Here is a 461,373-nt window from a genome sequence, read left to right on the forward strand (position 1 = left end):
CGTGGCCAGGAGCGCCGTCGCGCCACGGGGGGACACGCCGAGGGTGAGGGACGGCGATTCGCGGGTGGCACGGCAGATGTCCACCACGTAGCCGGTGATTTCGGGGGAGACCGCGGTCTTGGCGACGGCCGCGCGGGCCGCTTCGAGGTCGGCCGGGCCCGCTACGGGGCGTATGCCGGCGGCGCGCAGGTCACGGGGGTTGAAGCCCTCGGCGTGGCGGGTGAGGACGTTGATCTCGTCCTGGCGGGACGGGAGCGGGATCGTCAGCTTGAGGAGGAAACGGTCCAACTGTGCCTCCGGAAGGGGGTACGTGCCCTCGTACTCGACCGGGTTCTGGGTCGCGGCGACCAGGAACGGCTCGGGGAGCGGGCGCGGGGTGCCGTCGACCGTGACCTGGCGTTCCTCCATGGCCTCCAGGAGGGACGACTGGGTCTTCGGAGGGGTGCGGTTGATCTCATCCGCGAGGAGGAGATTCGTGAAGACCGGGCCGGGCTGGAAGGAGAACTCCGCGGTGCGGGCGTCGTAGACGAGGGAGCCCGTGATGTCGCTCGGCATCAGGTCCGGGGTGAACTGGACGCGCTTGGTGTCGAGTTCCAGCGCGGAGGCGAGAGCCCGGACGAGCAGGGTCTTGGCCACTCCGGGGACGCCCTCCAGCAGGACGTGTCCGCGGCACAGGAGGGCGACGACGAGGCCGGTCACTGCGGGGTCCTGGCCGACCACGGCTTTGGCGATCTCGGCGCGCAGGGTCTCCAGGGAGGCGCGGGCGGCGGCTGCGTCCCCGGTGGTCCCGGTGTTCCCGGCGTTGTCAGTGGTCGGGGCCATCATGGACGGCGTACCTCTCTTTCGAGGGCGTCGAGTTGGTCGGCGAGTGCGATGAGGGCCGCGTCGTCGCGGGGCGGCGGCCCGAAGAGCAGGGAGTGCAGGGCTTGTCCTTCCTGGCGGAGCCGGGCGGACAGGGCGGGGAGCAGGGCTTCGGGCGCGTGCGCCTGAGCGGGGGACACACCGACGAGGGGGGCGAGGCGGGTGCGGGTGGTGGAGCGCAGAGCTCCCGCGGCACGGTCGCGGGCGTTGGACTTGCGGTAGAGGCGGGCGCGGCCTTCGACGGTCTCGGAGGCGCGGATCGCGACGGGGAGCCGTTCGGGGACGAGCGGGCCGAGGCGGCGGGCGCGCCAGAGGGCGGCCAGCAGCGCGGCGATGAAGAGCTGCAGCGTGCCCCAGAGCCAGCCGGAGGGGACCAGGTCGAGGAAGCTGCTGTCGCCGGCGTCGGTGGCCGAGTCGTCGGAGAGCGAGGGGAGGTACCAGACCACGTGGGTGCGGGAACCGAGGAGTTGAAGGGCGAGGGAGGCGTTGCCCTGCTGGTCGAGGCGCTCGTTCTGCAGGATGTCGGGCGCGCCGAGGACGACGGTGTCGCCGTCCCCTTCGGAGGCGGGCAGGCGCAGCAGGGTGGGCAGGCCGTCGCTGGGGTAGCAGGTGTCGGCGCCGGGTGCGTCCGTCGCGTACCGGATGCCGCCCGTGTCGGCGGTGCCTGCTCGTCGGGCGGCGGGCAGGGCGCAGTGGGGCGAGAGCGTGGAGTCGTAGCTGGGTGTGAGGTCCGCGTCGACTCCGGGGGCGAGGGTGCCGACGGACGGGGCGCCGGGGGCGACGAGGACGGTGCGTCCGCCGGAGTTCCGGTACGTGGAGTGCAGGCGGTCCTGTTGACGGTCGGTCAGCAGGTCGGGGCGGGCGACCAGGAGTGTCGTGTCGGGGCCGGTCGCGGTGCTCGCCTCTTCCAGGGTGGTGACCACGCGCGTGGACACGCCCCGGTCGGCGAGGAGTTCGGCGACGGCTCGGCTGCCCTTGGGGTCGGCGGAGCGCGGGTCGAGGCTGCCGTGCTGGGCGCCGGAGCGTACGACGGCGATGGCGACGGCGGCCACCAGGAGGATCACGAACGCGAGGACGACACCGCGCGAGCGGGTCCACACCTGGCGGACGGTGGGCGAGGCCGAGGTGGCGGGCGGGGCGGTCGGAGTCGGGGTTGCCGTGGGGGCCTCGGGTGTCATGTGGCGGCCCCCCGGCCGGCGCTGGTGAGGACGGGTCTGGTGCGTTCCAGGTCCTGGTCGAGCTGTGCGAGGCGGTGGTACGTCTCCGGGACGGCGGTGCGTCCGCCGTACGTGACGTCGTCGAAGTCCCGTGCCGCGGCGCGCAGCCGGTCCGTGTGGGCGGGCAGGGTGCGGCCCGCTTCGGCGGCGGCCTCGTCGGCGGTGCGTCCGGGGCGGGGGTCGAGCAGGGCGCGTTCCTCCAGGGAGCGGACGACGGCGCGCATGCGTTCCTGGACGGCCTGGTTCCAGTGGCCCTGGGCCGCGTGCGCCTCGGCGGCGGCGCGGTGCTCGGCAGCGCTGCGGGGCCGGTCGTCGAAGAGCGGGGCGGTCGAGACGGGGCGCCGGCGGGGGGAGCCGAGGCGCCACCAGAGGGCACCGATGAGTGCCACGACGGCCAGGACGACGACCAGGAGGCCGAGTCCGCCTCCGGGGGTCGCCGAGGAGGCCGTGTCGAGCAGTTCGCCGACCCACTTCCAGAAGGCGTCCAGGGCCCGACGCAGGAGGCTGGGGTCGTTCTCGTGGTACATCCGCTTCGACAGTTCGCGCCGGGCGGCCTCCCGCGCGGGGTCGCGCGGGACGGTCACCGGTGGTTCGCCGTCGGCGCGTGGCAGCGCCAGTACCGCAGTGACCACTCCCCCCGCCAGGCTCACTCCGTCAGCTCCCCGGGGTCGTGCCGGGGGCGCCGGAGCCGTGGTCCTGGATGCCGGCCGCGCGGGCCAGGTCGAGGTCGAGGGCCTCGCGGCGGATGCGCTGGTCGATGTAGAGGAGCACGGTGACGCCTGCGGTGATCGGGAAGGTGAGCATGGAGCCGATCACCGAGCCGATGCCGCTCACGATGAGGAACGTCCAGCCGAGGTCGCCGGTGCCGCTGTCGAGCATGCTGCCGATGCCGTCTCCGCTGAGCGCGGAGGCGAGGAAGGCGAACGGGATCACGATGATCGACGCGACGATGTTCGCGATGATCGTGGCGAGGAGCTGGATGCCGAAGACCCGCCACCAGGAGCCGCGGACCAGCTTCGCGGACCGGCTCAGCGACTTCCAGACGCTCTGCTTCTCCAGCATCAGGGCCGGCGAGGCCAGGGAGAAGCGGATCATCATCCAGAGCGCGACGACGGCCGCGGCCAGGCCGCCGAGGAGGCCGAGTGCGACGGCACCGTCACCGCCGCCCGCGAGGCCGACGAGGACGCCGGGCAGGATGCCCACGGCGGCGATCGCGGCCGCGATGAGCGGCAGCAGGAAGGTCAGGCCGAAGAGCTTGAGCAGCTGGGGCCGGGCGTCGCGCCAGGCCTCGGCGGTGGTCACCGACTTGCCGAGGACCGCGCGGCTGGTCACGGTCGTGAGCAGGGCCGTCGCGACGATCGTGCCGAGCAGGGTGATCAGCAGGACGACGCCGGAGTTCAGCAGGGTGTCGCCCATGGCGCGGGACAGTTCGCCCGCGGTGGCGCTCGGGTCGTTGAGGACGTCCGTGCTGGCGCTGTCGTCCAGGACGAGGCCCTGGAGCAGGATCACGAGGATCTGCGTGAAGACCGCGACGGCGAGCGAGATGCCGAGGACCGTGCGCCAGTGCGTGCGCATGGTCGACACCGCGCCGTCGAGGATCTCACCGACGCCGAGCGGGCGCAGCGGGATCACGCCGGGCTTGGCCGCGGGCGGGGGGCCGCCCCAGCCGCCGCCCCAGCCGGGGTAGCCGCCAGGTCCCGGTCCGTAGCCGCCGGGGCCTCCGTAGCCCCCCGGGCCGCCGTATCCGCCGGGGCCCGCGGGAGGCTGGCCGCCCCAGCCGGGGCCGGGCGGTGGTGGCGGTGGAGTCTGGGGCGGGGCCCCCTGCGGGCCGCCGCCGGGCGAGGGCCACTGGGCGGGCGGGGGCTGCTCCTTGGACCACTTCGGGCCCGGGCCGGACGGGGCGGGGCCGGGCTGACCCGGTTCGCCCGCGGGCTCGGTGGACGCGGGCCGGTCGGTGGGCCGGGCAGGGCCGGAAGGCGTCGGCTCCTGTCCGTTCTGCCCGTCGGAGGGGGCAGATCCGGGCGATGCCCAGCCCGGAGTGTCGTTCATCGTCGCTCCTTCACGGTGCCCGCCCGCGGTCGCGGCGGCAGGTTGGCTGCCATCGTGCCACGGTGTGGCCGGGAAGTGACCGGCCGCCGTATGGGCTGCACACCTTCAATTGTCCGCCCTGTACGGGGCAGACTGAGCAGATGGCTGATCAGTACGCGCAAATCCGCGAGGACAACCGGCCCATCGAGATACCCGCGATCCGGTGGGACGAGCCGCCGGAGGGACCCGTGCTGGTCCTCCTCGACCAGACGAGGCTGCCCGCCGAAGAGGTCGAGCTGGTGTGCACGGACGCGTCCGCGCTGGTGGAGGCGATCCGCTCGCTCGCCGTGCGCGGGGCACCGCTCCTCGGCATCGCGGGGGCGTACGGAGTCGCGCTCGCCGCGGCCCGTGGATTCGACGTGGACGGGGCGGCCGCCTCGCTCGCGGGTGCGCGGCCCACCGCGGTGAATCTCTCGTACGGGGTCCGCCGGGCCCAGGAGGCCCATCTCGCGGTGCTGCGGGCCGGTGGTGACCAGGAGCAGGCCGCGGCGGCCGCGCTGGCTGCCGCGCGGGCGCTGCACAAGGAGGACGCCGAGGCCAGCGGGCGTATGGCCGTGCAGGGGCTGACGCTGCTCGACGAGCTGCTGCCCGGGGGCAGCCACCGGATTCTCACGCACTGCAACACCGGGGCGCTGGTCTCGGGCGGGGAGGGCACGGCGTTCGCCGTGGCGCTCGCTGCGCACCGGGTGGGGCGGCTGCGCAGACTCTGGGTGGACGAGACGCGTCCGTTGCTGCAGGGTGCTCGCCTGACCTCGTATGAGGCGGCGCGCGCCGGAATGGCGTACACCTTGCTCACGGACAACGCTGCCGGGTCATTGTTCTCGGCGGGAGAGGTGGATGCGGTGCTCATCGGAGCGGACCGGATCGCCGCCGACGGTTCGGTGGCGAACAAGGTGGGGAGCTATCCGCTCGCGGTGCTGGCCAGGTACCACCATGTGCCGTTCATCGTGGTGGCGCCGCTGACGACGGTGGACCCGGACACTCCGAACGGAGCATCGATCGAGGTCGAGCAGCGTGCCGGTCATGAAGTGACAGAGATCACAGCACCCTTGGTGCCCGTGGCGGGAGTCGAGGCGGGAGGCGGGATACCGGTGGCACCCCTGGGGACCCAGGCGTACAACCCGGCGTTCGACGTGACGCCGCCCGAGTTGGTGACGGCGATCGTCACCGAGGCGGGCGTCGTGTCGCCCGTGACGGCCGAGGCGCTCGCGGAGCTGTGTGACAGGTCACGCCAGGTAACGATTTAGTTAATGGGATGATGTCGTTTATGAAGGGACGAGTCCTTGTCGTCGATGACGACACCGCACTGGCCGAGATGCTCGGCATTGTGTTGCGTGGTGAAGGTTTTGAGCCGTCTTTCGTAGCCGACGGCGACAAGGCGCTGGCCGCTTTCCGTGAGAGCAAGCCCGACCTGGTGCTCCTGGACCTGATGCTTCCCGGTAGGGACGGCATCGAGGTGTGCCGCCTGATCAGGGCGGAGTCCGGGGTACCGATCGTGATGCTCACGGCGAAGAGCGACACCGTCGATGTCGTGGTCGGCCTTGAGTCGGGCGCGGATGACTACATCGTGAAGCCGTTCAAGCCAAAGGAGCTGGTGGCCCGGATCAGGGCCAGGCTGCGCAGGTCCGAGGAGCCGGCGCCCGAACAGCTCGCGATCGGCGATCTGGTCATCGACGTGGCCGGTCACTCTGTGAAGCGGGACGGCGCCTCGATCGCGCTCACCCCGCTGGAGTTCGACCTGCTGGTCGCGCTGGCCCGCAAGCCGTGGCAGGTGTTCACGCGTGAGGTGCTCCTGGAGCAGGTGTGGGGCTATCGCCACGCGGCGGACACCCGTCTGGTGAATGTCCATGTGCAGCGGCTGCGCTCCAAGGTCGAGAAGGACCCGGAGCGGCCGGAGATCGTGGTGACCGTCCGTGGCGTCGGTTACAAGGCCGGACCGAGCTGACGTGTCCCGGGACAGTGCCGCTTCGGCGCCCGGTGAGCCGGGGGTCCGCTCGGGGCGGCCTGTCGGCCGGAAGATGACGGGCTCCCGCTGGGGACGGTTCGTCGAGGGCGGGCTGCTCCAGGGCGGAGTCCAGGGCAGCCCGGTCCTTCGGCTGTTCATGCGGTGGGTGCGCCGTCCGCTGCTGCCGGTCATGCGGCTGTGGCGGCGCAACATCCAGCTCAAGGTCGTCGCCACCACCCTGCTGATGTCGCTGGGCGTCGTCCTGCTGCTGGGCTTCGTCGTGATCGGGCAGGTGCGCAACGGCCTGCTGGACGCCAAGGTGAAGGCCTCCCAGAGCCAGGCCACGGGCGGGTTCACGGTCGCCAAGCAGGAGGCCGACAGCGCGGCGGGCGCGGGCGGCGACGACCGCTCCGGCCCGAACGAGAACCCCGTCCAGAACGTCAGCGGATGGATGAGCTCCCTCGTGGAGTCCCTCTCCAGCGGCGGCCAGGGCGCGTTCAGCGTCGTCACGCTCAGCACCACCTCCGCGGACAGCAGCAGCCGGGGCCTCGGCCCGCGCGCGTCGGGCTTCGTGGACTGGAGCCTCAGCGTGCCCCAGGACCTGCGTGAGCGGGTGGACGGCGGCACGGGCACGGCCCAGAGCTATACGCGCATCTCCTACACCAACGGCCAGGCCTCCCAGCCCGCGCTGATCATCGGCACGCAGGTCAACGACCCCAAGGGCGACCCGTACCAGCTGTACTACCTCTTCCCGCTCACGCAGGAGGAGAAGTCGCTCAGCCTGGTCAAGGGGACCCTCGCCACGGCGGGGCTGTTCGTCGTGGTGCTGCTCGGGGCGATCGCCTGGCTCGTGGTGCGCCAGGTCGTCACGCCCGTACGGATGGCCGCCGGGATCGCCGAGAGGCTGTCCGCGGGGCGCCTCCAGGAACGTATGAAGGTCACCGGTGAGGACGACATCGCGCGCCTCGGTGAGGCCTTCAACAAGATGGCGCAGAACCTGCAGCTGAAGATCCAGCAGCTGGAGGACCTGTCGCGGATGCAGCGGCGGTTCGTGTCCGACGTGTCGCACGAGCTGCGTACGCCGCTGACGACCGTGCGGATGGCGGCCGACGTCATCCACGACGCGCGCGTGGACTTCGATCCGATGACCGCCAGGTCGGCCGAACTGCTCGCCGACCAGCTGGACCGTTTCGAGACGCTGCTGGCGGATCTCCTGGAGATCAGCCGCTTCGACGCGGGCGCGGCGGCCCTGGAGGCCGAGCCGATAGACCTGCGGGAGGTCGTCCGCAGGGTCATCAGCGGGGCCGAGCCGCTCGCCGAGCGCAAGGGCACGCGGATACGGGTCGTGGGCGACCAGCAGCCCGTGGTCGCCGAGGCGGACGCCCGGCGGGTGGAGCGGGTGCTGCGCAACCTCGTGGTCAACGCCGTGGAGCACGGCGAGGGCAAGGACGTCGTGGTCAAGCTCGCGTCCGCGGGCGGGGCCGTCGCGGTCGCGGTGCGCGACTACGGAGTGGGCCTCAAACCCGGTGAGGCGACCCGGGTGTTCAGCCGCTTCTGGCGGGCCGACCCGGCACGCGCGCGTACCACCGGCGGTACGGGCCTGGGCCTGTCCATCGCCCTGGAGGACGCGCGGCTGCACGGCGGCTGGCTGCAGGCGTGGGGGGAACCGGGCGGGGGCTCGCAGTTCCGGCTGACGGTGCCCCGGACGGCCGACGAGCCGCTGCGGGGCTCGCCGATACCGCTGGAGCCCAAGGACTCGCGGCGCAACCGCGGCCTCAACGACGCGGGGCTGCCCCTCGGCGGTACGCAGAAGCTGGCCACGGTGCCTGCGCAGCCCGCCGAGCGGGCCGTGCCGCCGATGCCGTCGCGCGACCCCAGGGTGGCGGGCGCGGTGGATCCGGCGGCGCTGCCCGGCAGCGGCGCGCGCGTGGTGCCGCGGCCCGCCGCGGAGACCAGGCCTCCGGTCGCGGCACCGGAGGAGACGCCGGAAGGGGAGCCGTCCGAGGACGGCCCGGAAACCGGCGGGCAGCCGGAACAGCTCAAGCATGGGGAGGGGTCTCGTGGGCGCTGACCGCGATCGGGGCGGCCGTCGGCGTCCGGCACGTGGGGTGGTGTACGCCGCCTGCGGGACCGTACTGCTGGCCGGGTGCGCGTCGATGCCGGACGAAGGGGACCTGCGTGATGTCGAGGCCTCCCAGCGGCCGGACGCGCAGGTCAGGGTCTTCGCCATGCCACCGCGGGAGAACGCGCAGCCCGAGGAGATCGTCCAGGGCTTCCTCGAAGCGCTGACCAGCGACGACCCGCAGTTCGAGACGGCCCGCAAGTACCTGACCGAGGGCGCGTCGAAGAAGTGGCGTCCGAACGCGTCGACGACGGTGCTCGCGGACGGCCCGAACACCGTGGCGGAGCACAGCGGCAGCAGGGAGGCGACCGGCGACTACGCGTACTCGCTGATCGGCACCAAGGTCGCCACCGTGGACTCGCAGTTCGCCTACAAGCCCGCCGAGGGGGCGTACAGCGAGATCGTGCACCTGTCGGAGCAGAAGACCACGGACGGTGCCAAGGAGTGGCGCATCGACGCCCTGCCGGCCGGCCTGGTGATGGGGATGTCCGACTTCCAGCGCAACTACGAGTCCGTCAACAAGTACTACTTCGCCTCGAACACGCAGGGCAGGACCGGCGTTCAGCTCGGCGCGGTCGCCGACCCCGTCTACGTACGGGAGCAGGTGGACCCGGTGACGCAGATGGTCCGCTCCGTCCTCAAGGGGCCCACGAGCTGGCTCAAGCCGGTGGTCAGGTCGAGCTTCCCCACCGGTACGGCGCTGAAGAAGGGCGTCAAGTCGCTGACGCCCGACGACAAGAACCGGCTGACGGTGCCGCTGAACGCCAAGGCCGACCGGGTCGGGCAGGCCAAGTGCACGGAGATGGCCGCCCAGATCCTGTTCACGCTCCAGGACCTGACGCCCACGGGCATCGACGAGGTGGAGCTGCAGCGTTCGGACGGCACGCAGTCGTGCGTGATCAACAACAACCAGGCGGAGGTCTCCGTCGTTCACGGCCCGGCCAAGCGGGCCGAGTACGAGTACTTCATCGACGGCGAGAAGCGGCTGGTCCGGATACCGGGGGCCGGCAGCGATCAGGAGCCCGAGCCGGTGCCCGGTGCGCTCGGCGACGGCGGCGACGGCGGCAAGGAACTGCGGGCGGCCGCCGTCTCGCGGGACGAGGACACCGCCGCCGGGGTGTCGCTCGACGGGCGCTCGATGTACGTCGCGTCGCTCGCCTCGGGGGGCTCGCTCGGGGAAGCCGTGCTGCGCAGCAAGGCCACGTCGCAGGACGACGGGCTGACGACGCCCAGTTGGGACGCGAGCGGTGACCTGTGGGTGGCCGACCGCGGGCCGAAGGACTCCCGGCTGCTCCTCCTGCCGAAGGGCGCGGGCGACCCCCTGGTGGTCTCGACACCCGGTCTGGAGGGGCGGATCGAGGCGGTGCGGGTGGCCGCTGACGGGGTACGGATCGCGCTCATGGTGAGCGACGGCAAGCGGACGACCCTGCTCATGGGGCGGATCGAACGGGGCGACTCCGAGGGCGCGGGCGGGGAGGACACCGTCGCGATCCACGAACTGCGCTCCGTGGCACCGCAGCTGGAGGAGGTCACGGCCATGTCCTGGGCCGGCGACAGCCGTCTGGTCGTGGTCGGGCGCGAGGCCCGCGGCGTGCAGCAGATCCAGTACGTCCAGGTCGACGGCTCCACGCCGGTCGGCCCCGCCCCCTCCGCGCTCACCGGGGTGAAGGAGATCGCCGCCTCCGAGGACGAACGGCTGCCGTTGGTCGCGCACTCGGAGGACGGGATCGTGCGGCTGTCGAGCGGTTCGCAGTGGCAGACGGTGGTCAAGACGGGGATGGCGCCGGTCTATCCGGGCTGAGTTCCGCGGGCCGCTCCGGTACGGCGCGGCCCGCCTTCCCTCGTGTGGGGGACAACGTGCCTACGTGTGCGAGGAGTTGTCCACAGGTAGTTGTCCACAGGGCTGGCCCGGGTGCTTCGGGATTTGGCAGAGTGGTGGGCATGCGGGGGTGGTGGCAGGACCTCACCGACCTGGTGCTTCCGGCCGAGTGCGGAGGCTGTGGACGGCCTCGCACGGTGCTCTGCCCGAAGTGCCGTGCCGCTCTGACGGGGGATGCGCCGAGCCGTGTACGACCGGACCCGGAGCCGCCGGGGCTGCCGGTGGTGCATGCCGCGGCGCCGTACGAGGACCGGGTGCGGGCGGCGCTCCTCGCCCACAAGGAACGGGGGGCGTTGATGCTCGCCGGGCCGCTGGGAGCGGCGCTGGCGGGGGCCGTACGGGCCGGACTCGGGCCCGGTGGACGGGATGGACAGGAGGCCGAAGCGGCGGGTTCCGGGGCGCCGGTGCTGCTCGTACCCGTGCCGTCGGCGCGGTGGGCGGTGCGGGCGCGCGGGCACGACCCGGCGCGGCGGATCGCGCTCGCCGCGGCGGCCGGACTGCGGCGGTCCGGGACGCCGGCGCGGGTCGCGGCGGTGCTGCGCCAGCGGCGTGCCGTGGCCGACCAGTCGGGGCTCAACTCACGGCAGCGGCTGGACAATCTCGCCGGTGCCCTGGAGGTGGCCCCGGGTGGCGCACGGCTGCTGGCCGGCGCCGGGCGGGTCGTTCTCGTCGACGACCTGATGACGACCGGCGCGTCCTTGGCCGAGGCGGCGCGGGCGCTGAGAGCCGTTCTTCCGGGAAAAGGCGGATTCTACGGACGGGTAACACCTGGAACGACGGGAGAAGGGGCGAGACGGGCCCAGATGGCAGGTGTAGGCCGCGCAGAAGCGGTCAGGGAAAAGAGAGGCGCGCACAGCGCGGATGACGGGGTTGGCGCGGCAGTGGTCGCGGCATCTCCAGCTTCTTTCGAAATAAACCGGAACTGACAGAGAAGTTGCGTCGTTGCAGGTAGTGAGAGGTTCCATTCACCTGAATGGAGGTACGCCGCAGTAGAGGGTGACGACATCCGTCCAGGCGAGATATGTTCGGTTGTGAGGGAATGGCGGACGCCGTCCCTTGCATATCGGAATGCCGCGCCGTGGGTTTTCCCCATTCACCCGGGACAGTGGGGTGGGGATCTTGCCCGCGGGGGAGGAGGAGGTGGACGTCACCAAGTCCGAGGCTCCGGGACGCGCTGGAGCCTGGTGCAAAAGGGAGATGCTCCGCCGTCGAAGCGGAGCGATCCGGGAACGGAGTTCTGCGTGGACATCGTCGTCAAGGGCCGCAAGACCGAGGTGCCCGAGCGGTTCCGCAAGCACGTGGCCGAGAAGCTGAAGCTGGAGAAGATCCAGAAGCTCGATGGCAAGGTGATCAGCCTAGACGTCGAGGTGTCCAAGGAGCCGAACCCCCGTCAGGCCGACCGCTCCGACCGAGTGGAGATCACGCTTCACTCCCGCGGTCCGGTGATCCGGGCGGAGGCGGCGGCGAGCGATCCGTACGCGGCGCTGGACCTGGCGGCGGACAAGCTGGAAGCACGGCTGCGCAAGCAGCACGACAAGCGGTACACACGCCGTGGCGCCCGCAGGATCTCGGCCTCCGAGGTCGCCGATCACGTCCCGGACGCGGCGACGCTCGACGGGAACGGCAGCGTCGTCCACGACGAAGAGCCCGACGCCGTGCCGACCAAGAAGATCGGCTCGCTTGAGGTGAAGGGTGACGGCCCCCTCGTCGTCCGCGAGAAGACCCACGTCGCATCCCCGATGACGCTCGACCAGGCGCTCTACGAGATGGAACTGGTCGGGCACGACTTCTACTTGTTCGTCGACTCCGAGACCAAGGAACCGAGTGTCGTCTACCGGCGGCACGCGTACGACTACGGCGTCATCCACCTCAACACCGACCCGATGGTCGCCGAGGCGCAGCAGGCCCCGCCCGGTGGGGCGCTGGGCGGCTGACCCCGACCGGTGAGCTCCCCCGGCCCTCGGCCGGGGGGACGGCTTCAGCCGGTGCCCCTGGAGTGCTTGTGCGCCCCCAGGGGCACCGGTGTGCGACCCCTCAGTGCCCCGCTCTGTCATCCCGTTGTCGTCCGGGCATGAAATCATGGCCGTACCGGCCTCAACCGGTGTGTCGTTGCGTGGGGTTGGTGATGGCACAGGAACACAGGCCACGGCCTTCAGGGGGAGGAACCATGGCGGACAGCTTCGGACCGATGCGTGACGAGGATGCCGACGACGGCGTCGTCGGCATGGGCCCGGACGGGGGCTCCCCGGGCAAGGAGCCCATCCGGGTGCTTGTCGTGGACGACCACGCCCTCTTCCGCCGCGGTCTGGAGATCGTGCTCGCCGCCGAGGAGGACATCCAGGTCGTCGGGGAGGCGGGGGACGGTGCGGAGGCGGTCGACAAGGCCGCCGATCTGCTGCCCGACATCGTGCTTATGGATGTACGGATGCCCAAGCGCGGTGGGATCGAGGCGTGCACCTCCATCAAGGAGGTCGCTCCCAGCGCGAAGATCATCATGCTGACGATCAGCGATGAGGAGGCCGACCTCTATGACGCGATCAAGGCGGGGGCCACGGGGTATCTCCTGAAGGAGATCTCCACGGACGAAGTGGCCACGGCGATTCGCGCGGTGGCCGACGGGCAGTCGCAGATCAGTCCTTCGATGGCGTCGAAGCTGCTGACCGAGTTCAAGTCGATGATCCAGCGCACGGATGAGCGGCGGCTTGTGCCGGCGCCTCGGCTCACCGATCGTGAGCTGGAGGTTTTGAAGCTGGTGGCTACCGGGATGAACAACCGGGATATCGCCAAGGAGTTGTTCATCTCCGAGAACACCGTGAAGAACCATGTGCGGAACATCTTGGAGAAGTTGCAGTTGCACTCGCGGATGGAAGCGGTTGTGTACGCGATGCGGGAGAAGATTCTGGAGATTCGTTAGCGCTGGTGGCTGGTGGCTGGCCGGCTCGGTCACGGTGCTGACGGCTCGTTGCGGGGTGCGGGTCCGGTGGGGGCTGGTCGCGCAGTTCCCCGCGCCCCTAAAAGCCCCCTGCGGGGCTGGTCGCGCCGTTCCGCGCGCCCCTCAAAGATTGCGCCGTTCCCCGCGTCCCTAGAGCGTTCGGGCCAGCTCTGTTGTCAGGGCTTCTCGGATTTCCGGGGTGTTCGCGCGTTCCACTCTTACGTTCGTGCAGTCCACCCAGGTGGCTGCTTCCAGGAGGGCCTGGGCCACTGACGGGATCGACTTGGGGCTGTCCAGGGTGACCTGTTTGGCGACCAGGGTGGCGCCCTCGCGGGCCGGGTCCACGCGACCCACCAGCCGGCCGCCGGCTAGTACCGGCATCGCGAAGTAGCCGTACACACGCTTGGGCTTGGGGACGTAGGCCTCCAGGCGGTGGGTGAAATCGAAGATCCGCTCCGTGCGCGCCCGGTCCCAGACCAGTGAGTCGAACGGCGACAGGAGCGTCGTGCGGTGGCGGCCGCGCGGGGTCGTCTCCAGGGCCGCGGGATCCGCCCAGGCCGCCTTCGACCAGCCCCACACCGTGACCGGGACCAGGCCCGACTCCGCGATCACCGCGTCGACCTGCTCGCGCTTGAGGCGGTGGTAGTCGGCGATGTCCGCGAGGGTGCCCACGCCCAGGGAGCGGCCCGCGAGCCGCACCAGACGGCGCAGGCACTCCGTGTCGTCCAGATCGTCGTGCAGCAGCGGCTCCGGGATGGCCCGCTCGGCGAGGTCGTACACCCGCTTCCAGCCGCGGCGCTCCGTGCACACCACCTCGCCGTACATCAGCGCGCGCTCGACGGCGACCTTGGTGCCCGACCAGTCCCACCACTCGCTGGTCCTCTTCGCGCCGCCCAAGTCGGTGGCCGTGAGCGGACCTTCGGCCCTCAGCTGCTTGATGACCTGCTCGTACGTGCCGTCCGGCAGCGCGTGGTTCCAGTGCGGGCGGGCGCGGTAGGCGCGGCGGCGGAAGGCGAAGTGCGGCCACTCCTCGACGGGTAGGACGCAGGCCGCGTGCGACCAATACTCGAACGCGTGGGGCCGGGGCGGGGCCGTGCCGACCGGTGCCGGGGTCCAGTACGCCTCGTCGACCGTCCTGCGGCCGACGGCGCCCAGGCGCGCGTACGGGATGAGTTCGTGGGAACGGGCCAGGACGGAGATGGTGTCGAGCTGGACCGCGCCCAGATGCCGCAGCACGCCCCGCACGCCGCCCCTGCGGTCGGGGGCTCCGAGGAACCCCTGCGCGCGCAGGGCGATCCGACGGGCCTCGTCGGCGGAGAGTTCGGCGGTCGGGCGCGGCAGACTCGTCATGGTCCGCACGATAGGCGGTGCCACTGACAATCGCTCCCGGCCCGGCCGATCACGTCAGGTCGGGCGGGGAGCCGACGACTGCCGGGAGGTGGGCAGGTACGGGGCCGTGGACGGCAGGCCGAGGTCCGAGGGGAGCAGGGAACCGACCCAGCAGTCGCGGCGTACGCCCTTGTTGTTGACGCCCGCGCGAAGGGTGCCCTCCAGGACGAAACCGGCCCGTTCGGCGACCGCCAGGGAGCCCGTGTTGCCCACTTCGGCCCGCCACTCGACGCGGTCCATGGCCCGCTGGGTGAAGGCCCAGCGGCAGGCGGTGAGCGCGGCCTCGGTGATGTAGCCGTTGCCCCGGTGCTGCTTCGTCGCCCAGAAACCGATCTCGCCGACGCCCAGGCCGCGCATCGTGACGGCGAGCATGCCGGCGAGTTCACCGCCGACCGGCAGGAAGACACCGAAGGTGAACATCGAGCAGTCCGCCCACCCGTCGGGCACCATCTGCTCGGTGAAGGCCGTGGCATGTTCGCGCAGATACGGCGACGGGATCGTGGTCCAGCGCTGGATGTCGGGATCCTGGACGGCGTCGAACACGGCGTCGGTGTCGTGTGCTCCCACCGTGCGCAGCAGGAGTCGTTCGGAAGTCAGGGTGACGGGGTCCATCGGCCGATTCTGCTCGGGCTTCGGTGAGGAAGCCATCACTTTCGCACTGTGTGAGGCCGCCGTTACGTTTCGTGGCGCCGACGCGGCACCTTCCGCATCCTCCGCCCGTTGTCTCTGTGGCTGTCACATGCAGACCTCCCGGCGCGGTGGGGTCCTCGCTTACGATGGCCGTTGCTCAAGCTGTGATTTGAATCTGCCATTGAAACCGACAGTCCCAGGCCCGACCGGCAAGGAGACAAACCCTCGTGTCCGTCCTCTCGAAGATCATGCGTGCAGGCGAAGGAAAGATCCTGCGCAAGCTGCACCGCATCGCGGACCAGGTCAAGTCCATCGAAGAGGACTTCGTCGACCTCTCCGACGCCGAGCTGCGCGCCCTGACCGATGAGTACAAGCAGCGGTACGCGGACGGCGAGAGCCTCGACGACCTGCTGCCGGAGGCGTTCGCGACCGTCCGCGAGGCCGCCAAGCGAGCCCTCGGTCAGCGGCACTACGACGTGCAGATCATGGGCGGCGCCGCGCTTCACCTCGGCTACGTCGCCGAGATGAAGACCGGTGAGGGCAAGACCCTGGTCGGCACGCTGCCCGCGTATCTGAACGCCCTCTCCGGAGAAGGCGTCCACCTCATCACGGTCAACGACTACCTGGCCGAGCGCGACTCCGAGATGATGGGCCGCGTCCACAAGTTCCTGGGTCTGACCGTCGGCTGCATCCTGGCCAACATGACGCCGGCCCAGCGCCGCGAGCAGTACGCCTGCGACATCACGTACGGCACGAACAACGAGTTCGGCTTCGACTACCTGCGCGACAACATGGCGTGGTCGCAGGACGAACTGGTTCAGCGCGGCCACAACTTCGCGATCGTCGACGAGGTCGACTCGATCCTGGTCGACGAGGCCCGTACGCCGCTGATCATCTCCGGCCCCGCCGACCAGGCCACCAAGTGGTACGGCGACTTCGCGAAGCTCGTCACGCGCCTGAAGAAGGGCGAGGCGGGCAACACCCTCAAGGGCATCGAGGAGACCGGCGACTACGAGGTCGACGAGAAGAAGCGCACCGTCGCCATCCACGAGTCCGGTGTCGCCAAGGTCGAGGACTGGCTGGGCATCGACAACCTCTACGAGTCGGTGAACACGCCGCTGGTGGGCTACCTGAACAACGCCATCAAGGCCAAGGAGCTCTTCAAGAAGGACAAGGACTACGTCGTCATCGACGGCGAAGTCATGATCGTCGACGAGCACACCGGCCGTATCCTCGCCGGCCGCCGCTACAACGAGGGCATGCACCAGGCGATCGAGGCGAAGGAAGGGGTGGACATCAAGGACGAGAACCAGACCCTCGCCACGATCACCCTGCAGAACTTCTTCCGTCTCTACAAGCGCCACGACCACGACGGCAAGGACGTTCCCGGCCTCTCCGGCATGACCGGTACGGCGATGACCGAGGCGGCCGAGTTCCACCAGATCTACAAGCTCGGCGTCGTCCCGATCCCGACCAACCGGCCCATGGTCCGCAAGGACCAGTCGGACCTGATCTACCGCACCGAGGTCGCGAAGTTCGACGCGGTGGTCGACGACATCGCCGAGAAGCACGAGAAGGGCCAGCCGATCCTCGTCGGCACCACCTCGGTCGAGAAGTCCGAGTACCTCTCGCAGCAGCTCAGCAAGCGCGGCATCCAGCACGAGGTGCTGAACGCGAAGCAGCACGACCGTGAGGCCCCGATCATCGCCCAGGCCGGCCGCAGGGGCGCCGTCACCGTCGCCACGAACATGGCCGGCCGCGGTACGGACATCAAGCTCGGCGGCAACCCCGACGACCTCGCCGAGGCCGAGCTGCGCCAGCGCGGCCTCGACCCCGAGGAGCACATCGAGGAGTGGGCCGCGGCGCTGCCGGCCGCCCTGGAGCGTGCCGAGAAGGCCGTCCAGACCGAGTTCGAAGAGGTCAAGGACCTCGGCGGGCTCTACGTGCTGGGCACCGAGCGGCACGAGTCGCGCCGTATCGACAACCAGCTGCGCGGTCGTTCCGGCCGTCAGGGCGACCCGGGCGAGTCCCGCTTCTACCTGTCCCTGGGCGACGACCTGATGCGGCTCTTCAAGGCGCAGATGGTCGAGCGCGTCATGTCGATGGCGAACGTGCCGGACGACGTGCCGATCGAGAACAAGATGGTCACCCGTGCCATCGCCTCCGCCCAGTCGCAGGTCGAGACGCAGAACTTCGAGACCCGTAAGAACGTCCTCAAGTACGACGAGGTCCTCAACCGGCAGCGCGAGGTCATCTACGGCGAGCGCCGCCGCGTCCTGGAGGGCGAGGACCTGCAGGAGCAGATCCAGCACTTCATGAACGACACGATCGACGCGTACATCGACGCGGAGACCGCGGAGGGCTTCGCCGAAGAGTGGGACGTCGACCGGCTGTGGGGCGCGTTCAAGCAGCTCTACCCGGTGAAGGTCACCGTCGAGGAGCTGGAGGAGGCGGCCGGCGACCGGGCCGGACTGACCGCCGAGTTCATCTCGGAGTCCATCAAGGACGACATCTACGAGCAGTACTCGGCGCGCGAGGAGCAGCTCGGCTCCGAGATCATGCGTGAGCTGGAGCGGCGGGTCGTGCTCTCGGTCCTGGACCGCAAGTGGCGTGAGCACCTCTACGAGATGGACTACCTCCAGGAGGGCATCGGCCTGCGCGCGATGGCCCAGAAGGACCCGCTGGTCGAGTACCAGCGCGAGGGCTTCGACATGTTCACCGCCATGATGGACGGCATCAAGGAGGAGTCCGTCGGCTACCTGTTCAACCTGGAGGTCCAGGTCGAGCAGCAGGTCGAGGAGGTTCCGGTCGAGGACGCGAAGCCGTCGCTGGACAAGAAGGACGCGGTTCCCGCCGGTGGGGGTGCGCGTCCGGAGATCCGGGCCAAGGGGCTCGACGCTCCGCAGCGGCCGGACCGGCTGCACTTCTCCGCGCCCACGGTCGACGGTGAGGGTGGTGTCGTCGAGGGCGACTTCGCCACGGACGACGAGCCGGTGCGGTCGGAGTCGGACGGGCTCACTCGGGCCGAGCGGCGCAAGCAGCAGAAGAGTGGGCGTCGGCGCAAGAAGTAGCGGGGTGCTCCGCGGGGTGCTCCGCGGGGGTTTGCGGGGCTTGTGCGGGGCGCGCTCTCTTTGAGCGGGTGGGTGAAGGGTCGGGTGCCGGTTTGGTGCCCGGCCCTTTGCGTTGGGTTGGGGCTCCGCCCCTCCCCGGTCCTGGCCTTCGGCCCTGGAATGGGGGGGGCGGGGCGGACGGGTGTTGGTGGGTGCGGGTCGGTGGGGGCTGGTCGCGCAGTTCCCCGCGCCCCTGGGGGGTGGGGGTGGGCGTGGTGTTTGGAGGGTGCGGTCGGTGGGGGTTGGGTGCGCAGTTCCCCGCGCCCCTGAAAGGGGCCTCTTGAGCCTCAGGCGTCCTGGGGTGGGGGCCTGCGGGTGCCGCCGAGTTCTACCGCTGTGCAGCGCCAGCGGAGGTCCGGGCCCTGTTCCAGGCGGAAGGCCATGGCGCGGAGCTGGTCGCCGGCGCCGATGCGGGCGAAGGCCTCGATCGCGCCCGGGCGGGCCACGTAATAGCCGATGTCCCGGACGAACGGGCGGGTGCCGCGGGTGCGGAGCGGGCTGTGTTCGGCGAGCCAGGCCAGTTCGTCGTAGGCGCGGCCCGCGGTGTGCCGGAGCATGGAGTGGACCGGGCGGTGTCCGCTGAGCACCTCGACGAGCCGGTCGGCGAAGACGTCGGTGGGGCGGGGCTGCGGGGGCGTGGAGAAGCCCGTCCTGGCCCGCGGGGCGCCCGGGGTGCCCCGCGGCGTCGTACGCGGCGTGGTGCCGCCCGGGCGGCGCGTGTCGTGGCGTACGGGGGGTCGGGTGCCCTGGGTGCGCCTCGTCCTGGTCATCACCTTGTTCACGGCGGAGCCCCATTCGGTCGGACCGGCTGATACCGGTCGGTAACTTTCCGTTGGGGATCTTGTACGGGGCCGGGGCGAGCGACCGCAAGCGGACCGGGCGGGCGCCGGGACCGGCGGAATGTTCACCTATCAGGGGGACGGGAGGGGGCGGCGGGCTTGGGAGGCCCGGGGCCCACCGGGTGACGGGCGGGACGGGGGTGGACGCCCGGGCGGGGGTGGGTACGGACTCGAAAGGGGACACCCGCACGTATCCTGAAGACCTTCCGGCAGGTGCGGGACCCGCCCACGGAACCACGTCTACGAAAGCGGTCAGCCATGCGTGTGTACGTCCCCCTGACCCTCTCCGGTCTCGCCGAGGCGTACAAGACGGGTGAGCTCGGCTCGGGCCCCTTCGTCGCGTACGCCGTCACGCCCGCGCTGCGTGAGTGGTACCTCTCCGACGACATCGAGGAACTGGAGTACGCGGCGCTGAACCGGGCCGCGCTCGCCTCCCTGCGGCTGGTCGCGCTCGACCCCGGTACCCCGCGCCGGCGGGTGGTCGTCGCCGTCGACGTACCGGACGGGGCCGCGGTCGCCGAGCCCGGTCTGGGCCCCGACCCCGCGTCCCTCGGCGAGCTGCGGGTCGGCGCGGCCGTGGCGCTGGCCGAAGCCGCGGCCGTGCACGTCGACTCGGACGAGGCGGAAGCCGAGGTGACGGCGGCCGCGGACGCGCTGGGCGCGGCGGACCGGGGCGACGACGACGCGCAGTTCGTCGTGGACGGGGCCGCGGACCACGAGCTGCTGTGGTTCGCCACGCAGGAGATCCCGAACCTGGTGGGGCTCGGCGACTGAGGCACTCCGGGGGCGTACGGCGTCCGGCAGGTGCTTCCGCGGGGCATTCGAAGCGCACATGGGGCTTTGTCGGTGGTGCCGGGTACTTTTTGGATATGGGGATGCGCGGAGCGACACATATCGTCTGGGACTGGAACGGGACGCTGTTCCACGACAACAAGGCAATCATCGGCGCGACGAACGCGGCGTTCGCGGAGCTGGGCATACCGTCGATCACGCTGGAGCGGTACCGGGAGCTGTACTGCGTACCCGTGCCGAAGTTCTACGAGCGGCTGATCGGGCGGTTGCCGACGGACGACGAGTGGGAGGTCATGGACGCGGTCTTCCACCGGTACTACGCGGAGCACCGGGTGGGGTGCGGGCTCACCGACGGGGTGCCCGGGCTGCTCGCGGAGTGGGTGTCGGGCGGGCGGAGCCAGTCGATCCTGAGCATGTACGGGCATGAGGAACTGGTGCCGTTGGTGCGGGGGTTCGGTATCGAGCCCCATTTTGTGCGGGTCGACGGGCGGACCGGGCCGTCGGGCGGCAGCAAGGCCGAGCACATGGTGCGGCATCTGAGAGCCCTGACGGGGGTGGAGCCCGCTCGTACGGTGGTGATCGGGGACGCGGCGGACGATGCGGTCGCTGCGCGGCATGTGGGGGCGAAGGCCGTGCTGTACACCGGGGGGTCGCACAGTCGGGCCAGTCTTGAGGGGGTGGGGGTGCCGGTGGTGGATTCGCTTGCGGAGGCGGTGACTCTGGCCGAGTGGTTGGCGGCGTGAGTTTCTGGGGCCTGCCCCTTGGAGCCGCTTGAGCCCTGCGGCTCGGGTCGTCGGCCTTCGGCCGGGGGTTGTGTGTCGGGTGCGGGTTCGTTGTGGCTGGTCGCGCAGTTCCCCGCGCCCCTAAAGGCGCAGTTCCCCGCGTCCCTGGAAGGCGCGGGTGCCTGTGCCCGTGGCGCTGGGGGTGTGGGCGTCGTGTGTCGGGTGCGGGTTCGCTGTGGCTGGTCGCGCAGTTCCCCGCGCCCCTAAAGGCGCAGTTCCCCGCGCCCCTTGAGGGGCGCGGTTGTCCGCGGTCCTGGCCGTGCACAGTCGTCGACGAAGCGAACTGTGCAAAGTGTCAAAAAGGTGATCCCTCTTTTGTACACATACGGCTCATGACGAGGCCCCCCGCAGGGGCGATAGCCTTGGGTCGTGATCAGCGCGATACGTCGCGGGGGCATCGTTGCCCCTGCCCTGCGCCCGGACCGCACGGACGACATCCGTGACCGGGCGGTCGCTGGTCCCCGCGAGCGGGCAGCCGCCGAACAGGCACCGAGATCAGGGTCACACCCTCCGGTGCCGCCAAATATGGCCGATAACGCCCCGCTCATCTCTCATCGCGGCATAGCGTCGGATCAGACCGGACACCCCGCGTCGCGGCGCTACGTCACTTCACGTTCTACGACGTCACGCAACGGCGCGCGACAGGAGCCAGAGGACAATGCAGACCAAGCTGGACGAAGCCAAGGCCGAGCTGCTCGAACGAGCCGCCCGGGTTGCTGAGAACAGCCCGGCCGGGGGGAATTCTCACCTGCCGACCGGGAAGACGGACGCGAGCGCTCCCGACCAGGACACATTGCTCGCGTTCCTCCAGCGCTACTACCTGCACACCGCCCCGGAGGACCTCGCCGACCGCGACCCGGTCGATGTCTTCGGAGCCGCCTTCTCGCACTACCGACTGGCCGAGAAGCGACCCCAGGGCACGGCGAACGTAAGAGTCGTCACCCCGACCGTCGAGGAGAACGGCTGGACCTGCAGCCACTCCGTCGTCGAGGTCGTCACCGACGACATGCCCTTCCTCGTCGACTCGGTGACCAACGAGCTGTCCCGGCAGGGCCGCGGGATCCATGTCGTGATCCACCCGCAGTTCTTCGTGCGGCGCGACCTCACCGGCAAGCTCATCGAGGTCCTCGGGACCCGCCCCGCCGGCGACCTCCCGCACGACGCCTCGATCGAGTCCTGGATCCACGTCGAGATCGACCGCGAGACCGACCGCGCCGATCTCAAGCAGATCACCGCCGATCTGCTGCGGGTCCTGTCCGACGCCCGTGAGGCCGTCGAGGACTGGGAGAAGATGCGCGACTCGGCGCTGCGGATCGCCGAGGAGCTGCCGAAGGAGCCCACCGCCGACGACCTGCGCGACCAGGAGGTGGAGGAGGCCCGCGAACTGCTGCGCTGGCTCGCGGACGACCACTTCACCTTCCTCGGGTACCGCGAGTACGAGCTGCACGACGACGACTCGCTGGCCGCCGTCCCCGGCACCGGGCTCGGCGTCCTGCGTTCCGACCCGCAGCACGGCGAGGACGAGAGCCACCCCGTCAGCCCGTCCTTCGAGCGGCTGCCCGCCGACGCCCGCGCGAAGGCCCGTGAGCACAAGCTCCTCGTCCTGACGAAGGCGAACAGCCGCGCCACCGTGCACCGGCCGTCCTACCTCGACTACGTCGGCGTGAAGAAGTTCGACGCCGACGGCAACGTCATCGGGGAGCGGCGCTTCCTGGGCCTGTTCTCCTCCGCCGCCTACACCGAGTCCGTGCGCCGGGTGCCCGTCATCCGCCGCAAGGTCGCCGAGGTCCTGCGCGGCGCCGGCTTCTCGCCCAACAGCCACGACGGCCGCGACCTCCTCCAGATCCTGGAGACGTACCCGCGCGACGAGCTCTTCCAGACCCCGCCCGACGAACTGCGGGCGATCGTCACGTCCGTGCTGTACCTCCAGGAGCGGCGCCGGCTGCGGCTCTACCTGCGCCAGGACGAGTACGGGCGCTACTACTCCGCGCTCGTCTACCTCCCGCGCGACCGCTACACCACCGGCGTGCGCCTGCGGATCATCGACATCCTCAAGGAGGAACTGGGCGGCACCAGCGTCGACTTCACCGCCTGGAACACCGAATCGATCCTCTCCCGGCTGCACTTCGTGGTCCGGGTCCCGCAGGGCACCGAACTGCCGCAGCTCAGCGACGCCGACAAGGACCGCATCGAGGCGCGGCTCGTCGAGGCCGCCCGCTCCTGGGCCGACGGTTTCGCCGAGGCGCTGAACGCCGAGTGCGGCGAGGAGCGCGCGGCCGAACTGCTGCGCCGGTACGGCAACATCATCCCCGAGGGCTACAAGGCCGACCACAACCCGCGCACCGCGGTCGCCGACCTGGTCCGCCTGGAGCAGCTCGGCGACGGCAAGGACTTCGACCTCAGCCTGTACGAGCCGGTCGGGGCCGCCCCCGGAGAGCGCCGCTTCAAGATCTACCGCATCGGCGAGTCGGTCTCCCTCTCCGCCGTCCTGCCGGTCCTCACCCGGCTCGGCGTCGAGGTCACCGACGAGCGGCCCTACGAGCTGCGCTGCCCGGACCGCGACTCCGCGTGGATCTACGACTTCGGTCTGCGGCTGCCCAAGTCGCCCGGCGGCAACGGCGACCACCTCGGCGACGACGGCCGCGAGCGGTTCCAGGAGGCCTTCGCGGCGACCTGGACCGGGCGCGCCGAGAACGACGGCTTCAACTCCCTCGTCCTGAGCGCCGGGCTGAACTGGCGGCAGGCGATGGTGCTGCGCGCGTACGCCAAGTACCTGCGCCAGGCCGGTTCGACGTTCAGCCAGGACTACATGGAGGACACCCTCCGCAGCAACGTCCACACCACCCGGCTGCTCGTCTCGCTCTTCGAGGCCCGGATGTCGCCGGACCGGCAGCGGGCGGGCACCGAGCTGACCGACGCCCTCCTGGAGGAGCTGGACGCCGCTCTCGACCAGGTGGCCAGCCTCGACGAGGACCGGATCCTGCGGTCCTTCCTCACCGTCATCAAGGCGACCCTGCGCACGAACTTCTTCCAGGAGGCGGGCGGCGGCGTACCGCACGACTACGTCTCCATGAAGTTCGACCCGCAGGCCATCCCGGACCTGCCCGCGCCGCGGCCGGCGTACGAGATCTGGGTGTACTCGCCGCGCGTCGAGGGCGTGCACCTGCGGTTCGGCAAGGTCGCGCGCGGCGGGCTGCGCTGGTCCGACCGGCGGGAGGACTTCCGCACCGAGATCCTCGGGCTCGTCAAGGCGCAGATGGTCAAGAACACCGTCATCGTGCCCGTCGGCGCCAAGGGCGGCTTCGTCGCCAAGCAGCTGCCCGACCCGGCGGTGGACCGCGACGCCTGGATGGCCGAGGGCGTCCGCAGCTACAAGACCTTCATCTCGGCGCTGCTCGACATCACCGACAACATGGTGGCCGGCGAGGTCGTACCGCCCTCCGACGTCGTACGGCACGACGGCGAGGACACCTACCTGGTGGTCGCCGCCGACAAGGGCACGGCGACGTTCTCCGACATCGCCAACGGTGTGGCCGAGTCGTACAACTTCTGGCTCGGGGACGCCTTCGCCTCCGGCGGCTCGGCGGGCTACGACCACAAGAAGATGGGCATCACCGCCCGCGGCGCCTGGGAGTCCGTGAAGCGGCACTTCCGCGAGCTGGGCGTCAACACCCAGACCGAGGACTTCACGGTCGTCGGCGTGGGCGACATGAGCGGTGACGTCTTCGGCAACGGCATGCTGCTCTCCGAGCACATCCGCCTGGTCGCCGCCTTCGACCACCGGCACATCGTCATCGACCCGCGCCCGGACGCCGCGACCTCGTACGCCGAGCGCCGCCGCCTCTTCGAGCTGCCGCGTTCGTCGTGGGCCGACTACGACAAGGAGCTGCTGTCGCAGGGCGGCGGCATCTTCCCCCGTACGGCCAAGGCGATCCAGCTCAACAGCCACATCCGGGAAGCGCTCGGCATCGAGGGCAACGTCGGCAAGATGACCCCCGCCGACCTGATGCGGGCCATCCTCGCGGCGCCGGTGGACCTGCTGTGGAACGGCGGCATCGGTACGTACGTGAAGGCGTCCACCGAGACGCACGCGGACGTCGGCGACAAGGCCAACGACGCCATCCGCGTGGACGGCGCCGACCTGCGGGTCAAGGTCGTCGGCGAGGGCGGCAACCTCGGCCTCACCCAGCTCGGGCGCATCGAGTTCGCGCAGGCCGGCGGCAAGGTCAACACCGACGCCATCGACAACAGCGCGGGCGTGGACACCTCCGACCACGAGGTGAACATCAAGATTCTGCTCAACGCGGTGGTCGCGGACGGCGACATGACCGTCAAGCAGCGCAACAAGCTGCTCGCCGAGATGACCGACGAGGTCGGCACGCTGGTCCTGCGCAACAACTACGCGCAGAACACGGCGCTCGCCAACGCGCTCGCCCAGTCGCCGAGCATGCTCCACGCCCAGCACCGCTACCTGCGGCACCTGGTGCGGGCCGGTCACCTCGACCGCGCGCTGGAGTTCATGCCCACCGAGCGGCAGATCAAGGAGCGGCTCAACGCCGGGCACGGGCTCACCCAGCCGGAGACGGCCGTCCTCCTCGCGTACACGAAGATCACGGTCTCCGACGAGCTGCTGCACACGTCGCTGCCCGACGACGACCACCTGCGGAGCCTGCTGCACGCGTACTTCCCGAGCGCGCTCGGGAAGCAGTTCGCCGAGCAGATCGACAGCCACCCGCTGCGGCGCGAGATCGTCACGACCGTGCTGGTCAACGACACGGTCAACACCGGTGGTACGAGCTTCCTGCACCGTCTGCGGGAGGAGACCGGGGCATCCCTGGAGGAGATCGTCAGGGCGCAGACCGCGGCCCGCGCGATCTTCAACTCCAGCTCCGTGTGGGACGGCGTCGAGGCGCTCGACAACAAGGTCGACGCGGGGGTCCAGACCCGGATCCGGCTGCACTCGCGCCGGCTCGTCGAGCGCGGTACGCGGTGGCTGCTCAACAACCGGCCGCAGCCGATCCAGCTTGCTGAAACGATCGGCTTCTTCCAGGAGCGGGTCACGCAGGTCTGGGGCGAGCTGCCCAACCTGCTGCGGGGCGCCGATCTGGAGTGGTACCAGCAGATCTACGACGAGCTGTCCGGGGCCGGGGTGCCGGACGAGTTGGCGCAGCGGGTGGCCGGGTTCTCGTCCGCCTTCCCGACGCTCGACATCGTCGCGGTCGGTGACCGTATGGGCAAGGATCCGATGGCCGTCGCGGAGGTCTACTACGACCTCGGTGACCGGCTGCGGATCACTCAGCTCATGGACCGGATCATCGAGCTGCCGCGGGCCGATCGGTGGCAGTCGATGGCGCGGGCGTCGATCCGGGAGGACCTGTACGCGGCGCACGCGGCGCTGACGGCGGATGTGCTGGCCGCGGGGAACGGGTCTGCCACGCCTGAACAGCGGTTCAAGGCGTGGGAGGAGCGGAACGCGGCGATTCTTGCTCGGGCGCGGACGACTCTGGAGGAGATTCAGGGATCCGAGGCGTTCGATCTTGCGAATCTGTCTGTGGCGATGAGGACGATGCGGACGATGTTGCGGACGCATTCGTAGCGGTTGCGTCCACGCCGGTTGAAGGGCACCCCTGTGGGTTGGGGGTGCCCTTTCTTTTCTCGCCCCCGCCGCCCCTACCCGTTCCCGTCCACGTATGGGGGCTGCGCCCCCTCGCCCCCCTGATCGCGCTGCGCGCTCGTCCTCAAGCGCCGGACGGGCTGGAGTGTCGCGGACCGTCCGCGAATCTCTCAGCCCGTCCGGCGCTTGAGGACCGGGGGTTCGGGGGCGGAGCCCCTGAGTCGTGGACGGGAACGGGTAGGGGCGGCGGGGGCGAGGGCATGTCCCTGTACGGGCTAGTTCCTGTGTGGGGATCCTCTGGGGGCGCTTAGGGTAAATAGGATGAATGAGGATCGTCCTGACATCTCTGTTGTCGTGATCGTCTACAACGACGAGGCCCGGCTGGACACAGCCGTCCGCTCCGTGCTGGAGCAGACGCTGCGCAACGTCGAGGTCGTGATCGTCGACGACCGGAGCACGGACCGTTCGTACGACGTCGCGCGAGGGCTGGCCGCGCGGCACCCCGGCCGCGTACGCGCCTTCCGGCTGGACGAGAACAGCGGAGGCTGCGGCGCGCCCCGCAACCGCGGGATCGCCGAGGCCCGCGGCACGTACGTCGTCTTCCTCGACAGCGACGACGTACTGGAACGCAACGCCTGCCGGAACATGCTGGAGGCGGCCGAGACGACCGGCGCCGATCTCGTCTCCGGCCTGTGCGTACGGGTCCACGTCGACTCGCGGGGCGGCAAGGAGGTCAAGTGGTACCCCTGGCTCTACACCCGCACCCGCACCCTGGAGTCGGTCTCCGAACTGCCCGACCTGCTGGTCTTCGACACCCTGTCCACCAACAAGTGCTATCGCCGGGAGTTCCTGGTCGGGGAGGGGCTTGAGTTCCCCGTCGGCATTCACTACGAGGACCTGCTCTTCTCCGCGCGGGCGTACGCGGCGGCCCGCAGGATCACCCTCATCCCGAACCGCGTCTACGACTGGCGGGTCGTCGACAAGGCCGCGGCCAAGTCCATCAGCAACCGCCGCGCCGAGATCGCCAACTTCGCGCACCGCATGGAGATCCACCGGCGGGTCGACCGGCTGCTGGCCGAGCGGGGGCTGGCGGAGCTCAAGTTCTTCAAGGACGTCAAGTTCCTCAAGCACGACCTGGTGCTGCATCTGCGCGATCTGCCGTTCCGGGACGCCTCCTACCGGGAGGAGTTCGCCGCCATCGCGCGCGGCTATCTGGACTCCATCGACCGGGCCGCCTTCGACGAGGTCGAGCCCATCCACGCCATCTGCGCCTATCTGCTGAGCAGGAGCGACTGGGACAACCTCCTGCCGGCCGTGGACACCCTCACCAACCGCGACAAGATCTCCTCACCGCTCGTCGAGCGCGACGGCCGCGTCTACTGGTGTGCCGAGCACATCGACGAAAGGGACGAAGAAGGAGTCTTCGCTCGGCATGTTCTCGATGTCACCGAACTCGGCTATCACGTCAAACCCGTCGAGAAGATGTTCCTGCGCAATGTCCTGACCGGGTACGAGGAGGGAGCGGGTACCGCAGGCACCCCCGGCACCCCCGGTACCGTCCGGCTGGCCGGGCGCATCACCAACCCCCTCGGTGTCGTCCCGCCCGGCGCGCGGCTCACCGGCGAGCTGGAGTTCGGCGCCCGCCGCAAGGGCGTGCGCTTCCAGACCTTCCGTTTCCCCGTCCGCACGCTGCGGCACGAGGGCGAGTCCATCGCCTGGGAGGCGTCGGTCGACCTCGCGCACGGGCTGCGGCCCCTCGGTGTCGTGGACGCCGTGTGGGACGTACGGCTGCGTCTGGACGTCGACGGGGTGCGCACCACCACCCGTCTCACCGCCTCCGAACCCGGTCTGGCCGTCGGCCGGTCGCCCGTCCGGCCGCGGCTCACCCGGCTGGTCGCCGACCATATCGAGCCCGAGGTCTCCGCGCGCGGCCATCTCTCCTTCCGGGTCGTCACCCGCGAGCGGGTCGAGGCGCTCGTCGGCAGGGGAGTGCGGGGGACGCCCGGCCGGCTCGCCAAGTCCGGGTACCGGAAGGCGAAAGGGGTGCGGCGCAGGCTCACCTCCGGGGCCACCAAGATCCGCGTCTACCACGAGGTGTTCAGCCGGCTGCCCGTGAAGAAGGGCCTGGTCGTCTTCGAGAGCCATCTGGGCCGGCAGTACAGCGACAGCCCCAAGGCGCTCTACGAGGAGATGCGGCGCCAGGATCTCGCCTTCGACGCCGTGTGGTCGTACGCAGGGCGCCCCGAGGGCTTCCCGCCCGACGCGACCCTCGTACGCCGCTGGTCGCTGCCCTATCTGAAGGCGCTGGCGCGGGCGGAGTTCTGGGTCGACAACCAGAGCTATCCGCTGAAGCTCACCAAGAGGCCGCAGACCACGTACATCCAGACCTGGCACGGGTCGGCGCTCAAGCGGATGGGTTTCGACGAGGCGGAGTGGAAGCTCAGGACCCGGGGCGCGCAGCAGGAGCAGCAGCGCGTCCTCGACCGCTTCGACCGGTTCCTGATCCGCTCCGAGCACGACGTACGCACCCTCGCCCGTGCGTTCCGGCTGAAGGAGCGCACGCTGCTGCGCGTGGGCTACCCCCGCAACGACGCGCTCGTGGCGGCCCGCGGGCGGGAGGAGGAGACCGGTGTGCGGGAGCGCGGGCCGCTCGCCGCCGAGCTGGGGATCCCGGACGACAAAGCCGTCCTGCTGTACGCGCCCACCTTCCGGCAGCACGGCGGCAGGCAGCGGCGGTTCGAGCTGCCCTTCGACGTGGAGCGGTTCGCCGACGAGTTCGGCGACCGGTACGTCCTGCTGGTGCGCTCGCACTACCTCAACCACGTCGTGCTCCCGCCGTCGGTGCGCGGGCGCGTCGTCGACGTGTCGGCCCACCACGACGTGACGCCGCTGCTCGCGCTCGCCGACGGTCTGATCACCGACTACTCGTCCGTGATGTTCGACTACGCGCTCCTCGGCCGGCCGCTGTTCTTCTTCGCCCACGACTACGAGGAGTACGTGCACGAGGGCCGCGGCACCTACTTCGACCTCCTCGAACGGGCCCCGGGCCCCGTCGTGCGCACCGAGGAGGAGCTGTACGTGGCCCTCGCCTCCCTCGACGAGCAGGTGGTCAAGTACCGGGAGGCACGGGAGGGCTTCGTCGCGGAGTTCGGCGAGTACGACACGGGTACCGCCGCGCGGAGCATCGTCGACCAGTTCTTCTCCCAGTGGAGGCGCGCATGACAGCCGAGGGCACCCCCACGACCGCGGATCCGCGCCGGGACCTCTTCTTCGTCTCCAACAGCGTCGACGAGCTGGGCGGGGTGACGAGCTGGTCGCACCAGATGGCCCGGCTGTTCACCGGACGCGGCCACCGCGTCCACGTCGTCGGCATCACACCGTCCGAGGTGCCCCAGGAACTCGGCGAGATCCCCTACCCGACGACGACCCTGTACGCCGGACAGCCGCCGCGGCCCGGCCGGGCGCGCGAGGCGAGCATGCGCGAGGAGGCCGCGAAGCTCACCGCCCTCTTCCGGGCGGCACGGCCCGGCGCGGTCGTGATCGTCACGCAGGTGTGGGCCATGGAGTGGGTCGCCCAGGCCGACACGCGCGGCCTGACCGTGATCGGGATGAGCCACGAGTCGTACGCGTACTCGAAGGCGTCCTCGCGCTTCAACCGGGTGCGCAGGCACTACCGGGACGTCGACCGCATGCTGGCGCTGACCCGCGAGGACGCCGACCTGTGGATCGGGCAGGGCATGAACAACGCCTCGTACATGCCGAATCCGCTGCCGTTCATGCCGGAGGTGCCGTCGGCGCGTACCGGGAACGTGGTCGTCAGCATCGGGCGGCTGCACGACCAGAAGGGCATCGACATGCTCCTCGACACCTGGGCGGAGGTCGCGCCGCGCCACCCCGACTGGCGGCTGCGGATCTACGGCTCGGGCGAGGACGAGGAGATCCTGAAGAAGCAGTGCACGGCCCTCGGGCTGGACGGCTGCGTGGACTGGATGGGGCGTACGAGCGATGTGCCGGAGGCGCTGCGGGGCGGTTCCGTCTTCGCCCTGTCCTCCCGGGGCGAGGGGTTTCCGCTCGCCTTGATGGAGGCCATGGCGATGGGGGTGCCGTGTGCGGCGTTCGACTGCGCGCCGGGTGTGCGGGAGATCGTCCACGACGGGGTGGACGGGCTCCTTGCGGGTCTCGGCAACACGGGGGAGCTGGCTCGGCGGCTGGATGTCCTGATGTCCGACAAGTCGCTGCGGGACGGGATGGGCGAGGCGGCCCGCGTCAATATCCAGCGTTATACGACGACCGAGATCGTGAGCAGGTGGGAGGGGTTGTTCGCGTTTCTTGAACGGTGAGGTCCCGGTTGTGCGTCGGGTGCGGGCCGGTGGGGGGCACCCGCGCAGTTCCCCGCGCCCCTGGGCAGTGGGGGCGCGGGGAACTGCGCGACCAGCCCCCACTCGCCCGCAGCCGAACTACCCCTTCCCCCCACCCCCCGTGAACTTCTCGTACTCCTTGAGGACTTCCTCCGTGGGGCCGTCCAAACGGAGTTCCCCCCGTTCGAGCCACAGCACCCGATCACACGTGTCCCGGATCGACTTGTTGTTGTGGCTCACCAGGAAGACCGTGCCCGCACTCTTCCGCAGCTCCCGGATCCGGGCCTCGGAGCGCTTCTGGAAGGAGCGGTCCCCCGTCGCGAGGGCCTCGTCGATCATCAGCACGTCGTGGTCCTTCGCGGCGGCGATGGAGAACCGCAGTCGCGCCGCCATCCCGGAGGAGTACGTGCGCATCGGCAGGGTGATGAAGTCGCCCTTCTCGTTGATCCCGGAGAAGTCGACGATCTCCTGGTAGCGCTCGCGCACCTGCTCGCGGGACATGCCCATCGCGAGCCCGCCCAGGTAGACGTTGCGTTCGCCGGTGAGGTCGTTCATCAGCGCGGCGTTGACGCCCAGCAGGGAGGGCTGGCCGTCCGTGTAGATACGGCCGTGTTCGACGGGCAGCAGGCCGGCGACGGCCTTGAGCAGGGTGGACTTGCCCGAACCGTTCGTGCCGATCAGGCCGATCGCCTCACCCCGGTACGCGGTGAAGGAGACGGACCTGACGGCGTGCACCTTGCGCACGCCCGACGCCTGCTCGGCCTTCTTCCCACGCAGGATGCGGTTGAGCGCGGCGGTGGCGCTGCCCCGCCCCACGCCCGTGCCGTTGACGCGGTAGACGATGTCGACGCGGTCGGCGACGACGGTGGGGATCCGACCGACCCGGTCGGTCACTGCGCTCTGTTCAGCCACGGCCGTAAGTCTCCTCAGCCTTCCAGAAGTAGATGAAGCCGCCGACGCCGGCGAGCAGGGCCCAGCCGACCGCGAGTGCCCACACGTGGTGGGGCAGCTGGCTCGCGTGGAACGAGTCGATCAGCGCGAACCGCATGAGGTCGATGTAGACGGCGGCCGGGTTGCACCGCAGGGCGAGCAGCACGATCCGCGGCAGGTCCGGGTGGCCGGCGAGCACCCGGTCGATGCTCCACATGACCCCGGAGACGTACATCCAGGTCCGCAGCAGGAACGGCATCAGCTGTGCGATGTCCGGTGTCCGGGCGCCCAGCCGGGCCACGATCATCGCCACGCCCGCGTTGAACACGAACTGAAGTGCCAGCGCGGGCACGGCCAGCAGCCAGGACACGCCGACGGGCACACCGAAGCAGAGCAGGATCACGAACAGCGCGGCCATCGAGAACAGCAGCTGCTGAAGCTGTTGCAGCGCGTACGACACCGGGAGCGCGGCCCGCGGGAAGTGCAGGGCGCGGACCAGGCCGAGGCTGCCGGAGATCGCCCGGGTGCCCGCCATGATCGAGCTCTGTGTGAACGTCCACACGAACACGCCCGTGACCAGGAACGGAACGTAGTCCGGCACGCCCCGGCTCGTGCCCATCAGGACGCCGAAGATGAAGTAGTAGACCGCCGCGTTCAGCAGGGGGGTGGCCACCTGCCAGACCTGGCCGAGCTTCGCCTGGCTGTACTGGGCGGTGAGCTTGGCCGTGGCGAACGCGGTGATGAAGTGCCGGCGCGCCCACAGCTGGCGGACGTACGCGGACAGGGTGGGCCGTGCGCCGCTGACGGTGAGGCCGTGGCGGGCGGCGAGTGCCGCGGGGTCGTCGTCGGGCAGGACCGGCGCCGGGGGCGGGGGCGCCGAGGACGGTGTGTCGAGGACCTGACTCACATCCGCTGCTTTCACTCGGGGGAGGGGCGGAGAGGGAGGAAGGGGCGAACTGGGGCCCTTCGAGGGCTCTTTGCCTGCGGTTGAGCTGCGATTGGGGACGGCTTTACGTCGGGACGGGACCGTATCGTCGTCACGTGAGCGTAGGCCGATCCGACGTCGGAACGCAACCGTTTCGTCGTCACGCCTCTATGCTGGTCCGCATGACGACGAACGCCGATGCCGACGGAGCACCCCAGAGCCCTCAGCAGCCGGAGTTGCCGCCGCAGTCGCGGCCGGAGCGGCCCGAGCGGCCGGAGCGGCCGGAGTCGGAGGCGAAGCCGCAGCCGCGCCGCCGGGCCCCCGCCGGGGCGGCCGTCCTCCGGGAGGACGTCACGGAGGCGATCAGGGCCGCCGTCTTCGGGGAACTCGCGGCCGTCGGATACGCGCGCATGTCCATCGAGGGGATCGCGCGCCGCGCGGGCGTCGGCAAGACCGCCGTCTACCGCCGGTGGCGCTCCAAGCTGCACCTGGTGCTCGACCTGGTCTCCGCGATCGCCGTACAGGGGCTGCCCGCACCCGACACGGGCACCCTGGAGGGCGATCTGCGCCTGCTGTACGAGGTCACCTCACGCGCCCTGCGTCACCCTGTCGCCTCGCAGGTCATCCCGGATCTTCAGGCCGAGGCGGCCCGCAACCCGGAGATCGCCGAGGCCCTGCAGAAAGCGCTGCGCGAGGGGCAGGCGGGCGTCGCCAACGGCATCGTCGAGGCGGCCCGGGCGCGCGGTGAGATCCGTGCGGACGTCGACGGCGAACTGGCTCTCGACCTGATGTCGGGACCGCTGTACTGGCGCGCGGTGGTGATCCGTGGCCCAAAGCCGCCGAAGGGATATCTGGAGAGCTTGACCCGGGCCACGGCGGCGGCTCTCAGGGCGCTGTAGAGGACCGGAGACGGCCGTTCCACCTGCGGTTCGGCGGCGCCTGCCGCCCTGCTCCGGGTACCTCCCGGGAGGCTCCGAGGCCCCGCAGCGACCGGATCGTTGTCATCCACGCCTCACTCTCGGGCCCTCCGGGGGCGCATACTGGAAACACGATGACGAAGCCATCCGCGCCCCGGCGCCACCTGTCCACCAGTCCCTTCAAAGCTCCGGTTGTCCCGGTCGCCAAGCACTTCGCCCTGGGTGACCGTGTGACGCACGACCAGTTCGGCCTGGGCAGGATTGTCGGCGTCGAGGAGGGCATCGCGATGCTCGTCGACTTCGGCTCCCGCCAGGCCCGTATCGTCAGCCCCTACACCCGTATGGACAAGCTCTGACGGATCGCGTCAGCACACCCTCGCCGCGGCCCAGGACCACCTCCGGCCCGCGGCGAGTGTGTTTCGGAGCCGCGAGCCGCGCAGCGGTGCGGCGGCTCCTAGCCGTGCCGTGCCTGCGGGTGGAGCCGTAGCCAGCCCTCCCAGGCCGACGTGATCATGTCGTCGAGGCCGTACTTGGCCTTCCAGGCGAGTTCCGCGGCGACGCGTTCGGCGGAGGCCACGACCCGCGCCGGGTCGCCGGGCCGGCGCGGGGTCACCGTGGGCGCGAGCGTGTGGCCGGTGAGCTCGTTGATGCGGTCGATCATGCGGCGGACCGAGACGCCCTCGCCGCGCCCGATGTCGAGGGTCAGCTCGGTGCCGGGGGCCGCGGCGAGCCGCCTGGCCGCCGCCACATGGGCCTCCGCCAGGTCGACGACGTGGATGTAGTCGCGCACGCAGGTGCCGTCCGGGGTCGCGTAGTCGTCGCCGAAGATCCGGGGCGGCTCGCCCCGCGTGAGCTTCTCGAAGACCATCGGCACGATGTTGAAGACGCCCACGTCGGCCAGTTCCGGCGCCGCCGCGCCCGCCACGTTGAAGTAGCGCAGACAGGCCGTCGACAGCCCGTGCGCGCGGCCCGTGGACCGCACCAGCCACTCCCCGGCGAGCTTGGTCTCCCCGTACGGGTTGATCGGCACGCAGGGCGTCTCCTCGGTCACGAGGTCGACGTCGGGCATGCCGTACACCGCGGCCGAGGACGAGAACACGAAGGACGGCACCGCGGCGGCCGTGACCGCCTGCAGCAGCACACGCAGCCCCTCGACGTTCTCGCGGTAGTAGTGCAGCGGCAGGTCCACCGACTCGCCGACCTGCTTCTTCGCCGCCAGGTGCACGACACCGGTGATCGCGTGGTCCCGCAGCGCCCGCGCGACCCGCTCCCCGTCCAGGGTCGAGCCGACGACGAGCGGCACCCCGTCCGGGACGCGTTCGGAGATCCCGGTGGACAGGTCGTCGTACACCACGGTCCGTTCGCCCGCCTCGGTCATCGCGCGGACGACGTGCGCCCCGATGTAGCCGGCGCCGCCGGTGATCAGCCAGGTCATCTACGGCCGTCCCCTCGTGTGTACTCGTGCGTACTCGTGTGTCCCTCATGGTGCGGATACGGATCAGTGAAGCAAACGCTTCAGTCTGCGGCCCAGCACGGCCGCCGTCCCCCGCAGCCCCGGCGCGATCCGCAGTGCGAGCGAGCCCGCGTGGGTCGCGTACGGCTGGACGAGCAGGACCCCGTGCCGGACGCTCGGCAGGATCGTCCGGCGCAGCAGGCCGGGGCCCGTGCTCGCGTGCGCGGTGGTCTCGCGGGTCGTGCCGTCGTGGAAGCGCAGGCACAGCCGCAGGTCCCAGGTGCCGGAGCCGAGCGCCGCGAGGTCGGCCGGCGCCTCGGCCGTCCAGGAGTCGACGCCGGAACCGATGGAGCCGGAGCCGATGGTGTCGGGGTCGATGTCGTCCGCGTGGAAGCGTGCGGTGAGCGTGAGGCCCGTCCGCCCGTCCCCCCGGTGCACGAACTCGGCGTCCACGGTCGCCGGTGCCGCGTCCGCCATCCGCCCGTACAGCTCGTGCAGGCGCAGCCGCAGCCGGGTGCCGCGCGCGCGGGGCCGCAGTTCCGCGTCGACGGCCATGGGCAGGACGCGTACGGGCCGGTGCAGGAGGTGTTCCAGGGTGACGTGGGGCAGGTCGGCCGACCAGATTGGCGTACCGTCCTTCGCCCGCGCGTACGGGGGCCGCAGCCGGGCCGGACGCGCCGCGACCTCCTTGATGCGGGTCAGGTCGCGCGGCTTCTCGGAGGCCAGCACCACCTGGGCGATCACCCTGCCGGGCGCCGGGGCCAGCGCGAAGTCGGCCGCGTCGAACGTCGCGAGGTAGGCGCGCGTGAGGGCCCACCACTCGCGCCGGTACACGGCCCCGCGCAGATCCAGCTCGCGCACGTACATCCGCAGGGCGTGGTCGAGGAACCGCGCCCGGGACGCGCGGGCCAGCCGCTTCTCACCGGCGGCGAGGAGGACGTCGTACGCCAGGGCGTGGGCGGTGATCCTGGCGCGCCAGTTGTCGACGCCCGACCTGTCCAGCGAGATCGACAGGCGTTCGGCGTCGCGGCGCACGTGCCAGACGTAGACCGTGTCCGGGATCAGCGCGATGCGCGGACGGGCGGCGAGCACGCGCGCGGTGAAGACGAAGTCCTCGTAGGGGAAGCGGCCTTCGGGGAAGCGGATGCCGTGCTCGCGCAGGAAGCCGGTGCGGTACAGCTTGTTGACGCACAGCGTGTCGTGGACCAGGCGGACGCGGCGCGAGGGGCGGGTCACCAGGGCGGCCCCCGCGTACAGCTCGGGCTGCCAGCGGACCTCGCGGCCGGAGGGCAGTTCGCGGCGCACGCACAGGCCCGCCGTGACCTCGGTGCCGCGTCCGGTGGCCGCCGTCAGCAGGGCGTCCACCGCGCCCGGCGGCAGTACGTCGTCGCTGTCGAGGAACATCACGTACGGGGCCGTGGCGGCGTCGATGCCGTCGTTGCGCGGGCTGCCGCAGCCGCCGCTGTTGACCTCGCGGCGGACGACCCTCAGGCGCGGCTCGTCCGACGCGAGGCGGTCCAGGAGGTGCGCGCTGCCGTCGGTCGAGCAGTCGTCCACGGCGATCACCTCACGGACCGCGGGCCCCTGCGCCAGGGCCGAGCGCACCGCGTCCCCCACATGGGCGGCGTCCTCGTACCCGATGACGACGACGCTCACCTGCGCCCGGTGCGGTCGGGGGGCGTGAGGCGTTCTGGCTTGCATGGCTCGTACGGCTTCCACGAGACGCAATAGTAGTTAATGCGGGCAAAATCCCCTTTAGGGGCACTCGCTCAAGGGGCGCCCACCGTCTCGTGGGGGCGGTGTCGATCGGGCGCGGGGCGCGTTTCCGCGGGCCGGGGTCCGGCGGGTCGGAGCCCGGCCGTCCACAAGCGGTGGAAGGAGAGCCCGGCGGCCGTCACCAGCAGGCCGTTGCGGACGAGCATCAGCAGGGTGCCCGTCCAGGTGCAGGCCACGACGTCGTCGTACAGGACGGGGTACGCGAGCGAGCTGACCGCCGCCGCCGCGGCGACCAGCGTCGCGACCGGGCGCTGCGTGGTGTGCCGCGAGGTCAGGCACACGGCGGCCAGCCCGATCAGCCACACCAGGTACTGGGGACTGATGACCCGGCTCGTCACCGTGAACAGGAGCACGGCGCTCAGCGCGGCGTCGTACGGGGTCGCCGGCGTCCAGTGCCGGGCGCGCAGCCGCCACAGCAGCAGCGCGCCGAAGGCCGCGACGGTGAGCGCGAGCGACACCGCGGCGATCGAGGTGACGTACGGGCCGGTGAACTCCATGGCGCCGTACCGGTAGCCCACCTGCCCCGGCCAGCCCGCGTGACGGGCGAGGGACAGGGCCGTGCCGCCGAGCGACTCGATCTGCACGCCCCGGCCGCTCTGCTGGTGCAGGAAGTCGAACGGGTCGCGGAAGAGCGCGCCGAGCGTCAGCAGCAGCGCGCCCGCGGTGACGGCCGCCGACGTCCACGCCTCCTTCGTCGTACGGCCCCGGGGCGTGCCGATCAGGGTCAGCGCGGGCCACACCTTCACCAGGGCGCCGAGCGCGGCGAACGCGCCGCACGCGCGCGTGGAGCGCGACAACGCCAGCAGGGAGACCACGGCGAAGGCGGTGACCTGCACGTCGTAGCGCGCGAGGGGGATGTGCAGGAGGAGGGGCAGGGCCGCCGTCCACAGCGCCGCGCCGCGCAGACTGCGGCCGGGGCGGGTGCCCGCGCGCGTGAGGACGACGGCGACCAGCAGGTCGGTGGCCAGGGTGAGGGTCACGAACGCCTGGAAGTACGTCAGCCCCGGCAGCAGTCCGGGGGAGAGCAGGACGGGGCCCGCGCCCGGCGGGTACTGCCACAGGCGGTCGCCGGAGGGGAACGTGCCGGTGGCGAGGACGCCGTACCAGCGGGCGTACAGCTCGTGCACCTCGCGTGCGACGCCGCCGACGCCGAGGGGGGTGCGGCCGTCCTGGGAGAGCAGCCAGAGCATCAGGGCGCGGGTGGCCGACCAGGTCGCGGCGAGGGTCGGGAGCTTCTTCCGGGGGATCATCCGGGGGATCGTAAGCCGCAAGGTGACTCATAACGGCTGATGACGAGTCGATCAGCGGCAAAGGTCAGCTATTAGCACAAGATCTGGCGCATGATCGTCAAGCGTTCGAGGGGTGCTGTCGGTTTCGGCTCCGGCTCCGGCTCCGGCTCCGGCTCCGGCCCCGGCTCCGGCCCCGGCCCCGGCTCCGGCTTCGGTGTCGTCGGGGCCGTGGTCGTGCCCGGGGTCGTCATGTTCGTGATCGGCCTGTGGGGGATCGACCGGGGCGGGATGTGGCGTGACGAGGCGGTCACCTTCCAGGTGGCGCGGCGGTCGCTGCCGCAGATCTGGCATCTGCTGCACTCCGTGGACGCGGTGCACGGGCTCTACTACCTCCTCATGCACCCCGTCCTCGCCGTCCGTCCCGGCGAGGTCGCGCTGCGCCTGCCCTCGCTCTGCGCGGCGGCGGTGACGGCGAGCCTCGTGGCGGCGCTGGGGGTGCGGCTTGCGCGTCCGCGGGTGGGGTTGTGGGCGGGGTTGTTGTACGCGGTGACGCCGGTGGTGGGGCACTTCGCGCAGGAGGGGCGGGCTTATGCGCTCGTCTCCGCGGGGGTGGCGGGGGCCACGTTTTTGCTTGTGCGGGCGGCGGGGTCGGGGGGTTGGCCCTCCGGGACGGGGGTGTGTGTCGGGTGCGGGGCGGTGGGGGCTTGTCGCGCAGTTCCCCGCGCCCCTATCGGGGTCCTGCGGTCGTGTGTTGGGTGCGGGCGGGTGGGGGCTTGTCGCGCCGTTTCCCGTGTCCCTGGGTGGGGGTGGGGTGTCTATGGGGGTGTTGTCGGGGTCACCGTGTTGCTGCATGAGTTCGCCGTGCTGGTTCTGCTCGCGCATGCGGGGACGTTGGTGCTTGCGCGGGTGTCGCGGGATGTGTGGTGGGGGTGGGGGCGGGCCGTCGCCGGTGTGGTTCTCGTGGTGGTTCCGCTGGCAGTGGTCTCCCATGGGCAGGCGGGGCAGGTGGCGTGGCTCAGGGCTCCCGATGGCGCCGCGGTCGAGGCGCTGCTGCGGTCGTTCGCGGGGCCGACCCCGCTGGTCCTCGGCCCGTATCTGCTGCTGATCGTCCTCGCCCTGCGCGGGCCGCTCGCCCGCCGCGGCGCGTTCTCCCTCCCCGCGGTCGCCCTCCCGCTGCTGCTCGTGCCGCCCGCGACCCTCCTCGCCGTCTCGCGCCACTGGCCGCTCTACGACGACCGCTATGTGCTGTACGCGCTCGCGGGCGCACCCCTGCTGGCGGCGGCGGGCGCGGAACGGCTGGCCGGGGCGGCGGCCCGGCTGTACGGCCGCCGGACGCCGCGACACGTCCACCCGTACGCCGTCACATGCCTCGGAGTGTGCGGCGTCGCCCTCGCCCTCGTCGCGCAGCTTCCCGTCCTGCGCGCGGACCGGGACCCCGCCCGGCGCCCCGACGACCTCGCCGCCGTCTCGGCCGCGGCGGCCCGGCGGATGAGCCACGGCGACCCCGTGCTCTTCCTCCCGGCGCTCGCCAGACGCGCGGCGGTGGCGTACCCGAAGGGCTTCCGCGGTACGGCGGACATCGCGCTGCGCGAGCCCGGGCCCGTCTCCGGAACCCTCTACGGACGCGAGACCTCTCCCGGCGAACTGCGCCGCCGGCTCGACGGGCTCGACCGCGTGTGGGTGGTCGCCGAGCCGTACGCGCTGCGGCCCGGCTGGTATCCGCCGGTCCCCGCCGAACAGGTCAAACTCGCCCTCCTGGAGGGGGAGTTCGTGCCGCGGGCCGAGTACGTGCGCAAGGCGTCGGTCATGCGGCTCTATGTGCGCAGGTCCGTGGCGGCGGGCCCGGCCGGGGTCACTCGCAGCCCGGGGTCTCCTCCAGCGCCGCCGCGTCCAGCGCGCCCGTGAGCCGGTCGAGCCGGGTCCGCAGGTCCTCGATCTCCGCCAGCTCGAAGCCCGTCGCGGCGGCGATCCGGCGCGGTACGCGCAGCGCCCGCTCGCGCAGGGCCGTGCCCTCGCCGGTGAGCCCGACCATCACGGACCGCTCGTCCAGGGCGCTGCGCTCACGGCGTACGAGACCGGCCGTCTCCAGTCGCTTCAGCAGCGGCGACAGCGTGCCGGAGTCGAGCCGCAGGTGCTCGCCGACCTTCTTCACGGGCAGGTCGCCGTGCTCCCACAGGACGAGCATGACCAGGTACTGGGGGTAGGTGAGGCCCAGATCCTTCAGGACGACGCGGTACAGACTCCCGAAGGCGCGCGAGGCGGCGTTCAGGGAGAAGCAGATCTGCTGGTCGAGGCGGAGGAAGTCGTCCTGGGGGTCCTCGGACACGGGCGTCGTGGTCATGGCTCCAGGGTACCTCGGCACGTCATTTAGTTGTGCACAATTTAATTGTGTGCTCTACTTGTGGTTGTCGGCGGCCGGGAACCACAGGCCGCGGGCCCGATGTGGACCTTGAATGACCTTTGAGAGGGATGGTTTCCATGGACGCGATCTACACCGCCGTAGCCACCGCCACCCACGGCCGTGACGGCCGCGCCTACAGCTCCGACGGGCAGCTCGACCTGCAGCTCGGCATTCCGACGGAGATGGGCGGCAACGGTCAGGGGACGAACCCCGAGCAGCTGTTCGCCGCCGGGTACTCGGCGTGTTTCGCCAGTGCGCTCGCGCTGGTGGGGCGTTCGGCGAAGGTCGATGTCAGTGACGCGGCGGTGACCGCGGAGGTCGGGATCGGCAAGGAGGGGGAAGGGTTCGCCCTCAAGGTCACGCTTCGGGTGGAGCTGCCGGAGTCTGTCGACGCGGAGACCGGGCGGAAGCTGGTCGAGCAGGCTCACCAGGTGTGCCCTTACTCGAACGCTACGCGGGGGAACGTGCCGGTCGAGCTGGTCGTCGAGTAGTTTTCCTCGCCCCGCCGCCCCTACCCGTTCCCGTCCACGCATGGGGGCTGCGCCCCCTCGCCCCCCTTTGCGCAGTTCCCCGCGCCCCGAGGCACCTAGGGGCGCGGGGAACTGCGCAATCTTTTGGGCCCGCCCCCACCGGCCGTCGGCCGACACAGGGCCTCGTCCTTCAGGGGCGCGGGGAACTGCGCAATCTTTTGGGCCCGCCCCCACCGGCCGTCGGCCGACACAGGGCCTCGTCCTTCAGGGGCGCGGGGAACTGCGCAATCCTTTGGGCGCGCCCCCGCCGGCCCGCAGGCTAAGTCCTCCAGTGGGGGTTCGGGGGCGGAGCCTCCGAGTCAGTGACGGGAACGGGTAGGGGCGGCCGGGGCGGAAATCATCCCCCGCCCACCACAGCGGTACCCCCACCACCGCAGCCAGCCACGCCATCACCATCAGGCGGTCGATGGCGATGTCGGGGTGTGCGGCCATGCTCAGCACCCCGGTCGACGCGGCGCCGACCAGCAGCACCCCGAACGCCGGCCGCGCCCGGAGCGCCGCCCAGACCCCCGCCCCGACCAGCACCAGGAACAGCGGCTCGGCCAGTTGGCGGCGCAGCCACTCGATCCAGAAGTTGACCTCCAGGTGGAGGAACTCCCGCCAGGGCCGCTCCCGGTCCGGCCGGAAGAAGTGGTCGGTGAGCAGGTCCTGGAGGCTGTCCGACTCCGAGGGGTAGTGCAGGAGCCGGGCGAGCAGGACCGTTCCCGCAGCCGCCCCCACCGTCACCTTCAGCAGCGTCTTCACGGCGTCCCCGACCGGCCGCCCCGACCTCCTGCGGTGGACGCCGATCACACAGCACGCCCCGGCCAGACACACCGCCAGGAACAGTGCCTGCGAGTGCTTCACGGTGAAGAGCAGCGCCAGGGAGAGGGCGACCACGGGGCCCGCCCGCCGCCCGCGCAGCACCAGCGCGCAGCCCCACAGCGCCGCGAGGGTGAGCGCCAGCATCGTGCCCTCGGTCATGGGCCGCATCGCGGTGACGCCCGTCGGCAGCACGTAGTACAGCGCCTGCCCGGCCAGCGCGGGTCCCACCGGCACGTCCAGCGTCCGCAGGACCAGGAACACCAGCACGCCGCCGGCCGCCGCGACGCACACCCCCGCCGCCCACAGCCCCCACGTCACGCCGAACACCGTCACGAACGGCAGGAGCAGCAGCGGATAGCCGGGCCGCACCTCGAAGATCCGCATGAACCGCTCGCTCATGAAGGGTGCCGTCCAGCCGGACGTCTGGCCCGCGTCGAGCCGCCGGCCGACGCTCCAGTGGTAGTAGCGGTCGCACTCCGCCCGGATGCCCGGCCCCGGATCGGGGGCACGGAAGCGCCGGACGTCCACGCTGTGGTTGCGGGAGGCCGTCTCGCCCCGGCTCGCGCACACGTACGCGATGCTGCGGTCCGCCGCCTGAGTCTTGTCGGCGCCGCCCAGACTCAGCGCGTACGACAGGTAGTTGCGGCTGTCGGGGGTGTCCCGGCCGGTGACGTTGGCGAGCTGAAGGCAGCCGAACAGGGCGGCGAGGAACAGCACCCACGCGGCGGGGCGGGCCTTCATGAGCGGGTCAGCGCGTCGCTCGGAGCACCGGCTGCGGGCGCGGGGACCATGGGTGCCGCCAGGTCCTCGCCGAGCATCAGCGTCCGTACGACCCTCTCCGCGGCCCGCCCGTCGTCGTAGCCGCCGAACCGTGACCGGAAGGCGGTCCGCAGCCGGGTCGACTCCTCGTCCCGCCACGCGCCCGACGCGAACAGCCGCGCCAGTTCGTCCTCGTCGCGGGTGACATGGCCCGGCGGATGCTCGGTGACGTCGAAGTACGTGCCCCGCGCGGCGAGATACGTGTCCAGGTCGTAGGCGTGCAGGACGATCGGCCGGTCGAGGTGCGCGTAGTCGAACATCAGGGCGGAGTAGTCGGTGATCAGCGCGTCGGAGGCGAGCAGCAGATCCTCGACGTGCGGTTCGTCGGTGACGTCCAGGAGGAGGCCGCGCGCGGCCAGGTCCCGCAGGCCGAGGCCGCGTTCGTGGTGCTGGGCGAGGGACGGGTGCAGGCGGACCGCCAGGACGTGGTCGCCCGGCAGCCCCGCGATCAGGCGTTCCAGGTCGCGGGCCGGTGCGTAACCGCCCTGCCGGTGGTCCCGTTTCGTCGGCGCGTACAGGAGCAGGGTGCTCCCGTCCGGGACGCCGAGGCGCTGCCGTACGGATGCGCGGCGGCCCTCCTCGGGGCGGACCAGGCAGTCGTTGCGCGGGCTGCCCGAGCGCAGGGACGTGTAGCCGCAGGGGTAGGCGCGGTCCCAGACCAGCTCGGAGTGCGGGTTCGCGACCAGGCTGTAGTCCCAGCGGTCGGCGCGCCGCAGCATCTTCGGGACGCTGAAGCCGCGCCGCGCGCCGGGGTACTTCAGCAGATCCGCGCCCATCGACTTCACCGGGGTGCCCTGGTGGGTGTGGATGTGGACGGAGCCCCTGCGTTTGACCAGATCGTTCGCCCAGTTGACGTTGTTGATCAGGTAGCCGGCGCGTGCCGTGACCCTGCGGTAGGCGCGGCTGCCCGGCAGGACGTGGTCGACGCCCGGCGGCAGCGCGGCCACATGGTCCTTGCCGACCACCCACACGGACCGGATGTGCGGGGCGAGCTCCTGCGCCTTGCGGTGGATCGCGGCCGGGTCGCCGAGGACGCCCCGGTGCGAGAAAGCCGAGTACACGGCGAGGTTGCGGTCGAGCGGGCGGCGCAGCACCAGCCGCCGGTGCAGCGCCAGCAGCACCCTGCGCAGCCGTCGCCGCCACGCGAGGCGGCGCCTGCGCAGCCCGGCACGCTTCACGGCGGCGACCCGGTGCAGCGCGTAGAGGGCGTACGGGGCGCGGGCGAGCAGCGTGAACGACGTCCGCGGGATCTGCGCGCCGGGCCGGTGCCCGTCCGGCCGGTACGCGCGCAGGTCCCGGGCCGCCCGCCGGTGGAACTCGGGACGCGACGACGGCGGTACGCGGTCCGCCTGGCGCAGGATGAAGAGGTAGTGGTCCGCCATGTGGTCGTAGAGGAAACCGCGCCACCGCTCCAGCTCCGGCCGCTCCCCGAGGAACCGGAACAGCCGCTCGTACTGCGCGAACACCTCGAAGTGCTCCCGGCTGGGCGTGCGCATCGCGTTGCCCTGGCGGCGCTGGCGGTAGTACACGCAGATCCGGTCGACGAGGGTGATCGTGCGGGCCGTCCACAGCGTCTGGTAGACGATCACCGCGTCCTCGTAGAAGCCGGTGGGGAAGGTGAAGCCGCCCTCGCGGAAGAAGTCGAGGCGGTACGCCTTGTTCCACACGACCGTGAACAGGTCGAGCAGTTCGGGGCGTTCGGCGACCGTGAACACCTCAGGGCCCGGCGCGGCGAACATCTCCGCGTCCCGGTTGCGCTTCACCGCGCCGTACCAGTGGGTGCGCGCGTAGTCGAACAGCACGATGTCCGGCCGGCCGGTGGCGTCGATGCGCTCGGCGATCGCCCGCAGGGTGCCCGGGGTGTAGCTGTCGTCGCTGTCCAGGAAGAGCAGGTACTCGCCGCGCGCCAGCTTCGCGCCGTGGTTGCGGGCCGGGCCGATACCGCCGTTGACGGGCAGGTGCACCGCCACGACCCGCTCGTCGCGGGCCGCGAACTCGTCGATGATCGCCGGGCTCCCGTCCGGGGAGCGGTCGTCGACGACGATCAGCTCGAAGTCGCCGTACGACTGGCCGAGGACCGACTCCAGACAGGTGCGCAGGTAGCCCTGCACGTTGTGGACGGGCACGACGATGCTGAAGCGGGGCATGGCACTTCCAGGTCCGGGAGCTTGCTGGGGCGCGGGAGCGGGTGAGGGCGTCGAGGCGCCCATCAGCGCGCCGGTGTGCGGGGGCGTGACACGGCGGCGGCCGGTGCGGGCAGGCGCTCGCGCAGGGGGATCGGCGCCGGCAGCTCCTCCTCGGGCTGCCCGAGCAGCACCCGCCGTACGACCCGTTCGGCGGCCTGTCCGTCGTCGAACTCGCAGAACCGCTCACGGAAGGCGGACCGCAGCGCGGCGGACCGCCCGTCCGCCCACCGGCCCGACGTGAGGACCTCGATCAACTCCCGCTGCGTACGGGCGACATGGCCCGGTGGCTCGGCGAGCAGGTCGAAGTAGACGCCCCGGGTGTCCCGGTAGACGTCCCAGTCGTCGGCGTACGTGACGATGGGGCGGTCGAGGTTGGCGTAGTCGAACATGATCGACGAGTAGTCCGTGATCAGCGCGTCCGAGGCCAGACAGACGTCCTCGGTGTCCCGCAGGGACGTCACGTCGATCAGCCGGCCGTCCGCCACGGCCTGCCGCAGACCGGCGTCGCCGTCGAGGAAGTAGTGCGCGCGCAGCAGCACCACGAACTCCTCGCCCAGCTCCGCGCAGAACCGCGCCAGGTCGAACTGCGCCGACACGTCCCGCGGATAGTCCCGGTAGGTCGGCGCGTACAGCAGCGCCACCCGGCCCTCGGGGACGCCGAGCCGTTCGCGGATCGCGGCGACCTCGCCGGGGGCCGCCGTGTAGAAGCGGTCGTTGCGCGGATAGCCGTACTCCAGGTGCTCGAAGGCGCTCGGGTAGGCGCCCGACCAGACCTCCGTGGAGTGGGCGTTGGAGGACAGGGAGCAGTCCCAGCGGTCCACGCGCCGCATCAGCTTGCCGAAGCTCCCGGTGGCCGCCGCGACGGCCCGGTACTCGATCTGGTCGACGCCCATCCGCTTCAGCGGGGTCCCGTGGTGGGTCTGGACGTGCACGGTGCCGGGGCGCTTGACCACGGCGTGCTCGAAGTTGACGTTGTTGAAGGTGTACTTCGCCCGCGCCATCACCTCCCAGTACCGTCTGCTCCCGATCACCACGCTCTCCACGTCGTCCGGCATGTGCGGCAGTTCCTTCTCCTTCACCAGGAACACCGACCGGATGTGCGGGGCGAGTTCGCGCGCCTTGCGGTGGATCGCCGCCGGGTTGCAGGCGTAGCCGCGTCCCCAGTAGGCGGCGAACACGGCGAGGTTCTCGTCCAGCGGCCTGCGGAGGTACCACGCGTACGTCAGGGCGCGGCGCCTGCGCAGCACCGAGCGGCCCGCGTACGCCCGCGCCCGCGCCGTCAGCCGGTTGAGGGCCGGGAGCGCCCGGAACGCCGTGTACGCGCCCCGCCGCAGCAGCCGGGCCCGCACCGTCCCGGCGCGGTGGCCCGCCGGGCGGTACCGCCGGTAGAGCCTGCCCGCGCGGCGGAAGAAGGCCCGGCCGCGGGGAGCGGTGGCCGCCGTGTCGAGGACCTCGGCGAAGAGCTGGTCGAAGAGCTGTGAGCGGAGGGCGCGCGCCCGGTCGTCGGCGTCGGCGTCGGCGTCGTCGGGGAGGCCCTGCGCGGCGGCCCGGTCCAGCACCAGCTCGACCTGGTCGAGGAGTCCGGCGGCGGTGGCTCCGGCTCGCGGGCCCGTCGTCGTGCCGCCCGCCTGCCTGCGTTCGGTGCGCCGTACGCACACCGTGCGCAGTACGGCGGTCCCGCCGGCCGCGAGCGCCACGAGACCGGAGCAGCCGAGGTCCGCGTACCGGCCCTCGGGGAAGGCGAGCCCGTGATCGCGGAGGAAGGCGCGGCGGTGGACGGTGGCCCAGACCGGCAGCCGTACGTCGGCGGGGTCCCCGTCCTCGAACAGCTCCGCGACCGGCTCGCCCTCCCACCACGGCACCCGCTCATGGCCCAGGCGCAGCACATCGATCTCGGCCCCGCTCCCGGCCCCCGCTTCGGACCCGGCGGCCCCGCCGCTCTCCCGCAGCCGTGCGTCGATCCCGGCCAGCGCCCCCGGTGTCAGCACGTCACCCGCGTCCAGGAACAGCACGTACGCCCCGTCGGCCGCCCGCAGTCCGGCCTCGCGGGTGCCGGTGACCCGGACGACCCTGGCGTCCCGCCCGGCGTACTCGGCGGCGAGCGCGCCCGCGGGCGAGTCCGGGTCCGCGCAGGCCGCGATCAGCTCGAAGTCGGTGAAGGACTGGGTGAGCACCGGGTCGAGGGTCGTGGGGAGCCGCCCCGCGACGTCGTGGACGGAGACGATGATGCTGAAGCGGGGCATGTGATGTGGTGCTCTTTCTGTCTGTGCTGTGTGGTGCCGCCGTCCCGGCGGGGTGACGGACCCGCCGGGACGGCAGCACGCGCGGCGGCCCGTGGTGAGGGCCCGGGAGGGCGCTCCCGCCGCCGGCGGTGTCAGCGCCCGCGGCGGCGCCTTGCCAGTGCCCTCGTGACGATCGGCGGGAGCAGGTCCTTGGCGAGTGCGCGGGCACGGCCGGGGCGGCGGGGCGGGGCGGTCGTGGCGGGCCGCGCGGGCGCCGGCCGGGACGACGCGGCGTGCTGGACCGGGACGTCCGGCGCTCCGGTGCCGTCTGCCGCGGCAGGTTCCTCCTCGGCCGAGTACCGGGAGACCGGGTGCTTCGGCTCGGTGGCCTTCCTGCCGTCTATGCGGATCATTCCGTGCCCCGCGACCTGCTGCACCTCGTGCCACATGTCGTCACGGGCCGCCAGCCACTCCAGCAGCGCGTCGCGCAGCGGCTCCGGATCGCCCCACGTGCCGTAGAACTTCGTGCCGGTCACGCATATGGGGTGCAGATCGAGCGCGGCGACCGCCCCCCAGGTGGCGGCGGCGACCCCCGGGCAGTGCTCCGCGCGGTAGTCGTCCAGGACGACCACGCCGTCGGGCAGGAGGATGTCCCGCACGGCCTCGATGTCCCCGTACACGTGCTCGTACAGGTGCGAGGCGTCTATGTGCGCGAAGCGGCAGCTGTCGTCCGCGACACGGTCGGCGACCACCGACGTCGGAGCCTGGACGACCTCCGGCAGCCTCTCGTGGAACGCGGAGAAGTTCGCCTCGAACGCCCGCCTGGTGAGCGTCGAGTACGACTTGTTCATCTCCTTGAGGTTGGCGGAGTCCGGCGCGACCGAGTCGAAGAGGTCGCACACCGTGAAGGCGTCCTCGGCACGTCGGTACGAGGCCATGAAGATCGCGCTCTTGCCCATGTACGCGCCCAGTTCGAGCAGGTCGCCCCGCTGCGCCCGGTCCATCTGCCCGGACAGGAACCAGTCGAACAGCTGCTGGTCGACGGCCCGGAACCAGCCCTTGACCTCCGACAGGGCCTTGGGCCGGGGCAGTTCGGTGGTGCTGGAAGTCATGAGTACTCCGTAAAACGGGGTCTGTGGAATTCCTGTGCCTGGGGATGGGACCGGAGTGCTTCAGGGTCTGTCAACGACGGGAACGGAAACTCCGGGTGTCGGGACGGAGGCGAGGGGCGAGGGGGTGTTCCCGGCGGCCGCGGACGGCACCGGACGGCGCTCTTCCGGCGGCACCACCGCGGGCAGCCCGGCCGTCTCGCCGAGCACGACCCGGCGCACGATCCGCTCGGCGGCCCGCCCGTCGTCGTACGGGCAGAACCGCTCACGGAAGGCGGACCTCAGCTGCGCGGAGCGCGAACCGCGCCAGTGGCCGGTCGCGAAGATGTCGATCAGCTCGTCCTCGTTGCGGGCGATCGCGCCGGGCGGGAAGGCCCGCAGGTCGAAATAGGTCCCGCGGGCGGCCTCGTACGCCTCGGGGTCGTCCGAGAGGAGCACGATCGGGCGGTCGAGGCCCGCGTAGTCGAACATCAGCGACGAGTAGTCCGTGACCAGCGCGTCCGAGGCGAGGCAGAGCGACTCGACACTCGGATGGTCGCTCACGTCGATCAGCCGGCCGCCACCACGGGCCAGCGGGGCCCCGTATGAGGGGTGGGCGCGGGTCAGCAGGACGAACCGCGGGCCGAGCCGGCGCAGCACCCGCTCCAGGTCGAGCGCGGTGCGCTGGGTGCGGCGGTAGTCGCGGTGCGTCGGCGCGTACAGGACCGCGACCGTGCCCTCCGGGATGCCGAGCGACTCGCGCAGCCGGGCCACCTCGGCCGCAGTGGCCCGCTGGAAGACGTCGTTACGGGGCTGGCCGTACTCCAGCATCGTGTACGCGGCCGGGAAGACGCGCTCCCAGACGAGGGTGGAGTGGCGGTTGCCGGACAGGCAGTAGTCCCACCGGTCGGCGTCGCGCAGCACCTCGGCGAAGTCCGTGTCCCGCGCCGCCGCCGGACGGTCCTGGAGGTCCAGGCCCATGTGCTTGAGCGGGGTGCCGGCCTGCGTCTGGACGAGGATCTGGCCGCGCCGCTTGACCAGCCGGCGGTCGAAACCGGCGTTGCCGACGACGTACTTGGACCGGGCCAGGGCCGTCCAGTAGGCGGCGGAACCCGGCGTCAGCCTGCGCGTGCCCGTCGGGACCGTGTGATGGAAGCCGGAGGCCGCGACCCACGCGGTGCGCATCCCCGGGGCGTGCGTACGGAACGCCGCCTCCAGCGCCCCCGGGTTGCAGCCGTGACCGCGCCCCGCACGGCCCGCGAAGACGGCGCGGTCGGCCCGCACGGGCAGCAGCCGCTGGACGCCGTAGTGCAGCCGCAGCGAGGCCGTCCGGACCCCGCGGGCCAGCGCCCCGGCGAGCCGCGCCGCCCGTCTCTTCAGCCGCGTCGCCGTCCACAGGGCGCGGTAGGTGCGATGGCTGCCGAACCGTACGAGGGCGTGCCGCAGCCGGTTGCGGGAGGGGACACCTGCGTCGCGTACGCGGTAGCGGGCGTAGTGGGCGCGGGCCTTGCGCAGGAACGCGGCGCGGGAGCCCCGCGGCAGCCGGTCGCGCTTGAGGAACACGGCCGACAGATGGTCGACCATCCGCTGGAACAGGATCGGCCGCCAGCGCGCCAGCTCGGGGTGCGCGTCGAGATGGGCGAAGACCCGGTCGTACTGGTCGAAGATGTCGAAGTGCCTGCCGCTGGTCGTGCCGAGGATGTTGCCCTGCCGCCGCTGCCGGTAGTGGACGCAGACCCGGTCGAGCGTCGCGATGGTCCTCGCCGCCATCAGGACCGGGTACGTCCAGGGCGTGTCCTCGTAGTAGCCGGGCGGGAACGCGAACCGCTCCCGCTCGACGAACTCCCTGCGGTACGCCTTGTTCCACACCACCATGAGGACGTCCAGCAGACCCGGCCGGTCGTCGAGGCTGAACGGCGCCGGACCCTCCTCGTGGAGCTGCCCCGCCCGGACGTTGCGGACCGTCTCGCCCGACCAGAAGGTGCGCGCGTAGTCGTAGACCAGGACGTCCGGGTCGCCGGTCTCCTTGACGCGGTCGGCGATGTCCCGCAGCGCGTGCGGGGTGAGGCTGTCGTCGCCGTCCAGGAAGATCAGGTAGTCGCCGGTCGCGGCCCGCATTCCCGCGTTGCGGGCCCGGCCGAGGCCCACGTTCTCCTTGAGGTGGACGGCCCTCACCCGCGAGTCACGGGCCGCGAACTCGTCGGCGATCGCACCGCAGGCGTCCGGCGAGCAGTCGTCGACGGCGATCAACTCCAGGTCGGTGAACGACTGTTCCAGAACCGATGCCATGCACTCGTGCAGATACGCCTGGACCTGGTACGCGGGGACAATGACACTGAACCGGGGCAAGGGACATCCATGGGATCGGCGCGGCCATATTGCCCGGCAACGGCCGAAGGGGTTACGGGGTTACGCCGAATGCGGCATGTGGGGGACCCCCGGGCGACGCGAAGGGGCGGACCGGCACCGGCCCGCCCCTCAACTCGCCTGCTGCGAAAGCTACTTCACCGCTCCCGCCATCACCCCGGACACGAACTGCCGCTGGAACGCGAAGAACACGGCCAGCGGGATCACCATCGAGATGAACGCGCCGGGCGCGAGCGTCTCGATGTTGCCGGAGAACTGCCGGGTCTGCTCGGTCAGCGCGACCGTCAGCGGCCGGGAGCCGGAGTCCGAGAAGATCAGCGCCACCAGCATGTCGTTCCACACCCACAGGAACTGGAAGATGCCCAGCGAGGCGATCGCGGGCGCCCCCAGCGGCAGGATCACCGTCGCGAACAGCCGGGTCTCGCCCGCCCCGTCGAGCCGCGCCGCCTCCAGGAGTTCCCGGGGGATCTCCGCGAAGAAGTTGCGCAGCAGGAAGATCGCGAACGGCAGGCCGAAGCCCACGTGGAAGAGGACCACGCCGATGACGCTGCCGAAGATCCCCAGGTCGCCGAAGAGGTCGGCCAGCGGGATCAGGGCGATCTGGATGGGCACCACCAGCAGTGCCACCACCGCCACGAACCACCAGTCGCGGCCCTTGAAGTCCATCCAGGCGAAGGCGTATCCGGCCATGGCGCCGATCACGACGACCAGGACGGTGGCCGGCACCGTGATGTACACCGTGTTCAGCAGGGAGTCGGTGATCTCCTCCTTGCCGAGCAGCGTCGAGTAGCTCTCGGTGGTGAGCTGCGACGGCTTGCTGAAGACCTCCCACCAGCCGGAGGCGGCGATGTCGGTCGGGTCGCGGAACGACGAGGCGAGCAGCCCCACCGTCGGCGTCACCCACAGCAGTGCGACCAGGATCAGGAAGACCCGCATCGCGCCGCCGCCCGCGGCGCTCGCGATCCGGGAGGCGAGCGAGCGCTCGGGGGGACCGGCGGCGTCCACGGCCGCGGACGTCTCCCCGGGACCCCCGGAGTCCCCGGGTCCCTTCAGAGGTACGGAGGGTGCGGTCACCGTCGGCGCTCCCTTCGCAGTCGGCGGATGTTGACGATCATCACCGGCATCACCAGGAGCAGCAGCACGATGCCGATCGCGCTGCCGAGCCCCTGGTTGTTGCCGCCGCCGAAGGACGCGTTGACCAGTTGCAGGGCCAGTACGTTCGCCTCGTCCTTGCTGGGCTGCGGGGCGATGATGAAGACCAGGTCGAAGATCTTCATCACGTTGATCATCAGGGTGATCAGGACGACCACGAGGACCGGTGCGAGCAGCGGGACCGTGACCCGGCGGAACACCTGCCACTCGTTGGCCCCGTCGACCCGGGCCGCCTCCAGCAGATTGCGGTCCACCCCCGCGAGACCGGCCGCGATGAGCACCATCGCGAAACCCGCCCACATCCAGGCGTACGAGCCGATGATGGCCGGGGTGACCAGGCTCGGGCCCAGCCAGTCGACGCCGTTGTAGGGCTCGGCGAAGTTCGAGGACGGCAGCCGCAGTTGCGCGCCCGCGGCGGACGCCGGCAGCGTGAACGTACCGTCGTCGCCCGCCTTCGCCGAGGCCACCACCTTTCCGTCCTTGACCGCCTCGACCTTCATGCCCGGCAGCGCCTTCTCGCCCGCGTCGATGGCGCCCTTCGTGCCGCCGCCGCCCAGCGTGAAGTCCAGCCAGACCGTGCCGGAGACGCCGTCGCCCGAGGTCTTCGCGGCCCTGGCCTCCCCGGGGTCGCCCGGCACCTTGTCCGGGGCGATCCCGACCAGCGGGATCAGGACCTGGGAGCCCGCGCCCACCGTGCCCGCCGAGGTGAACGCGCCCCCGCCGGACGCCTTGAGGTCGCTCTCGGTGGACGGCCGCGCCTTCGGATACACCGACGAGTCGGCGAACGTGTCGTGCACGCCCACCAGCACGGCGTTCGCCACACCCTGGTCCGGGTCCGCCTCGTACACGAGCCGGAAGATGATGCCCGCGGCGAGCATGGAGATCGCCATCGGCATGAAGATGATGAGCTTGAACGCCGTCGACCAGCGCACCCGTTCCGTCAGCACGGCGAAGATCAGACCCAGCCCGGTCACCAGCGCCGGGGCGACCGCGACCCAGATCGCCGTGTTCTTCACCGCGGTGAACGTGGCGTCGTCGCTGAACAGGTCCCCGTAGTTCCCGAGACCCACGAAGCCCGAACCGTCGGCGTCGTACAGACTGCGCCAGACCGAGTACCCGATGGGGTAGACCACGAGCGCGCCCAGCAGCACGATCGCCGGCAGCAGGAACAGCCCCGCCACCCACCACCGCGTACCGATCACACTCTTGCGTTTGCCGACGGGGGGCACCGGGTTCGCCGGGCCCCCCGCCGCCGCGACCTGCGACGACATCGGCGGCCGTCAGCCCTTGTACGCCTTGGCGGCGGCCGTCTCCAGCTGTTTCTGCGCGCCCGCGACGTCGGAGGGGGTCTTCAGGAAGTCCTGGAGCGCCTTCCACTCGCCCGTGCCCTCGGTACCGCCGAAGGCGGCCGGCGCCTGGTCGGACATGTCGAAGCGGAACGAGTCGCCCGCCTTCAGCAGGGCCTTGCCGATGTCCCGCGTCACGTCGTCCTTGTACTTGTCCGCGTTCATCTCCCTGTTGGGGGAGATGAAGCCGCCCTGCGCCGCCCAGATCTCGGCCGCGTCGGTGGAGGCCAGGAAGGTCAGCAGGGCCTGCGAGCCCTTGTCGTCCTTCAGCGCCACCGCCACGTCACCGCCGCTGACCACCGGCGACGCGTCGCCGACCGCCGGGAACGGGAACACCTTGGCGTCCGTGCCGATCTCGGCCTTCGTGTCGGCGTTGATGTTCGCCGCGACGAAGTCGCCCTCGAAGACCATCCCCGCGGGCGTGTCACCGGAGAAGGTGTTCGTCACCGACTTCGGGAACTCCGTGCGCAGCGCGCCGGTGTTGCCGCCCGCGATCAGGTCGTTCTTGCCCCACAGCTGGGCCAGCGTGGTCAGTGCCTCCTTCACGGACGGATCCGTCCACTTGATCTCGTGCTTGGCCAACTGGTCGTACTTCTCCGGGCCCGCCTGCGAGAGATAGACGTTCTCGAACCAGTCGGTGAGCGTCCAGCCGTCCTGCCCGCCGATGGACACCGCGGGCGAACCCGCGTCCGACAGGGTCTGCGCGGTCTGCACGAACTCGTCCCAGGTCTTGGGCTCCGCGGTGATGCCCGCCGCCTCGAACGCCGCCGTGTTGTACCAGACCAGCGACTTGTTGGCGGCCTTCGCGTAGACGCCGTACTGCTCGCCCTCGTACGCCCCCAGGTCCTGCCAGCCCTTGGAGAAGTTCTTGTCGAGCTGCGCCTTCGCCTCGGCGCCCATCGGCTTGACCCAGCCCTTCTCGGCGAACTGGTGGAGCACACCGACCTGCGGGAGGAACGCCACGTTCGGCGGTTTGCCGCCCTCGATCTTCGTGCCGAGGAACGTGGAGGTGTTGTTGCCGGTCGGTACGTAGGCGACCTCCGCGCCCGTCCGCTTCTCGAACTCGTCCAGGACCTTGGTGAAGTTGTCCTGCTCGGGGCCGGTCCACACGGCCGCGACCTCAAGCTTCTGCCCGTCGAGCTTGGGGAGTTGCACGCTGGAGGCGGCGCCGGTGCCGGTGTCGCCGCCGTCGTCCTTCTTGTCGTCGTCACCGCCGCATGCCGTGAGCGTGAGTGCCATCGCCCCCGCGACGACGGCGGCCGCGGCCTTCGCGGCGCCGCTCCTCCTGTGCGACCTGCTGATACGAAGAGTGCTGCTGCGCATGGTGTGCCCCGTTCTCCGTCGAACGTCCGAGGTCCTGCCCGTGCGCTCTTGGTCTACGCCCGTGCGCTCGGCGTCGGCAAGGGCGCCTGCGCTGTCAAGGCCGTGATCGTGACCGCGTCGTGACGTGGGCAGTTGGGCAGTTGGGCTTTGGGCGGCACCCACCACGGGGCTGAGCCCTGAGCGGCTCCCACCACGGGGCTGCGCCCCGGGACCCGGGGGTGTGTTGTCGGGTGCGGGCCGGTGGGGGCTGGTCGCGCAGTTCCCCGCGCCCCTGACGGGCGGGGCTGCGCCCCTTGCCGTTTTCAGCCTGTCCGGCGTTTGAGGACGAGCGTGTTCAGCGCGATGGGGGGTTTGGGGGCGCAGCCCCCAAGTGGGGTTACAGGAGGGAGGGGACCTCTGCCGCCGAGACCGAGCGGGAGGCTCGTTCCAGGGCGCTGGCCAGCAGGGCCAAGTCCGTCGGACCGTTGCCCAGTTCACGCACGGGCCGCCGCGCGGGCGGATCCCCCATCCGCGCCCACTCAAGCGGCACGACCGTGGGCCGCAGCGTCGCCGTACGGGGAATACGCCCCGTCACCCGCCCGCCCTGGAACGGCACGGACCGCCCACCCGGCCCAGCCGCCCCGAGCCTGCCCCGCCCGGGCGACGGCTCCTCCGCCCCCACCCCCGGCGCTTCGAGCACCACCCGCAGCCCGGCCCGCCGGGCCAGCTCCGTCTCGTCCGTGCGGGCCCCGCCCCCGGTGGCCGCCACCAGATGCACCCCGAGCCGCTCACCGTCCCGGGCGACCCCCTCCAGGGCCCGTACGACGGACCCGGCGGCCGGGCGCCCGGGGGACCCCAGCGCGGGGGACAGCAGCGCGTCCAGGTCGTCGACGACCACGACGAGCCGGGGCAGCGGCGGCCCCGCGTCCGGACGGGGCCGGGCCGCGGCGGGCCGCAGCCGCAGCGTCGAACTGGACATCGTCTCGATGTCCCCGGCACCGGCCGGAGCGGACGCCCCGGACGTGGAACCCCCCGACCGCTGCGCGACGACCCGGCGCGGCCCCTCCCGGCCGGCGTGCCACTCGGTGAAGTCGAGACGCCCGAGCAGCTCGGCCCGCCGCTTCAGCTCGGCGGACAGGGACTGCGCGAACTCCCGCATGCGTACGGGGTCGTGGGCGCCCAGATGCGTCGTGACGTGCGGCAGGTCCGTACAGACCTGAAGCCCGTCCCCGCGCGCCGCCGAACCACCGGAACCGGTGCCGTCCCGCCCGTCGACCAGCACGATCCCGAGCCGGTCGGGCCGCTCCGCGGCGGCGAGCGACGCGGCGACGGAACGCAACAGCTCCGTACGCCCGCTGCCCGGCGGGCCCTCGATCAGCAGATGCGGGCCCTCGCCCACGAGGTCGACCCCGACGGGACCGCGCGGCCCGGCGCCGAGCACGGCCGTGGCCCGGCCCCCGAACGCCTCCGGGTCGTCGGCCGCGTCCGCCCAACGCGCCATCAGGGACGCCGGGGTCGCCCGCGCCAGGCCCAACTCGTCCAGCAGCCGCGCGGTCTGCGGCAGGGGAGCGGACACGCGGGTGTGCCGCTCACCGGCCCCGCCCTCCGCGCGCAGCGGCGCCAGGGCCCGGGCGAAGCGCTCGGCCCACGCCATGGAGACCGCGTCCACCGCGGCGACCGTGCCATGGCCGACGGGCCCGCCCGAGGAACCCGGAGAAGCCGGAGAACCGGAAGAACCCGCGGAAGCAGCCGAGGTGCCCGACGGGCCGTGGGGCTGTGTCGCGGGCGCCACGCGCAGCAGCCGCAGGGCCGTCGCCACATCCCCGCTGAGCAGCGCGACCGCCCCGCACGCGCGGAACGCGGGCGCCACCGCACAGGCCGCCTCGTACGTGTCGATCACGGGCGAGGAGGGCGACGCGGCCGGTGTCTCGGCGAGACAGATGACATGGATGCCGACCTGGGGACCCTCGGCCGCGAGCCGCGACACGGCGTCCCGCACACCGGCCGACCCGGGGTCCCCGTCCACCACGACGACGGTGCGGGGACCGGACCATCCGCTCTCGGCCGGATGGTCGGACCGGGCCCAGGAAGGCCGTCCGGCCCTTTCCCGCGCCTCACCGGCCTGGCTGCCGCTGCGGGGGAGTCCCAGGTGGGTGACGTTCGGGTCGCGGACGAGCGGATGGCTCCCGGGGGCGGGCACACCGGAGGCGTCCCGGCCGGGTCCCGTCCCGGCGTCCGCCGGGTTCCTCGGGCGCGGCGCGAAGGCCCCGCTGTCGTCCGGCGAGCCCGTGCCGAGCCGGTGCCCGTGGCCCCGCTCGGCGGCCCGCCCCGTCTCCGTCAGGTGGTCCTCCAGACGCCGGACCAGCTCCTCCGTGCGCGCTGTCGCCTGTTCGCGGTCGTAGGCCAGCAGGAGGCGGCAGTCCTGGCCGTGGGTGGGGCGCAGGTGGGGCAGCCAGCCGAGCCACGACCACTCGGCGACGCGCTCCTCCAGGGAACGCGAGCGGTCCGTGCTGAGGAGGGTGATCTCCAGCGAGTCGGGGGAGTGCAGCGCGGCGAGCTGCGCCACCACCGCGCGCGCGAGTCCCGACAGACGCTCGCGCGGTCCGGCCAGGCCCAGCGCCCCGACCTCGCGCAGCCCGGCGGTCACCGGGACCGCGGACAGCAGTCCGGAGCCGTCGGGTGTGCTCCGGTCCGCCGTGCCCAGCCGGACCGTGAGGGTCTCCTGGTGTCCCGGTTCGCGCTCCCACAGCCGCGGTCCCGGGCCGAGCGCCGCCAGCAGCAGCGCGGCCGGATCGGGCCATCGCTCGGGCGCGGGCACACCCAGGGCGACGGGCTCGGCGAACGGTGCCTCGTACGAGTCGTACTCGGCCTCGTCGCCGTACTGGTCCTCGCTCCGGGACCCCGCCAGCCGGCGGGCCCACGCGGAGAGTCCGCGCTTGCGCGCGGTGCGCGGCACGGGTGTCCCCCGGAGGGGAGTGCCCTTCCGCTTGCCCTCGCCCGGTCCCTGGACGCCGGGTCCCGGGTCCTCCTCGTACGCCTCCCCGCGGTCCCCGTACTCGACCCGGTCCCCGTGGTCCCCGTGCTCGATCCGGGGCGCCCCGCCCTGGCCCGGCACCACGTGCGCTCCCGCAGGCAGGTGCTCCTGGGTGCCGGGGGCCCCGCTCCCGGCGGAGCCCCACCCGGCGGTGCCGTAACCGTGATGGGTCTCGGAGGTGGGCGGCGCGACACCGGAGCGGGAACCGCCGGTGCTCCGGGCATCCCCGGAGCCCGCGGCGCCCCTGGAGCCGAGCGCGGAGTCCTCGCCGCGCGCACGAGGCACCCTCGCGCCCCCGGCGCCCGCGTCGTCCGACCGGGACCCGGACCGGGCCCCGGAGCGGGAGGGAGCTCCGGATCCGGCCTCCGCCGCCCCACCGGAAACGGCCGGATCTCGCCCCTGATCCTGTCCCGCGCCCGGGCCCGTGCCCTCGCCCCGTGCCTGCCCCTGTGTCTGCCGCTGTCCGTGTCCCGCTCCGGAGCGTCCTGAAGCGGCCCCCGCCGGCACCACCCGTACATGCCCCTCGCCGTCCGGTGCGGTCTCCAGGATGTCGGCCGGTTCGCCCGCCGGGGCCAGCAGCAGGGCCGACTCGCCCACCCGCAGCAGCGCGCCCGGCGCGAAGCGCACCGGGCGCTCGCCCACGCGCCTGCCGTCCAGCACCGTGCCGTTCGTGGAGCCCAGGTCCGCCACCGAGACATGGCCGTCCGCCGCGACCGTCACGGCGCAGTGCAGCCGGGAGACGTCCGGGTCGTCCAGCGGTACGTCGGCGTCGGCGGAGCGGCCGATGTCGATCCGGCCGCCGTGCAGCAGATGGACGCCGCCGGCGTCGGGCCCGGCGACCACGCGCAGCTGGGCCGCCGCGGGGTCGACGTCGGGGCCGGGCTGCGCGGGGGACCCCAGGGACAGCACGGCGCCGTCCATCAGGGGAGGCTCACCCAGCGTGCAGCGCTGTGCGTCGAGCCGCTCCGCCTCCGCGTACAGCACCCCGGGGCCCTCGCCCCCGACCGCCGAGGCGAGGCCGGAGGCCACCGCCGCGAGCGCGGTCCCGGCGGGTGCCGTGACCAGCACGTCGCAGGACGCGGGGCGTCCGTCGGGGCGCGTCCCCAGCGGGTCTACGACGGTCAGCCGGATCTGCATCGCCGTCAGCGGTCCCTTCTGTCGCGGGCGCCCGCGACGGGGCTCACCCGCGGTCCCCACCGCGGATTCCCCCACCGCGCACGGGCACGTCGGCCAGTACGGAAAGCATCCTCGCACCTGATACTGACAACACGCCCGCACTCCGCAAGCAAGTGATCTTGATTGGTCGGCTCTGCCCGCAAAAGTGCCTGACCAATGCCCGGTTGAGATCGGTCACGTCAAGATCCGGCAACCAAAACACCCAAAGCGAGCGTCTTTTCATCGAACACATACGGGAAAGCCCCACGTAATGCATGGGTGGACGGGACTGAGAAAACCGCAGTGCGACGACAACCCGGAGCCGTGTTCGGCGGCATTACAGTGGGTCGGAACCACCCGTAGCACGGTGGACGGACCAGCCAAGCAAGCAGCAGGGAGCGCATGACGTGCGGCCGGTAGGCAGCAAGTACCTCCTGGAGGAGCCGCTCGGACGCGGCGCCACGGGCACCGTCTGGCGGGCCAGCCAGCGCGAGGCGGCGGGCGCCGAGGCGGCCGTGGCAGGTCAGCCCGGTGAGACCGTGGCGATCAAGGTCCTCAAGGAGGAGCTCGCCAGCGATCCCGACATCGTGATGCGGTTCCTGCGGGAGCGCTCCGTCCTGCTCCGGCTGACCCACCCGAACATCGTGCGCGTACGCGACCTGGTGGTCGAGGGCGATCTGCTGGCGCTGGTCATGGACCTGATCGACGGTCCCGACCTGCACCGCTATCTGCGCGAGAACGGCCCGTTCTCGCCGGTCGCCGCGGCCCTGCTCACCGCCCAGGTCGCCGACGCGCTCGCCGCCAGCCATGCCGACGGAGTCGTGCACCGCGACCTGAAACCGGCGAACGTCCTGCTCCAGCAGCTCAACGGCCAGATGCACCCGATGCTGACGGACTTCGGCATCGCCCGCCTCGCCGACTCCCCGGGCCTGACCCGCACCCACGAGTTCGTCGGCACGCCCGCGTACGTGGCGCCCGAGTCCGCCGAGGGCCGCCCGCAGACCTCCGCCGTCGACATCTACGGCGCCGGAATCATGCTGTACGAGCTGGTCACCGGCCGTCCGCCGTTCGGTGGCGGCTCCGCTCTCGAAGTCCTGCACCAGCACCTGAGCGCCGAGCCGCGCCGCCCCTCCACGGTCCCCGACCCGCTGTGGACCGTCATAGAGCGCTGCCTGCGCAAGAACCCCGACGAGCGGCCCAGCGCGGAGAACCTCGCCCGCGGTCTGCGTACGGTCGCCGAGGGCATCGGGGTGCACGCGAACTCCGCGCAGATCGCCGCCGCCGAGGCCGTGGGCGTACTCCTCGCCCCGGACCCCGCCCCCGCCGCCGTACCGGGCGAGTTCGGCGCCGCCGACCCCACCCAGGTGCTCCCGCAGGGCGCCGCCTCGTACGACCCGAACGGCGCGACCAGCGTCCTGCCGCACGCCGGCGCGGGCGCGGCCGACCCCACGGCCGTACTGCCCCACCGAGGCGCGGCCGACCCGACGGCCGTGATGCCGCCGGTGCCGCCGAACCAGCCCGGGGCGGGCCCCGAGGACCCGCACCCCTGGCAGAACCAGCTGCGCGCGGCCCGCGACCGCAACGAGGCGACGCAGGTGCAGTCGTACCTCGACCCGAACGAGGACCCGCTGCGCCGCCGCCCGCAGCGGCAGGTCTCCCGGCCGCCCCAGCAGCAGCCGCAGCAGCCGCCGCCCCAGCAGCCGCAGCAGCGCGGACAGCGCAGGCAGCGCAACCAGCAGCCGCAGAACCAGCAGGGGTACGGCTACCCCCAGCAGGGCGGGCAGCAGGGTTACGCCCCGCAGCAGCAGGCCCCCCAGCCCCAGCGGTACTCCGCGCCGCCGCAGCAGCCCCAGCAGCCCGCGCCGCGTCCGCAGCGCGAGCCCCGGCAGCGCAGCGCCAACCCGATGAAGATCCCCGGACTCGGCTGCCTCAAGGGCTGCCTGTTCACGATCGTCATCCTGTTCGCGGCCGGCTGGGCGATCTGGGAGTTCAGCCCCCTCCAGGACTGGATCGGCACGTCCAAGGGGTACTGGGAGCAGCTGTCGGACTGGTTCAGCACGGTCTCCGGATGGGTCGAGAAGATCGGCGGAGGGTCCGGCAACTAGGACCCCGCCCGCCCCTGGGCTTTCCACGAGGTCGCTCCCTCGGAATCCCCGGAATCGCGCTGCGGTTCTGGGGATTTGTCGACACCTGGGGGGTGATTTCCGTCCCGGAAGTGAAGGTTGGTGCTCCGGGCGCGTAGTTTTATCGCCAACACGCGCCCGTAGGAGCAGTCTTGGTACGGAAGATCGGCAGCCGGTACACCGCGCACCAGATCCTGGGACGGGGCAGCGCCGGCACGGTGTGGCTGGGTGAGGGACCCGAGGGGCCCGTCGCCATCAAGCTGCTGCGCGAGGACCTGGCGTCCGACCAGGAGCTGGTGGGACGGTTCGTGCAGGAGAGGACGGCCCTGCTGGGCCTGGACCATCCGCACGTCGTCTCCGTGCGGGACCTGGTCGTCGACGGCACCGACCTCGCCCTGGTCATGGACCTCGTCCGCGGCACGGACCTGCGGACCCGGCTCGACCGGGAGCGCCGCCTCGCCCCCGAGGCGGCCGTCGCGATCGTCGCCGACGTCGCCGACGGGCTCGCCGCCGCGCACGCGGCGGGAGTCGTGCACCGGGACGTCAAGCCCGAGAACGTGCTGCTCGACATGCAGGGGCCGCTCGGACCCGGCGGCTCGCACCCCGCGCTGCTCACGGACTTCGGCGTCGCCAAGCTCATCGACTCACCGCGGCGGACCCGCGCGACGAAGATCATCGGTACGCCGGACTACCTGGCGCCCGAGATCATCGAGGGGCTGCCCCCGCGGGCGGCCGTCGACATCTACGCGCTGGCGACCGTGCTGTACGAGCTGCTCGCCGGCTTCACCCCCTTCGGCGGCGGGCACCCGGGAGCCGTCCTGCGGCGGCACGTCACCGAGACCGTCGTCCCGCTGCCCGGCATCCCCGAGGAGCTGTGGCAGCTGCTCGTACAGTGCCTGGCGAAGGCGCCGGCGTCGCGGCTGCGGGCCTCCGAGCTGGGGGAGCGGCTGCGCGAGCAGCTGCCCCTGCTCGCCGGGATGCCGCCGCTGGACGTCGACGAGCCCGACGGGGAGGCCGAGGGGCCCTACGAGGACGCGGCGCCCGCCGAGCCGGAGGTTCCGCGGGAGCGGGTGCGGCGCGGGGCCGTGCCGCTGGTGCCCGGCGCCAAGCCGGACTCGAACCGGGACACGCACACGTCCATGCGGGTGCCGGGGCCCGACGAGCTGGCGGGGGGCGCGCTGGGTACCGCGCGGGCGCCTCGGGCGGCGGGGGCGCCGCGGCCGGGGTCCGCGCGGCATCGCGCTTCCGCGCGGCGGCGGCGGATCACGTTGGGGGTGGCGGGGGTGGCGCTCGTCGCGGCGATAGGGGGTGGCGCGTGGCTGGCCGTGTCGGGGGACGACGCGGAGCCTCCCCACGACACGGAGAGGTCGTCCCCGGCGGCGCCCTGACCGGACCCGGCTTTTCTCGCCCCCGCCGCCCCTACCCGTTCCCGTCCACGCATGGGGGCTGCGCCCCCTCGCCCCCCTGATCGCGCTACGCGCTCGTCCTCAAACGCCGGACGGGCTGAAGGAGGTCGGGGCGCAGCCCCCGCCCTCCTTCAGGGGCGCGGGGAACTGCGCGATCAGCCCCCACCGGCCCGCAGACGAAGTCCTCCGGCCGGAGCCAGGGCTGCCCGACTTGGCGGAGCCGTTACGCTGGGGGCGTGGCAGTCGTCGATGTTTCCGAAGAGCTCAAGTCCCTCTCCTCGACCATGGAGTCGATCGAGGCCGTCCTGGACCTCGACAAGCTGAGGGCGGACATCGCCGCGCTTGAGGAGCAGGCGGCGGCGCCGTCCCTGTGGGACGACCCCGATGAGGCACAGAAGATCACCAGCAAGCTGAGCCACCTCCAGTCGGAGGTGCGCAAGGCCGAGACCCTCCGCGGACGCATCGACGATCTCAGCGTGCTGTTCGAGATGGCCGAGGAGGAGGACGACCCGGACACCCGTGCCGAGGCCGAGACCGAGCTCACCGCCGTCAAGAAGGCGCTGGACGAGATGGAAGTCCGCACACTCCTGTCCGGGGAGTACGACGCCCGTGAGGCCGTCGTCACCATCCGTGCCGAGGCCGGCGGCGTCGACGCCTCCGACTTCGCCGAGAAGCTCCAGCGCATGTACCTGCGCTGGGCCGAGCGCCACGGCTACAAGACGGAGCTCTACGAGACCTCGTACGCGGAAGAGGCCGGCATCAAGTCGACCACCTTCGCCGTCCACGTCCCGTACGCGTACGGCACGCTCTCCGTCGAGCAGGGCACGCACCGGCTGGTGCGGATCTCGCCGTTCGACAACCAGGGCCGCCGCCAGACGTCGTTCGCCGGTGTCGAGATCCTGCCCGTGGTCGAGCAGACCGACCACATCGAGATCGACGAGTCCGAGCTGCGCGTGGACGTGTACCGGTCGTCCGGTCCGGGCGGCCAGGGCGTCAACACGACCGACTCCGCGGTCCGGCTGACCCACCTGCCCACCGGCATCGTCGTCTCCTGCCAGAACGAGCGCTCGCAGATCCAGAACAAGGCGTCCGCGATGAACGTCCTCCAGGCCAAGCTCCTTGAGCGCCGCCGCCAGGAGGAACAGGCCAAGATGAACGCGCTCAAGGGCGACGGCGGCAACTCCTGGGGCAACCAGATGCGTTCCTACGTCCTGCACCCGTACCAGATGGTCAAGGACCTGCGCACGGAATGCGAAGTCGGAAACCCCGAGGCCGTTTTCAACGGCGAGATCGACGGTTTCCTTGAGGCCGGAATTCGCTGGCGCAAGCAGCAGGAGAAGTAAGCGACTTTTCCGTACGTCGTTTTGTCGACAGGGCAACTGCCGTCCACCTGACGGCAGTTGCCCTTTCTGCTGCGCTCTGGTGACTGATGTGTGGGTTTTACATCACACTCACATGACGCTGTGCCGGTCAAAAGACCTTCATCTGGACATCGCGGTCGCAACGACCTTGACGATGTCTTGAAAGATGGGAAAGCTGACGCGTGGCATGCGTATTTCTGGGGCGCGTGTGAACCGGGGGCCCCACAGGGTCATCCCCGAGGTCGCGGCCCCGGGCGCTGCACCATCGACGATGAGCTACTGGGGGTAGCAACCAGATGACCAAGAAGACGCGGATCCGGATCGCGCGGATAGCCGCCGGTGCGGTGATCGCCGCCGGTGCCTCTCTGACCGCCGCCGGTGCCGCCTCGGCGCTCGACGTCGGTGTCGACGTGGCCGGGCTGAATGTCGGCGCGAGCGTCGACGAGAGCGGTGTCGCCGTCGGTATTTCTGCTGACGACGACGACCCGACCACCCCGCCTCCCACCACGGAGGAGCCGACGGAGATCCCGACGGAGCCCACCGAGGAGCCGACGGAGCCCACCGAGGAGCCCACCGAGCCCACCGAGGAGCCCACCGAGCCCACGGAGGAGCCCACCCAGGACCCCACCGATGACCCGACCACTCCCGGCAACGGGAACGGGAACGAGAACGGCACCGGCGGCGGCAACGGCGGCAGTGGCAACGACAACAGCGCCGACAGCGCCGACGGCAGCTCCAACGTCGTCGAGCAGGGTGCCGGCAAGGAGAGCCTGACCGACACCGGTTCGGACACCTCCGCCCAGGGCACCGGCGGCGAGCTGGCCGAGACCGGCGCCGCCGAGAACATCACGTACCTGCTGATCGGCGCCGCGACGATGATCGCCGGCGGCATCGGCTTCCGTATGCTGCCGCGTGTCATGAACGGCCGCGGCGCGGCTGCCTGACGTATGACGCACGACGTGTGAGTTGTGATGCGGGAAGGGCCCGGAGCCGATGGCTCCGGGCCCTTCCTTGTGACGTGTGTCTCCTACGCGGTCTGGTGCGCCAGCAGGGCCACCGCCGCGATCAGGACGGCGAGCAACGCGATCAAGGTCATGGGGGTGAGCCCGCCGCCCAGCGGGCCCTCGTTCTGAAGGCGTGCGCGGTTCGCCCGGCACACGGGGCAGCGGCCTTCGTTCACAGGCGCGGCGCAGTTCGCGCACACCAGCCGGTCGTACGTCATGCGCTCGCCCTCCTTGCACCGGTTCCACGGACACAACGCTCTCGGGGACGGATACGTTCCCACTCCACTGTGCCAGGTTCCTCCGGAAGGTGCGCGGGTTCCTGGGCAGGGGGCTCGGTGGGCGCCTCGGGAGGGGGCTGCGGGTCGTATCGCGGCTGCGGGGCGGTGGGGGCTCGTCGCGCAGTTCCCCGCGCCCCTGAGGGGCGGAGCCCTTCCCGAAGAAGCCTCTCCTTCTATGTGCCCGGTACAAATGCGCACAACCCTTGTTCAACCCGTCTCCGCGCCTGCGCGCGTGCACCCGCGTCGCGTAAGGTCACGCTCATCTAGCCCCCATACCCCCGACGGCCTGTGGTGCATCCGTGATCCGATTCGACAATGTCTCCAAGGTCTACGCCAAGCAGACCCACCCCGCTCTCCGGGATGTCTCCCTGGAGGTGGAGCGCGGTGAGTTCGTGTTCCTGGTGGGGTCATCCGGCTCCGGAAAGTCCACCTTCCTGCGGCTGATCCTGCGCGAAGAGCGGGCCAGCCACGGCCAGGTGCACGTGCTGGGCAAGGACCTCGCGCGCATCTCCAACTGGAAGGTGCCGCAGATGCGCCGCCAGCTGGGGACCGTGTTCCAGGACTTCCGCCTCCTGCCCAACAAGACGGTCGCCGAGAACGTCGCCTTCGCGCAGGAAGTGATCGGCAAGTCCAAGGGCGAGATCCGCAAGTCCGTGCCCCAGGTGCTCGACCTCGTCGGCCTCGGCGGCAAGGAGGACCGGATGCCCGGCGAGCTGTCCGGCGGTGAGCAGCAACGAGTGGCCATCGCGAGAGCGTTCGTGAACCGGCCCAAGCTGCTGATCGCGGACGAGCCCACCGGAAACCTGGACCCGCAGACCTCCGTCGGCATCATGAAGCTGCTGGACCGGATCAACCGGACCGGGACCACCGTCGTGATGGCGACGCACGACCAGAACATCGTGGACCAGATGCGCAAGCGCGTCATCGAGCTGGAGAAGGGCCGCCTCGTCCGCGACCAGGCGCGCGGCGTCTACGGCTATCAGCACTGACCGCGAGTCCCACGCGTCCGTCCACGGAAAGGCCTGAGAAGACGCCATGCGCGCCCAGTTCGTTCTGTCGGAGATCGGTGTCGGTCTCCGTCGCAATCTCACGATGACCTTCGCGGTCGTCGTCTCCGTCGCCCTGTCCCTCGCCCTGTTCGGCGGCTCGCTCCTGATGAGCGACCAGGTGAGCACGATGAAGGGGTACTGGTACGACAAGGTCAACGTCTCGATCTTCCTCTGCAACAAGTCCGACGCGGAGTCCGACCCCAACTGCGCCAAGGGAGCGGTCACCAGCGAGCAGAAGAAGCAGATCGAGACCGACCTCGGCAAGATGTCCGTCGTCGACAACGTCACGCACGAGTCGAGCGACGAGGCGTACAAGCACTACAAGGAGCAGTTCGGCGACTCCCCGCTGGCGGCCTCGCTGACCCCGGACCAGATGCAGGAGTCCTTCCGCGTCAAGCTGACGGACCCGGAGAAGTACCAGGTCATCGCGACCGCCTTCGACGGCCGTGACGGCGTGCAGTCCGTGCAGGATCAGAAGGGCATCCTCGACAACCTCTTCGGGCTGCTCAACGGCATGAACTGGGCGGCGCGGGCGGTGATGGCGATGATGCTCGTCGTCGCGCTGATGCTGATCGTCAACACCGTGCGCGTCTCCGCGTTCAGCCGTCGGCGTGAGACCGGGATCATGCGCCTGGTGGGCGCCTCCGGCTTCTACATCCAGGCGCCGTTCATCATGGAGGCCGCCGTCGCCGGACTGATCGGCGGTGGTGTCGCCTGCGCCTTCCTGGTGATCGCGCGGTACTTCATCATCGACCACGGTCTCGCCCTGTCCGAGAAGCTGAATCTGATCAACTTCATCGGCTGGGACGCCGTTCTCACGAAGCTGCCGCTGATCCTCGCCACGAGCCTGCTGATGCCCGCGCTGGCCGCGTTCTTCGCGTTGCGCAAGTACTTGAAGGTGTGACACATGCCAAGAGGGCCGTACCGGCAACCGCCGGTACGGCCCTTCTCGTTGTCCTAGACTCACCCGCATGTCAGGCCGTGACCTGTTCTGTCAGCCCCGCCGCATCCGCCGCGGGGCGGCCCTGACGTTGGTCTTCGCGAGCGTCCTCGCGGCGGGCGCCGCGACCGGCGCGTTCGACACCCCCGGCCGGAAATCCGTCTCCCCGGCGGCCCGTACCGCGCAGGCCGGCCACCAGGACGACGTCGCCGACGCCGCCGCCGAGGCGATGGCCGACGGCAAGTCGCCCGTGGAGGCCGCCGAGCGGGCCGTCAGCCGCAGCGGCGACCGCTGGGGCGCCGTCTACTCCCAGGGCGAGTACGAGGAGTTCGAGGAGGCCCTCGGCGGCCGGTACACCGGCGTCGGTCTCTGGGCCCGGCGCGAGCGCGGCGGACGCATCGAGGTGACCCGGGTCCAGTCGGGCTCGCCCGCCGCGACCGCGGGCATCCGCAAGGGCGACCGGCTGCGCAGCATCGACGGCCACCGCGTCGACGGCAGGCCCGTCACCGAGGTCGTCGCGTTACTGCGGGGCGATGCCACCGACGCCGACGCGGGCACCGCCGTCGACCTCGGGCTGGAGCGCGGCACGCGCGCGTGGAGCGAGACCCTGCACCGGGCGCGGCTGTCCACCGACTCCGTGAGCGTGCGCGAACTCCCCGGCGGCGTCACGGTGATCAAGGTCGCCGCCTTCACCAAGGGCTCCGGGGACCTCGTGCGGACCGCGGTGGCCGACGCGCCCGCGGACGAGGGGATCGTCCTCGATCTGCGGGGCAACTCCGGCGGCCTGGTCACCGAGGCCGTCACCGCCGCCTCCGCCTTCCTCGACGGCGGCCTGGTGGCCACGTACGACGTGAACGGCGACCAGAAGGCCCTGCACGCCGATCCCGGCGGCGACACCACCAGACCGCTGGTCGCGCTCGTCGACGGCGGCACGATGAGCGCGGCCGAGCTCCTCACCGGCGGGCTCCAGGACCGCGGTCGCGCGGTCGTCGTGGGCTCCAGGACCTTCGGCAAGGGCTCGGTCCAGATGCCGAGCCGGCTGCCGGACGGCTCGGTCGCCGAACTGACGGTCGGCCACTACCGCACCCCCTCCGGGCGCTCGGTGGACGCCCGCGGTATCACCCCCGACCTGGAGGCCGACGAGGGTGCGCTGGAGCGCGCCGAGACCGTCCTGAGCGGACTCGGGGACGCCGAGTGACCGGCCCCCGCACGGCCCTCGCGGCCACCGCCCCGCACTTCGCGTAATCGGCTTTCCCTCCGGCCCCCCTCTAGTGCGAAAATGGCCAGCACTATGAGCAAGGGCATGTACGTACCGAAGGAATCCCAGCCGAAGCAGGGAGGTGGCGCCAAGGCCAGCGCCAAGGACGGCAAGCGCAAGATCGTCGCGCAGAACAAGAAGGCCCGGCACGACTACGCGATCATCGATGTCTACGAGGCCGGACTCGTCCTCACCGGCACCGAGGTGAAGTCGCTGCGCCAGGGGCGTGCCTCGCTGGCCGACGGCTTCGTGCAGATCGACGGGAACGAGGCGTGGCTGCACAACGCCCACATCCCCGAGTACAGCCAGGGCAGCTGGACCAACCACTCCGCGCGCCGCAAGCGCAAGCTGCTCCTGCACCGCGAGGAGATCGACAAGCTGGCCTCGAAGTCCGACGAGACGGGTCACACCATCGTGCCCCTCGTCCTGTACTTCAAGGACGGCCGCGCGAAGGCCGAGATCGCGCTCGCCCGCGGCAAGAAGGAATACGACAAGCGCCAGACGCTGCGCGAGAAGCAGGACCGGCGCGAGTCGGACCGGGCGATCGCGGCGGTCAAGCGCAAGCAGCGCGGCGAGTAGCGAGCGGGCTGCCCGTGGGCGGCCGGCGGCCGGCCGCCGGGAATACAGTGGCATCGACGTGCGTTGGTCACGTACGATGGGAACGCACCTCACAGCGGGTGCACACTCCCTCTCCGGAGGGCCCTCTTCGGAGGGTTTTGAAAAAACAACATGGGGATGATCGGTTTCGACAGCGGCTGTCGAAGCAGGGGAAGCGAGCCGAGGAAGCGGCAATGATCTCGTTAACCATATGTCGCAACCAATAATCGCCAATTCCAAGAGCGATTCCCAGTCCTTCGCCCTCGCTGCTTAATAACCAGTGACTGAAGGACCCTAAATGGGTGTCAGCCCGGGGGTGTTCCCGACCCGGATCCTGGCATAATCAAGGGAACTAAACCGTCTGGCCCGGTCACGGGGTGAGACGGGAAATCAAACAGTGACTGAGCCCGTCGGAGACTTGTTCGCGTGATCTCCGGGGCTGAGAAAATCTAAGCGAACTGCGCTCGGAGAAGCCCTGATTCTGCACCGTTGGACGCGGGTTCGATTCCCGCCATCTCCACTTTCCCATGTTCAGATCCAGAAGCGAAGGCCCCGCTGCCATAGGCAGCGGGGCCTTCGTCATGGATGCTGCTGTGGCATGAGACGACTCGCGGAAGCCGGAGCAGGCAAGAGATCTCACCACCCGCGTGGCCGGGCGTGGGCCTGGGCCGCGGTGCTCGGCGTACTGGTGGCCGGGCTCGGCTGGAGCGCGCCCGCCGGAGCCGACCCGGGCACCAGCGGGCTGCCGGAGGCCATCGACACCATCCTCGGGGACAGCAGGATGGAGGGCGGGGCGGCGAGCGTCGTGGTCGCCGAGGCCGCGAGCGGCGACCTGCTGTACCAGCGGTCGCCCACCTCGCGCCTGATGCCCGCCTCCAACACCAAACTGCCCACCTCGGCGGCGGCGATGGAGATCCTCGGCCCCGACCACACGTTCACGACGGACGTCCTGACGACCGCGCGCCGGAACGGCTCCACCCTGACCGGCGACCTGTATCTGCGCGGCACCGGCGACCCGACCGCCCTGGCCGCCGACTACGACACCCTGGCCGCACAGGTCGCCGCGTCGGGCGTGACCCGCGTCGACGGGCGGCTCCTCGCCGACGACACCCGCTTCGACGGCAACCGCCTCGGCCGCGCCTGGGCCGCCGACGACGAGTCCTCGTACTACTCGGCGCAGATCAGCGCGCTGAGCGTCGCCCCGGACACCGACTACGACACCGGCTCGGTGATCGTGGAGGTCGCACCGGGCGCCGCCGCCGGGGACGAACCCAAGGTCACCGTCACCCCGAGGACGAAGTACGTGGACTTCGACGTCCGGGCCACGACCGTCGCCGCGGGCGGGGCGAACGACCTCACCGTGGAGCGCGAGCACGGCACCAACACGATCGTCGTGAGCGGGACGACCCCGGTCGGCGGCTCCGGCGCACAGGAGTGGGTGAGCGTGTGGGAGCCCACCGGGTACGCCGCCGCCGTGTTCCGGGACGCGCTCGCCGCGCACGGGGTGAAGGTGACCGGGGCGACCCGGCTCGGCCGTGCCACGCCCGCGACGGCACGGCGGCTCGCCTCGCACGCCTCCATGCCGCTGAAGGACCTGCTGATCCCGTTCATGAAGCTGTCGAACAACATGCACGCCGAGATCCTCACCAAGACCATGGGCCTGAAGGTCTCCGGCGAAGGCAGCTGGAGCGCCGGGCTCGCCGCCGTGAGCGGCTATCTCAAGGGCGTCGGCGTCGACACGGGCAAACTGCGGCAGGTCGACGGCTCCGGGCTCTCCCGGATGAACAACCTCACCGCCGGGCAGTTCGCGAAGCTGCTGCTCGCGGTACGGGCCGAGCCCTGGTACGCCGACTGGTACAAGTCCCTGCCGGTCGCCTGCGCCCCCGAACGTTTCGTGGGCGGCACCCTGCGCACCAGGATGTGCGGGACGCCCGCGGCCCTCAACGCGGTCGGCAAGACGGGCTCGCTGACCGGCGCGTCCGCGCTCTCCGGGTACGTGAAGGACGCGGACGGACGTGAACTCGTCTACAGCATCGTGCTCAACAACTACCTGGCCGCGTCCGTGAAGCCGCTGGAGGACGCGATCGTGGTGACGCTCGCCCGGTCCACGGCGGACGCGACCGTGACGGTGGAGCCGACGAACCCGAGCGCGCGGTCGGCCGAGCGGAACACGGACCTGGAGTGCTCGTGGCGCAAGCCGGTGAAGTGCTGAGCGGCTGAACCACGGTCCGGGACACCCGCGGGTGTCCCGGACCGTGCATGGCATCACCGCCGTTCAGCGGATCGTGAACGTCGACAGCCGCATGCCGTCCCCCAGCACCAGATAGACCTCCTGGCGGCCCTTCGCGGCGGCCGACAGCGAGGCGCCCACCTCGGCGTACGCGTACACGGATCCCGTGCCGGACACGGTCGCCGTACCGACGAGCGTCCCGGACGGCGAGCCGAGCCGCACCTCCACCTTTCCGGCCGCCCCGGCCACCCGCGCGGCGAACTTCGCGCCGCCGGTGCCCAGCCGGGAGTCGGCGAACTTCAGCCAGGCGCCGTCGCGCGAGGCCCCCACGGCGGTGCCGCGCGCCTTGGACTCGTCCACCAGCCGCACCCCCTCGTAGTCGTCGAAGTTCTCCGCCCGGGTGGTCCGCGAGAGGTCCCGGGCCGGAATCGTCTCGCCCGCCGCCTTCAGCGACGTACGGGAGCGGATGTCCTCGGAGGACGCGCCCACCAAGACGTCGTACGTGCCGCTCTCCACCACCCACTTCGAGCGGGTGACGTCCCAGTGCGCGAGGTCCTTCTCGCGCAGCGTCAGCCTCACCGTCCGCGTCTCGCCGGGCCTCAGCGAGACCCGTTCGAAGGCCTTCAGCTGCTTGAGGGGCTGTTTGTCGCGGGAGGCGCGCTGGTGGGTGTAGAGCTGCACGACCTCGTCGCCGGCGCGGCTGCCGGTGTTCGTCACCGCGACCTCGTAACCGCCGTCGACGCGCCTCAACTGCCCGTATTCGAAGGAGGAGTACGAGAGTCCGTGGCCGAACGCGTAGAGCGGGTCGCCCTTGAAGTACTGGTAGGTGCGGTCGTACTTGATGGTGTCGTACTCCAGGATGGACGGCAGGTCCGCCTCCGAGCGGTACCAGGTCTGGGTGAGCCGGCCGGCCGGGTTGACGTCGCCGAAGAGGACGTCGGCGAGGGCGTTGCCGGTCTCCTGGCCCGCGTGGGTGGTCCACAGGAGCGCCGGGACCTTCTCCTGGAGGGCGCCGAGGGTGGTCGGATAGCTGTTCTCGACGACCACGACGGTGTGCGGGTTCGCCTCGCGCACCGCCTCGACCAGGGCCTCCTGGGAGGGGGCCAGGCCCATGTCCTCGCGGTCGTCGTTCTCGCGCCCGTTGATCGCGGGCATGGACCCGACCACCACGACCGCCGCGTCCTTGCCCCGCACGGCCGCCACGGCCTCCTCGGTGCCGCTGCGGACGACGTCCTTGGCGTAGTGCGCGGCCTCGGACTTCGCGACCAGGCCGAGGGTGCCGTCGGGGCCCGCCGGACCGAGGTAGACCGGGTTCGACCACCAGGGCTCGCGGGTCTCGTAGCCCGCGTACCGCAGCAGACACGTACCGTCGGCCTGCTCCTCCAGTGCGAACTGCTGCTGGACGAACCAACCGTTCGGCTGCACCTGGTCGTTGACGAAGTTCGACCAGTTGTAGCCCACGTACTTGCCGTTCGCGGCCGAGCGCAGGGTCACGATCCCGGCGCCCCAGTCGAACACGTCGAACTGCGCGGCCGTCCCGCCGCCCGCGCTCTCCTTCAGCGCCTCGCCGTCGGCGTCCGTGCCCGCCGTGACGTACGCGCCGCTCGCCGTGTTCCGCAGCGCGATCCGGTCGACGCCCTCGCTGCCGGTCACGGGGACGCCGAGCCGCGCGGCGATGCCCGCCTTCGGGGTGACCGCGTACGGGAGGGTGCCCGAGTACCAGTCGGTGTAGAGCGTGTCGGCGAGGGGGCCGACGACGGCCACGTCCTTCGCGGAGGCCTTCAGCGGCAGGGCGCCGCCCGCGTTCTTCAGCAGGACCGCCGCGTCGGCCGCCGCCTTCCGCGCGAGCTTCTGGTGCGCCGGGCTGTTCACGACCGACTTGTCGATGGACCCGTACTTCCCGCCGCCCGGGTCGAACTCGCCGAGCCGCACCCGGATGTCGAGGATGTACCCGGCCGCCGTGTCGACGTCCGACTCCTTCAACAGCCCGTCCGCCAGCGCCGACTTGACCGCCGTGGTCGTCGGTACGGAGTTCGTGTCGTCGGTGGTGAAGCTGTCGATGCCCGCCTTCAGCGCCGCCGCGTTCCCCTCGGGCAGGGTGTCGTAGTACTTCTGACTGCCCGTGCCGATCAGGTTGTTGGGCGCGTAGGCGTCGGTCACGTTCAGCAGGTCCTGCGAGGTCCAGGTGCGCACGTCGTCGTCCAGCGCCGGATTCACCGTGGCGGGGCGGCCGTTGACGAGGTTGTACGAGGACATCACGCCCGTCGCCGCGTCCGCCTCGATCGCGGGCCTGAACGCCTGCTCCTCGTACTCCTTCAGCACCCGTGGGCGCAGGTCGGAGGAGGTGGTCGTGCGGTCGCCCTCGTTGTTGTTGCCGAGGAAGTGCTTGAGCGTGGGAGCCGTCTTCAGGTGCTCGGGATCACCGCCGGTCAGCCCGGTGCCGTACGCGGTCGCCATCGAACTCGTGAGGTACGGGTCCTCCGAGTAGCCCTCCTCGTTGCGGCCCCAGCGCGGGTCCCGCAGCGGGTTGACCACGGGCGCCCACAGGTTGAGGCCCCAGCCGGTCGGGCGTTCCTGCTGGAAGCCGCGGGTCTCGTCGCCGACCGCCGAGCCGACCCGGCGGATCAGCGCGGGGTCCCAGGTCGAGGCCAGTCCCACGGCCTGCGGGAAGACGGTGGCCTCGCCGAGCCAGGCGACCCCGTGCAGTGCCTCGGTACCGGTCTTGAACGCCTGGATGCCCAGACGGGGGATCGCGGGCTGCCACTGGTGGAGCAGGGAGACCTTCTCGTCGAGGGTGAGCCGGGAGAGAAGGTCGTCGACGCGGCGGTCGACGGGGAGGCGGGGGTCGCGGAAGGGGTGGGCGGGGGCATCGGCCGCCGCGGGGACGGTGGCGCCGAGGCCGCCGATCAGGGTGAGCGCCAGGACGAGCGCGGTTCTCGGTCTTCTCCTGCTTCTCTTGCCTTTCATGTCACGGCTCCTTCGACTAGGGCCTTGCACGAATACAGGTCAAGGGCGGGGCCGCGTGCTCGCCCGTACCGTCAGCCGGGGCGGCAGCAGCGTGGCCTGCGGTACCGGCGCACCGCCCAGCTTCTTCATCAGCAGCTCCACCGATCCGGCGCCCACCTCGGCGGCCGGTATGGCGATGGAGGTGACGGGCACACGCACGCGCCCGGCCAGCTCGTCCGGGCAGATCGCGGTGACCGACAGATCGCCCGGCACCCGTAATCCGAGTGCTTCGAACGCGTCGATCAGGGGTTCCAGGACCGGCTCGTTGTGGACGACGACACCCGTCAGCGCGGGCCGCTCCCGCAACAGCTGCTCGGCGACCTGCCGGGCCGCCGCGGGGTCCGCCTCGCACGGGTGGACCGAGGAGGACAGGCCGTTGCGGTCGGCCGCGGCGGTGAAACCCTGGACCACCCGCTGGGCGAACCCGGTCTCCCGCACGTACACCTCCGGCGGTGAGCCCACCAGGCCGATCACCCGGTGGCCGAGCCCCGCCAGATGCTCGACGCACAGCTCGCCCGCCGCCTTGAAGTCGAGGTCGATGCAGGTCAGCCCGGCGGGCTCGGCCGGGAAGCCGATGAGGACCGACGGCCGGTCCAGGGCGCGCAGCAACGGCAGCCGCCGGTCGTGGAGCTGGACGTCCATCACGATCAGCGCGTCCACGAGGGCGCTGTCCGCGACCCGCCGCAGCCCCTCCTCGCCCTCCTCCTGGGTGAGCAGCAGCACGTCGTGGTCGTGGCGGCGGGCGGCCGTCACCACGGACACCGCGAACTGCATGACGACCGGCACATGGATGCCGGCCCGCAGCGGGACCACGAGCGCCAGCACGTTCGACCGGCTGCTCGCGAGGGCGCGGGCGCCCGCGTGCGGCCGGTAGCCCAGCTCGCGGATGCTGTCCTCGACGCGCTGCCTGGTCTCCTCGGAGATCGGCCGCTTGCCGCTCAGCGCGTACGAGACGGTGCTGGGGGAGACCCCCGCGTGCCGGGCCACATCGGTGATCTTCACCATGCTCAGCCCCGCTCCTGGTCCGGGACGTTTTCTCGCCGCGGCTCCTGCTCCTGCTCCAGTTCCAGGGACAGGAACCCGGTCCCGGCCGCCGCCCGCGCGGTCCGGCCGCCCGCCGCCAGCGCCCAGGGCGCCCTCGGATCGCTCGACGAGGCCCGCAGGGTGTCGCCCTCCCGTACGACGGTGAAGGTCACCCCGTCCACGACCGTCGTGACCTGGGCGCCGCGCGCCAGGCCGTACGCGTGGAGGGTGACCCCGTCGGCGTACGGATAGTCGGGGCGGTCCTCGACGGAACCCACCGGGATCACCGCGCCCGGCCGGACGAGGAGCGGCACGCTGGCGAAGCCGTGGTTCTCGCGCACCCAGCGCGGTCCGGTCACCGTCCGCCCGGTCAGGAAGTGCGTCCAGGTGCCCTCGGGCACGTAGTACGACACGTCCCCGTCGTCGGAGAACACCGGCGCGACCAGCAGGTCGGAGCCGAGCATGTACTGCCGTTCCAGATGCGCGCACCCGGGATCGTCCGGGAACTCCAGGACCATCGCGCGCATCATCGGCACCCCTTGCGCGTGCGCGGTGCGGGCGGCCTCGTACAGGTACGGCATGAGGCGCAGCTTCAGGCGGGTGAACAGGCGCAGGACGTCCACGGACTCCTCGTCGAAGAGCCACGGCACGCGGTACGAGGAGCTGCCGTGCAGGCGGCTGTGCGAGGACAGGAGTCCGAAGGCGAGCCACCGTTTGAAGAGGGCGGGGGTCGGGGTGCCCTCGAAGCCGCCGATGTCATGGCTCCAGTAGCCGAACCCGGAGAGGCCCAGGGAGAGTCCGCCGCGCAGCGACTCGGCCATCGACGCGTACGTGGCCTCGCAGTCGCCGCCCCAGTGCACCGGGAACTTCTGGCTGCCCGCGGTCGCCGAGCGGGCGAAGACGACCGCCTCGCCCTCCCCGCGGTGCTTGCGCAGCACGTCGAAGACGGTCCGGTTGTAGAGGTACGTGTAGTAGTTGTGCATCCGCTCGGGGTCGCCGCCGTCCGCGTACGCCACGTCGAGCGGGACCCTTTCCCCGAAGTCGGTCTTGAAGCAGTCGACGCCCTGCGCGAGCAGCGCCTCCAGCTTCGCCGCGTACCACTCGCGGGCGGCCGGGCTGGTGAAGTCGACGAGCGCCATGCCCGGTTGCCACAGGTCCCACTGCCAGACACTGCCGTCGGGCCGCCGCAGCAGATGCCCGAGCGCCTTGCCCTCCGCGAAGAGCGGGGAGCGCTGCGCGATGTACGGGTTGATCCACACGCTGATGTGCAGCCCGCGCTCCTTGAGGCGGGCCAGCATCCCCTCCGGGTCGGGGAAGACCCGCGGATCCCACTCGAAGTCGCACCAGTTGAACTCGCGCATCCAGAAGCAGTCGAAGTGGAAGACGGAGAGCGGCAGTTCGCGTTCCTTCATGCCGTCGATGAAGGAGCTGACGGTCGCCTCGTCGTACGAGGTGGTGAAGGACGTCGACAGCCACAGCCCGAACGACCAGGCGGGCGGCAGCGCGGGACGGCCGGTGAGGGCCGTGTACTTGCGGATGATGTCCTTCGGGGTGGGCCCGTAGATCACGTAGTACGTCAGCTGCTGGGTCTCGGCGCTGAACTGGACCCGCGACACCGCCTCCGAGCCGACCTCGAACGACACCCGCCCCGGATGGTCGACGAAGACGCCGTACCCCGCGTCCGTCAGATAGAACGGCACGTTCTTGTACGCCTGTTCGGTGGCCGTGCCCCCGTCGGCGTTCCACATGTCGACGACCTGGCCGTTCTTCACCAGCGGCCCGAACCGCTCGCCCAGCCCGAAGACATGCGTGCCGACGCCAAGGTTCAGCTGCTCGCGCAGGTAGTGGCCGCCGCTGCCGGTGTCGCGCATGATGCCCATGCCCTTGGGGCCGCTGCTGGTGAGGGTGCGGCCGTCGGCGAGGAAGTCCACGTGCCAGGGGCCGGTGCGGCTCACGCGCACCGACAGGGCGCCGGCGGTGAGGGTGGCGGAGTCGTCGTCGTACTCGGCGTGCGCCTGGAACTCCTCCTTGCCGAGCCTGTTCAACTCGAACTGCGGTCCTCTGGGCTCCTCGCCCTCGAAGTGGGTGAACGTGACGCCGATGACGTCGGGCATCGGGGCGTGCGCGCCGATCGTCACGACCGGTCCCTTCAGCAGATCGCCGCGGTGGCGGATGGGCTGGGTCGGCGCGTGGATCTCCAGGGCCCCGGATCCGGCGCTCACGTCGAGGACCTCGACCGGATGGGCGGCCGTCACGCCCTCGCGCAGCAGCCAGTAGCCGTCGGTGAACTTCACGCGCACACCCCTTACTTGACGGCACCCACGGCGATGCCGCGGGTGAGCGTCCGCTGGAAGACGAGGAAGAAGACGATGGCGGGCAGGACGCCCAGGAGGGCGGCGGCGTTCGTCATCGTGGCGTCCATCAGGCGCTGGCCCTGGAGGACGCCGAGCGCCACCGACACGGTCTGGTTGTCGTTCGAGATGAGCATGACCAGGGGGAGCAGGAACTCGTTCCAGGTCCAGATGAAGAAGAAGACCAGGAGCACGCCGATGGTGGGCCGGCTGACGGGCACCACGATCCGCCAGAGCACCTGCCACTTGTTCGCGCCGTCGATCCGGGCGGCCTCGATGATCTCGCGCGGGAACTGACCCAGGACCGAGGCGAGCAGATACGTGCCGAACGCGGCCTGGATCACGGTGAAGACGATGATCACGCTCAGCCTGGTGTCGTACAGGCCGGCTTCCTTGCTCAGGTAGTAGACCGGGTAGACCAGCGCCTCCTGCGGCAGCATGTTCGCCAGCACGAAGAAGGCGAGGACCCAGGTGCGGCCCTTGATCCGCCCGATGCCGATCGCGTACGCGTTGAGGACGGAGAGGACGACGGCCCCGAGGGCGACGGACCCGCTGATGATCACCGAGTTGACGAGCTTCTGTCCGAAGTCGACGCGTTCCCAGAAGTCCTTGAGCCCGTCGAGGTAGACGCCCTCGGGCAGGCTCAGCGGGCCGTTCGCCGAGTACTCGGCGGGCGACTTCACCGCGTTGAGGGTGACGATCAGGAACGGCAGGACCATGAACAGGGCCCCGATGACCAGGGCGAGCAGCACGGGGTAGCGGCGGAGGGCGGTCATGAGGCAACTACTCCTCGCTCGGTGCTGCTCATCGCACGACTCCCTGTTCGGCGTCCTCGGCACGGGTCTGGAGCTTCAGGCCGACCACGGCGAGCAGCAGGACGATCACGGTGAGGACGGTGGAGATCGCGGCGCCGTACCCGACCTGCGTCTTCTCGAAGAACGTGGTGAACGAGAAGTACGAGGGCACGTCGGTGGCCCCGCCGGGGCCGCCCTTGGTGAGCACGTACACCGCGCCGAACACCTTGAGCGCGGCGATCGTGCACCAGAGCAGCACGACGTAGATCTCCGGCCTGATCTGCGGCAGCGTGACGTGCCAGAACCGGCGCCACCAGCCGGCGCCGTCCAGTTCGGCGGCCTCGTACAGCTGCGGGTCGACGCGCTGCAGGCCCGCCATGAAGATGACCAGCGGGAAGCCGAGCTGCACCCACACCATCACGCCCATGACGCTGTACAGCGCGAGGTCGGGGTCGCCGAGCCAGTCCTGCTGGAGGCTTCCCAGCCCGACCGCCTTCAGGAGTTCGTTCAGCGAGCCGTTCTCGGGCGCGAGGATCCAGCTCCACACGATGCCCGCGACCGCGATGGGCAGCACCTGCGGCAGATAGAAGCAGGCCCGCAGCACGGCGGCCGTCCTGCTGCCGAAGTGCTTGCCGACGAAGTCGAACAGGGCGGCGGCCAGGACGAGCCCGAGGACGGTCGGTACGACCGCCATCGCGACGACCATGAACAGGCTGTGCCGGAACGACGCCCAGAACTCGGCGTCGTCCATCAGCTCCCGGTAGTTGGCGAGCCCGGTCCACTTCGGGCTGCCGACGCCCTGCCACTCGGTGAAGCTCACGCCCGTGTTCATCAGGAAGGGCACGACGACGATCACGAGGAAGGCGAGGGCGCCGGGAAGCAGGAAGAGGGCGTAGGAGTCGCGGGGCGGTCGGTCGCCTCTGGCGTTCTTCGCGTGGTGACGCGCTTCGACGACCGCGCTCCTCCGCCCGCCCCGCTCGTCGACGGTGAACGTCATGGGGCCTGTACGCCCTTGTCGTACGCCGCCTTCACCGCGTCCAGGTAGGCATCCGGCTTCGCGCTCCCGGTGATCAGCTTCTGGGTCTCGGAGACGAGGACGTCGTAGAAGCCGGGCGCCGGCCAGTCCGGGTAGAACGCCAGGCCGTCACGCTCGGAGAGGGTGTTGAAGTTGGCGATGAGGCCCTTGGACCGCGGGTCCGTGATGGCGGCGGGGTCGGCGGCCACCGGGACGCCGCCCTTGTTGCCGAGCAGGTTCTGGATCTTCTTCGACATGGTGATGTCGATGAAGTCGTACGCCAGTTGCTTGTTCTCGGCGCCCTTGGGGACCACCCACAGGTTGCCGCCCGAGCCGAGGGTCAGATTCGAGTCCGGCCACAGGAACGTGCCCCAGTCGAACTTGTTCTCCGCGGCGAACCGGCCGAACCACCAGCTGCCGGAGAACAGGATCGGGCTCTTGCCCTGCATGAACGACAGCCCGGCGTCCTCCGCCTTCGCGCTGGTGGTCTTCTTGCTGATGTAGCCCTTCTTCACCCAGTCCGCGAAGGTCTCGGCGGCGTACGTCCAGGCGGCGTCGTGGAAGTCCGGCTTCCCCTTGTAGAGCTGGTACGAGTCCACCCAGGCGCGGTCCGCCTTCGACAGCGCGAGCTGGTAGAGGTACTGGTGGGCCACGTACTCGGCGCCCGCGTTGGCCAGCGGGGTGACGCCCTTGTCGACGAACGTGTCCATGGCCGCGGTCAGTTCGGTGAACGTCTTCGGCTCGGCGATGCCGTACTTCTTGAAGAGGTCCTTGTTGTAGAACACCATCGTGTACTCGGCGTAGTTGGGTATCCCGAACCACTTGCCGGAGCCCATCACGCCCTTGGCGTCGTACTGGCTGGTGGTGCGTACGCCCGCGCTCAGCTTCTTGTCCCAGCCGTGCTTCGTCACCTCCGCGGACAGGTCGGTGAGCAGGCCCTGCTGGGAGAGGTGGCCGGCCGTCGCGTTGCCCTTGTTGTACTCCATGAGGTCGGGGGCGTCATCGGAGTTGAGGACCATCGGGGCGGTCTTCTGGATCTGCTCGAAGCCCTTCTCCTCGAACTTCACCTTGACGCCGGGGTGGGTCTTCTCGAACTCCTTGATGGCCGCGTTCCAGGCGACCGCCATCGCGCTGTCGGGGCTTTCGTAGTGCCACAGCTTCAGGGTCTTCCCGTCGGAGGACCCGCTGTCCGAGTCACCGCAGGAGGCCAGCAGCAGGGTGGTGCTCACCACCGCGGCGGCCGCCGCCATCACACGCCTTCGTGCCGTCAACATCCTGTGCCTCCGGGGGAGTCGGACGGGTATCGGAGCATTGCGCTCCGCTTGCGCGGCGCGCATCGAATCGATTCGACGTCGGCCGTCGAAGCGCTTCGACGGGGAACGTATGTGGGGGCCCGGGGGGAGTCAATGGGGTGCGCGCGAATTGGGGCGGGCGTTCGGTGGGTCGACCGGGGTTTGTCGGGTGCGGGTCGGTGGGGGTTGGCCGCGCCGTTCCCCGCGCCCCTTGAAGCGGCTGCGCCGCAGGGGGTGATTCGTCGGGTGCGGGTCGGTGGGGGCTGGTCGCGCAGTTCCCCGCGCCCCTGAAAGCGGCTGCGCCGCTCCGGGGCCCCGTCAGGGGCGCGGGGAACGGCGCGAGCAACCGAAGCCGGACGGTCAGGTGGCGGACGGCCCGTTTTTTTGGGGGCGCGGGGAACTGCGCGACCAGCCCCCGCCGGGCGGTCAGGTGGCATGCGGCCTGTTTTTGGAGGGCGCTGGCGACCGCCAACGGCGGGCCGTCGCCAGCGCGATAAGCAGCGCCACCGCCGCCGCCCCGACCGGCACCGCGTAACCCGTCGCAGCCGACCCGCGCTCCACCACGACCCCACCCACCGCCGCCCCGCAAGCGATCCCGCCCAACAACCCCGTCACCGCCCACGTCATCCCCTCGTTCAGCCGCCCCTCCGGCGTCCGGTGCTGCAGCAGCGTCATCGCCGTGACCATCGTCGGCGCCGTCGCCATCCCCGCGATCAGCAGCGCGAGCCCCAGCGTCACCAGACCGCCCCCGCTCCCGAGCGTCGCCGCCAACAGCGGCAGGCACATCAGCGGAGCCATCGCGCCCACACTGAGCAGGAACCGCCGTTCCACCGCCCCGCCCGGCCGCAGCACCCCGTACAGCAGCCCCGCCGCACACGACCCGGCCGCCTGCAGGGCGAGTACCACCCCGGCCGCCGCCCGGTGCCCCTGTGCGTCCGCGAACGCGATCGTCACCACCTCCATCGACCCGAACACCGCGCCCGTGGCGAGGAATCCGATCAGCAGCGGCGGGATGCCCGGCGCTCGGAGCGGGGACGAGGAACCGGTGCCCGTACGGCCCCGCGCGGGCGGTTCCGTCGAGCGCTGGGCGCTGAACACCAGCACGCCGGTCAGCAGCAGGACGACCGCGACGAGCGTGCCCGCCTCCGGGAACAGCGCCCCGCACAGCAGCGCGGCCAGCACCGGCCCGAACATGAAGCACAACTCGTCCACGGCCTGCTCGAAGGAGTTCGCGGTGTGCAGCCGGACCGGGTCCCCTTCGAGGAGGTGAGCCCAGCGCGCCCGCGACATGCCTCCCGTGTTGGGCGTGGTCGCCGTGGCCGCGTACGCCGCGAACAGCGTCCAGTCGGGCGCCCCGAGGCGGACGCACAGCAGCAGCGCGAGCGAGCCGAGCGCGGCGACCGCGGTCGCGGGAACGGCGATCCGGGCCTGCCCGTGCCGGTCGACGAGCCGCGCCGTCCAGGGTCCGACGACCGCCGTCGCCGCCAGACCGGTCGCGGTGACGGCACCCGCGAGCGCGTACGAACCCCGCGTCCCCGCGATCATGATCACGGCACTCACGCTGAACATCCCCATGGGGAGCCGGGCGATCAGATTCCCGATCGTGAACGCCCGCGTACCAGGAATGGCGAAAAGTCGACGATAGGGATTCCGCGAGGGAGAGGGGGAGGGGGAGGGAGGAGGGGTGGGGGACGGAGAGCGCTGCGAGGGCGGGCTGGGCGGCATGGATCAACGTTCGCCCGCCCCTCCGCACGCGGTCCAACACCTCTTCCGTACCGATTCACGCACCCACGTTGTAAGTTCACCCGATGCCCGCCCATCCCTCCCACCTGGACCCCCGCCTGCTGCGCGCCTTCCTCGCTGTCGCCGAGGACCTGCACTTCACGCGCGCGGCCGCCCGCCTGTACGTCGCCCAGCAGGCCCTCAGCCGTGACATCCGGCGCCTGGAACGGGAGCTGGGCGCCGACCTCTTCGTACGCACCACCCGGCAGGTGACGCTCACCCCCGACGGCGAGCGGCTGCTGCCCCACGCGCGGCGGGCCCTGGAGGCGCAGGACGACCTGCTCGCGGCTTTCGGGCGGACGGGCCCGTACGGCGGGGCGGGTGCCGAGCGCCCCCTGCTCGTGGACGTGAACAGTCCGGGGCTCGTCTCCGGGCGGATCCTGGACCTCGCTCGCGAACTGGCCCCCGACTGCGAGCTCATGGCCCGCTTCGAGAGCGGCCTCACCGGCGCGGCGACCGAGCTGCTGGCCGGCCGGCTCGACGCGTCCTTCGGCCGTTTCGCGGGCCTCGATCCGGCCGTGCGCGCCCGCCTGGAGCAGCAGCCCGTGCGGTACGAGCGGATGGCCGTCGTCCTGCCCGAGGGTCATCGGCTGGCCGCGCTGGACGCCGTACCGCTCGACGCCCTGGCGGGGGAGCGGGTGTACGCGGGTGCCGGGAACCCCCGGACGCTTGAATGGACCGACCTGGCCCGTCAGCTTTTCGAGGGACGCGGGATCGAGGTGGCCCCGCCCGCGCCGCTCGCCGTCGGTACCGAGGAGTTCCGAAGGATCATGGCCAAGACGCGAACACCTGTTCTGGCGGTGGTGGACTTTCCGGCCATGCCCGGTTCAGCGCTTCGCCCCCTGATCGACCCTGTCCCGTTGTCGCCGGTGTCTTTGGTGTGGCGGAAGGGACTGGTGCATCGTGGAGTTGCGGCATTGAGGGCTGCGGCGGCACGGCTCGCCGCGGACGAGGCGTGGCTGGAGCGTCCTTCCGAGGGTTGGATTCCGGCCACAGATACACGCATCATGATGAGTCGGATCTGACACAGAACCCTCACTCATGGCTACGTGCGATACATTCGTGGCCCGGGTGCAGTGTGATAAAGGGGGCGCTGGGACCGGGTGGGGGTCCGGTTCCGGACGACGACGTGCGAGTATCCGGGTCGCACGCGCCACCCCAGAACGATTCCCGTGGGGGGATGTACGTGCGCGTGAAAAGTTGGCCAGAAGACGCTCAACCGGGTCGGAATGATTCCGATCAGCCTGGTACCGGCGGTGACAGCCGCTCGGCCGGGGACGAGGCCGACCGGGCGCTTCGAAATGGTCCTGATCAGCCCTTCCGTAACGGTTCCGGCCATGCCGGCGCCATGGACGCGACCGAGATAATGGGCGGGCCGGGGGTGTCCGGCGTGTCCGGTGCGTCCGGTGCGCCGGGCCCGTCCGACAGCTGGTTCCGTCGTGAGGCCGCCGCGGCGGTGCCGCGGCAGCGGGACGACGGCCAGGACGTCGACCGCTTCGCCAAGAACGCCAAGGGCGCCGACAGCGCCCAGAACCAGGACACCGTCCTGTTCCCCGGCACCCAGGACACCGCCCGCTTCCCCGGGAGCGGGCACACCGACCGCTTCCCCGGAAGCGCGGTGGCCGACCCGGCAGCCGCGCCCGCGGCCGACTCCGCAGCCGGTACCGCAGCCGGTACCGCAGCCGGTCCCGCCGTCGGCCACGACACCTGGCAGGAGTCCGAGCACCCCGAGCACACCCATGACCCGCACGAGGTCACGGTCCAGCTCGACGGTGTGGGACGGCAGCTGGAGGACTGGCTCGTCCAGCAGGCCAAGGGTGCCCCCAGCACCCAGGACGGCTCGGACGGTCCGGTCTTCGTCGACGAGACGGGCCGCCGCAGCCGCAGATACCGCCGGATAGGCATGGCGGTGGGCCTGGCCTGCGCGGTCTACGCGGTGGCCATCCTCATCACCCTCATATCCGGTAACTCGGACGCCCCCTGGCTGCCCATCAAGGAGCAGCAGGAGGACGCACCGGCCGGCCAGGTCGAGACCTCGCCGCAGCCCACCGACTCCGCCGGCCCGTCCGGCTCCGCGAGCGCCTCGCCCGAGGCGAGCGTCTCCGGCACCGAAGGCACGACGCCGTCACCCGGCGCCAGCCTCTCGGCCGATGCCTCGGCCAGCGCGAAGGCGCCCGACACCTCGGCCGACCCCAAGCCCTCCGCCAGCACCACCAAGCCGGGCACGGGCAGCAACAACTCCGCCGACCCCGGGGCGGACCCCACCGACGAAGTCCCCGCGTCACCGGACCCCGATCCGGAACCGACCGACACCGGCGTCACGGACGGCCCCACCACCGAGGCCCCCGCCGGAAGCGGCACCAACGACGTTGCCGACGCCCCGCTCACGGCGGTGCCGACTCCCATCGAGCCGAGCCCCCCGACCCCGTCCTCCCCGGAGAACATCCTCTGATGGCACGCCGCACCAGCAAGCGCGGCGCGGGCCGGGGCGCCGTCCGGCGCCGACGCCTGCCCATGCGCTACCTGTTGCCCTCGCTCATCCTCGTCGCCCTCATGGCGATGCTGATGCTGCGCGGGTACGTACACAGCGAGATACTCGCGGACCACCGCATCCAGCCCGAGGCCGCCACCGACCGCGTACCCGAGAAGATTCTCGACGGCGGTCCCGTCATCGACACCCGGGGCGGCCGCACCAGCAGCCTCAGCGTGCCGAAGCACCATCTCGTCCTCACCTTCGACGACGGCCCGGACCCCGAGTGGACCCCCAAGGTCCTCGACGTCCTCAAGAAGCACGACGCGCACGCGGTGTTCTTCGTCACCGGCACCATGGCCTCGCGCTACCCGGCGCTCGTCCAGCGCATGGTCGACGAGGGTCACGAGATCGGGCTGCACACCTTCAACCACCCCGACCTCTCCTACCAGTCGAAGAGCCGTATCGACTGGGAGCTGTCCCAGAACCAGCTGGCGCTCGCGGGCGCGGCCGGCATCCGTACGTCGCTGTTCCGGCCGCCGTACTCCTCGTTCGCCGACGCCATGGACGACAAGTCGTGGCCGGTGACCGAGTACATCGGCAGCCGCGGCTACCTCACCGTCGTCAACAACACCGACAGCGAGGACTGGAAGAAGCCCGGCGTCGAGACGATCATCCGCAACGCCACCCCCAAGGGCGGCAAGGGCGCCATCGTCCTCATGCACGACTCCGGCGGCGACCGCCACCAGACCGTCGAGGCCCTCGACCGCTTCCTGCCCGACCTGCAGAAGAAGGGGTACGAGTTCGACAACCTGACCGGAGCGCTCGGCGCGCCCAGCGCCCACACCCAGGTCACCGGACTCGACCTGTGGAAGGGCAAGGCCTGGACCTGGGCGGTGCAGTTCTCCGAGAAGAGCACCGACGTCCTCGTCGTCTGTCTCGCCGTCATCGGCACGCTGGTCATCACCCGCTTCGGCCTGATGCTCGTCCTGTCGATCGCCCACGCCCGCCGCGTACGCCGGAAGAACTTCCGCTGGGGACCGGCGGTCACCGAACCGGTCTCCGTGCTGGTGCCGGCGTACAACGAGGCCAAGTGCATCGAGGCCACCGTGCGTTCGCTGGTGGCGAGCGAACAGCCCATCGAGGTCGTCGTCATCGACGACGGTTCGAGCGACGGCACCGCCCGCATCGTGGAGAACCTGCGGCTGCCGGGCGTACGCGTCGTACGCCAGCTCAACGCGGGCAAACCCGCCGCCCTCAACCGGGGCATAGCCAACGCCAAGCACGACCTCATCGTGATGATGGACGGCGACACCGTCTTCGAGCCGGCCACCGTGCGCGAACTGGTGCAGCCCTTCGGCGACCCGAGCGTGGGCGCCGTCGCGGGCAACGCCAAGGTCGGCAACCGCGACACGCTGATCGGCGCCTGGCAGCACATCGAGTACGTGATGGGCTTCAACCTCGACCGCCGTATGTACGACATGCTGCGCTGCATGCCGACGATCCCCGGAGCCGTCGGCGCCTTCCGCCGCTCGGCCCTGGAACGCGTCGGCGGCATGAGCGAGGACACCCTCGCCGAGGACACCGACATCACGATGGCCATGCACCGCGACGGCTGGCGCGTCGTCTACGCGGAGAATGCCCGCGCGTGGACCGAGGCCCCCGAGTCCGTCCAGCAGCTGTGGTCCCAGCGCTACCGCTGGTCGTACGGCACCATGCAGGCGATCTGGAAGCACCGCAAGGCGCTCGTCGAACGGGGCCCCTCGGGCCGCTTCGGCCGCGTCGGCCTGCCCCTGATCTCCTTCTTCATGGTCCTGGCCCCGCTCCTGGCCCCCCTGATCGACGTGTTCCTGCTGTACGGGATCGTGTTCGGCCCCACCGAGAAGACGATCGGCGCCTGGCTGGGCGTCCTCGCCATCCAGGCGATCTGCGCCGCGTACGCCTTCCGGCTCGACAAGGAACGCATGACCCATCTGATCTCGCTGCCCCTGCAGCAGATCCTCTACCGCCAGCTCATGTACGTCGTCCTGCTCCAGTCCTGGATCACCGCCCTCACCGGCGGCCGCCTGCGCTGGCAGAAACTGCGCCGCACCGGCGTGGTCGGCTCGGCCCCCGGCACGGCGGGCACCCCGGCCCCCATGCCCCGCCAGCGCGCGGAGAGCGGCAGCGGGAACGATCGGAGGCCTGTCGGATGACACACGACCAGACCACGCCTCCGGGCGGCCACCCGGAGGAGCCGCGGTACGACGCGGGTTGGGTGATGTCCCCGTTCGACACGACGGACACATCCCCTGCGGCTGACGCATCCGACGGATCGGGCGGGTTCGGCACGCGGGTTCCGGCGGAGAATCCGGGGTCCCCGTTCGAGGTCCCCTCCGCGTCCGCCGCGTCCCGGACACCGTCCGTCCCCGCTCCCACCACTCCCGCCACTCCATCGGCTTCCTCGGCTTCTTCCGCGCCGAAGAAGGCGAGCGGCCGTGACCGCTACCTGGACCTGCTGCGCACACTGGCGCTTATCCGTGTGGTCATGTACCACCTGTTCGGCTGGGCCTGGCTGACGGTCCTCTTCCCGTCCATGGGCGTGATGTTCGCGCTCGCCGGTTCCCTGATGGCGCGCTCGCTGAAGCGCCCGGCCCTGGGCGTGATCCGCGGCCGTATCCGCAGGCTCCTGCCGCCGCTGTGGATCTTCAGCGCCGTCATGCTCGCCATGATGTTCGCCGCGGGCTGGAACATCTCCGAGGACCCCGACAACGGCGGCACCTGGGGGATGATCGAGCTCTTCAACTACATCGTCCCGATCGGCGCCCCGCCGTTCCCCTGGAGCATCGGCGACAAGTCGGGCCTCCTGGAGCAGACCTGGGCGGTCCAGTCGGCGGGCGTGCTCTGGTACCTGCGGGCGTACCTCTGGTTCGTCCTCGCGTCGCCGCTGCTCCTGTGGGCTTTCCGCAGGGCCCCGTGGCCCACGCTGCTGGCCCCGCTCGGGCTGACGGCCGTGGTCGGTACGGGCATCGTCAACATCCCCGGTGAAACGGGCAACGCCGTCTCGGACTTCGCGGTCTACGGCGGCTGCTGGGTCCTCGGGTTCGCGCACTACGAGGGCATGCTGCAGAAGATCCCGCGCTATGTGGCGGTGTCCTGCTCGACCCTGCTGATGGCCTTCGGCCTGTGGTGGGCGTCCGGCCATCTGGGCCCCGACGGCTGGGACCTGAACGACATCCCGCTCGCGCAGGCCACCTGGTCCTTCGGGTTCGTGGTCATCCTGCTCCAGTACTCCCCGTCCTGGCAGGAGCTCCCCGGCCGCCTCAAGCGCTGGGACAAGCTGGTCACGCTCTCCAACAGCCGTGCCATGACGATCTATCTGTGGCACAACCTCCTGATCATGGCGACGGTCCCGATCATCGACCAGCTCTACGACCTTCCCTTCATGAACGACGGGATGGTGAGCCTGCTGGACACCACGTACGCGCTGTGGATGTTCGTCCTGGTCTGGCCGCTTATAGGGCTCGCGATCGTGTGCGTCGGCTGGATCGAGGACCTGGCGGCGAAACGGAGTCCGCGGCTGTGGCCGACGGGCTCGAAGAAGCCGCCTTCGTCCGGCACACGCTCGGGCCCCGGCTCGGGCGCGCCGTCCCACTCCCACTCCCGGCCTCGCTCGCGGGCGCGGGCGCGCTAGGGCGGCGTACTGACGGCAGATGAGTGTTTGCGCGGGCCAAGCAGGGAGCTTGGCCCGCGCTCTGTGTCCGCTCTCTTGCTGTGCATGTGTACCGGTATGCGGGCTTGGACCCTCATTTCGTTACCAGCTCCGCATAATTCGCTCTGGTGTCGTGCCCTGCACCCTCGGTAGCGTGGCTGCGCTCATGACCCCCTCGCCCCACCGGGAGCCGTCCGTGAACCGCCGTCCCACTCTGCTCGCAGCGATCACGCTGACCGCCGCTGCGGCCTTGACGCTGTCCGCCTGCGGTGGCGACAGCGACTCCAAGGACAAGTCCAACGACAAGATCGCTGGCGCCGACACCGGCGACAAGAAGTCGGCCTCGCCGACCGCGTCCGCTTCGACTGCCGCGGACCGCCCGAAGATCGAGCTGCCGTCGGACGTCAAGCTCACCTTCACACCCGAACAGGCGAGTGATGACGTCAAGTCCGCGGTCCTGAAGGACAACGCGGAGTTCACTCGTGCGCTCAACGCCGCCATCGTCGCCCAGGACCCCCGGCTGCCCGCCCTTGAGTACTACACGGAGGGCGAAGGTGCGGCTGCGTCCGAGCAGTGGGTGAAGGCGTTCAAGGACGCGGGCTGGACGGTCACTGGAACCGTGCGCTTCTTCGACCGGCAGGTCACGGTCAACTCCAAGAACAGTGCCTCGATCAGCTACTGCGGTGACGAGAGCAAGGGCTTCAGCAAGGTGATCAAGACCAACGAGGTCAAGGGAAGCAAAGTAACCAAGGACAGCTACATCGCCTACGGGGCGCAGGTCCAGAAGAACAAGGAAGGGGTCTGGGAACTCGTGAAGATTTCGTCCACCCGTGGGGCCGACAGGTGCCAGCCGTGATCCGAACTCAGCGCCTCGTCGCAATCACGATTGTGGCCGGATCGGTGTTCTGGACCCTTTCTCCCTCCGCTGTTGCCACGCAGACTCCTCCTGGCCAAGGAGGAATCGGCAACGGCCCCGGCGAAGGCCCGTCCGGCGGCGTCGACGGCGACACCATCAACTCCTCCGTCGGCGCCATCGTCTACGACCGCTCCAAGAACGGCAGCGGCGGTTCCGTCGGGCCCGTGAGGTCCACGACCGCCTGGACCCCGCCCGCCTGCTGGTACGCCCCTAAGTACACCCCCGCGCAGCTCAAGGCATACATGGAGCCGATCTGGGAGGCGGGGTCGACGGGGGATCAGTGGGACGCCGAGCAGCGCGAGAAGTACGTCAACGGCGGTGAGTACAAGGACTTCAACAAGGAGAAGACCGGCAAGGGCTACTTCTGGGACTCGTACGTCAACGACAGCTATCCGCCGGGCTGGGACAAGTGCACGGAGGCCCCGTTCTGGGTGGACACGGGCGACGCGCCGCCGCCCGGGATCCAGAACGCCATCACCCCCGAGATGTTGGCCCAGCTCGCGTACGGCGAGATCAGGGTGCCCGGCACCGCGGTGAAGCTGGCTCCCGAGGGCACGACCAAGGTGAACCTGCCGACCTGGGCCTGGCTGGACGGCGCCGACTTCAAGCCGGTCTCGGTCACGGCGTCCATACCCGCGATCGGCCTCCAGGCGACCACCACCGCCGAACCGATCTCCCTCAAGATCGAGCCGGGCACCGGCGACGCCCAGACCTACCCGGCTTCCGGCGAGTGTGCGATCGGTAACGACGGCCGCATCGGAGAGCCCTATGCCAAGGGCAAGGCCGGCGAGACCCCGCCGTGCGGTGTGCGCTACCTGCGTTCGTCGGGCGACGGCTCGTACAAGCTCCAGGCGACGGTCACGTGGAAGATCTCGTGGACGGGCACGGGCGTCAACGACCCGCAGGACCTGCCTCAGGGCGAGTTCGGCGCGGACCAGGACGTGATCGTGCAGGAGATCCAGTCGATCAACCGTTGACCGGGACGCGGCGAGTATGCGTCATGCCGGGGCTCCACCTCACCACGTGAGGTGGAGCCCCGGCTGTCTGCACCGTGCGATAGCTTCGCTTGTGCGTACGGTTTCTGGTGGGCGGTCTGTGACGGGGGTTGCGGCGTGGCGGGGTATCGGCCGACGGACTGGCATGTGCTGGATCTGGAGAAGGATCCGACGCCGGGGGATCCGGTCCGGGTGAAGTCGTTGGCCAAGAGCCTGCATGACTTCGCGGATGACGTGCAGGATGCGTTGCGGCTGGTGAATGGGATGGCGGGCGAGGATGCCGTCCTGACGATGGTCGGGAAGACCGCGGAGGTGTTCCGGGACGAGTTTTCCGGGGTGCCGAAGAATCTCAAGAAGCTGAAGAAGTCGTACGACCTGGCGGGGGATGCGCTGGCGGCGTACTGGCCCGAGCTTGAGCGCGCCCAGACCCTCGCCGACAAAGCCCTCGCCAAGGGGCGGGAGGCGCAGGCGGATCTGTCGTCCGCCAAGTCCAAGCTGTCGTCGGCTGATTCGTGGGTGACGCGGGCGAACAAGGAAGCGGACAAGTACAAGGACGATCCCGGGTCGGCGGGCAAGGATGTCGAGAAGCCTGATGAGGCGAAGGTGCGGGCCGCGACTCGTGACGCCCAGAGTGCGAAGGACGCGCACACCGCTGCCCAATCCGACGTGACCTCCGCGCAGAGTGCGCTGGACGCGGCGAAGAAGATGGCCGCCGATGCGCGTCAGATGCGTGAGGACGCGGCGGGGGAGGCGAAGCGCAAGCTGGACGACGCTTCCGACGCCGGCATTCCGAACCGTAAGTGGTACGAGGAGGTCGGTGACTGGTTCGTCGACAACTGGGACACCATCGTCGCGGTCTGCAAGGTCGTCGTGGCTGTCCTCGGGATCATCGCCCTCATCATCGGGGGGCCGATCCTCGGTGCGATCGTGCTGATCGCCGCGCTCGTCGTTCTCGCGGACACCCTCAACAAATATATGAAGGGGCAGGCGTCTCTTTGGGATGTGGCGTTCGCCGCCCTTGACTGCATTCCGGGGATGAAGGGGCTGACCACCCTCGGCGGGCTTGCCAAGGGGCTCAAGGGGCTCCGGACCATGAACGGGCTCAAGGCCGGGTTGAAGGGCATGGCTGCCGGGGTCCGTGGTTTGGGCAAGTCGGCTCGGGGAGCCCTCGCGGACGGAGCCAAAGGCGCGTACAACCGTCTCAAGAGCAAGATCAAGGGCTGCGGCGACCCAGTTGACGCGGCCACGGGAGAGATGTTCCTGACGGACACGGACATCGTCCTGCCCGGTGTCCTCCCGAGCGCGTTCACCCGCCGCGTAGCCTCCGGCTACCGCACCGGCTGGTGGTTCGGCCCCACCTGGTCCTCGACCATCGATCAGCGGCTCGAAGTCGACGAGAACGGCATCGTCTTCGTCACAGAGGACGGAATGCTGCTGTCCTACCCGCACCCGGAGACGTCGCACGCCCCTGTGCTGCCCGAGGCAGGTCCCCGTTGGCCGCTGGTACGACTGGACGCCGGGGGCTACCGCATCGACGACCCGATCTCGGGGCGCACCCACCACTTCGCTGCGGTCCGGGAGCGGCTGTGCCTGCTGGAGCGGGTGTCCGACCGCAACGGCAACACGATCGAATTCGCCTACACCGCCGACGGCGCACCCAGCTCGATCCGGCATTCCGGCGGTTACCGCATCACCTTCACGGTGGAGGAGGGCCGAGTCACCGCCCTCGGTCTCGCCGGAGCGGCGGAGGACGGATCGGACCTCACGATCAAGCGGTACGGCTATACGGGCGGCGACCTCACCTCGGTCACCAACTCGTCCGGACTGCCGATGCGGTTCACGTACGACGAGCGTCTGCGCATCACGTCATGGACCGACACGAACGACAGCACCTATGAATACACGTACGACGACCGGGATCGCTGTGTGACGCAGGGGGGCGAGGCCGGACACGTCACCAACTCCTTCTCCTACGACGGTACGGACAGTGCATGGCCGGGATGCCGCATCACCACGGTCACCTCCCCGGAAGGGGCGGTGACCCGCTTCGTCGTCAACGACAACTGCCAGGTCGTCGCGGAGGTCAACCCGCTGGGCGGCACGACTCGTACCGGCTATGACGACCACCACCACCTCGTCTCCATGTCGGACGAGCTCGGCAGCACCACGCGTCTCGTGAACAACGCCCTCGGTCAGGCCACGGAGGTGATCTATCCCGATGGCGCTGTCATCCGCTACGGCTTCAACGATCTGAACCTGCCCGCGTACATGGCACTGCCCGACGGCACCGGGTGGACACAGAGCTACGACGAAGCCGGCAACTGCACCGCTGTCACCGATCCGGCCGGAGTCACCACCCGCTACGCGTACACGGGGCGAGGCCACCTCTCCGCGATCACCGACGCGCTCGGTCACTCCACGACCGTGCGATGCGATCCCGCAGGCCTGCCCCTGGAGAACATCAACCCCCTCGGCGCGGCCACCACGTGGGAACGTGATGCCTTCGGACGACCTGTCGCCCGTGTCGATCCTCTGGGCCGGGCCACTCTTTTCTCCTGGACCGTCGAGGGACTGCCCGCACGCCGTGCGGCGCCGGACGGAACAGTCGAGTCCTGGACCTACGACGGCGAAGGCAACTGCACGAGCCACACCGACCAGATGGGCAGGGTCTCCCGCTTCGAGTACACCCACTTCGACCTGCTGACGGCTCGCACCGACCCGGACGGCGCCCGTCACGAGTTCGGTTACGACTCTTCCCTGCGTCTCACGAGCGTCGTCAATCCCGCGGGGTTGAGCTGGGGTTACACGTACGACGCGGTCGGCAACCTCATCTCCGAAACCGACTTCGACGACCGCACGCTCGCCTACACGGTCGATGCGGCAGGGCGTTACACCGCCCGCACCAACGCACTCGGACAGACGGTGCGCTACGAGCGCGACGCACTGGGGCGAGTGGTGCGCAAGGACGTCGAGGGACGGATCACCACCTACGCCTACGGGGCGGCGGACCAGCTGTCGGAGGTAAACGGACCGGATGCCGCCCTCACCCGGCAGTACGACCGGGCGGGCCGCCTGATCGCCGAGACCGTCAACGGCCGGACCATGAGCCATGCCTACGACGAACTGGGCCGCCGTATCCGCCGTACGACCCCTTCGGGCGCGGTCAGCACGTGGGAGTTCGACGCGGCGGACAATCGGATACGACTGATCGCGTCCGGTCGGCCCATCGCCTTCACGCACGACGCGTCCGGACACGAACTCAGCCGCCAGGTGGGTGAGTCCGCCAGTATGTCCGCCACTTTCGACGAACTGGGCCGCATCACGACCCAGTCGATCTCGACGGCCGTCGCCCCGGAGATTCAGCACCGGGCCTACAGCTACCGTCCAGACGGCAATCTCGTGGGTCTCGACGACAAGCTGAACGGCAGGCGAAGCTACGAGCTGGACGCGGCTGGCCGTGTCACAGCCGTCCACGCCCGCGACTGGAGCGAGCGTTACGCCTACGACGAGGCCGGCAACCAGTCCGCCGCCGCATGGCCGGCCTCACACCCGGGCCAGGAGTCCGTCGGCCCCCGCCACTACAGCGGCACTCGTATCGAGCAGGCGGGCAGGACCAGGTATGAGCACGACGCACTCGGCCGCGTCACACTTCGGCAGAGGACCCGTCTGTCGCGCAAGCCGGACACCTGGCACTACGAGTGGGACGCGGAGGATCAGCTCGCCGCGGTGGTGACACCCGACGGCACCCGCTGGCGTTACCACTACGACCCTCTGGGGCGCCGCACGGACAAACAGCGTCTCGCGCCCGACGGTGAAACAGTCGTCGAGCGGATCGAATTCACTTGGGACGACAGCGCTCTCTGCGAGCAGACGACGGTGGCTCCGGATCTGCGCGATCCCGTGACCGTGACGTGGGACTACGACGGTCTGCACCCGATTTCCCAGACCGAGCGGATGATCGCCGCCGATGCTCCTCAGCGCGAGGTGGACTCGCGTTTCTTCGCCATCGTCACCGATCTCATCGGTACGCCCACCGAACTCATCGATGAGTCGGGCGCCATCGCCTGGCGCGCCCGAGCCACGCTCTGGGGCGCCACGGCCTGGGCATCCAGTAGCACGGCATACACCCCGCTGAGATTCCCGGGCCAGTACTACGACGCCGAAACCGGCCTGCACTACAACTACTTCCGGCATTACGACCCCGAGACCGCTCGGTATCTCAGCTCCGATCTGCTGGGTCTGACACCCGCGCCCAACCCCACCACCTACGTCCACAACCCGCTCACCTGGGCCGACCCTCTTGGACTCGCGCCCAAATGCCCCAAGGGGAAGGGCAAGGGGGAGGAAGGTGAGGGGCGGCAGCGGAAGACGTCACAGGAAGAGCATCACTATTTTGATTCTTTTTCCGAGGCGAGAGCCAATGCCAAGCAGCGCGCGCAGTTGGGTGATGATCAGATTCCCTTCGTGCAGGAACTCGGTCCGCACCGTGGACGGGTCACGGGGATGCAGAGTCCGGATGGCAGCCGAGGATGGCGGATCGATTTCGATCCCAAGGATCCCGAGAAGGGGTTCCACGTAAACTGGTGGAGCAGGGAAGGGCGCAAGCGGAGCGATGATTGGAAGCTCGGTGCCAATACGGTCAGGGGCGGCACCGAGGGAGACTATCTAGCAATTCTTGAACATTTTCCGCATACCTAGTCAGAGAGATTTGATATGCACGTCGAGCAGGAGCACATTCAATCGTGGCTGGCCGGGCGCGAGCACTGGACCCTCGGGAAGGAGGTGTCCGACGGATTCAATGATTTTCTGAGCAAGTTTCCTTGGGCCACGAGCCGCGTGCTGTGGAGCGAGGTGCCGCATGCCAGCCTGTACCTGCCCGACAATGATGAGTGGGAAGATTTTCTTCTCGAATTCTCCGACCTTCCGGCCGGGCGGCACGAGTTCGTCTTCGTCATGTACTCGTGGCGTGAGCCGGGACTCGTATGCCGGACCGTCGACGCCTTGAAGGATATTGACTACCTGTACTCCTCTGCTCCAGGGCCCAGGTATTTTTGCGGCGCCGATGTGGTGGATGGTGTTCCGCGTCCCGTGTACGGAGACTTCGCAGAATATGATGGCGCTGACGAGGTGATCGCACATACTCGCTGATCCGTCGGCCTGGACAGCTCTGTTGGAGAACCCTGACGGAATTAACTCCATCTATCAGGGATCACCTCCACGACTGGAGGGAGTGCACATTCATGAAGTCGGCCTGAGCAGGGAGGGTCCTTTGCTCCGAGTGCGGTTCGACCTGCCGGATTATCCGGCACACGCTCCACGCGCATGGCAACTGCAGGGATTCAATACGGTCCAGGTCGAGTTGGGATTCGGTGGTTTGCGCGGTGTGGAGATCAGTGGTTTCTCTACGCATGTGGTGGGTGACATCGCCCTGGTGAAAGACGAGACCGTTCAAGCTTCCATTTCTTCGAACGAGACCAGCGTTCGGGCCGTCGCGGACATCGTGTACGTCACAAAAATGACTGCCTATCTGAACGGCCGCTGATGATCGAGGTCAATCGGCCAGGTTGTAGGAACTAGCGTCGACGACTCCGCCGCGGCTCCCGGGGCCGACATCTGGTTCGCCGAACCGGCAGCCCTTACTCCGCTCCCGTCCCGCGAGAATCCGCTTGAGCCCGGGATTCAAACGTTTTCAGGCTGCGTATCAGTTCGCCCAGGCGGGCGCGGGTGGTTATGAGGGTGGTGTCGGGTGCGTCGCTTTCCCGGAGGGCGACGGTTCCGGCGGGGGTGGCGGCGACACAGACGCAGTTCGATCCGTCGCCGCTGTACGTCGACTTCTGCCAGTCGGTGGCATGCACAGTTGGTCCCTCTCACGTGTCCTGGATGAGGCGGTGGATGAAATCCCGCGACTTGGCGGGACTCAGTGCGCACGACTCCATCCGGTCCAGGACGGCACGGTATTTACTCAGTTGCGCCTCGCCGTCGAGGAATTCGCAGGCACCGTGGTGTGAGTCCAACTGGATGGTGTCGAGCTGCGGAACAGGGCCGTCGAGGTAGTCGAACGACTGCCCCGTGGTCGGGAAGCGGTCCGTGCCGAAGGGCACCACTCCGAGGGTGACATGGGCCAGCTCGCTCATCTCGATCAGATGCTTGAGCTGGGCGCGGGCCACTGCGGGACCGCCGAAGCCCATGCGGAGCGCCGACTCGTGAATGATCGCCGCGTACGGGGGCGGGTTCTCCCGGTGCAGGATGCCCTGCCGCTTGATGCGGAACGTGAGGCGGTGCTCGACCTCGTACTGCCGCATGGGCGGGGCCACTTGTTGGAAGAGCGATCGTGCGTGGTCCGTCGTCTGCAGCAGGGCCGGAATGTGGATGATCAGCGCCACGCGCAGGCCGGTCGCGTGGTGCTCAAGCTCTGCCAGGTCGATCAGCGCGGCGGTCAGGTGCTCGCGGTATTCCTCCCACCATCCGCGGGCGCGGCGCCCGGTCATCGCGGCCAGCGCGTCGACGAGCCGGTCGTCCGAGCAGGCGTACGCGCGGGCCATGGAGCGGACCTTGTCGGCGCTGACGGGCGTACGGCCGGTCTCGATCATGCTGACGCGTGCCTGGTTGACGCCGAGCAGTCCGGCGGCACCGGTGGCGGTCAATCCGGCCCGTTCGCGAAGTTTGCGCAGCTCGGCACCGAACCTTCGCTGTCTCAGCGTCGGATTACTGGTGGGCGGCAAAGCGCTTCCTTACCTGGCCGTGGCATGGGTCCCTCTCCCTCACACGAGTGAAGCATGGATGCTTCTGTATAGAAAGGTTAGATCCATCTAACCGCCTGCTCTACGGTTGTCCTGCATCGCCAGCGGAAGTGCACCCAACCCCTCTCTTTTCGGAGGCACCCATGGTCACCGTAGCCCCGCCCGACACCTGGACGTACGCCCTTCGGTTGCCCCATGACCCCCGTGCCGCCCGCGTCGCGCGCATGACCGTGCGGGCCGCCCTCCACGGGCACGGAATGGCCGAAACCCTCGATGTCGTCGAGCTGTTGACGTCCGAACTCGTCACCAATGCCTACCGGCACACCAGAGGGCCCGCCTCCCTGCGGCTGACCGCGCTGGGCGACGGGCGTCTGCGCGTGGGTGTGTGGGACAGCAGCCCCCACGTCCCGGCGCCCTTCGACGAGCCTCCCGGGGGCCGGGGCGCGAAGAGCGCCACGATCCGCCCGATCGCATCGACCCCCGTCGACTCCGAGAGCGGGCGCGGGCTCTTCCTCGTACAGCAGTGCGCGACCTCGTGGGGCGGCTGGTCCCTGGGGAGCGGCCTGCTCGGACGCGGCGCCGGGAAACTGCTGTGGTTCGAGGTCTGAGGGGACCCCCTGGCAGACCCCCTGAGCAGACCTCCTGAGTGGGCCTCCTGGGCAGACCTCCTGAGTGGATCTCCTGTGTCCCTCTGCGCACCCCAGGGACCCCCCTATGCGCACCCCTGTCCGGTAACCCCTGTCCGCCCCCTGTTCACACCCCCCGATCAAGCCCCCCGTGTCACCCTCGATGGCAAACCCTCACCACGCCCCCCGCCCGAGGGTGAGAGCAACGTTCCCCCGTGGTCACTCGCAGGTACAGAGCGGAAACGAGTCGTCCCTACCTTCGGAGATACCACCCGGAGAGATCGTGGAGGCGTGAGATGACAGCCCCGAGCAGCAGCATCACGACGCGCAAGGGGGGCCGCTGGATCGAGCAGTGGGACCCGGAGGACGAGACGTTCTGGAAGGAGACGGGGGAGAAGGTCGCCCACCGGAACCTCTTCTTCTCCGTACTCTCCGAGCACATCGGGTTCTCGATCTGGACCCTCTGGTCGGTCATGGTGCTCTTCATGGGGCCCGAGTACGGGCTGACCCCCGCCGACAAGTTCTTCATCATCTCGATGGCCACGCTGGTCGGCGCCATCGTCCGGGTGCCCTACACCTTCGCCGTCGCCCGCTTCGGTGGCCGGAACTGGACCATCATCGCGGCGAGCATGCTGCTCGTCCCGACGATCGCCGCCTTCGTGGTGATGGAGCCCGGGACGTCCTTCGGCACCTTCCTCGTGTGCGCCATGCTCGCCGGGGTCGGCGGAGGCAACTTCGCCTCCTCCATGACCAACATCAACTCCTTCTTCCCGCTGCGGAAGAAGGGCTGGGCGCTCGGGCTCAACGCCGGCGGCGGCAACATCGGCGTGCCCGTCGTGCAGCTCATCGGGCTCGCCGTCATCGGGGCCAACGGCGGACCGCGGCTGCTGCTCGGGATCTACATCCCGCTCATCGTCGTCGCGGCCGTGCTCGGCGCCCTCTACATGGACAACATCACGTCCGTGAAGAACGACACCGGCGCCGCCAAGGAGGCCGTGAAGGACCCGCACACCTGGATCATGTCCTTCCTCTACATCGGGACGTTCGGGTCGTTCATCGGCTACAGCTTCGCCTTCGGTCTGGTGCTCCAGACACAGTTCGGGCGTACGCCGCTGGAGTCGGCGTACGTCACCTTCATCGGACCGCTCCTCGGCTCGCTGATCCGGCCCGTGGGCGGCTGGCTCGCCGACAAGTACGGCGGCGCCCGCATCACCCTGTGGAACTTCGTCGGCATGGGCGCCGCGACCGCCGTCATCGTGGTCGCCTCCATGGAGGAGTCCCTCGCCCTGTTCACCACCGCGTTCATCGTGCTGTTCGTGCTGAGCGGGCTCGGCAACGGCTCCACGTACAAGATGATCCCCGGCATCTTCCAGGCCAAGGCCGCCGCCAAGGGGCTCACCGGCGAGGAGGCCGCGTCGTACGGGCGGCGGCTCTCCGGGGCCTCGATGGGGCTCATCGGGGCCGTGGGCGCGGTCGGCGGGCTCGGTATCAACCTCGCCTTCCGGCAGTCCTTCCTCAGCGTCGGGTCCGGCACTGGGGCCTTCGTCGCCTTCCTCGCCTTCTACGGCGCCTGCTTCGCGGTCACCTGGGCCGTATACCTTCGCCGCCCCGCCGCCTCCGGGTCGACCGTCACGACCGCGTCGGAGGCGAAGACGCAGCTCAGCTACGCCGAGGTGTAACCCGGCACACGGCCCGACACGTGACGTAACACGGGCGACATCAGGCGGAACCGAGCCTGTCACGCATGATTGACAGGCTCGGTCGTCCGTCGTGAGGCGGGTAGGCGGGGCGCCCCAACCCAGCGGGTGACGCGGACGAACACCACTCCAGCGGGACGAGAGCCATCCATGCCATCCATGTACGAGGAATCGCAGCAACCGGAACCGCAGCAGCCGGAATCGCAGCAACCGGACCGGACACAGCAGCCACCCGGCCGGCCCGACCAGCAGGACCACGGGCCGCTCGCGGGATTCACCGTCGGTGTCACCGCCGCCCGCCGCGCCGACGAACTCGGCGCCCTGCTCCAGCGGCGCGGAGCCGCCGTCCTGCACGCCCCCGCCCTGCGGATCGTGCCGCTCGCCGACGACAGCGAACTGCTGGCGGCGACCAAGCAGCTGCTCGACCAGGCGCCGGACATCGTCGTCGCCACCACCGCGATCGGGTTCCGCGGCTGGGTCGAGGCCGCCGACGGCTGGGGCCTCGGGGAGCAACTGCTCGACGTGCTCCGAAGCGTCGAGCTGCTCGCCCGCGGACCCAAGGTCAAAGGTGCGGTACGCGCCCAAGGGCTGACCGAGGAATGGTCCCCGTCCTCCGAATCCATGGCCGAAGTGCTCGACCGGCTCCTGGACGAAGGGGTCGACGGTCGTCGTATCGCGGTCCAGCTGCACGGCGAACCGCTGCCCGGTTTCGTCGAGTCGCTGCGGGCCGCGGGCGCCGAGGTCGTCGGCGTTCCCGTCTACCGGTGGATGGCCCCCGAGGACATCGGGCCCCTGGACCGGCTGCTCGACGCCACGGTCGGCCGCGGCCTGGACGCGCTGACCTTCACCAGCGCCCCGGCCGCCGCCTCCCTGCTGAACCGCGCCGACGACCGCGGGCTGCTGCCCGAACTGCTCGCCGCCCTCAACCACGACGTGCTGCCCGCCTGCGTCGGCCCGGTCACCGCGCTGCCGTTGCAGGCCAGGGGCGTCGACACGGTCCAGCCGGAACGCTTCCGGCTCGGCCCCCTCGTACAGGTGCTGTGCAAGGAACTGCCCTCCCGCGCGCGGACCCTGCCGATCGCCGGGCACCGGGTGGAGATCCGCGGGCACGCGGTGCTGGTGGACGACGCGCTGCGGCCCGTACCGCCCGCCGGGATGTCGCTGATGCGCGCCCTGTCCCGGCGGCCCGGCTGGGTGGTGGCCCGCGCCGAACTGCTGCGGGCGCTGCCCGGCGCCGGCAAGGACGAGCACGCCGTGGAGACCGCGATGGCCCGGCTGCGCACGGCACTGGGCACTCCCAAACTCATCCAGACCGTCGTCAAGCGCGGCTACCGGCTGGCGCTGGACCCGGCCGCCGACTCCAAATACGCCGACGTCTGACACGCACGCCCATCCCTGGCGAGTACGCCTGCGTCTGACACGTACCTCTACGTCTGACACGTACGCCTATCCCTGGTGCCCCGGTCGACCGTGGCGGCCGTACAGCGTAAGCGCCCGTGCCAGCAGGCCCAGCGCGAGCGTGCACAGCGCGGCCCGTACGACGTTCCAGGCCACCCACGGGTCCTCGAACTCCTCGCGCACGGACGCCGGGTCGGCCGTCGTCGCCGGATCCCCGGCGTCCATGAGGGCGTCGTTCAGCGGGATGTTCACGGCGACGGTGAACAGGAACGCCAGCCCGTACGCGACGAGCGCCCCGAAGACCCACCCGCGCACCCGCGGTGAGCCGCGCAACTGCCAGGCACAGACCGCCGTCAGCAGCAGCGCGCCGAGGAAGCTCAGGAAGAACACCGGGTTCTGGATGGCGTCGTTGATGTTCTGCATGACCTCGACGTACACCCGGTCGTCGCTGCGGGCCAGCGCCGGCATGATGCTGCACGCGAACGCGTAGAACAGCCCGGCGATCAGCCCCATGGCCACCGTGGCCGCGATCAGCACACCTCCGGCGGACCCGCCCCGTTTCCCGCCGCTCTCCACCGTCTTGTTCCCCGTGTCGGTCGTCATGCCGTCGAGTCAAGCGCCGGGCGGTACCCGGACGACATGGTTCGGACGCGCACCGGCATAAGCGGACGTCCAACGCCCGCCCGGTGCGGGGCCGGTGGCCGGGAGGCGCGGGCGGGTACGGAGCGGCGTGGGGCTTCACGCCGCGCGCGGGGGAAGGCACTGTAGGAGTACGAGCCCTGCGCGGCCCCCTCAAGGGCCCCGCGCGGCCCTCTCACGCACCCCCACCCCACGAACTCCCGCGAACTCCCACGACCTCCCGCGATCCCTCACCGGCCCCTCCTGGCGGCAACCCCAAGGCGGTGACAGGCACATGGCACTGGGCACGGCCACGGCCCCGTACGAGCTGCGGTTCGACTCCGGGCGGATCTGTCTCGATCTCCTGGCGACCACGCACCCCGAGGAACGGCTCGACTCGGCCGAGCCGCTACGGGCCTGGATCACCGGATCCGGACTCGTCCCGGCGGGCACGCCCCTCGCGTCGGCCGACTCCTCCTGGATCATGGACTTCCGTGAACTACGCGGCCATATAGGACAGTTGGTGCGCCAGGAGCCGTCCCGGGACGCGCGGCCCTTCGCCGTCGCGCTGGCCCGGGTCAACGAACTCGCCCGCGCCGCACCGCCCGTACCCTTGGCGGTGTGGGACGCGGGCGGCTCGCTCGTACGCGCCCTGTGCTCCCCGCCGACCTGCGCGGCGCTCCTCGCGGCGGTCGCCCGTGACACGGTGGAGCTCCTCACGGATCCGGCGGCCCGCGCGAGCATCCGGCAGTGTGAGGGAGACAACTGCCCCATCGTCTACCTGGATACGTCCAGAGGGCGTCGTCGCAGGTGGTGCTCCAGTGAGGTGTGCGGAAACCGTGAGCGGGTGGCCAGGCACCGGCGCAGAGCAGCCCTCGCACGGGCTTAGGATCTGCCGTGGATCCCTCGTGAAGCACTTGTGGAGCAGATGAGGAGGAGAAATCCTCACGGTCCCCACAAAGAATTCCATTCACTTTGAACAGCGCAACGCCCGCACCCGTATCCGGAGATGAGCGACCGACTGGGGGATCCCCCGGACACCGGAGGTAGGCGTGCGCAAGGATTCCGCCGTGGCCGATGAACGATCGCCGAGGGCCCGACATCGCATGTCCCAGCCCTCGGAACCCGACGAGGAGCTGATGCGTGCGCTGTACCGGGAACACGCGGGGCCCCTGCTCGCCTATGTGCTGCGGCTGGTCGCCGGGGACCGGCAGCGGGCGGAGGACGTCGTGCAGGAGACGCTCATCCGCGCGTGGAAGAACGCCGGTCAGCTCAACCGAGCGACTGGTTCGGTACGCCCCTGGCTGGTGACGGTCGCTCGGCGCATCGTCATCGACGGGCACCGCAGCCGGCAGGCCCGGCCGCAGGAGGTGGACCCGTCGCCGCTGGAGGTCATTCCCGCGGAGGACGAGATCGACAAGGCGTTGTGGCTGATGACACTCTCTGACGCGCTCGACGACCTGACCCCCGCCCACCGGGAGGTACTGGTCGAGACGTACTTCAAGGGGCGTACCGTAAACGAGGCCGCCGAAACCCTGGGGATACCCAGCGGCACGGTGCGCTCACGGGTGTTCTATGCCCTGCGTTCGATGAAGCTCGCACTGGAGGAGCGGGGGGTGACGGCATGAGCACATACGGGGGATACGGAACGGGTAGTCCTGGACCCATGCAAAGTTCGCAAGGGCAGGGCGATCTGCACGAGACGGTAGGGGCCTACGCGCTGGGCATCCTCGACGACGCCGAAGCCACCGAGTTCGAGGCGCATCTCGCCACCTGCGAGTGGTGCGGGCAGCAGCTCGACGAACTCGCGGGCATGGAGCCGATGCTCGCGGCCCTCGCGGATCTGCCGGGTACGCGGGGCACACCGGCCATCGGCGAGACACTGGCCGTCCGCCCGAGCCCACAGCTCTCCGACCGGCTGGTCGGCGAAGTGGTCGAGCGGCGCGTCAAGGCCAAGAAGAGCCGGCGCCTGTTCTTCGGGCTCGCCGCCTCGCTGATCATCGGCGGCCCGATCGCCGCGATCGCGGCCACCGGCGGCGGTGACACCGCGCAGGAGGCCAAGCCCCTGGCGTCGGTCAGCCCCGCCAAGCAGGTGTTCACCGACATGAAGGACAAGGTCCAGGCCACGGACGCGACCACTCAGGTCAACGCCGCGGTCGGCATGGAGAGCAAGCCGTACGGCACGGGTGTCGCCCTGCAGCTGAAGAACGTCAAGGGCCCGCAGAAGTGCTCCCTGGTCGCCGTCAGCAAGAGCGGCGAGCGGGAGACGGCGACCACCTGGACCGTCCCGAAGTGGGGCTACGGAATCAAGGGCGCCGCCACCGAGCTGGCGAGGAACCCGCTCTACCTCCAGGGCGCCGTGGCGATGAGCGACGCCGACATCGACCACTTCGAGGTCGTCACCTTCGACGGCGACAAACTGGTCGAGGTCGACGCGTGAGCCGGCCGGCGGAGTCGTCCGCGGGTCGGCGGGAAAGCCGGCGCGAAGCCGACCGGTAAGTGGATCAAGAGCGGAAACGTAGCCCGACGGGCTCCCCTTCGCGTACGGTTGACGGCTGCCATGCACGTCAGAAGGGGGCCCGGTGGCCGCTCAGGTTCAGCAGGAAATGGCGCTCGATCCGGTAGGCGACTCCGTACGCGACCGGGAGATCGGCGTCGAACAGGAACACCTCGACCGGGTGTACCAGCGTCTTGAGGAAAAGATCCACGAGGCGGAGTTCCTGATGAACGACGCCGCCCAGCGCGGCCAGGTCGGTACGCCCGGGGCACTCGCGGAGCGCGACGCGCAGGTGTTCCGGGCGGGGATCCATCTCAACCGCCTGAACAACGAGTTCGAGGACTTCCTCTTCGGAAGGATCGACCTCCTCCAGGGCAAGGACGGCAAGAAGGGCCCGGACGGCGCGTACACGGCGGTGGAACCCGCCGAGGGAGCCGTCCGCCCCGACAACACCGCCGACATCGCGGAGACCCTCCACATCGGCCGCATCGGCGTCCTGGACGCCGAGTACGCGCCGCTGGTCATCGACTGGCGGGCCCCCGCGGCGGCGCCCTTCTACCGCTCCACCCCGGTCGACCCCGGCCGGGTCGTACGCCGCCGGGTCATCCGCTCCAAGGGCCGCAAGGTCCTCGGGGTCGAGGACGACCTGATGCGCCCGGAGCTCAAGGCCACCCTCGCCGGGAACGAACTCCCGGTGATCGGCGACGGCGCCCTGATGGCCGCCCTGGGCCAGGCCCGCAGCCACACCATGCGCGACATCGTCGCCTCCATCCAGGCCGAGCAGGACCTGGTCATCCGGGCCCCCGCCGCGTCCGTCACGTACGTGGAGGGCGGCCCCGGCACCGGCAAGACCGCGGTGGCCCTGCACCGGGCCGCCTACCTGCTCTACCAGGACCGCAGACGGTACGCGGGCGGCATCCTGATCGTCTCGCCCACGCCCCTGCTGGTCGCGTACACCGAGGGCGTCCTGCCGTCCCTCGGCGAGGAGGGCCAGGTCGCCATCCGCGCGGTCGGCTCCCTGGTCGACGGCGCCGAGGCCACCCAGTACGACGCACCCGCCGTCGCCCGTGCCAAGGGCTCGTACCGGATGCTCAAGGTGCTGCGGCAGGCGGCGCGCGGGGCACTGGAGACGCCGGGCGCGCCCGGCGGGAACAGCGCCTCCGCCCCGGCCGGGCAGCACTCGTCCGGACAGCCTTCGTCCGGACAGGTCTCGTCCGGACAGCTCTCGTTCGGCGACGAGGGTGAGGACGGCGAGGAGGGCGACGGGACCGGTACGCGGGCCCCCGCCGTCACGCCCACCCGGCTCCGTGTCGTCGCCTTCGGGCGCCGGCTGGAACTGGAGGCGCCCGAGCTGGACCGCATCCGCAGCAACGCGCTCTCCGGGACCGCGCCCGTGAACCTGCTGCGCCCGCGCGCCCGCAAGCTGCTGCTCGACGCCCTCTGGTCGCGCTCCGGCGCCGGATCCCGGCACACCGACCCCGAGCTGGCCGCCGAACTGCGCTCGTCGTTCGACGAGGACGTCAGCTCCGAGGACGACTTCATCGCCTTCCTCGACGCCTGGTGGCCCGAGCTGACCCCGCGCGCCGTCCTGGCGGCGATGGCCGACGAGCGGCGCCTCGGGCGCTGGGCGCGGCGGATCCTCAACCCCGGCGAGGTGCGCCGGGTGGCCCGCTCCCTCAAGCGCGACGGGCTCTCCGTGCACGACGTGGCCATGCTCGACGAACTGGAGGCGATCGTCGGCACCCCGACCCGCCCCCGCAAGAAGCGCGACCTCGACCCCCTCGACCAGCTGACGGGCCTGGAGGAGCTCATGCCCCAGCGCGAGGAGACACAGCGCGAGCGGGCCGAACGGCTGGCCCAGGAGCGTACGGAGTACGCGCACGTCATCGTCGACGAGGCGCAGGACCTCACGCCCATGCAGTGGCGCATGATCGGCCGCCGCGGCCGGCACGCCACCTGGACGGTCGTCGGCGACCCCGCCCAGTCGTCCTGGTCGCACCCCGACGAGGCCGCCGAGGCCCGTGACGAGGCCCTCGGCAGCCGCCCGCGCCGCCGCTTCACGCTCACCGTGAACTACCGCAACCCGGCCGAGATCGCCTCGCTCGCCGCCAAGGTGCTGGCGCTCGCCATGCCCGGCTCCGAGTCGCCGCGCGCGGTCCGCTCGACGGGCGTGCAGCCCCGGTTCGTCACGGCGGTGCCTGCGGCGGGCTCGGCGGGCGGTGCGACGGGCGGCGCCGCGGGCGGTCAGGGCTCCGGAGGCGCGCGGGAGGCCCTGTCGAAGACCGTGCGGGAGGAGGCCGCCCGGCTGCTCGACCAGGTCGACGGCACGGTCGGCGTCGTCGTCGCCATGAACCGGCGCGGCGAGGCCGCACGCTGGCTCGCCGGGCTCGGCGACCGCGTGGTGGCCCTCGGCAGCCTGGAGGCCAAGGGCCTGGAGTACGACGCCACGGTGGTCGTCTCGCCCGCGGAGATCGCCGACGAGTCGCCGGCCGGGCTGCGGGTCCTGTACGTGGCCCTGACCCGGGCCACCCAGCAGCTCACCATCGTCTCGGCGGCCCGCGACGAGCCGGACGCGGACGGGGTACCGGATCTGCTGCGGGACTGAGCGGGGCTGCCGAGGGACTGAGCGGGGCTGAGAGGGACTGCCGAGGGGCTGGGCGGGCGTGAGCGGACCTGTTCCGGACCGGGGCCCGTGAATCGCGGGGCCCGTCCCGGTGAACCGCCGGGCCCGTCCGCGTAAAGCTTCCCTGTGAACCCACGGTGCGGGAATTGCCTTACGGGGATCGTTTGTTACCTTTGACGTGACACCGGCCCGATCCAAGCCCCCGGGCCCAACCTTCGTCGCTACGAGCGACCACTTGCCGCGAGGCGAGCATGGCGGGTCGGTGTCATTGAACGTCAGCGACTGCAGCAGTCGTACGGCAGAGGTCCACGTCACCCGGTGACGTGGACCTCTTTCGTGGTGAACAAAAGGTTCGCAATCCGGGGCGGCTACCACGTACTCCGCGGTAGGTGCGACGATCGGACGGCAAACCCGCGAACCAGCAGTACTAGTACTCGCAGCACTAGCAGTACTTCGGTGAAAGCAGAGGAAGTCGGCCATGGCAACGGCGCCCAGCGTCTCCTACTCGATCACGGTCCGGTTGGAGGTGCCCGCGAGCGGAACCGCGGTCTCCCAGATCACCACCGCCGTGGAGTCCAGCGGAGGCTCGGTGACCGGCCTCGACGTGACGGCCTCCGGCCACGAGAAGCTCCGTATCGACGTCACCATCGCGGCGTCCTCCACGAAGCACTCGGAAGAGATCGTCGAGCAGCTGCGCGGCATCGAGGACGTCACGCTCGGCAAGGTCTCCGACCGTACGTTCCTGATGCACCTCGGCGGCAAGATCGAGATGGCGTCCAAGCACCCCATCCGCAACCGTGACGACCTCTCGATGATCTACACGCCCGGTGTGGCCCGGGTCTGCATGGCGATCGCCGAGAACCCCGAGGACGCCCGCCGTCTGACCATCAAGCGCAACTCGGTGGCGGTCGTCACCGACGGCTCGGCGGTGCTGGGCCTCGGCAACATCGGCCCGAAGGCCGCCCTGCCGGTGATGGAGGGCAAGGCCGCGCTCTTCAAGCGGTTCGCCGGGATCGACGCCTGGCCGCTGTGCCTGGACACGCAGGACACCGACGCGATCGTGGAGATCGTCAAGGCGATCGCCCCCGGCTTCGCGGGCATCAACCTGGAGGACATCTCCGCCCCGCGCTGCTTCGAGATCGAGGCCCGTCTGCGCGAGGCCCTGGACATCCCCGTCTTCCACGACGACCAGCACGGCACGGCGATCGTCGTCCTCGCCTCGCTCACGAACGCGCTGCGCGTGACCGGCAAGTCCATCGGCGACATCCGCGTCGTCATGTCGGGCGCGGGCGCGGCCGGTACGGCCATCCTGAAACTGCTGCTCGCCGCGGGCGTCAAGCACGCCGTCGTGGCCGACATCCACGGTGTCGTGCACGCGGGCCGCGAGGACCTGGTGAAGGCCGCCGAGGACTCGCCGCTGCGGTGGATCGCCGACAACACCAACCCCGAGGGCGTCACGGGCACGCTCAAGCAGGCCGTGCGCGGCGCGGACGTCTTCATCGGCGTCTCCGCCCCGAACGTGCTGGACGGCGACGACGTGGCCGCCATGGCCGACGGCGCGATCGTCTTCGCGCTCGCGAACCCCGACCCCGAGGTCGACCCGGGTGTCGCCCGGCAGACCGCGGCGGTCGTGGCCACCGGTCGCTCGGACTTCCCGAACCAGATCAACAACGTGCTGGTCTTCCCGGGTGTCTTCCGCGGGCTCCTGGACGCGCAGTCCCGCACGGTCAACACCGAGATGATGCTTGCGGCCGCAACGGCGCTGGCGGAGGTCGTGACCGAGGACGAGCTCAACGCGAACTACATCATTCCCAGCGTCTTCAACGACAAGGTCGCGGGGGCGGTGGCGGGGGCGGTCCGCGACGCGGCGAAGGCGGCGGGCGTCACGGTCTGAGCCCCCGTCCCACCGTCCCGGGGGCTCCGCCCCCAGCCCCCTCGTAGTTCCGTCTGCGGGCCCGGTGGGGGCTGGTCGCGCAGTTCCCCGCGCCCCTGAAGGGCGGGGCTGCGCCCCGGGCCCTCGTATCGCGCTTGCGCGCACGGGCCGGGAGTTTCGTCTGCGGGCCCGGTGGGGGCTGGTCGCGCAGTTCCCCGCGCCCCTGAAGGGCGGGGCTGCGCCCCGGGCCCTGCATCGCGCTTGCGCGCGGGGGGTGGAAGCTTTGTCTGCGGGCTCGGTGGGGGCTGGTCGCGCAGTTCCTCGCGCCCCTGAAGGGCGGGCTGCGCCCTCGCCCTCAAACACCGGTCGGCCTGAAAGGCAGGGGCGCAGCCCCGCCTTCCAGGGGCGCGGGGAACTGCGCGGCCCGCCCCCACCGGGCCGCGGACGAAGGTCGGCGTCGTGGGGGTTCGGGGCGGAGCCCCGTAGAGGTGGCCGCTGTGACGGTCACCACCCCGCGCCCAAACCGGCGCGTCGCCGGACACAGGGCGCAAGCCCGCCTCTAGGGTGGCGGCCATGGCTCGGTCCCTGCGGGCCCACCAGGCCCTCACCGGCCCTGCGGTCCGCTGCCGGGAGCGGACGGAGCGTCACCATTTCGAGGCCGTGGCGCTTTTCGTGTGACTCTCAGGGGTGCCGGATTGGCTTTCCCGCCGCAGGTGGGGGCAGGATGCGTCTTCGGGCGCGAGGGTCCGGCCACGGACCCGGGTCCGGGGACCGCCGAGGACCCTGGCAGCATCGGCTTCGACGTGCCCGATATGCGGCTCCGCCGCGTGGCACGCCTCAACGGCAAGAAGAACACGGGAGTAACAACATGAACCGCAGTGAGCTGGTGGCCGCCCTGGCCGACCGTGCCGAGGTGACCCGCAAGGACGCAGACGCCGTTCTGGCCGCCTTCGCCGAGACCGTCGGTGAGATCGTCGCCAAGGGCGACGAGAAGGTCACCATCCCCGGTTTCCTGACCTTCGAGCGCACCCACCGTGCCGCTCGTACCGCTCGCAACCCGCAGACCGGTGACCCGATCCAGATCCCGGCCGGCTACAGCGTCAAGGTCTCCGCGGGCAGCAAGCTCAAGGAAGCCGCCAAGGGCAAGTAAGCGCTTAGCGCTTCGCTGAGAACGCTGATGGGGCGGCACCCGGACTCCGGGTGCCGCCCCATCGTGGTTCGCTGAAAGACGGCCTCGGACGCCGGCCGGGCCGATCGTCAGCCGAGCGCCTTGCCCGGCAGCTCCACCTTCGCGCCCAGCTCGATCAGCTTCTCCATGAAGTTCTCGTAGCCGCGGTTGATCAGGTCGATGCCGTGCACCCGGGACGTGCCCTGGGCCGCCAGCGCCGCGATGAGGTACGAGAAGCCGCCGCGCAGGTCGGGGATGACCAGATCGGCGCCCTGGAGCTTGGTGGGGCCCGACACGACCGCCGAGTGCAGGAAGTTGCGCTGGCCGAAACGGCAGCGCGAGCCGCCCAGGCACTCGCGGTAGAGCTGGATGTGCGCGCCCATCTGGTTCAGCGCCGAGGTGAAGCCGAGACGGGACTCGTACACCGTCTCGTGGACGATGGAGAGGCCGGTGGCCTGCGTGAGGGCGACCACGAGGGGCTGCTGCCAGTCGGTCTGGAAGCCCGGGTGGACGTCCGTCTCCAGCGCGATCGACTTGAGCTGGCCGCCGGGGTGCCAGAAGCGGATGCCCTCGTCGTCGATCTCGAAGGCGCCGCCGACCTTCCGGTAGGTGTTGAGGAACGTCATCATCGAGCGCTGCTGGGCGCCGCGGACGTAGATGTTGCCTTCGGTCGCCAGGGCCGCGGAAGCCCACGAGGCGGCCTCCAGGCGGTCCGGCAGGGCCGCGTGGGTGTAACCGCCGAGCTTGTCGACGCCCGTGACGCGGATGGTGCGGTCGGTGTCCATCGCGATGATCGCGCCCATTTTCTGCAGGACGCAGATCAGGTCCTCGATCTCCGGCTCGACCGCCGCGTTCGACAGCTCCGTGACGCCCTCCGCGAGGACGGCCGTCAGCAGCACCTGCTCGGTCGCGCCGACGGACGGGTACGGCAGCTCGATCTTCGTGCCGCGCAGCCGCTGCGGAGCCTCCAGGTACTGGCCGTCCGCGCGCTTCTCGATCGTCGCGCCGAACTGCCGCAGCACCTCGAAGTGGAAGTCGATCGGCCGGCCGCCGATGTCGCAGCCGCCGAGGCCCGGGATGAACGCGTGGCCGAGGCGGTGCAGCAGCGGGCCGCACAGCAGGATCGGGATGCGCGACGAACCCGCGTGGGCGTCGATGTCCGCGACGTTGGCGCTCTCCACGTGCGACGGGTCCATGATGAGCTCGCCCGGCTCCTCACCCGGACGGACCGTCACCCCGTGCAGCTGCAGCAGTCCGCGTACGACCCGCACGTCGCGGATGTCCGGGACGTTGCGCAGCCGGCTCGGAGCACTGCCGAGCAGTGCGGCAACCATGGCCTTCGGTACGAGGTTCTTCGCACCGCGGACACGGATCTCACCCTCCAGCGGGGTTCCGCCGTGGACAAGGAGTACGTCGTCTGAGCCGTTGACGGTCATGTATCTCGCGTTCCGATTGGTGGGACAGAGGCGAAGAAGCAAGGGTAATGGCCGCCCACCCCCCTTCTGTAAGCCCGAGGGGCTCTCAGGCACGTCATAGCTTTGCCACAACACGAACCGTGCCTAATCGGACACGTGGGGTCACCGGCCCCGTCGTGCGCTCCACCTGCACCCCTGCGCCCTGAGCTGCATTCACGTGGTTACGGGTATTGCCTCCCCGTGCGCGGGGAAGATGCGGGATCATGTCACGCATGACCGAGGTGTCCTCGCTCACAGGGCGGCTGCTCGTGGCCACACCCGCCCTGGCGGACCCCAACTTCGACCGCGCGGTGGTGCTGCTCCTCGACCACGACGAGGAGGGCTCGCTGGGCGTCGTCCTCAACCGCCCGACCCCCGTGGACGTGGGCGACATCCTCGCGGGCTGGGCGGAACTGGCGGGGGAGCCCGGGGTCGTCTTCCAGGGCGGCCCGGTCTCCCTGGACTCCGCGCTCGGCGTGGCGGTGATCCCGGGCGGCGCCTCCGGGGAGCGCGCGCCGCTCGGCTGGCGCCGGGTGCACGGCGCGATCGGGCTCGTGGACCTGGAGGCCCCGCCGGAGCTGCTCGCCTCGGCGCTCGGCTCCCTGCGGATCTTCGCGGGGTACGCGGGCTGGGGGCCGGGACAGCTGGAGGACGAACTGGGCGAGGGCGCCTGGTACGTCGTCGAGTCCGAGCCCGGCGACGTCTCCTCGCCCGCTCCGGAACGGCTGTGGCGCGAGGTGCTGCGCCGTCAGCGCAACGAACTGGCGATGGTGGCCACGTATCCGGACGACCCTTCGCTCAACTGATGTCCTCCGCCTTCAGTACTCTTGCGTTTATGAGCACTCTTGAGCCTGAGACCCAGCCCCAGCGAGGCACTGGGACGGGAACCCTCGTAGAGCCGACGCCGCAGACGTCGCACGGCGACGGGGACCACGAGCGCTTCGCCCACTACGTCCAGAAGGACAAGATCATGGCGAGCGCGCTCGACGGTACGCCCGTCGTCGCACTCTGCGGCAAGGTGTGGGTCCCGGGCCGGGACCCGAAGAAGTACCCCGTGTGCCCCATGTGCAAGGAGATCTACGAGTCCATGGGCGCCGGCGGCGACGACGGCAAGGGCGGCGGCAAGGGCAAGGACGGCGGCAAGTAGCGCCGTCATGGCCTTAGCGGTCTCCCGCACCCTCCGCGCCCCGCGACGCCGTGGGGCGCACTCCCGCGGCGCGCGGTGCGCCGCGCGGACCGCGTACGACGGAGTAAGGCCGCGGTGCCCCGGTGCGGGGCGCCGCGGCTCTGTCGTGTCCGGCTGACCGGCGGGGCTCCGGGCGCGGTCGGCGTATGCGGCGTATCCGGGGCCTTTGTCCAGGGCGCCCGTTGCACGGAGTGCTTCTGCCGGTCACAGAGTGGTTGAGACCTCTTGTGGGCATGTTCATGTACTCCATAGCCTCCCGGGTGTTGTGCAGCGCAAAACCACCATTGCAGATGCTGCAACGCGCCCCCGGAGGACGCCCCCATGAAGCTCGCACCCCTCTCCGCCCGTATGGCCGCCCCGATCGCCGCCCTCGTCGTCGCCGGGCTCACGGCGACCGCCTGCGCCCCTGAGTCGTCCGACAACTCCGGTGGCAAGGACGAGAAGAGCGGCACCCTGCGGGTGTGGCTCTTCCAGGAGGTCGCCAACGCGCCGAAGGAGAAGGTGGTCGACGGTGTCGTCACCGCCTTCGAGAAGGCCCACAAGGGCACGAAGGTCGACGTCCAGTACATCCCCGTCGAGACCCGCGCCGAGAAGATCAAGGCCGCCTTCAACGACCCCAAGAGCGCGCCCGACCTCATCGAGTACGGCAACACGGACACCGCCGGTTACGTCAAGGACGGCGGACTCGCGGACGTCAGCGAGGAGTTCACGGACTGGAGCGAGTCCAAGGACACCGACCCGACCGCCAAGCAGTCCGTCACGGTCGACGGCAAGATCTACGGAGCCCCGTACTTCGTCGGCGTCCGCGCCCTTTACTACCGCACCGACATCTTCGAGGACCTGGACCTCGAAGTGCCCAAGACGCAAGCCGAGCTGATCAGCACGGCCAAGAAGATCCGGCAGGCGAAGCCGGACCTGTACGGGCTCGCGGTCGGCGGCGCCTACACGTACGGCGCGATGCCGTTCATCTGGTCCAACGGCGGTGAACTCGCCGAGGGCAAGGGCGGCTCGTACGCCTCGACCATCGACAGCGCCGAGGCCCAGAAGGGCATCAAGGCCTACACCTCGCTCTTCGGCGACGACAACTGTCCGGCCGCCAAGTGCGCGGGCATGGGCGGCAACGACACCGTCACCGCGTTCGCCTCCGGCAAGGCCGGCATGGCCATCGGCGGCGACTTCAGCCACGCGGCGATCGAGGCGGGCAAGGTCAAGGGCAAGTACAAGGTCGTCCCGCTGCCCGGCGTGGAGTCCGGTGAGATCGCCCCCGCCTTCGCGGGCGGCAACAACCTCGGCGTGCTCAACAGCACCACCCACCGCACCCTCGCCGTCGACCTGATGGAACAGCTCGCGTCGAAGAAGACGCAGGGCGCGCTCTTCGACGCGATGGGCTTCCTGCCGACGTTCACGGACGTGCGCCAGGACGTCGCCAAGCGCGAACCGTTCGTCGAGCCCTTCGTGAAGACCCTCGGCTCCGGCGCCAAGTTCGTCCCCGCCTCACCCGCCTGGTCGCAGATCGACGCGTCCCTGGTCCTGCCGACGATGTTCCAGGAGGTCGTCAGCGGACGTAAGGTCGTGGAGGCCGCTTCCAAGGACGCGGCCAAGAAGATGAACGACGCGTTCAGCTCCGCCGGATGAGCCGGATGACCGACCGGCCGCTCGCGGTGTCCGCCCCGGGGGCCGCCCCGGGGGCCGCCCCCGGGCCGGCCCCGGCCGCCGGACCCGCCGTGCGGGAGTCGCCGGCCGGGAACGCCACGAAGGCGCCCCGGCCGGGCCGCCGCCCCGCGACGGGCCGCAGATCCCCGCTCGCCCGCGGCGGCTGGACGCCCTGGCTCTACCTCGCCCCCGCGCTCGTCGTCATCGGCGGCCTGCTCGTCTACCCCGTCTACCAGCTCGGCCTGATCTCGTTCCTGGAGTACACCCAGGCGCAGGTCAGCGGCGGCGAGCCGACGTCCTTCCAGGGCTTCGGGAACTACGCGACGCTCTTCCGCGACGAGCAGTTCTGGCAAGTGCTGCTCGCCACCGTGGTGTTCGCGTCGGCGTGCGTCGTGTCGACCCTCGCGGTCGGCTGCGCGCTCGCGGTCCTCCTGACACGTGTCCGTGCCGTCCCCCGGCTCGCCCTGATGCTGGCCGCGCTCGGCGCCTGGGCGACCCCCGCGGTCACCGGGTCCACGGTGTGGCTGCTCCTGTTCGACCCCGACTTCGGCCCCGTCAACCGGGCCCTGGGGCTCGGCGACCACTCCTGGACGTACGGCCGCTACAGCGCCTTCGCCCTCGTCCTGCTCGAAGTCGTCTGGTGCTCCTTCCCGTTCGTGATGGTCACCGTGTACGCCGGGATCCGCGCCGTGCCCTCAGAGGTCCTGGAGGCCGCCTCCCTGGACGGCGCCTCCCAGTGGCGGATCTGGCGCTCGGTGCTCGCGCCGATGCTCCGCCCGATCCTCGTGGTCGTCACCATCCAGTCGGTCATCTGGGACTTCAAGGTCTTCACCCAGATCTACGTCATGACGAACGGCGGCGGCATCGCGGGCCAGAACCTCGTCCTGAACGTGTACGCGTATCAAAAGGCCTTCGCGTCCTCCCAGTACGGCCTCGGGTCGGCGATCGGAGTGGTGATGCTGCTGATTCTGCTGGCGGTCACGCTCGTATATCTGAGGCTGCTGCGAAGGCAGGGGGAAGAGCTGTGAGTTCCGTGACGTCCGGGCATTCCGCGCGGACCGGATTCGTGCGAAATCTCGTACGCCGTTCCGTGCGACGGCCGTGGCGGCTGGCCGCCGAGGTCTCGGCGCTGCTGATCGCGGCGGTCGTCGCATTCCCCCTCTACTGGATGGTGCTCAGCGCCTTCAAACCGGCCGGGGAGATCGAGTCGAGCGAGCCGCGGCCCTGGACGCTCTCCCCGTCGCTGGATTCCTTCCGGCGCGTCTTCGGGCAGCAGGAATTCGGCCGTTACTTCCTCAACAGTCTTGTCGTCGCGGTCACCGTCGTCGCCGTCTCGGCGCTCATCGCGTTTCTCGCCGCGACCGCCGTGACACGATTCCGCTTCCGCTTCCGGACCACCCTGCTGATCATGTTCCTGGTCGCCCAGATGGTGCCCGTCGAGGCACTGACGATCCCCCTCTTCTTCCAGATGCGGGACTTCGGTCAGCTCAACACCCTGGGCGCGCTGATCCTGCCGCACATCGCCTTCTCACTGCCCTTCGCGATCTGGATGCTGCGGGGCTTCGTGAAGGCCGTCCCCGAGGCACTGGAGGAGGCCGCCCACATCGACGGGGCGAGCCGGACGCGGTTCCTGTGGCAGATCCTTTTCCCGCTGGTCTTTCCCGGGCTCGTCGCCACCAGCGTGTTCTCGTTCATCTCCGCCTGGAACGACTTCCTGTTCGCCAAATCGTTCATCATCAGCGACACCTCGCAGTCCACGCTGCCGATGGCCCTCCTCGTCTTCTACAAGCCCGACGACCCGGACTGGGGCGGCGTGATGGCCGGTTCCACCGTGATGACGATTCCCGTGCTGATCTTCTTCGTACTCGTACAGCGGCGCCTGGTCTCCGGACTCGGCGGCGCGGTGAAGGACTGACGTGAGCGACGCGACACCCGTAGCCCCGACCCCCGACGCCCCGGCCGGGGTGATCCCCGCGCCCCGCTCGGTACGGCGTTCCGCCGGCCCGGGTGTCCCGCTCGACGCGGCCACCACCCTGTCGGCCGGCCCCGGCACGGGCACCACCGAACGCTGGCTGCGCCTCACCCTCGGCGCCGCCCTGGGACTTTCGCTGCCGCCCGCTCCCGAAAGCGCCGGCGGCCCCGAAAACACGTCCGGCACCGAAAGCGCGACCGGTGCGGAAAACGCCCCGAACACCGTGCGGTTGCGTATCGACGAGTCCCTCCCGCCGGAGGCCTACGTACTCGACGCCGATTCCGGACGGGGCATCGAGATCCGCGGCGGGAGCGGCGCCGGAGTGTTCTGGGGAGCCCAGACACTGCGCCAGCTCATCGGCCCCGAAGCCTTCCGCCGCGCACCCGTCCGACCGGGCGTCACGTACACCGTCCCGAACCTGACCGTCGAGGACGCACCGCGATTCGGCTGGCGCGGTCTGATGCTCGACGTCTCGCGGCACTTCATGCCGAAGGACGGCGTCCTGCGCCAACTCGACCTGATGGCCGCGCACAAGCTCAACGTCTTCCACTTCCACCTCACCGACGACCAGGGCTGGCGTATCGAGATCAAGCGGTATCCGAAGCTCACGGAGACCGGATCATGGCGGGCACGCACCAAATTCGGTCATCGCGCCTCGCCCCACTGGGAGGAGAAGCCGCATGGGGGCTTCTACACCCAGGACGACATCCGCGAGATCGTCGCGTACGCCGCCGAACGGCATATCGCCGTCGTCCCCGAAATCGACATCCCGGGGCACTCGCAGGCCGCCATCGCCGCATATCCGGAACTCGGCAACACCGATGTCGTCGACACGCACTCCCTCTCCGTCTGGGACACCTGGGGCGTCTCCAAAAACGTACTCGCACCCACTGACAACGCCCTTCGCTTCTACGAGGGCGTCTTCGAGGAACTCCTCGACCTGTTCCCCTCGGAGTTCATCCACGTCGGCGGCGACGAGTGCGCCAAGGACCAGTGGAAGGCGTCCCCCGCCGCACAGGCACGGATCACCGAACTGGGCCTCGCGGACGAGGACGCGCTGCAGTCCTGGTTCATCCGCCACTTCGACGACTGGCTCACCGCACGCGGACGCCGGCTGATCGGCTGGGACGAGATCCTGGAGGGCGGGCTCGCCCCGGGCGCCACCGTCTCCTCGTGGCGCGGCTACCGGGGCGGCATCACGGCCGCCCGGGCCGGCCACGACGTCGTCATGTGCCCCGAGCAGCAGGTCTACCTGGACCACCGGCAGGCCGAAGGCCCCGACGAGCCGGTGCCCATCGGCTTCGTGCGCACCCTGGAGGACGTCTACCGCTTCGAACCCGTTCCACCGGAGCTGACCCCCGCTCAGGCGCGGCACGTACTGGGCACCCAGGCCAATCTGTGGACCGAGGTGATGGAGGACCGGGACCGCGTGGACTACCAGGCCTTCCCGCGGCTCGTGGCCTTCGCGGAGGTCGCCTGGAGCGCCCTGCCCCCGCCCGCGGAACGCGACTTCGCGGATTTCGAGGAGCGAATGACCGCGCACTACGCGCGACTTGACGCCCTGGGGGTCGCCTACCGGCCGCCCGCCGGGCCGTTGCCGTGGCAGCGGCGCCCCGGGGTGCTCGGACGCCCGATCGACGGGCCGCCCCCGAACGTGTGAGCCGCCTGTCGGGGGGTGTCGTCCGGCGCGGCACCCTGCGACGGTGGCCTCTGCGGAGAAAGACACCCAAGGGGCAACGAAAACCGCCAATTGGCTCTGACGGGCGATGTGGTGCGAAAACGGACCATCCGCTGGTGGCGGGTAGGAATGCCTCCTAGCGGACCCCCGCGTCGGGGAACCGGGAAGATGTGCCAGAGTTGCCACGTCCGCCCTGTCAGCACGTACCGTACGGCAACACAGGTGGGACCAGGTGGGGCAGCGGGAAGGGGCAGCCGGTTTGACCACGCACGCACCGCAGGCGGCGCACGCCGTGACGCTGCCCGCCTCACTGGACGAGGCCGTGGCGGCGCTCGCAGCCATGCCCGCCGCCGTTCCCGTGGCCGGCGGCACCGACCTCATGGCCGCCGTCAATTCAGGACAGCTCAGGCCCGCCGCGCTCGTCGGCCTCGGCCGCATCAGCGAGATCCGCGGCTGGCAGTACCAGGACGGCCACGCGCTCCTCGGCGCCGGCCTCACCCACGCCCGTATGGGGCGCCCCGACTTCGCCGCCCTCATCCCCGCCCTCGCGGCCGCCGCGCGGGCCGCAGGACCGCCGCAGATCCGCAACGCGGGCACCCTGGGCGGCAACATCGCCTCGGCGTCGCCCACCGGGGACGCCCTCCCGGTGCTGGCCGCGCTGGAAGCGACCCTCATCATCGCCTGCCCCGGCGGCGCCCGCCGCGAGATCCCCGTGTCGCACCTGCTCGCGGGCATGGAGATGCTCCGCGGCGGCGAACTCATCGGGTACGTGCGCGTGCCGCTGCTGCACGCGCCCCAGGTCTTCCTGAAGGCCACCGGACGGACCGGCCCCGGGCGCGCCATCGCCTCCGTGTCGCTCGTCCTCGACCCCGCCAGGCGCGGGGTGCGGTGCGCCGTCGGTGCCATAGCACCGATGCCGCTGCGCCCTCTGGACGCCGAGCAGTGGGTCGCCTCGCTGATCGACTGGGACAACAACCGCGCGATCGTGCCCGAGGCGCTGGCCGCCTTCGGCGAGTACGTCGCCGCGGCCTGCATCCCCGATCCGGCCCCCGAGGAGGACGGTTCCGTACAGCCGCTGCCACCCGCCGTACTGCACCTGCGGCGCACCGTCGCCGCGCTGGCCCGACGAGCACTGGGGAGGGCACTGTCGTGACCGACGACCAGCACGGAGATCAGCACGGTGAGGGCGCGCCCCGCGCGGGCAGCCGCTGGGACCCGCTGCCCCAGGGCGACTACGACGACGGCGCCACCGCCTTCGTCAAGCTCCCCGAAGGGGGCATCGACGCCCTCCTCGCGGACTCGCCGCTCGCCGCGCCCGGCCACGGCTACGTACCGCCGCCGATAACGGTCGCGCCCGGCACGGGTGCCGAGAACGACCCGGGGTCCACCGGCTCCTGGGGCGCACCGCCCGAGGCGGCCGGCCCCGGTCAGCGGCAGGACGTCCGGTGGCCCGACCCGAACGCCCTCCCCGAAGAGCACCGGCAGGCCCCCCAGGACCAGTTCTCGTACCACCCCGGGGCCACCGGCCAGTGGACCTTCGACCAGCCCGCACAGGGCGACCAGGGCCCGCACGGACACGACGGGACGGGGCACGACGGCTCGGGCCAGGACGTCGGCGGACAGTGGTCCATCCCGCTCGCCGACGGTGATCTGCCGGACGAGTCCGGCGAGTTCACCACGTCCTCGCTGGTCGAGCAGTGGGGTGGCAGTCCGCCCGCCACGCTGCCGGGCGGAGCGGCGGCGCCCTGGGCCAACGAGCCCTGGGCCCAGCAGCCCCCCGAGCAGCAGCAGCCCGCCGACGGGACCGGGCCCCACGCCCCCGCCGAGCACGGCGCCGCCGAGATCATCGACGTCTCCGGAGCGCACGCCGACGAGATCGCCGTCTCCGTGGAGCGCGACCCGGGCCACGACGACGGACGCGACGACGGACGTGATGACGGACGCGAGGAACCGTCCGGGGCCGCGTCCCGCCACGACCACCAGGAGTACGCGGACGACCCCGCGGGCGAGCCGGAGGCCGCCTCCACGGAGGAGCCCGGCGAAGAGGCTCCCGACGCCGCGACCGGCGCGTCCTACCCGGACCCGGACGGCGAGGCCGCCGAGGAGTCCGGGGCCGACGACCCCCAGGGCGTCGCCCCGCACAACGACCACCCCCTCGTCTCGTACGTCCTGCGGGTGAACGGCGTCGAACGGCCCGTGACGGACGCCTGGATCGGCGAATCGCTGCTGTACGTACTGCGCGAGCGCCTCGGCCTCGCGGGCGCCAAGGACGGCTGCTCGCAGGGCGAGTGCGGCGCCTGCAACGTCCAGGTGGACGGCCGGCTCGTCGCGTCCTGCCTGGTGCCCGCCGTGACCGCCGCCGGGAGCGAGGTGCGCACCGTCGAGGGACTCGCCGCCGACGGGCAGCCCTCGGACGTCCAGCGGGCCCTCGCCAAGTGCGGCGCCGTGCAGTGCGGCTTCTGCATCCCGGGCATGGCGATGACCGTGCACGACCTCCTTGAGGGCAACCCGGCGCCGACCGACCTGGAGACCCGCCAGGCCCTGTGCGGCAACCTGTGCCGCTGCTCCGGCTACCGGGGCGTCCTGGACGCCGTACGCGACGTCGTGGCCGAGCGCGAGGCCCACGCGGCCGCCGAGAGCTCCTCGGACGGCGACGAGGCCCGTATCCCGCACCAGGCGGGCCCCGGCGGCGGAGGCGTCAACCCGTCCGCGTTCGAGCCCCACCAGTCCAGCCAGCCCCACGAGCAGCCGTACGGCCAGGACGGAGGCCAGGCGTGAGCAACGACACCGCCACCGCGACCACCGCGCAGCCCGGCACCGCACCGGAACCGCCGCCGCACGGCCTCGGCGTGTCCCTGCCGTCCGCGGAGGCCCGCGCCAAGACGGAGGGCACCTTCCCGTACGCGGCGGACCTGTGGGCCGAGGGCCTCCTGTGGGCCGCCGTCCTGAGATCACCTCACCCGCACGCGCGCATCCTGTCCGTCGACACCACCCACGCGCGCGAGATGCCCGGCGTCCAGGCCGTCATCACCCACGAGGACGTGCCCGGCACCGCGCTGCTCGGCCGCGGCAGGGCCGACCGCCCCGTCTTCGCCTCCGACGTCGTGCGCCACCACGGAGAGGCCATCGCGGCCGTCGCCGCGGACCACCCCGACACCGCGCGCATGGCCGCCGCGGCCGTCATCGTCGAGTACGAGATCCTCGACCCGGTGACCGACCCGGAGCAGGCCTTCGAAGCGGAGCCCCTGCACCCCGACGGCAACCTCATCCGCCACATCCCGCTGCGCCACGGAGACCCGGACGCCGCCGGTGACATCGTCGTCGAGGGCCTCTACCGCATCGGCCGCCAGGACCCGGCCCCGATCGGCGCCGAGGCCGGCCTCGCCGTGCCCCGCCCCGACGGCGGGGTCGAGCTCTACGTGGCCTCCACCGACCCGCACACCGACCGCGACACGGCCGCCGCCTGCTACGGCCTGGAACCGGAACGCGTGAAGGTCGTCGTCACCGGCGTGCCCGGCGCCACCGCCGACCGCGAGGACCAGGGCTTCCAGCTCCCGCTCGGGCTGCTCGCCCTCAAGACCGGATGCCCGGTCAAACTGACCGCGACGCGCGAAGAATCCTTCCTCGGGCACGTCCACCGGCACCCCACGCTCCTGCGCTACCGCCACCACGCGGACGCCGAGGGCAGGCTGATCAAGGTCGAGGCGCAGATCCTCCTCGACGCGGGCGCGTACGCGGACACCTCCTCGGAGGCCCTCGCCGCCGCCGTCTCCTTCGCCTGCGGCCCCTACGTCGTCCCGAACGCCTTCATCGAGGGCTGGGCCGTACGCACCAACAACCCGCCCTCCGGACACGTACGCGGCGAGGGCGCCATGCAGGTCTGCGCCGCCTACGAGGCCCAGATGGACAAGCTGGCCAAGAAGCTCGGCGTCGACCCGGCCGACCTGCGCCTGCGCAACGTCCTGGCCACCGGGGACGTCCTGCCGACCGGCCAGACGGTCACCTGCCCGGCCCCCGTCGCCGAACTGCTCCAGGCCGTCCAGGAACACCCGCTGCCCGCCCTCCCCAAGGACACCCCCGAGGACGAGTGGCTGCTCCCCGGCGGCCCCGAGGGCGCCGGCGAACCCGGCGCCGTACGGCGGGGCGTCGGCTACGCCCTGGGCATGGTCCACATGCTCGGCGCCGAGGGCACCGACGAGGTCTCGACGGCCACCGTGAAGGTCCACGACGGCATCGCCACCGTGCTCTGCGCGGCCGTGGAGACCGGCCAGGGCTTCACCACGCTGGCCCGGCAGATCGTCCAGGAGACGCTCGGCATCGAAGAGGTCCATGTGGCCTCCGTGGACACCGACCAGCCCCCGGCGGGCCCCAGCGCCCGCGGCCGGCACACCTGGGTCTCCGGCGGCGCCGTCGAACGGGCCGCCAAGATGGTCCGCACGCAGCTGCTGCAGCCTCTGGCGCACAAGTTCGGCATGTCCACCGAGCTGCTCCAGATCACCGACGGCAAGATCACCTCGTACGACGGCGTGCTGTCGACGACCGTCAGCGAGGCGATGGACGGCAAGGAGCTGTGGGCGACCGCGCAGTGCCGTCCGCACCCCACCGAGCCGCTGGACGGCGCCGGCCAGGGCGACGCCTTCGTGGGCCTCGCCTTCTGCGCGATCCGCGCGGTGGTGGACGTGGACATCGAGCTGGGCTCGGTACGCGTGGTCGAACTGGCGCTCGCCCAGGACGTGGGCCGCATCCTGAACCCCGCGCAGCTCACCGCCCGGATCGAGGCCGGGGTCACCCAGGGCATCGGCGCCGCCCTCACGGAGAACCTGCGCACCGCGCGCGGGCTGGTGCGCCATCCCGACCTCACCGGGTACTCGCTGCCGACCGCCCTCGACGCCCCCGACATCCGCATCGTCAAGCTCGTCGAGGAGCGTGACGTGGTCGCGCCCTTCGGAGCGAAGGCCGTCAGCGCCGTACCGGTCGTCACGTCCCCCGCGGCGGTCGCGTCCGCCGTACGGGCGGCCACCGGACGCCCGGTGAACCGGCTGCCGATAAGGCCCCAGGCGGCCGTGGTGACGGCGACGCAGTGAGGCACGTGCGGAACGCGGGGTGAGTGGTGGACGGCGGTGTGGTCCTGATCACCGGCATCATGGCCGCCGGGAAGTCCACGGTCGCGCAGGCACTGGCCGAGAGACTGCCACGGGCCGCCCACGTACGGGGTGACGTGTTCCGGCGGATGCTCGTCACCGGCCGCGCGGAGTACGAGCCCGGAGCGGGCCCGCACAGCGAGGCGGAGGCCCAACTCCGGCTGCGTTACCGGCTGTCGGCGGCGACGGCGGACACGTACGCGCGGGCGGGCTTCACGGCGGTCGTCCAGGACGTGGTCCTGGGCGCGCACCTGACGGCCTACGTCGAACTCGTACGGACGAGCCCGCTGTACGTCGTCGTACTGGCCCCGGACGCCGCGGCCGTGGCGGAGCGGGAGGAGGGGCGGGCCAAGACGGGCTACGGCGCGTGGACCGTCGAGGACCTCGACCGCGGGCTGCGTACGGACACCCCGCGTGTCGGGCTGTGGCTGGACACCACCGAGCAGACCGCGGGGCAGACGGTGGACGCGATCCTGGCGGGCCGGGAACGGGCCCGCGTCCGCTGAGTCGGCCGGTGAGTCGGCCGGCGGGATCCGGCTGGACCCGGGCGGGACTGACGGGAAGTCAGCGAAGGCCGGTGTGAAGTCGCTGGTCAGCGCGATCCCGGGGCGTTGTCAGTGGTGCCGGGTAGTGTTCTGGTCAGTGGGGGAGGACCGCTGGGCGGCGGGCCGTTTCCGGGTGTTTCGAGGCGCATCCGGATGCCCTGGCATGCGTGGCGGCATGCCTGCGCGCATGACTGTGTGCCGCCCGGCCCGGTCCTGCCGGGGGACTGCGAACAACGATCCGCGGGGGAACGATGAGCACGACGGACACCGGCATCGGCACCAACAGCGGCACGGACAATGACACCGGTGTCAGCACCGGCATCGGCATCGGCATCGAGAGGATCACTCTGCACGAGGACGCGCTGGACCCGTACGTCACGCACCCGCCGACGCGCCGCTGGCTGACGGGGCCCGGACTGCCGGGCGACAGCGGCCTGTTGACCTTCGAGCCCCTGCGCGAGGACGGCCTGCGGACGGTGGGGGACTCGACGGGAGACCCGGCCGCCCTCCATCCCGAACTGCGCGACCAGTTGGTGATCGGCGCACTGCGGGACCCCGGCGGCATGGAGACGGAGTCGGTCCTGCTCGACGGGGCGACGGGCGAGGTGTCCACCACGTTCTTCCTCCACGACCGCCCCGACCTGATGGACCGTCTCCCGCTCGCGCCCTCGCTCCGGACGCTCACGGACTTCGTGACGGCGACGGACGAGATGTCCGCGAGGAGAGGCCAGTTCGCCTCCTACGAGGGCCGGTTCGGGCCGAAGGCCGTCACCGCGATGTCGCGGCAGCTGCTGGCGCTGTTCGAGGAGGGCGTCGACGGCGAGGTCCCGCCGTTCTGGAAGATGGCGGCGCTGATCCGCCCGATGGCCCTGGTCGCGGACGCGCCGGCCGACTCCGCGCTGACCCTCGACCTCCCCGCCCGCCTGCTGGACCAGGAGTTCGGGCACGGCCGGGTGGTGCGCTTCGAGGACGTCGACTTCCCCGCCGCCCTCGCCCACGAGCCGACGCGGCACTTCCTGCGCGAGACGGGCCTGCCCGAGGACGGCTTCCTGTTCCAGCTGGACACGGACGTACCGCTGCCGACGCTCGCCGAGTACTACGAGGACGAGCGCCCGGACGTGTTCACCCCCGACCAACTCCCGCGCGACGCCGACCACTTGATCCGCCTGGGCCACCTGATCGAGGACAACAGCCTGATCGTCGACGGCGAGACGGGCGCGATCCTCGACTGGAGCGAGCCCGACGCCACGCTGTACGCGCTGAACACGGACGTCTCGACCCTGGCCTTCACCCTGTGGCTGCTCCACCGCGAGCGGACGATCGACGAGTCCCTAGCCCACGAACTGACCGACGAGGCCTACGACCAGCTCGCCACGACGATGGCGCAGACCCTGTCGACGGTCGACCCCACGGGCACCGCCCCGGGCACCGAGTGGCACTACTGGACGGAGATGTTCCAGGACGAGGCGGGAGGCGTGCTCTGACCCACCCAGGGCCGCCCGGAACCGCCCGCACACGACGCGGGGCCGACCACCCGAAGGCAGCCGACCCCGACACCGGACCAGAGGCCGTGGCGGGAATTGAACCCACGTGCCTCGCTTTGCAGGCGAGTCCCTAAGCCACTCGGGCACACGGCCAAGCTTGAGTCCGTTGTTCCGGACTCGTTGTGTCGACCGTACGGGCCGGGGTGGAGGTGGCCAAGGGCTTCGTGGGGGCTGCAACGGGACTGCCATGCCGCGTTCACAAAGGGCGGGAAGGGCGGGTGCTGGAGGTCGTACGACCAAGGTCTCAGGGCGGGGCCGTCTTTCGACAGGGGTCAATGTCGGTCTTGCCCCTTACCCTGGCGAACATGACCTCCCTGGAACCGGGCGACACCGGCGTCGCCGCCACCCCGAGCGCACCGATCGAAGACGTCGCCCCGGACGGTGTGCTCAGCCGTCCGTACCGGGCGCTGAGCATCGGGATCGTGTCCGTCGTGCTGCTGATCGCCTTCGAGGCGACGGCCGTCGGGACGGCCATGCCGGTGGCGGCGCGGGAGCTGGACGGGATCTCGCTGTACGCGTTCGCGTTCTCCGGGTACTTCACGACGAGCCTGTTCGGCATGGTGCTCGCCGGGCAGTGGTCCGACCGGGCCGGCCCGCTGGGGTCCCTCACCGCGGGCATTGGGGCCTTCGCGGCGGGGCTGCTGCTGTCCGGGACGGCCGGGGCCATGTGGCTGTTCATCCTCGGCCGGGCCGTACAGGGCCTGGGCGGGGGGCTGGTGATCGTCGCGCTGTACGTGGTGGTGGGGCGGGCGTATCCGGCCCGGCTGCGCCCGTCGATCATGGCGGCGTTCGCGGCGAGCTGGGTGGTCCCGTCCATCGTCGGCCCCCTCGCCTCCGGCGCGGTCACCGAGCACCTCGGCTGGCGCTGGGTCTTCGTCGGCGTACCGGTGCTGGTCCTCCTGCCGCTGGCGCTCGCGCTGCCGCAGATACGCAGTCGGGCGTCCGGACCGGAGGAAGGGACCCTTCCGGCCCCCTTCGACCGGCGGCGCATCCGGCTGGCGCTGGGCATCTCCGCGGGCGCCGGACTCCTCCAGTACGCCGCCCAGGACCTGCGGTGGCTGTCCCTGGTCCCGGGGGTGGCCGGGGCCGCGCTGCTCGTCCCGGCGGTCCTCGGACTGCTGCCGCGGGGCACCTACCTGGCGGCGCGCGGACTGCCGTCCGTGGTGCTGCTGCGCGGCGTGGCCGCCGGGTCCTTCATCGCGGCGGAGTCCTTCGTACCGCTGATGCTGGTCACCGAGCGGGGCCTGTCGCCGACGCTCGCCGGGTTCTCCCTCGCGGCCGGCGGCGGCACCTGGGCGCTGGGTTCCTTCGTGCAGGCGAGGGCGCGCGTGGAGCCGTACCGGGAGCGGCTGATGATGCTGGGCATGGTGCTCACCGCGGCCGCCATCGCCGCCGCGCCGACCGTGCTGATCGACGGGGTGCCGGTGTGGACGGTGGCGGTGGCCTGGGCGTTCGGCTGCTTCGGCATGGGCCTGGTGATCTCCTCCACCAGTGTTCTGCTGCTCCATCTCTCCGCCCCCGGCCAGGCCGGCAACAACTCCGCCGCCCTCCAGATGTCCGACGGCCTCGCCAACGTCCTGCTCCTCGCCGCGGGCGGCGCGGCCTTCGCGGCCCTCGGCGGCGGCACGGTCACCCACGCGGCCACGCAGGCCTCCGGCGGCCACCCGGCCGCCTTCGTGGCGGTGTTCCTGCCGATGGCGGGGGTGGCGCTGGTGGGGGCATGGGTGACCACGCGGCTGCGGGTCCCTCCAGCGGGCTGAGACGAGCTGAAGTGAGCCGGGACGAGCCGATGTGAGCTGAGTCCCATCCCGCGGGGTCCCCGCGTCGTCCGCGCGTTGACGTTCGTGGGGCGCCGGTAGGGTGGCCCGGTTGTCATACGCAGCCGTCGTCATACGTAACCGAGCGGCCCGACCACCCCACGGAGACCGTGACTACCGCCCGCCCGTCGTCCCCCGACACCCTCACTGGAGGGCCCTTCGTGCCCGCCTCTTCCGTCGCCAGCGCCGCGTCCTCGCACCACCTGTCGCCCGCGTTCCCCGGGCGGGCCCCCTGGGGCACCGCCAACAAGCTGCGTGCCTGGCAGCAGGGGGCGATGGAGCGGTACCTCCAGGAGCAGCCGCGTGACTTTCTCGCCGTCGCCACGCCCGGCGCCGGCAAGACGACCTTCGCGCTGACCCTCGCGTCATGGCTGCTGCACCACCATGTCGTGCAGCAGGTGACCGTGGTCGCGCCGACCGAGCATCTGAAGAAGCAGTGGGCGGAAGCGGCCGCGCGCATAGGGATCAAGCTGGATCCCGAGTACAGCGCGGGCCCGCTCAGCAAGGAGTACCAGGGCGTCGCCGTGACCTACGCCGGAGTCGGCGTACGGCCCATGCTGCACCGCAACCGCTGCGAGCAGCGCAAGACCCTCGTCATCCTCGACGAGATCCACCACGCCGGTGACTCCAAGTCCTGGGGCGAGGCGTGCCTGGAGGCCTTCGAGCCCGCCACCCGCCGGCTCGCCCTCACCGGTACGCCGTTCCGCTCCGACACGAACCCCATTCCCTTCGTCGCGTACGAGGAGGGCAACGACGGGATCCGCCGCTCCTCCGCCGACTACACCTACGGCTACGGCTCCGCCCTCGGCGACGGCGTCGTGCGGCCCGTCATCTTCCTCTCCTACAGCGGCAACATGCGCTGGCGTACGAAGGCGGGGGACGAGATCGCCGCCCGGCTCGGCGAGCCGATGACCAAGGACGCCGTCAGCCAGGCCTGGCGCACCGCCCTCGACCCGCGCGGTGAGTGGATGCCCAGCGTGCTGCGCGCCGCCGACCAGCGGCTGACCGAGGTGCGCAAGGGCATCCCGGACGCCGGCGCCCTCGTCATCGCCTCCGACCAGGACTCCGCGCGCGCCTACGCCAAGCTCATCCGCGAGATCACCGGCACCAAGGCCACCGTCGTCCTGTCCGACGACACCGGCGCCTCCAACCGGATCGACGAGTTCAGCCAGAGCGACGACCGCTGGATGGTCGCCGTCCGGATGGTGTCCGAAGGCGTCGACGTACCGCGCCTCGCCGTGGGCGTGTACGCGACGACCATCTCCACCCCCCTCTTCTTCGCCCAGGCCGTCGGCCGCTTCGTACGGTCCCGGCGGCGCGGCGAGACCGCCTCCGTCTTCCTGCCGACCGTCCCCGACCTCCTCACCTTCGCCAACGAGATGGAGGTCGAGCGCGACCACGCCCTCGACAAGCCCAAGAAGGAGAGCGAGGAGGACCCGTACGCCGAGTCCGAGAAGGAGATGGAGGAGGCGAACAAGGAGCAGGACGAGGACACCGGCGAGCAGGAGCAGTTCTCCTTCGAGGCGCTGGAGTCCGAGGCCGTCTTCGACCGGGTCCTGTACGACGGCGCCGAGTTCGGTATGCAGGCCCACCCGGGAAGCGCCGAGGAGCAGGACTACCTCGGCATCCCCGGCCTCCTCGAACCCGACCAGGTCCAGCTCCTCCTCCAGAAGCGCCAGGCCCGGCAGATCGCGCACAGCCGCAAGAAGCCGGACGAGGAGGCCGACCTCCTCGAACTGCCCGCCGAGCGGCGCCCCGTGGTCTCCCACAAGGAGATGCTGGAGCTGCGCAAGAAGCTCAACACCATGGTCGGCGCGTACGTCCACCAGAGTGGCAAGCCCCACGGCGTGATCCACACCGAGCTGCGCCGCGTCTGCGGCGGCCCGCCGAGCGCGGAGGCGACCGCCGGGCAGCTGCGCCAGCGGATCGAGAAGGTGCAGGAATGGGCGACCCGGATGCGGTGACCGCACGCCCGAACACGCCTGTACGTCAACACGAGCGCCGGTGCCCTGATGGCACCGGCGCTCGCGTGCGTGCGCGCCCCCTCCGGCAGGCGTGCGCGCTCTGTGCAGAGGTGGTGTACGCCGAGTTGCCCGCGCCGCTCATATCCGGCCGGAACGGGAGCAAACCGTGGGTAACCAGTGGCGGTCCGTACCTGCGCATGACCGGATTCTGGACGGAGCCTTCCGCTGAGCGAACCAGCTCGCTACTGTCCCGCTACGCACACGCCCCGTGGCAGCGCCGCCGCGGAGCGCAGCCGGTGCCCGCCCGGAAGTACCCGGGACGCAGCCGACCGGCGGCCTCTGACGCGCGTCGCCGATGGGACCGGTGGCGCATCCGCCACGTAGGGGGTCGCCGACCCTCACCACTAAGGAGTGGGCGTCGTGACCGCGGAAACCTCCCAGACGCTCGACCGGGGACTGCGCGTCCTCAAGCTGCTCGCCGACACCGACCACGGTCTGACCGTCACCGAGCTGTCCAACAAACTCGGAGTCAACCGGACCGTTGTGTACCGGTTGCTCGCCACGCTGGAGCAGCACGCCCTCGTCCGCCGTGACCTGGGCGGCCGTGCCCGGGTCGGGCTCGGGGTGCTGCGGCTCGGCCGGCAGGTGCATCCGCTGGTGCGCGAGGCCGCGCTGCCCGCGCTGCGGTCGCTGGCCGAGGACATCGGGGCGACTGCCCATCTCACGCTGGTCGACGGTACGGAGGCGCTCGCCGTCGCCGTGGTCGAGCCGACGTGGACGGACTATCACGTGGCCTACCGTGCCGGGTTCCGCCATCCGCTGGAGCGGGGGGCCGCCGGGAAGGCGATCCTCGCGGCGCGGGCCGGGGGTGTGGACGGTGAGCTCGGCTACACCCTCACGCACGGCGAGCTGGAGGCCGGGGCGAGCGGGGCCGCGGCGGCGCTCGTCGGTGTGACGGGGGTGGAGGGGAGTGTGGGGGTGGTGATGTTGGCGGACGCGGTGCCTGAGCGGGTGGGGCCGCGGGTTGTCGATGCTGCGCGGGAAGTGGCTGACGCGCTTCGTTGAGCCGGGTCCCTGCCGGGGCCCTGCCGGGTCCTGCCGGGGTGGGGGGCGTGGGTTGTGGGTCGGCTCCGGGGCCGCTGTGGCTGGTCGCGCAGTTCCCCGCGCCCCTAAAAGCCAAAGATTGCGCCGTTCCCCGCGCCCCCAGGAGCGAAAGACTGCGCCGTTCCCCGCGCCCCTAAAAGCCAAAGATTGCGCCGTTCCCCGCGCCCCCGAGAACCACCGCGCCCCCGAGAAGCGCGCCCCCAGACAGTGGAAGATTGCTCTCCGTTAGATTGATGCCGTGGCTTCTCGTCTCTCTGGTTTCGTTCGTCTCTCCCGTCCCCGCTTCGTCGCGCTGTGTGCGCTGCCCGTCGTGGGGCTGTTCGCCGTGGCCGTGTTCGCGCCGTTGCCGTTCTCGTTGGCGCAGCCCGGGATGACGGCGGACGTGCTCGGTGAGAACAAGGGCGACCCGGTGATCACGATCTCCGGTGCGAAGGCCCGTGACACGAGCGGGCAGCTGCGGATGACGACCATCGAGGCGACGGGCCCGGACACGGACGTCAGCCTGGGTGACGTGCTCGACGGCTGGTTCCGTACGGACCGTGCGGTGATGCCGCGCGACTCGGTCTACCCGAGCGGCGACAGCGTCGAGGAGATCGAGGACTACAACGCCGAGGAGATGAAGAAGTCGCAGGACACCGCCACCGAGGCGGCTCTGAACCAGCTCGGCGAGCAGTCGGACGACATCGAGGTCACGCTGAAACTCGCCGACGTGGGCGGTCCGAGCGCCGGACTGCTCTTCTCCCTCGGCATCGTCGACAAGCTGGACGGCGACGGCAGCGGCGGCGACCTCACGGGCGGCCGGGTCATCGCGGGTACGGGAACGATCGACGCCGGCGGGAAGGTCGGCGCGGTCGGGGGAGTGGCCCTCAAGACGCAGGCCGCCCGCCGCGACGGCGCCACCGTCTTCCTGGTCCCGAAGGCGGAGTGCTCGGACGCGAAGTCGGAGCCCCCGAAGGGGCTGCGCCTCATCCCGGTGACGACCCTCAAGGGCGCCGTCGACTCCCTGGTCGCGCTGGAGAAGGGCAAGGGCTCCGTCCCCTCCTGCTGATCCCCCGCAGGTCGGGCACTCGGCCGCGCTCAGCCCTCCTTGACGAAGCCTTCCTTCTTCATCCAGTCCAGCGCCACCGCGTGCGGATCCTCGCCGTCGACGTCGACCTTCGCGTTCAGCTCCTGCGCCACGTCGTTGTCGAGCCGCTTCGTGATCGGGGCCAGGACCTCGGCGATCGCCGGGTACTTCTTCAGGGCCTTGGTGTTGATCTGCGGAGCCACGTTGTAGTTGGGGAAGAACTTCTTGTCGTCCGCCATCACGGCGAGGTTCATGGACTTGATGCGCCCGTCGGTGGTGAAGACCTCCCCGTAGGTGCAACTGCCCTTGCGCACCTGGGTGTAGATGATCCCGGTGTCCATCTGCGTGATGTTCCCGCTCGGCAGTTTCATGCCGTAGGCCTTCTCCATGCCCGGCAGCCCGTCCGCCCGGTTGGCGAACTCGCTCTCCACGCAGAGCGTGACGGCCTTGGGGTCCTTCTTGGCGAGGGCGGCCACCTCGGAGAGCGTCTTCGTGCCGTACTTCTTGTAGTTGGCCTGGTTCATGGCGAGCGCGTACGTATTGTTCAGCTTCGAGGGAGGCAGCCAGGTCAGCCCGTTCTTCGCGTCGGCCTCGCGCACGGCCTCCCACTGCTTCTGCGGATCCGCGATGGGGTCGCTGTTGCCCAGGTAGGTGATCCAGGCGGTGCCCGTGTACTCGTAACCGGCGTCCGCGTCCCCGTTCTTGACCGCCTCCCGGGAGCCGATCGACCCCTGGATGCCCGTGCGGTCGAGGACCTCGGCGCCGGCCGCCTGGAAGGCGATGCCCATGATCGCGCCGAGGACGAGCTGCTCGGTGAACTCCTTGGACGTCACGGTGAGATCGGCGCCCTTGAGCGGCTGCCCCTTCCCGACCGACCCCGGCTTCACGTCGTCGACCATGGGCGAACCGCTGGTCAGCCCGCACCCGGACACCGCCGCCAGCAGGGCGAGCGCCGCCACCGGACCCGTAACCGACGTGACCCGTCTCATGAGCCCGCCTCCAGACCGCGTGGACTGAGCAGGAGTTCGGCCAGTGACGCCAGCCAGTCGACCAGCAGGGCCAGGGCGACGGTCAGGATCGAGCCGAGGACCAGCACCGGCATCCGCTGATTGGTGATCCCGGTCGTGATCAGCACGCCCAGACCGCCGCCTCCGCCGAACGTGGCGAGCGTCGCCGTGCCCACGTTCAGGACGAGCGCGGTCCGCACGCCGGCGAGGATCAGCGGTACGGCCAGCGGGAGTTCGATCCGGCTCAGCACGCCCAGCGGGGACATGCCGATGCCCCGGGCGGCCTCCAGGAGCGTCGGGTCGTTCGCCTTCAGCCCGGCGATCGTGTTCGACAGGACCGGCAGGACGGCGTACGCGATGATGCCGATCAGTGCCGCCTTGCGGCCGATGCCCAGCCAGATCACCAGCAGGGCGAGCAGCCCGATCGCGGGCGTGGCCTGCCCCATGTTGGCGAAGGTCATGAACAGCGGGGTCGCCCTGCGGAAGACGCCGCGCGTCAGCAGGATGCCCAGCGGAATCGCGATGATCAGCACGAAGAAGGTGGAGATCACGGTCAGCTCGATGTGCTGGCGCAGGGCCTTCCACACCTGCCCGTTGCTGAGCGCGTTCTCGGAGAGCGGGTCGAGATCCGCCTGGCGGAACCAGAGCCAGGTGCAGAGCAGCCCCACGACGAGCACGGCCGGCAGGAGGGTCAGCTTCAGCCAACTGATCCTGGGCGCACGGGACTTGGCGGCCACCGCGGAGAGGTCCTCGTCGAAGGCGGCCTCCCGCCCGGCCTCAGGACCGGCGTCCCCGAAGCCGGTACGGTCGTTCCCGGGTCCCGTACGGTCGTTCCCGTGCCCCGTACGGACATCCTCGGGCCCCGTACGGGCGTCCCGGGGACCCGAACCGCCGTCGCGACCGCTCTCGGGGGTGCTCACGCCTGCCCCTCCCCGCCCCCGCCGCCGCCCACGCCCTCCTGCTCGTGACGGGTCTGCTCGGTGCGGGCCTCCTCCAGGTCGTGCTGGTGCTCCATCGCGTCGAGCCGGTCGGCCTCCAGCATCTCCTGCACGGAGTTCATCAGCGTCTCCATGTCCACCACGCCGGTGTACTCCCCGCGCCGCCCCGTCACCACGACCCGCCCCGCGTTGTCCGTGAGCACGGCCTCCAGCGCGTCCCGCAGCGTCGCGTCCCGGGTCACGGTGTCGTTCACCAGCGTGCCTGCCCTGGCCAGCGAGCCCCGGGCCCGCATGAGATCCCCGCGCCGCAGCCACTTGTAGGGCCGCCCCCGCCGGTCGAGCAGCAGGATCTCGTTCGTACCGCCCGCCCGGACCTTGTTGAAGATGTCCTGCAGCGGATCGTCGACGGTCACCGTCGGATAGTCGGTGATCTCCACATCCCGTACGCGCGTCAGGTTCAGCCGCTTCAGAGCGGCCCCCGCGCCCACGAACCCGGACACGAAGTCGTCGGCGGGGTTGGTGAGGATCGCCTCCGGGGTGTCGAACTGCGCGATGTGCGACTGCTCCCGCAGTACCGCGATCCGGTCGCCGAGCTTGATGGCCTCGTCGAAGTCGTGCGTGACGAAGACGATCGTCTTGTGCAGTTCGTGCTGCAGCCGGATCAGTTCGTCCTGCAGATGATCGCGGGTGATGGGGTCGACGGCACCGAACGGCTCGTCCATCAACAGAACGGGCGGATCGGCGGCCAGCGCCCGCGCCACACCCACCCGCTGCTGCTGCCCTCCGGACAGCTGCCGCGGATAGCGCCCGTGGAACTCACCGGGGTCGAGCCCCACCAGATCCAGCATCTCCTCGATCCGCTCGGTGACCCGCGCCTTCGACCAGCCGACCATCTTCGGTACGAGCCCGATGTTCTGGGCGACGGTCATGTGCGGGAAGAGTCCCGAGGACTGGATGGCGTACCCGATCTTCCGCCGCAGCTTCACGGGATCCATGTGGGTGACGTCCTCGCCACCGATACGGATGCGCCCGCCCGTGGGCTCGATCAGCCGGTTGATCATCTTCAGTGTGGTGGACTTGCCGCACCCGGAGGGCCCGACGAGCACGACCAGCTCACCGGCGTTGATCTCCATGTTGACGCTGTCCACGGCGGGATCGGAACTCCCCGGATACCGCTTGCTCAGACTCTCCAGCCGAATGGTGGCCCCGGTGGCCTCCCGCCCGCCCCCGCCTTCCCGGGCCCCCTCCACGGTCTCTGCTGCTGTCTCAGACACGGATCCCCCTAGGGATGGTCAGCCGCCCGATGAGGACGTACGCGGCATCGAACAGCAGCGCCAGGACGATGATCCCGAGCGTGCCCGCGAGGACTTGGTTGAGCGCGTTCTTGCTGCCCAGGGAGGCGATACCGCGGAAGATCTCGTTGCCGAGCCCGGGCCCGGAGGCGTACGCGGCGATGGCGGCGATGCCCATCAGCATCTGTGTGGAGACCCGGATCCCGGTCAGGATCGGCGGCCAGGCCAACGGCAGCTCGACGCGTACGAGCCGGGCGAGCCGCGACATCCCGATACCGGTCGCCGCGTCCACCAGCGACGGATCGACCCCGCGCAGCCCGACGATCGAGTTGCGCACGATGGGCAGCAGCCCGTACAGGGTCAGCGCGATCACGGTGGGCGGCACACCCAGCCCCACCACCGGGATCAGCAGACCGATCATGGCGAGCGAGGGGATGGTCAGCAGGGTCGCCGTGGTGATCGTGGCGAGGTTCCCGGCCCAGTCGCTGCGATAGGTGACGACCCCGATCACCACCCCCACGACGGTGGCGACGACCATGCACTGGAACACGGCGCTCGCATGCTGGAAGGCGTCGGCGAGGAGCTGCTGATGACGACTGCCCAGGTACTCCCAGAAGTTCACCGCTGTCACCTCACTCGGTAGCCCGGTCGTTCAGCCGTCGTCGTCCCTGGCCGCCTGCTCCACCAGCGGGATGATCCGCAGCGGAACGGGGTTCTCCATGACGATCGCCGTGGAGGCCCGGACAATGCCATCAAAACCGACAACCCGGTCGATCACCCGTTGAAGATCGGCGTTGGACCGGGCCACGAGCCGGCACAGCATGTCCCCGCCGCCCGTGGTCGTGTGCAGCTCCAGCACCTCGGGCACGGTCGCCAAGTGCGCCCGTACGTCGGCGCCTTGCCCCTGCCGGATCTGCAGGGTCGCGAACGCGGTGACGGGATATCCGAGGGCCGTGGGATCCACCTGCGGACCGAATCCCCGGATGACTCCATTCGACTGAAGCCGGTCCAGCCGCGCCTGCACGGTCCCGCGCGCGACCCCGAGCCGGCGGGACATCTCCAGCACCCCGATCCGGGGCTCCTCGGCGAGCAGCACGAGAAGCCGCCCATCCAAACGATCGATCCCCACAAACACCTCCGAGATGGTCACCCTGTACAAGAAGTAGAGGTAAGTCGGCCTCCTGCTGAACATATTGCCCAGCCAAATCACAAACGATTGCGCACCTTGCTAAAGGGCGAGAGTCTGCGCCCATGACGCAGACCACGCACCACACCCCTCATACCGCGCGGCAGGCAGACCCCTTCCCGGTGAAGGGAATGGACGCGGTCGTCTTCGCCGTGGGCAACGCCAAGCAGGCGGCGCACTACTACTCCACGGCCTTCGGCATGAAGCTGGTCGCGTACTCCGGACCGGAGAACGGCAGCCGGGAGACCGCGAGCTACGTCCTGGAGAACGGCTCCGCCCGTTTCGTGTTCACCTCGGTCATCAGGCCCGCCACCCCCTGGGGTACCTTCCTCGCCGAGCACGTGGCGGAGCACGGCGACGGAGTCGTCGACCTGGCCATCGAGGTCCCGGACGCACGCGCGGCCTTCGCGTACGCCGTGGAACACGGAGCGAAGCCCCTCACCGAGCCGCACGACGTGAAAGACGAACACGGCACGGTGGTCCTGGCCGCGATCGCCACGTACGGCAAGACCCGCCACACCCTGGTCGAGCGCACGGGTTACGAGGGCCCGTACCTCCCCGGCTACACAGCCGCCGCCCCGATCGTCGAACCCCCGGCCCAGCGCACCTTCCAGGCCATCGACCACTGCGTGGGCAACGTGGAACTCGGCCGGATGAACGAATGGGTCGGCTTCTACAACAAGGTCATGGGCTTCACGAACATGAAGGAGTTCGTGGGCGACGACATCGCGACCGAGTACAGCGCCCTGATGTCCAAGGTCGTGGCGGACGGCACGCTCAAGGTCAAGTTCCCGATCAACGAGCCGGCCATCGCCAAGAAGAAGTCCCAGATCGACGAGTACCTGGAGTTCTACGGCGGCGCCGGCGTCCAGCACATCGCCCTGAACACCAACGACATCGTCAACACGGTCCGCACGATGCGCGCGGCGGGCGTCCAGTTTCTCGACACCCCCGACTCCTACTACGACACCCTCGGCGAATGGGCGGGCGAGACGAGGGTCCCCGTGGAAACGCTCCGCGAACTGAAGATCCTCGTGGACCGGGACGAAGACGGCTACCTGCTCCAGATCTTCACGAAGCCGGTCCAGGACAGGCCGACGGTCTTCTTCGAGATGATCGAACGCCACGGTTCCATGGGCTTCGGCAAGGGCAACTTCAAGGCCCTCTTCGAGGCGATCGAACGAGAGCAGGAGCGCCGGGGCAACCTCTGATCAAGAGCCCTCCACCACGAACGGCCCGCACCCGGCACACCACGGGAGCGGGCCGTGCCGGTACGTCGAAGTCCGCCGCATAGAGCTCCTGCAAACGACGGCCACTTCCCCTTCTTGGGGCCGTACACCCGGGAGGCGGCGGACTCGACGTACCGGCACGGCCCCGACGCCACGGACCGCCACGCCGCACCGCCCACCACCACGCCTACCGCCGCGCCGCCTACCGCAACGCGCCCGCAGGCCGAGGCTCGGCCTCCCCCAACTCCTCCAACGCCCGCAGAGCCACAGGCACCAACAGCGGCGAGAACACCGGACTGATCCGCAACGCTTCCCCCAGATGCCGCCGAGCCCCCGAGTCGTCCCCCAGCCCCCGCGCGATCACCCCCCGGTGGAACGAGTACAGAGCGACCCGAGCCCCACCCCCACGCACCCGGTCCGTGGCCCGGGTGGCGAACCCGAGAGCCTCCTTGTCCTTCCCGTCCCGATGCAACGCCCACCCCAGCGCATCGGCCACAGCCGCCGAAGGATGCCGGGCCCACTCACCCCGCAACCGCCGCACCGCACCGCCCGCATCCCCGTGGTCGGCCTCGAAGAGCCCGAGCACCAGTTCCTCGTTCACCCCGGCCGCGTCCCCCTCCCGCACCCGCGCCCGCAACACGTCGTACTGAGCCCGCGCGGCCCCGCCCAGCCCCAGCGACTCGTACAACTCGCCCAACTCCAGCGCGTACCGCGGCAACGGCTGCTTCGCCAGCGCGGACTGGTACGCGAGCAGCGCCTCCGAGTCCCGCCCCAGCGCGGCCAGCGCCCGCCCCTGCCCGGCCCGCGCCGCATGCTCCCCGGGATCGGCCCGCAGCGCGGCCTCGAACGCGCGCAGCGACTCGGCGGCCTCCCCGCGCTCCCAGGCCGACTCCCCGACCCGTACAAGACAGTCGGCCCGCTCAGCAGGCGCAGCGGCAAGCGCCGCCGCATCGGACAGGGCGGCAGCGGAATCCTCCCGCCACCCCCGGTCCCGATAGACGAGCCCGGCCCGAACCGACACCTGCGCTCCCGGTCGACCCCCCGACGCCCCACTCCCACTCGCACCCCCACTCCCACTCCCCGAGGGAAGCTCGACAAGCTTCGCCAGCACCCGCCGAGCCCCCTTGTAGTCCCCGAGCCCCCGATACGCGTCGATCAGCGCCGCATAACCGCTCCACCGCTTCGGCGAGGCGGCGACCGCCGCCTCCCCCCACCCCCGAGCGGCCCGGAAGTCGTGCCGCGCGTCGGCGAGCGCGGCCATCCCGCGCAGCGCCTCGGTGTTCCCCTTCGGCCGCCCCTTCAGCGACGTACGCAACGCGGCGTCGGCCTTCGGATAGAACTTCGGCTCGGCGGTCCGCCGCCCCCGTTCCACATACGCGGTGCCCAGCTCGGCCCACGACCGCACATCACCCGGATGGGCCCGCAGATGCGCCTCGCGGTCGCTGATCAGCGCGACGAGATCGGGCAGCGAGGCGGGCGCCCCGGACCCGACCGCGGTCGCGGCCCGCGCCACGGGCCCGGGGGAGGGCGGCGGCGGGCGATCCCCGTCAGGCATGGCGACCAGCACACCCCCCAGTACGAAGCACCCCACGACGGCCCCGGCCAGCACCCGCCGTACCAGCACCTCACGTTTCACACCGCTGTCCATGCCGATCACTGTGCGTCAATACGAAGAGCACACCCGGCCACCACCCCGGCACGGAAAGCCTCGCGCGGGCGGGGTTCACACCGATGGCCCCGAGTGCGACGCTGTGATCATGAGCCGTATCGAAGCCCGACCCGATGAAGACACCGTGGCGGTGGGCAGCCCCCGCGATCGCCTCACCGAACGTCTCCTCACGGGCCTGCCGGCCGAGGCGGTCCTCACCGACCCCGACGTCACCGGCTCGTACGCCAACGACATGGCCAGCTTCTGCGAGGCGGGCACCCCTGCCGTCGTCGTGCTGCCGCGCACGGTCGAACAGGTCCAGCACGTCATGCGCACCGCGACAGCCCTCCGTGTCCCGGTGGTCCCGCAGGGCGCCCGCACGGGTCTCTCCGGAGCGGCCAACGCCTCAGAGGGCTGCATCGTGCTGTCCCTGACCAAGATGGACCGCATCCTGGAGATCAGCCCCGTGGACCGGATCGCGGTGGTCGAGCCGGGCGTCATCAACGCCACGCTCTCCCGCGCCGTCAACGAACACGGCCTCTACTACCCGCCGGACCCCTCCAGCTGGGAGATGTGCACCATCGGCGGCAACATCGGCACGGCCTCGGGCGGCCTGTGCTGTGTGAAGTACGGAGTGACGGCCGAGTACGTCCTCGGCCTGGACGTCGTCCTCGCGGACGGCCGCCTGATGTCGACCGGCCGCCGCACCGCGAAGGGCGTCGCGGGATACGACCTGACGCGCCTGTTCGTCGGCTCGGAGGGCTCACTCGGCATCGTCGTACGGGCCACGCTCGCCCTGAAACCCCAACCGCCCCAACAGCTCGTCCTGGCGGCGGAGTTCCCCTCCGGGGCGGCGGCCTGCGACGCGGTCTGCCGGATCATGGAGGGCGGACATGTGCCGTCCCTCCTCGAACTGATGGATCGCACCACGGTGAAGGCCGTCAACGACATGGCGCACATGGGCCTCCCGGAGAGCACCGAGGCCCTGCTCCTCGCCGCCTTCGACACCCACGACCCCGCCGCGGACCTCGCCGCGGTCGGCGCGCTGTGCGAGGCGGCGGGCGCCACCCAGGTCGTACCGGCGGAGGACGCGGCCGAGTCGGAACTGCTGCTCCAGGCCCGCCGGCTGTCCCTCACGGGCCTTGAGGCGGTCAAGGGCACGACGATGATCGACGACGTGTGCGTCCCGCGCTCCAGGCTCGCCGAGATGCTCGAAGGCGTCGACCGGATCGCCGAGAAGTACCGGCTGACCATCGGCGTCGTGGCCCACGCGGGCGACGGCAACACCCACCCGACCGTCTGCTTCGACGCGAGCGACCCCGACGAGTCCCGGCGCGCCCGCGAGTCCTTCGACGAGATCATGGCCCTCGGCCTGGAACTCGGCGGCACGATCACCGGCGAGCACGGCGTGGGCGTCCTCAAGAAGGAGTGGCTGGCCCGCGAGATCGGCCCGGTCGGCGTCGAGATGCAACGGGCGGTGAAAACAGCTTTCGACCCCCTGGGCATCCTGAACCCGGGAAAACTCTTCTGACGGAACTCTCCCCCTCCCGTCCCTCTCCCCTCTCCTCTCTCCCCTCTCTCACTCCCCGTCCTCGGACTCGTCGGAGGGCCACGGGTCGCTCAGCCACAGATCGTCGGCCGGGGCCGGCGCGAGCAGCTCGGCGAGGCCGTCGTCGAGACCGAGCCGAGCGGCCTCGGTGCCCGGCGGGACCGCCCGCAGCGTGCGCTCCAGCCACGCCGACACCTGCGCGGCGGGTGCTTCCAGCAGGGCGTCCCCGTCGGGCGAACTCAGCGCCATCAGGACGACGCCCCGCCCGCCGACCTTCGTCGGCCACGCCCGCACATCCCCGTGCCCGCACGGCCGGAACACCCCCTCGACGAGCAGTTCCCGCGCGAAGGTCCAGCTGACGGGGTGGTCGCTGCCGATGTGGAAGGTGACGTGGACGGCGTACGGATCGTCGCTGCGGTAACTCAGCCGAGCCGGCACGGGGATGCTGCGTTCGGGGGACAGCACCAGCTTGAGCTCCAGCTCCCGTTCCACCACGGTCGTGTCGCTGTCCCTGTCCCTGTCGCGGTCTCTGCCGCCGTTCCGGCCGTCGTTCAGATCGTTGTTCACGTCGTTGCTCATACGGTCCGCTTCCTCTCGCGTGCGGGACCCGAGGAGCGGGCCCGTACGAGTGGAGAGGCCGTGCGGGCCCCAGCATTACGCCGGTTCGGAGAACTTTTTTCGCGGGGTCCCCGGACCGTCACGCGTATACCGCGCGGAGGCCGGAAAAGGTGGGGGAACCGCGCTCGAAGGGGGTAGGTACACCAGGAGCGGCAGTGGCGGTTGCGCCCGTCTGATAAATGTGGACGCTCAACACGACCCCCGAGCAGATACGGGACGACGGACATGAGCGCCCCAACCCCGGCCCCCGGCGACGACAGGCCCCGCGAGGGGTACTACCCGGACCCGTCCATTCCTGGATATGTCCGGTACTGGAACGGCGCCGCATGGGTGCCGGGCACCAGCCGGCCGGCGCCCGGCGGCGACCCGGCAGCCTCGGCCGCCGCGCCCGCCCCGGCCGCGAACGCGCAGCCCGCACCCGTGTCCACGGAGGAGACGGGCCCGCACTTCTTCGACGAGGACCCGCCCGCCGCGGGCCCGTCGGCCGCCGCGGGCCCGTCGCCCGCCGAGGCCCAGCACGGCAGCCGCCCCGAACCGGCCACCGCGTGGGGCGCCGACCGCTCCCGGCAGACCGGCTTCGGCGGCGATCCGGACCGCCGGGTCCGCTGGGGTTCACCGGACCCGCGCGTACCGTCGGAGCCCGCACAGCCCGCACAGCCCGCGCAGTCCGCACAGCCGGCCCAGCCCACGCCGCAGGCACAGGCCGCGGCACCGCAGCCCCAGCCCGCACCCCCGGTCCAGCCCGCCGCGCAGCCCGACGGCAGGTCGGACCACACGGACGGCACGGCCACGTTCCACGGGGCCGACTCCGAGAGGGACCCCGGGGCGCCCACGCCTCCTCCCTCCGGCGGCACGGTGGTCTTCCGCAGGCCCACGGGTCCGGTACGCCCCACGGGTGCCGCCGGTGCGGCGGGCGCCGCGGGCACCGCGGGATCGGCCGGTGCCATGGGTGCCGGGCGCGCGCATGTCGCGGGCGCGGGGGCCGCCTCCTCCGGCGTCCCCGGCTCCCGCGAACCCCTCGCCGCCGAGGGCACGATGAGCTTCAGGCGGACGTCGCAGAAGGCAGGACAGCAGCGCGGTACGCAGTCGGCCGCGGCCCAACAGCCCCTGGCCGCGGCCCAGCCCGCGGCCCCGGCGCAGCCGTCCCCCGCCGCCCCGGCCCCGGCCCCGCAGCAGCAGTCCACCCCCACCGTCCCCCCGCAGGCCGTTTCCCCACAGCCGGCCACCCCGCAGGCGCAGGCGCCGATGAGCGCGGGTCCCGGCGGCGGACAGCCCTCCTGGGCCCAGCAGGTGCACCGGCTGGCCGGGCCGGACGAGGACCAGCCCGTCGTGCCGTGGAAGCCGGTGCGGGAGGACCCGTTCCAGTCGGTCGTCCGCTCCCAGGCCGAGGCGCGTCCGGCGGGGCTCGGGAAGCGGTTCGCCGCCCGGCTCCTGGACACGCTCGTGCTGGCCGCGGTCACCGGCGCGGCCGCGGTGCCGCTGGGCACCCGGGCGATGGACCACGTCAACGAGAAGATCGACGCGGCCAAGCTCTCCGGCGAGACGGTCACGGTGTGGCTGCTGGACGGCACGACCGCCCTCTACCTCGGCATCGTCCTCGCCGTCCTGATCGTCTTCGGCGTCCTCTACGAGGCGCTGCCCAACGCCAAGTGGGGCCGCACCCTCGGCAAGAAGCTGTTCGGCCTCCAGGTACGGGACATCGAGGGCGGCGACCCGCCGTCGTTCGGCCTGGCCCTGCGCCGCTGGCTCGTCTACAGCGTCCCGTGCCTTCTCGGCATCGGTGTCGTGGGTGTCGTGTGGGGTCTGTTCGACCGCCCGTGGCGTCAGTGCTGGCACGACAAGGCGGCCCATACGTTCGTCGCGGGCTGACGGCACCCGGCGGCCGTACCGGAGGACCGTTCCGGACGGCCGCTGCGGCGGATACCCCGGACGGCCGCCACCCGTTGCGAGGCCGTGGGGTTCGCGTTCCACTCTGGACATGACCACCGAGCCGCCGCCCCCTCCGGACGACGATCCGTTCAAGAAGCCGCCGGACGAGGACCCGTTCAAGAAGCAGCCGCCGCCTCAGCAGTCTCAGCCGCCGCAGCCGCCACCCGGTCAGAGCGGTGGCTCCCCGTACGGCGCCACCCCGCCCCCGCCACCGCCCCCGCCCTACGGTGGCGGTCAGCATCCCTACGGCGGTGGCCAGGACCCGTACGGCGGCGGCCCGTACACCAACGATCCGCTCGCCGGGATGCCGCCGCTCGCCGACAGCGGCAAGCGCGTCCTCGCGAGGATCATCGACATGATCCTCGTCATCATCGTGGTGTGGCTGCTGACCTGGGGCTTCGGTGTCAACGAGTACGACGTGGACACGGACAAGATCGAGTACGGCAAGTCCTTCGGGCAGTCGCTGATCGCCCTGCTGCTCTACGTCGGGTACGACACCTTCCTGACCACCAGGTCGGGGCAGACCCTCGGCAAGAAGTGGCTGCATCTGCGGGTGGCGAACCTCGACAACGGCTCCACGCCGTCCGTGCAGACCTCGCTGGTCCGCGCGCTGGTGCTGTGGGTGCCGTTCGCGTTCTGCTGCGCATGCGTCTGGACCGCCATCGCGGGCGGCTGGAGTTTCTTCGACAAGCCGTACAAGCAGGGGCTGCACGACAAGGCCGCCAAGACCGTGGTGGTCAGCACCGGCTGAACCGCCCGCCGGCGAACGGCGGGCGGCAGCGCGGAACAGCGAGGTCGGTCCGGGACGGGCCGCGCGGACCGGGTCCGTCCGGACGGAAGCGGACTCAGGCGCGTTCGCGTACCGGCTCGGACGCGCTCGCGGCGGCGACGGTCTCGCGCCGGGCCGAGAGCCGCGGTTCCGGAACGCGCCGGTCCGTCACGGCGGTGCGTGAGGGAGCGGCGGCCGCGGTCGCGGCGGGCTTCGGTGCGGGAACCGTCATGGCCACGAGGAGACCGAGCACGAGGGCGGAGAGCGCGATGATCACGACTCCCAGGCCCGAACTCGTCTGCGACAGCAGCAGCATGGCGAGCGTGGAGAAGAGCACGGTGCAGGAACCGTAGGCGAGCTGTGCGGCGGTCGGACGAGGCATGGCAGTTCCGTCCTCGGGGTGGGGGTCTCCCCCCGGTGCCTCTCGCATGGGGGAGGTGCGAATAAGAAGCAAGGCTGCGACAACGGTGTCGCTTGGCAAAACACCGGAAATCCGGCGCGCCGCCAACCGACTCTATTGGCCTGTCTGCCCGAGGGGAACGAGCAGTAAGCGTGACCTAACCCACGGTGCCGGTGCACAGGGGGCGCACGGAATCATGGCTTCTGCCAACCCCTCTTTCGAACGCGCCTGTTGAGCGGTACACGGATCTGAGTGAGCGGACCGGTAGCGGAACGCGACCCCGGGCCGGCGAACGCATAGCTCACTTGATCTGTCCAAGTCAAGGTCTGTCTTTTCTCCTTCAACTCCGATCGAATGTCGTCACTTGTGACGCGCATAGAGCGCGCGCGGACTCCATAACCTGGACACCCTCCTTCCGCGCGCCCGGGCGTGAGGGAGGACTGCATCAAGTGACCAGCAGACCATGGACGTTCAGAGCAGCCGCAGTGGGTGTCGCGCTCACCGCGGCAGCCGCCACGTTCTCGACCTTCGCGGTGGCGCAGGCCGCCGACGCCGGCGACCAGCCGGCCGCGGCCGCGAACCGGCAGGACCCGGCACGCGCCGGGGACGACGCCGAGCACGAGCACGACCTGAAGGGGCCCCTGACCGACCGTCAGGAAGCCCAGCGCGAGGAGGCCCTCAAGCGGGTCATCTCCGGTGACGCCAAGGCCGTCAAGCGCGGCGGTTCGCAGGTCGTGAAGCTCCAGAACGGCAAGTACGTGGAGCTCGGCCGGGAGAAGACCGACGAGATCTTCACGATCCTCGTCGAGTTCGGCGACAAGGTGGACAGCCGCTACGGCGGCACCCCCGGACCGCTGCACAACCAGATAGCCGAGCCGGACCGTGCCGAGGACAACAGCACGGACTGGAAGGCGGACTACAACACCAAGCACTACCAGGACCTCTACTTCGGCACCGGCAAGGGTGTCGAGTCGATGAAGAAGTACTACGAGAAGCAGTCCTCGGGCCGCTACTCCATCGACGGCACGGTCTCCGACTGGGTCAAGGTGCCCTACAACGAGGCCCGCTACGGCTCCAACAAGTGCGACCCCGACACCTGCGCGTGGAACGCCGTCGCCGACGGTGTCACCGCCTGGGTCGACGCCCAGAAGGCGGCCGGCAAGTCCGACGCCGACATCAAGTCCACGCTGTCCGCCTACGACAAGTGGGACCGCAACGACTTCGACGGCGACGGCGACTTCAACGAGCCCGACGGCTACATCGACCACTTCCAGATCGTGCACGCCGGTGAGGACGAGTCCGCGGGCGGCGGCGCCCAGGGCGAGGACGCCATCTGGGCCCACCGCTGGTACGCGTTCGGCACCGACGCCGGCGCCACCGGCCCCACGGGCAACAAGATGGGCGGCGCCCAGATCGGCGACTCCGGCATCTGGGTCGGCGACTACACGATCCAGCCGGAGAACGGCGGACTCGGCGTCTTCGCCCACGAGTACGGCCACGACCTCGGCCTGCCGGACCACTACGACACGACCAACACGGCGGAGAACTCCACCGCGTTCTGGACGCTGATGTCCTCCGGCTCGTGGCTCGGCACCGGCAAGAACGCCATCGGCGACCTGCCCGGCGACATGACCGCCTGGGACAAGCTCCAGCTCGGCTGGCTGAAGTACGACACGGCGAAGGCCGCGAAGCGCTCCACCCACACGCTGGGCGTGGCCGAGTACAACACCAAGAGGGCCCAGGCGCTGGTGGTCGAACTGCCGAAGAAGGCGGTCACCACCGAGGTCGTCCCCCCGGCGCAGGGCGCCACCCAGTGGTGGAGCGGCAGCGGGAACAACCTCAAGAACACGCTGACCCGTTCCGTGGACCTCACGGGCAAGTCGGCGGCGACGCTGACCCTCGACGGGTACTACGACATCGAGACGGACTTCGACTACCTCTACACCGAGGTCTCCACCGACGGCGGCGCCAAGTGGACCGCCATCGACGGAACGGTCGACGGCCAGGCGATCCCGCGTGACGCCAGCGGCAGCCCCGCGCTGACCGGCACGTCGGCCGCGTACACGAAGCTGTCGTACCCGCTCGACGCCTACGCGGGCCAGAAGTTCGACCTGCGCTTCCGCTACTCCACCGACGGCGGCGTGGCCCAGAAGGGCTTCGCGGCGGACCGCATCACCGTCACCGCCGACGGCTCCGCGGTCTTCTCGGACGACGCCGAGACCGCCGACGCGGCGTGGAAGGCCACCGGCTTCTCCCGTATCGGCGCGTCCTTCACCAACGACTACGCGCAGTACTACATCGCGGAGAACCGCCAGTACGTGTCGTACGACAAGACCCTCAAGGTCGGCCCGTACAACTTCGGCTTCGCGTCCACGCGTCCGTCCTGGGTGGAGCACTTCCCGTACCAGAACGGTCTGTTGATCTGGAAGTGGGACACCTCCCAGCGCGACAACAACGTCAGCCAGCACAAGGGCACCGGCCTGCTGCTGCCGGTGGACGCGCACCCGACGGCGCTGAAGTGGGCCGACGGCACGCTGATGCGCAACCGCATCCAGTCCTACGACTCGCCGTTCAGCTCGTACCGGACGGACGGTCTCACGCTGCACAAGGCGGACGTCGCGACGAAGATCAAGTCGCAGCCGGGCAACCGGGTCTTCAACGACCGCACGAACACGTACTACGACCCGGCCAACCCGACCGGGGGTGTCAAGATCACTGACACCAACACGAAGATCGCGATCGTCAAGGAGCCCCGCGATGGCTCGACGATCACCGTGAAGGTCTCCGCCGCGAAGTAATAAGAGACGTTTACGCAGGTCAAACCATGATCGGCCGCGACCCCCTGGCGGGTCGCGGCCGATCGTGTTTAGGTGCGTCCTGTGACTCTCTTATTGACACCGGATCTCGCGGGGGTATGACCGAATGGCCGCAGGAGGCTTCTGCAAGCTGCCGAACGGCACTGTCGTGGTGGCGTTGAACCTGCCCCGGCCGCTCGCCGCGGGCACCGGTTCGGTGCGGGTGCTGGTGCATGCGCACAACCGCGCCCGCGCGCTGACGCGGCTGCGCAACCTGGGGTTGCGGGCGGTGTATCTGCGCGGCAACGGGCAGCCTCCTACGCCGGACGAGGTCACGGCCGTCCTGCACCATCCCGACGGGCTCATATGGCGCACGGCGCCGGGGGTGGACGCGCTGGCGTCGGAGCTCTGGCATCCGATCCGCACGCTGATACGCCGCCCTGCGGCGCCGACGCCGTAGGCGCGCCCCGTCAGGGGCGCGGGGAACTGCGCGGCCGACCACGACGCGCCTGCGGCGGGCTGACGGCGTGCTGTTGCGGGTGTACGTATCGGCTGCGTCGGCCTGGGCCCCATAAGGGGCGCGGGGAACTGCGCGGCCGGCCACGACGTGCCTGCGGCGTGACGACGGCGTGCTGTTGCGGGTGTACGTGTCGGCTGCGTCGGCCTGGGCCCCGTAAGGGGCGCGGGGAACTGCGCGGCCGGCCACGACGCGCCTGCGGCGGGACGACGGCGTGCTGCGGGAGCGTATGTCGGCTGCGGGCCGGTGGGGGCTTGTCGCGCAGTTCCCCGCGCCCCTTACGGGGCCCGGGTCAGACCACCGGTTTGCCGGAGAGTTCTACGCCTGCCTCTCGGAGCGTGTCCAGGGCCTGGGTCGTGGTGTCGGGGGCCACCCCGGCCGTGAGGTCGAGCAGGACCTGCGTGCGGAAACCCTCCCGCGCCGCGTCCAGGGCCGTCGCCTTCACGCAGTGGTCCGTGGCGATGCCCACGACGTCGACCTCGGTGATCTCCCGCGTACGCAGCCAGTCGCCCAGCGAGACGCCGTTCTCGTCGGCGCCCTCGAAGCCGCTGTACGCCGCCGAGTACGCGCCCTTGTCGAACACGGCGTCGATCGCGCCGGAGGCGACCGCCGGAGCGAAGTTCGGGTGGAAGCCCACCCCCTCCGTGCCGGCCACGCAGTGCGCGGGCCAGGAGTGCACGTAGTCGGGGTTGTCCGCGAAGTGGCCCCCGGGAGCGATGTGGTGGTCGCGGGTCGCCACCACGTGGCGGTAGCCGGCCGGGGCCTGCCCGATCAGCTCCGTGATCGCGGCGGCCACGTCCGCCCCGCCGGACACCGCGAGACTGCCTCCCTCGCAGAAGTCGTTCTGGACGTCTACGACGATCAGGGCGCGGCGCATGGCGGTGTCCTTCGGCTCGGCACCGGCGCTCCGCGGGGGAGGCCGGTTGATGGTGTGCGGGTCGGTGGGGGCTTGTCGCGCAGTTCCCCGCGCCCCTTCAGGGCGCGTTGTCCGTGCGACCGAGCCTGACGCGGGCGTTGCCGTGCCCTTTCCCGGCTTGCCGCCCGTTCACTCCCGTACGGGCCCGGGCCGTGGGCCGGCCGGGCCCGTGGGTCTCACACGTACTCGGTCGGAATGACGGCTTCGCCCCGGGACAGCTGGGTCGCCGACAGGGGCAGGTTCGCGCGGGCCGCCGCGTGCCGGTCGCGTACGACGTCCAGCGGCTCGCGGGCGACGACCTCGCCGCCCTTGACCAGCTGCACCAGCAGCTGCCTGTCGGCGAGCTCGGCCGGGACCGCGCCCGTGCCGATCACCTCGGCCTCGGCGACCCCGTGCTCGTCGAGCCGCCGCGCGGCCCACTTGCGGCCGCCGATGGACGTCTTGCCGCCCGAGGACTTCTTGGCCACCGGCAGGAGCGGAGCCTTCGGGTCCGCGGACTCGGCACGCGCGACGATCTTGTAGACCATCGAACACGTCGGATGCCCGGAACCCGTCACCAGCTGCGTGCCCACCCCGTACGCGTCCACGGGCGCCGCGGCCAGCGAGGCGATCGCGTACTCGTCGAGGTCGGAGGTCACGGTGATCCGGGTCTTCACGGCGCCCAGCTCGTCCAGCTGCTGCCGTACCCGGTGCGCCACGAGCAGCAGGTCACCGGAGTCGATGCGGACGGCGCCCAGCTCGGGCCCGGCCACCTCGACGGCCAGCCGCACGGCCTCGGCGACGTCGTACGTGTCCACGAGCAGCGTGGTGCCCCGGCCCAGCGAGTCCACCTGGGCGCGGAAGGCGTCCCGCTCGGTGTCGTGCACGAGGGTGAAGGCGTGGGCGGACGTGCCGACCGTCGGGATGCCGTACCGGAAGCCCGCGGCCAGGTCGGAGGTGGTCGTGAAGCCGCCGACGTACGCCGCGCGGGACGCCGCCACCGCGGCCAGCTCGTGGGTGCGCCGGGCGCCCATCTCGATCAGCGGGCGCCCGCCGGCCGCCGAGGCCATCCGGGATGCGGCGGCCGCGATGGCCGAGTCGTGGTTGAGGATGGAGAGGATCACGGTCTCCAGGAGCACGCACTCCGCGAAGGAGCCCTCGACCCGCAGGACCGGCGACCCGGCGAAGTACACCTCGCCCTCCGGGTAGCCCCAGATGTCCCCGCCGAAGCGGTACGAGGCCAGCCACTCAAGGGTCGGCTCGTCCACGACGTTCCGCTCGCGCAGGAAGCCGATGACGTCCGGGTCGAATCGGAAGTTCTCCACCGCGTCCAGGACCCGTCCGGTGCCGGCGACGACACCGTAGCGGCGGCCCTCGGGCAGGCGGCGGGTGAAGACCTCGAAGACCGAACGCCGGTCGGCCGTGCCGCCCTTGAGCGCGGCCTGCAGCATGGTCAGCTCGTAGTGGTCCGTGAAGAGCGCTGTCGACGGCACATCCACCGGCAGCCCTAGGTCCGCAGTGTTCATGACCAGGATGCTACCCCTATCTCGTCACTCTGACGATTTCTAGGCCGTGTGATGTGCGGCTCGCCCGCGGTGCGCATGATTTGCGGGCCTCGTTTGGCCGGGCACCCGCCTGTGGTGGCAGCATGGGCCGTGTGACGGCTCCCGCACCCCTAGAGACCGAAAAGACCGAGTCGGCTGAGGAGGTCTTCGCCGTAACCGAGCCCGACGTCCCCTGGGTGACCATCGTCCACAACGATCCGGTCAACCTGATGAGCTACGTGACCTACGTCTTCCAGACGTACTTCGGGTACTCGAAGGACAAGGCCACCAAGCTGATGATGGACGTACACCACAAGGGCCGGGCCGTAGTCTCCAGCGGCACCCGTGAGGAGATGGAACGCGATGTGCAGGCCATGCACGGCTACGGTCTGTGGGCCACCCTCCAGCACGACCGGAAATGACCTGGCCGCAGACCGCGAGACCGGACATCGCAGCCCCACCGGACATCGCGGGACCGCAGAGCGCAGGACCTGTCACGGCAGGACCGGCCGCGGCAGGACCGGCACCCGCCCGACGCCGGCGCAGCACCCGACGCCCGCGCAGTACTGGAAGTAGCGACGCAACCTGATGCCAGGACACTTCGAACCGCTCCCCGGCGGCGGCGCGGCCGTCGCGCTCGACGAGGTCGAGATCTCCATCATCCGCTCCCTCGCCGTACAGCTCCTGGAGCTCATCGGACCGGGCCCCGGCGAGGACGTCTCCGACGATCCGCTCGCCGAACTGTTCGCGGAGGGGCCGAGCGAACCGCCCTCGGACCCCGTGCTGAAGCGCCTCTTCCCGGACGCGTACAGCGGGCCCGACGTCGAGGCCACCTCGCCCGAGCAGGCCGAGGAGCAGCGCGCGTACTCCTCGGAGTTCCGCCGCTTCACCGAGAACGACCTGCGCGCCGGCAAGCGGGACAACGCCCTCGTGGTGATCCGCTCCCTGGACGGCGTCGCGGCCGTGGGGGAGGGCGGAGCGGTCCTGAAGCTGACCTCCGAGGAGTCGAAGCAGTGGCTCAGCTGCCTCAACGACCTGCGCCTCGCGATCGGCTCCCGGCTGGACGTCGTCGACGAGGAGGACACGGACCTCCTCTACCGGCTCCCCGACGAGGACCCGCGCAAGCCGATGGTGATGGCGTACCTGTGGCTCGGCGGGCTCCAGGAGACCCTCGTCGAGACGCTGATGCCGTGACGCGCAGCCGTCGATGACACGGCATCGATTGTTCGCTCAGCGGACGCTCAAATCCGGATAACGATCACATCACCGCCCGGGCCTGCAATGTGGGCCCGGGTGTCGTATGTCCGCTTCTTCTTGTGGCATGCGCTACAAGCGGCACGAAGGGCGAATGTTGCCGCCGTGATAAATCTTCACGATCGCCCGACGGGACACCACCCACGTCCCGCCGGGTGCGCCACCGAGCCGGCGACCGCCGGCCAGGCACGAGCGGGCTCGGGGAGCCCGCGCGACTCCAGTGATCCGGGGGGATTCGGAGACCGGACCGAAGCCGACGAAGGCTCGGACCGGCATGGAGAAAGGCGCATCACACATGACCTCGGTGCAGGTCGGTAAGCACGACGACGAGCGGGGCGGCAACGGCGCCGCCGACGGCGACGCCCCCGAAGAGGGCTACGAACGCGGGCTCGGCAGCCGTCAGGTCCAGATGATCGCGATCGGCGGCGCCATCGGCGTCGGCCTCTTCCTGGGAGCCGGGGCGAACATCGCCAAGGCGGGCCCCAGCCTCATCCTCATGTACGCCCTCGCGGGCGTCATCATCTTCTTCATCATGCGGGCCCTCGGTGAGCTGCTGCTCTACCGCCCGGTCTCGGGCTCCTTCGCGGAGTACTCCCGTGAGTTCCTCGGCCCGTTCTTCGGCTACTTCACCGGCTGGACGTACTGGCTGATGTGGGTGGTCACCGGCATGGCGGAACTCACCGCCGCCGCGATCTACGTCAACTACTGGTTCCCGCAGATCCCGCAGTGGGTCACGGCCCTGGTCTTCCTGGTCGTGCTCTTCGTGGCGAACCTGATCTCCGTCAAGCTCTTCGGCGAGATCGAGTTCTGGTTCTCGATGGTCAAGGTCACCGCCCTCATCGGCATGATCGTGATCGGCCTCGGCGTGCTCACCTTCGGCTTCAGCTCCGCGGGCGACACCGCCGCCGTGTCCAACCTCTGGGCCTTCGACGGCTTCTTCCCCAAGGGCATCGGCTCGTCCCTGATGACCCTCCAGGGCGTGATGTTCGCCTACCTGGCCGTCGAACTCGTCGGCGTCACCGCGGGCGAGTCCGAGAACCCGGAGAAGACCCTCCCCAAGGCGATCAACACCCTGCCCTGGCGCATCGCCCTCTTCTACGTCGGCGCGCTCACGGTCATCCTCTGCGTCGTGAAGTGGACGGAGTTCGCGCCGGGCGTGAGCCCCTTCGTCGCGGCCTTCGCGAAGATCGGCATCCCGGCGGGCGCCGGCATCGTCAACTTCGTCGTGCTGACGGCGGCCCTGTCCTCCTGCAACTCCGGCATGTACTCCACGGGCCGCATGCTGCGCACCCTGGCGGACAACGGCGAGGCCCCGAGGATCTTCAACAGGCTGTCCACCACCAGGACGCCCGCGTTCGGCATCACCCTCTCCGTGCTCTTCATGGGCGTCGGAGTGATCCTGAACTACATCGTCCCGGAGAAGGCCTTCGGCTACGTCGTCTCGGTGGCCACCGCGGCCGGCATCTGGACCTGGCTCATGATCCTCATCAGCCACATCCTGTACCGCCGGGCCGTCGACGCGGGCCGTCTGCCCGCCTCGCCCTTCCCGGCCCCGGGCGGCTCGAAGTTCAGCTGGGTCGCGGTCGCGTTCCTGCTCTTCGTCACCGGCCTCATCGCGTACGACGCCGACTCCCGCGTCTGCCTGTACGTGATGGCCGGCTGGGCCGCCGCGCTCGGCATCGGCTGGGCCGTGCTGAAGTCCCGCAACCCGGAGGTCACCGAGCGCCGCGAGCCGGAGTTCGAGAAGGTCAACTGACGCGGACCCGCCGGTCCCGTCCCGGAGGGCGCGCCTCTCGCCGCCCCCGGATGCCCAGCATGTGGGCAGCCCCGTACCACTCTCCGGTACGGGGCTGCCGTCTGCCTATCCTGGCCCCATGCTGACCATCACCCAGGCCCTCGTCGACCAGATCGTCGCGCACGCGCGCCAGGACCATCCCGACGAGGCGTGCGGCGTGATCGCGGGCCCGGAGGGCACCGGCCGCCCCGAGCGCTTCATCCCCATGCTGAACGCGGCGATGTCACCCACGTTCTACGAGTTCGACTCCGGGGACCTGCTCAAGCTGTACCGCGAGATGGACGACCGCGACGAGGAACCGGTCGTCGTCTACCACTCGCACACCTCCACCGAGGCCCACCCCTCCCGCACGGACATCAACCTCGCGAGCGAGCCGAACGCCCATTACGTCCTCGTCTCGACCGCCGACACCGACGGGCTCGGAGACTTCCAGTTCCGCTCGTTCCGGATCGTGGACGGCGAGGTCACGGAGGAGGAGGTCACGGTGGTGGAGGCGTACTGAGCTTCCGTGGACGCCACCCGATCCCGTATGTCGGGCAGAATTCATCCACTATGCGAGATCACATTCCGGGACCCGGACCGGGAATCGATACGATGAGCCCATGGTTTCCCACGACGTGAGCGACAAGACGCCGGGCATGCTGCTCGTGGCGCGGCTGCACGTCGACCTGTGCAGGCTGCAGAGCGCCATCTGTACGCGCTGAACCCCGCCGCCGTACGGCAGTGAGAGCCTCGGCCCCGCACGGGCCGCGACCGGCGTCCCGCTGCCCCACCCGGCGCGGTTTCCGCACGCACCGCCTCGCGCAAGCCCACGCAACACCACCCAGACCCGACTCGCCTTCCGACTTCCGCTTTCCGACAGGAGCCCGCAACCATGGCCATCGAGGTCCGCATCCCCACCATCCTCCGCACCTACACCGACGGCCAGAAGGCCGTCGAGGGCGGCGGGGACACCCTTGCCGCGCTCTTCGCCGACCTCGAAAGCCGCCACACGGGCATCCAGGCCCGCATCGTGGACGGGGGCGAACTGCGCCGCTTCGTGAACGTGTACCTGAACGACGAGGACGTCCGCTTCCTCGACGGCATCAACACCAAGCTCACCGACGGCGACAGCGTCACCATCCTGCCGGCCGTCGCCGGCGGCATGGTCTGACCGGGCTGCCGGGCTCTGATCGCCGATGCGCTACGACTCCCCGCTGGCCGCGGTGGGCAACACCCCTCTGGTGCGCCTGCCGCGGCTCTCGCCGTCCGCCGACGTCCGTATCTGGGCGAAGCTTGAGGACCGCAACCCGACCGGCTCGGTCAAGGACCGCCCCGCGCTTCACATGGTCGAACAGGCCGAGAAGGACGGCCGGCTGACACCCGGCTGCACGATCCTCGAACCGACGTCCGGCAACACCGGCATCTCGCTCGCCATGGCCGCGAAGCTCAAGGGCTACCGCATGGTGTGCGTCATGCCCGAGAACACCTCGCAGGAGCGGCGGGACCTGCTTGGCATGTGGGGCGCCCAGATCATCCCCTCCCCGGCGGCCGGCGGCTCCAACACGGCGGTGCGCGTGGCGAAGGAGCTGGCCGCCGAGCATCCCGACTGGGTGATGCTCTACCAGTACGGCAACGCCGACAACGCGGGCGCGCACTACGCGACCACGGGTCCGGAGATCCTCGCCGACCTGCCCTCGGTCACCCACTTCGTCGCCGGACTCGGCACCACCGGAACGCTGATGGGCGTGGGCCGGTTCCTGCGCGAGCACAAGCCCGACGTGAAGATCGTCGCGGCCGAGCCGCGCTACGACGATCTCGTCTACGGGCTGCGCAACCTCGACGAGGGTTTCGTGCCCGAGCTGTACGACGCGTCCGTGCTCACCACCCGTTTCTCGGTCGGCTCCGCCGACGCCGTGACCCGTACGCGGGAGCTCCTCCAGCAGGAGGGGATCTTCGCCGGGGTGTCCACGGGGGCCGCGCTCCACGCCGCGATCGGGGTCGGCCGCAAGGCCGTGGCGGCGGGCTCACCCGCCGACATCGTGTTCGTCGTGGCCGACGGCGGCTGGAAGTACCTGTCGACGGGCGTCTACACGGCGGAGACGACGGAGGAAGCGATCGCGACGCTGCAGGGGCAGCTCTGGGCTTAGGGGGGATTCACTTGCCCCCGCCGCCCCTACCCGTTCCCGTCAACGACTCGGGGGCCAGCCCCCGAACCCCCGGTCCTCAAACGCCGGACGGGCTGAAACGTATTCAGCCCGTCCGGCGTTTGAGGACACAGTGACGGGAACGGGTAGGGGCGGCGGGGGCGAGGAAACGCCCTAACGGGCAAGGTGCCGCACCCGGTCCCAGATCCGCGCGTCCACTTCCCCGACCCGCCGCCGGAACTCCCGCACCGGCACCCCCCGCAACTCACCCGTCTCAAGAAAACTCGCGCGCCCCCGCGCATCCCCCACCGCCCCCGCGGGCAGCGCGATCACCCCGCCCCGCCCGTCGTCGTGGTACTTCGTCGTGATCTTCGCGACCACGGCCCTGCGTCCGCGTACCGACAGGACCAGACAGGGCCGGTCCTTCGCCCCGGGCCCGTCCTCGAACGGCACGTTCGCCCACCAGATCTCGGCGGGCCGCGGCCGCGACGGGCGCCGGATCCCATCGACCCGCCCCGGCGGACGCCGCCGGGCGGACGGCTTCCGCCCCCGCCCCCACCCGTCGACGAACGTCGCCACGGCCGCGAGCAGCACCACGGCCGCCAGCGCGAGCCACCACGACGTGTTCATGCGTACGACGGTACCCGGCAGGCCCGAGCCCACGCCCGCGCGCCCCCGAACCGGTGACACCGCAGGTGAGTTCCCCCACAACGGGCCTCGACGGAGGAGCGACCCGCCCTTTCGCGCCTTACGCTCGACGGACCGCACGACCCCCGTCACGACCCCCGTATTCACCCCCCGCCCGCGGAGGTTTCTGCTCTATGAAGCTCACCGTCGTCGGCTGCTCGGGGTCGTTCCCGTCCGCGGAATCGGCCTGTTCGAGCTACCTCGTCGAGGCCGACGGCTTCCGGCTGCTTCTCGACATGGGCAACGGTGCCCTTGGCGAGCTGCAGCGCCACTGCGGTCTCTACGACCTCGATGCGATCTTCCTCAGCCATCTGCACGCCGACCACTGCATCGACATGTGCGCGTACTTCGTCGCGCGCTACTACCGCCATGACGGCGGCCGCTGCGATCCGATCCCGGTCTACGGACCCGAGGGCACGGAGCAGCGCCTGACCACCGCGTACGCGGACACCCCCTCCGCCTCCTCCATGAGCGAGGTCTTCGACTTCCACACGGTCAAGCCGGGTTCCTTCGAGATCGGCCCGTTCTCGGTGCACACCGAGAAGGTCAGCCATCCCGTGGAGGCGTACGGCATCCGCGTGGAGCACGGCGGGCGGTCGCTGACCTACTCCGGGGACACGGGCGTGTGCGACACGCTCGACGAACTGGCCCGGGACACGGACCTGTTCCTCTGCGAGGCCGCGTTCACCCACGGCAAGGAGAACATCCCGGACCTGCACCTCAACGGCCGCGAGGCCGGCGAGACCGCGACCCGTGCCGGAGCGCGCCGCCTCGTCCTGACCCACATCCCCCCGTGGACGGACCCCCGGGCGAACCTGGACCACGCCCGCGAGGTCTTCACCGGGCCGGTGGAACTCGCGACGCCAAGAGCGACGTACGACATCTAGCCCTCGGGCAGTCGGGCTCGTCAGGCACGTCGGGCGGTTCCCGCCCTCCTGCCCCGTGAACGCCGAATTCCCCGGACCGCGCTCAGGCGGTCCGGGGAATTCTTCGTGGTCGAGGAGTGCCTCGGGGCTACTTGGCTTCCGCCTTCTGCAGCTCGGCGAGTTCCTCGTCCGACTCACGGCCCGGAGTCGGCAGGTTGAACCTGGTGATCGCGAAGCGGAAGACGACGTAGTAGACCACCGCGAAACAAAGACCCACCAGGACGAGGCCCCACGGGTTGGTCGCGATGCCCAGGTTGAGGCCGAAGTCGACCGCGCCGGCCGAGAAGCCGAAGCCGTCCTTCATACCGAGTGCCCAGGTCAGCGCCATGGAGACACCGGTGAGGACCGCGTGGATCGCGTACAGGACCGGCGCGATGAACATGAAGGTGAACTCGATGGGCTCGGTCACGCCCGTGACGAACGAGGTCAGCGCCAGGGAGAACATCATGCCGCCGACGACCTTGCGACGCTCGGGGCGGGCGCAGTGGACGATGGCGAGGCAGGCCGCGGGCAGGGCGAACATCATGATCGGGAAGAAGCCGGTCATGAACTGTCCGGCGGTGGGGTCACCGGCCAGGAAGCGGGAGATGTCACCGCTCTTGCCCTCGTACTCACCGGCCTGGAACCAGGGGAAGGAGTTCAGCAGGTGGTGCATGCCGATCGGGATCAGCGCGCGGTTGGCGACACCGAAGATGCCTGCGCCGACGGCGCCCGAACCGACCAGCCACTCACCGAAGTTGTGCAGACCGGTGCCGAGGACCGGCCAGATGTAGCCGAAGACGATGCCGAGCAGCAGGCCCGCGAAGGCGGAGAGGATCGGGACCAGGCGGCGACCGCTGAAGAAGCCCGCCCAGTCGGGCAGCTTGGTGCGGTGGAAGCGCTGGTAGAGCAGGGCCACCACGATGCCCATGACGACACCGCCGAGGACCTTGGCGTCCACGGGCGCGTCGACCATGACGACCTTGCCGTCGACGGCCTTCGCGACCTGCGGCAGGTTCTTGTCGGTGAACGTGGCCAGCACGTTCTTGAAGACGAGGTAGCCCGTGACCGCCGCGAGGGCGGTGGAGCCGTCCGACTTCTTCGCGAAGCCGATCGCGATGCCCACGGCGAACAGCAGCGCCATGTTGTCGAGGATCGCGTTGCCGCCCGCCGCCATGAAGCCGGCGATCTTGGTTATGAACGCCGGGAACGACTCGCGACCGAGCATGTCGGTGTTGCCGAGACGCACCAGGAGCGCTGCCGCGGGCAGGACGGCGACCGGGAGCATGAGGCTGCGGCCGATGCGCTGCAGAACAGCCATCGCGCCGGCACCCTTCTTGTTCGCCGCGGGAGCGGCGCTGGCCGTGGACACAACTTCCTCCTGGGTGTCCCCCCGGCCACGTCAGGCCGGGGGAGGGCAGAGCGCCGCCTGCGGACAGGGAAAAGGGAGACGGCAGCGTCTTCGGGGGAACGCGGTCAATGACCGCGTGGTCTACACCACTCAGTGGTGTAGGCCTGTTGTAGCACGGTGAAGGTGAGATAAGGAACCCGCCAGTTCTGTGGCCCCGGCGACAGCGGGAGGGTCGGCTCAGATCGTTATGAACGCGGCCCCGGAGCACGCCGAAGGGCCCCCGGACCGGTCGGCCGGGGGCCCTTCACTACGTACGCGGAGCGCAGGGCCCCTTCACCAGGTACGCGCAGTACGGGGCCCCGTTCACCAGGTACGCGCAGTACGGGGCCTCTCGCCCGCGCGCTACGCCTTCGTCACGTCCTCGACCTCGTCCTCCGGCTCACGGCCCGGCGTCCGCAGATCGAACTTCGTGATCGCGAAGCGGAAGACCACGTAATAGACGACCGCGAAGCACAGCCCGATCGGGATGATCGCCCAGGGTCTCGTGGCGAGGTTCCAGTTGATGACGTAGTCGATCAGGCCGGCCGAGAAACTGAAACCGTCATGCACCCCGAGCCCCCACGTCACCGCCATCGATACGCCGGTGAGCACCGCGTGGATCGCGTACAGGAGCGGCGCGATGAACACGAACGAGTACTCGATCGGCTCCGTGATGCCCGTGACGAACGAGGTCAGCGCGATCGACAGCATCAGACCGCCGATCTCCTTGCGGCGATGCGGCTTCGCGCAGTGCGTCATGGCCAGACACGCGGCCGGCAGCGCGAACATCATGATGGGGAAGAACCCGGACGTGAACTGACCCGCGTTCGGGTCGCCCGCCAGGAACATGTTGATGTCACCGTGGACGACCGACCCGTCCGGCTTGGTGAAGCTGCCGAACTGGAACCAGATGGGCACGTTCAGGAACTGGTGCAGCCCGATCACCAGCAGCGCGCGGTTGGCGATACCGAAGACACCCGCACCCCACGCGCCCAGACTCACCAGCCAGTCGCTGAAGTCCTCCAGGCCCCGGCCGATCGGCGGCCACACCCACAGACACAGCGCGGCGAACGCGATCGCCACGAACGCCATGATGATCGGCACCAGCCGGCGGCCGTTGAAGAAGCCCAGCCAGTCGACGAGCCTCGTACGGTGGTAGCGCTGCCAGAAGTAGGCCGCCATCAGCCCGATCGCGATACCGCCGAACACCCCCGGATTCTGGTACGTGAAGACCGCGACCGTGCCGTCCTGCGCCTGGCAGCCCGCCGCCACCACCTTGGCCTGGTCCGCGCAGTCCTCCGGGAACTGCCGCAGCACGCTGTAGTAGACGAGGAAACCCGCCGTGGCCGCCAGCGCCGTCGAGCCGTCCGCCTTCTTCGCCATCCCGATGGCCACACCGACGCAGAACAGCAGCGGCAGACCGAGCGAACCGTCGAGCAGCGCGCCGCCCGCGCCCGCCATCACCTTCGAGACGTTCGTCCAGCCGAGACCGTCGGCCCCGAACACGTCCGGCTGCCCCAGCCGGTTGAGGATGCCCGCCGCCGGCAGTACCGCGATGGGCAGTTGGAGGCTGCGGCCCATCTTCTGCAGGCCCTGGAACAGATCGCTCCACCGGGAGCGCGCGGGCACGGCCGCGCTGTCGGCACTCATGGGTGTCCTCCTGCGTCCCAGGTTTGGCGGCCGCTGAAAACTGGTGTAGACCAGTCAGCGAACGATGTGCGAACGGTTCTCGCTGTCGTGATCGTCATCATTCGGCAGAGGCGACGTGGCCGCTCGCGAAGATGGGCCAACTGTGGGTTACTGCGACAAAGCGCTGCGACAAAGCGGTTCGGATCAGGGAGAAGTACATGGCCAGCAAGGCTGAGAAGATCGTCGCCGGGCTCGGTGGCATCGAGAACATCGAAGAGGTCGAGGGCTGCATCACCCGGCTGCGCACCGAGGTCGTCGACCCGAGCAAGGTCGACGAGGCCGCCCTGAAGGCCGCGGGCGCCCACGGCGTCGTCAAGATGGGCACCGCGATCCAGGTCGTCATCGGCACCGACGCCGACCCGATCGCCGCCGACATCGAAGACATGATGTAACTGCCGGGACGCACGTCGAGGTCCCACCCGGTCGAGGGGCCGCTTCCGTGGACGGGGGCGGCCCCTCACCCGTATACGACTAGGCTCTTCGCCATGTCTCGCATCGACGGCCGCACGCCCGAACAGCTCCGCCCGATCACCATCGAACGCGGCTGGAGCAAGCACGCCGAGGGCTCCGTCCTCGTCTCCTTCGGCGACACGAAGGTCTTCTGCACCGCCTCCGTCACCGAAGGCGTCCCGCGCTGGCGCAAGGGCAGCGGCGAAGGCTGGGTGACCGCCGAGTACTCCATGCTTCCCCGCGCCACCAACTCCCGCGGCGACCGCGAGTCCGTCCGCGGCAAGATCGGCGGCCGTACCCACGAGATCAGCCGGCTCATCGGCCGTTCCCTGCGCGCGGTCATCGACTACAAGGCGCTCGGCGAGAACACCATCGTCCTGGACTGCGACGTCCTCCAGGCCGACGGAGGCACCCGCACCGCCGCCATCACCGGCGCGTACGTCGCCCTCGCCGACGCCGTCACCTGGGCCCAGGGCAAGAAGCTCATCAAGGCCAACCGGCAGCCCCTCACCGGAACGGTCAGCGCCGTCTCCGTCGGCATCGTCGGCGGCATCCCCCTTCTCGACCTCTGCTACGAGGAGGACGTCCGCGCCGACACCGACATGAACGTCGTCTGCACCGGTGACGGCCGCTTCGTCGAGGTCCAGGGCACCGCCGAGGCCGAGCCGTTCGACCGCGACGAACTCAACTCCCTTCTGGATCTGGCCGTTCTGGGCTGCACGGAACTCACTGTCGCCCAGCGCACGGCACTTGATACGGTCCTCGAAAGGTAAAGGGCGTCCCAAGAAGGTCGCAGGTCGCGGGCAACCACGGCACCGACGGTCGCGTCCCTAAAGGTGCGGGCGAACGGCACACCACCGTCTCGCCCGGCCAGTACCAAACGGGGGCCCTGAGGCCTACGAAACGGGGCCCTCGGGGGCCTGACACGGGAGGACCGTTCCATGGCCGCGAGCCGCCGCCGACCACGCCGTATCACCGCCGTCGCCGCAGCAGTGGCAGCCGTCGCGCTGACGGCCGGGCTCACCACCGGCTGCGACGCAGTCAACAAGGCGCTCGACTGCGTCCAGACCGCCGACACGATCGCCGACAGCGTCACCGACCTCCAGCAGGCCGTGGAGAACGCGGGCGACGACCCGACGAAGGCCGACGAGGCACTCGACTCGATCGACAAGAACCTCGACACCATCGGCGACAAGACCGACGACACCGACATCAACAAGGCCGTCGACGACCTCCAGAAGGCCGTCGGCAACGTCCGCGACTCCATCAACGAGGGCGACGCGACCCCGGACATCAGCCCCGTCACCGACGCGGCGGGCGAACTGACCAAGGTCTGCACCCCGTAGCGGCACCGGCCGGCCCCGCGGGCGGCGAACGATCACGGGCGGCACGCGAACAGCGCCGTCCACCTGGCTAGGGTGAGCACCATGACCCGCCTGATCCTCGCCACCCGCAACCCCGGAAAGATCACCGAGCTGAGGGCGATCCTCGCCGCGGCGGATCTGCCCCACGAACTCGTCGGCGCCGACGCCTACCCGGAGATCCCCGACGTCAAGGAGACCGGCGTCACCTTCGCCGAGAACGCGCTCCTCAAGGCCCACGCCCTCGCCCGGGCCACCGGACTCCCGGCCGTCGCCGACGACTCCGGCCTGTGCGTCGACGTCCTCGGCGGCGCCCCCGGCATCTTCTCCGCCCGCTGGTCCGGCACCCACGGCGACGACCGCGCCAACCTCGACCTCCTCCTCGCCCAGCTCGGCGACATCGCCGACGGACACCGGGCCGCCCACTTCGCCTGCGCCGCCGCCCTCGCCCTGCCCGACGGCACCGAGCGCGTGGTCGAGGGCCGGCTGCGCGGCACCCTGCGCCACACACCCGCCGGCACCCACGGCTTCGGCTACGACCCGATCCTCCAGCCCGACGGCGACACCCGCACCTGCGCGGAACTGACCCCAGACGAGAAGAACGCGATCAGCCACCGCGGCAAGGCCTTCAGAGGCCTGGTACCGGCGGTGACGGAACTGCTGGGCTGACAGAGCGACGGCCTGGAGAGACCGGAGTGAGGGCTCGACGTGACGAAGGCCCGGCCCGCGAGGTGCGGGCCGGGCCTTCGTCCTCGGTGCGCCCGGTCGGATTCGAACCGACAGACACGACCACCTAAAGATCGCCGCTCAGCCCTTGGCGTACGGGCGCAAGAACCGTGTCCTACTCTACTGGCCGAGGCCGACTGCTGGTGAGGAGAGGCCGACTACAGGTGTCGCCGCCGGCCTCCTCGGCACCAAGTGCTGGTGACCGAATGACAGTTCGGGCACAGCAGACGGAGGTTCTCAGCGCGGTCGTCGGCCCAGTCGCCACTGATGTGATCGATCTCCAGTGTCATCGGATCGCCGAGCCATTCCGGGCCGGTCCCACACTCGGCGCATTCCTCCGGTACGCCGGATTCGAGCAGCGCCCGGCGCAGGAGTGACGTCCTCGTGCGGCGCCCGCCGCTGTGCTTGACGAGCAGGTCCTCCGGTCGTTTCAGGGGTGTCGGCCCGGGCTTCCCGCGTTGGTGGGCCTGTCCGAGGAAATGCGAGGTGTCGATGCCGTATTCGTCGGTCAACCGGGGAAGCAGTGTGCGCAGTCGCGAGTTGTCCGGGCACCTCAGGGCGCGAAGAACTCCCGCGATGGATATGGACTGCGCGACGGCTTGTCGCAGTTCGCTCTCGCTCGGCAGATCGTGGGAACCGCGTCGGCGTCTGCGGGGGAAGTGCGAGATGTCGATCTCGAAGTGCTCGAATCGTCTGTAGAGGTGAAGGCCGAGCTTGCCGTACGGCTTGGTGCCGAAGAAGGCGATGACCTCATCGATGTCCGAGCACTGTTCGGCGGCCTGGGCCAAACGCTCACGGGTGTACTGCACGCGATTGCTCACCGGACGTCGCCCTTTGCGCGCCCTTTGGAGCGACCTCGGTAACCGTCCGTCGTGGAGTGGCAGTTGGGGCAGAGGAAGCGAAGATTCCCGATGCGGTTGTCACGCCAGTCGCCGTCGATGTGGTCGACCTCCAAGGGGAGCGGGCGTCCGCGCCAGACCGGACCCGTACCGCAGCGTGCGCAACACTCCCGTACTCCCGTAGCCGTCATCGCCCGTCGAAGGCGGTTGCTCGGGATGCGCCGGACATGAGCGCCCGTCTGCTCGACGAGCAAGGCTTCCGGTGTTCGGGGGCGTCTGGTCTCTCCTCGCCGGGACGGTGCCTGGAAGTGTGAGGTATCGATACCGAAGGCCCTCACCCTGCGGCTGATGTGGGTGTGATGTCCGCCGACGACCTCAAGGCCGAGCCGGCGCAGCACTTCACACATGTTCGTCGAGGCGGAGACCGCGGTTTCGAGGATTTCTCTGGTCCACCGCGCTCCCTCGCGCTCGAAGTGCGAAGTGTCCACCCCCAACTTCTTCATGCGCGCGTGTACGTACCGTCGTGTCCCGCTCCTCGGATCCACCCCCAACCTCCCCAGGGCCTCCGACAGCGTCCGCGACGACCTCGCTGCCTCCTCCAGCCGCTCCTTGGTGTACGGGCTGGCCGCCATGATCCCCTCCGTTCCGGCCGTCTGTTCGCGGCCTCGTACGGAGTAACGAATCGCTTATCGGATGGTCACGTCCGGAATGCGGAACGGCCCGCGCCGCTTTCGCGGGGCGGGCCGGTACGGAGGAGCGGGTGCTCCTGGACCTCGGATCCGTGACCTCGGATCCGGGACGTCAGATCTCCAGGTCCTTGATGATCTTGGCGACGTGGCCGGTCGCTCGGACGTTGTACAGGGCCCGTTCCACCTTGCCCTTCTCGTCCACCACGATCGTGGAGCGGATGACGCCCATGTAGGTCTTGCCGTAGTTCTTCTTCTCGCCGAAGGCGCCGTACGCGTCCAGGACCTTCTTGTCCGGGTCGGCGACCAGGGTGACCTTCAGGTTCTCCTGCTCGCGGAACTTGGCGAGTTTCTCCGGCTTGTCGGGGGAGACGCCGATGACGTCGTAGCCGGCGCCCGCGAGCAGGTCCAGGTTGTCGGTGAAGTCGCAGGCCTGCTTGGTGCAGCCCGGGGTGAGGGCCGACGGGTAGAAGTACACGATGACCTTGCGGCCCTTGTGGTCGGCAAGGGACACCTCGTTGCCGTCGGCGTCGGGCAGGGTGAAGGCGGGGGCGGTGTCGCCGGGCTGGAGTCGCTCGCTCATCTCGGTTCGGTCTCCTTGCGAGGTGGTGGATACGGAACCGAGCGTAATGGGGGTGCCGGGCGGTGCGCGGAGGGCGAAGCTGACAGACTGTCGATCAGGTGCAGGGCCGACAGGAACCGGCCATGGACCGGCCACGGGAAGAAACGACCACGATTACGGAGGCAGCGCGTGTCGGACACGTCGAGCACGCCGGACACCAGGACTCCGGCGCAGATCGAGGCGGACATCAAACGCCGTCGCGAAACCCTCGCCGAGACGCTCGACGAGATCGGGGTCCGGGTGCACCCGAAGACCATCGTCGGGGACGCCAAGGCCAAGGTGGCGTCCAGCGTCGACCACACCCTCGGACGCGCCTACGTCGGCGTCAACCGCGTCGTCGACGATGTGAAGGGCCAGTTCGTCACGGAGGACGGGGCGCCGCGGCTGGACCGCATCGTGCCCGTGGCCCTCGTGGTGGTCGGCGTCGTCGGACTGCTCACCCTGGGCACCAGGCGCCGCAGGCGTTGAACCGGGCCGAAGCCTTCCGCACCCCACCCGCGTACGACCGGCGCGAAGGCAGGTAAATTCGGACCGTGAGCGCCAAGAGGACTGAGCCCAGCAGCCAGCACGACAAGCTGCCCATCCGGATGCTGCACGACCGTGTGCTCGTGCGGCAGGACGCCGCCGAGGGCGAGCGCCGGTCCGGTGGCGGCATCCTGATCCCCGCGACCGCCGCGGTGGGCCGGCGGCTCGCCTGGGCCGAGGTCGTGGCGGTCGGGCAGAACGTACGGACGGTGGAGCCGGGCGACCGGGTGCTGTACGACCCGGAGGACCGCGCCGAGGTCGAGGTGCGCGGAACCGCGTACGTGCTGATGCGCGAGCGGGATCTGCACGCCGTCGCCGCGGACCGGTTCGAGGGGTCCGAGGACTCCACCGGGCTCTATCTGTAAGGACGGCCGGGTCACGGAAACGTCGGAAGGGGCTGGTGACCATCGTCACCAGCCCCTTCTGCCTGCTCCTTGCTACCTTGGAAGCAACCCGACGAGACGCGCCGTACCGGGCAGGCAAAGACGACGCACCCCTGTTGATTCCTTCACGGAGGTGCCTCATGGCCTGGGTCCTGCTGATCGTCGCCGGTCTGCTCGAAGTCGGCTGGTCGGTCGGTATGAAGTACACCGACGGGTTCACGCGGCTCGTGCCCAGCGTGCTCACCGGTGCCGGCATCGTCGCCAGCATGCTGCTGCTGTCGTACGCGGCGAAGACGCTGCCCATCGGTACCGCGTACGGCGTCTGGGTGGGCATCGGCGCGGCCGGGGCGGCGGTGTACGGCATGGCGGTGCTCGGTGAACCGACGACCGCCGCCCGGATCTTCTTCGTCTGTCTGCTGCTGGTGGCCGTGGTCGGGCTGAAGGCGACCTCCGGCCACTAGCCTCCGCCCGACCCCCTCGTGGGACGCCGGGGCTACGGGAAGTCCCCGAACGTCGTCCCCGTGCTCCCGACCCCGCCGTCCCCGGTGGTGCCGCCCGTGCCGCCGTCCGTCGTCGCGCCGCCGTCCCCGGTGGTGCCGCCCGTGCCGCCGTCCGTGGTCGCGCCGCCGTCGGTCGTCGTGCCGCCGGTGCCGGTGGTACCGCCGCCCGTGGTGGTGCCACCGCCGTCGGTGGTCGTACCCCCGGTGTCGGTGGTGCCCCCGTCGTCGGTGGTGCCGCCGTTGTCCTGGCCCTGGGTGTCCGGGGTCTCCTCGCCTCCGGTGGTCGTACCGCCGTCGGTGGTGGTGCCGCCCGTGGTGGTCGCGTCCTCGTCGGGGTCGGCCGGCGGGAGCTCCTGCTCCTCGGCGCCGTCCTGGAGGTCCAGGTCGAAGTCCTTGACCGCGACCCCCTTCAGCGCGGCCTTCGTGTACTGGGCCCAGATCTGCGCCGGGTACCCGCCGCCGTTGATACGGGCCTGCCCGAGCGCCCCGTACAGCGACTTGTGCTCGCCGCTGTCGGGGTCCTGGCCCATCACGGCGACGACCGTGGCGAGGTTCGGGGTGTAGCCCGCGAACCAGGCCGCCTTGTCGTCCTCCGCGGTGCCCGTCTTGCCCGCCACGGGACGCCCGGCGGCCTGCGCGGCCGTACCGGTGCCGCCCTCGACGACGCTCTGCAGGATCGAGGTCGTCGTGTCGGCGGACTCCCGGCTGACGGCCTGCTCGGTCGCCTTGTCCGGCAGCTTCACGTCCTCGGAGCCGTCCTTGGTGACCTTCTCGATCATCGTGTACGTGCCGTGCTTGCCGTGGTTGGCGAGCGTCGCGTACGCCTCCGCCATGTCGAGGACGCTCGCGGTGGCTGTGCCGAGCGCGATGGACGGGGACGCGTTCAGGTCGGGGGTGTCGGCCGGGATGCCGAGGTCGACGGCGGTCTGCTCGACCTTCGCGGAGCCGACGTCCACGGCCATCTGCGCGTACACCGAGTTCACGGACTTGTCGGTGGCGGTACGGACCGGGATCTGGCCGTACGAGACCTGGTCCTCGTTCTCCGGGGCGTACGTGCCGCCGTCCCAGCCCTGCACGGGCCGCTTGTTCGTGCCGTCGTAGACGGTGTTCGGGGTGATCGTGCGGCCGTCCTGGGTGACCGAGTCGTTCTGCACGGCCGAGGTGAACACGAACGGCTTGAAGATGGAGCCGACCTGGTAGTCCCGGCGCGTGGCGTTGTTGTAGTACTGCTTCGTGTAGTCGATGCCGCCGTACATCGCGAGGACCTTGCCGGTCTTCGGGTCGATGGAGGCGCCGCCCGCGCGGACGTAGTTGTCGACCTTGCGGTTCTTCTTGTCGAGTTCGTCCATCACCTGGTCGTCGACGGCCTTCACGAAGGCGTCCTGCTTGGGCTTCTGCAGGGTGGTCGTGATGCGGTAGCCGCCCGCGTTCAGCGCGTCCTCGCCGAGGATCTTGTTGTCGGCGAGGTAGTCGTTGACGGCCTTGACGATGTAGCCGCGCTGGCCCGACATCCCGGCCGCGACCACCGTCTCCTTGGGCGCGGGGAACTCGACGTCGGCCCGCTCCGACGCGCTGATCCACTTCTTCTTGACCATGCCGTCGAGCACGTAGTTCCAGCGGGCCAGCGCGGCCGGCTTGTTCTCGGGGTGCGCGACCACGTCGTACTCGCTCGGCGCGTTCAGGAGCGCCGCCAGGTAGGCGCCCTGCCCGGCCGACAGGCCCTTGGCGTCGACGCCGTAGTAGGCCTGGGCCGCGGCCTGGATGCCGTACGCGTTGCGGCCGAAGTAGCTGGTGTTGAGGTAGCCCTCAAGGATGTCGTCCTTGCTCTTCTCCCGGTCCAGCTTGATGGAGATGAAGAACTCCTTCACCTTCCGCGTGACCGTCTGCTCCTGAGCCAGGTAGTAGTTCTTCACGTACTGCTGGGTGATCGTCGAGCCGGACTGCTTGCCCTTGCCGGTCGCGGTGTTCCAGCCGGCGCGGAGCATTGCCTTGGGGTCGACCGCGGACTCGGTGTAGAAGTCGCGGTCCTCGGCGGCGAGCACCGCGTGCTGGGCGTCCTTGGAGATCAGCGACAGGTCCACGTTCTCGCGGTTGACCTCGCCGTCGCGGGCGAGCTGGCTGCCGTCCGCGTACAGGTAGACGTTGCTCTGCTTGATCGCGGTCGCGTTCGCCGACGGGATCTTCACCAGGTAGTAGCCGAGCGCGAACGCGCCGACGAGCAGCAGGATCACGCCGACGAACGTGCCGAGCACCATCCGCCAGGTCGGGATCAGCCGCTTCCAGCCGGTGCGCTTGGGCCGCTTGGCCTTCTTGGCCTTCTTGGACTTACCGGGCTCGACGGGCTCGTCGGGCCGCTCACCGGGCGCGGCGTCCGCGTCGACGGACGCGGCCGTCAGCGCGACGGTCGCGTCGTCGCGCGGGCCCGGGCCGGCGGGGTCGTCCGGTGCGTCCCGGTCGTCAGGCGACCCGCCCGGTGCGGCCGGTGCGGCCGGCTCACTCGGCTTACCCGGCTTACCCGGCTCACTCGGCTTACCCGGTGTGCTCGACGCGCCCGACGCGCTCGACGCGCCCGGTGTGTCCGACGCGCCCGCCGGGGCGGAGTCGGGATCTCGTGGTGCCCAGCCCTCGCTCGGCTGCTGCGGCTGCGGCTGGTCGTTCATCTTGTGCCGTGCTCCCGTTTCACGTCGTACGTCTGGTACGCCCTCGTACGCCTGCTGCGCCCTCCCTTGAAGACTGTCCCATCCGGCGAATCGTTCCCAGTGTGTGGCACGCGTCCCAGGAGAAAATGCCTGGCACGCGGCGCCGACCCCGGACTAGGCTCCAGCGCTTTGGCTCAGAACGGCTGGAGAGGGTTCGTGGTGCGGGCGTGGAGGTTGTACTGGGCCGTCGCGGCGGGCGGGTTCCGGCGGTACGCGACCTATCGGGTGGCCACCGCCGCGGGCGTGTTCACCAACACGGTCTTCGGGCTGATCCTGGCGTACACGTACATCGCGCTGTGGGACGAGAGGCCCGGGCTCGGCGGGTACGACCAGGCCCAGGCGGTGACGTACGTGTGGGTGGGGCAGGGGCTGCTGGCGGTGGTCGCGGTGATGGGCGGCGGCTTCGAGGACGAGCTGATCGAGAGAATCCGTACGGGTGACATCGCGATCGACCTCTACCGGCCCGCGGACCTCCAGGCGTGGTGGCTGGCGGCGGACGCGGGACGGGCCGCGTTCCAGCTGCTGGGGCGCGGGGTGGTGCCGATGGTGTTCGGCGGGCTCGTGTTCCAGCTCGCGCTGCCGGCGGACGCCGGGACCTGGCTGGCGTTCCTCGTCGCCGTGGCGCTGGGGGTCCTGGTGAGTTACGCGATCCGCTACCTCGTGGCGCTGGCGGCTTTCTGGTTCATGGACGGGGCGGGGGTGCAGCAACTGGCCGTCCTGGCGGGACTGTTCTTCTCCGGGATGACCCTGCCGCTGAACGTCTTCCCGGGCGCGCTCGGCGAACTGGCCCGCGTACTGCCCTGGTCCGCGCTGATCCAGGCCCCGGCGGACGTGCTGCTGGGCGAGCGCACGGGTCTCGCGCTGCTGCGGACGTACGCCTTCCAGGCCGCCTGGGCCGTCGGGCTGCTGGCGCTGGGCCGTCTGGTCCAGTCGGCGGCGACACGGAGGGTGGTGGTCCAGGGTGGCTGACCTGAGGGAGAAGACCGGCTCCGGCGGCGGTACCGGCTCGGGCAGCGGTACGGGCTCCGGCCCCGGGCCCGACAACGGCTTCGGGTCCGCGCCGACGTACGCATCGCGGCTGGTGGACGGGTTGCGGGCCTACCGGCTGATCGCCTGGATGTGGATCCGCTCGACGATGGCGTACCGCGCGTCCTTCGCGATGACCCTCTTCGGCAACTTCGCCGGGACCGTGCTCGACTTCGTCGCGATCCTGCTGATGTTCTCGCGCGTCGACCAGCTCGGCGGCTACTCGCTCGGCGAGGTCGCGTTCCTGTACGGGCTGTCCACCGCGGCGTTCGGCGTCGCCGACCTGACGCTCGGCTCGATGGACCGGCTCGGGCAGCGGGTGCGGGACGGCACGCTCGACACCCTGCTCGTACGCCCCGCGCCGGTGCTCGCGCAGGTCGCCGCCGACCGGTTCGCGCTGCGGCGGCTGGGCCGGATCACCCAGGGGCTGCTGGTCCTCGGGTACGCGCTCGCCGTGGTCGACATCGACTGGACCCCGGCGAAGGTGCTGCTGATGCCGGTGATGGTGGTCAGCGGGGCCGCCATCTTCTCGTCGGTGTTCGTGGCGGGCGGGGCCTTCCAGTTCGTGGCGCAGGACGCGTCCCAGGTGCAGAACTCGTTCACGTACGGCGGCACCACGCTGCTGCAGTATCCGCCGACCGTCTTCGCGAAGGACCTGGTGCGCGGGGTGACCTTCGTGCTGCCGCTGGCCTTCGTCAACTGGCTGCCCGCGCTGTACGTGCTCGGGCTGCCGTATCCGCTCGACCTGCCGCAGTGGACGGCGTTCCTGCCGCCACTCGTGGCCCTCGCCTGCTGCGGGCTCTCGGGGCTCGCATGGCGGGCGGGCCTTCGTTCGTACCGCAGCACGGGGAGTTGACCGCACATGAAATCCACTCACGCGGACACCGGCGTGACCGACTCGGACCCGGACTCCGACTTCATCAGCCTCGACGGCGTGGAGAAGGTCTTCGACGTACGCAAGAAGACCGGCTTCCTGCGCAGCGAGCGGCGGCAGGTGCGGGCGGTCGACTCGATCTCCTTCACCGTGTCGCGCGGTGAGATGGTCGGCTACATCGGGCCGAACGGCGCGGGGAAGTCCACCACCATCAAGATGCTCACCGGCATCCTCACACCCAGCGGCGGGCGCCTGCGCGTCGCGGGCATCGACCCCTCCCGTGAACGCACCCGGCTCGCGCAGCGCATCGGCGTGGTCTTCGGGCAGCGGACCACCCTGTGGTGGGACCTCCCGCTCATCGACTCGTACCGGCTGATGCACCGCATGTACCGGATTCCCGACGCCCGGTACGCGGAGAACCTCGACCGGTGCGTCGAACTCCTCGAACTGGGCGAACTGCTGGACGTGCCCGTACGGCAGCTCTCGCTCGGGCAGCGGATGCGCGGGGACATCGCGGCGGCGCTGCTGCACGACCCCGAGGTGCTGTACCTGGACGAGCCGACGATCGGGCTCGACGTGGTCAGCAAGGTGCGGGTGCGGGAATTCCTGCGGAACCTCAACGCGGAGCGCGGCACGACCGTGCTTCTCACGACCCACGACCTCTCCGACATCGAGCAGTTGTGCCGGCGGGTGATGGTCATCGACCACGGACGCCTGATGTACGACGGTGCGCTGACCGGGCTGCACGAGATCGGCGAGAGCGAGCGGACCCTGGTCGTGGACCTGGAGCGCGAACTCCCGCCCATCGACGTGGAGTCGGCGCGGGTGGTGAAGGTCGAGGGGCCCCGGCAGTGGCTCGCCTTCCCGGCGGCGCAGTCGGCGGCGCCGCTGGTGGCGCGGATCGCGGCGGAGTATCCGCTGGTCGACCTGTCGGTGCGGGAACCCGACATCGAGGCGGTCATCAGCCGCATGTACGCGGGGAAGGCAACCTCGTAGGCTGCTGTCCATGACGGACGAACTCCCGGCCGAACCTTCCGCCTCACTCCCCGAGTTGCGCGCCTCCGACGCCGACCGCGAACAGGTCGCCGAAGTGCTGAGGGACGCCCTCGCCGAGGGCCGCCTGGACATGGCGGAGTTCGAGGAGCGGCTGGACGCCACGTACAAGGCGCGTACGTACGGGGAGTTGGAGCCGATCACCCGGGATCTGCCCGCGGCGGGCGTCCCGGCCCCCGCTCCCGCCGTGTCGATGGTCAAGCGGCCCGCGGGCGCCGTCGGTACGGGGAACTGGTCGAGCCGGATCGTCGGTGGTGAGGGCACGTCCCGGTGGGGCGTCGCGGTCATGTCGGGGTTCGAGCGCAGGGGGCGCTGGACCGTGCCGAAACGGTTCAACTGCTTCGCGTTCTGGGGCGGTGGAGTCGTGGACCTGCGCGAGGCGAACTTCGCGGACGGCGAGGTCGTGGTCAATTGCGTCGCCGTCATGGGCGGGTTGAACGTCGTGGTCCCGCCGGGGGTCGAGGTCGTGGTCCGCGGGATCGGGATCATGGGCGGGTTCGACCACGGCCAGGAGGGCGTGGCGGGGGCGCCGGGCGCTCCGCGGGTCGTCGTGACCGGGTTCGCGTTCTGGGGCGGGGTGGGGGTGGAGCGGAAGCTTTCGAAGGCTGAGCGGCTTCGCCTCCGGGAGGAGCGGCGGCGGGAGAAGCTTGAACGCAAGGCCGCGCGGCGGGACGAACTGGAGGCGGGCCTGGACTGAGAGTGGGTGCCCCCTCATGGCCCCCTTCGCTTCCGCGGGTTGTTCGTCGTCTGCGGGTGCGTCGTGGCTGGCCGCGCAGTTCCCCGCGCCCCTAAAAGCCAAAAGACTGCGCAGTTCCCCGCGCCCCTAGGAGGGGCTGCGCCCCTTCAGGGGCGCGGGGAACGGCGCGAGCAACCCCCACCGACCCGCAGTCGAAGCCTTTAAGGGGCGCGGGGAACTGCGCGGCCCACCCCCACCGGCCCGCGGCCGAAGCACAAGCTTTCAAGGGGCGCGGGGAACTGCGCGATCAGCCCCCACCGGGGCGCGGTCTACGTACAAGCCCCGCCCGGCAGGGCTAAAGCTGGGCCGGGGCCGAGCCCTTCAGTGTGTTGACGTCGAAGATCTCCGCCATGCGCTTGTAGCCCCGGTCGCTCGGGTGCAGATGATCCCCCGAGTCGTAGTCGGACCGCAGCCGCCGAGGGTTGTACGGATCACGCAACGCCTCGTCGAAGTCGGCGTAGTCGTCGAAGACCTTCCCCGCCCGGATCTGCGCGTTGACCGCCTGCCGCGTGTCCTCCAGATGCGCCCGGTACCCCCGATGCCCCTGGAACGGCATGAGCGTGGCCCCCACGACCCGCAGCCCCCGCGCATGCGCCTGCCGCTTCAGTTCACGCAACCCCGCGGTGATCCGGTTCGCGTCGGTCTGGTTGGGCGTCCGCAGGATGTCGTTGACGCCGAGGGCGATCACGACCGCCTTGACGTTGGTGCGGCCGAGCACGTCACGGTCGAAGCGGGTCAGCCCGCTCGGGTTCTCGGCGGGCCGCCCGAGCCCGCTCGCCAGGACGCGGTTGCCGCTGATCCCCTGGTTGACCACGCTGTAGCGGGGCCCGTCCGAGCCGTCCGCGTGCAGTCGCTCGCCGAGGACGTCGGTCCAGCGCCGGTTCTCGCCCACGGTGGAGGTCACGCCGTCGGTGAGCGAGTCGCCGATGACGACGACCGTGCCCTGCGACTCGTTGCTCAGCACGTCCAGCGCGGTCAGATACCGCCAGTAGGGCGTCTGCCCGGTGTACGCGACCCCGCTGACGTCCTCCGTACGGTCGCCCTCCGCGGTGTACGAGATCTGCCGCGCCTGCGGGTGGTAGGTGACGGGTCCGGACGGGGTCGGCGAGTACGTGGTCACCAGCACGTCGCTGCCGTGCGGGACCAGCAGCCGTACGGCGTCGCTGACGACCTGCTGCCCGGCGGGCACCACCACCGAGGGACGGCCCCCGAAGGTGAGGCGCCGCATGGTGTCGGCGGCGGCGGTGGCGTTGTTCGCGGTGGCCGCGACGGCGACCGAGGCGTGCGTGATGTTCAGCGGCTGCTGCCCGTAGAGGTTGGACAGGGTGATCCGGGCCGCGGTGCCGCCGACGCCGACGTGCACCACGTTGCGTACGGAGCGGCCCGCCATGCCGTTCGCCTCGGTGCCCGGCTCCGATCCGGCGGGGGACGCCGACCAGGCGCCCACCCAGGTGCCGACGGACGCGGGGGCCGCCGAGTTGTGCGGGGTCCGGCCACCGACGACCGCGGTGGTCTCCCCGCCGTCGTCGGCGGCGACTCCGACGTATATGGCGGTCGAAATGGCGACGATCACAGCGACGATCGCGGCCAGCAAGGCATAACCGTGACGCTTGGTCATGCGGTGCGTATCTCCTCGGAAAAGTGGGAGCCCGGAGCTCCGGTGTGATGACCCCATGATGAGGCATGGCGTGGGAGGAACCCGACAGGACCCCTCGGGACACCCCAGGACGCCGGTGTCCCGGTGAAATCCCCCGCCCGGACAGACGCGGGGAACTCCTGTTCCGTTCCAGGAGTCGGTCAGGTTGGAACAATGCGTTATGGGGGACCGGGAACGGATGGAGCGGATGGAACGAACGAAAGAGGACGAAACAGGGGAAACGGGTCCGGAAGGGCAGCCTTCCCGCGCCGACGGTGTGGCGAACCCCACGAACCCCGCGAGCGCCATCGGGACCGAGGGGTCCGCCCCGGGAGCCGCGGGAGCCGCGGGAGCCACGGGAGCCGCAGGGCCCGACCGTGCCGCGCCGAACCGGGCGATGAACTCGTTCAGCCCCGCCGACGAGGAGAAGTTCCGCGGTGTCCGCCGCATGAAACTCATGGCGACCGGACTGCTGCTGTTCGTCGCTCTCGTCTACGTACTCGCCAAGTGGGCCGGGAACTCCGGCGCGGGCGCCTGGACGGGTTACGTGGCCGCCGCCGCCGAGGCCGGCATGGTGGGCGCGCTCGCCGACTGGTTCGCCGTCACCGCACTGTTCCGGCGGCCGATGGGCCTGCCCATCCCGCACACCGCGATCATCCCGACCAAGAAGGACCAGCTCGGCGTGTCGCTGGGCGAGTTCGTGGGCGAGAACTTCCTCTCGCAGGACGTCGTACGGCAGCGGCTGCGCGCCGTCGGCATCGGCAGCCGGCTCGGTACCTGGCTGGCCCTGCCCGAGCACGCCGACCGGGTGACCGACGAGCTGGCCACCGCGCTCAGGGGAGCCCTCGCGGTGCTCCGCGACTCGGACGTGCAGGCCGTCGTCGGCGAGGCCATCAACCGGCGGGCCGACGCCCAGGAGATCGCCCCCGGCATAGGGAAGACGCTGGAGAAGGTCGTCGCGGACGGCGGCCACCGGCGGGTCGTCGACCTGATCTGCGTACGCGCCCACGACTGGCTCGTCCTCCACAACGACCAGGTGATGGACGCCGTACAGGGCGGCGCCCCCGGCTGGACCCCGCGGTTCGTCGACAAGCGGGTCGGGGAGCGCGTCTACAAGGAGCTGCTGCGGTTCGTCACCGAGATGCGCGACATGCCGGCCCATCCGGCGCGGGGCGCCCTCGACCGGTTCCTCACCGACTTCGCCTCCGACCTGCAGTCCGACACGGACACGCGGGCGCGGGTGGAGAACCTCAAGCGCGAGGTCCTCGGCCGGGGCGAGGTCCAGGACCTGATCGCGTCCGCCTGGTCCTCCGTACGGCAGATGATCGTGTCCGCGGCAGAGGACGAGCGCAGTGAGCTGCGCCTGCGGGTGCGGGCGTCGCTGCTGTCGCTCGGGACGCGGATGGCGACCGACGCGCGGCTGCAGGGCAAGGTCGACGGGTGGGTCGAGGGGGCGGCGGTGTACGTCGTGACGACGTACCGGGACGAGATCACCTCGCTCATCACCGAGACGGTCGCCGGGTGGGACGCGGAGCATACGTCTCGGAAGATCGAGGCGCACATCGGGCGGGATCTGCAGTTCATCCGGATCAACGGCACGGTTGTCGGCTCGCTGGCGGGCCTGCTCATCTATGCGGTGTCCAAGGCGCTGGGGGCGTGACGGGTTCGCTTCCGCGGGTTGTTCGTCGTCCGCGGGTGCGTCGTGGCTGGTCGCGCAGTTCCCCGCGCCCCTAAAGGCAAAAGATTGCGCCGTTCCCCGCGCCCCTTTGGAGGGGCTGCGCCCCTTTAGGGGCGCGGGGAACGGCGCGGGCAACCCCCACCGACCCGCGGCCGAAGCACAAGCTTTTAAGGGGCGCGGGGAACTGCGCGAACGGCCCCCACCGGCCCGCAGCCGACGCGCAACCCGCAGAGCGCCCCCCACCGGTCAGGTGAGAGCTCCGTGGATCGGGGAACTCGGGGAGATGTTCCCGAGCCGCAAGGAGGGGTGCCATGGCCGTCACCGATGCAGGGTCCGCGGAAACCGGAGCCGTCACCACCGCCGTGCCCGCCCGACTGGACCGCCTGCCCTGGTCCCGCTGGCACTGGACCATCGTCATCGGGCTCGGCACGGTCTGGATCCTGGACGGCCTCGAAGTCACCGTCGTCGGCAACATCGCCGGCCGGCTCTCCGAGGAAGGCAGCGGACTGCCCATCTCGGCCGCCCAGGTCACCGGCATCGCCGCCGCCCTGTACGTGGCCGGAGCCTGCGCGGGCGCCCTGTTCTTCGGCCGGCTGACGGACAAGTTCGGCCGCCGCAAGCTGTTCATGGTCACCCTGGCCGTCTATCTCGCGGCCACCGCCATGACGGCGCTCTCCTTCTCCACCTGGTGGTTCCTCCTCTTCCGTTTCTTCACCGGCTTCGGCATCGGCGGCGAGTACGCGGCCATCAACTCGGCGATCGACGAACTGATCCCCTCGAAGTACCGCGGCCGCGTCGACCTGATCATCAACGGCAGTTTCTGGCTGGGCGCGATCGCCGGCTCGCTCCTGTCGATCGTCGCGCTGAACACGGACCTGTTCGCGATGAACGTCGGCTGGCGGCTCACCTTCCTCCTCGGTGTCGTCCTCGGCCTGGTGATCCTGCTCGTCCGCCGCAACGTCCCCGAAAGCCCGCGATGGCTGTTCATCCACGGCAAGGGCGACGAGGCGGAACGCCTGGTCACCGAGGCCGAGCGGCAGATCCAGGAGGAGACCGGCCGCGACCTGCCACCGCCCGCGGGCGAGATCACCATCCACCAGCGCAAGAGCATCGGCTTCGGCATGATCGCCCGTACGGTCTTCACGACGTACCGCAAGCGCGCCGTCCTCGGCCTCTCCCTCTTCATCGGGCAGGCGTTCCTCTACAACGCGATCACCTTCGGCTTCGGCGCGATCCTCACCAAGTTCTTCGACGTCCCCACCGGCAACACCGGTTACTACTTCGCCGTCATCGCGGTCGGCAACTTCCTCGGCCCGCTGCTCCTCGGCAAGTTCTTCGACACCGTGGGCCGCCGGATCATGATCTCGTCCACGTATCTGCTCTCCGGCATCCTGCTCTTCGGCACGGCCTGGCTCTTCGACCGGGGCTCGCTGACCGCGACCACCCTGACCGCCTGCTGGTGCGTGGTCCTGTTCTTCGCCTCGGCGGGCGCGAGCAGCGCGTATCTGACGGTCTCCGAGATCTTCCCGATGGAGACCCGCGCGATGGCCATCGCCTTCTTCTACGCCGTCGGCACCGCGGCGGGCGGTATCAGCGGCCCGCTGATCTTCTCGGAGCTGACCAGCACGGGGGTCGTCGGCGACACGGTCCTCGCCTTCCAGATCGGCGCCGGGCTGATGTGCGCGGCGGGCCTCGTCGCGGCACTGCTCGCGGTACGGGCGGAGGGCCGTTCCCTGGAGGACATCGCCAGCCCCCTGTCGACGGCGGAAGCCTCCTAGCCGCCGGGCGGCGGGGGGAGGGGGCGGTTGAGGAGCGGGACTCAGAGGAACCGGCGGGAACTGAGTACGCGTACTCTGTCGGCCCTGTGTACGGCAGAGGGACCTTTGTTCCCATGACCGAGAAGCTGCTGGGCCCGCTGTCGAAGCGCCCCTGGACGGAACGCTGGCCGACCCGCCTGCTGGGTGCCGCCCTGTCCTCGGCGGCGTACCTCCTCTGCCTCCCCCGGGATCTGCGCGACCACCCGGCGTCGCCCGGTTCGACCACGGAGGCGACGCCGGTGACCGTCGTCGGAGTCGTGGCCCTGGCCGTGCTGCTGCTCCTGCTGGCCGTCTACTTCGGCCACCGTGACGCCCTCGCCTGGCCCCTGCTGCTGGTGGCGGTGCCGCCGGCCGCGCTCATGTACCTCTCGTTCCACACACACCCGGAGCCGCCCGAACCGGCCGAGGTGCCCGGCTGGCCGTGGCAGCTGATCTGGGCGTCGTCCACACTCGTCATCGCCGCGGGCGTGCTCGTCGCGACGTCCGTGGGCCGGCGGCTCAGGGCGGACGCGGAGGAGTCGCTGGACGGACTGGTGTCCGCCCACGAGTCCCGGCCGCAGTCCCAGTCCCAGTACCAGTACCAGCCCCGGACTCAGGCTCAGGCTCATCCCCGGCCCAGGCCCCGGCACCAGCAGCGGGTGTGAGCGTCAGGCGCCCGTCGTGGACCCGGGCCGCACGATCATGAGGATCGTGACGGTGGCCCAGAGCAGATTGAAGATGCCGGTGAACATGGCGAGCCGGACCGTCACCCGGGGGTCCACGGCGACCACGACGGACGCGGCGGACGCCGTGGACGCGCCGGCGGCGGACGTGCCCGCCGCGCCGGGCACTTCCGCCGCCTCGGGTGCCTTCGCGGCCCCCGCCTCCACCGCTTCGATGATCTCCTCCTGGCGCGGCAGCACCAGCGCCAGCAGGACGGCCGCCGCGATCCCGGTCAGGACCATCGAGACGATCAGCCAGGTGTCGTAGAGCACGCCCATGCTGAGAGCCGTGGCCATGCCGAGGACGGGAACGGCGATGCCCAGGCCCGCGTACACCCGGCAGATCCGGTGCAGCAGGCGCACGGTCTCCGTGGCCCGTGGATCGTCCGGCTCGGCGAGGGCCCGCCGGGCGCTGGGCGGGAACATGCTGGCCGCGACGGTGACGGGACCGACGGCGACGATCGCGACGAGGACATGGAGGACGAGGAGGAACTTGGTCACGAGGGGACGGTAGGCGGCGTACCGGATCTTCGGGAAGTGGCGGTATCGCCAGCCTTCAACGGATTCTCGCCAGCCGTGGCGCAGCCCTGCATGCGCGCCGCACAGGGGCTCTGGCTCCCTGACCGCCGCTTGGCCGGAATCCGTGGCCTGCCTATGCTTTTGCCATGCACACCGTGGCCGTACTGGCGCTCGACCAGGTCATCCCGTTCGATCTGTCCGCCCCGATCGACACCTTCAACTGGGCCCGGCTGCCCGACGGCCGCGCGCCCTACCGGATCAAGGTCTGCTCGCCGGCCGGGGAGGTGAGCGCGGGGGCGTTCACCGTGCGGGCGCCGTACGGGCTTGAGGCGCTGGCCGAGGCGGACACGATCATCGTGCCCGGCACCACGGACCCGACCTCCCCGCTGCCGCCCGGGGTCGCCGAGGCCCTGCGCGCGGCGGCGGCGAACGGTACGCGCATCGCCTCGATCTGCGTCGGCGCGTTCATCTTCGCCGCCACCGGGCTGCTCGACGGGCAGCGGGCGACCACGCACTGGATCGCCGCAGCGGACCTGGCGGCGATGCACCCGGAGGTGGCGGTCGACCCCAACGTCCTCTACGTCGACAACGGCCAGTTCCTCACCTCGGCGGGCGCCGCCGCGGCGATGGACATGTGCCTGCACATGATCCGCAAGGACTACGGCTCGGCCGTCGCCGCCCACGCGGCCCGGATGTCCGTCATGCCGCTCGAACGGGAGGGCGGGCAGGCCCAGTTCATCGTCCACACCCAGCCCCCGGCCCCGGCGGGCACGACGATGGAACCCCTGCTGAACTGGCTGGAGGAGAACGCCGGCCGCGATCTGACGCTGGACGACATCGCCACCCGGGCGGGCACCAGCGCCCGTACGCTCAACCGCCGTTTCCGCGAACAGACTGGCACGACGCCGCTGCAGTGGCTGCACCGGGCGCGGGTGCGCAGGGCCCAGCACCTCCTGGAGAACACGTCCCACCCCGTCGAACGGATCGCGGTGCAGGCGGGGTTCGGTTCGCCGACGGCCTTCCGGGACCGGTTCAAGAGGGTGGTGGGGACGAGCCCGCAGGCGTACCGGAGGGCGTTCCGGGGAGCGCCGGAGGGCGCGGAGACCGGCTCCGGCCCGCTGACGGACACCGTTCTCGCCGGGCCGACGGACTCCCCTCACGCCCGGCTGAGCGGGGCCCGGCAGGGCTGAACCGGGGTGGGTGGCGCGGCGGCGGGGCCGGGTCCCAGCCCCGCGGGTCGGCCCGCAGGTCGACCGCGCAGATCAGCCCGCGATTCAGCCCGCAGTTCAGCTCCGCCGGTCGGCCACGGCCCACGACGCCAGGGCGACGGCCCCGGCCGCCCCGAACACCGCGGGCCACGCCCCGACCTTCTTGGCGAGCGGATGAGATCCGGCGAAGGCGGCCACATACGCGGCGGTCAGCGCCCCGGCGGCCCGCCCGCCGGCCTGCTGCCGCCACTGCTGGGCGGCGGCTGCCCCGGCGGCGGCGAGCACGACCCCGCCGAGCTGCCGCTTGCGGGTCCAGCGGGCGACCCCGTACCCGCCGATGAGCCCACTCGCGGCCACCACCGCGGCCGGTACCTTCGCCATCACTGCCTCCTGCTGCTGTCGCGTCCGACGGTCGAGTCCCGACGTGGCCACGTCCGGCGGTCACGTCCGAGGCGGCCACGTCCGCCGGTCAGCCGAGACTAGCCCGCCGGTCCGTCGCCCCGCCCACTCGCCCACTCGCCCTATCGGGCGAGGCCCGGGACCACCTCTCCCGACAGCGGCAGCCCCAGCCCCGCCACCGCGCGGGCGACGAGGCGGGCCATCTCGACGGCGCCGCGCTCCTGGAAGTGGGTGTTGTCCTGCACCCCGTTCGGGAAGTTCGGGTACTGCCCGGCGGTCAGCCACAGGAAGATCCCCTTGGAGGCCTCGACGCCGATCCCGTCGAGATAGGCGCGGCTGGACGCCGAGAGGTCGACCAGTGGAGCGCCCTCCTCCTGCGCGACCGCCTTCGCGGCATCCACGTACGCGGGGAAGGAGACGTTGAACTTCCCGGTGGTCGCGTCGTACGAACGCCGCGAGACGGGCGTCACGACGACGGGTGTCGCGCCGCGCGCCCGGGTGCCGCGGATGTAGTCGTTGCGCAGGTACTCCTTGTAGTCGGCGGGGGAGGTGTACCGCTCCGCGTTGCCCACGGTGGCGTCGTTGTGCCCGAACTGCACGAAGAGATAGTCGCCGGCCTTGATCACCTGATGGATCGCGGCCAGCCGCCCCTGCTCGATGAAGGAACGCGAACTGCGCCCGCCGATGGCACGGTTGGCGACGGTGATGTTCGACGTGAAGTACGAGGACAGCTTCTGGCCCCAGCCGGCCTGGGGGTAGTAGCCGGAGCTGTAGGTCTGGGCGGTGGAGTCACTGGCGATGTAGAGGGTCCCGGTCGCCGCGGCGGCGGCGTGCGCGGCCCCGGGCAGCCCCAGCACCCCGAGGGCCCCACCACCGACGACCCCGGCAGAACCGACCAGGAACCGCCGACGACTGCCTACCTGGCCACGGCCACTACCACTGCTGTTGCTACTGCGTCTGCTGCTGTTGCGGCTCATCTGACCTTCCCTGTAAGGGAGATGGGGGGATGTCAGAGAGGGGTGGCAGCAGACGAGGGAAAGGTTGCCGTCGCTCGGCTGCTCACTGCTGGGCGTCCGCCAGCCAGGTACGCCAGACAATGGGGCTGTTCGGCACGTCGGGCCGATCGAGAAGCCACAGCACGTACCCGGCGTGCAACCGGGCCCACGGATTCTCCGAACGCCGGGCCGCCTCCAGCCGCACGCGCAGCGGAGGCCCGTCGACGACCCGGGCCACGCGCACGTACTCGCGGTCCTTGCAGCGATAGGCCCGCCGCACGACGATCTCCACCAGGTCGATCAACTTGGTCCGGGCCACCGGATCCCGCCCGACGGAGTCCACGGCCAGCTCCCGGATGAGCTTCTCCTTCGTCCCCCACTCCTTGGCGGCGAGGGTCCACTCGTCCGGATACCGGGCCTCCCACTCCAGGAAGAGCAGGGCGTAGGGCAGCCCCGGCCACTCGGCGATGTCGTCGTGATCCAGGCTGTTCCACACACCGTCGGGCAGCGAACGGGCCGCGGCCCGCAACCGCTCCTCCCAGGCCGACCGCAGAGCCGGAACCTCGTACGGCTCCTCCACCCCCTCTTCCTGCAGCGACATCAACGTCGTGTTGAAGCGCGCCACAGCCTCCTCCGCCGTCTTCTGGGCGGAGGCCAAGTGATCGAGTGCGACGGCCCGCTCGGCAGGATTCTTCGAAATCAGTCCGTACGCCCAGGCCAACCGCTCGTCCCACGCCAGGGCGTCGTCCATGTCCGCCCCGCGCCCTTTCTCATGCCCCATGTGCCCCATGGGACAGATCATCCCCGAGCGGACCGGACACCACCCCTCCGGGCACCAATACCGAGAGGGAACGAAAAGGAAAGGCGGCGGATCAGACGCGGGTCGAGGGGCCCAACATCCCCCCACGCGGCCACCCCACCGAAAGCCGCTAACCCAACCCGGCGTGCTGGCGAGACGCGACCGCGAACCCCGCCCCACAGCCCAACCAACCCGCTCGCATCCCACCCAGCGGGCCCCCGCTTTTCCGGGCCGCGCGCTCGCTTCTCACCCGTGCTGGAGCGGGCCGAGTCAAGGGTGAAGCGAAGCGCAATCGCCGCAGGCGACGGCCGCAGGCCGCCCTTTACACGGCCCGTGGAGGCACGACACTGCCAAGAAGCGCGCGGCCTAAGAGCCACTTCGCAGGCGGGTCCCACCGAAACCCACCTACGGCCACCCCGGACTCAGGGGTGGCCGTAGGCACGGGGGTCAGTGGCCGGTAGGAACAGTGGCGCTCTGTTTCCTCAACTCAGCCAATCGCCGCTGATACAGAGGTCCGGCAGCGAATGCGCCTCGTGCCTCACTCGGAGTGGACAACTCCATGAGGTGATGAGCTACGGCCTTGAGGTGCGCAGACCAGGCCAGCACATGCTGTTGAGCGGTCCGCCCACATTCCTGCGGTTCACCGGGAAGGCACAACGGAAGCTGTGGCCCCAACTTGTTTGCCGCATGCCGGACGTAACGCGCAATCGAGGCCCATTCCTCGTCGGTCCGCTGTACGGCGTTGTTGCCGCCCTCCCGGCCCCACGGCCCGAAGTCGTCTCCGTGGTCGTCCATGTGCGGGCTCCTGATCATCGCAACGGATTGGCCGGTACGCCGATCGTAGCGACGCCGTCCGTTTCCCTGGGGTCACAGTGCCCGACTGAGGGAACACATGGACCACACGGGCCGCACATGGGCAAGAACTGAGGCGGAGTACAGGACTGCGCACCTTCCCCGTGGATGGCAGTGATGTCCGAGAGAACCGCTGTCATTCGTTCTCCACCCCAAATCTCGGGGAGAGGAGCACTCAGTACGTTTCCGATGGTGAGGAACCGGCCCAGGACACACGGCCACACGTCACCGGTCGGACCGATTGCGCATTTCTCGTGAGCGCAGTGACCGCACAGATCGCTGATCGTCGGGGCAGCACCCTTACTCGCCCGTCCGAATGCCCGGGTCTTGTCACCGCCCACCATGCCCACGCCGAGCATCGTCAGGTCTCTTGCCGCCTCACGGACGCGTTGGCCTTCCCGGACCGCAACGACTCCGCCACGAAGAGGGATGTCGAGGCTCAGCGCCTTTTCCACGTTCGTCCGCGTTCGCCTGTGTGAACCCCTGAGCCGGGTCACCGAGTCGTGCTCCTCCGCTGTGTCGGAGTAGTACGACGTGGCGAGTTTGACCCCGCATTCCTTGAACGTCTCCCACAGCTCGTCCCGGATGTGCGTCATGTTGGAGAACACCTCGACGGAGAGTCCTGAGCCATGAGCGTGCCGAATCAAAGCCGGAAGGCCCGGATGCAGGGTTGGTTCGCCACCGATGAACTGAACATCGAGTGCTCCGAGGTCCGCGAGTTGGTCAATGACGTGCGACCAGTCCTGAACGCTCAGGGCGCCGTGCGTCCCTTTGGGCGAAGAGTCCGCATAGCAGTGATCGCAGAACTCATTGCACAGTCCCGTGACCTCCAACCATGCAAACTTGAGTGCATTTTGGGCAGCGCTCATTACAGGACTCCTTGCGGGGGTCGTCTCGTGATTCAGGAGGCCGGGGCGACGATGGCAGGTGGGCGGTCCGGTGACATCAGCACCCGGGCCTACAGCGCGAAGGTTCCTGTTGCGGCCCTCACCCCGGCATTTCGTCGGCTCGGCTCTGGAGCAAGCGTCTTCTACGCGTCGATCAGCGACTAGTGGCCCCGTGTAGGCCGGCTGTCGGCCAGAATCGGCACATGGGCAGCAGCATCGGGGCCAACATTCGGCACCTACGCGAACAGCGGGGGTGGAGTCAGGCACGGCTGGCGCGTGAGGTTTGTCAGGCAGCGCGGGTATGCGGCGAACCAGTCGGACGGCAAGAGGTCAGCCGGTGGGAGACCGGCAAGCGCACGCCTCGCGAATGGTTGCCGTTCCTCGCCACCGCGCTGGGCGTGAACGTGGACGCTCTCGGTGCCCTTCAGAAACCGACTGAGCCTGCCGTACCGACTCTCGCTGAATTCCTGCCCGAAGGGGACCCGCTGAGTCCGTTGGAATACGGTACGGGGCGACGCATCGGAATGGGCACCGTCAACGAGTTGCAACAGCGGGTGCACGGGCTCAGGCTTGCTGATGATGTGCTCGCGGGGGGAGACCTGATCCGGCCCGCACTCAGAGACTTGAGACGTACGGTGAAGCTGTACCGGGAAAGCTCACACACCGGTGAGGTAGGGCAGCAACTTCTCCGTCAAATCGGTGAGTTGGCACAGATCGCGGGGTGGATCGCCAGCGATGCCGGGCAGCACGAGGAGGCAGAGCGGATCTACCGGCTGGGGATCAGTGCTGCGCACCAAGCCGAAGACCACACACTTTCGGGGAATCTCGCCGGATCACTCGCCTACCAGATGAGCAACACAGGGCGAGAGACCGAAGGGCTGGCGCTGGCCCGTGCTGCCCTAAACGACGCTGGCGCCGAAGCACCCCCGAAAGCTCGTGCACTGTACCTGGACCGTGTGGCATGGGCTCACACGAAGTCCGGGGGCGCAGCCGACGAACAACAAGCCATGCGCGCATTGGGAGAGGCCGAACAGGCGCTCAGCGAGGACGACGAGGGAATCGAGTCACCCGTCTACCTGTATTGGGTGGACGCCGGTGAACTCAAGGTGATGGAATCACGCGTTTACACAGAGCTTCACCGGCCCTTACGTGCTGTGCCGCTGCTCCGGAAAGTCCTTGGCGGCTACGACGCGACACACGCCCGGGAGATGGCTCTGTACTTGTCCTGGCTCGCCGTCGCCCTGGCTGACGCCAACGAACCGGAAGAGGCAGCAGCCGTAGCCGAGCGTGTCATCTCCCTTGGTTCCGACACATCGTCAAAGAGAGTGATGGAACGGCTGCGCGTCATTCTCGGTCGGTTGCGGGATTTCGCGGACGTGCCGGCAGTCGCTGCCCTGTTGGCCGAGCACCAGCGGTCTACAAATCCCGTATGAAGGCACGCCAAGCGTGAACACGCACGGAGAGTATGGGTCCTTCGGCCTTCTTGGAGTCGCGCACGAGGGCTGTGTCGACGGCGTGGGCGCACTCGACACACTCACCGCCCGCGCCGTTGCTGTAGGAGGACTTGAACCACGACGAGGGAGCGTCGGTGGCAGGCCGTGCAATCTTCATCCTGCGTAATCCTTAAGGACGGACTCGATCAGCTGGGTAGAGCGCTGAGGACTCAAGGCGGCGGCCCGCAATCCATCGAACGCCCTGACGTACTCACGCACATGATGCTCCCCTTCGAGGTAGACGGCATCGGTGATGCCGTCCCGGTACACGATGTCCGGATCCTCCTGGTCGGGGAAGCCGAGCATGGTGAACGATCCGGTGGCCGGGTAGGTGCCGGAATCGAACGGTAGGACTTGCAGAGTGACACTCGGCAACGCGGCTGCCGTCAGTACGCGTTCGAGCTGTTCTTTCATCAATGCCCGTTCGCCGATGACATTCCTGAGGGATGCCTCGTTCACCACGAACCAGGCGTCCGGGGCTCCGGGGCGCGTCAGCAGGGTTTGGCGCTCCATGCGTACGCGCACGGCCCGTTCGATGTCCTGGGCCGGCAGATGGGCCCCCGTCGTGTGTAGTTCGCCCGCGTATGCCGGAGTCTGCATGAGCCCGGGGAGCAGCTCGCACTGGTACTGGCGGAACGTGGAGGCCTCCTGCTCCAGGCCGATGTAGATGGAGAACCACTGGGGCACTCCTGTGCCGTGCTCCTGCCACCAGCCGCGTGTCTTGGCCTGCCGCGCAAGGGACTTCAGGAACTCCCGCAACTCGTCATCGGTCTCGTAGTAGCGGCACAGCGCATCGATGTCGGACGGCTGGACCCTGCCGCTCCCCGTCTCCATCCGATTGACCTTGGAGCCGCTCCAGTCCAAGGCCGCGCCCACTTGCGCACAGGTGAGGGCATTGGCCTCGCGCAACTTCTTCAGCTCGATCGAGAGGCGACGACGACGTGCCGTCGGTGAACCCGCCATTCCCAGGACCCTTCGCAGTAACCGGCGTTCAGTCTCGTGCCAAGAGGCTTGCTTGCCAATCACTCGGAAGTGGGAATCCCGCCGTGCACATTGCATTTCGGGATACGCAGGCGTCATTCTGACGATCGACGCCACTCACTGTGCGTGTTTGATCGACTCCATAAGGCAGTGAAGTGACGGTGCCGACGGAGTCTGAGAGGGGAGCCTGTGATCGAGGACTCGTGCACGTCCCAGAAGTTGTGGGACTTGGCTTTCATGGCAGAGCCGGAGGAGGTGGCCGCCCTGCGCCGTTTCACGGGGTTGCACCTGGAAGCATGGGGACTGGGGCAACTGATCGACGAGGCTCAACTGTGTGTGAGCGAGCTCGTGGCGAACGTCATCACACACGTCGGGCCCGGCACACCGGCCAGACTCGTGATCTCGGTGAGCGGCACGCATGTGCGCATCGAGGTCCACGACCCCGACACCCGCGCCCTCCCTATTCTGCTCGACGCGACGTCGGACGCCGAGAATGGCCGGGGGATGGCTCTGGTCGGGGCGATCACCGCTCGCTGGGGCGTCCAACTTCTTGCCGATCGGAAGGTGACGTGGTGCGAACTGGAGGCGGGCCTCCCTACAGCTCATGGGAATCAGGGAGGTGCCCAAGCGTCGAAGCAGCATGCCCCGTGGAGCTGCTACCCCTGCAAGAAAGCCTGATGGCGGTTACGAGCAACCACCAGCAACTTCTTCTGCAGCGCGACGCGCTCTTTTCCTCGTGTTTTGAGGGCGTGGCAGTTCGGACACAAGGCGATCATGACTTCGGGGATGTCTTGCCCCGTGCGGGCCAAGCCGTTGACGTGATCGACCTCCAGGAGGGGCGCGTCAGCGTCCGTACGCTCAAGCGGATGCCCCATGCAGGAGGGGTTTTCACAGCGGTTTTCACTGCGGAGGATCACGGCTTCACGAGCAGCAGGTGAGCGCAGGTAACGTTCCACCCGACTTAGCTTCGAGCTGCGCGTTCGGTTAGCTGCCGTCCGGCGAGCAGCTGCCGTCAGCTTCTTGTACTTCTGCCGAGCGTTGGTTCGCAGCGACTCCGCGGGCAGGTCCACTTCCATGGGGATCACGTCGACAGAGTCGTCGTGGAGCTGACCGTCATCCTGGTTCAGAGCTTCGGCGACCTCGTCAAGCCAGGTGTCGGGCGCCGGTGACGGAACTGGTGCCAGTATCCAAACGAACTCGCGTCGGGGTTGTTTGTCTTGGCCGTGGCCCCAGCGGCGACGGCGTTGAACGATGACGGCCCAAGTCTCGAACGTCCAGTGGCCGCCGTGCGGTTTGTGCCAATACCGCAAGGCCTTCCGTTGTTCCTGGTGCCGCGCCATGGTGCGGTTGCCCCCGGAGAGCGTTTGGTCGCCAGACAGGCCATCGCCTGTGTAAGCGATCCAGTCCATCCCAGGGATGCGCTTATCGTCGTACGGGCCCTTGTCGTCCGAGTAGACGCTGAGGAGGCCGTCCGCGAGCGGCGTGATCCCTCCTACACGATTTCCGCCGTAGACGTCGGCTATGGCGCCGCGATGCCGATACGGCTCCCCGGGAAGAGGTTGCAGGTGGGCGGTGATCTCGCCTGCCATCAACTCCTGCAGTTCTAGAGCCTCTAGTAGCCGCGGGGGCGTGGGGTTGAAGAACCGTACGAGCAGGGTGCCGACAGCTCGTGCCGCTAGTTCAAAGTCTCCACTCAGCCGGTCGTAGTCCTCCTCCGGCAGCCCAGCAAGCGGGTCGGTTTCGTCCAGCGCGGACAATGTGGGGCGTCGCCCTTGGCTCGTGAGGGAGAGGTCGGCGGGATCCGTCACTTCCCACAACTTGTCCCGCTGCAAAGCCCAGAAGGGATACAACGCAGCCTGCTGGCCGTCAGCCGAACCGGCGAACTCGCTGAGCAGCGGCCCCACGGCATCCTTGACCACCGACCAAGGTTGCGCACGCGGACGGCCGTGTGCGGCTTGGGCGATGGCCCACAGGAGCAGCAACGGACGATGCAGCGGTTGACCTGTAGTTCGCTGAGCAGGACGTAGCTTGCCTATCCGCTCGATCAAGTCTCGTGCGTCGGCCACTTCAGCACTCCAGCCCTCTAGCGTCACTAGTAGGACTATCTGACCAGACGGCACTGACATCGCCACTGAAGCCTGGCTCAGCTGCGGTGCCTGTTGCTTCGCTGAGACGCGTCTCCTGGCGGTCTCTTAACCCGCCGCGATCGCTGAGTACGTCCACACATCGGCCGGAAGCTCATGCTTCAGGCGCCAAGTGATCGCCATCGGCTTGCTGCCGGTGTGCTCCACGTATGTTGCCGGGCCCAGGAGCATCCAGGGCTGGGACTTGCCGATGTCGTTGTTCTTGTAGCGGCGCATGAACAGGAGGATGTGGCTGCCCTGCTGTGCGTGTCGCTGGTAGCGCAGGCCGGTCGGGGAGTTCTCCGCCGTTGCGTTCTGCGATTCCCAGTGGAAGAGAGCGGGACTCAGCGCGTAGTCCTTGTAGCGGATGGTGGGGGAGAAGTCCTTTTCGTTCTTCTCCAGTGTGATCAACAGGGCGTCAGTCTGGATCTCATTGACGTACTGCACGCCCTGGGCGAAGGACCTCGGCATCTGGCCGCCGAAGCGGGCAACGCCGAGGGCGGCCAGGATCTCAGAACGGTTGTAGGCGCTGTGAACCTTCAAGGGGACATCATGGTGAGGGCCTGCGAGCGGGATCGGGAAGTGATCGGAGCGATCGATGACGTAGGACAGTACTTGTCGGAGTTCATCGCGGAACATATTTTGCGTGCGTAGCGATTCCAGGCCCTCTTGGAAGCTGGTGAAGCCCCCGGCGTTGTCCCACAGGTTGAAGAAGAGCATGCGGGCGTACATCTGGTCGAGGGGAGCTAGATCTGCGTACGTGGGTGCGTCATCCGAGAGCAGCCGAAGGTAAGCGCCGGCACGCTCGGGGTCGTCGACGTGTAGGAACGCGTGGACGCGCTTGAGAAGTGCCGCTTCCCTCGTGGGCGCCGGATCTTCGACGAGATCGGCCTTGCGCAGAACTGCCGTCCAGGAGTTGTCGCTCTTGTAGAGCTCCTTGATCTCTCGGCGGCTTTCGCGGAGATAGTCCGCGAGCCGCGGTGTGCTGTACGACTTGGCCTCGTTCGCCAACGTCTTGATCGTGGCGCCCAGCTGTGTGCGGATGTTGTCGAGGACGAGGTCCTTGGATTTCCCTTCCAGGATGATCTGGCACCCGGAGGGGAGCTGTGGGAAGTCTCGCTCGATGTGGTCTACGAGCCGGTTCCGTGTGAGGTTCGTCAGGGCTCGGAACTGTTCCTCGAAACGGAACTCCGCCCGATGCTGGCCGATGAAGTCCAGGACGGTGAGTACCGGCTTCGTCTGCGTGCGGCGTAGGCCGCGGCCTAGCTGCTGAAGGAAGATCGTGGCGCTGTTGGTGGGACGCAGGAGCAGAAGAGTATCGACGTCCGGAATGTCCAACCCTTCGTTGAACAAGTCGACGGAGAAGATCACCTGAAGTTTGCCGTCGCGTAGGTCGGCCAGAGCATCTGCACGCACTGCGGTGGGCGAGTCACTGTCGAGCGCCACGGCTTGGAACCCCGACGTGCGGAAACAGTCGGCCATGAAGTGAGCGTGAGCCTTGGACACACAGAAACCCAAGGCCCGCATGACTCCTGGGTTCGGAATCTTGTCCTGGATTTGCTTGATCACGATGCGGGCGCGGGCGTGGTGGCCCGTGTAGAGGTTGCTGAGTTCTTGTTCCGCGTACGTACCCTTCTGCCACCCGAGACGAGTCAGGTCTGTGCCATCCGGGATGCCGAAGTAGTGGAAGGGGCACAGCAAGTCATTCTCAAGGGCTTCCCACAGCCGCATCTCTGCTGCAATGCGGCCTTCGAAGAACTCATCTTGGACGTTTCGTCCGTCCATCCGCTCGGGTGTGGCAGTGAGACCGAGCAGTTCCTTCGGCTTGAAGTGGTCGAGGACTCGTCGGTACGTCGCAGCCGTGGCGTGGTGGAACTCGTCGATGACGATGACATCGAAGTGGTCGGACGCGAGTCGCTCCAGCCGCTCGACCTTTAGCGATTGGACGCTGGCGAAGATGTGGTCCCAGTCCCTCGGGTCCTCGCCGCCATGGAGCAATTCTCCAAAAGAGGCGTCGTCTAGTACCTCGCGGTACGTGCGCAGCGACTGCCGCAGGATCTCCTTGCGATGAGCGACGAACAGAAGCCTCGGTTTCCCATTGCCGAACTTCTCGTGCAGGGACCGGTAGTCCAGAGCCGCCATCACTGTTTTGCCCGTGCCGGTGGCTGCGACGAGGAGGTTGTGGTGCCGGTCGCGAAGCTCACGCTCAATGGTGAGGCGCTCCAACATGTCCTGCTGATGTGGGAAGGCGTGTACCTGGAGTCCGGAAAGGTTGATCTGCAGATCGGTGGCGGAACCTGTGCCGCTTGCTTGAGCTAGAGCTCGATCGAGTCGCTCACCGTCACCGTCAGGGTCGTAGGACTCGAAGGCGATGTCGTTCCAGTACGCGTCGAAGGTTGCCTCGAATTTGTCCAGGACCGCGGGGGTTGCCACCGACGACAGACGTACGTTCCACTCCAAGCCGTCGAGCAACGCAGCCTTAGACAGGTTCGAGCTGCCGACATACGCGGTGTCGAAACCGCTGTTGCGTCGGAACAGCCATGCCTTTGCATGCAGTCGCGTAGACCGGATCTCGTAGTTGACCTTTACCTCGGCACCGAAGTCACGGACCAGGCGGTCCAGTGCGAGTCGATCGGTGGCACCGATGTAAGTCGTCGTGATGACGCGAATCCGTACGTTCCGCTCCTTAGCGGCCCGGAGCGAATCTTCCAGTACGCGGATGCCGTACCACTTCACGAAGGCACACAGGAGGTCAACGCTGTCCGCGGTAGCCAACTCGGCTCGTAGTTCCGCGCCCAGACTTGGGTCATCCGAGGCGTTGGTGATAAGTGCCGTCTCTGACAGAGGCGTGAGGGGGCGGAGTGCGTAAACGCCCGGCGCCTCTTGCTCCGCGAGGGACAGCAGCTGCCGTGGGCCGTCCATGATGGCGCCGACAGCCTCGTCCGGCTCCGGCGCACTCTCATCGAGCGACGACAGGATCTGGTTAGCGGCGGCGACTCGCTTGTCGTGCGGTAGGCGGCTCAGCCTCCGCCCCACAGCTTCGGCGATGTAGCGAGCGAGTACATGCGGAGCCGATTGCGCACTGACTTCCTCGTGGATCGCCTTCCAGCCCGATGCTTCGAGCTGCTCTATCTGACCGTGAAGACTTTCAGTGATGAGCTGCTCATAGACACCCGCGTCCGGCTGCGCCAGATCCCCCGGCTCCGCCACCCGATACTCCCTCGATTGCACACTGCTACGTAGTGGGGGAAATCAGGTCACGCATCGCTGCCGTGGCACTCCCCATACCCCCGCCCCGACCCACACCAACACCCCGCCCCCCGCTCCGGCGGCCAAGCCACAGCGCGGCCCCGTGCCGCCAGCGTCGTCGCGTACTGCGGTAGCAGCGATGCTTCGCTCGGGGATGCCAGTTCCGAGGCTGCGAAGGCCTCGTACGACGGGACCGTGCCTGTGACGATGCCCAGGTTCGGGGTGCCCGAGGCGGACAGTTCGCGCAGGGAGGCCTCTATCGTCGACAGGTGGTCCTCGTGGGACGGGTACTCCGTGGACAGGTCCGGGTACGCCGTCAGGAGTTCGGTCAGTTCGGGGGCCGGCCAGTGGAGGACCGCCACCGGGAACGGGCGCGACAACGCCTCGCGGAACGTGCCCAGTTCGGCGCGCAGGCGGCTGATCTCCGCCTGCAGTTCCGCCGGGTTGTCCGAGCCCAGCGACCACACCCGCTTCGGGTCGTGCAGCTCGTCCAGGGTGACCGGGGAGGAGTTGAGCGTGTCCGCGAGGGAGTCCCAGTCGTCGTGGGACAGGCCCAGCATGCGGCGTACGCGATGGCGGCCGAAGAGGACCGGGTGCGTCGCGTACGGCGGCTCCGGGACGTCGGTCAGGAGGTGGACCGCCGCCTCCGTGAACGTCTCCTGCGCCGCCTCCAGCTCGTCGTGGGACTCCAGGGACTCGGCGACGATCACCCAGGGGGCCGGGTCGCGCGGTGCCGCGGCGCGGACGCCCTCGATGATCGCCCTGGCCTCCGCCTCGTGGCCGTACTCCCAGAGGTTGGCCGCCTTCAGGGCCCGTACCAGGAACGGGTTCTCCAGCGGGGTCGTGCTGGAGAGCAGGCTGTCGTAGAGAGAGGTGGCTCGCGGGCGGTCGTCGGCCAGTTCGAGGTGGGCCGCCGCCTGCACGAGCAGGTGTTCGGCGTCCTCGGGATACAGGCCGGCTGTCCGCTCCAGGCGTGCTGCTTCGGCGTTGTGGTCGACGTACTCGGCAGACGTGTCGGGGCGCATGAGTGACACCGTACTGCCGACCGCCGACAGAGGTGAGGTATGTGCAGGCCAGGGGTCGGATCGGCGCGCAGTGTTCAGCTGGTTGTCCAGCTGCCTGTCCAGCTGCCGGTTCAGCTTGCTGTGCGGCCGGGCGTTCATGGGGATGGTGAGTTGAGGGCCCAGCCCTTATCGTGCGGGCCCGGTCCCTGAGCCCCGGTCCCTGGCAGGAGGCGCGCGCGTGCGGGTTCCCGTCGTCCATCAGCAGGGTCGGCGGCGGCGTGCGCGGTACGCCCGGCTCCTCTGGAACGGCGCCGAAGTCGTCGTGACCCTCGGTGTCGTCCTCCTGCTCCTCGTCGCCCATCAACTGTGGTGGACCAACCGGCAGGCCAGGGAAGGCGCCGAGCGCAAGGTCCAGGCCCTGGAACGGGAGTGGGAGGCGGAGGGGGAGAAGGAGGGGGAGGGCGGCCGTGAGGACGGGGTGGCGTCCGGAGAGAGTGGCGCGGCTCCTCCCGCGTCGCGTACCGGTTCAGGTTCCAGTTCCGGTTCAGGTTCCGGTTCCGGCGAGGGCCGCTCCGGCACCGACTCACCGCCCCGCTGGGACCAGGCCTACGCCGTCCTCCGCATTCCCCGGCTCGGGCTCCGTGTGCCCGTCGCCGAAGGGGTCGGGAAGTCCGGTGTGCTCGACAAGGGGTACGTCGGGCACTATCCGGACACCGCCCAGCCCGGCCGCGTCGGGAACTTCGCTCTCGCCGGGCACCGGAACACCCATGGCGAGCCGTTCCGGTACCTCGACCGGCTGCGCCGCGGGGACCGGGTCGTGGTCGAGACCCGGGCCGCCGTCTACACGTACGCCGTCGACCGGACGCTGCCGCGGACCTCGCCCGGGGACGGCGGGACGATACGGGCGATTCCTCGCAGTACGGTCAAGCCGGCGTACGGGTACACCGAGCCCGCGCACTATCTGACGCTCACCACCTGCACACCCCAGTACACCTCCAAGTACCGCCTGGTCGTCTGGGGGAAGCTCCGTTCCGTGCGGCCCCGCTAGCCCTCGACCCCTCAGTCCCTCGATCCCTCAGTCCCTCGATCCCTCAGTTCCTCGATCAGGGCTTCTTCGCCTTGTCGTAGTGGCCCAGGAAGACCGGAGCGCCGTTCTCCACGCGGTGCAGGAACAGGCTGTTGACCCAGCGGAACTCGTGGGTCACCGGGTCGAACTCGATGGTCTTGGCGAGGCCCCGGTGGGTGGTCTGGCGGAGTCTGCGGACCAGTGCGCCCCGTTCGGGCTCGACACTGCCCAGCTCGCGCATGGCCTGCGCGACGAAGAGCACCGCGTCGTACGCCTCCACCGCGTACCGCTCGACCGTGCGTACCCCGAAGCGTTTCCGGTACGTCTCCACGAAGCGCGCCGCGGTCGGCAGCTCGGCCGGGTCCACATAGGTCGTGCTGATCAACCAGCCCTCGGCAGCCGGGCCCGCCTCCTTGAGGAACGCGGTCTGCAGTACGGGTTCCGGGGCCATCCGCGTGCCCCGGAAACCGGCCCGTGCCAGGGCGCGGGCGCAGCGGGCGGCCCGGTGCGGTGAGGTGCCGGCGTAGACGACGGCCTGGGCGTCCGCGGCGAGCACGGCGGCGGCGACCGGGTCGAAGTCCTCGCTGTCCGCGGGGACGGTGTAGGTCGTGGTCGTGCCCTGGGCGGGCGGGTACGCGCTCACGTCCTTGACGATCTGCCAGCTGGTCCTGCTCGCCGCCCGGTCGTCGATGAGTGCGGTCCTGCGGCTCTTCTCGGTGTGGCTGAGGTAGTGGATGAAGGGCGTCGCCAGGGCGTATTCGTCGGGTCTGAGGTGGAAGTACGCGCGGGTGGTGGTCGTGGAGTACAGATCGGCGCCGGAGGAGACGGACACCAGGGGCAGCAGTGCCTTCTCGTAGCGGGACACGGCGACCTCGGTGGCGGCGGCGCCGGTCGCGGCGATGACGGCGTACACGTCACGGTCCGCGACGAAACCGGCGGTCACTTCCTCGGCCCGTTTCGCCTTCCCGCCGTCGTCCAAGACCTTCAGCGCGAGATCGAAGGAGCGGCCACCCTGCGAGCCGGAGCCGGAGCCGGAGCCGGAGCCGGAGCCGGAGCCGGAGCCGGAGGTACGGGATTCGGAGCCACGGGAGCCGGAGTCGGCGGAGCCGGCGTTGAAGTCCGACACGGCGATCCGCGCGCCCCGTTCCTGGGCCCGGCCCGTCGCTCTGTCCGGTCCCGACAGATCGGCGTGCAGGCCGATGACGTACCGGGGGAGCGGCCCCGAGCCTGCCGAGCCGTCGCGGCCGGCCGCGGACCTGGCGGCGGCCCAGGCCGCGAGGCCGCCGCCGGTCAGGACGACCCCGGCCGCCGAACCCAGCGTCAGCAGACGGCGCCGGGAGAGGCCGGGGCGGGCCGCCTCCGGTACGTCGTCGTCGGGCTGTACGAGCGTGACGGGGCCGGAACCCGGTACCGGGCCGGGGTCCGGGTCGGGCAGGGACAGGACGGCCGACGAGCGTTCCGCGATCAGCCGGGGGAGCGAGGGCGGCAGCCAGTCGGGCTCCGGGCCGCCCTCGTCGGTCAGGGCGTCCCGTACCTCCTGCGCGGTGGGCCGGGCCCGGGGGTCCTTGGCGAGGCAGGCGGTCAGCAGCGGGACCAGGGTCCACGGCACGGCGTCCAGGTCCGGTTCCTCGTGGACCGTACGGAAGATGACGGCGGCCACGGTGCCGGTGCCGAACGGGCGGCGGCCGGTCGCCGCGTACGCCAGCACGCAGCCCAGCGAGAACACGTCGCTCGGCGGGCCGACGCCGTCGCCACCGGCCCGTACCCGCGCCTGCTCGGGCGAGAGATAGCCGGGCGAGCCGATCACCACGTCGCTCGCGGTCAGCGCGGTGGCGCCGGTGGAGCGCGCGATGCCGAAGTCGATCAGCCGGGGTCCGTCCAGGGCGAGCAGGACGTTGCCCGGCTTCACGTCCCGGTGCACCAGGCCCGCCGCGTGCACCTCGGTGAGCGCCTCGGCCAGCCGCGCGCCCAGGGCCCGTACCGTACGGTCCGGCAGCGGCCCGTGCAGCGCGACGGCCTCGGCCAGCGACGGGCCCGGTACGAAGGCGGTCGCGAGCCAGGGTTCGCGGGCCGCCGGTTCCGCCGCGGTGACCGGCACCACCCACCGTCCGGTGAGCCCGCCCGCCGCCTCGGCCTCGCGGCGGAAACGGGTCCGGAAGTCGTGGTCGGCCGCGTACTCGGCGCGGATCACCTTCAGGGCGACCAGCGTCCCGCCCGCCGAACGGGCCAGGTAGACCACGCCCATGCCGCCCGCGCCGAGCCGGCCGAGCAGCCGGTGACCGCCGACGGAGAGCGGGTCGCCGGGCCTGAGCGGGCGCAGTCCCGCGAACCCCTCCGCGTGTGCTCCGCTCACCGCTACACCTTGGAGGGGGCTTCGCCGAGGTAGCGGAACCTGCCGCCCTCGACCTGGTGCAGGAAGATGCCCCAGCCGGCGAACGTGCCGTCCTCCGGCTTGAAGGAGAACTCCTTGGTGATGCCCTTGTAGCGGCTCGCGCGCAGCAGCTCCACGAGCTTCTTGCGGCTCGGGGGACGGGCGGAAACCTGCTTGTTCTTGGCGTTCGTGGCCTTCAGCAGCTCCTGGACGACGAGGTTGACGGTGTCGTACGCCTCGGCCGCGTAGTAGCCGGGCGCGGCGTCGTAGCGTTTGCGGAACGCGGCGGTGAAGGCCTTCGCGGCCGGTACGGAGGCCGGGTCGACGAAGGACGCGGTCATCAGCCAGCCCTCGGCGGCCTCCCCGGCGCTCTTCAGGAACTCCGGGTCGATCACGGCCTGCGAGGCGAGCCGCGGTCCGTCGAAACCGGCCGCCGACAGCTCCCGGGCCACCCGGGCCGCGCCCGGCGCGTATCCGGCGTAGACGAACGAGCCGATCCCGGCCCGCAGCATGTCGGTGACGACCGGTCCCACGTCCTCGGTGCCCGCCGGGATCACCCGGGGGTAGGCCGGGCGGCCCAGACTGCGCATCATGGTGGCGTTGATCCCGGCGGACTCCTGGGCGTACGTCTGCCCGGTGCGGTCCTGGAGCAGACCGGCACGCAGCGCTCCCGCTCCCGGTGCCGACTGCTCCGTGGCCTTCGTGTGCTTCATGAGATAGACGCTCATGGGGAGGGAGAGGGCCGCGTCGCTGGGCCGGCAGTGCACGAAGGACCGGTACTCCTTCGAGGTCAGGAGCAGCCCTCCGGCCGAGACCGACAGCAACGGCAGCAGGGCCTCGTCGTACGTGCCGAGGACCGCGACGGCCGCCTCGTCGCTGGTGGGGCCGAGCACGGCGAGCACGTCGGTGTCCTGGATCAGCTTCTTCGCCGCGCCCGGCGCCCCCGCCGCGCTGCCCCCGTCGTCCACGGCCTTCAGGGCGAGCTCGAAGGGCTTGTCCTTACGGGAGTTGTACTGCTCGACCGCCAGCCGGGCGCCCCGCACCTGCGCCTCGCCCGCCTTCCGGGAGGCACCGCTCAGATCCGCCTGTACGCCGATGGCCCAGCGGCGGGTCCCCGGCGTACCCGGGTCGTCGTCGCGCAGGGCCGCCCAGGCCGCGGTACCGCCCGCCGCCATGAGCAGCGCCGCGCCGGACGCGAGGAGCAGCCGTCGGCGGCCGGGGGACGCGGGCTCCGCCGCCATGTCCTTGGTCTCGCCCGAGCCCCCGGAGCCCACTGTGCTTTCCGCGCCCCCAGTGCCCCCAGTGCCCCCAGTGCCCCCTGTGCCTTCCGGGTCCCCGGTCCGGGTTCCGGCGGCCGTCGGCTCGATGTCGGGGAGCGCCAGCATCTCGGCCGAACGGTCGGCGATGCCCCGTACGACGTCCTCGGGCAGCCAGGCGATCTGCTCGCCCCGGGGGATCGCGTCCTCGACCAGCAGGACCGTGTCGATCTGTTCGGCCGTCGGACGGTCCGCCGGGTCCTTCGCCAGGCACAGGCGCAGCAGCGTCAGCAGGTCGACACCACCGGCGGAATCGGCGGAGTCGGCGGAATCCGTGGAGTCGTCGGCGTCGGTGGGGGCGGCGGGGACGCCGGACAGGTCCGGTTCGTCGTGGACCGTGCGGTAGAGCAGGGCGTCCGCTGTGCCGAAGCCGAACGGCGGCCGGCCGCTCGCCGCGTACGCCAGCAGACAGCCCAGCGAGAAGATGTCGCTCGCCGGGCCCACCGCCGCGCCGCGCGCCTCGGCCTGCTCGGGGGAGAGGAAACCGGGCGTGCCGACGACCAGGTCGGTGGAGGTGATCGCGGTCCCGTCGGTCGACCGGGCGATCCCGAAGTCGATCAGGCGGGGGCCGTCCATGGCGAGCAGGACGTTGGCGGGCTTGACGTCGCGGTGGACCAGCCCGGCCGCGTGCACCTCGCGCAGCGCGGCGGCGAGCATCCTGGCCAGGGCGAGCACGCTGCGGGTGGGCAGCGGGCCGTGCCGGACGACCGACTCCTCAAGCGAGGGGCCCGGTACGAAGGCGGTGGCCAGCCACGGCTCGTCCGCGTCCGGGTCCGCGCCGGTGACCGGCACCGCCCAGGGGCTGCTCACCCGGCGGGCCGTCTCGACCTCCCGGCGGAAGCGGGCACGGAAGTCGGGCTCGTCCGCGTACTCGGACCGGACGACCTTGACGGCGGCCAGGGCGCCGGCCTCGGTACGGCCGAGGTAGACCACGCCCATGCCGCCCGCGCCGAGCCGGGCCAGCAGCCGGTGGCCGCCGATCCGTGCGGGGTCGGTGGGGAGCAGCGGCCCGCTCATTGCGGTGCCTCCAGTTCGGTCTCGACGCGGCTCAGCATCTGACCCGCTCCCTGTCGCAGCGCGGAGTCGACGTCGTCGTCGGAGCGCCCCTTCGCCCCCCGGCCGACGACGGCCACGGTGACCTGGCCCAGCCGGCTCTGCACCCAGTAGTAGTAGTGGGGGCCGCCGAGTGTGTCGCTGTAGTACTTGCCGCCCTCCGTGAGCGAGTCCTCGGAGGTGAAGTTGGCCAGCAGACCGTAGGCCGCGCCCTGCGAGAGCAGTCCGGTGATCCGCTCGCCCTGGCGGAGCTGCTGGTCGGGACAGCGCAGCGCTTCCTCCAGCATGCCGGCCATTTCCCAGTCGGCGTCGTTCACGGTCCGGTGCACGGTGACGACGGCGGTGACGCGGATCGGGCCCTTGCCGCCCTCCGCGGGCAGTTCGCTGTTGCGGGTGAGGCTGGCGAGCACCGTCGAGGGCAGCGGCTCGCGCTCCCACACACAGTCGGAGTCGAGTACGGGCCAGGAGCCGGGGTCGCTCTCGTACGGGCTGCGCCGTACGAAGCCGGGGCCCCAGTTGGTGGGCGTCGCCGCGACCGCGCGGGCCAGGCGCAGGCCCTCGGCGCGGGTCTTCGGCGCGCGGTCGGGATCGGGGGTGAACCCCAGGGTGGTGGCGCTCGCGCTGGGGGCGGCGCCGGTGGAGCCGGTGGTGGTGGGGGCCGGGCTCGGGGGCGAGCCGGAGCGGGTGGATCCGGCGGACCCGTCACCTCCGGTCCCCGAACAGGCTCCCAGGCCCCCCAGTAACAGCCCGGTGGCCACGACACCCGTGAACAGCCGCACGGGTCTCCGGTATCCCATCAGCGCCCCCATCCGCACACGCGTTCCACGCGTTCCCCGCTGGGAGGGTACCGACTATGCCCCTGGGGTACTACGGGCTTGCTGGAGTCCGTCCGGCGGCCCCCGGCGGCGCATCCTGTATAACGGCAGGAGGCCATGGAGCGCGGAGAAGCTGCGGGTGATCGCCGATCATGGCGGACCGTCGCGGAACAGAGTCGCGGAACAGAGGGGAGGGAGCAGTCGATGACACGGACCTGGGCGCACGTGAAGCCCGCCGTCCTGCTGCTCGTCCTCCTTCTGCAGGTGGCGTTCCTGGACACCGGCAGCCTCTCCGGAGCCGTCGCCGTCACGTTCGCGGCGACCGCCGCGGCCGGGTCGGCGCTCGCCGCCTGTTCCCTGATCTCCTCACGCCTCGCGCCCGCCGTGCCCCGGACCCGGGTCCGCACCGCCATGCGCGACCGTGAGCAGCGCACGGCGTTCCTGCCGCAGCGCGATCCCGACGCGCGGGGGCGCAGGCGTCCCCGCGCCCCGGGCCGGTCCCTCCTGACGGCCGCGTAGGGACTCCGCAGCAGCGTTCACCCGATCCTCCTGATCGTGTTCCTCCTGTTCCTCCTGCTCCGCCTGCTTGCGCAGTGCCCCTCGCGGGTCGTCATGCCGACGCACGTCACGTCCCACTGCGACGCACGTGCCGCCACGTCACATCTCCTCGGCATCGACGCACCACGAGACCCACGGAGGGCTCACCCATGTTCGCCACCTTCATGTCCGCTTTCGCGAGCCTCGTCGAAGGACTCGCCGATCTGCTCGGCCCGCTCTTCCACGACTCGGCGACGGCCGCCGCGATCGTCCTGTTCACCGCGTTCGTACGGCTCCTCGTGCACCCCCTGTCGCGGGCCTCGGCGCGCGGGCAGCGGGCGCGGGCCGCGTTGCAGCCGCGGATCGCCGAGCTGCGCAAGAAGCACGGCAAGAACCCCGAGAAGCTGCAGAAGGCGGTGATGGAACTGCACGCGGCGGAGAAGGTGTCCCCGCTCTCCGGGTGCCTGCCGAGCCTCTTCCAGCTGCCGGCCTTCTTCCTCCTCTACCACCTGTTCTCCAACTCCCGGATCGGCGACGAGGCGAACTCCCTGCTCGCCCACAAGCTGTTCGCGGCGCCGCTGGGGGACCGGTGGGCGGACGCGCTGGGCGACGGCGGGGTCCTCGGGGCGCAGGGCCTTGTGTACATCGGGCTGTTCGTGATCGTCGCCGTCGTCGCGACCTTCAACTACCGCCGGACCAAGCGGACGATGGCCGCGGGGGCGGCGGCGAACGCGGGCGGTGCCTCGGCATCCGGCGAGGGGCAGCAGGCGGTGCCGGGCATGGGAGCGATCACCAAGATCATGCCGCTGATGTCCTTCTTCACGCTGCTGACCGTGGCGTTCGTGCCGCTGGCCGCCGCGCTGTACGTGGTGACCAGCACGACCTGGAGCGCGGTCGAGCGGGCGGTGCTGTACCGGGACATGCCGGGGGCCGTGCCGGCCGCCGCGGTCATGGGCTGACGGACGTGCCCGTCCTCGCGGTCGACGGACCGGCTCCCGTGGTGACGGTCCAGTCCGTGAACCGGGTATTGCGGACTGGACGCCGACCTTGGAGGATCGACCAGTCCTCCGATGGCTGCACCCATCGGTCGGCCGCCCGCGATCAAGGGAGACACTGCTCATGAAGCTGCTGCGAGTCGGTACGGCGGGGGCCGAGCGTCCCGCGCTGCTCGATGCCGAGGGAGTACTGCGGGACCTGTCGGGCGTCGTGCCGGACATCGACGGGGCGCTGCTCGCCGACGACGTGGCGCTCGGCCGGATCCGTACCGCCGCCGAGGCCGGGGAACTGCCCGCGCTCGACGCGGACGGGCTGCGGGTCGGGCCGCCGGTCGCCCGGATAGGCAAGGTCGTCTGCATTGGCCTCAACTACCACGACCACGCGCGCGAGACGGGGGCCGAGCCGCCCGCCGAGCCGGTGATCTTCTTCAAGGCCGCGGACACGGTGGTCGGGCCGCACGACACGGTGCTCGTGCCGCGTGGCTCGGTCAAGACCGACTGGGAGGTCGAGCTGGCCGTCGTCATCGGGCGTACGGCGCGCTACCTCGGCTCGCGCGAGGAGGCGCTCGCGCATGTCGCCGGGTACGCGGTCGCGCACGACGTGTCCGAGCGGGAGTTCCAGATCGAGCGTGGCGGGACCTGGGACAAGGGGAAGAACTGCGAGACGTTCAATCCGCTGGGGCCGTGGCTGGTGACGGCCGACGAGGTGCCGGATCCGCAGGCGCTCGGGCTGAAGCTGTGGGTGAACGGGGAGTTGCGGCAGGACGGCAGCACGGGCGATCAGATCTTCTCCGTCGCGGAAGTGGTGCGGTACGTGAGTCAGTTCATGACTCTCTATCCCGGGGATGTCATCAACACCGGGACGCCTGCGGGGGTTGCTTTGGGGATGCCTGAGCCGAAGCCGTTCCTTCGGGCGGGGGATGTCGTGGAGTTGGAGATCGGGGGGTTGGGGCGGCAGCGGCAGGTTTTCGCTCCTGCGTAGGCGTTCCACTCGGGGGCGGGGAACTCGGCGGGGGCGGGGAACGTCGGCGCGTTGTCGGCTGCGGCGCCGTCGTGGCTGGTCGCGCAGTTCCCCGCGCCCCTTGGGGGCTGCGCCCCCTGAAAGATTGCGCCGTTCCCCGCGCCCCTTTACTCGGTCAGGAAGCGTGTCAGGGCTTCCACCACCATGGCGTGGTCCTCCAGTTGGGGGAGGCCCGAGACCACCACCGTGCCGATCACGCCTGTGTCCTTGACCGTGATCGGGAACGCTCCACCGTGGGCCGCGTACGTGTCGGGGTCCAGGCGGGAGGAGTCCTCGAACGTCGTGTTCTTGGCGCGGAAGCGGGTGCCGACCAGGAGGGACGAGGCGGCGTAGCGTTCGACGACCCGGCGCTTGCGGTCGATCCAGGCGTCGTTGTCCTGGGTCGAGCCGGGGAGCGCGGCGTGGAAGAGCTGCTGGCCGCCGCGGCGGATGTCGATGGCGACGGGCGCGCCGCGCTCGCGGGCCAGCTCGACGAGGAGCGAGCCGAGGGTCCACGCGTCGTCGTGGGTGAAGCGGGGGAGCGTCAGGCTTCGCTCCTGCTCCTCCAACTCGGCGACGGTCGGCGCCGGCGAGGGCGTGGAGGGCGTGGGAGTGCTCACAGGGTCACCGTCACGTTCTCGTGGGCCGAGCGGTACGCGGCCTCCAGGACGTCCAGGGCCGCGGCCGCCTCCAGCGCGGTGACCGGGTTCTCGCCTGTGCCGCGCAGGGCCTCGGCGACCGCCGCGTAGTACGCGGGGTACGCGCCCGGCACGGTCGGGACCGGGGTGCCGCCGCCGGTCAGCGGGGACTCTCCGGAGCCGACGCGGCCCCACAGCTGCTCCGGCTCCACGCCCCACTCCTTCTCGCCGCCCGCGACCGGGCGTCCGCCGTCGCGCAGGGTGGCCTCCTGGGGGTCGAGGCCGTACTTCACGTAACCGGCCTTCGAGCCCAGCGTCCGGAAGCGCGGGCCGAGTTGGGCCGTCGTCGCGGAGGCGTAGAGGTGGGAGCGGACGCCGTTCGTGTGCGTGATCGCGATGAACGTGTCGTCGTCGGCCTCGGCGCCGGCGCGGCGGACGTCCGACTCCGCGTACACGGTGGCCGCGGGGCCGAAGAGGACGAGCGCCTGGTCGACCACGTGGCTGCCGAGGTCGTACAGCAGACCTCCGATCTCTGCTGGGTCGCCGGACTCGCGCCAGCCGCCCTTGAGTTCGGGGCGCCAGCGCTCGAAGCGGGACTCGAAGCGGTACACGTCGCCGAGTTCGCCGTCGACGATCAGCTTCCGGAGCGTCAGGAAGTCGTTGTCCCAGCGGCGGTTCTGGAAGACGGAGAGCAGCAGGCCGCGTTCGTCGGCGAGGGCGGCCAGCTCGCGGGCCTCGGCCGCCGCGCCCGCGATCGGCTTGTCGACGACCACCGGCAGGCCCGCTTCGAGGGCCGCCCTGGCGATCGGGACGTGCGTCTTGTTCGGGGACGCGATGACGATCAGGTCCAGCTCGTCCGCGCGCTGCCAGAGCTCGTCGGGGGACGTCGCGAACCGCACGCCGGGGAACTCGTCCCGCGCCTGTGCCTGCCGGTCCGGGTTCCCCGTGACGACCGTGTCGAGGACGAGGCCCTCGGTGGCGGCGATCAGCGGCGCGTGGAAGACGGAGCCCGCGAGGCCGTAGCCGACGAGACCCACGCGGAAGGGGCCTTCGCGGCGGGAGTCCGGGCGGAGAGAGGTGTCAGCACCTGTGCCAGTCATGCCCTCCACTTAAACAACGCTGTTGCCAAAGTGCAAGCGCGGGGGACAATGGGGTGGGGGACGCGACGGGCGCACCCGCGCGGGGCGGAACGGGACGCGGCGAACAGGGTGAAGGAGTGCCGAGTGGCTGGGATCAGGGCCGCGGGACCGGGCGGTGCGGTCAGCGGGGTGAATCTGCTCTCGCTGCGCAGCCACAACGCCGCGCTGCTGCTCGACCTGCTGCGCGGGGCCGGGCGGGCCGGGATGAGCCGTCTCGAACTCGCCGAGCGCACCGGGCTGACCCCGCAGGCCGTCAGCAAGATCACCGCCCGGTTGCGCGAGGACGGTCTGATCGCCGAGGCGGGCCGGCAGGCCTCCACCGGCGGCAAGCCCCGTACCGCGCTGCGGCTGGTGCCTCAGGCCGGGCACGCGGTGGGACTCCAGGTCGACCGCGACGAACTGCGCGCCGTCCTCGTCGACCTCACGGGCGAGGTGGTGGCCGAGCGCCGGGCCGCACTCGACCTCGGAGCCGGCGCGGAGGCCGTGCTGGACGTGGTCGTGGACGAGGCCCAGGTGCTGGTGGAAGGGCCATCCGGAGCCGCCGTCCTCGGGGTCGGCGTCGCCATGCCGGGGCCGCTCGACCACACGCACGGCGTGCTGCACCGGGTGACCGGGTTCCCCGAGTGGGACGGGTTCCCGCTGCGGGACGCCCTGGCGCGGCGGCTGGGGGTGCCCGTGGTGCTGGACAAGGACACGAACGCTGCGGCGCTCGGACTGGCCGTCGGCGGCGAGGTCGGAGCTTTCGCGTATCTGCATCTCGGTACGGGTCTTGGGGCCGGGCTCGTCCTGGGCGGGGCCGTGCACCGCGGGGCCCGTACGGGGGCGGGGGAGTTCGGGCATCAGGTCGTCCAGCTGGACGGACCGCCCTGCCCGTGCGGCAACCGGGGCTGTGTCGAGGCGCTCTGCCTCGCGGCGGTGGCCCGGGGCGACATCGACGGGGCGGCCCGTGTCCTCGGCGAGGGCGCCGCGAACCTCGTCGGGCTGCTCGACATCGACCTCGTCCTGCTCGGCGGCCGTACGGTCACCGCGGAGCCCGAACGCTTCGTACGCGGTGTCGGCGCCGTCCTGGACACCCGCGCCCGGCGCGAGGGCGCGAGCAGCCCCGTACCGGTGCGGATCGCGCCCGGCGGCGCGCGGGCGGTCGCGGAGGGGGCGGCGCAACTGCTGCTGGCCCCGCTGTTCGGACGGACACAGGACTGATCGGCCGGGCGGCCCCCGGCACTGGCCCGTCCGGACGCACCGCCGCCCCTCGTCCGGACGAACCCCCACCCCCGACGGCCCCCACCCCCGCGCGCCGCGGCCACCACCCGCCACCCCCGTGGCAGGCTCCCGTGTCCATGCGACTGAGCAAGCCCCTGTCTCTCGCCGTGACCGCTGCAGCCGCCCTCACCTCCGTGCCTGAAGCACAGGCCTCCGCACAGGCCTCCGCGCAGGTCTCCGCCCAGGCCCAGCCCGGGGCCGGACCCGCCTGTGCCGTGTCCGGGAAGCGGGACTTCCCCGTCCGTACCCGGATCCACGGCGGCCCCGACGCCTACGAGGCCGGCGGCGGATTCCGGATCTGGTACATCGACCTCACCAACACCACCGACACCCCCTGCGAGAACGTCCACCCGGTCGTCGTCCTCGTGGACGAGAAACGGGCGCTGCGGCCCGAACAGCCGCGCCTGGAGTTCTACGACGGGGAGCAGCGGCCCCGCCCCGTGACCTTCGAGCGGACCGACGAGGACGAGCACATCGGCGTGCTCGGCTCCTCCGGGCCCGGCTCCCCGGCGCCCGACTCCTCCTCGGCACCCGACTCCGCCGAGGAGGGCGACTTCCCGGGGTTCACCGTCGCGCCCGGCAAGACCCTCTCCATCAAGGTGCGGCTCGCGGTCACCTCGGACGCGGTCGCCAACGACATCGTCGCCAACGCGGCCGTCGTACAGCGGCACCGGGACGACGGCTCCTGGGTGGGCCAGTCGAACGACTACCGGTTCCGCATCGTCGGCGGCGTGGCCGGGGGCAAGGAGACGGGCGAGCCGCGCGGTGACACGGGCGTCCGGGACCGGGACCGGCAGGGCGCCGCCGACGGCGTACCGGACGGCCTGCCGTCCGCCGGGGAACTGGCCGGTACGGGGCTCTCCTCGCCCCGCGCCCTCCTCGCCGCGGCCGGGGGCGCGCTGCTGCTCCTGACCGCCGGGGCCACCGCGCTGGTCCTGGCCCGCCGCAGACGCTGAGCGCGCGACCCCCTCCCGCGACCTCCCCCCGCGTCCCCTTTCCCCTGGTCCTCCCCTCCTCCAAGATCCAGCGGATGGCTAGGCTGGGGGCGTCGGCACACGGTGGTGACCGGCGGCGCCGGCGCATCCGCACGGCTCACGCAGCACGCGTACGGCAGGAGACGGCACATGGCAGAGCGCAAGCCCATCGAATCGTGGCTCACCGACATGGACGGGGTGCTCATCCACGAGGGCGTGCCCATCCCCGGCGCCGACGCGTTCATAAGGAAGCTCAGGGACTCCGGGAAGCCCTTCCTGGTCCTCACCAACAACTCCATCTACACGGCCCGCGACCTGCACGCCCGGCTGCGGCGGATGGGCCTGGACGTGCCCGTCGAGAACATCTGGACGTCCGCCCTGGCCACCGCGCAGTTCCTGGAGGACCAGCGCCCCGAGGGCTCCGCGTACGTCATCGGCGAGGCCGGTCTGACCACCGCGCTGCACGACATCGGGTACGTGCTGACCGACCACGACCCCGACTACGTGGTCCTCGGCGAGACCCGTACGTATTCCTTCGAGGCGATGACCAAGGCGGTGCGGCTGATCAACGACGGCGCCCGTTTCATCGCCACGAACCCCGACGAGACCGGCCCCTCCGCCGAGGGCGCGCTGCCCGCCACCGGCGCGGTCGCCGCGCTGATCACCAAGGCGACCGGCAAGCAGCCGTACTTCGCGGGCAAGCCGAACCCGCTGATGATGCGGACCGGGCTCAACACCATCGGCGCGCACTCCGAGACCAGCGCGATGATCGGCGACCGCATGGACACCGACGTGCTGGCCGGTCTGGAGGCGGGCATGGAGACCTTCCTCGTCCTCACCGGCCTCACCACGAAGGCCGAGATCGAGAAGTACCCGTACCGGCCGTCCACGATCGTCGACTCCATCGCGGACCTCGTCGACCGCGTCTGAACCGGCCGTACGGGCCGCCACCCGTACGGAGCAGCGGGCCCCCTCCCCGGATGCGCCCGCCCGGCCCGCGGAGGACGCTCCAGATGTCTGGAGGTTCACGATGGGTTCACTGCGACTCGCTCTCTGTGCCGGTGCGGCGGCAGCCGCCGCACTCGCCCCCACGGCGTACGCCCCCTCTGTGTTCGCGGCCGACGGAGGTGTCCGGGTGACTCCGGGGTCACCGGCTCCCGGCAGCGACATCCGGCTGCGGGTCCAGGGGTGCACCGGGCTGACCGGCACCGCCGCGTCCACGGCGTTCGTCGCCGACGCGCAGCTCACCGGGGGTCGCGGGGACCTCGCCGGCGAGACCCGTGTCCGCTCGACGCTCGACCCCGGCACGTACGACATCAAGGTCACCTGCGACGGCTTCGAGCACAAGATCAAGGGCACGGTCACCGTCGCCGACAAGAAGCACGAGACCGGCAAGCACGAGGCCGACGAGAAGCGCGAGGTCGGCAAGGAGAGCAAGGCCGACAAGGATTCCGGCGAGAAGCGGGAGTCCGCTCCTCCCGCAGCGCCCGCGTCCCCCGTCGCCCCCGTGCACGCGGGCGGTGGCGGTACCTCGCGGCTCGTCGCCGCCGAGGCCAGGTCGGAGGGGCCCGGCACCCGGCACGCGGTCGTCGGTCTCGTCCTGGCCGGGGTCGCCGCCGTCGCCGTGGCCGTCAGCAGCGCCCGGCGGGGCCGCCGCCGTACGGACTGAGGGGCCATGTCACCACGCACACACACGGAACACCGGGAACACCCGGGCGGCGGCCGGCTCCTGATGGGGGTCGCCTGGGCACTGCTGCTGCTCGGACTGTGGCTGTGGGGCCGCGAGGTCACCGACGTACGGCAGGGGATCTCCGCGCCGACCACCGGTGACATGGCGGCGGTCGGCCGCCCGCTCGGCGCCGAACTGCCGCCCGCGGCACGGCCGCTGGGCGACGCGCGCCCCCAGCGCGTGGACGTGCCCGCACTGGGCGTACGGGCACCCGTGGTGAGCCGCGGCCTCGACGCGGACGGGGCGGTCGATCCGCCGCCGTACGGACGGCCCGGGACGGTCGGCTGGTACGCGGACGGGGTGCGGCCCGGGGCGGCCGGGACCGCGCTGCTCGTCGGGCACGTGGACACCGAGACCCGGCCCGCGGTCTTCTACCACCTCAGCGAGATACGGCCGGGCGCGGTGGTTCGGGTGGTCCGGGACGACGGCACGGTCGCCGAGTTCACCGTCGAGGACGTACAGGTCTTCACCCGCGACCGCTTCGACGCCCGGAAGGCGTACGGGGTCCGGCAGACCGGCCGCGCCGAGCTGCGGCTCATCACCTGCGGCGGCTCCTTCGACCGCGAGAGCCGCACCTACACGGCGAACGTGGTCGTCTCCGCGTACCTCAGCGGGACCCGGCACGGATGAGCGGTGGCGGCACCTGGCCCGGTCGACGGCCCGCTCCCCCCGGAGCCGTCGACCGGGCTGGTCCTCGACCGTGGGCGCACGGGCTGCGGGAGTAACCCGGCGACCGGCACGGGAGGTTCAGGATCCCATCCGCGGGCGGGCGGATGGCCGGACAGCCGGGGGCCCGGGCCGTCTGAGACGACTCTAGAACGGATGAGCGCCCCGGCCTAGGGGCTGAATGACGCCAAGTCCCGCCACGGTGGCACTGCGTCATCCCCGCAGGTGGCCGCCGTGTCCGGCGAGGTCCGCGGGACCCCGCTACCGTCCGGCCGTTCAGCGCTGTAACAGCTGGCCGACAAGGCGTGACTGTGCTCGTGGGCGGCCCGACACGTATGTCAGGATTGGTACTTCGGACGGTGCACCCGAGGGGGAGTTTTTCGATGTACGGGAGCAGGGGGGCCGGGGCAAGGGCGTCCGTGGCGGTCGCCGGAGCTGTGCTGCTGCTCGGGGCGTGTTCGTCCTCGGGCGACGACGGCGACAAGGACAAGTCGGGCGCCAAGGTGAGCCAGCAGCCCAAGGAGAAGGACCCGTTCTGGGTCAACCCGGACGGGAACGCGGCCGAACAGGTCGCCACCTACGTGAAGGACGGCAAGGACGAGAACGCCGAACTGATCCGTACGATCGCCGAGCAGCCCACCGGGCAGTGGCTGACCCCGGAGAACGCCGGGCAGGAGGCACGCGGCTTCACCGAGGCCGCGGCGAAGGCCGACCGGGACGCGCTGCTCGTCGTCTACAACATCCCGCACCGCGACTGCGGCCAGTTCTCCAGCGGCGGCGCCGCCGACGGCAACGCGTACCGGACCTTCATCGACCAGGTCGCGGGGGGCATCGGCGACCGGGCGGCCACCGTGATCCTGGAGCCGGACGCCGTGCTGCACATGGTGGACGGCTGCACCCCGGACGAGTTCCACGAGGAGCGCTACGACCTGCTGCGGGGCGCGGTGGAGAAGTTCAAGTCGCTGAAGAACACGAAGGTCTACCTGGACGCGGGCAACGCGGGCTGGGGCAAGCCCGACGACATCGCCGAACCGCTGAAACTGGCGGGCGTCGAGAACGCCGACGGGTTCGCGGTCAACGTCTCCAACTTCTACAAGACGCCCGACAGTACGAAGTACGGCAAGGAACTGTCGTCGAAGGTCGGCGGCAAACCGTTCGTGATCGACACCAGCCGCAACGGCAACGGCCCCTACACGGACGGCGACCCGGAGGAGAACTGGTGCAACCCGCCCGGGCGCGCACTGGGCGAGACACCCACCACGGACACCGGTGACGACCTCGTCGACGCCTATCTGTGGGTCAAGCGGCCCGGCGAGTCCGACGGCACGTGCAAGGACGGACCGAAGGCGGGCCAGTGGTGGCCGGAGTACGCGCTGAAGCTCGCGAAGGCGAGCAAGCAGTAACTGCCCGTAGGTGAGATGTACGTGACCGGGGGCGCCCTCCTTGTGCGGAGGGCGCCCCCGGTCATGTACGAACCGTGTCCGTCAGGGGATCTTCACCCACTGCGCCTTGCTCGGGGTGCCCTGGTCGTCCGTCACGAACAGCATGTACCAGCCGGACTCGACCAGATTGCGGCTCTTGGGGACGGTGACCTCGATGCCGTCCTTCGTCTTCTCGAAGTCCAGCGCGATCGACCGCTGGTCGACGTCGGTGACGTGCGTCGAGGCGCTCGGCCGGATCAGCCGGGCCGACTTGATCGACGAGGAGTGCTTCGAGGTGAACGCGGCCGTCCCGCCGCGCTCGACGGTCTTCGGACCGCCGGAGAGCGTCGGCCGCGACCCCTGGTAGAGGTACGGCGGCGTGTAGATCTCCACGCGCTGCTCGAACTTGCCCGGCTTGGTGTTGGCCTTGTCGGCGTAGAGCGAGTCCGAGCCGAAGAACATCACGCGGCCGTCGGGCAGCAGGATCGAACCCGAGTGGTAGTTGCGGCCCACCAGCGGGTCGGCGACCCGCTTGAACTCGTTGGTCTTCGAGTCGTACATCCGCGCCTGGAGGATGTTGGTGTCACCGCGCCCGCGGTAGTCCTCCGAACCGCCCGAGACCAGCACGTCGTCGTCCGGGAGGATCGAGTACTGCGGATAGCGCGTGCCCTTCTCCAGCTCGGGACCGTCGACGAACTTCGGGTCGTCGGACAGCAGATCGACGATGCGGGTCTTCTTGCTGGACAGCTTGGACTCGCCGACCCCGCCACCGCCGATCACCATGTACTTCTCGTCCTGCGCGGGCGGCAGCAGCACCGTGCCCGCGGTCTCCAGGAGCTTCGGGTCGGACATGCCCTTGAGCTTCTTGAACTTGTTCGTCTCCAGGTCCCAGACGCCCGGGTCACGGCCGACGTCGTCGGGCCCGTAGCCGGCGTTCGCGCCCGAGTAGAACAGCTTGCCGTTCTGCATGAGCGAGATCGCCGGGTAGGTCGGGAACTGGCGGACGCCGTCGGTGTACGTCCACTTCTTGGTCTTCGGGTCGTACACCTCGTTCTTGCCCGGGACCAGCTGGCCGATCTCGTCCAGGCCGGAGAGGCTGAGAATCTTGCCGTCCGAGAGCGTGGTGAGCGTCGGGTACCAGCGCGCCTCGTTCATCGGGTCGACCTTGATGTACTTCTCGGCGACCGGGTCGAACTCGTAGGCGTCCTTGATCCCCTGGAAGTCCTTCTTGTCCAGGGCGAGCTTCTGCGCGATGCCGTACGTGTTGCGGGCGTCCGCGCCCGAGAGGCCCTGCACGCGGTAGTTGTCCTGCGTGCCCGTCTCGTACTTGGAGCCGCTCTTCTGCGCCTCGACGTAGATCCGGCCGAGGCCCGGTTCGTTGCGCAGGAACTTGCCGGTGGCCGGGTCGAAGACCTTCTTGGCGCGCTCGACGACGACCGGGTCCTTCGACACGAACGTCTTGCCGTTCTCCTTGCCCGAGAAGCGGGTGCCCGCGGGCAGGGTGATCGGCTCGTCCGGGTTCTCGTTGTGGACGACCATCAGGCCGCCCGCCTTGGTGATGTCGCCCTTGAGCTTCTCGTAGCGCTTGGTGCCGCCGGCGATCAGCAGATTGCCGTTGGGCAGCTGGGTGTGGCCCGTGCAGAACAGGTCGGCCGGCGTCGGAACCTTCTTGATCGTCTTCTTGACCGGGTCCCAGATACGGGTGTCGAACTTCTTCGCGTCGAAGTTGTCCTGGTTGTTCCCCGAACCGGCGATCAGCAGGATCTTGCCGGTGTGCAGCAGCGCGGCGTGAATGGTGTTCAGCCGGTACTTCTCGGGGAACTCGACTATGTCCCACTTGCCGTTCTCGGCCTTGTACTCAGGTCGGTTGATCTTGTACTCGTGGTACTGCTCCGACCCGAAGCGGTAGAGCGCGGGTCCGTTCATCCCGGCCAGCGCAAGCACCACCGCCGCACCTATCGCGATGCGGCGGGCACGGCGGCGGCTGGAACCGTCTTTCACTTCAATTCCCGTCTAACTCGACTGACTTGGCCGGCGCGGACCAGGCCTCGTCCCTGGTCCGGCCCCTGGGGTGGGATACGCGGCGCGGCGGCCGCGCACCTCATTCCCCGGACGAACGGTGCCGGCCCCCGAGGGAGATCTGCACGGTCTGGTCGGTGCCCCCGCCCGACGCCCAGCTCGGCTTGTGCTGGGGCGCGTGCTGCGGCGCCTGCTGCCCGTGCTGGGCCGTGTGCTGAGGTGCCTGGGACTGCTGCGGCTGGAGGGGGATCCGGCTGTCGTACACGGGTGCCGGGGCGGCCGGGGGCTCCTGGGGGGAGCCGTGCCGGTGCTTCCTGCCCTTCCTGTCCTGCCGCATCATCCAGCGCCAGGCGAACATCGGCGAGGCCGTGATGAGCAGTGCGAACGTCGCCCAGATGATCATCGCCGGGTGGGCGTGACCGTAGACGAAGCCCGCGGTGATCGAACCGCTGAAGATCGCGATGAAGTACCAGTGGTACCGGAACGTCCCGAACCAGGTGTCCGGGCTCGCGGAGTCGCCCTTCGGGGTCACCACGAACTTGCTCTTGCGGCGCAGCATCGAGTCGATGAGGGCCTTCGCGTACAGCGGCGCCGACAGCGCGGACATGATCATGCCCGCCACACCGCCGGAGCCCTCGGGCTCGTGCGGCGACACGTTGTGGCGGCGGTTCCAGACGTAGAGGCCGATCTGCAGCGCCGAGGCGTTGCCGTAGAGCATCAGCCAGATCGCCGGGTCGATGTTCACACCCGAGGCGCCCAGACCCAGGAACAGCGCACAGCTCAGCGCGGCCAGGATCCAGTTGAGCGCCGACATCGGGTAGAAGATGATCATCATCGTGTAGTTGAAGAACTTGCTCGGCGGCAGCGAGTAGGCGCCCTTCCAGTACTGCTTGAGGATCGTCTCGTACGTACCCCGTGACCAGCGCATCTGCTGGGTGAAGAAGTCCGTCCAGGCGTTCGGGCCCTCACCGACCGCGAGGACGTCCGGGGTGTAGACCGAGCGCCACTTCCTGCCCGTCGCCGGGTTCTTGTGGCGGTGGATCTCGAAACCGGTCGCCATGTCCTCGGTGATCGAGTCGTACAGGCCGCCGATCTGCTTCAGCGCCTTGATGCGCACGGCGTTCGACGTGCCCACGAACATCGGCGAGCCGTACGCGTTGCCCGCGCGCTGGATCAGCGCGTGGAACAGGAACTGCTGCGACTCGGCGGCCTTGGTGATCGGGTTGTCGTAGTTGCCGTAGACCTGCGGGCCGATCACGAAGCCGATGTCCGGGTCGCGGAAGAAGCCCAGCATCCGCTCCAGGTAGTTCGGCAGCGGGACATGGTCGGTGTCGACGCTGGCGAAGAAGTCGTACTGGTCGCCGTGCGCGTCCAGCCAGGCGTTGTAGTTGCCGTGCTTGGTCTTGGCGCGGTGCGGGCCCTTCTTCTGGTTCCACTTCGCGACGCCCTTGCGGGAGAAGTGGTGCACGCCGAGGCGCTCGCAGACCGCCTTCACCTCGGGGTCGTCGCCCTCGTCGAGGAGCCATACATGCATGAGGCCGCGGTGCCGGATCCGCACCGCGGCTTCCAGGGTCTTCGTCACCATCTCCAACGGCTCCTTGCCGGGCACGAAGGAGGTGAGGAAGGCCACTCTGGTGCCGGTCTCGGGCACCACCGGGATCGGGTCGCGGGCGACCAGCGTGGCGTGCGCGTTCGACAGCACGTTCATGCAGCGGAACAGCTCGATCAGACCGATCGAGACGAGCATCACCATGTCGAGCGCGGGCAGGAAGTCGTAGGCGGGATAGTCCCGTTCGGTCCAGTGCGTGGGCTGCAGCAGCCAGGCCAGCAGCACGAGCGACAGCAGCGGGGCCGCGCCCAGCATCAGGGCGGCGCGCAGCCGGTGCGGCTCCTGCGAGAGCAGCGTGCGGTACTGCACCTTGTACGGCTTGGTCGGGTCCGGCTGCGTGAGAGGACCCGCGAGCCTGCTGTAGTGCTCGTAGTCGTATCTCGGCAGGTTCTTCTTGATTCTGCGGAAAGTGCCGGTCCGCGTCTGTGACGGCACCCTCAGCTGGGTGGTCTCGGACGGGTCGGAGTTCTGCCGGGCGCCCGTCGGCGTCGACGTCATGAGTCATCCCCCCACACGCGAGTTTCCACGTGCTCGTTGTTCCCTTCGCCGGCCGGTCCCCCTGAACCCGCACAGGCGTATCAACAGCAGGCCCCCGTCACCACATCATCCACACACCTTATAGACATGGCGGAGCGGCCTTCCGGTTGCATGATGCCCCCCTCGACATCCGTTCATTGACAGGGCCCCAATCCCCGCCTTCGCACGCAACCGCTTTCATGCCCCCAACTGCGCTGTAACCGCAGCCTCTTGTTGCCCAGGGTTCTATGCCGTTCATCATGATCGCAAGATGCGAAACACGGTGTTTACCGGTCATACGCGCTCATTGGGGAGCCTGCTGGTCTCGTTCGGTACCGTTGCTGTCAACCGCGTACGGATGTTGCCGAAGTGTTCTCTTATTGCGTCCTCGGCCCGCCCCGGATCACCGGAGCGCACCGCGTCGAGAATCTCCCGGTGTTGCCGGCAGGTGACCTTCGGATCCTGCGGAAGTTCCACGAGATCCGTGCGTACGCGGTGGAAGGCGTCCCAGAACGCCTCCAGGAGTTCACTCAGCAGCAGGTTGCCCAGACCCCGGTAGAGGGTGGCGTGAAACGCGCGGTCGGTCTCGGCGAGACCCGCTCCCGCGGTGGCCTCGGCCTCCATGCGCTCGACCAGTGCGTCCAGAGCGGCCAGATCGTCCGGCGGGACGTGGCCCGCCAGGCGTGAGACCAGGCCGGTCTCCACTGCCTCGCGCAGTTGCAGGAGCTGCAGGAGGCTGTCCTCGCCGCGGTAGTGCCCGGCGACCGTGCGGAAGGCCAGGCCCTCGATCATCGGGGCCATGGACATCGGTCCGACGTAGGTGCCGAAGCCGTGCCGGATCTCTACGATGCCCATCGCCTGGAGAGCCTTGAGGGCCTCGCGCACGGAGTTCCGGCTGGCGCCGAGCAGCTCCATGAGGTCGGGCTCGGTCGGCAGTACGGCGCCCGAGGGCAGCCGACGGTCGATGATGAGCTTCTTGATCTGCTCCTGGAGGTCGCGCGCCATGGCGAGAGGGTAGCGGGCCGTAAGGGTTCGGCCATACGCGAAGAGGCTCCCCGCTCGGTGCGGGGAGCCTCTTCGTTACTTCTCGTGTCTCTTCTTGTCCTTCTTGTGCGCCGCCAGGGACTCGAACCCCGGACCCGCTGATTAAGAGTCAGCTGCTCTAACCAACTGAGCTAGCGGCGCGGGTGGCTGTCGCCGACGAGAACTCTACCGGACCTTTGCGGGGCGGTTGACCGGGGGATTTCGGCTGCGGGTCCGGTGGGGGTTGCTCGCGCAGTTCCCCGCGCCCCTGAAAGGCGGGGCTGCGCCCCTGCCCACCCAGGGGCGCGGGGAACTGCGCGGCCCGCCCCCACCGGAGCCGCAGCCGACGACGAATACATCATTCGGACCGTCAACATGCGGTCCGAGCAACACGTTGCGAAACTGACGCACGTGCAGAAGCGCGGAAATCTCAGACAGGACGACGACGGGAAAAGCATGTCCGCTCCGGCATTCGAGGAATTCGATCCCGAGAGCGACTGCGACTGCCCCGGATGCACCCACTGGCGGCGCGTACTGCCGCATTCCAGGACCGGCGGACACGGCGGCCACCCGGCCGCGCTCTCCCCCGTGGCGCTGGCCCTCGTCGCGGCCACCGGCACGGTGCTCGGCGCGGCGGGCGCCACCCCCGCCGTCGCCGCCGCACACGCCCCACAGCGGCCCGGCGCCCCCGCGGCCGACGACCCCGGCACGCCCCAGGGCGGCACGACCCCGCTGCACGGCCCCGGCGGGGTGCCGGCCAGGATCAAGGCGCCCGGGACGACCCGGGCCGAGATCATCAACCGGGCCAGGGAGTGGGTCGCCGCGCAGGTGCCCTACAACATGGGCGCGTACTGGTCCGACGGCTACCGCCAGGACTGTTCCGGCTTCGTCTCGATGGCCTGGAACCTCGGCGGGAACGAATGGACGGGCAGCCTCGACAAGTACGGCGTCCGCGTCGCCCGCAGCGATCTCCAGCCGGGGGACATCCTGCTCTTCCACAATCCGTCCGACCCCGAGAAAGGGTCCCACGTCGTGATTTTCGGCGGCTGGACGGATTACACGCAGAGCCAATACATCGCGTACGAGCTGACGCGTCCGCACGCCCGCAGGCAGGCCACTCCTTACGCCTACTGGAGCAATTCGGACCGCTATCTCGCGTACCGCTACAAGGGGCTCAAGCCGGAGCCGGGCAAGGGCGGCACCGGCACCGGTACGGGTACCGGCACGTCCGTCACCTCTCCGGCCGGGGCCGGCTATCCCGGCGCCGCCGCCTTCGGGCCCGGCGCGAACAACGCGTACGTCACCCGGCTGGGGCGGATGCTCGTCGCGCGGGGCGCGGGGAGTTTCTACAGCTCGGGGCCCGGGCCGCGCTGGACGGACGCGGACCGGCGGGCGACCCGGGCGTTCCAGCAGGCACAGGGCTGGACCGGGGCCGACGCCGACGGGCTGCCGGGGCCGACGACCTGGTCGTACCTGGTGAACGGGAAGGGCCGGGACGTCCGGGCCGCGAGCGCGGGCAGCCCCGGCACTTCCGCGAAACCCCCGGCCGGCGATGTCGCCTCGCACGGCGTCCCCGGCTATCCCGGGCGGGCGATGTTCCGGCCCGGTGCCGACAACGACCACGTCACCCGGCTGGGGAGGCAACTGGTGAAGAAGGGGTTCGGCAAGCACTACACGCGGGGCCCGGGATCGCGCTGGGGCGAGGGCGACCGGCGCAACGTCGAGGCGTTCCAGCGCGCGCAGGGGTGGCGCGGCGGGGCGGCGGACGGCTACCCGGGGCCGGAGACCTGGCGACGGCTCTTCGCCGAAACCTCCTAGGGGGTTGTTCCACCGGCACGACGGTTCTTCCTGGCGCGGAGGCACGGAGGCACATATGAGTACGACGACCACTTCACACTCGCCGGAGTCCGAGGGGCCGCCCGAGGCGGGCGGCCGGGACACCGGCGGACGCGACATCGGCGGACGCGACACCGGCGGTCGGGAGACGGGTGGCCGCGGGGCTCGGGTCATCCACAACGAGGCGACCACCGAGATCCCGGTCCACCTGCTCTTCCGTGACGAGCCCGGACCGGTGTCCGTGGCACTGGCGCCCGCGGTGGTGAGCCGTCGGCGCGGTACGGGCGAGCAGCCGCGGATCGCCCGGCGCACCCCCGCCCCGCTGCGGCCGAGGCCCACGCCCGAGGTCGACCCGGACCTGGTCGAGCGGCCCGCACGGGTGCTGCCGGGCCTGGCCGGGGTGCTGGCGGGCGCCGTGGGGACGACCGGGTGCGTCCTGGCGTCCTGGTGGGCGGGCGTCCTGCCGCCGCTCGCCGTGGACGCGCTGGGACTGCCGGCGCACACCGGTGCCGGGCTCGGCGGACCGCAGTGGGCGGCGCTCGCGGGAGGCGGGGCGCTCGCGCTGTTCGGGTTCGGCGGGCTGGCCCGCGGCCGGACCGGACGCGCCTGGGTGCTCGGCCTCTTCGGCCGCTACCGGGGCACGGTCCGGCGCACCGGACTCATGTGGGTCAACCCGCTGGTGCTGCGCCGCCGGATCGACGTACGGCTGCGACACTGGCGCAGCGAGCCGATGCCCGCGGTCGACGCGAACGGGGTCGCGCTGCGGGTCGTGGTGCTCGTCGTCTGGCGGGTGCGGGACACCGCCCGCGCCGCGCTCGGCGTCGAGGACCACCAGCTGTATCTGCGCGAGTGCGTGGAGGCGGCGCTCGCCCGGGTGCTCGCGCAACTGCCGGTCGATCTCTCCCCGAACGCGCCGGGCGGCGCGGACTCCGCGACCCTGCGCAACACGGAGGCCGTCAGCGACGCGCTGACCCGGCTGGTGGCGGCGGAGGCGGCGGCGGTCGGGCTCCAGGTGTACTCGGCGCAGCCGCTCGGGGTGGAGTACGCGCCCGAGATCGCCGCCGTGATGCAGCGCCGCCGGATCGCGGCCCTGGACGCCCAGCACCGCGACACGGTCCTCACCTCGGTCGTCGACTCCGTCGAGGACACGGTGACCCGGCTGACCCTGCGCGGACTCGTCGAGCTGGACGACTACGAGCGCAAGGCCCTGGTGAAGGACCTGACGGTGGCGTTCTATACGGGGCATGGAGATCGATGACCCCCGCACCCTCGAAGGCCTCGCCGCGGACGCCTGGAGCCTGACCGAGGGCACCCCGCGTGCCGTGCTGGGCCTGGCCGGGCCGCCCGGTGCCGGCAAGTCCACGCTCGCCCGCGCCCTGGTCGCGCACCTCGGTGAGGGCGCCGCCTATCTGCCGCTCGACGGCTTCCACCTCTCCAACGCCCAGCTGGAACGCCTCGGCCTGACCGCCCGCAAGGGCTCCGAGCCGAGCTTCGACGTGTGGGGTTACGTCGATCTGCTGCGCCGGGTCCTCGACGAGACCGTCCGCGACATCTACGTACCGGACTACGACCGCACGCTCCACGAGCCCGTCGCCGCACGGCATCTGGTGCCCGTGGCCGCCCGGCTCGTCGTCACCGAGGGCAACTATCTCGCCTGCGATCTGCCGGGATGGCGGGACGCACAGGTGCTCATGGGGGAGTGCTGGTACGTGGAGACGCCGGGGGGCGTGCGGCACAAGAGGCTGGTGGAGCGGCAGTTGGCGGGTGGGAGGGACGAGGCGCAGGCGCGGGACTGGGTGGCCACCAACGACGATCCGAACGGACGGCTGGTGGAGAAGTCGCGGGACCGGTGCCGGCGGGTCCTCTCCACGATTGGTATGGACCCATCCGGCTTTTGACGCGGACTTGATATGGACACAGCCAAGTCCTGGCAATAATCTGGTACTTGGTCTAGACCTGAATCATCGGCTCGACTTCACCTTCGTCCTCACCTTCACGCATCGCGATGCGCACGCACGGCTCACGGAACTTCCCCCACGTTCTCCAGGAGCGGCAGCATGCGAGAAACTCCCCAGCCCACCCTCCGGCCAACTCCCCCGCCCCGAAAGCGGCTGAAGTGGTACGCCGCCGCCGTCGGACTCGCCACCACCGGAGCGATCGTCCTCTCCAGCGGCGGCGCGACCGGCCACGGCTACACCGACCTCCCCGTCAGCCGGCAGAAGCTCTGCCAGAACGGCGGCGTGGCCAACTGCGGTGACATCCAGTGGGAACCCCAGAGCGTCGAGGGCCCCAAGGGCTTCCCGGCGGCCGGGCCCGCGGACGGTCAGATCTGTTCCGGGAACCACGGCAACTTCGGCGCGCTCGACAAGGCGACGACGCCCTCGGGCGGTGCCTGGCCGACGACGAAGGTCAGCGGCGGGCAGAGCTACACCTTCCGCTGGCAGTTCACGGCACGGCACTCGACGACCGACTTCAAGTACTACATCACCAAGAGCGGCTGGAACCAGAACGCTCCGCTGACGCGGTCCGCGCTGGACACCACCCCGTTCCTGACCGTCCCCTACAGCGGTCAGCCCCCGGCGACGCTCTCGCACAGCGGCACCCTGCCGTCGGGCCGGAGCGGACACCACGTGATCCTCGCGGTGTGGACGATCGCCGACACGAGCAACGCGTTCTACGCCTGCTCGGACGTCACCTTCTGAGCGACCGCACGGCCACCCCCCACGGGTAGGTTCCACGCACGTCGGTATCGAGTGACGACGTGCGTGGAGCTGTACCGCCCCCGCTCCCACCCCTCGTCATCTGACGCTCCGTCAATTATGGTGCGCCCCCATGGGAGTCAGGAGCGTGGGCACGGGCGCGCGTACCGTCGCCGAACTCGTACAGGAACGGTGGGACGACCACCGGCCGGGGCTGTGGTCCGGGGAACGGACCCTGACCCACCACGAAGTGGCCTCGGGCGCCGCCGCGCGGGCCGCGCTGTTCGCCGAGCTGCTGTCGCCCCGCGCGGAACCGCACATCGGCGTGCTGCTCGACAACACCCCCGAGTTCCCGCTCTGGCTGAGCGCCGCGGCCCTCGCGGGCGCGGCCGTCGCGGGGATCAACCCCACCCGCCGCGGCCCCGAACTCGCCCGCGACATCCTGCACACCGAATGCCGCGTCCTGGTCACCGAGCGGACCCACCTCCCGCTCCTGGACGGTCTCGAACTCCCGGGCGTACGCGTCCTGGTGACCGACACGCAGGCCTACGAGGACCTGCTCGCGCCCTACGCCGACGCGCGCCCCGAGCCGGGACCGGCGACCCCGCGCAGCCGCTTCCTCCTCTACTTCACCTCCGGCTCGACCGGCGCCCCCAAGGCGGCGATCTGCTCGCAGGGGCGGCTCGCGGCGGCCGGGCACTCGCTCGTCGGTCACTTCGGGGTGCGTGCGGACGACGTGCACTACATCTGCATGCCGATGTTCCACGGCAACGCCGTGATCGCCGACTGGGCACCCGCCCTCGCGGCCGGCGCGGGCGTGGCGCTGCGGCGCCGCTTCTCCGCCTCGGCCTTCCTGCCGGACGTACGGGCCTACGGGGCCACGTACTTCACGTACGTGGGACGCGCCGTCCAGTACATCCTGCAGACCCCGGCCCGCGCCGACGACCGCGACAACCCGCTGCGCACGGGCTTCGGGACGGAGGCGGGGGCGGTGGACGCGGCGGCCTTCGAGGAGCGGTTCGGGGTGCGCCTGGTGGAGGGCTACGGATCGTCCGAGGGCGGGGCGGCGATCCAGTGGTCGCCCGGGACGCCGAAGGGCGCGACCGGACGGGCGGCACCCGGCGACGACCTCGCGGTACTGGATCCGCGAACCCGCGCCGAGTGCCCCGCGGCGGTCTTCGGCCCCGACGGTCTGCTGCTCAACGGCCACGAGGCCATAGGCGAGCTGGTGAACCGCGGCCCCAACCCCTTCGAGGGCTACTGGCGCAACCCGGCGGCGGACGCGGCCCGCGGCCGGGACGGCTGGTACTGGACCGGCGACCTCTTCTACCGGGACGCCGGGGGATTCCTGTACTTCGCGGGCCGCACCGACGACAGGCTCCGCGTCGACAGCGAGAACCTGGCCGCCGCGGTGATCGAGAACATCCTCGCCCGCTACGAGGGCGCGGACGCCGTGGCCGTGTACGCCGTCCCCGACCCGGTCGCCGGCGACCAGGTCATGGCCACCGTGGCCGGCACGTTCGACCCGCTCGCCTTCGAGGCCTTCCTGGACGCCCAGCCGGACCTGGGCACCAAGATGGCCCCCCGTTTCGTACGGGTCCTCGACCGGATGCCGGTCACCGCCACCAACAAGATCCACCGGGCCGCACTGCGCCGCGAGGGCTTCCGGTGCGCGGACCCGGTGTGGTGGCGGCCGACGGGGGAGGCGGGGTGCACCGGATACCGGCTGCTGGAGAGCGCGGACGTCGAGGCGCTGGTGGAGCGGTACCGGGCGCGGGGGCGCGAGGAGCTGCTGTCGCGGTGAGGCGGGCAACGCAAGAAGCCCCCGCTCTCGCGGAGGCTCCTGCTTGTGCTTCTGTGCGCCGCCAGGGACTCGAACCCCGGACCCGCTGATTAAGAGTCAGCTGCTCTAACCAACTGAGCTAGCGGCGCGTGACTCTCGCCTTCCGCTCTCGCGGCTGGCGACAGGGAAAATACTACCCGGTCCTCAGGGGTGCTCCGGACCACCGGCGGGGCGGCGACGGATGCCGGGGTGCCGCTCGGACGGCCTGCTCAGATGGCCAGCGAGAGGAGCAGCGGCGCGGCGCCCCGGTTCAGGGTGTCGGCGGCCTCGCGCAGCCGGTGGGCGTGCTCCACCGGCAGGGAGAGGGCGAGGCAGCCCACGGCCGAGCCGGCCGTGATGGGGACCGCCGCGCAGACCGTGCCGATCGCGTACTCCTGGAGGTCGAGCACCGGCACGGTGGGTGCCTGGGCGTCGAGCCGGGACAGCAGCACCCGCTCGTTCGTGATGGTGCGCGAGGTGAGCCGGGCCATGCGGTGACGGGAGAGGTGGTCGCGCCGGCCGTTGAGGTCGAGCTGGCCGAGGAGGCTCTTGCCGATCGCGCTGGCGTGGGCCGCGGAGCGGAAGTCCACCCATTCGTTGACCGCCGGGGTGGCCGGGCCCTCCGCGCACTGGGTGACGTGGATCTCACCGTCCACGTACCGGCTCATGTAGACGGCGGCGCCGACCGAGTCGCGCAGCCGGTCGAGGTTCCGCTGGAGCTGGCCGCGCAGCGCCTCGTCCCGGTCGTGCACGGAGCCGAGCCGGCCGAAGGCCTCCCCGGTCACGTACGCCCCGTCCGCGAGCTGTTCCACGTATCCCTCGCGGCGCAGCATGCGCAGGAGGGCGGTGAGGCGCTCGGTGCCCAGGCCGGTGTGCCGGGCGAGCTCGATGTCGGTGATGCCGGTGGTGTGCCGCGCCACCGTCTCCAGGACGCGCAGGGCGTCCTGGGCCGAGTGGTACGGCGCGGTCGACTCACGCTTCAGCGCCACGGTGATCCCCCTGCGCTTTTCGGCCCGGCGCGCGGATCGACGTCACGCGCATCGACCCGCACATCAACGCAGCCCGGACGGCCGGGCCCCCTCCACGATAGCCGTCGGGCCGGGGGCGTGGAGGGGCTGTTGGCGGGATTGATGGCGCGATCCGATCCCCTCAGCAGTGGCTCACCCGTCCGGCATATGCCACAGGCGTGAGCCGGTGCCCCGGCCTCTCCGGCCGGGGCGGGGGATCACAGCACCGCGCCGAGGAACTCCCTGGTCCTGTCGTGCTCCGGGTCGCCGAAGATCTTCTCCGGCGGCCCCGACTCCAGGACCCGCCCGGAGTCGAACATCAGCACCTGGTCGGAGATGTCCCGGGCGAAGCTCATCTCGTGCGTCACGCACAGCATCGTGATGTCGGTGCTGCGGGCGATGTCCCGCAGCACGTCGAGGACGCCCACGACCAGCTCGGGGTCGAGCGCGGACGTCACCTCGTCGAGGAGCAGCACCTGCGGCCGCATGGCCAGCGCCCGCGCGATCGCGACACGCTGCTGCTGCCCCCCGGAGAGCTGGCTCGGGTACTTGTCGATGTGCTCGGCCAGGCCCACCAGGTCGAGCAGTTCGCGGGCCCGCTCCTCGGCGGCGTCCTTGGACATGCCGAGCACGGTGACCGGCGCCTCGGTGATGTTGCGCAGCACCTTCATGTTGGGGAAGAGGTTGAACTGCTGGAAGACCATCCCGATGTTCTTGCGGACCTCGCGGATGTGCTTGTCGCCGGCCGGGACCAGCTTGCCGTTCTTCTCCTCGTGGGTGAGGTAGTCGCCGCCCACCTTGATGGTGCCCTCGTCGGGCTTGAGCAGGGTCATCAGCAGCCGCAGGATCGTCGTCTTGCCGGAGCCGGACGGGCCGATCAGTGTGACGTGCTTGCCGGACGCCACGGAGAAGTCGAGGTCGTCGAGGACCGTGTTGTCGCCGAAGCGCTTGGTGACCTTGTCGAACCGGATCAGCTCGCTGCCGTCCACGGCCGGGTTGGCGGCGGAGTCTTCTGTCAGGGGGGTGTCAGCGGACAAGACGTCGCTCCAGGGCTCGCATGAGGAGGGAAGCCGGATAGGAAATGAGGATGAAGGCCACACCGATGACCGTCAGCGGCTCGGTGAACTGGAAGTTCTGCTGGGAGAACAGCCGCGCCTCACCGAGCATGTCGAGGACGGTGATCGCCATCAGCAGCGGTGTGTCCTTGAGCATCGAGATGACGTAGTTGCCCAGCGCGGGCACCACCCGGCGGATCGCCTGCGGCAGGATCACCGCGGTCCACGTCCGGGTCATGGGCAGGTTCAGTGCCGTGGCCGCTTCCCATTGGCCGGCCGGCACGCCCTCGATACCGGCCCGGTAGACCTGCATCGTGTACGTCGAGTAGTGCAGCCCGATGGCGACGACACCGGTGGTCATCGCGGAGAACGTGATGTTCCACTCGGGCAGCACGTAGAAGAGGAAGAACAGCTGGACCAGCAGCGGGGTGTTGCGGATGAACTCCGTGACGACCCCGACCGGCCAGCGCACCCAGCGGGTCGGCGTGCGCATCAGCAGCGCCCACACGAGCCCGAGGGCGAAGGAGATCAGCGAGCCGAGCACCAGGGCCTGCAGGGTGACCAGCAGACCGTCCCAGAAGTGCGGCATGAAGTCGCCGACGGCACTCCAGTCCCATGTCATACGGCACCTCCGCCGACTCCGGTGGTCTCCGGGCGGTGCAGCTCGCCCTGGGACACACCCTTCTCAGGAACTTCGCCGACCCCGGCCTTGAGCTTCTTCTCCAGCCCGCGCATGAGCCGCGTGAGCAGGAAGGCGATCACGAAGTAGATCAGCAGGATGTACGTGTAGATCTCCGCGCTCTCCTGCAGCGCGAGCCGCACGAGGTTGCCGCTGAAGGTCAGGTCGCCCATGCCCATCACGGACACCAGGGCGGTGCCCTTGAGCAGCTCGATCAGCAGGTTGGAGAAGGGCGGGATCATCTCCGGCACGGCCTGCGGCAGCAGGATCAGCCGCAGCCGCTGCCAGGGCGTGAAGCTGAGCGCGATACCGCCCTCGACCTGCGCCTTGTCGACGGAGTTCAGGGCGCCGCGCACGATCTCGGAGCCGTACGCCCCGTACGTCAGACCCAGTGCCAGGGTGCCCGCCCACAGCGGGACCAGCTGCCAGCCGAAGGCGATCGGCAGCACGAAGAACACCCAGAAGATCATGATCAGTGCCGAGGTGCCGCGGAACACCTCGGTGTAGAAGCCCGCGAGGAAGCGGACGATCCACAGCCGGTGGACGCGTGCGATGCCCACGACGAAGGAGACGGCCCCGGCCAGCAGCGCGCTGAGGACCAGCAGCTGGACCGTGACCCAGATCCCCTTGAGGACGAGTTCCCAGAGTCCCGATGTCATCCGCCGCACAACTCCTTCGCGGTCAAATCGGTCATCTCGTTCTTGGTGAAGCCGAAGGGCCGCAGGATCCGCAGCAGCTCGCCGCTCTCCTTCATCTTCTTCAGCTCCACGTTGAAGGCGTCCCGCAGCTTCGTCTCCGTCGGGCGGAACGCGAAGCCGCCGCCGTCCGTGTGCGGCTTGCCGTCCACGAGGGGCGCGAACGGCTCCGTCGACTCCACCTTGCTTGACTTCTTGACGACCTCGCGGGTGGTCAGCGCCGTCCCGGCGAAGACGTCCACACGGCCCGCCTCGACGGCGTTCATGCCGGCGACCTGGTCCTGGACGATCAGGATGTCGCTCTCCTTGTACCCGGCCTCGACCGCGTACTGGATCTCCGCGTAGCCCGTTCCGGTCGCGAACTTCGCCCCCGACTTCACGACGTCCTTGTAGTCGCGCAGGTTCTTCGGGTTGCCCTTGCGGACGATGAAGGCGTCGAGCATCTGGTAGTCGGGGTCGGAGAAGATCACCTGGGCGCAGCGGTCGGCGTTGATGTACATCCCCGCGGCGACCACGTCGAACTGCTGGGACTTCAGACCGGGAATGAGCGAGCCGAACTCCGTCGGCACGGGCTGTACGCGGTCCACCCCCAGCCGCTTGAAGATGACCCTCGCGAGTTCCGGGGCCTCACCCGTGAGCTCGCCGTCCTTGTCGATGTAACCGAAGGGGATCTCGCCGGCGATACCGAGGCGGACGACACCCTGGGCCTTGAGCCGGTTCAGGAGATCACCGCCGTTCTCGCCCGACGCCGTGGCCACACGGCTGCAGCCGGCGGCACCGAGCGCGCCGAAGGCGCCGAGTGCCGTGACACCCGCCAGCAGTGACCGGCGGCTCGTGCCGCGGTTTCCGACGTCCGGCGAAGCTTCCCTAGAGTCGTTCCCAATTGGTGGAGCCATGGCCGCGCGGCTACCCCAAGAGATGCAAATTATTCGGATTAATTCACGCCCCGATCCTGACGGCTGCGGTATTGACCCCGGGTGGACCATGGAACGCATGGCTGACCGTTACATCGACGTGTCCCTGTCCAAGCGCGGAGTCCACTGCACGGCGAAGCTCCTCGACGACCGCGCACCGATCACCTGCGAAGCCGTCTGGAACGCGTTGCCGCTCGGCGGTGACGTCTACCACGCCAAATACGCCCGCAACGAGATCTACGCCCTGTTCCCGGCGTTCGCGCCGACGGAGCCACCCCTGGAGAACCCGACCGTCACGCCCATCCCGGGCGACCTCTGCTACTTCTCGTTCTCCGGCACGCAGCTGGGGTCGCAGGCGTACGGCTACGGGGGCGCGTCCGGCGTCAGCGCGGGCACGCCGGTGATCGACCTGGCCCTGTTCTACGAACGCAACAACCTGCTGCTCAACGGTGACGTGGGGTGGGTGCCGGGGATCGTGTGGGGCCAGGTGGTGGAGGGCCTGGACGCGATGGCATCGGCGTGCAACGACCTGTGGCGGGCGGGGGCGGTGGGCGAATCCTTGACGTTCCACCGCGCGTAGCCCCGGGGCCGACCGGTGGATGGGCCCCTGCGACCCGGTGGGGGTTGCTCGCGCAGTTCCCCGCGCCCCTAGGAGGGGCTGCGCCCCATCAGGGGCGCGGGGAACGGCGCAATCTTTTGTCTTTAGGGGCGCGGGGAACTGCGCGACACGCCCCCACCGGGCCGCAGGTGCCCCCGACCTGGCCGCTCCTACGCGCGCGGCGGCGCAACCCCCGCGATGCCCGCCGCATACAACGCATGCGCCGTCCGCAGGACCACCGCGTCAGCGTGCCGCGCACCGACCACCTGCAACCCCACAGGCAGCCCACCCGAGTCCACCCCCACCGGCACCGTCGCAGCCGGCTGCTGCGTCATGTTGAAGGGGTACGTGAACGGCGTCCACCCCGTCCACCGGCGAAGCCCCGACCCACCCGGCACCTCCACCCCCGCCTCGAACGCGGTGATCGGCATCGTCGGCGTCACCAGCACGTCGTACGTGTCGTGGAACCGCCCCATCCGCCGCCCCATCTCCATCCGCACGTCCACCGCCGCGAGATAGTCCAGCGCGCTGAACCGCTCACCCAGCCCGACGATCTCCCGCAGCCCCGGATCGAGCAGCTCCCGCTGCCGCGGCCCGAGCCGCTGCGTCACGCGCGCCGCCCCGCTGAACCACAGCACGTGGAACGCCTCGACGGGGTCCGTGAAATCGGGGTCGGCCTCCTCGACGTACGCGCCGAGGGCCGCCAGCCCCTCCACCCCGCGCCGCACGGCCGCCGCCACCTCGGGCCGTACCGCGACCTGTCCGCCGAGGGAGGGCGAGTACGCCACCCGCAGCCCCCGCACACCACCGCCCAGCCCCTCCGCGTACGAGCCCGCCGGCGGCCCGAGGCCCGACCAGTCGCGGGTGTCCGGGCCGCTGATGACGTCCATCATCAGCGCCGCGTCCGCCGCGTCGCGCGCCATGGGCCCCACGTGCGCGAGCGTCCCGAACGCGCTCGCGGGATACAGCGGCACCCTCCCGTACGTCGGCTTCAGCGCGAAGATCCCGCAGAAGGAGCCGGGGATGCGGACGCTGCCGCCCCCGTCGGTGCCGAGCGACAGCGGACCCGCGCCCAGCGCCACGGCCGCCGCGCTCCCGCCGCTCGACCCGCCCGAGGTGCGCGAGAGGTCGTACGGGTTGCGCGTCACCCCCGACACCGGCGAGTCGGTGACGCCCTTCCAGCCGAACTCGGGGGTGGTCGTCCGGCCCAGGAACACCGCCCCGTGCTCGCGCAGCCGCGCCACCGACGGCGCGTCCTCGTCCCAGGCACCGGACGCGGACACGGTCCGCGACCCCCGCAGGGTCGGCCCGCCCCGCATCAGCAGGATGTCCTTCACCGAGACCGGCACACCGTCCACGAGCCCGGCGGGCTCACCGCGCCGCCACCGCTCGGCGGACTCCGCGGCCTGCGCGAGCGCCGCCTCCTCGTCGAGGCGTACGAACGCGTTCACCGCGGGCTGGATCCCCCCGGCCCTGCGCAGCGCGGCCCGCACCGCGTCCACAGGGCTGAATTCGCCCTTGCGGTACCCCTCGACGAGTCGTACGGCCGTCAGTTCGGTGAGCTCGGTCATCCGGTCATCCGCCCCTCCAACGTGTGCCCCAGACGTGCGCCCCCGACGGGTGTCAGGGGCCGGGTACGTATCCGCGCCGCTTGTCGACGAGGTTCGGCAGGGGTTCACCCGCCTCCCACAGTTCGTACAACTCCACGAACTGCGTACCCAGTTCGTCCCGCCAGCCCACCGTGTCGCCGCTCATGTGCGGGGACACGATCAGACCGGGGACCTCCCACAACGGGCTGTCGGGGCCCAGCGGTTCGTGCGCGAAGACGTCGAGCGCCGCCCCCGCGATCCACCGGTCCTTGAGGGCGCGGACGAGCGCGTCCTCCACGACGAGCTGCCCGCGTCCGACGTTCACGAAGTACGCCGACGGCTGCATCAGGGCCAGCCGCCGCGCGTCGAACATCCCGGACGTCTCCTCGGTGAGCGGCGCCGCCGACACCACCCAGTCGGCCCTCGCCATCAGCCGGTCCAGCTCCCCGGGACCGTGCACGCCGTCGCGCGCGGTGCGCCCCACGAGCGCGGTCGTGATGCCGAGCGCCCCCAGAGTCCGCTCGATGGCCCGCCCGATCGGCCCGGAACCCACCACGCACGCACGCGTACCTGCGACGCGTCGTGATTCGCGGTGCCGCCACTCGCGCGCCCCCTGGAGCTCCAGAGTGCGCGGCAGATCCTTCGCCAGGGCGAGGACGAGCGCGGCCACGTACTCGGCGATCGGCTGGTCGAAGACCCCGCGCGCGTTCGTCACCAGCGTGTCGGAGGCGGCCAGTTCGGGGCACATCAAGTGATCCACACCCGCGCTCGCCGTGTGCACCCAGCGCGGCCGAGGGCCCTCGCCAGGCCAGGCCCCGCGCAGTGCGCGCGAGTGGAAGTCCCAGATCAGGAGCGCGTCGGCGGTGGGCAGCAGGGAGGCCAGCGTCCTGTCGTCCGCGTACTCGACGCGCACCCGCCCGGTGAGCCGGCCGAGCCGAGGGGGCGGATCGGAACCCAGCACCAGCAGCGTCGGCTTTTCGGCCATGTTCGGGGTGAGGGGCGCGGTCGGGAAAGTGGTCATCGGGGGGAAACCGTTTCGCAACGAGGGTCCGCTTCTCTGAGTCCGAAGCACTGCTCCGAGCACTGCGGCGGGACATCGGCCAAGTCGTCTGAGATGGGCGGATTGACCACGCTCGCACCCGAACCTACCTTCGTCAACACGGGCATTGCTCCCCGGGGTTCCGGGGGTCCCGTCTGTTCCTGTCCCGACGTCCCGGCCCAGGCGCCGGCATGTGTCCCCCGGCCCGCGGCCGGCCTCCTCCACTCGCTCGAACCGAGTTTGGGGCTGCTCATGGACGTCTCCTTCCTTGGCGGACCGCACCCTCAACGGGGTGTCGGCGTCGTCGCCCCCTTCGACTTCGCCCTCGACCGCGAACTGTGGCGATGGGTGCCCGACGAGGTGTCGCTGCACCTCACCCGTACACCGTTCGTGCCCGTCGAGGTCAGCCTCGACCTGGCACGCCTGGTCAGCGAGCACGAGACGCTCGGCGACGCGGTGCGCGCGCTGAACGCCGTCCAGCCCGAGATCGTCGCCTACGCCTGCACGTCCGGCAGTTTCGTCGGCGGGATCGCCGGGGAGCGCGCCATGTGCGAGGCCATGACCCGGGCCGGCGAGCTGCCGTCCGTCACCACGTCCGGCGCCCTCCTGGAGGCACTGGAGGAACTGGGCGTACGCCGGATCGCACTCGTCACCCCGTACACCGTCTCCGTCACCCAGGCCCTGGAGGAGTACGTCGCCGAGGCGGGCATCACCGTCACCGGCCGCGCCTACATGGGCCTGACCAGGCACATCTGGAAAGTCCCGTACCGAGATGTCGTCGACATGGCCCGCGGCGCGGTGCGCGGGGCCGCCGACGCGCTCTTCATCAGCTGCACCAACCTTCCGACGTACGACGTCATCCCGCAGCTGGAGGCCGAGCTGCGCATCCCGGTGATCTCGGCCAACCAGGTCACGATGTGGGCGGCGCTGCGTCACCTGGGTACCCGGGCGGTAGGGCCGTACCAGGCGCTGATCGACGCGTCGGCGCGAGCGCGGCCCGTACCGCCCGCACTACCGGAAGAACAGGAAGGTTGGGCATGACGGCTCTCGGATTCCTCTACCCGGGCCATTCGGCCGAGGACGACTACCCGCGCATCGAGCAGCTCCTCGGCAGCGACATCCGCCTCCAGGTCGTCCACACCGACATCGGCGAGGACGCCCACCGCGTGGACGCCCTCCTGGAGATGGGCTCGGCCGACCGCCTCGCCGCCGGGGTCGAGGAACTGCGGCTGTCCGGGGCCGAGGCGGTGGTCTGGGCCTGCACCAGCGGCAGCTTCGTGTACGGCTGGCAGGGCGCCCACGACCAGGTCCGCACCCTGGCCCTGACGGCGGGGCTGCCTGCCTCCTCCACGTCCTTCGCGTTCGCCCACGCGGTGGGGGAGCTGGGGGCGAAGCGGGTCGCGATCGGGGCGACGTATCCCGACGACGTGGCCGGGCTGTTCTCGACGTTCCTGGCGGACGGGGGGTTCGAGGTGCTCTCCGTGCGGGGGGCCGGGATCATCACCGCGGCGGAGGTCGGGACGTGGGGGGAGGGGGAGGTGCTGGCTCTTGCCCGGGCGGCCGACCATCCCGAGGCGGAGGTGGTGCTGCTGCCCGACACCGCGCTGCACACGGCCTCCTTCCTGCCTTCGCTTGAGGCGGCGCTGGGGAAGCCGGTGCTGACCGCCAACCAGGTCACGGTCTGGGAGGCCCTGCGCCTCGCCGACCGGCGGGTCCACGCGCCGGGCCTGGGCACACTGTTCACGAGGGAACGCCCGGTGCAGGCGTAGGGCCTTTTCCTCGCCCCCGCCGCCCCTACCCGTTCCCGTCCACGCATGGGGGCTGCGCCCCCTCGCCCCCCTTTGTCCTCAAACGCCGGACGGGCTGAGATGTCGCCGGGCGGCCGGAGATCCTCAGCCCGCCAGCGGATCTTTCAGCCCGTCCGGCGTTTGAGGACCGGGGGTTCGGGGGCAGCGCCCCCGAGTCGTGGACGGGAACGGGTAGGGGCGGCGGGGGCGAGGAATAAGCGGAGACTCCCTCCTGTTAATGCCACGCGGAGAATCGCGAGCACTCACAGGAGGAACCACCGTGGCGGTAACGGAGACCGGCGACATCCGAGCGGAAGCGAAGGGCACCGCCCCCACCCCCCTCTCGGTCCTGGACCTGGTCACAGTCGGCGCAGGCCACACCGCGACCGAGTCCCTGCGGACCGCGGTCGAACTGTCCCGCCTCGCGGAGAGCCGCGGCTTCCACCGCTACTGGGTGGCCGAGCACCACTCCATGCCGGGCGTGGCCTCCTCCTCACCGGCCGTGATCCTCGCCCACCTGGCAGCCACCACGACCCGCATCCGCCTGGGCTCCGGCGGCGTGATGCTGCCGAACCACGCCCCCCTGGTCATCGCGGAGCAGTTCGGCACGCTCGAAGCGATGGCCCCGGGCCGTATCGACCTCGGCCTCGGCCGGGCCCCCGGCACGGACGGCGCCACGGCCGCCGCCCTGCGCCGCTCGGACCGGCTGAACGAGGGCGCCGACGATTTCCCCCAGCAGCTCGCGGAACTGACCCGGTTCCTGGACGACGACTTCCCCGACGGCCACCCGTACGCCCGTATCCACGCGGTCCCGGGACCGGTCCAGGCGACCTCGCCCGGCGGAGTCCAGTCCCCGCACCGCCCGCCGGTCTGGCTGCTCGGCTCCTCCGGCTTCAGCGCCCGCCTCGCCGGCACCCTCGGTCTGCCCTTCGCCTTCGCGCACCACTTCTCGGCGCAGAACACCGTCCCGGCGCTCGACCTCTACCGGGAGTCCTTCCGGCCGTCGGCCGTGCTCGACGAGCCCTACGCCCTCATCGGCGTCTCCGCGCTCGCGACGGACGACGAGAAGGAGGCCCGCCGCCAGGTGGAGGCCGCCGCGCTGAACATGGTCCGCCTGCGCACCGGCCGCCCGGGCCTGGTCCCCACTCCGGAGGAGGCGGCGGCGTACGACTTCAGTCCGATGGAGCGGGAGTTCGTCGACTCCTGGAACGCGAACGTCGTCCACGGCACCGCCGACGAGGTCCGCTCCGGTCTCGACGACCTGCAGAAGCGCACGGGCGCCGACGAGCTGATGCTCACCGCCAACGCCCACAGCGGCGCCGTACGCCTGCGCTCGTACGAGCTGATCGCGGACGCGTACGGGCTGCCCGCCTAGGACCTGTCCTGCCGGTCACGACTCCGCGCTCTACGGGACGGCCGCCGCCGTCAGGAGCGCGGAGATACGATCCGGCGCCACCGGCCGGGAGTACAGCCAGCCCTGGCCGGTGTCGCAGCCGATGCGCCGCAGGCGGGTCGCCTGGCCCGCCGTCTCCACGCACTCGGCGGTGACGGTGAGGCCGAGCCGGTGCGCCAGCTGGATCATCGCCTCGACGACGACCTCGTCGGCGGGGTTGGGCGGAGTGCCGGTGCCGTCCGCGCCCTCGTACTCGCCGTTCTCGTACTGGAAGCCCCGGACGAACGACCCGTCGAGCTTCAGCACCGAGACCGGCAGCCGGCTGAGGTAGGCGAGGTTCGAGTACCCCGTGCCGAAGTCGTCGATGGCGATGCCCACGCCCATGTCGCTGAGCGCCTGGAGTGCCTGGAGGGGCCGCCCCGCGGAGCCCATGACCGCCGACTCGGTCAGTTCCAGCTGGAGCAGGTGCGGGGCGAGCCCGGTCTCCGCGAGGATCGCCGCCACGTCGGACACCAGGTCGGAGTCCCAGACCTGCCGCACCGCCACGTTGACGCTGACGAAGATCGGGTCCGCGTCCGGGTGGTCCAGCTGCCAGCGGCGGGCCTGGCGGCAGGCGGTGGCCAGCACCCAGCGGCCCAGCTGCACGATCGACCCGTCCTCCTCGGCCAGTCCGATGAACCGATTCGGCGTCAGCGTGCCGAACTGAGGGTGGTTCCACCGCACCAGCGCCTCGACGCCGCGCACCACGCCGTCCTCCATGCACACCAGTGGCTGGTACTCCAGGGCGAACTCCCCGCGCTCGACCGCGGGACGCAGGGTGGAGGAGAGTGCCTGGCGGGTCATGCGGTGGGCGTTGCGCTCCGGGTCGAAGAGCGTCCAGCGGGCCTTGCCGTCGGCCTTCGCCCAGTACAGCGTGGTGTCGGCGGCCTGCATCAGCCCGGTCGCGGTGGTGCCGGCCGCGTGCCGCTCCACGACACCGATCGAGGCCGAGACCGACAGCCGCTGCCCGGACAGGTCGAAGGGCACCTGCAGGGACTTCAGCACGGAATCGGCCAGGTCCGCGAGCTGTTCCGTACCCGTCGAGTCCTCGACCAGCAGCGCGAACTCGTCGCCGCCGAGCCGGGCGACCAGCGGGGTGGCCGTTCTCGCGTAGCCGGCCTCGTTCGCGCAGCGGGTCAGCCGTTCGGCGACGGCCGCCAGCAGCCGGTCGCCGACCCGGTGACCGAGCGTGTCGTTGACCGCCTTGAATCCGTCCAGGTCGAGGTAGCACAGCCCGATCCGGCCGGTGCCGGACTCCTCGTACGCCTCGGCCTCCAGCGCGGCCGAGAGGCGCTCGAAGAACAGGGTGCGGTTGGGCAGCCGGGTCACCGGATCGTGCATCTGCAGATGCCGCAGCCGCGCCTGGAGCTCCCGGCGCCCGCTGATGTCGGAGACCGAGATCAGCACCGCCCGCTCCTCCTCGGGCAGCGGACTGACCGTCACCTGCGCCCAGAGCGAGTGGCCGTCGGGGTGCTTGAGGCGCCGGGTGCAGCGCAGCCGGGCCTGCCGGCCGCGCAGCACCTCGCGGTACGCGTGCCAGGTACGGGCGTCCGAGGCGAGGTCGACCAGGTCGGCGGCGATGCGGCCGACCAGACTGTCCCCGTCGGAGCCCGTGCCGAGCAGCGCGGCCAGCGTGTCGTTGGCCGTGACGACCCGGCCCTCGCGGTCCACGACGGCCATCGCGAGGGGCGCGGCGGCGAAGGTGGCTCGAAACGTACGGCCCTCGACGCCCGCGGCGGCCCCGGACGCGCTCTCCGGGTGCGCGGGGAGTCCGGCCGGGGCGGCGGCCGACAGCCTCGCCGGAAGTCCCGCGGCCAGACCGACCGGGAACGTGGACGAGAGGCCGACCGGAAGTCCGGCCGACAGATCGACCGGGGTGTCGATCAGGGGCTCTACCAGGGGCTCGACACGTCGAGCCCGCTCCTCAGGGGAAAGGGTCCCGGCACGAAGAGAGCTCGTGACATGACTCTCTGTGACGGCCGACCGCACGAGGTCTGCCGTGGGCGCCGGTCCATCGGACGTTCCGCTCACCGTTCGCTCCCGCTGTGCACTCGTTCGTCGTACAGGTCTCGTCGGGGGTCGGCCGGTGGTGGACGGCCGCTCCAGCCGTGTCCGCGCAGGAAAGTGTGCCGATCATAGAGGGTGGCCGTTAGGCCTTCCAGCTACCGTCCAGTGTCCCGGACGGGCACCCCTTTCTGACAGATCGTTTCTGCCCGCACCTGGACAGGTTCCTTCATCGGCCGATCACTTGTGACGTTCCGTGAGTGCTCGGGGTGTCGGCGTGTCCTGGCGCCCCCTTGATGCTTCCCGATGTTCTCGGTCGGATGTCGGCCCGCTCACTCCTTTGGATCAGATAAACAGGGCATGGAGGAACAAATCGTCACAGGCTGGTTGCGGTTTCCCGAATTCCGCATCCGGAGGTCGACGTGCCGCGTCTGCTCCCCCTCAAGGGGCTCACCCGTGGCGGGGTCCGACCCCGTCCGCGCGGGCGGCTGTGGACCGGTCACGGATGGCGCGTGCCCGCGGCCGTGTTCACCTCCATGACGGCGCTCGCTGCCACCTCCCTGGCGGTCCCCACGGCCGCCGTGCCGCTCTCGATGCCGTGCGCGCTGAAGCGGACCGCGGCCCACCACTCGGAGGGCGTGGACACCTGGAACGCCGCCTATCCGCGGCCCGCCCGCCGCCTGGACGCGGTGATGGTCTTCCTCTCCTTCCCCGACGCCACGCCCCTGACCAGGCCCGCCGAACTGACGGCCGACTACTTCCCGGCCACCAGCCGCTTCTTCGAACGGGCCTCGTACGGAAGGTTCCAGCTGCGCCCGCACCCGCTGCGCGACTGGATCCGGATGCCGCGGCCGTCGACCGCGTACGCCATACAGCGGGACTGGAGCGCGGCGTCGCGCTCCGCGTATCTGCGGGACGCCCTCGCGGCGGCGGACGCCCGGGTCGACTTCTCCCGCTACGACGTCGTCTACTTCGTCGCCGATCCCGACGCCCCCGGGGTCGACTCGGACGCGACGAAGGTGGTGAACATGGACGTGCCGCTGCGGGCCGACGGCACGGACATCCGCCGGGTCGTCACGGTGTTCGAGAAGCATCCGCCGGACCGGCTGGTCCTGGCCCACGAGACCGGTCACGTCTTCGATCTGCCCGACCTCTACCACCGGCCCGTCGACGGCAAGGGCGACTGGGACACGTACGTCGGCGACTGGGACCTCATGGGCAGCCAGTTCGGACTCGCCCCCGACCTCTTCGGCTGGCACAAATGGAAACTCGGGTGGCTGGAACCACGTCAGGTGGCGTGCGTACGGGACGCGGGCGGGCGGGGTACGCGACTGACGCTGGAGCCGCTGGCGGCGGGGGCCGGGGTGGCCGCGGCGGGCGGCACCGCGGCGGGCGCGCCGGGCTCCGAACCGGGATGGGCGGGGTTCGGGACGGCGGGCGGGACGAAGCTGGCGGTGGTGCGGACCGCACGCGACAGCGCCCTCGCCTTCGAGGTGCGGGGACCGGCCGGCAACGACGAGGAGGCGTGCTCACAGGGTGTGCTCGTCTACCGCGTGCGCGGCGGGGCGGAGTCCGGCCGCGGGCCGATCGAGGTGGTCGACGCGCACCCCGGCTCCGGGACCTGCTGGGACGACTCGGTGTACGCCCCCCTCGCGGACGCGCCGGTCGGCCTCGGGGAGAGCTTCACCGTGCCCGGCGAGGACGTACGGATCGAGGTGTCGGACCGGACGGCGTCGGGCGCGTGGACGGTGACGATCTCGACCGGGCGGGACAGTCCATAGGCAGCCCCTGGACAGTCCCCAGGGGGCGCGGACAGCGGACATGCGAAAAGCCCCCCGCTTCCGCGAGGGGCTTTCCACCGTCTGTGCGCCGCCAGGGACTCGAACCCCGGACCCGCTGATTAAGAGTCAGCTGCTCTAACCAACTGAGCTAGCGGCGCCTGCTGACGTCGTAGACCTTAGCATCCTGATCGGCGGGAGGAAAAATCGATATCGGCGCAGCCGGGAAGGGCTCCGAGAGACGTCGCCGGGCCGCCGACCGGGCCGCTCGCAGTGCCGCCCACAGCATGATCTCCGGCCCCGGCAGCCAGGGGGCGCGGGTGTCGGGGGCGACCAGCCAGCGGGAGCCGAGGCGGCCGGCGGCGGTCGGCTCCGGCGGTGCGAAGGGGGTCGGGGCGGGCACGGTCACCGCGTCACCGGTGCCGTGGCACAGGAGCGGCGGGATGGCCCGGCCCCGCTCCGAGGCGCCGCCCGATCCCCACTCCTCCCACTCCAGCAGCGAGGGCAGGCGCTGCGCGGTGCCGGGGGCGGCGAACAGGAGCATCCGGCCCCGGTGGGCGGCCACGGGGCCCGAGCCCGGCCCCTCGTCCCACAGCCCGTCGAGCATGAGGCGGCCGAACAGGGCGGGGGCGTTGACGACGTCGAAGACGGATCCGCAGGCGAGGACCACCGGAGCGGTGGGCCGGTCCTCCCACAGGACGCGCGTACTGCGCGGATACGTTCCTGCCGAGGCGAGCCAGGCAGCGCCCTCGGGAGTGACCCCGGTGACCGCGGCCCCGCCGTAGTTCCCATCGATGCTCATACCACCCAGGTCTACCCGCCGTGATCGCCCACTTCCGCAGGGTTGCGAGAACCCGGGACAGGAGAGGACAGGGTGGAGTATCTTGCCCGCCTGGCATATGCCAAGCCGCCCTTCAGGGGCGCGGGGAACGGCGCAGTCTTTTGTCTTCAGGGGGCGCAGCCCCCAAGGGGCGCGGGGAACGGCGCGACCGGCCCCCACCGGACCCGCACCCGACGACCACCCCCGCCCGGGAGGGCGATCACACCGGATCCGCGTACCCCTCCGCGTCAGCCCCCCGCAACAACTCCCGCCCGAACTCCACCATCTTCACCGCATAGTCCTCGGTCCACTCGGCCCGCGCAGCGACCTCCGCCGGGGTCAGCCGATCGAACCGCCGAGGATCCGCGAGCTGCGCCGCGGCCATCGCCTGGAACTCCACGGCCCGATCGGTGGCCGCGCGGAACGCGAGCGCCAACTCCGTGGAGCGCGCCAGCAACGCCAGCGGATCGTCTATCGACTCCAGGTCGAAGAAATGCTCCGGATCGGTCGCCGCCTCCGCCGGCTCGAAGAGCAGCGGCGCGGGGCGAAGCCGCGGCTCGTTCCGACGCGGCGTGGGCTCCGCCATGACTTCTCCTCCTCGTACAGCGGTCGGCCCGTCCGTGTGGGCGGGCCACCGTCCATTGTCCCTTGACCGCGCAAGAGGGCCACCGGCCCCGACGCACGCCCCCGAACCCCCGAACACCCCCGTACGAACTCACGCGCTCCCTTACGACTCCCACACCACCCGGTGTTCAGACAGATGCGAGAACACGGCGTGATTCGCCTCCCAGCCGTCCGGGAACTTCACCGTGACGCCCAGCTGCACCGGCTCCGTGGAGGGGTGGTCGTCCAGGAGGTCGGTGACACCGGCGCGGCACACGACGATGCAGGCGTGCCGGTGGCGCGAGGCCAGCACGCACAGGCGGCCCGTCTCCAGATGGAAGGCCGTCGCGTCGGGCCGCCCCGACAGGGGGTGCAGGACGACGGTCACGTCGAACTCGCGGCCCTGCAGCCGGTTCGCCGTGTCGACCGTCACCTCGGGGACGCCCAGTTCGGCCAGCGCCGCCCGGACGGCCGCGGCCTGGTCGCGGTGGGCCGTGCCGACGGCGATGCGGTCGGCCGTCAGCGGGGCCGCGTCGGGAGACCGCTCCGAGGTCGCCGCGCCGCCCCGGTCCAGCAGCCTGCGTACGACCAGGGCGAGGGCCCGGATCGCCTCCGGGTCCGTACGCGGGGTGTGCCGGGCGGGCAGCTCCAGCAGGCCCCAGCCCGACTCGGCCGCCTCGTCGATGACGCGGTCGGGGCCCGAACCGTCCGACGGCACCGCGAAGGCGAGCCGCCGGTCGCCGTGGCCCGTACCGCTGCGGAACGGGGTGAAGGGGTAGAACGCGGCCGACACCAGCGGCGCCGCCGACGCCGGGAGCCGCCAGGAGACCGGCAGCCGGTGCTGCGGCAGCTCCGGATTGTGGGCGAGGAGGGTCGTCACCGCCGAGGCCGAGGGGTCGTACGACAGGCCCGCCCACTGCTCCGAGCCGACGATCGCGAACGGGTCCAACTGGCCCGGGTCGCCCACGAACAGCGCCCGCTCGAACAGCCCGGCCACGGCGAGCAGCGCGTCCGAACGCATCTGGTACGCCTCGTCGACGATCGCGTGCCGCCACGGCTCGACGCCTTTGACGTGCGCCCACTTCGCGGCCGTCGAGATCACCACGTCGAGCCCGGCGAGGTCGCCCGCCTTCGCGGACTTGCGGACGTTCGGCAGGTCGTCGAGCGCCTTGTCGTACGGGTCGGAGTCGCTGCTGTGCAGCCGGCCGACGGGCAGCTCCGGATTCTTCTCGGCGAGCCGCAGCACCAGGTCGTCCACCTGGGCGTTCGTCTGCGCGATGACCATCAACGGGCGCCCCGCCTCGGCCAGTTCGAGCGCGGCCCGTACGACGAGGGTGGACTTGCCCGCGCCGGGCGGCGAGTCGACCACGACCCCGCGGTGCGCCCCGTGCAGGGTGTCGCGCAGGATCGCGTCGGTGGCGCGGGCGGCCTCGGCCCCCGGGTCGAACACGGTGGTCACAGAACGTCCTCCGGGGTCACGGCGTCGGGCTGCGGGGCGGCGTCGGTCTCTCCGGGCGGCCCGCCGTGCGTCCACGGCGTGTCCTCCGGCTCGGGCAGCTTCGCGCCGCCCCGCTGCTCGTGCTCGAAGAGCGTGAAGCAGAGCGGATCTCCCTTCTCCGGTACGGATCCGGGCTCGGGCTCCTTGCCGCGGCCCATCTTGTCGAGGATGCGCAGCACGACGAGGGCGCCGCCGGACCCGGACCCGGACTCCGGCCCGGCCTCAGTTGAGTCGCCGGAGCCGTCCTGTTCGTACCCCACGAACTCCGCCGACTGCGGCTTTCCGCCGAGCGAGCGGTAGACCTTCGCCCGCTCGCCGAGATGCGGCCGGTCGTCCGTCCGCACGGTCACCAGGGGGCGCGGGGCGGCCCGCTTCCCCTCGCTGTACGCCATCACGACATCGACGACCTCGCCCGCGAACGCCTCGCCCCCGAGCCGGCGCCCGGCCATGACCAGCGGGTCGTCGAGGGCCTCCTGGGCCTCCAGCCGGGCCTGTTCGCGCTCGCGCGTGGCGAGTTTGTTCGCCGCGGTGACCGCGTCGTCGCGGCGCGGCTGCGGCGGCTCGCCGGCGAGGACCCGGTCCCGGTGGCCGGTGAACGACCAGCGGTCGCGGGTCCACCGGTCGGCCGCGCGCGGGCCTTCGGGCAGGGCCCGCAGCAGGTCCAGGCCGTGCCACACCGCGTCCCAGGTGGGGCGGGTGCGGCTGGCCACCAGCTCGTGGATGTGCCGCTCGGCCGCGGTGAGTTCACCGAGCCGGTCGTCCGCCTCGACACCGTCCTCGGCGGCCGCGAACGCCGTACGCGCGCGGTCGTAGCGCTCGATGGCGGGGGCGAGCAGCTTGTTGTCGAAGGCCGGGTCGGTGGCCGGTCCGGCGGGTGGGCAGACGAGCTGGCCCTCGGCGTCGCGCTGCAGTTCGGCGCGCAGTGCCGCGTCGGCGCCGGACTCGCCCTGGGGCGGGTCGATCCACGCGAGCAGCGCGCCGAGGTGCTGGTCCTCCAGGGAGGACTGGCCGGTGGCCCAGTGCCGGGACAGGGCGTCGGTGAGGGCCGTCAGGAGCGAGGAACCCGGCACCCGCGCCCGCTCCCCGTAGTGCGTGAGCCACCGCCCGAGCAGCGGCACGCGCGGCGGCGCGGGATAGGGGGTCTCCGGGTCCTGCTCGGCGGTCCGCCTGAACCGCATGGAACGCCCCAGCAGCCGTACGAGTTCGATGCCTGCCCGGCCCGGGACGATCAACTGCGGTGCGTCCGCGCACAGTTCGACCTCGACCTTGACCCGCTTGCCGGTCTCCGGGTCGGTCTCGTTGCGCTCGGCCGCCTCGACGTCGTCCGCGTAGGCGTCGATGTACGGCAGGACGATGTCGGCGAGTTCGGCGAGGAACGCGAAGCGGAGGTCGCGGTCGCGGGGCTGCGGCACGACGAGGAGGCGCGGGGCGTCGCGGTCCGTGCCGACCAGTGCGCCGAGGGGGGCGCCGGCCTCTCCCGCCGTGGTGAGCGGGACGAGGACCAGGGGGTGGTCGGTGAGGTGGCGGTGGCGGACCGTGGTGAGGGGCTGGGCTCGGCCGGTGTGCACGGCCTCCAGCCTTGCGAGGGTGGTGATCAGGGTCATTTCGACCCCTGGGGTTCGTTGTCGGGTGCTGCGGCGTCGTGGCTGGTCGCGCCGTTCCCCGCGCCCCTTCGGGGCGTGCCCAGGGCCTCTGCGCGGAGGGCTGCCGCTCTGCGGAGGGTTTCGACCGTGGGGTCCGTGGGGTCGCCCGTGTGGCCGTGGGCCGCCGAGAGGACGTCGGTGACCGTGGTCAGGGCGCCCAGTTCCGCTCGGAGGGAGCGGCCCAGGGAGGTGACCGCGCCCTCGGCGCGGGAGCGGGACCGGCAGTGGAAGGCCAGTTCGCAGGCGGCCAGGCACTCGGGGGCGTAGGTCGCCGGGACCGACTCCACCGCGGCCTTCAGTTCGGCGGCGGGCAGGTCGGGGGAGAAGCAGGTGCCCTCGGGGAGCGCGTCGGCGATGTCCTCGACACGGGTGAGGCGGTCCAGCTGCCGGCGGGTCACCGAGCACTGCTTGCGGACGTCCACGGCCGACGCGGTGGGCAGGTTGGAGAAGTCCTTCGGGCAGACCAGCAGCACCGTGTGACGGACCTCGGGCGCGGGGTCGAGCCGGGCCGCGACCTGCTCCAGCGCCAGGACGTACACCGCGGACTGGCGGGCCGCCGCGCCCACCTTGGCCGCGTCCGCCGAACCGTCCAGCATCGGGAAGGACTTGATCTCGACGACCGTCCAGCCGCCGTCGGGGTGCACGACCACCGCGTCCGGCTCCAGGAAGGCGGGGGAGCCCGCCACCTCCAGGGCGAGCAGCGGGTGGTCGAGCAGTGTCCAGCCGCCCGCCGCGGTGGCCTCGCGCAGCGCCAGCGCCGTACGGGCCGTGCGCCCCTCGGGGCCGCTGGCGCCGAGGTCGGGCACCGCGCCGCCCGCGGGCGGTTCGGCCCCCGCGTCCAGCTTCTCGTGCACGAGCCGCAGCAGCTCCGCGCCCCCGTCGGCCTTGACCCGCGCCTCGAAGGCGTTGCCCCGCATGAACGCGAACTGCGACTGCCCGAAGCCCGACGGCGAGCCGAGCGCGCTCGCCAGCGCCGTCTTGTTCACGCCCGCGCCGTCGAGGATCGCGCGCCGGCGGCACCCCGGATTGGCCGCGAGCGCCGCGAGGGCGCGCGCGTCCAGCGGCTGCGGGGGGACGGCCGGGCCGCGCAGCTCAGCGAGCCGCTGCCGGAGTCTCGTCCCCCGAGTCGACGGGACTGGCTGCCGGTTCGGCTCCCGGCTCTGCGGCACCCGGGGTGGCTGGGACCTTGCGTTGTCGGGGAAGTCGCTCACCCGGGGAAGTCTGGCACCCTGCACTGACAATTGAGGAACTTGTGTCGTGCGAGGCGACCGGTGCGGCGGGCGCAGGCCCCCCGAGGGACGGCGCGAAGGGGCGGATCCCGAACCGTGCCCGGAACGTGTCCGCGAGCCGCAGCACCGGCCGGGTGAGCAGGAACCCGACGCCCATGACGGCGAAGCCCGCGACCGCGTCCAGGAAGTAGTGGTTGGCGGTGCCCATCACCACGATCGTCGTGATCAGCGGGTACAGGACGCCCGCGATCTTGGTGAGCCGCGTGCCGCCGTACATCCAGAGCATCACACCGCACCACAGGGCCCAGCCGCAGTGCAGGCTCGGCATGGCCGCGTACTGGTTCGTCATGCCGCCGAGTCCGCGGGGCGCGCTCGCCTCGCCGCCCCACCAGCCGTAGTCGCTGTACTGGGCCATCGTGTCGACGAATCCGTGGCTCGCCGACAGCAGCCGCGGCGGGCAGGTCGGCAGCAGGGTGAAACCGATCAGGCCCATGAACGTGGACGTCATCAGCCAGGTCCGGGCGGCCCGGTAGCGCACCGCGCGGGACCGGAACAGCCAGACCAGGACGGCGGGCGTCACCATGTAGTGCAGCGACGCGTACCAGAAGTCCGCCGGGATGCCGAGCCAGGGTTCACGTGTGAACAGGCGGTTCAGCGGGTGCTCGGCGTTCAGGTAGAAGAACTTCTCCACCCGCAGGATCGCCAGGCCGTGGTCGACGGCATGGGTCACATCCCCGCGCGCGAGGAGCCGTCCCGCCGAGTAGGCCCCGTAGACCAGCAGGATCAGGGGCAGCTCGGTCCACCAGCGGAGGCGGGTCCGTGGTGCCGCCTCGCTGACTGGTGCATCGGTCCGCAGCATCCGATTCCTCCCCCTCCTGCTCCCCCGCGCGCAGTGCCGCGGACCAATGTACGGTCTGTGCGCTTCCCTCGTGGTGGCGCCCCCGGTGCTCAAAGACGCGGAGATCGCCCGCCGGGTTGCTTCTCGACCACGTGCGCGATGATTGAAGTGATCCATCCCTCGTTCTTCTGCGGTTCACCCGCCCGAGTTTCCCCGAAAGGCCCTTTCATGGCACCGCGCATCCTGTTGGCCCGGCACGGACAGACGCAATGGTCGCTGTCCGGCAAGCACACCGGCAGGACCGACATCCCTCTCCTGGAGGAGGGCAGACGCGGCGCGAAGCTGCTCGGCGAGCGCCTGCACGGGGCGCCGCTGGACGGCCTCCCCGGAGCGGAGGTCCTGACCAGCCCGCTCTCACGCGCGCGTGAGACGTGCGAGATCGCCGGCTTCGGCGGCCGGGCGACCCCCTGGGACGCGCTCATGGAGTGGGACTACGGGGAGTACGAGGGCCTGACCCCCGACGAGATCCGGGCCGACCGCCCCGACTGGCTGATCTGGCGGGACGGTGTGCCCGGGGGCGAGAGCCTCGCCGAGGTCTCCGCGCGCGCGGACGAGGTCGTCGCGCGGGTCCGCGCCGGGGAGCGTGACGTGCTGGTCTTCGCCCACGGCCACATCCTGCGGTCGATCGGTGCCCGCTGGCTCGGCCTGGACATCGACTTCGCGGCCCGCGTCCGCCTCAACCCCACGTCCCTCTCGGTCCTGGGCTGGGCCTACGGAGAGCCCGCGATCGAGACCTGGAACGACTGCGGCCACCTGGTCCCGTAGCCCGGTCACGGGCCGGCGGGCACTGCCCGGGCCGGTCGTGGCAGGGCGCCGTGCCGTTCCAGGAAGTCCGACACCCCCGAGGCGCGGCGGTGCGGCAGCAGGACCCTGGCCGTCCCCGCCAGCATGGTCTGCACCCGGGACGACTGGACCTCGTCCAGCAGGTCCAGGACGCGCAGCCCGGCCGCGGCGGCCTCGTCGGGGTGTCCGGCGCGGGCCAGGTCGTCGGCGAGCTCGGCCGTGTACAGCGCGAGGTTGCGGGTGAAGTGCGGGTCCTGGAGCCGGGTCGCCCGGCGGGCCTGGTGGGCGGCGCGCTGCCAGTCGCCGAGCGCCGACCAGCACTGCGCCTCCAGGCCGGCCAGTTCGGCGTCTCCGTAGAAGCTCATCCACTCCGGGTCGGCGTCACCGGGGCCCCGCCCGTACAGGGCCTGCGCACGTGTCAGTGCCTGTTCGCAGCCCCTCCGGTCAGCCAGCCCCGCCCAGCCGCCCGCCTCGCGCAGCGCGAGCAGCGACAGGAGCCGGGCCGAGCCCAGAGGGCGCGCCGCGTACTGCGCGGCCTGGGCCGCCCGTACCGCCTCGCGGGGGCGTCCCGCGTCCCGGGCGAGGAAGGACGTGTTGCAGAAGGCGTGCGCCTCCAGGGCGGGGTCCCTGGCCACCCGGGCCGTCGCGAGCGCCTCCGCGTAGTGCGAGCGGGCGTCGTCGAACCGCCCCGAGTCGTGCGCCAGCCAGCCGACCGAGATGGCCAGCTCACCGGCCCCCGTGTGCAGCCGCTCGGTGGTCGCCTGCCGTGCCGCACCGGCGTCCAGCAGGGCGTACGCGGCCCGCAGCGGAGCCGCCGCTCTCCGGTACAGCCCGTCGGCGCCGTGCCGGTCGTCCAGCACGCGGATCTTGCGGACGGCCTCTTCCAGCGCCCCCGCCTCGGCTTCGCCGGCGCGGCGCACGGAGCGCGGCGCGGCCTCGGCCATGCCGCCGAACGCGAGCCCCCAGGGGCCCAGTGAGGCGGCCGCCACCGTGGCGGTACCGCCGCTCATGAATGCGCGACGTTGCACGTCGCTCTCCTCGTCGTTCTGATCGTCGGTCTCATGCGGGTCGTACGGGGCGTGCTGGGCGTGCGACGCGGACGGGCCGTGTCCCGTTACATACGGCTCGCACACCCCGTCCGTCTCACGCGGGGCGGACAACGGGCTCGTGGTGCGAGGAGCGGGCGCCACCTCGGTGGTGCGCGCCCCCCGTCCACGCACCGCCGAACGGGGCACGAAGCCCAGGTCGGTCAGTGTCCGGCCGGGGAACATGTGCAGGAAAACCCGTTCGTACGCGTAGTTGGGGCAGCGGATCTCGCCCGCCTCGACCCGCCCGATGTAGCGCGCGTCGCAGCTGACCCGTTCGTCGATCTCCCGGGCCGCCCGCCGCACGGCGGCGGCGAACTCGCCCGGCGAGCGCTGTCCGCGCAGACGCCGGAAAGCGAGATTCGGCCGTGGCGGCCGAGGTGGTCGAGGTGACTGGGACGACGAGGTCGTCGGTGACGACGCCATGGCCGGGCCCTCTCTCGCGAACCGTCGGACCATGCCGGGACCGGCGCGAGTTGATCATGCGAGCGATCGGGCCGCACCTGTGTTTCCGGCGGGCACGAACGTACCCGCTGTGATGAGTCGACCACACGGGGTTTGGCTACAAAACGGATATCTCATCCCTGATCTGCCATGAACTGCCATCCTTTGCGGCCGAGTTTCGCCGTAGCCGTTGACGCTGTGCAGCGTTGAACCATGTGGTGTGCTCGATGGAGGAGGGGTTCCGTGGTGGAGGCCAGGATGGAGACCAGGCAGAGCGAAGGCCGCGGGGACCCTTGTGACCTCGTCACCGTGCCCGCCCGGCAGGGGCTGGAGGCCGTCGACATCCTGCGGCGGGGCGCTCCCGCGGAGGCGGTCGGGCCCGTTCTGCACGACGACAACTGCGACACGCTGGGGTTTCTGGTGCCGCCCGGTACGGCTTCCGCCTGGGACGTCCCCGGAAGTACGTGTACGCGGACCGACGGGCGGGGGGTGCGGCTGGCGCCGCCCGAGCCGCCCGTCGAGGGGTCGGACTGGCTGCTGCCGCCGGGGGAGGCGGAGCTGGCCACGGATCCTGCGGTGCTGCGGGCGGCGTTGGGGGAGGCGGCTCGGTTGATCGAGGCCGCGGATAACTGCCGTTGAGGGGGCAGGGGGGTTTGTGGGGCTTGGCGTCTCGTCGTCGAGTGCGGGGGCGTCGTGGCTGGTCGCGCAGTTCCCCGCGCCCCTTGGGGCTGCGCCCCCGAAAGGCAAAAGATTGCGCCGTTCCCCGCGCCCCTGAGAGGGCGCTGCTGCTGAGCCTCCTTTGTTCGCTGGGTCGATAATGGGGGGATGGGCAAGGGGAAGAATCGGCGTGGGGTGAGTGCGGCCGTTGTCGAGGAGGTCGACGGGGGGCTTGCCGAGCTGTTGCCCGATCGGGAGCGGGCGCGGGGGTGGACCCTGCTCATCGACGGGGCTCCGCAGTCGCACGTCGACCTCGACGATCCCGCGTATCTGGGCTTCGAGTACCAGCGCCGCATCGGACACGTCATCGACCTCGTCGCCCCGCCCGGCCGGCCCGTGCACGCCGTGCACCTCGGCGGGGGCGCCCTCACCCTCGCCCGGTACGTGGCCGCCACCCGCCCCCGCTCCACCCAGCAGGTCGTCGAACGGGACGCCGCGCTCGTCCAACTGGTCAGGCGCGAACTGCCGTTGGACCCGAACGCCCGGATCCGGGTGCGGTCGGTCGACGCACGCGACGGGCTCGCCAAGGTGCCGGACGGCTGGGCGGACCTGGTCGTCGCGGACGTGTTCAGCGGGGCGCGCACGCCCGCGCATCTGACGTCCGGAGAGTTCCTCACCGAGGTGCGCAGGGTCGTCAAGGCCGGTGGCCTGTACGCCGCCAACCTCGCCGACGGCCCGCCCCTGGCGCATCTGCGCGGCCAGATCGCCACCGCGGCCGGCGTCTTCCCCGAACTCGCCCTCGTCGCCGACCCCACGGTCCTGCGCGGCAAACGCTTCGGCAACGCGGTCCTGGTCGCCTCCGACCAGCCACTGCCGGTCGCGGAACTGACCCGCAGAGCGGCCTCCGACCCCCACCCGGCCAGAGTCGAACACGGCAAGGCACTGCGGGACTTCACCGGCGGAGCGCTCCCGGTGACGGACGCGCGGGCGGTGGCGTCCCCCGCACCTCCGCCGTCGGCCTTCAGGTAAGCCCCGCAAGGGGCGCGGGGAACTGCGCGACAAGCCCACACCGAACCCGCAGCCGGAGTCAGAACGCTCAGACCTCTCAGAACCTTCAGTACGTGTTCACTTCGACCCGCGGCGCGGAGTCGTGCCACGTACAGAACACCGACACCCGATCCGCCCCGGACGAGAACTCCACCCGGATCCACGTCTCCGTCTTCCACACCTGCATCGACCACCCGGACGCGGGCGTCGCGGACACCAGCGACGCCGACGACGTCCCGAGGTCGAAGACGGCCCGCCCCCCGTCGGTGTCGTAACTCTTCACCTCGCCCAAGGCCCCCGCGCTCGGCGAAGCCGCACCCGCCGGCTTCGAACGCGACGGCGACGGTGCCGGTGACGACGGAGTCGAGGGCGCGGCCGAGGACGAACCGCCCGCACGCGGCGGCCGGCTCTTCGACGGCGAGGCGGCCGACCCCTCCGAGGACTGAGGCCGGCTCGTCGACGACGACAGCGGTTTCGCCCCCTGCGTGGTCCCGTCCGCCGAGATCGGCAGCGCCCGCGGCGGATCGTAGGCCGTCCCGGTCATGACCGTGTGCACACCCCACCACGACAGCGTGACCGCCGCGCCCGTGGCGAGCGACCAAGCCAGTACGTGTACGAGTCCTCTGCGCATCGCGGGCCATCCTGCCCCACGAGTCCCGTCCGTGTCGCGTGTGTCCACAGGCCTGGGAGTTGTCCACAGGCCCAGGCCCCGGTCCGCCGGATTGGCGTACGGTGCGGCCCATGGCAAGTGTGCTCGTGGTCGAGGACGACCAGTTCGTACGCTCCGCCCTCATCCGGCATCTGACCGAGGCCGCGCACACGGTGCGCAGTGTCGGCACGGCCCTTGAGGCGTTGCGCGAGGTCGCCCATTTCCGTTTCGACGTCGTGATCCTGGATCTCGGCCTGCCCGACCTGGACGGGTCGGAGGCGCTGAAGATGCTGCGCGGCATCACCGACGTGCCCGTGATCGTGGCGACCGCGCGGGACGACGAGACGGAGATCGTCCGGCTGTTGAACGACGGCGCGGACGACTATCTGACCAAGCCGTTCTCGGTCGAGCACCTGTCCGCGAGGATGGCGGCGGTCCTGCGCCGGGCCCGGTCCTCGGCCTCCGAGCCGCCGCCCTCGCCCCAGCTCAGGGTCGGCGGTCTCGCCATCGACCCGCTGCGCCGCCAGGCCGAACTGGACGGCGTACGACTGGATCTGACCCGGCGCGAGTTCGATCTGCTGGCCTTCCTCGCGGGGCGGCCCGGTGTCGTCGTGGCCCGCAAGGAGCTGCTGGCCGAGGTGTGGCAGCAGTCCTACGGGGACGACCAGACGATCGACGTCCATCTGTCGTGGCTGCGGCGGAAGCTGGGCGAGACGGCGGCCCGGCCGCGCTATCTGCACACTCTGCGCGGGGTCGGCGTGAAGCTGGAGCCGCCCGGCCAGGGCGGGCTGCGCGGTCCGGCGGGCACGGAGCCGGCGCGATGAGGTGGGCGCTGGTGAAGGTCTGCGTGGCCGTCACCACGATGGTCGTGGTGGCCTTCGCGGTCCCGCTGGGCCTGGTGATCAGGGAGATGGCGAGGGACCGCGCGTTCTCGAACGCCGAGCGGGAGGCGGCGGCCGTCGCCCCCGCGCTCTCGATCACCACCGACCGGGCCGAGTTGGAGAAGGTCGTCGCCTCGGCCGCGTCGGACGCGGGCATGGCCGTGCACATACCCGCGGGCGGCGGCAGCGGCAGCGGCAGTGGTGACAGCGGTGCCAACGTTGACACCGATGGTGCCGGTGGAAAGTCGCAGGCCGTCGACATCGGGCGGCAGCGCGCCGCCGACAAGGACATCGCCATGACCCGGAGGCTGGGCCGGGCCTCCACCACCGAAGTGCCCGGCGGCTCCACGCTGTTGCAGCCCGTCGCGCTCAGCTCGGGCGCGATCGCGGTCGTCGAGGTGTACGTCCCCGAGGCGGAGGTCACCAACGGCCTGGGCACCGCCTGGGCCGTCCTCGCCGGGGTCGGGGTCGCGCTGATCGTCGGCTCGGTCGCGGTGGCCGACCGGCTCGGCGTGCGGATGGTGCAGCCCGCACAGCGCCTGGTGGAGAGCGCGCACGAGCTGGGGGAGGGGAAGCTGGGCGCACGCGTGCCCGAGGAGGGGCCGACCGAACTGCGGCTCGCGGCGGTCGCCTTCAACTCGATGGCCGACCAGGTCGTCCAACTGCTCGCCAACGAGCGGGAGCTGGCGGCCGACCTCTCGCACCGGCTGCGTACACCGCTCACCGTGCTGCGGCTCAACGCCGCCTCGCTGGGTGACGGGCCCGCCGCCGAGCAGACCAGGGCCGCCGTCGCCCAGCTGGAGCGCGAGGTCGACACGATCATCCGCACGGCCCGGGACGCCAAGCCGCAGACCGCCGCGGTCGGTGTCGGCGTCGGCTGCGACGCGGCCGAGGTCGTCCGGGAGCGCATGGACTTCTGGTCGGCGCTCGCCGAGGACGAGGGCCGCAAGGTGCGGGTGGCCGGGGTCGACCGGCCCGTACGGATACCCGTGGCCCGCGCCGATCTCGTCGCCGCGCTCGACGCGCTCCTCGGGAACGTGTTCCGGCACACCGCCGAGGGCACGGCCTTCGCGGTCGACGTGCACAACGGCGAGGACGCGGTGATCGTCCTCGTCTCGGACGCGGGCCCGGGGATAGCCGACCCGCAGGCCGCGATGGCCCGTGGCCGTGGCTCCGGCGCCGACGGCTCGACCGGACTCGGCCTGGACATCGTGAGCCGGCTCGCGGAGTCGACGGGCGGGGACGTGCGGATCGGCCGGTCCGTGCTGGGCGGCACCGAGGTCAGGATCTGGATCCAGCTGGACGGGCGCGAGCCCGAGCGGCGCGGCCACCGGGGCTCGGTGCGACGGCGCCGGACCCCCAGATTGGTCTCGACCTTTAACCGTCCCCGATCCCTTCCTTAAGCGCACCCTAAGAACCACACGTCCCGTCCGGATCGGGCGTTTTGCCGGTTTCCGGCTCGCTAGCGTGCTGCCGCACCCCCACCCTCGGTCCCGTCCACGGGAAATCCGGGGCCCCGTTCGGCGAAGGCAGGCACGCGATGAGCACGCACCGGCGCATGGCCAGTGGCAGGAACAAGGCGATAGGCGGCGTGGTCGCCGCGGCCGTGGTCGGCGGCGGAGCGCTCATGTTCTCCGGTACGGCCCAGGCGGCGGGCGTCGGCGCCGCCTACACGAAGACCAGCGACTGGTCGACGGGCTACACCGCTCAGTACGTCGTGGCCAACGACAGCGCCGGTGCGAAGACGGACTGGACGCTGGAGTTCGACCTGCCGTCGGGCGCCGAGCTCAGCTCGCTGTGGAACGCCGAGTCCAAGGTGAGCGGCCGGCACGTCACCGTGAAGCCGCCGTCCTGGGACAAGGACGGGCTCGCCAAGGGCGAGTCGGTGACCGTCGGCTTCGTGGTGCGCGGCTCCGGCGACCCGACCGGCTGTCTCGTGGACGGCGCCAAGTGCTCGGTGGACGACGGCGCGACACCGGAGCCCACCGGCCGCCCGACGCAGACCTCGTCCCCGTCGCCGGAACCGACGAAGGCCACCGCGACCCCGACGGCCACGCCGACCGCCACGGCCACCGCGACCAAGAGCCCGACCGCCACCCCCACGCCCTCCGGGACCACCGGCGGCGGCACGGCCGCCGGCGCCGGCTTCGCGCCCTACGTCGACACCTCGCTCTACCCCGCCTTCGACCTGCTCGCCCACTCCGCGGCCACCGGCGTGAAGGAGTACAACCTCGCGTTCGTCACCGACGGCGGGGGCTGCACCCCCAAGTGGGGCGGGGTGACGGACCTCGGCGGTGACGCGGTCGCCGCGCAGATCGGCGCGCTCCGGGACAAGGGCGGTGACGTCCGCGTCTCGTTCGGCGGCGCGTCCGGCTCCGAGCTGGCGCTGAACTGCTCGTCGGCGGACGCCCTCGCGGCGGCGTACGGCAAGGCCGTGGACGCGTACGACCTGACGAAGGTCGACTTCGACGTGGAGGGCGGCGCGCTGCCGAACACCGCGGCCAACACCCGCCGGGCGCAGGCGATCGCGAAGCTGCAGGCCCAGCACCCGGACCTGGACGTCTCGTTCACCCTGCCCGTCATGCCGGAGGGCCTCACCCAGGACGGCGTGAGCCTGCTCGCCGACGCCAAGGCGAACGGCGTCGGCATCGACACGGTCAACATCATGGCGATGGACTACGGACCGGCCTACAGCGACGACATGGGCACCTACGCCGAGCAGGCCGCCACCGCGACCCAGGCGCAGATCAAGGGGGTCCTCGGGCTCTCCGACTCCGCCGCCTGGAAGGCGGTCGCCGTCACCCCGATGATCGGCGTCAACGACGTCGCGTCGGAGGTCTTCAAGGTCGAGGACGCCACCCAGCTCGTGGCCTTCGCCGAGTCGAAGGGGCTCGGCTGGCTCTCCCTGTGGTCCGCCACCCGCGACAAGCAGTGCGAGGGCGGCACCAAGCCCACCGCCGACGCCACCTGCAGCTCGATCCTCCAGGACGCGAACGCCTTCTCGAAGGCCTTCGCCGCCTACAAGTAACCGCCCGCAGAAACCACTTGAGCGGTACCCCCGGACGCCCCCGCAGGAGGTCATGCCCGCGCGGGGGTCGCGCGCCCCGGCCGGCCTTCCCCCCACCCGGCCGGGGCGCGCGTGCACGCGTACGCGGGGCGCGGCACTCCCCTCACCGTGTGCCGCGCCCCGCCCCCGCCCGCTTCCCCCAGGAGGGGCGTCTAGCCGGTCATTCGGCCGGGCTCACCGGCGGCAGCTCGCCGGTGCGGGCCGCCTCGCGGTACCACAGGGCGCTCGACTTCGGGGTGCGCGCCTGGGTCGCGTAGTCCACGTACACGGCGCCGAAGCGCTTGCCGTAGCCGTACGCCCACTCGAAGTTGTCCATCAGGGACCACAGGTAGTAGCCGCGTACGTCCGCGCCCTCGGCGATCGCGCGGCGGACCGCGCGTAGGTGTCCGTGCAGGTAGGCGATGCGCTCCGGGTCGTGGACGCGGCCGTCCGGGTCCGGCTTGTCGTCGTAGGCGGCGCCGTTCTCCGTGATGTACAGCGGCAGGCCCGGCACCTCCCGGGTGTAACGCATGATCAGGTCCTGGAGGCCCGACGGGTCGATCGTCCAGCCCATCTCGGTGCGCTCACCGGGCGTCTGGTGGAAGGCCACGTCGTCCGCGCCCGGCCAGGGGGAGGAGGAGCTGGCCCCGTGGCCGTCCGCGCGCGGTCCCGACGCGTCCGCCGGGGCGGCCGACACCAGCGTCGGCGTGTAGTAGTTCAGGCCGAGCGCGTCCAACGGCTGCTTGATCAGGGCGAGATCGCCGTCGCGCACGTACGACCAGTCCGTCACCGAGGCCGTCGCCGCGAGCAGGGTCTCCGGGTACGCGCCGTGCAGCATCGGGCCGTGGAAGACGCCGTTGGCCAGGTCGTCGATCCGCTGGACAGCCGCCAGATCGGCGGGGTCCTGGGTGAGCGGCCTGACCACCGAGGAGTTGAGGCTCACCGCGATGGAGTTGCGGGCGGGCATCGCGGTGCGCAGGGCCTTGGTGCCCAGACCGTGCGCCAGGTTGAGGTGGTGCGCCGCCCGCAGGGAGGCCTCGTGGTCGGTGCGGCCGGGGGCGTGCACACCGGACGCGTACCCGAGGAACGCGCTGCACCAGGGCTCGTTGAGCGTGATCCACTGCTCGACGCTGTCCCCGAGCGCCTCACCGACGATCTGCGCGTACTCGGCGAAGCGCAGCGCGGTGTCGCGCTCGGGCCAGCCGCCCGCGTCCTCCAGCTCCTGGGGGAGGTCCCAGTGGTAGAGGGTGATCGCGGGCTTGATGCCGTGCGAGAGCAGCTCGTCGACCAGGCGCCGGTAGAAGTCGAGGCCGCGCTGCACGGCGGGCCCGCGGCCCGTCGGCTGCACCCGGGACCAGGACACCGAGAAGCGGTACGCGGTCAGGCCGAGGTCCGCCATCATCGCCACGTCGTCGCGGTAGCGGTGGTAGTGGTCGTTGGCGATGTCGCCGTTCTCGCCGCCCGCCGTCTTGCCGGGCGTATGGCTGAAGGTGTCCCAGATCGAGGGCGTACGTCCGTCCTCCCGCACCGCCCCCTCGATCTGGTACGCGGAGGTCGCGGAGCCCCAGAGGAAGGCGGGCGGGAAGGTCACGGGCGTTTCGGGCTCGGGCATGGAAGCGCTCCCATGGGAGGAAGGTCGTTGGAGACCAGGGGGATGAGACCAGGCGTGTGAGGTACCGGAGGGTCACGGGGTACCGGGCGTACGGGGTGCGGGACGGGGGCGAGGCGGCGGCTCGGCCCCCGTCGGGCGTGCGTGCGGGTGCGGGTGGCGTGCGCGGGTGTGGTCGGGCGCGTGGCGGGTCAGCCCTTGATCGCGCCCTGCATGATGCCGCCCACGATCTGCTTGCCGAACAGCAGGAAGGCGATGAGCAGCGGCAGGGTGCCGAGCAGCGCGCCCGCCATGATCACCGCCTGGTCGGGCACATAGCCCGTGCCGAGCGAGTTGAGGGCGACCTGCACGGTGGGGTTCTGCTGGTTGAGCGCGATGATCGGCCACAGGAAGTCGTTCCAGGCCATCACGAACGTCAGCAGTCCGAGCACGGCCATCGCCGGCCGCGCCGCCGGGAAGACGACGTGCCACACGATGCGCAGACTGCTCGCGCCGTCGACCCGCGCCGCCTCGATCAGCTCACTGGGCAGCGCCTGGATCAGGTACTGCCGCATGAAGAACGTACCGAAGGCGCTGACCAGGGTCGGCAGGATGACCGTCTGCAGCTGGTTGGACCAGCCCAGTTCGCTCATCCACAGATACAGCGGTACGACCGCCAGCTGCGGCGGGATCATCATCGTGCCGATGGTCAGCAGCAGCAGGACGTTCGAGAACTTGAACCGCAGTTTGGCGAAGGCGAAGCCGGCGAGCGTGGAGAACAGGACCGTACCGACGGTGATGGTTCCGGCGACGATCGTGCTGTTGACCATCGCGGTGCCCAGGCCCCCCTCCTCCCACGCGCTCTGCAGGTTCTTGAAGAGGTTCCCGCCGATCCACAGCGGCGGCGGAGTCTCGGCGAGCCGCTGGTTGGTGCGCGAGGCCGCGACCACGGTCCACAGCAGCGGCGCCAGCGAGACGAGCGCGAAGACCGCCAGGACGACGTAGGTGACGGGACCCGCGTGCATCTGTTTGCCCGCGCCCATCAGCCGGCGGCGCCCGGAGCCGTCCCGGGCGGCCCTCTCGGCCGCGTCCATCGGCGCCTGAGGGGGCGTCAGTTCGCTAGTGGTCATTGGGTCTTCCTCAGCCGTCGGGTGATCAGCAGGTTGATCGCGGCGACGATCAGCAGGATCAGGAACATCGTCCAGGCGATCGCGGACGCCTTGCCGAGGTTGCCGATGATCCAGCCCTGGTCGTACATGTACAGGCCGAGCGTCTGGTACTGGTGCTCGGAGCCGCCCTTGGAACCGCTGACCCCGCCGAACAGGAGCGGTTCGCCGAACAGCTGCGTCGCGCCGATCGTGGAGACGACCACGGTGAACAGGATGGTGGGCCGCAGCATCGGGATCGTCACATGGCGGAACTGCTGCCAGCGTCCCGCGCCGTCCAGGGCCGCCGACTCGTACAGGTCGGAGGGGATCGCCTGCATCGCGGCGAGGTAGATCAGCGCGTTGTAGCCGGTCCACCGCCAGATCACGATCGAGGAGACGGCGAACTGCGAACCCCAGGTGGACTCACGCCAGTTGATCGCGTCCACCCCGACGAAGTGCAGCAGCCAGTTGATCATGCCGCCGTCCCACGAGTAGAGCAGGACGAACACCAGGGTCGCGGCCGCCACCGAGGTGGCGTACGGGGTGAGCATCACGACCCGCCACAGGGTCGAGCCCCGCAGCTTGTAGTTCAGCAGATGCGCGATGCCGATCGCCATGAGCAGCTGCGGCACGGTCGAGATCACACCGATGGTGAAGGTGTTCTGCAGCGCTCCCCAGAAGAAGTCCGAGGACATCAGGTTCTTGTAGTTGTCCAGGCCGACCCAGGTCTGCTGGTCCAGGTTGGACAGCTGCACGTTGTGCAGCGAGTACCAGGCCGTGTACAGCAGCGGGATGAGCCCGAAGGCACCGAAGAAGATGAAGAAGGGGGCGACGAACGCGTACGGCGACGCCTTCATGTCCCAGCGGTACAGCCGGCTGCGCCACGAGCCGGGGCCCGGGGGCGGTGTACCGCGACCGTGAGCACGGCGCGCCGCGCCCGGCTGGGAGCCGGGCGCGGCGTCGGCGCTCGGCGCGGTTCGCGCGAGAGCCTGCTTGGAGCTGGTCACTGGCCGAGCACGTCCTTGATCTCCTTGGTGGCCGCGTCCCAGCCCTGGTCGGGCGTCTTGCCCTTCTGCTCGACCTGGAGGATGCCGATGTCGGAGATGGCGGTGTTGATCGGCTGGTCCTTGACGCCGAAGATCTGCGTCGGGATGGTCTTCGCCGAGTCGGAGAAGATCTGCGTGATCGGCGCGTCCGAGAAGAACGTCGTGGTGGCGGCCTGCGGCTTCAGGCTCGCGTACGCCGACGGGGTGGACGGGAAGCTCGCCTGCTTGCCGAAGACCTTCGCCTGCTGCTCGGGGGCGGTCAGCCACTTCGCCAGCTTGATGGCCTCCTTCTGGTGCTTGCCCGCCGTGGGCACACCGATGAACGAGCCGCCCCAGTTGGCCGCGGTGGGCGCCGCCGCCACGTCCCACTTGCCCTTGCCGGCGTCACCGGACTTCTCCTGGATGTAGCCCAGCATCCACGCGGGGCAGGCCACCGTCGCGAAGCCGCCGTTGGCGAAGGCCTGGTCCCACGGCTTGTCGAACTGCTTCAGCTTCGCCGACATGTTGCTGGTGGCCACCTCCATCGAGGCGTCCCAGGCCTTCTCGACCCCGGCGGACTTGTCCCAGATGACGTTGCCGTCCTTGTCGTAGTACCGCTCGCTCTCGCCACCGAGCGCCGCGTTGTAGACCGAGGCGGCGGAGTCCACGAACTTGGTGCCCTTGGGCGCCTTCTTCATGTAGTCCTTGCCGACGTCGACGTACTTCGACCAGTCGCCCTTCCACTGCTCGGCGAGCTTGACACGGTCCGTCTCCAGGCCCGCCGCCTTGAAGAGGTCCTTGCGGTAGCAGACCGCCATCGGGCCGATGTCGGTGCCGAGCCCGATGGTCTTGCCGTCCTTGGTGGTGGCCTGGGCCGTCTTCCAGTCCAGCCACTGGGACTTGTCGACGTCCTTGCCGAGGTCGACGAACTTGTCGCCCTGCGTCTGGACGGCCTCGGCGACGTTGCCGACCTCGATCGCCTGGATGTCGTCGGTACCGGAACCGGCCTGCAGACGGGTGAGCGTCTTGGGCCAGTACACGTCCGTACGAGTGGTGACGTTCTCCTTGATCGTGATGTCGGGGTTCTGCTTCATGTACTCGTCGTAGAGGCCGGCCTGCTTGTAGCCGAAGACCCCGAAAGTGCCGATGGTCAGCGTGGTCTTGCCACCGCCGCTGCCGCCGTCCGAGTCCGACGACCCGTCGTCCGAGTCCTCGGCGCAGCCGGCGAGCAGCCCCGTCGTCAGCGCGGCCACGGCCGCGAGGGCCATCAGCCTGCGGGACCCGCGGGTACTCGTGCGCATTGCGTCCTCCTGTTGCCTGACGTGCCGACCCCCCGGCCAACTGCGTTGTTGGGCCCGTTAGTTCATGCTGCGGCTCGGGCGGGGAACGTGCGGGATGTGTATGTGTCAGGTACTGTGGGAGCGCTCCCACAGGTGATGTGTTGAAGGTTCGTCGCTCGGCGCGGGGGTGTCAAGGGAGAGGACGCAGAGACGTGTCTTCAGTTATCGGGCTGTTAGCTAACGCCGACGGAGACGGCGAGAGTAGGTCTCCGACGGTTGCGGGACGGCTTCGGGAAGGCTCCGGATCGGCTTCGGAGTGGTCCCGGGGATGCCGGGGGAGGGCGTCCGGAAAGTGGAGGCATGGTCTCCGCGGGCCCGGCCCCGATCACGGCTGTTAGATTCCAGGCCAAGCGCGGTGTCAACCGTGTCGGACGGGAGGCGGACCATGGCAGTCCACGGAGCGCGGAGCCGGAGCGGCGGGAGGCCGACCCTCGAAGAGGTCGCCGCGCGCGCCGGGGTGGGCCGCGGCACGGTCTCCCGCGTGATCAACGGCTCGCCGCGCGTCAGCGACGCCACCCGGGCGGCCGTGGAGGCGGCGGTCGCGGAACTGGGATACGTGCCGAACACCGCGGCCCGGGCCCTCGCCGCCAACCGCACCGACGCGATCGCCCTGGTCGTCCCCGAGCCCGAGACCCGCTTCTTCGCCGAGCCGTACTTCTCCGACATGCTGCGGGGTGTGGGCGCGGCGCTCTCCGACACCGAGATGCAGCTGCTGCTGATCTTCGCGGGCAGCGACCGGGAGCGGGCCCGGCTGGCCCAGTACCTGGCGGCGCACCGGGTGGACGGGGTCCTGCTGGTCTCGGTCCACGCGGACGACCCGCTGCCCGACCTGCTGGCCCAGCTGGAGATCCCGGCCGTGATCAGCGGTCGCAGGTCGGCGGACGAGCCGCTGCCGTCCGTGGACTCGGACAACTTCGGCGGCGGCCGGTTCGCCGTCGAGCACCTGTTGGCCCAGGGCCGCCGCACCATAGCCCACCTGGCCGGACGCCTCGACGTGTTCGGTGCCCAGCGCCGCGTCGACGGCTACCGTGCCGCGCTGCGCGACGCGGGCCACGAGGTCGACGAACGCCTCATCGTGCCGGGGGACTTCACCGAGGAGGGCGGCCGTCGCGCGATGACGGAACTGCTCGCCGTCTGCCCGACCCTGGACGCGGTCTTCGCCGGTTCCGACGTGATGGCGGCCGGCGCCCGGCAGGTCCTGCGCGAGGTGGGGCGCCGCATACCCGACGACGTGGCCCTCGTCGGCTACGACGACTCGGCGATCGCCCGCCACATGGACCCGCCCCTGACGAGTGTGCGCCAGCCGATCGAGGACATGGGCCGCGCGATGCTCGGCCTGCTGATGGACGAGATCGCGGACCGCCGCCCGGCGGTCTCCCGGGGCCTGGAGCGACGGCAGCTGGTGCTTCCCACGGAGCTGGTGGCACGGCATTCGTCGTGACCCCGCACGGGGGACGGCCGTGACCCCTCGTGGGGGAAAAGCAGCAGAGGGCCGGACCGCTTTCGCGGTCCGGCCCTCTGCTCATCAGGGTGAGTGACGGGACTTGAACCCGCGGCATCCTGGACCACAACCAGGTGCTCTACCAGCTGAGCTACACCCACCATGACCGGCGATCCTGCGCTTGGTTCACCTGAAGTGGTTCACCGACCGGCCGAGAAAAAGTGTACAGGGTCCGAAGGGGTGCTCGCTCCCGCCTTTTCGGCGGGGGCTACTGCGCGGGCAGGACGTGCTTCGCGGCGATGGAACGGGCCGTGTCCGAGTCCGGTCCGGGCTGCGGGACGAAGATCGCCTCGCGGTAGTAGCGCAGCTCGGCGATCGACTCGCGGATGTCGGCCAGCGCCCGGTGGTTGCCGTTCTTGTCGGGACTGTTGAAGTACGCCCGGGGGTACCAGCGGCGGGCCAGCTCCTTCACGGAGGAGACGTCCACGATCCGGTAGTGGAGGTACGCCTCCAGGGTCGCCATGTCCCGCAGCAGGAAGCCGCGGTCCGTGCCCACCGAGTTCCCGCACAGCGGGGCCTTGCCCGGTTCCTTGACGTGCTCACGGATGTAGGAGAGGACCTCCTCCTCCGCGGCGGCCAGGGTCGTGCCCGCGGCCAGCTCGTCGAGGAGACCGGAGGACGTGTGCATGGTGCGCACCACCTCCGGCATCGTCTCCAGCGCGGCGTCCGGCGGACGGATCACGATGTCCACCCCCTCGCCGAGCACGTTCAGCTCCGAGTCGGTCACCAGCGCGGCCACCTCGATGAGCGCGTCCTCCGACAGCGAGAGACCGGTCATCTCGCAGTCGATCCACACCATGCGATCGTTCATGGGCTCACCCTACGGCCCGCTCACCCGCCCGGGCAGGCCCGGGACCTCGGCAGTCGTGACCGGCGGGGCGGTGAGGCGGCGGGGCCGGGGGCCGCGAACGGCGCCGGCCCCGGACCGTGAGGGGTCCGGGGCCGGCTTACGACGTCACCGCGGGAGCTAGGGCGCGCTCCGCTGGCCCGGCAGGCTGTGCCGTCCGGCCGCGTACAGCTCCGCGCCCGGGCGGCCCGCGTCCGCGGAGAGCGACGAGGCGGCCGCGCCGACCGCGTGGGCGGCCGCCGTGCGACGGGTCTGGAACGGCACGGGCGACTCCTGCTGGAGCACCGGCGGCGCCGGTGGCGGCGAACCGTCCGGGTCGCTCTGCTTCTCACCCTGCGGGCGGCGCGCCCGGTACGCGGCGCGGTACGCCGCTGGGGAGGAGCCGAGCTGGCGGCGGAAGTGCCCGCGCAGCGCCACCGGCGAACGGAAGCCGCAGCGGCCCGCGACCTCGTCCACCGAGTAGTCGGACGTCTCCAGGAGCCGCTGCGCCTGGAGCACCCGCTGCGTGATCAGCCACTGCAGGGGAGCGCTCCCGGTGAGCGAGCGGAACCGGCGGTCGAACGTACGCCTGCTCATGTACGCGCGTGCCGCCAGCGTCTCCACGTCGAACTGTTCGTGGAGGTGCTCCAGTGCCCAGGCGACGACCTCCGCGAGGGGGTCGGCGCCGATCTCCTCAGGTAAAGATCGATCGAGATAGCGCTCCTGGCCGCCGCTGCGCCGGGGCGGGACCACCAGACGGCGGGCCAGTGCCCCGGCCGCCTCGTTCCCGTGGTCCGTCCGCACTATGTGCAGACACAGATCGATCCCCGCCGCGGTGCCCGCCGACGTCAGCACGTCGCCGTCGTCCACGAACAGCTCGCGGGGATCGACATGCACCGACGGATAGCGCTTGGCCAGCGTCGGTGCGTACATCCAGTGTGTGGTCGCGGGACGGCCGTCCAGCAGTCCGGCCGCGGCGAGCACGAAGGCGCCGGTGCACAGCCCGACTATGCGGGCGCCCTCCTCGTGTGCCCGGCGCAGCGCGTCGAGCGCCTCCTCCGGTGGCGGTGAGGTGATCGACCGCCAGGCGGGCACGACAACGGTGCCCGCGCGGGAGATCGCCTCCAGCCCGTTGGGCGCGGTGAGTTCCAGGCCACCTGTGGTCCGCAGCGGGCCTTCCTCACCGGCGCACACCAGTAGTCGATACCGCGGCACGCCGGCGTCCTGGCGGTCGATGCCGAACACCGACAGCGGTATGGAACTCTCGAAGATGGGGCCGCCGCTGAACAGCAGCACCGCGACGATCTCCTTGCGGCGTCGCCCGGATAGTTTCCGGACTGCGGCTTCCGGCGCGGCAGTGGAGTCGTGGCTCATCCTGCTAAGCCCCCCTCGGTGGTCGCGGCTCCTCGGTTGTGTCGCTCCTGCACGTTTCCCCTCGGTCCTGCACGAGTCCCCCGCCGTAAGACGTCAAGATCGAATCTACTGTGTCGTGTGGTGCCGAGGTGGCCAGTTCAGCACTCGGCAGATTGTCGACATGGCAACTTGGCGTGAAGCATTCGATCACGAAGCGTTGCACTCGTGGGCCGCACAGGGAAGTGCGCCTCGTCCCCGTGGCCGGTCCCCGTAGGGTGCGGGCACCCTACGGGACCCTTTCGGTGCAGGTCGAACGGGGGTTGGGGGGTGGTTCGGCCAAGGGGTACGCCTGGCATGGAAGTTGGCTGAAAAGCAGCGGGCGCGTGCGCACAAACCGGTCAGTCAACCGGCGTATTTCCACCGGCATGCTGCCGGCCTCCGCGGTGGTTGCCGTGGCGCTCACCGTCGTCTGCCCCGCCCTGCCGCACATGATGCGGTGTCCGTTCCGCCGCGTGCAGTTGCGCCGCGCCGCGCTCGGATCGGCGCAGCAGCACCCGGCAGGCGCCCGTCACCGCGGCGAGGCCGAGGGCCGTGCCGGCCGCGCCCGCCGACGAGGTCCCGTACCCGACGAGGACGACCGGGACCAGGACGCAGCTGAAGGCCGCCCAGCGGACCACGTCCGTGGCGGTGTCCTGTGCGGTGCCCCTGCCTTTGCCGGCGGGAGGGTGGGGGGCGGTCGTGTGGTGGCCGGGCACGGTGGGCTCCTCCCTGGGGGGTGTGGGGTACCTGGGTTCAACGCTTGTTCGAGCGGGCGGTCACGGGGTGCGTCCCGTCGGGTGCGGGTCCGGTGGGGGCTGGTCGCGCAGTTCCCCGCGCCCCTGACGGGCGGGGCTGCGCCCTTGCCTCGGGGGGAGGGGCGGCTGAGGGTGTGCTGTGTAAAACGGCTGTACGGGGCAGCAACCGTTGCGTTATAGGCATTCTCTCGGGCATGCTCCGGGGAACCCTCCCGCGGCGAGAGCGGGATCTGGGCAGAGGAGGCGTGCCGCCGTACCCTTGGGGGTATGGGGTTGGGAAGATGATTCCCGGACACAGCTCCGCAGCTCCTGTCGGCCCACCCAAGAGGATCCGAACGCCGAGACACCCATGGCCGGTCACGAATTCGAACCCGCGGACCGCAAGCGCCCCGTCGCCGATCACACGGCGGCCGAGCCCTTGGCGGCGGAAGAGACACGCCAGTCCTGCGACCCAGCCTTCAAGCACGGTGTCGTCGTGGGCTTCGACGGCTCGACATCCAGTGAGCGCGCCCTCGCGTACGCGATCGGCATGGCCAGCCGCTCCGGATCGGGCCTGATCATCGTGCACGTCGCGAACCGGCTGCCCACCACGGTGTGGGCCGGCTGCGAGCCCCCCGTCTTCGTCGACGTGCCGGACCACCGCACCGAGGTGCTCGGTCTTGAGCTGGCCTGCGCGGAGTATCTGGCCGAGGTCCCGTGGATCCTCGTCGAGCGCGGTGGCGACATCTGCCACGAACTCGAAGAGGTGGGGCGGGAGTACGAGGCCGACGCGATCGTGGTGGGGTCGACCCACGGGATCGTCGGGCGCATCTTCGGGTCGGTCGCGGGGCGGTTGGCCAAGCGGGCGCAGCGGCCCGTGGTCGTCATTCCGTAACCCGGTCCGTAACTCGGCTTCGCCCCAGGTGACATGCGTCCCGGGGCGTGGCAACCGCCTTTCGTGGCACGGCAAAACTACTCATGCGTAGATGTGTTTGTGTGCTTGTGAAGGGCATATAGGCAGCAGGTTTGCCGTAGTTGTACGGCGCCGGTGAGTGTGTACGTGCTGCCGGCCGGAGCGTGACGGTTACCGGTGGTGGGCAGCCAGCCGGGGTTTTGGGCGGCCCCGGCGCGTGAACGGACCCCCGCGTGTCTGGTGGCGACACGTGGGGGTCCGTTCTGTTGAGCTGCCTCTGCGGGCCGGTGGGGGTTGCTCGCGCCGTTCCCCGCGCCCCTAAGGGGCTGCGCCCCCCAAAGGCGAAAGACTGCGCCGTTCCCCGCGCCCCTTAGGGGGCCGCCGGTGGCTACTCCACCGTTACCGACTTTGCCAGGTTCCTCGGCTTGTCGATGTCTCGGCCGAGGGCCAGGGCCGTGTGGTAGGCGAGGAGTTGGAGGGGGATGCCCATCAGGATCGGGTCCAGTTCGTCCTCGTTCTTCGGGACGAGGATCGTCTGGTCGGCCTTCTCCTGGTGCTCGTGGGCCACGGCGAGGATCTTGCCGCTGCGGGCCTTGATCTCCTCCAGGGCCGCGCGGTTCTTCTCCAGCAGGTCGTCGTTCGGGACGATCGCGACCGTCGGCAGCGCGGGCTCGATCAGCGCGAGCGGGCCGTGCTTCAGCTCCGAGGCGGGGTAGGCCTCGGCGTGGATGTACGAGACCTCCTTCAGCTTCAGGGAGGCCTCACGGGCCACCGGATAGCCGCGTACGCGACCGATGAAGAGCATCGAGCGGGCCTCGGCGTACTGTTCGGCCAGCTTCTTGATCTCGTCCTCCTGGTCGAGGATCTCCGTGATCTGGCCGGGCAGCTTGCGCAGGCCCTCGATGATCCGCTTGCCGTCGGAGACCGACAGGTCACGGGTGCGGCCCAGGTGCAGGGCGAGCAGCGCGAAGGCGACCGTGGTGTTGGTGAAGCACTTGGTGGAGACCACGCAGACCTCGGGCCCGGCGTGCACGTACATGCCGCCGTCCGCCTCGCGGGCGATGGCCGAACCGACCACGTTCACGATGCCGAGGACCCTGGCGCCCTTGCGCTTCAGCTCCTGCACGGCGGCCAGCACGTCGTACGTCTCGCCGGACTGGGACACCGCCACGTACAGCGTGTCGGGGTCGACGACCGCGTTGCGGTAGCGGAACTCGGATGCGGGCTCGGCGTCCGCGGGGATACGGGCCAGTTCCTCTATCATCTGGGCGCCGATCATGCCCGCGTGGTACGAGGTGCCGCAGCCCAGGATCTTCACGCGGCGGATCTTGCGCGCCTCGCGGGCGTCCAGGTTCAGCCCGCCCAGGTGCACGGTCGAGAACCGGTCGTCGATCCGGCCGCGCAGTACCCGGTCCACGGCCTCGGCCTGCTCGTGGATCTCCTTGTGCATGTACGTGTCGTGGCCGCCCATGTCGTAGGAGGCGGCCTCCCACTCGACGGTGGTCGGCTCGGCCGTCGTACGGGTGCCCTCGGTGGTGTACGTACGGAAGTCGTCGGCCTTCAGCGTGGCCATCTCGCCGTCGTCGAGCGTGACGATCTGGCGGGTGTGGGTGACCAGCGCGGCGATGTCCGAGGCGACGAACATCTCCTTCTCGCCGATGCCGAGGACGACCGGGGAGCCGTTGCGGGCGACCACGATGCGGTCCGCGTGGTCGGCGTGCATCACGGCGATGCCGTACGTGCCCTCGATCAGCCGGAGGGTCTCGCGGACCTTGTCCTCCAGCTTCTCGGCCTGCGAGCGGGCGATGAGGTGCGTGAGGACCTCGGTGTCGGTCTCCGAGAGGAACTCGACGCCCTCCGCCTCCAGCTTCTTGCGCAGGTCGGAGGCGTTGTCGATGATGCCGTTGTGGACGACCGCGACCTTGTTGTCGGCCGACATGTGCGGGTGCGCGTTCTCGTCGGAGGGGGCGCCGTGGGTGGCCCAGCGGGTGTGGGCGATGCCCGTGGTGCCGGCGAAGCGCTTGGGGACGCGGGCCTCCAGGTCACGTACGCGGCCCTTGGCCTTGACCATCTTCAGACCGGCCGTCTTCGGTGACGTCACGACGAGACCGGCCGAGTCGTAGCCGCGGTACTCCAGGCGCTGCAGGCCCTCCAGGAGGAGCGGCGCCACGTCGCGCCGGCCGATGTATCCCACGATTCCGCACATACAGAGAAGTTCCTAGCCGTAGACGATGCGGCGCACCTGCCGGAGCGAGAGCTCGGGCGGCGCGACCGCGCGGTATTCGAGGTCCGCCGTGATCCGTTCGAAGATCGCCGAGTTGACCAGGCCCTGCGCCTGGAGCTCCCGGTGGCGGCGACGGACGTAGTCCTCCGTCGTCTCGTCGAAGTAGGCGAGCACGTCCTGGATCACCCGCAGTGCCTCGCCCCGGCTGAGGGGCGAGGAACGCGTCAGGTGATCAACAAGGTCGTCGTGCACCCGTTGATCCTGGGGTAAAGCGCGGGTAATCGCAAGGATCCTGCCCGATTTCGGGCAAGAGGCTGTTGAAACTCTTATGGGAGCCTGTTCGGGGCCTGTTCACCCCGCGGCCCGCGGACGGATGGTTGCCGGGAGCACCTTTCCAGCCATGGACATTCCACGTATGGGGATCCCCGAGCGGCTCGCCGGGCGCATGAGCATGGCCGAACAGCACGAATATCTGCACTCCAGATTCTCCCGGCGCACGATGATCAGGGGCGGGGCCGTCACCGTGGGCGCCGTCGTGGGTGGCGCGTTCCTGCCGGGGGCGAGTGCGCAGGCCGCCGTGCCGGGGGCCGCGCGGGGTGCCGCGACCGCGTCGGCGTCCGCCGCCGGGAAGGTCGACGGGGCGCTGGTCGCGCCGTTCGGCCGGCACCTCGCGTACGGGGCCGACGCGCGGACCGGGATGACCGTCTCCTGGCAGGTCCCGGTCGCCGTGCGGAAGCCGTACATCCGGATCGGTGCCCATCCGTGGGACCTCTCCCGGAAGATCGAGGCCGAGGTCCGCACGCTCTTCACCCCCGCCGGGGTCGGAGCCAGTGGCGATCACACGCAGTACTACCTGCACGCCGAGCTGAGCCGGCTGCGGCCCGGGCGTACCTACTACTACGGCGTCGGGCACGAGGGCTTCGACCCGGCCGAGCCGCGGTTCGCGGGCACGATCGGGACCTTCACCACCGCGCCCGCGCACGCCGAGCCGTTCACGTTCACCGCCTTCGGCGACCAGGGCGTCAGCTACCACGGGCTCGCCAACGACAGCCTGATCCTGGCGCAGGGTCCTGCGTTCCACCTGCACGCCGGAGACATCGCGTACGCGGATCCGTCCGGCATGGGCAAGAAGGAGGACACCGGGTACGACTCGCGGACCTGGGACCAGTTCCTCGCGCAGACCGAGTCGGTCGCCAAGCAGGTGCCGTGGATGGTGTCGTACGGCAACCACGACATGGAGGCCTGGTACTCCCCGAACGGCTACGGCGGCGAGGAGGCCCGCTGGCGGCTTCCCGGGAACGGGCCCGACAGCAAGAACCTGCCCGGCGTCTACACCTTCGTGCACGGCAACACGGCGGTCATCTCGCTCGACGCCAACGACATCTCCTTCGAGATTCCGGCCAACCTCGGGATCTCCGGCGGTACGCAGACCAGGTGGCTGGAGACGCAGCTCAAGAAGTACCGGGGGGAGAAGGGGATCGACTTCATCGTTGTCTTCTTCCATCACTGCGCCTACTGCACGTCCACCGCGCACGCGTCCGAGGGCGGGGTGCGGCAGGAGTGGGTGCCGCTGTTCGAGAAGTACACGGTCGATCTGGTGATCAACGGGCACAACCACGTGTACGAGCGGACCGATGTCCTCAAGGGGAACGCGGTCGCCAAGGAGTTGCCGATCGGCGGGACCGCGTATCCCGAGACGGACGGAGTCGTGTACGTGACCGCGGGGGCGGCGGGGCGGAGTCTGTACGCGTTCAGTGCGGACGAGTCGTACGAGGGGCATGTGAAGGACGACGACTCCGTGTCGTCCTTCGTGTGCCTGGCGGACGGGGGGCGTGAGCAGGAGACGGTCGCGTGGTCGCGGGTCCGGTACCTGGACTACTCGTTCCTGCGGGTGGATGTGACGCCGGCCGGTCGGGGGCGGCTTGCGACGCTGAGGGTCACGGGGATCGCGGAGACGGGGGAGGAGGTCGACCGGTTCACTGTGGCGCGGGTTCGCTCCGCTGGGTGAGGCTGATTGTCGGCTGCGGGTGCGTGGGGGTCGGCCGCGCAGTTCCCCGCGCCCCCAAAAAGGCCCACGTGCGGGCCGGTGGGGGCTGGCCGCGCAGTTCCCCGCGCCCCTGAAAAGCGGGGCTGCGCCCCTGCTTTTCCCGTGGCGGGCAGGGCGCAGGGCGTGTCCACGCGTCTGCAGCCGCGATACGAGGGCAGGGCGCAGCCCGCCCCGAGGGGCGCGGGGAACGGCGCGCTCAACCCCCACACACCCGCAGGTGCGATACGCGGGCTGGGCGCAGCCCGTCCCGAGGGGAGCGGGGAACTGCGCGAATGGCCCCCACCGGCCCGCACTTGGCCTTTAAGGGGCGCGGGGAACTGCGCGGCCAGCCCCCACCGGGCCCGCAGCCTCCCCCCCCCGCAACTACATCCCCCGCAGAATCGCCTGCTTGGCCAGAGTGAATTCCTCCTCCGTCAGGACGCCCGAGTCGCGTAGGGCGCCCAGTTCGCGGAGGCGGCGGAGGAGGGCGTCGTGGTCCACCTCCGGCGGGGCGAGTTGCTTCGCGGGAGTGGGCGTCGGAGCCGACGGGTGGGGGAGGCGGGCCTGGACCGCCGCCGCCACCAGTGCCATCAAAGGGTCCTTCTTGAAGCCCCACAGTTCGACCGCGTTCGGGTCGTACTTCGGCGGCGCCTTCGTCGGGGCGCCCCGGACCGTGAAGCGCAGATGCCCGTTCTCCAGCCCCACCGACGGCTGCCACTCCACGGCCTGGATGTCCGCCAGCGCGAGCGTACGCGCGCCCGCGGCCGACTTGGCCTCCTCCGTCTTCCAGTTCCACTCCAGCCGGACCTGCTCCCCGTCGAAGCTCGCCGTGCCGTCCCCGGCGGAGACGGACAGCGGCACGGCGGGGCCCGGCACCAGATAGCGGTCGACGGCGGTGGTCGGCACCTCGTCGAGGAGCAGCGCGTTGCGGATCTCGTCCACGAAGTACTCGGCCACGCCGTAACGGTCCGACTCGACGGTCAGCTGGTAGGGGTCGGAGGCGTCCGTGAGCCTGCCCCCGGTCGCGTGCAGCAGCGGATCCGCGCCGTCCCGCAGCCGCAGCCTGAGCCGGCCGGACTTCTTGCCCTGCTCGAACGAGATCCCCGCCAACGCGCCCAGCGGGACCGTGAGTTCACCCAGGGACTTGCGCAGCACGCCCACGTTCTTGTCGCGGCCCGGCACCAGCCGCAGGGCGTCGCCGTCGAAGGTCCACGTGCCGTCCCGCTGGATGATTTCCGCCATGAGGGGGATTGTTTCACCGGCTCTGCGGGAGAGTGGTCTATACCCATTCGAAGGGAGCGCATGTGAGACAGCACAGAACGCCCCGTCTGCTCGGTACGCTGCTGCTCGTGGCAGCCGCCGGTATCTCCGTGGTCGGCGCGGCACCGTCCGCGCCCGACCCCACAGTCGACCGCACCGTCACTCCGCTGGGCCGGGTCGTCCCGGCACCCGCCTCGGTCGACCCGGGCGGCTCTCCGTACCGGATCACGAGCGGTACGCGCATCCGCGTGGACCGGTCGAAGGAGGTCCGGGACGTCGGCTCGTACCTCGCCGGGGTGCTGCGGCCGTCGACCGGCTACCGGCTTCCCGTCACCGACGACCCGGGCGGCGACGGCATCCGGCTGAGGATCAGTGAGAAGGGCACCGGGAGCCTCGGCGCCGAGGGGTACCGGCTGACCAGCGGGAAGGGTGCTGTCACGATCACCGCCCGCGAGGCCGCCGGGCTCTTCCACGGTGTGCAGACCCTGCGGCAACTGCTGCCCGCGGCGGTCGAGAAGGACTCGAAGCAGCCGGGACCCTGGGCCGTCGCCGGCGGCACCGTCATGGACACCCCCCGCTACGGCTACCGCGGCGCCATGCTGGACGTATCCCGGCACTTCTTCACCGTGGACCAGGTCAAGCGCTACATCGACCAGCTCGCGCTCTACAAGATCAACACGCTGCATCTGCACCTCAGCGACGACCAGGGCTGGCGCATCGCCATCGACTCCTGGCCGCGCCTCGCCACGTACGGCGGTTCCACCCAGGTCGGTGGCGGCGGGCCCGGCGGTTATTACACGAAGGCCCAGTACAAGGACCTCGTGCGGTACGCCGCCTCGCGGCATCTGGAGGTCGTGCCCGAGATCGACATGCCCGGTCACACGAACGCGGCGCTCGCCTCGTACGCGGAGCTGAACTGCGACGGTGTCGCCCCGCCGCTCTACACCGGCACCGAGGTCGGCTTCAGTTCGCTGTGCGTCGACAAGCCGGTGACGTACGACTTCGTGGACGACGTCATCCGCGAACTGGCCGCGCTCACACCGGGCAGGTACCTCCACATCGGCGGTGACGAGGCGCACTCCACCAGCCACGAGGACTATGTGGCCTTCATGGAGAAGGTCCAGCCGATCGTCGCCAAGTACGGGAAGTCCGTGATGGGTTGGCACCAGCTGACCGGGGCGGCTCCCGCGAAGGGCGCGCTGGCCCAGTACTGGGGTCTCGACGACACGAGCGCCGCCGAGAAGGAACAGGTCGCGGCGGCGGCCAGGAACGGCACCGGGATCGTCCTCTCGCCCGCCGACCGCGTGTACCTGGACATGAAGTACACCGCCGACACACCCCTCGGCCAGGCCTGGGCCGGGCTGGTGGAGGTGCGGCGGTCGTACGACTGGGATCCGGGCGACTATCTGCCGGGTGTCACCGGTTCGGCCGTACGCGGGGTCGAGGCGCCGCTGTGGACGGAGACGCTGTCGACCTCGAAGCACATCGAGTACATGGCGTTCCCGCGGCTGCCGGGCGTGGCCGAGCTGGGCTGGTCGCCCGCCTCGACGCACGACTGGGACACCTACAAGGTGCGGCTCGCCGCGCAGGCGCCCCGCTGGGACGCCCTGGGCATCGACTACTACCGGTCGCCGCAAGTGCCCTGGCCCGCACAGTAGTCACTGATCACGACCGAGTGCGACGGCGGGCGCCCCTGGGACCGTACATGGGGGCGCCCGCCTGCTGTGGGGGCTGCGGAACAGGTCCTACAGCCCGGCTATGGGGTTCTTCAGGGTGCCCACGAGCTGGAGGGCCCCGGCCGGGTCGGAGAGGTCCACCATCTGCTCGTTGTCGCGCAGCTGCAGCCGGTTGAGGCAGGACAGCGCGAACTCGGGCACGAACAGGTCGTACTGCCTGAACTTGTCCGCGAGTTCGGGCGCGGACGCCTGGTAGTCGCGTACGCAGTCGGCGACCGTCCGCCAGAAGTCGTCCTCCTCGATGACGCCCTCGGCCGCCAGGTTCGCCGCCAGGAAGCGGAAGAAGCAGTCGAAGACGTCGGTGAAGATCGACAGGAGTTTCTTGTCCTCGGGGACGTCGACGCGCAGCCGCTCGACCGTCGGCGGGAGCACCGCGTCCGGGTCCATGACGGCGATCTCCTCGGCGATGTCCTTGTAGATCGCCCGCTCGACCGCCCCGTCCCTGAGGACGAGGATGACGTTCTCGCCGTGCGGCATGAACACCAGGTCGTACGCGTAGAAACTGTGCAGCAGCGGAGTGAGGTAGGCGCGGAGGTAGCGGCGCAGCCACTCCACCGGGGTGAGGCCCGAGCGTTCGATCAGCGCGGCCGCGATCGAGGAGCCCTCGTGGTCCACGTGGACGAGCGAGGCCATGGTGGCCAGGGACTCGCCGTCGCCGAGCGTGGGGACCGGGCTCTCGCGCCACAGGGCGGCGAGCATTTTGCGGTACGGGGAGTAGCGGTCGGTGGCGGCCTCGTACTCCAGGTGCCGGTAGCCGACGGCCGCGCGTTCGCGGATGATCGACAGGCCGGTCGACCGCAGCACCGGGTCGTTGTCGATGAGCTGCGCCAGCCAGTCGTTGATGGCCGGGGTCGCCTCCATGTAGGCGGCGGACAGGCCGCGCATGAAGCCCATGTTGATGACCGACAGGGCGGTCTTCACATAGTGCTTCTCGGGCTCGCTCTTGTTGAAGAACGTCCGGATCGACTGCTGGGCCAGGTACTCGTCGCCGCCCTCGCCCAGGCACACCAGGTGCTGCCGGGCGACCTCGGCGGCGAAGGTCACCGTCAGTTTGTTCCACCACTGCCAGGGGTGGACCGGGATGAACAGGTAGTCGGCCGGGTCGAGGCCCTGGTCGCGGAGCGTGCCGTGGAAGCGGTCCACGGTCTCCTTGCCCAGCTCGCCCTGGAGGAACGACTCGTACTCGATGCCCACACCCGCCGTGAACGCGGCCCGCGAGCGGTGCGCGGCCAGCCACACCAGCCGTACCGGGCTCGCGGTCTCCGGCGCGTACGACAGGTACTCGTGGATGCCGAAGCCGAGCCGGCCGTTGTTGGCGACGAAGCAGGGGTGGCCCTCGGTCATCCCCGTCTCGATCTCCTGGAAGCCGCTCTTCGCCAGCTCGGGAGAGGTGAGCTGCGGCTTGGTGAGCTTGTAGCAGGTGCCGGAGAGGGTGGAGGAGATCTCCTCCAGGTAGACCGGCAGCACCTCGTCGCTCAGGCCGAGTGATTTTTTCAGCTCGATGAAGAAGTCCAGCGCAGCGAGGGGGAGTTCAGCGCCGTCACGGCTGCGGGTGATCGACTCGGCGTCGACCTGCCAGTGGTTGAGGGCGCGGCGGGTCGCGGTGAAGCGGTAGCGGGTCAGACCGTCGTCGCTGCGGACGGCGTACCCGGCTTTTTCGCCGGTGCCACCCTCGTCGAGGGGCTCGGGGGTGATCAGGCGCTCGTGGGCGAACTCGGCGAGGGCTTTGCGGATCAGGAGGCGATTGGCCCGGGCCCAGCGGTGGGGGGACAGATGCGCCACGGCGTCGGACAGGGTCACAGGGAAACTCCTCGGCTGGCCGGGCTGCGCCGGTTCAGGAACTGTTCGCGCGTGCAGAAGGACAGCAGCGCGCGCTTCTCCGGCTTCTCGATCTCGCGCTCGGGGACGAAACCGACGGTCTCGTTGAGCGCGTGGACCGCCTTGTTGGTGACATCGGGCTCGACGACGACCCGGCGGGTGCGGGGGTCGGCGAACAGCTCGTCCATCACGGCGGTGATGACGGCCCGGGTGAAGCCGTGCACGGGCCGGTCGGTGGGGGCGACCAGGAAGTGCATACCGACGTCACCCGGTTCGGGCTCGTACAGCCCGACGAGTTCGATGTACCGGGGGTCGTACTTCTCCATCAGGAACGCGGGCCGGCCGTCGTGCAGACCGAGATACGCGTGATGGTGCTCGTTGGCCGCGATGGCCATGTACTCGCGCTCGACGTCCTGCAGTTTCGCGTCCTGCATCATCCAGAACGCCGCCTTGGGGTCGGTCACCCAGGAGTGCAGCAGCTCCGCGTCCTTGAGAGGGTCGAGGGGGCGGATGGCGAGGGTGCCCACGCCGTCGCCCGTTCCCGGGGCGCTCATACGGCGAACTCCTGGAACGCGATGGACTTCTCCACCGGGTAGTACTCGGTGCCGAGCAGCTCCCGGATGATGTACGCGTTGCGGTACGCGCCCATGCCGAGATCCGGTGACGTCACCGAGTGGGTGTGGACGCCGGCGTTCTGCAGGAAGATCCCGCGGCCGGTCGTGTCGATGGCGTAGTTGCGCGCCACGTCGTGGTTGCCGTGCCCGTCGTAGCGGATCCGGTCGCGCACCGGCTCCAGGAACGCGGGCTCCACGTACTTGTAGCCGGTCGCCAGGATCAGGCCCTCGGACTGCAGCTCGTAGTCCGTCTCCTGCTCCTCCTGGCGCAGCCCCAGGGTGTACGTGCCGTTCTCGTAACCCGCTTCTTTCAGCGCCGAGTTGGTGAGCAGACGGGTGGGGACCGGGCCGCCGAGGTTCTTCTGGTAGAGCAGGTCGAAGATCGAGTCGATCAGCTCCCCGTCGATGCCCTTGAACAGGCCCTTCTGCTCCGACTGGAGGCGGTAGCGGGTCCGCTCGGGCAGCGCGTGGAAGTAGTCGACGTACTCCGGGGAGGTCATCTCCAGCGTGAGCTTGGTGTACTCCAGCGGGAAGAACCGCGGGGAGCGCGTGACCCAGTTCAGCCGGTAGCCGTGGACGTCGATCTCGCTCAGCAGGTCGTGGTAGATCTCGGCGGCGGACTGCCCGCTGCCGACCAGCGTGATCGACTTCTTGGCCTGCAGCTCCCGCTTGTGCTGCCGGTAGCGGGAGTTGTGGATGAAGTCCCCGCCGAGGTCCGCGCAGGCCTCCGGGACGTACGGGGGAGTGCCGGTGCCGAGGACGAGATGCCGGGCGCGGTACTCGTCACCGGCGGTGGTCCGCACGACATACACCTCGTGCGCGTCCTCGTACGTCACCTCCGCGACCGTCGTGCCGAAGCGGACACTCGTGAGTTTCGAGGCGGCCCAGCGGCAGTAGTCGTCGTACTCGACGCGCAGCGGGTAGAAGTTCTCGCGGATGTAGAACGAGTACAGACGGCCCGACTCCTTGAGGTAGTTCAGGAAGGAGTACGGGGACGTCGGGTCGGCCAGGGTGACCAGGTCCGACATGAACGGCGTCTGGAGGTGCGCGCCCTCCAGGAACATCCCGGAGTGCCACTCGAAGTCCGGCTTGGACTCCAGGAAGACTCCGTCGAGTTCGTCGATCGGCTCGGTGAGGCAGGCGAGGCCGAGGTTGAAGGGGCCAAGACCGATGCCGATGAAATCGTGTGCTGTGCGCACGGCGGAGTCAGCGGGTTCAGGAAGCGCGGTCAAGGGACTCTCCAAGGTACTGCTCGGCGTGGCCGGCGATCAGGTCGAGCACGGCGGAGATGTCGTCCGTCGTGGTCTCGGGGTTGAGCAGGGTGAACTTCAGGAAGTGACGGCCGCCGACCTTCGTCCCCGCGACCACCGCGTCGCCGGAGGCGAACAGGGCCTTGCGGGCGTACAGGTTCGCGCGGTCGATCTCGGCGGGGTCGGTGACGGCGGCCGGGATGTAGCGGAAGACGAGGGTGGAGAGGGAGGGGGCGACCACGACGTCGTAGCGCGGGTCGGCGGCCAGCAGCTTCCAGCCCTGCTCGGCCAGGTCGCAGACCTCGTCGAAGAGCCGGCCGATGCCGTCGGCGCCCATCGTCCGCAGCGTCATCCACAGTTTGAGGGCGTCGAACCGGCGCGTGGTCTGCAGGGACTTGTCGACCTGGTTGGGGATGCGCTCCTGCACCATGCGCCGCGGGTTGAGGTACTCCGCGTGGTAGGTGGCGTGCCGCAGGGTGGTCGCGTCGCGGACGAGGACGGCGGACGAACTCACCGGCTGGAAGAAGGACTTGTGGTAGTCCACGGTGACCGAGTCGGCGCGCTCGATGCCGTCGATGCGGTGCCGGTTCTTGAGCGAGGCGAGCAGTCCGCAGCCGTACGCGGCGTCCACGTGCAGCCAGGCGCCGAACTGCTCGCACAGCTCGGCGATCTCGGGCAGCGGGTCGATGGAGCCGAAGTCGGTGGTGCCGGCGGTCGCGACCACGGCCATCGGGATCAGGCCGTCCCGCCTGCAGCGCTCCAGCTCGTGGGCGAGCGCGACGGTCTGCATGCGCTTGTCGTTGCCGGTGGGGACGGTGACCACGGCGTCCTGGCTGAGGCCGAGCAGTTTCGCGGACTTCTTGACGCTGAAGTGGCTCGCCTCGGAGGCGAAGATCCGCAGTTTGGCGTACGAGTCGGACTTGGCCTCCTCGCGGGCGAGCAGCAGTGCCTGGAGGTTGGACTGCGAGCCGCCGGAGGTGAACACGCCGTCGGCGGAGCGGCCGAACCCGATGCGCTCGTTCGTCCAGTCGATGAGCCTGCGCTCGATGAGGGTGCCGCCGGCCGACTGGTCCCAGGTGTCCAGGGAGGAGTTGACGGCGGACAGGACCGCTTCGCCGACCACGGCCGGTATGACCACCGGGCAGTTGAGGTGGGCGAGGTAGCGGGGGTGGTGGAAGTAGATCGCGTCCCGAAGGTAGACGTCCTCCAGCTCGTCGAGCACCGCGGTGGTGTCGTGCAGTGGCTTGTCGAGGTCGATCCGGTCGATGCGGGGGGCGAGGGCGTCGACCGTGACGCCCGTGAACGGTCGTTCGGTGGTGGCGAGTTTGGCCGCCACCCGCTCTATTCCTTCGGTCACGGAACGGCGGTACCGGTCCGCGGTCGTGTCATTGAGCAGGTGCGAGCGCATGGGGGAGTCCTCCGGAGGGGCGGGAGAGGGACGGGCGCATGACGGGGCCGTGGGGGGCGGCGCTTAACTTAGGTTAGCCTAACCTAAGTTCCTGTGCTTGAGGGTGCGCCTCGCTATTCCTGTGACGCATGACTCTCGACTGGCTTGCCTGCGGGCCCGGTGGGGGCGGGCCGCGCAGTTCCCCGCGCCCCTTTCAGGGGCTTGCGCCCCTGATCCGGGCTCAGGCGACCTTCTTGGCCTTTTCGATGGCCTCTGCGAGGTTGTTGAGCATGGGGGTGCACTTGTCGTAGGAGAGGATCGGCTCGGGGGTGCGGCCGATGACCTGGCCGGCCTTGACGGCGGGCAGCTTCTTCCAGGTCGCCTCGGTGATGTCGGCGGGCTGGATGGTCGCGGTGCGGTCGTCCATGATGATGATGTCGGCCGGGTACTTGTCGACGTTCTCCCAGCTCAGGTTCTCGAACCAACCGCCGCTGGCCTTGAGGACCTTGGCCGGCGGCTCGACGAGGTTCACGCCGAGGGCCTTGAAGTACTCCAGGTCGATGGAGAGGTTCGAGCCGGACACGTAGAAGATGTCCTGGCTGGCGGAACCGGCGAGGACCTTGATCTCCGGGCGGGCCTTGGCGGCGGCGCGCAGCCGCTCGGCCGCCGCCTCGAAGTTCTTCTTCGCCTCGACGGTCTTGGCGGCCTTCACGTCCGCGCCCAGCGACTCGGCGAGCGCGAGCATGCGCTCCAGCGGCTTGGGCAGCTGACGGTCGTAGACGGAGATGCCGACGCTCGGGGCGAGCTTGGAGATCTTGTCCTTGGACTCCGCGGGGACGTACCAGAGGGTGCCGGCGTCGTCGAACATCGTGGAGATCAGCACGTCCGGGGCGAGCGTGGCGTACTTCTCGACGTTGAACTGGCCGTACACGTTGCCGAGGACCGTCACCTTGCTGACGTCCATGTCGCCGGCCTGGACGTCGGCCTTGCCGTCCTTCGTCTTCGTCGGGCCGAAGACGCCCTTGACCTCGATGCCGTAGTCGAAGAGGGCGGCGGCGACACCGGTGAACGCGACGATGTTCGCCGGGACCTTGTCGAGCTTCACGGTCTCGTCACGGTCGTCCTTGAACGTCCAGGGGCCGGACGAGGTGGCCTTCGACTTGTCCGCCGAGCCACCGCTTTTCGGGTCGTCGTCACCGCAGGCGGCCAGAACGGCACCGAGGCCGACGGCCCCGCCGGCGGCGAGGATGCCGCGTCGGGTGAGATGGGTGGCACGGGCGTTGGACATGGCGTGACTGCTTTCGAACAGGGTGGATGGCCCACCGGACGGATGCGAAGGTAGGTTAGCCTAACCTCAGCTCCTGTCCAGGAGACGGGTTCCACCTGCCGAAACGCCCGCGACGGCCCATCGGCCCCGCTGTGAACGGGCTGTGCGACCGCCCGCCGTGAGGCGAAGACAGCCGAGTTTCCTCGCCTCGCCGCTACCGGCCGTCGCCCTACGGGCGGCCGTGCGCAGGTCCGCGCCGGTGGCTCACTACGGCGCGAACAGTTCCTCCACGTCGACGGCCGTGACCGACCGGTCGAACCAGACGCCCAGGGTCTCCAGATCGGTGCAGCCGGTGATGCGCTCGTGGGCGGCTTCGGGGACGTCGATGCCGCGGAGGGTGAGGAGGCGGAGGATATCGTTGGTCCGACCGCGCGACTCTCCCTCGGCCAGGCCCTTGTTGATGCTCTCTTCGATCAGGGTCCCGCTGCCGGGGAAGCGACTGGTGTACGTGGCCATCAAGTTCCTCCAGAGTGCGCGCGTCCGGGGGTCACCCAGACCGATCTCAGTGAATTCCGCCCAGTCCTTCGCGATCTCGCCGCCGGTGTCGACGAGTGCCGTCGCCAGTGCGTCCAGTATCGCAGGGAGGGCCGGATCCTTGGCGTGGGTGAGTGCTGAGAAGACGGAGAGGCCGAGGTCCTGCGCCGCCTCGTCCGGGTCGATGATCGCGGGAAGGTTGTCGGGCCCCAGGACCAAGGGGAAGACGGCGATGCTGGTGTGGGTGGACGGGCCGATACGGATGGGCTCGGCCGCCCAGGACGCGGTGGTCTTGTCCTGACAGACGACAAGGAGGACCGGCGGCAGCTCGTACTTGGCGTAGAGGTGCGCCAGGTAGTACGTCCAGCTGTTGAGCTTGTCCGGGTCCCTGCGTCCCTGCATCTCGATGGCGAGCAGGTAACTCCCGCTGTCCGCCGTGTCGACCCGCAACAGGGTGTCCACGCGGCGTTCGAGAGGCCTGATCTCGGTGAGATCGGTGTCCAGGAGCTGGACTTCCGCGGGTTCGGGAAGAGTGATGCCAGCCTTCGGGAGGGCCCGGGCGAACAGCCGGGGATCCTCCCTGAAGATCTGGTGCATCGCCTCATGTGGTGAGCTGACCATGCGACGGAACGTAGTGAGCAGCGTTGCTGCCGGGCGGCCGAATGGCATGCGGTCAGTCGTACGAGTGACTTTTCCTCTGGCCTATGCCGAGGGCGCATATCAGGGCTTCGAGCTGGCGTCGGCCGATGGTGAGGGCGGTCAGGTGACGGGAGGCCGGGCGGGCGGCCCGGTCAGCCCGTCAGGCCCAGTTCTCGGGCGATCAGCATGCGTTGGACCTCGCTCGTGCCCTCGCCGATTTCCAGGATCTTGGAGTCTCGCCACATGCGGGCCACCGGGTACTCGTTCATGAAGCCGTAGCCGCCGTGGATCTGGGTGGCGTCGCGGGCGTTGTCGACGGCGATCGTGGAGGAGTGGAGTTTGGCCAGGGCCGCCTCCTTCTTGAACGGTTCGCCCGCGACCAGGCGGGAGGCCGCGTCGCGCCAGGCCAGGCGGGCCGTGTGGGCCCGCATCTCCATGTCCGCGATCTTGAACTGGATCGCCTGGTTCGCGCCGATCGGGCGGCCGAAGGCGTGCCGTTCCTTCGCGTACTTCACCGACTCGTCCACGCAGCCCTGGGCCAGGCCCGTCGCCAGGGCCGCGATCGCGATGCGGCCCTCGTCCAGGATGCGGAGGAACTGGGCGTAGCCGCGGCCCTCGGCGCCGAGCAGGTTCGCGGCCGGGACGCGGACGTCCGCGAAGGACAGTTCGCGGGTGTCCGAGGCGTTCCAGCCGACCTTGGAGTAGGGGGCCGCCACCGTGAAGCCCGGGGTGCCGGACGGGACGATGATCGAGGAGATCAGGGGCCCGCCGTCCGGCTTGCGGCCCGTGACCGCCGTGACCGTCACCAAGCCCGTGATGTCCGTACCCGAGTTGGTGATGAAGCACTTGGAGCCGTTGATCACCCATTCGTCCGTCGTCTCGTCCAGGCGGGCCGTCGTACGCGTCGCGCCCGCGTCCGAGCCGCCGTCCGGCTCGGTCAGGCCGAACGCGCCGAGCAGTTCGCCCGAGCAGAGGCGGGGCAGCCACTCCGCTTTCTGCTCCGGCGTCCCGAAGAGGTGGATCGGCATCGCGCCCAGCGACACCCCCGCCTCCAGGGTGATCGCCACCGACGAGTCGACGCGCGCCAGTTCTTCGAGGACGATGCCCAGCGCCAGATAGTCGCCGCCCATGCCGCCGTGCTCCTCCGGGAACGGCAGCCCGAACAGGCCCATGCGGCCCATCTCGCGGACGATCTCGTACGGGAACTCATGCCGCTCGTAGAAGTCGCCGATCTTCGGCGCCACGACGTCGTGGGCGAAGTCGGCGACCGTGCGCCGGAGTTCGTCCAGTTCCGGGGAGAGGCGGTGGTCCAGAGGCATGGTGGTCACTCCTTGTGGGAGAGGGCGCGGACGGTGCGGGACGGGCTGGGTCGGCCCAGTTGTTCGGCCATCCACACGCTGGTGGCGGTGAGGAGGCCGAGATCGACCCCGGTGTCGATGCCGAGGCCCGTCAGCATCCATACGAGGTCTTCGGTGGCGAGGTTGCCGGTGGCGCTCTTCGCGTACGGGCAGCCGCCGAGGCCGCCCGCGGACGCGTCCACGGTCGTCACTCCGTGCTGGAGCGCGGCCAGGGTGTTGGCGAGCGCCTGCCCGTACGTGTCGTGGAAGTGCACGGCCAGGGAGGGCGTGGGGATGTTCTCCTCGTTCAGCGCGGTGAGCAGCGCGGTCACGTGGCCCGGGGTCGCCACGCCGATCGTGTCGCCGAGGCTCAACTCGTCGCAGCCCATGTCGCGCAGGGCCCGGCAGACGCGTACGACCTGCGGGAGCGGCACCGGGCCCTCCCACGGGTCGCCGAAGCACATGGAGAGGTAGCCGCGCACGTGGGCGTCCTGCGCCTTGGCCCGGGCGACCACCGGCTCGAACATCGCCAGCGCCTCGTCGACGGTGCGGTTGAGGTTGGCCTTGGCGAAGGACTCCGTGGCGCTGGCGAACACCGCGATCCGGGACGCGCCGAGGGACAGGGCGCGGTCCAGGCCCCGTTCGTTCGGTACGAGGACGGGGAGCGCCGCCGTGCCGTCGGGGGCGCCTAGCTCCCTCACGAGCGGGAACAGCTGCTCCGCGTCCGCCAGTTGGGGCACCCACTTGGGGTGGACGAAGCTCGTCGCCTCGATGGTCGTGAGGCCCGCGGCGGCGAGGCGGTGGATGAACTCCGCCTTGATCTCCGTCGGGACGGTCGCCTTCTCGTTCTGCAGGCCGTCGCGGGCGCCGACCTCGTGGATACGGACCCTGGCGGGGAGGCCTTCGGCCGGTACGGCCATGGGCAGGCCGAGTTCGGGGGTCGTCATGCCTGTTCCTCCAGCGGTGCCGTCGGTTCCTGGGGCGCGATCACGGCCAGGACCTGGTCCATGGCGACCGTCGTGCCCGGGGTGACGTCCAGCTCGGTGACGGTGCCGGCGTGCGGGGCGGAGATGACGTGCTCCATCTTCATCGCCTCCACGACCAGCAGGCTCTGACCGGCGCTCACCTCGTCCCCGGCCGCCACCTTCACGACGGTGACCGTGCCGGGCATGGGGGCGGTGAGGGAGTCGGCGCCGCCGTGCGCGGCGCCGGAGAGGGAGGCGGTGACGGGGTCGTGGTCCATGACGTTCCACGCGTCGCCGTCGCGGCCGAGCCAGGTGCCGGAGCGGTGGAAGGTGTGGGTCTGGCCGTCCAGGTGGAGGGTGAGGGTGGAGGGGCTTTCTTCTTCCCCAGCCCCGCCCCTTCCCGAAACCGGGGGCCAGCCCCCGGACCCCCGAAGGGACTCGGCTGCGCCGCCTGCCACCCAGTGGCTGCTGGGAGGAATGACGGCTGCGCCGTCAGGCGCCCCGGAACCCGCGGCCTCGCCGTCGTCGTCCCCCAGCCTGACCTCCGTCCCCGACCCCGTGCTCCGTACCCGCACAGTCACGGCGTCGTGGCCCGGCACCCGCACATGGTGCACCGTCCAAGCCGCCTCGCCGCCCAGGCGCCAGCCGCTCGGCACGGAGAACGGATCGGTCCACCCACCCAGCCCGTCCGGCGTTTGAGGACGAGGGGTCCGGGGGCGCAGCCCCTGGTTTCGGGAAGGGGCGGGGTGGGGGAAGAGAGACGCCTGGCGCAGGACGCCCGCCGCCACGTACACCTCCCCGGGGACCGAATCCGAGACCAGCCCCTCCACCTCCCGCTCCACCAACCCCGTGTCCAGCTCCCCCGCCACCACCGCCGGATGGGCCAGCAGCTTCCGGAGGAACCCCGCGTTCGTCTGCACGCCCAGCGTCACCGTCTGCGCCAGGGCCGCGCGCAGGCGGCGCAGGGCCGTCGCGCGGTCGGGGCCGTACGCGATCACCTTCGACAGCATCGGGTCGTAGAGCGAGCCGACCTCCGTGCCCTCCGTCAGGCCGGAGTCGGTGCGGACGCCGTCGCCCTGGGGCTCGTACAGGCTCAGGATCGTGCCGCCGGACGGCAGGAAACCCCGCGCCGGGTCCTCGGCGCACACCCGGGCCTCGACAGCGTGCCCGGTGAACGTCACGTCCTCCTGGGCGAAGTCGAGACGTTCGCCCGCCGCCACCCGTAGTTGCCACTCCACCAGGTCGATGCCCGTGATCAGCTCCGTCACCGGGTGCTCCACCTGGAGGCGGGTGTTCATCTCCATGAAGTAGTAGGAGGCCGGGTCGTCGCCGGGGACGATGAACTCCACCGTGCCCGCGCCCGAGTACCCGCAGGAGCGGGCCGCCTGGACCGCCGCCTCGCCCATCGCGGCCCGCGTCTTCTCGTCGAGGAACACGCTCGGCGCCTCTTCGATGATCTTCTGGTGCCGGCGCTGGAGGGAGCACTCGCGCTCGCCGAGGTGCACCACGTTCCCGTGGCCGTCCGCCAGGACCTGGATCTCGATGTGCCGGGGGCGGTCGACCCATCGCTCCACGAGGAGGGTGTCGTCGCCGAAGGAGGAGCGGGCCTCACGGCGAGCCGCGGCGATCTCCTCCGGGAGCACGGCCGCGTCCCGTACCAGGCGCATGCCCTTGCCGCCGCCGCCGGCCGAAGGCTTCAGGAGCACCGGCATGCCGATCTCCCGGGCGGAGGCGGCCAGTTGTTCGTCGCTCAGGCCGCTGCCGGACGAGCCCGGTACCACCGGGACCCCGGCCGCCCGCACCGTCTCCTTGGCGCGGATCTTGTCGCCCATCAGGGAGATGGCGTCCGACGACGGGCCGATGAAGACCAGGCCCGCTTCCGTGCACGCCCGCGCGAAGTCCGCGTTCTCGGCGAGGAAGCCGTAGCCCGGGTGCACCGCCTGGGCGCCCGTCCGCGCCGCCGCCTCCAGCAGGCGCTCCGCGGAGAGGTAGCTCTCGGCGGCCGGGGCCGGACCGATGCGTACCGCCGTGTCCGCCTCGCGCACGTGCCGGGCGTCGGCGTCCGCGTCGGAGTACACGGCCACCGAGCGCACGCCCAGCGACCGCAGTGTCCGGATGACCCGGACGGCGATCTCGCCCCGGTTGGCCACCAATACCGTGTCGAACATCGTTGTGGGTTCCCTTACATCCGGAAGACGCCGAACTGGGGGTCGCCCAGCGGCGCGTTCGCACAGGCGGTCAGGGCCAGACCCAGGACCTGCCGGGTCTCCATCGGGTCGATCACACCGTCGTCCCAGAGCCGGGCCGTGGCGTAATAGGCGTTGCCCTGGGTCTCGTACTGGGTGCGGATCGGGTCCTTGAAGGCCTCTTCCTCGTCCGTCGGCCAGGACTCGCCCCGGCCCTCCAGCTGGTCGCGCTTGACGGTCGCGAGGACGGAGGCGGCCTGCTCGCCGCCCATCACGGAGATCTTGGCGTTCGGCCACATCCACAGGAAGCGGGGGGAGTACGCCCGGCCGCACATCGAGTAGTTGCCCGCCCCGTACGACCCGCCGACCACCACCGTCAGCTTCGGTACGCGCGTGCAGGCCACCGCTGTCACCATCTTGGCGCCGTGCTTGGCGATGCCCCCGGCCTCGTACTGGCGGCCCACCATGAAGCCCGAGATGTTCTGGAGGAAGAGGAGAGGGATGCCGCGCTGGTCGCACAGTTCGATGAAGTGCGCGCCCTTCTGGGCCGATTCGGAGAACAGGATGCCGTTGTTGGCGACGATCCCGACCGGGTGCCCGTGGATGTGCGCGAAGCCGGTGACGAGGGTCTGGCCGAACTCGGACTTGAACTCCGCGAAGCGCGAGCCGTCCACCACGCGGGCGATGACCTCGCGTACGTCGTAGGGGGTGCGGGAGTCGACCGGTACCGCGCCGTACAGCCCGGCGGGGTCCACCTTCGGCTCCGTGCCCTGCGTGACCGACCAGGGCAGGGGGGCGCGGTCGGGGAGCGTCGAGACGATCGTGCGGACGATCCGCAGGGCGTGGGCGTCGTCCTCGGCGAGGTGGTCCGTGACACCGGAGACCCGGGAGTGGACCTCGCCGCCGCCCAGCTCCTCCGCCGTGACGACCTCGCCGGTCGCGGCCTTCACCAGGGGCGGGCCGCCGAGGAAGATCGTGCCCTGGCCGCGCACGATGACGGCCTCGTCGCTCATCGCCGGGACGTACGCCCCGCCGGCCGTGCACGAGCCGAGGACGGCCGCGATCTGCGGGATGCCCGCCCCGGACATCCGGGCCTGGTTGTAGAAGATCCGGCCGAAGTGGTCGCGGTCGGGGAAGACCTCGTCCTGCATGGGGAGGAAGGCGCCGCCCGAGTCCACCAGGTAGACGCAGGGGAGGCGGTTCTCCAGCGCCACCTCCTGGGCGCGCAGGTGCTTCTTCACCGTCATGGGGTAGTACGTGCCGCCCTTGACCGTGGCGTCGTTGGCGACCACCACGCACTCGCGGCCCGCGACCCGGCCGATGCCCGCGATGACGCCCGCCGCCGGGGCCTGCCCCTCGTAGAGCCCGTCGGCCGCCAGCGGGGCCAGCTCCAGGAACGGTGAGCCGGGGTCGAGCAGCGTGTCCACGCGGTCGCGCGGCAGCAGCTTGCCGCGGGCGGTGTGCCGGGCGCGGGCCCGCTCACCGCCGCCGAGCCGGGCAGCGGCGAGCTTGCGCCGCAGTTCGCCGACGAGGGCGTGGTGCGCCGCCTCGTTGTTCCGCCAGGCCTCCGACGCGGGATCGGCCGCGCTGTGGAGCTCCGGTGCCTCGTGCATCCTGCGGTCCCCTCACGCGACAAGTTAATGAGCGTTAACGCGTTTCCTTCAGGTTAACGAGCGCTAACCATCCTGTCTAGAATTGCTTCCATGGCCACCAGAACCGACGCCCCCACCCGCCGCGAGCAGATCCTGAAGGAAGCCGCCCGGCTCTTCGCCGAGCGCGGCTTCCACGGGGTCGGCGTCGACGAGATAGGCGCCGCGGTCGGCATCAGCGGGCCCGGTCTGTACCGCCACTTCGCGGGCAAGGACGCGATGCTCGCCGAGCTGCTGGTGGGGATCAGCGAGCAGCTGCTGACCGGGGGAAAGCGCCGCGTGGCGGAGTCCGGCGGGAGCCCGGAGGCGCTCCTCGACTCGCTCATCGAGGGGCACATCGACTTCGCGCTCGACGACCGCCCGCTGATCACCCTGCACGACCGCGAGCTGGACCGCCTGCGCGACAGCGACCGCAAGCTCGTACGGCAGCTGCAGCGGCAGTACGTCGAGCTGTGGGTGGCGGTCGTACGGGAGATCCACCCCGCGCTGGCCGAGCCGGGCGCCCGTTCGGCCGTGCACTCGGTCTTCGGGCTGCTGAACTCCACACCGCATCTGGTGAGGCCCGGGTCGCTGCCCGGACGGGCGGGGACGGCGGAACTGTTGCACCGTATGGCGAGGGGCGCGTTCGCGGCGGCCGGGGAGCCCGGGGCGCCGGAGGTGCCCTGAGTGGCCGGGGCGTGACGAGCGTCTCGGGATGCCTGTGGGGTCCGGTCTGGACGATGGTCGTGACCGGCCGGTAACGTAGGCCTGAGCAAGCGCTTAGGTATGCGCTCGGACATGGAAACTTGAGCCAGGCGGAGGTGGCGGCGGTGCGCCGTACGGTGTTCAGCGAGGATCACGAGGCGTTCCGGGAGACCCTGCGCGCCTTCATCGAGGCCGAGGTCGTCCCCGTCTACGACGAGTGGTTCGCGGCGGGCCAGGCGCCCCGCGACTTCTACTACAAGCTCGCCGAGCTGGGCGTCTTCGGCATCCGGGTGGACGAGGAGTTCGGCGGCGCCGGCATCGACTCGTACAAGTTCGAGGCCGTGATGTACGAGGAGACCGCCCGCGCGGGTGTCTCCTTCGGCGGTTCCGGTGTGCACGTGCTGCTGGGCCTGCCCTACATCAAGGCGCTCGCCACCGACGAGCAGAAGAAGCGCTTCCTGCCGAAGTTCGTCTCCGGCGAGGAGATGTGGGCCCTCGCGATGACCGAGCCGGGCACCGGCTCCGACCTCGCGGGCATGAAGACCACCGCCAAGCTCAGCGAGGACGGCACGCACTACGTCCTCAACGGCGCCAAGACCTTCATCACCGGCGGCGTGCACGCCGACCGCGTGATCGTCTGCGCCCGCACCTCCCCGTCCACGGCCGAGGACCGCCGCTTCGGCATCTCCCTCTTCGCCGTCGACACCAAGTCCGAGGGCTACTCGGTGGGCCGCAAGCTCGACAAGCTCGGGCTGAAGACCTCCGACACCGCCGAGCTGGCGTTCGTCGACGTGAAGGTGCCCGTCGAGGACCTCCTCGGCGAGGAGAACAAGGGCTTCTACTACCTCGGCGGCAACCTGCCCTCCGAGCGCTGGGGCATCGCGTTCGGCGCGTACGCGCAGGCCGCCGCGGCCGTCCGCTTCGCCAAGGAGTACGTCCTTGAGCGCACGGTCTTCGGCAAGCCGGTCTCGCACTTCCAGAACACCAAGTTCGAACTGGCCGCCTGCCAGGCCGAGGTCGACGCCGCCCAGGCGGTCGCCGACCGCGCCCTGGAGGCACTCGACCAGGGCGAGCTGTCGGCCGCCGAGGCCGCGTCCGCGAAGCTGTTCTGCACCGAGGTCGCGCACCGCGTCATCGACCGCTGCCTCCAGCTGCACGGCGGCTACGGCTTCATGAACGAGTACCCGATCGCCCGCCTGTACGCGGACAACCGCGTCAACCGCATCTACGGCGGCACCAGCGAGATCATGAAGTCGATCATCGCGAAGAACATGGGCCTGTAAGGCCCGCGAAACCATCCGGGAAACGACTGCACGGTACAACTGACGCATGAGTCAGGCACTTGAGGGCCTGCTCGATCTGCTCGACCTTGAGCGGATCGAGCAGGACATCTTCCGCGGTCAGTCACGCTTCGCCGTCGTCCCGCGCGTCTTCGGCGGGCAGGTCGCGGCGCAGGCGCTGGTCGCTGCGGGGCGCACGGTCCCCGCGGACCGGCACGCCCACTCGCTGCACGCCTACTTCCTGCGGGCCGGCGACGCGGGCGCGCCCATCGTCTACACCGTCGACCGCATCCGCGACGGCCGGTCCTTCACGACCCGCCGGGTGGTCGCCGTCCAGCACGGGCAGCCGATCTTCCATCTCTCCGCGTCGTTCCAGACGTACGAGGAGGGCATGGACCACCAGGCCGCCATGCCGCCCGCGCCCGACCCGGAGACGCTGGAGACCACGGCCGAGATGCTGCCGCGGTACCTGGAGGCGTACGGGGACCAGGGTGTCGCCCAGCGGATGCTGGAAGCCCGGGCCGCCGTCGACCTGCGCTATGTCGACGCGCCGCCGTTCGCGAGCGTCGGCAAGCCGCGCGAACCGCGCTCGCAGGTCTGGTTCCGCACGAACGGCAAGCTCGACGGCGCGATCGACGAGCCGCTGCTGCACGTCTGCCTCGCCACGTACGTCTCCGACATGACGCTCCTCGACTCCGTGCTGCTCGCCCACGGGCGCGGCGGCTGGGTCACCGGGGACGTCGTCGGGGCCTCCCTCGACCACGCGATGTGGTTCCACCGCCCCTTCCGCGCCGACGAATGGCTCCTGTACGACCAGGAGTCGCCGTCCGCGGCCGGGGGACGGGGGCTCGGGCAGGCCCGGATCTACACGCAGGACGGGCGGCTGGCGATCACGGTGATCCAGGAGGGCGTGGTCCGGATCCCGCGGGACGCTCGAAACACCCCCTAGCCGGCCGCGGTCAGGCCCGCCGCGTCCAGCAGGTACGCCGTCATCGGGTCGTAGTGGCGGGGGCTCGTCACGTGGTCGTCCAGGGGGACGGTCACCTGGACCGTGCCCTCCGCCTCCGCGAGGAACAGGGCCGGGTCGTTGCAGTCCGCGTAGCCCACGGAGTCCACGCCCAGCTGGCCCGCGCAGCCCGCCCAGCCGTGGTCGGCGACGACCAGGTCGGGCAGCGGGCGGCCCTCGCCCTCCAGGCCCTTCAGGATCGCCCGCATCGGCTCGCCCGAGTGGGTGTGCCACAGGGTCGCGCCGTGCTCCAGGACGGCGACGTCGGCGAACTGGAAGACGTACCCCTCGTCCGTCGTCAGGCCGTCCGGGATGACGACGATCTCGCAGCCGGCCGCGCGCAGGGCGGCGGCGGTGGCGCGGTGCACGTCGAGCAGGCCGCCCGGGTGGCCCGTCGCGAACAGCACGCGCTGTCTGCCGGCGGCGGCCTTGCGCAGGCGGCCCGCCATGCGCTCCAGCGCGTCCACGGTCAGCTCGGGGTCGATGGTGTCCTGGCCGTACCGGTACTCCGGGTCGTCGTTCACGCCGCACCGCTCCGCCATCACCGCGAGGACGTCCTGCTCGTCGGTCCAGCGGTCGCCGAGCTCCAGACCGAGCCAGTAGTTGCGGTCGCCGTTGGCCAGCTTGCGGTAGTGGGAGAGGTTGTTCTCGCGGGGGGTGGCCACGTTGCCCGCGATACGCGTCTGGACGAGGTGGTCGAGGAGGTCGGCGCGGCTGGGGGTCACGGGTATCGGCATACCCCCATTCTGCCGGTGCGCTCCGCTGGGTGGCGCCGGGTATCGAACCGTGGGATTTGAGTCACTCGGGGGTTTGGGGGTGGGGTGGGGTGTTTGTCGGGTGCGGGTGGGTGGGGGCGGGCCGCGCAGTTCCCCGCGCCCCTGAGGGGCGGGGCTCCGCCCTGGCCCTGTCCTGTGGTCGTCTGCGGGCCGGTGGGGGCCGTTCGCGCAGTTCCCCGCGCCCCTTGGGACGGGCTGCGCCCTGTCCCTCTCCCGTATGGCGGCTGCGGGTGGGTGGGGGCTGGTCGCGCCGTTCCCCGCGCCCCTGAAAAGCGGGGCTGCGCCCCTGCCTTTCCCCTGGTTCCGGCCGGTGTTGTGGTCTTTCAGCCCGTCCGGCGTTTGAGGACCGGGGGTTCGGGGGCGGAGCCCCTGAGGTGGTGACGGGAATGGGTAGGGGCGGCGGGGGCGAGGGAAGCGTTATTCGGTGCGGAGGGCGAACCACAGTTCCATGCGGACGTCCGGGTCGTCCAGGTCCGTGTTCAGGAGCGTCGCCGCGCGAGCGATCCGTTGGCGGACCGTGTTGCGGTGCACGGAGAGCGCCACCGCCGTACGGTCCCAGCTGCCGTGCAGGGACAGCCAGGTGCGGAGGGTCTCCGTGAGGGCGGGGTTCGCCGCGACGGGGGCGAGCACCGCACGGGCGTGCGCCGCGGCCTCGGCCGGCGGCACGAGCCCGGCCAGCCCCGGCCGGTCACCGTGGCGGACCAGCTCCGCGCGGGTCGCCCGCGCCCGCGACAGCGCCCGCGCCGCCTGCGCGTCGCCGACCCCCCACTCGCCCGGGCCGACGGCCGCGCTCACCCCGCACGTCCACCCCGGCTGCGCGTCCAGCTCACGCCGAACCGCGGGGACGAGGACCCGTACGACGTCACCCGCCACGTCGACCAGCGGAGACCCCAGCGCCGCCCCGAGCGCCGACGCGGCCACGGCGTCCGGCGCGGGGCCGTCGGGCCGGGCGTGCACGACGACCCACAGCTCGCCGGGGTCCAGCAGCGGAGCGACCTCCTGCGGCGCGGCCCCCAGCAGCATGCGCACGAGCGCCGAGGAGCGGGCCGCGCCCGTACTGCTCTGGTGCTCACCGGTGAGGAGGGAGAGGAGGACCGCGCCGACGGAGGCGATCGTGTGGTCGCCCGGATCGCGGCGCGCGGCGGCGACGCCGAGGACGAAGCCCTGGCCGGTGCCGAGGGCGTACGCGGCGAGATGGACACCGGCCACGGTGTCGCTCGCGGAGGACGGAGCCGGACCCGTACCCGGACCTGGACCCGTACCCGTACCGATGCCCGAGCCGCCGCCGTCCCCGCCCGGCCGCACCACGCCCACCAGCCCCGCCAGCGCCGCACCCACCTCGACCCCCGCGCCCGGCCCCGGCAACCGCCCCGCCGAGGCCACCTCCCCGCCGTCCGGGGCGTACAGCACGGCGCGGCCCCCCGTCCGCTGGGCGAGCTGCCGGAGCACCGACGGGACCGGGTCCGGGCGGGCCGCGGCGGCGGCCAGGCTCTGCTGGGCCTCCGTGACGCGGCGCAGTTCGGTGTGCCGGGCCTGGGCCATGAGCTGCCAGACCGCCCGCGCCACGCCGGAGAAGGTCGTCCGGGGCGGCACCTCCACGAGCGGCAGCCCGTACTGGTCGCAGGCCTCCACCAGGGCCCGCGGCACCGTGTCGTGCACCGGCGCCACCCCGAAGCCGAGGGCGGCGCCCCCCGCCTCCACGATCCTCGACACGTACGCGTCGAAGTACGTGCCCGACCCCGCCGCCTCAGGGATGTGCACCCCGGCCGTCAGCAGCAGCTCGCCGCCGAGCAGGTACGGGTACGGGTCCGCCATCTCGGAGGTGTGCGCCCAGTGGATCACCGTGGCCGCGTCGGCCGGGCCCGCGATCTGCCGCAGCCCGAGATCCTCCCGGGCCAGCAGGGCGGCGAGCGCGACCGGCGGGGTGGGCGGGACCGCGGGAACGGCAGCGTCCGGCATGGTGGACGTTTCCTCCATCGAATCCGGTGACAGTGGATGAAACGTACACTTCAGCGTTGCTTTCCGGCCACCTAATGTCGTGGCGACCGGAGACCGCGGGTGCGGGCAGCAGCTCCCCCCGGTGCACACGAGCGATCAGCCAGCCAGGAGGGCCCCATGGCCGTCGACTACACCGTGATCGTCGTCTATCTCGCCGGAATGCTGGCCATGGGCTGGTGGGGCATGCGCCGCGCCAAGTCCAAGAGCGACTTCCTGGTCGCCGGACGGCGGCTCGGCCCCACGATGTACTCGGGCACGATGGCCGCGATCGTCCTCGGCGGCGCGTCCACCATCGGCGGCGTCGGCCTCGGCTACCAGTACGGGCTCTCCGGCGCCTGGATGGTCTTCACCATCGGCCTCGGGCTCCTCGCCCTGTCCCTCTTCTTCTCGGCGCGCATCGCCCGGCTGAAGGTCTACACGGTCTCCGAGATGCTCGACCTGCGCTACGGCGGCCGGGCCGGCGTGATCTCGGGCCTGGTCATGTGGGCGTACACCCTCATGCTCGCGGTGACGTCGACCATCGCGTACGCCACCATCTTCGACGTCCTCTTCGACATGAACCGGACGGTCGCGATCGTCCTCGGCGGTTCGATCGTCGTCGCGTACTCGACGCTCGGCGGCATGTGGTCGATCACCCTCACCGACATGGTGCAGTTCGTCGTGAAGACGATCGGTGTGCTGCTGCTCCTGCTGCCCATCGCCGTCGTCAAGGCCGGCGGGTTCAGCGAGATGAAGGCGCAGCTGCCCACCGGCTACTTCGACCCGCTGGGCATCGGCGGCGAGACGATCTTCACGTACGTGCTCATCTATACGTTCGGCATGCTGATCGGGCAGGACATCTGGCAGCGCGTCTTCACCGCGGGCAGCGACCGCACCGCCAAGTGGGGCGGCACCGTCGCGGGCACCTACTGCCTGGTCTACGCGCTCGCCGGCGCCGTCATCGGCACGGCCGCCAAGGTCCTCTACCCGAAGCTGGCCAGCCCGGACGACGCCTTCGCCACGATCGTCAAGGACGAACTGCCCGTCGGGGTACGGGGACTCGTGCTCGCCGCCGCCCTCGCGGCCGTGATGTCCACGTCCTCCGGAGCCCTCATCGCCTGCGCGACCGTCGCCAACAACGACATCTGGTCGCGGCTGCGCGGCGCCGTCCGGCCGGGAGCCACACAGGGCGGCGACCACGACGAGGTCAAGGGCAACCGCCTCTTCATCCTCGTCATGGGCATCGCCGTCATCTGTACGGCCATCGCCCTCAACAACGTCGTCGAGGCCCTGACCGTCGCCTACAACCTTCTCGTCGGCGGCCTCCTCGTGCCCATCCTCGGCGGTCTGCTCTGGAAGCGCGGGACCGCCCAGGGCGCCCTCGCCGCCGTCGTGGTCGGCGGTCTCGCGGTCGTCGGCCTGATGGCCACGTACGGCATCCTCGCGAACGAGCCCGTCTACTACGGACTCCTCGCCTCCCTCGCCGTGTACGTGATCGTCTCCCTCGCCACGCCCGCCACCGACGCGGCGGTGCTCGCCGCCTGGCGCGAACGCCTCGCGGGCCGCGGCTCCGAGCCCGCCGCCGAACTCAAGGAAGAGAGTGTCACCCGATGAACAGCAACGAGACGCCCCGCGGGCCCGTCGACTCGTCCCGCGTCCCGAGGTACGCGGGACCGGCGACCTTCGCCCGGCTGCCCCGCCTCGACGAGGTCGGTACCACCGATGTCGCCGTGGTCGGCGTGCCGTTCGACGCGGGCGTCTCGTACCGGCCGGGCGCCCGCTTCGGCGGGAACGCGATCCGTGAGGCGAGCCGGCTGCTGCGGCCGTACAACCCGGCGCAGGACGCCTCGCCGTTCGCCCTCGCGCAGGTCGCCGACGCCGGTGACATCGCCGCGAACCCCTTCGACATCAACGAGGCCGTGGAGACCATCGAGGGCGCCGCCGACGAACTCCTCGGCACCGGCGCCCGGCTGATGACCCTCGGCGGCGACCACACCATCGCCCTGCCGCTGCTGCGCGCGGTCGCCCGCAAGCACGGCCCGGTCGCGCTGCTGCACTTCGACGCGCACCTCGACACCTGGGACACCTACTTCGGCGCCGAGTACACGCACGGCACCCCGTTCCGGCGGGCCGTCGAGGAGGGCATCCTCGACACCGAGGCGCTCTCCCACGTCGGCACCCGCGGGCCGCTGTACGGCCGGCAGGACCTCACCGACGACGAGAAGATGGGCTTCGGCATCGTCACCTCCGCCGACATCTACCGGCGCGGCGCCGACGAGGTCGCCGACCAGCTGCGCCAGCGCATCGGCGACCGCCCGCTGTACATCTCCATCGACATCGACTGCCTCGACCCGGCCCACGCGCCCGGCACCGGCACGCCCGAGGCGGGCGGCATGACCTCCCGCGAACTCCTGGAGATCCTGCGCGGCCTCGCCTCCTGCCGGCTGGTCTCCGCGGACGTCGTCGAGGTCGCCCCCGCGTACGATCACGCCGAGATCACCTCGGTCGCCGCGTCCCACACGGCGTACGAACTGACCACCATCATGTCCCGCCAGATTGCAGAGGCCCGAGCGCAGTGACCCACGACCACGACCTGGTGCTCCGCCCGACCCCGGAGCAGACGGAGGCCGCGCTCAACCCGCCGCCCGGCCGCAACGGCGGAGACCTGGTCGTGGAGACCCTCGCCGGTCTCGGCGCGACCACCGTCTTCGGCCTCCCCGGCCAGCACGCGCTCGGCATGTTCGACGCGCTGCGCCGCTCCGACCTCGCGTACATCGGGCTGCGGGTCGAGAACAACGCCGGGTTCGCCGCCGACGCGTACGGCCGGATCACCGGCGAGGCAGCCCCGCTGCTCCTGTCGACCGGGCCCGGCGCGCTGACCTCGCTGGCCGCGCTCCAGGAGGCGGCGGCGGCCAGCGCCCCCGTCCTCGCCATCAGCAGCCAGATCCCCGGCGCGGGACTCGGCGGCGGCCGGCACGGCTACCTCCACGAACTCCCCGACCAGCAGGCCTCGTTCCGGGGTGTGGTGAAGTCCGTCCACACGGTCCGTACGCAGTCGCAGATCCCCTCCGCGATCGCCGAGGCCTGGGAGTCGGCGCTCACCGCCCCGCACGGGCCCGTATGGGTGGAGATCCCGCAGGACGTGCTGCTCGCCGAGACGGCCCTGCCCGTCGTCACCGCCGTGGACGCGGCACCCCACGATCTGCCGCCGCGCCCCGAACTGACCGCCGTGGCCGCCGACCTGCTCGCGAACGCCGCCCGACCGGTGATCATCGCGGGCGGCGGAGTCGTACGCGCCGACGCGTCGGGCAAGCTGCGGCAGCTCGCCGAACGGCTGGACGCGCCCGTCGTCACCACCTTCGGCGGCAAGGGCGCCTTCCCCTGGAACCATCCGCTCTCGCTGCAGTCCTGGCTGGAGGACCGGCACACCACGGACTTCCTGGAGGACGCCGACGTGCTCCTCGTGGTCGGCTCGGGGCTGGGGGAATTGTCCTCCAACTACTACACGTTCAAGCCCCGCGGCCGGGTGATCCAGATCGAGGCCGACCTCGGGAAGCTGGAGTCCAACCACCCCGCCCTCGGCATCCACGCGGACGCCCGCCTCGCCCTGTCCGCGCTGCTCGAAACCATTACGGAGAAACGGCGGGACGAGACGGCCGCGGACCGCGTACGGACCGTGCTCGACCTCGTCCGCGAGCGGATCGACGCGCAGGAACTCACCCTGGAACAGCAGGTGCTGGCCGCGGTCCGGGAAGCCCTGCCGGACCGGTCGGCGAGCTTCTGGGACATGACGATCCTCGCCTACTGGGCCTGGTCCGCCTTCGACGCCCGGCGCCCCAACACCATGCACTCCGCGCAGGGCGCGGGCGGCCTCGGCTACGCCTTCCCGGCGGCGATCGGCGGGGCGGTGGCCGACCCCACCCACCCGGTCCTCGCGGTCTCCGGCGACGGCGGCGCGCTCTACTCCATCGCCGAACTCGCCACCGCGCGGCAGCACGACCTGGACGTGACCTGGCTGATCGTCGACGACGGCGGCTACGGCATCCTGCGCGAGTACATGACGGACGCCTTCGGACAGTCCACGGCCACGGAACTCACCCGCCCGGACTATGTGGCGCTCGCGGAGTCCTTCGGCGTCCCGGCCGCCCGGACCACCCCGGACACCCTCGCCGCCGACCTCGCCAAGGCCCTCGCCACACCAGGTCCCTCGGTGGTCGTGCTGCCGGCGCTGCTGCGGATGTTCGCGCCGACGCACCTGGGCTGAGCAATCCCCTTTCGCGGGGGCGGACATGACGGTGGGGCGGCACGGGGCCGCCCCACCTCTGGTGCCCGCAGGCGATCGGTCAGCGCAGGTACGCGCCGAAGTGGGCGGCCGTGGCGGGGGCGCCGAGGGTGCCCGCGCCGAACGCGAAGGACGAGGTGGCGGTGAGGCCGCTCGCCGTGCCGTTCAGGATCCAGACCGCGCCGTTCTGCTCGTTCTCGGCGGTGGAACCGGCCGCGAGGTCGGCGTGACCGTCGCCGTTGAGGTCCAGCAGGGCGGTGCTCACACCGAACTCGTCGCGGTTCTCGGCGACTCCGGGGACACCGGCGGTGTTCTGGTGGAAGACCTGCGTCCCGGCGCCCGTGGCACCGGCGGCGCTGCCGGGCACCAGGGCGACCGAACCAGTGTCGTAGATGTCGCCGACGTCCTCGCCCGGGATGCCGAGCGCGATGTCGGCGTAGCCGTCACCGTTGACGTCCGCGACCGAGACCGACGCGCCGATCTCGTCCTCTTCCTCCTCGGCACCGGGGAACCCGGGCGAGTCCTGGTTGAAGGTCTGGACGCGGTCCTCGGACAGGCCGGTGGCCGAACCGAGGGCGACCTTGACGATGCCGCTGCCCCAGTCGTTGCCGACCACGACGTCGTCGAAGCCGTCCTTGTTGACGTCTCCGATGCCGGTGCCCATCCTGTTGCCCGCGGCCTCACCGGGGACCCAGGCGCCCTTGAAGCCCGCGCTGCCGCCGCCGAGGAGCAGGCGGTTGCCCCAGACGCCGTCGCCCTCGTAGTGGTAGGCAACGATGTCGTCCTTGCCGTCACCGTTGACGTCGCCGGTCTCGGTGGAGCTGACGGGGCCGCTGATCGACTCGCCGGACTTCAGGAGGGGCAGGGTGGAGGCGGGCGTTCCGGCACGCGAGACGGGGCCCTTCCACACGGTGCCGGTGGCGTTCTCGGGGTCGTCGCCCCCGACGCTCTGGTAGGTGAACAGGGCGAGGTCCGTCTTGCCGTCGCCGTCGAAGTCACCGGTGGTGGGGGTCCCGTACCCGGCTATCGCCGTGCCGCCGGTGAGTCCGGAGGCGGAGCCCCACAGGATGACGGAGCCGGCCTTGCCGCCCGCGATCACGAGGTCGCTGTAGCCGTCGCCGTCGAGGTCGCCCTTGCTGAAGGTCGACCCGAAGCGCTGGCTCGCGGTGGCGGAGCCGGGAACGCCGCTGGTGGAGCGGCTGATGAGCTTCTTGTTGGAGGCGGAGACGCCGCTGGCGGAGCCGTACGTGACGGCCACGTAGCCTGCCTTGGCCTTGCTGGAGATGGTGCCGTCCGGGGCGCCCACGACCAGGTCGGCGTATCCGTCGCCGTTGAAGTCGTCCTGCGCGTCCGCCGCCGCGGGGGCCGCCTTGGTGGCGGCCTGCGCCGAGGCCCCGGTCAGGGTCATGACGCCGAATCCTCCGGCGAGCAGCACCGCGGCTGCCAGGGGTGCGGAGAGCGCGGTACGGGTTCGGCGGTGTGCTCGGGACATACGTGAGCCTTTCGAGTCGGTCGACGTCCATCTGTCGACGTTCGTCGGTCGTCGGATTCCGCTTTGCGTGCGGAACGCCGCGTTCACTGAGTTCGACTCGATCGGGGCGACACCGGTTGTGCGCTTCAATGTCATGGATTCGTAACCGCAGAGACAGCTGTGGCGCTGAACTCCCCTTTGGTGACCGGGGGTTCAGCGCCACTCACTGTCGGTTCACTACCGGCCGGGCCGGTCTACCAGATCGCCTCGACCCACTCCGGGTGGTCGATGAACGGGTTCCGGTTGTGCTGGTAGTTGCTGTAGATCAGCTCGTTGCGGCGCTCTTCGGTGGTGCTGGGCGGGTCCTCGTCGTTCCACTGCTTCAGCACCGAGAGGCGGCCGTGGTACGGGACGCTGCCGTTGGTGACGGCGTCGTTGGGCTCCAGGTCGGGCCAGGAGTCGTCGCCCTCGTACCGGACTGCCATGTAGAGGATCATGCGGGCCACGTCGCCCTTGACGGCGTCGCGCGGCTCGAAGGAGTTCGAGTCGGTGAGGCTGCCGCCGCTGTTGGTGAAGCTGCTGCCGCCGTTGTCGAAGTCCTTGTTGCCGCGGATGCTGTTGACCTGGACGTCCTCGGGCCGCAGGTGGTGCAGGTCGGTGCCGGGGCCCGCGGAGGTGCCGAAGTCGCCGTGCGACTGGGCCCAGGTGTGCTCGCGGTTCCAGTCGCCGACGTCACCGCCGTTGAGGGACTTGCTGCGGGAGATGCCGGAGTAGAGCAGGACCACGTTGCTGCTGTTGTTCGGGTCCTGGTCGGTGACCTTGAGCGCCTCCCAGACCGCGGAGTACGAGATCTTCGTCTGGCTGCTGATGATCGTGTGCAGCGAACTCTTGAGGGCCGTGCCGGTCTTGCCGATCGCGTTCGCGTAGTACGTGTCGTCGTACGCGGTGGTGGTGGCCGCGGCGGGGGTCGCGGCGACCGTCGGGAGGGTGAGGCCGACGAGGACGGCGGAGACGCCTGCTGCCAGCGCCTTCCACTTGCCAATCTGCACAACGGACATATGGGGTGCCCTTTCCCGAGAACGGCACGCGCCGGTACGCGGGGCCCGCAGTGATGAGGGGCAACGGGCCCGCGTTCTACGCGTGTTGACAGTTCGGTCAATCGGGAGAGTGGCATGGGCATGAGGTCGGTTGCGTAACGGGGAGGAGTCGTTTCTGTGACGTTCTCGCATACGACGCAACCCCTGGACGTTTTCGGTCCAGGGGTCGCGAAGGGGCAGGGTTTTCCCCAACTGGCTTAGGGGAGGCCCTAGTTGACGTCCTTGGCGTCGAGGCGGTAGAGGGACTGGGTGTTCTGGGAGCCGGAGGAGTCCGAGGAGTCGGAGTCGGTCGAGGAACTGTCGGAGGACGCCGAGGAGTCGTTGCTGTACTCGCTCGCCTTCACCGCCGTCGCGTGCTTCTGCACCCAGGCGGTCACCTCGGCGCTGACGCTGTCGGAGTCGCCGCCACCCATACCGCCGCCTCCGCCCATGCCTCCGCCGCCGAGCACGATGTAGTGCAGCTCGCCCTTCTTCACGAGTTCCTTCAGCTTGGCGAGGGTCATGGCCTTGTCGCTGCCGGACCAGCCCCACATGGAGATGACGGGCTGCTTCGTGCTGACGATCATCTGAGCCGCGCTCTGCGAACTGGACACCGCGACCAGCCACTTGGCGCCGTCGCGGTGCTTCTCCAGGTAGGAGGTCATGGCGCTGTCGGCGCCGCCGCCCATGCCGCCACCGCCGCCCGTGCCGGTCGGCGGGGTGTCACTGGGGGCTCCGTTCGGGGGCGTACCCATCTGGCCGCCGCCCGGGGCTTCGCCACCGGCCTGCCGGCCACCTTGCTGCTGACCGCCGGGGGCCTGGCCACCACCGCCGCCGCCGGGGAATCCACCCCGGCCGCCGCCGCCACCGCCGCCGGGTCCGCCGCCCATGCCGCCACCCGTGGTGGGGCCCGCCGTCGGGTTCGTACCGTTCATGCCGCCGCCCGAACCCGCGGGCACGGAGGCGGCGTAGGCCGCGGGCCCGGCGAGGGAGGCGACGACGGCGGCGGCCACGGCGGCGGTGAGCAGCCGCGTCCGTCGACCGGTCCGGAAGAGGAACAGGCCCACGATCGCCAGGACCATCACCGCCGCGACGGCCGGCCACAGCCAGGTGTTCCAGCCGGTCGCGCGCCGCAGCAGGACGACCGCCCAGACGCCGGTGGCGGCGAACGCCACGGGCAGCACCCAGGACCAGCGCTTGACGTCACCCGTCCGGAAGGCGTGCAGGAGCATCGCCCCGCCGCCTCCGCACAGCGCCGCGATGCCGGGTGCGAGGGCGGTCGTGTAGTACGGGTGCATGGTGCCTTCGGCGAGGCTGAAGGTGAGGTAGTGCAGTACGGTCCAGCCGCCCCACAGGATCAGTGCGGCACGCGTGAGGTCCGTACGGGGGGCGCGTCCGCGCAGGACGAGGCCGCCGACGAGGGCGATCGCGGAGAAGGGCAGGAGCCAGGAGATCTGGCCGCCCAGCACGTCGTTGAACATCCGGCCGATCCCGGCGGTCCCGGAGAAACCGCCGCCGCCACCCCCGCCCCCGCCCCCGCCGCCGTTGCCGTCGCCGCCGAGGACGCGGCCGAGGCCGTTGTAGCCCATGATCAGGTCCCAGGCGGTGCCGTCCGTGGAGCCGCCGATGTACGGGCGCTCGGAGGCGGGCACGAACGACACGGCGGCGGCCCACCAGAAGCTGGAGATCGCCAGTGCGACCGCGGCGACGGCGAGGTTGCGTACGCGGCGGAGCAGGCCGCCCTTGGCCGCGTACAGGTAGACGGCGAAGACGGCGGGCAGGGCGATGTAGCCCTGGAGCATCTTGGTGTTGAAGGCGAGTCCGAAGCACACGGCCGCGCCGACGAGCGGGAGCAGTTTGCCGTTGTGGACGGCGCGCAGGGCGAGCGCCGCGCCTCCGACCATCAGCAGCACGAGCAGGGTGTCGGGGTTGTTGTCGCGGTTGATGGCGACGGTGATCGGGGTGAGCGCGAGGACGAGCGCGGCGACGGCGGCCGGGGCGTGGCCCCAGACCCGCTTGACCGAGGAGTGCAGGACCCAGATCGTGCCGAGGGCGGCGGCGACCAGCGGTAGCATCATCTGCCAGGTGCCGTACCCGAAGACGCGGCAGGACAGGCCCATCACCATCAGGACGAAGGGCGGCTTGTCCACGGTCAGGAAGTTCCCGGCGTCCAGCGAGCCGAAGAACCACGCCTTCCAGCTCTGCGTGCCGCTGAACACGGCGGCGCTGTAGAAGCTGTTCAGGCTGGAGGAGGAGAGGTTCCAGGAGTACAGCACGCCGGCCAGGACGAGGATCGCGGCCAGCACGGGCAGCGACCAGCGGGGCGCCTTGTCCGGCCGCGCGACCGGCTCGTCGGGAGACGTCGAGGCGACGGCCTCGGGGGCGTGGGGGTACGGATCGGTGGCAGATGTCACCAGGTCATCGTGGGCGGCCGGTTTTGGCGGGACCTGTGCTGAACCTGGGCCTCACCTGTGAGCGCGGAAGCCTCCGGCTTTGACGGCGGCGATGAACGGGGCCCACCCGGTCGCCGGGATCAGGAGGGCGGGCCCGTACGGGTCCTTGGAGTCCCGCACGGGAATCCCGGCGGGGTGGCCGTCGAGCACTTCCAGGCAGCTGCCGGCCTCGGGACCGCTGTACGAGGACTTACGCCAGCCTTGCCGTGACGTGGGCATCGGGTCAGTCACGGTGTCCCAGTGCGCCAGCTTTGACAGCGCCGATAAAGGTGCGCCATTCGGCCGTGGGCATGACGAGTACGGGGCCGTACGGGGCCTTGGAGTCCCGCACGGGAATCCCGGCCGGGTGGCCGTCGAGCACTTCCAGGCAGCTGCCGCCCTGGTCGTTGCTGTAGGACGACTTGCGCCAGCCACTCAACGAGGCCGCATCCAGAGTGGGTTGCTCAGCCATGGTGTCGGTAGTCCTCTGCTGTCGCTTTGAGTAGAGCCAGTGATTCCCTGACCGGCATTGCGTTGCCCAGTGCGAAATCGTAGCGATGCTGCAGGTCCTGAATCACCCCTGGAACGTCGTGAATCTTCCCCATGTACAGGCCTTCGCCGTACGCAACGGGCGGCTGGTCCTCGAACCACATCAGCGTGAGCATGTTGCTCAACAGGGGATGGAGGCCCAGGGAGAACGGCAGCACATGCACCTGGATCCGCCCGCGTTCAGCAAGGCCCACGAGGTGGTCGATCTGTTCCGCCATGACGTCCGGTCCGCCGATCTCGCGACGTAGAACCGCCTCGTCCAGCAGCGCCCACACCACCGGGGTCACCGGATCGTCAAGGATCTTCGCCCGTTCAAGGCGTGTGACAAGGCGCCTGTCACATTCCTGTTCACCCACCGGAGGGAACGACGTGCCCAGGACCGCACGTGCGTACCTTTCCGTCTGGAGGATGCCCGGGACGAACGACAGGGCGAACTCGCGGATCATCACCGCCTGTTGTTCGAGCAGGCGGGCCGCCTCGAAGTAGTCGGCGACCGCCGCGTCCTCGGCCGGCAGGAAGCTGCTCAGTACATTCCCCGTGTTCAGGACCCTGTCCAGGCGCCGCGCGTCCTCCTTCGACGGGATGCGGCGCCCCGCCTCGATGTGCGCGATGTGCGAACGCGTCATGACCGCCGCGTCCGCCAGCTCCTGCTGCGTCAGCCCCGCCGTCTCGCGCTGCTGCTTGAGCCAGTCACCGTACGTGCTGGTCATGGCCACTCCTTTGTGACAAATGCCTGGTCACATCGCACCCCCTGGCGAGGCTAGCCGAGCAGACGTCACGCTGTGACGAGTTCGCTACACACAGCGAAACCCCCGCGACCGAGCGACCGGTCCGGGGGCGTGGTCATCAATCAGCTAAGGAAATCGACGACATGAAGCACCGTATCGGCCGGCTCGTCGAGCCGTTGCTGCGATGGCTTTTTCCGGGCAGAGGGCGACACCGACTGCCGGTGGTCGAGGTGGCTTCCGGGCGGCGCGGGAGGCACCGCGCCGTCCCCGGCGCGCAGGGCGCCACCGCTCACCGCGCCGGCTGTCGCCCCCTGCGCGGCGAGGACCACGTGATGGTCCGCCCCTACCTCGTGGAACACGAGCAGCGAGAGCGACGTGAGCAGAGAAAGCTGCGCGAGCACGCGCGGCAGCAACAGGCCCGTCGGCGCGCGCTGTGGCTCGCCACGCGCGGCGTCGACATCGGCTCGCGGGTGATCCACGGCGTGGAGGTGTCCGCGTGACCGGCGACCGGGCGGGCACGGGAACGGTCCGGGTGGCCCGGTTGCTGCCGTGGGCGGGGGACGGGGGCAGGCCCTGCTATCTCATCGGGGACGGGACGAGCCACCTCTCCCGCGCCGCGGACCGTATCGAGAGCGTGCAGCTCGGCATGTCGGCCGAACTCCTCGACCACGCGGCCGACCTGCTCCGCGACCGCAGGGCCACCGCGCATCAACTCCGCTACCTCGCCGCCCGCCTGGCCGAAGCGCTGACGGACGTGCACCGCATCGCGGAGAGCCGGGGCGCCCGTATCCCCGTCTCTGCACCTGCGGCTGCACCGACGGCAGCGTCCTCGGAGCACTCCTGACGCCAGGGCCACCTTCTCGTAGCAGCCGTCTGCACGCGACACGGTGATCGGGCCGCTGTCGCCGTCCGATACGGATGGGTCAGGCCCGCCGTGGAGTCCGGCGCATCTCCGTACGAACGCCGCGAACGGCGGCGCGCGTTCCGGACAGGGGCGCGCATCTCGTGTCGAGGCGGGCGTACAACTTTCGGCCACCCCCGTGAGTCAAGCGTGGCGAGTGTGCCGGGGGCGCACTCGTACGAAATCAACGGGGGATGGGAACACTTCATGACTCACCGGATATCGCGGCGCGGCCGTGTGCTCTGTGCGGGCCTCGGCGCCGGCGTGCTGCTGCCACTGGCCGTCGCCGCGGCACCGGCCGCCGCGGCCACGGCGCCGCAGGTCACCTGCACGTCGGGCGACCAGGCACTGGCGGTCAAGCTCAAGAAGGACATCACCGCGGCCCTCGCGAGCCGCAGAGGCACGGTCGCCGTCGGCCTCCGTGACCGTACGACCAACACCACCTGCACGCTGAGCCCGACCAGGGCCTACGACTCGGCGAGCGTCGTCAAGGTGACCGTCCTCGCCACGCTGCTCTGGGACGCCAAGAAGCACAACCGCTATCTCACCCAGCGCGAGTCCGACCTCTCCACGGCCATGATCACCAAGTCGGACAACACGGCCACGACCAAGCTCTGGAAGCAGCTGGGCGTCACCAAGGTGAAGGGGTTCCTCGCCGCGGCCGGGATGACGCAGACCAAGCCCGGCGCGAACGGCTACTGGGGGCTGACCCAGATCACCGTGCAGGACGAGCAGAAGCTTCTCGCGCTCCTCACCGCGAAGAACACGGTCCTGAGCGACAACTCCCGCGCGTACACGCTGAAGCTGATGAACAAGGTCGTCTCCTCCCAGCGCTGGGGCACCCCGGCGGGCGCGCCCGCCGCCGTCTCGGTGCATGTCAAGAACGGCTGGCTGTCCCGCTCCACCCACGGCTGGCGCGTGCACAGCGTCGGCACCTTCGACGGCGGCGGCCACGACTACACGATCTCGGTCCTCACCCAGGACAACAGCACGATGAACTACGGCGTCACCACCATCCAGGCCGTGGCCCGCGCCATCCACAAGGACCTCGTACCGACCGCGGCGAGCCGCTACGCGCCGACGACCGCCCCGAAGGAGGCCTTCCCGGCGGTCCCGCCCGCCTGACGCCCGCCCGACCCGCCGGCCGACGGCCACCGAGGGGGACGGAGAAGCCGCTGTCCAGAATTCACGGTCCGTACCCTCCCCCTCAACCGCCCTCCCCCTACCGTGACGCCATGCGTCCGAGATCCGTACTCGCTCCCCTCGCGGCCACCCTCACCGCCGGCCTGGCGGCGGTCACCTGCGCCGCCGGGCCCGCAGCCGCCCAGCACGCCCCTGCCCACAACGCCTGCTCGCCCGCCGTCTCCATCGAGCGCTTCTCCGACGCCCTCGACAAGACGACGTACGAGGGCACGTTCGTCGGCAACCTCTCCGCGCTGGCCGTGGACCGCGACGGGGCGATCGCCGCGCTCTCCGACCGGTCCGCCCTCTTCACCCTGGACCCGAAGACCCTGCGCCCCCGCTCCGTCGTGCCGCTGGCCGACGAGGGCGGGGCCGCGCTGGACTCCGAGGGGCTGGTCGTCGACCGCGACGGCACCCGGCTCGTGTCGTCCGAGACCGAGCCGTCGGTACGCCGTTACGGCCGCGACGGCACCCTCCTGGCCCGCCTCCCCGTGCCGGACGCCCTGCGTGTCGCCCCGGCCGGCCGCGCCACCGCGAACCAGACCTTCGAGGCGCTGACCCTCCTGCCCGGCGGCCGTACCCTGCTGGCCGGCATGGAGGGCTCCCTGTCCGGTGACACGGCGGGCGTCGTACGCCTCCAGACCTGGCAGCGCGACGGTCACCGCGACTTCCGGCTCGCCGCCCAGTACGGCTACCGCACGGACACCGGTCTCGGGGTCGTCGAGAGCGCCGCGACCCCGGACGGGCGCCTCCTCGTCCTGGAACGCGGTTTCACCGCCGGGGTCGGCAACACCGTCCGCCTCTATCTGGCCGACCTGCGGCACGCCACGGACACCTCCCGTGTCGAGGCCCTGACCGGCCAGGACGGCGTACGCCTCGTCCGTAAGACCCTTCTCGCGGACATCGCGGACTGCCCCTCCCTCGGCGCTACCGCCAAGCAGCCGCAGCCCAATCCGCTGCTCGACAACATCGAGGGCATGGCCGTCACCGGTACCGCCCGGGGCGCCCTGCGCGTCCTTCTCGTCAGCGACGACAACCAGGGCGCCACCCAGACCACCCGCTTCTACTCCCTGCGCGTACGCCCCTGATCTCTCCGCGCACGCCCCCGATTGTTGCGGAGGGATGAAATCCGCTTCGATCCGTGTTGGTGCCTTCCGGACGATCAGGACCGGACGAGGGAAGGCACCAGGAGTGACGACGCAGCGGGGATGGGCACGGCGGCTGGCCGGGTACGCGTGGCGGTACCCGAAGGACGTCGTGCTCGCGCTGGGCGCCTCGCTCGCCGGCATGGCCGTCATGGCGCTCGTACCGCTCATCACCAAGGTGATCATCGACGACGTCGTGGGCGACCACACCCGTGACATGGCCCCCTGGGCGGGCGCGCTCATCGGCGCGGGCGTCCTCGTGTACGTCCTCACCTACATCCGCCGCTACTACGGCGGCCGGCTCGCGCTCGACGTCCAGCACGACCTGCGCACCGACATGTACGAGACGATCGTCCGCCTCGACGGCAGGCGCCAGGACGAGCTGTCGACCGGCCAGGTCGTGGGCCGCGCCACCAGCGACCTCCAGCTCATCCAGGGCCTGCTCTTCATGCTCCCGATGACGATCGGGAACGTCCTCCTCTTCCTGATCTCGCTGGGGATCATGGCCTGGCTGTCCCTCCCGCTCACCCTGGTCGCCCTGGCCGTCGCCCCCGCCATCTGGTTCATCGCCCGGCGCAGCCGCTCCAGGCTGCACCCCGCGACCTGGTACGCGCAGGCGCAGGCCGCCGCGGTGGCCGGGGTCGTCGACGGCGCGGTCAGCGGCGTACGCGTGGTGAAGGGCTTCGGGCAGGAGGACCAGGAGACCGGGAAGCTCCGCGAGATCGGCCGACGCCTCTTCGCGGGGCGGCTGCGCACGATCCGGCTCAATTCCAAGTACACCCCGGCCCTCCAGGCCGTTCCGGCGCTCGGCCAGGTCGCCATGCTGGCGCTCGGCGGCTGGCTGGCGGTGAAGGGCGAGGTCACCCTCGGTACGTTCGTCGCCTTCTCCTCCTATCTCGCCCAGCTCGTGGGGCCCGTGCGCATGCTCGCCATGGTCCTCACCGTCGGCCAGCAGGCCAGGGCGGGCGCCGAACGCGTCCTGGAGCTGATCGACACCCGTCCGTCCATGGAGGACGGCACGAAGGACCTCCCGGCCGACGCGCCCGCGACCGTCGAGTTCGACGGCGTGTCCTTCGCCTACGACGACGACCGCCCGGTCCTCGACGGCCTCAGCTTCGAGATCCGCTCCGGCGAGACCCTCGCGGTCGTCGGCTCCTCCGGCTCCGGCAAGTCCACGGTCTCCCTGCTGCTGCCCCGCTTCTACGACGTGAGCGGCGGCGCGGTCCTCATCGGCGGCCTCGACGTGCGGGAGCTGACCCTCGACTCGCTGCGGGCCGCCATCGGGCTCGTCCCCGAGGACTCCTTCCTGTTCTCGGACACCGTCGCGTCCAACATCGCGTACGGCCGCCCCGAGGCCACCCGCGAGGAGATCGAGACCGCCGCCCGCGCCGCCCAGGCGCACGGCTTCGTCTCCGCGCTGCCCGACGGCTACGACACCAAGGTCGGCGAGCACGGGCTCACCCTCTCCGGCGGTCAGCGCCAGCGCGTGGCCCTGGCCCGCGCGATCCTCACCGACCCGCGGCTGCTGGTGCTCGACGACGCCACGTCCGCGGTCGACGCGCGCGTCGAGCACGAGATCCACGAGGCCCTGCGCGGAGTCATGGCGGGCCGCACCACCCTCCTCATCGCCCACCGCCGCTCCACCCTGAACCTCGCCGACCGCATCGCCGTCCTCGAAGACGGCCGCCTCGCCGACATCGGCACCCACGAGGAGCTGACCGGGCGCTCGCCGCTCTACCGCCGGCTGCTCACCGACCCGGACGAACTGGGCGGGGTCTCGCCCGGCCACACCGCACCCTCCTGCCCGGCGGAGGACACCTCCGTACGGGACGAGCTGGACGCGGAGTTCGACGCCGAGCGCGGTGTCACCCCGCGCCTGTGGACCGGCGACCGCGAACCGAAGGACACCGCGCTCGCCGGGATGCCCGCGACCCCCGGCCTCCTCGCCCAGGTCGACGCGCTGCCGCCCGCCATCGACACCCCCGGCGTGGACGAGGCGCGCGCGGTCACCCCGGAGGAGTCGTACGGGCTGCGGCGCCTGCTGCGGGGCTTCGGGCTGCCTCTTCTCGTCAGCCTCGGCCTGGTCGCCGTCGACGCCGGCATGGGCCTGCTGCTGCCGGTCCTGATCCGGCACGGCATCGACGAGGGTGTCTCCGAGATGGCGCTCGGCGGGGTGTGGGCGGCCTCGGTGATCGCCCTGGTCAGCGTGCTCGTCCAGTGGGCGGCCCAGATCGGCGAGACCCGGATGACCGGCCGCACCGGCGAGCGGGTCCTGTACGCGCTCCGGCTGAAGATCTTCGCGCAGCTCCAGCGGCTCGGGCTCGACTACTACGAGCGGGAGCTGACCGGCCGGATCATGACCCGGATGACGACGGACGTGGACGCGCTGTCGACGTTCCTGCAGACCGGCCTGGTCACCGCCTTCGTCTCGGTCGTCACCTTCTTCGGCATCATGGCCGCGCTGCTCGTCATCGACGTACAGCTCGCGCTGGTCGTCTTCCTGACGCTGCCGCCGCTGATCGTCGGCACGTTCTTCTTCCGCAGGTCCAGCGTGAAGGCGTACGAACTGGCCCGTGAGCGGGTGTCCGTGGTGAACGCGGACCTCCAGGAGTCGGTGTCGGGGCTGCGGATCCTCCAGGCGTTCCGGCGCGAGGGCTCGGGCGGGCGGCGCTTCGCGGAGGGCAGCGACAGCTACCGCCAGGCGCGGATCCGCGGGCAGTGGCTGATCTCGGTCTACTTCCCGTTCGTGCAGCTGCTGTCCTCGGTGGCCGCCGCCGCCGTGCTCGTCGTGGGCGCCGGGCGGGTCGACGCGGGCACCCTCACCACCGGCGCGCTGGTGGCGTACCTCCTCTACATCGACCTGTTCTTCGCCCCCGTGCAGCAGCTCTCCCAGGTCTTCGACGGCTACCAGCAGGCGACCGTCTCCCTCGGCCGGATCCAGGAACTCCTCCAGGAGCCGACCTCGACGAAGGCCGCCGCCGAACCCCTCGAAGTGCTGTCCCTGCGGGGCGAGATCGCCTTCGAGGACGTCGACTTCGCGTACGGGGCCGCCGACGGGGCCACGGAGAGCGAGGAGGCGCTCAGCGGGGTGCGGCTGAGCATCCCCGCCGGGCAGACCGTCGCGTTCGTCGGCGAGACCGGCGCGGGCAAGTCGACCCTGGTGAAGCTGGTGGCCCGGTTCTACGACCCCACCGGCGGCCGGGTCACGGTCGACGGCACGGATCTGCGCTCGCTGGACCTGACCTCCTACCGGCACCGGCTCGGCGTCGTCCCGCAGGAGGCGTACCTCTTCCAGGGCACCGTCCGGGACGCCATCGCGTACGGCCGTCCCGACGCCACGGACGCGGCCGTGGAGGCGGCGGCCCGCGCGGTCGGCGCGCACGACATGATCGCCACCCTGGACGGCGGCTACCTCCACGAGGTCGCCGAGCGCGGCCGCAACCTCTCGGCCGGCCAGCGCCAGCTGATCGCGCTGGCCCGCGCCGAACTGGTCGACCCGGACATCCTCCTCCTCGACGAGGCCACCGCCGCGCTCGACCTGGCCACCGAGGCCCAGGTCAACCAGGCCACCGACCGCATAGCGGGCCGCCGCACCACCCTGGTCGTCGCCCACCGGCTGACCACGGCCGCCCGCGCGGACCGGGTCGTGGTGATGGCCGACGGCCGGGTCGCGGAGGACGGCACGCACGACGAACTGCTCGCGCTCGACGGCCGGTACGCGCGCCTGTGGCGGACGTTCGTGGGGGAGCCGGACCCGGTCGGCACCGGGAACTGAGCGAGGCGAACACGCAGAAAAGCCGCAACCGACGGGTAGGGCAACCGTTCGCCGTACGCCATGCGTCCGTACAGCAGTACGTCGAAGCAGGGCATCAGCCGCCGCGGGCCGTGGAGGGACACCAGTGGACATGGGCGCGATACGCCGACGCCTCACGCTCGGTACCGCCGTGCTGACGGCGTCCGGGCTGCTGGCACTCGCGGGTCCGGTCGGCGAGGCCTCCGCCGCGTCACCGTGCGCCGGGCGGAAGGTGCGCACCCTGTCCTTCTCCACCGGCCATGTGGACGTCCACAAGAAGCGCGGCTACGTGTGCGCGGTGACCTACCCGAAGAAGGTGGGCGCCCGCCGCTACATGATGGTGAGCGTGCAGGCCCGGGGGAGCGAGCGCGTGCCGAACGCGGGCCGGTTCGTGCGGTACGCGGGTCCGGTACGGGTGCACGCGGGCCACCGTTGCGTACGGGTCACGGGGGCCGTCGGCTCGGGCACGGTCGGCACGGGCTGGATCCTCTGCTGAACCCCCGAGTCGTGCAGTCTTCGTACCGACCTGACGGTAATGTCCACAACATCCCCTGGTGTGGCAGCTGTTGCTGGGCTAAGTTCCGGCGGACATCTGCGTATTCAGGGGAGAACGCATGCGCAAGACGCTCAGATGGCTGTTGTCCCTCGTGGTGCTCATAGGCACCGTGAGCACGGCCGGGGCGGCCACCGCCGCCCAGCCGGACGCCGCCACCGCAACCAACCTCGTCACGGACGGGTCGGCGGACATCAAGGACCGCCTCCTCGCGATACCGGGCATGAGCCTGATCGAGGAGAAGCCCTACACGGGCTACCGCTTCTTCGTCCTCAACTACACCCAGCCGGTCGACCACCGGCACCCGTCCAAGGGCACGTTCAAGCAGCGCATCACCGTGCTGCACAAGGACATCGCCCGTCCGACGGTCTTCTACACCGGCGGCTACAGCGTCTCCACGACGCCGAGCCGCCGCGAGCCGACCCAGATCGTGGACGGCAACCAGGTCTCGATGGAGTACCGCTACTTCACCCCGTCCCGGCCCGAGCCGGCCGACTGGTCGAAGCTCGACATCTGGCAGGCGGCCAGCGACCAGCACCGCATCTTCAAGGCCCTCAAGCCGATCTACGACAAGAAGTGGGTCTCCACGGGCGGTTCGAAGGGCGGCATGACCGCCACCTACTTCGAGCGCTTCTACCCGCGTGACATGGACGGCGTCGTCGCGTACGTCGCCCCCAACGACGTGGTGAACAAGGAGGACTCGGCGTACGACCGGTTCTTCGCCAAGGTCGGCACCAAGGAGTGCCGCACCCGGCTGAACGCGGTGCAGCGCGAGGCGCTGGTGCGCCGGACCGCGCTGGAGAAGAAGTACAAGGACGTGGCCGCCGCCGAGGGCTACACCTTCAACACCATCGGCAGCCTGGACCGCGCGTACGAGGCGGTCGTCCTCGACTACGTGTGGGGCTTCTGGCAGTACAGCCTGCTCGCCGACTGCGACACGATCCCGGCGGACGCGAAGAACGCCACGGACGACGAGATCTGGACGTCGATCGACACGATCTCCGGCTTCTCGTTCTACACGGACCAGGGCCTGTCGCCCTACACGCCGTACTACTACCAGGCGGGCACGCAGCTCGGTGCGCCGACCATCGTCTTCCCGCACATCGAGAAGAAGTACATCCGCTACGGCTACCAGCCGCCGCGGAACTTCGTGCCGCGTGACATCAAGATGAAGTTCCAGCCCGGCGTCATGCGCGACGTCGACTCCTGGGTCAAGCACAACGCGAACCGGATGCTGTTCGTGTACGGGCAGAACGACCCGTGGGGCGCCGAGCCGTTCCGCCTCGGCAAGGGCGCGCGCGACTCGTACGTCTTCACGGCCCCGGGCCTGAACCACGGCGCCAACGTCGCCGGTCTCGTCGCCGACGAGAAGGCCCTCGCCACGGCCCGCATCCTGGAGTGGGCGGGCGTCGCCACGGCCGCGGTCCAGGCGGACCCGGAGAAGGCGAAGCCGCTGGCCAAGTGGGACTCGAAGCTGGACAAGCGCACGGTCGAGCGTCAGCTCCGTCCGTAGCGGTTCCGGTCACGCGTTCGGTGCCGCGCCCGTCCGTCGGGCCCTCGGGCCACAGAGCCCCGGGCTACAACGGGCGGGCGCAGCCCACCGGCTGCGGTCCGCCGAGCTGCACGTACAGCTCGGTGGACGCGGGGCAGTCGGAGCGCCGCACCACGGCCTCGGTCACCTGGTACTCGGGAGCCCTGCCGCCGCTCGGTCCACCACTCGGGCCGGCGCACGCGGTCTCGCGGACCTCGCCCGCCCCCGCGCCGTAGACGCAGTCCCCGACGATCGTGCGGGGACCTCCGCCGCCGCCCGGGTCGCCGGGGTGCGGGGGCTCCAGATTGCGCATGCAGGCGTACCCCTGCGGGACCGCGCCGTCGCCGTCCTCGTCGGCGGAGGGCCGCTGCTCGCTGATGTGCAGCACGAAATCCGTGGTGGCGGGACAGGGCCGCCCCTCGCCCGCCCGGCCGTCGTGCCGGGCGATCACGCGCGCCGCCGCCCGCTCGCTGGTGCACGGCACCTCGGTGAACGACTCGCGCCCGAAGGAACTGCACTCGTCGATCCCGAGGAACACCACCCCGTACCCCGAGGCCTGGGTCGGGACCGGAGCGGGAGTCGTCGGCCGCGCGTCACCGTCACCGTCGCCGTCGGCCCCCGACGGCTGTTGGCACCCCGCGAGGGCCGCCAGCACCAGCAACAGCAGCGCGCACACCAGCGGCGCGCACAGCATGGCCGCCGTCGCGTCGGCGGACCCCGCGTCGGCGGACCTCGCGCGGTGTGCGCCCGCGCCGCGTGCGTCGCGCATGGCACCTCCCCCCGATCATCCCCAGCCCAGCGTGACCCGCCGGGGCGGGCCCCGCCAGGCGTACCGGACCCTTTGCGTCACTTGGGGATGCGGGAAGGGGCGCACGTCGTAGGCCCGGTACGCCAGGCCGCGGCGCGCGCCCCTGTGCGGGGGCTCAGTACGTCAGGCCGTGCCCCACGGGATACAGCACCACCGCCGGATCGTCCGCGCGCTGCACCGGCACCGGCAGCCTGCCGCGCGGACCGACCCGCCCGGCGAGCACCCGTACCGCGGCACGCAGCTCGACGTCCGTCCACGAGTACGACGCCAGGTACGCCCTGACGTCCGGCAGTTGGGCCACGTCGTACGGGTTGCGGATGGCGAGCGCGACCACCGGGCGGCCGGTGGCGAGCAGTTGGTTCACCAGGGTGCGCTGAGCGGAGGCGGCGGTGACGTTGTACGTGCCCACCAGGACCGCGTCCACGTCCCCCGCCGCCGCGACGGCCTTCGCGATCGTCGCCGCCGAGGGTGCCGTGCCCGTGGACAGCACGGTCGGGGTGAAGCCCAGCTCGGTGAGGGCGTTCGCCAGGACGGTCGTGGGCGGGCCCGTGGTGCCGGACGGCGAGGCCGGGTCGGCGCCGACGACGAGCACCTTCGTGTGCGTACGCCGTGACAGCGGCAGCAGCCCGCCGGAGTTGACGAGCAGCGTCGTCGTCCGCTCGGCGACACGGTCGGCGGCCTTGAGATGGGAGGGAATCCCGACCGTTCGATCGACCCCCCGCCCCGTGACGTACGGATCCTTCAGCAGCCCCAGCTTCGCCTTCAGCCGCAGCACGCGCAGGATCGATTCGTCGAGGCGGGCCTCCGTCAGCTCGCCGCCGCGCACGGCCTGGAGGACCGCGTTCCAGGCGATGTCCAGCTTCGGCGGGTTGAGGAGCTGGTCGACACCGGCCTTCAGGGCCAGTACGGGCACACGGTCGTCGCCGTACTTCGTGCGGACGCCCTCCATGCCGAGCGAGTCCGTCACCACGACCCCGTCGTAGCCGAGCCTCTCGCGCAGGATGCCCGTGAGGATCGGGTGCGAGAGGGTGGCCGGGTCGCCGGCCGGGTCGAGCGCCGGGACCATGATGTGCGCGGTCATGATCGAGTCGATGCCGGCGGCGATCGCGGCCTTGAACGGCGGCGCGTCCAGCTCGGCCCACTGCGCCTCGGTGTGCTCGATGACCGGGAAGCCGTAGTGGCTGTCGGTCTCGGTGTCGCCGTGCCCCGGGAAGTGCTTGGAGGTGGCCGCGACCCCGGCGCCCTGGTAGCCCTTCACCTGCGCGGCGACCAGGCCCGCCACGGCCTGGGGGTCGGCGCCGAAGGAGCGTACGCCGATGACCGGGTTGGCCGGGTTCACGTTCACATCGGCGACCGGGGCGTAGTCCTGGAGGATGCCCATCGCGCGCAGCTCGGCGCCGCCGACGCGGCCGGCGGTACGGGCGTCCGTGCGCGAACCGCCCGCGCCCAGGGCCATCGCGCCCGGGAAGAGCGTCGCGGGCGTGCCCACCCGTGCCACTATCCCGTGCTCCTGGTCGGTGGAGATGAGCACGGGGAGGCCGCGGGGCTGCTCCAGGGAGGCCTTCTGGATGCCGTTGCTCAGGTCCGCGATCTGGTGCGGTTCCCGGGTGTTGTGCGCCCACCCGAAGTAGATGATCCCGCCGACCCGGTACTTCGCGATCAGCTCGGCGGCCGTCCGTACGCCGATCTCCGCGAGGTTGGCGTCGATGTCGGCCTGGTCGGGCGCGGTCGCCGAGTGCCCGTACACCCGCATCACGAAGAGCTGCCCGACCTTCTCTTCGAGCGTCATACGGGAGATGAGGCCCCGGAGCCGCTTGTCCTCGCGGTTCTTGTCCTCGTGCTTCGCGGTGCCGGCGAGTGCGGGGGCGGCGCCGGCGACGGCCGCGGCCGCACCGGCGGTGGCCGCGAGCAGCGTACGTCTGGAGGTGTGCACGTGCGCTCCTTCCGGAGAGGGCCCGGGGGACCCGTGGAGGGGCGAGCTGAACGAATCCTCGGGGATCCTTGAAGAAAACTGCCAAGGAGTCACGGATATCCGGGAAATTTCTGCCAGTCAAGAGTGCGGGCGGACGGCGCGGCGGGGTGGCGCCGTGGGGGATGCCGGGGGAGGGGCCGCCACCGGCGCTGTTGGAGGGGGGCGCGCCGGTGACGGCGTGCTGCCGGCCGCAGGCGGCGGAGAGGGTGGTCAGCATTCGCAGCCAGCAGCGAGGCCGACACCGCACTGCGGAGACTCATCCGACAGCATGCGAATTGGACGAGGGCTGGCGGGGATGGGTTCCCCGGAATCCCCGAATTCCGGCAAGTCGGTACGAGGGTGGACGCGAGTGCGCTGCGGGGACCGAAGGGGCACGCTTTCGGGCCGCGCCGGCGCGTGGGCGCCCGCCGAACGGTGCCACCGCCCGCGCCCGGGTGGAGGCGATCGGCGCAGTTCCCCGCGCCCCTGAAGATCAAAGACTGCGCCGTTCCCCGCGCCCCTAAAGATCAAAAGATTGCGCCGTTCCCCGCGCCCCTATGGGGGGGCGGGGCGCCGCTGTCGTCTTCAGGGGCGCGGGGAACGGCGCGAGCAACCACGACGGGCCCCTTAAGGGGCGCGGGGAACTGCGCGACCGGCCACAGCGGACCCGCACCCGACGACGGGCCTTTCAAGGGGCGCGGGGAACTGCGCGACCGGCCACAGCGGACCCGCACCTGGCGACGGGCCTTTCAAGGGGCGCGGGGAACTGCGCGATCAGCCACAGCGGACCCGCACCCGACGACGGGCCCTTCAGGGGGCGTGGGCCCGCGCCCAGCCGGCGGCTCGGGGCAAGGCCGCGCTTCGCGCGCTACGCCGCGTCGTTCAGCAGCCGGGCCAGATACTCCCGCCCGCCCCCCAACAACCCCTCCAGCGGCGCAGCCGACTCGTACCACCGCTTCTCGTACTCCCAGCACAACCACCCGTCCCACCCCTCCCGGGACAGCAGATCCACACACTCCGTGAGCGGCAGCACCCCCGCCCCGAGCGCCAGCGGAGTCGTGTCGTCCACGGACGCGATGTCCTTGACCTGGACATAGCCGAGGAACGGCGACAGCGCCGCATAGCTCGCCGAGGGCTGCTCCCCGCCGAGCCACGTGTGCATGACGTCCCAGAGCGCCCCCGCCTGCCGGTGCCCGACGGGCCCGAGGACGCGGATCGCGTCGGCGCCGGTGCGGTGCGAGTCATGGGTCTCCAGCAGGATCCGTACGCCGAGGTCGGCCGCGTACTCGGCCGCCGTGCCGAGCCGCCGGGCGGCCGTCGCGTCGGCCTCCTCGGGCGTCTGCTCGGAGCCGCCGCCGGGGAAGACCCGGATGAAGGGCGCCCCCAAGTCCCGCGCCAGCTCCAGGAGTTCGCGGATCTCGGCGAGCACGGGCTCGTCGTCGCCCGGCGCGGCCACCCGCACGTACCCGGCCAGGCCCAGGATCTCGACGCCCGCCGTCTTGAACTCGGCGGCCACGTCGGCCCGTGCGGTGAGGTCGAGACCGGTGTGCACGGGCTCCTCGGGATGCGTACGCAACTCGACGCCGTGATAGCCGTGGGTGGCGGCGAGCCGCACCACGTCGCTGATCGGGAGTCCGGGTACACCGAGGGTGGAGAAGGCCAGTTTCACGAAATCGCACCTTCGCTGTCGATCGGGTCGGGCGAGTCAGGACCACGGGCGCGGGCCCGTCCGCGGAGCCGTCCGCGGGCCGTTGTGGCCAGGAAGCCGGTGAGCCGGGAGGCCAGGAGCCCCGGCTGCCCCCGGGTCCGCGCACCACGAAACGGACCCTACCCGCCGCTCGCGTTCTCTCACTTCCGCGTCACTCCTGTGTTCCGAGCAGGTCCAGCCGCCAGTCCTGGCCGACGAGATCGGCGCCGAAGGAGCGGTGCGGCTTCTCGTCGACGAGGACGAAACCGTGCCGCTGGTAGATGCGGCGGGCGGAGGACAGGATGTCGTTCGTCCACAGGACCATCTCCCGGTAGCCGACCCCCCGGGCGAAGTCGACGCACGCGCCGACCAGCCGGTCGCCGATGCCGAGGCCGCGCGCGTCCGGCTCGACGAGCAGCAGGCGCAGCCGGGCGGCGCCGGGCGCCTCGTCCCGTACGCACATCACGCTGCCCACCTGGCGGCCGTCCAGCTCCGCGATCCACACCCGCTCCAGGATCGGGTCGTGGTCCTCGGCGAAGTCGGCGACGATCCGGGCGACCAGCCCTTCGTAGTCCGTGTTCCAGCCGTACTCGGCGGTGTAGAGCGCCGCGTTGCGCTGCACGATCCAGCCGAGGTCGCCGGGGCGGGGCTCGCGCAGCAGGACGTCCTCGCGGCGCGGGGGCCGGCGCCCGGCGTCGGAGAGGATCTCGCGGATGTCCCGCATCGCCTCGGCGAGCCGGGTCCGGTCCCCGGGTGGCACGCTCGACAGCAGCGTGCCGACCGATTCCCGCGAGCGCTCGTCCAGCAGGTCGGCGGTCCCCCTCCCGCGGGCCGTGAGCGAGACGCGGCGACGCCGGGTGTCCTTCTCCGAAGGGGCCCGCTCGATCAGTCCGTCCTTCTCGAACTTCGCCAGCAGCCTGCTCAAGTAGCCGGAGTCCAGGGAGAGTTCGGTACGGAGGTCGGCGGTGTCCGTACGGGGGGAGTGGGCGAGCTCGTACAGCACGCGGGACTCCGTGAGCGTGTACGGCGCGTGGAGCTGGCGGCTGTAGTCCAGTGCCCCGATGAGGTTGGTGTAGAAGCGGTTGAAGGCGCGGATTTCCTGAACGGTCATGGCACGTGACACCTGTCTCGCAGTGACGATGGGGAGAGATTGCTGACTCAGTCAGAGGTTTAGTGAGAGGTTACGCCTTCCGGTGGCGGTTTTCGACACGGCCTTCGCCGGTTTCCGGCATCGCGGCCCGGATAGCCTTCCGAAGTGCTCCAGTACGACGATCTGACGCCGCCGGAACGTGCCGTCTGGGATGCCTTTCCCGAGGGCCGGCTCGTGGACCTGCGCAGCGGGGACCCCGAGGAGGACGACGCCGTCGGCGGGCCGGCGTGGGGCGCCGGGCGCACGGTCAGGGCCGAGGTCCTGGCCGCCCTGCTGCTCGGGGCGAACGCTGCCCGGCCGGGAGCCGTCGCGGCCCTGAACCTCACCGGCGCGCGGATCGTCGGCCGCCTCGACCTCGCGGGCGGCGACATCGCCCACACGGTCCACCTCGCCTCCTGCCGGCTGGAGGAGACCGTGAACCTGCGCGGCAGCGCCACCCGGACGATCCGGATCACGAACTGCCGGGTGCTGGGCATCGAAGCGCAGATGGTCCGGATCGAAGGCCGCCTCGAACTGAGCCGAACGACCCTGCGGGGCGGGCGGCTCGCCCTCACCAACGCCCACGTCTCCGGGGAACTGGACCTGAACGGGGCGACGCTGGAGGCCGACGGCAAGTGGGCCCTGTTCGCCGGCGGGCTCGTCGCAGAGGGCGCGGTCTTCTGCAGCCAGGGCTTCACCGCCAGGGGAGGGCTGCGGCTGCTGGGGGCCCAGTTGTCCGGCGGCCTGTTCCTGGGCGGAGCGCGGCTGGCGAACCCGGCGGGTGAGGCGCTGCTCGCCGACACCGCCACCGTGTCGACGCTGGAGCTGACCGACGGGTTCGCCGCCACCGCCGCCGTCCGGTTGCGCGGGGCGCACATCACCAACCGGCTGTCGCTGCGGGGCGCCGCCCTCGGCGAGCCGGGCGCCGCCCTGGACCTCGCCCGCGTCCAGGTCGCCGAACTCGACCTCACGCCCGCGCTCGCCCCGCCCGGCGGCATCGATCTGCGCAGCGCCCGCGTCGAGGTCCTGCGCGACAACGAGACCGGCCGGACCGCGCGCGTGCGGCTGGAAGGCCTCGTCTACACCTCCCTGCACGCGGACGACGCGCCGCCGGCGGTTCTCGGCGTGCGCGGCGTGCGTGGCGAACCCGGCGTACGCGGCGGGGCGGCTTGCCGGGTCGCGTGGATACGCCGGTCACCCGGCTACAGCCCGCAGCCGTACGAGCAACTGGCCGGCTGGTACCGCCTCATCGGCCATGACGACGACGCCCGCCTCGTCCTGCTGGAGAAGCAGCGGCACCGGCGTGGCACCCTGCACCCCGTCGCCCGGATCTGGGGCCGCGTCTTCGACGCCACCGTCGGCTACGGCTACCGCCCCTGGCGGGCGGGCGGCTGGCTGATCCTGCTGTCGCTGATCGGGACGCTGGTCTTCGAGGCGCACACCCCCACGGCGAACAAGAAGGGCGAGGGGCCGCCGTTCAGTGCCGTGGCCTACACGCTGGACCTGCTGATCCCGATCGGCGGCTTCGGCCAGCGCGGGGCGTGGCACTGGACCGATCCCGCCGTCATGGGCCTGTCGTACGCCCTGATCGCGGCGGGCTGGCTGCTGACGACGGCGGTGGTGGCGGGCGTCACGCGCTCCCTGAACAAAACTTGACCGAGCGACTCCGCGCGCCCCTGGCGACGAGCGCCTCCGCCCGGCTTCCGGCCCGCGGGTCCGTGGTGGCTGGCCGCGCAGTTCCCCGCGCCCCTAGGGGCTGGGTGCCTCGGGTCGGAGTTCAGCCTGCGGGTCCGTGGTGGCTGGCCGCGCAGTTCCCCGCGCCCCTGGGGGGTGGGTGCCTTGGGTCGGAGTTCGGCCTGCGGGTGCGTGGTGGCTGGCCGCGCAGTTTCCCGCGCCCCTGACGGGGCCGCGGCATCGCGCGCACGCCTGACTACACGCGACCCGCAGCCGGCGAACCGGCCGCACCCCCACCCACCCAGGGGCGCGGGGAACTGCGCGCTCAGCCACGCACGGCCCGCAGTCGACGAACTGGGCCGAGGGAAGCGGCGCAGTCGGCCGCCCACGACCCGCAGTCGTCGAACCGGCGGCACCCCCCACCCACCCAGGGGCGCGGGGAACTGCGCAACACCCCCCACCGGCCCTCAGCCGAAAAACAACCCCCCAACCCCCAAACCCCCAACCCCTACGCCCCCTTGGGAACCCCCGTAGACCCCCGCACCATCAACTCCCCCCGAATCGTCGCGATCCCCCCGGGCGGAACCTCCTCCCGCCCCATCGCGATCCGCCCCGCCCGAGCCCCCGCATCCGCCAGCGGCAACCGCACCGTCGTCAGCGCCGGCACCGCGTCGATGCTGAACGGCAGGTCGTCGAAGCCGACGACGGACACGTCGTCGGGAATGCGCAGACCCGAGTCGCGAAGCGCCGCACACGCCCCCAGCGCAACCGTGTCGTTCGCGGCCACGACAGCCGTCAAGCCCGGCTCACGGCGCAGGAGTTCGATCGTGGCCTCGTACCCCGCCCGCCGGTCGTACCGCCCATGGACCGTCCGCGCGGGATCGTCCGCGATCCCGTGCGCGGCGAGCGCGTCCCGGTGCCCCTCCAGCCGGTGCCGCGTGGTCGTCCGCTCCTCCGGCCCCGCGATGTACCCCATCCGCCGGTGCCCGAGCCCGATCAGATGCTCGGTCAGCTCCCGGCCGCCACCCCGGTTGTCGAAGGTGAGCGCCACCGCGTCGGTGTCCGCCGGCGCGGGCGGCCGCCCGCACAGCACCACCCGCGTCCCCGCCTCACCGAGCTTGCGCAGCTTCGTCGCCACGGCCGTCGCGTGCGCGGTGTTCTCCACGGCCCCACCGGTCAGTACGACGGCCGCCGCACGCTGCCGCTGAAGGAGCGTGAGGTAGGTGAGTTCGCGCTCCGGGGAGCCGCCGGTGTTGCACACGACGGCGAGCCGCTCCCCGCCCGCCCGGCCCCCGGGCCCCCCGATCTCGGACTGGATCGCCCCCGCCATGATCCCGAAGAACGGGTCGGCGATGTCGTTGACCAGGATCCCGACCAGGTCGGAGGTGGCCGCCGCGAGCGCGCTCGCGGGACCGTTCAGTACGTAGTCCAGTTCGTCCACGGCCCGCAGCACCCGTTCACGGGTGGAGGCAGCCACGGGGTAGTTCCCGTTCAGCACGCGCGACACCGTCGCGGGCGAGACCTGCGCGCGGGCCGCCACGTCCGCCAGGGTCACCGTCATCTCGAAGTCCTCCGGTCGCGCATCTCGTCATCGTCCTCAGAGCCGTACTACTCCAGTGCCGGCCCGCTGTCGCCGTCGTGGCCACCGCGACCGCGACCGCAACCGCCGTCGCCGTCGCGCCCGCCCGGCACGAAGGCCGGCCCCGGCAGCCCCGGCAGCCCCGAGCCCCCTGGCCGGAAGTCACCCGGGCAGCGCGGACGAGTGGTGCAGACCTTACGTCCGGCCGGGACCCGGCACGACCTTACGGCCGCGGACCCCTCCCGTTCGCCCCCTCGAACAACTCGCCACCCCCGCGCTCTTGTCCGATCCGCTGCACAGAGGCTAGCTTCTTCTTACATAGAAAGCGCTTGCTGCGACGCTCGCCAGTTCGTACGCGGCGCGGGACGCGTACGAAGGGAATGACGTGACACGCAAGACGGTGCGCATCGCCATGAACGGCGTGACGGGACGCATGGGCTACCGCCAGCACCTCGTCCGCTCGATCCTCGCCCTGCGCGAGCAGGGCGGTCTCGATCTCGGCGACGGTGACGTGCTGTGGCCCGAACCGGTCCTCGTCGGCCGCCGCGAGCACGCCCTGAAGGCGCTCGCCGACCGGCACGGCATCGAGCACTGGTCCACCGACCTCGACGCGGTCCTCGCCGACCCGACCGTCGACATCTACTTCGACGCGCAGGTCACCTCGGCCCGCGAGGAGGCGCTCAAGAAGGCGATCGCGGCCGGCAAGCACCTCTACACGGAGAAGCCGACCGCCACCGGCCTCGACGGAGCCCTCGCGCTGGCCCGCCTCGCGGACGAGGCCGGCATCAAGCACGGCGTCGTCCAGGACAAGCTCTTCCTCCCCGGACTGCTCAAGCTCAAGCGGCTTGTCGACGGCGGCTTCTTCGGCCGGATCCTGTCCATCCGCGGCGAGTTCGGCTACTGGGTCTTCGAGGGCGACTGGCAGTCCGCCCAGCGCCCCTCGTGGAACTACCGGACCGAGGACGGCGGCGGCATCGTCGTCGACATGTTCCCGCACTGGGAGTACGTGCTGCACGAGCTGTTCGGCCGGGTGAAGTCGGTCCAGGCGCTCACCGCCACGCACATCCCGCAGCGCTGGGACGAGCAGAACAAGCCCTACGACGCCACCGCCGACGACGCCGCCTACGGAGTCTTCGAACTCGACGGCGGCGCGATCGCCCAGATCAACTCCTCCTGGGCCGTGCGCGTCAACCGCGACGAACTCGTCGAGTTCCAGGTCGACGGCACCGAGGGCTCGGCCGTCGCCGGACTGCGCAACTGCCGTGTCCAGCACCGCTCGGCGACCCCCAAGCCGGTCTGGAACCCGGACATCCCCGCCACCGAGGTCTTCCGCGACCAGTGGCAGGAGGTGCCCGACAACGCCGAGTTCGACAACGGCTTCAAGGCCCAGTGGGAGCTGTTCCTGCGCCACGTCTACGCCGACGCCCCCTACCACTGGGACCTCCTGGCCGGCGCCCGCGGCGTCCAGCTCGCCGAACTGGGCCTGAAGTCCTCCGCCGAGGGCCGCCGCTTCGACGTCCCGGAGATCTCCCTGTGACCATCGAACTCCCGGGCGCCGACGGCAGGCTGCGCACCTACACCCCCCGCCCCGACCCCCTCCACGTCACCACCGGCGCCCCCTTCGGCGCCCGTACGGTCTTCTCGGCGGCGCACGTGGTCGCCGACCCGTACGCCGACACCACCCCCGACTCGCCCGCCGCCGTCGACTGGGACGTCACCCTCGCCTTCCGCCGCCATCTGTGGTCCCACGGGCTCGGTGTCGCCGAGGCGATGGACACCGCGCAGCGCGGGATGGGCCTCGACTGGGCGGGCGCGGCCGAACTGATCCGCCGCTCGTCGGCCGAGGCGAAGTCGGTCGGCGGCCTGATCGCCTGCGGCGTCGGCACCGACCAGCTGCCCGTCACCGAGATCGGGTACCCGTACGGCCTGGACGAGGTGCGGGCGGCGTACGAGGAGCAGCTGGCCCTCGTCGAGGAGTCCGGCTCGCAGGCCATCCTGATGGCCTCCCGCGCGCTGGCCGCCGTCGCCAAGGGCCCCGACGACTATCTGGAGGTCTACGGCCACCTGCTGCGCCAGGCCGCCGAACCGGTGGTCCTGCACTGGCTGGGCCCGATGTTCGACCCGGCCCTTGAGGGCTACTGGGGCAGCACCGACCTGGACGCCGCCACCAGCACCTTCCTCGAAGTCATCGCCGCCCACACCGACAAGGTCGACGGCATCAAGGTCTCGCTGCTGGACGCCCGGCGCGAGATCGACCTGCGCCGCAAGCTCCCCGACGGGGTGCGCTGCTACACGGGCGACGACTTCAACTACCCCGAGCTGATCGCGGGCGACGACCAGGGCTTCAGCCACGCCCTGCTCGGCATCTTCGACCCGCTGGGCCCGCTGGCGGCCGAGGCGGTACGCGCCCTGGACACGGGTGACGTACCCGGCTTCCGCGCGCTCCTCGACCCCACCGTCGAACTCTCCCGCCACCTGTTCCAGGCCCCCACCCGCTTCTACAAGACGGGCGTGGTGTTCCTGGCCTGGCTCGCGGGCCACCAGTCCCACTTCACGATGGTCGGCGGCCTCCAGTCGGCCCGCTCACTGCCGCACCTCGCCCGCGCGTACGAACTCGCCGACGGCCTGGGCCTGTTCCCCGACCCGGAGCTGGCCGAGACCCGTATGAAGAACCTGCTCTCCCTGTACGGAGTGACCCAGTGACCGCGAGCCCGACCTCGACCCCGAGTACGAGTCCTCCCGGGCCCCTCTCCCGCTTCAGCATCAACCAGATGACGGTCAAGCAGCTGTCGATGCCGGAACTGGTCGACGCGTGCGGTGAGCTGGGCATTCCGGGAGTGGGCCTGTGGCGGGCCCCGGTCCAGTCGTACGGCCTGGAGCGGACGGCCAAGCTGGTCCGCGAGGCGGGCCTGACCGTCACGACCCTGTGCCGCGGCGGCTTCCTCACGGCGATCGACCCGGCCGAACGGACGAAGGCGCTCGACGACAACCGCCTGGCGGTCGACGAGGCGGCCACCCTCGGCACGGACACGCTCGTCCTGGTCTCGGGCGGTCTCCCAGCGGGCTCCAAGGACCTCCACGGCGCCCGGGAACGCATCGCGGACGCACTGGCCGCACTGGGCCCGTACGCCGAGGAACGGGGTGTGCGTCTCGCCGTCGAACCCCTCCACCCGATGTACGCGGCCGACCGCTGCGTGGTCTCCACGCTCACCCAGGCCCTGGACCTCGCGGAACGCTTCCCCGCGCACCAGGTCGGCGTGACGGTCGACACGTACCACATCTGGTGGGACGACCGGGCGCCCGAGCAGATCGCCCGCGCGGGCGCCGGCGGCCGTATCCACACCTTCCAGCTCGCCGACTGGACGACCCCGCTGCCCGAGGGCGTCCTCAACGGCCGCGGCCAGCTCGGCGACGGCTCGATCGACATGCGCGAGTGGAAGGCGTACGTCGAGGCGGCGGGCTACACGGGCCCCATCGAGGTGGAGCTGTTCAACGACGGCCTGTGGGCCAGGGACGGCCGCGAGGTCCTGGCGGAGACGGCGGCCCGCTTCACGCGACACGCGGCCTGACGGACCTGGAAGGACAACGATCCCCTCGGGCCCGCGCCGCCACCGCACGGCGCGGGCCCGGTACAGGTCTACGTTTCGAGGATGTGCCGCAGATAGGCGTGCGGGTCGGCGAGATAGCGGCGCCAGTGGTCCACGACGCCCAGCTCCCGCCAGGCGACCCTGCGCATGCCGTGGTCGCCGACCTCGACGATGTCCGCGCCGGGCAGGGCGGTCAGCAGGGGCGAGTGCGTGGCGCAGACGACCTGGCCGCCCTCCTTGGTCAGCCGGTCGATGTGCCCGATCAGTTCGAGGCACGAGGAGAAGGAGAGCGCGGCCTCCGGCTCGTCGAGCACGTACAGCCCGGTGTACAGGAACTTCCCGCGGAACGCCGCGAGGAAGCCCTCGCCATGACTGACCGAGTCCGGCGCCAGCCCCTCCCTGCCGAGGGCGTCGAGCGCGGTCTCGGCCCGCAGGAAGAAGCCCTTGCGGGCCGCCCAGCTGGTGGCCATACGGCGCCCGCGCGGGGCAGCGTCGAACCGCATCCGCTCGCCGAGCGCCGACTTGCCCCGCGGGGAGGCGTAGCGCCAGTCGTGGGAGCCGCCGTAGGAGTCCAGCCCGAACCCCTCCGCCAGCGCCTCGACCAGCGTCGACTTCCCCGAACCGTTCTCCCCGACGAGAAAGGTCACCGGCGCGGTGAACCGCAGCCCCTCCTCGACCAGCTGCCGGACACAGGGCACGGACCAGGGCCAGACGTCCTCGTCGTACGAGGCGAGATGGGCATACGCGCGTTCGACGATCACCCGCCCAGTGTCGCGCAACGAGGCCCCCCGCCCCGCTCGAAAAAACCTCAAAAAAATCTCAAGCAACCGTGCAACCCTCCCCCCACCTCGCGGGTCGTACCTGGCATCAGAACCTTTGGAGGGGGATCCGGGGGGATCGCGGGGGTTCTGATCTGGGGGAGGGGACCGAGGGGCCCGGTCGACGGACCGGGCCCCTCGAAATATGTCCGATGCCGGGTCCGAGGGCGTCCGGGCCGGGCGGTTGCGCGCACGTACTGCCGGACGGCATGTCGATCGCGCGGTCAGCGACGGTGGTCGTGCGTAGTGCTGCGGACGATCCGGGTGGCCGTCGCGGTCAGTGTGCGGTTGTCGGCGAGTGCCTGCCGGCGCAGCCGCTTCGCCGCGTCGTCCATGCGCAGGCCGTGGCGCTGGGCGAGGACTCCTTTGGCCTGCTCGATGATGATGCTGTTGTTCGCGGTGCGTCGCTGCCAGGCGGGCATCCGGCCGTCGGGCTGCCGGCGCAGCATGGCCTGCGTGCAGGCATCGGAGAGCAGACGGGCGGGAGCGGTGTCGTAGGTGGTGAAGGGCCGCGGTTCGGCGGTGTAGAGGGTGAGCACGGCGAGGCTGCGCTCGTCCCGGTGCAGGAGGACGGCGGCGGCTCCCGTGACGCCTTCCTCGCCGGCGCGGTCCGCGAAGTGCGGCCATCGCTGTCCTCCCGGCGAGCTGGGCGCCAACGAGGTGGGAGCCGCGAAAGAATTTCCGTCCGGCGGGGTGTGTACGCGGGGGGAGTGTCCGGGGGCGCTGTCGATGGTCGGCCCCTGCCCCAGGTCATGTTCGGCCGTGAGCAGACGCCTGCAGCGTTCGTCGCTGGCCGCGACCGGGACGGGCCCCGTCGTGTCGATCAGCAGGGTGACTCCGGCCGCGTCCACGGGCAGGAAGGCCAGGGCCTGGTCGGTGAGGTCGTACAGCAGATCCAGTAGATCGCGGCCGTCGAACGCCGCGAGCCGCAGCACCTGAGCCGTCAGCTGCCCGGATCCGTCAGCAATCGGCATGGCGCACGCTACCGGGCACGCGGAGGGGATCTGTGAGGTCGTGGTGGTCGGTCACGGATCCAGTGAACTGCGGGCGATTGTCTCTCTTCTATCCGCTGTGCGCAGGGTCTATCCGAACCGTGCACGCGTGAGGTTCCGCGGCGGCACCATGGAATTCCGACCGAGGGCGCCTTGAGGAGACGGCCATGACCGAACACGCGGCCCCCGCACCCGGCCCGAAACCGCAGGACGGTACGGAGACGGCCTTCAGCCTGACCAGCCAGGACGTCGACCAGGGGGGGAGCTACTCACCGGCTTCTATCAACTGCCCGTCGTGGTGGACCCGCAGCTGACGGATATCGCGCGCTTCCACATGCGGCTGCGCGGGGCACGGGTGGGCGCCGCCGCGTTCGGCATCATGGATTTCGGGTCCCGTGCCACGCTGCTCACGCCTCCTCTGGACGGGCTGTACGCGTTCTTCGGGGCCCGCGCCGACCACATCGTGTGCGTCCAGCGCGACCAGGCCACCCGCTCCGAGCGCGGTGACGGACGGGTGGGAGTGGTCAACTCCTTCGACCCCGTCATGGCCCACTTCAACAACGGCACCGAACTCTTCCAGGTGTCCTTCTCCCGGGCAGCCGTCGAAGCCGAGCTGGAAGAGGAAATCGGCCACGCCGTCACCAAGCTGCGCTTCCCTCCGGCCTTCCCCGCCACCGGACCGCTGCGCACCTACCACGCGATCCTCACCGCCGTCGCCGACGAAATCGCCCAGCCCACCGGCCTGCTGGACCGCCCCTCGGTCGCCGACCGGCTGGGAGCGGCCCTCCTGACCACCATGCTCCACACCAGCCCCCACCAGTACGCCGACGAACTCGCCGCCCCCGCGGCGCCAAGCCCACGCCCCGTGCGCAGAGTCACCGAAGCGATGCGCGCCGACCCGGCCCACCCCTTCACCGCCGTGGAACTGGCACGCCTGTCAGGAGTGCCGCTGCGCTCCCTGCAAGCCGCCTTCCGCGCCCACCACGGCATCCCGATGATGACCTACCTACGTCACCTGCGCCTGGACGGCGTCCACCGGGACCTGCACAGCGAACTGGCGCCCGGCACCACCGTCGCCGACGTCGCCACCCGCTGGGGCTTCACCCACCTCTCCCGCTTCTCCGCCTACTACAGCAGCCGCCATGGCGCCCTTCCCTCCGAACACCTCCGCAACAACTGACCCACCAAGTGGGGGGATCATCTCTACCCGCCGGATCCGGGGTCGACCGGTGGGGTGCCTGCGGTGGGGTGGCCCCGGTCCGCAGGGTGCTCTCAGCGGGGTCTGGGCCGGCTGCGGACCGCGGAGGTTCCAGCCTGTCGTGTGGCCGGCGGGCTGGTCTGCACCCAGGACGAAACCCGCGGCCCGGGCCTGTCCGCAAAACGAAAGGCTTCGCCGGCTTTGCGAGAGCGGCCCCGGGAGTCCTTCGCGCGTTCGCCGGCGGCCCGCGATCACGCACCTGGAGGAAAAATTCCGAACGAAGCCGATCCACAAGCATGTTGGCTTGCGGTCATGTCAGATCACCCGCGACATCGGTTCGTCCGGCGGGCAGCAGGACGTGGCGTCATAGCCGTAGTGTTCGAGGCGGCCGGACGGATCGGGGTGCGGCACCTATGGACCAGCTCACGGTGGAGCGGTCGCGGTTCGTCTCGCGCAACGCGCAGGAGAACTGGGAGTTCCTCGGACGGGCTTATGGGACAGGGATCCGGGTGCACGGTGAGGTTTCCGTATCCCCGCTGAACTACGACCGCATCGCGGCCGGCCCCCTGGCATGGGACAACGTGATGCTCCCCGGCGACTGGTCGATCGACATCGACGCCGTGCAGGGCCTGCTCGTCACGATGCCGACCGCAGGGCAGTGGCAGATGGAACTCGGCGGCCACGACGTGCGCCTGCCCGGGACCGGCGCTGCCCTGGTGACTCCGGGCATGCCCTACCAGGCCCGGCTGACCCATATCGCCGTCGACGTCCTGTCTGTGGGCCCGGCCCTGTTCGACGCCTTCATGCACGATGCGCACGCCCCACCGCGGCGCACGACGTTCACCGGCCTGACCCCGGCGCGGCCCAGCGACGCTCGTTTGTGGGCCACGACAGCCGCCTATGTCCACACCACCCTGGCCAACGCCGACCTCAGCGACCTGATCATCTGCCAGCTGGCCCGCCTGACCGTGGCCTGCGCCCTGCAGGTCTTCCCCAACGAGATCCTGCCCGATCCGCTCTCCATGGACAGCAACGACGCCACCAGCGACACCCTGCGCCGGGCCATGGCGTTCATCGACGACAACGCCTATCGCGACATCGGCCTCGCAGAGATCGCCGCCTCCGTCCCCGTCACCACCCGAGCCGTTCAGTACGCCTTCCAGCGCCACGCGAACACGACCCCGCTCACCTACCTGCGCCGGGTACGCCTGGACGGCGCCCACGCCGACCTGCGCGCCGCCAGCCCTTCGACGGCAACGGTCACCGACATCGCAGCACGGTGGGGGTTCGCACATCCGGGCCGGTTCGCCGCCGCCTACCGAAGCGTCTACGGCACTACACCTGCCGCCACCCTCCACAGCTGATCACGCCCGGCAGCCGGGACTCGACGAGGCCGCCGCCCGGCAACCACGGGCTGTCCGTTCAGCGGTGATCGGCGTGATCAGCGTGATCGAGCCCTTCGTCGCTAGAAGAACACCCCGCACCGCAGCAGCACATTCGCGTAAGGCCGGGCCTCTCCTGTCCGTACGATCAGGCGGGCGCCGGCCGAGAGGGTCTTCAGGTTCTCGTGGGTGACGTGTGTGAGTGTGGTCGGGAAGTGGGCCGTCAGGAGGGCCGACGCCTCCGGGTTCGACTCGCGTACCTCCTGCGCCGCCGTCGCGCCCTCCACCACCAGCTCTTCCAGCAGGCCCTCCAGGACCTCCTGGAACGAGGGGACCCCGGCCCGGAAGGCGAGGTCCACGACCCGCGGCCCGGGCGGGATCGGCATGCCCGCGTCGCAGATCAGTACGCCGTCGCCGTGGCCCAGTTCGGCTGTCGCGCCCGCCAGGTGGCGGTTCAGTATTCCGGACTTCTTCATACGGCGGCGACCTCTTCGGCGGTGGGGAAGGACGCCTGCGCGCCCTGACGGGTGACGGCGACGGCGCCCACGCGGGCCGCGTACGCCGCCGAGTCCGCGAGGGACTCGCCCGCGCCGAGGCGCCAGGCCAGCGCCGCCGTGAAGGAGTCGCCCGCCCCGGTCGTGTCCACGGCCTCCACCGGGACGGCCGGGACGCGGGCCGTGCCCGAGGCGTCGGCGACCAGCGCGCCCTCCTCGCCCAGGGTGACGACCACCGAGCGCGGGCCGAGAGCCAGCAGCGCGCCGGCCCACTCCTCGGGCGTCGCGCCCGCGTCCGCGCCGAGCACCACCCGCGCCTCGTGCTCGTTCACGATCAGCGGGTCGCAGGCGGCGAGGACCGCCGCGGGCAACTCCTGCGGCGGGGAGGGGTTGAGGACGAAACGGGTGCCGGGGCGCAGGCCCCGTACGACCTCCTCGACCGTCTCCAGCGGGATCTCCAGTTGGGTCGAGACGACCTTGGACGCCGTGAGCAGGGCCGCTGCCTCGCGGATGTCGTCCGGGGTGAGGCGGCCGTTCGCGCCCGGCGACACCACGATGCTGTTGTCGCCGGACGGGTCCACCGTGATGAGCGCGACCCCGGTGGGCGCGCCGCCGACGAGGACCCCGGCCGTGTCCACCCCGGCCGCCCGCTGCGAGTCGAGCAGCAGCCGGCCGTGCGCGTCGTCGCCGACCCGGGCGAGGAGCGCCGTACGCGCCCCCAGCCGGGCGGCGGCGACCGCCTGGTTGGCGCCCTTGCCGCCCGGGTGCAGGGCCAGGTCGGAGCCGAGCACGGTCTCCCCGGCGCCCGGCCGCCGCTCGACACCGACGACCAGATCGGCGTTGGCCGACCCGACGACCAGCAGGTCGTACTCGAACATGAACTGTCTCCCTGGAGAGGTGGATACGGGGCGGTCGGGGTCAGCCCGTGAAGTCGGCCACGTTCTTCGACGTGACCACCTTCACCGGGACCTTCACCGTCTGCTCGGTCTTCTTGCCGTCGGCCGCCCGCAGCGCGTTCTGCACGGCGATCCTGCCGAGTTCCTTCGGCTGCTGCGCCACGGAGGCGTACATCGTGCCGTCCGCGACGGCCTTCAGCCCGTCCGGCGTGCCGTCGAAGCCGATGACCTGGACCGACTTCCCGGCCTTGGAGCCGAGCGCCTTGATCGCGCCGAGCGCCATCTCGTCGTTCTCGGCGAAGACGCCCTGGACGTCCGGGTGGGCCTGGAGCAGGTTCGTCATCACGTCCAGCCCCTTCGTACGGTCGAAGTCGGCGGGCTGCCTGGCGACCACCTCGATGTCCGGGTAGGCCTTCAGACCCTCCTCGAAGCCCGCGCCGCGCTCCCGGCTCGCGGACGTACCGGCCAGACCCTGAAGGATCACGATCTTGCCCTTGCCGCCCAGCTTCTCGGCGAGCGCCTTGGCGCCGAGCTGCCCGCCCTCGACGTTGTCGGAGGCCACGAGCGCGGCAGTCTTCGCCTTGTTGACGCCCCGGTCGACGCCGACGACGGGGATGTCGGACTTGTTCGCGGAGCGCACCGAGGGGCCCGCCGCGTCCGAGTCCACCGGGTTGACGACGATCGAGTCGACGCCCTCGCTGGTGAAGTTCTGCAGCTGGTTGGCCTGCTGCGAGGCGTCGTTCTGCGCGTCGGTGACGGTCAGATCGGCCCCGAGCTTCTTCGCCTCGGCCTGCGCACCCGCCTTGATCTGTACGAAGAAGGGGTTGTTCAGGGTGGAGAGGGACAGGCCGACCTTCGGCTTCTCGGACGAGGACGAGCCGTTGTTGAAGATGCTCAGGCCGCCCACGACCGCCGCCACCAGAACGACCGCGAGGCCGTACTTGACCGCCTGCGGACCCTTCCTCCCCGCCGCGCCCCCGGCACCGGACGTCACCGGGGTCGCCCCGGCCTTGCGGCGCACGGTGTCGAGCAGCACCGCCAGCGCGATGACCACACCGATGACGACCTGCTGCCAGAACGCCGACACGGACAGGAGGTTGAGCCCGTTGCGCAGCACCGCGAGGATCAGCGCGCCGATCAGCGTCCCGGACGCCTTGCCGGTACCGCCCGCGAGGGAGGCACCGCCGATGACGACCGCGGCGATCGCGTCCAGCTCGTACCCCTGCGCGGCCTGGGGCTGCGCGGAGGACAGCCGGGAGGCGAGCACGATGCCCGCGGCGGCGGCGAAGAGCCCGGACAACGCGTAGATGGCGAGCTTCTGCCGCTTCACCCGCAGCCCGGACAGCCGCGCCGCCTCCTCGTTGCCGCCGATCGCGTACATGGAACGCCCGATGTACGTACGGCCGAGGATCACGGCCGTGATCAGGCCCAGGACGATCATCACGAGGACCGGGACCGGCAGCCAGCCGCCGAGCGTGTCACCCAGGTGCGAGACCGAGTCGGGGAAGGCGATCGGGGAGCCCTGCGAGATCACCAGCGACAGACCGCGGCCCACCGACAGCATGGCGAGCGTCGCGATGAACGGCGGCAGCTTCCCGTACGAGATCAGGACGCCGTTCACGAGCCCGCACGCTATGCCGGTCGCGATCGCGAGGATCACCGCGATCCAGACCGGTACGCCCTCCGAAGTCGCCGTCCAGGCGAGGACGGTGGCGGAGAGGGCGGCGACGGAACCGACCGACAGGTCGATGCCCGCCGAGACGATCACGAAGGTCACACCGAAGGCGAGGATGGCGGTCACGGCCGCCTGGACGCCGATGTTGAGCAGGTTGTCCGTCGTCAGGAAGTCGCCGGACAGGGCCGACATCGCGATGACGAGGATGATGAGCGCGGTGAGCGCGCCGTTGTCGAGCAGGAGCCGGCGCAGGCCGCCGGAGGCGCCACGCGCGCCCGTTGTGCTCTTGAGCGTGTCAGTGGCCACGGGGGTCCTCCACAGCGGTAACAGGGGTAACAGGGGTGGCGGGGGTGACAGAGTTGGTGGGTGTGCTGACGGCCAGGGCCATCACGGAGTCCTGGGTCGCCTCGTCGGCGGAGAGTTCGCCGGCGATCCGGCCCTGGGCCATCACCAGCACCCGGTCGCTCATCCCGAGCACCTCGGGCAGATCGCTGGAGATCATCAGAACGGCGTGCCCGGCGGCCGTGAGCGCGTTGACCAGCTGGTAGATCTCGACCTTGGCGCCCACGTCGATCCCGCGGGTCGGCTCGTCGAGGATCAGCACCCTGGTGTCGGCGAGCAGCCACTTGCCGATGACGACCTTCTGCTGGTTGCCGCCGGAGAGCGTGCGCACGTGCTGGCCGAGCCCGGCCATTCGTACGCCGAGCTGCTCGGCGATCTTCGCCGCGGCCGTCCGCTGACCCTTGAGGTCGACGAGTCCGCCGCGGGTGGCCGCCCGCAGGGTGACGAGCCCGAGGTTCTCCTCCACGGAGGCGTCCAGGAGCAGGCCCTGGCCCTTGCGGTCCTCGGGGACGAGCCCGATCCCGGCGGTCATCGCCGCGTTGACGTCGTGGCGGGGAAGCGGGTTGCCCGCGACGGCCACCGAGCCCTTGTCGTACGGGTCGGCGCCGAAGACGGCGCGCACGACCTCGGTGCGGCCCGCGCCCACGAGGCCCGCGATGCCGACGACCTCACCGGCGCGCACCTCGAAGCTGATGTCGTGGAAGACACCGTCCCGGGTGAGCCCGTCGACGGTGAGCAGCGCCGCCCCGCTGTCGCTTTCGCCGTTGCCGTCGGGCCGCTCGCGCGGATACTGCAGCTCGATGGAGCGGCCCACCATCAGGCGTACGAGATCGTCCTCGGGTGTGGATGCGGGGACCTGGCCGACGCTGCGGCCGTCCCGGATGACGGTGACGCGGTCGCCGAGAGCGGCGATCTCCTCCAGGTGGTGGGTGATGAAGACGATGCCCACGCCGTCCTCGCGCAGCTTGCGCACGATCCGGAAGAGCTTCTCCACCTCCCCGGAGGTGAGCACCGCGGTCGGCTCGTCCATGATCAGCACGCGGGCGTCCAGGCTCAGCGCCTTCGCGATCTCGACCATCTGGAGGCGGGCGATGCCCAGTTCGCGGACCCGCGCGCGGGGGGAGACGTTCACGCCGACCCGCTCCAGGAGCACGGCGGCGTCGGCCTCCATCCGCTTCCGGTCGATCATCCCGAGGCGGCGCGGCTGGCGGCCCAGGAAGATGTTCTCGGCGACGGTGAGGTCGGGGACCAGGTTGAACTCCTGGTAGATGGTCGCGATCCCGAGGCGCGCGGCGTCCTGCGCGCCGTGGATGCGGACCTTCTCGCCGTCGACCACGATCTTCCCGGCGTCGGGGCGGTAGGCGCCGGACAGCATCTTGATGAGGGTGCTCTTGCCGGCACCGTTCTCACCGAGCAGTACGTGCACCTCGCCGCGGCGCAGATCGAAGTCGACGCTGTCGAGCGCGACCACACCGGGGAAGGTCTTGCGTATCCCTTCGATACGCAGCAACTCGTCCGGGCTGCTGCTCACGGGTTGCTCCTTTGAGTGACGTTCACGGGTGCGCTGTCCATGGGGGGCGGTTCGCCGCAGGAGCGGCGGACGACGAGGGTGGCGGGGAGGGTGACCGACTGCGGGGGCCGCCCCTCGATGCGGTCGACGACGGCGCGTACGGCGGCGCGGCCCAGTTCGGGGGTCGGCTGGGCGATCGCCGTGACGGGCGGATCGGTGTGCACGAACCACGGGATGTCGTCGAACGCGGCGAGCGCGATGTCGTCGGGCACGCGAAGTCCCCGCGCCCGTACGGCGTCCAGGGCGCCCAGGGCCATCAGGTTGTCGGCCGCGAAGACGACCTCGGGCGGCTCGGCAAGGTCGAGGAACTCCTCGGTGGCCCGCCGGCCGCTGGCCGCCTGGAAGTCGCCCTGCCCGATGTAGGCGTCGGGGAGCGGCAGCCCGTACGCGCGCAGGGCGTCCCGGAAGGCGTCGACGCGCTCGCTGCCGGTGGTGGTGGCGGCCGGGCCCGCGATGATCGCGAGCCTGCGGTGGCCGAGGCCGTACAGGTGGGCGACGAGATCGCGCACGGCGGTGCGGCCGTCGGCCCGGACGACGGGCACGTCCACGCCCGGTATCCACCGGTCCACGAAGACCATCGGCGTTCCCGAGCGCGCGGCGTCCAGCATCAGCGGGGAGCCGCCGTCCGTGGGGGACACGAGCAGGCCGTCGATCCGGCGGTCGAGGAGCGTACGGACGTGATGGTCCTGCAGATCGGGCCGCTCGTCGGCGTTGCCGATGATGACGCTGTAGCCGAGGGCGCGGGCCTCCTCCTCGACGGAGCGGGCCAGTTCGGTGAAGTACGGGTTCAGTACGTCGCTGATGACCAGGCCGAGGGTGTGGGTCTGGTCGGTGCGCAGGGAGCGGGCGACGGCGTTCGGGCGGTAGCCCAGTGCCTCGACGGCGGCCAGTACGCGGGTGCGGGCGTCCGCGCTCACCGACGGGTGGTCGTTCAGGACCCGCGACACCGTGGCGACGGAGACACCCGCCTCGGCGGCGACGTCCTTGATGCTCGCCATCGACGCTCCACCTCCTTGTGGATCATCTTGGAAACGATTACACGCGTAATGCTGAGAGCGATTGGAATCGATTACATCGAAGTTGACAAGCCCCTGAGACTGGATCGTGATGTTGCGGGTGGGCGGAGGCGGGCGGGGGTGGGCCGCGCGGTCCGGGTCGCCCCTGGAGGCGTGCTCATGTTCTGGCCAGTGCGTTGCGATATTCGCAAGGCGCGGTTACGGTGGGTGCATGTCCGATTCTGTGATCGATCGCGTACGCAGAGTGATAGAGGCGACGTCGGTGAGTCAGGCGGCCTTCGCCGAGAAGGTGGGGCTCACGCCCGACAAGCTGTCCAAGTCCCTGGCGGGGGTGCGCCGCTTCACGTCGCTCGACCTGGCGTTGATCGCCGAGGCGGGCGGCAGGACCGTGGACTGGCTGCTCACGGGGCGCGAGCCGCTGCGCCCGGCGTTCGCGGCCCGGACCACCGCCGGGGCGACTCCCGGACGGGGCCGCGTCAGCGATGCCGCGGACCGATTCACGGCGGCGTACGAGGTGTTGGAGCTGCTGGGCAGGCCGCCCAAGCTGCCGCCGATGCCCTTCGTGCGTCCGGGCATCGAGCGTTTCGTGGACCAGGGGAGGCAGTTGGCTCAGGACGCCGTCGGTGTGCTCACCGCGGCGGACGGCCACCGGACCGTGGCCGGCCTGGAGACCGACGTGCTGATCACGGCCTGTACGCAGGCGTTCGGCGTGGACGTCGCGGTCACGTGCCTTCCCGAGGCCGTGGACGGGCTCACCTGGCAGACGGACACGTTCCGGCTCATCCTCGTCGGACCCACCGAGACCTGGACCCGGCAGAGGTTCACTCTCGCTCACGAACTCGGTCACATCCTGGCCCGCGACGCCCAGGAACTCGTCGTCGAGTCGCATGTCGCCCCGGGGCGGCAGAGGGATCTGACCGAGGTGCGGGCCAACGTCTTCGCCTCCAACCTGCTGATGCCCGCGCCCGAGATCCGTGACCGGTTCCGTCGGGTGGCGGACCGGCACGGCGGGCTCACCGTCGAGGCGTTCTCCGAGCTGGTCGTGGCCTTCAAGGTCTCGCCCAGCGCGCTGAGCGCACGGTTGAGCCAACTCCGTCTCATCGACGCGAAGTCGGAACCCGCGGTCCATCACAGGGGTCTGACCACCGAGATCTGCCATCTGCTCGCCGGTGCGACGGACGCCTTCCAGCGGCAGCTCGCCTGGGCCGCGGCCCAGCGCTTCCCCGTACGCCTCGTGGCCGCGCTCTACAAGTGCTACGCCGAGGGGGAGACGACACTCAGGCCCCTCGCATCCCTCCTGGGCATGGACGTGGACCAGCTGCACGACCTTCTCGACCCCGCCGAGCCCGACAGTCCGGAAGTCGCCGTCAGTGAAGTGGAAGAAGGGGACCTGATCTTCCAGCCATGAGACTCTGCTGGTTTCCGGACAACACCGTCCTGTGCAACTTCGCGGTCGTCGACCGCGTGTCATTGCTGGAGAAAGTGCTCGACGGGCGGGGCCGCTGGACCGAGGCGGTGGCCCACGAGGCCGAGCAGTCCGCCCGGTACATCCCCCGATTACGGGAGGTCGTGTCGCTCGGCATACTCGGCGAGCCGATCACCGTCACGGACGTCGAGGAGATCGCCGCGGTCGACCGTCTGCGCCGGGCCGTCTTCGGCGGCGTCGCGTCCCTGCCCACCAAGCACCTCGGCGAGGCCGAGACCTGCGTACTGATCACCATGCGCCCGGATTTTCGTGATGCGGTGTGGATCACCGACGACCGGTCCGCCGGCACGTACGCGCGGCGGAAAGGCATCACCACCAAGGAAACCTTCGACCTCATGAACGACGCCGTGGTCGGTGGGCTGATCAGCGCCGAGGACGGCCATGACCTGCTCCACCGGATGGTGGCCGTCGGCCGTCACCTGCATCGCGTTTCCGTACGTCCCGACGAGCTGATGCGCTGAGTGCGTCCGGCCGGCGTATCCGGCCGGCGCCCCCTCGTCTGAAGCCGCGCTGGCGTCCCGCAGCATGACCGTCGGGTGAATTCCAGCGGAATGGGGAATTGCTGGCGCGTTTACGATTTCGCGCCGCGCATTTATCCGCGAGTTGCCGCACAACCAACCGCACACCTCGCCCGTCACACGAAGCGAAAGGCATCACAACTGCTCCATGGAGGTTATGAAATGTCTTATCGCCGCGGTGGTCTCCGCACTGCACGCGCCCTATCGGTTCTGGCGCCGATTGTCGGCATCGGACTGGCTGTTCCGCTTGCCCTAGCCGGAACGGCGGGTGCCGCGGAGTCGACGGCCACCGCCGTGGTCAACGAGTACGGCTGGCAGCTCACGTACACGGCAGCCCCTGGTCAGGCCAACGATGTGGCCGTCACGCAGTCGTACAACGACGACCGCACGCAATACATTTACGTAATCGACGACGTCGTTCCGATAACCGCCGGAAGCGGGTGCAGCTATCCCGACAGCGCGGACCGGACCAAGGTCACCTGTGCGGTCGAGAATATCGAGAGCCAGTCCCCGTACGCGGCTCTGGAGGCGGACCTCGGCGACGGGAACGACACCGGCTCCGTCGAGAATCGCACCGACCAGATTTTCTCCTACAACTCCGTTGAACTGGGTCTCGGCGACGACAAGTGGACCAGCGGCGCCGGCGAACGCGTCGACGGCAGCTCCGTCAAGGGCGGCGCGGGGGACGACGTCATCACGGTGGGCGGGTACGGATCGTCCCTGGGCGGCGACGGCGCCGACACCCTCACCGCCACCGGCGGCGGCGAGATCCTCCAGGGCGGCGCGGGCGACGACGTGCTGCGCGGCGGCGCGGGCGAGCAGATCATCAAGGGCGACGACGGCGACGACACGGTGTACGGCGGCGCGGGCGACGACGAGCTGTACGGCGGCAAGGGCGACGACATCGTGTACGGGGAGGCCGGCAACGACCGCATCTGGGGCAACAGCGGCAACGACAAGCTGTACGGCGGGGCGGGCACGGACACGATCTCCGGGGGAGCGGGCACGAACGTGATCGTCCAGGACTGACGACCGCGCGCCGTCGGGGGGCCGCGCGATCGCTTCGCGCGGCCCCCACGGAACATGCCCCGGCCCGGCCCACCCCGCCCAGGCACGCTTCATCTCGCCGCCCCGCATCTTTTGGTCCAGCGCGTTGGAAGCCGCCGCCCGGACGCGGACGAGCACCGCGTCCGGACCCGGGGGTGGTGGTTCGAACCCGGCGAGCCGCATCACCTCCGGGCCGCCGTAGCGGTCGTACTGAACGCGCTTCACGAGGCGTATTCGTCCGAGATCTCGGTGGCGTAGTTCTTCCAGAGCGGTTGCATGGTCTCGGCGTTGACCGGCTGCCCGGAATCGATCATGGCCTTGAAGTCGCGGAAGTACTGCACGTACAGGTCCGGCGTGAAGGTGTTCAGCATGACCGCGTTCTCGTCGCCGATGTTGGCGAACGTGTGCGGCGCCCCGGTCGGCACGATGACCCAGGTGCCCGGCCCGGCGTCGTAGTGGTCCTCGCCGACGGTGAACCGGAACGTTCCCGCCAGCACGTAGAAGCCCTCGTCGTGCTGGGCGTGGCGATGCTGCAACGGGCTCGGGGTGCCCGGCGGGATGGTGACCTCGGCGAATCCCAGCCGGTGTTCGGTGTGCTCGCCGTTCTCCAGGATACGGATCCGCTGCGCCCCGCTGCCGAGGATCTCGCCCTCACCGGGGCGGACGATGTTCACCTTCGTCATGACTTCTCCTCTTGCTGGTGCCTGTCTCGTTCGCCCCCATCCTTTTCCGGGCCGGCCGTGCGCGTCCTGGTCGTCCGTGCACGGTTGCCGGTCACCAGCGCACGGGCGTTGTAGCCGTACGTCGCCTTGAAGAGCTTGCTGAAATGGGTGGGGTCGGGGAATCCCCACCGGGCGGCCACGGCGGTGACCGTACGTCCGCCTCCGGTCAGCTCGGCCCGGCAGCGCTCCAGGCGGCGACGGCGGATCAGGGCCGCGACGGTGAGCGGCTGGTCCTCGAACAGCTTGTGCAGCCGGCGTACGGACATGTGGTGGGCGGCGGCGATACCGGGCGGGGACAGACCGGGATCGGCCAGCCGGGTCTCGATGTAGCCGGCGATCCGGCTCCGCAGCCACTCGTCCGGGGCCGGTTGTTCGTCACCGAGCCGGGCCTCCAGCGCGACCGCGATCAGCTCGACGACGGCCGCCGCCGACCGCAGCGCCTCCGCCTCGCGGAACTCGGCCGCCGACCGCGCCGACTCCCGGGCCAGCACGGAGACGAGAGCGCCCGGGCCGTGGCTGCCGTCGATGCGTACGCCGATGAGCCGGTCGATCTGCGCGGGCCGGATCCGAAGCTCCCGGCGCGGAACCAGGACGGTGACGTGCGCCGCGGCGGTGCTCTCGAACCGGAGCGAACGCGTGGGATCGAGCAGGACCAGGTCGGTCGGCCCGAGTTCGGCGTCGCCGCGCCCCTGCTCGATCCGCGTCCGGCCCCGGGCCATCACCTTGACCGCCAGGTTCTCGCCGTCGACGGCGTCGCGCTCCCGGCCGACGCAGGCGCTCTCGGGCGTGTCGAGGGAGACCAGCCGCAGCGGCCCGAGGTCACGGGTGGTGATCCCGCCCCGGAAACCGGCCCCGGCCAGCTTGTTGACCAGCGGCGGAAACCCGCTGGCGGCCAACTCGTCCTGGAACGACTCAAGGTTGCCGATCACCGGTCAAGGGTAACGGCGACCGACCGGCTGGAGGGTGGTGCGGTTCGAACCGGCCGCGCGGCCGTCAACCGCGCTCACGCACGCCCGAGTTGATGTGGAAGGCTGTCGGCAGCCGTGCGCGGGCAAGAGGCCTGGCCGGCGGTGGTCGAGAGGAGCGCAGCGTGGGTCAGGACGGCTTCCGTGCCGAGGAGATCGACACCAGCAGGCCGCATCCCGCGCGGATCTACGACTACCTGCTGGGCGGCAAGGACAACTACGAGGTCGACCAGCGGGCCGGCGACGCCCTCGCCGCCGCGGCACCCGAGGTGCGCATAGGGCTGCGGGCCAACCGGGAGTTCCTGCGACGGGCCGTCCGGTACGTCGTCGGCAGCGGCGTCCGCCAGATCCTCGACATCGGCACCGGGCTGCCCACCTCGCCGAACGTGCACGAGATCGCCCACGAGGTGGCGCCGGACGTGCGCGTCGCGTACGTCGACAACGATCCGATCGTGAGCGCGCACGCCGACGCGCTGCTCAGCGGTTCCGGCGCGAACAGCATCGTCCTCGCCGACCTGCGCGACCCGCGGGCCATCGTGGACCACCCCGACGTGCGCCGGGTCATCGACTTCGACGAGCCGGTGGCCGTGCTCCTCGTCGCCATCGTCCACTTCCTCACCGACGCCGACGAGCCCGAGCGGATCGTCGCCACGCTGCGCGACGCGCTGCCCGCCGGGAGCTTCCTGGTGCTCTCGCACGCCACGGGCGACTTCGCCGACCGCACGGACGCGCAGGCCGTCTACAGCAAGGCCACCGCCTCGCTGAACCTGCGGTCCCGCGCCGGGATCGAGCGCTTCTTCGAGGGCTTCGAGCTGGTCGACCCCGGCCTCGCCCAGGCCCCGTTCTGGCGCCCGGACTCCCCGCCGCCGGCCAGGTCGGAAGAGATCGGCTTCTACGGAGGCGTGGCCCGCAAGGCGCACTGAGACCGGTTCCGGCGCCGGTACCGGTCCGCGGTGTCAGACGTGGGCGGTAGCGTCGGATCATGTCCAAGCAAGGGGCGGGGAGCGAGGTCCGGAACCTGGCGGTTCTGGAGGGCGTACTGGAACGGATCACGTACGCCAACGAGGAGAACGGGTACACGGTCGCGCGCGTCGACACCGGACGCGGCGGCGGTGATCTCCTCACGGTCGTCGGCGCGCTGCTCGGCGCCCAGGTGGGGGAGTCCCTGCGGATGGAGGGCCGTTGGGGCTCCCATCAGCAGTACGGGAAGCAGTTCACCGTCGAGAACTACACGACCGTGCTCCCCGCGACGGTCCAGGGCATCCGCCGCTATCTCGGATCCGGCCTGGTCAAAGGCATCGGGCCGGTCTTCGCCGACCGCATCACCACGCACTTCGGGCTGGACACGCTCCAGATCATCGAGGAGGAGCCGAAGCGGCTCATCGAGGTGCCGGGGCTCGGACCCAAGCGCACCAAGAAGATCGCCGAGGCCTGGGAGGAACAGAAGGCGATCAAAGAGGTCATGCTCTTCCTCCAGACCGTCGAGGTGTCCACGTCCATCGCGGTGCGGATCTACAAGAAGTACGGCGACGCGTCGATCTCGGTCGTCAAGAACCAGCCCTACCGTCTCGCGTCCGACGTCTGGGGCATCGGCTTCCTCACCGCCGACAAGATCGCCCAGTCCGTGGGCATCCCGCACGACAGCCCGGAGCGGGTGAAGGCCGGTCTGCAGTACGCCCTTTCGCAGTCCAGCGACCAGGGCCACTGCTTCCTCCCGGAGGAGCGGCTGATCGCGGACGCGGTGAAACTGCTCCAGGTGGACACGGGCCTGGTCATCGAGTGCCTCGCGGAACTGGCGGCTCCCGCCGAGGAGGGCGAGGATCCCGGGGTCGTACGGGAGCGGGTGCCGGGGCCGGACGGCGGGGAGCCCGTGACGGCCGTGTACCTCGTCCCCTTCCACCGGGCCGAACTGTCGTTGTCCGCACAGTTGCTGCGGCTCCTGCGCACCGACGAGGACCGGATGCCGGGGTTCCGGGACGTGGTCTGGGACAAGGCCCTGGCCTGGCTCAAGGGGCGTACGGGGACGGAGCTGGCCCCCGAGCAGGAGCAGGCCGTGCGGCTCGCCCTCACCGAGAAGGTCGCGGTGCTCACGGGTGGGCCCGGCTGCGGCAAGTCCTTCACGGTCCGCTCGATCGTGGAGCTGGCCCGCGCGAGGAAGGCCAAGGTGGTCCTCGCGGCGCCGACCGGCCGGGCCGCCAAGCGGCTCGCCGAGCTGACCGGGGCGGAGGCCTCGACCGTGCACCGGCTCCTGGAGCTACGGCCCGGGGGCGACGCGGCCTACGACAGGGACCGTCCGCTGGACGCCGACCTCGTCGTCGTGGACGAGGCGTCGATGCTGGACCTGCTGCTCGCCAACAAGCTGGTCAAGGCCGTGCCGCCGGGTGCGCATCTGCTGTTCGTGGGCGACGTGGATCAGTTGCCGAGCGTCGGTGCGGGAGAGGTGCTGCGCGACCTGCTGGCGGAGGGCGGGCCGGTACCGGCGGTCCGGCTGACCCGGGTCTTCCGGCAGGCCCAGCAGTCGGGCGTGGTCATGAACGCTCACCGGATCAACGCGGGACAGCAGCCCGTCACCGACAAGCTCAAGGACTTCTTCCTCTTCGTGGAGGACGACACGGAGGAGGCGGGGCGGCTCACGGTGGATGTGGCGGCGCGGCGCGTTCCGGCGAAGTTCGGGCTCGATCCGCGGCGCGACGTGCAGGTGCTGGCGCCGATGCACCGGGGGCCCGCGGGGGCCGCCGCGCTCAACGGACTGCTCCAGCAGGCCGTCACCCCGGCCCGGCCCGACCTGCCCGAGAAGCGGTTCGGCGGGCGGGTCTTCCGGGTCGGCGACAAGGTCACGCAGATCCGCAACAACTACGAGAAGGGCGAGAACGGGGTCTTCAACGGCACGGTGGGGGTCGTGACCTCGCTCAACCTCGACGAGCAGCGGCTGACGGTGCTGACGGACGAGGACGAGGAGGTGCCGTACGAGTTCGACGAACTGGACGAGTTGGCGCATGCGTACGCGGTGACGATCCACCGCTCGCAGGGCAGCGAGTATCCGGCGGTCGTCATTCCCGTCACGACGGGGGCGTGGATGATGCTGCAGCGCAATCTGCTCTACACGGCGGTGACGCGGGCGAAGCGGTTGGTGGTGCTGGTGGGGTCGCGCAAGGCGCTGGGCCAGGCGGTCCGCACGGTGTCCGCGGGGCGCCGCTGCACGGCGCTGGCGTTCCGCCTCACGGGGGCGCGTGCGCTTGCGTGAGCCGGGCGGTCGGTCGGCTGTCGGCTGCGGGCCGGTGGGGGCTTGTCGCGCCGTTCCCCGCGCCCCTAAAAGATTGCGCAGTTCCCCGCGCCCCTAGGTATTTAGGGGCGCGGGGAACTGCGCGGGTGACCCCCACCGGCCCGCACCCGGGTGGATTGGCGCGGTGGTCGGGAAAAATGATCGATCAAACGAGTCGGAAACGTCACACGGCACTTTCGGAAGGCCGGGGAAGCGGGCAGGATGAACAGGTTGGCGGCACTGAGTGCCGCCAATAGGCCCAATGGTCGACCCCGAGTGCACTCTCCTGCGCCAAATGGGGGATGGTAGAGACAGTCAGGGCACCTCGAAGAAGAGGCACAACGTCGGTGAGGGATGACGTGAGCGACAACTCTGTAGTACTGCGGTACGGCGATGGCGAGTACACCTACCCGGTGATCGACAGCACCGTCGGCGACAAGGGCTTCGACATCGGGAAGCTCCGCGCCCAGACCGGTCTGGTGACGCTGGACAGCGGTTACGGGAACACCGCCGCCTATAAATCCGCCATCACCTATCTCGACGGCGAGCAGGGCATCCTCCGCTACCGCGGGTACCCGATCGAGCAGCTCGCCGAGAGCTCCACCTTCCTCGAAGTGGCCTCGCTGCTGATCAACGGCGAGCTGCCCACGGTCGACGAGCTCTCCACCTTCCAGAACGAGATCACGCAGCACACCCTGCTGCACGAGGACGTCAAGCGGTTCTTCCAGGGCTTCCCCCGTGACGCCCACCCGATGGCGATGCTGTCGTCGGTGGTCTCCGCGCTGTCGACGTTCTACCAGGACAGCCACAACCCGTTCGACGAGCAGCAGCGCCACCTCTCGACGATCCGGCTGCTCGCCAAGCTTCCGACCATCGCCGCGTACGCGTACAAGAAGTCGATCGGTCACCCCTTCGTCTACCCGCGCAACGACCTGGGCTACGTCGAGAACTTCCTGCGCATGACCTTCTCGGTCCCGGCGCAGGAGTACGAGCTCGACCCGGTCGTCGTCTCCGCGCTCGACAAGCTGCTCATCCTGCACGCGGACCACGAGCAGAACTGTTCGACCTCCACCGTCCGTCTGGTGGGCTCGTCGCAGGCGAACATGTTCGCCTCGATCTCCGCCGGCATCAGCGCCCTGTGGGGCCCGCTGCACGGCGGCGCCAACCAGTCGGTCCTGGAGATGCTCGAAGGCATCAAGGCCAACGGCGGCGATGTCGACTCCTTCATCCGCAAGGTGAAGAACAAGGAGGACGGCGTCCGCCTGATGGGCTTCGGCCACCGGGTGTACAAGTCCTTCGACCCGCGCGCGAAGATCATCAAGGCTGCCGCGCACGACGTCCTGTCGGCCCTCGGCAAGTCCGACGAGCTGCTGGACATCGCGCTCAAGCTGGAGGAGCACGCGCTCTCCGACGACTACTTCGTCTCGCGCAACCTCTACCCGAACGTCGACTTCTACACCGGCCTCATCTACCGGGCCATGGGCTTCCCGACCGAGATGTTCACGGTCCTGTTCGCCCTCGGCCGGCTGCCGGGCTGGATCGCCCAGTGGCACGAGATGATCAAGGAGCCCGGATCCCGGATCGGGCGTCCGCGCCAGATCTACACGGGTGTGGTCGAGCGGGACTTCAAGCCGGTCCAGGAGCGCTGAGCGCTCCTCCGGTGCCGCAGGTCCTCGACCGCGGTCCGTCGTGGCGGGCCGCGCAGTTCCCCGCGCCCCTTACGGGGCCGGGGGCTGCCCTGCCCCGCAGAGGCTGAAGCCCCATGTCCCGTAAGGGATGAAGCGCAATGAAGAAGGCGCCCCGCTGCCGGTCCCCCCACGGGCCGGAGTCGGGGCGCCTTCCCATGTCCCGGTGCGGATTCCCCCCACGGGATCCGGCCGGGCGTTTGAAGGCAGCGCCTGAATCGCTGCGAGCAAAACGAGCAGAATGAACAAGAACTCTGCCTACTGCGTACTACCTACCGCGTACTGCCGTACTACCTCCTGCTGGTGCGGTCTGCCGGGACCCGTACGTACGGGAGGGCCGCTCAAAGCTCCCCGTCGTACGTGCCCCGGCAACGCATTTCCAGGAACGTCCCCCAAGACATCCCCAGATGCCAGAAACGCCCCCCAAGACGTGTCTGACATCGTCAATCTAGACTCACGAACCCCTTCGATGGTTACGTTCACATCACTGTGACCTGCGTCTCTTGCGTATGTCCTGAAGATACGCAAGAGCCCCGATATGACTATCGGAGCCCTAGCGTAAGGATGATGCGCGAGCCTTGTGAAGAGCTTATGTGAAGACGTGTGCCGGACTCTAGGGGACTCCTACCTCTTCGTCATGAAAATGCCCTGAGACGGAGGCTGTTCGTCACCACGAACACCGAGGAGAACGCCATGGCGGCTCCGGCGATCATCGGGTTCAGCAGTCCGGCCGCGGCGAGGGGCAGTGCCGCCACGTTGTATCCGAAGGCCCAGACGAGGTTCCCCTTGATCGTCGAGAGGGTCCTGCGGGACAGCCGGATCGCGTCCGGGGCCGCCCGCAGGTCCCCGCGGACGAGCGTCAGATCGCTCGCCTCGATCGCGGCGTCCGTGCCCGTGCCCATCGCCAGGCCCAGATCTGCGGTGGCGAGCGCGGCCGCGTCGTTGACGCCGTCGCCCACCATCGCGACCGCCCGGCCCTCTCCCTGAAGCCGCCTGATCACGTCGACCTTGCCCTCGGGCAGCACCTCGGCGATCACCTGGGCGGGGTCGATGCCCACGGAACGGGCCACGGACTCGGCGACGGTCCGGTTGTCCCCGGTCAGCAGCACCGGGGTGAGCCCCAGGGCGCGCAGCGCGCGGACCGCCTCCGCGCTGGTCTCCTTGACCGCGTCGGCGACGGTCACGACACCGTGCGCCACACCGTCCCAGGCGACGGCCACGGCGGTACGCCCCTCCTCCTCGGCCCGCGTCCGCAGGGCGGCGAGGGACTCGGGCAGCGTGATCCCGGCCTCTTCGAGGAGGCGAACGCGGCCCACGAGGACCGCGTGGCCCTCGACCGTGCCGCGGACGCCGAGCCCGGGCACGTTCTCGAAGCCGTCCACGGCCGGCAGGGCCCCGGTCCGCTCCTCGGCGCCCGCCGCGACGGCCCGGGCGATCGGATGCTCCGAGGCGTGCTCCAGGGCGCCCGCGAGGCGCAGTACGCGTGTCCGGTCGGTGCCCTCGGCCGCATACACCTCCTGGAGGGTCATGCGGCCCGTCGTCACCGTGCCGGTCTTGTCCAGGACGATCGTGTCGACGCGGCGGGTGGACTCCAGGACCTCGGGGCCCTTGATGAGGATGCCGAGCTGGGCGCCGCGGCCCGTGCCGACCATGAGGGCGGTCGGGGTGGCCAGTCCGAGGGCGCAGGGGCAGGCGATGATCAGCACGGCGACGGCCGCGGTGAACGCGGCGGCCGTGTCGCCGGTGACGCCGAGCCAGACCCCGAAGGTGGCGACGGCGATCAGCAGCACCACGGGTACGAAGATCCCGGAGATCCGGTCGGCGAGGCGCTGCACCCGGGCCTTGCCGTTCTGGGCGTCCTCCACCAGCCGCGCCATCCGGGCGAGCCGGGTGTCGTCGCCGACCCGGGTCGCCTCGACGAGCAGCCGCCCGCCGGCGTTCACGGTCGCCCCGGTGACGGCCGAACCCACCGTCACGTCCACCGGCACGGACTCGCCCGTCAGCATCGACGCGTCGACGGCCGAGGTCCCCTCGACGACCGTGCCGTCGGTGGCGACCTTCTCCCCGGGCCGTACGACGAAACGGTCGCCCACGGCCAGCGCGCCCACCGGGACGCGGACCTCACGGCCGTCCCGTACGACGGAGACGTCCTTCGCGCCCAGTTCCATCAGGGAGCGCAGGGCGGCGCCCGCGCGGCGCTTGGAGCGGGCCTCCAGGTAGCGGCCGAGGAGGATGAGGGCGATGACCCCGGCGGCCACTTCGAGGTAGATCGCCGAGGCGCCCTGCTCGCGGGAGACGGTGAGGGAGAAACCTTCGTCCCGCATGCCCTCCATGCCCGCGTCGCCGAAGAACAGCGCCCACAGGGACCAGCCGAACGCGGCCAGCGTGCCCGTCGAGACGAGGGTGTCCATGGTGGCGGCGCCGTGCCGGGCGTTCGTGTACGCGGCCCGGTGGAAGGGCAGCCCGCCCCAGACGACGACCGGCGCGGCGAGCGTCAGCACCAGCCACTGCCAGTTGTCGAACTGGAGGGCCGGGATCATCGACAGCAGGACGACGGGGGTGGCGAGGAGCGCGGAGACGACGAGGCGTTCGCGCAGCGCGGCCAGTTCGGGGTCACGCTCGTGCGCCGCGTCCTCGCTGGCGGCTTCCCCGTCCGCCGCGGGCTCCGGGGGCCGCGGCGGCGGGGGTTCCTCGGCCGTGTAGCCCGTCCTGACCACGGTGGCGATCAGGTCGGAGACCCGGACCCCGTCCGCGTACGCGACCTTCGCCTTCTCCGTCGCGTAGTTGACCGTGGCGGTGACGCCGTCCATGCGGTTGAGCTTCTTCTCGACGCGGGCCGCGCAGGAGGCGCAGGTCATCCCGCCGATGGTCAGCTCGACCTGCGAGTCGGCCGGTGATTCGGCCGGTGACGCCGGGTCGGCCGGAGGGGCCGCGGTGGCGGTGCCGGTGCTCGTGCTGCTGCTGGTACGGGTACTGGTCATGTCCTGCTCCAGGGAACGAACCGGGGCCGTACGGAGCCAGTATCAGCTGGTCGGTACGGCCCGGTGTGGAGTGAGGGGAGGCGTCCTCAGGCCTGGGCGGCGAGCTCGAAGCCCGCCTCGTCGACGGCGGCGCGGACGGTCTCCTCGTCGAGCGGGGCGTCGGAGACCACGGTCACCTCGCCGGTGGAGGCGACGGCCTTCACCGAGGTGACGCCCGCGATCGCGGAGATCTCGCCGGAGACCGAGCCTTCACAGTGTCCGCAGCTCATCCCGCTCACCCGGTAGACGGTGGTGACGGAGCCGGGGGTGTCGGTGTGGGCGGTCATGTCGTTCTCCTCGTCGAGACGTATGGGGCGTGTGCGGCGCGTGCGTCGTGGGATACATGAGGCGTGTGTGGCCCACGGGCTTCCACGGTACTCACAGTATACCCCTAGGGGGTACTTTCAAAGGGCTGGCGACAGCGGAGGGGTGGCGGGCATGCGGGCAGTGGTGTTCGAGCGGTTCGGGGAGCCGGCCGAGGTGCGGGAGGTGCCGGACCCGGCGCCCGCGCCGCACGGGGTGGTGGTGCGCGTCGAGGCCACCGGGCTCTGCCGCAGCGACTGGCACGGCTGGCAGGGCCACGACCCGGGCATCGCGCTGCCGCACGTGCCCGGGCACGAACTCGCCGGAACCGTCGAGGCCGTGGGCGCCCTCGTGACCCGCCACCGCCCCGGCGACCGCGTCACCGTGCCCTTCGTCTGCGCCTGCGGAAGCTGCGCCTCCTGTGCGGCGGGCGACCAGCAGGTGTGCGAGCGCCAGACCCAGCCCGGGTTCACGCACTGGGGGTCCTTCGCCGAGTACGTCGCCCTGGACCACGCCGACGTGAACCTCGTCGCCGTGGCGGACGAACTGTCCTTCGGTACGGCCGCCTCGCTCGGCTGCCGGTTCGCCACGGCGTTCCGCGCGGTGGTCGCGCAGGGGCGGGTGGCGCCGGGGGAGTGGGTGGCCGTGCACGGCTGCGGAGGGGTCGGGCTGTCCGCGGTGATGATCGCCGCGGCGGCCGGGGCGCGGGTCGTCGCGGTCGACCTCTCGCCCGCGGCACTCGATCTCGCGCGGCGGTTCGGCGCCGCGCACTGCGTGGACGCGTCCCGGACCGGTGACACGGCGGAGGCGGTCCGCGACCTGACCGGCGGCGGCGCCCATCTCTCCCTCGACGCCCTCGGCTCCCCGGCCACCTGCGCGGCCTCGGTCGCCGGGCTGCGCCGCCGCGGCCGGCACGTCCAGGTGGGCCTGCTGCCCGAGGACCCGAAGGTGCCGATGTCCCGGGTGATCGGCCTCGAACTCGAACTCCTCGGCAGCCACGGCATGGCCGCGCACGCCTACCCGCCGATGCTGGAGTCCGTACGGGCGGGGCTGCTGCGCCCCGACCTCCTGGTGACGTCCACGATCCCCCTGAAGGCGGCCCCCGCGGCCCTGGCGGCGATGGGGGCCGCGCCGGGGGCGGGCGTCACGGTCGTCGAACCCTGGGCGTGAGCACCGCGCCGCGGCGGCGCGAACGGGAAAGAGGGGGTCCCGCACGGTGGACGTGCGGGACCCCCTCGTGCGCGACGGGTGCCGGGCGGCACGCCGGGAGTGGTGGCGGGCGGTCAGCGGTCCCGGCGGCCTCTGTTGCCCGGCCGGGAGGCGACCCAGGCGCGGACGGTGTCGGCGTACCAGTACGGCTTGCCGCTCTCCACGTGGTCGGGCGCGGGCAACAGTCCTTGTTTGCGGTAGGACCGCACGGTGTCCGGCTGCACCCTGATGTGCGCCGCGATCTCCTTGTACGACCAGAGCCTTCGGTCGGTCATCCGTAGCACCTCCCTGCGCGCGCCGCGGCGGCGGCCGAGGGGCGGCCGTCGGGGGAGCCGGGCGCTGCGCTGGCGATCACAAGCCTGTGCTCGGTGAACGACACAGAGTGACAACGCGGCAGGGGCTGTCGCGCGGGTGTGACGCAAGACCCGCGTACACGTGACATGTGTGACAGAGAGGGGTCTTTTGTGACACGGGTGACGCATTGGGCCCCATCGAACTCCATCGGGCCCCGTCCCATTGGGTCACGTCGGCCCCCGTCGGACTCCGTCGGATCCCATCGAGAACATGTCCCGGTGGGAAACATGTCCCATTGGGACATGGAGGAGTATTCTGAGGGTATGGAGGCAATGGAGCCCAGCACCACCACCGCGGACCGCCGGCAGCGCAAGGCCCGGCAGACCCGCAACGCCCTCGCGACCGCCGCCGTCGACCTGATCCTGGAGCGCGGACTCGCCGCCACCACGGTCGAGGCGATCGCGGAGCGGGCGGACGTCACCCGCCGTACCTTCAGCCGGCTCTTCGCCGGCAAGGAGGACGCGGCCCTCGACTTCGTACGAGGTGACGGCGACCGCATCAACGCGCTGCTGCGCGGGCGGCCCGCCGCCGAACCGCCGCTGCTCGCCTACCGCCGGGCCGTGCGCGACTGGCTCGCCGACCGGGACGACCCGGCCTGGCACGTGCGCCCCCGGATGCGGCGGCTGCTGGCCCTGCTCGACAGCGAGCCGGCCCTGTTCGCGGCGTACGAACGCATCCGGGTCGACGCCCAGGAGGAGTCGGTCCGCATCCTCGCCGACCGGCTCGGCACCGACGACGTGCTGGACGTGCGTCCCGCCGTCGTGGTCGACGCCGCCGCCGGAGTCCTCACCGCCGCGCTGCGCATCTGGGCGCGCGGCACGTCCGGCCCCGACTCGGCGGCCGAGGACCTCGCCGCCCTGGTCGAGCGCGCCTACGACGCCCTGACCCACGAGGCCGCGTCCGCGGTCTCGTACGACACCCCCGAGAAGTGAGAGCACCATGAGCACCACCGGCACCACCCCTGTCACCGGCGACGCACCCGTCACCGGCAACGCCCCCGTCGCCGACTACGCCACCGAGTTCGCGGGGAGGACCGCGCTCGTCACCGGCTCCGCCTCCGGCATCGGCCTGGCCACCGCCCGCCGCCTCGGTGCGGGCGGCGCGAACGTCGTGATCGCCGACTACAACGCCGAGGGCGCCGAGAAGGCCGCCGCCGACCTGCGCGCCGAGGGCTTCAAGGCCGCCGCGGTCGCGGTGGACGTGACGAGCCCCGACTCCGTGGCGGCGACCGTCGCCTTCGCCGTCGAGACTTTCGGCGGACTGCACCTGGCCGTGAACAACGCCGGCATCGGCGGCCCGAGCGCCCCGACGGGCGAGTACGACATCGAGGCGTACGACCGTGTGGTGCTCACCAACCTCAACGGCGTCTTCTACAGCCTGCGCCACGAGCTGCCCGCCATCGAGGCGGCCGGCGGCGGTGCCGTGGTGAACGTCGCCTCCATCCTCGGCTCGGTCGGCTTCGCGGGCTCCTCCGCGTACGTGGCCGCCAAGCACGGCGTGGTCGGCCTGACCAAGACGACCGCCGCCGAGTACGCCGCCAAGGGCATCCGCGTCAACGTGGTCGGCCCCGGCTTCATCGAGACCCCGCTGCTGCGGACCATGGACAAGGAGGCCTACGACGGCCTGGTCGCGCTGCACCCCGCCGGTCGGCTCGGCCGCCCCGAGGAGGTCGCCGAACTGATCGCCTTCCTGCTGTCCGCGCGCGCCTCGTTCGTGACCGGCGGCTACCACCTGGTCGACGGCGCCTACACCGCCCTCTGAGCACCACGGAAGCGCAGGAACGACAGAGCAGCAGCAGAGCGAAACAGACAGAGAAAGAAGCAAGGCCATGAAGGCACTGCAGTACCGCTCCATCGGCGCCGCCCCCGAGGTCGTGGTCGTCCCCGACCCCGAACCCGGCCCCGGTCAGGTCCTGTTGAAGGTCACCGCCGCCGGCGTGTGCCACTCCGACATCGCCGTGATGAGCTGGCCCGCCGAGGGATTCCCGTACGAGCTGCCGCTCACCCTCGGCCACGAGGGCGTCGGCACGGTCGCCGCGCTCGGCGCGGGGGTGACCGGTGTGCGCGAGGGCGACGCGGTCGCCGTGTACGGCCCCTGGGGCTGCGGCAGCTGCGCCAAGTGCGCGGAGGGCAAGGAGAACTACTGCCTGCGCGCCGACGAGCTCGGTATCCGTCCGCCGGGGCTCGGGGCGCCGGGTTCGATGGCGGAGTACATGCTCGTGGACGACCCCCGGCACCTGGTGCCGCTGGACGGGCTCGACCCGGCCGCGGCGGTCTCGCTGACGGACGCGGGACTGACGCCGTACCACGCGATCAAGCGGTCGCTGCCGAAGCTGGTGCCGGGTTCGACCGCCGTGGTCATCGGCACGGGCGGGCTCGGGCATGTCGCCATCCAGCTGCTGCGGGCCATGTCCCCGGCCCGGGTGGTCGCCCTCGACGTGAGCGAGGAGAAGCTGCGGCTGGCGCGCCAGGTCGGTGCCCACGAGGCGGTCCTGTCCGACGCGCAGGCCGCCGCCAAGGTGCGGGAACTCACCGGCGGTGTCGGCGCGGAGGCGGTCTTCGACTTCGTCGGGGTACAGCCCACGCTGGCCACCGCGGGAGCCGTCGCGGCGGTCGAGGGCGACATCACGATCGTCGGCATCGGCGGCGGAACGCTCCCCGTCGGCTTCGGGCAACTGCCCTTCGAGGTGTCGGTCAGCGCCCCCTACTGGGGCACCCGCGGCGAACTCGTCGAGGTCCTCGCACTGGCGCGCTCCGGCGCGGTGTCGGTGCACACCGAGACCTTCTCCCTGGACGAGGCCCCCCTCGCCTACGAGCGTCTGCACGAGGGCAGGATCAACGGCCGAGCGGTGATCCTCCCGCACGGCTGAGCGGGCCCGGCGGGACCGCGGGCGCCGCGGCCGGTCAGGGGGTGAACACCGACCAGCAGATGTCGTTGCGCAGGCGCTGGTCGTCGAGCACGAGTTCGCGGATCTCCGGCGGGAGTTGCTCGCGCTGCCACCGGCACTCGTCCCGGCCCGCGGACCCGCTCTCGCCCGCGGCGGCGCGGGCGGCCTTGATCGCGTAGGCGGCGGCGCCCAGTTCGTGGGCGGCGACGTGGGCGACGGCTCCGGCCTGACCTGCGGCGTACGCGGCGTGGCGGGCCGCCCCGCGCAGATCTCTGGCCGCCCCCATCGCATGGCCGCCCGCCGCCCGTGCCCGCATCATCCCCACCTCGCCGCGGACCCAGGCCCGGGCGTGCGCGATCGCCTCGCGCGGGCGCGGGTCCTCGGGCCGGACCGCCTCGAAGAGGTGAAGGACGTGTTCCGCGCACACGGCGGCCCACAGGGCCAGCAGACGGTGATCCGCGTCGGTGAGGGTCCCGCCCCGGCGGATCGTCGTGAAGCGGGGGTCCCGGACCTTCGGGAGGATCATGACCGTGCCTCCTCGGGCGGGACCGGACGGACGGCGTCGGGCCGGGCCGCCCGCAGATGGTCGATGCCGGTGTCGAGCGCCGCCTTGAGATGGGCCGAGTCGCCCGTGGACATCATGATGGTCACGCCTCCCTGGATGCCCGCCAGCAGCGCGGCGGCCTCCCGGTCCGCGTCGAGGGCCGGCGACACCAGACCGTTCGTCTGCAGGGCGCGCACCCCGCGGGCGAGTTGCCCCTGCCACTGGCGCATCAGCTCCGTCACGATCGCCCGCGCGCCGGGCCGGTCCCGCCCCACCTGGAGGAACAGGGACCCCAACGGGCAGTGGTCGCCCTGTCGTTCGTACCGCTCCACCACCACGTCCCGCCACCGCCGCCAGGACTCCCACGAGTCCAGGCGCCCCAGATGCGGCTGCTGGTCCGCCAGGACCCGGTCCGCCTCGAACCGGGCCACCGCCAGCAGCAGTTCGTCCTTGCCGGCGGGGAAGTAGTGGAAGAGCTGGCTCTTGCTGGTGCCGGTACGGCCGCGGATGTCGTCGAGCGTCGTGAACGCGACGCCCTGTTCACGCAGCACCTCGGCCGCCCCTTCGACGATACGGGCCCGGGTGGCCCGGCCCTTCACGGTCGCCGCTTGCGGCATCCCCGCCTCCTCGTGGTCCCTGCTCCGCCCGCCGTCCGGCCGGCCCCACCGACGGTACCCCCGTTCTGGACTTGCCGGTCCATTTTTCGCGGCGCACAGTGGGCCGCGCACGACGCGGAACACGCCGGGGGAGCGCCCCGGCGGACTCGACGGAGACAAGGGAGACCACTTCATGAGCGAGCGGCTGCGGAACAGGACCGCGCTGGTCACGGGCTCGACCAGCAACATCGGACAGGCGATCGCCGAGGCGTTCGCCGCCGAGGGGGCCCACGTCGTCGTGTCCGGGCGCGACGCGCGGCGGGGAGCGCGGGTGGTCGAAGGGATCCGCGCGGCGGGCGGCCGGGCCGACTTCCTGGCGGCGGACCTCGACGGGAGCGAGGAGGCCTCCCGGGACCTGGCCGAGCGGGCCCGGGAGACCCTGGGCGGGCGGATCGACATCCTGGTCAACAACGCCGGGATCTATCCGTCACCCGGTACCGCCGACACCGACGAGAAGACGTTCGACCAGATCTACGGCGTGAACGTGAAGGCGCCGTTCTTCCTCACCGCCGCCGTCGTCCCGGCCATGGCGGACGCCGGTGGCGGGGTGATCGTCAACCTCGGCTCGTGGATCGCGCGTCTCGGCGTCCCCCGCGGGGCGCTGTACAGCTCCACCAAGGGAGCCATGGAGACGCTCACGCGGGCCTGGTCCGCGGAGTTCGCCCCGCTCGGCGTACGGGTCAACGCCGTGTCGCCGGGCGTGATCCTGCCCCCGGCCCCGGCGGGCGCCGAGCCCGGACCGGGCGAGATCATGATGAAGGGCACCCCGGCCGGCGGCGTCGGCACGCCCGGCGCCATCGCGTCCGCCGTGCTCTGGCTGGCGAGCGACGAGGCGTCCTTCGTGCACGGAACCGTGGTGGACGTGGACGGGGGCAGGACCGGGGTCGCCGTCGTCGCCGCGTAGAAGCCGGGGCAACAACGGGAACGGGCGCCCCCGGCCGGGGGCCTCAGTCGCGGCGCCGGACGTACAGTCGGTTGCCCTTGGGGCCGGTCCACTCCACCCGTACGACACCGGGCACGGCGGCCTCGGCGAGACGCGAGGCGTTGGACCAGTAACCGAAGTTGGGGTTGTTGAAGAAGGTCGCCCACAACTGCCCGCGGTGGTCCTCGAAGAAGTTGTTGTGGCCGGCGCCGACACCGGCGGTCCAGCGCTGCGAGTACGGCCCCTCGAAGGTGTCGGAGACGGCGACGACGGCGTCGTACTGGTACTGGACCCGGCCGGTCGCGGGGGTGTCGTAGGCCTGGCGGGTGGTGCCGTCGGCGTTGACCGAGGTCCGGTCCCACGCGGCGTGGAGCAGGAAGTACTTGCCGCCGTACTTGAACACGTACGCGCCTTCGAGGTACGGCTCGGGCGAGTAGGGCGACTGCCGGAACGCCGGGAGGTCGGTCGTGGGGACGATGTCCTCCATGTCGTCCCGGAATCTGGCGTACAGGTTGTTGTGCAGCACCAGCCAGGCCTCGTCGCCCTCGGAGTAGAGGCTGCCGTCGATGTGGTGGTAGGCGCCGGGCTCGATGAAGGCGGGGCCGCCGATGAACGAGTCCCCGAAGGGTTTGTCGAGGTTCCCCTCGACCAGCCGGTACGGGCCCTCGACGCCGCCCTCGCTGACGAGCATGAACGAGCCGACCTTCTTGGAGTGGTCGCCCATGCACGCGACGAGGTACCACTTGCCGCCGAAGCGGTGCAGCTCGGGCGCCCAGGCCTGACCGCGCTTGCCGAACTGTTCGTCGTACCAGTACTCCTGCCAGGGGGCGACGACCGTGCGGCCGGGCCGGTTCTCGCCGACGAACTCGGGCGACCACACCTTGCCCTTCTCCGCGCCGGGCCGCACCCCGGTCGTGTCCGCCAGTCTCCAGGGGCCCTGGAGGGAGCGCGCGGTCCACACGAAGATGCCGTCGTTCCACGGCCCTGCCGTGTCGAGTCCGGGCACCCGGGTGGTGCCGGTGGCGACGTAGAGGGGGCGGCCGTCGACGACGAAGCAGTTGACGTACGTGTCGCGCATCCAGACCACCCCGCGCTCCTCGTCGCGCGGCCGCAGCTCCAGCGGCAGCACGAAGGAGTTGTCGTCCCTCGGCCAGAGGTCCGGGCGGGTGTCGGCGAGGCCGTAGGGGGCGGGATCGGGCCAGTTCGCCGGATGCCGCCGCCCCGACACGGACGCGGACTCCGGCACGGACGCGGCCGACGCGGGCTGCGCGGGCAGGGCCGCCGCCGCGCCCAGGCCGGCGGCGGCCCCGGCCAGCAGGGCACGGCGTCCGACGGGCGGTCGGTTCTCATGGCTGGTCATCGGTCAACTCGCATGCCGCCAGCATGAAAAGCCCGGATGATCTACGTCAAGACACCGACGATTTAATCCGCCGGGACCTGACTGCCAAGGGGCGCGGGGAACTGCGCGACCAGCCCCCACGCACCCGCACCCGCCCCCGTCCCGACCGCGCAGCCGCCCCCGATCCGCACCAGCGATTCAACCCGCCGAGGCCGGACCGCCAAGGGGCGCGGGGAACTGCGCGACCGGCCCCCACGCACCCGCACCCGACCCCGCAGCCGCCCCTACCCCGCTTGCGATCCGCCCCGATCCGCACACCAGCGATTCAATCCGCCGAGGCCTGACCGCCAGGGGGCGCGGGGAACTGCGCGACCAGCCCCCACGCACCCGCACCCGACCGCGCAGCCGCCTCCACCCCGTCCCCGATCCGCCCGGTCCGCGTCAAGACATGGTCCGAATGTCCGGACAACCAATTGACAGGGCTCTATCGGCGCCGCTAGACCTGGGGTCCACCGATGCGGAGGGAACTCGATGGTCGAGTCAGCGGAGTCCAGTGCGTACGACCTCATCACCATGGGGCGCATCGGCGTGGACCTCTACCCGCTGCAGACCGGCGTGCCCCTCCCGCAGGTGACGTCCTTCGGGAAGTTCCTCGGCGGCTCGGCCACCAACGTGGCGGTCGCCGCGGCCCGGCTCGGCCGGCGTACGGCCGTGGTGTCGCGGACCGGGGACGATCCCTTCGGCACGTATCTGCACGAGGCGCTGCGCGACTTCGGCGTCGACGACCGCTGGGTGACGCCGGTGCGCGGACTGCCCACGCCGGTCACCTTCTGCGAGGTGTTCCCGCCGGACGACTTCCCGCTGTACTTCTACCGGCAGCCGAAGGCGCCCGACCTGGAGATCGACGCCCACGAACTGGACCTGGACGCCATCCGGGACGCCCGGATCTTCTGGGTCACGGGCACGGGCCTGAGCGAGGAGCCCAGCCGCACGGCGACGCTCGCGGCGCTGGCCCACCGCGCGAGGTCGGGCCCGACGGTCTTCGACCTGGACTGGCGGCCGATGTTCTGGACCGACCCGGCCGCGGCCCGCCCCTTCTACACCGAGGCCCTGCGCCACACCACGGTCGCCGTCGGCAACCTCGACGAGGTGGAGGTCGCCACGGGCCTGCGCGAACCGCACGCGGCGGCCCGCGCCCTCCTCGACGCGGGCGTCGAACTGGCCGTGGTCAAACAGGGCCCCAAGGGCGTCCTGGCCGTGCACCGCGACGGCGACTTCGAGGAGGTGCCCCCGCTGCCGGTCACGGTCCTCAACGGCCTCGGCGCCGGTGACGCCTTCGGCGGCGCCCTCTGCCACGGCCTGCTGGCCGGCTGGGACCTGGAGCGCGTCATGCGCCACGCCAACGCCGCGGGCGCCCTCGTGGCCTCCCGGCTGGAGTGCTCCTCCGCCATGCCGACCCTCCCCGAGGTCGAGGAAGCCCTCGCGGCCGGGGCGGTGCCCCGGTGAGCGGGAGTGCCGTGCTTCCACCGGGTGGTGGTTGTACGGTGCGCACAGAGGGGAATAAAGAGGGCAAAGTGTTTGAACACCTGGGCGGGGAGCGCGTGTTCGCCGGAGCCGCCGGCTCCGGTCACGCCCCCGTGATGCCCGGGCACAGATCGCCTCCGGCGCGGAAGTCCGCTTCGCCCTGGCAGGAGCGAAGTGCGAGCGACGACTCCCCGCCCGCTACGGCTCCGCGCCGGAGGTTCCCGACTGCCCTGTACGCGCTTCGGATTGGCGGGCGGGCCGTAGAGACGTAGGGCCCGTTCAGACGTATGACGTGGCGGATCAGCTTCCATCCGTGATTCCACCCGTGACACGTAGAGAGCACAGAGGGCTACCGATGACAGAGCCGAGGTCAACGACGACAAGGCTGACGGTCGCACAGGCACTGGTGCGGTTCCTCACCGTCCAGTACACCGAGCGCGACGGCGTGCGGCGCCGCCTGATCGACTCCACCTGGGGCATCCTCGGCCACGGCAACGTCGCCGGCCTCGGCCAGGCGCTCGTGGAGTACGGCGACGGCATGCCGTACCACCAGGGCCGCAACGAACAAGCCATGGTGCACGCGGCGGTGGGCTACGCGCGTCAGTCGAACCGCCTCTCCGCACAGGCCGTCACCACGTCCGTCGGCCCCGGCGCCACGAACCTCGTCACGGGCGCCGCCCTCGCCACGATCAACCGCCTCCCGGTGCTCCTGCTGCCCGGTGACGTCTTCGCGACCCGCCCCGCCGACCCGGTCCTCCAGCAGCTCGAAGTCCCGTACGCGGGCGATGTGTCGGTCAACGACTGTCTGCGCCCGGTGTCGAAGTACTTCGACCGGATCGGCCGCCCCGAGGCGCTGATCCCGGCCGCTCTCCAGGCGATGCGCGTGCTCGCCGACCCGCTCGACACCGGCGCCGTCACCCTCGCGCTCCCGCAGGACGTCCAGGCGGAGGCCTTCGACTGGCCCGACGAGTTCTTCGCCGAACGCGTGTGGACCGTACGCCGTCCGGTCGCCGACCCCGCGCAACTGGCCGTCGCCGTCCGGACGATACGGACGGCCAGGCGGCCCCTGGTCGTCGCGGGCGGCGGGGTCCACCACAGCGAGGCCGAGGACGCGCTGCGCCGGTTCGCCGACCTCACCGGGATCCCGGTCGCCTCCACACAGGCCGGCAAGGGCTCGCTCGCCTGGGACCACCCGGCGGACGTCGGCGGCATCGGGCACACGGGCACCGCGACCGCCTGCGAACTCGCCCGCACCGCCGACCTGGTCATCGGCGTCGGCACCCGCTACACCGACTTCACCACCGCCTCCGGCACCCTCTTCGCCGCCCCGGACGTGCGCTTCCTGAACATCAACATCGCCGCCTTCGACGGCCACAAGATGTCCGGGCAGCCGCTGGTCGCCGACGCGCGCACCGCCCTGGAGGCCCTCACCGCGGCCCTCGCCCCGCACGGCCACCGCGCCGGGCCCGCCTACGTCACCGAGTACACCGACGACAAGGAGCGCTGGGAGCACCGCGTCGACGCGGCCTACGAGGCGGAGGACCCCTACGCGCGGCCCACCCAGCCGCAGGTCCTCGGCGCGCTCGACGACCTGGTCACCGGCGACGACATCATCGTCAACGCGGCCGGCTCCCTCCCCGGCGACCTGCACAAACTCTGGCGCGCCCGGTCCCGCGACCAGTACCACGTCGAGTACGGCTACTCCTGCATGGGCTACGAGATCCCGGCCGCGATCGGCATCCGGATGGCGGCCCCGGACCGGCCCGTGTGGGCCCTGGTCGGCGACGGCACGTACCTGATGATGCCCACCGAGATCGTCACCGCCGTCCAGGAGGGCATCGCCATCAAGGTGGTCATCCTGCAGAACCACGGGTACGCGTCCATCGGCGGCCTCTCCCAGACGGTCGGCGGCGAGCGCTTCGCCACCGCCTACCGCCACCGCTCCGAGGACGGTACGTACACGGGGCGCCCGCTCCCCGTCGACCTGGCCGCCAACGCGGCGAGCCTCGGTATGCGGGTGCTGCGCGCCAAGACCGTGGACGACCTGCGGACCGCCCTCGCCGAGGCACGGGCCGCCGACACTCCCACATGTGTCTACGTGGAGACCGAAACGGCAGACACAGTGTCGGGCGCGCCCCCGGCGCAGGCCTGGTGGGATGTTCCTGTGGCCGAGACCGCGACCCGACCGTCGGCGGTCAAGGCACGCGCGCTGTACGAACGGCTGGCCTCCACCCGGCGCCGCCATCTGTGACGTAGTTCTCGGGCATGACAAGGAGTTCTCGGGCATGACGAAGATCGTCAACCACTGGATCGGCGGCAAGCCCGTCGAAAACGCTGCGGGCGCGTCGGGCACGTACGGGCCGGTCACCGACCCCGCGACCGGCGCCGTCACCACGAAGGTCGCCTTCGCGAGCGTCGAGGAGGTGGACGCCGCGGTCGCCGCCGCTAAGGACGCCTACGCGAGCTGGGGCACCTCCTCGCTGGCCAAGCGGTCCGCGATCCTCTTCGCGTTCCGCGCGCTCCTGGACGCCCACCGCGACGAGATCGCCGCCCTGATCACCGCCGAGCACGGCAAGGTCCACTCGGACGCGCTCGGCGAGGTCGCGCGCGGCTTGGAGATCGTCGACCTGGCGTGCGGGATCACCGTCCAGCTGAAGGGCGAGCTGTCGACCGAGGTGGCCTCGCGGGTCGACGTGGCGTCGATCCGCCAGCCGCTCGGGGTCGTCGCGGGCATCACGCCGTTCAACTTTCCGGCGATGGTGCCGATGTGGATGTTCCCGCTCGCCATCGCGTGCGGCAACACCTTCGTGCTCAAGCCGAGCGAGAAGGACCCGTCGGCGGCCGTCCGGCTCGCCGAGCTGTTCGCGCAGGCGGGCCTTCCGGACGGCGTGCTGAACGTCGTGCACGGCGACAAGGTGGCCGTCGACCGCCTTCTGGAGCACCCGGACGTCAAGGCGGTCTCCTTCGTCGGCTCCACCCCCATCGCCCGGTACATCCACACCACCGCCTCCGCCAACGGCAAGCGCGTCCAGGCCCTCGGCGGCGCCAAGAACCACATGCTGGTCCTCCCGGACGCCGACCTGGACGCGGCGGCCGACGCGGCCGTCTCCGCCGCCTACGGCTCGGCGGGCGAGCGCTGCATGGCCATCTCGGCCGTCGTCGCGGTCGGTGCGATCGGCGACGAACTGGTCGCGAAGATCCGCGAGCGCGCCGAGCAGATCAAGATCGGCCCCGGGAACGACCCGGCGTCCGAGATGGGCCCGCTGATCACCGCGGCCCACCGCGACAAGGTCGCCTCGTACGTGACGGGCGCCGCCGCCCAGGGCTCCGAGGTCGTCCTCGACGGCACCGGGTACACGGTCGAGGACCACCCCGAATGCGCTGACGGCCACTGGATCGGGCTCTCGCTGCTCGACAAGGTCCCCACCGACTCGGACGCCTACCGGGACGAGATCTTCGGCCCGGTGCTGTGCGTGCTGCGCGTGGACACGTACGACGAGGGCGTGGCGCTGATCAACAGCTCCCCCTTCGGCAACGGCACCGCGATCTTCACCCGGGACGGCGGCGCGGCCCGCCGCTTCCAGCTGGAGATCGAGGCGGGCATGGTCGGCGTGAACGTGCCGATCCCGGTGCCGGTGGGCTACCACTCCTTCGGCGGCTGGAAGGACTCCCTCTTCGGGGACCACCACATCTACGGCAACGACGGCACGCACTTCTACACCCGCGGCAAGGTCGTCACGACCCGCTGGCCGGACCCCTCGGAGGGCCCGGCGGGCGTGGACCTCGGATTCCCGCGCAACCACTGAGCCCGCCGGCACGTTCCGTCGGCACACCTTCCGCCGGCACCTTCCCCGGTGAACATCGGCTGTGAATTTCGGCGCCCGTGCTGCGGTTACCGCACGGGCGCCGATCGCTGAGGCTGCTTGCACCCCCCTGTCAAGAACGGCAGTTGAGTCCCCCTCGATCTACGGATTCCGTAGGTCGAGGACCGTTGACGATTCGGATTCCGCAGGGTTCGATGCGGCACGGGAGCACGCACCCCCGCCGCACGAGTCGATCGGAACCGCTCCATGACTGACACGCTTCGCACCGTCGACTCCGCCGCCGTCCCCAGGGCACCGGACGGCGGTCCCGGCGAAACCGGCACCGGTCCCCGTACGCTCAAGCGATCCATCGGGGTCGTCGGCGGGACCCTGCTCACGATCTCCTGCGTGACACCGGCCTCCACGCTCTTCGTGGTCGTCCCCGACCTGTTCGGATCCCTCGGCACGGCGACGGCCCTGACGATCGCCATCGGCTCGCTGCTCTGTATCGCCGTGGCGTTCTGCTACTCGGAGCTGGGCACCCTCATCCCCAGCGCGGGCGGCGAGTACGCCATGGTGTCGACGATGGCCGGCCGGCTCGCGGGCTGGCTGGTCTTCGTCCTGTCGCTCCTCGTCGTGATGATCGTCCCGCCGGTGATCGCGATGGGCACGGCCGACTACCTCGCGCCCCTCGTGCACCTCGACGCGTCCTGGGCGGGCGCGGGCGTGATGGCGCTCGCCACCCTCGCGGGCCTGCTCGACCTGCGGGCCAACGCCTGGATCACCGGGATCTTCCTGGTCCTGGAGGTCATCGCGGCGGCCGTGGTGGCCGTCCTCGGCTTCGCCCACGCCGAGCGCGGGGCGGGCAGCCTGGTGTCCATGGAGGTGGCCGGCCCCGGCGGGCATCCGGACACCGTGACGGTGATGCTGGTGGTCTCCGGGCTCGCGATCGCCCTCTTCGTCACCCAGGGCTTCTCGACGGCCGTCTACCTCTCCGAGGAGTTGGAGAACCCGCGCCGCAACGTGGCCCGTACGGTCCTGGCCACCCTCGCCATCTCCACGGTGATCATCCTCGTGCCGGTGGCGGCGATCACCCTGGGCGCCCCCGACCTGGCCGCGCTCACCGGCGGGGACATCGGCGCCATGGTCGCCGCGTGGTCGAACTCGGCGGTCGGTACGTTCGTCAGCCTCTGCGTGGCGCTCGCCATCATCAACGCGGGCATCGTCATGGTCATCCAGAACTCCCGCGTGCTGTTCGCCTCCGCCCGCGACAAGGCGTGGCCCGAGCCGGTCAACGGCGTCCTGTCGAAGCTCGGCCGCTTCGGCTCCCCGTGGGTGGCGACGCTCGTGGTGGGCGTACCCGGCGCGGCGCTGTGCTTCGTCAACCTCGACACCCTGTACGGCATCACGGGCGTCTCCGTCACGAGCATGTACATCCTGGTGGCGGTGGCCGCGCTCCTGGCCCGCCGGGGCCCCCACGCCCACACCCGGGCCTGGCGCATGCCGCTGTGGCCGACGCTCCCGATCCTCCTCACAGCGGTCCTCGTCTACGTCCTCACCATGCAGGACCCGACGTACCTGGCCTGGACGGGCGGCATCACGGCGACGGCAACCCTCTACTGGGCCCTGTACCTACGCCCCCGCCGAACCACCCGCTGGCTGGTAACGGTCCCGGACACCCACTAGGGGCGCGGGGAACGGCGCGGCCAGCCCCTACCGACCCGCACAGGACCACCGGCGGAGCCACCCCGCATACCGCACGCGCGGTACATGTGACAGCCCTCGTACTCCTACGGGATACCGCCAACCTCCCCCCACCGACCCCACCCCCGCCCGGCAGGGCCCCGTACGGTTGAACCATGGATCTTCGATTGCCCGCAGCACCACGACGGTGGTTGCGAGGGCCGCGCCGGTTGACCGCCGCGGCCCTCGTCGTCGTGCTCGCCGGCGCCGGGACATGGACCGCGGTCGCCTCCGACGGCGCACCCGCGGTGCACCGCGCCGACCGCGTCATCCCCACGGCGGACGGAGTGAGGATCGACACGTCGTACTTCACCTCCGGCTCCACCTCCGCTCGTTCCGGCGACCGCCGCCCCGCCGTCCTGCTGACCCACGGCTTCGGCGGCGACAAGGAGGACGTACGCGAGCAGGCGGAGGACCTCGCCCGAGACGGCTACGCGGTCCTGACCTGGTCGTCCCGCAGCTTCGGCAGGTCCACCGGCAAGATCGGCCTGAACGACCCGAAGGGCGAGGTCGCCGACGTCTCCAAGCTCGTCGACTGGCTCGCGAAGCGCCCCGAGGTCCAGCTCGACAAGGCCGGCGACCCCCGGGTGGGCGTCGCCGGAGCCTCGTACGGCGGCGCGGTCTCCCTCCTCGCGGCCGGTTACGACCAGCGGGTGGACGCCATCGCACCCGCGATCACGTACTGGAACCTCTCGGACGCCCTGTTCCCGAACGGCGTCTTCAAGAAGCTCTGGGCCGGGATGTTCATCAACTCCGGCGGCGGCTGCGACAAGTTCGAGCCCCGGCTCTGCGAGATGTACGAGCGTGTCGCGGAGTCCGGGAAGCCAGACGCCGCGGCCATGAAGCTCCTTGAGGAGCGCAGTCCCTCCGCCGTCGGCGACCGCATCAAGGTCCCCACGCTCATCATGCAGGGCCAGACCGACTCCCTCTTCCCGCTCGGCCAGGCCGACAGGATCGCCAAGGCGATCAAGGCCAACGGCGCCCCCGTGGACGTCGACTGGATCGCCGGCGGCCACGACGGCGGCGACATGGAGACGGACCGCGTCCAGGCCCGCGTGACCTCGTGGTTCGACCGCTACCTCAAGGACGACGAGAACGCCGACACGGGCCCCGCGTTCCGGGTCACCCGCACCGGCGGCATCGACTCGACCGACGGCGGCGCCCAGTTGCGCGGCGCCGACGCGGACACCTACCCCGGCCTGACCGGCGGCGACCGCGAGGTGGCGCTGAGCGGACGCGAGCAGGAGTTCTCCAACCCCGCGGGCGCCAGCCCGCCCGGCATCTCGGCCCTCCCCGGTCTCGGCGGCGCCGGCGGCCTCTCCCAGCTGTCCTCGCTCGGCGTCGGGGTGTCGCTCGACTTCCCCGGCCAGTTCGCGCGCTTCGACTCCGAGGCCGTGACCAAGGACCTGCGGATCACCGGCTCGCCCACCGTGACGGTGAACGTGAAGTCGACGACCGACGAGGCCGTCCTCTTCGCCAAGGTGTACGACGTCGGCCCCGGCGGCCGGCAGCAGGTCCTGCCGTCCCAGCTGGTCACCCCGGTCCGGGTCGCGACCGGCGACAGCGGCAAGGACGTACGCCTCACCCTGCCCGCCATCGACCACGAGGTGCGCAAGGGTCACCATCTGCGCCTGGTCCTCGCCTCGACCGACCTCGGCTACGCGTCCCCGGCGGCCCCGGCCACGTACACCGTCTCCGTGCGGAGCGACCTCGCCGTGCCGACCGCGCCCGGATTGACGACCGGGGCGGCGGGGCTGCCCGCCTGGGTGTGGTGGTTGCCGATCGCCGGCGCGCTGACCGCGCTGGCCCTGCTGCTGACGGGCCGTCGCCGCACCACCGCGACCCCGCCCGACCCGGCGCTCGCCGAAGTCCCCCTCCAGATCACCGACCTGGGCAAGCGGTACGCGAAGTCGTCGGACCGCTATGCCGTACGGGACCTGTCGTTCCGCGTGGAGAAGGGCCAGGTACTCGGTCTGCTCGGCCCGAACGGCGCGGGCAAGACCACCACCCTGCGCATGCTCATGGGCCTCATCAAGCCCGACGCCGGCGAGATCCGGGTCTTCGGGCACGCGATCCGGCCGGGCTCACCGGTCCTCTCCCGGGTCGGCGCCTTCGTGGAGGGCGCGGGCTTCCTGCCGCACCTGTCCGGCCGCGAGAACCTCGACCTGTACTGGCAGGCCACCGGACGTCCGCCCGAGGACGCCCACCTGGAGGAGGCGCTGGAGATCGCGGGCCTCGGGGACGCGCTGTCCCGCGCGGTCCGCACGTACTCCCAGGGCATGCGGCAGCGCCTCGCCATCGCCCAGGCCATGCTCGGCCTGCCCGACCTGCTGATCCTCGACGAACCGACGAACGGCCTCGACCCGCCCCAGATCCGCGAGATGCGCGAGGTCATGATCCGTTACGCCGCCGCGGGGCGCACGGTCATCGTGTCCAGCCATCTCCTCGCCGAGGTCGAGCAGTCCTGCACGCATCTGGTCGTCATGGACCGCGGCCGGCTCGTCCAGGCCGGCCCGGTCCACGAGATCATCGGCTCCGGCGACACCCTCCTCGTCGGCCTCGCGGCCGACATCCCGGACCCGCTGGTGGAGAAGGTGGCGGCACTCCCGGGCATCGACTCGGCGCTCCGCACGGACGACGGCCTGCTGATACGGCTGTCGGCGCGCGGCCCGGTGACGGTGGACTCCGGGGCGGCGGGTTCCGAGGTGGCGGGTTCCGGGGCGGTGGGTTCCGGGGCGGCGAGTCCGGGAACGGCGGTTTCCGGAACTGAGGTCTCCGGAACACCCGTCGACGACTCCGCGGCAGCCGCCCGGCTCCTCGTGGAGCTGGTCCGGCTGGAAGTGCCGGTGGCCTCCCTCGGCCCCCACCGCCGCCTGGAGGACGCGTTCCTGACCCTGATCGGAGGCTCCGCGTGAGCACACTTGTCGAGCGTGCCGAGACGGCGGACGGCTACCGGGCCGGGCGGACCCTGCCGCTGCGGGTCGAGCTGATGCGCCAGCTGAAGCGCCGCCGCACGCTGATCATGGGGGCGATCCTCGCCGCCCTGCCGTTCGTGCTGGTCGTGGCCTTCGCGATCGGCGGCCAGCCGGAGGGCCGCGAGGGCCGGGTCACCCTCATGGACACGGCCACGGCGTCGGGCGCCAACTTCGCCGCGACGAACCTCTTCGTCTCGGCGGGCTTCCTGCTGGTCGTCCCGGTCGCGCTGTTCTGCGGCGACACCGTCGCCTCGGAGGCCAGCTGGTCCTCCCTGCGCTATCTGCTCGCCGCGCCCGTGCCCAGGGCCCGCCTCCTGTGGTCCAAGCTCGTGGTCGCGCTCGGCCTCAGCCTCGCCGCGATGGTGCTGCTGCCGGTCGTCGCACTGCTGGTGGGCTCGGTCGCGTACGGCTGGGGTCCGCTGGAGATCCCCACCGGGGGCTCCCTGTCCGCGGGCACCGCGGCCCAGCGCCTGGTGATCGTGATCGCGTTCATCTTCGCGTCCCAACTGGTCACCGCCGGGCTCGCGTTCTGGCTGTCGACGAAGACCGACGCCCCGCTGGGCGCGGTGGGCGGCGCGGTCGGCCTGACGATCGTCGGGAACGTACTGGACGCCGTCACCGCCCTCGGCGACTGGCGCCACTTCCTGCCCGCGCACTGGCAGTTCGCGTGGGCCGACGCGGTGCAGCCCACCCCCGAATGGGGCGGCATGATCCAGGGCACGGCCGTCTCGGTCACGTACGCGCTGGTGCTGTTCGCCCTGGCGTTCCGCGGGTTCGCCCGCAAGGACGTGGTGTCGTAGAAGCCCCGTAAAGCGGCTTCTGTCCTCCCCTCCCGGTGCCCCTCGGACCCTCCGGTGACTCCCAGGTCTCCGGAGGGTCACCCACCGGTCTCGACCGGCGTCCACCGTGGCCGCATCGAGATCCATCCGCAACGCCTCGGGCCGCTCCTTCCGCCCGCCCCGGCCGTCACAGTCACAGACGTCGGCTCACAGCGGTCACCGAGGGGACACACATGAGGCGCACCGAACGGCAACGGACAGAGCGGCAGGACACGCGGGGAGGACCGCCGGGCGCGCGGCGACCGCGCGTACGCGTGCGCCGGCGGGGGCGGCGCGTGCGTGGCGTGTTCGTCGCGGCGACCGTCTCGCTCGGACTCCTGCTCACCGCCTGCGGCGGCGGCATCGGCGACGACTCGAAAGACCGGGGCAGTGGCAGGACCCGGGAGGACAACGGGTTCCCGGCCCCCGCCCCGGCCCAGCCGACGGCCCCGCCGGCCACGGGCGGGGGAACCGATCAGGGCTACGAGGACGACGAGGGCAAGGGCGAACTCCGGGAGAGCGCGCCCCCGGCCGACTACCTCTCCACGTTCGCCCTGGACGTCGACACCGCGTCGTACGGGTACGCGCGCCGAACCCTGCGGGAGGGGCGGCGGCCCGATCCGTCGACGGTCCGCCCCGAGGAATTCATCAACAGCTTCCGCCAGAACTACGAGCGCCCCGACGGCAACGGCTTCACGGTCACGATGGACGGCGCGCGCACGGCCGCCCCCGAGGACGGGTTCGAGGACGGCATCGAAGAGGAGAGCCGGGACTGGCGCTTCCTCCGGGTCGGCCTGGCCACCCGGGAGGCCGAGGACAGCGGCGAACGGCGGCCCGCAGCCCTGACCTTCGTCATCGACGTCTCCGGCTCGATGGCCGAACCGGGCCGCCTGGACCTGGCCAAGGAATCCCTCGACGTGATGACGGACCGGCTGCGCGACGACGACGCGGTCGCGCTGGTCAGCTTCAGCGACGAGGCGCGGACCGTGCTGCCGATGACACGCCTGGGCGACCACCGGGGCCGCGTCCACGAGGCGATCGACACCCTCGAACCCACCGACTCGACCAACCTCGGCGCGGGCGTCACGACCGGCTACCGTACGGCCGTCGAGGGGCTGCGGGAAGGCGCCACCAACCGGGTCGTACTGCTCTCCGACGCCCTCGCCAACACCGGCGAGACCGACGCCGACGCCATCCTCGACCGGATCGGGGACGCCCGCCGCGAGCACGGCATCACGCTCTTCGGGGTCGGCGTGGGCAGCGACTACGGCGACGCGCTGATGGAACGCCTCGCGGACAAGGGGGACGGGCACACGACGTACGTGTCCGGGGCGGAGGAGGCGCGCACGGTCTTCTGCGACGAGTTGCCGCGCAACATCGACCTGACGGCGAGGGACGCGAAGGCGCAGGTGTCCTTCGACCCCGTCACCGTGGACCAATTCCGTCTGATCGGCTACGACAACCGTCAGGTCGCCGACGAGGACTTCCGCGACGACCGGGTGGACGGCGGCGAGACGGGTCCGGGGCACACGGTGACGGCGCTGTACGCGGTGCGGGTCAAGCCCGGTGCGAGGGGGCACGTGGCGACGGCGACCGTGCGGTGGCTGGACCCTTCCACCCGTGTCCCGCACGAGGAGACGGGCTGGGTGGAGGCGGACGCGCTCGACGGTCCGCTGTGGACCACGACGACCGCACGAAGCGGGCTCCAGGTGACGGCGGTCGCGGCGTACTTCGCGGACGCGCTCCGCTCGGGTGACGGTCGGTGGAGTGCGCTGCCGGGGGCACTGCCGCTGGGCGAACTGGGCCGCCGCGCCTCGCATCTGGCCGCCACCACGGAGAGCCGCGCGATCCAAGACTTGTCAAACACGATCACCCAGGCAACAACCCTGCCCAGTTAACCCCCCGCGCCCCTGAGGGACGGGGCCTTGAGGTCGCCATCTAGGTGCGGCCCGGTGGGGGCTGATCGCGCAGTTCCCCGCGCCCCTGAGGGGCGTGGCCTTGAGGTCGCTGTGCAGGTGCGGCCCGGTGGGGGCTGGCCGCGCAGTTCCCCGCGCCCCTAAAAGCCGGCCCGTGCCCCGTGAGGGGCGCGGGGAACGGCGCGGGTCACCCCCACGGACCGGCACGTCGGTTCGGTGCGCAGCCCCCCGCCCCGTGAGGGGCGCGGGGAACGGCGCGGGTCACCCCCACGGACCGGCACGTCGGTTCGGTGCGCAGCCCCCCGCCCCGTGAGGGGCGCGGGGAACGGCGCGGCCAACCCCCACGGACCGGCACGTCCGCGCGGCGCGCAGCCACCCACCCCCTAAGGGGCGCGGGGAACGGCGCGGGTCACCCCCACCCACCCGCACGTCCGCCCGGCGCGCAACCACCCACCCCCGAAGGCACGCGGACACGCACCCGCAGTCGACAGCCAACCCCCGACCGGAGGTCACCCGCACAGCTTCCTCTCCGCGAGAAGCGGATCGTTCGGGAACCGAAACGACGTCCGCTCCCACGAACCCACCGCGTTCCGCAGGAACCGCCCCGCCGTCAACCGCCCCCGAACAGCCCCCTCCAGCTCGGCCAGAGCCCCGCACCGCAACGCCCGCCGCGCAGCGCCCACCTCGGCGGCCGAGACCCCGGCGGGCGGCATCCCCACCCCCCGGTCGGCCACCAGCCAGGCCGCCGGCAGGTGCTTGTCGTGGCCCACCCGCCCCGCCCCGACCCGCTCGGAATGCGCCGCCAGGGGATACGCGAGCCCGATCGGATCCAGCGCGGCCCCGTCGAGCGGAACGACCGAGCCGTTGAGTCCCAGGACCACATAACTCGCCGTCACCCCGCCGGAGGAGCCCCGGACCCACCCGTCCTTGCCCAGCACCAGCACCGGCGCCCCCGACCGGCCGGCCGCCGCCACCGCACGCGCGTACCGCAAGTGGTGCGGCGCCCCCGCGAAGGTGTGCCGCACGGGATGCGGATCGGCGTTGTGCCGCACGTACACCCCGCGCTCGTCCGCGATCCCCGCCGGCCCGATCTGCCCGCCGTACGGCATCCGCAGCCAGCCCGCGCAGACCACCGCCCACAGCCCGACGCCGACCGCCGCCAACGTGCCCACCCGCGTCACCGGGACGACGAACACGGGCAGCAGCATCAGCAGCAGCCCGGGCAGCAGCATGCGCCCGTGCATGAAGTCACCGCCGACCTTCACGACGTACAGCCAGCACAGCAGCCCGGCGACGACGGGCGCGAGTGCGGGCACGACCCGCACCACTCCCGACACGCGCAGACCCCCCGGCCCGCGCAAGCTCCCGCGGGCCGGAACGAGCGCCACCGCCACGAACAGCACCGGCACCCACAGCAGATACGGCTGCGCGAAGTCCCCGAGGTAGATCAGCCCCCGCCCCCACAGACTCCGCGAGGCCTCCTTCGTCACGGCGGGCAGCGGCACCAGATGTCCGTAGTACCCGGCCCGGAACACCTCGTACGCGACCGGCAGTGCCCCCGCCGCCCCCGCCCCCGCGAACGCCCCCCGCCACGACGGCCGTACGAGCAGCCACTGGGCGCCCAGGAACACCACGGTCACCAGCCCCAGATCGGGCCGCACCAGAGGACCGAGCCCGATGACGAATGACGTGACGAGCGAGGCCGGCCTCGTCGTCAGCGCCAGCCACGCGCCCGCGATCCAGCACGTCGCGAGCCCCGTCTCCAGCCCCGAGGTCGCGAAGTCCCAGACGGGCGGCAGCCCGAGCAGCACCAGGGACCCGAGCGGCACGGCCGCCCGCCCGCCGTACGTCCGCAGCGCGCCGATCCCCGCCAGCGCGAACCCGGCCGCGGTCAGCAGCAGCCCCCCGTACACCGCCGCCGTCGCCGGATCGACCCCCGCCGCCCCGGCCGCGACGAGCAGCCACTGCCACAGGGTGCCGGTCGACGACTCGACCCGCTCACCCGCGTTGAACACGGGCCCGTTCCCCGCGAGCACCTGCCGCACGGTCCGTACGTAGATGTAGGCGTCGTCGGACATCCACCGCCGCCGGAACCCCGCGTACGCGATCAGCAGCGCGGGCACGACCCACACCGCCACCCGCAGCCGGTCCGCCCACGCGGTACCGGGACCGGACCCGGGCGGCAGGGACAGGGCGGACGACGAGGGCGGACGGTTCCTGCCGTGGAAGAAGTGCGAGGGGCGGGCGGGGGAGTGCGTCGACGTCATGATCCGTTCATCGGCCCACGTCCGGCCGAGCTTGACGGGCCTGTTGAAAATCCCCTACGCATGAGTAAGTTTACTCCGAAGTAAGTAAGCGTCACCGCAACGGGCAAGCGCCACCGCACCGAGAGCCGCCACCGGGAGCCGCCATGGGCGTACGCAGGGAACTGAAACAGGCGAAGAAGCGCACCGATCCGAGAGGCCGTGTCCAGGTCGACCTCACGAGGGACGGGAGCGGCACGGTCCGTGAGGCGCGCATGCCCGCCCTCGCCCCGACCACCACCACCGGCAGCATCGCCGACCTGCCCTTCGCCAACGCGGCCGAGGCACCCGACGCCGTGGTCCTGCGCCGCGCCGAACGCGGCACCTGGCAGCCGGTGACCGCCACCGCCTTCGCCCGTGAAGTCACCGCCGTGGCCAAGGGGTTGATCGCGGCGGGTCTCGAACCGGGCGGCCGCGTGGCGGTGATGTCCCGTACCCGCTACGAGTGGACGCTGCTCGACTTCGCGATCTGGGCCGCGGGCGGCCTGTCCGTCCCGGTGTATCCCACCTCCTCGCCCCAGCAGATCGAGTGGATCGTCCGGGACTCCGCCGCCCGTCTCGTCGTCGTCGAGACACCGGAGAACGCGGCGGCGGTCACGACCGGCACGGCCGACCACCCGGCACCCCCGCGCATCTGGCAGCTCGACGCCGAGGCCGACGGGGCCGCCGAGGTTGACCGCGAGGGAACCGTTCGCGGTGGCGCCGTCGCCGAACTGACCGCCCTCGGACGCGACCTGCCCGACGACGAGGTCACCAAGCGCCGCGCCGCCCTGAACCCCGACACCGTCGCGACGATCTGCTACACCTCCGGCACCACCGGCCGGCCCAAGGGCTGCGTCCTCACCCACGCCAACCTGTACGCCGAGGCCGCCAACACCGTCGAACTCCTCCACCCCGTCTTCAAGGAGGTCACCGGCCAGCAGGCCTCGACCCTCCTCTTCCTGCCCCTCGCCCACATCCTGGGCCGCACCCTCCAGATCTCCTGTCTGATGGCACGGATCGAGCTGGGCCACTTCCCGAGCATCAAGCCCGACGAACTCCGCCCGGCGCTCAGGGAGTTCCGGCCCACTTTCCTGGTCGGCGTGCCCTACCTCTTCGAGAAGATCCACGGCACCGGCCGCGCCACCGCCGAACGCATCGGCCGCGGCGCCTCCTTCGACCGCGCCCACCGCGTCGCCGTCCGCTTCGGCGAACTGCACCTGGACAGGTTCCTCGGCCGCGGCAAGGGGCCGGGCCTCGGTCTCTACGCCGCCTGGGCCCTGTACGACCTGCTGGTCTACCGCCGTGTCCGCAAGGAGATCGGCGGCCGTACGCGCTATGCCATCAGCGGCGGCTCCCCGCTCGACCGCGAGCTCAGCCTCTTCTTCTACGCCGCCGGCATCCTCGTCTACGAGGGCTACGGGCTGACGGAGACCACGGCCGCCGCGACCATCGTGCCGCCCCTGCGGCCCCGCCCGGGCACGGTGGGCCTTCCCGTACCGGGCACGGCCGTCAGGATCGCCGACGACGGCGAGGTGCTCATCAAGGGCGGCATCGTCTTCGGCGCCTACTGGAACGACCCGGCCGCCACCGACGCCGTCCTGACCGACGACTGGTTCGCCACCGGCGACCTGGGCTCGCTCGACGAGGACGGCTACCTCACCATCACCGGCCGCAAGAAGGACATCCTCGTCACCTCGGGCGGCAAGAACGTCTCCCCGGCCGTCCTGGAGGACCGCCTGCGCAGCCGTCCGCCGGTCGGCCAGTGCGTGGTCGTCGGCGACAACCGCTCCTACGTCGCCGCCCTGATCACCCTGGACCGCGAGGACCTCACCCACTGGCTGTACGTCCGCGGGATGCCGGCCGACACCCCGCTGTCCGAGCTGGTCGGCGACCCGCGGTTGCGCGCCGACGTCCAGAAGGTCGTGGACCACGCGAACCAGGCCGTCTCCAGGGCCGAGTCGATCCGCGACTTCGCCCTGGTGGAGGGCGAGTTCACCGAGGACAACGGCCTGCTGACCCCGTCCCTGAAGATCAAGCGCCACGCGGTGACGGAGGCGTACGCCTCGGACATCGACGCGCTCTACGCCAACCCGTCACCCGCACCGGAACAGCAGTACACACGGGAATCGCCCGCACCGGAACGGTGAACACGGGAACAGCGGGCCACCCCGAAGGGTGACCCGCTGTTCGCGGAGCATGGTGGAGCTGGGAAGGTCAGCTTCCGGCAGCGCCGTTGCCCGACAGCACCGGGATGTTGTCCAGGATGTGCGACAGGGGCTCGTCGCCCTTCGCCTGGGTGGAGTTCTCGGTGCACTGCTGGTTCTGCGGGGCCGACAGGATCGGCACGTCCTGGAGGACGGTGACGGGCACCAGGCCGACGAGCGAGGCCAGGTTGGCCTTGACCGGCAGACCGACACACGGCTTGTTGAGCGAGCCCTGCACGAGGGAGAGCTGGGGGCTCATCTTGCCGTGCGTGGCCTGGTTGCCGTACTTCTGGACGGAACCGTTGCCGTTGGCGGTGGTGACGCCGTCGTCGTTGCCGATGGCCAGCGCCTGGGGCGCGGCGACGGCCGACAGACCGGCGACAGAGGCGGCGAGTGCCGCGGTCGCCATCAGCTTCTTCATTTTCGTTCCCTTTCGGAGAGTGGCCCCCGTAACGGAGCCGCATATTCATCAACAGTGCGGTGGACGGTGCGGTTGCGGGGTTTGCCCCGATTGGCCCACAGGCTTTCCTCGGGACCGGAGCTACGCGCCGCCGTTGACGTGGCAGGGGGAGCGGGCCGCCGGGAAGGCCGGCGGCCCACAGGGTGATGCGGCAGATCAGCTGCCGGAGGCACCGTTGCCCGAGAGCACCGGGATGTTGCTCAGGATGTGCGAGAGGGGCTCGTCGCCCTTCGCCTGCGTGGAGTTCTCGGTGCACTGCTGGTTCTGCGGGGCCGACAGGATCGGCACGTCCTGGGCGACCGTGACGGGCACCAGGCCGACGAGCGAGGCCAGGTTGGCCTTGGCGGGCAGGCCGATGCAGGGCTTGTTCAGCGAACCCTGGATGAGCGCCATCTGCGGGCTCATGTCGCCGTACGTCGCCTGGTTGCCGTAGATCTGCGCGGCGTGGTTGCCGTTGGCGGTGGTGACGCCGTTGTCGTTGCCGATCGCCATCGCCGAGGGGGCGGCGGCAGCCGTAACACCGGCGACGGAAGCGGCGACCGCCGCGGCAGCCATAACCTTCTTGATCACTTGCTGGTCCCTTCTGGAGTAACCCCGTCCACCGGAGCGACCTGGACAACTGCCCCCGGCCCGCATAGTTGCTCCGGTTCACTCCGATGGCCCATTTGGGAATGCCGTTTGTACTACGCATGCGCGCGCAGCTTTCCGTGAATTACGGACCGCCGAACGGGCCAACCGGGTGACACGTCGAAACCAATCGGCCCCCCTCCGGTTGATGCGGGAGCAGGAACACGGGTCTCTGCGCAGGAAAGGACCGGAGAAATGCTCAAGAAGGCAATGGCCACGGCGGCGGTCGCCGCCTCTGTCGTCGGTGTCGCGGCGGCGGGTGCCCCGCAGGCGCTTGCCATCGGCAACGACAGCGGCGTCACCACCGCCAACGGCAACAACGCCGAGCAGGTGTACGGCAACGCCAAGGCCGAGGGCGACATGAGCCCCCAGGGCCAGCTCGTGCAGGGCTCGCTCAACAAGCTCTGCCTCGGTGTGCCCGTCAAGGCCAACCTGGCGTCCCTCGTGGGCGTCCTGGTGCCGGTCACCGTGCTGCAGGACGTGCCGGTCCTGTCGGCGCCGCAGAACCAGCAGTGCGCCGAGAACTCCACCCAGGGCAAGGGCGACGAGCCGATCTCGCACGTCCTGGACAACATCCCGGTGCTCTCGGGCAACGGCGCCTCGGGCAGCTGACCGGTCGTCACGAGGACTGCCCGGGCCGCCCCGCCGCTCTGTGCGGCGGGGCGGCCCGTGGTTCTTCGGCGTCATGTTCCGTTTTCCTTTTCTGTCTTTATGAAGTGACGTTTCGCCGCCCATTCCGCTCCGGGCGTTCGGGTGAAATACCGGAGAGTCGCACTTTCTGTAGTTTCTTCGTCCCCCGTCCCCTCGTTCAACAGCCCGCAGGTCATGGTGCGAGTCGTTCAGGCTGGGCTCGTCCGGTTTCGGCCGTCATTGGGCATGACCGCAGAGAAAGGGAAGTACGTGAAGCACAAGAAGAGTGCCGTCGTCATCGCGGGCGCGATCATGGCCATGGGCATGGGCGCCCCGGCCTTCGCCGACTCCGAGGCCGAGGGTGCGGCCGTCGGCTCGCCCGGCGTCCTCTCCGGCAACGTTCTCCAGGTGCCCGTGCACGTTCCGGTCAACGTGTGCGGCAACTCGATCAACGTGATCGGCCTGCTGAACCCGGCGTTCGGCAACGAGTGCGTCAACGACTGACGTCGTAACGCACCAGCCGAACGGCTGAGTCACGCCGGCCTTGGACCGCATTCCGGTGCCAAGGCCGGCTTTTCCCACTTCTACCAGCAGAGAAGACAACAAAGTTGCGACAGACCCTGAGCAAGGGAATGGTCGCGGCCGCCGCCGCGACGAGCATCTTGTCCCTGTACGGCTCCCAGGCGTTCGCCGACTCGGACGTGCACGGGGTGGCGGCGGACTCGCCCGGAGTGCTGTCCGGCAACAACGTGCAGGCGCCGGTGGGCGTGCCCGTGAACGCGTGCGGCAACTCCGCGAACGCGGCCGCCGGCCTCAACCCGTCGTTCGGCAACTCCTGCGCCACCCCCACGGGCAAGCACCGCAAGCCGGACGGGCCCCGCCACGGAGCCCCGACCGGATACGGCTCGGACCACGGCCACGGCTCCCACCAGGACCAGGGATACGGCTCGGACCACGGCGGCGGCTCCGGCCACCACGGTTCGGGCCACCACGGCGGTGACCACCACGGCGGCGGTTCCGCCACGCACGGCGGTGCGCACGACGCGCCCGGTGTCGGAACGGGCAACGTCGACGAGGCCCCGGTGGACGTGCCGGCGAACGCGTGCGGCGACACCGCGGGCGCGGGCGGTCTGCTGAACCCGGCGTTCGGCGACAGGTGCGGGCACGACGGGCCGGGGGGCTACGGCGACGACGACACCCCGCCGTCCGGGCCGCCTTCGGGGCCCCCGTCCGGTCCGCCGCACACGACGCCCCCGCACACCACCCCGCCCACGACCACGCCTCCCGAGACGGGTCCGCCGGGAACGGTGCCGCCCACCACCGGGCCCCCGTCGTCGGTGCCGCCCACCACGGGTCCGCCGGGAGCGACGCCTCCGTCCCCGCCCGCCTCCGGTGCGGGCCCCTGGCCGGAGCTGGCGCAGACCGGCGTCGACGGCATGCTCGCGGCCTCGGCCGTCGGCACGGGCCTGCTGCTCGGCGGAGCGATCCTGTACCGGCGCAACCGGGCCGCCGCCCGCCGGTGACGACGCGCCGGGTGCCGGACGCCACCCGCCCGGCATCCGGCACCCGGCACATGGCGTCCGGCGTCCGCGGGGTCAGCGCCCCGCTGCCCCCAGCACCCCGCGCCGCTCCCGCGCGCCGGGCACGGGCAGCAGGGCCGGTCCCGTACGGAGCCGGCGCCGCACTCCCCGTACGAGGGTCCGGGCCGTGAACGAGGCGCCGTGCACGAACCGCATGGCCGGGCCGAAGCCGGCCGCCGTGACCAGGCCCGCCATGAAGAGCCCCGGCCAGGTCGACTCGAACTCCCGGCCCACGTAGGGCGATCCGTCGGGACACGCGCCCAGGCCCTCGTGCACGTCCGCCGTCAGGATCCCCAGGCGTTCGCGGACCGGCTTGAAGCCCGTGGCGGCGATGACGTGCTCGGTGTCCAGGGACGTCAGCCCGCCGCTCGGGCCGAGCACGTCGAGGCGTACGCCGTCCGCCGACCCGTAGGCCGCCGCGATCTCGTGGCCCAGCAGCAGTTCGACGGACGGTTCGACCCGGTCGCGGACCCACCAGGCGCCCGCGGGGCCGAGGGCCGTGGTGGCGATCCGGGCGCGGGTGGGCTCGGGCAGACGGCGGAACGCGCCGGGGCGTTCGGCGTAGAACCAGTTGCGCCAGCCGGGGCCGAGGCCGCTGTGCGGGGCGCGGGCGGACTGCCACCAGGGGCGTTCCCACGGCGGTGGCACGTCGTTCCAGGAGAGGCCGGGGGCCCGGGCCACGACCCGGACGCGGGTGCCCTGTTCGGCGAGCAGGGCCGCCGTCTCCAGCGCGGCCTGACCGCCGCCGACCACGGTGACGTCCTTGCCGACGAAGCGGTCCAGATCGCTGTGATGGCTGCTGTGCGAGACGTGCTCGGGCGTCAGCCCGCGCAGGGTCGCCGGGACTTCGGTGAAGGGGAGCACGCCGACCGCCAGCGCGACCGTCCGCGCGCGCACGGTCGTGCCGTCCTCGGTGACCGCCTCGAAACCGCCGAGGCAGGGGTGGATGCGCTCGATCGTGCGCTCGTCCACCTCCGGGACCGAGTGCCGCGCGAACCACAGCCCGTACGAGGCGAACACCTCCACCGGGATGGGCGCCCCGTGCCGGGCCTCCATCCCCTGCTGCGCGCAGTAGGCGGCCAGGCTCAGACGGCCCTCGGGGTCCGAGAGGTTGGAGGCCCACGGTTCGGACTTGAGGAACATGCCGCGGGGCATGTGGTCGCGCCAGGAGGCCATGGGCCGGCCGAACACCCGCAGGCTCAGACCGGCCGCCGCGGCATGGGAGGCGATGGACAGGCCGTAGGGGCCGGCTCCCACCACCAGCAGGTCGTACATCAGTGACTGCTCGCTTTCTCGTCGTCGGACAGGGGGGTCAGCTGAGGAGGAGGGGTCGTCGGTCGTACGTGCCGGCGGACGGCGCGCCTGCCCACATGGCGTGACCACAGCGCCCACAGGGCGGCACCGGGCGCGAGGTCGTCCCGGGCGTGCCAGGCCAGTTCGGTCCCGCGGCGGAACGCGGCCGACAGCGGCGCGTAGTTCTCCACCACGAAGGTCCGGCCCGGCAGGGGGACGGGCGACGGCAGCGGACGGTGGGTCAGGTCCAGGTGCAGCGCCCGCACCACGTCGAGCCCCGCCCCGTCGGCGAACAGCCGGAACTGCGCGCCGGGCCGCGGGTTGAAGTCGAGCAGGTGGTACGCGCCGGTCGTGCCGTCGCGGCGGAAGTCCAGGTCGAGGATGCCCCGGTAGCCGAGCTGTGCGACCAGCCGTTCGGCCAGCGCCAGCACGGCCGGGTTCGGCGTCCAGCGGCCCACCGCGGTCAGGCCCGCGCCGCGCGGCCAGGCCAGCTGCTTGCGGCCCGTGCCGCCCCCGCGCACCGCCCCGGACCGGTCCACGTACCCGTGGAAGAACCAGTCCTGGTCGGGGCCCGGTGCCAGGAACGCCTGGAGCAGCAGCCGGCTGCCCGCCTCCTCGGCCCGCCGGTACAGGGTCCGCGCCTCCTCGGCGGAGGTCAGGACCGTCGTGCTGCGCAGGTCGGAACCGGCGGGCAGCAGCCAGGGGCGGCTCCACTTCGCCACCACCGGCAGCCCCAGCCGCCGGGCCGCCGAGGCCGCCTGCGCGGGACCGTCCGGGACCAGCGTCTCCGGGTGCGGGAGGCCCGCGGACGCGCACACGGCGGCCAGTTCCGCCTTGTCCGCGACCCGCTCGGCGAGGCCCGCGGGCGCGAGGGGCAGCAGGAAGCGGGGCGCGAGTTCGGCCCGCAGCCGGTCCACGGCCACGGCGCCCGCGTCATCCATTGGGATCAGTACGGCGGGCCGGCCCACCCGCGCCGCCACTCGGCGCAACGTCGCGGCGATCTCGGACGGCGGGGCCCCGGGGGCGGGCGGCGGATGCATCCGGCACACAAAACGCGAACCGCGCACCGGACTTCCAGTGGAATCCGCGACCAGGTGTACGTCGATTCCGGCCCGGCCGAGCGAGCGTACGGCTCCCAGCGTGCCGTGGTGAAAGGGATTCCGGTCGGTGCGCAGCAGTACGGCGGGCACGCGGGTGTCGAAGGACGGCATGGGTCTGTTTCCTTGGGATCGCTTCTGTTTCTTCGCTTCTTATTTCTCACCCGTGCGAGTGAGTGGGCATTTCCCCGGCGCCCGGCCTCGGTTGGCGCAATGCGCATTCATATGACTGAGTGTCAGTGGACGGTGGAAAAGAACGCGAGGAGTGGACATGGCCCCACTGCAACGGACCCGAACCAGACGGCCGGCGTACGTCGCCGCCGTACTCACCGCCGGACTCTTCGCCTCGGCCGCCCTCGCGTCCGGGACGGGACACGCGGCGGCCGTGCGGGCGGGGGAGCCGCCCGCCCCGCCGCCGCCCGCGCCCACCGGTGTCGTGGCGCCGGTCGCCGCACCGGCCGCCGCACCGGCCGCCTCCGGACAGGCGACCCCGCCGCCCGCGCCGCCGAAGGCCCCCGAGAAACCGGCCTTCGGCGCCTACCTGGACTACGGGCCCCGCGGGGTGGCCCGGATCGCCGAGCTCAGCCGCTGGCTGGGCGGGGCCGACCTGCGCGTGGCGCACACGTATCTGCCGGGCGACCGCTGGAGCAACATCGAGGGCCTGCCCGGCTTCCTCGACGCCTGGGCGGACTGGCGGCGGGAGGAGGCCGACCGGCTGTTCGTCCTCAACGTGCCGATGCTGGAGCGCAACGAGGAGGGCGTCTCCGACCGCGAGGTCCGCGGTCTGCTGCGGCGCGGCGCGGCCGGGGAGTTCGACCACCACTTCCGCAAGCTGGCCGAGCGGCTCGTCGAGCTGGAGGTGCCCGACACCGTCATCGTGCTCGGCTGGGAAATGAACGGCATCACGTACACCCATCGCTGCGGGCCGGACCCGGAGGCCTGGAAGAAGTACTGGGACAGGATCGTCACCGCCATGAGAGCGGTGCCGGGGCAGAAGTTCCGCTTCGACTTCACGCCGAACCGCGGCCGGGACGCCATTCCCTGGACCCAGTGCTATCCGGGCGACGAGACGGTCGACGTCATCGGCATGGATTCGTACGACCAGCCGCGCGGACAGTCATTCGACGAGGCCGTTTCGGAGCCCTACGGGCTTCAGGCGCACGTCGACTTCGCGAAAGCGCACGGAAAGCCGATCTCCTATCCTGAATGGGGGCTGTTCCGAAACGGCGACAACGCGACCTACATGAGGCGCATGCTCGCCTGGCTGGACGAGCACAAGCCGCTGTACAACACGCTCACCGACTACTGCCCGCACGGTGTGTGGCAGTGCGACGACAACCCCGAGGCCTCCGAGATCTACCGGTCCGTGCTCTTCGGCCGCACCGACCAGACGCCGAAGCCCACCGACCCGACCCCGAAGCCCACGGATCCGACGCCCAAGCCGACCGACCCGCCGGGGACCACCGACCCGACGCCCGAGAAGCCGTCGAACTGCTCGCCGGTGGCCCTGGGCGACTGGGTGGAGTACTGGCTCGGCGGGAAGCTCTGCCTGCGCTTCGACTGGTGGTCGCGCAACCGCTGACCCGAAGGCGGCGAACGCGGTGGCGGCGGGCCGGTCAGGGCCTGCCGCCACCGCGTTCCCTCCAGTCGAGGAACCGGTCGAGCAGCTTCTTGCCCCTGCTGCGGGCGGCCACGTCACAGACGGCGGCGGACATCAGCGGTGCCGTCCGCCGTCTGGCCAGCAGGAAACGCTGGTTGACGACGGGCTGCGGGCGCCAGTGGTGCTTGTAGGGCTCGTTGCCGCGCAGCAGACTCAGCACCCGGCGACCGCCCGTCCCGTTGCCCGTCCCGCTGCCCGCCGCGGTGTGCTGGGCGCAGGCGTGCAGCAGCATCGTCGCCACGTCCGCCTTGCGCTCCCGCAGCTGCGGATGCGCACCGTACAGATAGCCGCCCGCCAGCCGGTCCGACAGGAGCGTCAGGTCGACCGCCACCACGGTCCCGTCCACCAGGAACTCGGTCACCACCGCGTCCCCGGCGCGGACCATCGGCCCCACCGAACGGATCAGGTGTTCGGCGAAGCGATCCTGCAGATGCTCGGACGTCACCTTGCGGCCCTGCCACTGCAGCCGGTGCAGCTCCAGGAGCCTGCGCAGCGCCGTGTCGACCTCGTCGGGGCGCACGGCCCGCCGTTCGACCCCCAGCGTGGACAGCTTGCGCAGCTTGGCGCGGACCCGCTGCTGCGCCTTGGCCGTCGCCAGCCGTCCGATCAGGTCGTCCATCGGCACGGCGGGCAGCTCCAGGCACAGCGAGTCCGGCACCTGCCGCCGGGGCCCGCGCCAGCTCGCGTACACCCGCTCCACCGCGCCCCCGGGCCGTACCTCACGGAAGTCGATCAGCGCGGTGCGCGCGGCGGCGGCCAGCCCCTCGGCCAGCGCGGCGGCCGCCCGGTCGGCGCGCTCGCCGTCCTCGATCAGCACGTCCCCGAAGTCGGAGATCGACCCGCCCAGCGGTACGAGGGCGGGCCACGGCTGCCGTACGAGCATCAGCGGGGCGGCGGCCACCAGCTCGCCGCCGTCGCGGACGAGTACGAGCCGGAGCCGGCCGGGCGTGCCGTAGGAGAGCCACCACGAGTGCAGCCACGCGTGGCTCTGGAAGGGGGTCGCCGTGCCGCAGTGCCGGTACAGCCCTCCCCACTCCTCGGCCAGCCGCCCGAACTCCCGCTCGTCCGTGCACAGTTCCGTACGCAGCTCGGTCTGCGGCTGAGCCCGCAGCGCGGCTCTCACAGCTGTCCGTGGACGTCGGCGGCGGTGGCGGGGCCCGGCACCGAGGCCGTGGGCGCGGCCCCCGGGGCGCGGCGCGGGCGGACCAGCAGCGCGAGTCCGCCGAGCAGTCCGCCGGCGCTCGCGCCGACGAGACCGGTCACCGACGCGGACGCCGAGGACGCCTCCGTGGGTTTGATCGCCCGCGAGAACTGCAGCAGCTCCACATGCGTGCTGCCCTCGGTGTCGTTCGCGTGCCGGGTCAGCGAGCGCGACACGGCGTTGGCGATGTCCGCGGCGAGGTCGGGCCGGGCGGAGGTGGCGGTCACGGCGACCATCGGCGCGTCCGGCGAGGTCGCCGTCCGCACGCTCTCCCGCAGGGTCGACACCGGTACGCCCGCCCACACCTGGGCGTCGCCGAGCACCGCGAGCTGGGTGGCGACCCGCCCGTAGGCCTGTGCGAAGCCGAGCGCCGCCGCCGGGTCCGACTGCTCGGTGGGGACGGCGATGACGTAACTCGTGGCGCTGTACTGCGGTGTCTTCAGGACGCCGTACGAGCCGCCGAGCACTCCGCCGAGGAGGGCGCCCGCGGCGAGCAGGGACCACGGGGGCAGCGCCCTGGCCCGCGCGAGTGCCGTTCCCGGCCGTCCGGTGACACGGATGGGGTTGTCGGTCATGTGGAACTCACTCCCAGAGTTGCGGCCGTGTAGATGTCCATGAGCCGGTCGGCACTGCGGGCGATGCTGTAGTGGTGGGCCGCCTCCGGCGCGGAGCGCGGCCCGGGGCCCTGCGCGCGGGCCTGCCGCACGGCCCGTACGAAGGAGTCCGCGCCGCCCTGCACCCGCCGGGCGAAGGGGGCCGCGTCCCGGGGGAGGTCGTCGACGGCCGGGCAGGAGACGTAGAGCACGGGCAGACCCGCCGCCAGGGCCTCCACCACGGCGAGCCCGAAGGCCTCCTCCGCGGACGGCGAGGCGAGGAGGTCCATGGCACCGGTCAGGGACGGCAGGTCGAGGCCGTCCGCACCGTCGGCCGACGCGGGCCCGTTGGGGCGCTCGCCGGTGAACAGCACCCGGTCGGCGACCCCCATGCGCTGCGCCGCCCGCCGCAGCACGTTCTCCTCCGGGCCGCCGCCGACCAGCAGCAGCCAGACGTCGTCCGGCAGTTCGGCCAGCGCCCGGACCAGCACCTCGAACCGCTTGCCCGCGGTGAGCCGCCCGACACCCCCGACGACGTACGCCCCCTGCGGCAGCCCCAGCCGCCGCCGGGTGCTCTCGCGCCGGGCCGCGTCGAAGCGGAAGCGGTCCACGTCGATGCCGTTCGGCACGACCTCGATGCGCGGGCCCGGCACGCCCCAGCGGCGCAGCCGTTCGGCGACCGTGGGCGAGACCGCGACCGTCGAGCGGCCGAGGCGCTCGCTGGCCAGATAGAGCGCCCGGACGCCCGGGGTGAGCCGGCGGCCCTCCATCTGCGAGTCGCCGAGCGAGTGCTCGGTGGCCACGACGGCCTTCACCCCGGCGAGGCGCGCGGCGGTCCTGCCGTACACGCAGGCCCGGTAGAGATGGGTGTGGACGACGTCGTAGCGGCCGCGGCGGATCAGCCGGGCCAGGCGCGGGAGCGCCGCGAGGTCGCGGTTGCCCTGTATGCCGAGGTGGGTGACGCGCACGCCGTCCGCGACGAGGCCCTCGGCGACCGCGCCCGGGTTGGTGAGGGTCACCACGTCGCACTCGACGGGCAGGTTGCGCACCAGCAGCCGCAGTTGCTGCTCGGCCCCGCCGACCCCGAGCCCGGTGATGACGTGCAGGGCCTTCACCGGGCCGCCTCCGTCACCGGGTCGGCCGTCAGGGGGACCGCGCGTCGGCGCAGCCGGGCCAGGCGGTACTTCAGCCCCAGCCGCCAGGAGGTGTCGTTCTCCCCGATGTGGACCCGGGGCAGGGCGAAGACGCCGGTGAGCGGGCCGGGGTCGATCGCGCACGCGTAGCCGTAACCGGCGGCCCGGACGGCGTCGGCGACCCGCCGGTCGACCGTCCCGTACGGGTAGCACATGCCCTGGACCTCACGGCCCGTCAGCTCGGAGAGCAGGGCCCGGCTGCCGCCGATCTCGGCGCCGAGCAGCGCGTCGTCGGCGAGGGTGAGGTCGACGTGGGTGAGGCCGTGCGAGGCGATCTCCAGGCCCTCGGTGTCCGCGAGCCGGCGGATGCCGTCGGCGGTGAGGAGGGGTTTGCGGGGGCCGAGCGGGTCCCACTCGTTCGTGCCGCCGAGCCTGCCCGGCAGGACGAACACGGTGGCGCCGAAACCCCAGCGCCGGAGCACCGGCAGGGCGTTGTCGGCGAAGTCCGCGTAGCCGTCGTCGAAGGTGAGGCCCACCAGGCCCCGGGCCTCGCCCCGGGCGCCGGCCGCGAGCAGCTCCGCCATGCCCACCCCGCGCAGGCCCCGGCGGTGCAGCCGGCCCAGCTGCCGGTCGAGCCGGTCGGGGGAGACCGTGATGCGGTACGGGTCGTCGGAGCAGTCGCCCACCGAGTGGTACATCGCCACCCACAGGGGCGCCGAGACCGTCCGGGTGCGTCTCTCGGTACGGGGGGCGTCGGTCGGGCCGATCGGATCGGTCGGATCGGTCGGGTCAGCGGAAACGGGCATGCGGCAGCCTTCGGGTGACGGAACGGAGGGCGGTTCGGAAGGCGGGTGCGACGGCCTGGACGCCGAGCAACCGGAGCAGCAGTACGTAGACGACGGTGACGGTCAGGCCACCGGTGGACAGGGCGAGCGCGGGCGGGTCGAAACGGCTCGCGCACAGGGCGCCCGCCACGGCCGCGCACCCGGCCGCGCGGAGCGGCTTGCTGAGTTCGTGGACGACCCGGCGGGTGTGGATCGGCACGCTGCGCCGCTCGTTCATGCCGGACAGCAGCAGCGCCGCGGTGAGGGTGATCCCGATCGCGTTGGCGGCGGCGATCCCCGACACCCCCCAGGCGCCGACGGTCGCGGCGCCGATCCACGAGGTGGCGACGATGCCCGCGGTCATCGCCGCGAGCGGGTACCAGGTGGGGCGGCCGGCCGAGAAGTACGTCCGGACGAGCGCGCCCACGAGGGTGTGGCCGAGCAGCCCCACCGAGTAGACCCGCATGACGGTCGCCGTCGCCGCCGTGTCCCGTGCGGCGAATGCGCCCCGCTGGAAGAGGAGTTCGATGATCTGCGGTGCGCACGCGAAGACCGCCGCCGCGCCCAGCAGGACTATGCACGCGGCGACCGAGACGTCGTGCTCGACGCGCTGGCGGGCCCGCTCGGTGTCGCCCTCGGCGAGCGCCTGCGCCAGCACCGGGAAGGTGACCGTGCAGAGCATCAGCGAGAGGGTCATCGGGATCTGCGCCACCTTCTGCGCGTAGTTCAGGTGCGAGATGGCCCCGGAGGGGAGGCTGGAGGCGAGGTAGCGCTCGATGAGGACCTGGGACTGTCGGCAGAGTGCGAAGAGCAGGACCGGGACGACGAGGGCGAGATTCACCGCGTGCGTCACCGACTGCTTCGGCGCCTGCTCCGAGGGCTGTTCGGCGTTCGGTCCTGCGGCCTGCGACGAGGCTCCCGCCGGGGCCACGGCCGCCGGCGCGGAGCGGTGGCGGCCGAACAACTGCCGTACGAGGGAAGGAGTCTGCGCCGCCACCATCAGGCAGCCGCCCAGCGCTACACCGATGGCCGCCGACCGTACGCCCCAGTGGCCGCCGAGCACGAACATCGCGGTGATGATGCCGGTGTTGTAGGCGACGTAGATGGCGGCCGGGGCCAGGAAGCGGCGGTGGGCGCGCAGCGCCGCGCTGCAGTAGCCGGCGAGGCCGAAGCTCAGGACGCAGGTCGCCGTCAGCCGGGTGCAGTCGACCGCGAGCCCGGGGTCGGGCAGTCCCGGCGCGAGCCCCGCGACCAGATAGGGCGCCCCGGCGATCAGCAGTGCGGCGACCCCCACGAGGACCAGCGCGATACGGGGCAGGGTGGAGGCGACGAGTGCGCGAACGGGGTCCCCGCCGCTGCCGCTGCCGCTGCCGCTGCCGGTTCCGCGGGCCCGCCGGGCCACGGCCAGGCTGAACGCCGGGACCAGCACGAAGGCCATCCCGTCCTCGATCAGCAGCGTCGCCGCGACCTCCGGCACGGTCCACGCGACCAGGAAGGCGTCCGTCTCGGTGCCGGCCCCGAAGAGATGCGCGAGCGCCTGGTCCCGGCCGAGGCCGAGCAGCGCGCCCGCGATGGAGAGGGCGGCGGTGACCAGCGTGGCCTTGGCGAGGAACCCGCGGGTGGGCGGGGGGACTTCGGCGGGGCGGTCCGCGGCGGACGCGCTGCCGGACGAGACGGGTGCGGCGCTCGCCGGAGCGGTGCCGGTGGGTGTGGCCCCGCCATGCGCGGCGCCGGCCGTCGCCGCACGGGCGCCGGGCAACTGGACCTCGTCCTCGCCCCCGGTCCCTGCTTCGGTCCCGCCCGCGGCCCCGGATTCGGTTCCGGTCCGCCGACGGCGGCCGGCTCGCGCCGTCGTTCCCTCGTCCCCGGCCCGGGAAGGCGTCACCGTCATCGTTCCCCGGCCCCTTCGTGGGCATCCCCGTGGGCGCCCTCGTCGGCCAGTGCCCACCACGCGGCGAAGCCGAGCACCAGCGCGGTCAGCACGGTCGAGGGGCCGCCGATGTCGGCGTACACGAAGTCGACCAGCTGCCAGAGCAGCAGCCCGCAGGCGACGAGCGCGCAGTCGGGGCCGCTCGCGGAACGCCGTGCGCGGAAGAGCTTGCGGAGTCCGAGGACCAGTAGCGCCAGCCAGCTCCCGGCCAGCGCGAGCAGCCCCAGCAGGCCCTGTTCGCTGAGGATCAGCAGATACATGTTGTGCGGTGACAGCAGCGGCTGGCGCCGGAAACCGGCGCCAGCCCCGTCCGTGTCACTGCCCGACGACAGCGCGAGCGAGGCGTGCCCGTCGCGATGGTCGGGGAAGCCCTTCATCCCCACCCCGGTCAGCGGCTGGTCGCGCCACATGTCGACGGCGGCCGTCCACATCGTGTACCGGTCGGTCACCGACTGGTCCGGCGCGTCCGCGACCTGCGTGATGCTGCTGATCCGCTCCTGGAGCATCGCGGAGCCCACCCCGAGCCCGCCCACCAGGACCACCGCGGTGGCCGCCACCGCCGCGAACACCCGCACGGCCCGCCGCAGTCCGGCGAGTACGAGCTGCGCCCCGCAGGTCACGGCCGTCGCGATCCACGCGCCCCGGCTGAACGACAGCGCGAGCGGCAGCAGCAGCGCCAGCGCGCACACCGCCGCCGCGGTCCGCTGCCGCGCGGGCCCGGACCCGAGCGCGAGACCGAGCGCGCACACCAGCCCGAACGCCACCACGGCCGCCATGCCCATGATGTCCGTGGCCCCGAAGGTGCCCACGGCCCGGATCATCTCGCCCTGGTACGAGGCCCCGGTCCCGGTCACGAACTGGTGGACCCCGAGCGCCCCCTGCCACAGCGCGAGCCCGACGAGCGACCAGGCGACCAGGCGGGCGTCACGGCGGTCGCGTACCAGCAGCATCACGGCCGCCGGTACCAGCACGAAGATCTGCAGATAGCGCACGAGCCCCTCGGCCCCCACCCCGGCCGAGGCCGCGCCGGCCGTCGCCACCGCGACCCCGACGACGGGCAGCCCGAGCACCACGGCGGCGGTACGGGACAGGGGGCGTCGCCGGCCGCGTACGAGACGCAGTGCGCAGCACACCACGACCAGCCCGGACACGGCGTCGGCCAGGGTGCCGCCGCCGTCCCCGGAGACCGGCAGCGCGAGCGTCACGATCAGCGCGATCACGGGCAGCACGGGAAGGAAGCGGCGGGGCGCCGCGGTCACGACGGAGACCAGGGGCGGGGCGGGCAGGACCTGGGTCACCGGTTCAGCTCCCCGTCGGACGCACGAGCGAGACCGCGGTGCGCGCCAGGATGCAGACGTCCTGCCAGAGCGACCAGTCGTCGATGTACGCGTTGTCGAACCGGCAGCGGTCCTCGATCGAGGTGTCGCCGCGCAGCCCGTTGATCTGCGCGAGCCCGGTGATCCCGGTGCGCATCCGGTGGCGGGCCGCGTAACCGGGGTACGTCTGGCTGAACTGGCCCACGAAGAACGGCCGTTCGGGGCGCGGTCCGACGAGGCTCATGTCGCCCCAGAAGACGTTCCACAACTGGAGCAGCTCGTCGAGCGACGTGCGCCGCAGGAAGCGGCAGAACCAGAACATCTCGTGCTCGTTCGCCACGCTCCAGCGCGTCGCCGCCTCGTGGGCGTCGACCGGCCGGTGCGTACGGAACTTCAGCAGCGTGAACGGCCGGCAGTCCTTGCCGATGCGTTCCTGCCGGAACACCACACCGGGCCCGTCGACGGCCCGCAGCACGACCGCGCACACCAGCAGCACCGGGCTGACCAGCACGAGCAGGGACCCGGAGACCAGCACGTCGAGCAGCCGCTTCCCGGCGCTCCCGTACCGGCGGCCCAGGGGCAGCCGTCGGCAGGCGAATCCGGCGAGCCGGTCGGAGCGCCCGTGCGCCGGCGACTCCGCACGCACCTCCCACACGGCGCAGCCCGACTCGCCCAACACCCGCAGCAGCGCGGCCTGTTCGGTCCAGCCGGACGGGGCCACGGCGAGCACGTCCTGCACGCCGTTCTGGATGAGGGCCCGCTGGACCTCCTCGCCGGTGGTCAGTACCGGCAGCCCCTCGCCGTCGCTCGCCTCGTCGGCGACGACACCCACCGGCCGTACCCCGCAACCCGGTTGCCGCAGGAACGCGGCGGCCACGCGCTGCGCGTCGACCGTGCGGCCGACCACCAGGGCCGCGCGCGGGCGCCGCTGGAGCGCCCGGCGCCGGTGCCCGTGCACGATGCCGCGGCCCGCGCAGCTCACCAGCGACTGCACCGCGCAGCCGAGGAGCAGGGCGCGGGCGTCCAGCGCGTGCTGCGGGGAGTACGCCGCCAGCAGGGCCGCGAGCGCGCACCAGCCCACCGCGATCCGGGCGCAGACGGCGGGCAGTTCGTCCAGTAAGGCCGGTACGGCGGGTGTGGACGTGACGCGGTACAGCGACGCGTGCGCGTTGAGCCGGAGCACCGCGAGCACCAGCAGGGCGAGCGGAAGCGGATGCGGCCAGGGCAGGGCCAGGGCGCCGCCGGCCAGCGCCGCGCCGATGTCCACGGCGGGCAGGGGCAGCCGTGAGGGCCGCCGTACGTGCCGTACGCGGTGCACGGCGCGTACGCGGTGCACGAAGGGCCGTCTGCCGCTGGGGAACGCGAAGCCGCCGACGGCCTCGCGCGGCGGCATGACCGAGACGGGCGAGCCCGATGAGACGGGTGGGACGGTCGTGAATCCGTGGTCCGCCGCCCGCGGCCGGCCGCCGGGGGAGGGAACGGTACTTTCCGCAGTCACGTGTGGATGGACTCCCTGTACTCGGTGTGGTCCACGCCCGTGGCCCGCCCGGTCGGCCAGCTGCCGATCAGATCGCGGTACACGTCGGCGACGGCCGCGGCCGTGCGCCGCACGTCGTGCGTGGTCGTTACGTACCGGCGTCCCTGATGACCGAGCGACTCGCGCAGCAGCGGGTCGAGCAGCAGCTCGGCGACGGCCCCGGCCAGCGCGTCCGGCCGCTCGGACGGCACCAGGCAGCGTGGCCCCTGGCCCGGCGGCAGGCTCTCGCGCGCCCCGTCCACATCGGTGATCACGACGGGCCGCCCGCAGGCCATGGCCTCCAGCGGCGCCAGCGCCATGCCCTCCCAGCGGGACGGCAGGACGACCAGATCGGCGGCCTGGTACCAGGGCATCGCGTCGGTGACGGCCCCGGCGAACAGCACGGACGGGGGAGCCGCGGCCCGCAGCGCCGGCGCGTCCGGCCCGTCGCCGACGAGGACGAGCCGCGCGGCCGGCACCCGCCGGGTCACCTCGCGCCACGCCTCCAGAAGGACGTCCTGCCCCTTCTGCCGGCACAGCCGCCCGACGCACACCACTAGGGGTGCCGCCGCGTCGACGCCTGCGAGCAGTTCGATGCCGGCCCGTACGGTCTGCACGGGCGCCGGGTGGAAGCTCCGGGTGTCGATGCCGTTGGGGATGACGCTCCACCGGCCCCTGATCCCCGACCGCTGCCCGGTGCGCCGCTCGGCCTCGCTGACGCACACCACCCGAGAGGCCCAACGGGCGCCCAACCGCTCCCAGTTGAGGGCGAACAGGCCGGTGGCACCGCCGACCGCCTCGAACGACCAGGCGTGCGGCTGGAACACGGTCGGTACCCGCCCGCGTACCGCGAGCCGGGCCGCGAGCCCGGCCTTGGCGCTGTGCGCGTGCACGACGTCCGGCCGCACCTCCCGTACGAGCCGGCGCAGACTCCGTACCTCCTGGGCGAGCCACGGTCCGGGGGAGCGGGTCGCGTGCCAGTGCCGTACGTCCGCGCCCAGGAGCTCGGCCGCCGTCGCGAGGCCGCCGTCCGGCGGACAGGCGACGGTGACGTCGGCGCCGGTGGCCAGCTGCGCCCGCACCAGGTCGGTGACCACGCGGCCCACCCCGCCGTCCACGGGCTGGGAGACGTGCAGGACCCGTGGCCTCGGTCCTGGGCCGGTCGGTGACAGTCGCATGGGGGTCTTCCTCGTTCATGGGCGGCGCTCGCGGGGAGCGCGGGGAGCGCGGGGGGAACCGGGTCGGGGCCGGGAGAAGAGGGGAAGGGCATCAGCGCTTCGCGTCGACGGCGACGAACAGCGCGCCGGCCCAGGCCGCGTCCCGCCGCGACGCCAGCCGGAAGTCCAGCCGGTCCCCGCCGCGCCGCAGACCCTCGCGGAGATCGAGGACGTCGGAGTCGTACCCGAGCGTGTTCGGATACGAGGGCGTCCGCCGGGAAGCCGCCCCGTCGGACTCGGCGATCGTCGAATTCAGTACGTCGTCCCGGGGGTTGGCGCTGTTGCCGAGGGCGACCGCCCCGCCCCGCCCGGCCGACACGGTGAGCGAGTCGCCTCTCCGCCCGCGGTCGCCGTTGTAGGCGACGAACCCCATGCGGCCGGTGGCCCCCGCGGGGAACGGCAGGTCGTCCACCCGAACCACCCGGTCCTCGTCCGGCCCCAGCGGGCCGAAGCCGTCCCAGATCGCCAGATGCCGCAGCGGCTCCGACGCCTTCTCGTACGCCACCATCAGCGTCCAGCCGCCCCACGCGCCGGCCGCCGAGTGCCCCATCGCCACATTGACCTGCGCCACGGTGTACGCGCCCGCGCCGCTGGAGCGCACCAGCCGGGTGACGTCCGCCGAGGCCTGGAAGGCGTCCGCGCCCCGGGCGACCCGGTGCCCGACGAGGGTGTCCGCGAGCACCTGCTTGTACTGACCGCCCGGCTCCGCGATCAGCACCCGTCCGTTGTCCTTGGGCGGCTTCTGCTCACCGACCCGCAGATTGCCGCCCCAGTACAGCCGCGCGTACGAGACGCGGGCGCCCGACGGCAGACGGACCTCGGCGCTGCTGGAGTTGTAGGTGTTCGGGTCCTTGTCGATGTCCGTGTAGAACATGTCGAAGCCGTCGTTCGCGACCGCCAGACCACCGCGGGCGGCGGGGCACGACACCGCTGTCGGCGCGACGGGTGTGCGGCAGGTGATCGACGAGTTGGCGGCCCGGACGATCCCGCCGTGCCCGAGCGCGCGGTACCGCTGGGTGAAGGCGAGGCTCTCCGCCTCGGCGGCGGGCGGTGCGGCCGTGGTGTCCGGCGGGGCGGGGGCGGCCGCCGCCGGTCCGCCCGGCACCCACAGCGAGGCGAGGGAAAAAGCACCCAGCATCCCACGGCGCAGCAGAAGACCCAGGGAATTGCGCATGACCGGCGTTGCCCTTTCGGGGGGAATTTCGGCGGCGGAGGTTCTGGCCCTCCTGGGCCTGCGAGACGGGGACATCGGCGGACGGGACGCGGACATCACACGGGTGCCGGCATGACTCCCCGTCCGTTTCAAGTGATCTGAGGTGATCTGGGGCGGTCTGTGATGATCTGAGGAGGAACGCAACTGTAGCCGCTATCCGTATTTATCCGTGAAACCTGTCAAGTGTGTCGGAATCGTGTGCATGCCTCGGAATAACCCCCTGGCCCGCTTCTGGTAACGGCTCGGAGCGTCACTCTTTTGGAGGCACAACCCGCGCCCGTGCCGCGCGTTGATTCCAGAGCCGGGCATCCCGCCCGGTTGTTGTTTCAATCCCAAGGAGCACCTCTCCATGTCGCGTATCGCGAAGGGCCTGGTCTTTACCTCCGTTGCCGCCGCCGCCATGGCGGGCACCGCCGGCATCGCCGCCGCCGACAGTGACGCGCACGGCGCAGCCGCGAACTCCCCGGGTGTCCTGTCGGGCAACCTGGTGCAGGTCCCCGTCCACGTGCCGATCAACCTGTGCGGCAACACCGTGAACGTCATCGCTCTGCTGAACCCGGCGTTCGGCAACGAGTGCGCCAACGACTGACGTCGAAGCCCGGCCCCTGATCGGCCGTCCTCCCTCCGGGGAGGGCGGCCGATCGGCGTTGCCCCGAATGGGGGGAGGGGCGGCAAGTGCCGTCGGCGGGGCCGGGCATGGCGGCTCATCAGGGACAACGGTCACGGCGGTGGGTACGGGCCGCCGCGGCGCGCGTGCGACCGGTTGCAGGCGGAGGTCACCGATTCCACGGTGGGCACAGGACCCGACGCACCATCGAAAGGACCCTCCATGCGTGCTCTGCCCGCGCGGCGAATCGCGACCTCCGCACTCTGCGCCACCTTCCTGCTGGGGATCGCCGGACCCGCCGCCGTGGCCGCCGACCACGACCCGGCGCACGGCGCCCGCGCCGCGGCCGCCCCCGTCGCGGCGCTGCCCGCGACAGCGGTCCGGGCACCGGTGCCCGAGGCGGACACCCTGCTGGCACAGTCCGCCGGCCTCGCCGATGTCGCCGGAGTGCTGAAGCCGGTCACCGACCTCCTCACCGCCGCGCTCAAGGCCGACGGCGGGAAGCTGCCCGCCGCCGACGCCGCGAAGCTCGGCGACGCGGTGAAGGAGGCCGTCGCCAAGGTCACGGCGTCGGCACCGGCCGCTCCGCAGACCCCGCCGGCGAAGACACCGGCCGAGCCGCAGACGCCGACCGTTCCGAAGACACCGACCGAGCCGCAGACGCCGACTGTTCCGAAGACGCCGACCGTTCCGAAGACGCCGGCGGAGGGGAACTCACCCGCCGATCCCGAGATCCCGGTCGCTCCGCCGGCGATCCTGCCGGCGCTTCCCGGTGCCCCCGCGCTCCCTGCGCTTCCCGCGCGGGACGCGTCCGGCCGCGTGGCCGCGCCCGACCTCAGGGCCGACGCGCTCAAGGCCCTCCAGAGCTCGGTCGACTCCCTGGTCGAGGCGGCGGTCGCGGGAGACTCCGCAGCTGTGGGGACGGCCGCGAAGCAGACCGTGAGCGGCATGGTCGACTTCGTCGCCGCGGTGGCGGTGGGCGGCGCCCTGCCCGCACCGAACCTGCCGGGGCTGCCCAAGCTGCCGACGACCACGGCCGCACAGTCGGGGAGCGGTCGCTGAGGCGAAGCAGCCACCGCCCCGGCCGTCGGGCCGGCCCGTCACCCGGGCCGGCCCGACGGCTGTTCCACCTGTGTTTGCACAATCTTTCAGGGTTCTCATATGAGGGATCCCATTTGGTGATGAAACACAGCCTTCAATCGGGTGGGTTCCAGGAATTTTCAGCGTTCGGGGTTTCCGCCCGGACGAGGGGTCGTTGGGCAGCGAGCAGTGCGAGAGCAGGCATGCACGGTGCCTGAACACCGAGAATTCCCTCTGGTGACGCGAGTCACCGATGAAAGGAACACGATGAAGTCCCTGAAGGCCGCCGCTGTCGTTGCCGGGTCCATGGCCATCGCTGGTGTGGCCGCGCCCGCCTTTGCCGCCGACCTCACGCCTCCCACGAGCCTCAACGGCGGCCTCAACTCGGCTCTCACCCAGCTCACCACCCAGCCGGTGGACGCCATGCCCCTGCAGTCGCAGTCGAGGGCACTCGACACGGAGAACCAGGACTCCGCGCTCAGCACCCTCAACGACGCGACGGACGCCCTGAACTCGGCGGGCGGACCCACGGGTCTCCTGGGCGGGCTGCCCCTCCAGAAGTGACGCGGGGCCGTACGGAAGCGACGCGGAGTCCGTTGAGGACGGGAAGCGACGCGGAATCCGTACGGGAGTGGAAGTGACGCGGGGCCGGTTGCGCATCAGCGCGGACCGGCCCTTCGCGCAGGGCCTCCCGCCCCACCCCCACCGTCCCCGCCCATTCGCCGCGCTTACGGCTGTTCCTTTCCGGTGTCCGAACTGTTTCCCTCTTCCCACCCGTTCGACCCCGTCCCTCGTTCGTGTGGAGACCTTCAAGGAAATCCCCCGGGCGGGTGAGAAAGGGAGCGGACGCATTCCGACACGTCGATACGGTTCCGCGGTGACCTCAATCTCCAGTGAAACGCGCCCTTTCCCCGCCGCGGACCTCGGCACCCTCGTCGTCATGGCGTGGAGCGGTGAACAGCCCGACGGCGACATGCCCTATCTCCTCGCCTACTCCCTCGGCGACGGCGCGAACGGCCCCGAGGGCTCCGCGGCCGCCGTCGAGCAGCTGCTGAAGGCCAACGGACTGCCCCTCGGCGACGAGATCGTCGATGCCACCCGGCAGCCGAGCTTCCCGGTCAGCCTCCTCGTCGAGTCGGGTCAGGCCGTCGTCAGCATGACCCAGCTCAACGCCCAGTGCCCCGTACCGCCCGAGTGGCTCGAAGCCGTCGGCGAACGCGGCTACGCCTACTTCCTGTTCACCACCCGCCCGTGGGCCGAGGCCGAGCCGGGCAAGCCCGTCGAGCCGGAGGCGCTGGCCGCCTTCGCCGGCGACGAGGAGACCCTGAACAACGCGACGCACGCCCTCGTCCCGGCACGCAGCCTGCGCGCCTGAGCCCGCGCACCGCGCCCGATCGCGCGACCCGGGGCTTCTCGGGGCCCCGGGAGGCTCGCGCCGACGCTGCGGTGGGACTTATGGACGAGCTGAAGATTGCGTCGACCGGGGGAATTTTGACCGGATCCCGAGCGCCGGGTCGTTACCCGTTCCGGACGCACCCTCCCGAATCCCGAAAGGCCCGTGCCTGATGAAGTCGACCACCCGAGGAACTCTTGCCGCCGTCGTCACCTGTGTGGCGGCAGCCGTCGCGACGCCCGCCGTCGCGGCCGACGGGGTTCCGGTCGCCGTGCCCCTGGAAGGTGTGGAGAACGCCCTGAACATGGAGATGCCCAGGATCGCCGGCACCGTGCCGCTGATCACGCCGGGCAGCCCCGACGGGCCGCGGTACGTCGAGGGCCGGCTCCTGCCCGAGCGCGCCCTCCCGCAGCTGCCGGTCACCAGCGACCTGCCCTCGGTCGACCTGCGTACGCCGGTGCCGCGCCTGCTCGGGGACACCTTCGACCACCTCGCCGCCAGCACGCCCTCCTCCGGTCTGCGCGCCCTGACGCCCGGCGCCTCGCTGGACGCCCCGCTGACCGCGCCGCGCGCCGACATGCTCGGCCTCCCGGCCGCGAAGCTGCCCCAGCTGGCCGTGCTGACGCCGGTCCTGCAGGCGGCACCGGGCGCGACCCTGGGCGTCGCTCCGGGCCTGTAGGCACCGACAGCGCGGACAGGACGTATCCGAGGGGGCGGGGAATGCGGGTGAGAGTGGGGAACGGCACGCGGCGCGAGGTCCTGAGAGGGGTGCTCGCCGCGGCCGTGGCGGCAGCGGTGGCTCCGTTCGTCGCGGCATCGGCACCGACGCGCGGCGGGCCGTACGCGCCCGGTGGCCCCGCCGGTGGGCCGTACGCACAGGGTGGCCCCGCCGGTGGGCCGTCCCGCGAACTGGCCGACTTCGAGGCGCGGTTCGCCGGCGGGTTCGACGAGATGTACGGCGGATGCCGGATCCGCGGCTGCAAGGACGAGGCGGCCGGCGGCGTACGCCGGGCAGGGAACGCGCGCACGGCTCCCACCGGGGCCTGGCGGGTCACGGTGGACGACCGGCCGCTGCATCTCATGCGGCGGGCCGACGGCGGTTATCTGACGATGATCGACCACTACCAGGCGTACCCGACACCGCTGGCCGCCGCCCGCGCCGCCGTGGACGAACTGGGCGGCACGCTGCGGCTGCGCGCGGCCACCGCGGACGCGGAGCCGGGGGAGGGGCACGGACATGGCGTACACGCGTAAGAACGTGAGCGCGCTGACAGGTTCGGAGAAGCGCAGGCTCGTCGGCGCGTTCCTGGAGATCAAACGCACCGGCGAGTACGACGAATTCGTGCGCATGCACATCGACCACTATGTGTCGGACGGTGAGGACGGGCTGCGCGCGGCCCATATGACCCCCTCCTTCCTGCCCTGGCACCGGCGGTTCCTGCTGGACCTGGAGCGGGCGCTGCGCAGGGTGGACTCCGGGGTGTCCGTGCCGTACTGGGACTGGACGAAGGACCGCACCCCCGCCGCCTCGCTGTGGGCGGAGGACCTCCTCGGGGGCAACGGGCGCCGGTCCGACCACCAGGTGACGACCGGCCCGTTCGCGCGCCGGCACAAGAAGTGGGTCGTCAAGGAGTCGATGACCGACGGCGACTACCTCACGCGCGACTTCGGCAGGCCCCGCGATCCGCTGGCCCTGCCCACCGCGGGCGAACTCGCCGACGCCCTCGACGATCCCGTGTACGACACGAAGCCCTGGGACTCCACCTCCGGCCGCGGCTTCCGCAACAAGCTGGAGGGGTGGGGGACCGGGCGGGGCAACGACGCGTGGCGCAACCACAACCGCGTCCACCGCTGGGTCGGCGGGCACATGCTGGGCGGCGGCTCCGTCAACGACCCCGTCTTCTGGCTGCACCACTCCTTCGTGGACCTGCTCTGGACGCGCTGGCAGAAGCGGCACCAGGGCGCACGGTATCTGCCCGAGTCGCCGCCGCAACTGGGGGAGCGGGCGTACGGGCGGATCGTCGCGCGGCACGAGGAGATGCCCCCGTGGGGCGTGACGCCGGACCAACTGGAGGACCACAGCCGGATCTACCGGTACGTGTGAGGCGCTCGCGCGGGCGGTGAAGTGCGCGCGCGGGCGGTGAAGTGCGCGCGCGGGCGGTGAGGCGCCCGGGTGCGTGGGGTGCGTGGGGTGCCGCGTGTGGGGTGCTGCGTGGGTCACGAGGAGGCCCCCGGCGGTGGATACCGCCGGGGGCCTTCGCTTCGGTGGTGCGGCGACTCAGTGGCCGTAACCCTCGTGGGTGTCGCTGATGTTGGCGCACTGGTTGCCGAATGCCGGGTTCAGCAGGGCGATGACGTTCACGGTGTTGCCGCAGAGGTTGACCGGGATGTGGACCGGAACCTGGACGACGTTGCCCGACGCCACGCCGGGCGAGCCGACGGCCGTGCCCGCGGCGTCCGCGTCCGCCATGGCCAGACCGGCACCACTGAGCACAACGGCACCCGTGCCGAGAGCGACGACGGCTGCCTTCGCGATGCGAGACATCACGTTTCTCCTTCGAATCGGTGAGCGCGGAGGCATGAACGCGACCGCACTGCCCCTTCAACGCGAGGACTCACAGCGGGTAACGGCACTCAACGTGACATCATTCACCAAGATGTGTCATACCGGGTCATTGGTCATATGAGCTGCCTGGTCTGTTCGCGGGTGTGCGCCGTTCACGGGCGGGTGCAGAAGCCCGTCGGGTCGGCGGCCGGGGGGCGGCACTGGAGCTTGTAGTCGGCCGCGCTCGTGCTGGCGTACCGGCCGACGCACGTGGTCGGCGTGGTCCTGCCGCGCTCCTCGCAGAAGGCCAGGGCCTCGCGGCCGTCGGTGAAGGGGCCCGGCGCGTACAGGACCCAGTAACCCGGGCGCAGGGACGCGTAGTCGTCGCTGCGGAGGTAGACGGCCTCGGGGACGGACTTGCGCACGGCGGCGAGCCGCCGGTCCCGGGCGGCGGTGCCGGAGCCGACCGGTTCGGAGAAGAGCTGGGCGATCCACCGGCCTCCGGAGGCGGGCGAGGAGCCGGGGGAGGACCCGGGGGCGGACGGCTCGGCCGTGGGCTTCGGAGTGGGCGTCGACGACTGCTTCGAGGACGGTGAGGGCGTGGAGTCCGGCGAGGACGACGTGGTGGCGGGGGCCCCGGCGCCCTTGGCGCCGTCCTCCTTGCCGTCGCCGCCTCCCTGGTCGCCCAGAGTGAGCACCAGAGCGGTCGCGGCGGTCGCGAGGGCGACCACGACGACGGCGACGGTGGCGACGAGGGCGGCACGCCCTCCGCGTCCTTCGTGCCCGGACTGGCGGTCGTCCCCGACACGCGTCGGTTCTTCTCCTGGGGCGCCGGCCGGGACGCCCGGGGCGCCGGCCGGGGGCGTCGTGGGGCCCGGCGGCAGCGGGGCGGTCGTCGTCGGCAGGGCCCAGTCCGGCGTCGCACCCGATTCGACCTGCGCCAGCATCGCGTCCAGGCGTGCCGCGTCGGGGCGGGCCGCCGGATCCCGTACGAGCAGGACCTGGAGCACGGGTGCCAGCGGGCCGGAGCGCACCGGCGGGGGCAGGGCGTCGTCGAGCACGGCGGCCAGGGTGGCCAGGGTCGTTCCGCGGCGCAGCGGACTGACGCCCTCCACGCACACGTACAGGACGAGCCCCAGGGACCAGAGGTCGGACGCCGGGTCGTCGTCGTTGCCGCGGATCCGCTCGGGGGCGATGTACTCGGGTGAGCCGATGAGTTCGCCGGTCGCCGTCAGGGCGGTGGAACCCTGGAGCGCCGCGATGCCGAAGTCGGTGAGGACCGCGGAGCCGTCGGCGCGCAGCAGGATGTTGGCGGGTTTGACGTCCCGGTGCTGCACCCCGGCCGCGTCGGCGGCGCGCAGGGCGCCGAGCACCTGGCGGCCCAGCCGGGCGGCCTCCGTGGGCGACAACGGGCCGTCGGTGAGCCGCTCCTGGAGCGAGACGCCTTCGACCAGCTCCATCACGAGCCAGGGGTGCGGGTCGTCGTTCACGATGTGATGGATCATCACCACGTTCGGGTGGCTGACCCGGGCCAGCGCCCGTGCCTCCCGCAGCACGCGTTCGCGGACGGCTTCCGAGGCCGCCGCGTCGTGCCGTACGGCCTTCAGGGCGACCTCCCGGTGCAGCACGCTGTCCCGCGCCCGCCACACCGTGCCCATCCCCCCGCTGCCGAGCCGCGCGACCAGCTCGAAGCGACCGTCGATCATGTCCCCCGGTGCGTTCATGGCGGACAGATTAGTGGGGGTGGTGGGGGGTGGGCGGGGCCGAGGGAGCGGGCGGGCGAGCACCGCGCAGTCGGGCACGGGCGAGTCCGGTACGACGGGGTCCGGCGCCACGGCGGGCAAGCCGTCGGGCACAGCCGCCGAGTCCGGCACGAAGTGCACGGACCAGGTCGACTACGCGGGCGACCCGCGCTCGAACGCCGGGATCAACTCGATCGGGGAGGACACGGGCACGTGCCCGCCGGTCGAGCAGAAGTGACTCGCTGACCGTCTTCCCCCCCCACACACACATCGCATCGGGGATGAACAGCTGCCTGCCGGCCGTCGTTTCGCAGGGCTGCCGGAAGGTCCAATATGGGGCCCTGACAGTCGTTGGCGCGGCCCGTAAAATCCCGACCACTGTGTGCCACCGTAGGGGGACATTGGGGGCTTTCGTGCTCGATGCGAAGCAGCATCAGGGCAAGTTCGGCGAAGACTACGTCCGTGTGCTGGCCTCTGCGGCAGGGCTGATCGTCGTGCAGGGCGATATCGACGCGGACGGGGTCGACCTCGGGTTCCGCGCCACCGGCCGCTACGGACGGACGCTGTCACCCACTGTCGAGGCTCAGATCAAGACATGGTCGAAGCCGTCCGTGTCGTCCGGCCACCTGAACTTCCGCGGGCTCAACGAGCGGCAGTTCAACAAGCTCGCCGGCCCCGACTTCACCGTGCCCCGGTTTCTGTTCGTCATCTGCGTCCCCGCCGACAACCAGGCGTACGCGGCCATGCGCACCGACGGTGTGATGCTCCGTCACCTCGGCTACTTCGTCTCGCTTCGCGCCGAGGAGCCGATCAAGGACCCCGACCGTCGCCGAAGGCGTCCGGTCAGAGTTCCGACGGCGAACGTGCTCACCGCCGCCTCGTTGCGCCGGCTCGCCGAGACGCAGTCCGACTGGTAGGGGAAGCGATGACGATTCCGCTGAAGGTCGACGACATCGCCAGCTATCTGGCGGAAACGGGCTGGGAGCGGGATCCGCAAGGCTGGCGCGGAGCGAGTGTCTGGCAGTACCCGGGCGACTACGAGGTGCTGGTACCCGCTCGCGACGGCCTGGGCGACAGCGACCGCCGAGTACGGGAGATCCTGCGCTGTCTGTGCGCGCTGGAGGACCGGCCGGCGGGCGACATCGCCCTGGAGATCGCAAGACCACAACTGGACAAGCAGTCCTTCCGCACGTTTCCCACCGGCCACGACCCCGGCTACACCTCGCTGCTCCTGGGCACGCAGACGGTGCTGGGTGTCCGCAACGTCCTGACGGCGGCGGCGCGCACCGTCCTGCAGGGTCCGCACTTCGCCTTCGCCGGCCGACAACCGGGCGTGGTGGGCGACCTCTTGCGCGCAGCCGAACTCGGCCCCTCCCGCGCCGGGAGCTACGTCGTCGAGATCCGGCTGGCGGCGGACGCGACGGCCCGGACCGCGAGCGGGGAGCAGGTCACCGGTCGGGCCGTGCTGGTCCAGATGCTGGAGGCGGTGAGCGCGGCCCAGGCAGCCGTGGCGGCGGACACGCCCGCAGCCTTCGACGAGACCGTCACGGCCGGCGTCTCCGCGGATCTGTGCAAGGCGCTCAGCGAGCTCTCTGGCCACGACCGGAGCGAGCCCTTCGAGATCGGCTTCCGGTGGGCACGCTCGCAGCCACTCGATGTGCCGTCACACGCCGTCGCGTTCCCGGAGACCTCGGGATCGCTTCTGCACGCCGCGTCGCTGCGGCTCAGCGACCTCAACGCCACCGGTGCCGCGACGGTCTCCGGTGTGGTCGAGGGGCTGCACGACGACTCCTCCGGCAACGACCGGTGGCGGATCAAGGTCCGCGGTGAGCTGCGCACCGAGCACACCGAACGGGTCCGGCGGGCCGTCTGGGTGCGGCTCCCGGACCAGGCCTCGTACGACCGCGCGATCACCGCGCATCGGGAACGGCAGGTGATCACCGTCGAGGGCGAGTTGTCCAGCACGACCGGCCGGGTGGAACTGGTGCCCAGGCGGGGGTTCGACATCTGACCGGATTTCGGCTCATCGAGGAGGGGTACTGTGCCGACGGAGTTGACCGTACGGGATCATGCATCGCTGTTCGCCCTGATGGTGGTCGCACGGCCGGTGACCAACCGTGAACTGCGCGAACTCGCCGGCCTGGAGATCACCGCGGTGGTGCGACGGCGGGTGAACCAGGATGCCGAGCGGATCGTGACCAGGAAGCGCGGCGCGGTCAACACGCACCAGCTCACGCCTGCGGGCCGGACCTGGTGCGAGTCCGCCCTGGTGGCCGGACGCCCGGACGGAGCGAAGTTCCCGGCCGGGGTGCTCTATGCGGTGCTGGGTAACGTCGGACAGTATCTGGCCCGCTCCGACACCAAGTTCGGCGAGTTCTTCCGGCCCGATGTCGAGGACTGGATCCGCGCGGTCTACACGGAACTCACCGGCCGCCGGAAGCCGGGCAGCTGGGTCAGACTGTCGGCGCTGCGCCCATGGCTTGAGGGCTTGCCGCGAAGGGCCGTCGACGCCGAACTCGACCGGATGATCGAGCAGAACGACGTCCAGCTGATGGGCGAGCTCAACCGGCGCACGCTCAGCGAAGAGGACCGCAAGGCCGCCGTCGACATCGGCGGCGAACCCCGCCACCTGCTGCGGATCGGACCGGCGTGAACGGGGAACTCGCCGCCCTGGAGGCGCTGTACATCAGCACCGCGCTGACCCAGGAGGAGATCTGGACGCCGGTGACCTCCTACCACGTCGACGGCCTTCATCCCGAGGTGTTCCGGCGGCTGGGGCGGGCTATGGGCGCCGTCGAGCGCGCCCACTCGCCGGTTGCGGCCGTGGTGCGTGGCGAGACCGGCTCGGGCAAGACGCATCTGCTCGGCTGGACCCGCCACGAGATCCAGGAGCGCGGCGGCTCCTTCTTCTACATCAAGCTCGTCACCGGCCGGAGCTTTTGGGAGAGCGCCACCGACAGCCTCGTCGACAGTCTCTACCGGGAGGACGAGGGCGGCCAGGAACAACTGACCCGCCTGCTCGACGAGCTGTCGCGCCGGGCTCGCCTCGACACGGACACCCGTACCGCCGTCACCGGCCGGGGCGAGGTGACGCGCGACCATGTCGACGCGTTCGTCCGGGGGATCCGGACCATCGACCGACAGGTGGGCAACGAGGCCGCGGACACGGCCCGCGCGCTGGCGCTCCTGGCCTCCGCCGACGATCTCGTGGAGATCGGCAGGGCCTACTTCGCGCTCAACGACGACGACGGGGACAAGCGCGCCGCCTGGGGGATGTCGCCGGGCGGCCGGCCGGCCCAACTCGTCCTCCGCGATCTGACGCGCCTGTTCGCCCTGGTCGGACCGCTGGTGTTCGCCTTCGACCAGCTCGACACCCTGGTGTCCGCCGCGGAGACGTCGTCGCTGACGTCGCCCGCCTCCGGCGAGGGCCGGGCCGCGAAACGGCTGAGCGGTGAGATCGCCACCGGCCTGATGGAACTGCGGGAGGAAGCCCGCCGGACCCTGCTGGTCGTGGCGTGCCACGAGGACACCTGGGAGCAGATTTCCCGGGAGGCGGTCCGGTCCGCCCTGGACCGGTTCGAGGTTCTGCCGACGCTCGGCGCGATTCCCGACGAGGCCACCGCCGCCGCCATCGTCAGCAGCCGCTTCCGGCCCTACTACGAGTCGCTGGGGTTCACCCCGCGGTCTCCCACCTGGCCGGTCACCCCGGAGGCGCTGGCCGAAGCCCCGCACCGTTACACCGCACGGCGGCTGCTCATCCGGGTCCGGAAGCACATCGAGGCGTGTCTGCAGACCGGGACGGCGGCCGAACTGACCTCCCTGGCGGGCGCGGAGCCCACGGTAGCCGCACCGCCCGCACCTGCGAGGGCCGTCAACCTGAGCACGCTGACGGAGACCTTCGACAAGCTCCGTGCCGAGGCGGACGACCTCGGGCCGCTCGAACACCCGGCCGAGGACGAGCTGATGCCCGCTCTGCTGGGCGCGGGGCTGCGGAGTCTGGTCAGGGAACTCGGTGCCGACGAGACACGGTTCTCCATCGAGACCGACTTCGGCCGCAAGGCGGCGTTGCACGCCCGGTTGCGCTATGTCGTGGACGAGGCCAGCGAGAACGAATTCCACTGGTCCTTCCGGGCGATCGCCGCGAACAACGCCATCGCCGCCCAGAACCGGATCCGCAACGCGGCCGTCGAGGCCGGCCTGACGGCCGAACTGGCGAGCCGGCGGCTGATCCTGCTGCGGAACACGCCGTACCCGAGCGGCCCCAGGACCAAGGACATCAAGGACGACTTCGAGGCGCGGGGCGGGGTGTCGTTACCGATCGGCTCCGCCGACCTGCGGACCCTGGCCGCCCTCCGGGCCATGCTCGACGACCGTACGTCGGGCCTGGACGAATGGCTGCGACAGGAGCACCCCGCTTCCCGCATCGAGGTCTTCGCGCCGGTACTGAGAGACCTACGGCAGCATCTCGGCATCGCGACCACGGAAGTCGGCGCCGGGGTGGCGGTGGATGCGGCGGGCACACCGGAGGACGCCGAGCCCGCTCGTACCGAAATCGTCGTCGGAACCACGGTCCGGGGCGGCCGTTCGTTCGCGGTACCCATGGAACGGCTCCGGATGCACACCGCGGTGGTGGGCGCGGCCGGATCAGGCAAGACGGTCCTGATCAAGCGACTCGTGGAGCAGTGCGCTCTGCGCGGCGTCTCGGCGATCGTGCTGGATCCGAACGACGACCTCGCACGGCTCGGCGACCCCTGGTCGCGCCCGCCGACGGGTTGGACGGACGACCATGAGCGCGAGGCCCGCCGCTATTTCGCGGATGCCGAGGTGGTGGTGTGGACACCGGGTCTGAACCGGGGACGTCCGATCTCCTTCTACCCGCTACCCGACTTCGGTCCCGTCCTCGACGACGAGGACGACTTCCCCCGTCTGGTCAGGTCGACGGTGACCTCACTCGCGCCACATGCCGGTGTACGCGGCAGCAGTGCGCGCGCGACCCAGCAGTTGGGGATCCTCAAACGTGCCCTCGAACGGTACGCGCGCGACGGCGGCAAGACCCTGGCCGGCTTCGTCGAGCTGCTCGCGGAGCCCCCGAGCGGAATTGTGAACAGCAGGACCAGTCGCTTCGCGGTTCAGATGGCGGACACGCTGGAAGCCTCGATGGAGACCGACCCGCTGTTCGGGGAGTCCGGCGCACCCGCCGATCCCGGCATGCTCCTGATCCCGTCGCCGGGAAAGGCCGCCCGTATCTCGGTGATCAGCTTCATCGGCCTGTCCGGCGACGAACGGGCCCAGTTCGTCAGCCGCCTCCAGGCGACCTTGTTCTCGTGGTTCAGGGCGCACCCGGTCGGCGACCGTGCCCTGGGCGGGCTGCTGGTGATGGACGAGGCGCAGAACTTCGTGCCCTCCGGCGCACCGAATCCGAGTACGGACAGCACGGTCGACCTCATCCGCCAGATACGCAAGTACGGACTCGGGATAGTCCTCGCCTCACAGCTCCCCAGGGGGATCCACAACCAGGCGCTGGGCAACACCGTGAACCAGTTCATCGGCCGACTCACCCAACCCGCGCACATCGAGGCCGTCAGGACCATGGCCCAGGCGCGGAACGCGGTCCTCGACAACCTCGCCGGTCTCAGGGCCGGCATGTTCAACGCCGCGAGCGAGGGGACCGGATTCAGCAAGATCGAGGTGCCGATCTGCCTCAGTCACCACGATGTGCCGCTCACGGAGAACGAGATCGTCGAGCGGGCCCGTCGGGGACCTGAGCGGTCCTGAGCCTATCTGGCCTGCGAGAACGCAGTGTGTAGCGGTGCGCCCCCGGCAGGACTCGAACCTGCGGCCAAGCGCTTAGAAGGCGCCTGCTCTATCCACTGAGCTACGGGGGCCGGGTGTGGTGGCCTGTGGTGCTGGTGCCCGGGTATGGGCGGGGCTGTGACCTTGCCGGGGACAAGGATAGAGCTCCTGGGTCCCTGGGCTTCGCCCTTCACCTCCGTGGCTCGATGTGGAGGTTCAGTGAAGCGGTCCTGATAATCGCAGGCAGGTACGAATCGTGCATCGCTTTTGGCGTCTCACGCCCCGGGTGTTGTGCACTCGTTATGCCTGCGCCCCAGTCGTCCCTTAGGCCCCGTGTGTCCAATCGGCGCGCAGACATGCCCATATGCTTTAGAAAGCCTGCAAAATTGGGCATTCTTCGCATGTGGTGACCTTGGACGTACGGCCCCAGCTGCTCGACGCACTCTCCGCCCTGCGCGACCGTGTCGCCGCCGCACGCTTCCCGCTGCCCCTGGCGGGGGCTCCACGCGCGCGTGCCAACCGCGACGAACTGCTCGCGCAACTCGACGACTATCTCGTGCCCCGGTTGAGAGAACCCGAAGCACCCCTGCTCGCCGTGATCGGAGGATCGACCGGGGCGGGCAAGTCGACGCTGGTCAACTCCCTTGTGGGGCGGCGGGTCAGCGAGGCCGGGGTGCTCCGGCCCACGACGCGTACCCCGGTGCTCGTGTGCCACCCCGAGGACCATCACTGGTTCAGCGGGATGCGCGTGCTGCCCGACCTCACGCGCGTGTGGATGCCGCACCAGGACGTCGACGACGATCCGCTGCTGCCCGGCGAGGAGGACATGCGTGTCCTGCGCATCGAGACCGCCGACACCCTCCCCCGGGGGCTCGCGCTCCTCGACGCGCCCGACATCGACTCCCTGGTGGCCGGGAACCGGGTGCTCGCCGCCGAGCTCATGTGCGCGGCCGACATCTGGGTGATGGTCACCACGGCGGCCCGGTACGCCGACGCGGTGCCGTGGCATCTGCTGCGTACCGCGAAGGACCATGACGCCACCCTCGTCACGGTGCTCGACCGGGTGCCCCACCAGGTGGTGTCCGAGGTCTCGCGGCAGTTCGGCGCGCTCCTCGCCAAGGCGGGGCTGGGCGACGTGCCCCGCTTCACCGTGCCCGAGCTGCCCGAGTCCGCCTGGGGCGGGGGGCTGCTTCCGGCCACCGCCGTGGCGCCCCTGCGCGCCTGGCTGGCCCAGCAGGCGCAGGACCCCGGCACCCGGCACCGGGCGATGGCACGCACCGCGTACGGGGCGCTCGACTCGCTCAAGGCACGGATGCCCGAACTGGCCTCCGCCGCCGCGGCCCAGTACGCCGCCGCGCTGCGGCTCACCGCGGCCGTCGACGGGGCGTACGACAGCGAGTACACCCGTCTGCGGGGCCGGCTGCAGGCCGGGGCCGTCCTCGCCGGAGGCGCGCTCAAACGCTGGCGCAGCTACCCGCTGGACTCCAGCGCCGGTGAACTGCTGGACGCGCTCGTCGAGAGCCTGGCCGCGCTCCTGCTGTGCGCCGTCACCGCGGCCGACGAGCGTGTCGACGAGGCGTGGCGGCGCGAACCCGCCGCGGGCGCCCCGGGGCTGACGGACCGCGATCCCACGCTGGAGAGCGCCGAGCACCGTATCGGGATGGCGGCCCGGCGCTGGCGCCGCGTCCTGGAGGAGTACGCCGAGGACGAGGTACGTGCCCTGGAGAAGAGCGTCGCGCCGGATCCCGAGGCGGTGGCCGCGCTGGTCGCCACGGCGCTCCTGGGCGGTCGGCGGGCGCGTTCCGCGGGCGAGGGGCTCGCCGAGCGGATCGGCGCGCACGGGGCGCTGCGGCTGCGCGACAAGGGCGGCCGGCTGCTCACCGACTACCTCGACAAGGCGCTGCACGACGAACGGGAGCGGCGGCTCGCCCCGCTCGACGCACTCGACGTACATCCGGAACCCCAGGCCGAACTCATCGCCGCGCTGTCGGTACTGCAGAAGGAGAGGTGACCGCGGTGACCGCCGTCACGGACCACACGGATCACGCCGACCAGCCGGGGGACGACGACACCCGCAAGAAGGACCCCGGCGGGGAAAACGCACACAAGGAGGAGCCCGGTAGGGAAACCGGTAGGCAAGCCGGTAGGGAAATCGGCAGGGAAATCGTGCGCAAGGAGAAGGGGGATTCCGGGCGCGGGTCCACGGAGGCGGGCTCCGGCTCCGACCCTCGCTCCGGAGGTGCGGACGCCGCGGATGCCACGGACGCCGCGGACGTGGTGGGCGGCTGGGACGACGGGCTGATCGCCCGGCGCGTGTCCGCCACGGCCGAGGGTCAGGTCAGGCCCGTACGGGAGGCCGTCGTGGACAACAGGCCACCCGTGGTGGCCCCTCTCGCGTACGACGGGCCGTTGCGGTCCCGTCTCGACGCGCTGCGCGAACTGGTGGGGCTCTCCAGGACGCGGCTGGACAGCCGGACCCTCGCCGAGGCGGGACAGGTCCTGGACGAGGCCGCGGCACGCCGCAGGCTCTCGGGGCAGCACACCGTGGTCGCCATCGCGGGGGCCACCGGGAGCGGCAAGTCGCAGCTCTTCAACGCGCTCGCCGGAGTGGCCATCTCGGAGACCGGGGTACGCAGGCCGACCACCGCCGCCCCCATCGCGTGCAGCTGGAGCGACGGCGCGGCCGGACTCATCGACCGGCTCGGCATCCCGGGGCGGTTGCGCCGCCGGCCGCTGCAGAGTGCCGAGGCCGAGGCGCAGTTGCGCGGGCTAGTCCTGGTGGACCTGCCCGACCACGACTCGGCGGCCGTCCAGCACCGGGAGCACGTGGACCGGATCCTCGCGCTCGTGGACGCGGTCATCTGGGTCGTCGACCCGGAGAAGTACGCCGACGCGGTCCTCCATGAGCGCTATCTGCGGCCCATGGCGGGCCACGCGGAAGTCACCTTCGTGGTCCTCAACCAGGTCGACCGGCTGCCCGGGGACGCCGCCGACCAGGTCCTCGACGACCTGCGGCGGCTGCTCGACGAGGACGGGATCGCGCTCGGCGAGTACGGCGAGCCGGGCGCGACCGTTCTCGCGCTGTCCGCGCTCACCGGGGACGGCATCGGGGAACTGCGCGAGGTGCTCGGGCACTTCGTGGCCGGGCGGGGCGCCGCGGCCCGGCGGATCTCGGCCGACGTGGACGCGGCCGCGGTGCGCCTGTGGCCCGTCTACGCCAACCGGCGGCAGGCCGGGCTCAGCGAGGAGGCACGCGACGAGTTCGCCGACCGGCTCGCCGACGCGGTCGGCGCCACGGCTGCGGGCGAGGCCGCCGAGCGCGCGTGGCGCCGCAACGCCAACCGCGCGTGCGGCACGCCCTGGCTGCGGCTGTGGCGCTGGTACCAGGACCGGCGCGAGCCCGCGACGGGACGGCTGTCCGTACGGGCGTACGACGACGAGGAGGCCACGGCGCGGCAGCGCGTCGAACAGGCGGTGCGCACGGTGGCCGAGCAGGCGACCGACGGGCTGCCCGCGCCCTGGGCGCAGGCGGTGCGTGAGGCGGCCGTACGAGGGTCGCAGGGGCTGAGCGAGGCCCTGGACGAACTGGCGGTACGGGCCGGGGCGCCGGTCGGCAGGCCGCCGCGGCCGGGCTGGTGGCCGGCCGCGGTGCTCGCGCAGGCGGCCATGACCGTCCTTCAGGTCGTCGGCGGGCTGTGGCTGCTGGCCCAGGTCATCGGCTTCATGTCGCCGAACCTCGGGGTGCCCGTGCTGCTGATGGTCATCGGCATCGTGGGCGGCCCGGGTGTTGAGTGGGCCTGCGGACTCGCGGCGAGCGGGCCCGCGCGGCGGTACGGGGCCGAGGCGGAACGGAGACTGCGGGAGGCGGCGGCCGGATGCGGCCGGGCCCGGGTTCTCGATCCGGTGGCGGGGGAGTTGCTGCGGTACCGGGAGGTGCGGGAGCAGTTTCTGCGGGTCTCGGGGGTCACGGTGTCGGCGGGGTGAGGTGGGGGGAGCTTGTCGGCGGAGGTTCTCGTTCGGGTGGCGGAGTTGTCCACAAGTCGGGGGTGGCCCACAGGGCTCAGCGGGTTCGGGCCGACGGAGGCAGTCTGAGGTCTCGGCGGACACGACGTGATCGCGAGGCGGTCATGGGACGTGACGAAGGCGTCATGGGACGTGATGAGGCGTCACGAGGCGTCTTGAGGCGTCACGGGGCGTCACGGGGCGTCACGGGGCGTTCGAAGTACGAGCGCCGTGTCGCGTCCGCCGAACGGACAGACGCAGCCGCACGGGACGAGCCCGTGCGCGTGGGCAGGGAGGGCTTCCGCGATGAACGAGACGATGGTGTGCGTGGTGGGGAACGTGGCGACACAGCCGGTGTTCCGGGAGACGGCGGCAGGTCCGTCGGCGAGGTTCCGGCTGGCGGTCACGCAGCGGTTCTGGGACCGGGAGAAGAGCGCCTGGCGGGACGGGCACACCAACTTCTTCACGGTGTGGGCCAATCGGACGCTGGCGGCGAACGTGCAGGCGTCCGTGTCGCTCGGGGAGCCGCTGATGGTGCGGGGCAGGCTGAAGGTCCGCTCCGAGCAGCGCGACGGACAGTCGTGGACGGGCGCGGACATCGAGGCCTCGGCGATCGGGCACGATCTGGCGCGCGGCACCGCGGCGTTCCGGAGGACGCTGAGGGGCGACCAGGCGTCGGAGCAGGTGTCCGGCCAGTCGGCGGGCGGGTCGGCCCGCCCGGAGCCGAGCTGGGAGACGGAGCCGGCCGATCCGGCCGACGGGGCGGAGTCGAGCGACGGCGCTGAGCCGAGCGACGGGGCTGCGCCGACCGGGCAGGCGGCTCGGCGGCGGCGGGAACCAGCCTTGGCGGTGTGACCGTGGTGACTGTGAGTGCTGAAACCCCGGCCTGACCGAAGTGCGGCTTATCAGTTGATGCGTTGCGAACGGTCCCGGTGGATTTGTCGATAAGCGCGGCCCGTAACCGGCCCTGGCGATAACGATTCCGATTCGGATCACTGATCGGATGACATGACCGGGGAGGGAGCTGCGCCCCGTCCTTAGGATGCCGGGCATAGCTCTCGGGGCTGCTGATTCCGCTGGTGGGGCCGTAACCCTCCAGTTCAACGGGTCCCGCTCGAAAGGGAATTCTGTGCTTTCTTCGTTCTCTGCGCCGTCCGTGCACGGGCGAGGTGCCGCCGCCGCCCGCCTGGCCGCGGTGGTGCTCGTGTCCGGTCTCGTCGCCGTGAGCGCCGTGACCACCGCCGGTGCGGCCGTCGCGGACGAAGTACCTCTGAGTCAGGGCGGTGCGACGGCCACGATAGGCGGCCTGAAGACGTCCGGGCCCGCGATCATCCACGAGGAGGGCGGCGACAAGCAGGTCTCCGCCGGGCTCTTCGAGATGTCCGTGGACAACGGCGGCACCCTGCAGACCTACTGCGTCGACATCTACAGCCCGACGCAGAAGGACGCCAAGTACCAGGAGACCCCCTGGAGCGGTACGTCGCTGAACGGGAACCCCGACGCGGGTCGGATCCGCTGGATCCTGCAGAACTCCTACCCGCAGGTCAACGACCTCGCCGCGCTGGCCGAGAAGGCGGGCGCCAAGGGCCTCACGCAGCAGGACGCGGCGGTCGGCACGCAGGTGGCGATCTGGCGGTACTCGGACGGCGCCGACGTGGACGCCGTGGACCCGCAGGCGGAGAAGCTCGCCGACTACCTGCAGCGCAGCGCACGTGACCTGGCGGAGCCCGCCGCCTCCCTGGAGCTGGATCCGCCGGCGGTCTCCGGTCGTCCGGGCGAACTGCTCGGCCCGGTCACCGTGCGCACCAACGCGGCCGGTGTGACGGTGACGCCGCTCGCCGACGCCACGAGCGGGGTGAAGGTCGTCGGCCGGGACGGCAAGGAGATCACGTCGGCGACCGACGGCAGCGAGCTGTTCTTCGACGTGGCCGAGGACGCCCCGGACGGTTCGGCCGCGCTGACGGTGCAGGCCTCGACCACCGTGCCGGTCGGACGGGCCTTCGCCTCCGAGACGAGGAGCCAGACCCAGATCCTGGCCGGTTCCAGCGAGTCGACGGTCTCCGCGGCGGCGACCGCGAACTGGGCCGGCGCCGGGGCGATACCCGCGCTGTCGGCCGAGAAGAACTGCGCGGAGGGCGGCCTCGACGTCACGGCGGTGAACGAGGGCGACGAGGCGTTCACCTTCGAGCTGCTGGGCACTGAGCACACCGTCGAGGCGGGGTCGTCACAGACCGTGACGGTTCCGCTGCAGGAGGACCAGGCGTACGACTTCACGGTCGAGGGGCCGGGCGGTTACGAGAAGCGGTTCCAGGGTGTGCTCGACTGCAAGACGCAGAGCGGCGCCGCCGCCGAGGAGACCGTCCGGACACTGAACGAGCCGAGCCCCGCCACGGTCGGCGGCACGGCCGCCACGACCACGGACCTCGCCGAGACCGGCGCGTCGAGCGCGACCCCGGTGATAGCCGGAATCGCGATCGGCCTGGTCCTGATCGGCGGCGCCGCGATCCTCTTCATCCACAAGAAGAAGACACCTTCGCAGGACTGAGAGCCGGAGCGGAGCTGAACTCGGGAGCCCGGCCCCACATCGCGCGAGCGGCGCGAGAGCGGCATCCGGAACGAGAACCCGCACCTTGACAAGTGAACAGTGAGTCATCGGACATGAACTCATTGTCGCGCCGACAGCTCACTGCCGACTGCCCCGTCCCAGCTCAGCGGCCTCCGCCCTACGCGTTTCCCCCGAGGGGTGGCGGTACGGCAAGATGGGGTGTATCTGCCCACTGCCGATTTCAAGCGTCCGGACGGTTTCTCTTGGCTGAGTTCATTTACACCATGCGCAAGACGCGCAAAGCGCACGGCGACAAGGTGATTCTTGATGACGTCACCCTGAACTTCCTGCCGGGGGCGAAGATCGGCGTCGTCGGGCCGAACGGTGCCGGCAAGTCGACCGTGCTCAAGATCATGGCGGGCCTTGAGCAGCCGTCCAACGGTGACGCGTTCCTGTCGCCCGGCTACAGCGTCGGCATCCTCATGCAGGAGCCGCAGCTGGACGAGACCAAGACGGTGCTGGAGAACGTCCAGGACGGCGCCGCCGAGCTGATGGGCAAGCTCAGCCGTTTCAACGAGGTCGCCGAGCTGATGGCGACCGACTACTCGGACGCGCTCATGGAGGAGATGGGGAAGCTCCAGGACGACCTGGACCACTCCAACGCCTGGGACCTCGACGCGCAGCTGGAGCAGGCCATGGACGCGCTGGGCTGCCCGCCCGGCGACTGGCCCGTCGTCAACCTCTCCGGTGGTGAGAAGCGCCGCGTCGCGCTCTGCAAGCTCCTCATCGAGGCGCCCGACCTGCTGCTCCTCGACGAGCCCACCAACCACCTGGACGCCGAGTCGGTGAACTGGCTGGAGCAGCACCTCTCGAAGTACGCGGGCGCCGTCGTCGCCGTCACGCACGACCGGTACTTCCTGAACAACGTCGCCGAGTGGATCCTCGAACTCGACCGCGGCCGCGCCCTGCCCTACGAGGGCAACTACTCCACGTACCTCGACAAGAAGGCCACCCGCCTCAAGGTCGAGGGACGCAAGGACGAGAAGCGCGCCAAGCGGCTCAAGGAAGAGCTGGAGTGGGTGCGGTCCAACGCCAAGGGCCGTCAGACCAAGTCCAAGGCCCGCCTCGCCCGTTACGAGGAGATGGCGGCCGAGGCCGACAAGATGCGGAAGCTGGACTTCGAGGAGATCCAGATCCCGCCGGGCCCGCGGCTGGGCTCCATCGTCGTCGAGGTCGAGAACCTCTCCAAGGCCTTCGGCGACAAGGTTCTGATCGATGACCTGAGCTTCACGCTGCCGCGTAACGGGATCGTCGGGGTCATCGGTCCCAACGGCGCCGGCAAGACCACGCTGTTCAAGATGATCCAGGGCCTGGAGACGCCGGACTCCGGCGCGATCAAGGTCGGCGACACCGTCAAGATCAGCTACGTCGACCAGAGCCGCGCCAACATCGACCCCAAGAAGACGCTGTGGGCCGTCGTCTCCGACGAGCTCGACTACATCAACGTCGGCCAGGTCGAGATGCCGTCGCGGGCGTACGTCTCCGCGTTCGGCTTCAAGGGCCCCGACCAGCAGAAGCCGGCCGGCGTCCTCTCCGGCGGTGAGCGCAACCGGCTGAACCTGGCGCTGACCCTCAAGGAGGGCGGCAACCTGCTGCTCCTCGACGAGCCCACCAACGACCTCGACGTGGAGACCCTGTCGTCGCTGGAGAACGCGCTGCTGGAGTTCCCCGGTGCCGCCGTGGTCATCTCCCACGACCGGTGGTTCCTGGACCGGGTCGCGACGCACATCCTCGCGTACGAGGGTGAGTCGAAGTGGTACTGGTTCGAGGGCAACTTCGAGTCGTACGAGAAGAACAAGGTCGAGCGGCTCGGAGCGGACGCCGCACGTCCGCACCGCGCCACCTACAAGAAGCTGACCCGGGGCTGATCTCCTTGCGGCACATCTACCGCTGCCCGCTGCGCTGGGCGGACATGGACGCGTACGGCCACATCAACAACGTGGTCTTCCTCCGCTATCTGGAGGAGGCGCGTATCGACTTCCTGTTCCGCCCGGACAAGGATTTCCAGCAGGGGTCCGTGGTGGCACGCCATGAGATCGACTACAAGCAGCAGTTGGTGCACCGGCACACACCGGTGGACATCGAGCTGTGGGTCACGCAGATCAGAGCGGCCTCGTTCACCATCTCCTACGAGGTCAAGGACCCGGACCAGGTGTATGTACGGGCCCAGACGGTGATAGTGCCGTTCGACTTCGAGGCGCAGCGGCCGCGTCGTATCACCGCGGAGGAGCGCGAGTTCCTCCAGGAGTACGCGGACGACGCGGCCGGTTCCGCGGGGGCCGTCGCCGCATGACGGCCCTGCACCTCGTCGACGAGGGGGAGGCGGCGGATCTCGCCGCCTTCCTGGCCCGGCTGATCCACTACGACCGGGCCGCCGCGGTGCGGTTGCAGGCGTCGGGGACGACGCTCGCGGTGTTCGGCCGGCCGCCGTCGTTCGAGGTGCTCGCGATCCGTACGGCACGGCTCGCGAAGCCGTACGAGAACGGTCTCGACCTCACCCTGGACGTGACCGTCTCGGCCGGTGAACTCCTGGAGTCCCTCGACGAGGCGGCGGCCACGGCCGCCGTGCCCGCCGCCGTCACCGGGCCGCCGTGGGCCGGAGTGCTGCCGCCGCGCGGCGGCTGGCGGCCGGAGCCGGGACTGCCCGGGCTCGACGCGGTGCGCACGATCGTGGCCGCGGTGGTCGCCGAATTCCGTTCGCGGATCGACGAGTTGACGCCCGAGGGGCGTACGCGGGCCGCGCTCGACGGGATCGGGCGGGAGATCTGGTCCCGGCCGGTCGGGGACACCGAACTCCCGGTACGGGCCGCCCACGCGGCTCAGTCGCTGGGCTTCCTCAGGCCCGCGCGCACCGCCTCCGCCTCTGCCGCCGCACCCGACGAGGCCCCGCTGCGGCTGCTGTCGTCGGGCGCGTGGCTCAGGCTGCGGACGCCGTACGGGACGATCGCCGTGCGCAAGGCCGGGCTCGGGGCGCTGGACGTCAGCGTCCGCTGAGCGTTCCTCCTCCGGAGACCCCCCTTCAGCGGCCCCTTTCGACGCCCCCTCAGCGCCCCCTTTTCACGGCCCCTTTCGCCCGCGGGTCAGCGGTGTTCGCTGTCGTCCGGCCATACGCCGATGTGGTCCGGTTCGAGTTCCAGGGCGACGCGGTCGCGCATACCGAGGGCCTCGGTGTACTCGGCGGGCAGTTGCAGCCGCCCGGCCCGGTCGAGCATCGCGTACTCGCGGGCCACCACCGTCTCGTGGCCGGTCGTGGCGTCCACCTCGGTGCGGCGCAGGACCTCCGTGGAGGTACGGCCGTCCCGGATGGCGACCGTCCGGCGGACCTCGGTGGCGACCGCCTGGTCGTGCGTGACGATCACGATGGTCGTGCCCAGCCGCTCGTTCGCGGTGCGGAAGGCGGCGAAGATCTGCTCGGCGGTGTGCGAGTCGAGTTCACCGGTGGGTTCGTCGGCGAGCAGGACCGAGGGGTCGTTGGCCAGCGCCACGGCGATGGCGACGCGCTGCTGCTGACCGCCGGACATCTGGAACGGGCGGCGGTCCCGGCACTCCGCGACCTCCAGCAACTCCAGGAGTTCCAGGGCGCGTCGGGCCTGCGCGCGGCGGCCCTTGCGGGAGACGCCGAGCTGCATCGGCAGGGCGACGTTCTGGGCGGCCGTCAGATAGGGCAGGAGATTGCGGGCGGTCTGCTGCCAGACGAAGCCGACGGTCTCGCGCCGGTAGCCGAGCCGGTCCTTCGCCCCCATGGTCAGCAGGTCGTGCCCCGCGACCCGGGCGGCGCCCGCGGTGGGGGTGTCCAGGCCCGCCAGGATGTTCATCAGGGTCGACTTGCCGCTGCCGGACGCGCCGACCAGTGCCATCAACTCGCCCTCGCGGACCAGGAGATCGAGGCCCTGGAGCGCCTGTACCTCCACGCCGTCCGTGGAGAAGATCCGTACCAGCCGGTCGCAGGTGATCAGGGCGTCATGGCCGTAGGCGGGGCGGTCGCGGCGGTCGGCGGCGCGCTGGGCGAGGTCGGCGAAGGAGGGACCGGCCGGATTGGCGGAACCGGCGGGACCGACGGAGTCGGTGGTCGTCATCGGGCGTCTCCGGTCGTGGTCGTCATCCGGTGGCTCCGGCTGGTAGTCGTGGTCGTCGGGCGCCATCGAGTGGCTTCGGGAGGGGTCATCGGGCGTCCCCCGCCCGCAGTTCCCTGACCGAACCCCGGCGTCCGGTCCACCACGCCTGGGCCGCGGCGATGCCCGTGGCGACCAGGAGCACGGCGAGCGCGGGCAGGAGCAGGGACGCAGGGTCGGTGTGCAGTGCGGCGGTGCCGGGGGGAGGGCTGTCGCCGGGGGTGGCGAGGGCCACGGCGGTCAGGTCGACGCCGGGTGCCAGGAGGCGGACCGCCGCCCAGCCCGTCAGGGCCCCGCCCACCGCGGCGAGCAGGGCCTGCGGCAGCGCTTCGAGCACGAGCAGCCGTCGGCCCTGGCCGCGGGTGAGGCCCATGGTGCGCAACCGGGCGAGCAGGGCGGAGCGTTCGGGAGCGGCGCGTACGAGGGCGAGCAGCAGCGCGAGTACGGCGTATCCGGAGGCGGCGGCGACCGCCACCGCGTAGACGCGTTCGGCGCCGGACTGGAGAGGGGAGTCGACGTACCGCGCGCGTTCGTCGGTCCGCAGGCGTACGTCCGCGGCGCTTCCCGCGGCCTTGCGCAGGGCGTCCGCGTCCATCCGGTCCCCGGTCAGCAGGAGGGCCGTCGGCCGTGCGGCGACGGCGCCGAGGCCGGCGCGGTCCACGACGAGGAAGTCGGTTCCCGAGACGGCCGGGGTCAGTTCGCGCACCACGGTGATGCGGACGGTGATGTCGCTGCCGTCCTCCAGGCGCACCGGGAAGGGCTGCGTGCCGAACCGCTCGGCGACGGCGGGGGAGGCGAGGGCGGGCAGCGGGGACTCGCTCGACGCACCCTCCTTCGAGGACCCCGAGGACCCCGAGGACCCCGAGGACCCCGAGGACCCCGAGGACCCCGAGGACTTCGGAGGCTTCGCAGACTTCGAGGGCTTCGCGTCCGCCGGTGCCGTCAGCTCGCCCGCCGGGAAGGCCCCGAGGTGTGTGCTCCGCGCCAGCCGAGCGTATCCCTCGGGCTCCACGCCGGTCAGGGACACCGTCTCCGCGCCGGTCCCGGGCCTGGCCTGGTAGCCGATGCTCAGCGGGGTCACCTCGCGTACGCCGGACGCCGAGCGGAGCTGTTCAGGCAGGTCGGCGGGGAGTGCGCCCATCACCTCCACGCGGGCGTCGGCCCCGAGGCTCAGCAGGGCCGCCCGGTCCCGTGCGTCCGCGACGCCCGCGAGGACGGACCCGCCGAACGCGGCCGTGGTGAGGGCCGTCAGCAGGGCGAGCAGGGGCAGCACCGTGGAGACGGAGGTGCGGCCCGCGCGGGCCAGGGAGAGATGCCCGACCGCACCGCGCAGCCGGCCCGCGGGACGGGCCAGCCAGCGCAGCGGCAGCGGATAGAGCCGGACCAGCAGGAGCGCGGCGATCACCCCGATCAGGACCGGTGCCAGCGCGACGAGTTGATCACCGGAGCCGGCGGCGGAACCGTCCAGGTCCGCCGGGTCGCCCGAGCCCGCCGCGCCGGCGGAACCGCCCGACGTGCCCCGGCTCCGCAGCGCGAACACCGACGCCGACGCCAGGACCAGCAGGGTGAGTTCGGCGACCGTACGGCGACGCGAAGGGCGTACGGACGCGAGGTCCTCGCGGGCGCCGTGGACGCGTACGGCACGGTGGGTGATCCAGGCGCGCACGGGCAGCATGGCGCAGGCGACGAGCGCGACCGCGGCGGCGGTCCAGACGGCGTACGACAGGCGGCCGTACGGGACGGCGAGCAGGGCGGCGGCGAGGCCGAGCGCGGCGGCCGGTACGGCGACCACCGCCGTCTCGGCGAACAGCCGGGCCGTCAGGCCGAGCAGGGAGACGCCCCGGGCGCGCAGCAGGGCGAGTTCGCCGCGGCGGCGGTCGGTGGTGAGGCCGCCGGCCATGAGCAGCACGACGGCCGCGACCGTGGCGCTGCCGAAGGCGGCAACGGCGACCAGGGGGCGGATGCCGGAGCGGAGTCCGGCGTACGAGGCGAGGACGTCGTCGAGGTCGGTACTCGCGTCGGCCTCCGGATCCGTGAGCGCGCGCACCTTCAGCAGCCCGGGGCCGGACTCCAGCGCGGCGATCGCGCTCGCCAGCCGGGGCAGTTCGCTCGCGGTCAGGGCGGCGGGGGAGGGGGCCAGCTGCCAGTAGCGGGCGGGGGCGCCGGGGGTGCCGAGGAGGGCCGGCGCGGCGTCCGGGGCCAGGAGGAGCGCGCCGAGCCAGTAGATGCTCGGCTCGGCGCCCTGGGCGGGCAGCCGTACGAGGGAGGGGGTGCGCAGGACGGGCTGGGTCGCCCAGTAGGCGCCTTCGCGGTCGCGGGGGGCGACGATGCCGGTGACGCGTACGGCGAGCGGGGCGCGTTCGACGGCGGGGACGTGGATCACCGCACCGACCTCGATGTGGAGGCTCTCGGCGGTCTCCGTGGTGACCGCGGCCTCCAGTTCCGGTGTCGAGGCGGTCACCGTGCCGTCGGCGCGCGGGAGTCGGCCCTCGCGCAGCCGGGAGTGGTCGGCGAGGCCGTTCTGCGCGACGAGGGTCATGTGCGCGGGCAGTCCGGTCGGCCGCGGCAGCCACTTCTCCGGCGATTCGAGGGATTTGGTGGTGCGCACGCCGTACGCGGACCGGCCGGCGTCGGCGACCAGCGGGCGCTCGACCACCTTCAGGATGCTCCGGTACCGCTCGCGCACCGAGGCCGGCCGCAGGACCGACTCGCGTTCCTGCTGTGTGGCGCCGAGGGAGGGCGGCGGGGCCGACAGCTGCACGGAGGTCCTGAGGGCCGTCGCGTCGGCGACCGCCCGGCGCAGACCCGCGTCCTCGTAGCGGTCGACGGCCCGTGGGAAGGACGCGGCCAGGCAGACGGTCGCCAGCACCAGCAGGGCGAGGGCGACGGTGGCGCCGGGCGCGGCGCGCAGCCGGGTACGGATCCAGGGGGCGACGACGGGGGGTCCGGCATCCCGACGCGTGAAGGTCCGGCGGCGGCCCGTCCCACTCACCTCTCCGCCCGTACCCCTCATCTCTCCGTCCGTCCCTCTCGCCTCTCCGCCCGTTTCGCTCTCCTCCCTGCCCATCTCACTCACCTCCCTGTTCGTGCAGCACACGCAACGACCGGAGCGACGAGGCCGAGTCGCCCCGCCGCAGCACCAGCACGGCGGTCACGATCAGCGGCGCGACCACCAGGCCCGCCAGCAGGAACGCGACGCGGGCGAGGGGCAGTTCCACCAGTACCTCCGGGACCGGCCGGGTGGCCCGGGACGTCAGGACGATCAGCGGAACGACCGCCCGGGTCAGTACCGCTCCCAGCGCCACCCCCACCACCAGGGCCAGCGCCACCAGGACCCCCTGCTCGGCCGCGACCAGCCGGGCCAGCTGGCGGCGCGGCGCTCCCAGCGCGCGGAGCAGCGCGAACTCGGCGCTCCGCTCCCGCAGCGAGCCCGCCGTGCTCACCGCGAAGCCGACCGCGGCCAGCGCGGCGGCGACCACGGAGGCCGCGGCGAACGCCGCCTCCGGCCCCGCCCCGAACGGATCGTCCCGCAGCCGCTCAGCGATCTCGTCGCGCACGACGACCTGCGACGGCTCGACGTCGGGCCGTTCGCGCAACTGGGCCGCCACCCGCGCCTCGGCGCCCGGCTCGGTGCGCAGCCACCACTCGGTGGGCGCGACGCTCTCCCCGTACCGCTCCTCCAGCACCCGGTTCACGGAACGCAGATCGACCAGCAGCGCCCCGCCGGAGCTCCGCGTGGCGTCGGAGCCCTCCGCGCCCTCCGTGGTCGGCAGTGCGCGGACGCTCGCCACGATCCGTACCGGGACGGCCGAGCCGCCGAAGGGGACGTCGAGCCGTTCCCCCTTCCGCGCGCCCGCGGCCTTCAGGAAGTCGTCGGTGGCGACGGCCTCGACCTCGGGCGCGGCGGGCCGTTCCGGTCGCAGCCGGATCGTCACCGACGAGGTCTCCCAGGGGGTCTCCCGGGGGATGTAGCCGGTTCCGTAGGTCACGGCCAGCGGGCGCTCGGACTCCACGTCCGGGCCCGTCGGGGTGTTGCCCGCCTTGGGGTCCGCGGTGGTCTGGTTGTTCTGCGACGTCACCTGCCAGGACGGGGGCGCCGACAGCTTCCGCCGCGTCCCGTCGGACGTCGTGGCCGTCAACTGCTCGACGGACAGCCGGTGTTCCTCCGCGCGCCCGGTCGGCTGGGACATGTCGAGCTGCGCCCCGGTCAGCGAGAGCGGTTCGGCGGCCCGGTCGGACTGCGCCTGCCCGGCCTGTGCCAGCTGCACGGTGAGGCGGTGCGCCTTTCCGTCGGCGGGGAGGTCGCCGGCGGACATGCGGTACGGGGTGCCGTAGCGGTCCTCCAGCGTCACGGTCACGTCCGCCGTCATCCTGGAGCGGTACGCCGCCGAGCCGGGCGCCGAGGGCTGTGCGCTCGCCCGGATGCGCAGTTCCAGTTCCAGCCGCGTGCTGTCCTTCGGCAGGGTCACGCCCGCCGATCCCGCCCGGCCGGGGCCGATCCCCGCCAGCAGCCGCCCGGCGGGCTCGTCCGCCAGGTCCCCGCGCAGCAGCAAGGCGGCAGCCTCTCCGCTCCCGGAGCGGTCACCGGAACCGTCACCGGATTCGTCGCCGGAGTCCGCCCCGGCACCCTCCGTGTCCAGCGCCAGCACCGCGGCCGTCCGGTTGCCGGACAGCGGCAGCGACGTACGCATCGCGGGCGCCGCCCCGCGCACGCCGTCGAGGTCCGCGTAGAGCCCGGCCCGGGACAGGCCGTCCTCGCCGCCCGCCAGGACCCGTACGGACGTGCCGGCCAGGAAGTCCGCCTGGTCGTCCTGCGAGCGGTTCCACGACGCGCCCTGGCCGATCGCGAGCATGCCCATGGCGACGGCGAGGACGAGCAGCAGGACCGGTCCCGCGCCGCGCATCGGACGACGGCTGAACTGCCAGCCCGCGAGCGCCGTCGGGAGCCCGCGGCCACCGGCCGCGCGCCGCTCGGCGAGACGGGCCACGGGCGGCATGATGCGCAGGGTGAGGACCGTCCCGGCCAGCAGGGCCAGCGCGGGAGCGGCGACCAGCAGGGGGTCGATGCCGAGCGTGTCCGTGGGCGCCGCCTCCGACCGGCCGGCGCCGGTGGAGCCGACGGCGCCGGAGGTCTGCCGGCTCAACTGCCAGTACGCGACGGCCGCGACGACCAGCAGGCCGATGTCCGCACCGGCCCGTACGGGCGCCGGCAGCGAGCGGGCCCGGCCGCCTGCCGCGGTCTCCTCGCGCGCGGTGAGCGCGGGTACGGTCACCGCCAGCGCGCATCCCAGGGCGACCGCGGCCGCCGTCGCCCACACCGCGCCGGCCGCGGCCGAGGTGTCCAGGCGCAGCCCGATCCGCGACAGCGCCCCCTGCCCGGCCAGCAGCCGCGTCAACGGCCCGGCGAGCAGCGGCGCGCAGACGGCGGCCGGCAGGGCGAGGAGCGAGGCCTCCAGCGCGGCGAGTGCGGCCACCCGTCCGCGCGAGGCACCGCGCGCCCGCAACAGCCGTGTCTCACCGGCCCGTTCGACGCTCAGCAGCCGGGCCACGAGCAACAGCGTGTAACCGGCGAGCAGGGCGAGCTGGAGCGCGACGATCAGCAGCGTCGAACGGGAGACGAGCAACGACCGCTCGACCCGCTCCAGTTCCTCCGGCAGCGAGGTCGTGATGGCCGTGGTGCCGTGCAGCGCGGGCGACTTGCGCAGGGCACCGGGCCCGGTGGTGGCCGCCTCCCTCAGGGCGTCGATCCGACCGGTCGTCAGCGCCGAGAAGTCGGCGGACGCCAGCCAGGCGGTCGGCCCGGAGCTGACCCGTCGCTCGTCCCCGGTGGCCGCGAGCACCGACGGGTCCGCCAGCAGCGGCCCGTACGTCGTGAAGTCGACCTTGCTGACCCCGCGTCCGTGCAGGTCGTCCAGTTGCCAGTAGGGCGAGGTGACGCGCACGGGCCGGTAGAGACCGGTCACCAGGATCCGTACCTCCGGGCCGTCGAAACGGTCGACGAGGGTCAGCCGCGTGCCCGGTTCGACCGCCAGCCGGCGGGCGGCGGTCTCGGGAAGGGCCACCTCGATCTCGGGGCCGTCGGCGAGGTCGCCCGGGGCCCGGGGCGCGCGTCCCTCGACCGTCCGGACCTGGGAAGCGTCCAGCGCCGCGAAGTGGGTGAGATCCGGGTCCTTCGAGCGGGCGGCGGGCTCCTGGAGGGACCTCGGCAGGGCGTAGGGCCCGGACCGGGACAGCGTCCGCAGCGTCACGGGCAGCCCGTCGAAGGTGCGCTCGGCCCCGTCCCGTACGGCCCGGTCGGCGGCCTTGCGCTCCTCCGCGGGGACATCGGCCTTGACGACCAGCGTCGTGGCCGCGGCGCCCTGTACATCCGCCTTGGCCGCCTTGTCCCCCTCGTCCGTCGAGGTCGCCGGGGTGTCGAGGAGCGAGTGCCGCAGTGCCGCGTCGCCGATCGCACCCGAGTACGCGGTCAGGGTCGCCAGGACGGCCGTCGTCAGCACGACCGTGAGCAGCGCAGCGGCCAGCAGCAAACGATGCGCTCGCACACGCAGTAGGACGAACCCCGTCACCCGGCCCCCCGCCGTATCGCCGGACTTCCCGGATCTTCGACGATGCTGTCAGAGGTGAGGGGGCGCGGGTAAGCGCTTGAGGACTGGGTTTGACCGGATCGTGACCGGAATCCGGCGACGCGCGACCGGAATCCGCGCGTCAGCCGGTTCAGTTCACTCGTCGGCTCACCTGTCAGGTCCGCTGCCAGGTCACCCGTCGGGGAGTGCCGTCGCCCGGTCTCCGGCGGACGTCGCCGGTCAGCCCTCGGTGTTCACCATCGAAGCCGCCGCGTACGTCAGGTAGTTCCACAGCGTGTGCTCGTGCTCCTCGGAGAGGCCGAGCTCGTCGACGGCGACCCGCATGTGCTTCAGCCAGGCGTCGTGCGCCGCCCGGTCGACCGCGAAGGGCGCGTGCCGCATCCGCAGCCGGGGATGCCCGCGGTTCTCGCTGTACGTGGTCGGACCGCCCCAGTACTGGATCAGGAACAGCGTGAAGCGCTCCTCGGCCGGGCCCAGGTCCTCCTCGGGGTACATGGGCCGCAGCAGCGGGTCCTCGGCGACACCCTCGTAGAACCGGTGCACCAGGCGCCGGAAGGTCTCCTCGCCGCCGACCTGCTCGTAGAAGGTCTGCTCCTGAAGCGTGCCGCGCCGAATCTCTTTCACACCGTCCATGGTCTCAGACGGGCAGACCGATGACTCAGGACTTAGGACCACCGGATGATCGAGACTTGGGACCACCGGATGATCGGCCGTATGGAAGGGGCCGGTTCCCGAATCGAAGGGGCCGGTTCCGGATCGGTCGGCCCCGGCGCTCGCCTCCCGGCCCGTCCCGCAGCACAGTGGAGGTATGAGCGCGTACGCGGTCGACCACGGGCTCGACGACCTCGCCGCCACGGCGCGGGCGGCGCTGGTGCGCGAGATCGACGCGAGCGGGGCCTGGGACGCCGACCCGGTCTGGCGGGCGGCCTTCGCGGCCGTCCCGCGCCACCTGTTCGTGCCGTACTACTACGTGGGGGCGGGTGGCCCGCAGGGCGGCTACGAGCGCAGATGGGGCGAGGACCCCAGCGTGCGCCGACGCGAGGAGTGGCTGCGCGGGGCGTACGCGGACACCCCGCTGGCCACGCGCCTGCGCGACGGCGAGCTGCTGTCGTCCAGCAGCCAGCCGTCCCTGATGGCGAAGATGCTGGCCGAGCTGGCGGTACGGGACGGGGACGCGGTCCTGGAGATCGGCGCGGGCACCGGCTACAACGCCGCGCTGCTCTCGTACCGGCTGGGCGACGAGCTGGTCACCACGGTCGACCTGGATCCGGAGATCACGGAGTCCGCCCGGCGGCACCTGGCCGCCGCGGGCCGCCGCCCGGCCGTCGTCACCGGCGACGGGGCACGCGGCTGCCCGGAGCGGGCCCCCTTCGACCGTGTCGTCGCCACCTGCGCGCTGGACACGATCCCGCGGCCCTGGCTCGCCCAGTGCCGCCCCGGTGCCCGGATCCTCGCCCCGTTCGCCACCGGCCTGATCGCCCTGCGGGTACGCGACGCCGGGCACGCCGAAGGCCGCTTCCTGCACACGGCCGCCTACTTCGTGCCCCTGCGCGGCGGCACCCGGGCCGAGCGAGAGGCCCCGGACGTGCACCTCGCCGGCCTGCCGCGCCGGGCCAGGGGGGACGAGCTGCTGCGCTTCCTGCTGACCCTGACGGCGGGCGGCCTCACCTCGGACCAGGCGCACGCGCTGTGGGAGCACGAGGCCTGGCCGGCCCGCGAGCGGTACGGGATCACGGTCGACGGCGACCGCGCGTGGGCGTGGCTGGACGACCCCGCGGGGCCGTACACCTGGCCGCTGCCGTGACCGCGGCCAGGTGCCGTACCGCGTCGGACCGATGCCGTACGGCGCTCGACCGATGCCGTACGGCGCCCGAAGTGCCTAGCCCCGCCGGATCGTGATCGTCGTCCAGGCGCCCACGTGCACCCGGTCGCCGTCCAGGAGCGGGACGGGGACGAACGGCTGGATCGGGTCCTCTGCGCCGTTGACCGTGGTGCCGTTGGTGGAGTTCTGGTCGACGACCGCCCAGCTGTTGTCCGGCTGCTGCACGAGCACCGCGTGCTGGTGCGAGACGCCCGGGTCCTCCGGCGGCACCGACAGATCGATGTCCGGGGTGTCGCCCGTGGAGTGGCGGCGGCGGCCGATCGTGATCTGGTTGCCGCTGAGCGGACGCTGCTGTTCCGGCGAGTACGCGGGCAGGTTCAGCCCCGCGGCCTCCGGTCCCGAGCGCTGCATCATCGCCATGAAGTACTCACGGTCGGGCCCGATCGTGATGCTCCACGACAGCGACTGCTGTGGCGGTTGCGGCTGCTGCTGGTACCCGGCGGGCGCCTGCGTCGAGCCGGCCTGCGGGTAGCCGTAGCCGCCACCGGGTCCGGGCGGACCACCAGGACCACCGGGGCCACCGGGTGCGGGCGGGCCGCCGGGGCTGCCGGGCGACGGCGGTGAGATCACCCAGTCGTCCGCGCCGCCCCCGAAGGACGGACCGCCCGGCGCCGGCGGACGCCCTGTCTCCGGCGGATACGCGGTCTCCTGCTGATACGAGGGCGGACTGGACTGGCCGGGAGGACCGGACTGCCCGGGCTGCTGGAACCCCTGGGGACCACCGGGACCGCCCTGGCCCCCGGGACCGTTCGGGCCACCGGGTCCGTTCGGGCCGCCGGGGCCGCCCGGACCGCCGTAACCGCCCTGCCCACCGGGGCCGGGCCCGCCGTACCCGCCAGGTCCGCCGGGGCTGGTGCCCCCGGGGCCGGGCGGCGGCGGTACCGGTCGTGAGGGATCACCGGGGAACCCCGAGGGGTCCTCGCCGTAGGGCGGGATCGGCTCCGCGGGCCGGTTCATCTGCGAGGGCCGGGAGCCCTGGTAGTCGAAGCCGCCGTGGGTCGGTCCTGACTGCCCGGGAGGCGGCTGCTGCTGGAAGCGGAGCGCCGGGTTCTGCCCGCCGGGACCCGCACCCGGGCCGCCGGCACCGGGCCCACCGGGACCCGGACCGCCGGGACCCGGCCCCGGGGGACGCGGCGCGGCCGGGGTGTACGAGGTCGCGGTGTTCGTCAGGAAGTTCCACCGGCACTCCTCGCAGAACGGCGCCCCGCCCTCGCGCGGGGTGCGGCACTGCGGGCACAGCTCCGCCTCGGGCGCCGGGTCGGGCACCGCGGACAGGTGCGGCCGGCCGCCCTGACCGGGCGGCGGCTGCGCACCGGGCGGCGGATAGCCGTAACCGGCCGCCGGGGGCGGCGGCGGAGGTGGCGGGGGCACGGCACCGGCCATGCGGTGACCGCAGACCTCGCACCAGTCGTCGGAACCCGACTGGTGTCCGTTCGGGCAGGTCGGCATGTCGGCGCTTCCCCCTCTCATGTCCGGCCCACCGGGGACCGTAAATCGTGCAGAACGGCGTGCGTGATGCTCGCGTTTCGCTACGTACTGTGCGCGTAGTGCCTGTGCACTGCGCTACTTCTTTACACGAACAGTCTTTGTGGACCGTGTTTCGAGAGTCATCTCGTCGGCCTCCGCGACCTTCGCCTTCAATCGCACAGTACCCGCCGCGGCATCGACCACGTCCACCACCTTCGCAAGCAGTTTCGCCGTATCCGCGTTTCCGGACGCGCTCGCGAGCTGAACCGCGCGGCCCAGTTTCGCCGTTGCCCCGTCGGCATCTCCCGCTTTGCGCGCATCCAGGCCCTGTTGGATGACTTGCGCCAGTTCCGCCTGACCCGTGTAGTGCGCGACCTGCGGATTGATCGACGTGGACGCCGTCATGTCGTCCGTCCACACGGCCCGTACGAGCCCCTGCGCGCCCAGGGTCTGGGCGGTGCCGTCGCCGTGCGGGATCACCAGGGAGACCCGGGCGGCCAGCATCTCCTGCCCGAGGCCGGCCTCGGGCACCTCCACACACACGTGGTAGTCGCGGGACTCGTCGCCCCAGGAGCCCGTGGGGTAGTCCCCGGCGCGCGGGCCCGCCTCGGTGCGGCGGTCGGTCAGCGGCTCGACCGTCGGCGCGACCTGCTTGACGAACTTGATGGAGGTGTCGACCGGGGTCCACAGCCGCAGCGCCACGTCCGCGACCTCCTTGCCCATGGCCGTCTCCATCATCTGCGTGAAGTCGGCGGACAGGCCCGCCGGATCGGCCACGATGTCGGCGGTGCCGAGCAGCGCGGACGCGATGCCCGTGACTTCTTTCACTTCCCAGTCCGTGCCCACGCCCCGGGCGTCCGCGGTGAAACGCCCGGCGCAGGCGTCCAGGGCGGCCTTGAGATCCTCGGGCGACTCGTGTTCGTTGCGGCCGTCGGTGAGCACGATGCCGTGCCGGATGGTGACGTCCGCCGAGGACAGCAGCCGGTCGGCCAGCTTCAGCCAGGTGCCGATCGCGGTGCCGCCGCCCGCGCTGAGCTTGCGCAGCGACTGCTTCGCCTGCTCACGGGTCTGCGGGTCGGCGACGGCCAGCTCGCCGTTGCCCGGGTAGACCTCCTTGGCCACGTGCGTCCCGCCGATCACCGCGAAGTGCACGCCGTCCCGCAGGGCGTCGATCGCGGCGGCCGTCGCGTCCCTGGCGCCGCGCATCTTGGTCGGCGGGTAGTCCATGGACCCGGAACAGTCGACCATGATCGCCACGGCCGCGTCCGGGCTCTGTCCCGGTGTGTACAGATGGGGTGCCGCGACGGCACTCCCGACCGTGCCGCCGCCGGTGGAGGTGACCGTCACGATCGCGTTGACCTCGCGGCCGCCCTCCGGCAGGTACTCGTTCTGGTAGACCTCCACCGAGAACTGCGGCACGTTCGACTTCGAGAAATTGGCCATGCGTTCTCTGCTCCCCCTCAGGACTCCCACAGGTCGTGGGTGATGTCGGTGGGCGGACCGGTCCCCTCCGGCCCCGACCGGGCCGAGGCCCGCGCCGTCCCAGTCGTCCCCACCGTCACTGCCGTCTCTACCGTTTCGTACCGCTTGGGCCTCTTAGGCCGATCCTGCCCCTTGTTGCGGCGCAGGGAACGGAAGGACGGCCACTGTTACGTTGTCGTGGCCCCCGCCGTCCAGGGCGTGGCCCACCAGGACCTGGGCGCAGTGCAGCGGTCGTTCGGCGGCGTCGGCCGGGACGACCTCGGCCATCTCCTCGGCGCCCTCGGCGTAGTTCCACAGTCCGTCGGTGCACACCACGACGACTCCGGGCCGGTCCGGCTTGAAGGAGGCGGTGTGCGGCTCCAGTTCGTACGCGTCCGCCCCGAGCCAGCCCGTGATGGCGTGGGCGCGGTCGTCCGCGTACGCCTCCGCCTCGCTCATCAGGCCCGCGGCGACCATCTGGGCCGCCCAGGAGTCGTCCTCGGTGAGCCGGGCCGGGGGAGCCGACCGGTCCACGGGCACCCAGTAGACACGGCTGTCGCCGACCCAGCCGACGACCAGCAGGGTGGGGGTGACGACGGCGCCGACGAGCGTGCAGGCCGGGGCGTTCACATGCGGCTGGTGCTCGTGGGACGGGGCGGCGGGGTCCGCGAGGGAGTTGACCGCCTCGGCGGCGGCGAGGATCGCGTCGTGCATGGCCTGCTGCGGGTGCGTACCGCAGGGCAGGGCCGAGAGCAGCGACTCGTTCGCGGTGCGGGAGGCCGCCAGGGAGGCCTCGTCGGGGCGGGTCGCCGAGGAGACGCCGTCGCAGACGATCGCGACGACCGCGGGTGAACCGTCGGGCAGCGCGGTCGCGGACACGGTGAACGCGTCCTCGTTGCGGTGGTGGCGCAGCCCGCGGTCGCTGACCGCGGCGACCGCGTCCAGCTCCTGCTCCATGTGATCGCGTTCGCGCGGCTGCGCGTGGCCGCAGTTCTCGCAGTAGCCGTCCCGGTCGACCTGGCCCGCGCGGCACGCCACGCAGACCTTCAGACCGGCGGGGGGCGTCACGAGGTCGGCCGTCCGCGGGTCGGCGGGCTGCGCCTCGATCGTGGGCACCTCGACGGTCGGCAGCTCGTCCGCCGGAATCTCGGGGGGCAGCGGGGCGGCGAGCGGGTACTCGTCCGGTTCCGCCGGGGCGTGGGACGGCGGCTGGACATGCCCCTGCGCCTGGGCATGCCCCTGCGCCTGCGGTCGCGCGTGCGGCGGCGCGGGCGAGGCGGCCTGCTGCCGCTCCGGCGGCAGGGCGGACGACTGCGCGTGCGGCGGCGCGGGCGAACCGGCGGGCCGGTCGAACCGTACGCCGGGGCTGTCGGAGCCGCCCGACTCCCGGCCCTCGATGTCCGCCGGCAGCACCACGGCCGCCGGTGTGCCCGAGCTGTCGGCCTCGGGCGCGACGGGCCAGTCCACGGCGGTCACCGGGGCCGCGGGGGCCGCCCCGGCCACGGCCGAGGGCGGCCGTGGCGCCGAGCCGTTCATGGTGATCGTGGGGTTGTCGTCCGGCGGTGCCGGTACGGCCGACAGGTCGTAGCCGCACGCACCGCAGAAGCGGTCTCCCGACTCCAGCGGTTCCTCACAGCTGGGGCAGGCGGCCAGTTGGGGCATCTGCGACATGAATTACACCCACGTCCGGGGGCGGTAGCGGTTGGCGCGCTCCACCAGATCGATCCTCTCCTCGCCACCCTGGGCGAGCCGGGCCAGTGTCCGGTACGAACGCTCCAGTCCGAAGCGCAGGCCCCGCTCGTCCAGGTCACTGCCGAGCAGTACGGTCCGCGCACCGGTGTTCGACGGCGCGGAACCCTGGATACCGGAGAGTACCCAGTCCAGGGCGCAGCCAAGGACCTCTGTGGACAACTGCTCGCGGCGCACCGCGTCCAGGCCGTACCCGTCCAGTGCCTCGACCTGGGCCGCGGCCGAGGTCAGGTCGTCCAGGAACGGCGCCACAGGGCCCTCAGAAGTCCCAGGAGCCACAGCGGCCCCCGGCGCCCCGAGCGGAGCCCCCAGTGCCCCCGGCGGGCGCGGAGCGGCCTCGGCCAGGCGCTGCCTCAGCCGCGCCCGGACCGCGGCGACCCGGGCCGCCGTGTAGTGGATCGAGGACTCCGGCACCGACTCCAGCGTCCGTACGGCGCCGGTGCGGTCGCCCGCCGCGAGCTGCACGCGGGCCAGGCCGAACGCGGCGCTGACGTAGCTCGGGTCGGTCGTCCACACCAGCCGGTAGTACTCGGCGGCGTTGTCCAGCTGCCCGAGGACCTCCGCGCACAGGCCGAGGGCCAGCTTGGGCGCGGGCTCACCGGGGAACGCGTCGTAGATCGCGTCGAAGGACACCGCCGCCACCTCGTGGTCGCCTGCCGCGAGCGCGGCGACGCCCCGGTACCAGACGACCCGCCAGTCGTCGGGGTGGTCCGTCTCCAGCGCTTCGAGCGCCCTGGTCGCCTGGTCGAGCTCGCCGAGCTCCAGGCGGGCCCGCAGCTCGCGCAGCCGCAGCTCGGGGGAGCCGGCGGGCGCCGACCGCAGGGCGCTGATCAGCTCCCCGGGCGCGGACGTCATGAGACCGGCCAGGAAGCCGGCGTTCGGATCGCCGGGGTCGACACGGGGGACCGGGAGCGCGAGCGAGGCGGCCGGCGTGTTGAGCGGTTTGACGAGGGAGGCCGGGGCGGGCGCCAGGAGAGGGGAACCGTTCATTCCCGTCCCCGTCCCCGTCCCTGCCCGTGCCTCCGGCGCACCGTTCGCCCCCGCCGTCGGCTGCGGCGAACCGTTCGCTCCGACCGCCGCAGCCGCTGATCCGTACCCTGTGCCCGCTGGCAGCGGCGATCCGTTCGCCCCGGCCGTCACGGCCGGCGCACCCTTCTTCTCCCGCTTCCCGCGCTTCTCGCGTACGGGCGCCACCCGTACGCCCAGCCGCGACACGTCGCCGCTCAGCCTGCCGAACAACTCCGTGTCCGTGACCTTCAGTTCGGGTCCGAACAGAGTGGACAGTGCGGGCCGCGCCCGGCCCGTCTGCATGGAGACGACCTCGCGCAGCACGCCCGTGAGCTGCTCGGCCATCTCCTGCGCGGAGGCGAACCGGCGGGCCGGGTCGGGGTCGGTGGCCCGTACGAGCAGCCGGTAGAACGACTCGTAGGCGCGGAAGACCTCGATGTTGTCGGGGTCGGGCAGGGAGTCCACGAACACGTTCGTGTAGCCCTGGAAGTCGAAGGTCATCACCGCCAGGGTGCGGGCGACCGTGTACAGGTCGGAGGCGACCGAGGGGCCCACGTCGGCGACCTCCGGGGCCTGGTAGCCGACCGTGCCGTAGATGGCCGACTCGTCGTCGTCCATCCTGCGCACCGCGCCCATGTCGATCAGCTTGAGCTGGTCCTCGGTCTGTATCGCGTTGTCGACCTTGAAGTCGCAGTACAGGAGGTTGCGGCTGTGCAGATGGCCGAGCGCCTCAAGCGCCTCGATGCCGTACGCGCAGGCCTGCTCCACCGGCAGCGGGTCACGCTTGCCGGTCGCGGTGCGGCGGTCGTTGGCGATCTCCTTGAGCGACTTGCCGCCGACGTACTCCATGACGATGTAGCCGTCGAGGGAGCCGGTGCGCTGGTCGAGGTGCTCCACGAAGTTGTAGATCCGCACGATGTTCGCGTGCTCGATCTCGGCGAGGAAGCGGCGCTCGGAGATCGCGGCGGCCATGGCGTCCTGGTCGCCCGTGTCGAGGAGGCCCTTGAGGACCACCCAGCGGTCGGACACCGCCCGGTCGACGGCGAGATAGACCCAGCCGAGCCCGCCGTGCGCGAGACAGCCCATGACCTCGTACTGGCCGTGCACGATGTCGCCGGTCTGCAGCTTCGGCACGAACGAATACGGGTGGCCGCACTTGGTGCAGAACCCCTCCGTGCGCCCGGAGCGCTCCCCGCGCGAACGCCCCACCGGCGCCCCGCAGTCGGACCGCGAGCAGAATCGCTTCCGCTCCGGAACCTCGGGGTTCTCCTGCACCATCACGTGCGGATCGGGCCGCGGCACGTCCGGCACCTGTACGAGGCCGACGCCGAGCCGGCCGCGACTGGAGGACCCGGCCGACGAACCGGAACTGCGCACCGACACCGAACGGCCCGTCGACCGCCCCGAGACGGCCCGCGAGAGACGGCCCGACACCGAACGCCGGGACTGCGCGGAGCGCGAAGAGGAACGCGCCGACGCACGGGAGCCGGAGCGTGAACTCCCGCTGCCTGAGCCGCGCGAGTTCCGGCCGCCCGCCGTGATCCCGGTCGGCGGCGAACCCACCGTGCCGGTCGACGAGACGACCGGCGCCAGACCGCAGGTGTCGCAGTACAGCTCGCCGCCGCCCATGTCCTCGTACGACCCGGGGCAGCCGGGCCGCTGACACTGTTTCCGCTGACTCTCCTGACTCGGCCGGCTCTCGTTCGGCTGACTCATGACTCCCCCCTCCGGTCCTGTGGTCCGCCGTTCCCGGGGACCCTCGGCACCAGTACTTCGGCGGCCGCCTGCTGGTAGCGCAGCACCGCCTGTTCCGCCACGCGCAGATCGCAGGGCGCGCTCCACAGCATGCGGCGCGCCGCGTCGTACCGCTCCACCAGCAGCGGATCCTCCGCGAAACCGTGCCGCGCCACCTTCGCCTTGTACGCGTCGAGCCGGCCGCGCAGCTCCGCGCGGACCGCGAGCGGCGCGGTCACCGCGGTCAACGACTCGCGGGCGCGCAGCAGTTCGTCCTCGGCCTTCTCCTCCAGGGACTCCAGCAGGGGCGAGAGGCGGTGCCACTGCGCGTGCCTGCGGTACTCGGAGGCCATGGCCAGCTGTTCCTGCAGCGCGGTCGGCGGGCCGCTCACCGCGGGCACCTCGGAGGCGGCGATCTTCGCCAGCACCTCGCCGCGCGCGCTCCGCGCCTCGGCCAGCGTGCGGTCCGCGCGGCTCAGCACGTCCCGCAGCCGCACCAGCCGCGCCTCCGCGTCCTGCCGCACGGTGAGCACGGCGTCGATCTCGCGGCGCACCTCTTCCAGGGCGCGCGCCTCACGGTCGTAGCGCGTCGTGTCGGGACGGCCGCCGCCCGGCGCCGAACTCCCCTGCGCGGGAGTCCAGAAGGCCAGCGGGTCGGACACCACCTGCTCGCGCAGCGACGTCAGGGTGCGGGTGATCCGCTCCAGGTCGTCGCCCGAGGGGTGCTCACCGGGCCGTACGCCCACGGAGTGCGCGAGCCTGCGGGTGCGCTGCAGCTCCGCGGCCAGTAAATCTATCCGCGCGGGCAGTGCCGACCAGACGGCGTCGGCCGTGACGACCATGTCCAGCGAGGTCGCGTACAACTCGTTCATCCGCTCGACGAGTTCGGCGAGGGTGAAGCGCTCGCTCAGCCGGCCCGTGCCCGCCATCGTGGGCGCGGCGGCCGTGGCGGAGGCGCTGCCGGCCACCGTGACGCTCTCGCCGCGCAGCAGTTCCGTCAGTTCCACGAGGTCGTCGCGGCTGGACCAGCGTCTACGGGAGCGGATCTCGCGGGCGGAGCGCAGCGCGTCGGCGTACGCGTCGAAATAGGACCAGAGCAGGGTGATCGACGCGTCGGCGGTGCTCCAGCGCTCCTTGGTCGTGCCCGTCAGCTCGGCCCCTTCGAGGAGTCTGCGGCCCGCGTGGTCCTGGAGGGCGAGGAGCGAGGTCTCGATGGCCTCGTGCTCCGCGCCGAGCCGCGCCAGCGCACGGTCCACCTCGTCCCGGTCCAGTACCGGCCCGGATGGTCCCGCGACGCCCATCGATCACCCCTCGTTTCCCGTTGCCCGCGCTGGTCTGTCCTGTACCGCTCGTCCCGCGCCGCTCATCTCGTCGTCCCGGTGCGAAATCATCCGCAACAACCGTGGAACTACCGGAGTGTCATGGTCATTTGTACTGGACCGGGGGCGGCCCGGACGACTCGCCGAGGCTCTCGGCGAGCCACTTGTTGTACGACGTCTCCCAGCCGTCCTTGCGGTAGTCCACCAGGATCTGGTTGACCCGGCGCACCAGGTCGTCGGCGCCCTTCTTCATCGCCACGCCGTAGAACTCGTCCGTGAACGGCTCGCCCTTGAGCCCGACCGTCGGGTCCTGCGCGGCCTGGCTCGCGGCGAGCGCCCCGTCGGTCACCACGGCGTCCGCCTCACCGAGCTGCAGCCGCACCAGACAGTCGAGTTGGTTCGGCACGGTGCGCTTCCTGAATGTGGCGGACGCCGGGAGGGTGCCGTCCCCCTCGGCCGCCTTCAGCGCTTCCAGGGCGGTCGAGCTCTTCGCCGTGCAGATCCGTTTGCCCGCCAGGGACTTGTCGAGTCCGGTGATGTCCGACTTCTTCGGGGCGAGCACTTGCTGGCCGGTCTCGAAGTACGGCGAGGAGAAGGCGACGTCGTCCAGCCGGTCGCAGTTGATCGTCATGGTGCGTACCACCATGTCGACCTTTTCGCCCTGGATCGCCTTGATGCGCTGATCGGTGGGGATGGCCCGGAAGCGGATGTTGTTCGGCTTGTCTCCGACGATCTTGTTCGCGATCTCGTGCGCGAGGTCGATGTCGAAGCCCTCCAGCTCGGCGTTGTCCGACTCGCTGTTCGGGTCGCGGTAGCCGAAGCGGTAGCTGTTCTGGTCGACACCGACGACCAGGTAGCCACGCGTCTTGATCTTCTGGACCGTCTTGCCGTTCTGGTCGCCCGAGGCCGGGTCCAGACTCTGCTTCTCGGGGTCGGGGCACTTCTTCGGAGCCCTGACCTGGTCGCCCCTGGCCGTACCCGGCCCGGCGAGGTCCTCGGCGTCGTTCCCACGTGACTGGGTCGCCGGCAGCAGCAGTGCGAAGACCACCGCCAGGGCACAGACGACCGCCATGGCCGCCACTCCGCCCCAGCCCCTCAGGCTGGCCCGCAGACGTCGTGCGTTCATCGTCATGCCCCCTCTCACCGGTACTCCGACAGCCTGCGCCCGATGCCCAGCACCGCGCCGGCCGCGGCCAGCACGGCGAGCACCGCGGCGCCCACCACGAGGCCGTTCATCGCGCCCCGTCCGTCACCGGCCGCCTGCTCGAACTCGGCGCGCTCGTGGGTGAGCGCGGCGTCCAGGTTCTTGTCCACGCTGTCGAAGCACTCGCCCGTCGGTTCGTCCGCCTTGGAGCCGATGACCTTGTCGAGCGCCTTCTGGTAGTAGCCCAGTTGGTCCTGCTCGCGGGCCTCCGCGTGCCGTTCCTTCCAGACCTTCATGTTGCCCGTCGCGGCCTCGACCGGCTTCACGCCCGCGCTGTCGTCGGCGAGGTCCGCCGCGGCGGCCAGCTTCGCGGTGAGGGCCTTCATCTGCTTTTCGAAGTCGTAGTCGAACGTGTCGACGATCTGCGTCCCGGCTTCCGTGACCACCTCCTTGGTCTCCGCGCCGCGGGAGACCAGCGTGAGGTTCTCGTTGCTGCGGGCCTTGAGCGAGGCGAGCCGGGCGTCGTTCAGCGTGGTCAGAGAGCGCACACCGTGGTCGTACGAATCGTTCAGCCCGGCGCGGGCGACGGTGTGGCCGACGACCAGCCAGAGCAGGACGACCGTGGTGGCCGCGGTGGCGGCCACCAGGCCGTGGTTCAGCACGCGGTTGGTGCGGCGGTAGTTGCGCCGCTGCGCCCACACGAGACCGCCGATGGCCACGATGCCGGCGCCGATCGCGATCCACGGATAGGGCGTCGCGTCGTCGTAGTCGGAGCGCAGCCGCTGGTTCTCCACCTTGTAGAGCCGCTCGGCGTCGGTGAGCATGATCTGCATCTTCGCGTTCGCGTACCGCAGGTAGGCGCCGCCGAGGGGGAAGCCCTGCCGGTTGTTGGCGCGGGCCCGCTCGACCAGGCCCTTGTACTCGGGAAGCATCGTGTTCAGCTCGGTGATGGTCTTCGCCGAGGTGGAGCCGGGCTGGGAGTTGGCCGCCGCCGTCACCAGTTTGTCGGCGGCCTGGCCGATGTTGCGCTCGTAGTCGTCGCGGGACCTCTTCGTCTCCTGGCCGCCCGCGAGGAAGCCGCTCGACGCCGCCGTGTTGGCGGCGGCGAGGGAGCGGTAGATGTCCGCGGCGTCGGCGCTCAGCGGCTGGCTGCTGTGCAGCACGTCGTCCGCCGCGGCGGAACGGTCCGTCATCTGCCAGGCGGTGAGCGCGCCGAACGCGACGACCAGGACGGCGAGGACCGCGCCGATGATGCGCAGCCGCCCCGGCTCGGTGGTCGCCCCGGCCCGCAGCCGGTCGACGCCCTCCGCCCAGGCCGTGCGCCTCGGGGGCCCTGCGTCGGGCGCCCCCGGCCGGCCCTGCGACCCCGGCGGCGGGGCCTGCGGCGGGACCGCAGGCGACGCGCCCGCCCGCCCCTGCGGTGGCGCCGCGGTGCTCTGCTGCTGGTGTGTCACCTGACCTCCCCCATGGTCGTCGCCGGTCACCTCCGCCCGGCGCCGAGGCGCACGGGAAGAGACGCTCGGCCGCAAGTATCGCCGCCGGGACCGACATCCGAACAGGCCTTGACGCGATCTTGGTCGGATTGCGGCCCGGCGAAGATCCCGCACCCCCCTGTTCATGAATACGCCAACCCGAACTGTTCGGTTCCCGGCGTGCTCAGACCCTCTCGTAAAACTCCCTCACGCGGGCGTGCGCCCGGGCCGGGGCGCCCAGGTGGTCGAGCCCGAGGAGCGCGGCCCCGAGGACCGGGCGGGCGGTGACGACCCGAGGGACGGCCTTGGGGGCCCGCTCGGCCAGCAGCTCCCGTACGCGGTCGTCGAGTTGGGGGTGGCGGGCGGCCAGCACACCGCCGCCGAGCAGGACGGGCGCCTCCTCGCCCAGCAGGTCGAGGCGGGTCAGGGCGACGACCGCCATCGCCACCACCTCGTCCGCCAGCCGGTCGACGAGCGCGCGGGCCACCGGGTCGCCGTCCGCGGCCGTGGCGAACAGGACCGGCGTCAGCTCGTGGCGCCGCACGTCCTCGACACGGCCCAGGTGCAGGGCCTCGATGAGCGCGTACATCGTGCTCAGGCCGAAGTGCGCGGGCAGGGCGCGGGCCAGTTCGGTCGGGGCGCCCCGGCCGTCCTCGGCGCGCGCCGCGTGCCACAGCGCCTCCTCGGCGAGACCCCAGCCGCCGCCCCAGTCGCCGGAGACCCGGCCGAGGGCGGGGAAGCGGGCGACCCGGCCGTCGGGGCGCATGCCCACGCAGTTGATGCCCGCGCCGCACACCACGGCGACGCCCCGCGGCTCCTCGACACCGGCGCGCAGGATCGCGAAGGTGTCGTTGCGGACGTCCACGCTCGCCCCCCACGCGCGCGCGTGCAGCGCGGCGGCCAACTGCTCCTCCTCCACGGGCAGATCGGCGTTGGCGAGACACGCGGAGACATGGCCGACCGCGGTGACGCCCGCTTCGGCGAAGGCCCGGCCGACGGCGTCGGCGAGCGTGTCCACCGCCTCCCGGACACCGACGACGGGGGGCCGGAACCCGCCGCCGCGCGCCGTGGCGAGCACGCTCCCGTCACCCGCCACGACCGCGACGTCGGTCTTGCTGTTTCCCGCGTCCACGGCGAGAACGGTGTGTTCGGGCCCCATGTGGGCGGCGGGACGCGTGTGTTCGGGCTCCGTGTGGGCTGTGGGGTCGGTGTGTTCGGGCCCCGTGTGGGACGCGCTCATGCCCACGCCAGGTGCTCCCGGTTGTGCGCGATCAGCCGGTCGGTGAGGCCGTCGGCGAGTGCGTACTGGCCGACCAGGGGATGGGCGAGCAGCGCCCGGAACACCCGCTCGCGGCCCCCGCGCAGGGCGGCCTCCAGGGCCAGGTCCTCGTACGCGGTCACGTTCGCCATCAGCCCCGCGAACAGCGGGTCCACCGGCGCCACGGGCAGCGGGGCGGCCCCCGAGTGCCCGACCGCCGCCTGCACCTCGATCACGGCGTCGTCGGGCAGGAACGGCAGCGTCCCCCGGTTGTACGTGTTCACCACCTGGTACGGGCTGCCACCCCCGCCCAGCAGGGACGCGGCGAGGTCGACGGCCGCCTCCGAGTAGAAGGCCCCGCCCCGCTTGCCCAGCAGCGCCGGCTTCTCGTCGAGCGCGGGGTCGCCGTACATCGTCAGCAGCTCCCGCTCCATCTCGGCCACTTCCGCGGCCCGCGACGGCTTCGTACCCAGCTCCCGTACCACCTCGTCGTGGGCGTAGAAGTAGCGCAGGTAGTAGGAGGGCACGACTCCCAGGCGGTCGAGGACGCCGCTCGGCAGGCGCAGGTCGCCGGCGATGGTGTCGCCGTGCTCGGCGAGCAGCTTCGGGAGGACGTTCTCGCCCTCGGGGCCGCCGAGGCGCACATGGGTCTCCCAGGTGAGGTGGTTGAGGCCCACATGGTCCAGATGCACATCGGTGGGGGAGACCCCCAGCATGCCGGCGAACTTCCGCTGGAATCCGATCGCCACGTTGCACAGTCCGACCGCTTTGTGACCGGCCTGGAGGAGGGCGCGGGTCACGATGCCGACGGGGTTGGTGAAGTCGATGATCCAGGCGTCCGGGTTGGAGCGCCGGACGCGCTCGGCGATGTCGAGCACCACCGGGACCGTGCGCAGCGCCTTGGCGAGGCCGCCCGCGCCGGTGGTCTCCTGGCCGACGCAGCCGCACTCCAGCGGCCAGGTCTCGTCCTCGTTGCGGGCGGCCTGCCCGCCCATGCGGAGCTGGAGCAGCACGGCGTCGGCGCCCTCGACACCCGCGTCGAGATCGTCGGTCGTGGTGATCCGCCCGGGGTGCCCCTGCTTGGCGAAGATGCGCCGGGCCAGCCCGCCGACGAGTTCGAGGCGGTCGAGCGCCGGGTCGACGAGGACCAGTTCCTCGACGGGCAGGGTCTCGCGCAACCGCGCGAAGCCGTCGATGAGTTCAGGGGTGTAGGTGGAGCCCCCGCCCAGTACTGCGAGTTTCATTCTCAGCCCTTCACTCCGGTGAGCGTGACGCCTTCGACGAACGCCTTCTGTGCGAAGAAGAACACAGCGATCACGGGTGCCATGACCAGGACGGTCGCGGCCATCGTCAGATTCCAGTCGGTGTGGTGCGCGCCCTTGAAGGACTCCAGGCCGTAGCTCAGGGTCCAGGCGCCGGGGTTCTCGGACGCGTAGATCTGCGGTCCGAAGTAGTCGTTCCAGGCGTAGAAGAACTGGAAGAGCGCGACGGCCGCGATACCCGGTCTGGCCATCGGCAGCACCACCTTCAGCAGGGTCTTCAGGTCCCCGCACCCGTCGACCTTCGCCGCGTCGAGGTACTCGTTCGGGATCGTCATCAGGAACTGCCGCAGCAGGAAGATGGAGAACGCGTCGCCGAACGCCATCGGGATGATCAGCGGCCACAGCGTGCCCGACAGATCCAGCTGCTTCGCCCAGAACAGGTACATCGGGATGATGATGACCTGCGGCGGCAGCATCATCATCGAGATGACCAGCATCAGCGACAGGTTCCGGCCACGGAAGCGGAACTTGGCGAGCGCGTACGCCACCGGGATCGAGGACACGACCGTCAGCGCGGTGCCGACGCCCGCGTACAGGAGGGTGTTCCGCCACCAGGTGAGGAAGCCGGGGGTGTCGAAGACCTTTGTGTAGTTGCCCCACTCCCAGGTGTCCGGGACGAGGTCCCTGGTGAGTGTCTGGTCGTCGCTCATCAGCGAGGTCAGGACCACGAACACGAAGGGCAGCACGAAGAACAGCGCGGCGGCGACCCCGAGCGCGTGCACGGCGATCCACTCCAGGAGCGCCTTGCGCCGGGCGGTGCGCTCGGCGGCCGAGACGGGCGGCTTCGGGGACTCGGGCCCCGACTCCGCCGTCGTGAGCGGTACTCGGGCTTCGGTCGTCTGGGTCATGGTCAGTCACCTGCCTGGATGAGACCGCCGCGGCGCCGCATCAGGAACGCGGTGAACGCCATGGACAGCGCGAACAGCACCAGCGCGACCACGCACGCGGAGCCGTAGTCGAACCGCTGGAAGCCGAGGTTGTAGACGAGCTGCGGCAGGGTGAGCGTCGACTTGTCGGGGTACCCCGGTTCGAACTGCTGGCCCGAGCCGCCGATGATCCCGGAGGCGACCTTCCCGGCGACCAGCGGCTGCGTGTAGTACTGCATCGTCTGGATGACCCCGGTGACCACTGCGAACATCACGATCGGCGAGATGTTCGGCAGCGTCACGAACCGGAACCGCTGCCAGGCCGACGCGCCGTCCAGCTCGGCGGCCTCGTACTGCTCCTTCGGTACGTCGAGCAGCGCGGCCATGAAGATGACCATCAGGTCGCCGACGCCCCACAGGGCGAGCATGGTGAGCGCGGGCTTGGACCAGGTGGCGTCCGTGAACCAGCCGGGCGTCGGCAGCCCGAGGTCGCCGAGCACCGAGTTGACCGGCCCCGTACCCGGGTTGAGCAGGAACACGAAGGCCAGCGTGGCGGCGACCGGCGGCGCGAGGTAGGGCAGGTAGAACAGCGTGCGGAAGACGCCCGTGCCGGTCTTGATCTTCGTGATCAGCAGGCCGATCCCCAGGCCGAAGACGACCCGGAAGGTGACCATGACGAGCACCAGCCACAGGGTGTTGCGCAGGGCCGGCCAGAACATGGGGTAGTCGTTGAAGACGTAACTCCAGTTCTCCAGCCCCCGGAACTCCGGTACGCCGAAGCCGTCGTACTTCATGAACGAGAAGTACACGGTCGAGATCAGCGGGTAGGCGAAGAAGACGCTGAAGCCGATCAGCCACGGCGACATGAAGGCGGCCGTGCGCAGGGCCTGTTTCCTGCGTTTGGTGCGCAGAGTGGGTGAGGCCGCGGATGCGGGGAGCGTGGCCATGGGGCGCTACTTCGCCTGCTCGATGTCACGGTCGATCTGGTCGGCGGTCTTCTTCAGACCGGCCTTCAGATCCTTCGCCTTGCCGGACTCGTACTGGTAGCCGAAGTCCTGGAGGGTCGTCTGGTACGTCGAGCCGTTGACGGACGCCGGCGGGGTGTTCGACTGCGGGTGCTGGGCGATGTCCACGAAGGTCTTGAAGCCGTCCTCGACCTTCAGGTCGGGCGACTTGAGCGCGTCGAACGTGGACGGCACGTTGTGGATGGCGTTGGCGAACGACACGACGGCCTCGGTGTCGGTCGTCATGTACTTCATCAGCTCCCAGGCCGCGTTCTGCTTCTTGCTCTGCGGCGCGATGCCCATGATCGTGCCGGAGAGGAACCCCTTGCCGTACTCGTCCACCTCGTCGTCGGCGACGGGCATGGGCGCGGTCCCGATCTCGAACTTCACCCCCGCGTCCTTCGCCATCCCGAGCCGCCACTCGCCGTCGAGCTGCATCGCCACCTGGCCGGTCTGGAAGGGGTGCTTGGCGCCCCATTCGTCGCCGAAGGTGTTGCGGTACTTCTCCAGCTTCTGGAAGCCGCCGAGATCGTCGACGAGCTTCTTCTGGTACGTGAACATCTCCGCGAAGGCCGGGTCGTCGGCGATGTTCGACTTGCCGCTGTCGTCGAAGTAGGAGTGGTCCCACTGCGACATGTAGTGGTCCACCACGGTCTCGTAGCCGTGGTAGTTCGGCATGAAGCCGAGCTGCTCGTACGAGTCGCCCTTGGCCTTCGTGAGCTTCTTCGCGTCCTTCGCGAACTCGGTCCAGGTCTTCGGGGGCGACGTGATGCCCGCCGCCTCGAAGGCGTCCTTGTTGTAGTAGAGGCCGTAGGCGTCGCCGAGCAGCGGCAGGGCGCAGCGGGTGCCCTCGAACTGCGTGTACTCCAGCATCGGCTTCGGGATGATCGCGTCCAGGTCGAGCTTCGACTTCTCGATGAACGGCTTCAGGTCGGCGAAGGCGCCGGACGAGCAGAACTTGCCGACGTTGGACGTGGTGAACGAGGAGACGACGTCGGGCCCGTTCGAACCGCCCGCGCGCAGCGCCTGGTTGAGCTTGTCGTCGTTGATGTTGCCGACGACCTTCACCTTGATGTTGGGGTGCGCCTTCTCGAAGAGGGCGATGTTCTCCTGGATCGCCTTCACCTCGGCGGGCGCGCTCCACCCGTGCCAGAAGGTGATCGTGGTCTTCGCGTTCGGGTCGTCCGTGGCACCGGAACCGGACGAGCCGGTACAGCCGGTACCGCCGGTGGCGAGGAGGACTATCGACGCGGCGGCGAGCACCGCTTTACGGGGCATTCCGGGCATGACGGGGTCTCCCTATGAGCAGGGCGGGCTGGACGGGGGAAGAGGGCGGAGCCGGGGTGAGGGGTGTTCAGTGGCCCTTCGTCGGGCCGGTCGGGGGCTGGTCAGTGGGCCGAGGTGTCGAAGACCTCGTCGCGGGTGGCGGCGAGCGCGCTCTCCAACGCGCCGCGCAGCACGGGCTGTTCATGGACGTCGCCGACGACGAGGCGCGGCCGGGACGCGGCCAGCTCCTCCAGCTCGGCCTGCACCAGCGCGCGCAGGGGTTCGCCGCCCCTGCTGAGCGAGGCGCCGCTGAGGACGACGAGTTCGGGGTCGAGGACGGACACGAGCGAGGCGAGACCGGTGGCGAGACCGGTCGCGTACGTCTTCAGCAGTTCCCGGTGCGGGCCCGTGCCGATGTCCGCGGCCTGCTCGACGAGGGCGGCGGCGACCTCGGTGTACGGGCCGGTGGGGATGGGCCTGATGCCCAGTTCGCGGGCGAGCTTCGGGATGGCCTGGGAGCCGGCCAGTTCCTGGTAGCCACCGCTGTTGGCCTTGGTGACGTGCCGGACGAGGGGTGCGCCGGGCACGGGCAGGAAGCCGACCTCGCCCGCGCCGCCGGTCCAGCCGCGGTGCAGCCGTCCGCCGAGGACGAGGGCGGCGCCCAGGCCGCCCTCGTTCCACAGCAGGACGAAGTCGTCGTGGCCCCGGGCCGCCCCGAGCCGCTGTTCGGCGACGGCGGCGAGGTTGACGTCGTTCTCGTACTCGACGGGCATCGGCAGCGCCGCGGCGAGCTCGTCGAGCAGGGTGGGGGAGTGCCAGCCGGGCAGGTGGGAGGCGTAGCGCAGCCGGCCCGTGTTCGGGTCGAAGGCGCCAGGGGTGCCGATGACGAGCCGCTGGACGTCGGCGCGGGCCAGCCCCGCCGCCTTCACCGCGCCGTCGAGGGCGTCGGTGACCTGCCGTACGACGGTGTGGGCGGCGCGCCGGCCGGGGGTGGGCAGCTCGTACTCGCCCACCGTCCTTCCCGTCACATCGGCGACGGCGGCGAGGATCCGCTCGGGGGTCACGTCGAGCCCGGCGGCGTACGCGGCGGAAGGATTCACCGCGTACAGCTGGGCGTTGGGCCCGGGGCGTCCTTCGCTGGTCCCGGTGACGACGACGAGCCCCGCCGCCTCCAGCCGGGCGAGCAGCTGGGAGGCGGTCGGCTTCGAGAGCCCGGTGAGCTTGCCGATGCGGGTGCGGGAGAGCGGGCCGTGCTCCAGCAGGAGGTCGAGCGCGGCGCGGTCGTTCATGGCGCGCAGCACGCGCGGGGTGCCCGGGGTACCGGATGTTCCTGCCATGACTGTCGACACCTGCCTCTCGGCTGACCAGCTTCCCAGTGTGATTACCGGAAAGTCCACCGAAGGATCACCGCGGGGATCACCGTTGCGATCACTGTTAGGAAACTTTCCTATCGGTGGGAGGAAGGTAGGCCGGGGGCGGGGGAGGCGTCAACAGGTTGCCCCCGCGGCAACAGAGTCGTTACCTGCGGGGGCATGGTGGTGAGAGGGCGTCCGTGGGGGCTCACTCGAAGAACTTGAGGCTGAATCCGGTGTTGGTGGGGGAGCCGGGGACGTTGGCGCGGCTGTAGGTGGTGTTGCCCCACCAGACGGCCGTGCCCGTGTACCAGTAGCGGTTGGACCAGGAGTACGGCGTGCCCTTCGCGACCGCGTGGAACATGGTCGGGAAGCGGTTGCCCGACGGCGGGCCGGCGGTGGCGTCGCCGCGCGGCAGGACGAACGTGTGGTGGCCGGGGCCGTCGACGTACAGCGTGGGGTCCCAGCCCGACATCATGGTCTCGCGGTGGGACCCGAACAGGCAGCCGTTGGACTTGTACCAGTCCCACACGTACGTCGGGTCGCCGCCGGAGCGCAGCCGCAGGTCGGCGATGCAGTACTGGTCGCTCCAGCTGCCGTTCGCGGAGTACGCGATGTGCAACTGCCCGTTGGGGTCGACGATCGGCTGGGGCGCCTCGTTGATGTACGGGTTGCCGACGATCCGCTCCCACGACTCGCGGGGCTGCGAGATGACGTACCGGTCGCCGGTGGACGTGGTGGCGCCGCTCATTCGGGCGACGTACAGGTTCTGCTCGACGTTGGTGTCACCGGCCCAGCCGGACCAGACGAACCAGCGCTGGCCGTTGAAGGTGAAGGGGGACCCGTCGATGGCCCACTTGTCGCCGGGCAGGGCGACCTTGGTGGCGGCGGAGTAGCCGGTGGCCGGGCTGGCCGAGCTGATGTGGTACATCCGGTGGGCGGCGCCGGTGCCCGCGGCGAAGTAGATGCGGTAGGCGCCGTCGTGGTGGACGATCTCGGGCGCCCAGACCTCACCGAGCCCGCCGGTGTCCCGCCACACCTGCTGCTTGGGCGCGGCGGCGATGCCCTCCAGGGTGGACGCGGTCCGGACCGCGATCCCGCCGTCCACGGACTTGGCGGCGACGTAGAGGTCACCGACCTTGATGACACTGGGGTCGGCGCCGCCGAGGGTGGTACGGCCGAGGGTGCCCGCGGTGACGGCCTCGGCGGTGGTCGCGGCCTGCCCGAGGGCGAGGAGCAGGGTGGCCACGAGCCCGAACGGGATCAGACGGGCGAGCCGGCTGCGGGTGGGAGACATCCGGTGAGACCTCCTGATCGTGTCCACGTCAGAGAGCGCTCTCGGATCATCGCCGGGCGGTGGACAGCCGTCAAGATGGCGGGGCCAGAGGTACGACATTCGATTACGGGTTCCAGGGGGGACGAGTGAACGACAAGCAGCTCATCGAGAAGTTGATCGAACATCCTGAGAGCTACGGCCTGAACGGCACCTATCACTCGACGGCCATGTTCCTCACGGGGGTCGACGCCGGAAGGTCGGGCGGTCTGATGCGGGGCTTCACGGAGTGGCTGGTGGTCCGCAGGGGCGAGTTGAACAGCTTCTACTGGCACAAGCTCGTGCTTCTGGACCAGTTCCCCGACATGCCGCTCGACGACTGGAAGGATCAGGACCACCTGACCCCGGAGCAGCACGGAGAGGTCGTCGAGCACTTGCTCGCGCTCCTCCTGGAGTTCCTGGACGTACGGGGTCGGCCGCAGGAACTGGGGCTGATGTATGCGCGGTACGAAGCGATGTTCGCGCACATCCGGAGATGAGCGTGCGCGTCCTCACCGTTGCCGGAGGCCGTCGAGCGCGCCTGCGGCGGTGAACTCCGCCCATGCGGTGGGGGAGAGGTGGACTATCGGGCCGTCGGGGGCCTTGGAGTCGCGGACGGCGACGGTGTGTGGGGCGTTGAGGGCGACTTCGACGCACTCGCCGCCCGAACTGCTGTGGCTGGACTTTATGAAGTCGGACTCGGGCACTGGGTCAGATCTCCTGGCGGATGCGCTCGATGAGCTGGGTGGTGTCGTGCTGGGCGAGGCTGAGGCGGGCCGTACGGTCGAAGAAGTTGCTGTACGTGCTGCTCTCGGCCGGGTCCTCCACCCACACCGTAGAAGCGATGGCGTCCACATGGACCACGTCCACGGCCTCCGTCTCCGCGAACGAGACGATGTTGAACGGGCCGGTGATGCAGGGGTGGCCGCCCGTGCGGAACGGCAGTACCTGGAGTCGTACGTTCGGAAGCTGAGCCACCTGCAACAGGTGCTCCAACTGGGCCCGCATCACGTCGGGTCCGCCGACCAGTTGCCGCAGTGCCGCTTCCCAGACGACCGCGTACAGGTTGAGCGGGTGTTCATCGTGCAGGCGGGCCTGGCGTCGCATGCGGACCTCGACGATGCGCTCGATGTCGTCCGGGTCCTCCCACACGCCGTCGCTGACGGCGAGCGAGCGGGCGTAGTCCGCCGTCTGGAAGAGGCCTGGGATCAGGGAGAGTTGCCAGGTGCGGACGCGGTTCGCCACATCCTCCATGGCGATGTACTCGGCCAGCGCGCCGGCGTTGGGTGAGTGCTGCCACCATCCCCTGGCCTTGCGCCGCTCGCGGTCCAGCTTCGCCAGCTCCAGCAATCGGGCCGTCGCCTTGCGGTCGTGCTGTCCGTAGAACTCGCACAGCACCCGGATGTCCGGGTCGCGCATGGGCACCCAGCCCCGCTCCATCTTCACGATCTTCGTGCCGGTCGCGTTGATGGACTCGGCGGCCTGTTGCTGTGTCTTGCCCGCGGCGTCCCGCAGGGACAGCAGTTCGCTACCGAGCCTGCGGCCCAGGACAGTTGACGCCCGGTTGCCCGCGGCTTGAGTTGATCGCATCACGGTCACAGTGTGTCCCGAGTCCGTCACGCCATGAACGGCCTTCACTCATTCGGGAAGAACTTCTCCAGATCCGTTGCTCCCAGAGTGTGCGCACAACTACTTTGCGTGTTCAGTTGCTGACTCAGTGACACCGAACGCCGCATGAGAGGCGCATGCCCATGAATCAGCCCCTCCTTCACGAGGACTCCCTCGACTACACCCCCCTCGCCCACAGCGTCACGCTCGCCCGGCGGCGGGCCGCGCGGCTCGTCGGGGAGTGGGGGCATCCCGACCTCGCCGGGGATGTCGCCGTCGTCGTCTCGGAGTTGATGAGCAACGCCCTGCTGCACGGCAGCCTCCACGACCGGCTGATCCGCGCTCGGATCTCGTGCGGCGCCGCCGCGCTCCGCGTCGAGGTGAGCGACCCGCGAGGGGACCGGCTGCCGTGGCCCCGCCCCGCGCAGGCCGCCGACCAGTTCGGGCGCGGGCTGCTGCTCGTCGCGGGTCTGGCCGACCGGTGGGGCGTCGAGGTGCGCGGCGTCTGCAAGGCCGTGTACGCGGAGTGGGATGTGTCGCGCGTCACATCAGAACCGTGTCACGGACAGGACTCCTCCCTCCATCTCGTGGTGGTCAACAGCGGGCTGAGGAAGGCGAAACCATGAGCGCACAGCAGGAAGCCGGGCGGGGAGTCGGAGACGTGGCCGCCCATCACGTTCTCGTTCTGGGGGCCGGGTACGCCGGAACGGCCGCCGCCGTCCAGCTCGCCGCGCGGGCCCGGCGGCGCCAGGACGTGCGGGTGACCCTCGTGAACGCGCAGGAGCGGTTCACCGAGCGGATGCGGCTGCACGGGACGGCGACCGGGCAACAGCTCGCCGAGCTGAGCGTCCCGGAGCTGCTGGAGGGCACCGGCGCGCGGTTCGTGCGCGGCTGGGTGACCGCGGTGGACGCGGACGCGAGGACCGTGCGGGTCGACGACGAGCAGGTTCTGCACTACGACACGCTGGTGTACGCGCTGGGCGGCGTGGCCGACACGGCGGCGGTGCCGGGAGCCGAGGACCACGCGTACGCGCTGAACGGCGCTCAGGACGCCGAGGCGCTGGCCGCCCGGCTGGCCACACTCGGCAGCGGCAGCGGCACCGTGATCGTCGCCGGCAGTGGGCTGACCGGCGTCGAGTCGGCCGCCGAGATCGCCGAGCGGCACCCCGGCTTGAACGTCGTGCTGCTGGGGCGGCAGGAACCCGGTGCCGCCATGAACGCCAGGGCCGGGGCGTATCTGCGGGCCGCGCTCGGTCGGCTGGGTGTCCGGGTGCGCAGCGGGGTCGAGGTGGCGAAGGTGCTGCCCGGCGCGGTCGAACTCGCGGACGGGGAGTCCGTCGCCGCCGACGCGGTCGTGTGGACCAGCGGTACGCGGGTGTCGCCGCTGGCGGCAGCCGCCGGACTGGCCGTCGACGAGCATGGCCGCGTCGTCACCGACACCGCCCTGCGGTCGGTGTCGCACCCGGACGTGTACGCGGTGGGCGACGCGGCCGCGATCCGCCAGGGCTACGGCGTCATGCACGGCACCTGCCAGAGCGGAATGCCGACCGGTGTGCACGCCGCCGTGTCGATCCTGCGCACCCTCAAGGGCAAGCGGCCCAAGCCGTTCCGCTTCGGCTATTACCACACGCCGGTGAGCCTGGGACGGCACGACGCGGTGGTGCAGTTCACCCGCCCCGACGACAGCCCGCGGCGGATGTGTCTGACCGGCCGTACGGCGGCCCGGTATAAGGAGACGGTGACCGCCTCGCCCTGGCCGACGTACGGCCGTATGAAGAAGATGCCCGCGTCGGGCGCGTTCTGGCCCCGCGGTGGCCGCTTCACCCGGCTCAGCCGGATCACCCGGATCGTTGGGGAGGCGCGGTGACCGACGTGGCGCGGGACGCGGACCAGGCGGTGTTCCAGCAGTACCGGAAGCTGCTGTTCTCCGTGGCGTACCGCGTCCTCGGCAGCGCGGCCGACGCCGAGGACGCCGTACAGGACGCCTGGATCAAGTGGTCGGCGGCCGACCGTTCGCAGGTGACCGACCCCAAGGCGTACCTCGCCCGGATCGTGTCGAATCTCGCACTGGAACGGCTGCGCTCCACCCGGCACAAGCGTGAGACCTATGTGGGGCCGTGGCTTCCGGAGCCCATCCTCACCAGCGCGGACGCCGCCGAGACCGTCACGGACGCCGAGTCGGTGTCCATGGCGATGCTGGTGGTACTGGAGACGCTGAGCCCGCTGGAGCGCGCGGTGTTCGTGCTGAAGGAGATCTTCGACTTCAGCCATGCCGAGATCGCGGAGGCGGTGAAGCGCTCCGAACCCGCCGTACGGCAGGCCGCGCACCGCGCCCGCGAGCATGTGCGGGCCCGGCGGCCCCGCTTCACGGCCGACCGGTCACGGCAGCGGGAGGTCACCGAGCGGTTCTTCGCCGCGGCGACCGGCGGCGACATCAACACGCTCATGGAGCTGCTGTCGCCCGATGTCACCCTGTGGACCGACGGCGGCGGCAAGGTCCGCCAGGCCCTGCGCCCGATCGTCGGCGCGCAGACGGTGGCCGGCTGGTTCGCGGCCATCGGCACCGTCACCTACCAGGGCGTCGAGCCCGCCGACATGCGCGCCGAACTCGTCGAGATCAACGGCGGCCCCGGCATCCTGTTCACCGCTCCGGACCGGGTGATCGCCACCGTCACCTTCGACATCGAGGCCGACGGCCGGATCACCGCCATCCACAACACGGCCAATCCCGACAAGCTCAGGGCCGTCGCCGACGGCACCACCCACGACGTCGGGACGCGCTGAGGCCGCGCCGAGTCGCCGTTACTTCGCCGGGCCCGACGGCACGACCGGCGGCGCTATCGGCGACGCCGCCTGCGACTGGGCCGAGCCCGTGTTGGCGTAGGCCGACGGGGCCGCCATGCCCGCCGTCGGGTCGGCGGCGGCCTCGTCCGGTGGGGCCGGGAGGCCGCCGACGATGCTGATGTCCGCGCGGTCGAAGGCCTGCTTGATGCGCCAGCGCAGTTCGCGTTCGACGGACAGGGCCTTGCCCGGCATGGTCTTCGCGCTGACGCGGACCACCATCGAGTCCAGGATGACGCTGTCCAGGCCCAGGACCTCTATCGGGCCCCACAGGCGCTCGTTCCAGGGCTCGTCCTTGCTCATCGCCTCGCCGACCTCGGCCAGCACCGAGCGGACGCGGTCGAGGTCCTCGTCCGAGCGGACCGTGACGTCGACGCCGGCCGTGGCCCAGCCCTGGGAGAGGTTGCCGATGCGCTTGACCTCGCCGTTGCGGACGTACCAGATCTCGCCGTTGTCGCCGCGCAGCTTGGTGACCCGCAGGCCCACCTCGATGACCTCGCCGGACGCCACCCCCGCGTCGACCGTGTCCCCTACGCCGTACTGATCCTCAAGGATCATGAAAACGCCGGAGAGGAAATCCGTCACGAGGTTGCGCGCGCCGAAACCGATCGCCACGCCCGCCACACCGGCCGAGGCCAGCAGCGGCGCCAGATTGATCTGGAACGTGCCCAGGATCATCAGCGCCGCCGTGCCCACTATCAGGAAGGACGCGACCGAACGGAGGACCGAGCCGATGGCCTGGGAGCGCTGGCGGCGGCGTTCGACGTTGACCAGGAGGCCGCCGAGCGCCGTGCCGTCGACCGCCTGGGCCGTTCGGTTCATCCGGTCGATGAACTTCGTGATGGTCCGCCGCACGGCCACTCTCAGCACCACCGCGATGATCACGATGAGCAGGATGCGCAGTCCGATGCTGAGCCAGGTGGACCAGTTCTGCTCCACCCAGCTGGCGGCGTTGGTGGCGCTTTCCTGGGCGTCCTGGAGCGTCGGTGACGTCGGTTCCTCGGTGGGATCGGCGGCCGACAGGACGGACAAGAACACGGCAGGTACCTCCAGGTGTAGCCGTCCGCCCGTGGCAGGGGACATTTGGTGGAATGCCGACGGGCGGAAAGACCACACTAACGGGGCACCGTGTGCGGATCGTTGCAATGTTCGAGGGAGAGACTGTGCTCACGTGGGGATGAAGGAGATGTGGTCGAAAACACTCCCAGCCCGTTACCGGGACATGGTGGCGCTTCCACCAGGCATGAGGGGAGACTGACTGCAGATCGTCCCGGCGCGAGCCACGCGCCGCCGGCGTACAAGGAGGCCGTCCGTGCCGCATGTCCTGGTCCTCAACGCGTCGTACGAGCCCCTCGGCGTCGTACCGCTCCGCCGCGCGCTCGTCCTGGTCCTTGAGAACAAGGCTGTTTCTCTTGAGGAATCCGGCGCGTTCATGCACAGCGCCACCGTCACCGTCCCCGCGCCCAGCGTGGTCCGGCTGAAAAGGTTCGTGCGGGTCCCCTACCGGGGGCCCGTTCCGCTGACCCGCCGGGCACTGTTCGCCCGCGACGGCGGCCGGTGCATGTACTGCGGTGGCGTCGCAACCAGCGTCGACCACGTCATCCCGCGCAGCCGCGGGGGTCAGCACGTCTGGGACAACGTGGTGGCGTCCTGCCGCCGCTGCAACCACACCAAGGCCGACCGCCACCTGGTCGAGATCGGCTGGCGCCTGCGCCACAAACCCGCCCCGCCGTCGGGGCTCGCGTGGCGCATCATCGGCACCGGGCACCGGGATCCGCGCTGGCTGCCCTACCTGCAGCCGTACGGCGCGGAGGACGCGATGGCCCGGATCGACGGCATTTCCGCCTGACGATCCGGGCCTTTGGTTTGCCCCGGGCCGGCCCCGCAGCCGGCCCGGGCCCCGTCAGGTGAAGCGCAGCTCCGCCGGGCGGACCGTGCGGCGCAGCAGGGGCAGGGAGGTCGCCGCGGCGAGCAGACATGCCCCGTACACGGCCGCGGGGACCAGGAGCGGCAGCAGCACCGGTACGACGACGGCGTCCGTGGCCGCCCCGTACGCGAGGTGGACCGCCGTGCCGCCGACGCCCGCGAGCAGCATCGCCGGGGCCAGCGGCAGCGCCGTCTCCAGGAGCAGCGCCCGCCCGAGCACCTTGTGCGGTACGCCCGCCGCGGCCTGCGCGGCCAGCCCCCGGCGCCGGGTCGCCAGCGACTCGGCCGTGCCCACGGCGAGCCCGCCCAGGCTGATCAGCAGCGCCAGCAGGACGGCCGCGCCGACCAGGTCGACGCCGGTGGTGTAGAACGCCACGTCGGCGGCGTCGTACGGCAGACCCTGCCGCGGGTGGTGCACGCCGTCGAGGAACACCTGCCGTACACCCGTGAAGCCGACCCCCACGACGGCCACCAGGAGCACCGCCGCGTGGGTGCGCGCGGTGGCCCACGGGTCGCTGCGGAGGCGTTCGGCGGCGAGCAGGACCGCGGGGCTCCCGGTCCTGGCGGCGAGCCGCCCGCCGACGGCCCGTGCGGTGAGCCCGGCGACCGCGACGGCCCCCGCACCGGTCAGCGCCACCGCGGCGAACACCAGCAGGGGCAGCGCGGTGGCCCCCGGTCCGGTCCGCCGCGTCACGATCAGCAGGGCGGCCAGCCCCACCAGCACCGCCGGTACCACCAGGGCGAGCGTGGCGGTCCGGCCGTGGTCCGGCCGCACCCGGCGCACCCAGCCGAGCGGCGAGGCCACGACCCGGCGCAGCGCGACCACGCTCACCAGCACGGCGAGGAGCGGCACGGCGAGCGTCACCAGGACGAAGCCGGCCCAGGCGGTCGGCGGAAGCCCCCGCCGCAGCACACTCACCACGAGGAGCGCGCAGAACACCGCGGCGACCGCCGAACCCAGGAGGCAGGCCAGGCCCGACTCCAGGGCCGCGACGCGCCGCACCTGCCCCGGGGTCGCCCCGGCGAGGCGCAGCCCGGCCAGCCTGCGGTCACGGTGCACGGCGCCGATCCGGGCGCACTGGCCGAGGAAGCCGAGCACCGGCACCCACAGGAGCAGCAGCGTCACGACCACTCCGGCGCGCTGCGAGGGCTGGTTCAGCAGCCCGTGGAAGTACGAGGCGGACACCTGCCCGTCGACCGAGGCGACGGCGACCGCCGTGAGCCCGAGGCCGGTGGCGAGCGCGGCCCCCACCGCCGTGAGCGTCACCCGCCACCACTCCCGGCGGTCCGAACCCCGTGTGAGCAGCCAGGCCAGCGCGAGGTCCCCGGTCATCGGGTCGCCTCCAGGGCCGCCACGTCCGCGGACACGGCCCCGTCGCGCAGCCGCACCTCGCGGTCCGCGTACGCCGCCACCTGCGCGTCGTGCGTGATCAGCAGCACGGCCGTGCCGGTCTCCCGGGCCGTACGGACGAGCGCCGTCATCACCTGCTCGCTCGCCAGGGAGTCGAGCGCGCCGGTGGGCTCGTCGGCGAAGACGACCTTCGGTTCCGTCACCAGCGCCCGCGCCAGCGACACCCGCTGGGCTTGGCCACCGCTCATCTCGCCGGGCCGCAGCGCCTCCTGGCCGCGTACGCCGAAGCGCTCCAGCCACGCGCCCGCCTGCTCGTGGGCGGCCCTGCGGGAGGCTCCGGCGAGCAGCAGGGGCAGTGCCACGTTGTCGAGCGCCGTCAGCTCGGGGATCAGCTGCCCGAACTGGAACACCACCCCGAACTCCGTACGCCGCAACTCGCTCAGCCGCTCCTCCGGGAGTCGGTCCAGGCGCTGCCCGGCGTAGACGACCGAGCCCTCGTCGGGGCGGACGATCCCGGCGAGGCAGTGGAGCAGCGTGGACTTTCCGCTGCCGCTGGCGCCGGTCACCGCGAGGATCTCGCCCGCGCGCAGGTCGACGCGGGCGCCGCGCAGGGCGCGGGTCCCGCCGTGCGCCTTGGAGAGGCCCCGGGCCGCCAGGATCGGCGCGGCCGTGTGCGTACTGCTCATGTCGGGTCGACCTCCGCGGTCAAAGGGGTGAGCCGGGCGGCGGTGGTGGTCATCCAGCGCAGATCGGCGTCGAGGTGGTCGAGGGCGTAGTCGGCCGAGAGGACCGTCGCGAGGTCGGCGCCCGGCGCGGTCTTGACGGCCGTGAGCTCCCTCATCCGGGTCATGTGCGCGGCGCGCTGGGCGATGAGGTAGCGGGCCGGGTCGACCGGGGGTGTCCGATCGGCCGGGGGTGTCGGGCCGGTCGGGGACGTCGGGCCGGCCGCGGCCAGGATCGCGCAGACGACCTTGGCGAAGATCTCGTTCGTCACGAAGGGCGCGGGCGGGGTGATCTCGGCCGTCCAGCCGGCCAGTTCCTTCGCGCCCTCGGCGGTGGACCGGTACAGGGTCCGCTCCGGACCGCCGTCCGAGTCGGTCCCGTCGACCTCGGCGAGACCGTCGCGGACCAGGCGCTGCAAGGTCGTGTAGACCTGGCCGTAGGCCAGTGGGCGGGCCTGCGGGAAACGTTCGTCGTGGCGTCGCTTGAGGTCGTAGCCATGGCTCGGCCCTCCGGCGAGCAGCCCCAGCAGGATGTGGCGGGTGCTCATGGGCTCATTATGTACTCAATATATGTAGCGAGTGAATAGTGATCGGGAGATTGTCCGACGGTCGCTCAGGGTGTCCGTACGGGCGCTCTTGGTGATCCGGGTGATCCGGGACAGAATGTGAAGAGGAGCACGATGTCCTGGCTCTCACGTCTGCGGGCCCGCCCGCTGGGTAGGGGCAGCCCTGACCCGCCCGCACGACGACCAAGGAGGCCCCCGTGGCCGCATCGGCACAGCTTCTGCTCTCGGCCCTCTCCAAACGCCCGGCGGACGTGACCGCCGACCCCGGACCCGACCCCCACCCGCTCTACTGCATCTTCAACGCCGGCGCCGAGGGCTCCTGCGCCGAGGCACCGCTCACCAGCGAACCGCCGCTGGCCGCTGCCGCGCCCCTCACCAGTGAACCTCCGCTCGCCGACGCCGCGCCCCTGACGAGTGAGCCGACTCCCCTGGGTGCCGCCGCCGGCCTGGACCCGTCGGGGGTCTGATGCCGCTGTCCCGGCTCGCCGCGCTGTACGGCGTCGCCACGTCCTACAGTCCGTCCCCGGACCGCACGGTCGCGGCCTCGGACACGGCGGTCGTCGCCGCGCTCACCGCGCTGGGAGTCGCCGCGGGGACGCCGTCCGCCGTCCGCGGCTCCCTCGCGGCCCGCGAGAGGGAACTCCGGGAACGACTGCTGCCGCCGACGGTGGTGAGCTGGACCGGGACCGCGTCCCCGGCCCCGCCGCCGACGGGCGGCCAGGACACCCCCGCCTCCGCGTCCGACGACGCCGGCCCGGGAGCGGCGGCCGGCGGTGGCGCGGCCCCCCGGAGCGACACGGGCCCGGCCGCGCCGGCCGGCGCACCCGGTGGCTCCTTGCTCGAAGCCGCCCTCGCCGCCCTGCCCTCCGGAACCCGGCTGCGGGTCCGGACCGAGCAGGGAGAGGTCCGGGAGTCCGTCGAGGGGTTGCCGGTCGGCGTGCACGTGCTGGAGGCCACCGCCCCCGACGGGCGTACCGCGCGGGCGCATCTCGTCGTCGCCCCGGCGAAGCTGCCCGCGCCCACCGGACGGACGTACGGGCTGCTTGTGCAGGTCTACTCCCTGCTGTCCCGGCGTTCCTGGGGCATGGGCGACCTCGGGGACCTCACCGAACTGACGGCCTGGGCGGGACGGGCGCTCGGGGCAGGGTTCGTCCAGGTCAACCCGATGCACGCGGCCGTGCCCGGCGCGCCCACCGACCCCTCCCCGTACCGGCCGTCCTCACGCCGCTACCCCGACCCCGTGTATCTGCGCGTCGAGGACGTCCCCGAGTTCGCGTACGTCGACGAGAACGACCGTGAACGGCTGCTCGCGCTGCTGGCGCGCGCCCGTCGGCTGCGCGAATCCGTGCTCGACAAGGGCGCGTTGATCGACCGCGACGCCGTGTGGGAGCTGAAGCGCGAGGCTCTCGAACTGGTCCGCGAGGTGCCGCTCGGGCCCGGCCGCCGGGCCGCCTACTGCGACTTCCTCGCCCAGGAGGGCGAGGCGCTGGAGGACCACGCCACCTGGTACGCCCTCGCGGAGGTGTACGGCTCCGACTGGACGCGGTGGCCGCAGGGCCTGCGCGACCCCCGCTCGGCCGAAACCGCCCGCGCCCGCGCCGAGTTGATGGACCGCGTCGACTTCCACAGCAGGCTCGCCTGGCTGACGGACGCCCAGCTCGCCACCGCCCAGCGCAGCGCCCGCGACGCCGGCATGGACGTCGGTCTCGTGCACGACCTCGCGGTCGGGGTCCACCCCGGTGGCGCCGACGCCTGGGCGCAGCAGGAGGTCTTCGCGGCCGGCATGTCCGTCGGCGCGCCCCCGGACGCGTTCAGCGTCCAGGGCCAGGACTGGGGGCTGCCGCCCTGGCGCCCCGACCGGCTCGCCGAGTCCGGCTACGCCCCGTACCGCCGCCTCCTGCGCGCCCTCTTCCGGTACGCGGGCGCCCTGCGCATCGACCACGTCATGGGCCTCTTCCGGCTCTGGTGGGTCCCGCAGGGCCGCCCGGCCACCGAGGGCACGTACGTCCGTTACGACGCCGAGGCCATGCTCGCGATCCTCGCCCTGGAGGCCTCCCGCGCCGGGGCCCTGGTGATCGGCGAGGACCTGGGCACCGTCGAACCGGGGGTGCGCGAGACGCTCCAGGAGCACGGCGTGCTCGGCACGTCCGTCCTGTGGTTCGAACGCGACTGGGACGGTACGGGGTTGCCGCTGCCCCCGGAGGGCTGGCGCGCCGACTGTCTGGCCACCGCCACCACCCACGACCTGCCGCCCACCGCGTCCCGCCTCACCGGCGACCACGTCGAACTCCGCGACCGGCTGGGCCTGTTGACCCGCCCGGTGGGCCAGGAGCGGGCCGAGGCGGCGGCGGACGTGGGGGAGTGGCTGGCGCTGCTCGCCCGGCTCGGGCTGCTGCAGGGGGCCGCCGGAGGTGTCTCGGAGCAGTCGGAGGAGGCGGAGATCCAGGCCGTGCACCGCTTCCTGCTGCGCACCCCCGCCCGCCTCGTCGGCGTCTGGCTCCCGGACGCCGTCGGCGACCGCCGCCCGCAGAACCTGCCGGGCACCTGGGACCAGTACCCGAACTGGCGCCTGCCCGTCGCCGACGCCGAGGGCCGGCCCGTCACCCTGGAGGAACTGGCCGCCTCGCCCCGGCTGCACGCCCTCATGGAGGTGCTGCGCGAAGGCCGGGCCACCGGTGGCCCGGAGCCCTCCGCGTGAGGCCCCGGACGTCATGTGCAGAACCGCGCCGCACCCCGTACGGCACCCCGGGCGCGCGGCCGCGACAGGAGTTCGCTACGTTTGCACCGTGGACAAGAAGAACGCCCTGCGCGCCGGCGCCCTGGCTGCCGGTACGACGCTGATGATGCTGATGATGTCGTCCCCCGCGCTCGCGCTGACGCGCGACGACGGCGACGACCCCGCGCAGAAGCTGAGCGTCATCGAGACGCTGGGCCTCTATGTCGCGGCGCCGATCGCACTGTTCGCGCTGATCGCCGGACTGGTCTGGGTGCTCGACGGTTCGACGGACCGCCAGCCCAGGCGCAAGCCGGGAGGCAAGGGCCAGGGCAAGATGCAGGGCCCGGACCAGGTACACGCTTCCTGACCCCGGTCCCCACCGGACTCCGGAGTCTCTTCGAGGGCACCGCCCCCCGCACCCGTACGCGACGCACGCCGTACGGGGGCGGGAGCGGTGCCCTCGGCGTGTCCGGGGCGGCGCCCTATGGTGGCGGACACAGGTCGGCCGACGCGTGCGGGCAACCAGCCGCCGGCCGGCCCCCCGACCGGAACCGCCGGACCAGGAGGCCGCCATGAACGGCACTGTCAGCAAGGTCGTCGTCGTCGGCGCGGGTCCCACCGGGCTGCTACTCGCCGGTGATCTCGCCGCCGCCGGAATCCCCGTCACCCTGGCCGAGCGAAGGCCGCGCGGGATCAGCAACCTCTCCCGCGCCTTCGTCCTGCACGCCCGCACGCTGGAGCAGCTCGACGCGCGGGGCCTCGCCGACGAGCTGGAGGCCAAGGGGCAGACCCTCGACCGGCTGCGGCTCTTCGGCCGGCTGACCGTCGACCTCACCACCCTGCACTCCCGCTTCAGGCATCTGCTCGTCCTGCCGCAGTACGAGGTGGAGAAGGCACTGGAGCGGCGGGCCGTCGAGGCCGGGGTGCGGTTCGCATACGAGACCGAGGTGACGGGGCTCGTGCAGGACGCGGACGGGGTGACGCTGAGGGTGCGCGGGTCCGGCGGGGAGGCCGGGGAGCTGCGGGCCGCGTACGCCGTCGGGACGGACGGGATGCGCAGCGCCGTGCGGGAGGCGCTGGGGCTGCCCTTCCCCGGGCGGTCGGTGATCCGCTCCGTCGTCCTCGCCGACGTCAGGCTCGCCGAGCAGCCGCAGACGCTGCTGACGGTGAACGCGGTCGGGGACGCGTTCGCGTTCCTCGCGCCGTTCGGGGACGGCTACCACCGGGTGATCGGCTGGCACCGGGACCGCGATGTCGCCGACAGCGAGCCCCTCGGACTCGACGAGGTCAGGGAGATCACCCGGCTCGCGCTCGGCCGTGACTACGGTATGCACGACGCCCGTTGGATGTCCCGCTTCCACAGCGACGAACGGCAGGCCCCGGCCTACCGGGTGGACCGCGTGTTCCTCGCCGGGGACGCCGCGCACGTGCACACCCCGGCCGGCGGCCAGGGCATGAACACCGGTCTCCAGGACGCCGCCAATCTGAGCTGGAAGCTGGCGGCGGCGATCGACGGGTACGCCGGCGAGGGACTGCTGGACACCTACCAGTCCGAACGCCACCCCGTCGGCAGGTCCGTGCTGCGCAGCAGCGGCGGGATCGTACGGCTCGCGATGGCCAAGCGCCCCGGGACCCTCGCGGCCCGCGCCCTGCTCACCACGTTCCTCGGCCACGCCCGCCCGGCCCGCACGCGCATGGTCGGCCAGGTCACCGGCATCGGCTACGCGTACCCGGCGCCGCGCGGCGCGCACCCCCTGGTCGGCAGGCGCGTCCCGGACGTGGCGCTGCGGGACGGCCGCCTGTACGAGGCCCTGCGGGACGGCAGGTTCGTCCTCGTCGCCCCCGCCACCGGAACCGGCACCCCCGCCCGCAAGGACCGCCTCACCGTGGCCACTTGGGCGAGCGACCGGCGTACGAGCCTGCTGGTGCGGCCGGACGGATACGCGGCCTGGGCGGCGGAGTCGGCGACCGCCGAGCAGACCGAGGAGGCGCTGGACGGGGCCCTCGGGCGGGACTGAACGCCCGGAGCGCCGTGGCATTACCTCGTTCGTGGGGCCGTACGAAAGGGGATATCGGCCGGGTTTACCGGGGTGATTGAATCTGTGACTTCCTTTCGGAAACGGAACCCGGACGGAACCCCGGACGGAACCCCGGAAGGAACCCCGGGAGGAAGTCAACCTAAAGGCGGGGAACTTGGCGCTTCGAAGCCTTGTTCTGGCTTTCCGGATGAGAGTATGAGGCCCGGGCGACCTGTGTGCGGTCGATGTGGGGGGTCATGATAAAGATTCTGATCGCCGAGGACATGGCGATGCTGCGCCGGGCGCTGGCCGAACTCCTGTCCCTGGAGGCGGACTTCGAGGTGGTGGCCGAAGTCGACCGCGGGGACGAGATCGTGCCGAGGGCGCGCGCCCTGCAACCGGACGTGGCCGTGCTCGACATCGGTCTGCCCGGCATGGACGGCATCTCCGCCGCCGCCGCGCTGGGCACCGCCGTGCCCGACTGCCGGATCCTGATGCTCACGGGCCTCGGCAACCCCAGCACGCTGCGACGGGCACTGGCGACACGTGCCACGGGCTTCCTGCGCAAGGACGCCGACCCCACCCAACTCGTCGGCGCCATCCGCGCGGTGGCCGCCGGCCAGCGGGCCGTCGACCCGCAGCTGGCGGTCGCGGCGCTCGAAGACGTCACACAGCCGCTGGCCCCCCGTGAGCTGGAGGTCCTCCGGCTCGCCGCGGCAGGCGAGGGCACCGCGGCGATCGCCCGCCGGCTGTTCCTCTCGCCGGGCACCGTGCGCAACTACCTGAGCAGCGCGGTGGTCAAACTGAGCGCCCGCAACCGCATGGACGCGGTACGGATCGCCCGCGAGGGCGGCTGGATCTGACCCGTCCCGCGGCTCAGGCCACCGTCGCCGAGTCGCGCAGCTCGCTCTCCGGAGGGTGCGCCGGGGGGCGGGCGGCGGTGCGCAGGACGGGCCGCTTGGACTCGTGCGCTCCGGCCGGCAGCGGAACGACCGCCGTCAGCGAGAACCACTTGTCGTCCATGATCTTGATGCTGAGCCTGCCGTCGACCGCTTCGATGCGTTCGCGAAGGTTGGTGAGTCCGCTTCCCGGCCGCGTGCCCCCGGCCGAGCCGGCCGGCTGCGCCGGGATCCCGTCGTTGGTCACGATCAGTCCGACGGCGCCCGGCTCGCGGCTGAGCTGGACGACGCAGGTCCCGACCCTGCTGTGCCGGAGCATGTTGGTGATCCCCTCGCGCAGGACCGTGGCCAGCGTGGTCTCTATGTGGGGCGGCAGGGGCCCCGCGCCGCCGCGGAAGACGGCGTGGATACCCATGTCCTTGAGGGTCGCGAAGACGGTGTCGACCTCCGCGGTCAGCGACATGGCGCGGTAGGTCTGGGAGACGGCCCGTACGTCGGCGAAGGCCCGCTGGGTGGTGTCCAGGATCTCCGTCAGCTCCTGGTGGAGCCGGGCGTGCTTGGAGGGCGGCAGCCGTCGCGCCAGCTCGCACTTGAAGGCGATGGTGGTCAGGCTGATGCCCAGCAGGTCGTGCAGATCGCGGGAGAACCGCAGCCGCTCCGCCTCCAGCGCCATCCGGGTCAGCTCGCTGCGGGAGCGGTGGGCCTCCTGGACGAGCCGGGTCAGCTCGGAGAGCCCGTACACCACCAGGCCGGTCAGGGCGGTCGCCACCGTCCCGTACCAGACCGAACCGCGGCCCAGGCCGGTCTCCAGCACCAGCAGGGCGGCCGACCCCACGGCCGCCCCGTACGCGGGCCACTTCCAGCGGGCGGGGAGCACCAGCAGCGCGGAGCCGGCGAGGAAGCCGGGAGCGGCGAGCCAGGCCTCGGCGTAGAAGAGGAACGGAAGATACGTCAGGAGCGTCTGGAACCCGAGGGTCCAGTACTGCCGGCGGGCCAGCCGGGGCGACAGATGGGGAAAGGAATGCGCCAGTTGGAGCCCGTAGACGAGGAGCAGGGTGGTGATGCCCGTGCCCAGTCCGAGAGGCGAGGGGTGCCCCTCCACCAGGTAGGTCACGCCGATGCCGAAGAAGGCCACAAGTACCGCGAAGGTGATGGCGATGGAGGTGCCGCGGGCGAGGTGCCTGCTCCGCGCGTCCTCCTGCTCGGCGCGCGCGCCGTCATGCAGGGCAGAACCTTGCATCTCTTCCCCCCGGACGAACCGAACGAATTAGTGAGTCAGGTTGTGCCGTGCCCACCCTCTCACGGCATACCGGGAGGATGAGAAGTCGCCATCGATAGTAATCGATCGAAACCGCTCGGAAGCGAAACCCGATGGGGTGGAGTGTGCTTCGGACTCCCTAATGGAAGAAGACCGCCGACGAAGTGAAAAGGTTTGCTCCGGTACGCGAAAACAAGTGGAGGATTTCATTCCGTAAAGGGGAACGCTCCATTCCGTCACAGGTGCAGGGGAAAGGGATTCAGCTCGGTGAAGTCCGTCGGCCGGGCCAGCCGGCCGAGCGCGACCGGTACGTCGAACAGCCTGCCGGGACCGAATCCCGCCCAGTGCGGGCGCAGCCCGGGGATCAGCACCTTGGCGACGGGCAGCTCCACATCGGGACGGGTCTGGTCGAGGACGAGCACCTCCAGGCCGTGCCGGCGCAACAGCTCGACCAGCGCCCCGGCCTGGGCCGCGGCGTCGGCGGGCGGGCGCAGCGCGGCGGGCGGCCGGGCGGACCTGCGGGCGGCGGGCAGCAGATAGGGCTGGCCCGCGGTCGTGGCGTGCCGGAACCAGGCGAGGGCCTCCGGGTCGTCGCCGGTGTAGGCGGTCCCCCCGTCCGGCGGTCGGTCCGTCAACGGCGGCAGCATCTGGTTGAGTTCGGTCAGTGCCCGGCGCAGCGCGATCCGCGCGTCGAAGTGGGCGCCGAAGCCCAGCACGATGTCCTCGGACGGCCCGCCGATCCGGGCCGAGACGGCCGCGACCACGGGGATGCCGAGATCGGACGTGAGGTCGAGGGCCCACACCGACCTCCCCATGTCCCGCAGCTGGGCCCGGGTCCCGGCGGTCCACTCGTCCCGCCGGTCGAGGTCCACTCCGGGCTGCCGCGTGCGGTTGTACCACCACAGGGCGATGGCGTCCCGCTCCACCAGTTCCAGGCAGCCGTGCACGACGGCGTCCTCCAGACTGGTGCCCGCGGCGGCCCCGTTGGAGGTGGCCCGGCAGTAACGGGTCTCCGCGTCCGGAGCGTTGTAGTAGAGCAGGCTCGTCGGCGCGAGGCGCTGCCGCTCCTCGGTCAGTGACCAGACGGGCGTCCAGTCGAGCGGGGCGTCCTCGTCGAAGGGCTCGGTCACCTGGTGGAAGGGGCCGTGCGCGCGGTTCCAGGCGGCCCGGTCCGCGAACTGCCGCCGGTCGAAGAGCTGGACGGTGTCCGGGTGGACGGCCCGGTCCGCCAGCTCGCGGTAACTGCCCCGCAGGCGCGGCTCGTCGCCCTGGAAGTAACCGCTGTACCGCTCAAGGGCCTCGGCCAGGGCGCTCACCTTCGCGTGGGCCTCGGTGACGCCCTTGCCCGACCCGGGGCTGCGCAGCGGTGTGTGCAGCGCGGGCGGCGGCTTCGCCGGGTCCCAGGGCGGCTGGGCGCCCGCGTGGAAACAGTTGAGGAACCGCGGCCCCCGCGGATCCCGGCGGATCTCGCCGACCAGCCCGGTGACGGGGTCCACGAGATGCGCGTACCGGTCGAGGACCTCGTCCGGGCCGGCCGTCCGGTGACCCCCTCCGCCGGTGTCGCGCACCGGCCGCGGGGACAGCACGACGGGGGCCGACACCCGGTCGCGTACGAGCAGGGGGTCGCCGCAGCGGGCGCACTGCGGGCGGCGCCGCACGGGATGGCGGCTGCTCTCCAGGGTGCGGGTGTCCAGCCGCCACAGGGTGCCCTGGTGCGGATCGCGGTGCCCGGCCAGCCACTTCGCCGCCTCAAGGAGGGCCAGGTGCAGGGCCGCCGACCGGCCCGACGGCAGATACGACGGCCGGTGCCCGGCGGGCCCGCCGCGCCCGAGCCGGTGCTGGACGTACGCCTCGCCGCGCCGCCGCAGCCGCAGCCGGTCCGCGAGACAGCTCCAGCACGGACCCTCGCCCGGGGAGAAGAACGGGCCCACCCACAGATGGGTGCCGCTCGCCCGCACGGGCAGCCAACTGCGGCCCGCGGCACGGTGTTCCGCGTCCAGGGCGCTCAGCCGCGGATCGAGGTAGTCGTGGCACAGCGCCAGGGTCAGATCGGCGGGCCCGCCCACGGCGGCGGACCGCAGTCCGGCCGCCGACACGGCCTCGCACAGGGCGCCGCCGCCGTCCTCGGTGAGATCCACCGGGGCCAGCAGGGCGCCCCGGCCGCCGTCGGGCCCGGCCGCGAGACCCGTGAGGGCCCAGTAGGCGCGCTCGGGCCCGGCGCGGCCGTCCGGCGGATAGGCGGACAGCAGCCCCGCGTCCAGCAGCCTGGCCACCAGCCGTTCGGTGCGGTCGGGCGACAGCCCGGGTGCCGCGTCGGCGACGATCCGGGGCAGGTCGCGGCTGCCGTCGAGCAACGGGGCCAGCAGCGCGACCTGTTCCCCGCCGAGCGTGGTCACCCGGTCCTCGGTCATCAGGAACACGGGCTCCCCGGGCGCCGATTCGACCCGCAGATGCGGTGCGAACCCCAGCCGGGGGAGCCCGTCGTCCGGGGCGGCGGGGTTCATCGGGTCTGACGGCCGCCGTCCGCGGAGGAACCGGCGCCGGCCCCGGGCATCCAGCAGATACAGATGCGGCCGTCGGTGGTGTCACCGGATTCGGGGCCGAATTCAGTGATCACGAGATCGTCGGCGCCTCTCGCGATCGCCGCGTCGCCGTCGAGCAGAGGCGTGATCCGTGACATGGGTGCTCCTTGTTCGCTGTCGACTTCGGTCGGCGCGCCCGACCCCGGCCGGGGCCCTGCGCGTTGCCGCCATCCTTTCGGTCGTCACTGGCCGATACCAGTGCGTCACGCACAGGGCCCATATGAGAAATCCACATCTTGCGCATAGGTTCCTCATATGCCTGGTCGGGCCCCTGGCACTGGTTGAGACCGGAAGCAGCCAGCGAGACTCCCTGAGCGAGGAGCTCTTCGCGGTGCTCCGTGGACCACATGGGGGAGAAAAAGATGGACATATGGCTGCTAGGACCGCTGACGGCCGAGGTGCGGGGCCGGTCGATCGTGCCGACAGCGGCGAAACCACGCCAGATTCTGGCCCTGCTGGCGATCCACGCCAACCGCGTCCTGCCCGTCGGGACGCTCATGGAGGAGATCTGGGGCAGCGAGCCGCCGCAGAGCGCGCTGGCGACCCTGCACACGTACATCCTCCAGCTGCGCCGGCAGCTCACCGCGGCCTACGGCGCCGACGCGGGGGTGTCCGCCAAGGACGTCCTCGTCACCCAGTACGGCGGCTACTGCTGGCAGGCGCCCACGGACGCCGTCGACGTACCGCGCTACGAGCGGCTGGTCGCCGCGGGCCGGGTCGCCACGGGCGAGGACCGGCAGGAGAGGGCGTCGGCGTACTTCCGTGAGGCGCTCGCCCTGTGGCGCGGGTCCGCGCTCGTCGACGTGCGCATCGGACCCGTACTGAGCATCGAGGTGGCCCGGCTGGAGGAGAGCAGGCTCGGGGTGCTGGAGCGGTGTCTGGAGGCGGACCTGAGGCTGGGTCGCCACGCGGAGCTGCTGACCGAGCTGATCGAACTGACCGGACGTCATCCGCTGCACGAGGGGCTGCACGCCCAGTGCATGACGGCGCTGTACCGGGCGGGCCGCTCCTGGCAGGCGCTCGACGTCTACCAGCGGCTGCGCCGTCGGCTGGCGGAGGAACTGGGGCTCTCGCCCTCCCCGCGCCTGCAGCGGCTGCAGCAGGCGGTGCTCTCGGCGGAGCCGTGGCTGGACGTGCCCGGGTGCGGGGAGGACGCGCTGCTCGACCGCATGATCGGCTGACCGCCGCCCCCGGGCCGCTCAGCCGTTCTTGGCGACGAACTCGACGATCGACTCCAGCATGTAGTCGGTCATCTCCTCGGTGATGCCCGGATACACCCCGATCCAGAAGCTCTGCTCGGTGATGATGTCGGAGTTGCGCAGGTCCCCCGACACCCGGTGCGGGGTGCCGAGATACGCCGGGTGCCGGGTGAGGTTGCCGCCGAACAGCCGTCGCGTGCCGATGCGCCGCTCCTCCAGGAAGGCGATCAGGTCGCGGCGGGTGTAGGTGGCGTCGGGCAGCACGGTCAGGACGAAGCCGAACCAGCTCGGGTCGCTGCCGGGGGTCGCGGTGGGCAGCAGCAGACCGGGGACGTCCGCGAGACCGTCGCGCAGCCGCTGCCAGTTGCGCCGCCGCGCCGCGCCGAACTCCGGGAGCTTCTTCAACTGGGTCAGTGCCAGGGCCCCTTGGAGGTCGGTCGCCTTCAGGTTGTAGCCGATGTGCGAGAAGATGTACTTGTGGTCGTACCCCTTGGGGAGGTCGCCCAGCTGGTAGTCGAACCGCTTGAGGCAGGTGTTGTCCTCGCCCGGCTCGCACCAGCAGTCCCGTCCCCAGTCGCGGAACGACTCGACGATCCGCGCCAGTTCGAGGTTCCGGGTCAGGACGCAGCCGCCCTCGCCCGTCGTGATGTGGTGGGCGGGGTAGAAGCTGACGGTGGCCAGGTCCCCGAAGGTGCCCGTCATCCGCCCCTGATAGGTCGAGCCCACCGCGTCGCAGTTGTCCTCGATCAGGAACAGCTCGTGGTCGGTGGCCAGTTGCTGGATCTCCGCGACCTCGTAGGGGTTGCCCAGAGTGTGCGCGATCATGATGGCCCGGGTCCGGTCCGAGAGCGCGGCCCGCACGCGTTCCGCCGTCGTGTTGTACGTGCCGAGTTCGAGGTCGACGAACACGGGCGTGAGGCCGTTCTGGAAGATCGGGTTCACCGTCGTGGGGAAGCCGCCGGCCACCGTGATCACCTCGTCGCCCGGCAGCAGCCGCTTCTCACCGAGCCGCGGGGACGTCAGCGCCGACAGGGCCAGCAGGTTCGCCGAGGAACCCGAGTTCACCAGATGCGCCTTGCGTACGCCGATGTGGCGGGCGAACCTGCTCTCGAAACGCCGGGAAGCCGCGCCGGCCGCGATCCGCAGATCCAGGGCCGCCTCCACCAGAGAGACCCGGTCCTCCTCGTCCAGGACCGCCCCCGAGGAGAGGATCGGTGTCACTCCCGGTACGAAGTTCCCGGGCTGCTGCTGCCGGTGGTACTCGCGAACCTGCTCCAGGACCAGGGCCTTGGTGTCCGACGTCATAGCCGTCCCTCCTGTAAGGATTGCCTCGGGGCCATGCTCGCGCCGCCCGGTAGAGGAGCCATGGAGTCCCCGCGGAAAGGGCCTGCTCCAGCGGGCTTCCAGGGGCTTTCGACCCGTGCTGGCTAGCTTGTTCGGCGACGTATCCGACAGGTGAGGTGGCAGATGCCCGAGGACACTCCACGACCCGGACTCCGCATGGGGGTGCTGGGCTGTGCCGACATCGCGGTGCGCCGGATCCTGCCTGCGATCGTGGAGCACCCGTCGGTGCGGCTGGTGGCCGTGGCGAGCCGCGACGGGGCCAGGAGCGCACGGCTCGCGGCCCGGTTCGGCTGCGCGGCGGTGACCGGCTACCGGGCGCTCCTCGACCGGGACGACATCGACGCCGTCTATGTGCCGCTGCCGCCGGGCATGCACCACGAATGGGTCGCCGAGGCGCTCACCGCGGGCAAGCACGTCCTGGTGGAGAAGCCGCTCAGCACCACGTACGAACAGAGCGCCGAACTGGTGGCGACGGCCGCCCGGCTCGGTCTGGCGCTCACCGAGAACTTCATGTTCCTGCACCACTCGCAGCACGCGGCGGTACGGGACCTGGCCCGCGAGGAGATCGGTGAACTGCGCGTCTTCTCCAGCTCCTTCGGCGTACCGCCGCCCGACCCGTCGTCCTTCCGGCACGACGCGCGGCTCGGCGGCGGCGCCCTGCTGGACGTCGGCGTCTATCCGCTGCGCGCCGCCCAGCTCCAGCTCGCCGGGGAACTCGACGTCCTCGGCGCCTGTCTGCGCGTCGACGAGGCCACCGGGGTCGACGTCGCCGGCAGCGCCCTGCTCTCCACGGCGACCGGGGTGACCGCCCAGCTCGACTTCGGCTTCCAGCACTCCTACCGCTCGGCGTACGCCCTGTGGGGCAGCCGGGGCCGGATCAGCGTGCCGCGGGCCTTCACCCCGCCCCGGGAGCACCGCCCGGTGGTCCGCCTCGAACAGCAGGACAGGACCACCGAGATGACGCTGGCGGCCGACCACCAGGTGGGCAACGCGCTCGACGCGTTCGCGGCGGCGGCCCTGTCGGGCACCGGGCGGGCGGCCCTGGGAGACGCGCTGCTGCGGCAGGCGCTGCTGGTCGAGCAGGTGCGCAAGGCGGCACGGGTCGTGAGCGTCTGAGGCACGTGCACACACGACGAGAAGGGCCGGCCCCGGTGGGCCGGCCCTTCTCGTGTCGTGGCCCCGTGCCGCGGCCGGGGCGGGTCAGACCCGCTCTGCCGTCGCGGGCATCCGCGTCAGCCGGTCGCGGTACCAGTCGACGACCTCGCGCAGTCCGTCGTCGAGCGACCGCAGCGGCCGGTAGCCGAGTTCGTCGCGGATCTTCGAGTCGTCCACCGCGTACCGCAGGTCGTGGCCCTTGCGGTCGGCCACCCGCCGGACCCGGGACCAGTCCGCGCCGCACAACTCCAGCAGCTTGGCCGTCATCTCACGGTTCGTCAGATGCGTACCGCCGCCGATGTTGTAGATCTCGCCCGCCCGGCCGCCGGTCAGCACCGCGTGGACGGCCCGGCAGTGGTCGTCGACGTGCAGCCACTCGCGGACGTTGCCGCCGTCCCCGTACAGCGGCACGGTCCGGCCGGCCAGCAGCTCGGTGACGAACAGCGGGATGAGCTTCTCCGGATGCTGGCGCGGACCGTAGTTGTTGGCGCACCGGGTGGTGCGCACGTCGAGCCCGTGGGTGCGCCAGTAGGAGCGGGCGACGAGGTCGCTGCCCGCCTTCGACGCAGCGTAGGGCGAGTTGGGCAGCAGCGGCTCCTCCTCCGTCCAGGTGCCCTCGGCGATCGACCCGTAGACCTCGTCCGTGGAGACGTGCACGAAGGTGCCCACCCCGCAGCGCAGGCTCGCCTCCAGCAGCGTCTGCGTGCCCAGCACATTGGTGGTCACGAACTCCGCGGGCCCGGTCAGCGAGCGGTCGACATGGGTCTCGGCCGCGAAGTGCACCACCGCGTCGTGCCCGGGGAACACCTTCAGGACCGCGTCGAGGTCCCGGATGTCCGTCCGGTGGAAGTCCAGCCGCGGATCCTCCAGCGGCAGGTTGTCGGTGCTCCCGGCGTACGTGAGCAGGTCGACGACGGTCACCCGGCTCGGCCGGGGGCCGGGCAGACCGCCGGCCAGCAGGGAGCGCACATAGTGGGATCCGATGAAACCGGCGCCGCCGGTGATCAGGACACGCATGATGCGGACGTACCTCCGAGACGTCGACGCCCGTGGGCGCGGTGCTGGGCGGTCAGCCGCTCCAGTACGGGGACGACCTCCGCCGGGGTCGGTTCGGACCGGGCCTCGGTGCGCAGACGGGCGGCGGCCTCCTTGAACGAGGGTTCCTCCAGGAGCCGTACGAGCCTGCCGCGCAGCCCCTCCACCGTCACCTCGTGGGACGGGAGATGCAGGCCCGCGCCCAGTTCCTGCTGGCGGCGGGCCCGCTCGATCGCGTCCCAGATCCAGCCCATCGCGATCTGCGGGACCCCCTCGACGAGCGCCGTCGACCAGGTGCCGGCGCCGCCGTGGTGCACGACGGCCGCGCAGGTCGGCAGCAGCGCGTGCAGCGGTACGTGGTCCACCAGGCGCACATTGTCCGGGACATGGGTGAGCAGCGCCCGCTCCTCGGCGCCGAGCGTGGCCACCACCTCGATGTCGAGCCCCTCGATCGCCTTGAGGACCAGGTCGACCGGGACCGCGTTCGGGAACTCCGAGGTCCGGGCCGTCAGTCCCAGGGTGACGCAGACCCGGGGACGCGTCGGCGGGACGCGGAGCCAGTCGGGTACGACGGCGGGCACCGGGCCG

Annotated in this window: 375 protein-coding genes, 7 tRNA genes, 1 other RNA gene and 1 riboswitch (2 of these 384 cut by a window edge); of the genes, 196 read left to right on the forward strand and 187 right to left on the reverse strand. The window is 71.2% G+C overall.

What is annotated here, in order from left to right:
• The 4 genes in view from J8N05_RS10395 to J8N05_RS10410 are tightly spaced (at most 4 nt apart) and all read right to left on the reverse strand, a layout consistent with a single transcriptional unit that may run on beyond the window.
• Nucleotides 1-825: the 5' portion of an AAA family ATPase gene (locus tag J8N05_RS10395; protein ID WP_210882125.1), read on the reverse strand. 177 nt of this gene lie to the left of the window's left edge; only the first 825 of its 1,002 coding nucleotides appear in the window; the start codon lies at nt 823-825; its stop codon lies beyond the left edge, outside the window.
• Complete coding sequence (locus J8N05_RS10400; RefSeq protein WP_210882126.1) at nt 822-2,039, reverse strand: DUF4350 domain-containing protein; 1,218 nt, start codon at nt 2,037-2,039, stop codon at nt 822-824. The genes J8N05_RS10395 and J8N05_RS10400 overlap by 4 nt, the downstream gene beginning before the upstream one ends.
• The gene (locus J8N05_RS10405) at nt 2,036-2,728 is read right to left on the reverse strand and encodes a DUF4129 domain-containing protein (protein WP_210882128.1); all 693 of its coding nucleotides are present in this window, start codon (nt 2,726-2,728) and stop codon (nt 2,036-2,038) included. Before J8N05_RS10405 ends, J8N05_RS10400 begins: the two co-directional genes overlap by 4 nt.
• A 4-nt stretch (nt 2,729-2,732) precedes the next feature.
• On the reverse strand, nt 2,733-4,127 hold the full coding sequence (locus J8N05_RS10410; protein ID WP_210882129.1) for a glycerophosphoryl diester phosphodiesterase membrane domain-containing protein: 1,395 nt from the start codon (nt 4,125-4,127) through the stop codon (nt 2,733-2,735).
• Nucleotides 4,128-4,267: 140 nt separating this feature from the next.
• On the opposite strand from J8N05_RS10410, the gene mtnA reads away from it, so the two are divergent.
• From mtnA to J8N05_RS10445, 7 genes are all read left to right on the forward strand, one after another.
• Nucleotides 4,268-5,413 (forward strand): S-methyl-5-thioribose-1-phosphate isomerase, encoded by a 1,146-nt coding sequence (gene mtnA / locus J8N05_RS10415; protein ID WP_210882131.1) that lies wholly within the window; start codon nt 4,268-4,270, stop codon nt 5,411-5,413.
• Between the two features lie 8 nt (nt 5,414-5,421).
• On the forward strand, nt 5,422-6,111 hold the full coding sequence (mtrA, locus tag J8N05_RS10420; protein ID WP_188114266.1) for a two-component system response regulator MtrA: 690 nt from the start codon (nt 5,422-5,424) through the stop codon (nt 6,109-6,111).
• Between the two features lies 1 nt (nt 6,112).
• Nucleotides 6,113-8,182 (forward strand): MtrAB system histidine kinase MtrB, encoded by a 2,070-nt coding sequence (mtrB, locus tag J8N05_RS10425; protein ID WP_210882133.1) that lies wholly within the window; start codon nt 6,113-6,115, stop codon nt 8,180-8,182.
• Nucleotides 8,172-10,034 carry an LpqB family beta-propeller domain-containing protein gene (locus J8N05_RS10430; RefSeq protein WP_210882135.1) on the forward strand — a complete coding sequence of 621 codons (1,863 nt, stop codon included), beginning with the start codon at nt 8,172-8,174 and terminating at the stop codon, nt 10,032-10,034. The genes mtrB and J8N05_RS10430 overlap by 11 nt, the downstream gene beginning before the upstream one ends.
• A gap of 140 nt (nt 10,035-10,174) precedes the next feature.
• Entirely contained in the window at nt 10,175-11,038 is an 864-nt protein-coding gene (locus J8N05_RS10435; RefSeq protein ID WP_210882136.1) for a ComF family protein, read from the forward strand.
• 315 nt (nt 11,039-11,353) lie between these two features.
• Nucleotides 11,354-12,046 (forward strand): ribosome hibernation-promoting factor, HPF/YfiA family, encoded by a 693-nt coding sequence (gene hpf / locus J8N05_RS10440; protein ID WP_407699896.1) that lies wholly within the window; start codon nt 11,354-11,356, stop codon nt 12,044-12,046.
• 233 nt (nt 12,047-12,279) lie between these two features.
• Nucleotides 12,280-13,026, forward strand: coding sequence for a response regulator (locus tag J8N05_RS10445; RefSeq protein WP_210882138.1), 747 nt, complete (start codon nt 12,280-12,282; stop codon nt 13,024-13,026).
• Between the two features lie 168 nt (nt 13,027-13,194).
• Here J8N05_RS10445 and J8N05_RS10450 read toward each other — a convergent pair whose 3' ends face one another.
• Nucleotides 13,195-14,394, reverse strand: coding sequence for a winged helix-turn-helix domain-containing protein (locus J8N05_RS10450; protein ID WP_210882139.1), 1,200 nt, complete (start codon nt 14,392-14,394; stop codon nt 13,195-13,197).
• 54 nt (nt 14,395-14,448) lie between these two features.
• Nucleotides 14,449-15,045, reverse strand: a complete 597-nt coding sequence (locus J8N05_RS10455; protein ID WP_210882140.1) for a GNAT family N-acetyltransferase — start codon at nt 15,043-15,045, stop codon at nt 14,449-14,451.
• Nucleotides 15,046-15,290: 245 nt separating this feature from the next.
• Here J8N05_RS10455 and secA point away from each other — a divergent pair, with 245 nt between their 5' ends.
• The gene (gene secA / locus J8N05_RS10460) at nt 15,291-18,134 is read left to right on the forward strand and encodes a preprotein translocase subunit SecA (RefSeq protein WP_210882141.1); all 2,844 of its coding nucleotides are present in this window, start codon (nt 15,291-15,293) and stop codon (nt 18,132-18,134) included.
• A gap of 326 nt (nt 18,135-18,460) precedes the next feature.
• On the opposite strand, the gene J8N05_RS10465 is transcribed toward secA, so the two are convergent.
• Nucleotides 18,461-18,955, reverse strand: a complete 495-nt coding sequence (locus tag J8N05_RS10465; RefSeq protein ID WP_210882143.1) for an Rv3235 family protein — start codon at nt 18,953-18,955, stop codon at nt 18,461-18,463.
• A gap of 315 nt (nt 18,956-19,270) precedes the next feature.
• On the opposite strand from J8N05_RS10465, the gene J8N05_RS10470 reads away from it, so the two are divergent.
• The 5 genes from J8N05_RS10470 to J8N05_RS10490 all read left to right on the forward strand — a co-directional run bounded on the left by J8N05_RS10470 (nt 19,271) and on the right by J8N05_RS10490 (nt 30,540).
• A complete protein-coding gene (locus tag J8N05_RS10470) occupies nt 19,271-19,786 on the forward strand; it encodes a DUF6912 family protein (protein ID WP_210882145.1) in 516 nt (171 codons plus the stop codon).
• A 95-nt stretch (nt 19,787-19,881) separates the two neighbouring features.
• Nucleotides 19,882-20,547, forward strand: a complete 666-nt coding sequence (locus J8N05_RS10475; protein ID WP_210882147.1) for an HAD family hydrolase — start codon at nt 19,882-19,884, stop codon at nt 20,545-20,547.
• A 697-nt stretch (nt 20,548-21,244) separates the two neighbouring features.
• Nucleotides 21,245-26,182 (forward strand): NAD-glutamate dehydrogenase, encoded by a 4,938-nt coding sequence (locus J8N05_RS10480; RefSeq protein ID WP_210882149.1) that lies wholly within the window; start codon nt 21,245-21,247, stop codon nt 26,180-26,182.
• Nucleotides 26,183-26,521: 339 nt separating this feature from the next.
• The gene (locus tag J8N05_RS10485; protein WP_210882150.1) at nt 26,522-29,422 is read left to right on the forward strand and encodes a bifunctional glycosyltransferase/CDP-glycerol:glycerophosphate glycerophosphotransferase; all 2,901 of its coding nucleotides are present in this window, start codon (nt 26,522-26,524) and stop codon (nt 29,420-29,422) included.
• Nucleotides 29,419-30,540 (forward strand): glycosyltransferase, encoded by a 1,122-nt coding sequence (locus J8N05_RS10490; RefSeq protein WP_210882151.1) that lies wholly within the window; start codon nt 29,419-29,421, stop codon nt 30,538-30,540. The genes J8N05_RS10485 and J8N05_RS10490 overlap by 4 nt, the downstream gene beginning before the upstream one ends.
• A gap of 117 nt (nt 30,541-30,657) precedes the next feature.
• Here J8N05_RS10490 and J8N05_RS10495 read toward each other — a convergent pair whose 3' ends face one another.
• Nucleotides 30,658-31,470, reverse strand: coding sequence for an ABC transporter ATP-binding protein (locus J8N05_RS10495; RefSeq protein ID WP_210882152.1), 813 nt, complete (start codon nt 31,468-31,470; stop codon nt 30,658-30,660).
• Complete coding sequence (locus tag J8N05_RS10500; protein WP_210882153.1) at nt 31,463-32,395, reverse strand: ABC transporter permease; 933 nt, start codon at nt 32,393-32,395, stop codon at nt 31,463-31,465. The genes J8N05_RS10495 and J8N05_RS10500 overlap by 8 nt, the downstream gene beginning before the upstream one ends.
• A gap of 188 nt (nt 32,396-32,583) precedes the next feature.
• Here J8N05_RS10500 and J8N05_RS10505 point away from each other — a divergent pair, with 188 nt between their 5' ends.
• The gene (locus tag J8N05_RS10505) at nt 32,584-33,312 is read left to right on the forward strand and encodes a TetR/AcrR family transcriptional regulator (protein WP_210882154.1); all 729 of its coding nucleotides are present in this window, start codon (nt 32,584-32,586) and stop codon (nt 33,310-33,312) included.
• Nucleotides 33,313-33,464: 152 nt separating this feature from the next.
• Complete coding sequence (locus J8N05_RS10510) at nt 33,465-33,686, forward strand: hypothetical protein (RefSeq protein WP_055517933.1); 222 nt, start codon at nt 33,465-33,467, stop codon at nt 33,684-33,686.
• Between the two features lie 98 nt (nt 33,687-33,784).
• On the opposite strand, the gene galE is transcribed toward J8N05_RS10510, so the two are convergent.
• From galE to J8N05_RS10525, 3 genes are all read right to left on the reverse strand, one after another.
• Nucleotides 33,785-34,765 carry a UDP-glucose 4-epimerase GalE gene (gene galE / locus J8N05_RS10515; protein WP_210882155.1) on the reverse strand — a complete coding sequence of 327 codons (981 nt, stop codon included), beginning with the start codon at nt 34,763-34,765 and terminating at the stop codon, nt 33,785-33,787.
• A gap of 63 nt (nt 34,766-34,828) precedes the next feature.
• Complete coding sequence (locus J8N05_RS10520) at nt 34,829-36,484, reverse strand: glycosyltransferase family 2 protein (protein ID WP_210882156.1); 1,656 nt, start codon at nt 36,482-36,484, stop codon at nt 34,829-34,831.
• Nucleotides 36,485-36,552: 68 nt separating this feature from the next.
• Nucleotides 36,553-37,809, reverse strand: a complete 1,257-nt coding sequence (locus J8N05_RS10525) for a glycosyltransferase family 87 protein (RefSeq protein ID WP_210882158.1) — start codon at nt 37,807-37,809, stop codon at nt 36,553-36,555.
• Nucleotides 37,810-38,037: 228 nt separating this feature from the next.
• Between J8N05_RS10525 and J8N05_RS10530 the strand changes: the two genes are divergently transcribed.
• A complete protein-coding gene (locus J8N05_RS10530) occupies nt 38,038-39,693 on the forward strand; it encodes a glycosyltransferase family 39 protein (protein WP_210890118.1) in 1,656 nt (551 codons plus the stop codon).
• On the opposite strand, the gene J8N05_RS10535 is transcribed toward J8N05_RS10530, so the two are convergent.
• Nucleotides 39,641-40,129, reverse strand: coding sequence for a MarR family winged helix-turn-helix transcriptional regulator (locus J8N05_RS10535; RefSeq protein ID WP_210882160.1), 489 nt, complete (start codon nt 40,127-40,129; stop codon nt 39,641-39,643). The two genes, J8N05_RS10530 and J8N05_RS10535, sit on opposite strands and share 53 nt — an antisense overlap.
• Nucleotides 40,130-40,266: 137 nt before the next feature.
• Between J8N05_RS10535 and J8N05_RS10540 the strand changes: the two genes are divergently transcribed.
• On the forward strand, nt 40,267-40,680 hold the full coding sequence (locus tag J8N05_RS10540) for an organic hydroperoxide resistance protein (RefSeq protein WP_210882161.1): 414 nt from the start codon (nt 40,267-40,269) through the stop codon (nt 40,678-40,680).
• A gap of 243 nt (nt 40,681-40,923) precedes the next feature.
• On the opposite strand, the gene J8N05_RS10545 is transcribed toward J8N05_RS10540, so the two are convergent.
• The 9 genes from J8N05_RS10545 to J8N05_RS10585 all read right to left on the reverse strand — a co-directional run bounded on the left by J8N05_RS10545 (nt 40,924) and on the right by J8N05_RS10585 (nt 58,176).
• Nucleotides 40,924-42,264: a hypothetical protein gene (locus tag J8N05_RS10545; protein ID WP_247706221.1), complete on the reverse strand. Its 1,341-nt coding sequence runs from the start codon at nt 42,262-42,264 to the stop codon at nt 40,924-40,926.
• Entirely contained in the window at nt 42,261-44,489 is a 2,229-nt protein-coding gene (locus J8N05_RS10550) for a bifunctional glycosyltransferase/CDP-glycerol:glycerophosphate glycerophosphotransferase (RefSeq protein WP_210882162.1), read from the reverse strand. Before J8N05_RS10550 ends, J8N05_RS10545 begins: the two co-directional genes overlap by 4 nt.
• 62 nt (nt 44,490-44,551) lie before the next feature.
• Nucleotides 44,552-46,771, reverse strand: coding sequence for a bifunctional glycosyltransferase/CDP-glycerol:glycerophosphate glycerophosphotransferase (locus J8N05_RS10555; RefSeq protein ID WP_210882163.1), 2,220 nt, complete (start codon nt 46,769-46,771; stop codon nt 44,552-44,554).
• A 131-nt stretch (nt 46,772-46,902) separates the two neighbouring features.
• Complete coding sequence (locus J8N05_RS10560; RefSeq protein WP_210882164.1) at nt 46,903-47,862, reverse strand: class I SAM-dependent methyltransferase; 960 nt, start codon at nt 47,860-47,862, stop codon at nt 46,903-46,905.
• Between the two features lie 60 nt (nt 47,863-47,922).
• Entirely contained in the window at nt 47,923-50,187 is a 2,265-nt protein-coding gene (locus tag J8N05_RS10565; RefSeq protein WP_210882165.1) for a bifunctional glycosyltransferase/CDP-glycerol:glycerophosphate glycerophosphotransferase, read from the reverse strand.
• A 150-nt stretch (nt 50,188-50,337) separates the two neighbouring features.
• Nucleotides 50,338-51,141: a carbohydrate ABC transporter permease gene (locus tag J8N05_RS10570; RefSeq protein ID WP_210890119.1), complete on the reverse strand. Its 804-nt coding sequence runs from the start codon at nt 51,139-51,141 to the stop codon at nt 50,338-50,340.
• A 134-nt stretch (nt 51,142-51,275) separates the two neighbouring features.
• Nucleotides 51,276-52,628 carry a carbohydrate ABC transporter permease gene (locus J8N05_RS10575; RefSeq protein WP_210882166.1) on the reverse strand — a complete coding sequence of 451 codons (1,353 nt, stop codon included), beginning with the start codon at nt 52,626-52,628 and terminating at the stop codon, nt 51,276-51,278.
• Between the two features lie 9 nt (nt 52,629-52,637).
• Nucleotides 52,638-54,026, reverse strand: coding sequence for an ABC transporter substrate-binding protein (locus J8N05_RS10580; RefSeq protein ID WP_210882168.1), 1,389 nt, complete (start codon nt 54,024-54,026; stop codon nt 52,638-52,640).
• 376 nt (nt 54,027-54,402) lie between these two features.
• On the reverse strand, nt 54,403-58,176 hold the full coding sequence (locus J8N05_RS10585) for an FHA domain-containing protein (protein WP_210882169.1): 3,774 nt from the start codon (nt 58,174-58,176) through the stop codon (nt 54,403-54,405).
• 425 nt (nt 58,177-58,601) lie between these two features.
• On the opposite strand from J8N05_RS10585, the gene J8N05_RS10590 reads away from it, so the two are divergent.
• The 4 genes from J8N05_RS10590 to J8N05_RS10605 all read left to right on the forward strand — a co-directional run bounded on the left by J8N05_RS10590 (nt 58,602) and on the right by J8N05_RS10605 (nt 64,028).
• Complete coding sequence (locus tag J8N05_RS10590) at nt 58,602-60,299, forward strand: serine/threonine-protein kinase (protein ID WP_210882170.1); 1,698 nt, start codon at nt 58,602-58,604, stop codon at nt 60,297-60,299.
• Nucleotides 60,300-60,469: 170 nt separating this feature from the next.
• Nucleotides 60,470-61,705 carry a protein kinase domain-containing protein gene (locus J8N05_RS10595; protein WP_210882171.1) on the forward strand — a complete coding sequence of 412 codons (1,236 nt, stop codon included), beginning with the start codon at nt 60,470-60,472 and terminating at the stop codon, nt 61,703-61,705.
• Between the two features lie 254 nt (nt 61,706-61,959).
• On the forward strand, nt 61,960-63,066 hold the full coding sequence (gene prfB / locus J8N05_RS10600; protein WP_210882172.1) for a peptide chain release factor 2: 1,107 nt from the start codon (nt 61,960-61,962) through the stop codon (nt 63,064-63,066).
• Nucleotides 63,067-63,380: 314 nt separating this feature from the next.
• Nucleotides 63,381-64,028 (forward strand): LPXTG cell wall anchor domain-containing protein, encoded by a 648-nt coding sequence (locus J8N05_RS10605; protein WP_210882173.1) that lies wholly within the window; start codon nt 63,381-63,383, stop codon nt 64,026-64,028.
• 83 nt (nt 64,029-64,111) lie between these two features.
• Here the strand turns inward: J8N05_RS10605 and J8N05_RS10610 are convergent, their stop codons facing one another.
• Nucleotides 64,112-64,306: a hypothetical protein gene (locus J8N05_RS10610; RefSeq protein ID WP_210882174.1), complete on the reverse strand. Its 195-nt coding sequence runs from the start codon at nt 64,304-64,306 to the stop codon at nt 64,112-64,114.
• A 359-nt stretch (nt 64,307-64,665) separates the two neighbouring features.
• Between J8N05_RS10610 and ftsE the strand changes: the two genes are divergently transcribed.
• From ftsE to dacB, 6 genes are all read left to right on the forward strand, one after another.
• On the forward strand, nt 64,666-65,355 hold the full coding sequence (gene ftsE, locus J8N05_RS10615) for a cell division ATP-binding protein FtsE (RefSeq protein ID WP_107015900.1): 690 nt from the start codon (nt 64,666-64,668) through the stop codon (nt 65,353-65,355).
• A 46-nt stretch (nt 65,356-65,401) separates the two neighbouring features.
• Entirely contained in the window at nt 65,402-66,319 is a 918-nt protein-coding gene (gene ftsX, locus J8N05_RS10620; RefSeq protein WP_107015901.1) for a permease-like cell division protein FtsX, read from the forward strand.
• Nucleotides 66,320-66,386: 67 nt separating this feature from the next.
• On the forward strand, nt 66,387-67,553 hold the full coding sequence (locus J8N05_RS10625) for a S41 family peptidase (protein ID WP_210882176.1): 1,167 nt from the start codon (nt 66,387-66,389) through the stop codon (nt 67,551-67,553).
• A gap of 105 nt (nt 67,554-67,658) precedes the next feature.
• Entirely contained in the window at nt 67,659-68,192 is a 534-nt protein-coding gene (gene smpB / locus J8N05_RS10630) for an SsrA-binding protein SmpB (RefSeq protein WP_210890120.1), read from the forward strand.
• A 152-nt stretch (nt 68,193-68,344) separates the two neighbouring features.
• Nucleotides 68,345-68,733: a transfer-messenger RNA gene (ssrA, locus tag J8N05_RS10635) on the forward strand.
• 75 nt (nt 68,734-68,808) lie between these two features.
• Nucleotides 68,809-70,422, forward strand: coding sequence for a D-alanyl-D-alanine carboxypeptidase/D-alanyl-D-alanine endopeptidase (dacB, locus tag J8N05_RS10640; RefSeq protein ID WP_210882178.1), 1,614 nt, complete (start codon nt 68,809-68,811; stop codon nt 70,420-70,422).
• A 63-nt stretch (nt 70,423-70,485) separates the two neighbouring features.
• Here dacB and J8N05_RS10645 read toward each other — a convergent pair whose 3' ends face one another.
• The 7 genes from J8N05_RS10645 to J8N05_RS10675 all read right to left on the reverse strand — a co-directional run bounded on the left by J8N05_RS10645 (nt 70,486) and on the right by J8N05_RS10675 (nt 81,646).
• Nucleotides 70,486-73,407, reverse strand: a complete 2,922-nt coding sequence (locus J8N05_RS10645) for a glycoside hydrolase family 3 protein (RefSeq protein ID WP_210882180.1) — start codon at nt 73,405-73,407, stop codon at nt 70,486-70,488.
• A gap of 39 nt (nt 73,408-73,446) precedes the next feature.
• A complete protein-coding gene (locus J8N05_RS10650) occupies nt 73,447-74,451 on the reverse strand; it encodes a LacI family DNA-binding transcriptional regulator (RefSeq protein ID WP_210882182.1) in 1,005 nt (334 codons plus the stop codon).
• Nucleotides 74,452-74,453: 2 nt separating this feature from the next.
• Nucleotides 74,454-76,763: an alpha-xylosidase gene (gene yicI, locus J8N05_RS10655; protein WP_210882183.1), complete on the reverse strand. Its 2,310-nt coding sequence runs from the start codon at nt 76,761-76,763 to the stop codon at nt 74,454-74,456.
• A gap of 11 nt (nt 76,764-76,774) precedes the next feature.
• The gene (locus tag J8N05_RS10660) at nt 76,775-77,596 is read right to left on the reverse strand and encodes a carbohydrate ABC transporter permease (RefSeq protein WP_210882184.1); all 822 of its coding nucleotides are present in this window, start codon (nt 77,594-77,596) and stop codon (nt 76,775-76,777) included.
• 28 nt (nt 77,597-77,624) lie between these two features.
• Nucleotides 77,625-78,611: a carbohydrate ABC transporter permease gene (locus tag J8N05_RS10665; protein ID WP_210882185.1), complete on the reverse strand. Its 987-nt coding sequence runs from the start codon at nt 78,609-78,611 to the stop codon at nt 77,625-77,627.
• Nucleotides 78,608-79,903, reverse strand: coding sequence for an ABC transporter substrate-binding protein (locus J8N05_RS10670; protein WP_210882186.1), 1,296 nt, complete (start codon nt 79,901-79,903; stop codon nt 78,608-78,610). Before J8N05_RS10670 ends, J8N05_RS10665 begins: the two co-directional genes overlap by 4 nt.
• Before the next feature lie 444 nt (nt 79,904-80,347).
• Nucleotides 80,348-81,646, reverse strand: a complete 1,299-nt coding sequence (locus tag J8N05_RS10675) for an MFS transporter (protein WP_210882187.1) — start codon at nt 81,644-81,646, stop codon at nt 80,348-80,350.
• 83 nt (nt 81,647-81,729) lie between these two features.
• Between J8N05_RS10675 and J8N05_RS10680 the strand changes: the two genes are divergently transcribed.
• The 9 genes from J8N05_RS10680 to J8N05_RS10720 all read left to right on the forward strand — a co-directional run bounded on the left by J8N05_RS10680 (nt 81,730) and on the right by J8N05_RS10720 (nt 95,317).
• Nucleotides 81,730-82,728 carry a LysR family transcriptional regulator gene (locus J8N05_RS10680; RefSeq protein WP_210882188.1) on the forward strand — a complete coding sequence of 333 codons (999 nt, stop codon included), beginning with the start codon at nt 81,730-81,732 and terminating at the stop codon, nt 82,726-82,728.
• Between the two features lie 323 nt (nt 82,729-83,051).
• Nucleotides 83,052-84,155: a hypothetical protein gene (locus tag J8N05_RS47890; RefSeq protein ID WP_210882190.1), complete on the forward strand. Its 1,104-nt coding sequence runs from the start codon at nt 83,052-83,054 to the stop codon at nt 84,153-84,155.
• Nucleotides 84,155-86,368 carry a glycosyltransferase gene (locus tag J8N05_RS10690; protein WP_210882191.1) on the forward strand — a complete coding sequence of 738 codons (2,214 nt, stop codon included), beginning with the start codon at nt 84,155-84,157 and terminating at the stop codon, nt 86,366-86,368. Before J8N05_RS47890 ends, J8N05_RS10690 begins: the two co-directional genes overlap by 1 nt.
• Complete coding sequence (locus J8N05_RS10695) at nt 86,365-87,846, forward strand: acyltransferase family protein (protein WP_247706222.1); 1,482 nt, start codon at nt 86,365-86,367, stop codon at nt 87,844-87,846. Before J8N05_RS10690 ends, J8N05_RS10695 begins: the two co-directional genes overlap by 4 nt.
• Nucleotides 87,847-88,018: 172 nt before the next feature.
• On the forward strand, nt 88,019-88,720 hold the full coding sequence (locus tag J8N05_RS10700) for a hypothetical protein (protein WP_247706223.1): 702 nt from the start codon (nt 88,019-88,021) through the stop codon (nt 88,718-88,720).
• Nucleotides 88,708-89,757, forward strand: a complete 1,050-nt coding sequence (locus J8N05_RS10705; RefSeq protein WP_210882193.1) for a hypothetical protein — start codon at nt 88,708-88,710, stop codon at nt 89,755-89,757. The genes J8N05_RS10700 and J8N05_RS10705 overlap by 13 nt, the downstream gene beginning before the upstream one ends.
• 135 nt (nt 89,758-89,892) lie before the next feature.
• Nucleotides 89,893-94,473 (forward strand): RHS repeat-associated core domain-containing protein, encoded by a 4,581-nt coding sequence (locus J8N05_RS10710; protein WP_210882194.1) that lies wholly within the window; start codon nt 89,893-89,895, stop codon nt 94,471-94,473.
• A gap of 15 nt (nt 94,474-94,488) precedes the next feature.
• Nucleotides 94,489-94,923: a hypothetical protein gene (locus tag J8N05_RS10715; RefSeq protein WP_210882195.1), complete on the forward strand. Its 435-nt coding sequence runs from the start codon at nt 94,489-94,491 to the stop codon at nt 94,921-94,923.
• Nucleotides 94,924-94,945: 22 nt separating this feature from the next.
• Nucleotides 94,946-95,317 (forward strand): Imm50 family immunity protein, encoded by a 372-nt coding sequence (locus J8N05_RS10720; protein WP_210882196.1) that lies wholly within the window; start codon nt 94,946-94,948, stop codon nt 95,315-95,317.
• Between the two features lie 94 nt (nt 95,318-95,411).
• Here J8N05_RS10720 and J8N05_RS10725 read toward each other — a convergent pair whose 3' ends face one another.
• The gene (locus J8N05_RS10725; RefSeq protein ID WP_210882197.1) at nt 95,412-95,630 is read right to left on the reverse strand and encodes a DUF397 domain-containing protein; all 219 of its coding nucleotides are present in this window, start codon (nt 95,628-95,630) and stop codon (nt 95,412-95,414) included.
• A gap of 12 nt (nt 95,631-95,642) precedes the next feature.
• Complete coding sequence (locus tag J8N05_RS10730) at nt 95,643-96,497, reverse strand: helix-turn-helix domain-containing protein (RefSeq protein WP_210882198.1); 855 nt, start codon at nt 96,495-96,497, stop codon at nt 95,643-95,645.
• Between the two features lie 161 nt (nt 96,498-96,658).
• Here J8N05_RS10730 and J8N05_RS10735 point away from each other — a divergent pair, with 161 nt between their 5' ends.
• The 3 genes from J8N05_RS10735 (at nt 96,659) to J8N05_RS10745 (ending at nt 100,218) form a co-directional block, all read left to right on the forward strand.
• A complete protein-coding gene (locus J8N05_RS10735) occupies nt 96,659-97,123 on the forward strand; it encodes an ATP-binding protein (protein ID WP_210882199.1) in 465 nt (154 codons plus the stop codon).
• Nucleotides 97,124-97,437: 314 nt separating this feature from the next.
• Complete coding sequence (locus tag J8N05_RS10740; protein ID WP_210882201.1) at nt 97,438-98,820, forward strand: nitrate/nitrite transporter; 1,383 nt, start codon at nt 97,438-97,440, stop codon at nt 98,818-98,820.
• Between the two features lie 177 nt (nt 98,821-98,997).
• The gene (locus J8N05_RS10745) at nt 98,998-100,218 is read left to right on the forward strand and encodes a uroporphyrinogen-III synthase (protein ID WP_210890123.1); all 1,221 of its coding nucleotides are present in this window, start codon (nt 98,998-99,000) and stop codon (nt 100,216-100,218) included.
• A 66-nt stretch (nt 100,219-100,284) separates the two neighbouring features.
• On the opposite strand, the gene J8N05_RS10750 is transcribed toward J8N05_RS10745, so the two are convergent.
• Entirely contained in the window at nt 100,285-100,839 is a 555-nt protein-coding gene (locus J8N05_RS10750) for an anthrone oxygenase family protein (protein ID WP_247706225.1), read from the reverse strand.
• Nucleotides 100,840-101,149: 310 nt separating this feature from the next.
• Between J8N05_RS10750 and J8N05_RS10755 the strand changes: the two genes are divergently transcribed.
• The 6 genes from J8N05_RS10755 to J8N05_RS10780 all read left to right on the forward strand — a co-directional run bounded on the left by J8N05_RS10755 (nt 101,150) and on the right by J8N05_RS10780 (nt 108,997).
• On the forward strand, nt 101,150-101,743 hold the full coding sequence (locus J8N05_RS10755) for a CGNR zinc finger domain-containing protein (protein WP_210882203.1): 594 nt from the start codon (nt 101,150-101,152) through the stop codon (nt 101,741-101,743).
• Between the two features lie 217 nt (nt 101,744-101,960).
• Nucleotides 101,961-102,482: a sigma-70 family RNA polymerase sigma factor gene (locus J8N05_RS10760; RefSeq protein ID WP_010039908.1), complete on the forward strand. Its 522-nt coding sequence runs from the start codon at nt 101,961-101,963 to the stop codon at nt 102,480-102,482.
• A gap of 38 nt (nt 102,483-102,520) precedes the next feature.
• Nucleotides 102,521-103,294 carry an anti-sigma factor family protein gene (locus J8N05_RS10765; protein ID WP_210882205.1) on the forward strand — a complete coding sequence of 258 codons (774 nt, stop codon included), beginning with the start codon at nt 102,521-102,523 and terminating at the stop codon, nt 103,292-103,294.
• 142 nt (nt 103,295-103,436) lie between these two features.
• The gene (locus J8N05_RS10770; protein WP_247706226.1) at nt 103,437-105,956 is read left to right on the forward strand and encodes a HelD family protein; all 2,520 of its coding nucleotides are present in this window, start codon (nt 103,437-103,439) and stop codon (nt 105,954-105,956) included.
• A gap of 496 nt (nt 105,957-106,452) precedes the next feature.
• On the forward strand, nt 106,453-107,868 hold the full coding sequence (locus tag J8N05_RS10775; RefSeq protein ID WP_210882207.1) for an NAD-dependent malic enzyme: 1,416 nt from the start codon (nt 106,453-106,455) through the stop codon (nt 107,866-107,868).
• An 847-nt stretch (nt 107,869-108,715) separates the two neighbouring features.
• Entirely contained in the window at nt 108,716-108,997 is a 282-nt protein-coding gene (locus J8N05_RS10780) for an HU family DNA-binding protein (protein WP_007382399.1), read from the forward strand.
• A gap of 107 nt (nt 108,998-109,104) precedes the next feature.
• On the opposite strand, the gene murA is transcribed toward J8N05_RS10780, so the two are convergent.
• Nucleotides 109,105-110,451: a UDP-N-acetylglucosamine 1-carboxyvinyltransferase gene (gene murA, locus J8N05_RS10785; protein ID WP_210882209.1), complete on the reverse strand. Its 1,347-nt coding sequence runs from the start codon at nt 110,449-110,451 to the stop codon at nt 109,105-109,107.
• 251 nt (nt 110,452-110,702) lie between these two features.
• On the opposite strand from murA, the gene J8N05_RS10790 reads away from it, so the two are divergent.
• The 11 genes from J8N05_RS10790 (at nt 110,703) to J8N05_RS10840 (ending at nt 124,128) form a co-directional block, all read left to right on the forward strand.
• Nucleotides 110,703-111,275 (forward strand): YqgE/AlgH family protein, encoded by a 573-nt coding sequence (locus tag J8N05_RS10790; RefSeq protein WP_210882211.1) that lies wholly within the window; start codon nt 110,703-110,705, stop codon nt 111,273-111,275.
• 29 nt (nt 111,276-111,304) lie between these two features.
• Nucleotides 111,305-111,616, forward strand: coding sequence for a DUF3039 domain-containing protein (locus J8N05_RS10795; RefSeq protein WP_189775099.1), 312 nt, complete (start codon nt 111,305-111,307; stop codon nt 111,614-111,616).
• Nucleotides 111,617-111,976: 360 nt separating this feature from the next.
• Nucleotides 111,977-113,290 carry an extracellular solute-binding protein gene (locus J8N05_RS10800; RefSeq protein WP_210882213.1) on the forward strand — a complete coding sequence of 438 codons (1,314 nt, stop codon included), beginning with the start codon at nt 111,977-111,979 and terminating at the stop codon, nt 113,288-113,290.
• Between the two features lie 5 nt (nt 113,291-113,295).
• Nucleotides 113,296-114,336 carry a carbohydrate ABC transporter permease gene (locus J8N05_RS10805; protein WP_407699968.1) on the forward strand — a complete coding sequence of 347 codons (1,041 nt, stop codon included), beginning with the start codon at nt 113,296-113,298 and terminating at the stop codon, nt 114,334-114,336.
• A 38-nt stretch (nt 114,337-114,374) separates the two neighbouring features.
• Nucleotides 114,375-115,223, forward strand: a complete 849-nt coding sequence (locus J8N05_RS10810; protein WP_210882215.1) for a carbohydrate ABC transporter permease — start codon at nt 114,375-114,377, stop codon at nt 115,221-115,223.
• 1 nt (nt 115,224) lies between these two features.
• A complete protein-coding gene (locus J8N05_RS10815) occupies nt 115,225-116,940 on the forward strand; it encodes a beta-N-acetylhexosaminidase (protein ID WP_247706228.1) in 1,716 nt (571 codons plus the stop codon).
• A 277-nt stretch (nt 116,941-117,217) separates the two neighbouring features.
• Complete coding sequence (locus J8N05_RS10820; protein WP_210882217.1) at nt 117,218-118,111, forward strand: FAD binding domain-containing protein; 894 nt, start codon at nt 117,218-117,220, stop codon at nt 118,109-118,111.
• Nucleotides 118,108-119,736, forward strand: coding sequence for a 2Fe-2S iron-sulfur cluster-binding protein (locus J8N05_RS10825; RefSeq protein WP_210882219.1), 1,629 nt, complete (start codon nt 118,108-118,110; stop codon nt 119,734-119,736). The genes J8N05_RS10820 and J8N05_RS10825 overlap by 4 nt, the downstream gene beginning before the upstream one ends.
• Nucleotides 119,733-122,042 (forward strand): xanthine dehydrogenase family protein molybdopterin-binding subunit, encoded by a 2,310-nt coding sequence (locus tag J8N05_RS10830; protein WP_210882221.1) that lies wholly within the window; start codon nt 119,733-119,735, stop codon nt 122,040-122,042. The genes J8N05_RS10825 and J8N05_RS10830 overlap by 4 nt, the downstream gene beginning before the upstream one ends.
• 38 nt (nt 122,043-122,080) lie before the next feature.
• Nucleotides 122,081-122,605, forward strand: coding sequence for an AAA family ATPase (locus J8N05_RS10835; protein ID WP_407699897.1), 525 nt, complete (start codon nt 122,081-122,083; stop codon nt 122,603-122,605).
• 290 nt (nt 122,606-122,895) lie between these two features.
• Nucleotides 122,896-124,128 (forward strand): SUKH-4 family immunity protein, encoded by a 1,233-nt coding sequence (locus J8N05_RS10840; RefSeq protein ID WP_210882223.1) that lies wholly within the window; start codon nt 122,896-122,898, stop codon nt 124,126-124,128.
• An 81-nt stretch (nt 124,129-124,209) separates the two neighbouring features.
• Here J8N05_RS10840 and J8N05_RS10845 read toward each other — a convergent pair.
• Nucleotides 124,210-124,281, reverse strand: a tRNA-Cys gene (locus tag J8N05_RS10845).
• Nucleotides 124,282-124,493: 212 nt separating this feature from the next.
• Between J8N05_RS10845 and J8N05_RS10850 the strand changes: the two genes are divergently transcribed.
• From J8N05_RS10850 to J8N05_RS10865, 4 genes are all read left to right on the forward strand, one after another.
• Nucleotides 124,494-125,948: an MFS transporter gene (locus tag J8N05_RS10850; RefSeq protein WP_210882225.1), complete on the forward strand. Its 1,455-nt coding sequence runs from the start codon at nt 124,494-124,496 to the stop codon at nt 125,946-125,948.
• Nucleotides 125,949-126,166: 218 nt separating this feature from the next.
• Complete coding sequence (locus J8N05_RS10855) at nt 126,167-127,969, forward strand: DEAD/DEAH box helicase (RefSeq protein ID WP_210882226.1); 1,803 nt, start codon at nt 126,167-126,169, stop codon at nt 127,967-127,969.
• 420 nt (nt 127,970-128,389) lie between these two features.
• On the forward strand, nt 128,390-129,034 hold the full coding sequence (locus J8N05_RS10860) for an IclR family transcriptional regulator (protein WP_210882227.1): 645 nt from the start codon (nt 128,390-128,392) through the stop codon (nt 129,032-129,034).
• 277 nt (nt 129,035-129,311) lie between these two features.
• Nucleotides 129,312-130,121, forward strand: a complete 810-nt coding sequence (locus J8N05_RS10865; protein ID WP_210882228.1) for a S16 family serine protease — start codon at nt 129,312-129,314, stop codon at nt 130,119-130,121.
• A 29-nt stretch (nt 130,122-130,150) separates the two neighbouring features.
• On the opposite strand, the gene J8N05_RS10870 is transcribed toward J8N05_RS10865, so the two are convergent.
• The 5 genes from J8N05_RS10870 to J8N05_RS10890 all read right to left on the reverse strand — a co-directional run bounded on the left by J8N05_RS10870 (nt 130,151) and on the right by J8N05_RS10890 (nt 134,505).
• Nucleotides 130,151-131,128, reverse strand: a complete 978-nt coding sequence (locus J8N05_RS10870; RefSeq protein ID WP_210882229.1) for a glycine betaine ABC transporter substrate-binding protein — start codon at nt 131,126-131,128, stop codon at nt 130,151-130,153.
• Nucleotides 131,125-131,883, reverse strand: a complete 759-nt coding sequence (locus tag J8N05_RS10875) for an ABC transporter permease (RefSeq protein ID WP_210890129.1) — start codon at nt 131,881-131,883, stop codon at nt 131,125-131,127. The genes J8N05_RS10870 and J8N05_RS10875 overlap by 4 nt, the downstream gene beginning before the upstream one ends.
• A 179-nt stretch (nt 131,884-132,062) precedes the next feature.
• On the reverse strand, nt 132,063-133,334 hold the full coding sequence (locus J8N05_RS10880) for a betaine/proline/choline family ABC transporter ATP-binding protein (protein ID WP_210890130.1): 1,272 nt from the start codon (nt 133,332-133,334) through the stop codon (nt 132,063-132,065).
• A 16-nt stretch (nt 133,335-133,350) separates the two neighbouring features.
• Nucleotides 133,351-133,998, reverse strand: a complete 648-nt coding sequence (locus J8N05_RS10885; protein WP_107015967.1) for an ABC transporter permease — start codon at nt 133,996-133,998, stop codon at nt 133,351-133,353.
• Between the two features lie 30 nt (nt 133,999-134,028).
• Nucleotides 134,029-134,505 carry an Lrp/AsnC family transcriptional regulator gene (locus tag J8N05_RS10890; protein ID WP_107016413.1) on the reverse strand — a complete coding sequence of 159 codons (477 nt, stop codon included), beginning with the start codon at nt 134,503-134,505 and terminating at the stop codon, nt 134,029-134,031.
• 122 nt (nt 134,506-134,627) lie between these two features.
• On the opposite strand from J8N05_RS10890, the gene hppD reads away from it, so the two are divergent.
• Nucleotides 134,628-135,773 (forward strand): 4-hydroxyphenylpyruvate dioxygenase, encoded by a 1,146-nt coding sequence (gene hppD, locus J8N05_RS10895; protein WP_210882230.1) that lies wholly within the window; start codon nt 134,628-134,630, stop codon nt 135,771-135,773.
• A 220-nt stretch (nt 135,774-135,993) separates the two neighbouring features.
• Here the strand turns inward: hppD and J8N05_RS10900 are convergent, their stop codons facing one another.
• The gene (locus J8N05_RS10900; RefSeq protein WP_210882231.1) at nt 135,994-137,439 is read right to left on the reverse strand and encodes a tetratricopeptide repeat protein; all 1,446 of its coding nucleotides are present in this window, start codon (nt 137,437-137,439) and stop codon (nt 135,994-135,996) included.
• 103 nt (nt 137,440-137,542) lie between these two features.
• On the opposite strand from J8N05_RS10900, the gene J8N05_RS10905 reads away from it, so the two are divergent.
• Nucleotides 137,543-138,970 carry an FAD-binding oxidoreductase gene (locus tag J8N05_RS10905; RefSeq protein ID WP_210882233.1) on the forward strand — a complete coding sequence of 476 codons (1,428 nt, stop codon included), beginning with the start codon at nt 137,543-137,545 and terminating at the stop codon, nt 138,968-138,970.
• A gap of 48 nt (nt 138,971-139,018) precedes the next feature.
• Here J8N05_RS10905 and J8N05_RS10910 read toward each other — a convergent pair whose 3' ends face one another.
• Complete coding sequence (locus tag J8N05_RS10910) at nt 139,019-139,567, reverse strand: SsgA family sporulation/cell division regulator (protein ID WP_247706229.1); 549 nt, start codon at nt 139,565-139,567, stop codon at nt 139,019-139,021.
• A gap of 264 nt (nt 139,568-139,831) precedes the next feature.
• Between J8N05_RS10910 and J8N05_RS10915 the strand changes: the two genes are divergently transcribed.
• Nucleotides 139,832-141,475, forward strand: coding sequence for an RDD family protein (locus J8N05_RS10915; protein WP_210882234.1), 1,644 nt, complete (start codon nt 139,832-139,834; stop codon nt 141,473-141,475).
• Nucleotides 141,476-141,584: 109 nt separating this feature from the next.
• Nucleotides 141,585-142,286 carry an RDD family protein gene (locus J8N05_RS10920; protein ID WP_210882235.1) on the forward strand — a complete coding sequence of 234 codons (702 nt, stop codon included), beginning with the start codon at nt 141,585-141,587 and terminating at the stop codon, nt 142,284-142,286.
• A 94-nt stretch (nt 142,287-142,380) separates the two neighbouring features.
• Here the strand turns inward: J8N05_RS10920 and J8N05_RS10925 are convergent, their stop codons facing one another.
• Nucleotides 142,381-142,686 carry a hypothetical protein gene (locus tag J8N05_RS10925; protein ID WP_210882236.1) on the reverse strand — a complete coding sequence of 102 codons (306 nt, stop codon included), beginning with the start codon at nt 142,684-142,686 and terminating at the stop codon, nt 142,381-142,383.
• Nucleotides 142,687-143,153: 467 nt separating this feature from the next.
• Here J8N05_RS10925 and J8N05_RS10930 point away from each other — a divergent pair, with 467 nt between their 5' ends.
• Both J8N05_RS10930 and J8N05_RS10935 read left to right on the forward strand, forming a co-directional pair.
• A complete protein-coding gene (locus J8N05_RS10930) occupies nt 143,154-145,502 on the forward strand; it encodes an immune inhibitor A domain-containing protein (RefSeq protein WP_210882237.1) in 2,349 nt (782 codons plus the stop codon).
• 124 nt (nt 145,503-145,626) lie between these two features.
• Nucleotides 145,627-145,959, forward strand: a complete 333-nt coding sequence (locus tag J8N05_RS10935) for a hypothetical protein (protein WP_210882238.1) — start codon at nt 145,627-145,629, stop codon at nt 145,957-145,959.
• Between the two features lie 349 nt (nt 145,960-146,308).
• Here the strand turns inward: J8N05_RS10935 and J8N05_RS10940 are convergent, their stop codons facing one another.
• Both J8N05_RS10940 and J8N05_RS10945 read right to left on the reverse strand, forming a co-directional pair.
• Nucleotides 146,309-146,893, reverse strand: coding sequence for a nicotinamidase (locus J8N05_RS10940; RefSeq protein ID WP_210882239.1), 585 nt, complete (start codon nt 146,891-146,893; stop codon nt 146,309-146,311).
• Nucleotides 146,894-147,108: 215 nt separating this feature from the next.
• Nucleotides 147,109-148,437 carry a nicotinate phosphoribosyltransferase gene (locus J8N05_RS10945; protein ID WP_210882240.1) on the reverse strand — a complete coding sequence of 443 codons (1,329 nt, stop codon included), beginning with the start codon at nt 148,435-148,437 and terminating at the stop codon, nt 147,109-147,111.
• Between the two features lie 122 nt (nt 148,438-148,559).
• Between J8N05_RS10945 and clpS the strand changes: the two genes are divergently transcribed.
• From clpS to J8N05_RS10975, 7 genes are all read left to right on the forward strand, one after another.
• Nucleotides 148,560-148,877, forward strand: coding sequence for an ATP-dependent Clp protease adapter ClpS (gene clpS, locus J8N05_RS10950; RefSeq protein ID WP_210882241.1), 318 nt, complete (start codon nt 148,560-148,562; stop codon nt 148,875-148,877).
• Between the two features lie 166 nt (nt 148,878-149,043).
• Entirely contained in the window at nt 149,044-149,649 is a 606-nt protein-coding gene (locus J8N05_RS10955; protein ID WP_210882242.1) for a DUF2017 domain-containing protein, read from the forward strand.
• A gap of 355 nt (nt 149,650-150,004) precedes the next feature.
• A complete protein-coding gene (locus tag J8N05_RS10960; RefSeq protein ID WP_210882243.1) occupies nt 150,005-151,465 on the forward strand; it encodes an amino acid permease in 1,461 nt (486 codons plus the stop codon).
• 118 nt (nt 151,466-151,583) lie between these two features.
• On the forward strand, nt 151,584-152,006 hold the full coding sequence (locus tag J8N05_RS10965) for a Mov34/MPN/PAD-1 family protein (protein ID WP_210882244.1): 423 nt from the start codon (nt 151,584-151,586) through the stop codon (nt 152,004-152,006).
• A 100-nt stretch (nt 152,007-152,106) separates the two neighbouring features.
• A complete protein-coding gene (locus J8N05_RS48090) occupies nt 152,107-152,208 on the forward strand; it encodes a putative leader peptide (protein ID WP_313904860.1) in 102 nt (33 codons plus the stop codon).
• Nucleotides 152,209-152,378: 170 nt separating this feature from the next.
• Complete coding sequence (locus J8N05_RS10970) at nt 152,379-152,657, forward strand: MoaD/ThiS family protein (protein WP_107015983.1); 279 nt, start codon at nt 152,379-152,381, stop codon at nt 152,655-152,657.
• 25 nt (nt 152,658-152,682) lie between these two features.
• Nucleotides 152,683-153,633, forward strand: a complete 951-nt coding sequence (locus J8N05_RS10975; RefSeq protein WP_210882245.1) for a PLP-dependent cysteine synthase family protein — start codon at nt 152,683-152,685, stop codon at nt 153,631-153,633.
• Between the two features lie 171 nt (nt 153,634-153,804).
• On the opposite strand, the gene J8N05_RS10980 is transcribed toward J8N05_RS10975, so the two are convergent.
• Entirely contained in the window at nt 153,805-154,260 is a 456-nt protein-coding gene (locus J8N05_RS10980; RefSeq protein WP_210882247.1) for a type II toxin-antitoxin system PemK/MazF family toxin, read from the reverse strand.
• A gap of 191 nt (nt 154,261-154,451) precedes the next feature.
• Between J8N05_RS10980 and J8N05_RS10985 the strand changes: the two genes are divergently transcribed.
• The gene (locus tag J8N05_RS10985) at nt 154,452-155,204 is read left to right on the forward strand and encodes an MBL fold metallo-hydrolase (protein WP_210882250.1); all 753 of its coding nucleotides are present in this window, start codon (nt 154,452-154,454) and stop codon (nt 155,202-155,204) included.
• Between the two features lie 127 nt (nt 155,205-155,331).
• On the opposite strand, the gene J8N05_RS10990 is transcribed toward J8N05_RS10985, so the two are convergent.
• Together J8N05_RS10990 and J8N05_RS10995 are read right to left on the reverse strand one after the other, a co-directional pair.
• Nucleotides 155,332-156,594: a PTS transporter subunit EIIC gene (locus tag J8N05_RS10990; protein WP_210882252.1), complete on the reverse strand. Its 1,263-nt coding sequence runs from the start codon at nt 156,592-156,594 to the stop codon at nt 155,332-155,334.
• Between the two features lie 381 nt (nt 156,595-156,975).
• On the reverse strand, nt 156,976-158,262 hold the full coding sequence (locus J8N05_RS10995) for a PTS transporter subunit EIIC (protein ID WP_210882254.1): 1,287 nt from the start codon (nt 158,260-158,262) through the stop codon (nt 156,976-156,978).
• Between the two features lie 131 nt (nt 158,263-158,393).
• Here J8N05_RS10995 and J8N05_RS11000 point away from each other — a divergent pair, with 131 nt between their 5' ends.
• From J8N05_RS11000 to rdgB, 4 genes are all read left to right on the forward strand, one after another.
• Entirely contained in the window at nt 158,394-158,693 is a 300-nt protein-coding gene (locus tag J8N05_RS11000) for a glucose PTS transporter subunit EIIB (protein ID WP_210882256.1), read from the forward strand.
• Nucleotides 158,694-158,786: 93 nt separating this feature from the next.
• Complete coding sequence (rph, locus tag J8N05_RS11005) at nt 158,787-159,524, forward strand: ribonuclease PH (RefSeq protein WP_210882258.1); 738 nt, start codon at nt 158,787-158,789, stop codon at nt 159,522-159,524.
• Nucleotides 159,525-159,692: 168 nt separating this feature from the next.
• Nucleotides 159,693-160,097, forward strand: coding sequence for a hypothetical protein (locus J8N05_RS11010; protein WP_210882260.1), 405 nt, complete (start codon nt 159,693-159,695; stop codon nt 160,095-160,097).
• An 81-nt stretch (nt 160,098-160,178) separates the two neighbouring features.
• Complete coding sequence (gene rdgB / locus J8N05_RS11015; RefSeq protein ID WP_210882262.1) at nt 160,179-160,781, forward strand: RdgB/HAM1 family non-canonical purine NTP pyrophosphatase; 603 nt, start codon at nt 160,179-160,181, stop codon at nt 160,779-160,781.
• Between the two features lie 87 nt (nt 160,782-160,868).
• Here rdgB and J8N05_RS11020 read toward each other — a convergent pair.
• The 4 genes from J8N05_RS11020 to bcp all read right to left on the reverse strand — a co-directional run bounded on the left by J8N05_RS11020 (nt 160,869) and on the right by bcp (nt 162,946).
• A tRNA-Leu gene (locus J8N05_RS11020) sits at nt 160,869-160,941 on the reverse strand.
• A gap of 55 nt (nt 160,942-160,996) precedes the next feature.
• Complete coding sequence (locus J8N05_RS11025; RefSeq protein ID WP_210882264.1) at nt 160,997-161,659, reverse strand: HNH endonuclease; 663 nt, start codon at nt 161,657-161,659, stop codon at nt 160,997-160,999.
• Entirely contained in the window at nt 161,656-162,309 is a 654-nt protein-coding gene (locus J8N05_RS11030) for an HNH endonuclease signature motif containing protein (protein ID WP_210882266.1), read from the reverse strand. Before J8N05_RS11030 ends, J8N05_RS11025 begins: the two co-directional genes overlap by 4 nt.
• Before the next feature lie 169 nt (nt 162,310-162,478).
• On the reverse strand, nt 162,479-162,946 hold the full coding sequence (gene bcp / locus J8N05_RS11035; RefSeq protein ID WP_210882268.1) for a thioredoxin-dependent thiol peroxidase: 468 nt from the start codon (nt 162,944-162,946) through the stop codon (nt 162,479-162,481).
• A 168-nt stretch (nt 162,947-163,114) separates the two neighbouring features.
• On the opposite strand from bcp, the gene J8N05_RS11040 reads away from it, so the two are divergent.
• From J8N05_RS11040 to J8N05_RS11050, 3 genes are all read left to right on the forward strand, one after another.
• Entirely contained in the window at nt 163,115-163,453 is a 339-nt protein-coding gene (locus J8N05_RS11040) for a DUF3618 domain-containing protein (RefSeq protein ID WP_210882270.1), read from the forward strand.
• A gap of 65 nt (nt 163,454-163,518) precedes the next feature.
• Nucleotides 163,519-163,875: a GroES family chaperonin gene (locus J8N05_RS11045; protein WP_107015997.1), complete on the forward strand. Its 357-nt coding sequence runs from the start codon at nt 163,519-163,521 to the stop codon at nt 163,873-163,875.
• A gap of 66 nt (nt 163,876-163,941) precedes the next feature.
• Nucleotides 163,942-164,005, forward strand: a riboswitch (guanidine-III (ykkC-III) riboswitch).
• A gap of 28 nt (nt 164,006-164,033) precedes the next feature.
• Nucleotides 164,034-164,354, forward strand: a complete 321-nt coding sequence (locus J8N05_RS11050; protein ID WP_210882271.1) for a DMT family transporter — start codon at nt 164,034-164,036, stop codon at nt 164,352-164,354.
• Between the two features lie 32 nt (nt 164,355-164,386).
• Here the strand turns inward: J8N05_RS11050 and J8N05_RS11055 are convergent, their stop codons facing one another.
• The gene (locus J8N05_RS11055) at nt 164,387-167,053 is read right to left on the reverse strand and encodes a transglycosylase domain-containing protein (RefSeq protein WP_247706230.1); all 2,667 of its coding nucleotides are present in this window, start codon (nt 167,051-167,053) and stop codon (nt 164,387-164,389) included.
• 168 nt (nt 167,054-167,221) lie between these two features.
• Between J8N05_RS11055 and J8N05_RS11060 the strand changes: the two genes are divergently transcribed.
• Genes J8N05_RS11060 through J8N05_RS11075 form a run of 4 tightly spaced genes read left to right on the forward strand, consistent with a single transcriptional unit; the run spans nt 167,222 to nt 170,742 of the window.
• Nucleotides 167,222-168,061: an ABC transporter permease gene (locus J8N05_RS11060; protein ID WP_247706231.1), complete on the forward strand. Its 840-nt coding sequence runs from the start codon at nt 167,222-167,224 to the stop codon at nt 168,059-168,061.
• A 1-nt stretch (nt 168,062) separates the two neighbouring features.
• A complete protein-coding gene (locus J8N05_RS11065; RefSeq protein WP_383949454.1) occupies nt 168,063-168,974 on the forward strand; it encodes an ABC transporter permease in 912 nt (303 codons plus the stop codon).
• Between the two features lie 6 nt (nt 168,975-168,980).
• Nucleotides 168,981-169,988, forward strand: coding sequence for an ABC transporter ATP-binding protein (locus tag J8N05_RS11070; protein ID WP_210882272.1), 1,008 nt, complete (start codon nt 168,981-168,983; stop codon nt 169,986-169,988).
• A gap of 10 nt (nt 169,989-169,998) precedes the next feature.
• Nucleotides 169,999-170,742: a DUF1707 SHOCT-like domain-containing protein gene (locus J8N05_RS11075; RefSeq protein WP_210882273.1), complete on the forward strand. Its 744-nt coding sequence runs from the start codon at nt 169,999-170,001 to the stop codon at nt 170,740-170,742.
• Nucleotides 170,743-171,076: 334 nt separating this feature from the next.
• Here the strand turns inward: J8N05_RS11075 and J8N05_RS11080 are convergent, their stop codons facing one another.
• A complete protein-coding gene (locus J8N05_RS11080) occupies nt 171,077-172,399 on the reverse strand; it encodes an SGNH/GDSL hydrolase family protein (RefSeq protein WP_210882275.1) in 1,323 nt (440 codons plus the stop codon).
• Between the two features lie 217 nt (nt 172,400-172,616).
• Between J8N05_RS11080 and J8N05_RS11085 the strand changes: the two genes are divergently transcribed.
• The 3 genes from J8N05_RS11085 to J8N05_RS11095 all read left to right on the forward strand — a co-directional run bounded on the left by J8N05_RS11085 (nt 172,617) and on the right by J8N05_RS11095 (nt 176,556).
• The gene (locus J8N05_RS11085; protein ID WP_247706699.1) at nt 172,617-174,077 is read left to right on the forward strand and encodes a DUF445 domain-containing protein; all 1,461 of its coding nucleotides are present in this window, start codon (nt 172,617-172,619) and stop codon (nt 174,075-174,077) included.
• A 329-nt stretch (nt 174,078-174,406) separates the two neighbouring features.
• Nucleotides 174,407-175,873 carry an MFS transporter gene (locus tag J8N05_RS11090; RefSeq protein WP_210882277.1) on the forward strand — a complete coding sequence of 489 codons (1,467 nt, stop codon included), beginning with the start codon at nt 174,407-174,409 and terminating at the stop codon, nt 175,871-175,873.
• Between the two features lie 113 nt (nt 175,874-175,986).
• Nucleotides 175,987-176,556 carry a hypothetical protein gene (locus J8N05_RS11095; RefSeq protein ID WP_247706232.1) on the forward strand — a complete coding sequence of 190 codons (570 nt, stop codon included), beginning with the start codon at nt 175,987-175,989 and terminating at the stop codon, nt 176,554-176,556.
• A 3-nt stretch (nt 176,557-176,559) separates the two neighbouring features.
• On the opposite strand, the gene J8N05_RS11100 is transcribed toward J8N05_RS11095, so the two are convergent.
• Complete coding sequence (locus J8N05_RS11100) at nt 176,560-177,114, reverse strand: protease (protein WP_210882278.1); 555 nt, start codon at nt 177,112-177,114, stop codon at nt 176,560-176,562.
• A gap of 164 nt (nt 177,115-177,278) precedes the next feature.
• Here J8N05_RS11100 and J8N05_RS11105 point away from each other — a divergent pair, with 164 nt between their 5' ends.
• A complete protein-coding gene (locus J8N05_RS11105; protein ID WP_210882279.1) occupies nt 177,279-178,322 on the forward strand; it encodes a GlxA family transcriptional regulator in 1,044 nt (347 codons plus the stop codon).
• A gap of 96 nt (nt 178,323-178,418) precedes the next feature.
• Here the strand turns inward: J8N05_RS11105 and J8N05_RS11110 are convergent, their stop codons facing one another.
• The 4 genes from J8N05_RS11110 to J8N05_RS11125 all read right to left on the reverse strand — a co-directional run bounded on the left by J8N05_RS11110 (nt 178,419) and on the right by J8N05_RS11125 (nt 182,254).
• Nucleotides 178,419-178,721: a hypothetical protein gene (locus tag J8N05_RS11110; RefSeq protein WP_210882280.1), complete on the reverse strand. Its 303-nt coding sequence runs from the start codon at nt 178,719-178,721 to the stop codon at nt 178,419-178,421.
• Between the two features lie 140 nt (nt 178,722-178,861).
• Nucleotides 178,862-179,716, reverse strand: coding sequence for a rhamnogalacturonan acetylesterase (locus J8N05_RS11115; RefSeq protein ID WP_210882281.1), 855 nt, complete (start codon nt 179,714-179,716; stop codon nt 178,862-178,864).
• An 82-nt stretch (nt 179,717-179,798) separates the two neighbouring features.
• A complete protein-coding gene (locus J8N05_RS11120) occupies nt 179,799-180,515 on the reverse strand; it encodes a hypothetical protein (protein ID WP_210882283.1) in 717 nt (238 codons plus the stop codon).
• 827 nt (nt 180,516-181,342) lie between these two features.
• A complete protein-coding gene (locus J8N05_RS11125; protein ID WP_210882285.1) occupies nt 181,343-182,254 on the reverse strand; it encodes a radical SAM protein in 912 nt (303 codons plus the stop codon).
• A gap of 221 nt (nt 182,255-182,475) precedes the next feature.
• Between J8N05_RS11125 and J8N05_RS11130 the strand changes: the two genes are divergently transcribed.
• Nucleotides 182,476-183,705, forward strand: coding sequence for a helix-turn-helix transcriptional regulator (locus tag J8N05_RS11130; protein WP_210882286.1), 1,230 nt, complete (start codon nt 182,476-182,478; stop codon nt 183,703-183,705).
• On the opposite strand, the gene J8N05_RS11135 is transcribed toward J8N05_RS11130, so the two are convergent.
• Together J8N05_RS11135 and J8N05_RS11140 are read right to left on the reverse strand one after the other, a co-directional pair.
• The gene (locus J8N05_RS11135; RefSeq protein WP_210882287.1) at nt 183,689-183,883 is read right to left on the reverse strand and encodes a DUF397 domain-containing protein; all 195 of its coding nucleotides are present in this window, start codon (nt 183,881-183,883) and stop codon (nt 183,689-183,691) included. The genes J8N05_RS11130 and J8N05_RS11135 overlap by 17 nt on opposite strands.
• Nucleotides 183,880-184,728: a helix-turn-helix domain-containing protein gene (locus tag J8N05_RS11140; protein ID WP_210882289.1), complete on the reverse strand. Its 849-nt coding sequence runs from the start codon at nt 184,726-184,728 to the stop codon at nt 183,880-183,882. Before J8N05_RS11140 ends, J8N05_RS11135 begins: the two co-directional genes overlap by 4 nt.
• A 207-nt stretch (nt 184,729-184,935) precedes the next feature.
• Between J8N05_RS11140 and J8N05_RS11145 the strand changes: the two genes are divergently transcribed.
• Nucleotides 184,936-185,424 (forward strand): ATP-binding protein, encoded by a 489-nt coding sequence (locus tag J8N05_RS11145; RefSeq protein WP_308286796.1) that lies wholly within the window; start codon nt 184,936-184,938, stop codon nt 185,422-185,424.
• On the opposite strand, the gene J8N05_RS11150 is transcribed toward J8N05_RS11145, so the two are convergent.
• The 3 genes from J8N05_RS11150 to J8N05_RS11160 form a co-directional block, all read right to left on the reverse strand.
• A complete protein-coding gene (locus J8N05_RS11150) occupies nt 185,403-186,665 on the reverse strand; it encodes an HNH endonuclease signature motif containing protein (protein WP_210882290.1) in 1,263 nt (420 codons plus the stop codon). The genes J8N05_RS11145 and J8N05_RS11150 overlap by 22 nt on opposite strands.
• A 273-nt stretch (nt 186,666-186,938) precedes the next feature.
• Entirely contained in the window at nt 186,939-190,079 is a 3,141-nt protein-coding gene (locus J8N05_RS11155; RefSeq protein WP_210882291.1) for a DUF3427 domain-containing protein, read from the reverse strand.
• A 47-nt stretch (nt 190,080-190,126) separates the two neighbouring features.
• Nucleotides 190,127-191,143, reverse strand: coding sequence for an SEC-C metal-binding domain-containing protein (locus J8N05_RS11160; RefSeq protein ID WP_210882292.1), 1,017 nt, complete (start codon nt 191,141-191,143; stop codon nt 190,127-190,129).
• A 217-nt stretch (nt 191,144-191,360) separates the two neighbouring features.
• Between J8N05_RS11160 and J8N05_RS11165 the strand changes: the two genes are divergently transcribed.
• A complete protein-coding gene (locus J8N05_RS11165) occupies nt 191,361-192,170 on the forward strand; it encodes a class E sortase (RefSeq protein WP_210882296.1) in 810 nt (269 codons plus the stop codon).
• 55 nt (nt 192,171-192,225) lie between these two features.
• On the opposite strand, the gene J8N05_RS11170 is transcribed toward J8N05_RS11165, so the two are convergent.
• From J8N05_RS11170 to J8N05_RS11180, 3 genes are read right to left on the reverse strand one after another with little or no spacing between them, the layout of a single operon-like run.
• Entirely contained in the window at nt 192,226-194,508 is a 2,283-nt protein-coding gene (locus tag J8N05_RS11170; protein ID WP_210890136.1) for a bifunctional serine/threonine-protein kinase/ABC transporter substrate-binding protein, read from the reverse strand.
• Between the two features lie 35 nt (nt 194,509-194,543).
• The gene (locus tag J8N05_RS11175) at nt 194,544-196,892 is read right to left on the reverse strand and encodes a bifunctional serine/threonine-protein kinase/ABC transporter substrate-binding protein (protein WP_210882298.1); all 2,349 of its coding nucleotides are present in this window, start codon (nt 196,890-196,892) and stop codon (nt 194,544-194,546) included.
• On the reverse strand, nt 196,889-197,725 hold the full coding sequence (locus J8N05_RS11180; protein ID WP_210882300.1) for a hypothetical protein: 837 nt from the start codon (nt 197,723-197,725) through the stop codon (nt 196,889-196,891). Before J8N05_RS11180 ends, J8N05_RS11175 begins: the two co-directional genes overlap by 4 nt.
• Nucleotides 197,726-197,947: 222 nt before the next feature.
• Between J8N05_RS11180 and J8N05_RS11185 the strand changes: the two genes are divergently transcribed.
• From J8N05_RS11185 to J8N05_RS11195, 3 genes are all read left to right on the forward strand, one after another.
• A complete protein-coding gene (locus tag J8N05_RS11185; protein WP_210882302.1) occupies nt 197,948-198,262 on the forward strand; it encodes a DUF6412 domain-containing protein in 315 nt (104 codons plus the stop codon).
• Nucleotides 198,263-198,450: 188 nt separating this feature from the next.
• On the forward strand, nt 198,451-199,239 hold the full coding sequence (locus J8N05_RS11190; RefSeq protein ID WP_383940956.1) for a YidC/Oxa1 family membrane protein insertase: 789 nt from the start codon (nt 198,451-198,453) through the stop codon (nt 199,237-199,239).
• A 160-nt stretch (nt 199,240-199,399) separates the two neighbouring features.
• Nucleotides 199,400-200,257, forward strand: a complete 858-nt coding sequence (locus J8N05_RS11195) for a fumarylacetoacetate hydrolase family protein (protein ID WP_210882304.1) — start codon at nt 199,400-199,402, stop codon at nt 200,255-200,257.
• A gap of 146 nt (nt 200,258-200,403) precedes the next feature.
• Here the strand turns inward: J8N05_RS11195 and J8N05_RS11200 are convergent, their stop codons facing one another.
• Together J8N05_RS11200 and J8N05_RS11205 are read right to left on the reverse strand one after the other, a co-directional pair.
• The gene (locus J8N05_RS11200; RefSeq protein WP_210882306.1) at nt 200,404-200,895 is read right to left on the reverse strand and encodes a heme-degrading domain-containing protein; all 492 of its coding nucleotides are present in this window, start codon (nt 200,893-200,895) and stop codon (nt 200,404-200,406) included.
• Nucleotides 200,892-202,013, reverse strand: a complete 1,122-nt coding sequence (locus J8N05_RS11205; RefSeq protein WP_210882308.1) for a Gfo/Idh/MocA family oxidoreductase — start codon at nt 202,011-202,013, stop codon at nt 200,892-200,894. The genes J8N05_RS11200 and J8N05_RS11205 overlap by 4 nt, the downstream gene beginning before the upstream one ends.
• Nucleotides 202,014-202,061: 48 nt before the next feature.
• On the opposite strand from J8N05_RS11205, the gene J8N05_RS11210 reads away from it, so the two are divergent.
• From J8N05_RS11210 to J8N05_RS11235, 6 genes are all read left to right on the forward strand, one after another.
• On the forward strand, nt 202,062-203,252 hold the full coding sequence (locus tag J8N05_RS11210; RefSeq protein ID WP_210882311.1) for an ROK family transcriptional regulator: 1,191 nt from the start codon (nt 202,062-202,064) through the stop codon (nt 203,250-203,252).
• Nucleotides 203,253-203,419: 167 nt separating this feature from the next.
• Nucleotides 203,420-204,268: a hypothetical protein gene (locus J8N05_RS11215; protein ID WP_308286797.1), complete on the forward strand. Its 849-nt coding sequence runs from the start codon at nt 203,420-203,422 to the stop codon at nt 204,266-204,268.
• A 168-nt stretch (nt 204,269-204,436) separates the two neighbouring features.
• A complete protein-coding gene (locus J8N05_RS11220; protein ID WP_107016032.1) occupies nt 204,437-205,216 on the forward strand; it encodes an HAD-IIA family hydrolase in 780 nt (259 codons plus the stop codon).
• 100 nt (nt 205,217-205,316) lie between these two features.
• On the forward strand, nt 205,317-205,955 hold the full coding sequence (locus J8N05_RS11225; protein WP_210882313.1) for a hypothetical protein: 639 nt from the start codon (nt 205,317-205,319) through the stop codon (nt 205,953-205,955).
• Between the two features lie 6 nt (nt 205,956-205,961).
• A complete protein-coding gene (locus J8N05_RS11230) occupies nt 205,962-206,645 on the forward strand; it encodes a class F sortase (protein WP_210882314.1) in 684 nt (227 codons plus the stop codon).
• 419 nt (nt 206,646-207,064) lie between these two features.
• The gene (locus tag J8N05_RS11235) at nt 207,065-208,084 is read left to right on the forward strand and encodes a glycoside hydrolase family 6 protein (protein WP_210882315.1); all 1,020 of its coding nucleotides are present in this window, start codon (nt 207,065-207,067) and stop codon (nt 208,082-208,084) included.
• Nucleotides 208,085-208,165: 81 nt separating this feature from the next.
• Here J8N05_RS11235 and glxA read toward each other — a convergent pair whose 3' ends face one another.
• The 4 genes from glxA to J8N05_RS11255 all read right to left on the reverse strand — a co-directional run bounded on the left by glxA (nt 208,166) and on the right by J8N05_RS11255 (nt 213,431).
• The gene (gene glxA, locus J8N05_RS11240) at nt 208,166-210,103 is read right to left on the reverse strand and encodes a radical copper oxidase GlxA (RefSeq protein WP_210882316.1); all 1,938 of its coding nucleotides are present in this window, start codon (nt 210,101-210,103) and stop codon (nt 208,166-208,168) included.
• Nucleotides 210,104-210,203: 100 nt separating this feature from the next.
• Nucleotides 210,204-212,228, reverse strand: coding sequence for a glycosyltransferase family 2 protein (locus J8N05_RS11245; protein WP_210882317.1), 2,025 nt, complete (start codon nt 212,226-212,228; stop codon nt 210,204-210,206).
• 312 nt (nt 212,229-212,540) lie between these two features.
• Nucleotides 212,541-213,251 (reverse strand): FadR/GntR family transcriptional regulator, encoded by a 711-nt coding sequence (locus tag J8N05_RS11250; protein WP_210882319.1) that lies wholly within the window; start codon nt 213,249-213,251, stop codon nt 212,541-212,543.
• A 106-nt stretch (nt 213,252-213,357) separates the two neighbouring features.
• Nucleotides 213,358-213,431 (reverse strand) — tRNA-Lys (locus J8N05_RS11255).
• Between the two features lie 294 nt (nt 213,432-213,725).
• Between J8N05_RS11255 and J8N05_RS11260 the strand changes: the two genes are divergently transcribed.
• The 5 genes from J8N05_RS11260 (at nt 213,726) to J8N05_RS11280 (ending at nt 219,608) form a co-directional block, all read left to right on the forward strand.
• The gene (locus J8N05_RS11260; RefSeq protein WP_210882321.1) at nt 213,726-215,087 is read left to right on the forward strand and encodes a peptidoglycan-binding protein; all 1,362 of its coding nucleotides are present in this window, start codon (nt 213,726-213,728) and stop codon (nt 215,085-215,087) included.
• Between the two features lie 55 nt (nt 215,088-215,142).
• Complete coding sequence (locus tag J8N05_RS11265) at nt 215,143-216,363, forward strand: SPFH domain-containing protein (protein WP_210882323.1); 1,221 nt, start codon at nt 215,143-215,145, stop codon at nt 216,361-216,363.
• On the forward strand, nt 216,350-217,003 hold the full coding sequence (locus J8N05_RS11270; protein ID WP_210882325.1) for a nucleoside/nucleotide kinase family protein: 654 nt from the start codon (nt 216,350-216,352) through the stop codon (nt 217,001-217,003). The genes J8N05_RS11265 and J8N05_RS11270 overlap by 14 nt, the downstream gene beginning before the upstream one ends.
• Before the next feature lie 159 nt (nt 217,004-217,162).
• Nucleotides 217,163-217,807 carry a lytic polysaccharide monooxygenase auxiliary activity family 9 protein gene (locus J8N05_RS11275; protein WP_210882327.1) on the forward strand — a complete coding sequence of 215 codons (645 nt, stop codon included), beginning with the start codon at nt 217,163-217,165 and terminating at the stop codon, nt 217,805-217,807.
• A 130-nt stretch (nt 217,808-217,937) separates the two neighbouring features.
• The gene (locus J8N05_RS11280; RefSeq protein WP_210882329.1) at nt 217,938-219,608 is read left to right on the forward strand and encodes an AMP-binding protein; all 1,671 of its coding nucleotides are present in this window, start codon (nt 217,938-217,940) and stop codon (nt 219,606-219,608) included.
• 54 nt (nt 219,609-219,662) lie between these two features.
• On the opposite strand, the gene J8N05_RS11285 is transcribed toward J8N05_RS11280, so the two are convergent.
• The 6 genes from J8N05_RS11285 to ehuB all read right to left on the reverse strand — a co-directional run bounded on the left by J8N05_RS11285 (nt 219,663) and on the right by ehuB (nt 223,958).
• Nucleotides 219,663-219,736 (reverse strand) — tRNA-Lys (locus J8N05_RS11285).
• Nucleotides 219,737-219,856: 120 nt separating this feature from the next.
• Nucleotides 219,857-220,615, reverse strand: coding sequence for an IclR family transcriptional regulator (locus tag J8N05_RS11290; RefSeq protein ID WP_210882331.1), 759 nt, complete (start codon nt 220,613-220,615; stop codon nt 219,857-219,859).
• 236 nt (nt 220,616-220,851) lie between these two features.
• Entirely contained in the window at nt 220,852-221,670 is an 819-nt protein-coding gene (gene ehuA, locus J8N05_RS11295; RefSeq protein WP_210882332.1) for an ectoine/hydroxyectoine ABC transporter ATP-binding protein EhuA, read from the reverse strand.
• A complete protein-coding gene (gene ehuD, locus J8N05_RS11300; protein WP_210882333.1) occupies nt 221,660-222,310 on the reverse strand; it encodes an ectoine/hydroxyectoine ABC transporter permease subunit EhuD in 651 nt (216 codons plus the stop codon). The genes ehuA and ehuD overlap by 11 nt, the downstream gene beginning before the upstream one ends.
• Nucleotides 222,307-223,026: an ectoine/hydroxyectoine ABC transporter permease subunit EhuC gene (ehuC, locus tag J8N05_RS11305; protein WP_210882334.1), complete on the reverse strand. Its 720-nt coding sequence runs from the start codon at nt 223,024-223,026 to the stop codon at nt 222,307-222,309. Before ehuC ends, ehuD begins: the two co-directional genes overlap by 4 nt.
• Nucleotides 223,023-223,958, reverse strand: coding sequence for an ectoine/hydroxyectoine ABC transporter substrate-binding protein EhuB (gene ehuB / locus J8N05_RS11310; protein WP_210882335.1), 936 nt, complete (start codon nt 223,956-223,958; stop codon nt 223,023-223,025). Before ehuB ends, ehuC begins: the two co-directional genes overlap by 4 nt.
• A gap of 97 nt (nt 223,959-224,055) precedes the next feature.
• Between ehuB and J8N05_RS11315 the strand changes: the two genes are divergently transcribed.
• The gene (locus J8N05_RS11315) at nt 224,056-224,556 is read left to right on the forward strand and encodes a DUF3830 family protein (RefSeq protein ID WP_210882336.1); all 501 of its coding nucleotides are present in this window, start codon (nt 224,056-224,058) and stop codon (nt 224,554-224,556) included.
• A gap of 188 nt (nt 224,557-224,744) precedes the next feature.
• On the opposite strand, the gene J8N05_RS11320 is transcribed toward J8N05_RS11315, so the two are convergent.
• Nucleotides 224,745-226,145 (reverse strand): amidase, encoded by a 1,401-nt coding sequence (locus tag J8N05_RS11320; RefSeq protein WP_210882337.1) that lies wholly within the window; start codon nt 226,143-226,145, stop codon nt 224,745-224,747.
• Nucleotides 226,146-226,197: 52 nt separating this feature from the next.
• Entirely contained in the window at nt 226,198-227,184 is a 987-nt protein-coding gene (locus J8N05_RS11325; protein WP_247706235.1) for a D-2-hydroxyacid dehydrogenase, read from the reverse strand.
• Nucleotides 227,185-227,454: 270 nt separating this feature from the next.
• Here J8N05_RS11325 and J8N05_RS11330 point away from each other — a divergent pair, with 270 nt between their 5' ends.
• From J8N05_RS11330 to J8N05_RS11340, 3 genes are all read left to right on the forward strand, one after another.
• Nucleotides 227,455-228,243 (forward strand): maleate cis-trans isomerase family protein, encoded by a 789-nt coding sequence (locus J8N05_RS11330; protein ID WP_210882338.1) that lies wholly within the window; start codon nt 227,455-227,457, stop codon nt 228,241-228,243.
• Nucleotides 228,240-228,971 carry a maleate cis-trans isomerase family protein gene (locus J8N05_RS11335; protein ID WP_210882339.1) on the forward strand — a complete coding sequence of 244 codons (732 nt, stop codon included), beginning with the start codon at nt 228,240-228,242 and terminating at the stop codon, nt 228,969-228,971. Before J8N05_RS11330 ends, J8N05_RS11335 begins: the two co-directional genes overlap by 4 nt.
• Nucleotides 228,972-229,269: 298 nt before the next feature.
• The gene (locus tag J8N05_RS11340) at nt 229,270-230,364 is read left to right on the forward strand and encodes an LLM class flavin-dependent oxidoreductase (protein ID WP_210882340.1); all 1,095 of its coding nucleotides are present in this window, start codon (nt 229,270-229,272) and stop codon (nt 230,362-230,364) included.
• 30 nt (nt 230,365-230,394) lie between these two features.
• Here J8N05_RS11340 and J8N05_RS11345 read toward each other — a convergent pair whose 3' ends face one another.
• Nucleotides 230,395-232,452, reverse strand: a complete 2,058-nt coding sequence (locus J8N05_RS11345; RefSeq protein WP_210882341.1) for a putative bifunctional diguanylate cyclase/phosphodiesterase — start codon at nt 232,450-232,452, stop codon at nt 230,395-230,397.
• A 395-nt stretch (nt 232,453-232,847) separates the two neighbouring features.
• Here J8N05_RS11345 and J8N05_RS11350 point away from each other — a divergent pair, with 395 nt between their 5' ends.
• A complete protein-coding gene (locus J8N05_RS11350; protein WP_210882342.1) occupies nt 232,848-234,206 on the forward strand; it encodes a M6 family metalloprotease domain-containing protein in 1,359 nt (452 codons plus the stop codon).
• An 84-nt stretch (nt 234,207-234,290) separates the two neighbouring features.
• Here J8N05_RS11350 and J8N05_RS11355 read toward each other — a convergent pair.
• From J8N05_RS11355 to J8N05_RS11385, 7 genes are all read right to left on the reverse strand, one after another.
• Nucleotides 234,291-234,364 (reverse strand) — tRNA-Lys (locus J8N05_RS11355).
• A complete protein-coding gene (locus J8N05_RS11360) occupies nt 234,355-235,005 on the reverse strand; it encodes a bifunctional DNA primase/polymerase (RefSeq protein WP_210882343.1) in 651 nt (216 codons plus the stop codon). Before J8N05_RS11360 ends, J8N05_RS11355 begins: the two co-directional genes overlap by 10 nt.
• 238 nt (nt 235,006-235,243) lie before the next feature.
• A complete protein-coding gene (locus J8N05_RS11365) occupies nt 235,244-235,609 on the reverse strand; it encodes a hypothetical protein (RefSeq protein WP_210882345.1) in 366 nt (121 codons plus the stop codon).
• A gap of 141 nt (nt 235,610-235,750) precedes the next feature.
• Entirely contained in the window at nt 235,751-237,085 is a 1,335-nt protein-coding gene (locus tag J8N05_RS11370; protein ID WP_210882347.1) for an AAA domain-containing protein, read from the reverse strand.
• The gene (locus J8N05_RS11375) at nt 237,082-238,728 is read right to left on the reverse strand and encodes a hypothetical protein (protein ID WP_210882348.1); all 1,647 of its coding nucleotides are present in this window, start codon (nt 238,726-238,728) and stop codon (nt 237,082-237,084) included. The genes J8N05_RS11370 and J8N05_RS11375 overlap by 4 nt, the downstream gene beginning before the upstream one ends.
• Complete coding sequence (locus tag J8N05_RS11380; RefSeq protein WP_247706236.1) at nt 238,725-239,936, reverse strand: hypothetical protein; 1,212 nt, start codon at nt 239,934-239,936, stop codon at nt 238,725-238,727. Before J8N05_RS11380 ends, J8N05_RS11375 begins: the two co-directional genes overlap by 4 nt.
• Nucleotides 239,860-240,855: a phosphatase PAP2 family protein gene (locus J8N05_RS11385; RefSeq protein WP_210882349.1), complete on the reverse strand. Its 996-nt coding sequence runs from the start codon at nt 240,853-240,855 to the stop codon at nt 239,860-239,862. Before J8N05_RS11385 ends, J8N05_RS11380 begins: the two co-directional genes overlap by 77 nt.
• A gap of 207 nt (nt 240,856-241,062) precedes the next feature.
• Here J8N05_RS11385 and J8N05_RS11390 point away from each other — a divergent pair, with 207 nt between their 5' ends.
• Nucleotides 241,063-241,659 (forward strand): histidine phosphatase family protein, encoded by a 597-nt coding sequence (locus J8N05_RS11390; protein ID WP_210882350.1) that lies wholly within the window; start codon nt 241,063-241,065, stop codon nt 241,657-241,659.
• Nucleotides 241,660-241,664: 5 nt separating this feature from the next.
• Here J8N05_RS11390 and J8N05_RS11395 read toward each other — a convergent pair whose 3' ends face one another.
• On the reverse strand, nt 241,665-243,188 hold the full coding sequence (locus J8N05_RS11395; protein ID WP_210882351.1) for a hypothetical protein: 1,524 nt from the start codon (nt 243,186-243,188) through the stop codon (nt 241,665-241,667).
• 276 nt (nt 243,189-243,464) lie between these two features.
• On the opposite strand from J8N05_RS11395, the gene J8N05_RS11400 reads away from it, so the two are divergent.
• Together J8N05_RS11400 and J8N05_RS11405 are read left to right on the forward strand one after the other, a co-directional pair.
• Entirely contained in the window at nt 243,465-243,845 is a 381-nt protein-coding gene (locus J8N05_RS11400; RefSeq protein WP_199854708.1) for a hypothetical protein, read from the forward strand.
• Nucleotides 243,846-244,031: 186 nt separating this feature from the next.
• Nucleotides 244,032-244,892 carry a spermidine synthase gene (locus tag J8N05_RS11405; protein ID WP_210882352.1) on the forward strand — a complete coding sequence of 287 codons (861 nt, stop codon included), beginning with the start codon at nt 244,032-244,034 and terminating at the stop codon, nt 244,890-244,892.
• An 85-nt stretch (nt 244,893-244,977) separates the two neighbouring features.
• Here J8N05_RS11405 and J8N05_RS11410 read toward each other — a convergent pair whose 3' ends face one another.
• A complete protein-coding gene (locus J8N05_RS11410) occupies nt 244,978-245,541 on the reverse strand; it encodes a hypothetical protein (RefSeq protein ID WP_210882354.1) in 564 nt (187 codons plus the stop codon).
• Between the two features lie 110 nt (nt 245,542-245,651).
• Between J8N05_RS11410 and J8N05_RS11415 the strand changes: the two genes are divergently transcribed.
• The 3 genes from J8N05_RS11415 (at nt 245,652) to J8N05_RS11425 (ending at nt 249,468) form a co-directional block, all read left to right on the forward strand.
• Nucleotides 245,652-246,383: a response regulator transcription factor gene (locus J8N05_RS11415; RefSeq protein WP_189775807.1), complete on the forward strand. Its 732-nt coding sequence runs from the start codon at nt 245,652-245,654 to the stop codon at nt 246,381-246,383.
• A complete protein-coding gene (locus tag J8N05_RS11420; protein WP_210882355.1) occupies nt 246,380-247,843 on the forward strand; it encodes a sensor histidine kinase in 1,464 nt (487 codons plus the stop codon). Before J8N05_RS11415 ends, J8N05_RS11420 begins: the two co-directional genes overlap by 4 nt.
• A 137-nt stretch (nt 247,844-247,980) precedes the next feature.
• A complete protein-coding gene (locus J8N05_RS11425; protein WP_210882357.1) occupies nt 247,981-249,468 on the forward strand; it encodes a glycoside hydrolase family 18 protein in 1,488 nt (495 codons plus the stop codon).
• Nucleotides 249,469-249,667: 199 nt separating this feature from the next.
• On the opposite strand, the gene J8N05_RS11430 is transcribed toward J8N05_RS11425, so the two are convergent.
• The 4 genes from J8N05_RS11430 to J8N05_RS11445 form a co-directional block, all read right to left on the reverse strand.
• Nucleotides 249,668-251,098 (reverse strand): GH1 family beta-glucosidase, encoded by a 1,431-nt coding sequence (locus J8N05_RS11430; protein ID WP_210882359.1) that lies wholly within the window; start codon nt 251,096-251,098, stop codon nt 249,668-249,670.
• A gap of 188 nt (nt 251,099-251,286) precedes the next feature.
• Nucleotides 251,287-252,204, reverse strand: a complete 918-nt coding sequence (locus tag J8N05_RS11435) for a carbohydrate ABC transporter permease (RefSeq protein WP_210882360.1) — start codon at nt 252,202-252,204, stop codon at nt 251,287-251,289.
• Nucleotides 252,201-253,229 (reverse strand): carbohydrate ABC transporter permease, encoded by a 1,029-nt coding sequence (locus J8N05_RS11440; RefSeq protein ID WP_210882361.1) that lies wholly within the window; start codon nt 253,227-253,229, stop codon nt 252,201-252,203. Before J8N05_RS11440 ends, J8N05_RS11435 begins: the two co-directional genes overlap by 4 nt.
• Nucleotides 253,226-254,548, reverse strand: a complete 1,323-nt coding sequence (locus J8N05_RS11445; RefSeq protein ID WP_210882362.1) for an ABC transporter substrate-binding protein — start codon at nt 254,546-254,548, stop codon at nt 253,226-253,228. Before J8N05_RS11445 ends, J8N05_RS11440 begins: the two co-directional genes overlap by 4 nt.
• Nucleotides 254,549-254,972: 424 nt before the next feature.
• On the opposite strand from J8N05_RS11445, the gene J8N05_RS11450 reads away from it, so the two are divergent.
• A complete protein-coding gene (locus J8N05_RS11450; protein ID WP_210882363.1) occupies nt 254,973-256,028 on the forward strand; it encodes a LacI family DNA-binding transcriptional regulator in 1,056 nt (351 codons plus the stop codon).
• Between the two features lie 88 nt (nt 256,029-256,116).
• Here the strand turns inward: J8N05_RS11450 and J8N05_RS11455 are convergent.
• The 4 genes from J8N05_RS11455 to J8N05_RS11470 form a co-directional block, all read right to left on the reverse strand.
• Nucleotides 256,117-256,189, reverse strand: a tRNA-His gene (locus tag J8N05_RS11455).
• A 107-nt stretch (nt 256,190-256,296) separates the two neighbouring features.
• Nucleotides 256,297-256,899 (reverse strand): oligoribonuclease, encoded by a 603-nt coding sequence (orn, locus tag J8N05_RS11460; protein ID WP_107016073.1) that lies wholly within the window; start codon nt 256,897-256,899, stop codon nt 256,297-256,299.
• Between the two features lie 156 nt (nt 256,900-257,055).
• On the reverse strand, nt 257,056-258,288 hold the full coding sequence (locus tag J8N05_RS11465; protein ID WP_210882364.1) for a helix-turn-helix domain-containing protein: 1,233 nt from the start codon (nt 258,286-258,288) through the stop codon (nt 257,056-257,058).
• Nucleotides 258,289-258,665: 377 nt separating this feature from the next.
• Nucleotides 258,666-259,022 carry a hypothetical protein gene (locus J8N05_RS11470; protein WP_210882365.1) on the reverse strand — a complete coding sequence of 119 codons (357 nt, stop codon included), beginning with the start codon at nt 259,020-259,022 and terminating at the stop codon, nt 258,666-258,668.
• A gap of 388 nt (nt 259,023-259,410) precedes the next feature.
• On the opposite strand from J8N05_RS11470, the gene J8N05_RS11475 reads away from it, so the two are divergent.
• The gene (locus tag J8N05_RS11475) at nt 259,411-259,935 is read left to right on the forward strand and encodes a universal stress protein (RefSeq protein ID WP_210882367.1); all 525 of its coding nucleotides are present in this window, start codon (nt 259,411-259,413) and stop codon (nt 259,933-259,935) included.
• Between the two features lie 406 nt (nt 259,936-260,341).
• On the opposite strand, the gene glmS is transcribed toward J8N05_RS11475, so the two are convergent.
• Together glmS and J8N05_RS11485 are read right to left on the reverse strand one after the other, a co-directional pair.
• Complete coding sequence (glmS, locus tag J8N05_RS11480; protein WP_210882369.1) at nt 260,342-262,159, reverse strand: glutamine--fructose-6-phosphate transaminase (isomerizing); 1,818 nt, start codon at nt 262,157-262,159, stop codon at nt 260,342-260,344.
• Nucleotides 262,160-262,171: 12 nt separating this feature from the next.
• Complete coding sequence (locus J8N05_RS11485; RefSeq protein ID WP_210882371.1) at nt 262,172-262,429, reverse strand: hypothetical protein; 258 nt, start codon at nt 262,427-262,429, stop codon at nt 262,172-262,174.
• Nucleotides 262,430-262,592: 163 nt separating this feature from the next.
• Between J8N05_RS11485 and J8N05_RS11490 the strand changes: the two genes are divergently transcribed.
• Nucleotides 262,593-264,185, forward strand: a complete 1,593-nt coding sequence (locus tag J8N05_RS11490; RefSeq protein ID WP_210890139.1) for a purple acid phosphatase family protein — start codon at nt 262,593-262,595, stop codon at nt 264,183-264,185.
• A gap of 402 nt (nt 264,186-264,587) precedes the next feature.
• Here the strand turns inward: J8N05_RS11490 and J8N05_RS11495 are convergent, their stop codons facing one another.
• Nucleotides 264,588-265,445, reverse strand: coding sequence for a DUF4429 domain-containing protein (locus J8N05_RS11495; protein WP_210882372.1), 858 nt, complete (start codon nt 265,443-265,445; stop codon nt 264,588-264,590).
• Between the two features lie 62 nt (nt 265,446-265,507).
• Here J8N05_RS11495 and J8N05_RS11500 point away from each other — a divergent pair, with 62 nt between their 5' ends.
• The gene (locus tag J8N05_RS11500) at nt 265,508-267,121 is read left to right on the forward strand and encodes a beta-N-acetylhexosaminidase (RefSeq protein ID WP_210882373.1); all 1,614 of its coding nucleotides are present in this window, start codon (nt 265,508-265,510) and stop codon (nt 267,119-267,121) included.
• Nucleotides 267,122-267,208: 87 nt separating this feature from the next.
• Here J8N05_RS11500 and J8N05_RS11505 read toward each other — a convergent pair whose 3' ends face one another.
• The 10 genes from J8N05_RS11505 to J8N05_RS11550 all read right to left on the reverse strand — a co-directional run bounded on the left by J8N05_RS11505 (nt 267,209) and on the right by J8N05_RS11550 (nt 280,809).
• Nucleotides 267,209-268,999 (reverse strand): IucA/IucC family protein, encoded by a 1,791-nt coding sequence (locus J8N05_RS11505; RefSeq protein ID WP_210882374.1) that lies wholly within the window; start codon nt 268,997-268,999, stop codon nt 267,209-267,211.
• Entirely contained in the window at nt 268,996-269,571 is a 576-nt protein-coding gene (locus J8N05_RS11510) for a GNAT family N-acetyltransferase (RefSeq protein WP_210882375.1), read from the reverse strand. Before J8N05_RS11510 ends, J8N05_RS11505 begins: the two co-directional genes overlap by 4 nt.
• Complete coding sequence (locus tag J8N05_RS11515; RefSeq protein ID WP_210882376.1) at nt 269,568-270,863, reverse strand: lysine N(6)-hydroxylase/L-ornithine N(5)-oxygenase family protein; 1,296 nt, start codon at nt 270,861-270,863, stop codon at nt 269,568-269,570. Before J8N05_RS11515 ends, J8N05_RS11510 begins: the two co-directional genes overlap by 4 nt.
• Nucleotides 270,847-272,289, reverse strand: coding sequence for a lysine decarboxylase DesA (desA, locus tag J8N05_RS11520; protein WP_210882377.1), 1,443 nt, complete (start codon nt 272,287-272,289; stop codon nt 270,847-270,849). Before desA ends, J8N05_RS11515 begins: the two co-directional genes overlap by 17 nt.
• A gap of 220 nt (nt 272,290-272,509) precedes the next feature.
• Nucleotides 272,510-273,556 (reverse strand): ABC transporter substrate-binding protein, encoded by a 1,047-nt coding sequence (locus J8N05_RS11525; protein WP_210882379.1) that lies wholly within the window; start codon nt 273,554-273,556, stop codon nt 272,510-272,512.
• Nucleotides 273,557-273,802: 246 nt separating this feature from the next.
• Complete coding sequence (locus J8N05_RS11530) at nt 273,803-274,690, reverse strand: hypothetical protein (protein ID WP_210882380.1); 888 nt, start codon at nt 274,688-274,690, stop codon at nt 273,803-273,805.
• Nucleotides 274,691-274,860: 170 nt separating this feature from the next.
• Nucleotides 274,861-276,021, reverse strand: coding sequence for an acyl-CoA dehydrogenase family protein (locus J8N05_RS11535; RefSeq protein ID WP_210890140.1), 1,161 nt, complete (start codon nt 276,019-276,021; stop codon nt 274,861-274,863).
• 11 nt (nt 276,022-276,032) lie between these two features.
• Nucleotides 276,033-276,992, reverse strand: a complete 960-nt coding sequence (locus J8N05_RS11540; RefSeq protein WP_210882382.1) for a hydroxymethylglutaryl-CoA lyase — start codon at nt 276,990-276,992, stop codon at nt 276,033-276,035.
• The gene (locus tag J8N05_RS11545) at nt 276,989-279,178 is read right to left on the reverse strand and encodes an acetyl/propionyl/methylcrotonyl-CoA carboxylase subunit alpha (RefSeq protein ID WP_210882384.1); all 2,190 of its coding nucleotides are present in this window, start codon (nt 279,176-279,178) and stop codon (nt 276,989-276,991) included. The genes J8N05_RS11540 and J8N05_RS11545 overlap by 4 nt, the downstream gene beginning before the upstream one ends.
• Before the next feature lie 14 nt (nt 279,179-279,192).
• The gene (locus J8N05_RS11550) at nt 279,193-280,809 is read right to left on the reverse strand and encodes a carboxyl transferase domain-containing protein (protein ID WP_210882386.1); all 1,617 of its coding nucleotides are present in this window, start codon (nt 280,807-280,809) and stop codon (nt 279,193-279,195) included.
• Nucleotides 280,810-280,899: 90 nt separating this feature from the next.
• Between J8N05_RS11550 and J8N05_RS11555 the strand changes: the two genes are divergently transcribed.
• The 3 genes from J8N05_RS11555 to J8N05_RS11565 all read left to right on the forward strand — a co-directional run bounded on the left by J8N05_RS11555 (nt 280,900) and on the right by J8N05_RS11565 (nt 283,758).
• Nucleotides 280,900-281,511 carry an SACE_7040 family transcriptional regulator gene (locus J8N05_RS11555; protein WP_210882387.1) on the forward strand — a complete coding sequence of 204 codons (612 nt, stop codon included), beginning with the start codon at nt 280,900-280,902 and terminating at the stop codon, nt 281,509-281,511.
• 143 nt (nt 281,512-281,654) lie between these two features.
• A complete protein-coding gene (locus J8N05_RS11560; protein WP_107016428.1) occupies nt 281,655-282,812 on the forward strand; it encodes an acyl-CoA dehydrogenase family protein in 1,158 nt (385 codons plus the stop codon).
• A gap of 46 nt (nt 282,813-282,858) precedes the next feature.
• Nucleotides 282,859-283,758, forward strand: coding sequence for an acyl-CoA thioesterase (locus J8N05_RS11565; protein WP_210882388.1), 900 nt, complete (start codon nt 282,859-282,861; stop codon nt 283,756-283,758).
• On the opposite strand, the gene J8N05_RS11570 is transcribed toward J8N05_RS11565, so the two are convergent.
• The gene (locus J8N05_RS11570; protein ID WP_210882389.1) at nt 283,755-284,552 is read right to left on the reverse strand and encodes a phosphatase; all 798 of its coding nucleotides are present in this window, start codon (nt 284,550-284,552) and stop codon (nt 283,755-283,757) included. The two genes, J8N05_RS11565 and J8N05_RS11570, sit on opposite strands and share 4 nt — an antisense overlap.
• 456 nt (nt 284,553-285,008) lie before the next feature.
• Nucleotides 285,009-286,550, reverse strand: coding sequence for a PucR family transcriptional regulator (locus J8N05_RS11575; protein WP_210882390.1), 1,542 nt, complete (start codon nt 286,548-286,550; stop codon nt 285,009-285,011).
• 156 nt (nt 286,551-286,706) lie between these two features.
• Between J8N05_RS11575 and J8N05_RS11580 the strand changes: the two genes are divergently transcribed.
• From J8N05_RS11580 to J8N05_RS11590, 3 genes are read left to right on the forward strand one after another with little or no spacing between them, the layout of a single operon-like run.
• A complete protein-coding gene (locus J8N05_RS11580; protein WP_210882391.1) occupies nt 286,707-288,182 on the forward strand; it encodes a sodium:solute symporter in 1,476 nt (491 codons plus the stop codon).
• Nucleotides 288,179-289,147 (forward strand): agmatinase, encoded by a 969-nt coding sequence (gene speB, locus J8N05_RS11585; protein WP_190852416.1) that lies wholly within the window; start codon nt 288,179-288,181, stop codon nt 289,145-289,147. The genes J8N05_RS11580 and speB overlap by 4 nt, the downstream gene beginning before the upstream one ends.
• Nucleotides 289,144-290,832: a thiamine pyrophosphate-binding protein gene (locus tag J8N05_RS11590; RefSeq protein WP_210882392.1), complete on the forward strand. Its 1,689-nt coding sequence runs from the start codon at nt 289,144-289,146 to the stop codon at nt 290,830-290,832. Before speB ends, J8N05_RS11590 begins: the two co-directional genes overlap by 4 nt.
• A 79-nt stretch (nt 290,833-290,911) precedes the next feature.
• Here the strand turns inward: J8N05_RS11590 and J8N05_RS11595 are convergent, their stop codons facing one another.
• The 6 genes from J8N05_RS11595 to J8N05_RS11620 all read right to left on the reverse strand — a co-directional run bounded on the left by J8N05_RS11595 (nt 290,912) and on the right by J8N05_RS11620 (nt 297,088).
• The gene (locus J8N05_RS11595) at nt 290,912-292,342 is read right to left on the reverse strand and encodes an FG-GAP and VCBS repeat-containing protein (protein WP_210882393.1); all 1,431 of its coding nucleotides are present in this window, start codon (nt 292,340-292,342) and stop codon (nt 290,912-290,914) included.
• Between the two features lie 233 nt (nt 292,343-292,575).
• Nucleotides 292,576-293,379 carry an endonuclease I family protein gene (locus J8N05_RS11600; protein ID WP_210882394.1) on the reverse strand — a complete coding sequence of 268 codons (804 nt, stop codon included), beginning with the start codon at nt 293,377-293,379 and terminating at the stop codon, nt 292,576-292,578.
• Between the two features lie 248 nt (nt 293,380-293,627).
• On the reverse strand, nt 293,628-295,811 hold the full coding sequence (locus J8N05_RS11605) for an ArnT family glycosyltransferase (protein WP_210882395.1): 2,184 nt from the start codon (nt 295,809-295,811) through the stop codon (nt 293,628-293,630).
• 51 nt (nt 295,812-295,862) lie between these two features.
• Nucleotides 295,863-296,069 (reverse strand): DUF397 domain-containing protein, encoded by a 207-nt coding sequence (locus tag J8N05_RS11610; protein WP_210882396.1) that lies wholly within the window; start codon nt 296,067-296,069, stop codon nt 295,863-295,865.
• A 4-nt stretch (nt 296,070-296,073) separates the two neighbouring features.
• On the reverse strand, nt 296,074-296,301 hold the full coding sequence (locus J8N05_RS11615) for a DUF397 domain-containing protein (RefSeq protein WP_210882397.1): 228 nt from the start codon (nt 296,299-296,301) through the stop codon (nt 296,074-296,076).
• On the reverse strand, nt 296,294-297,088 hold the full coding sequence (locus J8N05_RS11620; protein ID WP_210882398.1) for a helix-turn-helix domain-containing protein: 795 nt from the start codon (nt 297,086-297,088) through the stop codon (nt 296,294-296,296). The genes J8N05_RS11615 and J8N05_RS11620 overlap by 8 nt, the downstream gene beginning before the upstream one ends.
• A 161-nt stretch (nt 297,089-297,249) precedes the next feature.
• On the opposite strand from J8N05_RS11620, the gene J8N05_RS11625 reads away from it, so the two are divergent.
• The 7 genes from J8N05_RS11625 to J8N05_RS11655 all read left to right on the forward strand — a co-directional run bounded on the left by J8N05_RS11625 (nt 297,250) and on the right by J8N05_RS11655 (nt 306,193).
• Nucleotides 297,250-297,606 (forward strand): hypothetical protein, encoded by a 357-nt coding sequence (locus tag J8N05_RS11625; protein WP_210882399.1) that lies wholly within the window; start codon nt 297,250-297,252, stop codon nt 297,604-297,606.
• Nucleotides 297,603-297,950 carry a hypothetical protein gene (locus tag J8N05_RS11630; protein WP_247706237.1) on the forward strand — a complete coding sequence of 116 codons (348 nt, stop codon included), beginning with the start codon at nt 297,603-297,605 and terminating at the stop codon, nt 297,948-297,950. Before J8N05_RS11625 ends, J8N05_RS11630 begins: the two co-directional genes overlap by 4 nt.
• Nucleotides 297,951-298,214: 264 nt before the next feature.
• Nucleotides 298,215-299,132, forward strand: coding sequence for a serine hydrolase (locus tag J8N05_RS11635; RefSeq protein ID WP_210882400.1), 918 nt, complete (start codon nt 298,215-298,217; stop codon nt 299,130-299,132).
• A 110-nt stretch (nt 299,133-299,242) separates the two neighbouring features.
• Nucleotides 299,243-300,277 carry an esterase-like activity of phytase family protein gene (locus J8N05_RS11640; RefSeq protein ID WP_210882401.1) on the forward strand — a complete coding sequence of 345 codons (1,035 nt, stop codon included), beginning with the start codon at nt 299,243-299,245 and terminating at the stop codon, nt 300,275-300,277.
• A 103-nt stretch (nt 300,278-300,380) separates the two neighbouring features.
• The gene (locus J8N05_RS11645; protein ID WP_247706238.1) at nt 300,381-304,109 is read left to right on the forward strand and encodes an ABC transporter ATP-binding protein; all 3,729 of its coding nucleotides are present in this window, start codon (nt 300,381-300,383) and stop codon (nt 304,107-304,109) included.
• Nucleotides 304,110-304,239: 130 nt separating this feature from the next.
• Entirely contained in the window at nt 304,240-304,623 is a 384-nt protein-coding gene (locus tag J8N05_RS11650) for a hypothetical protein (protein ID WP_210882403.1), read from the forward strand.
• A gap of 118 nt (nt 304,624-304,741) precedes the next feature.
• Complete coding sequence (locus J8N05_RS11655) at nt 304,742-306,193, forward strand: S28 family serine protease (protein WP_210882404.1); 1,452 nt, start codon at nt 304,742-304,744, stop codon at nt 306,191-306,193.
• Nucleotides 306,194-306,257: 64 nt separating this feature from the next.
• On the opposite strand, the gene J8N05_RS11660 is transcribed toward J8N05_RS11655, so the two are convergent.
• The 4 genes from J8N05_RS11660 to J8N05_RS11675 all read right to left on the reverse strand — a co-directional run bounded on the left by J8N05_RS11660 (nt 306,258) and on the right by J8N05_RS11675 (nt 311,768).
• Nucleotides 306,258-306,905: a hypothetical protein gene (locus J8N05_RS11660; protein WP_210890142.1), complete on the reverse strand. Its 648-nt coding sequence runs from the start codon at nt 306,903-306,905 to the stop codon at nt 306,258-306,260.
• Between the two features lie 229 nt (nt 306,906-307,134).
• Complete coding sequence (locus J8N05_RS11665) at nt 307,135-308,952, reverse strand: glycoside hydrolase family 3 protein (RefSeq protein WP_210882405.1); 1,818 nt, start codon at nt 308,950-308,952, stop codon at nt 307,135-307,137.
• 886 nt (nt 308,953-309,838) lie between these two features.
• A complete protein-coding gene (locus tag J8N05_RS11670) occupies nt 309,839-310,639 on the reverse strand; it encodes a sugar phosphate isomerase/epimerase family protein (protein ID WP_210882407.1) in 801 nt (266 codons plus the stop codon).
• A gap of 190 nt (nt 310,640-310,829) precedes the next feature.
• Nucleotides 310,830-311,768, reverse strand: a complete 939-nt coding sequence (locus tag J8N05_RS11675; protein ID WP_210882409.1) for a bifunctional helix-turn-helix transcriptional regulator/GNAT family N-acetyltransferase — start codon at nt 311,766-311,768, stop codon at nt 310,830-310,832.
• A gap of 144 nt (nt 311,769-311,912) precedes the next feature.
• Between J8N05_RS11675 and J8N05_RS11680 the strand changes: the two genes are divergently transcribed.
• A complete protein-coding gene (locus tag J8N05_RS11680) occupies nt 311,913-313,442 on the forward strand; it encodes an oxidoreductase (RefSeq protein ID WP_210882411.1) in 1,530 nt (509 codons plus the stop codon).
• A gap of 526 nt (nt 313,443-313,968) precedes the next feature.
• Here J8N05_RS11680 and J8N05_RS11685 read toward each other — a convergent pair.
• Nucleotides 313,969-315,021: a LacI family DNA-binding transcriptional regulator gene (locus J8N05_RS11685; RefSeq protein ID WP_210882413.1), complete on the reverse strand. Its 1,053-nt coding sequence runs from the start codon at nt 315,019-315,021 to the stop codon at nt 313,969-313,971.
• 403 nt (nt 315,022-315,424) lie between these two features.
• Between J8N05_RS11685 and J8N05_RS11690 the strand changes: the two genes are divergently transcribed.
• The 3 genes from J8N05_RS11690 (at nt 315,425) to J8N05_RS11700 (ending at nt 318,608) form a co-directional block, all read left to right on the forward strand.
• Complete coding sequence (locus tag J8N05_RS11690) at nt 315,425-316,576, forward strand: Gfo/Idh/MocA family protein (RefSeq protein ID WP_210882414.1); 1,152 nt, start codon at nt 315,425-315,427, stop codon at nt 316,574-316,576.
• Entirely contained in the window at nt 316,573-317,742 is a 1,170-nt protein-coding gene (locus J8N05_RS11695; RefSeq protein ID WP_210882415.1) for a dihydrodipicolinate synthase family protein, read from the forward strand. The genes J8N05_RS11690 and J8N05_RS11695 overlap by 4 nt, the downstream gene beginning before the upstream one ends.
• 68 nt (nt 317,743-317,810) lie before the next feature.
• The gene (locus J8N05_RS11700; protein ID WP_210882416.1) at nt 317,811-318,608 is read left to right on the forward strand and encodes a sugar phosphate isomerase/epimerase family protein; all 798 of its coding nucleotides are present in this window, start codon (nt 317,811-317,813) and stop codon (nt 318,606-318,608) included.
• A 68-nt stretch (nt 318,609-318,676) separates the two neighbouring features.
• Here the strand turns inward: J8N05_RS11700 and J8N05_RS11705 are convergent, their stop codons facing one another.
• Nucleotides 318,677-319,387 (reverse strand): AAA family ATPase, encoded by a 711-nt coding sequence (locus J8N05_RS11705; protein ID WP_210882417.1) that lies wholly within the window; start codon nt 319,385-319,387, stop codon nt 318,677-318,679.
• 281 nt (nt 319,388-319,668) lie between these two features.
• Entirely contained in the window at nt 319,669-320,418 is a 750-nt protein-coding gene (locus J8N05_RS11710; RefSeq protein WP_210882418.1) for a GAF and ANTAR domain-containing protein, read from the reverse strand.
• Between the two features lie 185 nt (nt 320,419-320,603).
• On the opposite strand from J8N05_RS11710, the gene J8N05_RS11715 reads away from it, so the two are divergent.
• From J8N05_RS11715 to J8N05_RS11725, 3 genes are all read left to right on the forward strand, one after another.
• Nucleotides 320,604-320,750, forward strand: a complete 147-nt coding sequence (locus J8N05_RS11715) for a hypothetical protein (RefSeq protein WP_210882419.1) — start codon at nt 320,604-320,606, stop codon at nt 320,748-320,750.
• Entirely contained in the window at nt 320,732-321,616 is an 885-nt protein-coding gene (locus tag J8N05_RS11720) for an AraC family transcriptional regulator (protein WP_210882422.1), read from the forward strand. Before J8N05_RS11715 ends, J8N05_RS11720 begins: the two co-directional genes overlap by 19 nt.
• Nucleotides 321,617-322,047: 431 nt before the next feature.
• Entirely contained in the window at nt 322,048-322,998 is a 951-nt protein-coding gene (locus J8N05_RS11725; RefSeq protein ID WP_210882424.1) for an AraC family transcriptional regulator, read from the forward strand.
• Nucleotides 322,999-323,099: 101 nt separating this feature from the next.
• Here the strand turns inward: J8N05_RS11725 and rbsD are convergent, their stop codons facing one another.
• Genes rbsD through J8N05_RS11750 form a run of 5 tightly spaced genes read right to left on the reverse strand, consistent with a single transcriptional unit; the run spans nt 323,100 to nt 328,991 of the window.
• Entirely contained in the window at nt 323,100-323,492 is a 393-nt protein-coding gene (gene rbsD, locus J8N05_RS11730; protein ID WP_210882426.1) for a D-ribose pyranase, read from the reverse strand.
• Nucleotides 323,489-324,388, reverse strand: a complete 900-nt coding sequence (locus tag J8N05_RS11735; RefSeq protein ID WP_210882427.1) for a ribokinase — start codon at nt 324,386-324,388, stop codon at nt 323,489-323,491. The genes rbsD and J8N05_RS11735 overlap by 4 nt, the downstream gene beginning before the upstream one ends.
• 40 nt (nt 324,389-324,428) lie before the next feature.
• On the reverse strand, nt 324,429-326,387 hold the full coding sequence (locus J8N05_RS11740; RefSeq protein ID WP_210882428.1) for an ABC transporter permease/substrate-binding protein: 1,959 nt from the start codon (nt 326,385-326,387) through the stop codon (nt 324,429-324,431).
• Complete coding sequence (locus J8N05_RS11745; RefSeq protein WP_210882429.1) at nt 326,377-327,954, reverse strand: sugar ABC transporter ATP-binding protein; 1,578 nt, start codon at nt 327,952-327,954, stop codon at nt 326,377-326,379. The genes J8N05_RS11740 and J8N05_RS11745 overlap by 11 nt, the downstream gene beginning before the upstream one ends.
• The gene (locus tag J8N05_RS11750; protein WP_210882430.1) at nt 327,951-328,991 is read right to left on the reverse strand and encodes a LacI family DNA-binding transcriptional regulator; all 1,041 of its coding nucleotides are present in this window, start codon (nt 328,989-328,991) and stop codon (nt 327,951-327,953) included. The genes J8N05_RS11745 and J8N05_RS11750 overlap by 4 nt, the downstream gene beginning before the upstream one ends.
• A 229-nt stretch (nt 328,992-329,220) precedes the next feature.
• Between J8N05_RS11750 and J8N05_RS11755 the strand changes: the two genes are divergently transcribed.
• The 3 genes from J8N05_RS11755 to J8N05_RS11765 all read left to right on the forward strand — a co-directional run bounded on the left by J8N05_RS11755 (nt 329,221) and on the right by J8N05_RS11765 (nt 332,042).
• Nucleotides 329,221-330,417: a helix-turn-helix domain-containing protein gene (locus J8N05_RS11755; RefSeq protein ID WP_210882431.1), complete on the forward strand. Its 1,197-nt coding sequence runs from the start codon at nt 329,221-329,223 to the stop codon at nt 330,415-330,417.
• Nucleotides 330,414-330,956, forward strand: a complete 543-nt coding sequence (locus tag J8N05_RS11760; RefSeq protein ID WP_210882432.1) for a hypothetical protein — start codon at nt 330,414-330,416, stop codon at nt 330,954-330,956. The genes J8N05_RS11755 and J8N05_RS11760 overlap by 4 nt, the downstream gene beginning before the upstream one ends.
• Before the next feature lie 351 nt (nt 330,957-331,307).
• Complete coding sequence (locus J8N05_RS11765; protein ID WP_308286798.1) at nt 331,308-332,042, forward strand: calcium-binding protein; 735 nt, start codon at nt 331,308-331,310, stop codon at nt 332,040-332,042.
• Between the two features lie 239 nt (nt 332,043-332,281).
• On the opposite strand, the gene J8N05_RS11770 is transcribed toward J8N05_RS11765, so the two are convergent.
• Both J8N05_RS11770 and J8N05_RS11775 read right to left on the reverse strand, forming a co-directional pair.
• Nucleotides 332,282-332,743, reverse strand: a complete 462-nt coding sequence (locus J8N05_RS11770; RefSeq protein WP_210882435.1) for a cupin domain-containing protein — start codon at nt 332,741-332,743, stop codon at nt 332,282-332,284.
• On the reverse strand, nt 332,740-333,711 hold the full coding sequence (locus J8N05_RS11775; RefSeq protein ID WP_210882436.1) for a helix-turn-helix domain-containing protein: 972 nt from the start codon (nt 333,709-333,711) through the stop codon (nt 332,740-332,742). Before J8N05_RS11775 ends, J8N05_RS11770 begins: the two co-directional genes overlap by 4 nt.
• 161 nt (nt 333,712-333,872) lie before the next feature.
• Between J8N05_RS11775 and J8N05_RS11780 the strand changes: the two genes are divergently transcribed.
• The 3 genes from J8N05_RS11780 to J8N05_RS11790 all read left to right on the forward strand — a co-directional run bounded on the left by J8N05_RS11780 (nt 333,873) and on the right by J8N05_RS11790 (nt 338,658).
• Entirely contained in the window at nt 333,873-334,670 is a 798-nt protein-coding gene (locus tag J8N05_RS11780) for an SAM-dependent methyltransferase (protein ID WP_210882437.1), read from the forward strand.
• Nucleotides 334,671-334,729: 59 nt separating this feature from the next.
• Nucleotides 334,730-336,991: an SF1B family DNA helicase RecD2 gene (recD2, locus tag J8N05_RS11785; RefSeq protein ID WP_210882438.1), complete on the forward strand. Its 2,262-nt coding sequence runs from the start codon at nt 334,730-334,732 to the stop codon at nt 336,989-336,991.
• Nucleotides 336,992-337,368: 377 nt separating this feature from the next.
• Nucleotides 337,369-338,658 (forward strand): citrate synthase, encoded by a 1,290-nt coding sequence (locus tag J8N05_RS11790; RefSeq protein WP_210882439.1) that lies wholly within the window; start codon nt 337,369-337,371, stop codon nt 338,656-338,658.
• A 671-nt stretch (nt 338,659-339,329) separates the two neighbouring features.
• Here the strand turns inward: J8N05_RS11790 and J8N05_RS11795 are convergent.
• Both J8N05_RS11795 and J8N05_RS11800 read right to left on the reverse strand, forming a co-directional pair.
• Entirely contained in the window at nt 339,330-341,675 is a 2,346-nt protein-coding gene (locus J8N05_RS11795) for a heavy metal translocating P-type ATPase (protein WP_210882440.1), read from the reverse strand.
• Between the two features lie 86 nt (nt 341,676-341,761).
• Nucleotides 341,762-342,001 carry a heavy-metal-associated domain-containing protein gene (locus J8N05_RS11800; protein ID WP_210882441.1) on the reverse strand — a complete coding sequence of 80 codons (240 nt, stop codon included), beginning with the start codon at nt 341,999-342,001 and terminating at the stop codon, nt 341,762-341,764.
• 151 nt (nt 342,002-342,152) lie between these two features.
• Here J8N05_RS11800 and J8N05_RS11805 point away from each other — a divergent pair, with 151 nt between their 5' ends.
• The gene (locus tag J8N05_RS11805; protein ID WP_210882442.1) at nt 342,153-343,187 is read left to right on the forward strand and encodes a zinc-dependent alcohol dehydrogenase family protein; all 1,035 of its coding nucleotides are present in this window, start codon (nt 342,153-342,155) and stop codon (nt 343,185-343,187) included.
• Nucleotides 343,188-343,300: 113 nt separating this feature from the next.
• Here the strand turns inward: J8N05_RS11805 and J8N05_RS11810 are convergent, their stop codons facing one another.
• Nucleotides 343,301-343,501, reverse strand: coding sequence for a helix-turn-helix transcriptional regulator (locus tag J8N05_RS11810; protein WP_210882443.1), 201 nt, complete (start codon nt 343,499-343,501; stop codon nt 343,301-343,303).
• A 342-nt stretch (nt 343,502-343,843) separates the two neighbouring features.
• On the opposite strand from J8N05_RS11810, the gene J8N05_RS11815 reads away from it, so the two are divergent.
• The 3 genes from J8N05_RS11815 to J8N05_RS11825 all read left to right on the forward strand — a co-directional run bounded on the left by J8N05_RS11815 (nt 343,844) and on the right by J8N05_RS11825 (nt 346,449).
• A complete protein-coding gene (locus J8N05_RS11815) occupies nt 343,844-344,512 on the forward strand; it encodes a TetR/AcrR family transcriptional regulator (protein WP_210882444.1) in 669 nt (222 codons plus the stop codon).
• A gap of 7 nt (nt 344,513-344,519) precedes the next feature.
• On the forward strand, nt 344,520-345,341 hold the full coding sequence (locus J8N05_RS11820; RefSeq protein WP_210882445.1) for an SDR family NAD(P)-dependent oxidoreductase: 822 nt from the start codon (nt 344,520-344,522) through the stop codon (nt 345,339-345,341).
• Between the two features lie 67 nt (nt 345,342-345,408).
• On the forward strand, nt 345,409-346,449 hold the full coding sequence (locus J8N05_RS11825; protein WP_210882446.1) for an NAD(P)-dependent alcohol dehydrogenase: 1,041 nt from the start codon (nt 345,409-345,411) through the stop codon (nt 346,447-346,449).
• A 34-nt stretch (nt 346,450-346,483) separates the two neighbouring features.
• On the opposite strand, the gene J8N05_RS11830 is transcribed toward J8N05_RS11825, so the two are convergent.
• The gene (locus tag J8N05_RS11830; protein WP_210882448.1) at nt 346,484-346,993 is read right to left on the reverse strand and encodes a putative immunity protein; all 510 of its coding nucleotides are present in this window, start codon (nt 346,991-346,993) and stop codon (nt 346,484-346,486) included.
• Nucleotides 346,990-347,628, reverse strand: coding sequence for a TetR/AcrR family transcriptional regulator (locus J8N05_RS11835; RefSeq protein ID WP_210882450.1), 639 nt, complete (start codon nt 347,626-347,628; stop codon nt 346,990-346,992). The genes J8N05_RS11830 and J8N05_RS11835 overlap by 4 nt, the downstream gene beginning before the upstream one ends.
• Before the next feature lie 172 nt (nt 347,629-347,800).
• Here J8N05_RS11835 and J8N05_RS11840 point away from each other — a divergent pair, with 172 nt between their 5' ends.
• Nucleotides 347,801-348,571 carry an SDR family NAD(P)-dependent oxidoreductase gene (locus tag J8N05_RS11840; RefSeq protein ID WP_210882452.1) on the forward strand — a complete coding sequence of 257 codons (771 nt, stop codon included), beginning with the start codon at nt 347,801-347,803 and terminating at the stop codon, nt 348,569-348,571.
• Between the two features lie 43 nt (nt 348,572-348,614).
• On the opposite strand, the gene J8N05_RS11845 is transcribed toward J8N05_RS11840, so the two are convergent.
• Nucleotides 348,615-349,949 carry a family 43 glycosylhydrolase gene (locus J8N05_RS11845; RefSeq protein ID WP_210882454.1) on the reverse strand — a complete coding sequence of 445 codons (1,335 nt, stop codon included), beginning with the start codon at nt 349,947-349,949 and terminating at the stop codon, nt 348,615-348,617.
• A 510-nt stretch (nt 349,950-350,459) separates the two neighbouring features.
• Between J8N05_RS11845 and iolC the strand changes: the two genes are divergently transcribed.
• The 7 genes from iolC to J8N05_RS11880 all read left to right on the forward strand — a co-directional run bounded on the left by iolC (nt 350,460) and on the right by J8N05_RS11880 (nt 362,689).
• Entirely contained in the window at nt 350,460-351,434 is a 975-nt protein-coding gene (gene iolC, locus J8N05_RS11850) for a 5-dehydro-2-deoxygluconokinase (protein WP_210882456.1), read from the forward strand.
• A 373-nt stretch (nt 351,435-351,807) separates the two neighbouring features.
• On the forward strand, nt 351,808-353,703 hold the full coding sequence (gene iolD, locus J8N05_RS11855; RefSeq protein ID WP_210882458.1) for a 3D-(3,5/4)-trihydroxycyclohexane-1,2-dione acylhydrolase (decyclizing): 1,896 nt from the start codon (nt 351,808-351,810) through the stop codon (nt 353,701-353,703).
• A 34-nt stretch (nt 353,704-353,737) separates the two neighbouring features.
• On the forward strand, nt 353,738-355,258 hold the full coding sequence (gene mmsA, locus J8N05_RS11860) for a CoA-acylating methylmalonate-semialdehyde dehydrogenase (protein WP_210882460.1): 1,521 nt from the start codon (nt 353,738-353,740) through the stop codon (nt 355,256-355,258).
• 264 nt (nt 355,259-355,522) lie between these two features.
• Nucleotides 355,523-356,941: an APC family permease gene (locus tag J8N05_RS11865; protein WP_210882461.1), complete on the forward strand. Its 1,419-nt coding sequence runs from the start codon at nt 355,523-355,525 to the stop codon at nt 356,939-356,941.
• Nucleotides 356,942-357,114: 173 nt separating this feature from the next.
• A complete protein-coding gene (locus J8N05_RS11870) occupies nt 357,115-359,913 on the forward strand; it encodes an alpha/beta fold hydrolase (RefSeq protein WP_210882462.1) in 2,799 nt (932 codons plus the stop codon).
• On the forward strand, nt 359,910-360,773 hold the full coding sequence (locus tag J8N05_RS11875; RefSeq protein WP_210882463.1) for an ABC transporter permease: 864 nt from the start codon (nt 359,910-359,912) through the stop codon (nt 360,771-360,773). The genes J8N05_RS11870 and J8N05_RS11875 overlap by 4 nt, the downstream gene beginning before the upstream one ends.
• Before the next feature lie 323 nt (nt 360,774-361,096).
• The gene (locus J8N05_RS11880; RefSeq protein ID WP_247706705.1) at nt 361,097-362,689 is read left to right on the forward strand and encodes a vWA domain-containing protein; all 1,593 of its coding nucleotides are present in this window, start codon (nt 361,097-361,099) and stop codon (nt 362,687-362,689) included.
• Between the two features lie 527 nt (nt 362,690-363,216).
• On the opposite strand, the gene J8N05_RS11885 is transcribed toward J8N05_RS11880, so the two are convergent.
• Complete coding sequence (locus J8N05_RS11885) at nt 363,217-364,974, reverse strand: hypothetical protein (RefSeq protein WP_210882465.1); 1,758 nt, start codon at nt 364,972-364,974, stop codon at nt 363,217-363,219.
• Between the two features lie 143 nt (nt 364,975-365,117).
• On the opposite strand from J8N05_RS11885, the gene J8N05_RS11890 reads away from it, so the two are divergent.
• Nucleotides 365,118-367,139 carry an AMP-dependent synthetase/ligase gene (locus J8N05_RS11890; RefSeq protein WP_210882466.1) on the forward strand — a complete coding sequence of 674 codons (2,022 nt, stop codon included), beginning with the start codon at nt 365,118-365,120 and terminating at the stop codon, nt 367,137-367,139.
• Between the two features lie 67 nt (nt 367,140-367,206).
• Here J8N05_RS11890 and J8N05_RS11895 read toward each other — a convergent pair whose 3' ends face one another.
• Nucleotides 367,207-367,617 carry a rodlin gene (locus J8N05_RS11895; protein WP_107016147.1) on the reverse strand — a complete coding sequence of 137 codons (411 nt, stop codon included), beginning with the start codon at nt 367,615-367,617 and terminating at the stop codon, nt 367,207-367,209.
• Between the two features lie 195 nt (nt 367,618-367,812).
• Nucleotides 367,813-368,226, reverse strand: a complete 414-nt coding sequence (locus J8N05_RS11900; protein WP_107016148.1) for a rodlin — start codon at nt 368,224-368,226, stop codon at nt 367,813-367,815.
• A 252-nt stretch (nt 368,227-368,478) separates the two neighbouring features.
• Here J8N05_RS11900 and J8N05_RS11905 point away from each other — a divergent pair, with 252 nt between their 5' ends.
• The 3 genes from J8N05_RS11905 to J8N05_RS11915 all read left to right on the forward strand — a co-directional run bounded on the left by J8N05_RS11905 (nt 368,479) and on the right by J8N05_RS11915 (nt 370,436).
• Complete coding sequence (locus J8N05_RS11905; protein ID WP_210882467.1) at nt 368,479-368,895, forward strand: rodlin; 417 nt, start codon at nt 368,479-368,481, stop codon at nt 368,893-368,895.
• 264 nt (nt 368,896-369,159) lie between these two features.
• Nucleotides 369,160-369,417, forward strand: coding sequence for a chaplin (locus J8N05_RS11910; protein ID WP_210882469.1), 258 nt, complete (start codon nt 369,160-369,162; stop codon nt 369,415-369,417).
• 104 nt (nt 369,418-369,521) lie between these two features.
• Entirely contained in the window at nt 369,522-370,436 is a 915-nt protein-coding gene (locus J8N05_RS11915; protein WP_247706239.1) for a chaplin, read from the forward strand.
• Nucleotides 370,437-370,508: 72 nt separating this feature from the next.
• Here the strand turns inward: J8N05_RS11915 and J8N05_RS11920 are convergent, their stop codons facing one another.
• Both J8N05_RS11920 and J8N05_RS11925 read right to left on the reverse strand, forming a co-directional pair.
• Nucleotides 370,509-371,768: an NAD(P)-binding domain-containing protein gene (locus J8N05_RS11920; RefSeq protein ID WP_210882471.1), complete on the reverse strand. Its 1,260-nt coding sequence runs from the start codon at nt 371,766-371,768 to the stop codon at nt 370,509-370,511.
• Complete coding sequence (locus tag J8N05_RS11925) at nt 371,768-372,997, reverse strand: carboxylate--amine ligase (protein WP_210882473.1); 1,230 nt, start codon at nt 372,995-372,997, stop codon at nt 371,768-371,770. Before J8N05_RS11925 ends, J8N05_RS11920 begins: the two co-directional genes overlap by 1 nt.
• A gap of 157 nt (nt 372,998-373,154) precedes the next feature.
• Here J8N05_RS11925 and J8N05_RS11930 point away from each other — a divergent pair, with 157 nt between their 5' ends.
• Complete coding sequence (locus J8N05_RS11930; protein WP_210882475.1) at nt 373,155-374,465, forward strand: glycoside hydrolase family 26 protein; 1,311 nt, start codon at nt 373,155-373,157, stop codon at nt 374,463-374,465.
• 34 nt (nt 374,466-374,499) lie between these two features.
• Here the strand turns inward: J8N05_RS11930 and J8N05_RS11935 are convergent, their stop codons facing one another.
• The 9 genes from J8N05_RS11935 to J8N05_RS11975 all read right to left on the reverse strand — a co-directional run bounded on the left by J8N05_RS11935 (nt 374,500) and on the right by J8N05_RS11975 (nt 385,447).
• Complete coding sequence (locus J8N05_RS11935) at nt 374,500-375,666, reverse strand: GNAT family N-acetyltransferase (protein WP_247706240.1); 1,167 nt, start codon at nt 375,664-375,666, stop codon at nt 374,500-374,502.
• Complete coding sequence (locus J8N05_RS11940; protein WP_210882477.1) at nt 375,663-376,319, reverse strand: YveK family protein; 657 nt, start codon at nt 376,317-376,319, stop codon at nt 375,663-375,665. Before J8N05_RS11940 ends, J8N05_RS11935 begins: the two co-directional genes overlap by 4 nt.
• Nucleotides 376,316-377,452 (reverse strand): glycosyltransferase, encoded by a 1,137-nt coding sequence (locus tag J8N05_RS11945; protein WP_210882478.1) that lies wholly within the window; start codon nt 377,450-377,452, stop codon nt 376,316-376,318. Before J8N05_RS11945 ends, J8N05_RS11940 begins: the two co-directional genes overlap by 4 nt.
• On the reverse strand, nt 377,449-378,168 hold the full coding sequence (locus J8N05_RS11950; RefSeq protein ID WP_210890145.1) for a polysaccharide deacetylase family protein: 720 nt from the start codon (nt 378,166-378,168) through the stop codon (nt 377,449-377,451). Before J8N05_RS11950 ends, J8N05_RS11945 begins: the two co-directional genes overlap by 4 nt.
• A gap of 91 nt (nt 378,169-378,259) precedes the next feature.
• Nucleotides 378,260-380,185 (reverse strand): murein biosynthesis integral membrane protein MurJ, encoded by a 1,926-nt coding sequence (gene murJ, locus J8N05_RS11955; RefSeq protein WP_210882479.1) that lies wholly within the window; start codon nt 380,183-380,185, stop codon nt 378,260-378,262.
• Nucleotides 380,182-381,522 (reverse strand): O-antigen ligase family protein, encoded by a 1,341-nt coding sequence (locus tag J8N05_RS11960; protein ID WP_407699898.1) that lies wholly within the window; start codon nt 381,520-381,522, stop codon nt 380,182-380,184. Before J8N05_RS11960 ends, murJ begins: the two co-directional genes overlap by 4 nt.
• 4 nt (nt 381,523-381,526) lie before the next feature.
• Complete coding sequence (locus J8N05_RS11965) at nt 381,527-383,038, reverse strand: exopolysaccharide biosynthesis polyprenyl glycosylphosphotransferase (protein WP_210882480.1); 1,512 nt, start codon at nt 383,036-383,038, stop codon at nt 381,527-381,529.
• On the reverse strand, nt 383,035-384,234 hold the full coding sequence (locus J8N05_RS11970; RefSeq protein WP_210882481.1) for a glycosyltransferase: 1,200 nt from the start codon (nt 384,232-384,234) through the stop codon (nt 383,035-383,037). The genes J8N05_RS11965 and J8N05_RS11970 overlap by 4 nt, the downstream gene beginning before the upstream one ends.
• 91 nt (nt 384,235-384,325) lie before the next feature.
• Nucleotides 384,326-385,447, reverse strand: a complete 1,122-nt coding sequence (locus J8N05_RS11975) for a DUF3344 domain-containing protein (RefSeq protein WP_210882482.1) — start codon at nt 385,445-385,447, stop codon at nt 384,326-384,328.
• A 388-nt stretch (nt 385,448-385,835) separates the two neighbouring features.
• Here J8N05_RS11975 and J8N05_RS11980 point away from each other — a divergent pair, with 388 nt between their 5' ends.
• The 7 genes from J8N05_RS11980 to J8N05_RS12010 all read left to right on the forward strand — a co-directional run bounded on the left by J8N05_RS11980 (nt 385,836) and on the right by J8N05_RS12010 (nt 390,670).
• Nucleotides 385,836-386,075, forward strand: a complete 240-nt coding sequence (locus J8N05_RS11980; protein WP_107016158.1) for a chaplin — start codon at nt 385,836-385,838, stop codon at nt 386,073-386,075.
• 240 nt (nt 386,076-386,315) lie between these two features.
• A complete protein-coding gene (locus J8N05_RS11985) occupies nt 386,316-387,155 on the forward strand; it encodes a hypothetical protein (protein WP_210882483.1) in 840 nt (279 codons plus the stop codon).
• Nucleotides 387,156-387,440: 285 nt separating this feature from the next.
• Nucleotides 387,441-387,737 carry a hypothetical protein gene (locus J8N05_RS11990; RefSeq protein ID WP_210882485.1) on the forward strand — a complete coding sequence of 99 codons (297 nt, stop codon included), beginning with the start codon at nt 387,441-387,443 and terminating at the stop codon, nt 387,735-387,737.
• A gap of 313 nt (nt 387,738-388,050) precedes the next feature.
• A complete protein-coding gene (locus J8N05_RS11995; RefSeq protein ID WP_210882486.1) occupies nt 388,051-388,548 on the forward strand; it encodes a DUF5949 family protein in 498 nt (165 codons plus the stop codon).
• A gap of 190 nt (nt 388,549-388,738) precedes the next feature.
• Nucleotides 388,739-389,245 carry a hypothetical protein gene (locus tag J8N05_RS12000; protein WP_210882487.1) on the forward strand — a complete coding sequence of 169 codons (507 nt, stop codon included), beginning with the start codon at nt 388,739-388,741 and terminating at the stop codon, nt 389,243-389,245.
• Nucleotides 389,246-389,286: 41 nt separating this feature from the next.
• The gene (locus tag J8N05_RS12005; RefSeq protein WP_210882488.1) at nt 389,287-389,820 is read left to right on the forward strand and encodes a tyrosinase family oxidase copper chaperone; all 534 of its coding nucleotides are present in this window, start codon (nt 389,287-389,289) and stop codon (nt 389,818-389,820) included.
• The gene (locus J8N05_RS12010; protein ID WP_210882489.1) at nt 389,804-390,670 is read left to right on the forward strand and encodes a tyrosinase family protein; all 867 of its coding nucleotides are present in this window, start codon (nt 389,804-389,806) and stop codon (nt 390,668-390,670) included. The genes J8N05_RS12005 and J8N05_RS12010 overlap by 17 nt, the downstream gene beginning before the upstream one ends.
• A 174-nt stretch (nt 390,671-390,844) precedes the next feature.
• Here J8N05_RS12010 and J8N05_RS12015 read toward each other — a convergent pair whose 3' ends face one another.
• Together J8N05_RS12015 and J8N05_RS12020 are read right to left on the reverse strand one after the other, a co-directional pair.
• Nucleotides 390,845-391,111 carry a chaplin gene (locus J8N05_RS12015; RefSeq protein ID WP_210882490.1) on the reverse strand — a complete coding sequence of 89 codons (267 nt, stop codon included), beginning with the start codon at nt 391,109-391,111 and terminating at the stop codon, nt 390,845-390,847.
• A gap of 173 nt (nt 391,112-391,284) precedes the next feature.
• Nucleotides 391,285-392,835 (reverse strand): serine/threonine-protein kinase, encoded by a 1,551-nt coding sequence (locus tag J8N05_RS12020; RefSeq protein WP_210882492.1) that lies wholly within the window; start codon nt 392,833-392,835, stop codon nt 391,285-391,287.
• Here J8N05_RS12020 and J8N05_RS12025 point away from each other — a divergent pair.
• The 5 genes from J8N05_RS12025 (at nt 392,834) to J8N05_RS12045 (ending at nt 398,628) form a co-directional block, all read left to right on the forward strand.
• A complete protein-coding gene (locus tag J8N05_RS12025; protein WP_210890604.1) occupies nt 392,834-393,091 on the forward strand; it encodes a hypothetical protein in 258 nt (85 codons plus the stop codon). The genes J8N05_RS12020 and J8N05_RS12025 overlap by 2 nt on opposite strands.
• Before the next feature lie 175 nt (nt 393,092-393,266).
• The gene (locus J8N05_RS12030) at nt 393,267-393,770 is read left to right on the forward strand and encodes a DUF4365 domain-containing protein (protein WP_210882494.1); all 504 of its coding nucleotides are present in this window, start codon (nt 393,267-393,269) and stop codon (nt 393,768-393,770) included.
• A gap of 8 nt (nt 393,771-393,778) precedes the next feature.
• Complete coding sequence (locus tag J8N05_RS12035) at nt 393,779-394,864, forward strand: hypothetical protein (RefSeq protein ID WP_210882496.1); 1,086 nt, start codon at nt 393,779-393,781, stop codon at nt 394,862-394,864.
• A gap of 30 nt (nt 394,865-394,894) precedes the next feature.
• Nucleotides 394,895-395,506 carry a hypothetical protein gene (locus tag J8N05_RS12040; protein WP_210882497.1) on the forward strand — a complete coding sequence of 204 codons (612 nt, stop codon included), beginning with the start codon at nt 394,895-394,897 and terminating at the stop codon, nt 395,504-395,506.
• Nucleotides 395,503-398,628, forward strand: a complete 3,126-nt coding sequence (locus tag J8N05_RS12045) for an ATP-binding protein (protein WP_210882498.1) — start codon at nt 395,503-395,505, stop codon at nt 398,626-398,628. The genes J8N05_RS12040 and J8N05_RS12045 overlap by 4 nt, the downstream gene beginning before the upstream one ends.
• Nucleotides 398,629-398,665: 37 nt before the next feature.
• Here the strand turns inward: J8N05_RS12045 and J8N05_RS12050 are convergent.
• Nucleotides 398,666-398,738, reverse strand: a tRNA-Arg gene (locus tag J8N05_RS12050).
• A 311-nt stretch (nt 398,739-399,049) separates the two neighbouring features.
• Here J8N05_RS12050 and J8N05_RS12055 point away from each other — a divergent pair.
• The 7 genes from J8N05_RS12055 (at nt 399,050) to J8N05_RS12085 (ending at nt 408,247) form a co-directional block, all read left to right on the forward strand.
• Complete coding sequence (locus tag J8N05_RS12055; RefSeq protein WP_210882499.1) at nt 399,050-400,657, forward strand: dynamin family protein; 1,608 nt, start codon at nt 399,050-399,052, stop codon at nt 400,655-400,657.
• Nucleotides 400,654-402,630, forward strand: coding sequence for a GTPase (locus tag J8N05_RS12060; protein ID WP_407699899.1), 1,977 nt, complete (start codon nt 400,654-400,656; stop codon nt 402,628-402,630). The genes J8N05_RS12055 and J8N05_RS12060 overlap by 4 nt, the downstream gene beginning before the upstream one ends.
• A gap of 324 nt (nt 402,631-402,954) precedes the next feature.
• Complete coding sequence (locus J8N05_RS12065) at nt 402,955-403,503, forward strand: single-stranded DNA-binding protein (RefSeq protein WP_210882501.1); 549 nt, start codon at nt 402,955-402,957, stop codon at nt 403,501-403,503.
• 274 nt (nt 403,504-403,777) lie between these two features.
• Nucleotides 403,778-405,193: a TQXA domain-containing protein gene (locus J8N05_RS12070; RefSeq protein WP_247706242.1), complete on the forward strand. Its 1,416-nt coding sequence runs from the start codon at nt 403,778-403,780 to the stop codon at nt 405,191-405,193.
• 263 nt (nt 405,194-405,456) lie between these two features.
• A complete protein-coding gene (ettA, locus tag J8N05_RS12075) occupies nt 405,457-407,121 on the forward strand; it encodes an energy-dependent translational throttle protein EttA (RefSeq protein WP_210882503.1) in 1,665 nt (554 codons plus the stop codon).
• A gap of 5 nt (nt 407,122-407,126) precedes the next feature.
• A complete protein-coding gene (locus J8N05_RS12080) occupies nt 407,127-407,546 on the forward strand; it encodes an acyl-CoA thioesterase (protein WP_107016174.1) in 420 nt (139 codons plus the stop codon).
• Nucleotides 407,543-408,247, forward strand: a complete 705-nt coding sequence (locus J8N05_RS12085) for a hypothetical protein (protein WP_210882504.1) — start codon at nt 407,543-407,545, stop codon at nt 408,245-408,247. Before J8N05_RS12080 ends, J8N05_RS12085 begins: the two co-directional genes overlap by 4 nt.
• An 86-nt stretch (nt 408,248-408,333) precedes the next feature.
• On the opposite strand, the gene J8N05_RS12090 is transcribed toward J8N05_RS12085, so the two are convergent.
• The 4 genes from J8N05_RS12090 to J8N05_RS12105 all read right to left on the reverse strand — a co-directional run bounded on the left by J8N05_RS12090 (nt 408,334) and on the right by J8N05_RS12105 (nt 416,582).
• Nucleotides 408,334-409,329 (reverse strand): ABC transporter ATP-binding protein, encoded by a 996-nt coding sequence (locus J8N05_RS12090; protein WP_210882505.1) that lies wholly within the window; start codon nt 409,327-409,329, stop codon nt 408,334-408,336.
• A gap of 85 nt (nt 409,330-409,414) precedes the next feature.
• Nucleotides 409,415-412,378 carry an FtsX-like permease family protein gene (locus tag J8N05_RS12095; RefSeq protein WP_407699900.1) on the reverse strand — a complete coding sequence of 988 codons (2,964 nt, stop codon included), beginning with the start codon at nt 412,376-412,378 and terminating at the stop codon, nt 409,415-409,417.
• A 55-nt stretch (nt 412,379-412,433) separates the two neighbouring features.
• Nucleotides 412,434-415,907 (reverse strand): FtsX-like permease family protein, encoded by a 3,474-nt coding sequence (locus tag J8N05_RS12100; protein ID WP_247706244.1) that lies wholly within the window; start codon nt 415,905-415,907, stop codon nt 412,434-412,436.
• Between the two features lie 261 nt (nt 415,908-416,168).
• Nucleotides 416,169-416,582, reverse strand: coding sequence for a globin (locus J8N05_RS12105; protein ID WP_189779239.1), 414 nt, complete (start codon nt 416,580-416,582; stop codon nt 416,169-416,171).
• A gap of 175 nt (nt 416,583-416,757) precedes the next feature.
• Between J8N05_RS12105 and J8N05_RS12110 the strand changes: the two genes are divergently transcribed.
• Nucleotides 416,758-417,753 (forward strand): methyltransferase domain-containing protein, encoded by a 996-nt coding sequence (locus J8N05_RS12110; RefSeq protein ID WP_210882507.1) that lies wholly within the window; start codon nt 416,758-416,760, stop codon nt 417,751-417,753.
• A gap of 75 nt (nt 417,754-417,828) precedes the next feature.
• Here the strand turns inward: J8N05_RS12110 and J8N05_RS12115 are convergent, their stop codons facing one another.
• The 14 genes from J8N05_RS12115 to J8N05_RS12180 all read right to left on the reverse strand — a co-directional run bounded on the left by J8N05_RS12115 (nt 417,829) and on the right by J8N05_RS12180 (nt 437,550).
• Nucleotides 417,829-419,280, reverse strand: a complete 1,452-nt coding sequence (locus J8N05_RS12115; protein WP_210882508.1) for an FHA domain-containing protein — start codon at nt 419,278-419,280, stop codon at nt 417,829-417,831.
• A gap of 114 nt (nt 419,281-419,394) precedes the next feature.
• Entirely contained in the window at nt 419,395-420,741 is a 1,347-nt protein-coding gene (locus J8N05_RS12120; RefSeq protein WP_210882510.1) for a vWA domain-containing protein, read from the reverse strand.
• Nucleotides 420,742-420,894: 153 nt separating this feature from the next.
• Nucleotides 420,895-422,430 (reverse strand): PP2C family serine/threonine-protein phosphatase, encoded by a 1,536-nt coding sequence (locus J8N05_RS12125; RefSeq protein ID WP_210882511.1) that lies wholly within the window; start codon nt 422,428-422,430, stop codon nt 420,895-420,897.
• Between the two features lie 3 nt (nt 422,431-422,433).
• Entirely contained in the window at nt 422,434-425,232 is a 2,799-nt protein-coding gene (locus J8N05_RS12130) for a serine/threonine-protein kinase (RefSeq protein WP_210882512.1), read from the reverse strand.
• On the reverse strand, nt 425,229-426,551 hold the full coding sequence (locus J8N05_RS12135; RefSeq protein ID WP_210882513.1) for a coiled-coil domain-containing protein: 1,323 nt from the start codon (nt 426,549-426,551) through the stop codon (nt 425,229-425,231). The genes J8N05_RS12130 and J8N05_RS12135 overlap by 4 nt, the downstream gene beginning before the upstream one ends.
• A gap of 124 nt (nt 426,552-426,675) precedes the next feature.
• Nucleotides 426,676-427,695, reverse strand: coding sequence for a glutamate ABC transporter substrate-binding protein (locus tag J8N05_RS12140; protein WP_210882514.1), 1,020 nt, complete (start codon nt 427,693-427,695; stop codon nt 426,676-426,678).
• 14 nt (nt 427,696-427,709) lie between these two features.
• The gene (locus J8N05_RS12145) at nt 427,710-429,167 is read right to left on the reverse strand and encodes a hypothetical protein (RefSeq protein WP_210882515.1); all 1,458 of its coding nucleotides are present in this window, start codon (nt 429,165-429,167) and stop codon (nt 427,710-427,712) included.
• 202 nt (nt 429,168-429,369) lie between these two features.
• On the reverse strand, nt 429,370-430,344 hold the full coding sequence (locus J8N05_RS12150) for an N-acetylglucosamine kinase (RefSeq protein WP_210890148.1): 975 nt from the start codon (nt 430,342-430,344) through the stop codon (nt 429,370-429,372).
• A 77-nt stretch (nt 430,345-430,421) separates the two neighbouring features.
• Nucleotides 430,422-431,687: a 6-phospho-beta-glucosidase gene (locus J8N05_RS12155; protein WP_210882516.1), complete on the reverse strand. Its 1,266-nt coding sequence runs from the start codon at nt 431,685-431,687 to the stop codon at nt 430,422-430,424.
• A gap of 2 nt (nt 431,688-431,689) precedes the next feature.
• Nucleotides 431,690-432,613: a carbohydrate ABC transporter permease gene (locus tag J8N05_RS12160; protein WP_210882518.1), complete on the reverse strand. Its 924-nt coding sequence runs from the start codon at nt 432,611-432,613 to the stop codon at nt 431,690-431,692.
• A gap of 2 nt (nt 432,614-432,615) precedes the next feature.
• Entirely contained in the window at nt 432,616-433,578 is a 963-nt protein-coding gene (locus tag J8N05_RS12165; protein ID WP_210882520.1) for a carbohydrate ABC transporter permease, read from the reverse strand.
• 6 nt (nt 433,579-433,584) lie between these two features.
• Nucleotides 433,585-434,922: an ABC transporter substrate-binding protein gene (locus tag J8N05_RS12170; protein ID WP_210882522.1), complete on the reverse strand. Its 1,338-nt coding sequence runs from the start codon at nt 434,920-434,922 to the stop codon at nt 433,585-433,587.
• Between the two features lie 101 nt (nt 434,923-435,023).
• Entirely contained in the window at nt 435,024-436,238 is a 1,215-nt protein-coding gene (locus tag J8N05_RS12175; protein WP_210882524.1) for an ROK family transcriptional regulator, read from the reverse strand.
• A gap of 223 nt (nt 436,239-436,461) precedes the next feature.
• Entirely contained in the window at nt 436,462-437,550 is a 1,089-nt protein-coding gene (locus tag J8N05_RS12180; protein WP_210882526.1) for a glycoside hydrolase family 43 protein, read from the reverse strand.
• A 125-nt stretch (nt 437,551-437,675) separates the two neighbouring features.
• On the opposite strand from J8N05_RS12180, the gene J8N05_RS12185 reads away from it, so the two are divergent.
• On the forward strand, nt 437,676-438,065 hold the full coding sequence (locus J8N05_RS12185; protein ID WP_210882528.1) for a hypothetical protein: 390 nt from the start codon (nt 437,676-437,678) through the stop codon (nt 438,063-438,065).
• Between the two features lie 12 nt (nt 438,066-438,077).
• Here the strand turns inward: J8N05_RS12185 and J8N05_RS12190 are convergent, their stop codons facing one another.
• Nucleotides 438,078-438,272: a DUF397 domain-containing protein gene (locus J8N05_RS12190; RefSeq protein WP_210882530.1), complete on the reverse strand. Its 195-nt coding sequence runs from the start codon at nt 438,270-438,272 to the stop codon at nt 438,078-438,080.
• Between the two features lie 4 nt (nt 438,273-438,276).
• Entirely contained in the window at nt 438,277-439,155 is an 879-nt protein-coding gene (locus J8N05_RS12195) for a helix-turn-helix domain-containing protein (RefSeq protein WP_210882531.1), read from the reverse strand.
• Nucleotides 439,156-439,316: 161 nt separating this feature from the next.
• Between J8N05_RS12195 and J8N05_RS12200 the strand changes: the two genes are divergently transcribed.
• Genes J8N05_RS12200 through J8N05_RS12210 form a run of 3 tightly spaced genes read left to right on the forward strand, consistent with a single transcriptional unit; the run spans nt 439,317 to nt 441,957 of the window.
• Nucleotides 439,317-439,799, forward strand: a complete 483-nt coding sequence (locus J8N05_RS12200) for an ATP-binding protein (protein ID WP_308286799.1) — start codon at nt 439,317-439,319, stop codon at nt 439,797-439,799.
• The gene (locus tag J8N05_RS12205) at nt 439,796-441,040 is read left to right on the forward strand and encodes an NAD(P)/FAD-dependent oxidoreductase (RefSeq protein WP_210882533.1); all 1,245 of its coding nucleotides are present in this window, start codon (nt 439,796-439,798) and stop codon (nt 441,038-441,040) included. The genes J8N05_RS12200 and J8N05_RS12205 overlap by 4 nt, the downstream gene beginning before the upstream one ends.
• A complete protein-coding gene (locus J8N05_RS12210) occupies nt 441,037-441,957 on the forward strand; it encodes an RNA polymerase sigma-70 factor (protein ID WP_210882534.1) in 921 nt (306 codons plus the stop codon). Before J8N05_RS12205 ends, J8N05_RS12210 begins: the two co-directional genes overlap by 4 nt.
• An 18-nt stretch (nt 441,958-441,975) precedes the next feature.
• Here J8N05_RS12210 and J8N05_RS12215 read toward each other — a convergent pair whose 3' ends face one another.
• Nucleotides 441,976-443,097: a mechanosensitive ion channel family protein gene (locus J8N05_RS12215; protein ID WP_210882535.1), complete on the reverse strand. Its 1,122-nt coding sequence runs from the start codon at nt 443,095-443,097 to the stop codon at nt 441,976-441,978.
• A 229-nt stretch (nt 443,098-443,326) separates the two neighbouring features.
• Between J8N05_RS12215 and J8N05_RS12220 the strand changes: the two genes are divergently transcribed.
• Nucleotides 443,327-443,863 carry an HNH endonuclease gene (locus J8N05_RS12220; protein WP_107016193.1) on the forward strand — a complete coding sequence of 179 codons (537 nt, stop codon included), beginning with the start codon at nt 443,327-443,329 and terminating at the stop codon, nt 443,861-443,863.
• A gap of 54 nt (nt 443,864-443,917) precedes the next feature.
• Here J8N05_RS12220 and J8N05_RS12225 read toward each other — a convergent pair whose 3' ends face one another.
• From J8N05_RS12225 to J8N05_RS12235, 3 genes are read right to left on the reverse strand one after another with little or no spacing between them, the layout of a single operon-like run.
• Nucleotides 443,918-445,273 (reverse strand): ABC transporter permease family protein, encoded by a 1,356-nt coding sequence (locus J8N05_RS12225; RefSeq protein ID WP_210882537.1) that lies wholly within the window; start codon nt 445,271-445,273, stop codon nt 443,918-443,920.
• Nucleotides 445,270-445,977, reverse strand: a complete 708-nt coding sequence (locus tag J8N05_RS12230; protein WP_210882538.1) for an ABC transporter ATP-binding protein — start codon at nt 445,975-445,977, stop codon at nt 445,270-445,272. The genes J8N05_RS12225 and J8N05_RS12230 overlap by 4 nt, the downstream gene beginning before the upstream one ends.
• On the reverse strand, nt 445,974-446,561 hold the full coding sequence (locus J8N05_RS12235; RefSeq protein ID WP_210882539.1) for a PadR family transcriptional regulator: 588 nt from the start codon (nt 446,559-446,561) through the stop codon (nt 445,974-445,976). Before J8N05_RS12235 ends, J8N05_RS12230 begins: the two co-directional genes overlap by 4 nt.
• Nucleotides 446,562-446,776: 215 nt before the next feature.
• On the opposite strand from J8N05_RS12235, the gene J8N05_RS12240 reads away from it, so the two are divergent.
• The 5 genes from J8N05_RS12240 to J8N05_RS12265 all read left to right on the forward strand — a co-directional run bounded on the left by J8N05_RS12240 (nt 446,777) and on the right by J8N05_RS12265 (nt 452,176).
• The gene (locus J8N05_RS12240; protein ID WP_210882540.1) at nt 446,777-447,046 is read left to right on the forward strand and encodes a hypothetical protein; all 270 of its coding nucleotides are present in this window, start codon (nt 446,777-446,779) and stop codon (nt 447,044-447,046) included.
• Nucleotides 447,046-449,277: a 4-alpha-glucanotransferase gene (malQ, locus tag J8N05_RS12250; RefSeq protein ID WP_247706246.1), complete on the forward strand. Its 2,232-nt coding sequence runs from the start codon at nt 447,046-447,048 to the stop codon at nt 449,275-449,277. Before J8N05_RS12240 ends, malQ begins: the two co-directional genes overlap by 1 nt.
• 88 nt (nt 449,278-449,365) lie before the next feature.
• The gene (locus J8N05_RS12255; RefSeq protein WP_210882541.1) at nt 449,366-449,662 is read left to right on the forward strand and encodes a hypothetical protein; all 297 of its coding nucleotides are present in this window, start codon (nt 449,366-449,368) and stop codon (nt 449,660-449,662) included.
• A 205-nt stretch (nt 449,663-449,867) separates the two neighbouring features.
• Nucleotides 449,868-451,313, forward strand: a complete 1,446-nt coding sequence (locus tag J8N05_RS12260) for an FAD-dependent monooxygenase (RefSeq protein ID WP_210882542.1) — start codon at nt 449,868-449,870, stop codon at nt 451,311-451,313.
• Nucleotides 451,314-451,570: 257 nt separating this feature from the next.
• Nucleotides 451,571-452,176 carry a response regulator transcription factor gene (locus J8N05_RS12265; RefSeq protein WP_210882543.1) on the forward strand — a complete coding sequence of 202 codons (606 nt, stop codon included), beginning with the start codon at nt 451,571-451,573 and terminating at the stop codon, nt 452,174-452,176.
• A 13-nt stretch (nt 452,177-452,189) separates the two neighbouring features.
• Here the strand turns inward: J8N05_RS12265 and J8N05_RS12270 are convergent, their stop codons facing one another.
• The 3 genes from J8N05_RS12270 to J8N05_RS12280 form a co-directional block, all read right to left on the reverse strand.
• Nucleotides 452,190-453,452 (reverse strand): sensor histidine kinase, encoded by a 1,263-nt coding sequence (locus J8N05_RS12270; protein ID WP_210882545.1) that lies wholly within the window; start codon nt 453,450-453,452, stop codon nt 452,190-452,192.
• Nucleotides 453,453-453,706: 254 nt separating this feature from the next.
• Complete coding sequence (locus tag J8N05_RS12275) at nt 453,707-455,974, reverse strand: TOMM precursor leader peptide-binding protein (RefSeq protein ID WP_210882547.1); 2,268 nt, start codon at nt 455,972-455,974, stop codon at nt 453,707-453,709.
• Nucleotides 455,971-456,150 (reverse strand): hypothetical protein, encoded by a 180-nt coding sequence (locus J8N05_RS12280; protein WP_210882549.1) that lies wholly within the window; start codon nt 456,148-456,150, stop codon nt 455,971-455,973. Before J8N05_RS12280 ends, J8N05_RS12275 begins: the two co-directional genes overlap by 4 nt.
• Before the next feature lie 264 nt (nt 456,151-456,414).
• Between J8N05_RS12280 and J8N05_RS12285 the strand changes: the two genes are divergently transcribed.
• Nucleotides 456,415-457,233: an AfsR/SARP family transcriptional regulator gene (locus tag J8N05_RS12285; RefSeq protein WP_107016449.1), complete on the forward strand. Its 819-nt coding sequence runs from the start codon at nt 456,415-456,417 to the stop codon at nt 457,231-457,233.
• A gap of 18 nt (nt 457,234-457,251) precedes the next feature.
• Here the strand turns inward: J8N05_RS12285 and rfbH are convergent, their stop codons facing one another.
• Nucleotides 457,252-458,556: a lipopolysaccharide biosynthesis protein RfbH gene (gene rfbH, locus J8N05_RS12290; protein WP_210882551.1), complete on the reverse strand. Its 1,305-nt coding sequence runs from the start codon at nt 458,554-458,556 to the stop codon at nt 457,252-457,254.
• Between the two features lie 162 nt (nt 458,557-458,718).
• Here rfbH and J8N05_RS12295 point away from each other — a divergent pair, with 162 nt between their 5' ends.
• Complete coding sequence (locus tag J8N05_RS12295; RefSeq protein ID WP_247706247.1) at nt 458,719-459,711, forward strand: Gfo/Idh/MocA family protein; 993 nt, start codon at nt 458,719-458,721, stop codon at nt 459,709-459,711.
• Between the two features lie 84 nt (nt 459,712-459,795).
• Here the strand turns inward: J8N05_RS12295 and rfbB are convergent, their stop codons facing one another.
• A complete protein-coding gene (gene rfbB / locus J8N05_RS12300; RefSeq protein WP_210882553.1) occupies nt 459,796-460,767 on the reverse strand; it encodes a dTDP-glucose 4,6-dehydratase in 972 nt (323 codons plus the stop codon).
• Nucleotides 460,755-461,373, reverse strand: the 3' end of a protein-coding gene (locus J8N05_RS12305) for an activator-dependent family glycosyltransferase (RefSeq protein WP_210882554.1). 710 nt of this gene lie beyond the right edge of the window; 619 of the gene's 1,329 nt are visible here — the last part of the coding sequence; its start codon lies off the right edge, out of view; it ends in the stop codon at nt 460,755-460,757. Before J8N05_RS12305 ends, rfbB begins: the two co-directional genes overlap by 13 nt.

The sequence above is a fragment of the Streptomyces liliiviolaceus genome (genome assembly GCF_018070025.1).
Taxonomy (GTDB): Bacteria; Actinomycetota; Actinomycetes; order Streptomycetales; family Streptomycetaceae; genus Streptomyces; species Streptomyces liliiviolaceus.

Bases quoted from the DNA above. Each gene is read 5' to 3' on its own strand.
- J8N05_RS10400 (WP_210882126.1), bottom strand. From the start codon at position 2,039: ATGACACCCGAGGCCCCCACGGCAACCCCGACTCCGACCGCCCCGCCC.
- J8N05_RS10410 (WP_210882129.1), bottom strand. From the start codon at position 4,127: ATGAACGACACTCCGGGCTGGGCATCGCCCGGATCTGCCCCCTCCGAC.
- mtnA (WP_210882131.1), top strand. From the start codon at position 4,268: ATGGCTGATCAGTACGCGCAAATCCGCGAGGACAACCGGCCCATCGAG.
- mtrA (WP_188114266.1), top strand. From the start codon at position 5,422: ATGATGTCGTTTATGAAGGGACGAGTCCTTGTCGTCGATGACGACACC.
- J8N05_RS10435 (WP_210882136.1), top strand. From the start codon at position 10,175: ATGCGGGGGTGGTGGCAGGACCTCACCGACCTGGTGCTTCCGGCCGAG.
- J8N05_RS10445 (WP_210882138.1), top strand. From the start codon at position 12,280: ATGGCGGACAGCTTCGGACCGATGCGTGACGAGGATGCCGACGACGGC.
- J8N05_RS10450 (WP_210882139.1), bottom strand. From the start codon at position 14,394: ATGACGAGTCTGCCGCGCCCGACCGCCGAACTCTCCGCCGACGAGGCC.
- J8N05_RS10455 (WP_210882140.1), bottom strand. From the start codon at position 15,045: ATGGACCCCGTCACCCTGACTTCCGAACGACTCCTGCTGCGCACGGTG.
- J8N05_RS10470 (WP_210882145.1), top strand. From the start codon at position 19,271: ATGCGTGTGTACGTCCCCCTGACCCTCTCCGGTCTCGCCGAGGCGTAC.
- J8N05_RS10475 (WP_210882147.1), top strand. From the start codon at position 19,882: ATGGGGATGCGCGGAGCGACACATATCGTCTGGGACTGGAACGGGACG.
- J8N05_RS10480 (WP_210882149.1), top strand. From the start codon at position 21,245: ATGCAGACCAAGCTGGACGAAGCCAAGGCCGAGCTGCTCGAACGAGCC.
- J8N05_RS10485 (WP_210882150.1), top strand. From the start codon at position 26,522: ATGAATGAGGATCGTCCTGACATCTCTGTTGTCGTGATCGTCTACAAC.
- J8N05_RS10490 (WP_210882151.1), top strand. From the start codon at position 29,419: ATGACAGCCGAGGGCACCCCCACGACCGCGGATCCGCGCCGGGACCTC.
- J8N05_RS10505 (WP_210882154.1), top strand. From the start codon at position 32,584: ATGCTGGTCCGCATGACGACGAACGCCGATGCCGACGGAGCACCCCAG.
- J8N05_RS10510 (WP_055517933.1), top strand. From the start codon at position 33,465: ATGACGAAGCCATCCGCGCCCCGGCGCCACCTGTCCACCAGTCCCTTC.
- galE (WP_210882155.1), bottom strand. From the start codon at position 34,765: ATGACCTGGCTGATCACCGGCGGCGCCGGCTACATCGGGGCGCACGTC.
- J8N05_RS10520 (WP_210882156.1), bottom strand. From the start codon at position 36,484: ATGCAAGCCAGAACGCCTCACGCCCCCCGACCGCACCGGGCGCAGGTG.
- J8N05_RS10525 (WP_210882158.1), bottom strand. From the start codon at position 37,809: ATGATCCCCCGGAAGAAGCTCCCGACCCTCGCCGCGACCTGGTCGGCC.
- J8N05_RS10530 (WP_210890118.1), top strand. From the start codon at position 38,038: ATGTTCGTGATCGGCCTGTGGGGGATCGACCGGGGCGGGATGTGGCGT.
- J8N05_RS10535 (WP_210882160.1), bottom strand. From the start codon at position 40,129: ATGACCACGACGCCCGTGTCCGAGGACCCCCAGGACGACTTCCTCCGC.
- J8N05_RS10540 (WP_210882161.1), top strand. From the start codon at position 40,267: ATGGACGCGATCTACACCGCCGTAGCCACCGCCACCCACGGCCGTGAC.
- J8N05_RS10545 (WP_247706221.1), bottom strand. From the start codon at position 42,264: ATGAAGGCCCGCCCCGCCGCGTGGGTGCTGTTCCTCGCCGCCCTGTTC.
- J8N05_RS10550 (WP_210882162.1), bottom strand. From the start codon at position 44,489: ATGCCCCGCTTCAGCATCGTCGTGCCCGTCCACAACGTGCAGGGCTAC.
- J8N05_RS10555 (WP_210882163.1), bottom strand. From the start codon at position 46,771: ATGCCCCGCTTCAGCATCATCGTCTCCGTCCACGACGTCGCGGGGCGG.
- J8N05_RS10560 (WP_210882164.1), bottom strand. From the start codon at position 47,862: ATGACTTCCAGCACCACCGAACTGCCCCGGCCCAAGGCCCTGTCGGAG.
- J8N05_RS10570 (WP_210890119.1), bottom strand. From the start codon at position 51,141: ATGCGGGTCTTCCTGATCCTGGTCGCACTGCTGTGGGTGACGCCGACG.
- J8N05_RS10575 (WP_210882166.1), bottom strand. From the start codon at position 52,628: ATGTCGTCGCAGGTCGCGGCGGCGGGGGGCCCGGCGAACCCGGTGCCC.
- J8N05_RS10580 (WP_210882168.1), bottom strand. From the start codon at position 54,026: ATGCGCAGCAGCACTCTTCGTATCAGCAGGTCGCACAGGAGGAGCGGC.
- J8N05_RS10585 (WP_210882169.1), bottom strand. From the start codon at position 58,176: ATGCAGATCCGGCTGACCGTCGTAGACCCGCTGGGGACGCGCCCCGAC.
- J8N05_RS10605 (WP_210882173.1), top strand. From the start codon at position 63,381: ATGACCAAGAAGACGCGGATCCGGATCGCGCGGATAGCCGCCGGTGCG.
- J8N05_RS10610 (WP_210882174.1), bottom strand. From the start codon at position 64,306: ATGACGTACGACCGGCTGGTGTGCGCGAACTGCGCCGCGCCTGTGAAC.
- ftsX (WP_107015901.1), top strand. From the start codon at position 65,402: ATGCGCGCCCAGTTCGTTCTGTCGGAGATCGGTGTCGGTCTCCGTCGC.
- J8N05_RS10625 (WP_210882176.1), top strand. From the start codon at position 66,387: ATGTCAGGCCGTGACCTGTTCTGTCAGCCCCGCCGCATCCGCCGCGGG.
- smpB (WP_210890120.1), top strand. From the start codon at position 67,659: ATGTACGTACCGAAGGAATCCCAGCCGAAGCAGGGAGGTGGCGCCAAG.
- dacB (WP_210882178.1), top strand. From the start codon at position 68,809: ATGAGACGACTCGCGGAAGCCGGAGCAGGCAAGAGATCTCACCACCCG.
- J8N05_RS10645 (WP_210882180.1), bottom strand. From the start codon at position 73,407: ATGAAAGGCAAGAGAAGCAGGAGAAGACCGAGAACCGCGCTCGTCCTG.
- J8N05_RS10650 (WP_210882182.1), bottom strand. From the start codon at position 74,451: ATGGTGAAGATCACCGATGTGGCCCGGCACGCGGGGGTCTCCCCCAGC.
- J8N05_RS10660 (WP_210882184.1), bottom strand. From the start codon at position 77,596: ATGACCGCCCTCCGCCGCTACCCCGTGCTGCTCGCCCTGGTCATCGGG.
- J8N05_RS10665 (WP_210882185.1), bottom strand. From the start codon at position 78,611: ATGACGTTCACCGTCGACGAGCGGGGCGGGCGGAGGAGCGCGGTCGTC.
- J8N05_RS10670 (WP_210882186.1), bottom strand. From the start codon at position 79,903: ATGTTGACGGCACGAAGGCGTGTGATGGCGGCGGCCGCCGCGGTGGTG.
- J8N05_RS10675 (WP_210882187.1), bottom strand. From the start codon at position 81,646: ATGCCGCCCAGCCCGCCCTCGCAGCGCTCTCCGTCCCCCACCCCTCCT.
- J8N05_RS10680 (WP_210882188.1), top strand. From the start codon at position 81,730: ATGCCCGCCCATCCCTCCCACCTGGACCCCCGCCTGCTGCGCGCCTTC.
- J8N05_RS47890 (WP_210882190.1), top strand. From the start codon at position 83,052: ATGGACGCGACCGAGATAATGGGCGGGCCGGGGGTGTCCGGCGTGTCC.
- J8N05_RS10690 (WP_210882191.1), top strand. From the start codon at position 84,155: ATGGCACGCCGCACCAGCAAGCGCGGCGCGGGCCGGGGCGCCGTCCGG.
- J8N05_RS10695 (WP_247706222.1), top strand. From the start codon at position 86,365: ATGACACACGACCAGACCACGCCTCCGGGCGGCCACCCGGAGGAGCCG.
- J8N05_RS10715 (WP_210882195.1), top strand. From the start codon at position 94,489: ATGCACGTCGAGCAGGAGCACATTCAATCGTGGCTGGCCGGGCGCGAG.
- J8N05_RS10735 (WP_210882199.1), top strand. From the start codon at position 96,659: ATGGTCACCGTAGCCCCGCCCGACACCTGGACGTACGCCCTTCGGTTG.
- J8N05_RS10740 (WP_210882201.1), top strand. From the start codon at position 97,438: ATGACAGCCCCGAGCAGCAGCATCACGACGCGCAAGGGGGGCCGCTGG.
- J8N05_RS10745 (WP_210890123.1), top strand. From the start codon at position 98,998: ATGTACGAGGAATCGCAGCAACCGGAACCGCAGCAGCCGGAATCGCAG.
- J8N05_RS10750 (WP_247706225.1), bottom strand. From the start codon at position 100,839: ATGACGACCGACACGGGGAACAAGACGGTGGAGAGCGGCGGGAAACGG.
- J8N05_RS10755 (WP_210882203.1), top strand. From the start codon at position 101,150: ATGGCACTGGGCACGGCCACGGCCCCGTACGAGCTGCGGTTCGACTCC.
- J8N05_RS10760 (WP_010039908.1), top strand. From the start codon at position 101,961: ATGTCCCAGCCCTCGGAACCCGACGAGGAGCTGATGCGTGCGCTGTAC.
- J8N05_RS10765 (WP_210882205.1), top strand. From the start codon at position 102,521: ATGCAAAGTTCGCAAGGGCAGGGCGATCTGCACGAGACGGTAGGGGCC.
- J8N05_RS10775 (WP_210882207.1), top strand. From the start codon at position 106,453: ATGGCAACGGCGCCCAGCGTCTCCTACTCGATCACGGTCCGGTTGGAG.
- J8N05_RS10780 (WP_007382399.1), top strand. From the start codon at position 108,716: ATGAACCGCAGTGAGCTGGTGGCCGCCCTGGCCGACCGTGCCGAGGTG.
- murA (WP_210882209.1), bottom strand. From the start codon at position 110,451: ATGACCGTCAACGGCTCAGACGACGTACTCCTTGTCCACGGCGGAACC.
- J8N05_RS10790 (WP_210882211.1), top strand. From the start codon at position 110,703: ATGACCGAGGTGTCCTCGCTCACAGGGCGGCTGCTCGTGGCCACACCC.
- J8N05_RS10795 (WP_189775099.1), top strand. From the start codon at position 111,305: ATGAGCACTCTTGAGCCTGAGACCCAGCCCCAGCGAGGCACTGGGACG.
- J8N05_RS10800 (WP_210882213.1), top strand. From the start codon at position 111,977: ATGAAGCTCGCACCCCTCTCCGCCCGTATGGCCGCCCCGATCGCCGCC.
- J8N05_RS10805 (WP_407699968.1), top strand. From the start codon at position 113,296: ATGACCGACCGGCCGCTCGCGGTGTCCGCCCCGGGGGCCGCCCCGGGG.
- J8N05_RS10840 (WP_210882223.1), top strand. From the start codon at position 122,896: ATGAGCACGACGGACACCGGCATCGGCACCAACAGCGGCACGGACAAT.
- J8N05_RS10850 (WP_210882225.1), top strand. From the start codon at position 124,494: ATGACCTCCCTGGAACCGGGCGACACCGGCGTCGCCGCCACCCCGAGC.
- J8N05_RS10870 (WP_210882229.1), bottom strand. From the start codon at position 131,128: ATGAGACGGGTCACGTCGGTTACGGGTCCGGTGGCGGCGCTCGCCCTG.
- hppD (WP_210882230.1), top strand. From the start codon at position 134,628: ATGACGCAGACCACGCACCACACCCCTCATACCGCGCGGCAGGCAGAC.
- J8N05_RS10900 (WP_210882231.1), bottom strand. From the start codon at position 137,439: ATGGACAGCGGTGTGAAACGTGAGGTGCTGGTACGGCGGGTGCTGGCC.
- J8N05_RS10910 (WP_247706229.1), bottom strand. From the start codon at position 139,567: ATGAGCAACGACGTGAACAACGATCTGAACGACGGCCGGAACGGCGGC.
- J8N05_RS10915 (WP_210882234.1), top strand. From the start codon at position 139,832: ATGAGCGCCCCAACCCCGGCCCCCGGCGACGACAGGCCCCGCGAGGGG.
- J8N05_RS10920 (WP_210882235.1), top strand. From the start codon at position 141,585: ATGACCACCGAGCCGCCGCCCCCTCCGGACGACGATCCGTTCAAGAAG.
- J8N05_RS10925 (WP_210882236.1), bottom strand. From the start codon at position 142,686: ATGCCTCGTCCGACCGCCGCACAGCTCGCCTACGGTTCCTGCACCGTG.
- J8N05_RS10935 (WP_210882238.1), top strand. From the start codon at position 145,627: ATGGCCGCAGGAGGCTTCTGCAAGCTGCCGAACGGCACTGTCGTGGTG.
- J8N05_RS10940 (WP_210882239.1), bottom strand. From the start codon at position 146,893: ATGCGCCGCGCCCTGATCGTCGTAGACGTCCAGAACGACTTCTGCGAG.
- J8N05_RS10945 (WP_210882240.1), bottom strand. From the start codon at position 148,437: ATGAACACTGCGGACCTAGGGCTGCCGGTGGATGTGCCGTCGACAGCG.
- clpS (WP_210882241.1), top strand. From the start codon at position 148,560: ATGGGCCGTGTGACGGCTCCCGCACCCCTAGAGACCGAAAAGACCGAG.
- J8N05_RS10955 (WP_210882242.1), top strand. From the start codon at position 149,044: ATGCCAGGACACTTCGAACCGCTCCCCGGCGGCGGCGCGGCCGTCGCG.
- J8N05_RS10960 (WP_210882243.1), top strand. From the start codon at position 150,005: ATGACCTCGGTGCAGGTCGGTAAGCACGACGACGAGCGGGGCGGCAAC.
- J8N05_RS10965 (WP_210882244.1), top strand. From the start codon at position 151,584: ATGCTGACCATCACCCAGGCCCTCGTCGACCAGATCGTCGCGCACGCG.
- J8N05_RS48090 (WP_313904860.1), top strand. From the start codon at position 152,107: ATGGTTTCCCACGACGTGAGCGACAAGACGCCGGGCATGCTGCTCGTG.
- J8N05_RS10970 (WP_107015983.1), top strand. From the start codon at position 152,379: ATGGCCATCGAGGTCCGCATCCCCACCATCCTCCGCACCTACACCGAC.
- J8N05_RS10975 (WP_210882245.1), top strand. From the start codon at position 152,683: ATGCGCTACGACTCCCCGCTGGCCGCGGTGGGCAACACCCCTCTGGTG.
- J8N05_RS10980 (WP_210882247.1), bottom strand. From the start codon at position 154,260: ATGAACACGTCGTGGTGGCTCGCGCTGGCGGCCGTGGTGCTGCTCGCG.
- J8N05_RS10985 (WP_210882250.1), top strand. From the start codon at position 154,452: ATGAAGCTCACCGTCGTCGGCTGCTCGGGGTCGTTCCCGTCCGCGGAA.
- J8N05_RS10995 (WP_210882254.1), bottom strand. From the start codon at position 158,262: ATGAGTGCCGACAGCGCGGCCGTGCCCGCGCGCTCCCGGTGGAGCGAT.
- J8N05_RS11000 (WP_210882256.1), top strand. From the start codon at position 158,394: ATGGGCCAACTGTGGGTTACTGCGACAAAGCGCTGCGACAAAGCGGTT.
- rph (WP_210882258.1), top strand. From the start codon at position 158,787: ATGTCTCGCATCGACGGCCGCACGCCCGAACAGCTCCGCCCGATCACC.
- J8N05_RS11010 (WP_210882260.1), top strand. From the start codon at position 159,693: ATGGCCGCGAGCCGCCGCCGACCACGCCGTATCACCGCCGTCGCCGCA.
- rdgB (WP_210882262.1), top strand. From the start codon at position 160,179: ATGACCCGCCTGATCCTCGCCACCCGCAACCCCGGAAAGATCACCGAG.
- J8N05_RS11030 (WP_210882266.1), bottom strand. From the start codon at position 162,309: ATGGCGGCCAGCCCGTACACCAAGGAGCGGCTGGAGGAGGCAGCGAGG.
- bcp (WP_210882268.1), bottom strand. From the start codon at position 162,946: ATGAGCGAGCGACTCCAGCCCGGCGACACCGCCCCCGCCTTCACCCTG.
- J8N05_RS11050 (WP_210882271.1), top strand. From the start codon at position 164,034: ATGGCCTGGGTCCTGCTGATCGTCGCCGGTCTGCTCGAAGTCGGCTGG.
- J8N05_RS11055 (WP_247706230.1), bottom strand. From the start codon at position 167,053: ATGAACGACCAGCCGCAGCCGCAGCAGCCGAGCGAGGGCTGGGCACCA.
- J8N05_RS11070 (WP_210882272.1), top strand. From the start codon at position 168,981: ATGAAATCCACTCACGCGGACACCGGCGTGACCGACTCGGACCCGGAC.
- J8N05_RS11075 (WP_210882273.1), top strand. From the start codon at position 169,999: ATGACGGACGAACTCCCGGCCGAACCTTCCGCCTCACTCCCCGAGTTG.
- J8N05_RS11080 (WP_210882275.1), bottom strand. From the start codon at position 172,399: ATGACCAAGCGTCACGGTTATGCCTTGCTGGCCGCGATCGTCGCTGTG.
- J8N05_RS11085 (WP_247706699.1), top strand. From the start codon at position 172,617: ATGGAGCGGATGGAACGAACGAAAGAGGACGAAACAGGGGAAACGGGT.
- J8N05_RS11090 (WP_210882277.1), top strand. From the start codon at position 174,407: ATGGCCGTCACCGATGCAGGGTCCGCGGAAACCGGAGCCGTCACCACC.
- J8N05_RS11095 (WP_247706232.1), top strand. From the start codon at position 175,987: ATGACCGAGAAGCTGCTGGGCCCGCTGTCGAAGCGCCCCTGGACGGAA.
- J8N05_RS11105 (WP_210882279.1), top strand. From the start codon at position 177,279: ATGCACACCGTGGCCGTACTGGCGCTCGACCAGGTCATCCCGTTCGAT.
- J8N05_RS11110 (WP_210882280.1), bottom strand. From the start codon at position 178,721: ATGGCGAAGGTACCGGCCGCGGTGGTGGCCGCGAGTGGGCTCATCGGC.
- J8N05_RS11115 (WP_210882281.1), bottom strand. From the start codon at position 179,716: ATGAGCCGCAACAGCAGCAGACGCAGTAGCAACAGCAGTGGTAGTGGC.
- J8N05_RS11120 (WP_210882283.1), bottom strand. From the start codon at position 180,515: ATGGGGCATGAGAAAGGGCGCGGGGCGGACATGGACGACGCCCTGGCG.
- J8N05_RS11125 (WP_210882285.1), bottom strand. From the start codon at position 182,254: ATGAGCGCTGCCCAAAATGCACTCAAGTTTGCATGGTTGGAGGTCACG.
- J8N05_RS11130 (WP_210882286.1), top strand. From the start codon at position 182,476: ATGGGCAGCAGCATCGGGGCCAACATTCGGCACCTACGCGAACAGCGG.
- J8N05_RS11135 (WP_210882287.1), bottom strand. From the start codon at position 183,883: ATGAAGATTGCACGGCCTGCCACCGACGCTCCCTCGTCGTGGTTCAAG.
- J8N05_RS11140 (WP_210882289.1), bottom strand. From the start codon at position 184,728: ATGGCGGGTTCACCGACGGCACGTCGTCGTCGCCTCTCGATCGAGCTG.
- J8N05_RS11160 (WP_210882292.1), bottom strand. From the start codon at position 191,143: ATGCGCCCCGACACGTCTGCCGAGTACGTCGACCACAACGCCGAAGCA.
- J8N05_RS11175 (WP_210882298.1), bottom strand. From the start codon at position 196,892: ATGAGCGGGCCGCTGCTCCCCACCGACCCCGCACGGATCGGCGGCCAC.
- J8N05_RS11180 (WP_210882300.1), bottom strand. From the start codon at position 197,725: ATGGGATACCGGAGACCCGTGCGGCTGTTCACGGGTGTCGTGGCCACC.
- J8N05_RS11185 (WP_210882302.1), top strand. From the start codon at position 197,948: ATGACACGGACCTGGGCGCACGTGAAGCCCGCCGTCCTGCTGCTCGTC.
- J8N05_RS11190 (WP_383940956.1), top strand. From the start codon at position 198,451: ATGTTCGCCACCTTCATGTCCGCTTTCGCGAGCCTCGTCGAAGGACTC.
- J8N05_RS11195 (WP_210882304.1), top strand. From the start codon at position 199,400: ATGAAGCTGCTGCGAGTCGGTACGGCGGGGGCCGAGCGTCCCGCGCTG.
- J8N05_RS11205 (WP_210882308.1), bottom strand. From the start codon at position 202,013: ATGACTGGCACAGGTGCTGACACCTCTCTCCGCCCGGACTCCCGCCGC.
- J8N05_RS11210 (WP_210882311.1), top strand. From the start codon at position 202,062: ATGGGGTGGGGGACGCGACGGGCGCACCCGCGCGGGGCGGAACGGGAC.
- J8N05_RS11220 (WP_107016032.1), top strand. From the start codon at position 204,437: ATGGCAGAGCGCAAGCCCATCGAATCGTGGCTCACCGACATGGACGGG.
- J8N05_RS11225 (WP_210882313.1), top strand. From the start codon at position 205,317: ATGGGTTCACTGCGACTCGCTCTCTGTGCCGGTGCGGCGGCAGCCGCC.
- J8N05_RS11230 (WP_210882314.1), top strand. From the start codon at position 205,962: ATGTCACCACGCACACACACGGAACACCGGGAACACCCGGGCGGCGGC.
- J8N05_RS11235 (WP_210882315.1), top strand. From the start codon at position 207,065: ATGTACGGGAGCAGGGGGGCCGGGGCAAGGGCGTCCGTGGCGGTCGCC.
- J8N05_RS11245 (WP_210882317.1), bottom strand. From the start codon at position 212,228: ATGACGTCGACGCCGACGGGCGCCCGGCAGAACTCCGACCCGTCCGAG.
- J8N05_RS11250 (WP_210882319.1), bottom strand. From the start codon at position 213,251: ATGGCGCGCGACCTCCAGGAGCAGATCAAGAAGCTCATCATCGACCGT.
- J8N05_RS11260 (WP_210882321.1), top strand. From the start codon at position 213,726: ATGTCCGCTCCGGCATTCGAGGAATTCGATCCCGAGAGCGACTGCGAC.
- J8N05_RS11265 (WP_210882323.1), top strand. From the start codon at position 215,143: ATGAGTACGACGACCACTTCACACTCGCCGGAGTCCGAGGGGCCGCCC.
- J8N05_RS11270 (WP_210882325.1), top strand. From the start codon at position 216,350: ATGGAGATCGATGACCCCCGCACCCTCGAAGGCCTCGCCGCGGACGCC.
- J8N05_RS11275 (WP_210882327.1), top strand. From the start codon at position 217,163: ATGCGAGAAACTCCCCAGCCCACCCTCCGGCCAACTCCCCCGCCCCGA.
- J8N05_RS11280 (WP_210882329.1), top strand. From the start codon at position 217,938: ATGGGAGTCAGGAGCGTGGGCACGGGCGCGCGTACCGTCGCCGAACTC.
- ehuD (WP_210882333.1), bottom strand. From the start codon at position 222,310: ATGACATGGGACTGGAGTGCCGTCGGCGACTTCATGCCGCACTTCTGG.
- ehuC (WP_210882334.1), bottom strand. From the start codon at position 223,026: ATGACATCGGGACTCTGGGAACTCGTCCTCAAGGGGATCTGGGTCACG.
- ehuB (WP_210882335.1), bottom strand. From the start codon at position 223,958: ATGGCTCCACCAATTGGGAACGACTCTAGGGAAGCTTCGCCGGACGTC.
- J8N05_RS11315 (WP_210882336.1), top strand. From the start codon at position 224,056: ATGGCTGACCGTTACATCGACGTGTCCCTGTCCAAGCGCGGAGTCCAC.
- J8N05_RS11320 (WP_210882337.1), bottom strand. From the start codon at position 226,145: ATGACCGAGCTCACCGAACTGACGGCCGTACGACTCGTCGAGGGGTAC.
- J8N05_RS11325 (WP_247706235.1), bottom strand. From the start codon at position 227,184: ATGACCACTTTCCCGACCGCGCCCCTCACCCCGAACATGGCCGAAAAG.
- J8N05_RS11330 (WP_210882338.1), top strand. From the start codon at position 227,455: ATGGACGTCTCCTTCCTTGGCGGACCGCACCCTCAACGGGGTGTCGGC.
- J8N05_RS11335 (WP_210882339.1), top strand. From the start codon at position 228,240: ATGACGGCTCTCGGATTCCTCTACCCGGGCCATTCGGCCGAGGACGAC.
- J8N05_RS11360 (WP_210882343.1), bottom strand. From the start codon at position 235,005: ATGAGCATCGATGGGAACTACGGCGGGGCCGCGGTCACCGGGGTCACT.
- J8N05_RS11365 (WP_210882345.1), bottom strand. From the start codon at position 235,609: ATGGCGGAGCCCACGCCGCGTCGGAACGAGCCGCGGCTTCGCCCCGCG.
- J8N05_RS11375 (WP_210882348.1), bottom strand. From the start codon at position 238,728: ATGACCCTGATCACCACCCTCGCAAGGCTGGAGGCCGTGCACACCGGC.
- J8N05_RS11385 (WP_210882349.1), bottom strand. From the start codon at position 240,855: ATGCTGCGGACCGATGCACCAGTCAGCGAGGCGGCACCACGGACCCGC.
- J8N05_RS11390 (WP_210882350.1), top strand. From the start codon at position 241,063: ATGGCACCGCGCATCCTGTTGGCCCGGCACGGACAGACGCAATGGTCG.
- J8N05_RS11395 (WP_210882351.1), bottom strand. From the start codon at position 243,188: ATGGCGTCGTCACCGACGACCTCGTCGTCCCAGTCACCTCGACCACCT.
- J8N05_RS11400 (WP_199854708.1), top strand. From the start codon at position 243,465: ATGGAGACCAGGCAGAGCGAAGGCCGCGGGGACCCTTGTGACCTCGTC.
- J8N05_RS11405 (WP_210882352.1), top strand. From the start codon at position 244,032: ATGGGCAAGGGGAAGAATCGGCGTGGGGTGAGTGCGGCCGTTGTCGAG.
- J8N05_RS11410 (WP_210882354.1), bottom strand. From the start codon at position 245,541: ATGCGCAGAGGACTCGTACACGTACTGGCTTGGTCGCTCGCCACGGGC.
- J8N05_RS11415 (WP_189775807.1), top strand. From the start codon at position 245,652: ATGGCAAGTGTGCTCGTGGTCGAGGACGACCAGTTCGTACGCTCCGCC.
- J8N05_RS11420 (WP_210882355.1), top strand. From the start codon at position 246,380: ATGAGGTGGGCGCTGGTGAAGGTCTGCGTGGCCGTCACCACGATGGTC.
- J8N05_RS11425 (WP_210882357.1), top strand. From the start codon at position 247,981: ATGAGCACGCACCGGCGCATGGCCAGTGGCAGGAACAAGGCGATAGGC.
- J8N05_RS11430 (WP_210882359.1), bottom strand. From the start codon at position 251,098: ATGCCCGAGCCCGAAACGCCCGTGACCTTCCCGCCCGCCTTCCTCTGG.
- J8N05_RS11435 (WP_210882360.1), bottom strand. From the start codon at position 252,204: ATGACCACTAGCGAACTGACGCCCCCTCAGGCGCCGATGGACGCGGCC.
- J8N05_RS11445 (WP_210882362.1), bottom strand. From the start codon at position 254,548: ATGCGCACGAGTACCCGCGGGTCCCGCAGGCTGATGGCCCTCGCGGCC.
- J8N05_RS11450 (WP_210882363.1), top strand. From the start codon at position 254,973: ATGGCAGTCCACGGAGCGCGGAGCCGGAGCGGCGGGAGGCCGACCCTC.
- orn (WP_107016073.1), bottom strand. From the start codon at position 256,899: ATGAACGATCGCATGGTGTGGATCGACTGCGAGATGACCGGTCTCTCG.
- J8N05_RS11465 (WP_210882364.1), bottom strand. From the start codon at position 258,288: ATGAGCCACGACTCCACTGCCGCGCCGGAAGCCGCAGTCCGGAAACTA.
- J8N05_RS11475 (WP_210882367.1), top strand. From the start codon at position 259,411: ATGGCCGGTCACGAATTCGAACCCGCGGACCGCAAGCGCCCCGTCGCC.
- glmS (WP_210882369.1), bottom strand. From the start codon at position 262,159: ATGTGCGGAATCGTGGGATACATCGGCCGGCGCGACGTGGCGCCGCTC.
- J8N05_RS11490 (WP_210890139.1), top strand. From the start codon at position 262,593: ATGGGGATCCCCGAGCGGCTCGCCGGGCGCATGAGCATGGCCGAACAG.
- J8N05_RS11495 (WP_210882372.1), bottom strand. From the start codon at position 265,445: ATGGCGGAAATCATCCAGCGGGACGGCACGTGGACCTTCGACGGCGAC.
- J8N05_RS11510 (WP_210882375.1), bottom strand. From the start codon at position 269,571: ATGAGCGCCCCGGGAACGGGCGACGGCGTGGGCACCCTCGCCATCCGC.
- desA (WP_210882377.1), bottom strand. From the start codon at position 272,289: ATGCGCTCGCACCTGCTCAATGACACGACCGCGGACCGGTACCGCCGT.
- J8N05_RS11525 (WP_210882379.1), bottom strand. From the start codon at position 273,556: ATGTCCAACGCCCGTGCCACCCATCTCACCCGACGCGGCATCCTCGCC.
- J8N05_RS11530 (WP_210882380.1), bottom strand. From the start codon at position 274,690: ATGGTCAGCTCACCACATGAGGCGATGCACCAGATCTTCAGGGAGGAT.
- J8N05_RS11540 (WP_210882382.1), bottom strand. From the start codon at position 276,992: ATGACGACCCCCGAACTCGGCCTGCCCATGGCCGTACCGGCCGAAGGC.
- J8N05_RS11545 (WP_210882384.1), bottom strand. From the start codon at position 279,178: ATGTTCGACACGGTATTGGTGGCCAACCGGGGCGAGATCGCCGTCCGG.
- J8N05_RS11550 (WP_210882386.1), bottom strand. From the start codon at position 280,809: ATGCACGAGGCACCGGAGCTCCACAGCGCGGCCGATCCCGCGTCGGAG.
- J8N05_RS11555 (WP_210882387.1), top strand. From the start codon at position 280,900: ATGGCCACCAGAACCGACGCCCCCACCCGCCGCGAGCAGATCCTGAAG.
- J8N05_RS11565 (WP_210882388.1), top strand. From the start codon at position 282,859: ATGAGTCAGGCACTTGAGGGCCTGCTCGATCTGCTCGACCTTGAGCGG.
- J8N05_RS11570 (WP_210882389.1), bottom strand. From the start codon at position 284,552: ATGCCGATACCCGTGACCCCCAGCCGCGCCGACCTCCTCGACCACCTC.
- J8N05_RS11575 (WP_210882390.1), bottom strand. From the start codon at position 286,550: ATGCCGGACGCTGCCGTTCCCGCGGTCCCGCCCACCCCGCCGGTCGCG.
- J8N05_RS11580 (WP_210882391.1), top strand. From the start codon at position 286,707: ATGGCCGTCGACTACACCGTGATCGTCGTCTATCTCGCCGGAATGCTG.
- speB (WP_190852416.1), top strand. From the start codon at position 288,179: ATGAACAGCAACGAGACGCCCCGCGGGCCCGTCGACTCGTCCCGCGTC.
- J8N05_RS11595 (WP_210882393.1), bottom strand. From the start codon at position 292,342: ATGTCCCGAGCACACCGCCGAACCCGTACCGCGCTCTCCGCACCCCTG.
- J8N05_RS11600 (WP_210882394.1), bottom strand. From the start codon at position 293,379: ATGTCCGTTGTGCAGATTGGCAAGTGGAAGGCGCTGGCAGCAGGCGTC.
- J8N05_RS11610 (WP_210882396.1), bottom strand. From the start codon at position 296,069: ATGCCCACGTCACGGCAAGGCTGGCGTAAGTCCTCGTACAGCGGTCCC.
- J8N05_RS11615 (WP_210882397.1), bottom strand. From the start codon at position 296,301: ATGGCTGAGCAACCCACTCTGGATGCGGCCTCGTTGAGTGGCTGGCGC.
- J8N05_RS11620 (WP_210882398.1), bottom strand. From the start codon at position 297,088: ATGACCAGCACGTACGGTGACTGGCTCAAGCAGCAGCGCGAGACGGCG.
- J8N05_RS11625 (WP_210882399.1), top strand. From the start codon at position 297,250: ATGAAGCACCGTATCGGCCGGCTCGTCGAGCCGTTGCTGCGATGGCTT.
- J8N05_RS11635 (WP_210882400.1), top strand. From the start codon at position 298,215: ATGACTCACCGGATATCGCGGCGCGGCCGTGTGCTCTGTGCGGGCCTC.
- J8N05_RS11640 (WP_210882401.1), top strand. From the start codon at position 299,243: ATGCGTCCGAGATCCGTACTCGCTCCCCTCGCGGCCACCCTCACCGCC.
- J8N05_RS11650 (WP_210882403.1), top strand. From the start codon at position 304,240: ATGGGCGCGATACGCCGACGCCTCACGCTCGGTACCGCCGTGCTGACG.
- J8N05_RS11655 (WP_210882404.1), top strand. From the start codon at position 304,742: ATGCGCAAGACGCTCAGATGGCTGTTGTCCCTCGTGGTGCTCATAGGC.
- J8N05_RS11660 (WP_210890142.1), bottom strand. From the start codon at position 306,905: ATGCTGTGCGCGCCGCTGGTGTGCGCGCTGCTGTTGCTGGTGCTGGCG.
- J8N05_RS11675 (WP_210882409.1), bottom strand. From the start codon at position 311,768: ATGACCGTTCAGGAAATCCGCGCCTTCAACCGCTTCTACACCAACCTC.
- J8N05_RS11685 (WP_210882413.1), bottom strand. From the start codon at position 315,021: ATGACGGTGACCCTGGCGGACGTGGCGGCCCGCGCGCAGGTCTCGCCC.
- J8N05_RS11700 (WP_210882416.1), top strand. From the start codon at position 317,811: ATGACGGTCAAGCAGCTGTCGATGCCGGAACTGGTCGACGCGTGCGGT.
- J8N05_RS11710 (WP_210882418.1), bottom strand. From the start codon at position 320,418: ATGCCGATTGCTGACGGATCCGGGCAGCTGACGGCTCAGGTGCTGCGG.
- J8N05_RS11715 (WP_210882419.1), top strand. From the start codon at position 320,604: ATGACCGAACACGCGGCCCCCGCACCCGGCCCGAAACCGCAGGACGGT.
- J8N05_RS11725 (WP_210882424.1), top strand. From the start codon at position 322,048: ATGGACCAGCTCACGGTGGAGCGGTCGCGGTTCGTCTCGCGCAACGCG.
- rbsD (WP_210882426.1), bottom strand. From the start codon at position 323,492: ATGAAGAAGTCCGGAATACTGAACCGCCACCTGGCGGGCGCGACAGCC.
- J8N05_RS11735 (WP_210882427.1), bottom strand. From the start codon at position 324,388: ATGTTCGAGTACGACCTGCTGGTCGTCGGGTCGGCCAACGCCGATCTG.
- J8N05_RS11750 (WP_210882430.1), bottom strand. From the start codon at position 328,991: ATGGCGAGCATCAAGGACGTCGCCGCCGAGGCGGGTGTCTCCGTCGCC.
- J8N05_RS11755 (WP_210882431.1), top strand. From the start codon at position 329,221: ATGTCCGATTCTGTGATCGATCGCGTACGCAGAGTGATAGAGGCGACG.
- J8N05_RS11760 (WP_210882432.1), top strand. From the start codon at position 330,414: ATGAGACTCTGCTGGTTTCCGGACAACACCGTCCTGTGCAACTTCGCG.
- J8N05_RS11770 (WP_210882435.1), bottom strand. From the start codon at position 332,743: ATGACGAAGGTGAACATCGTCCGCCCCGGTGAGGGCGAGATCCTCGGC.
- recD2 (WP_210882438.1), top strand. From the start codon at position 334,730: ATGTCCAAGCAAGGGGCGGGGAGCGAGGTCCGGAACCTGGCGGTTCTG.
- J8N05_RS11795 (WP_210882440.1), bottom strand. From the start codon at position 341,675: ATGACCAGTACCCGTACCAGCAGCAGCACGAGCACCGGCACCGCCACC.
- J8N05_RS11800 (WP_210882441.1), bottom strand. From the start codon at position 342,001: ATGACCGCCCACACCGACACCCCCGGCTCCGTCACCACCGTCTACCGG.
- J8N05_RS11805 (WP_210882442.1), top strand. From the start codon at position 342,153: ATGCGGGCAGTGGTGTTCGAGCGGTTCGGGGAGCCGGCCGAGGTGCGG.
- J8N05_RS11810 (WP_210882443.1), bottom strand. From the start codon at position 343,501: ATGACCGACCGAAGGCTCTGGTCGTACAAGGAGATCGCGGCGCACATC.
- J8N05_RS11815 (WP_210882444.1), top strand. From the start codon at position 343,844: ATGGAGGCAATGGAGCCCAGCACCACCACCGCGGACCGCCGGCAGCGC.
- J8N05_RS11820 (WP_210882445.1), top strand. From the start codon at position 344,520: ATGAGCACCACCGGCACCACCCCTGTCACCGGCGACGCACCCGTCACC.
- J8N05_RS11825 (WP_210882446.1), top strand. From the start codon at position 345,409: ATGAAGGCACTGCAGTACCGCTCCATCGGCGCCGCCCCCGAGGTCGTG.
- J8N05_RS11830 (WP_210882448.1), bottom strand. From the start codon at position 346,993: ATGATCCTCCCGAAGGTCCGGGACCCCCGCTTCACGACGATCCGCCGG.
- J8N05_RS11835 (WP_210882450.1), bottom strand. From the start codon at position 347,628: ATGCCGCAAGCGGCGACCGTGAAGGGCCGGGCCACCCGGGCCCGTATC.
- J8N05_RS11840 (WP_210882452.1), top strand. From the start codon at position 347,801: ATGAGCGAGCGGCTGCGGAACAGGACCGCGCTGGTCACGGGCTCGACC.
- J8N05_RS11845 (WP_210882454.1), bottom strand. From the start codon at position 349,949: ATGACCAGCCATGAGAACCGACCGCCCGTCGGACGCCGTGCCCTGCTG.
- iolC (WP_210882456.1), top strand. From the start codon at position 350,460: ATGGTCGAGTCAGCGGAGTCCAGTGCGTACGACCTCATCACCATGGGG.
- iolD (WP_210882458.1), top strand. From the start codon at position 351,808: ATGACAGAGCCGAGGTCAACGACGACAAGGCTGACGGTCGCACAGGCA.
- mmsA (WP_210882460.1), top strand. From the start codon at position 353,738: ATGACGAAGATCGTCAACCACTGGATCGGCGGCAAGCCCGTCGAAAAC.
- J8N05_RS11865 (WP_210882461.1), top strand. From the start codon at position 355,523: ATGACTGACACGCTTCGCACCGTCGACTCCGCCGCCGTCCCCAGGGCA.
- J8N05_RS11870 (WP_210882462.1), top strand. From the start codon at position 357,115: ATGGATCTTCGATTGCCCGCAGCACCACGACGGTGGTTGCGAGGGCCG.
- J8N05_RS11885 (WP_210882465.1), bottom strand. From the start codon at position 364,974: ATGACGTCGACGCACTCCCCCGCCCGCCCCTCGCACTTCTTCCACGGC.
- J8N05_RS11890 (WP_210882466.1), top strand. From the start codon at position 365,118: ATGGGCGTACGCAGGGAACTGAAACAGGCGAAGAAGCGCACCGATCCG.
- J8N05_RS11895 (WP_107016147.1), bottom strand. From the start codon at position 367,617: ATGAAGAAGCTGATGGCGACCGCGGCACTCGCCGCCTCTGTCGCCGGT.
- J8N05_RS11905 (WP_210882467.1), top strand. From the start codon at position 368,479: ATGCTCAAGAAGGCAATGGCCACGGCGGCGGTCGCCGCCTCTGTCGTC.
- J8N05_RS11910 (WP_210882469.1), top strand. From the start codon at position 369,160: ATGACCGCAGAGAAAGGGAAGTACGTGAAGCACAAGAAGAGTGCCGTC.
- J8N05_RS11920 (WP_210882471.1), bottom strand. From the start codon at position 371,768: ATGTACGACCTGCTGGTGGTGGGAGCCGGCCCCTACGGCCTGTCCATC.
- J8N05_RS11925 (WP_210882473.1), bottom strand. From the start codon at position 372,997: ATGCCGTCCTTCGACACCCGCGTGCCCGCCGTACTGCTGCGCACCGAC.
- J8N05_RS11930 (WP_210882475.1), top strand. From the start codon at position 373,155: ATGGCCCCACTGCAACGGACCCGAACCAGACGGCCGGCGTACGTCGCC.
- J8N05_RS11940 (WP_210882477.1), bottom strand. From the start codon at position 376,319: ATGACCGACAACCCCATCCGTGTCACCGGACGGCCGGGAACGGCACTC.
- J8N05_RS11950 (WP_210890145.1), bottom strand. From the start codon at position 378,168: ATGTACCACTCGGTGGGCGACTGCTCCGACGACCCGTACCGCATCACG.
- murJ (WP_210882479.1), bottom strand. From the start codon at position 380,185: ATGACGGTGACGCCTTCCCGGGCCGGGGACGAGGGAACGACGGCGCGA.
- J8N05_RS11970 (WP_210882481.1), bottom strand. From the start codon at position 384,234: ATGCGACTGTCACCGACCGGCCCAGGACCGAGGCCACGGGTCCTGCAC.
- J8N05_RS11975 (WP_210882482.1), bottom strand. From the start codon at position 385,447: ATGCGCAATTCCCTGGGTCTTCTGCTGCGCCGTGGGATGCTGGGTGCT.
- J8N05_RS11980 (WP_107016158.1), top strand. From the start codon at position 385,836: ATGTCGCGTATCGCGAAGGGCCTGGTCTTTACCTCCGTTGCCGCCGCC.
- J8N05_RS11985 (WP_210882483.1), top strand. From the start codon at position 386,316: ATGCGTGCTCTGCCCGCGCGGCGAATCGCGACCTCCGCACTCTGCGCC.
- J8N05_RS11990 (WP_210882485.1), top strand. From the start codon at position 387,441: ATGAAGTCCCTGAAGGCCGCCGCTGTCGTTGCCGGGTCCATGGCCATC.
- J8N05_RS12000 (WP_210882487.1), top strand. From the start codon at position 388,739: ATGAAGTCGACCACCCGAGGAACTCTTGCCGCCGTCGTCACCTGTGTG.
- J8N05_RS12005 (WP_210882488.1), top strand. From the start codon at position 389,287: ATGCGGGTGAGAGTGGGGAACGGCACGCGGCGCGAGGTCCTGAGAGGG.
- J8N05_RS12010 (WP_210882489.1), top strand. From the start codon at position 389,804: ATGGCGTACACGCGTAAGAACGTGAGCGCGCTGACAGGTTCGGAGAAG.
- J8N05_RS12015 (WP_210882490.1), bottom strand. From the start codon at position 391,111: ATGTCTCGCATCGCGAAGGCAGCCGTCGTCGCTCTCGGCACGGGTGCC.
- J8N05_RS12025 (WP_210890604.1), top strand. From the start codon at position 392,834: ATGGCGGACAGATTAGTGGGGGTGGTGGGGGGTGGGCGGGGCCGAGGG.
- J8N05_RS12020 (WP_210882492.1), bottom strand. From the start codon at position 392,835: ATGAACGCACCGGGGGACATGATCGACGGTCGCTTCGAGCTGGTCGCG.
- J8N05_RS12035 (WP_210882496.1), top strand. From the start codon at position 393,779: ATGACGATTCCGCTGAAGGTCGACGACATCGCCAGCTATCTGGCGGAA.
- J8N05_RS12065 (WP_210882501.1), top strand. From the start codon at position 402,955: ATGAACGAGACGATGGTGTGCGTGGTGGGGAACGTGGCGACACAGCCG.
- J8N05_RS12085 (WP_210882504.1), top strand. From the start codon at position 407,543: ATGACGGCCCTGCACCTCGTCGACGAGGGGGAGGCGGCGGATCTCGCC.
- J8N05_RS12090 (WP_210882505.1), bottom strand. From the start codon at position 409,329: ATGACGACCACCGACTCCGTCGGTCCCGCCGGTTCCGCCAATCCGGCC.
- J8N05_RS12095 (WP_407699900.1), bottom strand. From the start codon at position 412,378: ATGAGGGGTACGGGCGGAGAGGTGAGTGGGACGGGCCGCCGCCGGACC.
- J8N05_RS12105 (WP_189779239.1), bottom strand. From the start codon at position 416,582: ATGGACGGTGTGAAAGAGATTCGGCGCGGCACGCTTCAGGAGCAGACC.
- J8N05_RS12110 (WP_210882507.1), top strand. From the start codon at position 416,758: ATGAGCGCGTACGCGGTCGACCACGGGCTCGACGACCTCGCCGCCACG.
- J8N05_RS12115 (WP_210882508.1), bottom strand. From the start codon at position 419,280: ATGCCGACCTGCCCGAACGGACACCAGTCGGGTTCCGACGACTGGTGC.
- J8N05_RS12120 (WP_210882510.1), bottom strand. From the start codon at position 420,741: ATGGCCAATTTCTCGAAGTCGAACGTGCCGCAGTTCTCGGTGGAGGTC.
- J8N05_RS12125 (WP_210882511.1), bottom strand. From the start codon at position 422,430: ATGTCGCAGATGCCCCAACTGGCCGCCTGCCCCAGCTGTGAGGAACCG.
- J8N05_RS12130 (WP_210882512.1), bottom strand. From the start codon at position 425,232: ATGAGTCAGCCGAACGAGAGCCGGCCGAGTCAGGAGAGTCAGCGGAAA.
- J8N05_RS12135 (WP_210882513.1), bottom strand. From the start codon at position 426,551: ATGGGCGTCGCGGGACCATCCGGGCCGGTACTGGACCGGGACGAGGTG.
- J8N05_RS12140 (WP_210882514.1), bottom strand. From the start codon at position 427,695: ATGAACGCACGACGTCTGCGGGCCAGCCTGAGGGGCTGGGGCGGAGTG.
- J8N05_RS12150 (WP_210890148.1), bottom strand. From the start codon at position 430,344: ATGGGGCCCGAACACACCGTTCTCGCCGTGGACGCGGGAAACAGCAAG.
- J8N05_RS12155 (WP_210882516.1), bottom strand. From the start codon at position 431,687: ATGAAACTCGCAGTACTGGGCGGGGGCTCCACCTACACCCCTGAACTC.
- J8N05_RS12160 (WP_210882518.1), bottom strand. From the start codon at position 432,613: ATGACCCAGACGACCGAAGCCCGAGTACCGCTCACGACGGCGGAGTCG.
- J8N05_RS12165 (WP_210882520.1), bottom strand. From the start codon at position 433,578: ATGGCCACGCTCCCCGCATCCGCGGCCTCACCCACTCTGCGCACCAAA.
- J8N05_RS12170 (WP_210882522.1), bottom strand. From the start codon at position 434,922: ATGCCCGGAATGCCCCGTAAAGCGGTGCTCGCCGCCGCGTCGATAGTC.
- J8N05_RS12175 (WP_210882524.1), bottom strand. From the start codon at position 436,238: ATGGCAGGAACATCCGGTACCCCGGGCACCCCGCGCGTGCTGCGCGCC.
- J8N05_RS12180 (WP_210882526.1), bottom strand. From the start codon at position 437,550: ATGTCTCCCACCCGCAGCCGGCTCGCCCGTCTGATCCCGTTCGGGCTC.
- J8N05_RS12195 (WP_210882531.1), bottom strand. From the start codon at position 439,155: ATGCGATCAACTCAAGCCGCGGGCAACCGGGCGTCAACTGTCCTGGGC.
- J8N05_RS12200 (WP_308286799.1), top strand. From the start codon at position 439,317: ATGAATCAGCCCCTCCTTCACGAGGACTCCCTCGACTACACCCCCCTC.
- J8N05_RS12205 (WP_210882533.1), top strand. From the start codon at position 439,796: ATGAGCGCACAGCAGGAAGCCGGGCGGGGAGTCGGAGACGTGGCCGCC.
- J8N05_RS12215 (WP_210882535.1), bottom strand. From the start codon at position 443,097: ATGTCCCCTGCCACGGGCGGACGGCTACACCTGGAGGTACCTGCCGTG.
- J8N05_RS12225 (WP_210882537.1), bottom strand. From the start codon at position 445,273: ATGACCGGGGACCTCGCGCTGGCCTGGCTGCTCACACGGGGTTCGGAC.
- J8N05_RS12230 (WP_210882538.1), bottom strand. From the start codon at position 445,977: ATGAGCAGTACGCACACGGCCGCGCCGATCCTGGCGGCCCGGGGCCTC.
- J8N05_RS12235 (WP_210882539.1), bottom strand. From the start codon at position 446,561: ATGAGCACCCGCCACATCCTGCTGGGGCTGCTCGCCGGAGGGCCGAGC.
- malQ (WP_247706246.1), top strand. From the start codon at position 447,046: ATGCCGCTGTCCCGGCTCGCCGCGCTGTACGGCGTCGCCACGTCCTAC.
- J8N05_RS12260 (WP_210882542.1), top strand. From the start codon at position 449,868: ATGAACGGCACTGTCAGCAAGGTCGTCGTCGTCGGCGCGGGTCCCACC.
- J8N05_RS12265 (WP_210882543.1), top strand. From the start codon at position 451,571: ATGATAAAGATTCTGATCGCCGAGGACATGGCGATGCTGCGCCGGGCG.
- J8N05_RS12270 (WP_210882545.1), bottom strand. From the start codon at position 453,452: ATGCAAGGTTCTGCCCTGCATGACGGCGCGCGCGCCGAGCAGGAGGAC.
- J8N05_RS12275 (WP_210882547.1), bottom strand. From the start codon at position 455,974: ATGAACCCCGCCGCCCCGGACGACGGGCTCCCCCGGCTGGGGTTCGCA.
- J8N05_RS12280 (WP_210882549.1), bottom strand. From the start codon at position 456,150: ATGTCACGGATCACGCCTCTGCTCGACGGCGACGCGGCGATCGCGAGA.
- J8N05_RS12285 (WP_107016449.1), top strand. From the start codon at position 456,415: ATGGACATATGGCTGCTAGGACCGCTGACGGCCGAGGTGCGGGGCCGG.
- rfbH (WP_210882551.1), bottom strand. From the start codon at position 458,556: ATGACGTCGGACACCAAGGCCCTGGTCCTGGAGCAGGTTCGCGAGTAC.
- J8N05_RS12295 (WP_247706247.1), top strand. From the start codon at position 458,719: ATGCCCGAGGACACTCCACGACCCGGACTCCGCATGGGGGTGCTGGGC.
- rfbB (WP_210882553.1), bottom strand. From the start codon at position 460,767: ATGCGTGTCCTGATCACCGGCGGCGCCGGTTTCATCGGATCCCACTAT.